This is a genomic window from Anabaena azotica SJ-1, from assembly GCF_047275885.1.
GTDB classification, from domain to species: Bacteria; Cyanobacteriota; Cyanobacteriia; order Cyanobacteriales; family Nostocaceae; genus Trichormus_B; species Trichormus_B azotica_A.
The window spans coordinates 3,227,914-3,689,286 of record NZ_CP178454.1 but is presented as its reverse complement, the minus strand read 5'-3'; the positions used below and the strand labels follow the sequence as shown (position 1 = coordinate 3,689,286).

At 38.9% G+C, this 461,373-nt stretch carries 366 protein-coding genes, 2 tRNA genes, 5 pseudogenes and 1 riboswitch (1 of these 374 only partly in view); of the genes and pseudogenes, 186 read left to right on the top strand and 187 right to left on the bottom strand.

All coding sequences use genetic code 11. The annotated features are described in order from the left end of the window. Positions 1-23 precede the first annotated feature (23 nt). From ACLLO5_RS16175 to ACLLO5_RS16165, 3 genes are all read left to right on the top strand, one after another. Positions 24-896, top strand: coding sequence for a YihY/virulence factor BrkB family protein (locus ACLLO5_RS16175; protein WP_413171527.1), 873 nt, complete (start codon positions 24-26; stop codon positions 894-896). A gap of 123 nt (positions 897-1,019) precedes the next feature. Beyond that, positions 1,020-1,523 (top strand): DUF4112 domain-containing protein, encoded by a 504-nt coding sequence (locus ACLLO5_RS16170; protein WP_413171526.1) that lies wholly within the window; start codon positions 1,020-1,022, stop codon positions 1,521-1,523. Between the two features lie 52 nt (positions 1,524-1,575). Continuing rightward, a complete protein-coding gene (locus ACLLO5_RS16165) occupies positions 1,576-2,511 on the top strand; it encodes an alpha/beta fold hydrolase (RefSeq protein WP_413176108.1) in 936 nt (311 codons plus the stop codon). Positions 2,512-2,959: 448 nt separating this feature from the next. On the opposite strand, the gene ACLLO5_RS16160 is transcribed toward ACLLO5_RS16165, so the two are convergent. From ACLLO5_RS16160 to ACLLO5_RS16150, 3 genes are all read right to left on the bottom strand, one after another. Next, a complete protein-coding gene (locus ACLLO5_RS16160; RefSeq protein WP_413171525.1) occupies positions 2,960-3,319 on the bottom strand; it encodes a hypothetical protein in 360 nt (119 codons plus the stop codon). A 306-nt stretch (positions 3,320-3,625) separates the two neighbouring features. Continuing rightward, positions 3,626-4,681: a D-alanine--D-alanine ligase family protein gene (locus ACLLO5_RS16155; protein WP_413171524.1), complete on the bottom strand. Its 1,056-nt coding sequence runs from the start codon at positions 4,679-4,681 to the stop codon at positions 3,626-3,628. A gap of 63 nt (positions 4,682-4,744) precedes the next feature. Then, positions 4,745-6,220, bottom strand: a complete 1,476-nt coding sequence (locus tag ACLLO5_RS16150) for an ATP-binding protein (protein WP_413171523.1) — start codon at positions 6,218-6,220, stop codon at positions 4,745-4,747. A gap of 690 nt (positions 6,221-6,910) precedes the next feature. On the opposite strand from ACLLO5_RS16150, the gene ACLLO5_RS16145 reads away from it, so the two are divergent. Both ACLLO5_RS16145 and ACLLO5_RS16140 read left to right on the top strand, forming a co-directional pair. Next, complete coding sequence (locus ACLLO5_RS16145) at positions 6,911-8,182, top strand: MFS transporter (protein ID WP_413171522.1); 1,272 nt, start codon at positions 6,911-6,913, stop codon at positions 8,180-8,182. A 67-nt stretch (positions 8,183-8,249) separates the two neighbouring features. Further along, entirely contained in the window at positions 8,250-9,209 is a 960-nt protein-coding gene (locus ACLLO5_RS16140; RefSeq protein ID WP_413171521.1) for an N-acetylglucosamine kinase, read from the top strand. A 49-nt stretch (positions 9,210-9,258) separates the two neighbouring features. On the opposite strand, the gene ACLLO5_RS16135 is transcribed toward ACLLO5_RS16140, so the two are convergent. Next, on the bottom strand, positions 9,259-9,669 hold the full coding sequence (locus ACLLO5_RS16135) for a type II toxin-antitoxin system VapC family toxin (RefSeq protein WP_413171520.1): 411 nt from the start codon (positions 9,667-9,669) through the stop codon (positions 9,259-9,261). Between the two features lie 2 nt (positions 9,670-9,671). Continuing rightward, complete coding sequence (locus ACLLO5_RS16130) at positions 9,672-9,902, bottom strand: type II toxin-antitoxin system Phd/YefM family antitoxin (RefSeq protein ID WP_413176107.1); 231 nt, start codon at positions 9,900-9,902, stop codon at positions 9,672-9,674. Between the two features lie 133 nt (positions 9,903-10,035). Here ACLLO5_RS16130 and ACLLO5_RS16125 point away from each other — a divergent pair, with 133 nt between their 5' ends. From ACLLO5_RS16125 to ACLLO5_RS16110, 4 genes are all read left to right on the top strand, one after another. Next, on the top strand, positions 10,036-10,353 hold the full coding sequence (locus ACLLO5_RS16125; RefSeq protein ID WP_413171519.1) for a hypothetical protein: 318 nt from the start codon (positions 10,036-10,038) through the stop codon (positions 10,351-10,353). Beyond that, positions 10,350-10,721 carry an aspartyl protease gene (locus ACLLO5_RS16120; RefSeq protein ID WP_413171518.1) on the top strand — a complete coding sequence of 124 codons (372 nt, stop codon included), beginning with the start codon at positions 10,350-10,352 and terminating at the stop codon, positions 10,719-10,721. The genes ACLLO5_RS16125 and ACLLO5_RS16120 overlap by 4 nt, the downstream gene beginning before the upstream one ends. Before the next feature lie 245 nt (positions 10,722-10,966). Next, positions 10,967-11,227, top strand: a complete 261-nt coding sequence (locus ACLLO5_RS16115; RefSeq protein ID WP_413171517.1) for a hypothetical protein — start codon at positions 10,967-10,969, stop codon at positions 11,225-11,227. Further along, complete coding sequence (locus ACLLO5_RS16110; RefSeq protein WP_413171516.1) at positions 11,214-11,483, top strand: type II toxin-antitoxin system YafQ family toxin; 270 nt, start codon at positions 11,214-11,216, stop codon at positions 11,481-11,483. Before ACLLO5_RS16115 ends, ACLLO5_RS16110 begins: the two co-directional genes overlap by 14 nt. A gap of 170 nt (positions 11,484-11,653) precedes the next feature. On the opposite strand, the gene ACLLO5_RS16105 is transcribed toward ACLLO5_RS16110, so the two are convergent. From ACLLO5_RS16105 to hsdR, 5 genes are all read right to left on the bottom strand, one after another. Further along, the gene (locus ACLLO5_RS16105) at positions 11,654-13,360 is read right to left on the bottom strand and encodes a restriction endonuclease subunit S (protein WP_413171515.1); all 1,707 of its coding nucleotides are present in this window, start codon (positions 13,358-13,360) and stop codon (positions 11,654-11,656) included. After that, the gene (locus ACLLO5_RS16100; protein ID WP_413171514.1) at positions 13,357-14,805 is read right to left on the bottom strand and encodes an N-6 DNA methylase; all 1,449 of its coding nucleotides are present in this window, start codon (positions 14,803-14,805) and stop codon (positions 13,357-13,359) included. The genes ACLLO5_RS16105 and ACLLO5_RS16100 overlap by 4 nt, the downstream gene beginning before the upstream one ends. A 329-nt stretch (positions 14,806-15,134) precedes the next feature. Beyond that, the gene (locus ACLLO5_RS16095) at positions 15,135-15,602 is read right to left on the bottom strand and encodes a type II toxin-antitoxin system YhaV family toxin (protein WP_413171513.1); all 468 of its coding nucleotides are present in this window, start codon (positions 15,600-15,602) and stop codon (positions 15,135-15,137) included. After that, positions 15,595-15,915, bottom strand: coding sequence for a hypothetical protein (locus ACLLO5_RS16090; protein WP_413171512.1), 321 nt, complete (start codon positions 15,913-15,915; stop codon positions 15,595-15,597). The genes ACLLO5_RS16095 and ACLLO5_RS16090 overlap by 8 nt, the downstream gene beginning before the upstream one ends. Positions 15,916-16,162: 247 nt before the next feature. After that, on the bottom strand, positions 16,163-18,502 hold the full coding sequence (gene hsdR / locus ACLLO5_RS16085) for an EcoAI/FtnUII family type I restriction enzme subunit R (RefSeq protein WP_413171511.1): 2,340 nt from the start codon (positions 18,500-18,502) through the stop codon (positions 16,163-16,165). Positions 18,503-18,620: 118 nt separating this feature from the next. On the opposite strand from hsdR, the gene ACLLO5_RS16080 reads away from it, so the two are divergent. The 3 genes from ACLLO5_RS16080 to ACLLO5_RS16070 all read left to right on the top strand — a co-directional run bounded on the left by ACLLO5_RS16080 (position 18,621) and on the right by ACLLO5_RS16070 (position 20,406). Then, entirely contained in the window at positions 18,621-18,902 is a 282-nt protein-coding gene (locus ACLLO5_RS16080) for a type II toxin-antitoxin system Phd/YefM family antitoxin (RefSeq protein ID WP_413171510.1), read from the top strand. Positions 18,903-19,006: 104 nt separating this feature from the next. Next, positions 19,007-19,219 (top strand): Txe/YoeB family addiction module toxin, encoded by a 213-nt coding sequence (locus ACLLO5_RS16075; RefSeq protein WP_413171509.1) that lies wholly within the window; start codon positions 19,007-19,009, stop codon positions 19,217-19,219. A gap of 167 nt (positions 19,220-19,386) precedes the next feature. Next, positions 19,387-20,406 carry a tRNA-dihydrouridine synthase family protein gene (locus ACLLO5_RS16070; RefSeq protein WP_413171508.1) on the top strand — a complete coding sequence of 340 codons (1,020 nt, stop codon included), beginning with the start codon at positions 19,387-19,389 and terminating at the stop codon, positions 20,404-20,406. Between the two features lie 83 nt (positions 20,407-20,489). Here ACLLO5_RS16070 and ACLLO5_RS16065 read toward each other — a convergent pair whose 3' ends face one another. Both ACLLO5_RS16065 and ACLLO5_RS16060 read right to left on the bottom strand, forming a co-directional pair. Then, positions 20,490-21,050 (bottom strand): general stress protein, encoded by a 561-nt coding sequence (locus ACLLO5_RS16065; protein WP_413171507.1) that lies wholly within the window; start codon positions 21,048-21,050, stop codon positions 20,490-20,492. Between the two features lie 374 nt (positions 21,051-21,424). Further along, positions 21,425-26,071: a PAS domain-containing protein gene (locus ACLLO5_RS16060; protein ID WP_413171506.1), complete on the bottom strand. Its 4,647-nt coding sequence runs from the start codon at positions 26,069-26,071 to the stop codon at positions 21,425-21,427. Positions 26,072-26,893: 822 nt separating this feature from the next. On the opposite strand from ACLLO5_RS16060, the gene ACLLO5_RS16055 reads away from it, so the two are divergent. The 11 genes from ACLLO5_RS16055 to ACLLO5_RS16005 all read left to right on the top strand — a co-directional run bounded on the left by ACLLO5_RS16055 (position 26,894) and on the right by ACLLO5_RS16005 (position 48,175). Then, a complete protein-coding gene (locus ACLLO5_RS16055; RefSeq protein WP_413171505.1) occupies positions 26,894-27,763 on the top strand; it encodes a polyphosphate kinase 2 family protein in 870 nt (289 codons plus the stop codon). Between the two features lie 328 nt (positions 27,764-28,091). Continuing rightward, positions 28,092-29,993, top strand: a complete 1,902-nt coding sequence (locus tag ACLLO5_RS16050) for a CheR family methyltransferase (RefSeq protein ID WP_413171504.1) — start codon at positions 28,092-28,094, stop codon at positions 29,991-29,993. A 230-nt stretch (positions 29,994-30,223) separates the two neighbouring features. Continuing rightward, entirely contained in the window at positions 30,224-30,445 is a 222-nt protein-coding gene (locus ACLLO5_RS16045) for a DUF4327 family protein (RefSeq protein ID WP_413171503.1), read from the top strand. 799 nt (positions 30,446-31,244) lie between these two features. Continuing rightward, positions 31,245-33,689 carry a phosphoenolpyruvate synthase gene (ppsA, locus tag ACLLO5_RS16040; protein ID WP_413171502.1) on the top strand — a complete coding sequence of 815 codons (2,445 nt, stop codon included), beginning with the start codon at positions 31,245-31,247 and terminating at the stop codon, positions 33,687-33,689. A 245-nt stretch (positions 33,690-33,934) separates the two neighbouring features. Further along, entirely contained in the window at positions 33,935-35,812 is a 1,878-nt protein-coding gene (locus tag ACLLO5_RS16035; protein ID WP_413171501.1) for a response regulator, read from the top strand. A gap of 48 nt (positions 35,813-35,860) precedes the next feature. Then, a complete protein-coding gene (locus ACLLO5_RS16030; protein WP_413171500.1) occupies positions 35,861-38,809 on the top strand; it encodes a PAS domain S-box protein in 2,949 nt (982 codons plus the stop codon). An 85-nt stretch (positions 38,810-38,894) separates the two neighbouring features. Further along, positions 38,895-39,287 (top strand): response regulator, encoded by a 393-nt coding sequence (locus ACLLO5_RS16025; RefSeq protein ID WP_413171499.1) that lies wholly within the window; start codon positions 38,895-38,897, stop codon positions 39,285-39,287. Between the two features lie 354 nt (positions 39,288-39,641). Then, a complete protein-coding gene (locus tag ACLLO5_RS16020) occupies positions 39,642-40,028 on the top strand; it encodes a response regulator (protein WP_413171498.1) in 387 nt (128 codons plus the stop codon). Between the two features lie 123 nt (positions 40,029-40,151). Next, positions 40,152-42,422 carry an ATP-binding protein gene (locus ACLLO5_RS16015; protein WP_413171497.1) on the top strand — a complete coding sequence of 757 codons (2,271 nt, stop codon included), beginning with the start codon at positions 40,152-40,154 and terminating at the stop codon, positions 42,420-42,422. Then, entirely contained in the window at positions 42,419-42,907 is a 489-nt protein-coding gene (locus tag ACLLO5_RS16010) for a response regulator (RefSeq protein WP_413171496.1), read from the top strand. The genes ACLLO5_RS16015 and ACLLO5_RS16010 overlap by 4 nt, the downstream gene beginning before the upstream one ends. Before the next feature lie 249 nt (positions 42,908-43,156). Continuing rightward, entirely contained in the window at positions 43,157-48,175 is a 5,019-nt protein-coding gene (locus ACLLO5_RS16005; RefSeq protein WP_413171495.1) for a PAS domain S-box protein, read from the top strand. Positions 48,176-48,232: 57 nt separating this feature from the next. Here ACLLO5_RS16005 and ACLLO5_RS16000 read toward each other — a convergent pair whose 3' ends face one another. Together ACLLO5_RS16000 and sipA are read right to left on the bottom strand one after the other, a co-directional pair. Further along, complete coding sequence (locus ACLLO5_RS16000) at positions 48,233-48,793, bottom strand: peroxiredoxin (RefSeq protein ID WP_413176106.1); 561 nt, start codon at positions 48,791-48,793, stop codon at positions 48,233-48,235. A 51-nt stretch (positions 48,794-48,844) separates the two neighbouring features. Then, complete coding sequence (gene sipA / locus ACLLO5_RS15995; protein ID WP_413171494.1) at positions 48,845-49,093, bottom strand: regulatory protein SipA; 249 nt, start codon at positions 49,091-49,093, stop codon at positions 48,845-48,847. Between the two features lie 159 nt (positions 49,094-49,252). Between sipA and ACLLO5_RS15990 the strand changes: the two genes are divergently transcribed. Continuing rightward, positions 49,253-50,338 (top strand): 4-oxalomesaconate tautomerase, encoded by a 1,086-nt coding sequence (locus tag ACLLO5_RS15990; RefSeq protein WP_413171493.1) that lies wholly within the window; start codon positions 49,253-49,255, stop codon positions 50,336-50,338. 173 nt (positions 50,339-50,511) lie between these two features. After that, the gene (locus tag ACLLO5_RS15985; RefSeq protein ID WP_413171492.1) at positions 50,512-51,840 is read left to right on the top strand and encodes an APC family permease; all 1,329 of its coding nucleotides are present in this window, start codon (positions 50,512-50,514) and stop codon (positions 51,838-51,840) included. A gap of 4 nt (positions 51,841-51,844) precedes the next feature. Here the strand turns inward: ACLLO5_RS15985 and ACLLO5_RS15980 are convergent, their stop codons facing one another. Both ACLLO5_RS15980 and ACLLO5_RS15975 read right to left on the bottom strand, forming a co-directional pair. Further along, complete coding sequence (locus ACLLO5_RS15980; protein WP_413171491.1) at positions 51,845-52,369, bottom strand: Coq4 family protein; 525 nt, start codon at positions 52,367-52,369, stop codon at positions 51,845-51,847. A 108-nt stretch (positions 52,370-52,477) separates the two neighbouring features. Then, positions 52,478-52,957: a Spy/CpxP family protein refolding chaperone gene (locus ACLLO5_RS15975; RefSeq protein ID WP_413171490.1), complete on the bottom strand. Its 480-nt coding sequence runs from the start codon at positions 52,955-52,957 to the stop codon at positions 52,478-52,480. A gap of 404 nt (positions 52,958-53,361) precedes the next feature. Between ACLLO5_RS15975 and ACLLO5_RS15970 the strand changes: the two genes are divergently transcribed. The 6 genes from ACLLO5_RS15970 (at position 53,362) to ACLLO5_RS15945 (ending at position 58,729) form a co-directional block, all read left to right on the top strand. Further along, positions 53,362-54,570 carry a sensor histidine kinase gene (locus ACLLO5_RS15970; RefSeq protein ID WP_413171489.1) on the top strand — a complete coding sequence of 403 codons (1,209 nt, stop codon included), beginning with the start codon at positions 53,362-53,364 and terminating at the stop codon, positions 54,568-54,570. Further along, positions 54,567-55,220 carry a response regulator gene (locus ACLLO5_RS15965; protein ID WP_413171488.1) on the top strand — a complete coding sequence of 218 codons (654 nt, stop codon included), beginning with the start codon at positions 54,567-54,569 and terminating at the stop codon, positions 55,218-55,220. Before ACLLO5_RS15970 ends, ACLLO5_RS15965 begins: the two co-directional genes overlap by 4 nt. Positions 55,221-55,988: 768 nt before the next feature. After that, the gene (locus tag ACLLO5_RS15960; protein WP_413171487.1) at positions 55,989-56,360 is read left to right on the top strand and encodes a roadblock/LC7 domain-containing protein; all 372 of its coding nucleotides are present in this window, start codon (positions 55,989-55,991) and stop codon (positions 56,358-56,360) included. A 167-nt stretch (positions 56,361-56,527) separates the two neighbouring features. After that, positions 56,528-57,076 (top strand): GTP-binding protein, encoded by a 549-nt coding sequence (locus tag ACLLO5_RS15955; RefSeq protein WP_413171486.1) that lies wholly within the window; start codon positions 56,528-56,530, stop codon positions 57,074-57,076. Between the two features lie 119 nt (positions 57,077-57,195). Further along, entirely contained in the window at positions 57,196-58,101 is a 906-nt protein-coding gene (locus tag ACLLO5_RS15950) for a DUF4388 domain-containing protein (protein ID WP_413171485.1), read from the top strand. A 73-nt stretch (positions 58,102-58,174) separates the two neighbouring features. Continuing rightward, positions 58,175-58,729 carry a protoglobin domain-containing protein gene (locus ACLLO5_RS15945; protein WP_413171484.1) on the top strand — a complete coding sequence of 185 codons (555 nt, stop codon included), beginning with the start codon at positions 58,175-58,177 and terminating at the stop codon, positions 58,727-58,729. Here the strand turns inward: ACLLO5_RS15945 and ACLLO5_RS15940 are convergent. Beyond that, the gene (locus tag ACLLO5_RS15940) at positions 58,719-58,937 is read right to left on the bottom strand and encodes a pentapeptide repeat-containing protein (RefSeq protein ID WP_413171483.1); all 219 of its coding nucleotides are present in this window, start codon (positions 58,935-58,937) and stop codon (positions 58,719-58,721) included. The two genes, ACLLO5_RS15945 and ACLLO5_RS15940, sit on opposite strands and share 11 nt — an antisense overlap. A 150-nt stretch (positions 58,938-59,087) precedes the next feature. On the opposite strand from ACLLO5_RS15940, the gene ACLLO5_RS15935 reads away from it, so the two are divergent. The 8 genes from ACLLO5_RS15935 to ACLLO5_RS15900 all read left to right on the top strand — a co-directional run bounded on the left by ACLLO5_RS15935 (position 59,088) and on the right by ACLLO5_RS15900 (position 69,680). After that, positions 59,088-59,897 carry a potassium channel family protein gene (locus ACLLO5_RS15935; protein WP_413176105.1) on the top strand — a complete coding sequence of 270 codons (810 nt, stop codon included), beginning with the start codon at positions 59,088-59,090 and terminating at the stop codon, positions 59,895-59,897. A gap of 152 nt (positions 59,898-60,049) precedes the next feature. Beyond that, positions 60,050-61,060, top strand: a complete 1,011-nt coding sequence (locus tag ACLLO5_RS15930; RefSeq protein ID WP_413171482.1) for a TIGR04222 domain-containing membrane protein — start codon at positions 60,050-60,052, stop codon at positions 61,058-61,060. Between the two features lie 5 nt (positions 61,061-61,065). Then, positions 61,066-61,902, top strand: a complete 837-nt coding sequence (locus tag ACLLO5_RS15925) for a DUF692 domain-containing protein (protein ID WP_413171481.1) — start codon at positions 61,066-61,068, stop codon at positions 61,900-61,902. Further along, on the top strand, positions 61,890-62,483 hold the full coding sequence (locus ACLLO5_RS15920; protein ID WP_413171480.1) for a hypothetical protein: 594 nt from the start codon (positions 61,890-61,892) through the stop codon (positions 62,481-62,483). The genes ACLLO5_RS15925 and ACLLO5_RS15920 overlap by 13 nt, the downstream gene beginning before the upstream one ends. Positions 62,484-62,717: 234 nt before the next feature. Next, positions 62,718-63,206: a hypothetical protein gene (locus ACLLO5_RS15915; protein WP_413171479.1), complete on the top strand. Its 489-nt coding sequence runs from the start codon at positions 62,718-62,720 to the stop codon at positions 63,204-63,206. 27 nt (positions 63,207-63,233) lie between these two features. After that, positions 63,234-64,343, top strand: coding sequence for a pentapeptide repeat-containing protein (locus ACLLO5_RS15910; RefSeq protein WP_413171478.1), 1,110 nt, complete (start codon positions 63,234-63,236; stop codon positions 64,341-64,343). A 117-nt stretch (positions 64,344-64,460) separates the two neighbouring features. Further along, a complete protein-coding gene (locus tag ACLLO5_RS15905) occupies positions 64,461-67,406 on the top strand; it encodes a PAS domain S-box protein (RefSeq protein WP_413171477.1) in 2,946 nt (981 codons plus the stop codon). 333 nt (positions 67,407-67,739) lie between these two features. Next, positions 67,740-69,680 (top strand): ATP-binding protein, encoded by a 1,941-nt coding sequence (locus tag ACLLO5_RS15900; protein ID WP_413171476.1) that lies wholly within the window; start codon positions 67,740-67,742, stop codon positions 69,678-69,680. On the opposite strand, the gene ACLLO5_RS15895 is transcribed toward ACLLO5_RS15900, so the two are convergent. Then, entirely contained in the window at positions 69,673-70,122 is a 450-nt protein-coding gene (locus ACLLO5_RS15895; protein ID WP_413171475.1) for a response regulator, read from the bottom strand. The two genes, ACLLO5_RS15900 and ACLLO5_RS15895, sit on opposite strands and share 8 nt — an antisense overlap. Before the next feature lie 646 nt (positions 70,123-70,768). Between ACLLO5_RS15895 and ACLLO5_RS15890 the strand changes: the two genes are divergently transcribed. The 4 genes from ACLLO5_RS15890 to ACLLO5_RS15875 are packed head-to-tail and all read left to right on the top strand — an operon-like array spanning position 70,769 to position 84,135. Next, entirely contained in the window at positions 70,769-76,765 is a 5,997-nt protein-coding gene (locus ACLLO5_RS15890; protein WP_413171474.1) for an AAA family ATPase, read from the top strand. 51 nt (positions 76,766-76,816) lie between these two features. Further along, complete coding sequence (locus ACLLO5_RS15885; RefSeq protein WP_413171473.1) at positions 76,817-82,693, top strand: PAS domain S-box protein; 5,877 nt, start codon at positions 76,817-76,819, stop codon at positions 82,691-82,693. Between the two features lie 45 nt (positions 82,694-82,738). After that, positions 82,739-83,809, top strand: a complete 1,071-nt coding sequence (locus ACLLO5_RS15880; RefSeq protein WP_413171472.1) for a response regulator — start codon at positions 82,739-82,741, stop codon at positions 83,807-83,809. A gap of 44 nt (positions 83,810-83,853) precedes the next feature. Further along, the gene (locus ACLLO5_RS15875; protein ID WP_413171471.1) at positions 83,854-84,135 is read left to right on the top strand and encodes a DUF427 domain-containing protein; all 282 of its coding nucleotides are present in this window, start codon (positions 83,854-83,856) and stop codon (positions 84,133-84,135) included. A 119-nt stretch (positions 84,136-84,254) separates the two neighbouring features. On the opposite strand, the gene ACLLO5_RS15870 is transcribed toward ACLLO5_RS15875, so the two are convergent. The 8 genes from ACLLO5_RS15870 to ACLLO5_RS15835 form a co-directional block, all read right to left on the bottom strand. Next, positions 84,255-109,016 (bottom strand): DUF4347 domain-containing protein, encoded by a 24,762-nt coding sequence (locus ACLLO5_RS15870; protein WP_413171470.1) that lies wholly within the window; start codon positions 109,014-109,016, stop codon positions 84,255-84,257. A 147-nt stretch (positions 109,017-109,163) separates the two neighbouring features. After that, a complete protein-coding gene (locus ACLLO5_RS15865) occupies positions 109,164-109,973 on the bottom strand; it encodes a peptidylprolyl isomerase (protein ID WP_413171469.1) in 810 nt (269 codons plus the stop codon). A 537-nt stretch (positions 109,974-110,510) separates the two neighbouring features. Then, complete coding sequence (locus ACLLO5_RS15860; protein WP_413171468.1) at positions 110,511-111,377, bottom strand: hypothetical protein; 867 nt, start codon at positions 111,375-111,377, stop codon at positions 110,511-110,513. 71 nt (positions 111,378-111,448) lie between these two features. Continuing rightward, the gene (locus ACLLO5_RS15855) at positions 111,449-112,294 is read right to left on the bottom strand and encodes a hypothetical protein (protein ID WP_413171467.1); all 846 of its coding nucleotides are present in this window, start codon (positions 112,292-112,294) and stop codon (positions 111,449-111,451) included. A gap of 269 nt (positions 112,295-112,563) precedes the next feature. Further along, complete coding sequence (locus ACLLO5_RS15850; RefSeq protein ID WP_413176104.1) at positions 112,564-113,442, bottom strand: radical SAM protein; 879 nt, start codon at positions 113,440-113,442, stop codon at positions 112,564-112,566. Between the two features lie 66 nt (positions 113,443-113,508). Beyond that, positions 113,509-114,576: a methyltransferase gene (locus ACLLO5_RS15845; RefSeq protein ID WP_413171466.1), complete on the bottom strand. Its 1,068-nt coding sequence runs from the start codon at positions 114,574-114,576 to the stop codon at positions 113,509-113,511. Between the two features lie 56 nt (positions 114,577-114,632). Continuing rightward, positions 114,633-115,433 carry a SapC family protein gene (locus ACLLO5_RS15840; protein WP_413171465.1) on the bottom strand — a complete coding sequence of 267 codons (801 nt, stop codon included), beginning with the start codon at positions 115,431-115,433 and terminating at the stop codon, positions 114,633-114,635. Between the two features lie 377 nt (positions 115,434-115,810). Then, the gene (locus tag ACLLO5_RS15835) at positions 115,811-116,245 is read right to left on the bottom strand and encodes a TOBE domain-containing protein (protein WP_413171464.1); all 435 of its coding nucleotides are present in this window, start codon (positions 116,243-116,245) and stop codon (positions 115,811-115,813) included. A 347-nt stretch (positions 116,246-116,592) separates the two neighbouring features. Here ACLLO5_RS15835 and ACLLO5_RS15830 point away from each other — a divergent pair, with 347 nt between their 5' ends. Further along, entirely contained in the window at positions 116,593-117,444 is an 852-nt protein-coding gene (locus ACLLO5_RS15830) for a DUF72 domain-containing protein (RefSeq protein WP_413171463.1), read from the top strand. 13 nt (positions 117,445-117,457) lie between these two features. After that, positions 117,458-118,279 carry an Rpn family recombination-promoting nuclease/putative transposase gene (locus ACLLO5_RS15825; RefSeq protein ID WP_413171462.1) on the top strand — a complete coding sequence of 274 codons (822 nt, stop codon included), beginning with the start codon at positions 117,458-117,460 and terminating at the stop codon, positions 118,277-118,279. A 244-nt stretch (positions 118,280-118,523) separates the two neighbouring features. Here ACLLO5_RS15825 and ACLLO5_RS15820 read toward each other — a convergent pair whose 3' ends face one another. Further along, on the bottom strand, positions 118,524-120,035 hold the full coding sequence (locus tag ACLLO5_RS15820) for an FAD-dependent oxidoreductase (protein WP_413171461.1): 1,512 nt from the start codon (positions 120,033-120,035) through the stop codon (positions 118,524-118,526). A gap of 165 nt (positions 120,036-120,200) precedes the next feature. Further along, a complete protein-coding gene (gene psaB / locus ACLLO5_RS15815; protein ID WP_413171460.1) occupies positions 120,201-122,429 on the bottom strand; it encodes a photosystem I core protein PsaB in 2,229 nt (742 codons plus the stop codon). Positions 122,430-122,919: 490 nt separating this feature from the next. Here psaB and ndhI point away from each other — a divergent pair, with 490 nt between their 5' ends. Continuing rightward, a complete protein-coding gene (ndhI, locus tag ACLLO5_RS15810) occupies positions 122,920-123,516 on the top strand; it encodes an NAD(P)H-quinone oxidoreductase subunit I (RefSeq protein ID WP_413171459.1) in 597 nt (198 codons plus the stop codon). Between the two features lie 35 nt (positions 123,517-123,551). On the opposite strand, the gene ACLLO5_RS15805 is transcribed toward ndhI, so the two are convergent. The 3 genes from ACLLO5_RS15805 to nifJ all read right to left on the bottom strand — a co-directional run bounded on the left by ACLLO5_RS15805 (position 123,552) and on the right by nifJ (position 129,474). Next, positions 123,552-124,619: an ATP-dependent 6-phosphofructokinase gene (locus ACLLO5_RS15805; RefSeq protein WP_413171458.1), complete on the bottom strand. Its 1,068-nt coding sequence runs from the start codon at positions 124,617-124,619 to the stop codon at positions 123,552-123,554. Positions 124,620-124,725: 106 nt separating this feature from the next. Next, a complete protein-coding gene (locus tag ACLLO5_RS15800) occupies positions 124,726-125,745 on the bottom strand; it encodes a dihydroorotate dehydrogenase-like protein (protein WP_413171457.1) in 1,020 nt (339 codons plus the stop codon). A gap of 99 nt (positions 125,746-125,844) precedes the next feature. Beyond that, positions 125,845-129,474: a pyruvate:ferredoxin (flavodoxin) oxidoreductase gene (gene nifJ / locus ACLLO5_RS15795; protein ID WP_413171456.1), complete on the bottom strand. Its 3,630-nt coding sequence runs from the start codon at positions 129,472-129,474 to the stop codon at positions 125,845-125,847. A gap of 942 nt (positions 129,475-130,416) precedes the next feature. On the opposite strand from nifJ, the gene ACLLO5_RS15790 reads away from it, so the two are divergent. Then, positions 130,417-130,800 carry a hypothetical protein gene (locus ACLLO5_RS15790; RefSeq protein WP_413171455.1) on the top strand — a complete coding sequence of 128 codons (384 nt, stop codon included), beginning with the start codon at positions 130,417-130,419 and terminating at the stop codon, positions 130,798-130,800. A gap of 149 nt (positions 130,801-130,949) precedes the next feature. Here ACLLO5_RS15790 and ACLLO5_RS15785 read toward each other — a convergent pair whose 3' ends face one another. Further along, positions 130,950-131,243 carry a HetP family heterocyst commitment protein gene (locus ACLLO5_RS15785; protein ID WP_413171454.1) on the bottom strand — a complete coding sequence of 98 codons (294 nt, stop codon included), beginning with the start codon at positions 131,241-131,243 and terminating at the stop codon, positions 130,950-130,952. A gap of 944 nt (positions 131,244-132,187) precedes the next feature. Between ACLLO5_RS15785 and ACLLO5_RS15780 the strand changes: the two genes are divergently transcribed. Beyond that, positions 132,188-134,611: a sucrose synthase gene (locus tag ACLLO5_RS15780; protein WP_413171453.1), complete on the top strand. Its 2,424-nt coding sequence runs from the start codon at positions 132,188-132,190 to the stop codon at positions 134,609-134,611. Between the two features lie 171 nt (positions 134,612-134,782). Continuing rightward, positions 134,783-137,662 (top strand): beta-phosphoglucomutase, encoded by a 2,880-nt coding sequence (gene pgmB, locus ACLLO5_RS15775; protein ID WP_413171452.1) that lies wholly within the window; start codon positions 134,783-134,785, stop codon positions 137,660-137,662. Positions 137,663-137,715: 53 nt separating this feature from the next. Here the strand turns inward: pgmB and ACLLO5_RS15770 are convergent, their stop codons facing one another. Beyond that, the gene (locus tag ACLLO5_RS15770) at positions 137,716-138,351 is read right to left on the bottom strand and encodes a PAP/fibrillin family protein (protein WP_413171451.1); all 636 of its coding nucleotides are present in this window, start codon (positions 138,349-138,351) and stop codon (positions 137,716-137,718) included. A 78-nt stretch (positions 138,352-138,429) separates the two neighbouring features. On the opposite strand from ACLLO5_RS15770, the gene ACLLO5_RS15765 reads away from it, so the two are divergent. After that, the gene (locus ACLLO5_RS15765; RefSeq protein ID WP_413176103.1) at positions 138,430-138,912 is read left to right on the top strand and encodes an adenosine-specific kinase; all 483 of its coding nucleotides are present in this window, start codon (positions 138,430-138,432) and stop codon (positions 138,910-138,912) included. A gap of 78 nt (positions 138,913-138,990) precedes the next feature. Here the strand turns inward: ACLLO5_RS15765 and ACLLO5_RS15760 are convergent, their stop codons facing one another. The 10 genes from ACLLO5_RS15760 to petN form a co-directional block, all read right to left on the bottom strand. Next, complete coding sequence (locus tag ACLLO5_RS15760; RefSeq protein ID WP_413176102.1) at positions 138,991-139,125, bottom strand: PIN domain-containing protein; 135 nt, start codon at positions 139,123-139,125, stop codon at positions 138,991-138,993. 32 nt (positions 139,126-139,157) lie between these two features. Next, entirely contained in the window at positions 139,158-139,382 is a 225-nt protein-coding gene (locus tag ACLLO5_RS15755) for a hypothetical protein (protein WP_413171450.1), read from the bottom strand. A 542-nt stretch (positions 139,383-139,924) separates the two neighbouring features. Further along, positions 139,925-144,583 carry a PAS domain S-box protein gene (locus ACLLO5_RS15750; protein ID WP_413171449.1) on the bottom strand — a complete coding sequence of 1,553 codons (4,659 nt, stop codon included), beginning with the start codon at positions 144,581-144,583 and terminating at the stop codon, positions 139,925-139,927. Between the two features lie 84 nt (positions 144,584-144,667). After that, positions 144,668-145,291, bottom strand: a complete 624-nt coding sequence (locus tag ACLLO5_RS15745; RefSeq protein WP_413171448.1) for a 4Fe-4S single cluster domain-containing protein — start codon at positions 145,289-145,291, stop codon at positions 144,668-144,670. Positions 145,292-145,420: 129 nt separating this feature from the next. Continuing rightward, positions 145,421-146,236, bottom strand: coding sequence for a radical SAM protein (locus tag ACLLO5_RS15740; protein WP_413171447.1), 816 nt, complete (start codon positions 146,234-146,236; stop codon positions 145,421-145,423). A 226-nt stretch (positions 146,237-146,462) separates the two neighbouring features. Next, a complete protein-coding gene (locus ACLLO5_RS15735; protein ID WP_413171446.1) occupies positions 146,463-146,963 on the bottom strand; it encodes a DUF6174 domain-containing protein in 501 nt (166 codons plus the stop codon). 97 nt (positions 146,964-147,060) lie between these two features. After that, complete coding sequence (locus tag ACLLO5_RS15730) at positions 147,061-147,273, bottom strand: hypothetical protein (RefSeq protein ID WP_413171445.1); 213 nt, start codon at positions 147,271-147,273, stop codon at positions 147,061-147,063. Between the two features lie 154 nt (positions 147,274-147,427). Continuing rightward, positions 147,428-150,523, bottom strand: a complete 3,096-nt coding sequence (locus tag ACLLO5_RS15725; RefSeq protein WP_413171444.1) for a GAF domain-containing protein — start codon at positions 150,521-150,523, stop codon at positions 147,428-147,430. A gap of 166 nt (positions 150,524-150,689) precedes the next feature. Then, positions 150,690-150,851 carry a hypothetical protein gene (locus ACLLO5_RS15720; protein ID WP_413171443.1) on the bottom strand — a complete coding sequence of 54 codons (162 nt, stop codon included), beginning with the start codon at positions 150,849-150,851 and terminating at the stop codon, positions 150,690-150,692. A 7-nt stretch (positions 150,852-150,858) separates the two neighbouring features. Then, a complete protein-coding gene (gene petN, locus ACLLO5_RS15715) occupies positions 150,859-150,945 on the bottom strand; it encodes a cytochrome b6-f complex subunit PetN (RefSeq protein WP_013189847.1) in 87 nt (28 codons plus the stop codon). Positions 150,946-151,046: 101 nt separating this feature from the next. Between petN and ACLLO5_RS15710 the strand changes: the two genes are divergently transcribed. Beyond that, positions 151,047-151,496 (top strand): hypothetical protein, encoded by a 450-nt coding sequence (locus ACLLO5_RS15710; RefSeq protein WP_413171442.1) that lies wholly within the window; start codon positions 151,047-151,049, stop codon positions 151,494-151,496. An 8-nt stretch (positions 151,497-151,504) separates the two neighbouring features. Beyond that, a complete protein-coding gene (locus ACLLO5_RS15705; protein ID WP_413171441.1) occupies positions 151,505-152,071 on the top strand; it encodes an exonuclease domain-containing protein in 567 nt (188 codons plus the stop codon). A gap of 199 nt (positions 152,072-152,270) precedes the next feature. On the opposite strand, the gene ACLLO5_RS15700 is transcribed toward ACLLO5_RS15705, so the two are convergent. Beyond that, positions 152,271-152,720 (bottom strand): DUF4363 domain-containing protein, encoded by a 450-nt coding sequence (locus ACLLO5_RS15700; protein WP_413171440.1) that lies wholly within the window; start codon positions 152,718-152,720, stop codon positions 152,271-152,273. A gap of 108 nt (positions 152,721-152,828) precedes the next feature. Between ACLLO5_RS15700 and ACLLO5_RS15695 the strand changes: the two genes are divergently transcribed. From ACLLO5_RS15695 to ACLLO5_RS15685, 3 genes are all read left to right on the top strand, one after another. Further along, positions 152,829-153,506 carry a response regulator transcription factor gene (locus ACLLO5_RS15695; RefSeq protein WP_413171439.1) on the top strand — a complete coding sequence of 226 codons (678 nt, stop codon included), beginning with the start codon at positions 152,829-152,831 and terminating at the stop codon, positions 153,504-153,506. Continuing rightward, a complete protein-coding gene (locus ACLLO5_RS15690) occupies positions 153,451-154,836 on the top strand; it encodes a sensor histidine kinase (RefSeq protein WP_413171438.1) in 1,386 nt (461 codons plus the stop codon). Before ACLLO5_RS15695 ends, ACLLO5_RS15690 begins: the two co-directional genes overlap by 56 nt. 234 nt (positions 154,837-155,070) lie before the next feature. Further along, positions 155,071-155,355, top strand: a complete 285-nt coding sequence (locus tag ACLLO5_RS15685) for a peptidase (protein WP_413171437.1) — start codon at positions 155,071-155,073, stop codon at positions 155,353-155,355. A 29-nt stretch (positions 155,356-155,384) separates the two neighbouring features. Here the strand turns inward: ACLLO5_RS15685 and ACLLO5_RS15680 are convergent, their stop codons facing one another. The 3 genes from ACLLO5_RS15680 to ACLLO5_RS15670 form a co-directional block, all read right to left on the bottom strand. Then, positions 155,385-156,626, bottom strand: coding sequence for a glycosyltransferase (locus ACLLO5_RS15680; RefSeq protein ID WP_413171436.1), 1,242 nt, complete (start codon positions 156,624-156,626; stop codon positions 155,385-155,387). Between the two features lie 588 nt (positions 156,627-157,214). Then, entirely contained in the window at positions 157,215-158,906 is a 1,692-nt protein-coding gene (locus ACLLO5_RS15675; protein ID WP_413171435.1) for a glycosyltransferase family 39 protein, read from the bottom strand. 26 nt (positions 158,907-158,932) lie between these two features. Then, entirely contained in the window at positions 158,933-160,504 is a 1,572-nt protein-coding gene (locus tag ACLLO5_RS15670; protein WP_413171434.1) for an LA_3751/LA_3752 family putative glycosyltransferase, read from the bottom strand. A gap of 24 nt (positions 160,505-160,528) precedes the next feature. On the opposite strand from ACLLO5_RS15670, the gene cofH reads away from it, so the two are divergent. From cofH to ACLLO5_RS15655, 3 genes are all read left to right on the top strand, one after another. Then, a complete protein-coding gene (gene cofH, locus ACLLO5_RS15665) occupies positions 160,529-161,665 on the top strand; it encodes a 7,8-didemethyl-8-hydroxy-5-deazariboflavin synthase subunit CofH (protein WP_413171433.1) in 1,137 nt (378 codons plus the stop codon). A gap of 134 nt (positions 161,666-161,799) precedes the next feature. Then, entirely contained in the window at positions 161,800-162,198 is a 399-nt protein-coding gene (gene psb27, locus ACLLO5_RS15660) for a photosystem II protein Psb27 (protein ID WP_413171432.1), read from the top strand. 280 nt (positions 162,199-162,478) lie between these two features. Further along, a complete protein-coding gene (locus ACLLO5_RS15655) occupies positions 162,479-163,294 on the top strand; it encodes a DUF4253 domain-containing protein (protein ID WP_413171431.1) in 816 nt (271 codons plus the stop codon). A 163-nt stretch (positions 163,295-163,457) separates the two neighbouring features. Here the strand turns inward: ACLLO5_RS15655 and ACLLO5_RS15650 are convergent, their stop codons facing one another. Beyond that, on the bottom strand, positions 163,458-164,210 hold the full coding sequence (locus ACLLO5_RS15650; RefSeq protein ID WP_413171430.1) for a tetratricopeptide repeat protein: 753 nt from the start codon (positions 164,208-164,210) through the stop codon (positions 163,458-163,460). A gap of 571 nt (positions 164,211-164,781) precedes the next feature. Here ACLLO5_RS15650 and ACLLO5_RS15645 point away from each other — a divergent pair. Further along, on the top strand, positions 164,782-165,747 hold the full coding sequence (locus ACLLO5_RS15645; protein ID WP_413171429.1) for a protochlorophyllide reductase: 966 nt from the start codon (positions 164,782-164,784) through the stop codon (positions 165,745-165,747). A gap of 288 nt (positions 165,748-166,035) precedes the next feature. Continuing rightward, on the top strand, positions 166,036-167,382 hold the full coding sequence (locus ACLLO5_RS15640) for a pentapeptide repeat-containing protein (RefSeq protein WP_413171428.1): 1,347 nt from the start codon (positions 166,036-166,038) through the stop codon (positions 167,380-167,382). A gap of 27 nt (positions 167,383-167,409) precedes the next feature. Here the strand turns inward: ACLLO5_RS15640 and ACLLO5_RS15635 are convergent, their stop codons facing one another. The 4 genes from ACLLO5_RS15635 to ACLLO5_RS15620 form a co-directional block, all read right to left on the bottom strand. Then, positions 167,410-167,802, bottom strand: coding sequence for a carboxymuconolactone decarboxylase family protein (locus tag ACLLO5_RS15635; protein WP_413171427.1), 393 nt, complete (start codon positions 167,800-167,802; stop codon positions 167,410-167,412). Positions 167,803-167,900: 98 nt separating this feature from the next. Continuing rightward, the gene (locus ACLLO5_RS15630; protein ID WP_413171426.1) at positions 167,901-168,950 is read right to left on the bottom strand and encodes a low specificity L-threonine aldolase; all 1,050 of its coding nucleotides are present in this window, start codon (positions 168,948-168,950) and stop codon (positions 167,901-167,903) included. Positions 168,951-169,049: 99 nt separating this feature from the next. Continuing rightward, positions 169,050-169,793: a retron system putative HNH endonuclease gene (locus ACLLO5_RS15625; RefSeq protein ID WP_413171425.1), complete on the bottom strand. Its 744-nt coding sequence runs from the start codon at positions 169,791-169,793 to the stop codon at positions 169,050-169,052. Beyond that, positions 169,790-171,082 carry an AAA family ATPase gene (locus tag ACLLO5_RS15620; RefSeq protein WP_413171424.1) on the bottom strand — a complete coding sequence of 431 codons (1,293 nt, stop codon included), beginning with the start codon at positions 171,080-171,082 and terminating at the stop codon, positions 169,790-169,792. Before ACLLO5_RS15620 ends, ACLLO5_RS15625 begins: the two co-directional genes overlap by 4 nt. Before the next feature lie 308 nt (positions 171,083-171,390). Here ACLLO5_RS15620 and ACLLO5_RS15615 point away from each other — a divergent pair, with 308 nt between their 5' ends. After that, complete coding sequence (locus tag ACLLO5_RS15615; RefSeq protein ID WP_413171423.1) at positions 171,391-172,338, top strand: zinc-binding dehydrogenase; 948 nt, start codon at positions 171,391-171,393, stop codon at positions 172,336-172,338. 127 nt (positions 172,339-172,465) lie between these two features. On the opposite strand, the gene ACLLO5_RS15610 is transcribed toward ACLLO5_RS15615, so the two are convergent. Together ACLLO5_RS15610 and ACLLO5_RS15605 are read right to left on the bottom strand one after the other, a co-directional pair. Further along, entirely contained in the window at positions 172,466-173,062 is a 597-nt protein-coding gene (locus ACLLO5_RS15610; protein WP_413171422.1) for a nucleotidyltransferase family protein, read from the bottom strand. A gap of 71 nt (positions 173,063-173,133) precedes the next feature. Next, on the bottom strand, positions 173,134-174,345 hold the full coding sequence (locus tag ACLLO5_RS15605) for an XdhC family protein (RefSeq protein ID WP_413171421.1): 1,212 nt from the start codon (positions 174,343-174,345) through the stop codon (positions 173,134-173,136). Positions 174,346-174,409: 64 nt separating this feature from the next. On the opposite strand from ACLLO5_RS15605, the gene ACLLO5_RS15600 reads away from it, so the two are divergent. Both ACLLO5_RS15600 and ACLLO5_RS15595 read left to right on the top strand, forming a co-directional pair. Then, positions 174,410-175,027: a glutathione S-transferase family protein gene (locus ACLLO5_RS15600; protein WP_413171420.1), complete on the top strand. Its 618-nt coding sequence runs from the start codon at positions 174,410-174,412 to the stop codon at positions 175,025-175,027. Positions 175,028-175,029: 2 nt separating this feature from the next. Further along, positions 175,030-176,256, top strand: a complete 1,227-nt coding sequence (locus ACLLO5_RS15595; RefSeq protein WP_413171419.1) for an FAD-dependent oxidoreductase — start codon at positions 175,030-175,032, stop codon at positions 176,254-176,256. Positions 176,257-176,469: 213 nt separating this feature from the next. Here the strand turns inward: ACLLO5_RS15595 and ACLLO5_RS15590 are convergent, their stop codons facing one another. The 5 genes from ACLLO5_RS15590 to ACLLO5_RS15570 are packed head-to-tail and all read right to left on the bottom strand — an operon-like array spanning position 176,470 to position 182,091. Continuing rightward, positions 176,470-178,599 (bottom strand): xanthine dehydrogenase family protein molybdopterin-binding subunit, encoded by a 2,130-nt coding sequence (locus ACLLO5_RS15590; RefSeq protein ID WP_413171418.1) that lies wholly within the window; start codon positions 178,597-178,599, stop codon positions 176,470-176,472. Continuing rightward, positions 178,596-179,591 (bottom strand): FAD binding domain-containing protein, encoded by a 996-nt coding sequence (locus ACLLO5_RS15585; RefSeq protein WP_413171417.1) that lies wholly within the window; start codon positions 179,589-179,591, stop codon positions 178,596-178,598. The genes ACLLO5_RS15590 and ACLLO5_RS15585 overlap by 4 nt, the downstream gene beginning before the upstream one ends. Continuing rightward, positions 179,588-180,307 carry a 2Fe-2S iron-sulfur cluster-binding protein gene (locus ACLLO5_RS15580; protein WP_413171416.1) on the bottom strand — a complete coding sequence of 240 codons (720 nt, stop codon included), beginning with the start codon at positions 180,305-180,307 and terminating at the stop codon, positions 179,588-179,590. The genes ACLLO5_RS15585 and ACLLO5_RS15580 overlap by 4 nt, the downstream gene beginning before the upstream one ends. Positions 180,308-180,309: 2 nt before the next feature. Continuing rightward, the gene (map, locus tag ACLLO5_RS15575) at positions 180,310-181,083 is read right to left on the bottom strand and encodes a type I methionyl aminopeptidase (RefSeq protein WP_413171415.1); all 774 of its coding nucleotides are present in this window, start codon (positions 181,081-181,083) and stop codon (positions 180,310-180,312) included. After that, on the bottom strand, positions 181,084-182,091 hold the full coding sequence (locus ACLLO5_RS15570) for a Gfo/Idh/MocA family protein (RefSeq protein ID WP_413171414.1): 1,008 nt from the start codon (positions 182,089-182,091) through the stop codon (positions 181,084-181,086). Between the two features lie 33 nt (positions 182,092-182,124). On the opposite strand from ACLLO5_RS15570, the gene ACLLO5_RS15565 reads away from it, so the two are divergent. Next, a complete protein-coding gene (locus tag ACLLO5_RS15565) occupies positions 182,125-182,445 on the top strand; it encodes a hypothetical protein (RefSeq protein WP_413171413.1) in 321 nt (106 codons plus the stop codon). 186 nt (positions 182,446-182,631) lie between these two features. Continuing rightward, on the top strand, positions 182,632-182,931 hold the full coding sequence (locus tag ACLLO5_RS15560) for a ferredoxin (RefSeq protein WP_413171412.1): 300 nt from the start codon (positions 182,632-182,634) through the stop codon (positions 182,929-182,931). 249 nt (positions 182,932-183,180) lie between these two features. Here ACLLO5_RS15560 and ACLLO5_RS15555 read toward each other — a convergent pair whose 3' ends face one another. Then, the gene (locus ACLLO5_RS15555) at positions 183,181-184,782 is read right to left on the bottom strand and encodes a SpoIID/LytB domain-containing protein (protein ID WP_413171411.1); all 1,602 of its coding nucleotides are present in this window, start codon (positions 184,780-184,782) and stop codon (positions 183,181-183,183) included. Between the two features lie 172 nt (positions 184,783-184,954). Between ACLLO5_RS15555 and ACLLO5_RS15550 the strand changes: the two genes are divergently transcribed. From ACLLO5_RS15550 to ACLLO5_RS15535, 4 genes and pseudogenes are all read left to right on the top strand, one after another. Continuing rightward, positions 184,955-185,218, top strand: coding sequence for a ParB N-terminal domain-containing protein (locus tag ACLLO5_RS15550; protein ID WP_413171410.1), 264 nt, complete (start codon positions 184,955-184,957; stop codon positions 185,216-185,218). Positions 185,219-185,392: 174 nt separating this feature from the next. Beyond that, positions 185,393-185,587: pseudogene (locus tag ACLLO5_RS15545) on the top strand (Dps family protein); the annotation flags it as partial. Positions 185,588-185,761: 174 nt separating this feature from the next. Further along, complete coding sequence (gene grpE, locus ACLLO5_RS15540; protein WP_413171409.1) at positions 185,762-186,454, top strand: nucleotide exchange factor GrpE; 693 nt, start codon at positions 185,762-185,764, stop codon at positions 186,452-186,454. Between the two features lie 278 nt (positions 186,455-186,732). Continuing rightward, a complete protein-coding gene (locus tag ACLLO5_RS15535; RefSeq protein WP_413171408.1) occupies positions 186,733-187,059 on the top strand; it encodes an STAS domain-containing protein in 327 nt (108 codons plus the stop codon). Here the strand turns inward: ACLLO5_RS15535 and ACLLO5_RS15530 are convergent. From ACLLO5_RS15530 to ACLLO5_RS15515, 4 genes are all read right to left on the bottom strand, one after another. Beyond that, positions 187,056-188,192 (bottom strand): PP2C family protein-serine/threonine phosphatase, encoded by a 1,137-nt coding sequence (locus tag ACLLO5_RS15530; protein ID WP_413171407.1) that lies wholly within the window; start codon positions 188,190-188,192, stop codon positions 187,056-187,058. The two genes, ACLLO5_RS15535 and ACLLO5_RS15530, sit on opposite strands and share 4 nt — an antisense overlap. A gap of 229 nt (positions 188,193-188,421) precedes the next feature. Continuing rightward, positions 188,422-189,189: a DUF1350 family protein gene (locus tag ACLLO5_RS15525; RefSeq protein ID WP_413171406.1), complete on the bottom strand. Its 768-nt coding sequence runs from the start codon at positions 189,187-189,189 to the stop codon at positions 188,422-188,424. A 242-nt stretch (positions 189,190-189,431) separates the two neighbouring features. Further along, positions 189,432-190,151, bottom strand: coding sequence for a hypothetical protein (locus ACLLO5_RS15520; protein WP_413171405.1), 720 nt, complete (start codon positions 190,149-190,151; stop codon positions 189,432-189,434). 214 nt (positions 190,152-190,365) lie between these two features. After that, positions 190,366-190,755, bottom strand: a complete 390-nt coding sequence (locus ACLLO5_RS15515) for a hypothetical protein (RefSeq protein WP_413171404.1) — start codon at positions 190,753-190,755, stop codon at positions 190,366-190,368. Between the two features lie 189 nt (positions 190,756-190,944). On the opposite strand from ACLLO5_RS15515, the gene ACLLO5_RS15510 reads away from it, so the two are divergent. The 4 genes from ACLLO5_RS15510 (at position 190,945) to ACLLO5_RS15495 (ending at position 193,770) form a co-directional block, all read left to right on the top strand. Then, the gene (locus ACLLO5_RS15510; RefSeq protein WP_413171403.1) at positions 190,945-191,238 is read left to right on the top strand and encodes a hypothetical protein; all 294 of its coding nucleotides are present in this window, start codon (positions 190,945-190,947) and stop codon (positions 191,236-191,238) included. 185 nt (positions 191,239-191,423) lie between these two features. Continuing rightward, positions 191,424-191,777, top strand: a complete 354-nt coding sequence (locus ACLLO5_RS15505; RefSeq protein WP_413171402.1) for a YtxH domain-containing protein — start codon at positions 191,424-191,426, stop codon at positions 191,775-191,777. A gap of 200 nt (positions 191,778-191,977) precedes the next feature. Then, positions 191,978-192,556: a DUF948 domain-containing protein gene (locus tag ACLLO5_RS15500; RefSeq protein ID WP_413171401.1), complete on the top strand. Its 579-nt coding sequence runs from the start codon at positions 191,978-191,980 to the stop codon at positions 192,554-192,556. Positions 192,557-192,960: 404 nt separating this feature from the next. Continuing rightward, entirely contained in the window at positions 192,961-193,770 is an 810-nt protein-coding gene (locus ACLLO5_RS15495; protein WP_413171400.1) for a TPM domain-containing protein, read from the top strand. Between the two features lie 113 nt (positions 193,771-193,883). Here ACLLO5_RS15495 and msrB read toward each other — a convergent pair whose 3' ends face one another. Beyond that, on the bottom strand, positions 193,884-194,378 hold the full coding sequence (gene msrB, locus ACLLO5_RS15490) for a peptide-methionine (R)-S-oxide reductase MsrB (protein ID WP_413171399.1): 495 nt from the start codon (positions 194,376-194,378) through the stop codon (positions 193,884-193,886). A gap of 203 nt (positions 194,379-194,581) precedes the next feature. On the opposite strand from msrB, the gene ACLLO5_RS15485 reads away from it, so the two are divergent. Next, positions 194,582-195,358, top strand: coding sequence for a class II glutamine amidotransferase (locus ACLLO5_RS15485; protein ID WP_413171398.1), 777 nt, complete (start codon positions 194,582-194,584; stop codon positions 195,356-195,358). On the opposite strand, the gene ACLLO5_RS15480 is transcribed toward ACLLO5_RS15485, so the two are convergent. Next, complete coding sequence (locus tag ACLLO5_RS15480) at positions 195,352-196,548, bottom strand: response regulator (RefSeq protein WP_413171397.1); 1,197 nt, start codon at positions 196,546-196,548, stop codon at positions 195,352-195,354. The genes ACLLO5_RS15485 and ACLLO5_RS15480 overlap by 7 nt on opposite strands. A gap of 963 nt (positions 196,549-197,511) precedes the next feature. On the opposite strand from ACLLO5_RS15480, the gene proS reads away from it, so the two are divergent. Further along, positions 197,512-199,320 (top strand): proline--tRNA ligase, encoded by a 1,809-nt coding sequence (proS, locus tag ACLLO5_RS15475; protein WP_413171396.1) that lies wholly within the window; start codon positions 197,512-197,514, stop codon positions 199,318-199,320. Between the two features lie 58 nt (positions 199,321-199,378). Here proS and rimM read toward each other — a convergent pair whose 3' ends face one another. The 3 genes from rimM to ndhD1 all read right to left on the bottom strand — a co-directional run bounded on the left by rimM (position 199,379) and on the right by ndhD1 (position 203,376). Next, positions 199,379-200,047 (bottom strand): ribosome maturation factor RimM, encoded by a 669-nt coding sequence (rimM, locus tag ACLLO5_RS15470; protein WP_413171395.1) that lies wholly within the window; start codon positions 200,045-200,047, stop codon positions 199,379-199,381. A 94-nt stretch (positions 200,048-200,141) separates the two neighbouring features. Next, positions 200,142-201,425 carry a valine--pyruvate transaminase gene (locus tag ACLLO5_RS15465; protein WP_413176101.1) on the bottom strand — a complete coding sequence of 428 codons (1,284 nt, stop codon included), beginning with the start codon at positions 201,423-201,425 and terminating at the stop codon, positions 200,142-200,144. Between the two features lie 382 nt (positions 201,426-201,807). Continuing rightward, positions 201,808-203,376 carry a photosynthetic/respiratory NAD(P)H-quinone oxidoreductase subunit D1 gene (gene ndhD1, locus ACLLO5_RS15460; protein WP_413176100.1) on the bottom strand — a complete coding sequence of 523 codons (1,569 nt, stop codon included), beginning with the start codon at positions 203,374-203,376 and terminating at the stop codon, positions 201,808-201,810. 367 nt (positions 203,377-203,743) lie between these two features. Between ndhD1 and ACLLO5_RS15455 the strand changes: the two genes are divergently transcribed. Next, positions 203,744-203,869, top strand: a complete 126-nt coding sequence (locus tag ACLLO5_RS15455; protein WP_413171394.1) for a hypothetical protein — start codon at positions 203,744-203,746, stop codon at positions 203,867-203,869. 81 nt (positions 203,870-203,950) lie between these two features. Here the strand turns inward: ACLLO5_RS15455 and ACLLO5_RS15450 are convergent, their stop codons facing one another. Continuing rightward, complete coding sequence (locus ACLLO5_RS15450) at positions 203,951-204,892, bottom strand: DUF4351 domain-containing protein (protein WP_413171393.1); 942 nt, start codon at positions 204,890-204,892, stop codon at positions 203,951-203,953. Positions 204,893-205,107: 215 nt separating this feature from the next. On the opposite strand from ACLLO5_RS15450, the gene ACLLO5_RS15445 reads away from it, so the two are divergent. Then, on the top strand, positions 205,108-205,347 hold the full coding sequence (locus tag ACLLO5_RS15445; protein ID WP_413171392.1) for a type II toxin-antitoxin system Phd/YefM family antitoxin: 240 nt from the start codon (positions 205,108-205,110) through the stop codon (positions 205,345-205,347). A 482-nt stretch (positions 205,348-205,829) separates the two neighbouring features. On the opposite strand, the gene ACLLO5_RS15440 is transcribed toward ACLLO5_RS15445, so the two are convergent. Continuing rightward, the gene (locus ACLLO5_RS15440; protein WP_413171391.1) at positions 205,830-207,194 is read right to left on the bottom strand and encodes a S8 family peptidase; all 1,365 of its coding nucleotides are present in this window, start codon (positions 207,192-207,194) and stop codon (positions 205,830-205,832) included. Between the two features lie 283 nt (positions 207,195-207,477). Here ACLLO5_RS15440 and ACLLO5_RS15435 point away from each other — a divergent pair. After that, positions 207,478-208,606 (top strand): annotated as a pseudogene (locus ACLLO5_RS15435) (ISAs1 family transposase). A 244-nt stretch (positions 208,607-208,850) separates the two neighbouring features. Here ACLLO5_RS15435 and ACLLO5_RS15430 read toward each other — a convergent pair. The 6 genes and pseudogenes from ACLLO5_RS15430 to ACLLO5_RS15405 form a co-directional block, all read right to left on the bottom strand. Then, positions 208,851-210,048: pseudogene (locus ACLLO5_RS15430) on the bottom strand (ISAzo13 family transposase). A 110-nt stretch (positions 210,049-210,158) separates the two neighbouring features. Further along, on the bottom strand, positions 210,159-211,220 hold the full coding sequence (locus ACLLO5_RS15425) for a S8 family serine peptidase (RefSeq protein WP_413171390.1): 1,062 nt from the start codon (positions 211,218-211,220) through the stop codon (positions 210,159-210,161). Between the two features lie 197 nt (positions 211,221-211,417). Next, positions 211,418-212,440, bottom strand: coding sequence for an ATP-binding protein (locus ACLLO5_RS15420; protein WP_413171389.1), 1,023 nt, complete (start codon positions 212,438-212,440; stop codon positions 211,418-211,420). Between the two features lie 320 nt (positions 212,441-212,760). Continuing rightward, entirely contained in the window at positions 212,761-214,845 is a 2,085-nt protein-coding gene (locus ACLLO5_RS15415) for an NAD(P)H-quinone oxidoreductase subunit 5 (RefSeq protein ID WP_413171388.1), read from the bottom strand. Positions 214,846-215,161: 316 nt separating this feature from the next. After that, entirely contained in the window at positions 215,162-215,548 is a 387-nt protein-coding gene (locus ACLLO5_RS15410) for a thioredoxin family protein (protein ID WP_413171387.1), read from the bottom strand. A gap of 818 nt (positions 215,549-216,366) precedes the next feature. Beyond that, a complete protein-coding gene (locus tag ACLLO5_RS15405) occupies positions 216,367-217,083 on the bottom strand; it encodes an NnrU family protein (protein ID WP_413171386.1) in 717 nt (238 codons plus the stop codon). A gap of 240 nt (positions 217,084-217,323) precedes the next feature. On the opposite strand from ACLLO5_RS15405, the gene ACLLO5_RS15400 reads away from it, so the two are divergent. From ACLLO5_RS15400 to ACLLO5_RS15380, 5 genes are all read left to right on the top strand, one after another. Continuing rightward, on the top strand, positions 217,324-218,337 hold the full coding sequence (locus ACLLO5_RS15400; protein WP_413171385.1) for a LysR family transcriptional regulator: 1,014 nt from the start codon (positions 217,324-217,326) through the stop codon (positions 218,335-218,337). Positions 218,338-218,512: 175 nt separating this feature from the next. Beyond that, complete coding sequence (locus tag ACLLO5_RS15395) at positions 218,513-219,904, top strand: protein kinase domain-containing protein (protein WP_413171384.1); 1,392 nt, start codon at positions 218,513-218,515, stop codon at positions 219,902-219,904. A gap of 22 nt (positions 219,905-219,926) precedes the next feature. Beyond that, entirely contained in the window at positions 219,927-221,333 is a 1,407-nt protein-coding gene (locus tag ACLLO5_RS15390; protein WP_413171383.1) for an ABC transporter substrate-binding protein, read from the top strand. Positions 221,334-221,462: 129 nt separating this feature from the next. Then, positions 221,463-222,050, top strand: coding sequence for a nitroreductase family protein (locus tag ACLLO5_RS15385; RefSeq protein ID WP_413171382.1), 588 nt, complete (start codon positions 221,463-221,465; stop codon positions 222,048-222,050). A gap of 53 nt (positions 222,051-222,103) precedes the next feature. Next, positions 222,104-223,174 (top strand): PstS family phosphate ABC transporter substrate-binding protein, encoded by a 1,071-nt coding sequence (locus ACLLO5_RS15380; protein WP_413171381.1) that lies wholly within the window; start codon positions 222,104-222,106, stop codon positions 223,172-223,174. Positions 223,175-223,248: 74 nt separating this feature from the next. Here the strand turns inward: ACLLO5_RS15380 and ACLLO5_RS15375 are convergent, their stop codons facing one another. Further along, a complete protein-coding gene (locus ACLLO5_RS15375) occupies positions 223,249-223,968 on the bottom strand; it encodes a Crp/Fnr family transcriptional regulator (protein ID WP_013189801.1) in 720 nt (239 codons plus the stop codon). Positions 223,969-224,342: 374 nt separating this feature from the next. On the opposite strand from ACLLO5_RS15375, the gene ACLLO5_RS15370 reads away from it, so the two are divergent. Then, complete coding sequence (locus ACLLO5_RS15370) at positions 224,343-225,200, top strand: DALR anticodon-binding domain-containing protein (protein ID WP_413171380.1); 858 nt, start codon at positions 224,343-224,345, stop codon at positions 225,198-225,200. A gap of 421 nt (positions 225,201-225,621) precedes the next feature. Here the strand turns inward: ACLLO5_RS15370 and ACLLO5_RS15365 are convergent, their stop codons facing one another. Beyond that, a complete protein-coding gene (locus ACLLO5_RS15365) occupies positions 225,622-226,461 on the bottom strand; it encodes a Cof-type HAD-IIB family hydrolase (RefSeq protein WP_413171379.1) in 840 nt (279 codons plus the stop codon). Between the two features lie 209 nt (positions 226,462-226,670). Then, positions 226,671-227,378, bottom strand: coding sequence for a choice-of-anchor E domain-containing protein (locus tag ACLLO5_RS15360; protein WP_413171378.1), 708 nt, complete (start codon positions 227,376-227,378; stop codon positions 226,671-226,673). Positions 227,379-227,746: 368 nt separating this feature from the next. Here ACLLO5_RS15360 and polA point away from each other — a divergent pair, with 368 nt between their 5' ends. From polA to ACLLO5_RS15345, 3 genes are all read left to right on the top strand, one after another. Next, on the top strand, positions 227,747-230,695 hold the full coding sequence (polA, locus tag ACLLO5_RS15355; protein WP_413171377.1) for a DNA polymerase I: 2,949 nt from the start codon (positions 227,747-227,749) through the stop codon (positions 230,693-230,695). A gap of 233 nt (positions 230,696-230,928) precedes the next feature. Continuing rightward, complete coding sequence (locus ACLLO5_RS15350) at positions 230,929-232,104, top strand: diguanylate cyclase (protein ID WP_413171376.1); 1,176 nt, start codon at positions 230,929-230,931, stop codon at positions 232,102-232,104. 73 nt (positions 232,105-232,177) lie between these two features. Further along, complete coding sequence (locus tag ACLLO5_RS15345; protein WP_413171375.1) at positions 232,178-233,140, top strand: alpha/beta hydrolase; 963 nt, start codon at positions 232,178-232,180, stop codon at positions 233,138-233,140. 173 nt (positions 233,141-233,313) lie between these two features. Here ACLLO5_RS15345 and ACLLO5_RS15340 read toward each other — a convergent pair whose 3' ends face one another. Then, a complete protein-coding gene (locus ACLLO5_RS15340; protein ID WP_413171374.1) occupies positions 233,314-234,999 on the bottom strand; it encodes a potassium channel family protein in 1,686 nt (561 codons plus the stop codon). Between the two features lie 213 nt (positions 235,000-235,212). Between ACLLO5_RS15340 and ACLLO5_RS15335 the strand changes: the two genes are divergently transcribed. Next, positions 235,213-235,851 carry a transaldolase family protein gene (locus tag ACLLO5_RS15335; RefSeq protein ID WP_413171373.1) on the top strand — a complete coding sequence of 213 codons (639 nt, stop codon included), beginning with the start codon at positions 235,213-235,215 and terminating at the stop codon, positions 235,849-235,851. Positions 235,852-236,619: 768 nt separating this feature from the next. On the opposite strand, the gene ACLLO5_RS15330 is transcribed toward ACLLO5_RS15335, so the two are convergent. From ACLLO5_RS15330 to ACLLO5_RS15320, 3 genes are all read right to left on the bottom strand, one after another. Next, positions 236,620-236,955, bottom strand: a complete 336-nt coding sequence (locus ACLLO5_RS15330) for a cupin domain-containing protein (RefSeq protein WP_413171372.1) — start codon at positions 236,953-236,955, stop codon at positions 236,620-236,622. A 137-nt stretch (positions 236,956-237,092) separates the two neighbouring features. Continuing rightward, positions 237,093-239,966 (bottom strand): glycerol-3-phosphate acyltransferase, encoded by a 2,874-nt coding sequence (locus ACLLO5_RS15325; RefSeq protein ID WP_413171371.1) that lies wholly within the window; start codon positions 239,964-239,966, stop codon positions 237,093-237,095. Positions 239,967-240,131: 165 nt separating this feature from the next. Continuing rightward, on the bottom strand, positions 240,132-240,356 hold the full coding sequence (locus ACLLO5_RS15320; RefSeq protein WP_413176213.1) for a hypothetical protein: 225 nt from the start codon (positions 240,354-240,356) through the stop codon (positions 240,132-240,134). A 141-nt stretch (positions 240,357-240,497) separates the two neighbouring features. Here ACLLO5_RS15320 and ACLLO5_RS15315 point away from each other — a divergent pair, with 141 nt between their 5' ends. Beyond that, the gene (locus ACLLO5_RS15315) at positions 240,498-241,457 is read left to right on the top strand and encodes an SGNH/GDSL hydrolase family protein (protein ID WP_413171370.1); all 960 of its coding nucleotides are present in this window, start codon (positions 240,498-240,500) and stop codon (positions 241,455-241,457) included. Between the two features lie 65 nt (positions 241,458-241,522). Here the strand turns inward: ACLLO5_RS15315 and ACLLO5_RS15310 are convergent, their stop codons facing one another. After that, entirely contained in the window at positions 241,523-242,146 is a 624-nt protein-coding gene (locus ACLLO5_RS15310) for a hypothetical protein (RefSeq protein ID WP_413171369.1), read from the bottom strand. 231 nt (positions 242,147-242,377) lie between these two features. On the opposite strand from ACLLO5_RS15310, the gene ACLLO5_RS15305 reads away from it, so the two are divergent. After that, positions 242,378-242,926 carry a pentapeptide repeat-containing protein gene (locus tag ACLLO5_RS15305; protein WP_413171368.1) on the top strand — a complete coding sequence of 183 codons (549 nt, stop codon included), beginning with the start codon at positions 242,378-242,380 and terminating at the stop codon, positions 242,924-242,926. Positions 242,927-243,017: 91 nt separating this feature from the next. On the opposite strand, the gene ACLLO5_RS15300 is transcribed toward ACLLO5_RS15305, so the two are convergent. The 5 genes from ACLLO5_RS15300 to cobG form a co-directional block, all read right to left on the bottom strand. Next, entirely contained in the window at positions 243,018-243,380 is a 363-nt protein-coding gene (locus ACLLO5_RS15300; RefSeq protein ID WP_413171367.1) for a hypothetical protein, read from the bottom strand. Positions 243,381-244,510: 1,130 nt separating this feature from the next. Further along, on the bottom strand, positions 244,511-245,956 hold the full coding sequence (gene cobJ, locus ACLLO5_RS15295) for a precorrin-3B C(17)-methyltransferase (RefSeq protein WP_413171366.1): 1,446 nt from the start codon (positions 245,954-245,956) through the stop codon (positions 244,511-244,513). A gap of 282 nt (positions 245,957-246,238) precedes the next feature. Next, a complete protein-coding gene (locus ACLLO5_RS15290) occupies positions 246,239-246,943 on the bottom strand; it encodes a precorrin-2 C(20)-methyltransferase (protein WP_413171365.1) in 705 nt (234 codons plus the stop codon). Next, on the bottom strand, positions 246,940-247,569 hold the full coding sequence (locus ACLLO5_RS15285) for a precorrin-8X methylmutase (RefSeq protein WP_413171364.1): 630 nt from the start codon (positions 247,567-247,569) through the stop codon (positions 246,940-246,942). Before ACLLO5_RS15285 ends, ACLLO5_RS15290 begins: the two co-directional genes overlap by 4 nt. 35 nt (positions 247,570-247,604) lie before the next feature. Beyond that, entirely contained in the window at positions 247,605-249,086 is a 1,482-nt protein-coding gene (gene cobG, locus ACLLO5_RS15280; protein ID WP_413171363.1) for a precorrin-3B synthase, read from the bottom strand. A gap of 34 nt (positions 249,087-249,120) precedes the next feature. After that, positions 249,121-249,313, bottom strand: a riboswitch (cobalamin riboswitch). An 83-nt stretch (positions 249,314-249,396) separates the two neighbouring features. On the opposite strand from cobG, the gene ACLLO5_RS15275 reads away from it, so the two are divergent. The 3 genes from ACLLO5_RS15275 to ACLLO5_RS15265 all read left to right on the top strand — a co-directional run bounded on the left by ACLLO5_RS15275 (position 249,397) and on the right by ACLLO5_RS15265 (position 252,626). Continuing rightward, positions 249,397-250,620 (top strand): RNA-guided endonuclease InsQ/TnpB family protein, encoded by a 1,224-nt coding sequence (locus tag ACLLO5_RS15275; protein ID WP_413171362.1) that lies wholly within the window; start codon positions 249,397-249,399, stop codon positions 250,618-250,620. 244 nt (positions 250,621-250,864) lie between these two features. Then, complete coding sequence (locus ACLLO5_RS15270; RefSeq protein ID WP_413171361.1) at positions 250,865-251,893, top strand: hypothetical protein; 1,029 nt, start codon at positions 250,865-250,867, stop codon at positions 251,891-251,893. A 106-nt stretch (positions 251,894-251,999) separates the two neighbouring features. Further along, on the top strand, positions 252,000-252,626 hold the full coding sequence (locus ACLLO5_RS15265) for a hypothetical protein (RefSeq protein ID WP_413171360.1): 627 nt from the start codon (positions 252,000-252,002) through the stop codon (positions 252,624-252,626). Here ACLLO5_RS15265 and ACLLO5_RS15260 read toward each other — a convergent pair. Together ACLLO5_RS15260 and ACLLO5_RS15255 are read right to left on the bottom strand one after the other, a co-directional pair. Then, positions 252,539-253,405: an IS66 family transposase gene (locus ACLLO5_RS15260; protein ID WP_413171359.1), complete on the bottom strand. Its 867-nt coding sequence runs from the start codon at positions 253,403-253,405 to the stop codon at positions 252,539-252,541. The two genes, ACLLO5_RS15265 and ACLLO5_RS15260, sit on opposite strands and share 88 nt — an antisense overlap. Before the next feature lie 108 nt (positions 253,406-253,513). Further along, entirely contained in the window at positions 253,514-254,230 is a 717-nt protein-coding gene (locus tag ACLLO5_RS15255; RefSeq protein ID WP_413171358.1) for a hypothetical protein, read from the bottom strand. Positions 254,231-254,322: 92 nt separating this feature from the next. Here ACLLO5_RS15255 and ACLLO5_RS15250 point away from each other — a divergent pair. Further along, positions 254,323-254,604, top strand: a pseudogene (locus ACLLO5_RS15250) (DUF4209 domain-containing protein); the annotation flags it as partial. Positions 254,605-254,692: 88 nt separating this feature from the next. Continuing rightward, the gene (locus ACLLO5_RS15245; protein ID WP_413171357.1) at positions 254,693-254,878 is read left to right on the top strand and encodes a type II toxin-antitoxin system VapC family toxin; all 186 of its coding nucleotides are present in this window, start codon (positions 254,693-254,695) and stop codon (positions 254,876-254,878) included. 58 nt (positions 254,879-254,936) lie between these two features. On the opposite strand, the gene ACLLO5_RS15240 is transcribed toward ACLLO5_RS15245, so the two are convergent. Further along, positions 254,937-256,346 (bottom strand): lysophospholipid acyltransferase family protein, encoded by a 1,410-nt coding sequence (locus tag ACLLO5_RS15240; RefSeq protein ID WP_413171356.1) that lies wholly within the window; start codon positions 256,344-256,346, stop codon positions 254,937-254,939. A 220-nt stretch (positions 256,347-256,566) separates the two neighbouring features. Between ACLLO5_RS15240 and ACLLO5_RS15235 the strand changes: the two genes are divergently transcribed. Beyond that, positions 256,567-257,199: a DUF938 domain-containing protein gene (locus tag ACLLO5_RS15235; protein WP_413171355.1), complete on the top strand. Its 633-nt coding sequence runs from the start codon at positions 256,567-256,569 to the stop codon at positions 257,197-257,199. Here ACLLO5_RS15235 and ACLLO5_RS15230 read toward each other — a convergent pair. After that, a tRNA-Ala gene (locus ACLLO5_RS15230) sits at positions 257,200-257,272 on the bottom strand. Positions 257,273-257,365: 93 nt separating this feature from the next. On the opposite strand from ACLLO5_RS15230, the gene ACLLO5_RS15225 reads away from it, so the two are divergent. Continuing rightward, positions 257,366-258,271 (top strand): rhodanese-related sulfurtransferase, encoded by a 906-nt coding sequence (locus ACLLO5_RS15225; protein ID WP_413171354.1) that lies wholly within the window; start codon positions 257,366-257,368, stop codon positions 258,269-258,271. 144 nt (positions 258,272-258,415) lie between these two features. On the opposite strand, the gene ACLLO5_RS15220 is transcribed toward ACLLO5_RS15225, so the two are convergent. After that, positions 258,416-259,078 carry a class I SAM-dependent methyltransferase gene (locus tag ACLLO5_RS15220; RefSeq protein WP_413171353.1) on the bottom strand — a complete coding sequence of 221 codons (663 nt, stop codon included), beginning with the start codon at positions 259,076-259,078 and terminating at the stop codon, positions 258,416-258,418. A gap of 223 nt (positions 259,079-259,301) precedes the next feature. Between ACLLO5_RS15220 and ACLLO5_RS15215 the strand changes: the two genes are divergently transcribed. From ACLLO5_RS15215 to ACLLO5_RS15170, 10 genes are all read left to right on the top strand, one after another. After that, positions 259,302-260,240, top strand: coding sequence for a phosphoribulokinase (locus ACLLO5_RS15215; RefSeq protein WP_413171352.1), 939 nt, complete (start codon positions 259,302-259,304; stop codon positions 260,238-260,240). A 69-nt stretch (positions 260,241-260,309) separates the two neighbouring features. After that, on the top strand, positions 260,310-261,350 hold the full coding sequence (locus tag ACLLO5_RS15210; protein ID WP_413171351.1) for a M28 family peptidase: 1,041 nt from the start codon (positions 260,310-260,312) through the stop codon (positions 261,348-261,350). Next, a complete protein-coding gene (locus ACLLO5_RS15205) occupies positions 261,347-262,798 on the top strand; it encodes an alpha/beta fold hydrolase (RefSeq protein WP_413171350.1) in 1,452 nt (483 codons plus the stop codon). The genes ACLLO5_RS15210 and ACLLO5_RS15205 overlap by 4 nt, the downstream gene beginning before the upstream one ends. A 134-nt stretch (positions 262,799-262,932) precedes the next feature. After that, the gene (locus tag ACLLO5_RS15200) at positions 262,933-263,367 is read left to right on the top strand and encodes a type II toxin-antitoxin system VapC family toxin (protein ID WP_413171349.1); all 435 of its coding nucleotides are present in this window, start codon (positions 262,933-262,935) and stop codon (positions 263,365-263,367) included. Positions 263,368-263,806: 439 nt separating this feature from the next. After that, positions 263,807-264,019, top strand: coding sequence for a DUF2997 domain-containing protein (locus ACLLO5_RS15195; RefSeq protein WP_413171348.1), 213 nt, complete (start codon positions 263,807-263,809; stop codon positions 264,017-264,019). A 40-nt stretch (positions 264,020-264,059) separates the two neighbouring features. After that, the gene (locus tag ACLLO5_RS15190) at positions 264,060-264,446 is read left to right on the top strand and encodes a DUF1257 domain-containing protein (protein ID WP_413171347.1); all 387 of its coding nucleotides are present in this window, start codon (positions 264,060-264,062) and stop codon (positions 264,444-264,446) included. Next, positions 264,446-264,901 (top strand): ferredoxin, encoded by a 456-nt coding sequence (locus ACLLO5_RS15185; RefSeq protein WP_413171346.1) that lies wholly within the window; start codon positions 264,446-264,448, stop codon positions 264,899-264,901. Before ACLLO5_RS15190 ends, ACLLO5_RS15185 begins: the two co-directional genes overlap by 1 nt. A gap of 293 nt (positions 264,902-265,194) precedes the next feature. Then, positions 265,195-265,707 (top strand): DUF192 domain-containing protein, encoded by a 513-nt coding sequence (locus ACLLO5_RS15180; RefSeq protein ID WP_413171345.1) that lies wholly within the window; start codon positions 265,195-265,197, stop codon positions 265,705-265,707. 489 nt (positions 265,708-266,196) lie between these two features. Further along, complete coding sequence (locus tag ACLLO5_RS15175; RefSeq protein WP_413171344.1) at positions 266,197-266,382, top strand: hypothetical protein; 186 nt, start codon at positions 266,197-266,199, stop codon at positions 266,380-266,382. Between the two features lie 91 nt (positions 266,383-266,473). Continuing rightward, on the top strand, positions 266,474-266,701 hold the full coding sequence (locus ACLLO5_RS15170) for a DUF2949 domain-containing protein (protein WP_413171343.1): 228 nt from the start codon (positions 266,474-266,476) through the stop codon (positions 266,699-266,701). 459 nt (positions 266,702-267,160) lie between these two features. On the opposite strand, the gene ACLLO5_RS15165 is transcribed toward ACLLO5_RS15170, so the two are convergent. From ACLLO5_RS15165 to lpdA, 4 genes are all read right to left on the bottom strand, one after another. Then, positions 267,161-268,309 carry a pyridoxal-phosphate-dependent aminotransferase family protein gene (locus tag ACLLO5_RS15165; protein ID WP_413171342.1) on the bottom strand — a complete coding sequence of 383 codons (1,149 nt, stop codon included), beginning with the start codon at positions 268,307-268,309 and terminating at the stop codon, positions 267,161-267,163. Positions 268,310-268,601: 292 nt separating this feature from the next. After that, a complete protein-coding gene (locus tag ACLLO5_RS15160; protein WP_413171341.1) occupies positions 268,602-268,853 on the bottom strand; it encodes a DUF5340 domain-containing protein in 252 nt (83 codons plus the stop codon). A 214-nt stretch (positions 268,854-269,067) separates the two neighbouring features. Next, on the bottom strand, positions 269,068-269,952 hold the full coding sequence (gene trpC, locus ACLLO5_RS15155; protein ID WP_413171340.1) for an indole-3-glycerol phosphate synthase TrpC: 885 nt from the start codon (positions 269,950-269,952) through the stop codon (positions 269,068-269,070). A gap of 191 nt (positions 269,953-270,143) precedes the next feature. Further along, on the bottom strand, positions 270,144-271,574 hold the full coding sequence (gene lpdA / locus ACLLO5_RS15150; protein ID WP_413171339.1) for a dihydrolipoyl dehydrogenase: 1,431 nt from the start codon (positions 271,572-271,574) through the stop codon (positions 270,144-270,146). Positions 271,575-271,854: 280 nt separating this feature from the next. Here lpdA and ACLLO5_RS15145 point away from each other — a divergent pair, with 280 nt between their 5' ends. Next, entirely contained in the window at positions 271,855-273,627 is a 1,773-nt protein-coding gene (locus tag ACLLO5_RS15145; RefSeq protein ID WP_413171338.1) for an SWIM zinc finger family protein, read from the top strand. Positions 273,628-273,905: 278 nt separating this feature from the next. Here the strand turns inward: ACLLO5_RS15145 and ACLLO5_RS15140 are convergent, their stop codons facing one another. Together ACLLO5_RS15140 and ACLLO5_RS15135 are read right to left on the bottom strand one after the other, a co-directional pair. After that, positions 273,906-275,294, bottom strand: coding sequence for a serine/threonine protein kinase (locus tag ACLLO5_RS15140; RefSeq protein ID WP_413171337.1), 1,389 nt, complete (start codon positions 275,292-275,294; stop codon positions 273,906-273,908). A 61-nt stretch (positions 275,295-275,355) separates the two neighbouring features. After that, entirely contained in the window at positions 275,356-276,363 is a 1,008-nt protein-coding gene (locus ACLLO5_RS15135) for a serine/threonine protein kinase (protein ID WP_413171336.1), read from the bottom strand. A 540-nt stretch (positions 276,364-276,903) separates the two neighbouring features. Here ACLLO5_RS15135 and psbP point away from each other — a divergent pair. Further along, on the top strand, positions 276,904-277,449 hold the full coding sequence (gene psbP, locus ACLLO5_RS15130; protein ID WP_413171335.1) for a photosystem II reaction center PsbP: 546 nt from the start codon (positions 276,904-276,906) through the stop codon (positions 277,447-277,449). A gap of 89 nt (positions 277,450-277,538) precedes the next feature. Next, on the top strand, positions 277,539-278,129 hold the full coding sequence (locus ACLLO5_RS15125; protein ID WP_413171334.1) for a Maf family protein: 591 nt from the start codon (positions 277,539-277,541) through the stop codon (positions 278,127-278,129). Between the two features lie 27 nt (positions 278,130-278,156). On the opposite strand, the gene ACLLO5_RS15120 is transcribed toward ACLLO5_RS15125, so the two are convergent. After that, positions 278,157-278,393 carry a DUF4351 domain-containing protein gene (locus tag ACLLO5_RS15120; RefSeq protein WP_413171333.1) on the bottom strand — a complete coding sequence of 79 codons (237 nt, stop codon included), beginning with the start codon at positions 278,391-278,393 and terminating at the stop codon, positions 278,157-278,159. Between the two features lie 266 nt (positions 278,394-278,659). Here ACLLO5_RS15120 and ACLLO5_RS15115 point away from each other — a divergent pair, with 266 nt between their 5' ends. The 4 genes from ACLLO5_RS15115 to ACLLO5_RS15100 all read left to right on the top strand — a co-directional run bounded on the left by ACLLO5_RS15115 (position 278,660) and on the right by ACLLO5_RS15100 (position 283,704). Continuing rightward, positions 278,660-279,394, top strand: coding sequence for a phycocyanobilin:ferredoxin oxidoreductase (locus tag ACLLO5_RS15115; RefSeq protein ID WP_413171332.1), 735 nt, complete (start codon positions 278,660-278,662; stop codon positions 279,392-279,394). A gap of 736 nt (positions 279,395-280,130) precedes the next feature. After that, positions 280,131-281,570: an HlyD family efflux transporter periplasmic adaptor subunit gene (locus tag ACLLO5_RS15110; protein WP_413171331.1), complete on the top strand. Its 1,440-nt coding sequence runs from the start codon at positions 280,131-280,133 to the stop codon at positions 281,568-281,570. A 33-nt stretch (positions 281,571-281,603) separates the two neighbouring features. Next, the gene (devC, locus tag ACLLO5_RS15105; protein ID WP_413171330.1) at positions 281,604-282,758 is read left to right on the top strand and encodes an ABC transporter permease DevC; all 1,155 of its coding nucleotides are present in this window, start codon (positions 281,604-281,606) and stop codon (positions 282,756-282,758) included. Between the two features lie 217 nt (positions 282,759-282,975). Next, positions 282,976-283,704 carry a DevA family ABC transporter ATP-binding protein gene (locus ACLLO5_RS15100; protein WP_413171329.1) on the top strand — a complete coding sequence of 243 codons (729 nt, stop codon included), beginning with the start codon at positions 282,976-282,978 and terminating at the stop codon, positions 283,702-283,704. A gap of 7 nt (positions 283,705-283,711) precedes the next feature. Here ACLLO5_RS15100 and ACLLO5_RS15095 read toward each other — a convergent pair whose 3' ends face one another. Continuing rightward, complete coding sequence (locus ACLLO5_RS15095; protein ID WP_413171328.1) at positions 283,712-284,530, bottom strand: hypothetical protein; 819 nt, start codon at positions 284,528-284,530, stop codon at positions 283,712-283,714. Positions 284,531-284,645: 115 nt separating this feature from the next. On the opposite strand from ACLLO5_RS15095, the gene ACLLO5_RS15090 reads away from it, so the two are divergent. Together ACLLO5_RS15090 and ACLLO5_RS15085 are read left to right on the top strand one after the other, a co-directional pair. Further along, positions 284,646-285,416, top strand: a complete 771-nt coding sequence (locus ACLLO5_RS15090; protein WP_413171327.1) for an HAD-IIB family hydrolase — start codon at positions 284,646-284,648, stop codon at positions 285,414-285,416. Positions 285,417-285,624: 208 nt separating this feature from the next. Further along, entirely contained in the window at positions 285,625-286,512 is an 888-nt protein-coding gene (locus ACLLO5_RS15085) for a Uma2 family endonuclease (RefSeq protein WP_413171326.1), read from the top strand. A 291-nt stretch (positions 286,513-286,803) separates the two neighbouring features. Here ACLLO5_RS15085 and ACLLO5_RS15080 read toward each other — a convergent pair whose 3' ends face one another. The 5 genes from ACLLO5_RS15080 to ACLLO5_RS15060 all read right to left on the bottom strand — a co-directional run bounded on the left by ACLLO5_RS15080 (position 286,804) and on the right by ACLLO5_RS15060 (position 289,156). Next, positions 286,804-287,346 (bottom strand): GNAT family N-acetyltransferase, encoded by a 543-nt coding sequence (locus ACLLO5_RS15080; protein WP_413171325.1) that lies wholly within the window; start codon positions 287,344-287,346, stop codon positions 286,804-286,806. A gap of 34 nt (positions 287,347-287,380) precedes the next feature. Further along, complete coding sequence (locus ACLLO5_RS15075; protein WP_413171324.1) at positions 287,381-288,148, bottom strand: GUN4 domain-containing protein; 768 nt, start codon at positions 288,146-288,148, stop codon at positions 287,381-287,383. Positions 288,149-288,270: 122 nt separating this feature from the next. Beyond that, positions 288,271-288,606, bottom strand: coding sequence for a hypothetical protein (locus ACLLO5_RS15070; RefSeq protein WP_413171323.1), 336 nt, complete (start codon positions 288,604-288,606; stop codon positions 288,271-288,273). Between the two features lie 7 nt (positions 288,607-288,613). Continuing rightward, the gene (locus ACLLO5_RS15065; protein ID WP_413171322.1) at positions 288,614-288,820 is read right to left on the bottom strand and encodes a hypothetical protein; all 207 of its coding nucleotides are present in this window, start codon (positions 288,818-288,820) and stop codon (positions 288,614-288,616) included. A 174-nt stretch (positions 288,821-288,994) separates the two neighbouring features. Further along, complete coding sequence (locus tag ACLLO5_RS15060) at positions 288,995-289,156, bottom strand: hypothetical protein (RefSeq protein WP_413171321.1); 162 nt, start codon at positions 289,154-289,156, stop codon at positions 288,995-288,997. Positions 289,157-289,398: 242 nt separating this feature from the next. Between ACLLO5_RS15060 and ACLLO5_RS15055 the strand changes: the two genes are divergently transcribed. Both ACLLO5_RS15055 and ACLLO5_RS15050 read left to right on the top strand, forming a co-directional pair. Continuing rightward, positions 289,399-291,996, top strand: coding sequence for a tetratricopeptide repeat protein (locus tag ACLLO5_RS15055; RefSeq protein ID WP_413171320.1), 2,598 nt, complete (start codon positions 289,399-289,401; stop codon positions 291,994-291,996). Between the two features lie 95 nt (positions 291,997-292,091). Continuing rightward, entirely contained in the window at positions 292,092-293,231 is a 1,140-nt protein-coding gene (locus ACLLO5_RS15050) for a tyrosine/phenylalanine carboxypeptidase domain-containing protein (protein WP_413171319.1), read from the top strand. 215 nt (positions 293,232-293,446) lie between these two features. Here the strand turns inward: ACLLO5_RS15050 and ACLLO5_RS15045 are convergent, their stop codons facing one another. The 3 genes from ACLLO5_RS15045 to yidD all read right to left on the bottom strand — a co-directional run bounded on the left by ACLLO5_RS15045 (position 293,447) and on the right by yidD (position 295,121). Next, positions 293,447-294,124, bottom strand: coding sequence for a M15 family metallopeptidase (locus ACLLO5_RS15045; RefSeq protein ID WP_413171318.1), 678 nt, complete (start codon positions 294,122-294,124; stop codon positions 293,447-293,449). Between the two features lie 39 nt (positions 294,125-294,163). Continuing rightward, entirely contained in the window at positions 294,164-294,694 is a 531-nt protein-coding gene (locus tag ACLLO5_RS15040; protein ID WP_413171317.1) for a TIGR02281 family clan AA aspartic protease, read from the bottom strand. Positions 294,695-294,875: 181 nt separating this feature from the next. Further along, positions 294,876-295,121: a membrane protein insertion efficiency factor YidD gene (yidD, locus tag ACLLO5_RS15035; RefSeq protein ID WP_413171316.1), complete on the bottom strand. Its 246-nt coding sequence runs from the start codon at positions 295,119-295,121 to the stop codon at positions 294,876-294,878. A gap of 43 nt (positions 295,122-295,164) precedes the next feature. Here yidD and ACLLO5_RS15030 point away from each other — a divergent pair, with 43 nt between their 5' ends. The 11 genes from ACLLO5_RS15030 (at position 295,165) to ACLLO5_RS14980 (ending at position 305,707) form a co-directional block, all read left to right on the top strand. Beyond that, complete coding sequence (locus ACLLO5_RS15030; RefSeq protein WP_413171315.1) at positions 295,165-295,875, top strand: diacylglycerol/polyprenol kinase family protein; 711 nt, start codon at positions 295,165-295,167, stop codon at positions 295,873-295,875. A gap of 281 nt (positions 295,876-296,156) precedes the next feature. After that, the gene (locus ACLLO5_RS15025) at positions 296,157-296,531 is read left to right on the top strand and encodes a CTB family bacteriocin (protein WP_413171314.1); all 375 of its coding nucleotides are present in this window, start codon (positions 296,157-296,159) and stop codon (positions 296,529-296,531) included. A 412-nt stretch (positions 296,532-296,943) separates the two neighbouring features. Beyond that, positions 296,944-297,318: a CTB family bacteriocin gene (locus tag ACLLO5_RS15020; RefSeq protein WP_413171313.1), complete on the top strand. Its 375-nt coding sequence runs from the start codon at positions 296,944-296,946 to the stop codon at positions 297,316-297,318. Between the two features lie 413 nt (positions 297,319-297,731). Then, positions 297,732-298,091, top strand: a complete 360-nt coding sequence (locus ACLLO5_RS15015; RefSeq protein WP_413171312.1) for a CTB family bacteriocin — start codon at positions 297,732-297,734, stop codon at positions 298,089-298,091. 20 nt (positions 298,092-298,111) lie between these two features. After that, positions 298,112-298,423, top strand: a complete 312-nt coding sequence (locus ACLLO5_RS15010; RefSeq protein WP_413171311.1) for a CTB family bacteriocin — start codon at positions 298,112-298,114, stop codon at positions 298,421-298,423. Between the two features lie 25 nt (positions 298,424-298,448). After that, entirely contained in the window at positions 298,449-298,772 is a 324-nt protein-coding gene (locus ACLLO5_RS15005; RefSeq protein WP_413171310.1) for a hypothetical protein, read from the top strand. Positions 298,773-299,858: 1,086 nt separating this feature from the next. Then, a complete protein-coding gene (locus ACLLO5_RS15000) occupies positions 299,859-301,379 on the top strand; it encodes an HlyD family efflux transporter periplasmic adaptor subunit (protein WP_413171309.1) in 1,521 nt (506 codons plus the stop codon). A gap of 134 nt (positions 301,380-301,513) precedes the next feature. After that, positions 301,514-303,682 (top strand): peptidase domain-containing ABC transporter, encoded by a 2,169-nt coding sequence (locus ACLLO5_RS14995; protein WP_413171308.1) that lies wholly within the window; start codon positions 301,514-301,516, stop codon positions 303,680-303,682. A 40-nt stretch (positions 303,683-303,722) separates the two neighbouring features. Continuing rightward, a complete protein-coding gene (locus ACLLO5_RS14990; RefSeq protein ID WP_413171307.1) occupies positions 303,723-304,049 on the top strand; it encodes a hypothetical protein in 327 nt (108 codons plus the stop codon). A gap of 349 nt (positions 304,050-304,398) precedes the next feature. Further along, positions 304,399-304,719 carry a hypothetical protein gene (locus tag ACLLO5_RS14985; RefSeq protein WP_413171306.1) on the top strand — a complete coding sequence of 107 codons (321 nt, stop codon included), beginning with the start codon at positions 304,399-304,401 and terminating at the stop codon, positions 304,717-304,719. 754 nt (positions 304,720-305,473) lie between these two features. Continuing rightward, on the top strand, positions 305,474-305,707 hold the full coding sequence (locus tag ACLLO5_RS14980; protein WP_413171305.1) for a hypothetical protein: 234 nt from the start codon (positions 305,474-305,476) through the stop codon (positions 305,705-305,707). A gap of 341 nt (positions 305,708-306,048) precedes the next feature. On the opposite strand, the gene ACLLO5_RS14975 is transcribed toward ACLLO5_RS14980, so the two are convergent. Beyond that, a complete protein-coding gene (locus ACLLO5_RS14975) occupies positions 306,049-306,987 on the bottom strand; it encodes an alpha/beta fold hydrolase (protein WP_413171304.1) in 939 nt (312 codons plus the stop codon). 291 nt (positions 306,988-307,278) lie between these two features. Between ACLLO5_RS14975 and ACLLO5_RS14970 the strand changes: the two genes are divergently transcribed. From ACLLO5_RS14970 to ACLLO5_RS14955, 4 genes are all read left to right on the top strand, one after another. After that, the gene (locus ACLLO5_RS14970) at positions 307,279-307,857 is read left to right on the top strand and encodes a thioredoxin family protein (RefSeq protein ID WP_413171303.1); all 579 of its coding nucleotides are present in this window, start codon (positions 307,279-307,281) and stop codon (positions 307,855-307,857) included. A 463-nt stretch (positions 307,858-308,320) separates the two neighbouring features. Continuing rightward, entirely contained in the window at positions 308,321-309,049 is a 729-nt protein-coding gene (gene pyrH / locus ACLLO5_RS14965) for a UMP kinase (protein ID WP_013189740.1), read from the top strand. Next, a complete protein-coding gene (gene frr / locus ACLLO5_RS14960; protein ID WP_413171302.1) occupies positions 309,036-309,584 on the top strand; it encodes a ribosome recycling factor in 549 nt (182 codons plus the stop codon). The genes pyrH and frr overlap by 14 nt, the downstream gene beginning before the upstream one ends. Positions 309,585-309,765: 181 nt before the next feature. Continuing rightward, complete coding sequence (locus tag ACLLO5_RS14955; protein WP_413171301.1) at positions 309,766-310,887, top strand: geranylgeranyl reductase family protein; 1,122 nt, start codon at positions 309,766-309,768, stop codon at positions 310,885-310,887. 190 nt (positions 310,888-311,077) lie between these two features. On the opposite strand, the gene ACLLO5_RS14950 is transcribed toward ACLLO5_RS14955, so the two are convergent. The 3 genes from ACLLO5_RS14950 to ACLLO5_RS14940 all read right to left on the bottom strand — a co-directional run bounded on the left by ACLLO5_RS14950 (position 311,078) and on the right by ACLLO5_RS14940 (position 313,154). Further along, positions 311,078-311,938, bottom strand: a complete 861-nt coding sequence (locus tag ACLLO5_RS14950; RefSeq protein WP_413176099.1) for a CPBP family intramembrane glutamic endopeptidase — start codon at positions 311,936-311,938, stop codon at positions 311,078-311,080. 191 nt (positions 311,939-312,129) lie between these two features. Beyond that, the gene (locus ACLLO5_RS14945; RefSeq protein WP_013189735.1) at positions 312,130-312,567 is read right to left on the bottom strand and encodes an AbrB family transcriptional regulator; all 438 of its coding nucleotides are present in this window, start codon (positions 312,565-312,567) and stop codon (positions 312,130-312,132) included. 455 nt (positions 312,568-313,022) lie between these two features. Continuing rightward, positions 313,023-313,154 carry a hypothetical protein gene (locus ACLLO5_RS14940; RefSeq protein WP_413171300.1) on the bottom strand — a complete coding sequence of 44 codons (132 nt, stop codon included), beginning with the start codon at positions 313,152-313,154 and terminating at the stop codon, positions 313,023-313,025. A 914-nt stretch (positions 313,155-314,068) separates the two neighbouring features. Here ACLLO5_RS14940 and ACLLO5_RS14935 point away from each other — a divergent pair. Further along, positions 314,069-315,073: a succinate dehydrogenase/fumarate reductase iron-sulfur subunit gene (locus ACLLO5_RS14935; RefSeq protein WP_413171299.1), complete on the top strand. Its 1,005-nt coding sequence runs from the start codon at positions 314,069-314,071 to the stop codon at positions 315,071-315,073. Between the two features lie 229 nt (positions 315,074-315,302). Here the strand turns inward: ACLLO5_RS14935 and ACLLO5_RS14930 are convergent, their stop codons facing one another. The 4 genes from ACLLO5_RS14930 to psbX form a co-directional block, all read right to left on the bottom strand. Then, positions 315,303-315,830: a TolB family protein gene (locus ACLLO5_RS14930; protein ID WP_413171298.1), complete on the bottom strand. Its 528-nt coding sequence runs from the start codon at positions 315,828-315,830 to the stop codon at positions 315,303-315,305. Between the two features lie 117 nt (positions 315,831-315,947). Beyond that, entirely contained in the window at positions 315,948-316,502 is a 555-nt protein-coding gene (locus ACLLO5_RS14925) for a TolB family protein (RefSeq protein WP_413171297.1), read from the bottom strand. Positions 316,503-316,548: 46 nt separating this feature from the next. Further along, the gene (locus tag ACLLO5_RS14920; protein WP_413171296.1) at positions 316,549-317,490 is read right to left on the bottom strand and encodes a Ycf66 family protein; all 942 of its coding nucleotides are present in this window, start codon (positions 317,488-317,490) and stop codon (positions 316,549-316,551) included. A 303-nt stretch (positions 317,491-317,793) separates the two neighbouring features. After that, entirely contained in the window at positions 317,794-317,913 is a 120-nt protein-coding gene (gene psbX, locus ACLLO5_RS14915) for a photosystem II reaction center X protein (protein ID WP_013189728.1), read from the bottom strand. 223 nt (positions 317,914-318,136) lie between these two features. On the opposite strand from psbX, the gene ACLLO5_RS14910 reads away from it, so the two are divergent. Next, positions 318,137-318,430 (top strand): YggT family protein, encoded by a 294-nt coding sequence (locus ACLLO5_RS14910; RefSeq protein WP_413171295.1) that lies wholly within the window; start codon positions 318,137-318,139, stop codon positions 318,428-318,430. A gap of 133 nt (positions 318,431-318,563) precedes the next feature. Here ACLLO5_RS14910 and accC read toward each other — a convergent pair whose 3' ends face one another. Next, the gene (gene accC / locus ACLLO5_RS14905; protein ID WP_413171294.1) at positions 318,564-319,910 is read right to left on the bottom strand and encodes an acetyl-CoA carboxylase biotin carboxylase subunit; all 1,347 of its coding nucleotides are present in this window, start codon (positions 319,908-319,910) and stop codon (positions 318,564-318,566) included. 247 nt (positions 319,911-320,157) lie between these two features. Here accC and ACLLO5_RS14900 point away from each other — a divergent pair. The 7 genes from ACLLO5_RS14900 to ACLLO5_RS14870 all read left to right on the top strand — a co-directional run bounded on the left by ACLLO5_RS14900 (position 320,158) and on the right by ACLLO5_RS14870 (position 327,026). Beyond that, positions 320,158-320,238 (top strand) — tRNA-Leu (locus ACLLO5_RS14900). A 166-nt stretch (positions 320,239-320,404) separates the two neighbouring features. After that, positions 320,405-321,022, top strand: a complete 618-nt coding sequence (locus ACLLO5_RS14895; protein WP_413171293.1) for a chorismate lyase — start codon at positions 320,405-320,407, stop codon at positions 321,020-321,022. Positions 321,023-321,454: 432 nt separating this feature from the next. After that, positions 321,455-323,161, top strand: coding sequence for a DUF3352 domain-containing protein (locus tag ACLLO5_RS14890; protein ID WP_413171292.1), 1,707 nt, complete (start codon positions 321,455-321,457; stop codon positions 323,159-323,161). A gap of 27 nt (positions 323,162-323,188) precedes the next feature. Continuing rightward, positions 323,189-323,365: a hypothetical protein gene (locus ACLLO5_RS14885; RefSeq protein WP_413171291.1), complete on the top strand. Its 177-nt coding sequence runs from the start codon at positions 323,189-323,191 to the stop codon at positions 323,363-323,365. 120 nt (positions 323,366-323,485) lie between these two features. Then, on the top strand, positions 323,486-324,538 hold the full coding sequence (gene ccsB / locus ACLLO5_RS14880) for a c-type cytochrome biogenesis protein CcsB (RefSeq protein WP_413171290.1): 1,053 nt from the start codon (positions 323,486-323,488) through the stop codon (positions 324,536-324,538). A 258-nt stretch (positions 324,539-324,796) separates the two neighbouring features. Continuing rightward, the gene (locus ACLLO5_RS14875) at positions 324,797-325,756 is read left to right on the top strand and encodes a glycosyltransferase family A protein (protein ID WP_413171289.1); all 960 of its coding nucleotides are present in this window, start codon (positions 324,797-324,799) and stop codon (positions 325,754-325,756) included. Between the two features lie 214 nt (positions 325,757-325,970). Then, a complete protein-coding gene (locus tag ACLLO5_RS14870; RefSeq protein WP_413171288.1) occupies positions 325,971-327,026 on the top strand; it encodes a LuxR C-terminal-related transcriptional regulator in 1,056 nt (351 codons plus the stop codon). A 139-nt stretch (positions 327,027-327,165) separates the two neighbouring features. Here ACLLO5_RS14870 and ACLLO5_RS14865 read toward each other — a convergent pair whose 3' ends face one another. Next, positions 327,166-327,360, bottom strand: coding sequence for a hypothetical protein (locus tag ACLLO5_RS14865; protein ID WP_413171287.1), 195 nt, complete (start codon positions 327,358-327,360; stop codon positions 327,166-327,168). A gap of 152 nt (positions 327,361-327,512) precedes the next feature. Between ACLLO5_RS14865 and ACLLO5_RS14860 the strand changes: the two genes are divergently transcribed. Further along, a complete protein-coding gene (locus tag ACLLO5_RS14860) occupies positions 327,513-328,832 on the top strand; it encodes an NB-ARC domain-containing protein (RefSeq protein WP_413171286.1) in 1,320 nt (439 codons plus the stop codon). Positions 328,833-329,121: 289 nt separating this feature from the next. After that, positions 329,122-330,096 (top strand): tRNA lysidine(34) synthetase TilS, encoded by a 975-nt coding sequence (tilS, locus tag ACLLO5_RS14855; protein ID WP_413171285.1) that lies wholly within the window; start codon positions 329,122-329,124, stop codon positions 330,094-330,096. 32 nt (positions 330,097-330,128) lie between these two features. Here the strand turns inward: tilS and hmpF are convergent, their stop codons facing one another. Then, on the bottom strand, positions 330,129-331,889 hold the full coding sequence (gene hmpF, locus ACLLO5_RS14850) for a pilus motility taxis protein HmpF (protein ID WP_413171284.1): 1,761 nt from the start codon (positions 331,887-331,889) through the stop codon (positions 330,129-330,131). Between the two features lie 650 nt (positions 331,890-332,539). Here hmpF and ACLLO5_RS14845 point away from each other — a divergent pair. The 6 genes from ACLLO5_RS14845 to ACLLO5_RS14820 all read left to right on the top strand — a co-directional run bounded on the left by ACLLO5_RS14845 (position 332,540) and on the right by ACLLO5_RS14820 (position 345,203). After that, positions 332,540-333,745 carry a response regulator gene (locus ACLLO5_RS14845; RefSeq protein ID WP_413171283.1) on the top strand — a complete coding sequence of 402 codons (1,206 nt, stop codon included), beginning with the start codon at positions 332,540-332,542 and terminating at the stop codon, positions 333,743-333,745. A 197-nt stretch (positions 333,746-333,942) separates the two neighbouring features. Further along, positions 333,943-334,308 (top strand): response regulator transcription factor, encoded by a 366-nt coding sequence (locus ACLLO5_RS14840; RefSeq protein WP_013193093.1) that lies wholly within the window; start codon positions 333,943-333,945, stop codon positions 334,306-334,308. A 13-nt stretch (positions 334,309-334,321) separates the two neighbouring features. After that, positions 334,322-334,849, top strand: a complete 528-nt coding sequence (locus ACLLO5_RS14835) for a chemotaxis protein CheW (protein WP_413171282.1) — start codon at positions 334,322-334,324, stop codon at positions 334,847-334,849. Positions 334,850-334,865: 16 nt separating this feature from the next. Beyond that, positions 334,866-337,946 (top strand): methyl-accepting chemotaxis protein, encoded by a 3,081-nt coding sequence (locus tag ACLLO5_RS14830; protein ID WP_413171281.1) that lies wholly within the window; start codon positions 334,866-334,868, stop codon positions 337,944-337,946. Between the two features lie 136 nt (positions 337,947-338,082). Further along, a complete protein-coding gene (locus tag ACLLO5_RS14825) occupies positions 338,083-342,909 on the top strand; it encodes a response regulator (protein WP_413176098.1) in 4,827 nt (1,608 codons plus the stop codon). A gap of 224 nt (positions 342,910-343,133) precedes the next feature. Further along, positions 343,134-345,203 (top strand): prolyl oligopeptidase family serine peptidase, encoded by a 2,070-nt coding sequence (locus ACLLO5_RS14820; protein WP_413171280.1) that lies wholly within the window; start codon positions 343,134-343,136, stop codon positions 345,201-345,203. A gap of 51 nt (positions 345,204-345,254) precedes the next feature. Here ACLLO5_RS14820 and ACLLO5_RS14815 read toward each other — a convergent pair whose 3' ends face one another. The 4 genes from ACLLO5_RS14815 to ACLLO5_RS14800 all read right to left on the bottom strand — a co-directional run bounded on the left by ACLLO5_RS14815 (position 345,255) and on the right by ACLLO5_RS14800 (position 350,613). After that, complete coding sequence (locus ACLLO5_RS14815; RefSeq protein WP_413171279.1) at positions 345,255-348,404, bottom strand: beta strand repeat-containing protein; 3,150 nt, start codon at positions 348,402-348,404, stop codon at positions 345,255-345,257. A gap of 514 nt (positions 348,405-348,918) precedes the next feature. After that, positions 348,919-349,893, bottom strand: coding sequence for a hypothetical protein (locus ACLLO5_RS14810; RefSeq protein WP_413171278.1), 975 nt, complete (start codon positions 349,891-349,893; stop codon positions 348,919-348,921). A gap of 35 nt (positions 349,894-349,928) precedes the next feature. Further along, complete coding sequence (locus ACLLO5_RS14805; RefSeq protein WP_413171277.1) at positions 349,929-350,366, bottom strand: type II toxin-antitoxin system VapC family toxin; 438 nt, start codon at positions 350,364-350,366, stop codon at positions 349,929-349,931. Continuing rightward, positions 350,359-350,613 carry a YlcI/YnfO family protein gene (locus ACLLO5_RS14800; protein ID WP_413171276.1) on the bottom strand — a complete coding sequence of 85 codons (255 nt, stop codon included), beginning with the start codon at positions 350,611-350,613 and terminating at the stop codon, positions 350,359-350,361. The genes ACLLO5_RS14805 and ACLLO5_RS14800 overlap by 8 nt, the downstream gene beginning before the upstream one ends. 324 nt (positions 350,614-350,937) lie before the next feature. Here ACLLO5_RS14800 and ACLLO5_RS14795 point away from each other — a divergent pair, with 324 nt between their 5' ends. The 3 genes from ACLLO5_RS14795 (at position 350,938) to ACLLO5_RS14785 (ending at position 355,040) form a co-directional block, all read left to right on the top strand. After that, on the top strand, positions 350,938-353,703 hold the full coding sequence (locus ACLLO5_RS14795; protein ID WP_413171275.1) for a M16 family metallopeptidase: 2,766 nt from the start codon (positions 350,938-350,940) through the stop codon (positions 353,701-353,703). Between the two features lie 380 nt (positions 353,704-354,083). Continuing rightward, positions 354,084-354,578: a hypothetical protein gene (locus tag ACLLO5_RS14790; RefSeq protein ID WP_413171274.1), complete on the top strand. Its 495-nt coding sequence runs from the start codon at positions 354,084-354,086 to the stop codon at positions 354,576-354,578. 36 nt (positions 354,579-354,614) lie between these two features. Continuing rightward, positions 354,615-355,040: a hypothetical protein gene (locus ACLLO5_RS14785; protein ID WP_413171273.1), complete on the top strand. Its 426-nt coding sequence runs from the start codon at positions 354,615-354,617 to the stop codon at positions 355,038-355,040. A 232-nt stretch (positions 355,041-355,272) separates the two neighbouring features. Here the strand turns inward: ACLLO5_RS14785 and ACLLO5_RS14780 are convergent, their stop codons facing one another. Next, entirely contained in the window at positions 355,273-355,761 is a 489-nt protein-coding gene (locus ACLLO5_RS14780; RefSeq protein WP_413171272.1) for a hypothetical protein, read from the bottom strand. A 164-nt stretch (positions 355,762-355,925) separates the two neighbouring features. Between ACLLO5_RS14780 and ACLLO5_RS14775 the strand changes: the two genes are divergently transcribed. Next, entirely contained in the window at positions 355,926-357,830 is a 1,905-nt protein-coding gene (locus tag ACLLO5_RS14775) for a protein kinase domain-containing protein (RefSeq protein ID WP_413171271.1), read from the top strand. A 52-nt stretch (positions 357,831-357,882) separates the two neighbouring features. Here ACLLO5_RS14775 and ACLLO5_RS14770 read toward each other — a convergent pair whose 3' ends face one another. The 6 genes from ACLLO5_RS14770 to ACLLO5_RS14745 all read right to left on the bottom strand — a co-directional run bounded on the left by ACLLO5_RS14770 (position 357,883) and on the right by ACLLO5_RS14745 (position 362,696). Next, the gene (locus ACLLO5_RS14770; RefSeq protein WP_413171270.1) at positions 357,883-358,530 is read right to left on the bottom strand and encodes a heterocyst differentiation related protein; all 648 of its coding nucleotides are present in this window, start codon (positions 358,528-358,530) and stop codon (positions 357,883-357,885) included. Positions 358,531-358,772: 242 nt separating this feature from the next. Further along, complete coding sequence (gene trpA / locus ACLLO5_RS14765; protein WP_413171269.1) at positions 358,773-359,576, bottom strand: tryptophan synthase subunit alpha; 804 nt, start codon at positions 359,574-359,576, stop codon at positions 358,773-358,775. Between the two features lie 110 nt (positions 359,577-359,686). Beyond that, positions 359,687-359,989, bottom strand: coding sequence for a DUF3007 family protein (locus ACLLO5_RS14760; protein WP_413171268.1), 303 nt, complete (start codon positions 359,987-359,989; stop codon positions 359,687-359,689). Positions 359,990-360,015: 26 nt separating this feature from the next. Next, positions 360,016-360,225 (bottom strand): NAD(P)H-quinone oxidoreductase subunit L, encoded by a 210-nt coding sequence (gene ndhL, locus ACLLO5_RS14755; RefSeq protein WP_013193083.1) that lies wholly within the window; start codon positions 360,223-360,225, stop codon positions 360,016-360,018. Positions 360,226-361,093: 868 nt separating this feature from the next. After that, positions 361,094-361,678 carry a Uma2 family endonuclease gene (locus tag ACLLO5_RS14750; protein WP_413171267.1) on the bottom strand — a complete coding sequence of 195 codons (585 nt, stop codon included), beginning with the start codon at positions 361,676-361,678 and terminating at the stop codon, positions 361,094-361,096. A 100-nt stretch (positions 361,679-361,778) separates the two neighbouring features. Next, positions 361,779-362,696: a lysylphosphatidylglycerol synthase transmembrane domain-containing protein gene (locus tag ACLLO5_RS14745; protein WP_413171266.1), complete on the bottom strand. Its 918-nt coding sequence runs from the start codon at positions 362,694-362,696 to the stop codon at positions 361,779-361,781. Between the two features lie 252 nt (positions 362,697-362,948). Here ACLLO5_RS14745 and ACLLO5_RS14740 point away from each other — a divergent pair, with 252 nt between their 5' ends. Further along, positions 362,949-363,518, top strand: coding sequence for a DUF6658 family protein (locus tag ACLLO5_RS14740; protein ID WP_413171265.1), 570 nt, complete (start codon positions 362,949-362,951; stop codon positions 363,516-363,518). A gap of 44 nt (positions 363,519-363,562) precedes the next feature. Next, positions 363,563-364,165 (top strand): hypothetical protein, encoded by a 603-nt coding sequence (locus ACLLO5_RS14735; RefSeq protein WP_413171264.1) that lies wholly within the window; start codon positions 363,563-363,565, stop codon positions 364,163-364,165. 101 nt (positions 364,166-364,266) lie between these two features. Here the strand turns inward: ACLLO5_RS14735 and larC are convergent, their stop codons facing one another. Further along, positions 364,267-365,535, bottom strand: a complete 1,269-nt coding sequence (larC, locus tag ACLLO5_RS14730) for a nickel pincer cofactor biosynthesis protein LarC (RefSeq protein ID WP_413176097.1) — start codon at positions 365,533-365,535, stop codon at positions 364,267-364,269. 119 nt (positions 365,536-365,654) lie between these two features. Between larC and ACLLO5_RS14725 the strand changes: the two genes are divergently transcribed. The 5 genes from ACLLO5_RS14725 to ACLLO5_RS14705 all read left to right on the top strand — a co-directional run bounded on the left by ACLLO5_RS14725 (position 365,655) and on the right by ACLLO5_RS14705 (position 370,084). Then, entirely contained in the window at positions 365,655-366,314 is a 660-nt protein-coding gene (locus ACLLO5_RS14725; protein ID WP_413171263.1) for an L-threonylcarbamoyladenylate synthase, read from the top strand. Between the two features lie 371 nt (positions 366,315-366,685). Then, positions 366,686-367,906, top strand: coding sequence for a HetZ-related protein (locus ACLLO5_RS14720; RefSeq protein WP_413171262.1), 1,221 nt, complete (start codon positions 366,686-366,688; stop codon positions 367,904-367,906). A gap of 373 nt (positions 367,907-368,279) precedes the next feature. Next, positions 368,280-368,486 carry a DUF751 family protein gene (locus tag ACLLO5_RS14715; RefSeq protein ID WP_413171261.1) on the top strand — a complete coding sequence of 69 codons (207 nt, stop codon included), beginning with the start codon at positions 368,280-368,282 and terminating at the stop codon, positions 368,484-368,486. A gap of 124 nt (positions 368,487-368,610) precedes the next feature. After that, the gene (rbfA, locus tag ACLLO5_RS14710; RefSeq protein ID WP_413171260.1) at positions 368,611-369,009 is read left to right on the top strand and encodes a 30S ribosome-binding factor RbfA; all 399 of its coding nucleotides are present in this window, start codon (positions 368,611-368,613) and stop codon (positions 369,007-369,009) included. Positions 369,010-369,847: 838 nt separating this feature from the next. Continuing rightward, complete coding sequence (locus tag ACLLO5_RS14705; protein ID WP_096537447.1) at positions 369,848-370,084, top strand: DUF4327 family protein; 237 nt, start codon at positions 369,848-369,850, stop codon at positions 370,082-370,084. A 625-nt stretch (positions 370,085-370,709) separates the two neighbouring features. Here the strand turns inward: ACLLO5_RS14705 and ACLLO5_RS14700 are convergent. The 31 genes and pseudogenes from ACLLO5_RS14700 to iscB all read right to left on the bottom strand — a co-directional run bounded on the left by ACLLO5_RS14700 (position 370,710) and on the right by iscB (position 407,210). Next, the gene (locus tag ACLLO5_RS14700; protein WP_413171259.1) at positions 370,710-372,929 is read right to left on the bottom strand and encodes a GumC family protein; all 2,220 of its coding nucleotides are present in this window, start codon (positions 372,927-372,929) and stop codon (positions 370,710-370,712) included. Positions 372,930-373,547: 618 nt separating this feature from the next. Continuing rightward, positions 373,548-374,144, bottom strand: coding sequence for a YdcF family protein (locus ACLLO5_RS14695; protein WP_413171258.1), 597 nt, complete (start codon positions 374,142-374,144; stop codon positions 373,548-373,550). A gap of 87 nt (positions 374,145-374,231) precedes the next feature. Beyond that, positions 374,232-375,407, bottom strand: a complete 1,176-nt coding sequence (locus ACLLO5_RS14690; RefSeq protein ID WP_413171257.1) for a glycosyltransferase — start codon at positions 375,405-375,407, stop codon at positions 374,232-374,234. A 21-nt stretch (positions 375,408-375,428) separates the two neighbouring features. After that, positions 375,429-376,886, bottom strand: a complete 1,458-nt coding sequence (locus tag ACLLO5_RS14685; RefSeq protein WP_413171256.1) for an O-antigen polymerase — start codon at positions 376,884-376,886, stop codon at positions 375,429-375,431. 214 nt (positions 376,887-377,100) lie between these two features. Next, on the bottom strand, positions 377,101-378,276 hold the full coding sequence (locus ACLLO5_RS14680; protein ID WP_413171255.1) for a glycosyltransferase family 4 protein: 1,176 nt from the start codon (positions 378,274-378,276) through the stop codon (positions 377,101-377,103). Between the two features lie 65 nt (positions 378,277-378,341). Next, positions 378,342-379,439 (bottom strand): glycosyltransferase family 4 protein, encoded by a 1,098-nt coding sequence (locus ACLLO5_RS14675; RefSeq protein WP_413171254.1) that lies wholly within the window; start codon positions 379,437-379,439, stop codon positions 378,342-378,344. Between the two features lie 54 nt (positions 379,440-379,493). Beyond that, complete coding sequence (locus tag ACLLO5_RS14670) at positions 379,494-380,396, bottom strand: sulfotransferase family 2 domain-containing protein (protein ID WP_413171253.1); 903 nt, start codon at positions 380,394-380,396, stop codon at positions 379,494-379,496. 49 nt (positions 380,397-380,445) lie between these two features. Further along, the gene (locus tag ACLLO5_RS14665; RefSeq protein ID WP_413171252.1) at positions 380,446-381,681 is read right to left on the bottom strand and encodes a glycosyltransferase family 4 protein; all 1,236 of its coding nucleotides are present in this window, start codon (positions 381,679-381,681) and stop codon (positions 380,446-380,448) included. 118 nt (positions 381,682-381,799) lie between these two features. Further along, positions 381,800-383,335: a calcium-binding protein gene (locus ACLLO5_RS14660; protein WP_413171251.1), complete on the bottom strand. Its 1,536-nt coding sequence runs from the start codon at positions 383,333-383,335 to the stop codon at positions 381,800-381,802. A 594-nt stretch (positions 383,336-383,929) separates the two neighbouring features. Next, the gene (locus ACLLO5_RS14655; RefSeq protein WP_413171250.1) at positions 383,930-384,823 is read right to left on the bottom strand and encodes a glycosyltransferase family 2 protein; all 894 of its coding nucleotides are present in this window, start codon (positions 384,821-384,823) and stop codon (positions 383,930-383,932) included. Between the two features lie 58 nt (positions 384,824-384,881). Beyond that, positions 384,882-385,451: an acyltransferase gene (locus ACLLO5_RS14650; RefSeq protein WP_413171249.1), complete on the bottom strand. Its 570-nt coding sequence runs from the start codon at positions 385,449-385,451 to the stop codon at positions 384,882-384,884. 19 nt (positions 385,452-385,470) lie between these two features. Then, positions 385,471-385,779, bottom strand: a complete 309-nt coding sequence (locus ACLLO5_RS14645) for a hypothetical protein (RefSeq protein ID WP_413171248.1) — start codon at positions 385,777-385,779, stop codon at positions 385,471-385,473. A gap of 122 nt (positions 385,780-385,901) precedes the next feature. After that, positions 385,902-386,831, bottom strand: coding sequence for a glycosyltransferase family 2 protein (locus tag ACLLO5_RS14640; protein ID WP_413171247.1), 930 nt, complete (start codon positions 386,829-386,831; stop codon positions 385,902-385,904). Positions 386,832-386,917: 86 nt separating this feature from the next. Continuing rightward, positions 386,918-387,793, bottom strand: a complete 876-nt coding sequence (locus tag ACLLO5_RS14635) for a sulfotransferase family 2 domain-containing protein (RefSeq protein WP_413171246.1) — start codon at positions 387,791-387,793, stop codon at positions 386,918-386,920. A 379-nt stretch (positions 387,794-388,172) separates the two neighbouring features. Beyond that, positions 388,173-389,126 carry a glycosyltransferase family 2 protein gene (locus ACLLO5_RS14630; RefSeq protein WP_413171245.1) on the bottom strand — a complete coding sequence of 318 codons (954 nt, stop codon included), beginning with the start codon at positions 389,124-389,126 and terminating at the stop codon, positions 388,173-388,175. A 239-nt stretch (positions 389,127-389,365) separates the two neighbouring features. Beyond that, a complete protein-coding gene (locus ACLLO5_RS14625) occupies positions 389,366-390,253 on the bottom strand; it encodes a GDP-mannose 4,6-dehydratase (RefSeq protein ID WP_413171244.1) in 888 nt (295 codons plus the stop codon). A gap of 5 nt (positions 390,254-390,258) precedes the next feature. Next, positions 390,259-391,560: a class I SAM-dependent methyltransferase gene (locus tag ACLLO5_RS14620; RefSeq protein WP_413171243.1), complete on the bottom strand. Its 1,302-nt coding sequence runs from the start codon at positions 391,558-391,560 to the stop codon at positions 390,259-390,261. 15 nt (positions 391,561-391,575) lie between these two features. Beyond that, positions 391,576-392,682, bottom strand: a complete 1,107-nt coding sequence (locus ACLLO5_RS14615; protein ID WP_413171242.1) for a glycosyltransferase family 4 protein — start codon at positions 392,680-392,682, stop codon at positions 391,576-391,578. Beyond that, positions 392,679-393,572, bottom strand: a complete 894-nt coding sequence (locus ACLLO5_RS14610) for a hypothetical protein (RefSeq protein WP_413171241.1) — start codon at positions 393,570-393,572, stop codon at positions 392,679-392,681. The genes ACLLO5_RS14615 and ACLLO5_RS14610 overlap by 4 nt, the downstream gene beginning before the upstream one ends. Positions 393,573-393,721: 149 nt before the next feature. Continuing rightward, a complete protein-coding gene (locus ACLLO5_RS14605) occupies positions 393,722-394,549 on the bottom strand; it encodes a hypothetical protein (protein WP_413171240.1) in 828 nt (275 codons plus the stop codon). A 200-nt stretch (positions 394,550-394,749) separates the two neighbouring features. Next, positions 394,750-395,769, bottom strand: a complete 1,020-nt coding sequence (locus ACLLO5_RS14600) for a glycosyltransferase family 2 protein (RefSeq protein ID WP_413171239.1) — start codon at positions 395,767-395,769, stop codon at positions 394,750-394,752. Further along, positions 395,766-396,290, bottom strand: coding sequence for an acyltransferase (locus ACLLO5_RS14595; protein WP_413171238.1), 525 nt, complete (start codon positions 396,288-396,290; stop codon positions 395,766-395,768). Before ACLLO5_RS14595 ends, ACLLO5_RS14600 begins: the two co-directional genes overlap by 4 nt. Continuing rightward, positions 396,280-397,533: an ABC transporter ATP-binding protein gene (locus tag ACLLO5_RS14590; RefSeq protein WP_413171237.1), complete on the bottom strand. Its 1,254-nt coding sequence runs from the start codon at positions 397,531-397,533 to the stop codon at positions 396,280-396,282. The genes ACLLO5_RS14595 and ACLLO5_RS14590 overlap by 11 nt, the downstream gene beginning before the upstream one ends. 84 nt (positions 397,534-397,617) lie before the next feature. Next, a pseudogene (gene cysC / locus ACLLO5_RS14585) lies at positions 397,618-398,196 on the bottom strand (adenylyl-sulfate kinase); the annotation flags it as partial. Between the two features lie 164 nt (positions 398,197-398,360). Continuing rightward, a complete protein-coding gene (locus ACLLO5_RS14580) occupies positions 398,361-399,197 on the bottom strand; it encodes an ABC transporter permease (protein ID WP_413171236.1) in 837 nt (278 codons plus the stop codon). Positions 399,198-399,252: 55 nt separating this feature from the next. Next, positions 399,253-399,678, bottom strand: a complete 426-nt coding sequence (locus ACLLO5_RS14575; protein ID WP_413171235.1) for a hypothetical protein — start codon at positions 399,676-399,678, stop codon at positions 399,253-399,255. A 191-nt stretch (positions 399,679-399,869) separates the two neighbouring features. Next, positions 399,870-401,297, bottom strand: a complete 1,428-nt coding sequence (locus ACLLO5_RS14570; RefSeq protein ID WP_413171234.1) for a glycosyltransferase family 4 protein — start codon at positions 401,295-401,297, stop codon at positions 399,870-399,872. A 542-nt stretch (positions 401,298-401,839) separates the two neighbouring features. Beyond that, a complete protein-coding gene (locus ACLLO5_RS14565) occupies positions 401,840-403,090 on the bottom strand; it encodes a competence/damage-inducible protein A (RefSeq protein WP_413171233.1) in 1,251 nt (416 codons plus the stop codon). Between the two features lie 61 nt (positions 403,091-403,151). Then, on the bottom strand, positions 403,152-404,201 hold the full coding sequence (locus ACLLO5_RS14560) for a glycosyltransferase family 4 protein (protein ID WP_413171232.1): 1,050 nt from the start codon (positions 404,199-404,201) through the stop codon (positions 403,152-403,154). A 168-nt stretch (positions 404,202-404,369) separates the two neighbouring features. After that, positions 404,370-405,653: a serine hydroxymethyltransferase gene (gene glyA, locus ACLLO5_RS14555; protein WP_413171231.1), complete on the bottom strand. Its 1,284-nt coding sequence runs from the start codon at positions 405,651-405,653 to the stop codon at positions 404,370-404,372. A 273-nt stretch (positions 405,654-405,926) separates the two neighbouring features. Then, positions 405,927-407,210 carry an RNA-guided endonuclease IscB gene (iscB, locus tag ACLLO5_RS14550; RefSeq protein WP_413171230.1) on the bottom strand — a complete coding sequence of 428 codons (1,284 nt, stop codon included), beginning with the start codon at positions 407,208-407,210 and terminating at the stop codon, positions 405,927-405,929. An 826-nt stretch (positions 407,211-408,036) separates the two neighbouring features. On the opposite strand from iscB, the gene ACLLO5_RS14545 reads away from it, so the two are divergent. Beyond that, positions 408,037-408,234, top strand: coding sequence for a hypothetical protein (locus ACLLO5_RS14545; protein WP_413171229.1), 198 nt, complete (start codon positions 408,037-408,039; stop codon positions 408,232-408,234). An 81-nt stretch (positions 408,235-408,315) separates the two neighbouring features. Beyond that, complete coding sequence (locus ACLLO5_RS14540) at positions 408,316-408,795, top strand: Tic20 family protein (RefSeq protein WP_413171228.1); 480 nt, start codon at positions 408,316-408,318, stop codon at positions 408,793-408,795. Positions 408,796-408,798: 3 nt separating this feature from the next. On the opposite strand, the gene ACLLO5_RS14535 is transcribed toward ACLLO5_RS14540, so the two are convergent. After that, complete coding sequence (locus ACLLO5_RS14535; protein ID WP_413171227.1) at positions 408,799-409,572, bottom strand: fumarylacetoacetate hydrolase family protein; 774 nt, start codon at positions 409,570-409,572, stop codon at positions 408,799-408,801. Between the two features lie 372 nt (positions 409,573-409,944). On the opposite strand from ACLLO5_RS14535, the gene rpsF reads away from it, so the two are divergent. Together rpsF and ACLLO5_RS14525 are read left to right on the top strand one after the other, a co-directional pair. Beyond that, positions 409,945-410,271 (top strand): 30S ribosomal protein S6, encoded by a 327-nt coding sequence (rpsF, locus tag ACLLO5_RS14530; protein WP_413171226.1) that lies wholly within the window; start codon positions 409,945-409,947, stop codon positions 410,269-410,271. A gap of 308 nt (positions 410,272-410,579) precedes the next feature. Then, a complete protein-coding gene (locus tag ACLLO5_RS14525; RefSeq protein ID WP_413171225.1) occupies positions 410,580-411,140 on the top strand; it encodes an Npun_F5560 family protein in 561 nt (186 codons plus the stop codon). Between the two features lie 364 nt (positions 411,141-411,504). Here ACLLO5_RS14525 and ACLLO5_RS14520 read toward each other — a convergent pair whose 3' ends face one another. Next, positions 411,505-411,858, bottom strand: coding sequence for an STAS domain-containing protein (locus tag ACLLO5_RS14520; RefSeq protein ID WP_413171224.1), 354 nt, complete (start codon positions 411,856-411,858; stop codon positions 411,505-411,507). A 399-nt stretch (positions 411,859-412,257) separates the two neighbouring features. Here ACLLO5_RS14520 and ACLLO5_RS14515 point away from each other — a divergent pair, with 399 nt between their 5' ends. Beyond that, complete coding sequence (locus ACLLO5_RS14515) at positions 412,258-412,887, top strand: DedA family protein (RefSeq protein WP_413171223.1); 630 nt, start codon at positions 412,258-412,260, stop codon at positions 412,885-412,887. Between the two features lie 58 nt (positions 412,888-412,945). Here ACLLO5_RS14515 and ACLLO5_RS14510 read toward each other — a convergent pair whose 3' ends face one another. Further along, complete coding sequence (locus ACLLO5_RS14510; RefSeq protein WP_413171222.1) at positions 412,946-414,145, bottom strand: argininosuccinate synthase; 1,200 nt, start codon at positions 414,143-414,145, stop codon at positions 412,946-412,948. Between the two features lie 178 nt (positions 414,146-414,323). Between ACLLO5_RS14510 and ACLLO5_RS14505 the strand changes: the two genes are divergently transcribed. Both ACLLO5_RS14505 and ACLLO5_RS14500 read left to right on the top strand, forming a co-directional pair. Beyond that, positions 414,324-415,262, top strand: a complete 939-nt coding sequence (locus ACLLO5_RS14505; RefSeq protein ID WP_413171221.1) for a glycosyltransferase family 2 protein — start codon at positions 414,324-414,326, stop codon at positions 415,260-415,262. 68 nt (positions 415,263-415,330) lie between these two features. Beyond that, positions 415,331-415,825, top strand: a complete 495-nt coding sequence (locus ACLLO5_RS14500) for a DUF29 domain-containing protein (RefSeq protein ID WP_413171220.1) — start codon at positions 415,331-415,333, stop codon at positions 415,823-415,825. Here the strand turns inward: ACLLO5_RS14500 and ACLLO5_RS14495 are convergent. The 5 genes from ACLLO5_RS14495 to ACLLO5_RS14475 form a co-directional block, all read right to left on the bottom strand. Further along, complete coding sequence (locus ACLLO5_RS14495) at positions 415,817-415,957, bottom strand: DUF29 family protein (protein ID WP_413171219.1); 141 nt, start codon at positions 415,955-415,957, stop codon at positions 415,817-415,819. The two genes, ACLLO5_RS14500 and ACLLO5_RS14495, sit on opposite strands and share 9 nt — an antisense overlap. Positions 415,958-416,043: 86 nt before the next feature. Next, positions 416,044-416,397, bottom strand: coding sequence for a type II toxin-antitoxin system RelE/ParE family toxin (locus ACLLO5_RS14490; RefSeq protein WP_413171218.1), 354 nt, complete (start codon positions 416,395-416,397; stop codon positions 416,044-416,046). Then, complete coding sequence (locus tag ACLLO5_RS14485) at positions 416,390-416,632, bottom strand: hypothetical protein (RefSeq protein ID WP_413171217.1); 243 nt, start codon at positions 416,630-416,632, stop codon at positions 416,390-416,392. The genes ACLLO5_RS14490 and ACLLO5_RS14485 overlap by 8 nt, the downstream gene beginning before the upstream one ends. Positions 416,633-416,787: 155 nt before the next feature. Further along, positions 416,788-417,396, bottom strand: a complete 609-nt coding sequence (locus ACLLO5_RS14480) for a PIN domain-containing protein (protein WP_413171216.1) — start codon at positions 417,394-417,396, stop codon at positions 416,788-416,790. After that, positions 417,393-417,836, bottom strand: coding sequence for a hypothetical protein (locus tag ACLLO5_RS14475; RefSeq protein ID WP_413171215.1), 444 nt, complete (start codon positions 417,834-417,836; stop codon positions 417,393-417,395). The genes ACLLO5_RS14480 and ACLLO5_RS14475 overlap by 4 nt, the downstream gene beginning before the upstream one ends. Positions 417,837-418,123: 287 nt before the next feature. On the opposite strand from ACLLO5_RS14475, the gene rpsB reads away from it, so the two are divergent. From rpsB to ACLLO5_RS14445, 6 genes are all read left to right on the top strand, one after another. Further along, positions 418,124-418,918 carry a 30S ribosomal protein S2 gene (rpsB, locus tag ACLLO5_RS14470; RefSeq protein WP_413171214.1) on the top strand — a complete coding sequence of 265 codons (795 nt, stop codon included), beginning with the start codon at positions 418,124-418,126 and terminating at the stop codon, positions 418,916-418,918. A 150-nt stretch (positions 418,919-419,068) separates the two neighbouring features. Further along, positions 419,069-420,013, top strand: coding sequence for a translation elongation factor Ts (tsf, locus tag ACLLO5_RS14465; protein ID WP_413171213.1), 945 nt, complete (start codon positions 419,069-419,071; stop codon positions 420,011-420,013). A 271-nt stretch (positions 420,014-420,284) separates the two neighbouring features. After that, complete coding sequence (locus ACLLO5_RS14460) at positions 420,285-421,208, top strand: hypothetical protein (RefSeq protein ID WP_413171212.1); 924 nt, start codon at positions 420,285-420,287, stop codon at positions 421,206-421,208. A gap of 116 nt (positions 421,209-421,324) precedes the next feature. Next, positions 421,325-423,808 carry an ATP-dependent DNA helicase RecG gene (recG, locus tag ACLLO5_RS14455; protein WP_413171211.1) on the top strand — a complete coding sequence of 828 codons (2,484 nt, stop codon included), beginning with the start codon at positions 421,325-421,327 and terminating at the stop codon, positions 423,806-423,808. A 30-nt stretch (positions 423,809-423,838) separates the two neighbouring features. Then, positions 423,839-424,939: an AAA family ATPase gene (locus tag ACLLO5_RS14450; RefSeq protein WP_413171210.1), complete on the top strand. Its 1,101-nt coding sequence runs from the start codon at positions 423,839-423,841 to the stop codon at positions 424,937-424,939. Further along, positions 424,939-425,622, top strand: coding sequence for a DUF4276 family protein (locus ACLLO5_RS14445; protein ID WP_413171209.1), 684 nt, complete (start codon positions 424,939-424,941; stop codon positions 425,620-425,622). Before ACLLO5_RS14450 ends, ACLLO5_RS14445 begins: the two co-directional genes overlap by 1 nt. An 87-nt stretch (positions 425,623-425,709) precedes the next feature. On the opposite strand, the gene ACLLO5_RS14440 is transcribed toward ACLLO5_RS14445, so the two are convergent. Then, complete coding sequence (locus ACLLO5_RS14440) at positions 425,710-426,759, bottom strand: hypothetical protein (RefSeq protein WP_413171208.1); 1,050 nt, start codon at positions 426,757-426,759, stop codon at positions 425,710-425,712. Positions 426,760-426,883: 124 nt separating this feature from the next. Next, positions 426,884-427,288, bottom strand: a complete 405-nt coding sequence (locus tag ACLLO5_RS14435; protein WP_413171207.1) for a hypothetical protein — start codon at positions 427,286-427,288, stop codon at positions 426,884-426,886. Positions 427,289-427,505: 217 nt separating this feature from the next. Here ACLLO5_RS14435 and ACLLO5_RS14430 point away from each other — a divergent pair, with 217 nt between their 5' ends. From ACLLO5_RS14430 to ACLLO5_RS14415, 4 genes are all read left to right on the top strand, one after another. Beyond that, complete coding sequence (locus tag ACLLO5_RS14430) at positions 427,506-429,011, top strand: dolichyl-phosphate-mannose--protein mannosyltransferase (RefSeq protein ID WP_413171206.1); 1,506 nt, start codon at positions 427,506-427,508, stop codon at positions 429,009-429,011. A 398-nt stretch (positions 429,012-429,409) separates the two neighbouring features. Then, the gene (locus tag ACLLO5_RS14425) at positions 429,410-431,716 is read left to right on the top strand and encodes an ATP-binding protein (RefSeq protein WP_413171205.1); all 2,307 of its coding nucleotides are present in this window, start codon (positions 429,410-429,412) and stop codon (positions 431,714-431,716) included. Beyond that, positions 431,670-432,116 carry a response regulator gene (locus ACLLO5_RS14420; protein WP_413171204.1) on the top strand — a complete coding sequence of 149 codons (447 nt, stop codon included), beginning with the start codon at positions 431,670-431,672 and terminating at the stop codon, positions 432,114-432,116. Before ACLLO5_RS14425 ends, ACLLO5_RS14420 begins: the two co-directional genes overlap by 47 nt. Positions 432,117-432,287: 171 nt before the next feature. Continuing rightward, complete coding sequence (locus ACLLO5_RS14415) at positions 432,288-433,451, top strand: ATP-binding protein (protein ID WP_413176096.1); 1,164 nt, start codon at positions 432,288-432,290, stop codon at positions 433,449-433,451. 351 nt (positions 433,452-433,802) lie between these two features. Here ACLLO5_RS14415 and ACLLO5_RS14410 read toward each other — a convergent pair whose 3' ends face one another. Beyond that, positions 433,803-435,299 carry a family 10 glycosylhydrolase gene (locus ACLLO5_RS14410; protein ID WP_413171203.1) on the bottom strand — a complete coding sequence of 499 codons (1,497 nt, stop codon included), beginning with the start codon at positions 435,297-435,299 and terminating at the stop codon, positions 433,803-433,805. A gap of 324 nt (positions 435,300-435,623) precedes the next feature. Between ACLLO5_RS14410 and ACLLO5_RS14405 the strand changes: the two genes are divergently transcribed. Then, entirely contained in the window at positions 435,624-436,025 is a 402-nt protein-coding gene (locus tag ACLLO5_RS14405) for a GxxExxY protein (RefSeq protein WP_413171202.1), read from the top strand. A 654-nt stretch (positions 436,026-436,679) separates the two neighbouring features. Further along, a complete protein-coding gene (locus ACLLO5_RS14400) occupies positions 436,680-437,321 on the top strand; it encodes a hypothetical protein (protein ID WP_413171201.1) in 642 nt (213 codons plus the stop codon). Between the two features lie 64 nt (positions 437,322-437,385). Here the strand turns inward: ACLLO5_RS14400 and gcvP are convergent, their stop codons facing one another. Then, on the bottom strand, positions 437,386-440,280 hold the full coding sequence (gene gcvP / locus ACLLO5_RS14395) for an aminomethyl-transferring glycine dehydrogenase (protein ID WP_413171200.1): 2,895 nt from the start codon (positions 440,278-440,280) through the stop codon (positions 437,386-437,388). Positions 440,281-440,517: 237 nt separating this feature from the next. Here gcvP and ACLLO5_RS14390 point away from each other — a divergent pair, with 237 nt between their 5' ends. Further along, the gene (locus ACLLO5_RS14390) at positions 440,518-440,661 is read left to right on the top strand and encodes a hypothetical protein (RefSeq protein WP_413171199.1); all 144 of its coding nucleotides are present in this window, start codon (positions 440,518-440,520) and stop codon (positions 440,659-440,661) included. Positions 440,662-440,788: 127 nt separating this feature from the next. Here ACLLO5_RS14390 and gcvH read toward each other — a convergent pair whose 3' ends face one another. Then, positions 440,789-441,175, bottom strand: a complete 387-nt coding sequence (gene gcvH, locus ACLLO5_RS14385) for a glycine cleavage system protein GcvH (RefSeq protein ID WP_413171198.1) — start codon at positions 441,173-441,175, stop codon at positions 440,789-440,791. Positions 441,176-441,256: 81 nt separating this feature from the next. Beyond that, positions 441,257-442,393: a glycine cleavage system aminomethyltransferase GcvT gene (gene gcvT, locus ACLLO5_RS14380; protein ID WP_413176095.1), complete on the bottom strand. Its 1,137-nt coding sequence runs from the start codon at positions 442,391-442,393 to the stop codon at positions 441,257-441,259. A gap of 120 nt (positions 442,394-442,513) precedes the next feature. Here gcvT and ACLLO5_RS14375 point away from each other — a divergent pair, with 120 nt between their 5' ends. Both ACLLO5_RS14375 and ACLLO5_RS14370 read left to right on the top strand, forming a co-directional pair. Beyond that, positions 442,514-443,008 (top strand): pentapeptide repeat-containing protein, encoded by a 495-nt coding sequence (locus ACLLO5_RS14375; RefSeq protein WP_413171197.1) that lies wholly within the window; start codon positions 442,514-442,516, stop codon positions 443,006-443,008. 351 nt (positions 443,009-443,359) lie between these two features. Continuing rightward, positions 443,360-444,682: a D-alanyl-D-alanine carboxypeptidase gene (locus ACLLO5_RS14370; protein WP_413176094.1), complete on the top strand. Its 1,323-nt coding sequence runs from the start codon at positions 443,360-443,362 to the stop codon at positions 444,680-444,682. A gap of 110 nt (positions 444,683-444,792) precedes the next feature. Here ACLLO5_RS14370 and lptC read toward each other — a convergent pair whose 3' ends face one another. The 3 genes from lptC to metG all read right to left on the bottom strand — a co-directional run bounded on the left by lptC (position 444,793) and on the right by metG (position 448,504). Beyond that, positions 444,793-446,028 carry an LPS export ABC transporter periplasmic protein LptC gene (gene lptC / locus ACLLO5_RS14365; RefSeq protein WP_413171196.1) on the bottom strand — a complete coding sequence of 412 codons (1,236 nt, stop codon included), beginning with the start codon at positions 446,026-446,028 and terminating at the stop codon, positions 444,793-444,795. Positions 446,029-446,030: 2 nt separating this feature from the next. Then, entirely contained in the window at positions 446,031-446,660 is a 630-nt protein-coding gene (locus ACLLO5_RS14360) for an NYN domain-containing protein (protein ID WP_413176093.1), read from the bottom strand. A gap of 242 nt (positions 446,661-446,902) precedes the next feature. Beyond that, entirely contained in the window at positions 446,903-448,504 is a 1,602-nt protein-coding gene (gene metG / locus ACLLO5_RS14355; protein ID WP_413171195.1) for a methionine--tRNA ligase, read from the bottom strand. Positions 448,505-449,256: 752 nt separating this feature from the next. Between metG and ACLLO5_RS14350 the strand changes: the two genes are divergently transcribed. Next, the gene (locus tag ACLLO5_RS14350; protein WP_413171194.1) at positions 449,257-450,069 is read left to right on the top strand and encodes an alpha/beta fold hydrolase; all 813 of its coding nucleotides are present in this window, start codon (positions 449,257-449,259) and stop codon (positions 450,067-450,069) included. A 118-nt stretch (positions 450,070-450,187) separates the two neighbouring features. Here ACLLO5_RS14350 and ACLLO5_RS14345 read toward each other — a convergent pair whose 3' ends face one another. The 4 genes from ACLLO5_RS14345 to ACLLO5_RS14330 form a co-directional block, all read right to left on the bottom strand. Next, positions 450,188-450,766, bottom strand: a complete 579-nt coding sequence (locus ACLLO5_RS14345; RefSeq protein ID WP_413171193.1) for a DUF4231 domain-containing protein — start codon at positions 450,764-450,766, stop codon at positions 450,188-450,190. A gap of 10 nt (positions 450,767-450,776) precedes the next feature. Continuing rightward, positions 450,777-451,517 (bottom strand): hypothetical protein, encoded by a 741-nt coding sequence (locus ACLLO5_RS14340; protein WP_413171192.1) that lies wholly within the window; start codon positions 451,515-451,517, stop codon positions 450,777-450,779. A 177-nt stretch (positions 451,518-451,694) separates the two neighbouring features. Next, positions 451,695-452,450, bottom strand: a complete 756-nt coding sequence (locus ACLLO5_RS14335) for a DUF928 domain-containing protein (protein WP_413171191.1) — start codon at positions 452,448-452,450, stop codon at positions 451,695-451,697. A 23-nt stretch (positions 452,451-452,473) separates the two neighbouring features. Further along, positions 452,474-455,626 carry a TIR domain-containing protein gene (locus ACLLO5_RS14330; RefSeq protein WP_413171190.1) on the bottom strand — a complete coding sequence of 1,051 codons (3,153 nt, stop codon included), beginning with the start codon at positions 455,624-455,626 and terminating at the stop codon, positions 452,474-452,476. A 243-nt stretch (positions 455,627-455,869) separates the two neighbouring features. Between ACLLO5_RS14330 and ACLLO5_RS14325 the strand changes: the two genes are divergently transcribed. Then, positions 455,870-459,007: a filamentous hemagglutinin N-terminal domain-containing protein gene (locus tag ACLLO5_RS14325; protein ID WP_413171189.1), complete on the top strand. Its 3,138-nt coding sequence runs from the start codon at positions 455,870-455,872 to the stop codon at positions 459,005-459,007. Beyond that, positions 459,007-460,734: a ShlB/FhaC/HecB family hemolysin secretion/activation protein gene (locus tag ACLLO5_RS14320; protein ID WP_413171188.1), complete on the top strand. Its 1,728-nt coding sequence runs from the start codon at positions 459,007-459,009 to the stop codon at positions 460,732-460,734. The genes ACLLO5_RS14325 and ACLLO5_RS14320 overlap by 1 nt, the downstream gene beginning before the upstream one ends. 78 nt (positions 460,735-460,812) lie before the next feature. On the opposite strand, the gene ACLLO5_RS14315 is transcribed toward ACLLO5_RS14320, so the two are convergent. Then, positions 460,813-461,373: the 3' portion of a hypothetical protein gene (locus tag ACLLO5_RS14315; protein WP_413171187.1), read on the bottom strand. It continues 378 nt past the right edge of the window; the window shows 561 of its 939 coding nt (coding positions 379-939); the start codon falls outside the window, past its right edge; its stop codon occupies positions 460,813-460,815.

Sequence of the window (461,373 nt, the reverse complement as noted above, 5' to 3'; positions counted from 1 at the left end):
ATCTTAAATAATTTACCAAATATATGCCCAAGCATCGTTGGATCAGGTTCTTTCGCCACCTCAATTGGCGTACATTTAAAAAAACCATGGCCAGGACTATAGAAAGGAGACTGTTAGGACTGGCTTCAGAAATTGCCTTTAATGCCATGTTATCATTGTTTCCGGCGATTCTTGCCGTACTGACAGCCATTGGTTTAGTAGCGGAATCCTTGCAAAACACCTTTATTCAGGCAACAGTGCAACTGAGTCAGATTGTACCTGAAGAAGCATGGAATTTAATTAGTGAATTTGCTACTAGAGAAATTGCCGAGTCTAAAAATAGAGGTTTGTTTTCTGCCAGTTTTGCGATCGCACTTTGGACAGCCTCTGGTGCAGTCAGCACCGCTATGACCGCATTTGATCAAATAGAACAAATTTCTCCAGAAAATGTGCGACCATTTTGGAAAGCCAAACTTATTTCTCTAGGATTAACAATTGGGACTATATTACTTTTAATGTTAGCTTCTTTTCTGGTATTTATTAGTGATTTACTTTTGGGTATATTGATACGTGGTAATGGTTATTTAGCATTCTTATTGCATATTTGGCAATTGTTACTTTGGCCTTTAGCCTTAGTTATTGTTGCTGCCACATTTAGTTTGGTTTATCGTTATGGACCAAGTTTGTGGACACCAGGTATTCCATTAATGCCAGGAGCAGTTTTAGCAGCTATCTTTTGGGCAATAGTTTCCGCCCTATTTCGCCTTTATGTCACCAATTTTGGAAATTATAATAAAGTTTACGGCACAGTGGGAACTTTTATAGTATTAATGTTGTGGTTGTGGATGAGTGCCTTTGTTCTTCTAGTTGGCAACCAATTAAATGTAATTGTTGGTGAATCTATGAAAAATAGGTGACAGGTGACAGGTGACAGGTGACAGTAAATAAAGAAGAAGAATAGGGAAGATGAGGGAGATGGGGAAGTAATTTTCCTACCAGCAATTACCAATTACCAATTACCAATTACCAATTACCAAAAAATGTCTAATTCTCCCAATAAAATCTACATAGAATCTGATGGTTATGCACCGACATTAAAACGTCTGCGTCAAATTAGTAAAGTTTTGGATAATGCTATTACCATTCCCGGAACTCAAGTTGGTATTGGTTTAGATCCTCTTTTGGGATTAATACCTGTTGGTGGTGATGTTTTAGGACTGATATTTTCTCTTTACATTATCATCGAATCGGCACGGCTGGGTATATCAAGAGCTACATTAGGACGCATGGTTGTCAATATTATTATTGATGCCTTAGTCGGTGCTGTCCCCATGTTAGGAGACTTATTTGATTTTGCCTGGAAAGCAAATAATTATAACCTCACTTTATTAGAAGATTACGTAAAAAGTCCAGGTGAAAAAAAGAAAGCTGATCAGGGTTTTATCATTCTGTTTATTGGGGGATTGTTCCTATTGTCCATTGTTTTAATCGCATTACCAGTAATCATCATAGGAATGCTATGGAAAGCCCTAACTGGTAGTTAAATGAATGAGTTTTGAATTCAAATATAATTTATATTCCCTATTCCCTATTGATATGAAAGATTGGTGGCAAATTAACTTTCCCAAAGGTCGGCAAAATCTAATTATTACCGATGCTAATGGTTATCCTGTACAAATTGCTTACGGTGAAAAAGGTATAGGTAAACCGCTGATTTTATTACATGGTTTGGGCAGTTGGAGTTATAATTGGCGGCATATTATAGAGCCATTGTCTAAATATTATCGGGTAATTTGTTTTGACGCTAAAGGCTATGGATTTTCTGAAAAACCTCTGTCACGCCGAGAAGAAAATGGTCATCAAGTGATTGAATTAGAGCGAATTATTCAAGCTTTATGTGATGAACCTCCAGTAATTGTTGCCGAATCTTTAGGCGCATTAGTTTCTTTAGCCTTGGCTGGAAAATCGCCCCATTTAATTGGGAGGTTAGTAGTAATGAATGCACCTATTTTTACTGAGAAATTACCCCATTGGGTGATGGGAATACTGGCTCAAACTCCTTTGGAAATCATCCACACAATTGATTTTTTACGTCTAGCTTATGTGTTTGCACCTATAGTTAGAGAAGTTATGGCGATAGAAAGGCGGAGAGTTTTATTTGATCCTTCTATTCTCACAGAGGAAGATGTTTATTGGATAACCTACCCGTTTATTGAAATTCCGGGGACTTTAGTGAAAGTGGCTGAAGAATTACAAATAGCAGTTAAGGAAATTGAAAATTTCCAAGCTAAAAAACCAAATATGTTGACGAATATTCAAAAAAATCTCTGTGCTATTGAATGTCCAACTCTAATTTTATGGGGTGATCAAGATAGTTGGTTTCCTGTTAGTCACGGTGAAAAATTGCATCAACATATCCCTAATTCCCGCTTTCAAATTCTGCAAAATTGCTATCATGACGCATCAACAGGCGCTTTTAAAGTAGTGAATGCAGAGATTATTAAATTTTTACAGGATACGAATTTCTGTTGAACTACCAATAAAAGAAGAGTGGGAGTAGGCATACCAAGCGCCATTTATCTCCCACTCTACATTTGCTGCTGGAGCGTTGAGGAATATATTTATAGACACTGCCCGTTATTTAGGGGGGCTAAATTGTACGTCAACGACAGTGACTATATGTTATTAATATTCCTGTTGCAGCAAATGTGAAACCTGATTATTATTTTTTGCTGAACTAATAGCTCAGAAAATGGTGGTGTGTAGATTGCTTTATATGTCGATTAAAAAGACTTGTGAAAAATCTTTTTTTAGACTAATTTATTGAGATAGTAGACCCTGATAACAACACCCTTTAGTCGTTTATCTTTAATCAATTTAACCTGGTGTTTTAGTGATTGGTTGCCAAGTTGGCACTTTTATCAGTTATCAATTATCAATGAAAGAAAGGCAATCAGTTATTTTTCCTCTACACGCTTTTTTAAATCCGTTGGGGAAGTTTGAGTAAACGATAAATAACCCAGCAACCAGAGGCGCAGCTAAGAGCGATCGCTAACATTAACCATAAAGGTGTAGGATTATTGAGATTAGAGGATGTTGTATTTGTTTCTTGACTGACCGCTGCTGCGGGTTTTGAGGTTTGTATTTGTGGCACGTAGCCAATATAAATGAGTTGGTAATAACCAAAGATGCCAACTCCCAGAGACATTCCAAACAAAACCATAAACAATAACCAAGGATGCCTTTTGTGCAGGTTTTTAGATGGGGATGTATTTTTTGCTCCCTCTGGACTGGCTTTTGCTACTTCCTTTGGTTCTGGTCTGACATTTTGATTGTCCATGATCAATTTTCTCTTGCATCCTCTAGTAGTCTATTGTACTAGAAGACACAAGTGTTATCTCATTCGTAAAGAAGGGAATAGGAAATGGGCAAGAATTGATGAATTTTTCCAAGCCCAAAGGGGGCAGGGGGCAGGGGAGCAGAGGAGCAGGGGAGCAGGGGAGCAGGGAGCAGGGGAGCAGGGGAGCAGAGGGGCAGGGGAGAAAGATTAATTCCTTCTTTTTCCTTCTTTTTCCTTCTTTCTTCTTCCTCCTGACTCCTGACTCCTGACTCCTAGCCCCTAACGGAAAGACTTTTTCCGCAGACCCTAATTAGAATGTCTTTCCATTGCTAGTTGAATTAATTGGTCTACTAATTGGGGAAAAGAAATACCAGTATTTGCCCAAAGTTGAGGATACATACTGGTAGATGTAAACCCTGGTAAGGTGTTAATTTCGTTGATTAAGATTTCTCCGGTAGCTTCTACATAGAAAAAGTCTACCCGCGCTAAACCAGCGGCATCAACGGCTGTAAATGCTTGCAATGCTTTTTCTTGAATTTGTTGAACCACTGATTCTGGCAGATGTGCAGGAATAAATAAATCAGCTTTACCTTGGGTATATTTAGTTTCGTAATCGTAAAAATCGCTATCAAAAGTAATTTCACCAATAACTGAGGCTTTGGGGTTGTCGTTCCCTAAAACGGCACATTCTACTTCTCTAGCCACAACTCCGGCTTCAACAATAATCCGTCTATCATAGGTAGCGGCATTATCTAAAGCTGCTTCTAATTCTGTACGCGATCGCACTTTGGCAATACCTACCGATGAACCCAGATTAGCAGGTTTAACAAAACAGGGATAGCCTAATGTGGCTTCTATTTCATCACACAGTTTTGGGAATACACAAGGATTTGACCAAATCTGCGCCCTAGTTAATGCTTTATATTTTACCTGGGGTAGTCCTGCTTGGGCAAAAGCAGTCTTCATGGCGATTTTATCCATTCCCGTTGCTGAACCTAACACCCCAGAACCAACAAAAGGAACTTGCATCAAAGTTAGTAAGCCTTGAATTGTTCCATCTTCCCCGTTGGGTCCGTGGAGAATGGGAAACCAAAGATCAATTTCTGTTGTTTGCACTGGAAACTGCCATAAATTAAGCTTGGCTGCGGGAGTTTCTTTAGGTATACCTGATGTTAAAACTTCCTGTGCAATTTCCCCAGCTTGCCAAATACCATCTTTTTGGATGTAGAAGGGCAGAATTTCATACTTATGACTATTTTCTTCTGCACTTAAAGCATTTGCGATCGCCCGTGCGGAAATAATTGAAACTTCATGTTCTCCAGAACGTCCACCAAACAGCAACCCCACCCGCAGTTTAGACATCTTCTGTACCTCAACACTATCTAAAGCAGATAGCGTACCACAGAGAATGCAATCTTCAATGAACTACCCTACCAGACCGCTTTCATTCCTGACTTCTGCTGTACAAGGGATTTCAATCCAAAATTCCGTACCCCTTCCCTCTTTTGATCGATATTTCAATACACCACCATGCTGATCAACTACAATCTGATAGCTGATTGATAGTCCTAACCCTTGACCTGTACCTACTGGCTTAGTTGTAAAAAATGGATCAAATATCCGGTTGCCAATAGTTTTAGAAATCCCCAGACCAGTATCTGCAATTCTGATCACAGCACAACCGGAGGGAGAATATTCAGTCCGAATGTGAATTTTGAGATTATTATTGAGATTATTGTTTAGATTATTTTGTCGTTCTCGTTGCTGAATGAAGGCATTTTCTATAGCATCAATGGCATTACTTAAGATATTCATAAAAACTTGGTTTAGGTGTCCAGGGTAGCATTCCACCAAAGGAAGTTCACCATATTCTTTAATTACTTGTATTCTCGGACGATCTTTGTTTGCCTCAAGTCGATGTTCTAAAAATAACAATGTGCTATCAAGACCCGTATCAATTTTGACTGGTTTCTTCTCAGCCTCTTGTACCCGGCAAAAGTTACGTAGTGATAGCACAATTTCCCGAATACGCTTAGTACCAACTTTCATAGAACTGAGAATTTTAAATAAATCTTCAGTCAAAAAATCAATATCTATAGCCGCCTTTTTTTGTTGAATCTGAAAATCTGGATTGGGATAGTGTTGTTGGTAAAGACTTAATAAATCTAGTAAATCTCTGATATTATCATTCAGATGTTGGATATTAGCATGAATAAAATTGGTGGGATTATTGATTTCATGAGCAATCCCTGTCATTAAGGGGACTAAACTCGACATTCTCTCAGCATGAATCAATTGTGTTTGAGTTTTCTTTAATTTATTTACGGAATGAACGAGATATTTATTACTTTCGCGCAGTTTGTTTTCAACTTTTTGACGCTGAATAATATTTTTTTCTAATTGAACTAAATTAATTCTGAGTTCCATTTGTGTCATGACTTGACGCGCCAATCTTTGTAGAGCATCAATTTGTTCTTGATTCAGATGGCGTGGTTTATTATCAATCGCACACAAAGTACCCAAGGCCAAACCATCAGATGTCAGTAAAGGAGATCCTGCATAAAAGCGGATATGTGGGTCAGATGTAACCAATGGATTAGCCATAAATCGCTGATCTTCTAAAGCATTGGGTACTATGAACGTCTCTTCTGGCTGGAGAATTGCATGAGAGCAAAAAGCTAATTCTCTGGCAGTTTCTCTCACTTCTAAGCCAATTTTCGATTTAAACCATTGCCGATTTTCATCCAATAGGCTAACTAAGGCTATCGGAGTACCACAAATATATGCAGCCAAAGCTGTCAAATCATCAAACCCTGATTCTTCAGCAGTATCAAGAATTTGATATTTTTGGAGTGCTTTTAGTCTGTCTACTTCATTGGATGGTAGAGGTGCTACTTTCATTGATCGAAAATCATCTTGGTATCAAATCAATACTTGTTGGTTGATGATAAAAGACAAAAATGAGTATAAAAATAAAATCTTCTGATCTTTTACAGCAAACCATATTTTGAGTTAAAAATACACAAAGCAAGTATTTTCCTGATCTAATAAAGTAGCTGTTTTTTGTGTAAAACTTGTGTAATAGTAGTCAGAACTCACTTGAAGAAGGCAGGAGGCAGAGGGCAGAAGGTTTTGTTTAGAAGGAGATTCCGACCACTCATTCACAAGAGTCACCAATTGAAAATTTGGTGGGGGTCTTAAACCCTTGCTCCCTTTGGTCGCGGCAGAGGACACAGGCCAGTATTCCTACTGCACCCTGAATGATAGGATCGCCGTCTTACACTATCTCGCCCAATAGACAAAGCCCTGCCTGTCTGCACTATTGTATCAGAAAGCCGTCTCCGGACGGGAAACCCCAAACCCATTTTTTCGGTAAAGCTGCCATTGCGCCATAAGCTTGACTAAGTGCTTAAATTTGGCAATCAAAGTCCCCCTTTTTAAGGGGGACTTAGGGGGATCTATAGGTATTAGATACCACAAGGAAAAGTTTTCAAACTTCCTCTGATAGAGTAGCCTAAACAAGAAAATTAAGATAATTCGCCTTTAACTCCTGTGCATATCAGGGAGATATTTATTGTGAAAATAAAATCTATGACAAATAAAACTACATCTCTTTCTCCTTGGCTTTATATCCCCACCCTTTATTTTGCGGAAGGGATACCTTATATGATTATTAATGCAGTATCTGTCATTTTCTACAAGAAACTGGGAATAGACAATACTCAAATTACTTTTTGGACAAGTCTAATCAGTTTTCCCTGGATTTTGAAAATGTTTTGGTCGCCATTTGTGGATATTTACTCCACGAAAAGAAAATGGTTGCTGACAATGCAAATTATCATGTTTTTCTGTTTGAGTTTTTTAGCTTTATCTTTCCATCTTCCCAATTTTTTCTTTATATCTCTAGGAATATTAACCATTGCGGCATTTATTTCTGCTACCTATGATATTGCCACAGATGGCTTTTATATGCTGGCTTTACACCCAGAACAACAAGCTTTATTTGTGGGAATTCGCTCACTGTTTTATAGATTTGCAATTTTATTTAGTACAGGATTTTTAGTATTTTTAGCAGGTTATCTAGAAGAATCAACTCAGAATATTCCTTTAAGCTGGAGTATTGTCATCGGGATAGCTGCTGTCATCTTTGCATTTTTATTTATTTTTCATCTAGTCATTTTACCAAAACCAGAATCAAAAAATAATAACTTAGAATCAAATCCAGCATCAAATATAACTAATATACCTTTTATCAAGATTATTGTTTCCTATTTTAAGCAACCCAAAATAGCCATAATATTAGCATTTATTTTGCTTTACAGATTTGGTGAAGCAATGTTACTCAAAATAGCTTCTTTATTTTTATTAGATAAACCAGAACTTGGAGGCTTAGGTTTATCTACCAAAGAATTTGGTTTAGTATACGGTACATTTGGGGTTGTATCTCTGATATGTGGGGGAATTTTAGGAGGTTTATTAATCGCTAAATATGGGTTAAAAAAATGTCTTTTACCGATGGCTTTAGCCTTAAATTTACCAAACGTTTTTTATGTCTATATGGCTTATGCTAAACCAGCACTAAAATTTGTTTATCCTCTAGTTTCCCTAGAACAATTTGGCTATGGCGTAGGTTTTACAGCCTTTACAGTCTATTTAATGTATGTTTCTAAAGGAGAATATAAAACTTCTCATTTTGCCATATCTACGGGATTAATGGCGTTAGGTTTGATGATACCAGGAGCAATCAGTGGACAAATTCAACAAGCATTAGGATATCCATTATTTTTTGTATTAGTTTGTTTGGCAACTATTCCGGGAATGTTAACGATATTTTTCATTCCTTTAGAAGAAGACATAAAATAAGTTAAATCTAAAATCCCCGATTTCTTAAAGAAGTCGGGGATCTGAATAAATATGAGTTTTATATGATATGAATTGTATTTTGGGTATTGATGGCGGTGGTAGCAAAACTATTTGTATCATTATGGATGATGCAGGTAAGATTTTAGGCAGAGGTGAAGCAGGTGCATCTAATTATCAAAGTATTGGTATAGAAGCCGCCCAAAAACAAATTCAATCTGCAATTAATCAAGCAACAATTACAGCTTTAAATCACACAAACAATATTAATATTATAGCAATTTGTTTAGGGTTAGCTGGTGTTAGTCGTCCAGAAGATATGGAAGTAGTAAAAACTATAGTTAATCAATTACAAAATAGTCAAAATATAACTGCAATTACTTGGGAATTAAAACCATCTCATATTGTTATTTGTCATGATGCTTTAATTGCCTTAATGGGAGGTGTTGGTGATGCTGTGGGTATTGTGGTAGCTGCGGGAACTGGTTCTATTGTTTTTGGTAGAAATCATCAAGGAAAAACTAAACGAGTTGGAGGTTGGGGTTATATTTTAGGGGATGAAGGTAGCGCCTATAAAATAGCTGTGGCTGGAATGCAAGCAGCATTAAAATATTATGATGGACGAAGTGAAACAACTATTTTACTAGAGAATTTTCAGCAACATCTACAACTAGAAAATATAGAAAAACTAATAGAAGTAATATATCGAAAAGAATGGGGTGTAAAAGAGATAGCTGCTTTAGCCCCAATTATTGATCAAGCTGCTAGTGAAGGTGATAAAATTGCGAATAGGATTATTGATGAAGCTATTGGAGAATTAGTCATAGCTACTTCTACAGTTATTAATCACATTTTTGATTCTCAGCAAGTTGTGGAAATTGTCACTACAGGAAGTATTTGGTTAGGTAAATGTGGGTTAAGGGAAAGATTTGTTAATTCTCTTATTGATAAATATCCTTTGGTAAATATAATTTATCCCCGTCATGAACCAGCTTATGGGGCAGGATTGTTGGCATTAAAGATGTTATGAGTAATTAAAAATTGAGTAGTAAGAAAAAAGCCCCTTACAAGTTCTTTTTTTAATTGGTATTTAGCCAGTTTTCAACCTTCAAATTAGGGACACGGTAAAATTCACGGACATTGTTTGTAATTACGGTTAGATTTAAACTTATTGCATGGGCAGCAATTAATAAATCATTACTACCTATGGGAATTCCTTGTTGTTCTAAATAAGTACGGATTTCTGCGTAATATTCCTCAATGGGATGAATAAGGGGTAGTATTTCTATGCTATCTAAAATTACTTCTAGTTTTTCTATCAGTTTGGGGGAATTTTTCTTTCGCGCTCCAAATCTTGACTCACAAGCTACTATAATACTTGTACAAATTTTATCTTCTCCTACTTCTTGAATTTTGGAAAATATTACACCTCTGGGATGTTTGATGAGTTCAGAAAGGATGTTTGTATCTAATAAATATAAATAACTCATAGTTAAAACTCGATATCATCTAGGGGTAATAGTCCTGCATCTACATCTGCAAAATCTTCGTCTAGTGGTTCAAGAGTGGAAAGTGTTTGCAGAAGGGATTTTTTCTGAATAGGAGAAATAATTGCCAGGGGAATACCATTTTCGGTAATGGTTAGGGGTTCACCTGTTTTTTTAGCTTGATTAATTAGAGTTTGCAGGGTTTGGGGGAGTTCTGAAAGGGTAATTTGTGTCATAGTGGGTGCTGGGGTTGGTGGGATGAGAATTGGGCGTATATATTTCATTCTATTCTGTTTTAAAAGATTTTACCTTTGTTCTCAATCAATAATATGCTAGAATAAATAACACACTTTAATTAGGTAATTAATCATGACAAAATCTACACCAGAAAGAGTTGTGAGACGTGGAAGGGTCTTTCCTGAAATTCAATGGACTGATGAACAAAAAGCCCAAGATAGAGCTAGAAGACAGGCATTTTCTGAGCGTTGTTGGGCGATTTTTGAACGTTTAAAACCAGAAATACTCGATAAATACTATGGTTGGTATATTGCGATTGAACCTGATAGTGGTGATTATTTTATTGATCAGGATCAAGAGGTAGCTAGTAAAATGGCTAGAGACAAGTATCCTAATGTGATTCATCATATTTATGGCATTAATGAAACAGGAGTTAGTGGCAGAATATGATTGAGGGAAAATTTGGAGATAAAGGTCAAATTTATTTGGAAATTGATTTAATTGATGGGGATATCAGTTTTCCTGTAGAAACAATGTTAGATACAGGATTTACTGAGTATTTAGCTATGAATAAACAAGATGTACAAAGTCTTGATTGGCCTTTTTTAAGACAAAATAAATTAAGAACTGCTCAAGGAGAAACTGAATTTGATGTTTATCATGGTAGGGTAATTATAGATGGTCAAGAGTTTGAAATTCCTGTATTTGCTGGAGATGAAATACAGGAGATTTTACTAGGTTCTCGATGGTTGAAGTTATTCGTTTTAATTGCTAATTATGCAGAAGATAGGGTAAGTTTAGAGTTAATTAAATCTTGAGTTTGTGTTAGTTAATAAAATTATAGTTAAGAAAATTGTAGGTTGGGTAGAACGAAGTGAAACCCAACAAAATCGTCTAAATGTTGGGTTATGGCTTCGCCACACTTCGTGAACGTACCTCAACCCAAGCTACTCCTAATTGACACCTGTGTAATGTCTGAGTTTGTTAAAATTATCAATCCTTACAGTCTTCATTGAATTTTAATAATTAAAATCGTGTTCATCAAACAATTAGGTACTTCATTATGATTAAAGATGACATCATTAACGAATTACAATATATTCCTGAATCCAAACTACAAGCACTATATGAGTTAATTCACTACTTTAGGCTAGGAATTAATAGCGAGATAGTCCAAGAATCTAGTGAAGATGAAGACCTAAAAATAGATAAAGATCAATGTTTAAGAACCTTACAAAAAATAAAACAGGGTGATTTGTCTAGCTTTAGTGAGATTGGTGATGTTAAAACATATATTCAAAATTTAAAAGATGAAATTAGTTAAAGATGATGACTATACGCGAAATGAACGCAAATTTTTTAAAAAACGTCCTCATTTAGCTGATAAATATGGAGAAGTATTAGAAAAGCTAAAAATCGATCCTTTCGATCCTTCGCTAAAAACACATAAATTAAAAGGTGAATTCAGCGAATTTTATTCATGTAGTCTCACTTATGAATATCGGATTATTTGTATATTTTTAATACAAAATGAAACAATTATTTTAGTTAATATTGGTAGCCACGATGAAGTTTATTAACCCATAGCTATTTTCATCCTGTAAATCCTTTAATCCTGGATATCCTGATTCAGACAGTTAATTAAGAAAATTGTAGGTTGGGTATAACGAAGTAAAACCCAACAAAATCGCCGAAATGTTGGGTTATGGCTTCGCCACACTTCGTGAACGTACCTCAACCCAACCTACCCCTACACCGTTAATAATTGTTTGACAGCAGCATTAATGATTTTTTCACTCTCTGTTTGAGTTTGTGTTAGTTTGCTTTCTAGTTCATCACATAGTTTCATTAATTTATCTACTTTGGAAACAATGCGTTTTTGTTCTGCAAGTGGTGGAAGCGGTATTAAAGTATTTTTTAGTTTAGTTCCATTGAAATTAGCTTGTCCACACTGCTGGGTAATTTCTGGATTAATTTGAGTTTGTCGAAAATATGCTGAATTAATAGCAGTGTTAATAAAATCAGGACTGATATATTCTAACATCAGTGAAATCTTAATAAGATAAGATGCAAAAGTATACTGATTACTTATTCCTTTAAATACTCCTGTTTTACCTACTAATTCATAACTATTTGTTCTATTAAATAGTAAATCACCATGTTGTAAATATAATCTTGGTAAATCTTTGATAGTAGCTGAAACGTATTTTAAATTTTCAAATATAATTTTTCCTTCTTGAACATTGTTCATTCTAAATACAGGTACATCATCACGTAGTTCTGATGATTTTTCAGAAGTACCATATTCAATTACCTTAGCTAATTCACCTAATCTTACCCACTTCCAACCTTTAGGTAAATCATAAGGTATTTCATCATCTTTAATTGCAGGTAAAGATTTCTCCTTCTTAACCTTCCCTTCCTTAATTAACCGTTCCTTTTCCTTCTTAATTCTCTCCAACAAAACCGCCGCAGGTTCATCGTTTGCATCTTGCGGAACTAGCTTACCCATTACAGCGAGTTGGAGAATAGCTTGACGCAATTTACCAATATTTTCTGGCGCACTGTAGAGAATGTCAAAATTATCGCTAATGCACTGCCAATTTTTGGTGAATGTCTCTGGTGTGTCAGCAGTGAGGAGTTTGTTTAAAGCTGCATTATTTATTAATATGCGGGTTTCTCGTTTCTTTTTTTGACGTGCTTCTAATTCGTCGCACAGTTTCATTAATTCATCTACTTTGGTAACTATGCGTTTTTGTTCTTCAAATGGTGGTAAAGGTAATAAGGCGCGACGACCATCATCAGTTCCTAAGCGGGGCATTTTTACACCATAAGTTTTTGCATTTACATATTCAATAAAATCTCGTCTTTTTAAAGCATACATAAGATATTTTGAGAAAATTCCCAAATAACTTCTCAAAGGTATAATTTCTGTAGTACAAAAACCATCAGCATCAGCAATTACAACTTTATTAAGATATGGACGTAACTTACCATATAAAACATCTCCTTTAAGAAACCTTGCTTTGGTGCTTTTTGAATTACGTTCTTTAAAAGTACAACGTTGAATAATTTTAGAAGAATCTTTTTCAATATCTTCAAGTTCTAAAAGCCATGAATCTTCAGGAATTTCACTAGGAGATACTTTAGCAGCACCATTATAATCAACTACTTCACCTAGTCGAATCCATAACCATGTAGAAGGAAGATTATATAAAATATCATTATGTTTGATAGAAGGTAGTAATTCTAATTTACTAATCTTCCCTTCCTTAACTAACCTTTCCTTTTCCTTCTTAATCCTTTCCAACAAAACCGCCGCAGGTTCATCATTTGCATCTTGCGGTACTAACTTACCCCTCACCGCCAAATCTAAAATCAATTCCCGTAACTTCTGCACACCATTAGGCGCTTCAGCCAACAAATCAAAATGCTCAAAAAACGTTTCTAACTTCATACACCCCCACCCCCTAAAGCTGTCATCAATTCCCGTTTTAAACTATTGCGAGTTTCACCCAAATCTTTCAAAAGCAGTTCATATTCTTCCAACATCTCCGCCACATCTCGATGTTCAAAATCAACCGTATGGGGATTTTTAATATCTAAATTATAGCCATTATCCTTAATCACCTGGATAGGAACTTTCCAAGCAAATTCAGATTCTATTCTATTGTCCCACCAAGCCTTCTCCGGTGCAAATTCCTCAATTCTAATCGGCTTAGTTTTCGAGTAAGACTTATACCCTGGTGGATAGGGGTGTTCATAATACCAAATCTCTTGAGTTGGTTCACCTTTAGTAAAGAATAATAAATTAGTTTTAATGCCAGTATAAGGACTAAAAACCCCGTTAGGTAAACGGACAATAGTATGTAAATTACACTCCTCCAACAACTTTTCTTTAATGCGGGTTTTCACACCTTCACCAAATAAAGTTCCATCTGGTAATACAATACCTCCCCGTCCCCCATCTTGTAATAAATGGCTAATCAATAATAAAAATAAATCCGCAGTTTCTTTAGTGCGGAAAGTAGCCGGAAAACCAGATTCAATACCATCTTCTTCCATGCCACCAAAAGGCGGATTAGTAATAATTACATTCACCCTATCACTAGGTTTATAATCCCGCAAAGGTCGAGATAAGGTATTATCATGGGTTATCGCCGGCACTTCCACACCATGCAATAACATATTAGTCATACATAATAAATGAGGCAGGGGTTTTTTCTCCACACCTCTAATTAACTTATGTAATTTTTCGCTATCATCTGAAGTTTTTACATATTTATTTTTAATATGTTCCAAAGCACAAGTTAAAAAACCTCCTGTACCGCAAGCAGGGTCTAAAATTCTTTCACCCAATTTAGGGTCTATCATATCCACCATAAACTGAGTTACAGCGCGGGGTGTGTAATATTCTCCAGCATTACCCGCACTTTGTAAATCACGGAGAATTTGTTCATAAATATCGCCAAATAAATGCCGGTCTTGGGAACTATTAAAATCAATTTCGTTTAATTTATTAATTACTTGACGGATGAGTGTGCCATTTTTCATATAATTATAGGCATCCTCAAATACCGCCTTAATAACAAACCCCCGACGGTTATTATCTTGATAGGTATTCGCGTCTTTTAAAGTTTTGAATAAAACATTATCCACAAAATCAAGTAAAGTATCTCCTGTCATTCCTTCTGAGTCTGTAGCCCAATTTCGCCACCTTAAAGCCTCTGGAATGGGAGAATGGTAATTATCATCTAACAGTTCATATTCTGCTTCTCTGTCGTCAAAAATCTTCAGGAATATCATCCATACTAATTGACTAATGCGTTGTGCATCACCATCCACACCCGCATCTTTACGCATGATGTCTTGAATAGTTTTAATTGTGGTACTGATTGACATTTGTTGATAAAGATAGATTTTTTGTAGTGAAATAATAATAGCCCAGGCGAATAGAATTCGCAGCTACACAAACGAAGTCCACCTATTCCTTCGGAACGCTACGCGAACGTGGACTAATAAATCAAGGATTTGAAACCCACGCAGGTGGGTTTTGCCTGTGTAGACGCGGTTTCTAACCGCCCGTTTGAATAATAAATCAAGGATTTGAAACCCACGCAGGTGGGTTTTGCCTGTGTGGACGCGGTTTCTAACCGCCCGTTTAAATCATATTTGTTTAAATCATATTTCATGATGCCATATAAAGTTGATTTTTTAACTCCTGTAATGCTTCACTCCAGATCATCTATATTTACCTCACAATCTCCTAATAATTCATCTAAACTATCTGGAAACGTCCCTCTTATTACCATTTTAGTAAACACCTCATAACAGTCATCCTTAGCACCCTCTTTTCGTGGAAATCCCAACCATAAAATTACAATTGCTTTTAATTGTGGAGTATCAAAAACCCGAAAAAATAGCCGATACCGTTCGGGTAAACCCATTTTTTTGACTCGACTATAGCGTTTTAATGCCCCCGTTAATGCAAAATGACTAGCAAAAGGATCGGCAGGAATTTTAGTTTCAACTGCTATCGTAATTGCTGCAAAAAGTTTTACCGTTGCATGAGTTTTAAACTCAGCTTCTGGTAATTGTTCTCGCAAATTAGCAACGCGGTTTGATAATGCTTGATATTGACTACCAAATAATTGGGGATGAAAATAAATTTCCCAGTTATTACTAACAAATTTACTCATCCTCTAATTGCACACCTTCAATTAGTTGATGAGCAGCTTTAGACATTTCTGTTGTATAAGGTTGCAGTGTATTATTTTTTAATGCTTCTGTAGTAGCAAAATCAAGAAATAGCCGCATTAATAGTGAGTCTTCTGCATCTTCATCATCATGCAATTGAGGAACAATTCGTACAATTGCTGTATCGGGTGATATAACCTCAATCAAACCATCTGCATTTGCAAATTGGGGATGTTCACGATAAAAATCAGCAGGAAGTCGAAACCCCGCACTGTTGCCAATTTTAGTGCTACGAATATTGTAGGAGTTACTCATTTGTTATGTATGTACATAATGTAATTACATTATAACAATAAATTGAGTAGAAATTTATCAATATATCTCGTTCCCAGTCTCTGACTGGGAATGCTATCAAGAGGTTCTACCTCTAGTATCATTGAAGGCAGAGCCTTTAAAATTTATTCCCATACAGAGTATGGGAACGAGAAAACGAGAAATCCTGTAAATCCTGAAATCCTGGACATCCTGATATGGCTACGCCACGCTTCGCTATCAGACAAAATTATGATGCCATATAAAGTTGATTTTTTAACTCCTGTAATGCTTCTAAATACTTTTGCTTACTACCAAATAATTTGATAATTTCTATAGGTGTACCTATTTTATCAATCGGTTGCACCTTTAAAACATTTATATCTTCAATATTTTCAATTCCTTCATCTGCATATTTATCTAAAAGTGCATCTAAAACCGCACGGGCTTTTTCACTATATTTATGAAAGTAATCACGCTGACGCACCTTTTTAGCCCTTTCCTTACGACTTAATGCAGGTTGATCAAAAGCTACATGACAAATTAAATCAAAGGGGTCAAAATCTTTCCCCACTTCCTCCGCTAAAGCTTCTAATAAAATTCCTTGTTCATTCAATTCTTGAATAATAGCTTGTTTCTTTTCAGCTGCACTCCAACGACGCAGAAATTTATCTAAAGTCGTAAATTCTTGTTGGACAGTTTTGCGGGTATAGTCCTTAATAGATTCGGTGATTAATTTACCATCCTTACCATAATAAAGTGTCCTTTCTGAAATTATTGCAGCATCTACACCTACAGGTACAAATTTAACTCGCTTTTGTCCTGATTTTTTTGGTAAATCATCAATATTATCTCCATTATCTGAACTACCATCATCATCTGGAGGTACGGGAGATTCTCCTGTTTTTGGTTCATATATTTGTACAGGTTCGCCATCAAAATCTGGGTCATCAAATTTTTTAGTAGCCTTTTTGAAATCTATAATTGTGAAATATTTTTTATAAAATTCTTCGTTAATTCTTGTTCCTCTCCCAATGATTTGTTTAAACTCAGTCATTGAACCAATGTTTTTATCTAAAACAATTAATTTACAGGTTTGGGCATCTACTCCTGTGGTCATTAATTTAGATGTGGTAACAATAACTGGGTAAGGACTTTCTGGTAAAATAAAATTATCTAATTCTGCCTTACCTTGTTCATCATCTCCCGTAATTCGCATAATATATTTACGATTTTGGGAAACTAAATCACTATTTTCATTAATTAAAGCACAGCGCATTCTTTCGGCGTGGTCTATATCTTCACAGAAAACAATGGTTTTATCAAATCGGTTGGTAGCTTTGAGAAATTCCGTAATCTTTTTAGCAACTAAAATATCTCGGTTTTCTATTACCAATGTGCGGTTAATATCTTTTTGGGTGTAAAGTTTATCTTCAATTAATTGATTATATTTATCTAATTCTCCCGGTGCTGGTTGCCAACCTTCTAAATCTTTATCAATATCAATTCTGACAACTTTATAAGGGGCTAAAAATCCATCTTCTATCCCTTGTTTGAGAGAATAAGTATAAATGGGTTCGCCAAAATAATCTATATTAGAAACATCTTTAGTTTCTTTGGGTGTGGCTGTTAAACCGATTTGAGTAGCAGCAGAAAAGTATTCTAAAATTTCTCGCCATGCGGAATCATCAGCCGCACTACCTCGATGACATTCATCAATAACAATTAAATCAAAAAATCCTCTGGAGAATTGTTTATAAATATTTTTAGATTCTTCTGTTCCTGATACACCTTGGTAAAGAGCTAAATAAATTTCATAGGATTTATCTACCTGACGGTTTTTAATTTTCGTCATGGCAGAACCAAAGGGTTTAAAATCATTGGTTTTAGTTTGGTCTATGAGAATATTTCTATCAGCTAAAAATAAGATTCTGGTTTTAGTTTTAGATTTCCATAACCGCCAAATAATTTGAAATGCTGTGAAGGTTTTACCCGTACCTGTAGCCATAACTAATAATATCCGGTTTTCACCTTTAGCAATGGCTTCTACAGTTCTATTAATAGCAATTTGTTGATAGTAACGGGGTGATTTACCACTGCCATCATCATAATAACTTTGAGTAACAATAGGCTCTAGTTCATGATCAATATTTTGCCATTGACAGTAACGTTGCCATAATTCTGCTGGTGTGGGGAATTTATCTAAAGGAATTTCTCTTGTTATTCTTCCTGATGTCACAGTTCTATCATGTTCTAAAAATGCGTCACCATTGGAACTGTAAACAAAAGGTATATTTAACATTTCTGCATATTTGAGTGCTTGCTGCATTCCACTTCCCACACTGTGGTTATTATCTTTAGCTTCAATAACAGCAATTTTGATATTAGGTTTGTAATAAAGAATATAATCAGCGCGTTTACTTTCCCCTCTATGAGTCATTTTCCCCCTCACATACACCTGTCCTGCGGTAAAGGTGAATTCTTCACGAATTTGGGTATGTAAATCCCATCCTGCTGTTTGCACTATGGCAGGAGTGATGTATTTAGTACAGATGTCGCGTTCATTGAGGGCTTTTTTGTCAAAGTCCATAGGATTAAGTCTGATTATGTTTTTACACACTTATTACTTAATGTATCAATTGAACGCAATTTTGGCAACAAAAACAGAATATCGTACAATATAGTTGTACAACTTCTGAAAAAAGAGAATGTTAAACAAAGAAACAACTTACTCTCAAGCAAGGTTGAATTTAGCAACTATCTTAGATCAGGTGTGTAATCAACGGGAAATTGTAGTAATTAAACGTCGTAATAATAAAAATGTGGCATTAATTGCCGAAGATGAACTTTGTAGTTTATTAGAGTGTGTTTATTTATTAAGATCACCTGAAAATGCTAAACGTTTATTTCGGGCTTTAGAATGGGCTGAAACAGAAACGGAAACTCCTCAAACATTGACTGAATTAAAAGAGGAATTAGGAATTGAGTAGTAAGAAAAAAAAGCCAGATACTCATAATCAAGAGAAAGAATTATCTGGTTATTTTCCTCTTTTCAGTCCTGATTTTAAAGTTGATTTGGCTTGGTGGTATAATCATGACCGGAAAAAAAGGGGATAAAATATTAGATTTAGTGGCGGATATTCTTGATGGTCAACCGTTTACAGGCTTAGGTAAACCTGAACCTCTTAAATATATTGCTCCTGATACTTGGTCACGACGCATTGATTTAGAACATCGTTTGGTTTATAAAGTCACAGAAAATAAAGTGTATTTTTTACAAGCTCGTTATCATTATGAATCAGATTAAAATCAAAATACAAAATTCTTCAATACTTACACAAAATCTCTCTCAAACTTTCAATTGTCTGTGTCCTCTGTGTACTCTGTGGTATGTCTTCGACACGCTACGCGAACGTTTATTCCGTGACTTGTGGGTAACTTCTATAAATTACTAATTTTTTTATCAAATTCTCTATGTCCCAGGTATCGCTCCCCCAATCGCTTCAAAAAGACCTACCATTGACTGCACTTGCACCCATGCAGGATGTAACAAACCTCTGGTTTATGAAGATCATTGCTCACTACGGTAGTCCTGATTACTTTTTCACTGAGTATTTCCGCGTCAATGACACTTCACGGCTCAATCGTAACATTTTAGCCGCAATCACGGAAAATGATACCGATCGCCCCGTTTTTGCACAAATGATTGGTGAAAGTATTCCCGACTTAGTAAGAACAGCAAAGGAACTCTGCAAATATAATATCGCGGGAGTAGACTTAAACATGGGCTGTCCAGCGCCTCGAATCTATCGCAAAAATGTTGGTGGTGGATTGCTGCGAGAACCGGAAAAGGTAGATCAGATTTTGGGAGAATTGCGTGCTGCTGTGAATGATAAACCTTTGACTGTGAAGATGCGCGTAGGCTTTGAAAATACAGATAACTTTTATAAAATACTCGATATAATCGATCGCCACAATATTGATTTGCTAAGTTTGCATGGTCGCACGGTGAAAGATATGTACCACGGGGAAGTCAAATATGATTTGATTGCGGAAGCGGTCAAACGGGTCAATTGTCCAGTGCTGGCTAATGGCAATATCAACTCGGCGAAAACTGCCCTGGAAGTGCTTTCTCAAACGGGTGCAGCGGGTGTGATGGTGGGACGTTGGGCGATTGGGAATCCTTGGCTGTTTAATCAAATTCGTCAGGCTTTGCAAGGAGAGGAAATCACACCTGTTCCTTTAGTAGAGGTACGCAACTATATTGATCGTTTATGGCAAACTCCCACAGCCTCAACTATACCAGAAAGGGCGCGGGTAGGCTACTTAAAAATGTTCCTTAATTACATTGCTTTAAGTGTTGACACTGAAGGTGATTTCCTGCGGCTAATGCGACGGGTGCAGACTGAGGTAGAAATGTTTAATTTGTGCGATCGCTTTCTCCTGAGTGATATGAAGAAAACTTTAGCCCTAGCACCTGCTTTGAGCGTGTAATTATTAAGCGGACGTTTCACAACTCAAAACCATCGCCGAGCATCAAAGGTTCACTCCCCTTCCTACTCTAGTATAATTTATGACTACAATATTGGAGTTGCTAGAGAATCAAAAACACCCCAATTTTGGATACCTTGCTGACCTAATATTGTTTCAGCAAGAGCAATTTCTGCGTCTGTACCATCAAGAATAATTAAATAATAACTTTGCTGGAGGCGATCGCTATACATTCTTGCTCTATCTTCAGGAATACCTAAGTCCTTTAAAGACCTGACTAAATTCTCATTTGCGGTTACTCCCACAGTTACACCCGCAATACTAGCCACCAAGGCTACACCCACAGAACCTGCTGCCAGTATCGCGCCTAAACTCGGTATAGCCAGTCCACTCAGTCCAATTAACAAACTACCCCAGGTAGTTGCAGTCAGTGTATCTCCCACTGCACCCGTAGCATTAACATCTTGATTACCAATTTGATTACTTGTTTTTGCTTCCCCAGGATTACTATTATGTTTTATATCTTTGCCAATAATGGAAACTTTCTCCATCGGATAGCCAGAAGCTTTTAATTCCTTAATCGCTTGTTCTAATTCTTGGGTGTTAGCAAATACTCCTAATGCACGTTTAGCTTCTTGAGTTATCATATTTTCCTCGTGAATCTTTTTATCGTTACTTGTAATATTGCTGGTTTATAAGCAGTTGCTTCTTATTCAGGACTTACGCCAATGGCATATTAGTAGGGTGCGTCAGACTTCATAAATCCTGCAAATAACCAGATATTTGATAGCTGATGCACCATAAAATAGATGTTTGGTGTGACACTTGCGTAAGTCCTATTATTTAATTACAGCAATTTATGATTCAATATTTCCTCTAACTAAAGTTACTATTTTAAAAGCCGATATAGTGATTACATCACTTTTATAAATTGAATATAAACACCATTACTATCCTAAAGATAGGCCATAGTTTACAACTCATGAAGGATTTAGATACCTTTTTATTCATCAAGCTTTAATTACAAATTATGAATTATTTGATTTAAGCTTCTTAATAATTCATTGGCTGTGTAGGGTTTGAATAAAACGGATTGCATTTCCATTTCGGCTGATTCTGGGAATACATCTTTTGTATTTAGTCCGCTACAAGCAATCACTTGAACTTTTGGGTTCATTTTTTTCAAGGTGCGAATAGCGGTGATTCCATCCATTTCTGGCATCATCATATCCATTAATACTGCGCTAATGTTTTTTTTGTATTGGGCATAGAGTGCGATCGCTTCTACACCATTACTAGCAGTTAGGGTTTGATAATTGTGGTTTTCTAGAATAATTGTAGCTACATCACGAATTTGAGGTTCATCATCTACTACCAAAATTAACTCTCCTTGTCCTAATGGTATTTTCGATTGATCTATATCAGGAACTTGAGGAGATTCTACAGATGGTAAGAATACCTTAAATGTACTGCCTTTACCAACTTGGCTATTGACTGTCATAAAACCATTGTGGCTTTTAATAATTCCTACAGCAGTTGACAAACCTAATCCTGTACCACCTTTAAATTCTTTGGTAGTGAAAAATGGCTCAAAAATTCTATCTAATACTTCTTTAGTCATTCCGACACCTGTATCGGTGACAGTAATCACAATGTAATTGCCTATTTTGGATTCAATCAGCATCCGGGTGTAAGCTTCATCAATATAAATATTTTCTGTAATAATTGTGAGAGTGCCACCTTCTGGCATAGCATCACGGGCATTGACTACCAGATTCATTAATACCTGATGTAGTTGTGTGGTGTCTCCAGAAACAGTCCACAGGTCTTCTGGAATTTGGGTGGTAAATTCGATAGATTTGGGAAATGTTTGTTTCCCAATTTGAATAATTTCTGCAATCAGATGTTTAATTTGGACAATGCCTTTTTCTCCTTTTAATCCCCTGGCAAAGGAGAGGACTTGTTTGACTAAAGCCGCTCCACGTTGAGCATTATTTTCTATGATTTCCAAGAGTTGGGGATGACGTTCTTCATTTTTGGCAAATCTGCCTTTTAGTAATTGTGCTGCTCCTAAAATGGGAGTCAATATATTATTTAAGTCGTGGGCAATACCTCCAGCTAAAGTACCAATGCTTTCTAATCTCTGAGTTCGGAAAAATTGTTCTTCTAGTTGTTTTTTCTCTGTGATATCACTATCTACAACCAGGATAGATTTTGGTTGATCGTCGGCATCAAACATCAGTGTCCAACGACTTTCAACAATAATTTCTGTGCCAAATTTGGTTTTTTTACGTAGCTCACCTTGCCAAATTCCCGATTTGACTACGGTTCTGAGTGCGGTGGCTTCTTGTTGTTGTGCCGTTTTAGAGCAGAACAGATCCTTGAGGTTTTTACCTAAAGCCTCATGTTTTTGCCAACCATACATTCTTTCTGCACCTTGATTCCAAAATAAGATTTCTGTCTGGAAATCTCTCACGAAAATGGCATCGGTAGCGATATCTAATAATGCTGCTTGTTCATAGAGTTGATGTTCTGTTTCCTTGCGTTCAGATATATCTCTGGTTGTACCAATCATCCTGATGGGCTGACCTTCTTGGTTGTGGTAGACTTTTCCCGTACCCCTTAACCAGTGTAGGCTGCCGTCAGGCCAAACAGCCCGATATTCAACTGCAAAATCGCTGCCTTGGCTGATAGACTGATTCAAATTCTGCTGTAAAATATCACGGTCTTCTGGATGAATAAATTGAGAAAAATCGTCATAATCTGGTGGACACAAACTACCTTTTGGTAATCCGTACAGTGGACCGACATGATCAGACCACAGACAATGATTGGTAATCATGTTCCAATCCCATATACCCATGTTGGCAGTTTCTAGGGCTAGAGTTAGTCGCGTTTCACTGTCTCGCAGGGATTCTTCAGCTAGTTTACGCTCGGTAATATCTTCAGTCAGACTACCATAGTAGTCAAGCTCTCCTTGTTCATTTTTGATGGGAAAGCATCTACCCCAAATCCAGCGGACTGTTCCATTGGGTTGTAAAATGCGATACTCTAAATTAGCGCCTTCACCTTTTTGATGACGCTCTGCTATTTCTGCCAAAATGCGATCGCGATCTTCTGGATGAATGGCTTCTGTCCATGATTGCGGATTTTCCCGCAGACTTTGACAAGAACGTCCCCAAATTTTTTCATAAGCCGGGTTAATATATAGAGTTTCTTTACTATCCTTGGAGGCCATCCAGATCAGGGTATCGCTATTTTCGGTAAAGTAGCGGAATTTATTCTCAGTTTTCTTGAGTTCTGCTTCGGTTTGCTTGCGTTCGGTGATATCTTCGGCAATACCACCAAAATATTCAATCTCTCCTTGTTCATTTTTGATCATAAATCTTCTAGCCCAGACCCAGCGTATCGATCCATCAGGTCGTAGGACTCGATATTCTAAAATACCAGATTCGCTGTGCATCTGACTTTGCATTTGGGCAATGACGCGATCGCGATCTTCGGGGTGAACTCCCTCTAGCCAAGATTTAGGATTGTTACCCATACTTGCTCTAGAACGTCCCCAAACTTTCTCATAAGCAGGGTTTACATACAAGTCTTCTGTACAATTGGCAGCAGCAATCCAAACTACTGATTGGAAGTTGTCAGCAAATTGGCGAAACTTATATTCACTCTGTCTGACTGCTGCTTCTGCTAGTTTACGCTCGCTAATATCTTCAGCAACACCACCAAAGTATTGAATCTCTCCTTGTTCATTTTTGATGGGAAAAGCTCTAGCAGAGATCCAGCCTATGGATCCATCAGGTTTGATAATCCGATATTCTAAATTACAAGCCTCACCTTTTTGCAGATTCTGCCGTGTTTCTGCCAAAATGCGATCGCGGTCTTCTGGATGAATAGCTTCTATCCATGATTGCGGATTTTCCCGCAGACTTTGGCAAGTACGACCCCAAATTTTCTCATAAGCCGGATTTACATATACAGTTTCGCCGCGATCGTAGGATTTAATCCAGATGATCTGTGTTTGGATGTTTTCCCCAAATTGGCGAAATGTCTCCTCACTCTTTTGTAGTGCTGCTTCAGCTTGTTTACGTTCGGTGATATCTTCACCAATGCCACCATAGTATTCAACCTGACCTTGTTCATTCTTGATGGGAAAGCGTCTAGAGCATAACCAGCGTATTGAACCATCAGAACGAATAATCCGATACTCTACACTAATATTTCCACCCTTTTGATGCTGCTCTTCTACCTCTGCCATCATGCGCTCAAGGTCTTCTGGATGAACAGCTTCTATCCAAGATAGAGGATTTCCCCACAGACTTTGGCAGGAACGACCCCAAATTTTCTCATAAGCCGGGTTTATATAAAAGAGGGTGCTGCAATCTTGGGAACAAATCCATATATATGCGTCGAGGTTTTCCCCAAATTGGCGAAATGTCTCCTCACTCTTTTGTAGTGCCGCTTGTGTCTCTTGACGCTCCTTGATTTCTTGTTCCAAAGCTTGATTGGCAACTATCAATTCTCTCGTGCGTTCTGCCACTCGCTGTTCTAATTCATCTGAGCTTTGACGTAGTACTTCCTCTGCTTGCTTCTGTACACTAATATTGCAGATTAACCAACACCAACCACGCCACTGACCTTGGCGATCGTACACAGCCCTGACTCTAATACTGGCAGGAAAAGGTTGCCCTTCTCTCGGTTGAATGTCAATTTTCCATTCTTGAAAGTGCTGAGAACTACTCAGATGGGAGAGAACATTCTGGCGATCCAATTGACCAAGAAAAATTGTAATTGGCTTACCAACTAGGTACTTTTGATGAACACATAGCAAAGATGAAGCTGCATGATTAGCCTCTTGAATAACACCCAATTTATCAGTTACTAAAAAACCATCAGGAGTAAATTCAAATAAATCCTGGTAACGTCGGCGCTCTAATTCTGTTATCTCACGAGCAGTAGCCAGTTGTTCATTTTGTTGGCGTAATTCTTCTTCAATAATTTGCAATTCTTCTAAGGTTTGCTGAAGTTCTTCATTAATTTGTATTTCTTTGGCTATTTTTTCCTCTATCCATGTTTTTAACAAATTATCAGTGTTGCCGCTTACTTTCTCTCGTTGCTGATAGTTTTCTGGGGACTGATTTGTGACATTTGTTAACGTTTGATTGACAGCTTCAACAATACCAACAACCTTGACCACATCTAACTCATGTAACAAGCTAGATTCATTGATTATGCCTACTAAATTTCCCTCATCATCAACAATTGGTAAATGCGGAACACTATATTGCTGCAAAAAGTATAAAACAGTTGAAATATGATCTAAATCGGATAGTTTCAATGTCATGACTTGTTGGGTCATCACTTCAGCCATTGTTGTTTTGGCTAAATCTATATTCAAGGCTGTTAATTTCAATACATCTGCAAGGGTAAATATTCCTAGTAACTGCCTTTGCTGTACTATTAAAACATAGCTAGTTACTTTTTTTTGCTGTTTGTTGCCAAGTAATGATCTGGAAGTATTATTGATGTTATGGATATGATTTTCTGCCTGATTCATCAAGTTAATAGCCTCACTCACATGACTATCAGGGCTAATCGTCAAAGGGTAACAATCAATAACTTGATGTAAAGAAGGCAAATCAATTAGATGATCGTTGAATTGCATAGGTAATCGTTGATTTTAATTATCCTATTGATTGAATAAAATTTTACTTTTAGGTTTGACAGTAAGATTAATTATTTTTTCATAACTTAATTTAGTTTACTATATTTTTTGTTATATATTCTAAATAGTTAACAACTGATGATTAATCTAATACTCTAAATTCATCTAGTAGTCTAATGTGATTAATAATAACTAGTACGGAGCAACTATACTAATCTTATAAGCTATCGCCCATATATCACTCATATAAGAGGACATTTTAGAAGTGTAAAATGTTATGCTATAGATTGCATCCCTTAGACTACAGAGGTTATAGTATCTCTTGGAAATACTCTCTGCGATCGCTCAAAATAAAAATCTTCAGATGTCCTTAGTATGGTAAACAAAGTAATGCTTAATGATAATTACTCCTATTTGACCTGTGAACAGTTACCTCAGTAGCGGCTTACTTGAATATAGTTTAGTCATTTAATTTACCCACACTTTCATGTGAATGAACCACATTCTGCTCAAAGTTATGCTTATGTAAGCGTGATTCATCAAATCTATCAAAATGTATAAGCTTTGTTCATTTCGGTTTACTTTTCTTAACTAAAACTTAAATTTATATTAAGTAGAAATCAACCAAAGTTTAAGTAGACAATAAAAGTAATATTTTAAAATTAAGTTCTAAATTAATTTCTAAATAACTTTTTTTTAAATAAACAATAATTTTTTGATGGTAAAAGTCCCTGGATTTATCTATGTAATCAATCCGAAATTTAAAATCCATAGTATCTTAAGAGAATATTTTACAAGTTGTCGCCAAGGTTATAATTAAACATGAATCATGATGCTTTTATTGTTTCTCCAAGCCAGAAAATTTCTTTAAAGAATGATTATGATCCATCCTATAAAGCTGAATATCACGAAAAAGCTGATGCAAAAATAAAATTACAAGCAGGTATTCGACAATTAGCTAAATATCAAGATATTCTCTATGCTCAAAATACTTATGCACTGCTAATTATCTTTCAAGCAATGGATGCGGCTGGTAAAGATAGCACTATCAAGCACGTTATGTCTGGGATCAATCCACAAGGATGTCAGGTATTTAGTTTCAAAGCACCAAGTGAAGAAGAATTAGACCATGATTACTTATGGCGGACAATGAAGGCTTTACCAGAACGAGGTAGAATCGGTATATTCAACCGTTCATATTATGAAGAATTGTTGATAGTGCGTGTACATCCAGAAATTCTAGAAAAACAACAACTTCATTATAGTCCGCAAGGTAATCAAATATGGCAACAGCGATTTGAGGAAATTAATAATTTTGAAAAATACTTAGTCAATAATGGGATTATCGTCCTCAAATTTTTTCTCAATGTTTCAAAAAAGGAACAGAAAAAACGCTTTTTAGACAGAATTGAATCACCAGAAAAACATTGGAAATTTTCAGCTAGTGATGTGAGGGAAAGAGGCTTTTGGGATGATTACATAACTGCGTATGAAGAAGTTTTTAACCACACTAGTACAGAGTATGCTCCTTGGTATATTATTCCTGCTGATCGCAAATGGTTTACAAGATTGGTTGTATCGGAGATTATTTGTACAAAATTAAAAGAATTAAATTTACAATATCCCCGCATATCTGAAGATCATCGTCAGAGGCTTTTGGAAGCTAAGAAAATTTTAGAAAATGAAGATTAACCGTAAATATTCAATACACCAAAGGAGTGAACAATCATCTCCCAGATTTTACCTTACTTTTGATATAAATGTTATCCTCCTTTGGAATGATATTTATTCAATATTGGTAATTAATTAAGAGCAATTTGTGAAAATGCTGGAAATTATAGTTATGATTAAGTATCTAAACAGAATTAATTACACAGATTGTCTTCCTGTTCCCTGTTCCCTGTTCCCTGTTCCCTGTTCCCTTTCCCTCTCTCAACAAATGAATTTAATTTTGTCCAACTACTTAGATCGTTCTCAAAATTAAACCATACCCAAAACCTGATATCCTCTGAGCAAACTTATGACTTCCCCAGAAAAAAACCTCGATTTTGAAAATTTACTGATGTATATCAGACAAAGCCGGGGTTTTGATTTCACAGGCTATAAAAGATCAACTTTAATGCGGCGCATATATAAGCGAATGCAGTCAGTAAATCTAGAAAACTTTACAGATTATATAGACTATCTTCAAGTTTATCCAGCAGAATTTAATTATTTATTTAATACTATTTTGATTAATGTAACTGACTTTTTTCGGGATGATTCGGCTTGGGAATATTTGGGAAAACAAATCATACCCAATATCATTAGATGTAAAAAAAATGGTGAGCAGATTCGTATTTGGTCTGCTGGTTGTGCTTCTGGAGAAGAAGCTTATACTCTAGCAATGCTCATAGCAGAAATATTAGGAGTAGATGATTTTCGTCAATGGGTAAAAATCTACGCCACAGATGTGGATGAAGAAACGCTTCAGGAAGCTCGTCAAGCGGTATATTTAGCCAAAGATATCCAGTCCATACCATTGCAACTGCGGGATAAATATTTTGAAGTAGTAGGGGAAAGTTATGTATTTAGGCAAGATTTACGCCGTTCTGTAATTTTTGGTCGTCATAATTTAATTCAGGATGCACCGATTTCTCGGATAGATTTACTCGTGTGCCGCAATACACTTATGTATTTCAATAGTGAGGCTCAGGGACAGATATTAGCTCGTTTCCATTTTGCGCTGAATGATACTGGTTATCTGTTTTTGGGGAAAGCGGAGATGCTATTGATGCACGCTAATTTATTTACACCTATAGAATTAAAAAACCGTATATTTACTAAAGTTTCATCAACAAATATACGCGATCGCTTATTAATCATGGCAAATTCTACTGAAGATGAACCTAGCAAACAATTTACTCAATATATTAAACTCCGAGAGCTAGTTTTTGATACAGCCCAAATTGCGGAAATAGTTATTAATATCGATGGCTTATTAGTGATGATTAATGAGCAAGCACGCTCTTTATTCAGTTTGTCACAAAAAGACTTAGATCGTCCTTTTCAAGATTTAGAACTTTCCTATCGACCAATAGAGTTGCGATCGCTAATTGAAAGAGCATATAATGAGCGTCGTCCCATCACTTTGACAAATGTAGAGCGATATTTATCTAACTCTGAAAAGCAATATTTAGATGTCAGGATTACACCACTTCAAGATACTGATCTAAGTTTCTTAGGTGTCACCATTACTTTTTATGATGTTAGTCGCTATATTAAACTTCAAGACGCATTGCAACGTTATCAGCAAGATTTAGAAACTACTAATGAAGAACTCCAGTCTACCAACGAAGAATTAGAAACCACTAATGAAGAACTTCAGTCTACCAACGAAGAATTAGAAACTATTAACGAAGAACTCCAATCTACAAATCAAGAACTGGAGACAATGAATGAAGAACTCCAATCTACAAATGAGGAATTACAAACAATTAATTATGAACTAAGTCAACGTACCTTAGAACTTAACCGTACCAATCTTTTTATGATTTCCATTGTCAAAAGTCTACAAACAGGAATGGTCGTCATTGACAAAAGCTTTAATATTTTAATTTGGAATCATTTATTAGAAGATTTATGGGGTTTACGTAGTGAAGAAGTAATTAATAAATCTCTCTTTAGCTTAGATATTGGTTTACCTGTCGATAAGTTGCAATCGCCTATCCGTGACTTCCTATTTGGGAAAAAACAATTTCAAGAAATGATTTTAGATGCTATTAATCGTCGGGGCAAGCCAATTAGATGTTATATTGCTATTACTCCCCTCATTGACAAAGAGATAGAAGGGGTAGTTTTGATTATGGTGGATATTGAGAAAATAAAGAGTATGATTTCTGCTCAAGAAATTGAAGCAAGACGACAGCAGTATCCAGAATAATAAAGAAAGAGTATGGCTTGCACCAACCTGCACGATCAGTATTTCAGTAGTCAGAATTAATGAAATTGGTAACTAGCAACTGACGTTAGTATGGAAAGTAATGTTACTTATTAAATATTAATATTGTCAATGTTTACATATTTACTCAAATGTTTGATAAATTGAAAGTAGAGGCAAAAAAATTATGCTTTTGTTTCTTAATTCCTTGATGAATAACGAGGTAATAAGCTGTGGATACTGCTATAAAATACGACATCGAAGTTATCCAGGAAGAAGCTCGTCAACTTGCTAGAAAGGGACTTGTTAACAGACAACAGCCAATATTTACCCTTTTTAAATATATTCCTGATCGTGAATGGGCTGATTTTGAGCATGAACTCGAAAATAACGAATATTTGCTCAGAGATAGGATTATTGACTTGCTTGGCTCGGAAAAATGGGAAGAAGATTGAAACAACACTAACAGTAAATCAACAATTAGCAAGATCGGACATCAATTCTCAATTCAAACATAAACTCTTATCAGCAATAGTTCAATCCCCCATATTAATTCTGGGGGTTTCCAATAATAATTTATGGCTTCAATTATAGGGTTTGGGTTTGATGAGTAAAATTACTCGTAGAAGTAGGGAATAGGATTCCTCTATTTTGAATTATTTAAAGCCACCTAAAAGTGAGTGTTTTTGAGGTTTTCTAGGTAAAGTACCTAAAATAGTCTCTGATAAGGAACTTGATAAATGGCTCTTAATTACAGGCATTTCTTGCCAACAAGTACGACAAAACCAGTAAATTTCAGACCTGCGTATATGCTGTAAAAGCAAGTCCGAACAACAAGGACAGTAATTCATAATACTAATTAAATCCTATTAATAAAAGTGGGGGCGACGCATTCGGGTGATAACCTATCGCTGAAATTATTCATATCCTGTCCGAATGCTTCGCCCGGTGTTCTAGCCGTCAATTAACCAGCCGAGTCGAGGTGAAAATAAAGTTGTTATATCTATAACTTAGTTTATAAATGTGAGGAAGTTGTGAGGATTCTTTCGATATCAACACATAGCTTATTATTTCTAAATATTAAAAAATATTAGAAAATATTAGATAGATATTTACTTTACGTTTCTTCAAGTTATATCCTCACAAGTTCCTCAAATTCTCTATGTATAAAAATAATTATGAAAACTGGAAGCAGAAGAATTTACTAAAAGCTTCTTCATCAAAATATTGATATATTTTAAAGGACTCTCAAATATGCTGGAAATACGACGCAATCAAGAAACAGATCGCCCATTCTCCAAAGAACAGGCCTTAGTCCTACCTTTTAATGCTGTTGGGATTGCAGATATTCCTTTTGTTGGTGGCAAAAATGCTTCCTTGGGAGAGATGATTCAAGAACTTAGACCCAAAGGAGTCAAGGTTCCCACCGGATTTGCTACCACAGCGTATGCTTATAGATACTTCATCACTACAGCGGGTTTAGAAGCCAGATTAAGAAAGATTTTTGCGGCCTTAGATGTTGAAGATGTGGATAATTTGCGGCAATGTGGTAAACAAGCGCGATCGCTCATGTTGGAAACACCATTTCCCCTAGACTTGCAAGAAGCGATCGCCAGATCCTACCAAACCCTTTGCCAAGAATACGGTGAAGATACCGACGTTGCAGTACGTTCCAGTGCCACCGCAGAAGACCTACCCGATGCTAGTTTTGCGGGACAGCAAGAAACCTATCTCAACGTTCATGGACTCAAAGGCGTACTAGAATCCTGTCATCAATGCTTTGCTTCCATTTTTACCGACCGTGCCATTTCCTATAGACAACTCAGAGGTTTTGACCACTTCGAGGTCGCACTGTCAGTAGGCGTACAAAAAATGGTACGTTCTGACTTAGCTAGTTCTGGTGTCATGTTCTCCATTGATACGGAAACAGGTTTTAAAAATGCAGCCCTAATTACAGCTGCCTATGGTTTAGGTGAAAACGTAGTTCAAGGTGCCGTTAACCCAGACGAATATTTAGTATTCAAACCCACCTTAAAACAAGGATATAAACCCATTCTGCAAAAACGGCTGGGAACCAAAGAAATTAAAATGGTTTATGACCAAGGCGGGATGAAACTAACCAAAAACGTCTCCGTTCTTCCCGCAGAACGTAATCAATTTGCCCTCAACAATGACGAAATACTACAACTTGCAAACTGGGCTTGCATCATCGAAGACCATTATTCCCAAGTCCGTGGTATGGAAACACCAATGGATATTGAATGGGCAAAAGATGGTATAACTGGTGAATTATTTATTGTCCAAGCTAGACCAGAAACAGTACAATCTCAAAAATCTAAAACCGTCCTTAAAACTTATCAACTTAAGGAAAAAGGTGAAGTTCTCCTCACAGGTCGTAGCGTTGGCGAAATGATTGGCCAAGGTAAAGCCAGAGTTATACTTGATGCCAGCCAAATCAACCTTTTCCAACCAGGAGACGTACTAGTTACCAACCGCACAGATCCAGATTGGGAGCCAATCATGAAACGTGCTAGTGCCATTGTCACCAACGCTGGTGGTAGGACTTGTCACGCTGCAATTATCGCCAGAGAAATGGGAATTCCTGCCATTGTCGGCTGTGGAAATGCCACAACAGTATTACAAACAGGACAAGAAATAACTGTTAGTTGTGCAGAAGGTGAAACAGGTAAAGTTTATGCAGGTTTATTGAATTTTGAAATTCAAGAATTACCTTTAGAAAACTTACCTCGTACCCGCACCAAAATTATGATGAATGTGGGTAATCCAGAGGAAGCACTAGGTTTAACCGCAATTCCTAATGATGGTGTAGGTTTAGCACGGATGGAATTTATTATTGCTAACCACATCAAAGCACATCCTTTAGCATTAATTCACTTTGATGAATTAGAAGACGAACTTGCTAAATATAAGATTGCAGAGTTAACAACCCAATACGAAAATAAAGCTGAGTTCTTTATTGCCCAATTAGCACAAGGTATTGGGACAATTGCCGCAGCATTTTATCCTAAACCTGTAATTGTTCGCCTTTCTGACTTCAAGAGTAACGAATATGCAAACCTCTTGGGTGGCAGACAATTTGAACCGAAAGAAGAAAACCCCATGATTGGTTGGCGTGGTGCTTCTCGCTACTATGATCCCCGTTACCGTGAAGGTTTTGCTCTAGAATGTGAGGCAATGAAACGGGTACGGGACGAAATGGGTTTAACCAACATGATTTTAATGGTTCCCTTCTGTCGCACTCCCGAAGAAGGAAAACGGGTACTCGAAGAAATGGCAGCCAATGGCTTGGTAAAAGGCGAAAACGGCTTAGAAGTCTACGTCATGTGTGAATTACCAAGTAACGTGGTCTTAGCAGACGAATTTAGCCAAGTTTTTGACGGCTTCTCCATTGGTTCTAATGACTTAACACAGTTAACTTTAGGACTAGACCGAGATTCAGAATTAGTAGCCCATCTGTTTGACGAACGCAATCAAGCCGTGAAAAGGACAATTGCTAAAGCGATCGCCACCGCAAAACAATTTAATCGCAAAATTGGTATCTGTGGTCAAGCACCCAGCGATTATCCAGAATTTGCCCGCTTCCTAGTTCAAGAAGGCATAGATTCTATCAGCCTCAACCCTGATTCAGTAATTAAAACGCTGTTAGAAATCGCCGCAGCAGAAGAGAATAGGGAATAGGTGACAGGTGACAGGTGACAGGAGTTCAGGAAGAAGAAAGAATTTATTTTACCCTGCCCCTCTGCCCCTCTGCTCCCCTGCCCCTCTGCTCCCCTGCTCCCCTGCCCCCTCTTCTCTTGCTGTTTATCCCTGTAGTTTTAGGACTTTGGACTAAGATTACAAACATAGTTGTCTAGATTTGGCTATTAATGGGTAGCTTTGTCCATATTTCTATGAGCGATTGCTAATCCTGTATAATACCCAGCATGAGAATTTTATTAGTAGAGGATGACACATTACTCAGTCAGAAACTAGCACAATTGCTAACGGAAAATCATTACTCAGTTGACTTAGCAACTAATGGTGAAATAGGTTTAACGCTGGCAATAGTAGTTAAATATGACTTAATTTTATTAGACTGGCTGATGCCTCAACTGGATGGTATCAGCCTGTGTCGCCAACTGCGATCGCTAGGGTACACTACACCCATTTTATTGCTCACTGTCAAAAATCGCCATGCAGATATTGTGGCTGGCTTAGATGCTGGTGCAGATGATTACATAACTAAGCCCTACAACGAAGCAGCATTGCTGGCAACAATTCGCTCTTTATTACGACGGAGTATAGAGTTTTCCACATCTAAGTTAACGTGGGGAAATCTATGTCTAGATCAAATCTCAGGCAAAGTAACTTATCTAGACCAAATAATTGCACTCACACCGACAGAATACAGTCTACTAGAATTATTTTTACAGCACCCTAATCGTCTGTTTAGCCGCAAAGTCATATTAGACCGACTGTGGGGATTTGATGATGCACCAGGTGAAAAGTCAGTCACCACACATATTAAAGACTTACGCAAGAAACTCAAAGCCGGAGGACTAGCAGAAGACATTCTAGAAACAGTCTATGGTATTGGCTATCGCTTAAAACTACACCTAAATGAGCCGCCAACTGCTCAACAGTGGGATAAATTAGCGAACGTCCCAGAAACAGAGTCAAATTACCCAGTCACTCATCCACTCAGTCTCCAAAATTTAACTTCTGTTAATCAAGTATTAGAACAATTTCAGACTTCTTTTAGTGAACAAGTAGAAATTCTAGAACAAGCCAAAAATGACCTGTTAGCTGGTAATTGGCACGCAGAATTACAACAAACCGCAAAAAAAGAAACACATAAGTTAGCTGGTTCTATGGAAACCTTTGGATATCCTCAAGGTTCTAGACTGGCACGAGCATTAGAAAATTTACTAATTCAAAATCGCACACTGACAGATACAGATATTACTGAGTTTTGCCAAATAGTCACAGCATTACGACAAGAACTAACAAATCCACCAGTAATTAATAATACCCCACCTCCACTCATACGCCAAAATCATCATATATTAGTAGTTGATGACGATACAAAATTAACCACCGTCTTGCAGGTTCAAGCAGAAGCTTGGGGTATGACAATGACAATTGCTCCTGATTTAGCAACTGCCCGTAATTTTCTGTCCTTGGCTACTCCTGATGCAGTTTTATTAGATTTGAATTTTCCAGATACACAAGAAGATGGAATCACTCTACTAGAGGAATTGTTAGAACGTACCCCTAAATTACCAATTATTGTGTTTACGGTCCGGGATAGCCTAGCTGACAGATTGGTGGTGTCACGTTTGGGCGCACGGCAATTTTTACATAAACCGGCAACAACGGCACAAATTTTTCAAACATTAACTTATGTTTTACCTCCAGTCCAGCCTTTAGCAGCCAAAGTTTTGATCGTGGATGATGACCCGGTAATGCTGGCAGGATTATCTGCTTTACTGACTCCTTGGGGACTAAATGTAATCACCCTTTCCCAATCCCAGGATTTTTGGCAAGTGTTAACAGCAACATCACCAGATTTAGTCATGCTTGATTTAGAAATGCCAGTAGTGAATGGCTTAGAATTGTGTCGAGTAGTGCGGCAAGATGCTCAACGAGGCAATTTACCCGTGTCTATAGTCACGATTCACAATGATATGGAATCTCTGCAACAAGCTTTTGCTAGTGGAGCCGATGATTTTATCACCAAGCCAATAGTAGAAACAGAATTAGTGACACGCATTTTCAATCTGATTGAAAGAAGACGATGGGCAACTACTCATATTAATTAGGGTTTGCTGAAAAACAATACTTTCACTTTAATTTGTATATCGGCAAGAATGACTTTAAAACTAATTCAAAGAGCTAAAGAAAAATTTCAAAAACTACTCCAGCAAATCACTCAAGAAAACGCTGAACAATGGCAGAAAACACAAGATTTTCTCCAACAGCAATTGGAGCAACAAGCCTTAGTCATGAAAATGACGCAACGGATTCGACAGTCCCTGAATTTACAAGATATTCTCCAAACAACAGTTGAGGAAGTGAGACAATTTTTGGAATGCGATCGCGTGATTGTCTTCCAATTTGCTCCTGGTTGGTGTGGAGCAACTGTAGTTGAATCTGTGGCACCAGAATGGATGGCAATTTTACCACTCCAGATTTATGACCCCTGCATTGGCGAAAAAAAGATTGCACTTTTTAAACAAGGCTTAGTTACTGCCAAAGCTGATATTTATAATGCTGGTATTAGCCCCTGTCATATCGAATTCCTGGCCAGTCTCCAAGTCAAAGCTAATTTGGTAGTTCCGATTCTCCTCAAAGATGAATTATGGGGTTTACTGGCTGCTCATCATTGTGCTGCTCCCCGTGAGTGGCAATCTTCAGAAATTGCTCTGTTACAACAGGTGGGAGAACAGGTAAGTATTGCCATTCAGCAAGCAGTTCTATTTGCACAGGTACAGACTGAACTGAGAGAACGCCAACAAGCAGAACAAAGTTTGCAGGAAAAAACAGCCATCTTAAGCTTATTTGCCAAGTATGCACCTGCGGGAATTGCCATGTTTGACAAAGATATGCGCTGTGTGATGGCCAGCCAAAGATGGGTAGACGACTATGATCTCGATTCTGTGGAATCGCTGATTGGGCGATCGCACTACGAAATTTTTCCCGACATCCCAGAAAGATGGCGACAGATTCATCAACGGTGTTTAGCTGGGATCAGCGAAAAATGTGATGAAGATTTATTTGTGCGAGCCGATGGCAGACAGCTGTGGCTATCTTGGGAAGTTCACCCCTGGTACACCGCTACAGGTGAAATTGGTGGTCTTATTTTTTTTAGTGACGATATTACCCAACGCAGACAGACACAACTGGAACTGCAACAACTGAATGCTGAACTTGAGCAACGGGTAGCCCAGCGCACCGAGGAATTGAAAACAACCAATGACCTGCTGGTAGAAACATTGATCCAGCAGCAACAAAACCAACGCATACTTGCCGAACAGGTACAACTCCTAGATTTAGCACACGACTCCATCATCAGCCGTGAGTTGAACGGCGTGATTACCTTCTGGAATCAAGGTGCAGAAAAGATGTATGGCTGGACGAAAGTTGAAGCCTTGGGTCAAATCTCCCATACTCTCTTGCAAACTCAATTTCCCCAATCATTGACAGAAATTGAAGCCCAATTGTTAGCAACAGGTTACTGGGAAGGAGAACTCACCCATTTCCGCCGCGATGCTCAATCTATAACTGTAGCCAGTCGTTGGGTTTTACAAACAGACAACGCCGGTCAACCAATCAAGATTTTAGAAATCAACAACGACATCACTCGACTCAAACAAGCTGAACAATTGCTGAAACTCCAGGCTGTGATCACCAGTAACATGGCAGAAGGTATCTGTTTAGTCAAAGCTGATAACGGAGTTATTGTCTATGCCAATCCTAAATTTGAGCAGATGTTTGGTTATGACCCTGGTGAACTCAACGGACAGCACGTTTCCATTGTCAACTATGCCAATGATTCGCTAACGCCTGAAGATGTACATCGAAGTATTGAGTCTAGCATCTTAGAACAGGGTGAAGTTACCTATGAAGTTCATAATGTCAAAAAAGATGGAACTCCATTTTGGTCTAGTGCCACGGCTTCTGTATTCCATCATCCTGACTATGGTGATGTTTTCGTTGCCGTACAGCAAGATATCACGGAACGCAAACGCATTGCCGATGACTTACGGGAGAGTGAAGAAAAGTTCCGTCAGTTAGCAGAAAATATCCAAGCTGTATTTTGGATGACAGATGCTAAACATGAACAAGTTTTATATGTGAGTCCTGCTTATGAAAGCATCTGGCAAAGAAGTTGTGAAAGTCTCTCTCAAAATCCTCAAGGTTGGTTAGATCCTATTCATCCACAAGACCGTCAGCGTGTGGAGATGTCTATTCCCGAACTGATAGTTACAGGACAGTACAATCAAAAATATCGCATTATCCGTCCTGATGGTTCTATCCGTTGGATTAGCGATCGCTCATTTCCCATCAAAAATGACAGAGGGGAAGTCATCCGGTTAGCTGGTCTGGTAGAGGATATTACTGAAGAGCAAAAAATTGAGGAAATGAAGAATGAATTTATGAGTATTGTCAGTCACGAACTCCGTACCCCATTAACTGCTATTCAAGCAGCACTGGACTTATTAAATAGTGGTATTTACGATCAAAAACCGGACAAGTTTAAACGAATGATGGAAATTGCCAGTATTGATTGCGATCGCTTGGTGCGTCTAGTTAATGATATTCTTGATATAGAACGCTTAGAATCTAGTAAGTTAATCGTAGAAAAGACTACCTGTCAAGTAAATGAATTGATTGAGCAAGCAGTGATGGTAGTGCAACCTCTTGCCCAACAGCAATATATTAACGTTAATATCTACCCTACAGAAGCACAAGTCTGGGCAGTGGCAGATGCGATTATTCAAACACTGACTAATCTTTTGGGAAATGCTATTAAATTTTCGCCTCCCAATTCCACAATTACTATTAATGTTGAACAACAGTCGGATTTTGTCTTAGTTCAAGTCACAGATCAAGGACAGGGTATTCCCACAGAAAAATTAGAAACTATCTTTGAGAAATTCCAACAAGTAGATGCTTCCGACTCTCGTAGCAAAGGTGGTACTGGTTTGGGTTTAGCTATCTGTCGTAGTATTATTAGTCAACATGGTGGACGCATCTGGGCTGAAAGCACTCTTGGTTTGGGTAGTACATTTTTATTCACTTTGCCAGTCTGTTAAAAGATGCAGAAGGCAAAAGGCTGGAGAGGAAAATGTTTTATTAATGACCAATGACCAATGACTAATGACCAATGACTAATGGCCAATGATTACTAAGCGATTATTAATTATAGATGACGAGGAAAGAATCCGCGAATTAGTACAAGCTTGTTTAGAAGATTTAGGCGGATGGGATACGTTGACGACTGCATCTGGAGAGGAAGGGTTGAAAATTGCCCAGCTAGAACCTGTGGATGCGATTTTACTCGATTTGTCTATGCCGGAAATGGATGGTTTGGCAGTATATGAACAACTTCAGGTAAATTATATCACTCGGTTAATACCAGTAATTTTACTCACGGCAAAAGTTTTACCCAGTGACCGCACCCGTTTTGTCAAACTGGGAATTGCTGGCATTATCAGTAAGCCATTTCAACCTCTCACTATTTGCCAAGACATTGCTGAGATTCTGGGGTGGGAGTTGTGTAAAAATTTGTAAATAAATTTCCATCTTTATTAGTTCTTTATTTTTTTAACTTAGCTTTGTAAAGCGGTAGCTAAGAATAAATACTTATTTTTTGCTTAATAATATAGGTTTATAGAGTTCACATTTTATTATTTATGGCTAATTTTACTTAAATTAGATGCAAAGTTTTTGTATCCAATGTGAGTTAATTTGGTCATAATACTATTCGGTTAAAAGATTTTGTAGGTTGGATTAAGCGACAGCGTAACCCAACAACCGACGATAAATGTTTGGTTACTCTTTGCTTCTCACCGCTACCGCGAAGGAGAAGCTACTGAGTGATCAAGAATTTCGCCCATTAATTCAGATTTCAACCGCAAATTTTCGATGAAAAATAAACGAGTATTGATCATAGATGACGAAGAAAGAATCCGGGAATTGGTACAAGTTTGTTTACAAGACTTAGGCGGATGGGATACTATAACGGCTGCGACAGGTAAAGAAGCGTTACAAATTGCTCAAACACAATCTATAGATGCGATTTTGCTCGATGTGTCTATGTCTGATATGGATGGTCTGACATTATACGAACAACTTCAGGCCAATGAGAAAACTCAATTAATACCAATAATTCTATTAACCGCAAAAGTTCTTCCAAGCGATCGCACCAGTTTTGCCCAAATGAAAATAGCTGGCATTATCACTAAGCCATTTAAAGCTGTCACTATCGCCCAACAAGTTGCTCAAATTCTGGGTTGGGATGAGAGATGTTAAAAATTTTCTAAATAAATTCGCATCTTTATCAGTTCTTTATTTTTTTAGTTTACCTTTCTTGAGTAAAGGTAAACTTTTTACACATTCCCATCCAGATATAGTTTATAGATATTAAAAATAAATATGGTTATTAATGAAACATTTGATTTAACAAACTGCGATCGCGAACCAATTCACATACCAGGGCTGATTCAACCCCACGGGGCTTTACTAGTTGTGCAAGCTTCCACTTTCCAAATCATTCAGGTGAGCAGCAACACATTGGAAATACTATATGTACCACCTGACCAGTTACTAGGCACATCACTACTAGATTTACTCGATAGCCAGCAAATTCAGCAAATTCAACAATGCATAACCAGAGATTTTGAGAGTATCAATCCCCTGAATATTACCATTACATATGGTAATAAATATTACCATTTTTATGGAATTGTCCATCGTCACAATGGCCTAATTATTTTAGAGTTAGAACCAAAACCGTCTGAGCAAACAACAGACTTTTTGGATTTTTACCAACAGGTGAGAGGCATCATTACCCAGATTCAGAAAGCAACCAGCCTGTTGCCAATGTGTCAATCAGTTGTCAAAAAAATAAGAGAAATTACAGGCTTTGAGCGCGTCATGATCTACCGATTTGATACCGACGGAGCAGGAAGCGTCATTGCCGAAGATACAGATCAAGAACTCTCCTATTTTGGCTTACGCTATCCAGTTTCAGACATTCCCAAACAAGCCCGACAGCTATATACACTTAACTGGTTGCGGTTGATACCAGATGTTAATTATCAACCTGTGGCCTTAATTCCAGACCATAATCCCCTGACAAACCAACCGCTAGATTTAAGTTTATCGGTGTTGCGGAGTGTTTCTCCTCTACATATCGAATACTTACAAAATATGGGTGTAACTGCTTCCATGTCCATCTCCCTAATCCAAGATCAAAAGCTGTGGGGATTGATTGCTTGTCACCACACCTCACCCAAGCATATTCCTTATAACCTCCGCACAGCTTGCGAGTTTATTGGCCAGGTCATGTCTGTAGAACTGGCAAATAAAGAAGCTAGTGAGCATAGCGACTACAAAATGCAGGTAAAACTACTACAAGCTGAATTTATCGAAGCCTTATCTCAAGCCAACACATTTTTAGAAGGAATTGAGAGCATCGGTAATAAACTGCTAAATCTGGTGAATGCTACGGGAGCCGTAATATCCAGTGGTAATAGATACATCCGCATTGGTCAAACCCCGTTAGAACTGGAATGTCATGCTTTATTGAATTGGATTAAACCCAATTTGCATCACAACGTATTTACTACACAATCCCTGTCTAAAGATTACCCGGCCGCAGAGTCATATAAAGATATTGCCAGTGGGGTATTAGCCTTAGAAATTTCTCAAGTACATCACAATTATATTCTCTGGTTTCGTCCAGAGGAAATTCAAACCGTGAACTGGGGTGGCAACCCAAACAAACCTGTAGAAATAGTATCAGATGGTAATGTGCGAATATCGCCGCGTAAATCCTTTGCATTATGGCAAGAAACAGTACAAGGCTGTGCTTTACCCTGGAAACGCTGCGAATTGCAAGCAATAGTTGAATTACGTAGCTTAATTGTGGGTGTTATTTTACGTCAAGCTGATGAATTGGCATTGATGAATTTTGAATTACAACGCAGTAATGAAGAACTTGATTCTTTTGCTTATATTGCCTCCCATGACTTGAAAGAACCATTGCGGGGTATTCATAACTATGCCAATTTCTTAATGGAGGACTATACAGAAATCTTGAATGATGATGGAGTTGAGAAACTAGAAACTCTAGTGCGTTTGACTCAACGCATGGAAGATTTGATTAATTCGCTACTGCATTTTTCCCAATTGGGTCGCGCTGATCTGCTGACTCAAAATCTAAATTTGCATGAGTTAGTGCAGCAGGTAATTGCCACATTAAATATGGCCCGTCCCGATAGTAAAGTTGAGTTTCGCATTCCCCAAACCTTGCCAATGATTCAGGGCGATCGCACACAAATAAATGAACTGTTTACAAATCTGCTGACTAATGCCATTAAATACAACAATAAACCAGAAAAATGGGTAGAAATTGGCTACATAGAACAGCATGAACAACAAAAACATTCATCTCTACCACTTTACTCCCGCATCTTCTATATCCGCGATAACGGAATTGGTATTGCCCAGGAACATCTCGAAAAGATTTTTCAGATATTCCGTAGATTACATGGGCGAGATGAATTTGGCGGTGGAACTGGCGCTGGGTTAACCATTGCCCGGAAAATAGTGGAACGGCATGGAGGACGAATCTGGGTAGAATCTGTCCTCAATCATGGTACTACTTTCTACTTCACACTTTCGATAACAGTAAACAAATGATTGACAGTTCACCTTCTTTGTGCAAGCAAACACCGCTGCTGTTAGTTGTGGAAGACAGCAACGAAGATTTTGAAGCACTGCAACGGCTAGTAAAACGATTGCCGGTGGCACAGCCCTTTGAGCCGCCCATTGTCGTCCCCATCCAACGATGTGTTAATGGTGAGCAAGCACTAGCTTTTCTTTACCGCACTGGCCAATATGCTGGTCTTGAATCTGTTCCTTATCCCAGCGTCATTATCCTGGATCTGAACTTACCAGGAACTGATGGCAGACAGGTACTACGCCAAATCAAACAAGACTATCATCTGAAAACCATTCCTGTTGTTATTTTCACCACTTCTAATAATCCAAAAGATATTAATGAGTGCTACCAATACGGAGCTAATAGCTACATTGTTAAACCCATAGATTTCACTAGATTAAAACATGATATTCAAACAATTCTAGATTATTGGTTTGTAGTCACAACCCTACCTAATTGCTGAGAGGAGGCAGGAGGCAGGGGAGTAGGGGAGTAGGGGAGCAGGGGAGCAGGGGGCAGGGGAGGCAGGGGAGGCAGGGGAGGCAGGGGAGCAGGGGAGCAGGGGAGCAGGGGAGCAGGGGAGCAGGGGAGCAGGGGAGCAGGGGAGCAGGGGAGCAGGGGAGCAGGGGAGATAAATAACCCAATTACCAATCACCAATTACCAATTACCAATTACCAATCACCAATTACCAGCAACTTGAGTTAGAGTTTTATGAGACAAAAACAATGTACCGTTCTCATCATTGAAGATTCTCCCGAAGATCGGCAACTTTATCGTCGGTATTTACGGCATGATAGCGAATATTCATACACCATCCTGGAGGCCAACCAGGGAAAGCAAGGTCTGGAACTATGGCAGCAGCAACAGCCAGATATGGTATTACTAGATTACCGCTTGCCAGACATGGATGGACTGGAATTTCTCAAAAAATTGTCTTTGCAATTCACGAATGTGCTAACTCCCATCATTGTCTTAACTGGACTGGGAGATGAAGCGATCGCAGTTCAATCCCTCAAAAATGGCGCTCAAGATTATTTAGTCAAAGGCAAACTCACCGCACCAAAACTTTCTCATGCTATTCATAGCGCATTAGAAAGAAATCAATTAATCAAACAACTGCGGATGCAGCAGCAACAACAACAAATATTAGCTGCTATCTCGCTGCGTATTCGTGAGTTTTTGCGTTTAGATGAAATTCTCCAAACAACTGTACAAGAAGTGCGGGAATTGCTGACAGCAGACCGGGTAATAGTGTACCAGTTTCACCCAGATATGAGTGGTGAAATTGTGGCTGAGTCCGTACTACCTGAATGGACACCCGCCCTCAAATGTCAAATTGAGGATACCTGCTTTCGAGAAAATCAAGGTATAGCCTATCGTAATGGTAAAATTCTGGCTATTACTGATATTTATCATGCAGAACTAAAAGACTGCCATATTCAGTTATTAGAAAAATTTGAAGTTAAAGCTAATTTGGTTGTGCCAATTGTGCTGAACCAAGAAGTAAATGATCAGCACAATTCTAGTCAACAACTTTGGGGGTTACTTATTGCTCATCAGTGTAATAGAACCCGTGAGTGGCAAGAAGCTGAAATAGATTTACTCCAACAACTATCTGTACAAATTGCTGTAGCTATCAAACAAGCAGAACTGTATGAAAATCTTCAAAATTTGAATGCTTCTCTAGAAACTAAAGTAGAAGAACGAACTCAAGAACTAGAAGCGAGTGAGCGAAAATTCCGGGCTATATTCAATCAGAGTTTTCAGTTCACAGCACTGCTAACCACCGAAGGAATTTTACTCGAAGCCAACCATACATCCTTAACTTCTGGCGGTTTAAAACTAGAAGATGTGATCAATAAACCATTCTGGGAAATTTACTGTTGGCAAATTTCTAGCACTACTCAAGAGCAATTAAAACAAGCGATCGCCCGTGCAGCCCAAGGGGAATTTATTCGCTATGAAGTAGATATATTATGTATTGAAAATCAGATCATTACCATAGACTTTTCCATTCGTCCCCTCAAGGATAAATTCGGAAAAGTGATGTTACTCATCCCAGAAGGCAGAGATATTACAGAGCGTAAACAAGCCGAAACCACCCTAAAAATACAAGCCCAGATTCTCAATGAAATTCACGATGCAGTAGTTTCTACAGATGTCAATGGCATTATTCAAACCTGGAATCAACCTGCCCAAAGAATATATGGCTATACTGCGACTGAAGTTATCGGACAGCACATTGGTTTACTTTACTTCTCAGAAGAATTAGCACAATTACCACAACTGGTGTTCCAACCTATATTCAAATATGGAAGTTATGAAACTGAATTACGCACTCGCACCAAGTCAGGAAAAGAGATATACATTAGCTTGCGGCTTTCTGTGATGCGAGATGAGCAAGGTAACATTATTCGGCTCATTGGTTGTTCCCATGACATCAGCAAACGCAAGCAAGCAGAAATAGCCTTACAGCAACTCAATCAAGAACTAGAAGATAGAGTTGAGAGACGTACCGCCGCTTTACTTCAGAGCGAACAACGGTTTGCAAATTTAGCTGCCGCAGCACCAGTAGCCATTTTCCGTTTCGACTTAGATGGTAACTGTCTATACGTGAATGATTACTGGTCGAAAATGATGGGTAGAAAGGCTGAATTAGCATTAGGGAAAGGTTGGCTAGAAACCCTACATCCAGACGACCGAGAACGCCTTCACCAAGAATACCAACAAGCATTACAGACAACATTCACAAGAGGAGAACGTTACCAAAATGAAGCCAGAAGTGTCAAACCAGATGGCACTATTATCTGGTATTACTGTCAAGCAGTAGCCGAAACCGATAGCAATGGCAATATAATTGGCCAGATCGGCACTCTCACAGATATCACCAACCGCAAACAGGCGGAAATAGCTCTGCGTGAAAGTGAAGAATTTAACCGCAGCATCTTTGAAAACAATGCCGACTGTCTCAAAGTTTTAGACATGGACGGCAAAATCATTTCCATGAACCAACCAGGATTGGCATTAATGGAAGTTGATGACTATGATCAGGTCTTGGGTAAAGAATGGATAACATTTTGGCCGGAAGCATATCAATCAGCAGCTATTCAAGCCATTGAAACTGCAAAAAGCGGAAATGTTGGTAGTTTCCAAGGATTTTGCCCAACTGCCAAGGGAACACCAAAATGGTGGGATGTCTTGGTTGCTGCTGTACCTGACTTACAAGGAAAACCACTGCGCCTGATCGCTAACTCCCGTGATATCACAGTTAATAAACAAGCAGAACAACAACTGCAAAACCTGTCAGATAGATTACAACTAGCAGTGAAATCTGCTCAATTAGGTATCTGGGATTATGACTTGATCAGCAACTCCCTAGTTTGGGATGAGCGAATGTATGAGATGTTTGGAGTTAATAGTCAGAATTTTGACATAACAGAGAAAGCTTATGAAAAATTTTTACAATTTGTTCATCCTGATGATAGAGTTGCTTTCCATGAAAATTTTCAACAAGCAATTGACCTCAATCAAGAATTCGATACAGAATTTAGAATCATTTGGCCTAATAGCTCAATTCGCATTATTAAAGCCTATGGAATTATTCAGAACAATTCCCAAGGGCAACGCCAACGGATAATCGGCATTAACTTTGATATTACGGAACGCCGACAAGAAGAAATAGAAAATAAACAACTCAAAGAACGTTTAGAATTTGTCCTCTCAGCCAGTCCTGCCGTTATCTACACTTGCCAAGTATCTGATAACTTTGATGCTACCTTTATCAGCAGCAATGTCAAGAAAATTCTTGGTTATACAACAGAAGAATGGTTGACAGAACCAAATTTTTGGTTGAGTCATATTCACCCAGAAGACTTACCGCTAGTTTTAGCAGGACTAGCCCAAGTTGAAGAAGTGGAATATCACCTCCACCAATATCGCTTTCTTCACAAAAATGGTAATTATCTTTGGATAGAAGATAAGTTTCACCTGGTGCGAGATCAAGCCGGAAAACCTGTAGAAATTATTGGTTATATTGCCGATATCACCGAAAAGCAAGCCGCACTTCAAGAACGTGAACTAGCCCAATTAGCTTTGCGAGTGAGTGAAGAACGTCTCATATTGGCACTAGAAGCTTCTGGAGATGGATTATGGGACTGGAATATCATCACTAATGAACTCTATCTCAGCCCTCAATGGCTAGAAATGCTAGGCTTTGAAGTTGGGGAGTTACCTAGTCATGTCAGTACATGGGAAAAATTAGTTCACCCAGAAGATCAGCCTTATGTGCAAGAAAAACTCAATGCCCATCTGCAAGATGCTTCTTGTGATTACAGACTCAACTATCGAGTCCAAACTAAAGCAGGTTCATATAAGTGGATTGCGAACTATGGTAAAGCTGTAGTTCGAGACGCACAAGGAAATCCCTTGCGGATGACAGGCACTCATCGGGACATTACCGAAACTAAAAATGTGGAATCAGAACTACGCGAAGTTAATGAAAGATTAGCGATTTCTAATGAAGAACTTGCCCGCGCTACCCGTCTTAAAGACGAGTTTCTAGCGAATATGAGTCATGAACTCCGTACTCCCCTTAATGGCATTTTGGGTATATCTGAAGCATTACAAGATGAGGCATTTGGGTTAATAAATGAGAAACAAAAACGGGGTATGCAAATTATTGAGCGTAGTGGAAAACACTTATTAGAATTAATTAACGACATTTTGGATTTAGCCAAAATTGAAGCTGGTCAAATGAAATTCGACTATGCTTTGATAGAAATCAGTCCTCTTTTAAAGTCCAGTTTGGCCTTTATTAAACAGCAAGCTTTCCAAAAACAGATTCAGTTAGATTTGAAAATTGAACCTAATCTGCCAAATCTATTAATAGATGAAAGGCGCATCCGCCAAGTTTTGATTAACCTGCTGAATAATGCTGTAAAATTTACACCACAAGGCGGTCGGATTACTGTAGAAGTTACCCACAAACCACTAGAATTCATAGCAGAGATAACATCCTGGCAAGATTTTATTCGCATTGCGGTAATTGATACTGGTATCGGCATTCCTCCAGAAAATATCAATAAACTGTTTCAACCTTTCATACAAATTGATAGTTCCTTAAATCGTAAATATGAGGGGACTGGTTTGGGGCTTGCTCTTGTGAAGCGGTTTGTGGAAATACATGGAGGTAAGGTTGCTGTTACCAGTGAAATTGGTGTAGGTAGTTGTTTTACTGTTGATTTACCTTGTGGCAATATCTCTGAATCTACTCCCAATGCAGTAGATGAAGTATCATCACCGCAAAATCCCACTCCTATCAGCATAGTAGAGGATGCACCGCTGATTTTGCTGGCAGAAGATAACGAAGGTAATAGTTTTACTATTTCTGGTTACTTAGAGTCCAGAGGATACCGCATGATCTTGGCACAGAACGGGCAAGAAGCTATTGATCTTACTAAAGCAGAACTTCCTGACTTGATTTTGATGGATATTCAAATGCCAGAAGTGGATGGTTTGGAGGCAATCAAACAAATTAGATTAGATGCAAATTTGATACATATTCCTATCATTGCTCTGACAGCGTTAGCTATGCCTGGAGATGAGGAAAAATGCTTACAAGCAGGAGCAAATGACTATCTTTCAAAACCTGTCAAACTCAAGGAACTAGTAACGATCATCCAACAGCTTTTACTGGTAAAGGATAGTGGGAATATGCAACTGCGAATATAATTGGGGTTTTCCCCCACAGCCAGAATACATATTTCCCCCTACATCCTTTTCCTCACCCTACACCCTTTCTTCTGACTGCAACTTTTCCAGTCGTGCAAAAACTTCTGCACTGTGAATATTGGGATTTACCTTCACAAAAGTCTCCCGCACAAAACCTTGAGGATCAATGATAAAACTATGGCGCATAGATACATAACCAATCCAAGAACCATAAGCCTTACTAACTGCACCATTAGTATCAGCCAATAAAGGGAATTTTAATCCTTCAGAATCACAAAATTCGGCATGGGAATCTATATCATCAGCACTCACACCAATAATCTGAGTGTTTTTTTCTAGATATTTGGGTAAGTCTTGTTGAAAACGTCGCGCTTCAATAGTGCAGCCAGAAGTAAAGTCCTTGGGATAAAAATACAGCACTACCCACTGACCACGCAAATCAGAGAGGGAGATTTTGCCATCTCCTGTATTGGTGGGTAAGGTAAAATCAGGTGCAGGTTGGTTAATTGCAGGTAATTTACCACCCAAAGCATTAGCTGTGGGAGTAAAGTTCAACCAACTGATAAGAGCAAAACAACCGGCAAATAAAATGCTGATAAAAATGCGACGAGAAATCATAGTTGCAAATGAGAATGATAACTTAACATAAGTTAACATTCTTATCAGCTGCTATTCTGAATCCGGCTGAGATTGTGGCGGATTTTCTGTACTTTCGATGTATTGGCTATCTATAAGGAAAGCACCTCTAGTAAAGCGTACTCCCCAATAACCTCCAGGACGACGGTCAAGGACTATACCTTCTTCACCAATACTGATGATATCAGGAGGGCGCAGCATGGGCATAGGGTCAGCAGTTTTGACGTAGGGTGGTAGAGAGACGACGCGAACTTTACTACCAATGGGGAATTCTGGAGACATTTTCAGAACGTAGGAGTGTAAATTAATTTATAACTGATAAAAAATAGACTAACGCTTTCAGAGATACTTTAATTATCACTTACTTGCTTGACAGTTTCTGAACCAAGAATCTCCTTGTCTTTAGGCAGGAGAGTGTCAATTTAAAGATTAACCAGAATCATGCAAATCGGAATACCTTGTTTGTTTATGCGTGGTGGCACATCACGGGGTCCTTATTTTCTGAAAGAGGATCTTCCATCTGATGAAAGAGTGCGAAATAAAATACTATTGGCTGTGATGGGTTCACCGGATGAACGACAGATTGATGGGATTGGTGGTGCAACAACTCTCACGAGCAAAGTAGCAATTTTGTCGCCATCTGAACATCCATGGGCAGATGTGGATTTCCTGTTTGCCCAAGTGAATGTACTCACTCCGAAAGTTGATGTAAGTCCTTCCTGCGGTAACATCTTAGCAGGTGTAGGCCCGGCGGCAATTGAAAAAAATCTTGTTTCAGCAGATGTAAATGGTAAAACAACAGTCAAGATTCGTGCTGTAAATACGGGCGCATTGATTGAGTCCGTAGTTTGTACACCAGGAGGCCAGGTAACTTACGAAGGTGATACAGCGATTGACGGTGTACCTGGCGCAGCAGCACCGATTTTGCTCAATTTTATGAATATTGTTGGGTCTAAGACAGGCAAACTTTTACCTACTGGTTATCTGAGCGAAGAAATTGAAGGAATTCAAGTCACCTGTATTGATGTGGCTGTACCGATGGCGATCGCACAAGCTGAAGCTTTAGGTAAGACAGGTTATGAAACTAAGGCAGAACTCGATGCTGATACTGCTTTTTTGGAGAGAATAGAAGCAATTCGTCGCATTGCGGGTGAAAGAATGGGATTAGGGAATGTAGCAAACAGCGTTATCCCCAAATTCGCCATTATTGCTCCACCACGTCAAGGAGGTAGTATTACTTCCCGCTATTTTGTTCCAGATACTTGTCATGCTGCTCATGCCGTCACTGGGGCTATATGCGTTGCCTCCTGCACTTTACTCCAAGGTTCTGTTGCTGATGGTATGGCCAAGGTGACAGACTCGGAACAGCAAAATATCATCATTGAGCATCCTTCCGGAAAAATAGAAATTTCCTTGGTTATTCGTCAACAAGGCTCAGAAATAGTTATTGAACGTGCAGGGCTATTACGAACAGCCAGGTTGCTATTTTCTGGTAATGTTTATATTTCTTCTCACCTATGGACTTAGGAGATGGGAAACGAGAAATCAGGGTCATGGGGCATTTTGAGCATTGGGTCTGAAAAATCTCCCATGCTATGACGCTCTATGCCCTATTTCCTACCTTGACAACAATAGCTGCTTGTAAATGTTGTTATTTATACTCCTGTTAAAATCACAATAAGTTTTCGTTAGGAATATCTATGTCAGAGTCAGAGACAAATCTTCAGCATCAAATGAAACGGGAATTAGGGTGGTTTGATACTACCATTATTGGACTAGCCTCAGTTATCGGTGTAGGTATTTTTGTTAGTCTTGGTATAGCTGCTGGACTATCTGGTTTATCTGTAATTTTTGCGTTAATTTTAGCTGGATTTTTATCAGCTTGTAATAGTTTGAATTTGGCTCAACTAGCAGCAAATAATCCAGTGAGTGGTGGAATTTATGAATATGGTTATAAGTATCTAAACCATTGGCTAGGGTTTACTGGTGGCTGGATTTATCTGTTAGGTAAAACTGCTGTTGCTGCCACGGCTGCTCTAGGTTTTTCTGGCTATTTTCTGAACGCTGTAGGATTATTTGATAAAGGATTTATTGTACCCGTTGCAGAAGCATCTGTTTTAATAATTACCTTAGTTGTGCTGGGAGGTATGAAGCGTTCTAAGGTAACGACAACAGTAACGGTTTTCATCACAATTTTGTCCCTGGTTTTTTTGATAGTTACTGGTTTGTTAGTTCATTCTGCTACGGGATTTGAATATTTAACTTTTTCTCAAAATAATTCTGATAATTTACTCAAAAATTTGCTGGAGTCTACAGCTTTGATGTTTGTTGCTTATAATGGTGCTGCTCGGATTGCTATGGTTGCGGAAGAAATCAAAGAACCACGGAAAAATATCCCTAAAGCTATTTTATTAACAATTGTCGTCACTCTAGTTCTTTATATAGGAGTGGCAATAGTGAGCTTGGGTTCTATTGGTGCAGAGGCTTTAAGTGATACGACAGCGCAAACAGCATCTTTGGAAAGAGTAGCATTGAGTTTTGGTATTCCGGGAGCATCTAATATTTTAGCAATTGGGGCTACTACTGCTATGCTTAGTGTCCTCCTCAGCATTATTCTCGGACTATCCCGACTACTATTAGCTATGGGAAGACGGGGAGATATGCCCAGCTTTATGGCACAGTTAAATAGTTCTGAAACTACACCTTATTGGGCAGTCTACTTTATCTGTGCTGTTATTATGCTTTTAGTTTTAACTGGTAATGTAAAAACTACTTGGTCTTTTGGTGCTTTTGGTGGTTTATACCGTTGTATTATTGTCAGTTTAGCTGCCCTAAAATTGAGTGATGAAGAGCGATTATATCCTAAATGGTTAAGCTGGATTGCTTTGTCATCCTGTCTATTTTTAGCTTTTTGGATAGAGTGGCAAGTTTGGTGTATCAGTTTTGGATTGATTGGTATAGGTTTAATTTGGCATTCTGCTATCCATCGGATCAAACTATCTGAAACAATAAATAAACCCATTCCATAGTGGGTCAACAAACCCTACTTACATTAAATATTTTCTGCACATCAGTTAATGGTAAATCCCAAAGAAATTCTGGTTGCCAAGTATCTGGGTCAAAATTGGATTCACAACCACGTTGATATGCTTTTTGTAGTTTTTCCCAGGAAAACTGTTGTTGATAATTAAGATTTCTGTAAATCATCCGCAACAGTCCTAACCCTAACATTAGGTTAGCAACAGTAAATTTTGCCCCTAATAAAAATGCTTGTACTTCTGCTTCACCAACGGGATCTATCGCGTAACCAGTGAGGACGTGAACACCATCATGTAACTGTTTACGACGGCTTCCTGTGGTGAAGGGTTGTAAGTTGTTTTTATGGATAAAATCTGCCCAAGTTCTGCCAAATGTGCCGTTAGGAAGGGAGTTCAATTTTTCACTATTTACAACTTGGGGAACATTTAATCCCTTAGCTTCAGTCCAACGGTCTAATAAATTTAAAAACTTTTCAAATCTGTGGGGATTATTTGGATCAGTGGTGAAAAATTCCATCATATTAATTCGTTATTTATATTGTAAGTAGCTTGGTTAACAATTGGTTTAGGGACTGGTTACAGGGTAAAGGGTTTTTCACCCTTCCCTATTTATTGGAATTTTAAAACTTTAATTCGTCCTACCTGATTGACGACGTGAACCGCGATTTTCCCACATTTGTTTGAGTTGTTCCCGTTGTGCTGGAGTCAAAACTGCTTCCATTTGTTTTCTTGATGACTCCCTAATTGTCTGAATTTGGTTTTTCTGTGTGTCAGTTAAATTCAAGGAAGTAAAAACATCTTTTTTCCATTTACCTCTACCTTCACCTTGTGAAGATTGGTTTTGACGTTCTTGCATAGCTGCTTTTAACTGTTCTTTTTGTTCATCTGTCAGAACTTTATCCATTTCCGCACGAGTATTGCGACGAATTTTTTGGATTTCGGTTTTCTGTACATCCGTTAGTCCCAACTTTTTCCAAGGTCCTTTTTCAGCGTATCCTTGACCTGGTTGACCTGAAGGAGAAGTTTGTTGTGCTTGCGCTACAAAGGGGGTTGCTGTTAAAGTCAGAGCAAAAGCAGCAGCTATAAATGATAAGGTCTTGCTTTTCATAAATTCTTTTGTGTTGTTTCTGGTTGGATGTCACCATAATATAAATTTATCCCTGGCAACAACATGAGGAGAAAGTCACGTCTATACCCATGACTTTAGTCATGATCTAAATTTGACTAATATAGAGCAAAATAACATTGAGGAGTCATCCAATTTTGGATTTTGGATTGACCCCACAGATAAATCCGGGACTTGTAGCATTAAGAAATTAAGTAAGAATTCAGAAGTCAGGAGTCAGAATGCTTATGAAATAAAGAATAGAGAGCAGTGAGATTTTATCAACATCATCAACTTTGACTAAAAAAGCCTTTATTCTCCTGACTTGGAGTATTTTCTATCCTGAATACTTACGAAATTACAGGTCAGGAGTCAGAAGTTGTTTAATTATTCTATTCCCTATTTTTATGTCTCGTCCTATCCAAATTAATAATCATCCATTTCGATTTCTATTGTATTTAGAATGGGTATTACTGGTTTTTTCAGTATTAATGGTAATTTTACCCTCACCATCACCCAAATTTGCTGCCAAGTTTCCAGAGTTAACTATTTGTAGTTTGGCTTTTTTTGGCTTGATGGGGTTACGATTACCTACCAGTAATCAATTTGGGAAGATTATATATACCGCTACAGAAGTATTTTTAATTCTCATTACTGGATTTTTTGGCGGAAGAACAGCGCGACTTTTTCCGTTTCTCTATTTAATTTTAGTAACTCGTAGTTGTTTAATCTTTCAATTGCCAGGACGTTTAACGGTTACTTTTTTATCATTTGTCTTATTTTTAATGACGTTGAAGACTCGCTTGCCACCTAATAGATTAACACCAATAGTACAAGAAAGATTTCGATTTTTCAGTTTTAGTTTGTCCGTTCTATTTGGTTTAAGTTTAGTATTTGTTTTAGTATTGATGAATGCTGTTTTGTCTGAACGTCAGAGTCGAGAAAAGCTAGCGATCGCTAACGACAAACTGCGTCAATATGCTCTAAAAATCGAAAATCAAGCTACTTTAGAAGAACGCAACCGTATCGCTAGAGAAATTCATGATTCTCTAGGACATTCTTTAACTGCTTTAAATTTACAATTAGAAACTGCTCTCAAACTTTCTAAATCGGATATGCCCAGAGCCATGACCTTTTTAGCCAGGGCTAAGGAACTAGGTTCTAAGGCATTACAAGATGTGCGAAACTCAGTTTCTACCATGCGATCGCATCCTTTACAGTCACAATCTTTAGCACAAGCAATTAGTATCTTAGTAGAAGATTTTCAACGTGCCAATGGAATTTTACCAACTTGTCTAATCTCCTTAGATTATCCCATACCCACGGAAATGAGTATTCCTATTTATCGCATTATTCAAGAATCATTTACAAATATTTCTAAATATGCACAAGCATCATTAGTGCAACTAGAATTAACTACAACAGATAAAGCTGTAAAATTAATAATTCAAGATAATGGTAGAGGTTTTGATGTTACTCAAAATACAACAGGCTTTGGTTTGCAAAGTATGCGCGATCGCACTTTAGCACTAGGAGGCGAATTTACAATTAACTCTGCTCAGAATTCTGGTTGTCAAATAATAGTTGATATTCCCTTAGTTAGGTGGAAAACATGATTAAAGTCTTACTTACAGATGACCAAAGTTTGATTCGTCAAGGTTTAAGAGCATTACTAGAATTAGAAACAGATTTAGAAATAGTTGGAGAAGCAGAAAATGGAGAAATTGCCATTCATTTAGTGCAAGAACTACAGCCAGATGTGGTTTTAATGGATATCAGAATGCCCATTATGGATGGAGTTGCAGCAACAAAAACCATTCAAACCCGTTTTCCGGCTACAAAGGTATTAGTATTGACAACATTTGATGATGATCAATATATCAAAGCTGCATTACAAAATGGTGCAATGGGTTATTTACTCAAAGATACACCTTCAGAAGAATTAGCAGTTGCTATTCGCGCTGTTAATAAAGGATTTTCTCAACTAAGTCCAGGAATTGTTAAAAAACTTTTAACTCAATTTCCAGCCACAGCACCCGACCCTGAAAAATCCATACCACCAAGTTTAGTCGAACTCACACCCAGAGAAAAAGAGGTTTTACGGTTAATTGCTAACGGTGCCAGCAACCGAGAAATTGCTCATACACTCTACATTTCTGAAGGAACAGTCAAAAATCATGTTACTAACATTTTAGGTAGACTTAATTTGCGCGATCGCACCCAAGCCGCTATTCTTGCTAATACATTTTTATCCTATTTAGAATAGCAAATATCAAATTTGGATTTTGAATTGATTCCACGAAAAATAAATGTGGAGACTTGTAGCATCCAGAAGCTAATACTGATTAATGAAATATCAACTACTTAGGAGCAACTACTGAGAAATAAGGTTCAAATAGAACTCATAAATTCTATATCTTATTGTATCAGTTTTATCAGAATTATTGCTAAAAACATATTTTTTGAGTTCTATAAAATGTTATTTTATTGAGCATTAGCAAAAAATCTTCACAATTATTAATATAAATAAATAAATATTTTTTAACAGTAAAAAAATCGGCTGATATAGTTTTCAATTCGCAATCTATAAATGAGTATATGCTCACTTTATCTGAAATTATATATATATAAATTAACACTAAATTCAGTAATGTTACGGTATTATATTAATTCTGACTACTTGATAATTAAATCAATAGCCAATGAGGACAAAAGCATCCATTGACACAGTGCCGTTATTGCTAAAACAACAATTTGGCAACATAACTGGAAATGGTAATTAATTTTTCCCGCCCGCTTTAGAGAAATCACACCTAATGATTGGGTGACTAGAAGTTATTTATCAAAACCTAGTTTAGAGTTCAAACATAAACCGTGTCTACTGTAAAACCCATAGTTTTTTCTTGAGCGGGTTTTATTGCCAAATCCTATATTTACTGCTGTAAATATTTAGCAATACTCAACCCCTAATCACTGACCGCCGTTGTAAATTTCTTACTCACTCTCACATTTAAACCGCAGGAAAAGAATCATTATGGCAATTAACACAGAAAAACTGGGCATGATTTTGCAAAACTTTGTTGCTGCTACAACAGATGTTCAAGGAGCAGCACTTGTTACTCCAGATGGTTTACCTTTAGCAGCAAGTTTACCTGGTGGCATGGACGAAGAACGGGTATCAGCAATGTCAGCATCCATGCTGTCTTTAGGTGAAAGAATTGGTATTGAGTTAGCCAGAGGTACAGTTGACCGCATCTTTGTAGAAGGAAAAAAAGGCTTTGGCATCTTAACTGGTTGTGGTGAAGATGCAGTATTTCTAGTTTTGGCTAGTGAATCCGCCAAACAGGGAGTATTAATGCTAGAAATCAAACGAATTCTCCAAGAACTAAAACTAGTTTTGAACTAAATGAGCCAAATCAAAGATGACTTAATAGCAAGTTCCATCGTATACAAATCTTAGTTGATCTAGGCAACTGTATATCCACTAAGAACAAACTATCAAAGAGATTTAGGAGCTTTCTCAAAACAGTGAAGAATCAATCATTAATTTGTTTATTTAGGGAGTAAATAAACATGGAGATTATGCGGTTAATTGTCACGGGGTCAGTAGGTGCGGGTAAATCCACGTTTATCCGTTCCGTTAGTGAAATCGAAGTTGTAGATACAGATACCCGTGCCACTGATGAAACAGCATTACTCAAACAAAGAACCACCGTTGCCTTTGACTTTGGAAGACTGCAATTTTGCCCGGAAATGGCTCTACATCTCTATGGTACACCTGGTCAGTCTCGGTTTGATTTCATGTGGGATATTTTGATTCGTAAAGCTCATGCTTATATCTTATTAATAGCAGCACACCGAGCTAGAGAATTTCGTCAAGCGCGCAAAATTCTCAATTTTATGCAAGAAAGAGTCCAAGTTCCCATGATTATTGGTCTAACACACACCGATTGTCCTGGTGCATGGTCTGAAGAAGATGTGTACCTTGCCATTGGATATGTGAATGAAGAGGAAAGACCACCTATGGTTAGAGTCAATCCCAACGAAGGAGATTCTGTCGCAGAAGCTGTAATTGCCCTAGTACAGCATTTAATGGAGACTTGTCCAGTTGAATCTATCTGATAGCTATGAATATTTTAGGACTATTTCCTAAAAAAATCTGATTTTTTGGAAGTTACATTGCGGAAAAATTTATTCAAAATTAGTTCAACATTGGCATTTTTTTAATCAGGAGATAAATCATGACTATTACTGGTAATTTTGCCGATTTTTCCTTACCTGAATTGCTCCAGTTTTTAGATCAAGGGAAAAAAACAGGAATACTTAGCATTGAATTTTTAGCTGAAGAAAATGATAATAAAAAAAAGCAAGTTTATTATATCTGGCTACATCAAGGTCGTGTAGTCAGTGCTGCTGATCGTTTAGACCAACAAGGCTTAATATTAATGATTGCTCAAAGAGGGTGGATCAGTGAACGAGTAATTTCTAGAGTCACACAAATTTCCTCTTGTTTTATTAATTCACCATTGGGATTATGCTTAAAAGCTCAAGGATTAGTGCAACCAGAACAACTAAAACTGCTATTTAATAGCCAAGTTCTGCGACCAGTATGTGCCTTATTCCAAGTCAAGGATGCTCTCTTTAGATTTGAACCGACATCAACATTGCCTTTAGGGGAAATGACAGGTCTGAGTATGTCTGCAACTGAGGTCATATTAATTGGCTTGCGTGCGCTACGAGATTGGAGAGCTTTAGAAGAAAAGCTACCAGATCCAACTTCTGGATTGTCAGGATTGATGCTCAAGCAGACCAAAGTACAACTAAATGCTCAGGAATGGCAAGTATGGGAATTTGTGAACGGACAAGTATCTCTACAACATATTGCTAATCAACTCAGTATACCCATAGTAACTATTCAACAAATTGCTTTCCGATTGATTGTAGTTGGTTTAGCAGAAGAGTATTTTATGGTTGCAGCTACACCCACTTATACCCTGGAAGAATCTCTTTCTACCTCTACTCCCACACTTACTTTTCCAGAACCAGTACAGGAAACTGTACCTGCAATCAAAGCCACTGAAAAGCCCCCTGTTAGTCAATCATTCCTCAAAAATTTAGTTGGTTTTCTCCGCAGTAAAGCAGCTTAATTTAACAAGGTAATTTTGGTGTTTGAAAGGAAAAAATAAACAGTAAACATTCAACAATAAAAAAGGATTAGTTATGACTGTAGAGCCTAACGTTTTTATGAAAACAATGGAAAGAAGAATTGGTTTAACTTCTGAAGATAAATCTATTCTCAAATCTAACGAAGCTTGGGGACTAGAAAATGCATCCACTATGGCTGATCACTTCTATGCTTATTTAGGACGTGATGAAGAAATGAATGCCATTTTAAACAAAACTGAGGGACGAATTCACCGATTACATGAAACATTTATTCAATGGTTTCATCAAATGTTTACAGGTATGGATGATTGGGGTCAAGCCTATGCTGATTGTCGTTGGCATATTGGACTTGTTCATGTCAAAATTGGTATTGCGCCTCAGCACGTAGTTCCAGCTATGGCAGTTGTCATTCATGAAGTTGGTAAAAAGCTCAAACTTGATGGCAAATCAGAAGAATTAAAAGATGCATTAGGTCGAATTTGTATGATTGATTTAGCTTTTATTGAGCAAGCTTATGTAGAAGTTTCTTCATCTGCGGTACTTAGAGAAACTGGCTGGTCAGAAGCTTTATTCAAACGTCTCATTGCTACTGGTGCATCTAGTATGTAATCCAAGTTGCGTTAAAAGATATTTGTTTTAGTACCCTGGGTGTAGAAGATATAGCAGTAGCCGCAATAGCTTCAGGCAGATCAGACCCTCGCAAACTACTATTACTTAGATTGGCTTGGCAGAATGTAGCTTGCAAATTAGCTCCATCCAGCCAAGACTTACTCAAGTCAACCCCACTCCAATCACCTTCTAATTTTGACAGATCCATAAGGTGTATCTCATTTTTTGCTTGTTCTAGGGCTAGACGCATAAAATATTCTTAGTTCATCTTCACAGGAGAGTTTAGTGGGATAGTCCGCTATAATAGCTTATTTTGGCGGTTCTTCCTGTGAATGAGTTAATTTATGTTAGTCCTATGATGTTACTAAATCGAGAAAAAATAGAATTCTACTTAACAGATATAGAAACACCTATAGGTAAAGCAATTAATTTAACAATTGCCGCCTTAGTTTTAGTTTCATCAGGAATTTTTGTGGCAGAAACTTATAATATTTCTGATGATGCTCGTTTAGAATTAAGAATTTTAGATAACTGTATATTAATAATATTTAGTGTGGAATATTTACTGCGATTATGGAGTGTAGAAGATAAAGTTAAGTATATATTTAGCTTTTATTCAATTATCGATCTGTTGGCAATTTTACCCTATTTTATTGGATTAGTCGATATTCGATTTATTCGCTTATTACGATGGTTGAGAATTTTACGACTAATTAGATTTATAGACAGTAAATTTTTATTTGGCGCTATCAGCAACGAAGACGGCGTAATTTTTGCCCGGATATTATTTACTTTGTTTACAATTATCTTTTTCTATTCTGGGTTAATTTATCAAGTTGAACATCCAGTTAATTCACAAAATTTTGCCACTTTTTTGGATGCTTTTTATTTTTCGGTTGTGACAATGACAACTGTAGGATTTGGTGATGTGATACCAATTTCTGAATTAGGCCGTTTGCTGACAGTTTTAATGATTTTAACAGGAGTAGCCCTGATTCCTTGGCAAGTGGGGGATTTAATTAAGCGGTTGGTAAAAACTGCTAATCAGGTGGAAACCATTTGTTCAAATTGTGGTTTAGCTTTTCATGATACAGATGCAAAATTTTGTAAAAGGTGCGGTACTAAGTTACCTGTGAAAAACTTTGATATTTCTGAGACATCCTCTTAGACACAAAAAAGTTTCAACTCTGTCATCTGCCATACTTGTGTAGGCTACACCAAAAAGTATTGATTTCCAAGGATTATGGATGTTTTTCCGTAAAAGCTTTGATTCCTACTGTAGAACTTTAACGGTAAAAGCAATATTAAGGACAAAATCTCATGGATGTATTGCTACATAACCCAATTGCAGATATGTATGGTCCACAGTTTCTGGTGTTTTATGGTATTGTGATTGCGATCGCAACCCTCGTCTGCTGGAAACTGGTACAAGACCCTACTCAAAATGCACCTCTACCGTTAATTCCTGCTGAACCAGATGCATATCAAATTGCTTACTTACGTTCAGGTGTGTCCGGTGTGGCACAGGTAGCAATTTTAAATTTGATTCAGTTGGGTTATTTGCAAATTACTGGAGAATCCATTAATCACATCTCAAATCATCCACCTTTGTCTGAGTTACAGCCTTTAGAACGTCAGGTGTTTTTCATTTTTTATACTCCGTCTCAGATGAAAACATCTTTATGGTTGGTAACTGAAAAAATAGAGTCATACTGTGATATTTATCAACAGCAATTGGATAATGAACAACTGCTGTATGCAAATGAGTGGAACGTGGCCAATATGAAAGTTGGTGTAATTACTGCTATCATTATTTTCAGTTTGGGCTTATATAAGCTGCTGATAGCCTTGAGTCGGGGATATTCTAACGTAGGTTTTTTGATAATTATGGCTGTTAGTGCCATTATTATACTGTGTGCATTGGTAATGAATGAGCGATCGCGTTTAAGTTGCAAAGGAATAGCTTACAGACGACAACTTGAACAAACATTCTCCCAGTTGAAGCACAAAATTAAGAAAACATCCTTTGATAATCCTTCTACCTTTGATTACAGCTTAGTCGTAGCAATCTTTGGCATTCCTGCACTTGCTGGTAGTTCCTATGACTCATTAGATAAAGCATTCTTTCCCCGAACATACTCTCCAGTACGTAGTCGTTTAAGCAGCAGTGATAGTTCAAGCAATAGTAGTAGTTCTTGCAGTAGCGGTAGTTCTTGCAGCAGTGGTAGTTCTTGCAGTAGCGGTAGTTCTTGCAGCAGTAGTAGTTCTTGCAGCAGTGGTAGTTCCTGTGGTGGTGGTTGTGGTGGCTGTGGTGGTGGTGGTGGAGATTAAAAACAATGCTATCTCATTTACCAAAATTAGGCGTAGGGTTAGGTTTTCGTCCACAATTCAAAAGCGATTTATTTCTGAATCGTCAACAGGTTGATTTTTTGGAAATTGTAGCCGAACATTATCTAGATGCACCACCAGAGAAACAAGAGGAATTAGAACTTTTAGCGGCACATTTTCCAATTATTCCCCATGCCATTAATTTATCATTAGGCAGTGCTGAAGGTTTAGATATAGATTATTTACGCAAATTAGCAGCACTGATTCAACAACTTAATCCTCCTTGGTGGAGTGAACATATTTGTTTTACTAAAGCCGGAGGAATTGATATTGGACATTTATCACCTTTACCTTATACCCAAGAAGCAGTAGAAGTCCTGTGTCAGAATATTTCTGAAGTACGTCGCTGGATTGATATCCCATTGATTTTAGAAAATATTACTTACATGGTGCAACTTCCTGATGCAGAAATGACAGAAGCCCAGTTTTTGAGTGAAGTTTTAGAACGTTCTGATTGTGGGTTGCTGTTAGATATTACCAATCTGTATACCAATGCTGTAAATTACGGTTATGACATTCAAAATTTTTTGCAAGAATTACCATGGGAACGGATTGTACAACTACATTTTGTGGGTGGACATTGGCATGATGGAATATTGATTGACAGCCATTCTCAATCTACACCTGTAGAAGTTTGGGAATTAATGAATCAAGTTTTATCCTGTGCATCTGTAAAGGGAATTGTGTTAGAAAGAGATGAAAATTTACCGACTTTTACCGAATTAATAGGAGAATTGCAACAAGCACGGGAAATTGTCAGGAGTCATGGTAAATGGGATTATTAGAAACTCAAAAAGTTTTAGCCCAACTTTATACTAATTCTGAATTGAGAGAAAGTTTTTTTGCTAATCCTCATGTTGTGGGTATAGAGTTGGGATTGAGTGTAGATGAAATTCAGCAATTAGCACAACTTGCGGTTAAAGATGTCAATATCTTCGGGAATTCTTTAAAGTGGAAAAGGTTGGGAGAAGTACGGGAATTGTTACCACGGACTGCACGGGTATTAGGTAAAGAGTTTAATGCTTTATTTTGGCGATACGCAGAAACTTATTTACCAAAAGGAATTAAAAAACACCAAGATGATGCGATCGCATTTAGTAACTTTATCATCAAAACTGCTCCAGCGGAAAATATCGAACCTACATGGATTAGCGATTTAGTGCGTTATGAAAAAACCTGGCTGTCAGTTTATGAATCTCATCGTCTTTTGCAAATATGCTGGTTTCGTTATGCCGTTCATCTTGATTGTATAGCAAAACCGACAATTGCCATTTGGTGGCGTTTATCAGTGCTATCGCCTCAACAACATTTTGTCATAGGTTTAAGCTGTGGGACATTTAATTTGCATATTTTTAATTTTGGGTAAAGAGCGTAAATCTTTCTCCCCTGCTCCCTTGCTCCCCTGCTCCCTTGCTTGCCTAAATGTGCAACTTAAAGGTTTAACAGGTTACCACCCCTCATCTCAAAACTCAATCATTAGATTAAAGTTTGATTTGTGTAATATTACTTAATAAGTTTATAAAAATATATACAAATGATCATTGGGTTTTATGTTATGATTCCTATATTTCTAGTTTTCAATAAGAATTGATATTGATTTATGACAAATCAAATTTTGCTACCACAAGAATTTAACGACTTACCTGAAGATGATCAAAAGTTAGTAGCTGAGTTAATACAATCAATTTTAAAAGCAGAAAGAGCAACTGAAATTTTGTTAAATTTATCGAATATTTTAGATTTTTCTAATAACGAAGAATTAGATTTGCAAAGTTTTCGAGAACAATATCAAGAATATCTACAAGCAGGATCAGAATTTGAAATTGCGACTCCTGAAATTCCTCCATCAAATGAAATTGCTTCCAGTGATGATTCATCAAATATTGAAAACTCTGATTTGGAAATTACCACCAATGTAATTGCTTCATCAGCTAGAAGAAGGCCAATTTCAAGAAATAGAAAAACATTTACAGAATTCCTAGTAGAAGAATCGCTTTTTTTCAGAAAATCTGCTGAGGATAGATGTGATAGGATTTGTCAAAATGACAATAATTCTCAGAAATGTAAAGATTGCTTAAAACAAAAATAGGTTTTGATAGCTGTTAAGTATAGACCTATGAGCAAAAATCAAGAAGAGTCAAAACTTCAGATAAAAAATTTACCTACAATTGCTAAAAATTCTGATTTAGAAGAATTACCAGAAGTAAAACAACTGCGGCAGAAATTTTTTGTGATTTCAGAAATTTCTGACCCCCTTACTCGTGAATGTCAGTTTGCTTTGTTACAAAAACAAGCAGAAAAAACTGGCTTATCTGCTGAAACCTACCGTCGTTTATTTGAAACTTATTTGCAAAATAAAGAACATATTTCCCAATATCCAAAAAAATGGTGGTCACTAATAGAATGGTGCAACTGGTTTTTCAATATTCCTAAGAAAACGAAATTAGGATTAATTAAGAAAATTATATTAACAGCTTTAGAAAAAGGATTCTTATTAACTTTGGCAATTAGTTTATTTAAATATTTTCAAGAAGCACCAAAAAGACAAAAACAGGCTCATTATCAAGCTTGGCAAATAATTAACTCTGCCAATGAACAAGGGGCTACCTCTAGTAGAATAGAAGCCTTACAAGACTTGAATGAAGATGGTGTTTCTTTAAGGAAGTTGAGAGCAAATGGAGCAGATTTAAATGGAATTAATTTAGATAATGCTTTGTTAATTCATGTGTATTTTCAAAAAGCGGATTTAAATTGTATAGAGATAAGAAACAATCAGAAATGTACAAGTATTCGTAATGCTGATTTATCTTGGGGACACCTTCAAGAAGCAAATTTTTATAAAGCAGATTTACGAAAATCTACATTTTATGAAGCGGAAATGCAAGGAACTCGGTTGATTCTTGCTAATCTTCAGGATGCAAATCTTGAAAATGCTAAACTTGAAAAGGCGAGTCTTTTTAAAGCTGACCTGCAAAGAGCAAAACTACAGGGAGCAAACTTTCAAGGTGCAGATGTTGAGGATGTAAATTTTCGAGACGCTATGATATGTGGATTGGAATATGCAAATTTAGCTAACATTATTTGTGCTAATTTTATCGGAGCTAAAAATTTAACTCCTGAACAAGTGAAATCAGCTAAAAAGTGGGAAAATGCTTGTTATGATCAGGAACTTCGTAAACAACTAGGATTACCACCAGAAAATCCTAACCAATGCTCTGCTAAGTAGGAAACAGTCATGGCTTTATGAGTTAAGCCAATAGATGCAGAGTGTCAATAAAAAAAGATTATCTTAGAATCAGGGTTCTACTAAATTCTTGGCTGCCTTGGTTGATAATTCTTCTCTATGACTATTGCTCAGTCTAATCGCCGTCTTGTGTCTGCCCTGAAAGCAACTTCCCAGGTGTGCAGTCTTTTTGTTGTCTTTGTAGGGTTTCTGGTGCTGCTGGGTTGGAGGTTCGACATCCAGACCTTAAAAAGTATTTTACCCGAATGGGTGACAATGAAACCCAATGCCGCAGTGAGTTTTATTCTGTCAGGTATTTCTTTATATTTTGGACAATCAACGAGAGAAGTCAAATGGCGGTTTGCACAAGGATGTGGCTTGTTAGTCACTATTCTGGGAATACTAACTTTGAGTGAATACCTGTGTAGCTGGAACTTGGGAATTGATCAACTGTTGTTTACAGAACAACCAGGAGCCTTTGCTACTCCGAACCCAGGTAGGATGTCACCTGTAACAGCATTCAACTTTACCCTGATTGGTGCTGCTTTGTTCCTCTTGGCTGGCAGAATCGTTCCTTACAGGCTAGTTCAACTGCTGGCACTAAGTACCAATTTAATAGCCATCCAGATTTTAATTGGCTATATGTATGGAGTTAAACCGATATTAGGGCTGGCATCCTATATCTATGCTGCTGCTCTCCATAATGCGATAGCTTCGCTCGCCGCAGGCATCGCATTTGTGTTTCTCTCCCTTGGTGTATTATTTGCCACCCCCACTCACGGGTGGATAAGTTTATTGGTGAGCAATACAGCTGGTGGAATTACAGCCAGGATACTGATGCCTGCGGCGCTTGTCGTTCCCATCATTATCGGATGGCTACGGATACTAGGAGGACAGGCTGGTTTGTTTGATGACAACTTCGGCATTGCCCTTCATGTCATTAGCAACGTGGTCGCCTTCATGGGATTGATATGGTGTAATGCCGGACTGCTTGATAGATTAGATATTAAACGTCGGCGAGCAGAAGCGGCTTTGAAAACTGCCTACGAAGAACTAGAAATAAGGGTAGAACAACGCACAGAGGAACTATCTCAAGCAAACCAAACTCTAGAGCAAGAAATTCAAGAGCGGATACGAACACAAACCGCATTACAACAATCTCTCAAAGAAGTAGCAGATATTAAGTTTGCCCTTGATCAATCCTCTATTGTCGCGATTACAGATGCTAAAGGCACGATTACATACATCAACGATAAATTCTGTGAAATCTCCCAATATTCCAGAGCCGAATTAATTGGGCAAAATCATCGCTTGCTGAATTCTGGCTATCATCCAAAAACTTTTTTTAAGCAAATGTGGGCAACCATTTCCAAAGGGCAGGTTTGGCAAGGAGAGATTCAAAACCGGGCTAAGGACGGTACATTGTACTGGGTGGCAACAACCATCATGCCTTTCTTGGATGCCACAGGCAAACCTTATCAGTACATAGCCATTCGCTCCGACATTACCACGAGCAAGCAAGCTGAAGTCGCTTTACGTGAAAGTGAAGAACGCTTCCGTCGGGCTATTCTTTATGCTCCTCTGCCCATTATTCTCCATGCTGAAGGTGGAGAAGTGCTGCAAATTAATCATGCCTGGACAGATATTACAGGTTATAGCCCAGAAGAAATACCCACTATCGAATTGTGGACTCAAAAAGCTTATGGTAGCCGCAAAGCACAAATACAGACATTAATTACTGATTTGTACAAATTAGAACAGTGTGTTGCCGCAGGAGAACATCAAGTTATCACCCGAACAGGTGAAACGCGAATCTGGGAATATTATTCGGCTCCCCTGGGTAAACTGCCGGATGCCAGAAGTCTGGTGATGACAATGGCAATGGATGTGACTGAGCGTAAGCAAGCTGAAGCATCCCTTACAGCCAGTGAAGAGAGGTTTCGCTCAACTTTTAATCAGGCAGCAGTGGGTATGGCTCATGTGGATACAGATGGACGCTGGCTATTAGTGAACCAAAAACTCTGCGACATTGTGGGCTATTCCCACGCAGAACTACTGGAAAAAACATTTCAGGACATTACTTACCCTGATGATTTAGCTATTGATATGGCTTATATGCAGCAGATGTTGGCAGGAGAAATTCAAACTTACTCTATGGAAAAACGCTACATCCGTAAAGATGGTTCTCTGGTGTGGATTGAGTTAACTGCGTCACTGGTGTGGCAAGCTGAAGGTATACCCAATTACTTTATTTCTGTCATCAACGATATCAGCGAACGGCAAGCCGCACTGCGCGAACGCAAAGCCGCAGAAGCTGTAATTCAACAACTCAACGCTACCCTAGAACAACGGGTGGAAGAACGCACAGCCCAATTAAATGAAGTTAACCAGGAGTTAAAACGTTTTGCTTATAGCGTTTCCCATGATTTGCGATCGCCCTTGCGAGCTATTCGCGGTTTAATTGAAGCACTAATAGAAGACTATGGGCATCTGTTTGATGAGATGGGACAGGAATATGCCCGACACATTGCCGCGTCTGCTCAACGAATGGATAATTTGATTCAAGATTTACTCGCTTACAGCCGACTTAGCCAAACAGATATTCAGTTAGAAGTTGTGGATTTGACAATGGTAATGCAAAATGTGCTGCACCAGTTAGAGTCAGAACGACAAGCTAAACAAGCAGAAATTACGGTGGCATTTCCCCTACCCCAAGTCATAGGTCAGCGGATAATTTTAACTCAAGTGCTGATTAATTTATTGTGTAATGCTCTCAAATATGTTGCTCCTGATATTCGTCCCCAGGTGCGTGTCTGGGCTGAAAATCAGCAAGATCACATCCGTCTATGGATAGGTGACAATGGTATTGGCATTGAACCAGAATACCAAGAACGAATTTTTGAAGTGTTTGAAAGACTACATACTAGCGATAACTATTCTGGTTCAGGAGTAGGATTAGCGATCGTGCAGAAGGGAATTGAACGGATGAAGGGGCGTGTGGGAGTTAATTCTCAACCAGGAGAGGGAAGTCAGTTTTGGATAGAACTACCAATAATCAGCAACTAAAAAATAAAAATTCCCTATTACTTTGCCTAAGATAGATAACATAAGTTACTGGTCAGGAGTTCAGGAGTTCAGGAGGCAGGAGGCAGGAGGCAGGAGGCAGGAGGCAGGAGGCAGGAGGCAGAAGGCAGGAGGCAGAAGTCAGGAGTCAGGAGTCAGGAGTCAGGAGTCAGGAGTCAGGAGGCAGGAGACAGAAGGCAGAAGGCAGGAGTCACGAGAATAAGAAGAAAATATTTCCCCCCTCTCCCCCTCATCCCCTCTGCTCCCCTGCTCCCCTACTCCCCTGCTCCCCTACTCCCCTGCATCAAACAATATTTTTCTCTGTGAGGCTAGTTTGTGAAGGATCTAGTTGTGGATGTTACTCTGAGGCTAAGTGGAGGCATTATTACCTATGATCAAGAGTGGAAAGTTACTGCAATTAACGCTCAAGTAGCGCAAATATTTGGCAGAAATTATGAAGATTTGTTAGGCAAAAATTTTTGGGCTGTGTGTCCTGAACTAATTGGTTCTCCAATCTATTATCAATGTCTTTGGGCGATCGCTCACCAATCTTCAACCCGATTTGAGCAATATTTCTATGTGTTAAATAATTGGTTTGAGGTTCATATCTACCCTAATCAAACTAATTTAACTGCTTATTTTCAAAATATTACCGAACGCAAACAACTTGAAACCAGTCTGACAGCAGAAAATATTGTATTTCCAGAATTTAGCACTCAGTTAAATAGCCAAGCCCGATCTAAACAAGATCAAAACTGGAAAAAGCTGTTAGACAATTCCTCAGATTTAGTTTGTCGATTTGACCATAATTTGCGGTATGTATATACAAACCAAGCTGTAGAAAGAGCAACAGGATTGCCCGCACTTGCCTGTATTGGCAAAACTCACGCTGAAATTGGTCTACCAAAGCAAATTTATAGTCGCTGGGATCATGTACTTGGTCTGGCTTTGAAAACTAGTCAAGAGCAATTGATTGAGTCTCGACTCCCTACACCTGACGGAGAACGTATTTATAAATCACGGATTGTTCCTGAATTGAACGACCAAGGGGTACCAGAGTATTTACTGGTATTGAGCAGGGATATTACCAAGATTAAACAAGCAGAACAAGAGCGATCGCAACTAATTCAAGAACAAGCCGCGCGGGCTGAAATTGAGCAAGTTAACCGAGTTAAAGATGAATTTTTAGCAGTATTGTCCCATGAATTGCGATCGCCCCTCAATCCCATTCTCGGATGGGCTAAACTGTTACAAACTCGCCAATATGACACCACAACCTTAAATCGCGGCTTAGAAATCATCGAACGCAATGCAAAAATTCAGGCACAATTAATCGAAGAATTGCTAGATGTTTCCAGAATTTTGCGTGGCAAGCTGATTTTACAAAAATGTCCCGTTAATTTAACATTAACTATTGAAGCTGCGATCGAGACTGTGCAGTTAGTAGCCCAAGCTAAAGAAGTGGAAATTTGCACTTACTTTCATCCAAATGTCGGCAAGGTTATGGGTGATCCAGATCGACTCCAGCAAGTAGTCTGGAACTTACTTTCTAACGCCGTTAAATTTACCACTTTTGGAGATAGCATCGAGATTTGGCTAGAGCAAATAGATTCTCAAGCACAAATTACCGTCAAGGATCACGGAGTAGGAATTGCACCTGATTTTCTACCCCACATATTTGATTCCTTTCGTCAGGCAGATAGCTCAATTACCCGCTCATCCAATGGATTAGGACTCGGACTGGCAATAGTTTCTAATCTGGTAGAATTGCATGGTGGTACAGTCACAGCAGAAAGCAAAGGTGAAGCACAGGGCGCTACATTTATTGTCAAATTGCCCATCATCAGTACCCCTATTACAGAAAATCAACCTCATCCTGCTTCATCACAGTTAATAACCTTAGCAGGAACTCAAATTCTGGTAGTAGATGATGAGGCAGATTCCCGCCAATATGTGGCATTTGTCCTAGAGGAACATGGAGCTAAAGTCACCACTGCGGCATCAGCTACTGAAGCTATACAACTTTTTACTCAACTCAAACCAGATGTATTAATTAGCGATATTGGTATGCCTGATATTGACGGCTATACTCTATTACAACAGATAAGAGCATGGAATTTAAAGCCAGAAATACCAGCAATTGCCCTCACAGCTTACGCCAGTGAACACGACAAAAAACTAGCTTACCGCGCTGGGTTTCAACATCATATTCCCAAACCCATCGAGCCAGACAAACTGGTAATAGTTGTTGCCAAACTTATCCAGGAAATCAAATAGTTGCCTTAGTTGGTGGTGGAATCCAATACACACTCAGCACAAGGATAATGTTAACTAAAGAATCAACATCTGCTGGCTTCACTAAGCAAAAATTTACACCTTGTTGGTAAGCCAATACAATATCTTCATCTAAAGCAGTACCAGTCAACATTACTATAGGTAGATGTTGAAATTGGGGTTGTGCCTGTACCCACTGCACAAGCTGCATCCCTGATTTTCCAGGTAGTCTTAAATCTGTCAAAAGTAGGCTAGGCAGAGGATTAGCAAATCGATCTTCATAGGGAGTCTGCCCCAGTAAATAGCGAACAGCATCTTCCATTGTGGTGACGACCCGCAATTTGGGTAAGTTCTCCAACTTAGAACGCTGTAGCGCCCGTTTGAGAAGCAGTACATAGGCGGGGTCATCCTCAACATATAAGACAGTTTTGGAATCAACTTCCATCTGTGAGAACCTTAATTAAGCAAAAACAGGATGAGGAGGATGGGGAGGATGGGGAGCAGAGGGGCAGGGGAGCAGGGGGGCAGAGGAGCAGGGGAGCAGAGGGGCAGGGGAGCAGGGGAGCAGAGGAGCAGGGGGGCAGGGGAGGATGGGGATTTAACTAGACACCCACAATGCTTGTATTTCTTAGCCTGTAATAGTTGTCTCTGATTTAATGAGAATAAAAACTCTTAGATAGAACGGGCTTATGGGTTCACTATTATTCATTATCTTATCAGAAAATAGGCTGGAGACTCTGGAATCAACTGCTAAAAACCCAAAAAATTTAGGATTTGAAATCTTTTAATCCGAGAATATACGCGTAATAATTCCGCAAAGTAAGCTAAGTGAGGTGTTTACACCAAGGGTGATTTTATGATAATATGTTAATGATTTTTTAGTTAACTACGGTGATATTTTTGTACAGTTGTAAGCAAATATTATCAAGCTTTCTATTCACAAATAGCAGAACAGATTATGATTTTTTTTTAGCTGAAACATTTAATTTATTTAAGAGAGAATTTCTGTACCTTTGTGTTGGAAGTTCACAATTAATTCCAAGTTTCAATTTAGTTGAACTCTGGTGAAATTACATTACAGATCAGGATAAATGAATACTAATGCTGACACCCCCATAATTCCTGGATATCAACTTAGGGAGCTACTGTATGCAGGCTCTAAAACTAGAGTATATCGAGCTATTCAACAGATTGATCAATTGCCAGTAGTGATCAAAATTTTGACATCAGAATATCCTAGTTTCAACGAATTATTACAATTTCGCAATCAATATACTATTAGCAAAAATCTCAAGATTCCTGGTATTATTCAGCCTCTATCATTAGAGACTTATGGTAGTGGTTATATTTTAGTGATGGCAGATCAGGAAGAAATATCTTTAAGAGAGTACATCAAAACTACTACCCTGCCTTTAGCCGAATTTTTAGCGATCGCACTCCAGCTAACTAATATTCTCCACCATTTGCACCAAAAGCGGGTGATCCACAAAGACATCAAACCCGCCAACATTCTGATTAACCCACAAACTAAACAAGTCCAACTGATTGATTTTAGTATTGCCTCCCTGTTACCCAAAGAAACCCAGGAAATCAAAAATCCTAATGTGTTAGAAGGAACTCTCGCTTATATTTCCCCAGAACAAACCGGGAGGATGAATCGAGGCATAGACTACCGCAGTGATTTTTATTCTCTGGGAGTCACATTTTATGAATTATTGACAGGAGAGTTACCATTTATCTGTGATGCCCCCATGGAGTTGGTGCATTGTCATCTGGCACAACTGGCTAGTTACGTATCTGATATCAAACCAGAAATACCAACAGTTATCAGTAAAATTATCAATAAACTCTTGGCAAAAAACGCCGAAGATAGATATCAGAGTGCTTTGGGATTACAGCACGATTTTGAGATTTGTTCATCTCAACTAAAAGATACAGGCAAAATTACAGATTTTGAAATTGGTCAGAGGGATGTGTGCGATCGCTTCTTGATTCCTGAAAAACTCTATGGCCGGGAAGCGGAAGTTCAGCGGTTACTAGATGCCTTTGAGCGCGTCACCAATGGCACATCAGAAATAATGCTTGTGGCAGGATTTTCCGGCATTGGTAAAACAGCGGTCGTCAATGAAATTCACAAACCTATTACCCGTCAGCACGGGTATTTTATTAAAGGTAAATTTGACCAATTTAATCGCAACATTCCCTTTTCTGCCTTTGTGCAGAGTTTCCGTAATTTGATGGGGCAGTTGCTTTGTGAATCCGACACCCAACTACAAACTTGGAAAACACAAATTCTTGCCGCCTTGGGAGAAAATGCCCAGGTGATCATCGAAGTTATTCCCGAATTGGAACGGATCATCGGAGAACAACCGCCAGCACCAGAACTATCAAGCACCGCAGCCCAGAACCGGTTTAATTTACTATTCCAGAAATTTCTGCAAGTCTTCACCACACCAGAGCATCCCCTGGTGATATTTTTAGATGATTTACAATGGGCAGATTTGGCATCGCTGAAGTTGATACATTTGTTGATGGGCGAATTACAAACAGAATATTTGCTGCTGATAGGTGCTTACCGGGATAACGAAGTCTTTCCAGCACATCCGTTGATGCTAACACTGCATGAAGTCAGCCAAGCAGGAGCAACACTGAATAGCATTACATTACAACCTTTGTCCGTACCCAGTTTAAATCAGTTGGTAGCAGATACCCTTAATTGCGCCATAGAATTAGCCCAACCCTTGACGAAATTAGTCTATCAAAAAACTCAAGGCAACCCCTTTTTTGCCACGCAATTTCTCAAAGCCTTGTATCAAAAACAACTGATTACCTTTGATGCTCAAGCGGGATATTGGCAATGTGATATCACCTCAGTGCGGGATGCTGCCTTGACCGATGATGTAGTGGAACTGATGGCGCAGCAGTTACAGCGACTTCCAGTAGAGACTCAGGCAGTTTTAAAACTAGCGGCTTGTATTGGAAATCAGTTCGACTTGAGTACACTAGCGATCGTTTCTGAGCAATCCCCAACAGAAGTAGCAACAACACTTTGGAAAGCTTTACAGCAAGGATTGATTCTGCCCCAGAGTGATATTTACAAATTCTATTTGGGGGATAGGGAGGCGAATCAGCATACCCCAGATGAAATCCTCAATTATCGGTTTCTGCATGATCGCGTCCAACAAGCGGCTTATTCTTTGATACCTGAAGTCCAAAAACAAGTGACGCATTTGCAGATAGGTCGATTGTTGCTGCAAGGACTGTCACCGCAAGAAAGAATCGAACAGATTTTTGAGATTGTCAATCAACTGAACTTAGGCAGAGGTACAATCTCCGATGCCGTGGAAAAACAGCAACTGGCTCAGTTAAACCTGCAAGCTGGACAAAAGGCAAAACTCTCTGCTGCCTATCAAGCTGCTCAGAATTATTATGATACTGGCATGGACTTATTGACTACAGAAGTTTGGCAGACTAACTATACCTTAATGTATGCCTTGCACCGAGAAGGATCGGAAACTGCTTATCTTTGTAGCCATTTTGATCGAGCAGAAGCCCTTTATGCAGTCACCTTAGCCCAAGCCCAAACCCCCTTAGATAAAGCTGTGGTTTATCGAATACAGATGACCCAATATCAGCTTCAGGGTCGAAATGCAGAAGCGATCGCTATTCAAATTCAAGCTTTACATCTGTTAGGGTTGACGATGCCCACAGAGCCGGAGATGATTCAAGCTGGCTTAGATACAGAAATTGCCACAGTTGAGCAATTTTTAGAGCAGCACACCATAGAATCCATTCTCGCAGCCCCAAAAATGCAAGATCCCTACATTGCAGAAATGCTGCGAATTTTACAAATTTTGTTTTATGCGGCATGGCTTGATGGTCAAAGCACCTTAGCCTTACTAGCAGTGGCCAAGATGACCACACTGTCATTACAGTATGGTAATAGCGATATGTCTCCCTTCGGCTATGGCGGCTATAGCATGATTGCCAATACTGTACTCAAAGACTTTGCTACCGCCCATCGCTTTGGGGAAATGGCAGTGCATCTGTGTGAGCAATTCGATAATGCTGACGTGGGCGGTATGACTAACTTCCTGTTTGCTGCCGATATCCATAGTTGGAGTCGCCCAATTCGAGAGGCGGATACCTACTACGAAAATGCCTATAAATATAGCATGGAAGCCGGAAACTGGCTGACAGTTAGTTTCATGATGATGCAAAGTGGTTCTGATCGCCTGACCTACGGTAAAAATTTAGATGATTTGTATGCGATCGCTCAAAACCACGCCGCTTTTCTAGCTCACATCAAAAGCTTAGATAACCTGGATGCATTGAGGGGAGGAGTGATTCAACCAATTCGCCATCTTCTGGGTTTAACAAAAACACCTTTTACCTTTGATGACGATAGTTTTAGTGAAGCCCAGTATTTGCAAAAATACAAGCATTCTCCTTATAACTTGTCTTGGTTATATTCTGTGAAAATTCGCCATGCTTATTTATTTAACCAGCAAGTCACATACTCTGATTTAATCCCCCAACTGAGCATGATTGAAAATACAATTGCCACTCATGCAAAAGTACCTTCCAGCGTTTTTTATGTGGCATTAATGCACCTGGCTTTAGCTGAAACTGCTACCGAAGATGCTGCACGTCAAAAGCATTGGCAAGCATTCTTCCCATTAGAAGAACGCCTAAACTTTTGGGCTAAAGCTTGTCCGGAAAACATTCAGCACAAATGTCTACTCATCCAAGCAGAAAAAGCACGGCTAAACCAAGAAAAAATCACGGCGATTGAACTTTATGACCAAGCAATTACCCAGGCTCATGCAAATGCTTACGGCTACGAAGAAGGTTTAGCAAACGAACTAGCAGCTAAGTTTTACCTCAATTGGGGTAAAGAAAAAATTGCCGCAGTCTATATGCAAGAGGCTTACTACTGTTATAGCCGTTGGGGTGCAAAAGCAAAAACTGATCAGTTAGAACAACTTTACCCCAATTTGCTGCGCCCCATTTTTCAGCAAGCAGCATCAACAAGTATATTGGAAACCCTTAACATCCATAAGGTCTCGATCCATTCCTCCACAACTAGTATCTTATCATCTGGTACAAGTATCAATTTAGCTCTGGATTTTGCCACCATACTCAAAGCCTCTCAAAGCCTATCCAGTAAGATTCAACTGGATGAACTCCTGTACCAACTGACTCAGATTATTGTCCAGAACTCTGGAGGCGATGGCTGTGCCTTGATTCTACCTGATAGGAACGGAGAATGGCAGGTCAAAGCCATTGCTACAACCGAAACCACAGAACTGTATTCCCAACCCCTAGAAGGTAATCCCAATCTACCCGTAAAACTAATTCAGTACGTCAAAAACACCCAAGAAATTGTGATGATTGACGAACTGAAGACCGATTTACCTGTGATTGATCAGTATTTATATCAGCAAAACCCAAAAAGTGTGCTGTGCTTACCAATTCTCAATCAAGGAAATTTAGTTGGGATTTTATTTTTGAAAAATTCCTCAACCAGCAGAGTGTTTCGCGATCGCATTCCGCTGCTTAACTTCCTTTGTAACCAAGCTGCCATTGCTCTAGAAAATGCCCATTTATATCAACAATCTCAAAGTTATGCTCAACAGTTAGAACAATCACTGCAAATATTACAGACGACTCAAAAACAGCTGCTCCGAGATGAACACATATTACAAAAGCAAGCTTTAGCATTGCTTCAGCTTTCTCAAAGTAAAGCTATTAATCAAGGACATCTGAGTGAAGCATTCCAAGAAATAACAGAAGTAACAGCTGAAACTTTAGAAACAGAACGAATCAGTGTTTGGCTGATTGATGAACACCAAAGCAAAATTAAGTGTGTGAATTTATATCAGCGTTCTCTTCAAGAGCATTCACAAGGATTTGAACTCCAGGTAGCAGATTATCCAGCCTATTTCTTAGCAGTGAAGTCACAACCAATCATCGCTGCGGATGATGCTTTGACCGACCCCCGCACCTGCGAATTTAACAATGGTTATGCGGATGTATTCAAGATATCATCTATGCTTGACTCCAGAATCCAATTGGATGGAGACATAGGAGGAATTATTTGTTGTGAACACGTTGGTGAAAAACGTAGTTGGACTTCAGCCGAGCAAAATTTTATCAGTTCCATGAGCAATTTAATCGCCCTAGCCCTGGAATCTAATCAACGACAACACAAAACCAAACAACTCAACGAAGCACTTTTAGATTTAAAGCAATCCCAATTACAAATAGTGCAGAATGAGAAAATGGCATCTTTGGGTAACTTAGTCGCCGGCGTTGCTCATGAAGTTAATAACCCTATCGGTTTTCTCAATGGCAGTATCAAAAACGCCAAAGAATACATCCACGATTTAATGGCACATATAGAACTTTATCAACAATACTATCCCCAACCAGTTTCAGCAATTCAAGAGAACGCCCAGGATATAGATTTGGCATTTTTGATGGCAGATTTACCCAAATTACTCGATGCGATGATCGGCGCAAATAACCGCATCAAATCTATTAGTAATAGTCTGCGTACCTTCTCCCGTGCTGACACCGACTACAAAGTAACTGCTAATCTGCATGAAGGTTTGGATAGTACCCTGTTGATTTTAAAATACCGCCTCAAAGCTAACGAACACCGTCCTGCCATCATAATTCAGCCAGAATATGGCAATATTCCCCCAATTAAATGCTTCCCTGGACAATTAAATCAAGTGTTTATGAATATCTTGGCAAACGCCATTGATATGTTTGATGAGATGGCACAAACTTCTACATTGGCGGAACTCCAAGCCCATCCCCAACAAATTACAATTAGTACAGAGGCGATCGCTAACCAAGTTTATATCAAGATTAGAGATAACGGTAAAGGGATAAGTACAGAAGTCCAAGGGAAAATATTTGATCATTTATTTACTACTAAAGGAGTAGGTAAAGGTACAGGATTAGGACTAGCGATCGCACGTCAAATTGTGGAAGAAAGACACGGTGGCACAATTGAGGTGAATTCCATACTGGAAAAGGGTACAGAATTCGTAATTTCCATTCCCATCAAGGTTTAATTTTTTAACTCCTTCCCCCCACACCCCCTGTCAACAATGTTGTTCTCCTCCTTGATAGAACCCAATAATCTAGAACAGGCAATTGCTGAAACTCCATTAATTGTGACTTCAGATACACTCGCAACCGATGTCATTGCTCTCATGAGTAGCGTCCGAGGAAGTTGTTTATTGCCAGAAGAGGGAGTGCATAAAAGTTACTTGTTGACTGATTGCCGGGCTAGTTGTGTATTAGTAGTTGAAAATACTGAAATTAAAGGTATTTTTACAGAACGAGATGTGGTCAGAATGAGTGCTGAAGGAAAACAGCTTGGGCAAATGACCATTGGTGAAGTGATGACTCGCTCTGTAATTACCATCCGCCAATCTGAGTTTACCGATATTTTTGTGGCATTGAATCTATTTCAAAGACACCGAATTCGTCATCTGCCGATTTTAGATGATCAAGGCCAAATATTAGGACTGCTCACCCATGAAAGCTTGCGTCAACTGCTACGTCCAGTAGACTTATTACGGTTGCGTCTGGTGTCGGAAGTTATGAATGTTCGCATAGTCCAAGCTAGTCCACAAACTTCATTGCTGGATATCACTAAGTTGATGGCAAGGGACAATGTGAGTTCAGTGATAATTGTGGAAGAAAACAATTCTCTGTTGATACCTGTGGGGATGATGACTGAACGTGATATTGTCCAGTTTCAGGCCTTGGCTATGAATTTGGCTGCTACTCAAGCACAGACCGTGATGAGTAGTCCGGTTTTCTCTGTTGCTCCCGATGAAACTCTGTGGTCAGTATTAACCCTAATGCAGTCAAGACACATAAATCGGGTCGTAATTACTGGTAAATATGGGGAATTATTGGGTATTGTCACCCAAACTACTTTGCTGCAAGCCTTGAATCCGCTGGATATTTATAATTTGGTAGATAATCTCAAGCAGGAGGTATCACGGTTAGAATTAGAAAAGCTGGAGTTATTACAGATTCGGAATGCAGAATTAGAGCTAGAGGTACAAAAACGCACAGCAGAGTTGCAGAGACAGGCACAGAGAGAACGGCTATTGAGTGGGATTACTAGCCGAATTAGAAGATCATTGGACTTGCAAGAAACTTTGAATGCGATCGCCATTGAGGTGCGACAATTTTTGAATTGCGATCGCGTTCTTGTCTACCAATGTCATTCTAATGGCAATGGCATAGTCATTGCTGAGGACGTAATAGCAGGATGGTCATCTTTACTAGGACAACAGTTTAACGATCCTTGTTTTACACCGGATTGGATCGAAAAGTATATTAATGGTAAAATTCAGGTTGTTGATGACATGACTGCTAATAATATGAGTCCCTGTCATCAGGAATTATTAGCAGGTTTGCAAATCCAAGCGAAGATTTTAGTTCCTATTATTGTCAGTGAAAAACTTTGGGGATTGATGCTGGCTTGTCAAAATGATGCTCCCCGGATCTGGCAACCAGAAGAAACAGAATTGCTTAAACAGCTTTCTAATCATGTAGCTATTGCTATCCATCAAGCTGAACTTTATCACCTTGTGCAACAAGAACTTCTAGAACGACAAAAAGCCGAAGTTGCTTTAGCTCAATCTGAAGAACTTTATCGCGCTACTCTCAGCAATATTTCTGATGCTTTATTTGTTACTGATAACGATGGTAAATTTACTTTTATTTGTCCTAATATTAATATTCTCTTTGGCTATTCAGTAGCAGATGTAGCCCAAATGGGAAACATTCAAATTCTACTTGGACAAAATTTATTTGACCCACAACATTTAGCTTTAGCTGGTGAAATTACTAATATTGAACGCGATATTTGTGATCAACAGGGAAGAACCCATACAATCTTAATTAATGTCAAGCAAGTGCAAATTGGCGCAGGAACTATATTATATTGCTGTCGAAATATTACGGAACGCAAACACGCAGAAAAAGCATTAAAAGACAGTGAAGAACGCTTGCGAACAATTGTGGAAACCAGTGCTAGTGGTCTTGTCACCGTGGATCGTGAAGGTAAAATCGTCTTTGTCAACCCATCAGCAGCAAGGATGTTTGGTAGAGAGATAGAAATACTTTGCGGCTGGCCCTTTGCACTACCTTATGGTTATGATACTCACCAAGTAGAAGAGATTGAAATTTTGCAAGCATCTGGACAGCGACGTATAGTAAATATGCAAGCAGCTACCATTGCTTGGGAAGGTCAAAATGCATTTTTGATGTCATTGTCGGATATTACCGATCTCAAAGAAACCGAAGAATTATTGCGTCAAAGTGAAACTAAATATCGGCTGTTGGTGGAAAATTTGCCCCTTGGTTTGGTTGTTCACTCAGTGGATACTAGTATTCTCACCTGCAATGCCAAAGCTGGTGAATTTTTAGAACTAACTTGGTCTCAAATGCAGGGTAAAACTTTGCTCGATCCTGGTTGGTATTTTTTGAGGGAAGATGAAACAGTAATGCCACCTTCAGAATACCCAATCAATCAAGTAATTTCTTCACTTCGACCCCTAACAAATTATGTGGTTGGGGTGAATAGACCCCAAAGTAAAACACAAATTTGGTTATTGGTAAATGCTTTTCCTGAATTTAATAAAAATGGTGATTTGCAACAAGTAGTAGTCACATTTGTGGATATTAGCGAAAGGCAAGCCGCACTGAAGAAACGCAAACAAGCAGAAATAGCCCTGAGAGATAGTGAAGAACGATTTCGACAAATTGCAGAAAACTTGCCGGAAGTAATTTGGATGACCAGTCTAGATACTTCAGAAACAATTTTTGTAAGTCCCCAATATGAAAAAATTTGGGGTCTTAGTTGTGAAAGTGTTTACCAAGAACCCCACAGTTGGATTAATGCTATTCACGAAGATGACAAAGAACGGGTGAGAAATGCTATTATTATTAAAGCTAAATTAGGTAAATTTGATGAAGAGTACCGGATTATTCAACCAGATGGCGAACTGCGTTGGATTCGCGATCGCGCTTTTCCCATAGCTAATGATGAGGGTAAAGTTTATCGGATTGCCGGTTTTGCCGAAGATATTACTAAACGCAAGGAAGCAGAGGAAGAATTACGGCAACTTAACGAAGAATTAGAAGGTAGAGTTGAACAACGGACTACTGCTTTACGAGAATCACAGACGATGCTGCAATTGGTATTGGATACTATACCACAGCGTGTTTTCTGGAAAGATCAACAATCCGTGGTGAGAGGTTGTAATCGCAAGTTTGCAGAAGATGTTGGTCAATCCCCAGAAGAAATTATCGGACAAGATCCTTATGATATGTCTGCAACTTGTGAAGAAGTAGATTCTTACCTCAGATGCGATCGCTTGGTGATGACAACTGGTCAACCACAACTGCACATTCAAGAAACTTTCCATAAACCAGATGGTTCTGTGATGTGGATAGAAACCAATAAAGTACCGTTGCGAGACACTAAGGGCAATATTATTGGTATTTTGGGAACTTATGAAGATATTACCAGCCGCCGCAGTGCAGAAGAAGCCCTACGCTACAGTGAAGAACGATTTCGCATCGCTTTAAATAACTCGCCAATTGTGGTATTTAATCAAGACCTTGACCTACGTTATACCTGGATTTATAATCCGGCTTTGGGTTATAAACCTGAAGATGTGGTTGGTAAGTTTGAGGCTGATCTGTTCCTGCCCAAAGATGCTACAAGATTAGAAACATGGAAACGGCAGGTTCTGTCCACAGGTCAAGGGATGAGAGAGGAAATTATCGTTGGTACCGAAGATAATTTTAATTGCTACGTTCTAACAATTGACCCACTACGCGATCGCAATGGTAATATCGAAGGTGTTACCTGTGCTGCACTTGATATCACTGAGCGCAAAAAAGCGGAACTGGCTTTAAAAGAAAGTCAATATTTAATTCAAAGGATCACAGAAGCCAGCCCGGATATTCTTTACATATATGATTTACAAGAACAACGCAATGTTTACATTAACCGCGAAATGGCAGGATTATTAGGTTATTCTGCACAAGAAATGCAAAATATGGGTTCAGAATTACTTTTGCAACTTATCCATCCAGATGATTTTCCGAACGTATTGGCTCATCATGCTCGTTTTGCTACAGCCACAGATGAAGATATCTGGGAATTTGAATACCGGATGCGCGATCGCCTTGGCAATTGGCACTGGTTTCTGAGTCATGATACCGTATTTAACCGGGATGCTGAAAACCGCCCCAAACAAATTATCGGTGCGGCCTTAGAAATAACCGAACGCAAGCAAATTGACGCAGAACTCCGCCAAACTAATGCTGAACTTGCTCGTGCGACGCGACTCAAAGATGAGTTTTTAGCAAATATGAGTCACGAATTGCGAACCCCGCTGAATGCGATTTTGGGAATGTCAGAAAGCTTATTAGAGGGAGTTGGTGGAGAAACAAGCGATCGCCAAAAATATGCACTCAAAATTATTCAACGCAGTGGTAAACACCTCCTGGAACTGATTAACGATATTCTCGATCTCTCCAAAATAGAAGCAGGTAAATTAGAACTGCAACTTGCTCCCGTCGCTTGTAGCTATCTTTGTGATTCCAGTGTAACATTTGTCAAACAACAGGCCCTAAAGAAAAATATTCAAATTTCCGTAGACATACCGCCCCATTTACCTAACCTAGTAGTAGATGAACGCCGTATTCGTCAGATACTGATTAATTTGCTCAACAACGCCGTCAAATTCACCCCCAATGGTGGTAGCGTCAAGCTAATTGTACGCCAGGAGATGGAGAGATGGGAAGATGGGGAGATAAATAACCCAATCACCAATACCCAATCACCAATTCAATGGATTTGCTTTTCAGTGATTGATACTGGAATTGGGATTGCACCAGAAGAGTTAGATAAACTGTTTCAAGCATTTGTGCAAATTGACAGCAGTTTGAACCGTCAGCACAATGGTACAGGATTGGGTTTAGCTCTAGTCAAGAGATTAACAGACCTGCATTGTGGTCAAATAACTGTTACTAGTGAGGTAGATCACGGTAGTTGTTTTACAGTTAGAATACCCTGTATAGATAAATGGGAAAGAGCCGAAAACATTCAATTACCACCTAATTGTCAACTCTTACCCAGCACTCAAAACCAAAATTTACCAGTATTAATCATTGAAGATTCAATGGTTGCAGCTGAACAAGTTGCTCGATATTTGAGTGAACTGAATATGCAAACCACCATCTATACCAGAGGTGATGGAGCAATTGATGAGGCCATCCGCATCCTGCCAATACTGATAATTTTGGATATTATGTTACCCAACCTCTCTGGATGGGAAGTATTGCGACAACTTAAAAACGAGCCAGAAACACAAAATATACCTGTAGTTGTAATTTCGGTAGTTGATGAGCGATCGCAAGCAATATCATTAGGAGCTATTGATTATTTAGTTAAACCCATTAGCCGTGACCAAATCCAAAAAACATTAAACAAACTCCAACCACCAGATCATTCCTTAACAACTGCGCTCATTATTGATCTTACAACCACCCCAACTTCAGCACCAATTGAAGCAACAGCCCCACCCTTGATTCTACTAGCAGAAGACAATGAAGCCAATATTGCCACCATATCCAACTATCTAGGTGCAAGGGGATATAGCCTAATTATTGCCAAAAATGGCCACGAAGCTGTTACTCTCACTAAAGAACAACACCCTAATTTGATTCTTATGGATATCCAAATGCCAGGTATGGATGGATTGGAAGCAATGCGGTTCATACGTGCCGAACAGCAATTTATGCAAACCCCAATTATCGCCTTAACTGCTTTAGCCATGCCCGGTGATCAAGAAAAATGTATCATGGCAGGAGCTAATGACTATTTAACCAAACCAGTCAAACTGAAATTTTTAGTAGCTAAAATTCAACAGTTATTAAAACAGGTAACAGATGACAGGTAAGAAGGGAGGAAATAATAATTAATAATTGATACCTAATAAATAATAATGGAAAATCCAGCAAAAATTTTAATTATTGATGATGAACCTGATAACTTTGATGTTATTGAAGCACTATTAGATAGTGAAGGTTATGAATTAAGCTATGTTGCTAATGGACTGCAAGCCTTTGATATGTTAGCTCACTGCCAACCCGATGTGATCTTGCTAGATGTAATGATGCCGCAGATGAATGGGATCCAATTTTGTGAACAATTCAAATCACATCTTCAATGGAAACATATTCCAGTCATTATGGTGACAGCTTTGAGTTCTAAAGAAGATTTATCTGAATGTATAGCTGTAGGTGCTGACGATTTTATCAGTAAACCTGTGAATGGAATTGAACTGCGATCGCGAGTTAGATCAATGCTACGTATCAAACAACAATACGATTCCCTTCAAGAAGCTCTACGCTTACGAGAAGACCTTTCTAACATGATTGTTCATGATTTGCGGAATCCATTAACATCAATTATTCTCTCCGCAGAAATGTTGCGTATTGGCAACTTATCACCTGACAGACAGGTTCAAAAAAGCACTCAGATCATCGCCTCTGGACAAAAATTGCAATCAATGATTGATAATTTGCTATTAATGGCGAAATTAGATTCTGGTAAATTAATTCTACATCGCACAAATGTTGATCTATGTGAAATTTGCTCCTCAGCGATTGCCGATATGGAAACAGCTATAATTCATAAAAATCTCCAACTAATCAGCTATTTACCCCAACCGGGTGGAAGTATCAGCTTAGATGTAAGTTTATTCCGTCGAGTTATTGATAATTTGCTCTCTAATGCAATTAAATTTTCCTATTCCGATTGTAAAATCATCTTACAAGCTGAATATCTAGCAGCAGGAAAAGCCAAAATTCAAGTAACTGATTCAGGATCAGGGGTGAAAGAAGAATTACGTGAAGTCATTTTTGAGAAATATGAAATTGGCGCTTTCAACAAAGCCGCATCTCAGATTGGTTTAGGTCTTGCCTTTTGCAAAATGACTGTAGAAGCTCATGGAGGCAAAATAAAGGTAGAAAGCAATCAACCACAAGGATCAATCTTTACCATTGAGATATAAAAATGTAACAATCAGAATTGTTAACTTTCTTTTCAATCCTCACTATGAAAGCAACTTGGAATGGCGCTACTTTAGCCGAAAGTGATACAACCGTAGTCGTAGAAGGAAATCATTACTTCCCTGCGGATACCATTAACAAAGAATATTTTCGAGACAGTGATACTCACACCACTTGTTTTTGGAAAGGAGTTGCTAGCTACTACAACATAGAAGTAGATGGACAAGTCAACAAAGATGCAGCTTGGTACTATCCCAGCACCAAAGAAAAAGCCAAAAATATAGAAGGTTATATCAGCTTCTGGAAAGGTGTGAAAGTTTCAGCTTAGGCTAACATTAGATTACCAAAAAACTGAGTTGAAAGCCCCGTCCTTATAGGACGGCTTTTCTTTAACCATAGCATTCGTTTAGCCAGGGAATAAATTCCCTGTCTAAATTCTGCATTCTTTTAATTGACTGTTTCGTTGCCTTTATTGTCAGTTTGATCACCACTGGAGATAATGAACCAATCTTGACCCTGCAAGCCGCTTAAAGTGTCAATAGCATTGTCATTAATGATGTTGGAGGTATTGAGAGCATAAATACTATCGAATCCAATACCATTCTTCAAATTACTGATTCTCTGAGTATAAGAAAGGGGTTGTATCCAGGCAGCCAAGACAGCAGCTAGGGCATTCAGGTCTTGGGAATATTTATAAGTGCCACCAATCAAGATATCATCATCTTTGTTACCAGTAATATTATCTTGACCAGCACCACCAATTAATATGTCTTTGCTGTCACCACCATAGATGATATCGTTATCTTCACCGCTAATGATGACGTTATAACCGTTACCACCGCGAATAGTATCATTTCCTGCATCACCGTAGATGACTGTGGAGATAGTACCAAGGTCAGAATTGATGGTAATGTTATCATCGCCTTTATTACCGTAGATCACAATCTTACCAATAGTAGAAGCACCGCTACCTTTAGCAAATTCTCCCTGAACCACGCCATTAATAATTACCCGAATCATTAAGTCACTGCTACCCCGACGGACTTCTATATTATCTGCGCTGTTAGTACCACCTATAAATAAAGCCATCTGATTAGCATTAGCTGGATCTGCGGAAATGACGATGTTATTGACGGTGACATCAACAGTGTTGGTAATGTTTGGGGATGTAATCAGGGGTACACTGTTGGGAACAATATTACCAGTTAGAGGAATAGCCGTATTTCTATCATCTTCTGGCGCACCTTGTGTATCGCGTTGAGCGTTACTGTTACCGGGTTGGGGGTCACGGGGTGAACCGTTTTCTCCTGATGTGGTTAGACCTAGTTCTCCATTAGGTTCTGTGAGGGTTCTGTCTGCACCCGCTTCTCTACCTAAATCGAGGAGGAATTGCTGAATTGCTGGAGATGGAGAACGGACAACGGTAGGATTACCGAAGGGGCTGAATGGTACAAAGTAGCTATTGTATTCACCATTCCAGTCGAATAAGCGATCGCCTCCTGTATTGGCAATCAGCACATCTAAACCACCACCACCAAAGGCAAAATCACGATCTGCAAACTCGACAGTATCAGGTTGGTTATTCAATCCACCAGCGGTATCGTGATTATCATCGGCATTGAGGACATCATCACCCAAACCACCGAATAAGCGATCGTTTTGTGTACCACCCACTAACCAGTCATGACCCAAATCGCCAAAGATGTAATCTTTACCATCGTTAATCTTATTACCAGTAGCATCCACAGCGTCAAAGTTCAGGAAGAAGCCTTCAATCCGTTTCATCGGATTATTAGCATCATAGGCGGCTAATTTGCGGGTTACGGGGTCATATCCAAGTGGATTGGTATTGGTAACAGGATTGCTATTGTAGAAGGCTGCTTGGGCTTCCGCACCGGAAACAGCATCATCACCCGCACCACCATGTAAGAAGTCATCACCTAAACCACCGTAAATTACATCATTACCACCAACGTCCCAAGCTGCTAAATCAACTGTCTTATTCAAGCGACCGGAGATGTAAATCCAAGCACCGATAAATGGACCAGGAACAGAGATGTTAGTTTCTAAATTGGGGGTATTGATACCGTAGAGAGTTTCCGTTAAACCATTGCGACTGGTGTATATCTTACCGTCATCACCGAGAATACCATCCTCACCAGCACCACCATAAATGCGATCGCTTCCTGTACCACCGTAGATATCATCATCCTGTCCTCCACCGAAGATGACATCATTACCAGTCATACCGTGAATCACATCATCACCTGATTCACCATAAATTACATCACCTGTACCGATGTCAGTAGCTGCACCACCGAGAGTGTAATCTAGGAATTGAATCGCTCTAGGAATAACTTTCAGAGAACCATATAGATCATAGTTAAAGGTGAGGAATTGACCGTTAGAACCAATCAATCTCAAGATATTACCGTTATCACCAATAATGTAGTCAGCATCGCGTCCGTGTCCGTTAGCAGATTCATCACCTAAATGATTCCGGTTTGTATCTGTTCCTGCACCACCGTAAATGGTATCTACATCATCTGGTCTTTGGGTGGGTGAAGTCAATCCAAACAGATTGGAACTACCACCGATAATGTCATCCTGACCCAAATTACCGAAGATTCTATCTTTACCACCATTACCTTCGATGTAGTCATCACCATCAGTTCCCACACCTGCAAAGTCTTCAACGGATGAGTTAGTTAAATCCAGGTTAACAGAACCATCACCTTGAATAGTGTCATCACCTAATTGACCGAAAATTACATCATCTTGTGCGCCACCAGCAATGTTGTCATTACCAAAGGTGTTGAGTGTGGGAGTGTTGGATTGATCAAAAAGAACAATTGTGCGTTCTTCCACACCCTTGGGATTAACTTGAGAACTACCAGTTACTTGTGCAGTGCCATTGCTATCGTAAATAGTTGCATTATTGAGGGTACGGATACGAGAACTTAAAGCATCACCGCGACGGAGAATAGAAGCATTATCACCAGCAATGACATCATTACCAGTACCACCGTCTAGAGTATCGTTACCATCGTTACCACCAGCAACATTGTGTCCACCGATAATGTCATCATCACCCGCTTCACCGTAGACAGTATCATTACCTTGACCAGCGATCGCAATATCATTTCCAACACCAGCGCGAATAATGTCATCTCCACCAAGTGCGTTACCGATTGCGATAGAAGTAAAGGTAAAGGGTTTATTCAGGGTTGATAGTGGTAGGAGGTTCGCATCTACATTACCTTCAACCACAGCATTATCACCAAATATCAGGTCGTTGTTGTCACCTGTGTTGATATTGTCATTGCCAATACCACCCAAGACAATATCATTACCTGCACCAGAGTCAATCGTATCGTTACCACCATCATTGACATTGGTAGTCTGAATCCGGTCTATATCTGCTGGGTCGTTATCAGATTCAACGTAACTGATATAACCATTATCACCCAGGACGATATCATTACCTGTATTGGTGGTGATAATGTCGTTAGCAAAGCCACCCAGAATTATATCTTTACCATTACCTGTGGTAATGGTGTCAATACCACCAAGGTTGCTATCTGTGGTTTCTATCCGATGTACTTGACCAGCAGCACTTGTTACCTTACCGCTATCACCGATAACAATGTTATTACCTTCACCAGCTTGAACAGAATCATTACCAAAACCAGCAATAATCACATCCTCACCACTACCAGATGTAATCACATCATCGCCATTGGTTAATGCTGGAGAAGTAGTGTAAATCAAATTACCAAATTCATCAACCTTACCATTGTCACCCAGAACAATATTGTTACCTGCACCAACGTTGATGTTATCTCCAGCAAAGCCACCGATGACAACATCATTACCTGCACCTGCGGTAATAGTGTCGTTACCACCAAGGCTATCATCTGTTGTTTCGATAGTCTTGACTTGACTGTTCACTAAAGTAATCTTGCCACTATCACCGATAACGATGTTATTACCTTCACCACCTTGAACAGAATCATTACCATTACCAGCAATAATCGCATCATTACCAGTACCAGATGTAATCACATCATCGCCATTAGTTAATGCTGGAGAAGTGGTGTAAATCAAATTACCAAATTCATCAACCTTGCCATTGTCACCCAGAACAATATTGTTACCTGCACCAACGTTGATGTTATCTCCAGCAAAGCCACCGATGACAACATCAGCACCTGTACCTGTGGTAATCGTGTCGTTACCACCAAGGCTATCATCTGTAGTTTCAATAGTTTCTGCTAAACCATTTGTCAGAATTACCTTACCGCTATCACCGATAACAATGTTATTACCTTCACCAGCTTGAACAGAATCATTACCAAAACCAGCAATAATCACATCCTTACCACTACCAGATGTAATCACATCATCGCCATTGGTTAATGCTGGAGAAGTAGTGTAAATCAAATTACCAAATTCATCTACCTTGCCATTGTCACCCAGAACCGTATTGTTACCTGCACCTACATTTAAGGTATCTCCAGCAAAGCCACCGATGACAACATCATCACCTGCACCTGCGGTAATCGTGTCGTTACCACCAAGGCTATCATCTGTTGTTTCGATAGTTTCTGCTAAACCATTTGTCAGAGTTACTTTACCGTTGTCACCGACAACAATATTGTTACCTTCACCAGCATTGATGGTATCATCACCAAAACCACCAAGGATCAAATCTTCATCAGTTCCAGTAATGATGGTGTCGTTTCCACCTGTTGAGGGGTTAACAGTTTGCACCTGAACAACATTACCAGTGGTTAATATTCTCGATGTTCCCGCAGTTTGGGTAATAATGCCATGATCACCAAAGATGATGTTATTAGCGTTACCACCCTCGATGATGTCATTACCAACAGTTAAGGAATCACGAGATGGATGCAAACTATTATCAACAGTTGGGATTGTTAAATCTCTAGTTGCTAAATCAAGGTTAAAGCCAGAATCACCGTAAATGTTGTCTGCACCTTCATTACCGTAGATAACGTCATCACCAGAACCACCAGCTAAATTATCTCCAGCTTGACTACCTCTAATGGTGTCATTACCAGCACCACCATAGATATTGACTATCTTATTAACTCTTGAGGCATCAATATTATCATTACCTGGATTATTGAAACTGTGGGCAAATCCTGGATTTACCTCACTGGGTGTTCCAATGTAACGGCTACCATCTTGGGTAGTATCACCAAAGATCACCAGAGAAGCATCAATTCCTCGGTTATCCCAACCACCTCTATTCAAGGCCGTGATAGTATCATCTCCACCACCACCATGAACAGCAGTAATTGTTCCATCTGAAGTATTTTGAATTTGGAAATTATCGTTTCCACTTCCTAAGAGAACTTCCACAACTTCAAAATTACTACCATAGGTGATGGTTGCTCCCATACCCAGACCTGAGAGGGTAGATTCTGTTAAAGTTCCCTGGTCATTTCTGGTACTACCATCATTGAAGAATGTCACCGTATCACGACTCAATTCTTCATCAACAAAGAAGGTAGCAGCTAAATCTACTATGGAATATTCGCTATTTCCATCTGGTAATGTCCATTGTGGTGCAGGTTGACTGGGACTTTCTAAGGTTAAGGTAGTCAAACCTGTAGCTATATCAGAAACAGCATCACGAATTTGCCAAAAACGACGTAAACCTTCCCCACGACTGATTTCTAAGGTTCTAGCAAACAATAGAGTTGCCAATTGACTAGGATCAGTAGTACCTGTAGCGGTGAGTAAATCATCTGTTGCTACCACCATAGTGTCAATACTCGCACCAGTTCCCGTACCGTTATAACTAACAACATTACCTAAAGAAGTTAGTTGATTAGTTTCCCCTGGTAGCAACACTGGTTCTGCTAGAGAAATGGTGTCAAAGTCATCATCAGGATAGAAGCCATCAATGATTAATTCACCTTGAATTGTTGAGAGGTCATGAGATCCTTTTGTGGGATTCCAGATTAATGGCAAACCATTTTCATCAGTACCTGCATTTACTGTAGGAGTATCACTACCAATATTGAAGGAGTCGCTGCCTAGTCCTCCATAGGCTCCCACAATAATACCTGAGCCTGTTGAGAGTATGTTGAATGTATCATCACCTTCTGCCCCTAAAATCTCTAGACGCTCAATATTGGTGAAGTTGATTTCTCGACCTGCTCCAAACACCCCTGTACTGGTAATGACAAAGGTATCAGCAAACTCTGTACCAATGATTCTGACGATATCTGTACCCGATCCACCATCAATATTGATTGGTGCATTGGCAACATAATCAACGGTATCTGTTCCACCACCTGTTTCCACATTGCTATCTGTAGAACCTTCTAGGGCAAAGGAGCGAATTGTAAAGGTATCATCATCTTCATTACCGTTCAGATTCAGGACAGCAACGTTGCGATAGACTGTAAATTCATCATTACCTTGATTACCATCTATGGTGGTTTCAAAGCTGACACCATTACTCAAATAACCACGTGAAGTTAGTACCGTTGCAAATTCATCACCAGGGGCAACTCCAGCAGCAGCATCTCGTTCTGATTTGAAAACTTGACCAATTTGGAATTTATCAGCACCCTCACCACCCCGGATTGTAGTTTCCGTCCAGTTATCATCTAGGGTAACTTGGTCATCGCCACCTTGGGTATCCACGGTTAACTGTTCGAGATTTTTGTTGTAGTTAATCCGTTCCACATCCGTTGTGGGATTGCCATGCAGTGCTGCTACAAAGGCTACACCGCCATCAACAAATTCGCGATCGCTGGCACGCATGAGGATATTATCTGTCGTCTGAGTCCCGTAAACGGTCAGGGTATCTTCACCCGTAGCTCCTGTATCGAAGACATTGATGATGTAATCTGTGTTATTACCTGTAATTGAGATTTCGTATGTATCGCTATCACCTTGTCCGTCTAGGTCTAGGGTATCGCGCCCTGGGGTATTGCGACCGGGCAGAATCCGACTAGCTGGATCTAGGGATGGTAATTTAAAGACTTGGATGAAGTCTGTACCTGCACCACCTAAGACGCGGGTATGACCTGCCAAAGTGAGGGCATTGCCTTCAGTATTTTCTGGATTGAAGAGGATCGTATCGTTTTCCGCACCCGCATCAATAGTTATTTCGGTGGCACTGAGATTACCCCATAACTTAATTTCGTCTTCACCTGCTTGACCGGAGAAATTGATACTGTTTGTAGCAGTAATTGTACCCAAGGTAACGATTTCATCTTCTGCCGCACCAGCATTGAGATTGACTATCTCAGCCGTGAGAATGCCGTCTAATAAGAAGCGATCGCTATCTGCATCACCATAGATGTCAATGCGCGTACCTGCGGCAATTGTACCTAGTACCTGAATTATACTGCCAGGAGCATCCACAGCCCCTTGGTAGTCACCGTACAATTCTACATAATCAGCTGCTGTCACTATTGCTCCGGCTTCAACGGTGAGATCATCCCCTGCTAGTAACCTGACGTAAGACCCTGTACTTTCAATGGTGATACCACTCTTAACAATCAAGAAGTCAGCGTCATCATCTACGGGTGTAGCGGTGCCATCGACATCGCTATCGTTATTATCATCATTAGCTAATATGGTAATCGCTCCACCTGCCAGTTGATTTTCCGTTACCGTAATTGGACTAGCAGCAGTCAGGTTAATCTGTCCACCTGCAACCATACCAGGGTCGCTTGAATCTACGACTCCACCAACAGTTAGCGCACCTGTATTACTTACCCAAGTGCTACCTGCGGTCGATTTGGCTTCAATATTGCCGATTTCAGTGGTAATTCTCCGTTCTGCTGCTCCAATATTGTTTGCTGCAACGAGGAAAGTCTTACCAGAAATGATGTTAAAGCCATTGGGGTCGGTATTGCCATCGAGGATACTACCAGCAGGTACGGTAATAAAGGCTGTGGCACCTGCACCCGTGCCTACCTGATTTAGACTGAGGTCGCCTACGGTTTCAATAATATAGATATTGGCAAAGCCACTGGATGCTGTTAGTGTTCCCGCAGCAGAGAAGGCACTGTTAATATCGAGGTCATTACCACTCACCCCAATACCACCGAGAACTGCTCTCAAAGAGATGTTATTACCGATAATATCGGCTTTCGGTTTGCTGGCTGGTAGGGTGGTATCATCTCCCGAATTAGGATCGAGGGGATTATTCAAGTCAACTGCATCCAAAATGGAGAGTTGCGCCCGGAGATTGACATCTCCAGTACGTGAAAGAACGTTACGGATGTTGAGATCACCAAAGGTTTCCGCAATCCAAATAGTATTGTTGGCTGTTGCTGTTAACGTTCCTGCACCGACGATATCAATTTCCAGATGATCGCCATTTTCGCCAATATTTTGTCCAGCGGTTAGTTCGATGCGATTGGCTTGGATCTTCGTAAAGTCGTGGTTCAGGGCATCTACGATAGAACCCTGTGCTTGTAGATATACGCCACCTGTCTTCGAGAATGCCCCTTCTAGGTTCATATTCCCTGACACTTCGGAGATATAAACGTCATCATTAGCGCGAGCAGTCAGTGTTCCAGTGGGGGTAAGATTGATGTCCAGGCGATCGCTTGCTGTACCAATTGCACCTTGTCCGGCTTCGAGGATGAGGTTACTACTGATGACATTGATAGTTCCTGTAGCACCACCATTGAGAATACTTTGACCACTCTTAATCCTTACTTGGTCTTGTGCCTGGATTTGAGTCAGATTAATATTGAGTTCTGAGCCTAAGAAGACATCAGCACCTGCTGTAACACTAATATTTTCCAGGGCATCAACGTCGATATCTTCTCGTTCTTGAATAATCACCGCCGTTACCACAGCACCGGACGCACTCGGATCTAAGACAACTGGGGCAATGGTTACACTCACGCCTGATTCATCACTGAGACTAGCAGAGGCAGTTAAAGTAATGGTGGCGGCGGTGACATTAGCAATCTGATAATATTGTCCGTCATCGGTGGCGTTGTTAGAGTTACCACCAATGAAGATATACATACCTGCTTGGAAACCATCACTAATCCAACTACCAGCATCTGTGCGGGTAATCGTATCTGCCGAGCCATTATTAGTAAAGTTAACTGTAGTGGTGATCGGATCGCCACCAAGGTAAATGAGATCATCTCGTTCTGCCGCTGCCAACTTAATGCGATCGTCGCTTGTCAGTCGTACAGGTTGAACTGAAAGATCAATGACGGTTTGACCATCACTCTTACCAACGCCTTTGGAGGTAATTAAGGTGACATTATTACCGATGATATTCGGGTCTTCGATGCTGACCTGGGTATCAGATACAGCCTTGAGTAAACCAGCACTGAGGGTATAGATTAATTCTTCTTCTGTCCAAACCTTAATACTGCCTCTCAAAGCAGCATCTTCTGCTGCCGTTAAGGTATAGGTGAAGTTTTCGTTCAAGGTATTACCAAACTGTCCGTATTGAGCATGGAGCGTATGGTATTGCAGAGTACGGGAGTTTTCTATGGTGGTGATGGCATTCTGTACGAACTGATCGAGGGCTGCACCGCTCAAACCTTGGGTAATGCCTTGTTCTCGGTAGAAGTTGTTATAGAATACCGCTTCTACGTCAGTGAGAGTGACTTGGTGATTACTGTCGTAAATTGAGGGGTTTCCTTGGGTGTTGCGGTATTGCCAATAGGTGTTATATTCCTGTTCCTTGGTTTGGGCAAAGGCACTAATGGTTTCATTAATCTTCTCCGTAGCTCCCGTTCCTGCTGTCAGTTGTAAATCACTCCAAACCCCGGCTTTGAGTTCGTCGATGGTGCGATCGTCCCTTTGGGCTGTCTGATTGGCATCGACGATACTACCATTACTGACTTCAATTGTGATATTACCCGTAGTTTCAATGCGTTCGACGCGGAGATCGCCTGTTTGCTCTCTCAGGAAGATATCACCCGTAGCGGTAATATTCACTTTATCTTTGAGGTTAGTACCGGAATCGAGGATGATTGATTGACCACTTGCTCCAATACCGCCACCTTCAGCATTCAGGGTAATTGAGCCACCGCTAATGAGTCCTTGATTAGCTTTCTTAATTCCTCCCTGGGCTGTGATAGTGACATCCTTGCTACCGCCGGCGGTAATGGTATCGACTTTCAAATCGCCAATGATTTCCGAGATTTGAATTGTGCCGTTAATGGTTGTGGCTGTCAAACTAGCAGTAGCACTATCGTCAATCGTCGTACCCGGATAGTTTGTACCAGTAACATCGGTCTGAATCGCTCGTTTTGTACCAATTCCCTGATTTCCGGTTAGATTGATGCGACGACCGCCTACATATCCAGTATCGCTGCCTTGTTCAATGGATTGAGCGGAAACTAGGCTAGTTGTGCCAGTGGGGTTGAGGATGGGTCCATCGAGGAGAATATTTCCTTGGGACTGTACCGAGATCGCTCCTTCGTTATAGCCGATAAAGTTAATCTTAATGGCGCGATCGGCTTCGATGGTGTGGGTATAAATTTTTTGCTGTCTAGTTTCGCTAATAACCTGTTGATAGTAGGTTTTCGTTCCGTACCATGTACTTTCTGTCCAACTGTCTCCCGTATAGGTTCTTTGGGCGAGGGTCACGGGTTCGGGGTTAACAAAGTCGTAGCGGGTTGTATTGTTAGCATCTAAGAAGTAATAAGATCCTTCTGGTAGTAACTGAGGTTCAGTAATCTGTTCGACTACGGGCGTACCTACAACCGTATCGGGATCGGCAGCTAAGGCATCGATACCAAGCCAAGCGGAACTGCCATAAGTAGTTGTTGTGCGTTCGCGGGTTTCTTCACCAATTGACCAACCATAACGCCAACCAGACTTGGGATTGTAGGTTGAATTGTCAGTACCTTGTCTAACGGTAGAACCTTCGGTAATAGTTACGCCATTGGCGGTCTTCTGATAAATCGTCACGAAGGGATTAGCACTCGTTCCCCTAGCCTTATCTTTGAGGATGAGCGTTCCATCCCCGCGTTGGGAAACATCCAGACGCTTAATTACTAACTCATAAGGTGTGTTGTTGGTAACTTGGATGTCACCGTAACCGCCCAAAACGCGGATTTCTCCGTTGGCAGAGTTGAGAATATGTCCTGTGATATCAATAAAACCACCACTTACCCGCAGTTCTTCTAGGATAATTTGGTTATTCGCTACATCGTAACGAACCAAGAAGTCTTTGTTGGTAATGGTCTGGAGGGTGACAATGCCCGTTATGCCAGCTTCGAGAAGATCGTCAATTTCTTGAATTGTCTCCGCACCTAAAGTAAGTTTGTAATCCGACTTACCACTTTGAATGATGCCGTTGACATTGACATATTCGGCATTGATAAAGATGCGATCGCCAAACAGACTAACATTGGTGGGAATTTGGTTGAGAATACTGTCGATACCTGCGTTCGTCGCCGCTTCTGTGCCATCTCCACCCGTTACTGGTAGCCATTTTGCATAGTCTTCACCTGCAACGGGGAAGGATGTCCCCTCACCAGGGAGATTGATGGTAACGCTACCACCTGACTCGATAGTTTGAGTTTTAACGCGGATGCGACCTTGAATGTTAATGTCTCCCTTGCCAGTAGCCAGGGTTCTCAACACCAGATCGCCGCCTAAATTCTCAATATCTCCCAAGATGGTAATGTCAGGCCAAGCATAGGTATCACTGGTAATGTTAGCGACATTTAAATCGTTGATAACTCGAATGATCGGTGTGTTGGCAGAACCACCACCGATAATATTCGAGAAAGCAGCTACTCCCGCTACTACTAAGGATTCGCCGTTGAGGTTGCTTTGGTTGTCCTTGTCGGCATTGCGGTTATTTTCTGCGTTAATTGCTGCCTTAATATCAATGATAGAACCTGCTGCTGATACCTCAACCCCATTCAGGAACAGACCACCATTCTGTTCTGGAATAGTAATACCGAGAATCTTAATGAAAGCGGGTGTATGGTTGAGAATATTGACGCTGGCATCACCAGGAGCATCAAAGACACCGTTGCCTTGGAGTTGGTCGCTACGGATATCAATTGTCCCTGCCTGAGCCAAGATTGGGTCAATGGTGACGGTAATCGCATATTGTTCCACCCGATTGATCAAACCGTTGGGGCCGCCTCTTTGTAATAACCCTTCTGCTTCCAATGCGGCTTGGATGCGAGCAATTTCATTCTCATAGAAGGTCTTGAGGGTGGGGTTTGTATCCCCGTACTTAATTAACTCAGCCTTGGCTTGTTCTAAAGCTTTTTCCAGATTGGACTGAACTTTTTCCTTGGTGACGGTGAAGTTAATACCATCGCTCTTAGTAAAGTCAGTAATTGTACCACTATCGCGATCCCAACGGTTAAGTTCTAGGATGAGATTGCGGTTAATGCCTGTCCGAACCGTACCATCTACTTGCACAGTGCCATGAGCTTCACTCTTGGAGAATCCTTGATACTGCTCGACACCGCCGCCGCCTGCTAATTTATCAATAGCATTACCCAAAGCGTTGAACCAGTTCACTGCTTTAGCTTGGGCTATCAAATTAGCAAATCCGTCTCGTTCGGCGTGGAGTTTGGCATCTCTGGCGGTTTCTAAGATAGCTCCCGACGCAACGGTAATCTGATTCTCCTGCAATAAGTAGGCTTCGGCATTGATAGATTCGATGGGAATGGCACTACCGGCAAAGGTATCGGTGCGGGATTCTAGGGTATATGCATCGCGGTTAAAGTTTGTATCCGTTCCTGCCGACAAGTTGAGGTTGCCACCAGCGCGGATCTTGGCATTATTGCCGATCGCAATTTCGTTGATAGGTTTGAGATCGATTTTAGAATTGGCGATCGCTACTGTACCAATACCATAGGTTTCGGCGTTCACCTGAATCTTGATATCACCCTCTCCTCTGGCGGAGATATCAATACCGCCTGTGCTTTGTAGAGTCGCACCTGTACCTACTTTTACTTGAGCTAAGTCGCTCAAGCTGCGAACTGTAGCCGACGCATCCGCACCCGATACTGCTCCACCTGTAATCAGGGTGACTTTATCGGTGACATTAATATCGTTGAGCGATCGCAAGGTGATGGTATCGTTACTGGCATTATTGCCTACTACTGTGAGGATGGCGTTATCACCCACTGTGGTTAAGGTATTCAAGCTGAGGGTGGTTTCGCTATCCGCACCCGCACCACTAGCTAAACCGCCCGTTGTTCCTTTGAGATTTTCCCCATCAACCAAGTTCTTTCTGACACGATTGATGGCATTAATGGCGATATCTTTGGCCTTAATGTTGACATTATTACCAACTCCTGATTCGACGGTGGAGATCACTTGATTATTATTGGTTGCACCGCTACCAGCAATTACGCCACCCGCGCCCGTTTTCACTTGGGTATCGAAGTTGGCGGTGTGTTTTGCCCCTATCGTTAGATTTCCCTCACCTCGACTACTCAAATCAATGTCGATGGTGTTGCTGTTATTGCCTGATAAATCGTCTTTAATTTTGGCGATAGTGGTGCTGGTATTGGTAGTGGTAGCACTGGCACTTGTTCCCGCCGCAATACCACCGCTACCAGCTGTGGTGAGGGCTAAATTGGTATCTTCTCCCACCGCCGAAATATTCAAAGTTGCCCCAATTAGTTTAACTCCCGAACCGAAATAAGCTTCGGTATTGGTGTTAGTAGAAATATTAGATTTACTAACTCCTACGGAAATGATGCCACCAGCAGCACTATTAGATTCAGCTTTTTGATTGTTAGTGCTAATCGCCGTGACATTGGTGGCGTTAATAATATTGAGGTTGGCGTTATCGAGAACGTAGCTGTGAGTGCTGCTGTTGTTGACAACATTGGTGCTAGTAGAATCTACACCTAACAACAGTCCACCCGACGAACCAGAGGCAAAGGCTTGGGCTTTTTCTGTCGATAAATTAGCTACAATTGCCAAGTTTCTGGCGTTAATCCTACCGCCCACGTAGGCATCAAGGTTAGCAGCCACTGTTACAGTTGCTTGAGAAGAACCAATTCCTGCGCCTGTAGAGGCGGCAACACCTTGAGCTTTAGTCTGGGATGCTAACTCCGCCACAGCTTTAACGCTGAGATCGCCAGTCAGGTTCATTGTCAGAACGGTAGGAACGACTACATAAGCTGTGACTGTGGGGGTAATATTCGCTGTGGCTTTTGTACCTGTACCGCTAACATTGAAGATGAAGCCCAGGGCGGCAGATAGGGCAAAGGTTTCGGTGGTGGCTGTGCCGATATTTTGTGCTTCTACCGTGACATCGTTGGCTGACGCTAAATAGCCTTGGAGATAGGCTTTTGTCGTTCCATTCAGGGTAGTATCTGCTGAGGTGACACCAACAGCAAGACCAACACTACCGAGACTGATGGCAGTGCCGATCGCTTTAGTTGTGGTGGTTTGGTTGGAAGTTGCCTTGATGATCGCATCACCTGCGATCGCACCGATATTTAACCTTCCTGCCGTACCTAAATAAGCTTCTACTGTCCCGCTGATAGTCGTCTTGGCATCACTACCCGCCCCGGCAAAGCCTCCGGCAACACTAGCGGCGATGGAGGTGGCAATGGCGAAACTGTTGGCAGTGGCAGTGGAATCAGCCGTAATCTCAACGTTGCCTTCATTTACCGTTGCTACACCGTCAACAAATGCCCTGACGTTGTTATTAATGGTGTTATCGGTGACAGAAACGCCAATGGAACCGCCCACTGCCCCAAAGGCTAAAGAACCCGCGCCGACATCGGAGTTAATACTAGAATTATCGGTAGCAGTAACTCGCAGAGTATTACGAGTTGTCACATTACTATTGTCTTTAATTGCGGCTTCGATGGTATTGCTAATGGTGTTAGTAGCCCCCGCACCTGCACCGGAGAAGCCACCACTAAACAGGGCGATCGCCCCGCCCACAGAAGCAGCGACGGCTTCGGAATCAATGCTGCTATTACTATTGGCAACAATTATTACAGTTTCGTTCAGTGCTTCCACAGTGGAATTGTCGATAAAGCTGCGGACTTGGTTGCTGAGGGTATTATTAGCATCAACCGCAGCGATACTGAGGGAGACACTGACAGTACCACTACCAGATATAGCGACGCTACCGCCGTGGGCAGTGGCAGCGATCGCAGACTCATCAGTCGCATTCAAGCTGACTGAACCAAGATTGGCTTTGACACCAGGACTATCGAGAATATAAGCCTCGATCACATTGTCAATGGTGTTAGTCGAACCAGCGCCGGCTACTGAAGCCGCACCAGCCACTCCTGCCCCACTGACACTGACTGCGCCGGCTCCGCCAAAGGTAAAGGCATTAATTTCCGCCGTCGAATTGGCATCGAGATCAACATCGCTTTGGGCATTGACTGTGGAGCTATCAATAAATGCTTGGGTGGTATTAGTAATATTGTTTTCACTGATGGCCAGTCCTATGGAAGCCGCACCTGTGGCACCTGCCAAACTAATAGCAACTGCGATCGCTACACCACCGGCATCGGCTTTAATGGTGGAAGTATCTACCGCCAGTAGGTCAACATCACCGTTAGTTGCGTTCACTGTGCTGTCTTCAATGCTGGCAGTGATTGCTACGGCTATTGTATTCGCTGATCCTGCCCCTGCACCTGCTAACGCACCTGCCAATCCAGCACCAGAACCTGCACCGGATATTGAACCGCCAATGGCTAGGGCATCAATTTGGGCGGCGGAAATTGCACTCAGGTTAACATCATTGACTGCGGTAACGGTAGAATCAATGATCCTCGCTCGGATCGCACTGTTATTAATGGTGTTATTGGAGAGAGAAGCCCCGATAGATAGCGCCCCTGCTGCACCCTTACCTGTGACACTAATGGCTACAGCAAAGCCACCTGAATCTGCTTGAATCGTGGAGTCGTCACTGGCATCTAGGTTGACTGAATCGCCAGCATTCACATTTTCACTGTCTTTGATATAGGCTTCGACAACATTACTAATTGTATTATTAGCTTCTGCTCCTGCGCCAGAACCTGCTAGAGATAGGCCCGTTGCTGTACCGGCTCCGGCTCCGGCTCCGGCGATCGCTAATGCCTGAATTTTTGGTTTGAGGGTTTCAAAGCGGTGATTAGTTCCTGCTGTATCAGTTGTCAGATCAATAACGGCTGGCTCACTGGCAGTAGTTTCGGCATTAGTTGCTACCAGCTTAATAGTATTGTCATCAACTTTAATGACAAAATAACTTTGACCTTCTTCTAATCCGCCTAATTGTTGCCCTGCACTGCCAAGATGGCGATAAATCACGCGATCGCCTGTTTTCAGTCCGTGGTTGGCTAGGGTAATGCTGTTGTTTGTGGAATTAACGGCAGTTTTCTCAAAGTTGAAGGTTTGATCGGTTTGGGATTTAGCTGTAGCTGTCAGATCGATATTGTCTGCTGCCTCTACTGAGGAATTATCAAAGAAGGCAGCCACTGTATTCGCGACGGTATTCTTCGCCAGTCCTGCCCCAATTGCACCCGATCCAGCCGCACCTGTACCTGCACTGGCAGCAATGGCAACAGCTACACCACCCGCATCAGCTTTAATCTGAGATGTATCGAGGGCGGTGAGGGTAACATCACCAGTATTTGCTATGACATTACTGTTATTTTTAATGCTGGCTTCAATTTCCAGGTTAATAGTATTAATCGTACCTGCACCTGCTCCTGCTAGTGCGCCTGTTAATCCTGCACCTGCACCACCTGCTCCTGCACCTGCACCTCCAAGGGCGAAAGCGTCAATGGTGACTGTCGAGGTAGCATTCAAGATGACATCGCTGTTAGCTGTGACTTCCGAGTCGTCGATGAGAGCCTTAACGCTGTTATTAACTGTATTTGTCGAGACTGCTGCCCCGATCGCACCCGATCCTGTCGCCCCACCACCTAAATTAGCAGCAATGGCAACTGCCACACCACCAGCATCGGCGTTAATCGTAGAACTATCGGTTGCTGTCAGAGAAATTTCACCAGTATCTGCTGTTACCTGACTGTTATTAGTAATGCTGGCTTCAATTTCCAGGTTAATGGTATTAATCGTACCCGCACCTGCTCCTGCTAGTGCGCCTGTTAATCCTGCACCTGCACCACCGGAACCTGCACCCGCGCCACCAAGGGCGAGAGCGTCAATAGTGGCTGTTGAGGTCGCATTCAGAATTACATCACTTTGGGCTGTTACTTCCGAGTCGTCAATGAGAGCTTTAACGCTGTTATTAACTGTATTTGTAGAGACTGCTGCGCCGATGGATGCTGCTCCCTTCGCTCCTGCACCCAAACTAGCGGCGATCGCAATGGCTATACCACCCGCATCGGCGTTAATTGTAGAACTATCGGTTGCTGTCAGAGAAACATCACCAGTATTTGATGTTACCTGACTGTTATTGGTAATGCTGGCGGCGATCGCAATTTGAATATCGTTTTGTGTACCAGCACCAGCACCAGCTAACGCACCTGTAAGACCGCCACCTGCACCTCCAGAACCAGCACCCGCACCACCCATAGCCAGGGCTTCAATTGTTGCCGTTGAGATGGCTGTGAGAATGACATCTTCTTCAGCAATCACAATGGAATTATCAATATAAGCTCGAACTGCGTGTCCATTACCTTTACCAATCTTGTTATTGGCAATGCCCAAACCAACTGCTAAAGTTCCCTTGGTAGCACCTGCTCCCGCAGCGATCGCAATGGCAAAACCACCTGCTACTGCCCGAATGGTGGAATCATCGGTGGCGGTGAGAGTGACTTGATTAGCTTGAACCTTCTTAGTATCACCACTATTTTTAATAAAGGACTCGACGGTATTATCAATCTCGTTAGTAGTAATGCCACCCGCTACAGCCAATGCGCCCGTGACACCACCAGCACCACTAGCACCCGAACCAGCACCACCAATGGCGATCGCTTCGATCACAGAAAGGTCGCTTGCCGTCAGGCTAATATCTCCAGGCAAGGTAACGTCAACGCCATTTAAGTAGCTGCGAGTCTTGCTAGTAATTTGATTCTCCGAAAGAGATAAGGCAACCGTTCCCGCCCCAGCTAAACCGCCGACTGGTGTGGCAGCAGCAATGGCAACGCCAATAGTCAGAGCAAAGACGCTACCAGTGCGCTGTGCCTCTACCGTGACGCTATTTCCCTCCTGAATAGTTGCCCCAGCGATGAAGGCTTCGGTCTTCATATTCAGTTGGTTGAAACTGAAAGAACCAGAAATTCCGGCTGCCGGTGCTAATACTTTGACGAGGGTGGCTGCACCACTAATAGAGAAAATTCCTGTGCTGTTGGTACTCTTAACGGTAATATCGCCGCCGTTAACATCAAACAGTCCGCTATCGTTGATGTAAGCTTGGGTGCTGTCGGTAATGCTGTTGAAGGCAATCACCCCAGATATACCTACCCCAATTGTGGGGGGGATAGCTGCTCCTACCTGAATTCCCACAACGGGAATATCGGAAACAACTGCTCCTGCAACGCCAATACCCCAGATTTTGCCTGTATTTGTGGCTTCTACGTTAATAGCAGTAACATTGAAATTCGTGCCGTTAATTCCGACACTTGGATCGCTGTCGGTGCGGCGTTTGCCAATAATCGCTGCTGTATCTCGCGTGATTGTGGTACTGCCGATACTGACTCCCACACCGATGCTCTTGGCTAACTGCACTGCACCGACAATGTTGTAATGGTCAGCTGTGCTGGTTGCTGTTACCGACACATCCCCACCCACTACTGTCGTACCGCTATCAATCTGGGCGATGGTTTCGCTATTTTGATTGGCAAAGGAGAGACTACCACTGATGCCAAATTGACCAGAATTGCCACCTGTTTGTGATAAATCTAGGGAGAAGATATTTTCTGTAGCACTAACACTCAAGCCATCACTGCCAGTAAAAATCTTAGCCCCATTTTCAATTAGGGCAATGGTATGATTTTCTAGCGTTTGAATTAAAAGCGAGCCGCCGACTCCTAATACTCCGGCTTCGTTGCCGAAGAGAGAGAATGGAGAACTTTTTGCCTTGATTGCTAGGGCGATCGCACCTGGTTCGGGTTTGACATCGAATTGGATGATACCGGCGATGTTAATTAATTCCATCGTTGTATTCGCAGCCACTTCGACGGATTGATCGTCATTTCGCAACAGGAGGTCTTGATTAATTAACGCACCTGATTTAATAATTGCTTCTGACTGATTGCGATAGCTAGAAACACCTATCGAACCCGCAATGCTGAATTTGGCTGCCTGTCCAGCGGCGGCTTTATTTTTGGTGACAGCCCAAGTGTTCATCATGTTATCAAGTCCGAATCTGCCGTTGAAGAGACTGGCGAGTTCGTCTTGAATGCTACCGTCGTCAGGATCGCCAGGGTCGAAGCGATCGCTACTAAAGGGTAGAGAATCAATTAACAGAGGATAGCTGATATCTGAAGTCACGGAGATGGTTTTGCTGGCATCCAGTTTTGCTCCACTTTCCACTATGGCTTTGACGGTGGTGTCGTAGTTGCCGACTGCAACTGCCACTGTACCGGAGACTACCTTACCGCCAGTGCTTGGAACTTCATTAGAAACACCACCTTGGGCATTGGCTTGGACTGCCTGTTCTGCTGAGGCTGTGATATTAATATCGGCATCTGATTTTAAAACGGCAGACGAGCCAACTTGTGCTATGACGTTATGGTCGAAGGAATTGACAGCAACGGCAGCGTTAATACTAAAAGTAGACCCTTTATTCGGTCTGAGATAGGCGCTTGCTCCGGCGATTAGTCCTTTAACTGCTTTCGGTTCGGGAGCAACAGTTCCCGCTAGATAGTCGGTGAGGGTAGGAATACCGCCAATAGTAGATTCTGTAATACTACGGTTATCAGATTCTAATTCTGCTACAATTGATATACCAGGTTCTTCACCAGGTACAGCAAAGATATGAGTTCCTGTTTGTCCAGAAGTTAGTGTTAAATCTATAGGTGCAGCCGCCTGGGCTGTGATGGGTGAATCTGTGAGGCGAATGGTGCGATCGTCAACTTTAACGACATAGTAAATTTCATTGCTAATTAAGCCATCTAGGGGTAAATCGCCTCTATTTGCCGTAGAAACTCGCTCGAAGCCGTGATTTTCCCCTGTAGCTACCCCTGGTGTCATGGTGATCGGTGTATTGGGGCTATTGGGATCGGCTAGTTGGAAATTATCATCATCAATACGGATAACAATGTATTCTTTACCATCAGTTAATCCGCTAATGGCTGTACCGCCTCCGGTCAGATAGGTAATGCGATCGCCTGTCTCAAATTTATGTCCGAACATCAAAATAGTGGTGTCGGTACTACCTTCGATGACAGGACGTATAGAAGGATCAAACTCAATCGTTTTAGTATCTGTTGTTAAATATTGCAGAGTGATACCAGTGGATGAGCCGTCACCTAGTTGTAAGGCTACTAAAGGCGTATTGGGGTCGGTATCGGCAAATTGAATGTGGTTAGCATCAACGACAATAACGGTGTACTCGCTACCATCGGTTAATCCAGGAATCGGATCGCCATCACTGCTGTAGTAAGTAACTTTTTCGCCATTAGTCAGTCCATGATTCTTCAGTTCTAAGGTATCTTGGACTGTATCAACAACCGGCACGGTGCGGGATGGGTCAAACAGGGAAACGAATACATCTGTTTTGAAGGTGTGGGAAGTACCCGTACCCGCACCAGTCAGATCAATTCCTACTCCTGCGGAGGCGTTAGCACGAGAGGTTGCTAGTTTAAAGATGTTTTCGTTAATGCGGATGACATAGTATTCACTTTGGTTAGTTAAGCCGCTAACTGGATTACCGCCATCGGTGACGTAGGTGACTTTCTGGCCTGTTTGGAAATCGTGGTTTTCGATCACAAACAAATTATCAGCCAGATCGACCGCCTTGGTTTGGAAACTGTGGGCAGTACCTGTACCGATACTGGTGATGTCAATCGCTACTCCCGCCAAGGCATTAGCGCGGGTGGTTGCCAGTTTAATGTTATTATCGCCACTATTAATAATAAAATAATCAGTATCGTTACTTAAACCACCAATATTACTACCGCCACCGTTGGAGTATCTCACCCGTTGTCCGGTGACAAAATTGTGGATTTCATTGAAGAAAATCAGATTATTGCTAACGTCGATGCTGGGGTCTTCTTCAACCAAACTTGTGGGATCAAAAGTCAGGGTGGCATTGCCTAGTGCAAAGTTAGAGAAGCGCGTCATCCCTGTTTCTTTTTTAACTGTGGCATCGGTGCGGTAAACTACTGCATCTCCTGTTTTCCAACCGTGATCTTGGTTGAAGGTAATTGTGCCATTGTCGTTATTGACGGCTTCGCTGGGTTTGAAGGAGAGGGCAGTTTCTTCAAAGGCGAAGATGTGTTGATGCTGTCCTGTAAAGCTGTGGGAAGTTCCCGTTACACCCGTAGCATTCAGGTTATTAATAAATACCCCATTAATCGCATTTTCGTAGCTGGTGGCTAGTTGAATGCGATCGTTAGATCCAGAAACGCGGATGACGTAATAATCGGTATTATTGCTCAAACCACCAATATTACTACCGCCGCCATTGGAATATCTTACCTTTTGTCCCGTGGAGAAACTGTTAGCACTGCTGAAGATGATTTCATCGGTATTTGCGTCAATTGTCGTATTTGCCGGAATACTTGATGTTCCTGTGGGGTCGAAAGTGAAGACAGTGCTGGTTTGACTAGGTGGTTCTAGATTGATGATGTAGTAGGTTTGACCGTTGAGGATCACCGTTTGGTTAGTTGCCCCTGGTACGGTATTATCGAGAACGGCTAATTGGAAAGAATCGCCGCTAACATTAACCACTGCATAATTTTCCTGGTTAGACAAACCAGAAATTACTTTTGCGTCTTCATTCCCCAGCCAATAATCTACGATCTGGCCGTTGGTGAATTGGTGTCCGGGAATTGTAATTCTGTCAGTAGTTGCATTGACTGCGGTTGCTGGATCGAAAGTCAGAAAATCACGACGATTCAGGGTTTGAATCGCATCGGGATCGACTCCAGCAGAACGACTGAAATTTAGGGGAATGGTATCGCCTAGCGTTAACTGAAGGGTATTTTCATCTATGACGATTACCTTATAGGTTTTGCCGCTTGTCAGACCACCAATCGCCGTTAAGGCAGTATCAGGATTGTTGGGATCGGCGGCAATATACAACAGTTCGTCCCCAGTTTTTAGTCCGTGGTTGGGTAGGGTAATCGTGTTGTTGGTAGTATCAATGCCAGTAGTTAAATCTACCCCTTGTTGTTGTACTGATCCGGCGGTGATTTTGCCATTGACTATTGATTGAATATCTACTGTATCTGAACCAACAGCTACCCCTAATGCACCACTACCATCAATAAAGACGGCTACTCCTGATTTTGATTCGAGGTTAGATTCTCCCGTCGCCCCCACTTTCACATTGCCATCGGCAACAATTGAGACATTATCGCCAATAATCGCTTTGGAAGTGGTACTCGACTCAGTGACAGCAACGCTCACCCCAAAAGCTTGGGTGGGATTGGCGATCGTTCTTGTGCCTCTGGCCTTCAAACTGGAATTGACGGCGGTACTAGCACCTACTTCGGCTGTGGTTTCGGCATTGGAGGTGATTTCAACATTGCCACCCGCTTGAATTGAGGTTGTCCCACTCAGTAGGGTTTGTGCTGAACCTTCGGCTTTGCTGTAACCAGCACTAAAGGGGAAAGAATCCACATTGGCGCTATACCTGCCTCTTCTAGCTGGTTCTAATCCTCCTCCGGCTGAAGCAACGCTACTAACGGAGTTCTCCGTCCCAATACTCACATCACCATCGCTAATAATTTGTGTGTTGGTGAGACTGACTAATGCCGCAGACTTCCGCATGGAGACAGAAACCGCAGACAAGATGGCTGGTGCGCCCACCGCAGTTAGTGCTAATCCTGCTACATCAAGTAAATTGATTAAGGGTTGAATTGCTAAATTATTAACTAAGGTTGCCTCGTCTTCGAGGATATTAGCGTCGCTGGCATTAGCATTAATGCTGACGGAATCACCTTTAATGGTTGCGCCTTCAATATTAATTTTTGCTTCTTTGGACTGGAGGGAGACAATTAGAATGGGCAGAATACCTGTTTGGCTTTCTTTCTCCGCTTCAATGCTAATTTCACCGCCTTCGATCTCTACTCCCGATGCGATATTAATGCTCACATCTTCGCTGGGGAAAACATCAATGGGAGAAATTCCGGAAAAGTCCTTAACATTGGCAGTTATAGAAATGTTACCAGAGGTTTTATCGTTAGCTGCCTGAGTAAAGAGTTTGGCATTCGAGTTAATATTAACTATCGTACCTGTCAAGTCAATATCGCCAGAATTTTCTCCTGATTTTTGAGTAGAAATGGTTACTCCTGTGTCAACAGTAATGTTTTCTGTCAACACTGTTAAATTTTTGCCCAGCAGGTTTAAGTCGCCGGAGAAAATAACTGTATCGCTGCCATCTAGGAAATCTACGAAGGGAAGAGTCGGATCGAGTCCAAAACCGCCGTTGATAGTTAGGGAAGCATTCAGAGTCAGTGGCGAGACGGTGATTTTATCATCCCCTAAACCAAGATTAATTGTTAAAGATTCAGTTGGGTCTTTAAAGTCAATAATGTCGCTATTTGTAACCGTTCTAACCCTTAAGTTACCTGGTTGAATTCTTTCTAAAATCAAATCGTCAGATAAAATGGGACTGGCTTGAATCGTCACATGGGCAGAATTGATGCTACTGAAGAGAAAATCATCATTCGCCTTAGCAATAACATTTTCAATAAATAGATTAGCTGCGTTGATGGAACTGGTATAAAGAACTTGGGCATAGTTTGCACCGTTAATGAACGCATTGACAGCCCCATCAATGAATCCTTCCAGTTGGGAAACTCCGGCGTTAATAAACTCGGTTAAATCAGAGCCAATACTAACAAGATCGTCACTTAAATTATCTAAAAATGCCTCAATGTCATTAATGACATCACCAGTCACACCGATCGCACTGTTAACTTCACTGACTACAACACCCGCAGCATTATTTACTTCGGTGCTGACGATTTTATAAGCGTTGGTTAGCGAGCCACTAACTTGATTCCAGGCTGTTGTCAACGCATCCGTAATCACGGTATCTATACCGCTACCACCAATGAGATTTTCAATTCCAGAAAAATTGATGACATTGTTGAGATTACCAATAGCGTTTGTGGGATTGGTAATTGTCCAAGTGTTATTAATGTTTGAACCGAAAAGGCTGTCATTATTTCCCTGAGTATCAGTAAAGCTGAGGCTGGCGTTAAAACTGGTCAGGGCATTATTTAAAGATTGGTCAATATATAAATTATCTGCACCACCTCCTAAGTTGACATTGATGACAACATCGGAGGAGATAACTAGAGGCTGAAGACCTCCTACAACACTCAAATCGTTGGAAAAGCTATTCCCATTGGTACTAAATTCTAATTGGTTACTGGCATTAACTCGCAGATATAGGGAATCGTTGCTGCCATCTCCTGTAAACATTGCAGTGTTGCCCGTCAGACTGACATTTACTGCCAATAATTCATCATAAGTCTGCAATGTTTGGCTCTCGAAAGCAACTGGAGTGACAACTTCTCCCTGACTGACTTCCAAATCCCAATCTCCACCGAGAGCAAATGCACCAGTGAGATCGTCTGATGCTGCAACATCAGCCCCCGTGAGTGTACTCAATCCGTCTACAAAAACAGATCCTTGTTCTCCCTGTGCGATATTACAGCCATAAAAAAGAATGTCTGCATCCTCAGTTAAAGCACCTGCCCATGCTTGTAATTGATTGCCATAATCTGCCAAATTGTTACTACTTAATTGGGTTGTTCCCAGTTGTACAATTCCCGGCTGACCATGAGCGACAATATGAATGGCTGAAACATTATTCTGCTGTGCTAAAAAGTCTCCTATCTGGCTAATTCCGTCTTGGTTTCCATTCAAGACGATGACTTCTGTATTCGGAACTACACCAGTTAGCAAATGCTGATAATTTTTGACACTCGGATCAATAAAAATAATCTGATTACTTACAATGGATGTTCCTCCTCCAATAAAGCTTGATGTTGCTTCCAGTCCATAGGGAGCAGTTGGTGGATTTACAATATTATGTATATGTAATTGATTTGAAAGTGTTAAATCAATGCCACCATGAGTATCATCCATTGTTTTTGTTCTCCTTGAATATTTAATTCCCCAATTCCCTATCTTTTATTTAATTAAAGATGGAGGAGTGAGGAGAGTTTGGCTGTTTAAATTTTTTGAACCTATTTTTTTGAACTATTTTTGTGTAAGCCGTTCACCCTAATATTTTTAACTGGTTGAGACGGCTTTTAATAATGCGTCTTTATCATCTTTGGGAATGTCTGCGGGTTCTATCTTGAGTTGTTGCAGTTTCATTTCCAGCCATCGCTCAAACAACTCTTCCCGTAGCTTTTGGGCTATATCTTCGTCTAAAACAGCGGGTAAAATTTGTTCTATTTGAAAGATACACCAACGTTTGCCCATAGCGATCGGACCAATTATCTCTTTTGGAGTTGCTGTGTCCAGGGCAGTCTTGATTTCTTGCCTAATTTTTTCACGATGCAGTACATCTCGCTTCACCAGCACTTTCTGCTCGGAATTTAAGGGGTATTCCCGCGCGATTTGCTCAAATGTTTTTCCTGCCTCGATTTGATCTTTCAGATCGTAAGCCAAGCTTTCTTCCTTGATAACAATGTAGTACAAATCGCTTTGTTCAAGGTCTTGTTGTCGTTCCTTAAAATAAGCCTGTTTCTCTGACTCAAATAGTTGATCTTTGAGATTTTCAAGTTTCAAGCTGATTGTGAGTTGATTTTCAAAGGTTGGGTAATCAATCCCCTGAATTTTCAACCACTGTGCAAAACTTTCAGGATCGGTTAATCCGCTTCTCAGTCGGAAATTGATCGCTGCTTGTGCCAAGTCAGAAACAGTGACTCTCAACTCTTCTCGTGTCTGAATTTCTTGATATATCACTTGGTAGCGCAAACATTCCTGAACAAAAGGTTGTAAACGACCGAATAATTGTAAATATCCGAAGACTTGCCCCAAGGAGATAGGTTGCCCGTCTACATTCAAAAAGCAGATAGCATCGAAGTCTGTCATTCGGTTTCACGCAATTTACTCAAAAGTATGTTCATAGGTTATTACATAATTATTTGTAATATCTGCGAAATTCTATATTAGATTGACAGTATCATGGTCATCAGTAAAAATCAATGTTGTACTTAACATTACTTAGAATTGATGGTTAAATCATGCTCCTAGCTTGATCAAGCCCGTACTTAAGTAGGTAGATTGATCAAGCCTGTACTTAAGTAAGTAGGCGTTGAAATTTATCGTTGTAGCAAGGCAAAAGGCAAAAAGCAATAGGAGGAAGACTTTCAGGGATTTTACATTTTGTAACATACATCGAGTTTTTCAAGCCGACTTACTTACGTGTTGCCCGAAAACTCTAATCAAAGCTAACTGTTCTATTGATGACAAGTTAAACCTGTAAGCAGGGGATGCTGAATAGATGTAAAACTGAGATACAGCAGTTTACATAGTTAGGAGGTACAACATCTAAATTCAAACCTATACACAAAGCCTGTTTTACTCCTGACTCCTGACTCCTGACTCCTGACTCCTGTTGTAAATCATTCAAAATACCCCATAATAGCCACTCTTAAGAATTAGTAATTTTTTTTCTTCAACTCTGTAGTCAAAACCAACATCATACAACAAGTGATCTAGTTTTGTTTGATTAAATTTTACAAAATTAATAATTTCTTGTGGATAAGCAAACATTTCTAGAAAAATTAGCAACTGATTGACATCTATTCCAGAAAAATAAATGGTATCATTTCTCTGTTTATTCGCTATACAGATAGTTTGGCAATTTTTCAATTCAGGAATAAGAATTTTATGAATATAAATATCTTGACAGTCAATATGTGCAGAACAACATATTTTTGCTACAATATCTTCAAATTCTTGTTGAGGATTAAAAAAGAAATAAAAGTTTCTTAAAGTAATTTCCTGATCTGTAATTTCATAAGAAATCCCAGAAGATACTGTACTGCCTGGATTACCGATATACATATTAATCGTTTCTATTTGGTGAGAATCAGATAATAAATACTCATTTATATCAATAGAAAACATGAAATAAGGCAGGTTATCTAGAATTCTAAGACGACAATTCAAATATGGTTTAAGTACCTCTAAAACTCTTGTTATTGATACTTCTCTTTCCCGTCTTTTATAGTCATAGAAATAAAATTCCCATATTAGTTTGTTATTCAGCCATTTGATACCCCAAACAGTACGAAATAATCCTAATGATGCTCTAAGTGATGCTACTATTTCAAATGCTTGTGAGTCTAATTTTGCTAATTGAAATGAATGCAAAAGTAAGTTTACTGAGCGGAATTTGTTTTCCACTGAAGCCACTGGTTGATATGACCATAGGCAATAGTTAAAATACCTATCTTGAGGAGTTGTATATTCAAAGTAAGGCTGAGACATTCTTAAACCTGTCCATAATATAAATTTAGGATGTACAATAGCTGAGTGAAGTCAGCCGAATCAAACTAACATTATCCATGCCGTCCTTCAACTCCATAGTAAACATTGAAAAAATCTAAGCCATTCCGGTGTATACCACCAGCGATATGTCCAAATAGCTTATTTTTAATCTCATTGTAAAACTTAATAAACAAATTATCTGAGATTGAATAATAGCTACATATTTTCATGAGTACATGATGTAAGTCTTTTACTTGAAGCTGTGCATCATAAATATTCAAATCGTAGGATTTTCTTTGATTATTATCTTCTGTGATTTCAAGATATTTTATGCAATCATCACCAACTTGATTAACAGCAATTTCGAGAATATTTTTCACAATATCAAAAGCTTCTAGATACATATCACCCTGATAAATTTCCGCAAGTCGCTGCAAAATCTCCTGTACAGTGATAGATGGATGCCAAAGGTATCGCGTTATAAAGTGTTTTTCTGGGTTTAAAGCATCCCATTTTAAGCCTAAATGTAATAGTATAGGAGAGTCATCATCAGAATTTTTCTGATCTGATGCCTTCAGAGGCATTCCCATTTCCAAATAAATCTTGTACAGATATGTAGTTTGGTTTTCTTCAAATCCAAAGTGTACAAATTTTGCCTTCGTGATATTTTCTGCTGTCGCTGCTATAAAATCACTAGGCATATCCAGAAAATGGCAAATTTTTATAATGGTTTCCTCTGGATTTTGTTTGATATTTTTTTTGTTGACAGTTAATAAAAAACGATTGGGAAGTAATGCTTGATGACAAATTCTCGCTGAGTGTTCATAACCATAGGGTATTTTGAGATTATTTACAAGTTTTAAAAGTAAGTTGTATTTTTGAAAACTTAAATTTTGACTTGAATTTTCAAGATTCATGTTCACACCATCCTAAATACTTACAAAATTTATTTTTCTTATTTCGGGTCTTCATTAGATATTCTTCTGCTAAATATTGTTCACAAAAACTGTGAAACCATGACTAGAAAGTTTAACTAATATAGGACTCCTATTTGATTTTTGAACAAAACTCTGTATACCTTAATTCATTCTTCTCTATTCCCTATTCCCTTTTTCCTACCTCTACGAGTAAATGCAGAAACCAAACCGGATTTCTATAGTTTGGCATAACAGGTACTGAATAACCCTTATTTCTTAACTGGAGATTGTACAGGTAAGGGAGTGAGAATATCAGCTTCCCAACCATATTTTTTGATATAAGCTGTGTTTAAACCCAAGCATTGATGAGAACTACATTGTTCTTTGTGAATACATTGATAAAATCCATTCTGCATAAATTCATTCCAGAAAGATGGATCAATAAAAAGTTGTGGCTGATCATTATTTAATGCGAATCGTTGTTCACCTAGTAAACACTCAGGGAAATTTTTTACTTCTATACTACGGCCTCTTTCATAAGCTAGAGCGATCGCTTCTTTCAAAAAAGGTAGTATTTCCAGATAGGGTACAATCAGGTCTTTATCATCATTTTCACTCATCGGCCAATAGTTCCAAAAGTCCATCTGCACTAAGCGTTTCAAGTGTCCCAAACGTTCTACCACTTTTGGCAAATGACGATAACTACGTTTAGTAATTACAGTATTAGTAAGAGCAACAACTCCAGGGTAGGTATCCAAATTTTCTAAACCACGCACAGTCTTTTCAAAAGAACCTCGTACCCCTGTAATCGCATCATGCTGTTCCGAATCCGCTGCTGTCACACTGACAAAATATTCATCTATACCAGCTTCTACCAACTCCTGACAATACTTCTCATCTGCTAAACGCATTCCATGAGTTTGAATACGAACATGATTAAACCCACTATTTCGAGCCATCCGTGATAAATTAGGCAAATCCTGACGGAGGGTAATTTCCGAGCCTGTAAAAATTATCCCCTGCCACCGTTTATGTTGCTCGTTATATTTCAACATTTCCTGAAACCGTTCCATTGATTCAGGTTGTAGTCGATCCATTGTGTCCTCAATCATGCAATGTTCGCATTTGAGGTTGCACCGAAAGTGCATCGTAAATTCTACATATTGACTATGATTAAAATATCCCATAAATCAAGTAATTTATATTTATTAGATTTATATTTCAGAATTTTTCTTCTTGGCTGTAATTAAAAAGAAAGGCATTTCTAAATTAATAGATTCGATGTGAATGTTTTGCAAACCATCAGCCAATAGTTGGCTTTCATATACTAAGGGAGAACGAAAAGAACGAAAAAAAAGTACCATTGGCAGCATTGAATAGGATAATACCTGCCCAACTAACTCTATAGGACTTCTTTCAAAAATTAGTAATGTTCCTCCAGGATTTAAAGATTTAACAGCTTTATTAATAAATTGACAAGCGATATTTTCTGGCCAATCGTGAAGCATAGATTTAAAACTTACTAAATCATATCCTCTAGGCAGATTATCAGTCATTGCATTGCCTTTAATAAAGTTTATGCGCTGACATTCTGGTTGAGAACTAATATATTCTTCACCAATATGACAAACTAGAGGTAAATCGAAAACTGTCGCTAAAATATTTGAGTGTTTGGCACAAATTTGCCGCGCAAATTCGCCACTATTACCTCCTATATCCAGTATTTTTTGATATTGGCTAAAATCATGATGTTCTAAACACACCTGTGCTTCATATTTTGTCAACACCGTGGTAATCTTCATCCAGCGTTTTGTTAACTCATAGTTTTCAGGAGTATAATCAAAACATCTGTGATAGCCAAACATATCAAAAATCTGCGATCGCTCCATGAACTGACTAGGTTTATTAATAAAGAATGTGAGGAGATTCACGAAGTCAGGTGCAACCAAATTCGCAAAATTCAGTTTAGTTTCTAGGAGATCACGATACTGTAAAGCAATTAAAAACTTTTCACTCAGGCTGATTTCACTATTTTTCTCTGTGATTACTTGGTTGGCTAAGAGCATATCAAGTAATAACTCTAGTCCCAAGCGATCGCTTCTTAGTTCCCGTGTAAGAGTATCAACATCACAAAACTGACTCTGTTGCAAATAGTCAATTAAGCCGATTGCCAACGCAGTTTTTAGAGATTGGGCATTGATGAAATTGTCAATAAATTCATCAACGCACAGATATTCATAAATTTGATTAATGCCAGTCTGAGATTTGTTGGTACTACTCATTATACAAAAAACTTTGTAAATGTCTGGTCAAACCTTACAGGTTTTATTTTGAACAACTATATTGTACTTCCTGCCAATTCTGGTGTTTCTTGGACAACGGAGCTATCTTCCTCATTTTCAGGATTTTTAGGTGCTTCACTGGAAGATACCTTTTCTGCCAATGTTGAAAAATGTGCCATTGAATGCAAGTGTAAATATATCAAATCTAGCTCATCAGTCTGCATTAAATTCGCTAGTTGCTCACCAGAAAGTTTCTTGAGTTGTTCTCGACTAACTCCCATAAAACCAGTCAGTGATAGCTGCTCACCTGCACCTAGTTTGAACTGTGCTTGCATTGGCTCCAGCAAATTAAGGTCTTTGAGTTTCTTACAAAAAGTCTGAGTACGCTGAAATTGTATTTGGTATTCTTTAAGAAATTCCAGTATATTACCCAGGTACTGGGTTTGCTCTCCTTCAGAATCAAACAACCTTTCCCCTCTTCCTTCTTGGTTACAACCCTCAAATTCTTCATCAATGCACAGTGTAAATGTTTCACCATTATCAGAACTAGAAAACACAAACGGGTAGCGACGCACAAAAGCTGGAATATACTTAGCTTCCCATTTCCCTGTGTTCGTCACATAAAGATTTTCCTGAGATTTCACTCCCAGAATAATAGCTGGAATTATTTCTTGTTCTGTGCCTGTAAATACTATCGGATACTCTGTTGATGCCGCAGGAAATTCCACACTCATTAACGGCATTGAATTTAAATACTGAGCAAAAGAATAATCTGTACCTGTTTTTACTGACCAGTCCTTGTATCTCTGCGGAGATACAGGTCTTGCTTGATTGTATATAAGTAACTTTGTTGTCATAGCTATTAGTCCTTAGATAAGCATAAGCTTGAGTGGAATTACTTTTTCCTAATTATACATACAGTCGGCAATCCCTTCTCCCTCTTGGTATGATTATCATTCTTGATAATTAAAGATCTTCGGTACATATTATGCAAAAAATAGGCAAAAAAATCTCAAAAAGCTTAATCTGTATAAGATATGAGGCATAACTTTTAACATTATTGCCAAATATTGCCTCTTTCCCCCCCTGTTAAGAGTTCCCTCTTACCGACTGGTAATTTAGCATAACAAGTACCATAGAACCATAATTAATACTTTTGCCAATTTACCAAAAAAATAGCAATTGCTGTTCACCCCCAGAATCCGCACACTTTTAGGCTGGGGAGTATGTCAATTTAATCCTTAGCAATCACAATATCATTCGACTTAATCACAGCATAAGCTTCTGTACCTTCAACTAATTCTAACTCCTCAGCAGATACTCTCGTAATCATGGAAGTTAGCTCAACTTTATGAACAATTTCCAAAGTCACTTCAGTATTCACAGTTCCTGTCGTGACTCGTTTAACAACTCCCTTCAAAACATTGCGCGAACTAACTTTTAATGGTTTTTTTTGACTAATAATTTCCATCTCAGGAGTTGGAGTTGCCACTTTCTCCTGGGGGGTTGGTAGTGATTTTTCTGCTGAAGAGTATTTATGGAGACTACGAACTAATTCCCGCAAAATCTCAGTTTTAGTACGCTGAGAGTGCTGACAGAACTCTTCTAAAATCTTTCGTTCGTCTTCTGAGGTTTGAAATGTAACCCAACCCTGTTCTTTTCTGGGCATAAAATTACCAATTTATTTGGTATGTATAATCATATAATCTTGATACAATCCTAGCAGGCACTGGCAGGATAAATCATAGCTACTTGGCAAGAATTCAGGAGTCACGAGTCAGAATGTTTGAGAAATTAGTTAATTACGAATCCCACATTCCCAGCATAAGATTACTTCCTCTTCTTTCTTCTCTTCGCGTCCTTTGCGTCTTTGCGGTTTATTTAATCAGTATTCTTCCAGTGGGAAGGTCTAGTAACTGATGATCTAGTTTTAGCATTAGCCTGACAAATCTGAATGCTAACGCTACTTGTACAATTGAAGAGGACATACCAACAATTTACAACACATTTTACTTTGTGAACTTTCTTATAGGTTGTGCAGTTTGGGCTTATAAAAATTGGGTGGGCGAACTTTATCCTCCAGGGACTCGCACCACAGACTTCCTACATCTTTACAGTCGTCGCTTCACCACAGTAGAAGGTAACACCACTTTTTACGCCATACCTAACCCAGAAACTGTTACTCGTTGGGCGACAGAAACACCTCCCGGCTTTGAATTTTGCTTGAAGTTACCGCGAGATATCACTCATAAAAAATTACTACAACCCCATATTCCTCAAGCTTTAGCATTTTTAGAGAGAATGCGACCACTAGGTAAACGTTTGGGTCCAATGTTTGCCCAACTACCACCTAGTTACTCACCTGCGTTATTCGATGACTTGAGGATGTTCTTGGAAGCATGGCCACATCAAGATGTACCCTTAGCATTAGAGGTGAGAAATGTTGACTGGTTTAAAGAACCTCATCTGAGTAATTTGACAACGTTGTTAGAAAATGTAGGAGTTGGTAGGGTTTTGTTAGATACACGCCCTGTTTATACTGGGGAAGATGATCCACAATTAGCATCAGAACGCCGTAAACCTCAATTACCAGTTCAGTACAGTGTGACAGCACCTTTCACTTTAATTCGCTTTATTTCTCATCCGCAGTTATCAGTAAATCAGCCGTTTATGGCAGAATGGGTAAACCAGATTCAACAGTGGTTAAAAGCAGGAATAAAAATTTATTTCTTTGTGCATTGTCCTACAGAAGATATGTCTCCTAATAATGCTCGTTATTTTCAACAGTTATTAGAAAAAAGTGGAGTAACAGTTCCCCTTTTACCTTGGAATAATTTGAGTGAATCTAATCAACTTAGTTTATGGTAATACAAGATAGCTTATGTATGACAACATCTGCAAATTTATCGCTGAAAACTACAAAGACGATTTAGCTACATGGTTACTAGGCTCACCCATAAAATTAACAAAACTTAGCCCTACTGAATTATCAAACGAACCAATTAGAGCCGATTCATTGATTTTACTACAATCTAATGAATTAGTTCTCCACAGTGAATTTCAAACCGATCCAGATAAAGATATTCCTTTCAGAATGTTAGATTATCGGATCAGAGGTTATCGGCGGTTTCCTGATAAAGAAATGCGTCAAATAGTTGTCTATCTGAGAAAAACAGAGTCAGAATTAGTCTATCAAAATAGATTTACATTAAGCGACACTAACCATAAGTTTGAAGTTATTCGACTTTGGGAACAACCAACAGAACAATTTATGACTCTTCCTGGTTTATTACCCTTTGCGGTACTAAGTCAGACAAAAGAACCTACAATGGTATTAAATGAAGTAGCGAAAGCCGTTGAAGCCATTACAGATCAACGGTTACAAAGAAATATAGCTGCTGCTAGTAGCGTGTTAGCAGGGTTAATATTAGAGAAAGAAGTCATCAGCAAGATTTTCAGGAGTGAGATTATGCGCGAATCAGTCATTTATCAAAACATTCTGGAAGAAGGTAAAGCCAAAGGTAAAGCCGAAGGTAAAGCCGAAGGTAAAGCCGAAGGTAAAGCCGAAGGTAAAGCTGAAACTGCTAGAAATGTAGCAGTTAATTTACTGAAAATTGGTATGAGTTTAGAGCAAATTTCTCAAGTTACAGAGTTATCTATTGAGCAAGTTCAAACTTTACAACAGGAAATTCAAACATCATAATTTTAGATTCCCTGCTTCTTAAAAAAGTAGGGAATTTGATTGTTCTAAAGAAAATTACGGTCATGGTAACTTAGAGGATGTTTGAAAAGTGGTATCCGGTAATCTGCATCACATTTTACCCCCCTTAGTCCCCCATTATCAAGGTGGGAAACCAGAAAATCCTGTTCCCTCCCCTTCACAAGGGGAGGGTTAGGGAGGGGTAAAAAATATTTGATACATCAATCATGACTTTTCAAACAACCTCTTAGGGCAACCAAAAGTTAGGTAAAATAGATTTTCCCAGATCACGAATTGCTTGATTTATGTTTCTGCCAATTTGTATATGATTTTCGTCTTTTTCTACAGGCAAAATATCAGCTTTTCTCCCATTTTGTAGATGAGAAATTACTAAATTAGCTGCTTCTAAACCTGTGACATAAGCTTTTTCCTGTGACCATGAACCGTGACGGTTAATAATCCAATCTCCACTCATAAATACATTTTCAAAATTTGTTTTTGCTGGCAACATATAACGATAACTACCAGGGGAAAAATGTGTAACTGCATTGGCTAAACGAATTACACTACTATCTATTATTTTTGCTGCTTTAAATTCTGGGATACAAGTTGCTAAATAACTGTGAACTATTTTGACAATTTCCTGGTCGTTGAGATTGAGAAATTGATTAGCATGATAAAAATCAACTTCCACTACTGTTTCTGGTTGATTTTTGAATTCATCATGTAAAGCGTTTAAATCAAAAAATGTCCATCCTGTTGTAGCATCAAAACCAAAACAAGCATTAGAAGGACGAGGAATATCAATTTTTCTGTCAAACCATAGCCGAGTTGCTAAAACATCAATTGCGCCTAAGTTATTTAAATTACGGAATTCTGCATAACTCTGTAAACTAGGACTATTAGCAACAATTTTCTTCATGCCTGTAATACCAACTGAAAAAATTACGGCATCAGCATCAAATATTTTATCACCACAAACTACACTTTTAAGTTGGCGATTATGATCAATAATTACATCTGTAACTCTGTGCTTAGATAAAACTCTTGCACCTAATTTTTCTATTTTCTGTACCCAAGGACGGAAGATTTTTTCTCCTACTGTTCCCCGACACCAAACTACATCAAAATCAGGTTGATGAGCGAGTATAAAATAATATAACATTCCTAAAGTAGCGGCGGCTGAACATTGTTCACCAGGGGCAAATAAGCCCACTAATAACATGGGTTCAAATGCTTCTTTATAAAGTCGTGCAGAAACACCAAAAGTTTTAAATAATTCACGGGCGGTGATAGAATCATAACGTCGCCAAGCATCATCAGAATTATCAAAATCAATTAGGCTATAAAGTAATGGTAAGGCGCTGAGTCTGTCAATAAGTGGTAAACGTTGAAATTGAGTGTAAATAAAAGTTCCTAATGGTGTTGGCAGTCTTGGTAAATCTTGAAAGATTGGTGATTCAACTTCTAAACCTGCGGGGGAATATTGAGCAGAACGAGTCCAAGTTGTAAAGGGATTTATTTCTAATTCATTGATTAGGGAAAAAATATTTCTGTAAGGATACCAAAAACCATGGATACCTGCTTCTACAGATTTTCCGGTGGCGGTTTGCCAACTTGCAACCAGTCCACCAGGATAGGAACCTGCTTCTAAAAGTGTGACATCATAACCTTGTTTGGCTAAATGGTAAGTAGCCCCTAAACCAGCCCAACCAGCACCAACAACAACAACCCGTTTTTGTTGTGAGTTTTCTGACATTTTTGCCCCCGTTATTCGTGTCTCTCATTAAATTTATCCGAATTTGCGTTCAAATAAACTCAAATAAGCTGTGACGCTGTTAATCTGCAATCAAAAAAATTCCCTCTCAACGCTTTGCGGTTCGAGAAGGAATATTGCAAAAAGGTCAGAGGAACTTTTCATATTTCATCCAAATTTACTGGCGGTTGAGGCTATGAGGAATGCAGCATAGGTGAGGACATAACCGACTGTGAAGTGAACTAAACCCACTAACCAACCTTGAACGATGGACATAGCTACTGGTTTATCTTTCCAGTAAACTAAGTTTGCCAAGGGGGTGCGTTCGTGCGCCCACACTAGAGTTTCAATTAACTCTTGCCAATAGCCACGCCAGCTAATTAAGAACATGAAACCTGTTGCCCAAACTAGGTGTCCAAACAGGAACATCCAAGCCCAGACTGAGAGGTTACTTGTGCCGAAGGGGTTATAACCATTGATTAATTGTGCTGAGTTAGCCCAGAGATAATCACGGAACCAACCCATCAGGTATGTGGAATTTTCGTTGAACTGGGCAACGTTACCTTGCCAAATGCCTAAATGTTTCCAGTGCCAGTAGAATGTTACCCAACCGAGAAGGTTTAACATCCAGAAAAAGGCGAGGTAAAAGGTTTGTTGCCAAGAGGAAGTTTGACAACTACCACCTCTACCAGGACCATCACAAGGGAAGTTGAAACCAAAGTCTTTTTTATCAGGCATCAACTTAGTCCCACGGGCATCTAATGCACCTTTAACACATATTAGTGTAGTGGTGTGCAAACCGAGTGCGATCGCATGATGAACCAAAAAATCTCCGGGTCCAATGGTCAAAAACAGCGAGTTAGTACCGGAATTAATTGCATCTAACCACCCTGGAAGCCAGACATTGCCGTGGTTTGGCCAAGCTGTAAAGGCAATACTGTTGGGGTTAGATAACAAAGCATCCATACCATACAGCAATTTACCGTGGGCAGCTTGCACAAATTGAGCAAACACCGGCTCAATCAAAATTTGCTTTTCTGGCGTACCAAAGGCAACTACAACGTCATTGTGGACGTATAACCCCAGTGTATGGAATCCCAAAAATAAAGACACCCAACTTAGGTGAGATATTATCGCTTCTTTGTGCTGAAGTACCCGATCTAGCACATTACCTTTATTTTGTTCTGGATCATAGTCCCGCACCCAGAAAATTCCCGCATGGGCAAACGCACCTATCATCAAGAAGCCGGCAATGTATTGATGATGAGTATATAACGCCGCTTGGGTGGTGTAGTCCTTGGCCATAAAAGCATAAGGGGGCAGGGAATACATATGCTGTGCTACCAAAGAAGTCACAGTTCCCAAAGCCGCTAGGTGAATACTCAACTGGAAGTGGAGAGAATTGTTATAGGTGTCGTACAGTCCTTGGTGGGGGAGGTTAAACTGACCTTCGGTTTGGATACCAAAGAAACTTCTAGCATTGAGCATTTCTTTGATACTATGACCAATTCCGAAGTTAGTGCGGTACATATGACCGGCGATAATGAAAATAACAGCGATCGCTAAATGGTGATGCGCCATATCCGTCAACCACAGCGAGTCTGTTTCTGGATGAAAGCCACCCACGAAGGTAAGAATAGCCGTTCCTGCACCCTGGGAAGTACCAAAAATATGCCCTGCTGTATCTGGATTTTGGGCATAGACACCCCAGTTACCAGTCCAGAAAGGAGTTAACCCAGCCGGGTGAGGTAAGGTAGTCAGAAAGTTATCCCAACCCACATGAATACCACGAGATTCAGGAATTGCAACGTGAATCAAATGGCCAGTCCAAGCCAAAGCACTGACACCAAACAAACCTGCTAAATGGTGATTGAGTCGAGGTTCAGCACTTTTAAACCAAGTCAAACTAGGACGAAACTTAGGTTGCAGATGTAACCAACCAGCAAACAAAAACAATGCTGCTAACAACAACAACCCCAGAGAACCAATATACAATTCTTGGTTGGTTCGCATCCCAATGGTGTACCACCAATGGTAAACACCAGAATAAGCAATGTTAACGGGGTAGTTTGCACCACCTTGACTAAAAGCTTCTATGGCAGGTTTACCGAAATGAGGGTCCCAAATTGCATGGGCAATCGGGCGAATATGTACAGGATCTGTAATCCACTGTTCAAAATTCCCCTGCCAAGCAACGTGGAACAAAAGACTAGAAGCCCAGAGGAAAATGATTGCCACATGACCAAAATGAGTAGCAAAAATCTTTTGGTAAAGATTCTCTTCCGTTATGTCATCATGGACTTCAAAATCATTACCTTGAGCGATCGCATACCAGATGCGGCGCGTCGTTGGATCTTGTGCTAGATCCTGGCTAAACTTTGGATATCTTTTTGCCATGTATTGTCATCACATCCTTTAAAAATACTTCCTGTTTATAGGAGTAATTAAGAAATTAACTACTCATACTTCCATCACACCTGAGAGGGAAATTAAAATAATTGGTAATTGGTAATTTTCTTCTCTGCTTCCCAATGTCCAATACCCCTATGGGTTAATAATTTTGTAATAAATTGCAGCTAAAAATAAAATTATCAAGATAATCAGGATCAAGCCATTCCGTACTAGGGGAGAGGGTAGGTTTTGATCATTTATGAGATTATTTCCTTGTTTCTGAGTCGTCATAGTCTCATTTTTTGATTAATGCATACTGCTATAATCCAAACCTTTGCCAATCACCACATATTGCTGAAGAACGACTTAGTTTAAAAATCCTTGTTTTGAAAAGAAATCAACCCCAGGTAAAAATCTATTCTGTCAATTGATAGAGGTGACAACTAACAGCAGGTATTAAGGTGCAGATTAATAGTTAGCAATAAATAATCTACTTATGTTTAAATTTCTGCAACAAGTTGGCGATTACACTAAACAAAGTATCCAATCAGGTATATACATTGGTCAAGGACTATCAGTAACTTTCGATCACATGAACCGTCGTCCCATAACAGTTCAATATCCTTATGAAAAACTCATTCCTTCTGAACGCTTTCGAGGCAGAATTCATTTTGAATTTGATAAATGTATTGCTTGTGAAGTTTGTGTTCGCGTTTGTCCCATCAACTTACCCGTAGTAGATTGGGAATTTGATCAAGAAACCAAGAAGAAAAAACTTAATCATTACAGTATTGATTTTGGAGTTTGTATTTTCTGTGGTAACTGTGTGGAATTTTGTCCAACCAACTGTATTTCATTTACCGAAGAATATGAACTTTCTGTTTATGATCGTCACGAATTAAACCTTGATAATGTAGCGATGGGAAGACTACCTTATAAAGTCACCAATGACCCAATGGTGACACCTTTACGAGAATTAGTTTACTTACCCAAAGGCAGTTTAGATCCTCATGATATTCCTGCTGATGCTCATCGTGCAGGTTTATTTCCTGTGGAGATTTTAGAGCAAGCTGGAGAAGAAAGTAAAAATTAAAATCGCTAAAAAATTTCTTCTCTTGCTCTTTAATTTTATTTCCTATCCCCTACATAAATTCCTAAAGATTGAGCAGTTGCGATTAAATAACTATGAGGATCAACAAGTGAGGGACTTTGATCTAAAACATTGTGGATAGGAACATGCACAACTTGTCCATTTTGCCAAGATAACATCTGGTCATATTTTTCTTGGGCAATTAAATCAACTGCTGTTTTACCGAAAACTGTAGCTGTGAGACGGTCTAAAGCCGAGGGAATACCACCACGTTGAATATGTCCTAAAACAGAAACCCTGGTATCAAGTTGATTATTGCTACAATTAGCAATTTGTTCAGCAATGTATTGTCCCCGACCACATTTAGCAGTAGAACAACTAGCTGCATTATCCACATCTTCTGAGCAAGGGGAAGCACCTTCAGCAACGACGATAATAGCAAATTTACGCCGCCAGCGTTCGCGCAATTGGCTAAGATGTTCACATAAACCCTTAATAGTATAGGGCAATTCAGGAATTAAAATTACATCTGCACCACCAGCAATCCCTGAATGCAGTGCTAAATGACCTGCTGTGCGTCCCATCACTTCCACAATCATCACGCGATCGTGACTTGCAGCCGTAAACGTGAGACGATTAATAGCATCGACAATAGTATTAATTGCAGTATCAAAACCTATCGAGCGTTCCGTAAAAGCTACATCATTATCAATAGTTTTAGGAATACCCACCAACTTCCAATTACCCAAAGTTGCCAATTGATGGATAATCTTTAAACTACCATCACCACCCACAGCAATTAAAGCATCTAAACCCAAAGCTTCATAACTAGCCAATATATCATCAGCATGAGCTAAGGTATCCCCTTTATTGACACTACCTAAAACCGTTCCTCCCATATTCAGTAAAGGGTCAATACCGCGTAAATCCCAACCATGCATACTTAAAGGCACAGTTTGCCGTTCTAACAAACCTTGGGTAGCATAAGGAATACCCACTACTTCCCAGTTATAAGTAAGATTAGCATGACTCACCGCGGCGCGAATCACACAATTTAAACCAGGACAGTCACCACCACTAGTAAGAATACCGATACGTTTGTGCATAAGGAGTCAGAAGGCAGGGGAGCAGGGGAGCAGGAGGGGAGCAGGGGAGCAGGGGGCAGGGGAGAAAAAGAATTTTCCCTATCAACTATCAACTATCAACTATCCCCTAAGACGGTGTATAAACCTTACCCCAAATTGGTTGATAATTTTGCAATGCTTTCATATACTGAGCGCGTTCAAAAGCACTAGGATTAGGACAATTAAGTTGGCTCATACTACCTTGCATTTGCTTGACAGATTCATATTCGTGTGTTTCCATCCATTCTCGCAAGTCTTTTTCTAAACTACGAATATGCTCAATGCCATGCCGTAATAATACAGAACAAAGCATGGTTGCATCTGCCCCTACCATTAACATTTTTACCACATCATGGGCATTATGAATACCGCTAGTTGCGGCGAGACTACCTTGAATATGACCATAGAGAATCGCTATCCAACGCAGAGGTAAACGCATAGCTTGAGGTGTACTTAAAAGTACATGAGGTTCAACTTCTAAAGTTTCCAAATTAATATCTGGCTGATAGAACCTGTTAAATAATACCAACCCATCAGCCCCAGCATAATCTAAACGCTTGGCCATATTTGCAGTATTAGTGAAATATGGACTAAGTTTTACGGCTACAGGAATAGTGACTGCGGCTTTAACTCTGGTGAGAATATCAATATATGTGTTTTCAATTTCGTGGCTTGTCAAATCTATATCTGTGGGAACATAGTAAATATTGAGTTCTAGAGCAGATGCTCCTGCTTGTTCAATAAGACTGGCATAATTAGTCCATCCTCCTACAGAACAACCATTGAGGCTGGCAATAATGGGAATATCTACTTTTTCTTTTGCTTGGCGAATATGGTCTAAATATTCTTCTGGCCCGACTCGGAAATTTGTGGGTTCTGGGAAATAGGTTAAAGCTTCGGGAAAACTTTCTGTCCCATAAGTTAAATGATGATGCAGTTCGTATTTTTCTAAGGTTAATTGTTCTTCAAATAAGGAGTGCATGACTACTGCACTTGCACCAGCATCTTCCATTGATCTAATGTTGTCAACTTCTTGGGAGAGGGGAGAAGCTGAAGGTACGAGGGGAGATTTTAATTCTAACCCTAGATATGTTGTTGTTAAGTTCATAATTTTGGGGATTGGTAAGGTGTGTGTGGTGCGCCCCAGGGAGGAGTTTAAACGCAGAGGGGCGCGGAGGTTAGCGCAGAGGAATAGAGAGGAGGTTGTTTAATGGGTAGTTGTTTTTATGCCTTTGTGGTTATTATTTGATTCTGGTTCTTGTTGTTGATTTTCTTGTAGTTTTCTGGCGGCTAAATATTGATACATTTGCCAACGGGTATTAACATCTGTTTGGGCTTCTTTGAGTAGTTGTTTGGCTGTTTCTGGGTTTATTTTGGTTAACATCTTGAAGCGGTTTTCCATGTACATGGACTGTTCAACTGGTATTCTGGGTGTGCGGGAATCCAGTTGTAATGGGTTTTGTCCTTGTTGTACACGGTCGGGGTGATAACGGTACAATAACCAGCGTCCAGAATCAACAACGGCTTTTTGATTTTGCATGGCTGTACTCATGTTGATGCCGTGGGCAATACAATGGCTGTAGGCAATAATTAAGGATGGGCCATTGTAAGCTTCGGCTTCTAAGAAGGCTTTTAATGTGTGTTCGTCTCTGGCACCCATAGCCACACTAGCAACATAAACGTTACCGTAGGTCATGGCTATTAATCCTAAGTCTTTTTTAGCTGCTGGTTTACCACCTGCGGCAAATTTTGCTACTGCACCTTTGGGGGTCGATTTGGACATTTGACCGCCAGTGTTAGAATAAACTTCTGTGTCGAGAACGAGGATATTAATGTTGCGACCACTAGCGATTACATGATCTAATCCACCGTAACCGATATCATAAGCCCAACCGTCACCGCCGATCATCCAAACACTCTTTTTCACTAAATAATCAGCAAGTGAGTTTAGATTTTGGATTTTGGATTTTAGATTGGTTAAATCGGTATTTTTCAACAATTCATCCAATTTTGCTTTGAGAATTGATACCCGTTCTCGTTGTTCGTAAATATCGGCTTCGTCTTTTTGTTCAGCGTTGAGGATATCTGTTACCAGAGATTCACCTATTTGCGGTGCGAGTTGTTGGAGTAGGTAAGCTGCTGTTTCGGCTTGTTTATCTATGGAAACGCGGAAACCTAAACCAAATTCGGCGTTATCTTCAAATAAGCTGTTAGACCAAGCGGGACCTCGACCTTCGGCGTTTTTTGTCCAAGGTGTGGTGGGTAAGTTACCACCATAGATAGATGAACAACCGGTGGCGTTGGCAACGATCATGCGATCGCCAAACAATTGTGTTACTAATTTAATGTACGGTGTCTCTCCACATCCTGCACAAGCACCAGAGAACTCAAATAACGGTTCTTGCATTTGTTGTTGATTAATATGATTCAACTTCAAATTCCGTCGGTCTGGATTTGGTAAACTCAAGAAGAAGTCCCAATTATCTTTTTCTTGTTCTCTTAACGGTCTTTGCTGTTCCATATTAATGGCTTTTTTCCGTGGTTCGGCTTTATTTTTCGCCGGACATACATCCACGCACAAAGCACAGCCTGTACAATCTTCTGCTGCTACTTGAATGGTAAATTTTAAATCATGCCAATCATGTTCTTTGGCATTAACACTTTTGAAAGTTTCTGGTGCGTTTTCTAATTGTTCTGGTTCATATACTTTACTGCGGATAACGCTGTGTGGACATACCATCACGCATTTACCACATTGAATACAAACATTAGGGTCCCAAACAGGTATCTCTTGGGCAATATTGCGTTTTTCCCATTTTGATGTTCCCGTGGGATATGTACCATCTATGGGTAATGCACTTACGGGTAAATCATCACCTTCACGGGCAATCATTTTACCCAATACATCACGCACAAATGCAGGTGCATAATCGGGGATTGGGGACTGGGGACTGGGGACTGGGGACTGGGCAGTTTTTTCTTTAGTTGTGATTTCGTACAAATTTTCCAAGGTTTTATCAACGGCTTGGATATTCATTTGGACGATTTCTTCGCCTTTTTTACCGTAAGTTTTGCGAATTGATTTTTTGATTTGTTCTATTGCTTCTTCTCTGGGTAAAACACCGGAAACAGCGAAGAAACAAACCTGCATAACTGTGTTGATATGTCCGCCCATTCCGGCTTCCCGTGCGACTTTATAGCCGTTGATGACATAGAATTTGAGATTTTTCCTAATGATCTCTTCTTGCATGGCAACGGGGAGTCTTTTCCAAACTTCATCTTTGTCGTAGGGTGCGTTTAGTAAAAATGTGCCACCAGGGACGATATCTTTCAACATGGGAAATTTTTCGACAAACTCCCACTGATGGCAAGCGACAAAGTTAGCTTTGGTGATTAAATAGGTGGAACGGATTTGTTGAGAACCAAAGCGCAGGTGAGAAACGGTAACAGAACCTGATTTTTTAGAATCGTAAACAAAGTAACCTTGGGCATAATTATCAGTTTCTTCACCAATAATTTTGATGGAGTTTTTGTTTGCACCAACTGTACCATCTGCACCTAAGCCATAGAAAATCGCCCTAACTATGCTATCAGGTTCAATATTAAATTCTGGGTCATATTCTAAGCTGGTGTGGGTGACATCATCATTAATACCAACTGTAAAATGATTCTTCGGTGTTTCAATAGCCAAATTATCAAATACAGCTTTCACCATTGCGGGTGTAAATTCTTTGGATGATAAACCATATCTTCCCCCAACAATTTGAATATTGTTGAGTTGGTTTTCTGCTAAAGCTGTAACAATATCCGTATATAAAGGTTCACCAATTGCACCTGGTTCTTTTGTCCGGTCTAAAACTGCAATACTGGTGGTTGTTTTTGGTAAAGCTTCAATAAATCTTTGAGTGTCAAAGGGTCGATATAATCTAACTTTAACAACTCCAACTTTTTCCCCTTGTTGGTTGAGATAATCGACGGTTTCATGAACTGTTTCACATCCAGAACCCATGAGGATAATTATTCTTTCTGCTTCTAAATCTCCATGATATTCAAATAGTTTATATTCTCGCCCTGTAACTTGAGCGAATTCATCCATTACCTTTTGAGTAATATCTGGGCAAGCTAAATAAAATGGGTTAACTGTTTCTCTCGCTTGAAAGTAAACATCTGGGTTTTGGGCTGTTCCTCTTAATACGGGTCTATCAGGTGTTAAAGCCCGTGAACGATGGGCTATTACTAATTCTATGGGAATGAATTTTTGTAAATCTTCTGTTGTTAATGTTTCTACTTTATCGACTTCGTGAGAAGTGCGGAAGCCATCAAAAAAATGTAAAAAAGGTATGCGTGATTCTAAAGTTGCGCGTGTGGAAATGAGGGCAAAATCTTGGGCTTCTTGGACAGAAGCAGCGCATAACATGGCAAAACCTGTACTTCTGGCGGCCATGACATCGCTATGATCACCGAAAATAGATAAAGCTTGGGCAGCCAGCGATCGCGCCGCAATATGAAATACTGTTGGTGTAAGTTCACCCGCAATCTTATACATATTCGGCAGCATCAACATTAATCCCTGAGACGCTGTAAATGTGGTAGTCAGTGAACCCGTTTGTAACGCACCATGTACAGCACCCGCAACTCCCCCTTCACTTTGTAACTGTACCACTGAAGGAACTGTTCCCCAAATGTTCGGTTTTGTTTCACTCATCCAAGCATCAGACCATTCAGCCATAGGAGAAGACGGAGTGATAGGATAAATGGCAATCACTTCATTGAGTGGATAAACGACTTTAGCAACCGCTTCATTACCGTCTATGGTGGCATAAGTTCTGGTTTTCATATTCCCCAGCCTTTAAGAATTCCTAAACTATGGGTAATTGGTAAATGGGAAAAAATTTTACCCAGTTCCCAGTACCCTGGTTTCTACCTTGAAACTTAAGACGAAAATTTGAGGAACTTGTGAGGAACACCTACACTTGGGAATTTACAAATCTATTTATTTCTCTTGTAGGGTACGTCAGATGCCGAAAATTTGTTGATATTGACCAATATATAGGTCTGATGCACCGTAATGATATACCAGTCACAATCAATTCTCTTGTAGGGTACGTCAGATGCCGAAAATCCGTTGATATTGACCAATATACAGGTCTGACGCACCGTAACGATATCTAGTTGCCTAACCTAGATTTTTTGACAAACCTCAATGAACCCCCATCAACAAACGATAAAACTTCGACATAAACAGATTTTTAACTCTCTCACCGTTTGACTGCTATAAAATTTCCCAGATAGAACTGCTTCCTCACAAGTTCCTCAAATTCTTACTCTAAGTTAATAGCAGAGTTAAAACTTAAGCATTGACCTATCAACCATTAGCAGTTAGCTTTTTGGGTCTAACGCCAAAAATATCTGTTTAAGAATTAACCAATTTTGCAAACATTCTGACTTCTGAAGTCTACATTAAAACTTGTACTTCAGAGGATGTTTTTAAAATTGTGGTTGAGGTATCCAAAACTTTCTTTCCTCCTACAATTCTCCTGAGAAAGGAGGACTTTGAGGATTTTATCCCCCTCTTTTAAGGAAGCCAGTTGCTTCCGGGGGTTTTCATTGATGTGCAGACTGAGTAAGTTATAGAATGTATTAAAAATCTAAAATATTATGTATAAATACATTCTAGATTTACTACATTTAATTGTAATACCAACATGAAGAAAAATGATCTCAAAATACTAACTGAATTTAACTTCACTCATTACCTATGATTGACTATGTGCTTCCAATGAATATTATTAGGAAGATTAATCAGGAATTAGCAATCAGTGGACAAATTACACCAGAACAGCTACAACAACTTGCTGATGATGGTTACAAATCTGTCCTAAATTTATGTTTTGCAAATGAATCCATTTTATGGACAAATGAACAAGAAAAAACTGAAGTCTTAGGATTGTACTATGTCAACCTGCCGACTAAAATTGAAAATCTAACTCATCAAACTGCAAAGCAGGTTTTTCAAATTATTAATGAATTACCTAAACCGCTGCTGATACATTGTGATAATTCCAAACGTTCAGCAGCTATAGTATTATTATATATTTCTACTAAACAGGGAATTGCTTTTGAGCAAGTATGGCAACAAACTATTAATCTGGATTTGTTGTAAGAAGGAATTGGGGAGTTACAGGAGGCAGGAGGCAGGAGTATGGCTAACGCCACGCTTCGCTATCAGGAGGAAGAAGAAAGAAGAAAGAATTTATTCTTCCCCATCACCCTCATCACCCTTATCTCCCTCACACCCCACACCTCACACGACTAATTGGTGCTGTAAATTTGAGATGAAGGCACACAATGAGAACTATTCACGGGGTGAAGTTTCGGTTTATTGGTAGATGCTGATGCTGTCTCAATTTGGCTATTTTCTTTCATTAAACGGCTATAGGTGCGCTGGGGAATATAATGCAATGGGTTATAACCAATAAAACGTAAAATCAATACACAAGCCCAAGAATATCTACCATCAGCAACAGCTTCCAGGATTTGATTTAATTCTTCAGGAGTAATAAGATTCTGAACATTTGTTTGAGAAGAAGAAATTCGGTAATTCATGACTAGCCCTGATATAATTTGTACTATTGAAGGTTTATGGTTACTTTCGTTCAGGATTCTCTATTAGCAATGTCTATAACTGCCAAAAATCTATAGAAAAAAGCATTTAGATATCGCTTGTTACTATCCCCATATTTTGGATTTATGGGATTTACTAGATCGTGCTGCAAAGCGAAAGTCAATAGTCAAAGATTAAAAATCTTATGGTGTAAGCTTTTCATCTATTTTAAATTGTTGCTCTATTTACGCCGTACTGTGCTAGGAATGAATTTAACATTTGCTTTGGCTTTTTTGTATCATTTACAACTGGTAATTTTGACAGGTTTTAGTTTGGCATTTTTGAGTCTGGAAGTCAGAAATTTTATTAATTCTTAGTTTCATTTCACCGATTCTCCCTTACCTATATGCAAATACTAAACTCATGCCCTTGGCATTAGAGACTAAGCCAATTTGGGAATTAAAAAATAGGGAACACAGACATTCATCTGATATGCAGAATACTATTTTTTTGGAATCAATTTAGCCAACTTGGCAAATTTTATCCAAAAAAATTATAGTTGATGGGATTTTTTACATACCTATCAAATGCCTATTTAAATACTGTCACACGAGGAGTTTACAAAATTGCATTCAGCAGGTATTGAAATATCAAGACAACAAAATTAACCACAAAAACATCTACAGTCAGAGTCAGCAGTCATCAATAAAATATTGATTGAGGATTTAAATGGGAAGGAACAGAGGTAGATATGTAGGTTATTTTTTCTATATCCAAAGAATTACCTAATACTTTCACACCTCAGCTAGATGCGATAATTTTTACAAGTGATTTACTATGAGAAAAAGATACATATCACTTGATCAATTATCTATCAATTATCTAAGAATCGAGTTTTTCAAGAGATAAAAATGAGTGTGTAGTTATTGTAGTTGGGTTATTTCCAATGTATGAATTATTTCAGGCTGTTTTAAGCAGTGAGGAAAAAACTGCACTAGGTCAGTTTCTGTTGATATTGGATAATTTGGATAAACGGTACTTTTTGAGGAATGAAATTTTACAAGCTTTTGCTAATTATTGTCATCAATCTGAAAAACCTACCTATTTTTACCATTCTTCATCGTTAGGTACGCTGATTCATTACACTCATGAAATGATTCTCGAAGATGAAAATACTTGGTTTGTAGTCAGACCAAGGATAGCTAGTCAAGAAGTGTGGAGACTAACCGCAGATTTGACTGATTTCCATTTAATGACTCCTAAAGCATTTTTAGATGTGAGCGATCGCTTAGTCAACCGTTACCAACCCCACATTCTAGAAATTGACCTCCACCCATTTTACCAAGCATCTGGGAGAATTAGCGACCCCAGAGATATTGGTCAAGGTCTGACTTTCCTTAACCATTATCTATGCAATCAATTTGTCGCTGACCCTCAATATTGGCTAGAAACATTGTTTCAGGCATTACAAGGGATACAATACAATGGCACGAAGTTGTTAATTAGCGATCGCATTCATTCCGGTATCCAATTTGCTAAACTAATTAAACCAGCCATCACCTTATTAAGCGAACTTCCCCCTGACAAACCCTACGCACAATTTCGTTCTCATCTCCAAGAACTCGGTTTAGAAGCTGGTTGGGGTAACAACGCTGCACGAATCAGGGAAACCTTAGAACTACTACAAAGACTCATTGACACCCCTCAAACCTCCATTCTCGAAGCCTTTGTCGCACGTATTCCCGCAGTTTTTCGCGTCGTCCTCGTCTCCATACATGGTTGGGTAGCACAAGAAGACGTTTTAGGACGAGATGAAACATTAGGTCAAGTTATTTATGTCCTGGAACAAGCACGCAGTTTAGAAAACAAACTCCAACAGGAAATAAAACTTGCTGGTCTTGACTTCTTGGGTATCAAACCTCATGTAATTATTTTAACTCGCCTAATTCCCAATTGTGAGAGTACATTTTGTGACCTGCGGTTAGAAAAAGTTCACAATACAGAAAATGCTTGGATTTTGCGAGTTCCATTTAGAGATTTTAATCCAGACATTATTAATAACTGGATTTCTAAATTTGAAATTTGGCCTTATTTAGAAAAATTTGCCCAAGATGCAGAAACAGAACTGCTAACACAATTTTCAGGTAAACCTGATTTAATTATTGGTAACTACAGCGATGGTAACTTAGTCGCTTCTCTCCTCTCCCGTAGCTTAAAAATTACTCAATGCAATATTGCTCATTCCCTAGAAAAACCCAAACATCTATTTAGTAATTTATATTGGCAAGACTTAGAAGAAAAATATCATTTTTCAGCCCAATTTACCGCCGATTTAATTAGTATGAATGCTGCCGATTTTATTGTGGCTTCATCATATCAAGAAATTGTCGGTACACCAGACACAATGGGGCAATATGAATCTTATAAATGTTTTACCATGCCCCAACTCTATCATGTAATTGATGGCATTGATTTATTTAATCCTAAATTTAACATGATTCCCCCAGGAGTAAGTGAAACATTGTTTTTCCCCTACAGCCAAATAGAAGACAGAAATTCACAAGAAAGCCAAAAAATTAAAAATTTATTGTTTCAACAGCAAAATGATCATATTTTTGGTAAAATAGACGATATTCACAAAAGACCAATTTTTGCAGTTGCACCCATTACCTCAATTAAAAACCTCACTGGTTTAGTTGAATGTTTCGGTAAAAGTCAAGAATTACAAACTCGATGTAACCTGATTTTATTAACTAGTAAATTATCTGTAGATGAAGCCGCCAACCCAGAAGAAGCAGGAGAAATTGAAAAACTGCACAATATTATTAACGAACATCATCTGCAAGGAAAAATCCGCTGGATAGGAATGCGTCTATCAAGCCAAACAATCGGTGAAGCTTATCGAATAATTGCTGATTTTCAAGGTATTTATATTCATTTTGCCCTTTATGAAGCCTTTGGTCGTAGCATATTAGAAGCCATGATTTCCGGCTTACCAACCTTTGCGACTAAATTTGGTGGGTCATCAGAAATTATCGAAGATTTGCAAAATGGTTTTCATCTTAATCCCACAGATTTAGAAACAACAGCTAAAACAATTCTTACCTTCTTAGATAAATGTGATGCTAACCCGGAACATTGGACAGAAACTTCCCAATGGATGATTGCCAGAATTCGCCATAAATACAACTGGAAATCGCACACAGAACAATTACTTTTACTGGCTAAAACCTTTAGTTTCTGGAATTTTATCGCTCCAGAAGACAACGAAGCCAGAGATATATATATGGAGACATTATTTCATCTCATTTACAAACCTAGAGCCGAAAAAATTCTCGCCCAACATCAAAAAAAATACGCTCACATTTAAACTATAGGGCGAAGCATTCGGACAGAATATCAATAGTTTCAGCGATAGGTTATCACCCGAATGCTCACATTTAAACTATAGGGCGAAGCATTCGGACAGAATATCAATAGTTTCAGCGATAGGTCATCACCCGAATGCTTCGCCCCTACTCAGCAATATTTAATCATAAACATGGAAACAAAACGCGATTTTATCTACACAGATTGGATATTAACAGAAAACCAATTTAACCCGGAAGAATTACACGCCAGGGAAACAATATTCACCATTGGTAACGGTTACTTAGGTACGAGAGGCAGCTTTGAAGAAAGCTATCCACGTACACTATCTGCTACATTTATTCACGGTGTTTATGATGATGTTCCCGTAGTTTATACCGAACTAGCCAACTGTCCAGACTGGCTACCATTGGTAGTCATGATTGATGGCGATCGCTTTCGTCTAGACCAAGGTAAAATCTTAGAGTACAATCGGAAACTAGACCTACATCAAGGGATTCTTAGCCGTTTTCTGCGTTGGCGTAGTCCCACTGGAAAAACCATAGATATCAGCTTTGAACGCTTTGCAAGTTTAGCGGATCATCATGTATTAGGACAGCGTTGCCAGTTAACAACATTAGATTTTCATGGTTTTATCGAAATTCAAGCGAGTATTAACGGCTATCCCGAAAACAAAGGTTTCAATCACTGGGAAGGACTAGACCAAGGAAAAATTGACAAAGGTTTCTGGTTACACAGTCGCACCCGCTACTCCCGAATTGACCTCGGTATGGCTGCAAAAATGACCATATCAGGAATAGAAACAGCGATGCAAGTCAATACCGCACCTGGCTATCCTAGCATCAGTGCAACGTTCTTTTCTGAACCTCAGCAGACCATTACCATAGAAAAGATTGTCACTGTTTTTACTTCACGGGATGTTGAACAACCAGTTTCAGCCGCGCAAACAAAACTCGACCATCTACCGGATTATATTACCCTACGTAATGCTAATGAACAAGCATGGGCAGAAGTTTGGGAAAAAAGCGATATTACAATTGAGGGAGATAATACAGCCGCATTTGCTATTAGGTATAATATATTTCAATTATTAATTGCTTGTCACCGTGATGATAACAGAGTGAGTATTCCTGCTAAAACCTTGTCTGGATTTGGTTATCACGGTCATATTTTTTGGGATACAGAAATTTTTATTCTCCCATTTTTTACTTTTACTCAACCAGGATTAGCCCGTAATTTACTGAGTTACCGTTATCATACTCTAGATGGAGCGCGACGGAAAGCGATACATTATGGATACCAAGGAGCGATGTATGCTTGGGAAAGTGCGGTGACAGGTGATGAAGTCACACCCAGATGGTCGCTACCTAGTGATTATTATGCTGAGGATGTGAGAATTTGGTGTCGCGATCGCGAAATTCATATTAGCGCAGTTATCGCTTATGCTGTATGGTACTATTGGCAAGTCACTGGCGATAATGAATGGCTCAGAGATTATGGTGCAGAAATAATTCTCGATACCGCTATTTTTTGGCATAGCCGAGTTGAATTTAATCCCCAAGCCGAACGTTATGAAATTCGTAACGTCATAGGTGCAGATGAATACCACGAGTTAGTACATAACAATGCATTTACTAACCGCCTAGTCCAATGGCATTTAGAAAAAGCTTGTATAGTTGATGATTGGTTACGTTGTAATTTCCCAGAAAAAGCTAGAGAACTAGAGAAAAAATTGCAACTTACTGATGAAATCAGAAACCATTGGCTAGAAATCATCAACAAAATCTGGATTCCCTACAACCCAGAAACAGGATTAATTGAGCAATGTGAGGGATTTTTTCAATTAGATGATATTAATTTAGCAGATTACGAACCACGCCAAAAGTCCATGCAAGCTATCTTAGGTATTGAGGGAACCAACAAACGCCAAGTCCTCAAACAACCAGATGTATTAATGTTGCTTTATCTCATGCGTGTATCTACTGAGTCGCCCTACAGCCTCAAATCATTGCAGGTCAATTGGGACTACTACGCACCCCGCACAGATATTACCTATGGTTCTTCCCTCGGTCCAGCTATTCACGCGATTTTAGCCTCCGATTTAGGCCAAACCCAGGAAGCTTACGAACGCTTTATGCAAGCAGCTATGGTGGACTTGACAGATAAACGAGGCAATACTAATGATGGGATTCACGGTGCTAGTGCTGGGGGAATTTGGCAAGCTGTAGTTTTCGGTTTTGGAGGTATCCAATTTACAGATAATCAGCCTGTAGCGAATCCCCATTTACCGCCTGGTTGGACACGCTTGAAGTTTAAATTATACTGGCATGGTAAATGGCATGAATTCGATTTACGCCCCACCTCGCTACCTCCTCAAGTCCCCAATATTCAGGGAATTATCTTTGATTTAGATGGTGTATTAACAGATACAGCCGAATATCATTACCAAGCTTGGCAAAGATTAGCAGATGAGGAAGGTATTCCTTTTAACCGTCAAGCTAATGAAGCATTGCGGGGAATTTCTCGCCGGGCTTCGCTGATGTTAATTATTGGTGATAGGCGATATTCGGAAGTGCAGATTCAGGAGATGATGGAACGGAAAAATGACTATTATGTGGAGTTGATTCAACGTATCACACCCAAGGATTTATTACCGGGTGCGGTTTCCTTGTTGGATGATTTGCGACAAGCTGGGTTGAAAATTGCCCTGGGTTCAGCGAGTAAAAATGCGCGTGTAGTTGTGGAAAAATTGGGGATTATTGATAAACTGGATGCGATCGCAGATGGTTATAGTGTCCAAAAACCCAAACCAGCACCAGATTTATTTCTGTTTGCAGCCCAGCAGTTAGGGCTTCCCGCAACCCAATGTGTAGTGTTTGAAGATGCAGCCGCAGGTATTGATGCAGCTTTAGCCGCAGGTATGTGGGCGGTGGGTATGGGACCACCAGAAAGAGTGGGAACTGCTCACATTGTTTTACCTAGTTTAGCAGGTGTGACTTGGGAAAATTTGCAAGGTAAATTTAGGGATATTGCTTTACAGCGTAAGCCATAAAAGTTTTCTGTGGTAGGGAACTATTAACAGGGAACAGCATATTTAGTAGCGGTTTAAAACATAATCTGAGGTAAATCATCAGCTTTATTGAGAATAAATAAACTTTTATCCCCTCCTCTTCCAATCCTGAATGTTTCATCTAAATAAGTAATATCAAGAGTTGCAACTCTACCTTGAGGGCCATTAGCAGCTACAACTTTAAATGGATTTAGTTGAGGGGTGTTAAAGCCTATAATTTTATCGATAGCTAAATAACGTTTATCAAAATATACATTAATACGCTTATCCGGGACACTGGATGTATCTATAGCAGGTTCAAAACTAGCTGTTACTTTCACATATCCTGAGATTATTTTCCAAGGATGTTTTACCTGAGCTAGATTAAAAAATTGTTTATCTGCAATATTAATTACTTGATAGACTCTACCCACCTTTAAGCCTAATGGGAGGGAATCTAAAGTACGAATTTCTCTAGCTGTAGAGTATTGTAATTGCCAAGCTCCATTTAATAAATTAGTAGCATTCTGGAGTGGTTGAGGATGGGGATTAAGACTTTCCAAGTCAACTGTTAATTGTTCTATTTCGGCGGCTTTATTTGTGTCAATTTTTAAATTTGTGATAGGAGAACCATCATTTTGAATTTGTTCAAATAATATTTGCAACTTTTCTTTCAATACTTGAGGATTCATTAGACGTAATATTGATAGACTTGATTGGTAAAATTTTAACCCAAAAAAGTGCCGAATAAATTTTTTTATCTCACAAATATGGAACTCCAAACCATCACCTTAGAAATTCCTGTCGGTTGTAACCTGATTTTAGGACAAACCCACTTTATTAAAAGTGTAGAAGATTTATATGAAATAATGGTGGGCATATCTTCACAGGTAAAATTTGGCATTGCTTTCTGTGAAGCATCAGCTTCTTGTTTAATTAGAATTGCTGCAAATGATGAAATTTTGCAAGAAGTAGCTACAAAAAATGCTCAGGCTATCAGTGCTGGACACAGTTTTATAATTGTAATTAAAGACGCATATCCTATTAACTTTCTTAATGCTATTAAACAATGTCCAGAAGTTTGTAATATTTATTGTGCTACCGCTAATCCTGTCCAGGTGATTTTGGCAGAAACTGAACAAGGGCGTGGTATTCTCGGTGTTATTGATGGCTTTTTACCCAAAGGTGTGGAAGGAAATGAGGATGTAAAAGCACGTCAAAATTTACTTCGGCACATAGGTTATAAATTATAACTGAAAGGTAAGTATTCAGGAATAGAATGAGAAATAAGGTTAAAATTTAACTGAAGTGAATTTATTTAGCTTCAGTCATTAAATACTATTGAGTTCAAAGAATTTATCAAAGCCTTTTCTAATTAATCCTTCTTTAAGTTTCTTATCTCCTGTCCATAATAAGCCTTCTAATTCCAATGTTAAAGCAACATGGGGAGTGTCACTTTCATCAATATCTTTACATAAAACTGGTTTCTAGACACTATTTATTCTCCAACAAATTGATTTTTGATATTTGACCACACATCAATATCAATTTCCTTTGCTAAAGCTTCAGCTTGCACTGTTGTCATACTGCTTTTCTTTTTCAAAGACTCTAGCTCTAGATAATCTAAAAACTTTTTGAGAGTATCTAGCTCAATAATATTCTTATTGAATCTGATAATTAGGTCTTGATTTTCTACGGTAATATTGTAAGTTTTATCTGACATAAGATGATACTATTTAGGTAGTTAGGGGAGAAAATATACTTGGCTCTTTATATTATATTATCTCAGAATTAATGGGTTTGGATAAATATTTACGTAAGAATTCAGGAGTCTGGAGGAGGCAGTGCGGTCTTGGGGTTTCCTCAAGTGGAGCAACTAACTGCCGTTCAGGAATCAAAATGCTTATGAAATGAAGAATAGAGAGTAGTGAGATTTTATCAAAATCGTCAAAATTTACTTCGGCACATCGGCACATAGGTTATAAATTATAGCTGTAGGACTTATACAAAATGTGTTTAAACATCTTATTCTTTCGTAGGGATAATTCATGAATTACCCCTACGTTAGTTCTATTTTGCGTAATTCCTGATTCAGAAAGGAATATGACTATTAAGTAGGTGGGCAGAATCAAACCAAACTGTGTAAAGAAAAGTAAATAAGGCTAAAACCCTTTTTCCCCCTGCTCCCTGCCCCCTGTCTTATCCCAACGACAATTTTTAACGCCAACTTACTTATTTGTATCAAAGTGTTCTAATGCTTCGTCTCTACAATTCATGAATTTTGGGATATTTGTTTCTTAAAAGTTGTTCAATTTTGTCAGCAAGTTGTTTGAGTTTTACAGGTTTGGTAAAATATTCATTAGCGCCAACAGCCAAACACATTTCCCGATCGCCTGGCATGGCTAATGCTGTAACAGCAATAATAGCAATATCAACTAATTGCGGATCACCACGAATGCTTCGGATTGCTTCTAGTCCATCAACTTCTGGCATTTGAATATCCATGATAATTAAGTCAGGGTGTTGACTTTTCGCCATCTCAATAGCCTGTTTTCCATTGTTGGCCAGAATTAGATCATACCCTCGGCTTTCCAGATAGTCGGACATTGTGTGAATATTTGCTTGATTGTCTTCTGCCAACAAAATCACCGGAGGTGCTACACAAAATGAATCTTTATTGACCTGAACAGATAAGCGATCGCTAGATAATGTAGTATTTACTCTGGGTTTTCCCGCATTCTGGCTAATCTCGTAGGGTATACGAACAGTAAAACAACTGCCTTTTCCAACTTCACTGCTAACTGAAACCCTTCCCCCATGTAGTTCGACAATCTGCTTAACTAGTGCCAGACCCAAACCAGTACCTTCATAGTGGCGGTTAAGATTTGTATCGACTTGGACAAAAGCTTTAAATAACTTGCTGATATCATCATTAGCAATACCGATACCAGTATCTATAATGGAGAAACAAAGTTGAGGAGTAGACAAGTATGAACATACTTCCTCAGCCTTTTCTACTTTGACTAAGTGACTGATATGATTATCCTCTGGTTCTTCCAGCCAAACTCGCAGCGATACAGAACCGTTTTCCGGCGTGAATTTCACAGCATTATTCAGCAGATTGATCAGCACCTGACGCATCCGGCGGTCATCTACTTGAATGCTACCAAGGTTATGGGCAATATTGGATTTGAGGGTAATCTTTTTTTTCAATGCGATCTGTCTAATAAAAACTAGGCTACCATCACAGAGGTTGTTAACTGAAACATCACTCAGATCCAGTTCTAGTTTGCCAGATTCAATTTTTGATAAATCGAGAATATCGTTAATTAATTCTAACAAATGTCTGCCACTACGCTCAATTGTGGCGATCGCCTTTATTTGTTTTTCATTAATAGAACCAAATACCTCATCTTGTAAACTCTCAGACATTCCCAAAATGGCATTGAGAGGAGTTCGCAATTCATGACTCATATTCGCCAAAAATTCATCTTTGAGGCGAGTAGCGCGAGCTAATTCAATGTTGGCTTTGGTCAGATCCTGATTCGTTTGCCAAAGTTGTGCTTCCGCTTGTTTACGTTCAGTGATATCCGTCAATGTGCCAATATAGCTAATAATTTTCCCATCCGCATTGGTTTCTGCTAATATCTGGCAGTAAAACCAGGTAATACTACCATCTGGACGCAAACACCTGCCTTCATTGCAGTAAGTTTCTCCAGACTGATATGTTTGAAACCATTCCGACCATTTTGTAAACAGGCGATCGCGATCTTCTGGGTGCAAAGTCTCTACCCACCCTCTCTCCAAAGCTGCTGTTGCTGGTCTACCTGCTATCTCACCCCAGCGATCATTAGCATATATACAGTTACCAGCACTATCAAACCGAAAAATGCCAACGGGAGCAGCTTGTGTCAAAGCTGCATAGCGGCGTTCACTCTCTCGCAGGGCTAACTCTATTCTTTTACGTTCTGTGATGTCATAGTTAATACCTACCATCCGTTCTGCTTCGCCATGCTCATTGCGTTGAACTATTGCAGCACTTTTGATAAAGTGGATGCTGCCATCTGAATGCACAACTCGGAATTCGGTATTAAATTCTTTTTCTCCCCTGATAGCAGCATCAAGGGCTGCTTCAGTCTCAACAAGATCGTCAGGATCAACTACCTTCACCCAATCCTGATATGTGGCTGGAGTCTGTGACCGTTGCATACCATAAAGTTCATACATCCGGTCATCCCATTTTACTTCCTGTAGCATATCCCAGTCCCAAGTACCGATCGCTCCTGCTTGGAGTGCTAGTGTCAACCGATCAGATAGATTCCGTAACTGTTCCTCGGTTCGTTTGCGGTTAGTAATATCTTGGGCAATACCTAAAAATCCGATGATTTTTCCTTGAGAATTAGACAGGGCTGTGACTGACAAAAGTACAGGGAAGCGATAACCATCTTTATGAATATAAGTAAATTCATTTTCATAACTCTTGCCATTTTGAGTCACATAACTAAAAAATTCTTTACCTCCAGAAATTTCTCTGCCTAATTTTAATGAAAGTTCTGCTGTCAATTGTTCAATTTCTTCTGGGTTATGAAATAAACTTGGGCCGTGTTGACCAATAACCTCATCTGCTGTGTAACCTAACATCTTCTCGGCACCAGCATTAAAGGTTTGGATAATACCCTTGAAATCGGTGAAAATAATCGAATAATCACTACCATCTAAAATTGCTTTTTGCAGACTAGTTAGAGCTAGTAAGTCTTCCTCCGCTTGTTTGCGCCTGGTAATATCCGTTTCCGAACCACTCAAGCGAATCACATTACCTGCTTCATCCCACAAAGCCTGACCCCGGTCTAATATCCATATATAGGAGCTATCTTGGCACTGTACTCGGTATTCTTCTTGGAAATAGGGAGTTTTGTGGGCAAAATGGTCACTAGTAGCCTGCATAATCCGATCATAATCATCGGGATGGATGCGACTTGACCATTCTTCTGGGCTGTTGCTAACTTCATCTTCAGCTAAACCCCGCATTTGTTTCCAACGAGTTGAATAGAATACCTTATTTGTTCTGAGATCCCAATCCCAGATCCCATCATTACTTCCTCTTGCTACCAATTGCCACCTTTCTTCACTTTCCCGTAAAGCTGCGGTGCGTTGTTCAACTCTGATTTCTAATTCCTGATTCAATTGTTGTAATGCTTGTTCGGCATGAACTCGTTCAGTAATATCAACTGCCACCCCACCAACTAAGCAGCGCCCTAATGTTTGCGGTAAAGGGAATTTGTAGACCAAAAAATCTCCCAGTGTACCATCTGGTTTAGGCGCTTTTTCAATAGTTTCCAGAACCTGCTGAGTTTGGATCACCAGACGATTATTATCTACAAACTGTTGAGCAATTTCTACTGGATACAAATCAAAGACTGTTTTACCAATCACATCCTCCACCATTTTAGCTGCAAGTTGAGTAGCACTAAGAAAGGTTTCACTGATATAGACTATCCGACCGTTTTCATCAGTAATCCAGGAGGCTGAGGGACTATTATTCATGAATGCCTGAAAGCGGGCTTCACTTTTTCTGAGGGCGGTTTCTGCTTGTTTCCGGGATGTAATATCTTCAATGACGCTGATAAAATATTGGGGAGTTCCAGCAGCGTCACGCACCAGAGAAACTGTCAGGTTAATCCAAACAATCGACCTATCTTTACGCATATAGCGTTTTTCCAGTGAGTAAATCTGAATTTTCCCTGCCAGCAGCATTTTTGCCTGCTCTAAATCTGCTGATAGGTCATCAGGATGGGTGATATCCTGAAAATTCAGGGTCTGGAGTTCAAGTTGAGGATATCCAGCAATGTCACAGAAGCGTTGGTTGATGCGAAGGAATTGCCCATCTAGGGATACATGACCTATCCCTACTGCGGCTTGTTCAAAGGTATTACGAAATCTTTCTTCACTCTCTCTGAGAGTTTTTTCTATTCTTTGGCGTTCTGCTAGTTCTAATTGTGCTTGTTGATAAGCATTTGCTTGTTGAATAGCGATCGCTATTTGGACGGAAAGTTGATCTAATAAGTTGAGTTCCTGTTGTTCCCAGTGACGCGGTGCAGAACATTGATGAGCAATTAATAATCCCCATAATTGCCCTGTAACAATAATCGGTACTACCAGATTGGCTTTGACTTCAAATTGTTCCAATAGTTGCAAATGACAATCTGTTAAACCTGCTTGATAAATATCATCAATTGCCCGTTTTTTCCCCTGATGATAGTCTTTCCCTGCTCCCTGTTGAAAACAACTGTCCTGAATCTGCATTCCCAAAGATGCTCTCCAACCAGAAAGCACTGACTCAGCCACAATAGTGCCACTCATCTCTGGGTGAAATTGATATATTACCACCCGGTCTGCTTTAAGAAAATGACGCACTTCAGTGGTTATTGCTGGTAGAATCTCTTCTAACTGGAGAGACTGATGAATTCGCAAAGCCGCAGCAGCAATAATTTGTTGTTGTTCCCGACTTTGTTCTATTTGTCTGGTTAAATACATCCGTTCTACTGTTTGATGAATCGCACGTTGCAGAATTTGAACGGTGAGTTGGCCTTTGATTAGATAATCTTGGGCACCACTTTTCATGGCACTGACAGCAATCATTTCGTCCCCTTCTCCTGTCAGCATAATGATGGACGATTGACTATTGCTGAACTTTTGCCTAAATTCTGCAACCAACTCTAACCCATCACCATCTGGCAACATAAAATCCAGTAAAATGATATCTGGTATTTCTTGCTGACACGATTTAATTGCTTCTGTTGCTGTTTCAAATTCCACAATTCGATAGGTGTACAAGGTGTCTTGCTGCAAAAAGCGACGACACAAGTATCTATCTTCGGTGCAATCATCAATCAGCAAGATGGTAAGTGGGGAGCGATTTCTCATCTGTTTAACTCTTGGAGAGCAACGCTATATCTGACAGGATTTTCGGTGTAGGTATAAACTGATAACGATGGGTCAATTGCAGGTTCATGTCAGTTCTAACCAACCTTGATAGCCAGTGACAATGCGATCGCCATCTTTGAGGATGTGAACTTCTATTTGGTCACTAGCCCAACTAATTTGATCTCGGAATTCTGGGTTAAATACATGAACCTGTTGATTCCTAGAAGACACGGGAGACAAGGGGGAATTAATGGCTTGCGACTCAACAAAAGGCCCGTCAATTAAAATATCTAGTTGTGCTAACAATTCTTGAGAACCAGGGGGTGCTGATTCAGATTGCAGTTGCTTCAGGGTAAAGCCAGTAAAAGCCATGACATTTAATCCAGCCGCTTTGACTTTGCGTGCTAAATTAGCCAATGCTGATGCTTGCCAAAATGGTTCACCACCAGAGAAAGTTACACCTGTGTTATGGGGATTTTTGAGAATATCTGCGGCTAAGGAATCTATTGCAACAAGCTGGTTAATCTCAAATGTCCAAGAGTCGGGATTAAAGCAACCAGCACACTCACGTGGACAACCTTGCACCCACACTACAGCACGACAACCAGGTCCGTTGACTTCTGATTTATCAACGTAACCCATAATATTCAGATAACCAGCAGGAATTTCTGGCTGTGCTAACAATGCTTCTGTTGACTTTGTTTCCATCTTTTTAACTCCTAAATTGAAAATAGTACAGCAGCGGTAAGTGTTGAAGAGAGTGTCAGGATGTAGGAGAGAAAAATAAATTCTTGCTGTTGACGTTTACCTTTTGCCTTTATGCTCTACTTGCTTACACTATAGCTTTGTGGCGTAACGCACAGGAATTTTCGTCACATTGTGAATTGTTTTAGCTATCATCTTGAGTTCTTCAGGTTGGATACATTGGAAATTTTCACAAGCATAAGAGCGAGATGCAACAATCTCATTACCTCTTGATTCTAATTGACTAACTAAGACGCGGGGACGGGAAGGAATGTTAAGTTGGATTTCATCAGGCTGGAGATTTTTGACCAAGTGTATATAATGCGCTTGGGTTTCTGCCGTCCAAGCTGACAAAATCATAGTTTGTATTGCCATTCTTCCCGGATATTCATATCTAAATAATTTAATTCCTTGGATAATATCTGGTAAATCAATTGTCTCTAGTGGATGATTGATCTGCCGTAGTTGATTTAACGAAACACAATCTAGTTTAACAGCGACAATATCCGCTAATTTTAAAGCATTACGGACAGATTTATCACCTAGTAAAGTGCTATTGGTTAATACTGCTTTTGGTTGTTTAAAAATTTCCGTTGTAGCAACCAAAACTTCCTCCAAATTCAGTGCTAGAGTGGGTTCACCACTACCACTAACAGTGACTATATCTATGTGTACTTCCTTTTGAGCGATCGCTTGCAAATCAGAGATAACTTGACTCGTAGGCACAAAAACTTGCCGTTTAGTAGTTTGTTGTTGAATCTTCCCTAATTGACAATATATACAGTTAAAAGAACAGCTAGATATTAACCCAATAGGATCAATACCAAGCGATCGCCCAAATCGCCAAGAAGTAACTGGTCCGTACACAGAGGAACAGAGTGGTTTTGGGGATGATGAAAGTGTACTCATAACTACCTCACAACCTAGCCTAGATCGAATTTCTTGATCTCATCTCAGTTCAATAACTCGAATGATCTAGAATTTAGAGCGATTTTGTGAGGAAGTTGTGAGGTAAATACTAATAGACATCTGGTGAAAAATAATCTAGAGACGTTCGATGGAACATCTCTATAAGGGTTATATGGTACGCATATTTAAGGGTTATATGATACGCATATTTAAATTCAGTCGAACCCTACTTAATTACTTGAAACTTTTCCACAATCAAATACAGTTCTTCATCAGCCATTTGGCGGTCATAATCAACATTAATTTGAGTTGGATAGCCAAATTTAGAATCATATTTCACAGTTAAACTTGATGCCTTCCGCTTAATTGCATCTTGAATGACATTAAAAAGCTTGGGAACAGTATCGTATTCTTTAAATAGTTCTCTATCTACAGGTTTACCAGTTGCTACGGAAGTAACCGCAGTAGTGACACCATTGCGGACTTCAACCACTACTGGTTCCCTGGCTTCAGTTGTACAGAAGCAACTTCTAGTCAGTGTATAGCGATAGTTGGTTATTTTTTGCTTTTGCCATAACTGACGATTAACCTGTAATCGACCGATGTTTGATTGATTCGCCCGTGTTTGTGCTACCTGTACAGCAGGTTGAGAAAGTTGAGACAGTGCAGGTACATTAGAACCGAGCGAAATCAATAATCCCACAGCAATAGCCAGAGGTAAACGCATATTCATCCTTATCTATTTGGTTTAATGTTCTATTTTCAGACTTTCCAAATTTTGACGAGAGATGGCTATGCAAAGTTGCAGAAATTCTATGCAAATGCTACTTTTTCCCTTCTGTTTCTCGCAGTTCGCGCTCTGTTCTTTCATAGGGATTTGTCTTCGGTTTCCAGGTGGGAAATCTACCTATCAAAAAGTTGTTTACAGATGTACGAGTCTGGGTACTTGCTTTCCCAATAGCACCGGGAAAAACCTTATCTCCTCCTGCTATAAATAAGATAGCGCCAATAAGTATCAAAGGCATATAACGTTTCATGTTTAAATTCCCCTCACATAATACTTTGAGTGTGAATAGTTACTGCGTAAGTTCTAACTAAGAGAATTTCAACCTATTTCCTGTTTCCTGCGGTATGTATCTTTAGTATGCCCAAAGTATCAACTAAACCACACAAACCCCAAGACTAAAATAGTTAACTTAATTCCTCCATAGGAATTTCAATCCAAAACTCACAACCCTTACCAAGTTCTGAAACACAGTTAATTTGACCACCATGTTTTTCGACAATAATTTGATAGCTAATAGACAGCCCTAAACCAGTACCTTCTCCTGGTTCTTTCGTGGTAAAAAAGGGTTCAAAAATGCGTGATTCCATACCTTTTGGAACACCACAACCATTGTCAGCAATCCAAATCAAAATAGAATTACTATTTGTAACTTGTGTACGAATCCAAATTTTAGGCTTGTCAGTTAAGTTTCCTTGGATTAAAGATTTTTCTAACGCCCAAATCGCATTATTGATAATATTCATAAACACCTGATTCATCTGGGCTGCATAGCAAAAGACTGGAGGTAAATTACTATACTCTTTTACAATTTCAATAGCTGGAAAATCACCCTGTTGTTGGAGACGATTTTGGAGAATTAAAAGTGTACTGTCTATCCCTTCATGTAAGTCAACAGGTTTTTTTTCTGCTTCATCAAGACGTGCAAAAGTCCGTAGCGAAAGCACTAATTCTCTAATTCTATTTGCACCAATCATCATGGAATTGAGCATTTTCGGCAAATCATCAGCAATGAAATCTAAATCTAGAGATGCTACTTGCTGTGCAATCTCTTGTGTCGATTGAGGATGATTTTTATGGTACAGCCGCACTAAATTCAATAAATCTTCAGTATGATTAGTAACATAAGGAATATTACCGTAAATGAAACTAATAGGATTGTTAATTTCATGTGCTAAACCAGCTACCAATTGACCTAAGCCAGCCATTTTTTCACTTTGAATTAACTGGCTTTGAGTTGCTTGTAATTCTTTGAGAGTTTGGGTAATTTCTTCTTTCTGACGTTGGGTTTTTTCTAACAATTCCGCTTGCTGGAGTCCTACTCCTAACTGAGAACAAATTTGTACTAACAAATCTATCTCATCTCTTTGCCAATCACGGGGTTGAGAATGTTGATAAGCTGCCAATAATCCCCAAAGTTTTTCACTTTGAAAAATTGGCACAATCATATATGCTCTAGTTTCTGTAGGTGTAATTAAGGCAATAGGGGGAATAGGAATATTTGTGGCAGATGTGTCGTTAACAACGATTATTTTACCGTTAGTAGAGTCTTCTCCTGGAATTAATCTTAGATAATCATCTGCAATTACTGGTACAAGTTCCTGTACTGGTTTCCATCCATAAGCTAATGATTCGGCTACAAATTCTCCACTCCAATCTGGCCGGAAGCGGTAAATTGTGACTCGATCAACTTCTAATAATCGCAGGACTTCTTGAGTGCTGGTAGCAAAAATTGTACTTAAATCAAGAGACTGACGAATTTTTTCGACAGTTGCAGCTAAAGCTTTTTCTCTTTCTGCTGCTTTCCGTTCTCTCTCCGCAGCTTTAGCAAGTTTCTGAGCTTGGATTTGCACCTGTTTTAATGACTCAGCTTGCTGTAATGCGACACCGAGTTGCACACCTACCTGTGCTAATAAGTTGATTTCTTCATCTTGCCAATAACGGGGTTGGGAGTTTTGATAAGCTACTAATAATCCCCATAATTTTTCACCTTGGGAAATGGGAACAAAAACTTCATTTCTTGCATATTTTCCGGCTTTTATTTCTTGTAAAAGCACTCGTTCCGTGACAGGTTGAGGTTTAACTAGTGGTGTCCAACCGTCTAAAATAGAATCAGCAACAAATTCACCACTCCAATCAGGATAGAAACGATAAATGGCTACTCTTTCTACTTCTAATAACCGCAAGACTTCTTGAGTTGCGGTTTTAAAAATGGTGTCAATATCTAAAGATTGACGAATTTTATCTACGGTGTTGACTAATGCTCTTTGTCGTTCCGCAGCTTTGGTAATTTCTGCGGCTTGTTTTTGCATTTGTTGTAAGTATTCAGCTTGTTGTAAAGCTACGCCTAATTGAGAACTAACTTGGGTGAGTAGATAAATTTCATCTTCTTGCCAATCTCTAGTACCTGTGTTTTGGTAGACTGCTAATAAACCCCAAATTTTATGCTTATAAAGAATTGCAACTATGATATAAGCTCTGGCTTGGTAGCTTTCTAAAACTTTAATGTAACATTCATTAAAATTAGCATTATAAATATCATTGCAAATCCGGTATATTTCCCCTTTGGCAAACCGACCACCGCCTGTATCTTGCAAGTATGTATCAGTGGGTGGTTCGACTAATTCTTTTAATTTACAGTCACTGATGTTGTCACTTAATTCTGCTCGTTGTAACTGTTCTTGCATGAGGGAAACCCAACCCTGGGTTACAGATTCAAATACAAATTCACCACTCCAGTCAGGATTGAAGCGATAAATAGCAACGCGATCGCTATTGAGTAGTTGTCTGAGTTCTTCGGTGGTGGTGCGAAAAATGCTTTCTAAATCTAGAGACTGACGAATTTTTTCAATGGTTCTGGCTATGGTTTTTTGCCATTCTGCGGCTTTTTCTCTGGCTGTAGCTTGTGCAAGTTGCGCCGATTGTAGTTTCACTTGTTCTATATAATCTGCTTGTTGTAAAGCTACTCCTAAATGTTCGGCTATTAATTGCACAAATTCAATTTCTGAAACTTCCCATTGCCGTGGTTCATTACATTGATGAATACACAGTAATCCCCATAAATCTTTGCATTTCATGAGGGGAACAGCTATGTTGGCACGTACTTGAAATTTTTCCAGCATCTTGACGTGACAATCTATGGCAACATCTTCATAGATATCCGCTATGGCTCTTATTCTCCCTTGCTGATGATGTTCAGTAAACTCTTCAGCAAAGCAGCGGTCATGAAGTTGGGTAGCTAATATAGATATCCATTCTGCACCTACATCTTCATAAATAAATTCTCCTTCCCATTCCAACTCAGGAGTAAATCGAAATACGCTCACCCTGTCGGTGTTGAGTAACTGACGTACTTCTGTAACTGTTATTTTGAAGATGGTTTCTATATCTAGAGATTCCCGAATCCGGGCGATCACCCTAGATAAAGCCTTTTGTTTCTCACTCTGATCCAGGGAAAAAATCATGCCTGGTTGATATTCTTTTTGGGAAGTCGGTTGTATCATTCCCCACAGGATTCTCTATATAATTCTTCTATAAGGTAACAATAAATATTCAATATTGGTTTCTGTATTATGTTTGTATAATATGAATATGTGGGGATACGATCTCAATCCCATCCCCACAAATAGGTTTTTTAAGCCATAAAACAGGCTAATATTTGCTGTAAAATCAGCGTCGTTTGGCAGTGCTGCGTTTAAGTTCGCGGTTTTCGTCTTCTCGACGACGGCGATCGCGCCAATCTGCTAGCGTTAAATAAACTACACCACCAGTGACTCCTACTAGCAGCACTACGGCCATCAAGGCCAAAATCATTAAATATGGACTTTCCACGATTCCTCTATAGTCCGTTGCGTCCCCAAACTACCATAGAAATCGACCATGTGAACACAACCAAAAGTGATACCCATCCCAGTGTCAAAATCATAGTTCTACTTTTCAAATAATTGCAAAAGGTTTCTAATGTTTATCATACCGGGAAAAGGAGGTTGATTGCTCAATGGTGTTTATGGGAGGCTGGGCTAGATTATGGAAATGATGGCAGAACGGTTAGAATCTCTCAAAGCAGGGCTTATTGGTGGTTTATCTGCTGGTTTGGCTTTCTTAATCACTACTGTTGTTAATGGTTTACTGCTGAATCAGTATTTTTCGATACTGAATATTAATCAATTTCAGCTAATTAATTTACAATTTTTGCTGAGTGCTGGAATTGCAGGTTTTTCTGGTTTCCTATTTGGTGTCACTTACCGCTATATCATCCGCGTAGATAAAAATCCCCAACTCAAATCTGGTGCTGTATTTGCTTTTGGTTTGGTGCGTGGATTAACTCAGATAGAATTTGGCTGGAATTTCAATAATACACTTTTGCCTGTTTTCATCTTAGCAGGAGAAAGTATTTTCTGGTTTGCTTTAGCGGCTATTGTTCTCGATACTGCCATTTTACTTAATTGGCTAAAACCATTTTCTTCGGAATTTTGAATTACTTTATGAATCACTATTTTTTAATTATCGATCTTGAAGCTACTTGCTGTGACAAACGTACAGTTCCCCGTCATGAAATGGAAATCATTGAAATCGGGGCAGTGATGCTAAATCGCCAGACTTGGGAAATTGATTCTGAATTTCAACAATTTATTAAACCTGTGAGAAATCCTATTTTGACGGAGTTCTGCACAAATTTAACGACTATTTCTCAACAACAAGTTGATGCTGCACCTCAATTTCCAGAAGTAATGTCAAAATTGACAGAGTGGATGAATTCATTTCCTAATTATATATTTTGTTCTTGGGGAAATTATGATAAAACGCAATTTTTACAAGATTGCAAATTTCATAATGTCTCATATCCTTTTGGTACAGAACACAGAAATATCAAACAAGAATTTTCTGAATATTTGGGTGTATCTCGTAAATTTGGTATGGCACAGGCACTACAACATTTGGAGATGGAATTAAAAGGCACACATCACAGAGGAATTGATGATGCCCATAATATTGCCGCAATTTATCGTTATATGCAAACCAAGAAAATAGGAAAAAATACTGTCCCCTAGCAAATTCTAATTTATATTAATAAGTTGCCAAGCCAGTAATGATTGTGTTTTACCTTTAAGAGCGATCGCTTGTCGAGGTTTAACCATGTCAATGTATGGTTAAGCTACTTCCCCTCAATTTCGATTCAATGGTGCTATCTAATCCATGTTTTAATAGCTTTGACATTCATCTTCTCTGTTGGGGTATTGGGTAAATTAACTAAGACTTAGAAACAGCATTGATAGTTGTCTCTAAAGACTGCAAAGCTGTTAATAATTTCTTTTTTTGGGGTTGAGTAGCTTTCAGTTCTCCAGAAATTTCATCCATACTTTTTTCTATTGCCTCATAATTATCACGAGATTTAGCTTTTATTCCATCCTCTACTTCTTTCCAAACATCTTCAAATTGATCGAATTCTTTTTTAGCTTGAACAAAATCACCAGATGTAACTGCGGTTTTAGTTTTCGCTACTACAGCTAATAAACCATTATTAGCAGTTGTCTTTGTTGCTGCTGTTGAGGCTGGACTTGCTGATACATTGCTATTAGAAGTATTATTAGAAGTTGCCGCAGGGGTAGTTTCGATAGTAGCTTGTTCGCCATTAGTACAGCCCACCAAAACCAGTAAGCTCATACCTGTAATCATAACAATTGCCTGAAAACGCTTCATAGTCACCTCCAGATAGATGATATTTTAGTTGTAAGACTATAACTACCTAGAATAAAACAACAAAAGTAAAGAACTCGGAAAGAGTCATATTTTTAAATTTACAGTGTTATGAAACTTTTATTAGTAGAAGATGACGAACGAATAGCTTCATCTTTAGCAGAAGCCTTAACTGATAATAATTATGCCGTTGATATAGCTAGTGATGGCGAAGAAGGATGGGACTTTATTACAGCCTTTAGCTATGATTTAATTCTTCTGGATGTGATGCTACCAAAATTGAATGGTATAGAATTGTGCCAAAGAATTAGACGACGTGGTTATACAGTACCCGTACTGATGTTAACCGCAAAAGATAATAGCACTGATAAAGTACAAGGCTTAGATGCTGGTGCTGATGATTACGTCATTAAACCCTTTGATTTACAGGAATTACTAGCCAGAATTCGCGCCTTGCTACGTCGGGGAATTTCCCCAATATCAAACTTTTTAGAATGGGGAGACCTGCAACTTGACCCGGCTAATTGTACGGTAACTTACAGACAAAATTTGTTATCCCTGACACCAAAAGAATATCAATTATTAGAATTATTTCTCCGTCATCATGGCCATGTCCTCAGTCGTCAGCAAATACTTGATCACCTGTGGTCATCTATTGACACACCAGGACAAGATACAGTCAAAGTGCATATTCGGGGAATACGTCAAAAACTCAAAGCCGCAGGAGCAAAAAATGATTTTATCGAAACTGTTTATGGGCTTGGATATCGGCTTAACAAAAACTTTTAGAAACAAAAGTAATTTGATCAAACTTTGGCGATGGCAAAATATTCTATCTAATCCTTTGTTTCGAGCTACTAGTTTACGATTACTATTATCTTATTTACTGGCGATGATAGTAGTGATGGGACTGTCATCAATGGGAGTTTATCATTTTTTTGCTTACAGTTTATATAAACAATTAGACCATCAGTTATTGACTTTAGCAGATGCTGCGGCTCATAATTTATTGGCTATTCAAGCTGATAGGACGGCTGTACATCGCAAAATGCCCCGAATTTTAGACTATGATGGGGATTTAGATATTCCTTGGCAAGATTTATGGTTATATGGTCAAAGTGTAGAATGGTTTGATGCCAAAAAACAATTATTAGGAAAAGCAGGAAAACAATTTCCCCCCATACCTTTAATTATCAGTTTCCACTCGTGGGAGGACAATGATATCCGCACATTAACTATTCCAGTTTATACTTCAGCAAAGAATCGCCAGATTTTAGGTTATGTGCGAGTGAGTGCATTCACAGTGGAAGTAGAACAAGAACTAAATAGATTGTTAATTGGTTTGAAATTTGGTGGTATTTTGGGAATGGTTTTAATTGGTGGTACAGGTTGGTGGTTGACCAGTAAAGCCTTGCAACCAATTGAGCAAAGTTTTCAGAAATTACAACAGTTTACAGCAGATGCTTCCCATGAATTACGCAGTCCCCTAACAGCGATTAAAACAACAGTAGAACTGATGCAAAGTCATCCAGAACGCCATCCTGGAGATATCAAAAAAATTGCCATCATAGAAGGTGCAACATGGCAAATGACTCGCTTGGTAGAAGATTTACTGTTGTTAGCAAGAAGTGATGCTGCTGCTGTAAATTTGTCCAAAACCGCAATTCCTATACCTATAGATGAAATTTTATTTGATTTAATTGATACGTTACAACCCCAAGCGCAAGTAAAGGAAATTACCCTAGAGGCTGATTTAAATGATGAAATATGGGTAAAGGGTGATGCACATCAACTACAGCGACTTTTTGGCAATTTGCTAGAAAATGCCCTGCAATATACGCCTGAAGGCGGTTTAATAAAAGTAAAAATGGTGAAATCAGATAATTTTGTAGTGATTTCCATGAAAGATACAGGTATTGGTATTGCACCTGAACATTTACCTTTTATATTTAACCGCTTTTGGCGGGCTGACAAAGCTCGTTCTCATCGTCAAGGCGGTTCAGGTTTAGGTTTAGCTATTGTCCAAGCTATTACTCATACTCATGGTGGTGAAATATCTGTCACCAGTAAAATTGGGGTGGGTAGTTGTTTTCGGGTAAAGTTACCAGTTTTTGAATAGTTACCAGTTTTTGAATAGTTAATACCCATTCTGTATAAAGATGCGCCAAATTAAAATTACATATTTGGGATGCTATGCTCCCCAGGGAACAGAGAATAGTCTTTACGAGTTCTTTACTTTGTTTATTTTATTCTGTCAATTGGGTAGAGATAAATCACTCTACTTTTGTATAAACAAGATTTTGGCAGTGAGATCATAACAGTAATTCTCACCAATCACTAATCACCTATGAATATGAAAAAAGCATTCCGCAAGTATCACCGCATTATTGGCATTATTGTTTGTCTACCACTACTATTAACTGTTGTCACGGGAATGTTAGCAACTGTTGTCCAAGAGTGGCCGATGAATACGGGAATTTCATCTAGATTAATGTTGAAAATTCATACAGGGGAAATTTTCCATTTACAGGCAATTTACCCCATATTAAATGGTGTTGGGCTGATTGGTTTATTGGTGACAGGGATGTCTATGTCAGGATTATTTAATCAAAAAAAAAGACCTAATACTAATAATTAAGCTCAAGTTTTTAATTGCATCCAATCTGATTATTTCACATCAGTTACCCGCCAACTTAGTTTCAGGTTAACCCAGAAATTCCAAATTGTAGCCACTGCGATCGCAATCAAGTTAGCAATATACTGATTAGGAATCAAGAAATTATAAACAATATTCAAAACCAAGACATTTATCACCAATCCTGCTAAACAAACCACATTAAACTTGAAAAATCTCTTAATGCGTTGCTTCCAGCCTTTTTGCTGCATGGAGACATCTGCAAATGTCCAAGCATCATTCCAGAGGAAATTATTGAAAATGGCAACTTCACCAGCAATAATTTTACTGCGAGTTAAATTCCAACCTAAAGTAGAAGCATCACTTAGTAAATAAAGCACTGCCATATCTACAAACACCCCACTAAATCCCACTATCCCAAAGCGGATAAATTTGCCAATGGGGAAGTCAATTTTCCGGCTAATTTTCCCTAGCCGTCCAGTAGATACTCGTAAACGAATTAAGTGTTGAATATATTCTACATATTGCTTCCACGTTACCTTGCTTTCGCCTTCAGTACGTTCACGGAAGACATAACCGGCTTCAGCAATTTCTCTGACTTGTCCGCGACCAATAACTTCCAGGAGAATTTTATACCCTACAGGATTCATTGTTGCACCTGCGATCGCACTCCGACGCACCATAAAATAACCACTCATCGGGTCAGTAACTCTACCCAATACACCAGGTAAAATAATCAAACCTAAAACCTGCGCCCCACGAGACAAAAAGCGCCTGATTACACTCCAACTACTCACACCACCACCATCTACGTGACGACTGGCTAAAGCCAAATCAGCCCCCTGTTCTATCTTCTGCAACAGTTGTAATAATACTTCTGGTGGATGTTGTAAATCTCCATCAATCACACCCAAAATACTCCCTGTAGCAACTTGCCAACCACGAATCACCGCTGAAGATAGTCCCCGTTCCTCTTGACGACGCATCACCCGCAACTGCGGATAATCTGGGAGTAGAGATTGTGCTAGTTCCCAAGTTAAATCTGGGCTATCATCATCAACTATAATTAGCTCATAATTACCAGGGATAGCTTCATCCAGCAACCTACTAAGGATATTGACGATATTCTCAATATTATTACGCTCTTTATAAGTAGGAATCACCAGAGATAACAGAATAGGATTGTCTCTATGCACATCAGTAAGTGGATGTTCAGAAATCTTTAATGCCCCAGTGGGTACTACTAATAGAGAGTTTGATGAGTTTGCATTCATAAAGTTAGTAAATTTGTAATTACGGAATTGCCTGTATAATTTTAGCCATTAATACAATACATCTTTTGTTAAATTTGGTATAATAAGTACCAGGTTTTTTACCTAAACTATAATAACCAAAACTGTACCCTAATTATCTGATCACCAGTGATTATTCTGATGTGAAGTATTTAAAAAGTTTTAACACATGATATTTTTTGATAATTCATCTAAACTTTATATTTCCACAGTAGTCATTATGTGATTTTTTTCAAGAGTCTAAAGCAAACAATCTTACCAAATTAAAACGGGCGCATCCCAATTTTGCAAAATATACACAACTTACCCACAAAATCTGTTAAAGTCTCTTTCCTTCGCGGTTCAATCTTGTTAGATTAAGGATTTTTGTAGATTGGGTTGAACAAAGTAAAACCCAACATCCACAAAGTTTTGAAGCGTTGGGTTTCGTCCCTTAACCCAACCTACATCTGTAACAATCATTTTTAAAATGGTGTTTCATCAGATCAAAAGTTTTCCCAATTCTAGAAGAGACATTTACAGACTGGCATTTATCTTTGTCTTTTCAACAAGATTGCTGACTTTTTGTGTTTAATTTTTGGATGAAATTGTGTAAAGCTTGGCTGTAAATTTATCCAGCTTCATCGTACCTGAAAGATTCTTTGTTTCTTGTAATTGAAATTGAGATGATAAAATTTGTTCTGTTTTTTCTTCTTCCTGCTTTATTTCCGTTTCTGTTTTCAACCGTGACCACAAAGGATCACCACTATTTAACCAAATAATTCGAGAATACCGACCTGGTTCTTCCTTGAGAACTTTTTCTAAATGAATTGCTAAATCTGCGGGATGATGAGATAACAACATGACCGGATAATCAGCAGGAATATAATAAGCTAAACGGTTTACATGACCCCAAGCTTTCGAGTTCATAGCGATTAAAGTTGGCTGATTTATATCTTTGGTAGTTAATTCTGCAACTGAACGAAAAACTGAACGATGTCGCAAACTTAAATCACCAATACTAATTGTTAGGTACATTAGTAATATTCCACCAGCTACCAGGGTACGCCATTGTTTAGAAATTGTTTTTTCTACCCACAAAGCAATTAATAATAAACAGCCTGGGACAATAATGATCATTGTCCGTCCAAAGCCAAAACCTAAAGTAAATTTTTTGGTGACAACATCTACTATCAATCCTAATAATATCGGTAAAATGCCTAATATTAAAACTATGCCTAAGTTTTGCTTTTCATTTTGTTTCCACAGATGAATACTAAACCCAGCAAATACTAAGATTATTAAACAACCAGATAAAGTAATGACAATAGGATCTAAACTAGTTGCCCAGTCTCCTATCAATATGTCAGTACCTAAAGTGTTCGTAAAATCCTGTAAATGTCTTAACAAGGGAGGTAATGTAGATTTGGCTTTACCAAAACGATCTAAGTCCGCGTTACGAAGTTGTTTAATTGTCCCCCATAATACCCAAGGTATGGTTAATAAAACTCCAGTACCTAAGCGTAAACCATGTTTAAACCAATTTCTTCTATCTAAATAAAGTACCAATACTCCTAAAACTATTAGCCAATAGGCATATAAATAAAAAGTCATCAAACCAGCAGCAATAGAAATAATTAAAAGCCCATTCCATAACAACTGACTGCGACGACTTTGGCTAATGTCAGAATTTTGTTGTTCAATTAGGTATAGTAACGACCATGTGCTGAGAATTACCCATAATACCAGAGGTGCATACATTCTGAGATTGAGAGAATGAAATAAATAAAATGGACTAGTAGCTACAAGTGCTGCAAAAAAAAGTCCGCCACGATGTCCTAAAAAAAACTTCCCTAAACCATAAGCACCACCCATTGCAACTAAACTCAATAAGGTGTTTAAACTCCGCATGGCTGCTTCGCTATTTCCAAAAAGTCGCAACCAAAAATGCTGACTTAAAAAGAATATTGGTGGATGAGGTTCTCCACCCAAGAGACTTTTAATTAGTAGCGTGATAGTTTGGAGAACATTTCCTAAACTTTCTTCCTTGGGCAAGCTTAATAAGGATGTATATTCTGCTAATATTACCGGTGCATCTCCAGGAGTTTTGTAAACTCCATTTTGGCTGGTAGAAAGTAGTAATGATAAAACTTCGTCATACCAAAATTCTCTAGTTCCTAAATTGATAATTCTGATGATGACTGCTATTGCTATTGCTATCAGGGATAATTTTTCCACAGATAACATCTGTTTCAGGTAATTACTTGGTAAATTCGTTTTCATTATTTCTCTTGATTTATTTTGTTAATTTACAAAATTGTGGCTTCTTCTATTCTGTATCTTTTATTTTCTTTGATTTTTTTGAGTTTAACAATTAATTCTCTTTGTTGTGTAGCCAATTTTAATTGGTCAGGTATTGTAGGGGAGGAAAAGCATTTATCATAAACAGGACATATATACAGAAATTGTTTATATCCCTGTTCATTTAATGCCAAAGCTAATTTACTTACATCTTCAGGTTGTTTAGTCAGAAAAAATATTTTCTGTTTAAAGGTGTCTTCAAAAGTTTGTCCAACATATTGGTTCGCTACCGCTACGATTTTATTACTATCTTTACGCAAAAAATTAAGGACTTCAATATTTTCTTTTTTACCTTTTTGATATGAAGTTTCTGTACCTTCAATTATGTTGAGATTGAATCCCAAAATAAATAACATTGCTAAAATTCCTGTGCTAATGTATCTGATGCCAAATTGTTTAATTTGCCATGTTTTCTCAAAACCAGATATGGCTATGACATTAAGTAAGGGGATGAGAATTAATAAAAATCGTGAACCCCACTGTTTACCACCATCACTAGGAATAAGTATCGGCACTATCAACAGGAATAAAAATGATATTAGTAAAATTTGGATAATTACAGGTTTTAATCTCAAGTTAACTTTAAATATGGAAATAACAGAAATGGTTAGTGCAAAGTATATGATGGGAAAATGTTTAAAAAGGTTGCCCTTTAGTTCATTAAAAAACTTCAATGATTTCAATAATCTGTCTTGTAGTGAAAAATTTTCTACAACTTGAAAAGCATGAGCGCCCAAAGGATGATTATAAATAAGTTTATTCAAGATAAAGAAACATAATACGGTTAAAATCAAGCTAATAATAAATATTATTTGTTTATTTGTCGCAAGTGTTAGAATATCGACTTTGATGATATATGAAGCAATTACTAAAATCATCAAAATAGCTACTAGAGCTAGAAATTCTGGTCTAAACCAGACTGATAAACCAATCAATATGCCACTGAGTATAGCGGCTTTGTTGGTAAATTCGGTTTCTCTATGGGAAAATATCATAACTAAACCGCTAAATGCTAAAGCTACTGCCAGCGTATGTTCCCAATACATGGCACTATACATGGTTAGTGGAGAAGCAAAAATCAGGGTGATTAAACCCAGAGAAATGATGAAATTATCAAGTTTAAAAGACTGACAGAGACGATAAAAATTAACCCAGATTATCCATGTAGAAATTAAAGGAATTATATAAAATCCTCTGTAGCCAAAAATCGCATAAAATGGAGCAGTAACTAGGGGAAATGTAAATGGGAATGTAATATAATAAAGATTGGAAATTTTATAGCTAAATGGCGGTTCAAAAGGATATAATCCTCTATCCCAGATATTATGCACCCATGGTGGTACTTGGAGGTTTAGATCAAAACGTAAATTACCAGAACTAAGTTGTTTAGCTAACAATGCTTTGAGTCCACCATCACCACTAAAGTAAATGTCATCGGGAACTTGTGACAGTAGATATAAAGAAAAAATCACACCTGACAAAATTATAAATAATGGTGCTGTGGCTCTTAATTTATTCATGGCTTAATAAAATTTTGATGAACTGTGACTAATATAACTGTGGATACTATTCTTGATCGTTCGTTGCTAGGGTTTAATATATCACCATCTGAGGCAGTAGTTTTATTAAAGCAAACTGACCCACAGGCTTTAAATTCTATCAGGGTTACTGCTGATCAATTGAGACATAAACAAGCAGGTGAGACGGTTACTTACGTAATTAACCGTAACATTAATTTTACTAATATTTGTGAGCAGCACTGTAGTTTTTGTGCTTTTAGGCGAGATGATGGTGATACGGATGCTTACTGGTTAAATTGGGCGCAGATTTTGGAAAAATCTACAGATGCGGTGGGTCGGGGTGCGACAGAAATCTGTATGCAAGGGGGTTTGCACCCACAAGCACAAATCAATGGTAAATCTTTGCCGTATTACCTTAAGTTAGTAGAAACCATTAAACAGGAGTTTCCCCAGCTACATCTACACGCATTTTCTCCCCAGGAAGTCCAGTTTATTGCTAGATTGGATGGAATTTCATACACCGAGGTAATTACGGCTTTGCGGGATGCGGGTGTGGGTTCGATGCCAGGAACAGCCGCAGAGGTGTTAGATGATGAAGTGAGAAGGGTATTGTGTCCAGAGAAGATTGATACTGCTACTTGGCTAGAAATTGTCAGTACGGCACATAAATTAGGTGTTCCTACTACTAGTACGATGTTATCAGGGCATATTGAAACCCCAGAACAGCAAATTGGACATTTAGAAAAATTGCGATCGCTCCAACAAAAGGCAATAGAACAAGGATATCCTGCTAAAATTACGGAATTTATTGTCTTACCGTTCGTTGGTCAAGAAGCACCAAAATCCTTACGTCGTCGGGTGGGAAGAGATCAACCAGTATTAGCTGACGCACTGTTATTAACAGCGGTAGCACGGATATTTTTAGGAAATGTTATCCCGAATCATCAACCAAGTTGGGTAAAATTAGGATTGGCTGGTGCAACAGAAGCCTTAACTTGGGGTTGTAACGATATTGGTGGCACATTGATGGAGGAACACATTACCACCATGGCCGGAGCGATTGGTGGCACGTGCATGGAAGTAGAAACCCTACAAAGTGCGATCGCATCCCTAAATAGACCTTACCAGCAACGAAATACTTTGTATCAGGGTGTAGGGTGATGGGGGGGCAGAGGGAAAAAATTTTCTTCTTATTCTGAACTCCTTGAACTTCTTGAACTCCTGAACTCCTTCTTCTGTGATCCCAATCCAAGATAGGATGGACGTTGATTTGCGTATTGTTTTAATTAATGGATATGAAACATTATTGGTCGCGTCTGCTGGCACTGGTTTTAGTTATCACCGTTGGCTTAATGGGTTGTTCTGGTACTCCTGATGGCTTGTCAGGAGATTATCGTCAAGATACGTTAGCTGTAGTCAGCACCTTGAGACAAGCCATAGAAGTATCACCAGAAGATCCAAATAAAGCAGCACTCCAAGCAGAAGCACGTCAAAAAATTAATGACTTTTCTGCTCGTTATCAGAGAGCTAATTCTATTTCCGGTCTGAATTCTTTTACAACTATGCGAACAGCACTCAATTCTCTAGCTGGACACTATAGTTCCTACCCCAACCGTCCCATACCTGAAAAACTGAAAAACCGTCTAGAGTTAGAGTTTGATCGTGTTGAATTAGCTCTAAAACGTGGTGGTTAATTGTCAGGTAAAAGCTGAAAATTTTAAAAGATTCTTAATAGCAGGCTTTGCCTGCTTTTCTAACTAATATCAATTACAAGACAATACCTTGTCCAAATTGGAAAAAGCCTTGATTTGTAGATTGGGTTGAAGCATAAAACCCAACAAATCTGTTGGGTTGTGCTGTCGCTTAACCCAACCTACAGAAAATGGACAAGGTATTGACAAGAAATACTTGTTTACAGTTATTAACAGCTTTTGGGATTAAATAAATAATTTTATCAAAGAAATTAGTGTGATTATGGTTGCTAAAATTAACGACATCAAAAACATCCTGAAGAATACTATTCTCGAACAAACACAAATCATTGAAATTAGAATACCTGAAACTGATGAAATAGCCTTAGCAATGCAAGTTAATGTTGATAACAAGATTGAAGCATGGAACATCATGAGAAAGCTGCTTCCTCAAACTGAACGTTATCCTGTAATAGCTGCTTGTTGGTTCAATCAAGGGGAAAATTGGGCAGATGTTGTCATTAAAAGTGATTTATTCTGCCGCTTTGACTATCAACATGAACCTTCTTATCATCAACATGAAAATACTGGTATTAAAGGATTAATTGCCCAAGTTGATAAAATCAATATTCAGGAATATTTAAATGAGAACTTAGAAATATCAGAGGAAGATTTCAACCAAAAATTAGCAGCTTTAGAACAACAGAATCAAGAAAGTTTATTTATAGATTTAAGGTATTTTGAATGGTATGAACCAATTAATGAAAGACTAGCATTACTATTATTACCTGTTCAAAATTGTTGGGAAATACTGGCTTATCTGCATTGGTATGGGGCTAGTTATATAGGCAGTGATAAGGTAATGGCTATGTTAAAATATTGGCATGAACAATATGGAATAGAATTAGTATGTCATTATGGAACGATGTTGCAATTAACGGTAAAAAATAAACCCAAAACTTTTAAGGAAGCTTTACAACTAGCAATTGAACAAGAAACTATTGCACCTTGTACAACTAGTTTACCTGGTGTTTCTCTTTCAGATCATGCTTGTGCTTTATTAAAAACTGATCATTGGTTTCTACATGAACGTCCTTAAATAGACATCTCCAGAAAAGAATGTAGAGATGTTCCATGGAACGTCTCTACAAGGGTTCCAGGAAACGCATATTTAATTTAATTTTCGGAGATGTCTAATGTGTATAAATCTAAATCAAAGGATTTAAAACTATTTAAGAAAACGTAAGAATGCAGGTGTTCAGCTATTCTTCTGATTCTACTATTTGCTTAAATTGTTGATTATCACGGACTTGATCAAAATCTGAGTCTGTTTTTGCCAAATTCTTGTATTTTTCAGGTACAAGTTGAATCGCTTTTTCTAGGTTCTCTATTGTTAGTTCTAGATTATTTTGTAAGGCATAATTACAAGCTTTGTTATAATATGCTTGATGCAAATTTGGCTTAATGCTGATGGCTTGATTGTAAGAGGCTAAAGCTTCTTTGTAGCGACGCAGTTTTGTCAGTGCAATTCCTCGATTAATCCAAGCTTCATCTTTATTTGGTTGAATAGCTATGGCTTCGTTATATGCTTTAACTGCTTCCTCATAACGGTGCAAGGCTGTTAGAGCATTTCCCCGATTATACCAGGCTTCATTTTTATTCGGTTGCAGTGCGATCGCTTTCTCGTAGGATGCTAAAGCTTCATCATAGCGGTGCAGGGCTATCAAGGCATTTCCCCTGTTTACCCAAGTTTCCACATTGTCAGTTTTAATAGCGATCGCTTGATTATAGAATGTCAAAGCCTCTTTGTAGCGATTGGTATCTAAAAGATTATTGCCCTGATTCAATAAAGTTTTAGCTTTTTGGCTATCCTCTACTTCTGTCAGCAGTTGATTAACATTGCTTTCTTGTACAACTTGCTTGGTAATATCTGTTGATGATATTGTCAAATCACCACAGCCAATTATCAAAAAACTGATACATCCACAGGCAATAAAGCATCGCCTCACAACCATACTGCACCTACAAAACTTCTAATATGATGTTATGACTTTCTGACTCTCAAAAATCGTATCAAAATCAACCAAAGTATTATTAATTATCTGTTGTTTTATTGAGGAATAGATGAAGATTTGGAGAATTTTCCCTTAAATCATGTCTATTTTATCATGCTTAGGTAAAATTAATCAATTAATTTGCACAGGCTGTATCTTTTTTTATAGAAATCCTTGCTATCACTGCCATCTAACCCAGTTGATTGATAATAAGCAAAAATTTGAATCAAAGAACAGTGATTACTCACTGGTACAGTACGTTGAAATTTAACCACAACTATGTCTTGACTATTGGGTTTTTCTATCCATTTGTCGGGGGTTTCACGCCCTTTGGGTGATTCAATTCATGATACCATAAAGTCTCTGAGAGCTTTAGCCCTCAACTGGCTGACCCTGCGGGAGATAAGCTAAATCCCCGCTTTAAAAGACATTAAACCCTCAAAAGTTTTTGAGTTTGTAGGGTTTGATTACTGGGTATTCAGCCTATTTTCTGATCAAAGCTAAACCACATTCAAATAAAGTCTTAACAGAGATGGAACAAAATCGGCAGTCAACGGTTGTGATTACAGGTACATCTTCAGGTGTCGGTTTGCAAGCTGCAAAAGCTCTAGCCCAAACTGGTCAATGGCACGTAGTCATGGCCTGTCGTAATCTCTCCAAAACAGAAGAAGCAGCCCAATCTGTGGGTATACCAAAGGGCAGCTACACAATCATTCATCTTGACTTAGCCTCTTTAGACAGTGTTAGACAATTTGTAAAAGACTTTCGAGCCACTGGCAGGTCATTAGATGCTTTGGTTTGCAACGCTGCTATCTATATGCCTTTAATAAAAGAACCTTTGTGGAGTCCAGATGGATATGAGTTAAGCGTCGCTACTAATCACCTTGGCCATTTCCTGTTGTGTAACTTGATGTTAGAAGATTTGAAAAAATCATCTGCTTCAGAACCCAGACTCGTGATTTTAGGAACAGTGACACACAACCCCAATGAGTTGGGAGGAAAAATTCCCCCACGTCCAGATTTGGGAGATTTAAAAGGCTTTGAAGCAGGATTTAAAGCGCCCTACACCATGATTGATGGTAAAAAATTTGAACCTGTGAAAGCTTATAAAGATAGCAAAGTTTGTAATGTGTTGACAATGCGAGAACTGCATCGACGCTATCATGAGTCAACAGGTATTACCTTTAGTTCTCTTTATCCGGGGTGTGTAGCAACAACAGCTTTATTCCGTGACCATTATCCACTATTCCAAAAACTCTTCCCCATTTTCCAGAAGTACATCACTGGGGGGTTTGTATCAGAAGAGGAAGCTGGTAAGAGAGTAGCAGAAGTAGTTGCCGATCCTGCATATAATCAATCTGGGATGTATTGGAGTTGGGGAAATAGACAGAAAAAAAATGGTAAGTCCTTCGTACAGACAGTTTCCAATGAAGCCAGTGATGATGATAAAGCCGAGCGTTTGTGGGAACTAAGTGCCAAATTAGTGGGACTGGCTTAAAAAATTCTTGTTTCCTTGTCCATAAAAAATAAATTTACGAAGAATTTGTCAGGAGTCAATAGTTAGCAGCAGCGTGCAACTTACTCCTGACTTGTTGATATAACAGGTGACAGGTGACAAAGGTAAAAAGTTACAGCGGTTTGCTCCCGTTAGGAGGTAAAACATCTAAATTCAAACCTATACACAAAGCCAGTTTTACTCCTGACTCCTGTTGTATTCTAGATTCTGTATTTTAAATCTTTACAAATCTATAATCTAAAATTATACAAGTATTAAAAAATAGAACGCATGACGATTGAATCTAATTCTTCTCATCCACCAAAGTCAGAAACAAATATAGATGAAGACTTGCAGCCAGATGATTTTGATGCAAGTGAAAATGGACTAACTTCAGCAGGTTTGGGCGCACAACAAGCTTTATCAGCAATTTCTTCTTTACAGTCTCCCCAACATACAAATGCCCTTAAACAAGCGACATCTGGCTTTAAAGACATTTCTCGTCATCAACTTGCTGTCAAGCCTAGAGCATTATTATTTACTTTATTAGCGATCGCACTCACTTTTATTGGTATTGCTATTAATAACTCTTTCCTGGGCATTTTGGGAACTCTCACAACCTTGGTTTTATCTGTGGCCATACTTTTACCTTGGTTGCAAGATGTCATCCAAGAATGGTTTTCTCCCCAAGAAAGAACGGTTTTGGTGGCTTTAACGGGCTTATTAGTCGCAATCTTTGGATTATTTAGGTTTACTGGTGTTGAAGATGGACTAATGCGTTGGGGAAGCAGGATTAACTGGGATATTGCCGGTAGTTTAGCAGACTGGTTTGGGGCTTTAGGGCAAATTTCCATTGCTATTATCGCCGTTTACGTGGCTTGGCGACAGTATGTAATATCTAAAGACTTGACCATTCAACAAAACCTGCTGACAGTACAACAAAATATTATTACCCAACAGCAAACTATAGATTCTTATTTCCAAGGTGTTTCTGACTTGGTACTGGACGAAGAGGGATTATTAGAAGATTGGCCACAAGAAAGAGCGATCGCCGAAGGACGAACTGCCGCTATTTTTAGTAGTGTAGATGGTAGTGGTAAAGCCAAAATTCTCCGTTTTCTCTCCCGTTCCAAATTACTAACACCATTAAAACGCGATCGTCGTTTAGGTAGAGCCATTCTTGACGGTATCGGTGGCTACGCCGAAGACCGATTAGAAGGTGTGCGTGTCATCGACTTAGGTGTAATGTTAGCAGGTGCAGACCTATCCAACACGGATTTACGTTGGACAGATTTGAGCGAAGCTAATTTAGTACGTGCTAACCTCAGCGGTTCTGATTTAGTCAAAGCCAACCTTTCCCGCACCATCTTATATGATGCGAATCTCAGCAATAGCGATTTAAATGGAGTGCGTCTCTTTTATGGTTCTTTAGAAAAAGCTTCACCCCGCAGCCGCACCAACCCACCCGACTACGAAACCGGAGAACACACCGGCGCAGTTGTGGAAAATGCCGATTTCAGCAACGCACAACGGATGTCCGAATCAACCCGTCAATACTGCTGCGCTTGGTGTGGAGAAGAAGCCAGAGGGACTATTCCTGGTGGTTGTGAAGGTATTCCCAATAAACTGGGACGGTAAATAGGTTTAATAATGTTGACTGATTCACTACTTTTTAAATATTTCATCAACAGGAATTTTATAACCATTAGCAAACCTATTTGTCATATTTGCAGCCCCAGTAATCGCCATTAGTTCACCAAACATTTGCTCAGTCATCCCCTTATTACGTGCCGCTGCTGAATGTGAAGCAATGCAATAATCACAGCCATTTGTCACACTAACAGCAATGTAAATTAATTCCCGCGTTAATGGATCTATTTCTCCAGGGCCTGCCATTATTTCCTTGAGATTTTCCCAAGTCCGCCGCAGAGTCGGAGGATGATTAGCTAAAGCTTTCCAAAAATTGTTGATATATTCAGTTTGGCGTGTAGCGCGGATATCGTCATATACCGCACGCACTTCTTCATTAGCATCTTCGTATTCAATCAGGTTAGTCATAATCAGTAAAAACCAGGAAACAGGAAGTTATAGCCTGTAATTAAACAGGTCTCTATAATTGGTATTTTACATTTAATTACATCTATTTACCTATCTCTTTAATTAGTTTTTCCCATAGCTTCTTTAATATCACGAATAAATTCATCAATTCTAGCGATAGTTGTATTCCAAGAACACATCAACCGCACTCCCCCAATACCCATAAAACTGTAAAATAGCCAATTTTTCGCTCGTAAACTGGTAATTACATTTTCAGGTAACTGCACAAAAACACCATTTGCTTCTCTAGGAAACATGATTTCGACACCTTCTATTTTTAACAACTCCTGCTCAAAATATTCAGCACATTGATTTGCGTGACGGGCATTTTTAAGCCAAGCACCTGTTTCTAATAAACCCAGCCAAGGAGCAGAAATAAATCGCATTTTTGATGCCAATTGTCCCGCCTGTTTACAGCGATAGGCAAAATCTTCTGCTAATTTTTTATCAAAGAAAATAATCGCTTCTCCCAAAGCCATACCATTTTTTGATCCACAAAAACACAACACATCTACCCCATTTTTCCAAGTAAGTTCTGCGGGGCTTTTATTTAGAGCCACCACAGCATTAGCAAAACGAGCGCCATCAACATGGATTTTCAAGTCGTGTTTTTCAGCCAATGATTTAATAGCAGCTAATTCATCAATCGAATATAAAGTAGCTAATTCTGTGGCTTGAGTCAGACTAATTACCTTACGTTTAGGATAGTGAATATCTGCTCGCTTATTCAACAAAACCTCTTCTATAGATGCGGCTGTTAATTTACCATTTTCTCCCTTAGCAAGTATTAGTTTAGAACCATTAGACGTAAATTCAGGAGCGCCACATTCACTAGTTTCAATATGTGCATTTTCATGACAAATTACACTGTGATAAGACTGACATAATGCCGCTAATGACAAGGAATTTGCCGCTGTGCCATTAAAAACAAAAAAGACTTCGCAATCAATTTCAAACAATTCTCGAAAACCATCTGCTGCTTTTTGAGTCCATTCATCATTGCCATAGGCAGGTGCGCTACCTTCGTTGGCTTTCATCATGTAATCCAGTGCTTCTGGGCAAATTCCAGAGTAGTTATCACTGGCAAATTGTTCTAAATTAGAATCCATTATGTTGTGTGTGATTTTAGGATTTATATTAAATATTGTAAATTAGAAAAATAGGTTATTGCAAAATAGTTGAAATTTTTCTTGCTGTGACACACCAGATTAACCTAAATAAGAAATATCGGTAAGGTGTTTTTCTGCACCTGCACCTAAAACCCAACGTAGCGTCGTAAAAAAACGAGGCCAATCACTTTTACCATCACCAAAGTATTCCGCTGCTACTTTTTCTTCCAGATCATTTATATCAATCATTTCATCATCAAGTTCTTTATTGATTTCATCAATTACAACCAATCTTTGATCCTTCAATCGTGGAACATTAAGACCAAGTTGTTCAATAGTAAATTGAACATTTTTAATAGGAATACCAGCATTTTCACAGGCGATTTCATCAGGTCTAATTTCACCATCTTTACTACTGAATTTGAATAACCTTGATGTTGGTAAATTGAGCGGGTTTAACAATTTACTATCAGGGATGTCACCATCCTTTTTTTTACCACAACATGGTGAATCTTTCAGCAGTTGTAAATTTTCCAAATCATCATCTTTCAGTCCACCAGGTGGAAGACAGATACCAAGCATATTTTGCCAATCTAGATCATGATTATTTTCTTTTGTTGATTGGTTACGAGGAAAAAAGTGTTCTACAGAACGATTGTTTTCATGAAGAGACATTTCACAATAAGCACAAAGCCCCTTTTGATCAGATGCTAAAGTGTCACGAATTGCATTCAAAGTTTCTCGACTACTTTTCAAATCATTCCATCGTTTAAACTGAGAATTAAATCGCAGCCTATATTTTTGAAGTTCCTCTGGTTCTGGAGATTTACGCACATTCTTCACACCGCATTCCTCCGTTCCAGACGACGGATTTGCATATCTGCTCTAGTCATATCCGCATCAACTTGTTCCCAATCTTGTAATTCTTTTTTGAGGCGTTTTGCTTCCTCTAATTGACCATTATCAATTGCTTCAAAAAGTCTTGTTAATGTTCTTGATTCTTCCGTATCTGGTCTTAACTCACTCAGACCTAAAATATTTCTGACAATATCTGAACTTTTTCTACCCTTGGTAGGTTCAGGACATGGTTTGATTTGATAATCTTCTAATATCCAAACCTGATTTTGTTTCACAGTTGTCACAACTTCAGGACTGTGAGTAGTGGCGATAATTTGAGTATTGGGAAATACCTTCTTTAAATCAGGAATAATCTTTTGTTGCCAAGTTGGATGTAAATGCAAATCTAACTCATCAATCATCAAAATTGCTTCTGCTGCTAACGGGTTTTCCATTTCTGGATTTGCTTGTGCTAAACGCCGTGCAAAGTCCATCACCAACGCTAACATATTGCGATAACCTGCACTTAATTGACTTAATAAAAGTTCTCTTTTTTCTCCTGTTTCCATTGTCCACTCAACCATCAATTTTGCAGATGTCGCACCTGAAAAATAAACGCGAGTATTTGGGTCAATAATGGTAGAAATAGCATTTCTTACTTGCTTCAAATCAGGTATTTCAAAGTTAATATCTCCTCGCCTTTTTCCCTCTCTCAATTCTTCATACTCGCGCACAAAAAACCATCCTGCTAAATCTGTGAAGTTAGCTGTTGCATCAAAAGCATTTTTTAAAGAATCAAATCTATTAAAATTTTTATTAGAAATACTTTCAAGATCGCCAATATTAGTTAAGTGGCGATCTCCTCTATAATAAGCTATAATGGAAAGCTCAGATGTTGCTTCATTTTGTAGATCATAATATGGCTGATGTATTGCGAAATAAGGCTCTATCCTTTTATTATCATTATCAGGTGGTGATTTTTGATAGACAGTGTTCCAATCTGGCAAACCCGTAGCTGATGTAGTAAACTCTGTCTGATTCCTTAGTTCACTATCCTTTTTTAGCACTGGTAAATCTCTTTGAAAAAAAGGTACGTTTTGTCGATAGTCATATCTTGTTTCAAAAAGTTGCAGAATTTGAGCTACATAAGGATACATTGCCGCAGCAATAGCATCCAGTAAAGCACTCTTACCAGATCCATTATTGCCCACAAAAATATTTATATCAGGATCTAAATTAACCTCCAAATGCTCGAAGCAACGGAAGTCTTTAATAATAACTTTTTGAATGTGCATTAGTTTATATCACCTACTTAATCTTCTATCACAAGCCTATATTGATTCTGGATAAATGGGGAGCATCCCAATAAAGACAAAATTATCATCTAAAAATCTCTTTATTCTTCTTCCTTCGCGCTCTTCGCGTCTTCGCGGTTCGTTTATTTCATGGCTTGTACAAGTTGAAAATACAGAAAAAAATGAACTTACACATTTGGGATGCTCCCGGATAAAGCAACCTATAATTATAAATTGATTCTGCTAGAGTCATTGTAATACAAAGCAGATAGAAACAAGTTTTTAACCCAAACCAGGACATCTTAAAAATGAGCAACAAAATCCGCGCTGTCGTCGTTGACCCCAATGTACCAGGGCGCTTGGCCTTGGGTGAGGTGAATGCACCCACACCAGCCGCAAACGAAGCATTAATCAAAGTAACTGCAATTTCTCTTAATCGCGGAGAAGTTAGACGTGCTTCCACAGCCCAGGCTGGTTGGCGGCCTGGTTGGGATCTAGCTGGAATAGTGGAAACTCCCGCCGCAGATGGTTCAGGACCACCTCAAGGGGCGCGGGTAGTAGGTTTGCTCCCCTCCGGTGCTTGGGCGGAAATCTTATCTGTACCTACACACGCTCTAGCGGAAATACCACCCTCCGTATCCTTTGCTCAGGCTGCTACACTCCCCGTAGCTGGCTTAACAGCCTATCATGCACTTAAAAAAGGTGGTTTATTGTTAAACCGTTCAGTATTAATCACAGGTGCATCCGGTGGCGTTGGTAACTTTGCTATCCAACTAGCACGGCTAAGTGGAGCTAAGGTAGTGGCACACCTGCGTCAATCTAAATATGAAACGATGGTTAAAGAAGCAGGAGCCCATGAGGTGGTCATTGGTGAAGATATTTCACCTGCAAAGGAATACGGACAATATCATCTAGTTGTAGACTCTGTGGGTGGTAATGTTCTGGGAACAGCCCTTGGGTTATTAGGACAAAATGGTTTGGCTGTTGTGTTCGGAACTACCGCAGGGAGGGATGTAACCTTTGATGCTGCTAATTTCTATGCACTTGGTGGTGCGAGTTTATACGGTTTGATTTTATTTCATGAACTGAAATGGGAACCAGCATCTGTAGGACTAAAATTACTAGGTGAGCTAGTAGAATCTGGTCAATTGCGTCCTCTGATTGATATCGAAGCTCCTTGGACAGAAATTGCTAATATATCCCAACAACTGACAGATAGACGCTTTCCAGGAAAAGCCGTTTTACACATTTCCTAACCTGATTGATCTCGTTCCCAGTCTCCGACTGGGAATACTATCACAGAGGTTCTACCTCTACTTTAGTATCAGATAGAGCCTGATATAATTCATTCCCATACTCTGTATGAGAACGAGAAAAAATTATTCAATTTTTTTGAAGCTTTTGGTAATCTTGAGGCGTATCAATGTCAATTATACCTGAAGGAAAGGGAATACTAAAAACGTCGTGATGGTGGGTTTTAATTATTTTTTTTGCTCCTACATCTTCACTCAAACTAGCTAGTTCTGAGAAGAAAATGTGGTTAAATAAAACAGGTACTCCTAATGTATCTGCATATTGACAAGCAATGATAGGTTTTCTCGTACTATGGTATGCAGCAACTAGATCATTGATGATTTCTGCTGAAAGAAACGGCTGATCACAAACCGTAATAACTACTGCATCTATGGTCTGAGAATTATTTAAAACTGAGAGAATACCGCAGCGAATTGAGGAACTCATTCCCAAATGCCAATCTGGGTTTTCAACTATTTTAATAGTAGATTCGCTAATCTCAGAACGGATATTTTCTGCATTTGCTCCCAATATTAATACTACAGGATGACAAACCGATGCGATCGCACTCTCAATGGTATGGCTCAGTAAGCTGCGTCCCTGATAGGGTAAGAGTTGTTTCGGTTCACCCATGCGAGTTGATGCACCTGCGGCTAGAATAATAATGGCAATATTTGATTCACTCATCCGATTTTAGATTTTAGATTTTAGATTAATTTCACGGATAAATTTGGGGTTTTATACCATAAAATTAGTAGCTATTTGTTCATGAGAATAGCATCTGATGGCTCAATTTTAATTTCCTGCATTTGATTTTTTTGGTTTATTGATTGATGGCGATTTCTCAAAAAACCACCATTACGATTGGTAAGTATAGCTTGAATTTCTGCAATTATAGATAATCCTATAGCTTCTGGTGTATTTGCACCAATATCTAACCCAATGGGAGCATATAACTTTTGTAATTGTTCTGGTTTATATTCTCCAACTTCTTGTTGCAAATCTGTGAATAATCTCTGAGTACGTTGCTTTGAACCCAAACAACCTAAATAGATAATATTAGATGGTATTAACAGTTTGAGAATTTCTAAATCATCAAAATAATTATGTGTCATGACTACAGCCATAGTATGTTCATCTACACATATCTGTTGAGGTAAAATTTCTCGCCGAGTGAGAATCACTTCATCAGCCATGATAAAACGTTCTTTAGTTGCTTCCATAGCTCGACAATCAAAAATAGTAACTTGCCAACCTAAAGCTTTAGCAAATTGCGCTACTGGTACAGCATCACGACCTGCACCAAAAATGATTAGGTTTGGAGGAGGCTGAATAAACTCAATAAAAACACTAACTTCACCTGATAAAAATTGATATTTATGAAAACTTGAATGTTGATTTCTTAATGATTCTTGTGCATCTTTTATTAAAGCTTGAGTTATAACAGATTCAACAATATTAGTATTTAAGTTATTATCTGAATTATCTGAATTATCTGAATTATCTGAATTATCTGAATTGAGTATTAATCGCTCTCCCACTTTAACATTATCCACACCTTCAACACTAAAAACAGTGGCAATAATACCTTGTTGTTGATTGCTAAAACACTGATGAATAAAAGCTAAAGGATTAAGTGGATCATTTTGATTAAGACGCTCAATCAAAATATCTATCACACCATTACAACCTAAACCAAATCCCCAGATAATATCTTCATCAGCATTTGTGTCATAAGTAACCACTATTGGCTGATTATCTGTCATTAAGCGGGTATGTTCAAAAACATCATTTTCTAAACAGCCCCCGCTAATCGTTCCCACCATTTTACCTGATGATGTCATGAGCATCCGCGCACCTGGTTGACGATAGGTAGAGCCTTGAACATTGACAACAGTTGCGAGAAATACAGGTTCCCTATTGTGTTGATTGTCTAAAAATGCTGTAATAATAGAATTTATCTCTTTCATTTTTCTGGCTGGATACTCCTTTTATAGCAGGACTAAAAAAATAATTGTTTTTTGCTCATCTCTTATGAATAAAATATTGTATTATCATCAACAATCAAACTTCTCTCGGAAGATCCGCATATTCTTAGCAGAAAAAAAATTAGACTGCGAGCTAATAGAAATTAATTTGATGAATAAACCTCCTGAATTTCTGCAAATTTCTCCTATTGGTCGAGTCCCTGTATTTGTAGAAGCCGATGGTACGATAATTTGGGATTCTACATTAATTGCAGAGTATTTGGATGAAACTTATCCACAATCTAGTTTTTATCCACATACTCGTCCAGAACGTCTTGAATGTCGTAAATGGGAAGAATTAGCAGATCATTTAGGTGATAATATTATAAACCTATGGATATTAAATATAACTAATAATTTAGCACCAACTCGTCAGCGCCTAAAATTAGAATCTTCAATAAAGCGTCTTTTATCAATTTTTGAGCAACAATTAGCCCAGTCTCAATATTTATTAGGCGATGAAAACTGGACAGCAGCAGATGTAGCAGCGTTATGTTCTATGGGTTACTATAGCTTGCGCTTAAATGAAGATTGGCTTTCAGAATATCCTAATTTAGGAAATTGGTTCAATAAATTACATGAACGTGATTCAGTCAAGTCAACTATTCCTATACCTTTTAATTAACTATGAATACCTCACCAACACATAATAGAACTGAACTTGAGCAGTTATCCAAACCATTGATCAAAAAAGTTGCGATTATCGGTGCTGGACTTGGAGGTTTAGCTGTGGCGATCGCACTCCGCAAACTGGGTTATGATGTGCAAGTCTACGAAAAAGCTCAGGATTTTCGTCCTATTGGTGCTGGTTTAGGCTTATTTCCCAATGGTTTAAATTTCCTGGATGCAATTTCACCGGGAATAGTAGAAACTATTAAAAATTCAGGTTGTGTAGTTAAGACATCTGTTTTGAAAAATATTCAAGGTGAAACCATCCGCGCTAACCCCGCAAATAGCTATCATAATTATGGACATCCATTAACTACTGTTTGGTGGTGGCGTTTACAACAAATTTTAGCATCTCAATTACCTGCTGAAAATATCCATCTCAATCATCGCTGCATTGGTTTTAAACAAGATGAACATAGTGTAAACATATTTTTTGAAAATGGTAAACAGGTGAGTGCAGATTTGCTCATTGGATGTGATGGTATTAACTCCGTTGTCAGAGATACTTTAATTGGAAATGGTCAACCCCGTTATTTACAAAGTATGTCTTGGCGTACTGTAATTAAATATAATCAGGAAATATTAAATCCCGGTGAACTCGGTTTTGTGAAAGGAAATAAAGATTTTATGTTTCTTCTCAATGTCGGTGAAGATTATATTTCCTGGGTATATCGTCGATTTTCACCAGATATTATGATTTCAAAAAATGCAGAAGACGCTAAATCTCTAGTTCTTTCTAATATAGCTGATTGGGGAGAATCATTGCGATCGCTTGTGGAAGCAACACCAGCAGCACAAATAGCCGAAAATCCAATTTGCGATCGCCTACCGCTCAACTCCTGGACTCGTGGTAGAGTAACTTTATTAGGTGATGCTGCTCACCCCATGTCTCCCTCCATAGGACAAGGAGCAAATAGCACTTTTGAAGATGCTTATGAATTAGCGTTATGTTTTTCTCAAGCATCTAGAATTGAAGACGCTCTAGCTAACTATGAACAGCGTCGTATACCCCGGACAAAACTAATTCAAAATCGTAGTGCTTTAGGTGAAATGAGTTATTACGCAACTGACAGAACAGAAATTGATAAGCAAATGCAAGAACAGTCAAATATGACTAGCGAAGAATTTCAAAATTGGGTTTTTAATTACAAACTAGATCAATCCCTAAATCCTGTAAATCCTTAAATCCTGGACATCCTGATATGGCTACGCCACGCTACGCTATCAGACAAAATAATCTTAATAATTAAAAACCTGTTATATATGGGCGCACACTTTCCCACTCATAACATAAGCATACAATAACCTTTGAGACTTGTCAAGTCTTAACTTTTACTGCGTCTTTGAACTTCTGCATGAGAAAAAAGAAGATTTCCCACACAGAGGTAAAAAACACCGCTAAATTAACTTATCAGGTGTAATTGGTAACTCCCGAATGCGTTTACCTGTAGCATGATAAATAGCATTTGCGATCGCACCAGAAACGCCTGTAATCCCTATTTCACCCACACCACGCACTCCAGCCGGGTTAAAGTTTAAATCCGGTTCACCCACAAAAGTCACCTCAATGCGGGGAATATCTGCATGAGTTGGGTAATGGTAGGTAGCCAGGTCATAAACCACCGGATAGCCAATATTGGGGTCAAACAGGCACTCTTCCATCAACGCTTGTCCAACACCCATAATTACACCACCACGGATTTGAGAAGCTGCGGTTTTGGCATTTATCACTTGGCCAATATCCATCACCGACACCCACCGAGTTACCCGTAAACGTCCAATTTCTTCATCTACGCTGACTTCACAAAAATGTGCGCCCCAGGACTGGAAAGCCCATTTCTTACCCTCTTGATTAGGAGCAGAAGAACCTGTAGCTTCAAAAGCAGCCCGTTGGGACTGACGCAGAGTAGTAAACGCCTCCTGGGCATTTTTAGCTTGAGCAGTTTTCAGCACTTCTTCACAAGCCACCATCACCGCTGGGATGAGGCTGGCTGTCATCTGCGAACCACCAGCCAGACCACCATTAGGTAGTAAAGAATCGCCCAAATCTACCCGTACCTTTTCTACAGGTAGCCCCAAAGCATTTGCTGCTGTACTGGCAACAATGGTATATGCACCAGTACCCATATCATTACCACTGGTGAGAACATGGGCAGTTCCATCTGCTAGTAGCCTAACTTTAGCTGATGCGGCACTTCTTAAACCGGGGAAAGTTGAAGCAGCCATTCCCCAACCAATCAGTTTGCCATCACGAGTCAGGGAACGAGGTTTTTTAGGTCTATTTTGCCACCCAAATTGTTCTGCACCTACCCGCAAACATTCCGTAAAGTGTTTAGCAGAAAAAGGTAAACCCTTCCGTTGATGTTCCTTGGTTTCATTTTTTAACCGTAATTCTACCGGGTCTATTCCCAACTCCCAAGCCAGTTCATCCATTGCTGACTCCAACGCCCACAAACCGGGATTTTCCCCTGGCGCACGCATAAATGTGGGTGTACCGACGTTCATCACTGCCAGCTGCTGCTGGGTTCGTAAATTTGGTGCGGCATACATGGCAGCTGTGATTCCTGTACAAGGTTCAGTAAAAACATCAACAGCAGAAGTATAGGATTTGGCTGTGTGTTCAATTCCCTTGAGGCTACCATCAGCATTTGCCGCTAAACGAATTGTTTGCTCAGTTTGAGAACGGTGTCCAGCATTTGCGGTCATTTGTCTTCGACTAAGAACCAATTTTAGTGGACGCTGGAGTTGACGAGCCGCAGCCGCACATAAAATACCATGAGGCCAGGGAAAAGCTTTAGAACCAAATCCTCCACCGAGAAATGGTGAAACAATCCGCACTTGCTCAGGTGCTAACCCGAAGAGTTCTGAGTATGTATTCTGGCTGCCAGATACCCATTGGGTTGGTTCATAAACAGTGAGTGAATTAGGATTTTGCCAGTGAGCAATAATGGCGTGGGGTTCCATTGGTGCGTGCAGTTCCGTGGCAGTTTTGTAGGTGGCTGTAATTTTAGCTGCGGCATTTGCCATACCTTCAGCAAAATTCCCGGTAGCAAAATTTCCCTTTTCAAATTTCAAGTCTTCCCCAAACACCGGTGGAGCATCTTTAAAGGTAGCTTGCTTGGCCTCTATAATTGGCTTTTGGGTGGTATATTCGACTTTAACTAAGTTGGCGGCATGACGCGCCCTCTCAAAGCTATCTGCTACTACTAAACCAATTATTTGCCCTGCGTAGTGAATTTGGTCATCTGCTAAGGGTAGCCGCGCTTCGTAGATTTTGGAATTGATGAAATTATTGCTGGGCTTAGAAATTTTTGGGGCATTTTTATGGGTAAATACTGCAATTACCCCTAGTGCTTTTTCTGCGGCTTGGGTGTTGATACTTTTTATCCGCCCATTGGCGATACTAGCAGTGATTAAATAACCTTGAACTAAGTTAGGAATTTGGTGTTCGGCTGCGTAGGTTGCTGCACCTGTCACCTTTGCTAGTCCATCTTTACGGTTAATGCCAGTTCCGGTTACTGTAGTCATGCGATGCCTCCTCCTTGAGCAGAAACGGTGAGGGCGCGACGAATAGCCCGTTTTGTGAGTTCAACTTTATAACCGTTGTGAGCTAAGGGTTTCGCTCCTTGTAAGGCGATATTTGCAGCCTGGGTAAATGTGGCTATATCCGCAGGTTTACCAATTAAAAATTTCTCTGCTTCTGTGGCTCGCCAAGGTTTGTGTGCGACTCCACCCATTGCCAAGCGGACATTTTTGATTTTGTCACCGGCAACTTCCACAGCTGCCGCTACAGATATTAAAGCAAAAGAATAGGAACTGCGATCGCGCAGTTTTAAATAAACTCCTGATTTCGCGAAGGATACAGGGGGCAAAATAATAGAGGTGATTAATTCTCCTGGTTCTAAATTACTATCTCGCTGCGGTGTATTTTCTGGTAGACGGTGGAAATTGATAAAGGGTATCTGTCTTATACCTTTGGGTCCTGTCACTTCCACTACAGCATCCAAAGCCGCAAGAGCTACACACATATCCGAGGGGTGAACGGCTACACATTGATCACTAGCACCAAGGATAGCGTGCATTCGATTAATTCCCGTTGCCGCTGGACAACCACTTCCCGGTTCGCGTTTGTTGCAAGGAAAAGCAGTATCGTAGTAGTAAGGGCAACGAGTTCTTTGTAAAAGATTTCCGCCGACGGTAGCCACATTGCGAATTTGTTGAGATGCACCAGAGAGAATTGCTCTAGTTAATATGGGGTAATTACGACGAATTTCCGCATGATCAGCTAAAGCCGTATTTGTCACCAACGCCCCCACACGCAGACTACCATCAGTCATCTTTTCAATACTCTGCATCTGCAACCGAGAGATGTCAATCAGTTGAGATGGCTGATCTAGAAAAACCTTCAGGCGATCGACTAAATTTGTACCACCACCAATAAACATGGCATGATGATCGGCAACGGCTCGTTTGACTGCATCTTTCACCGAAGCAGCGCGAACATAAGTGAAGTTATTCATGATACTTCCATCTCCTTGGATGCACTGACCATCACATTAGCCATGGGAGAAGGTGGTTTTTGTCCAACTACTTGTTGTACTGCGGCGACAATGCCGTTGTAAGCACTACATCGACAGAGATTCCCACTCAATCGCTCTTTGATTTCTGCTGCGGAGAGATCAGCTAACTGGGGAGGACTATTCAAATCTGAGGTAACAGAACTCACACAACCCCGTTTCACCTCCTCTAACAGAGCCACAGAGGCACAAATTTGTCCTGGTGTGCAGTAACCACACTGAAACCCATCGTTGTCAATAAAGGCTGTCTGCATGGGATGGAGACTATCCCCTGTTGCTAGTCCTTCAATGGTGACAATTTTCTTCCCTTCTTGCATCACTGCTAAGGAAAGGCAAGAATATACTCGTTGACCATCAATGAGAACTGTACACGCTCCACATTGTCCATGATCACATCCTTTTTTACTACCTACCAATCCCAGTTTTTCACGTAGGGTATCTAGGAGTGTTACACGCGGCTCAATAGTTACAGGGTTTTGCTTTCCATTCACAATTAGCGTCACATTCATCTCACCCGTGCCTTCTTGATCAGTTGTTTTTGCTACACTGGCTTGATTTAGCAATGAAGGAGCAGCTATGACTGTTCCGGCTGTAGTTAGTGCCTGTCCCAAAAAACCACGTCGGGATGTTTTTCCACGTTCATGTTTAGGTTGTTCCATGATTACTGGCTTCCTTCTGGTAAAGTCAGGATTTCCACCCCATCTTCTGTGACAACAATAGTATGCTCAAATTGGGCTGAAAGTTTGCGATCGCGTGTTACTGCGGTCCAACCATCACTCAACATCTCCACCTCATAGGTTCCTTCATTAATCATCGGTTCAATCGTAAACACCATCCCCGGTCTCAAACGCTTACCCCTACCTCTAATTCCGTAATGGGGAATATCCGGTGCAGTGTGGAAAATATTACTAATCCCATGTCCCACAAAATCCCGCACCACAGAAAAACCTTGAGCCTCAGCATACTCTTGAATAGCTGCCCCAATATCCCCAATCTTTGCATCTGGTTTCACCTCCGCAATCCCTAAACGGAGACACTCTTCTGTCACTTCCACCAATTTCTGCACCTTGGGAGAAGATGCACCAACAATAAATGTCTTAGAAGTATCGCCATGATAGCGATCTACAATGGGTGTGACATCAATATTAATAATGTCACCTTCCCTCAAGATTTGTTTAGCATTAGGAATACCGTGACAAATCACCTCATTCACACTAGTACAAATTGACTTAGGAAAGCCTCTATAGCCCAGCGGTGCGCTTATCGCGCCGTGTGCTTGCGTCCACCGTTCTGCCTCATCATTAAGTTGGAGGGTGCTGACCCCTGGTTTTACCAAAGGTTCTAAATGTTGTAACAGCTGCGCTGCCAAACGTCCAGCCCGACGCATTTTTTCTATTTCTCGCTGCGATAAAATAACTATTGGTTCGGTTTTCATCTATGACTCTTCTGTTAAAAAAATAGTTAAACCTGTTTCCGCAGCCCTGCGTGCAGCATCTGCCACCTTGAGGGCATACAAACTTTGCTCTGGAGTGACATACAAAGAAGTACCATGCAAAAGATGGTCTAATACCATTGTCGTATCTTTGGCAAATAATCCCCGACGACCACTCACATCAATCAACCTTGTTTCCTCTGGTTGAACTAAAATTCCTGTGTCACCATCCAGAATTAATCCCCCTTTTTCACCATTAATTTCCATTTTCCGTTCTGACTGCCAAAGGGATTCTCCTTTACCATAAATAACTTGAGCTAACAACCCAGTGGCAAAGTACAATTGCACCACGCATAAACAGCTTTGGTAATAATCTGACTGTGTTTCCCAATATCGCTGGTGGCAATTCACTGTCAAAACTTCACCAAACAAATCTGTGAGCCGATGTAAACGAGAAAGAGCGCCAATGAAAGGAAAGCCGAAAAGCTCATGGTTATAAGTCCATTTCCTTGGTGCTGGATGTTCCGGTTTGACAGTGCTGTAGCGGATATAAAACAACTGACCAAGTTGGAGTAAATGTTGTTTTAAGGCTTGATGCCAACCGCCCAAAAGTTCAATATGTTCGACGTGCAGCAATTTATTTTTGGCTTTGGCTAAAGTAATTAATTCTTCAGCCTCTTGAATATCTACAGATAAGGGATACTCAACAATAACGTGCTTGCCACTAGTAAGGGCTGCACGGGTGATTTGACCATGATCTCGATTAACCGTGGATATGATAACTACATCTAAATCTTTTCTTGCCACCAACTGTTGCCAAGAATCCATCACCTCAGTTTGATATTCTTGAGCCAAAGCTGCTGTTTTTTCGGAAGTATGTCCAGAAATTGCTACTAAATGTGCGCGTGTATCTTGCCGCAATGCCTCAGCCCGGAGTTTTGCCGCATACCCAGTACCAACTAAACCCACCCGCATAGTTGTATTTGCCAAAGGTGCATTGGAATTATACATGATGTTCAGCAGTTCTGTTTGTTGGGTTTTTAGATGGACATAGTTAATTGTGCCACCACTGAATTATTTACATACAGTGCATCAGCATTCTACCAAAAAGAGGAGGATGGGGAAGATGAGGGAGGTGGGGGAGGTAGGGGAGATGAGGAAGATGGGGAAGATGGGGAGGATGAGGAAGATGAGGAAGATGGGGAAGATGAGGAAAATGAGGAAGATGGGGAAAATGAGGAAGATGGGGAGGATGAGGAAGATGGGAGAGTAATTTCTTCTGTCACCTGTCACCTGTCACCTAATTACCCTAGTACCCATAAAAATTTTTTAACATCTATCTCGCTGATGATTTTACATAACTAAAACTTATTGTTAAGAAGTAACTAAATTTCATTCCTAATCGTGGTCAATTTTCGGTTACAACGTCTAACTTTTCCCGTAGTATCAGAATTGAAGCAAATCCAAAGTACCGGCTAACCCTATAGGACTAGCTGTCAGCTTTGCTTTAGGATAACTTATACTGCCGTTGTTACAAGAGAGGAATAGTAAATGGCTACTTACAAAGTCAGATTAATCAACGCATCTGAAGGCTTCGACGAAACAATTGATGTTAAAGACGATGAATATATTCTAGACGCGGCTGAAGAAAAGGGTTTTGACTTGCCTTACTCTTGCCGTGCTGGTGCTTGTTCCACCTGTGCAGGTAAAATCACAGCTGGTACAGTTGACCAATCTGACCAGTCATTTTTAGATGATGATCAAATTGAAGCTGGATATGTGTTGACCTGCGTTGCATACCCATCTTCTGACTGTACAATCGAAACTCACAAAGAAGAAGAACTTTACTAAGAGTGTCGGCATTGTACTAATAAACGTGCATTGACAGTCACACGCCACGTAGTAATAAGGAAAGAAAACTATTCTTTATCCTTGTTCTCCAATGGTCTAATACAAAATATCTTTTTCCATATTTCTGGAGAAAAACCCAGGGGAGGAACGAAGCGGTATTTTCCATTTCCTCCCCATTGTTTTTTTTACGGTAGGGAACAGGGAACGGGGAACAGGGGAAAAATTAGTAATTACCAATTACCAATTACCCTACTTGTTCAAGAATGATTTAATCTCGTTACTGAGTGGTTGAAGTTGAGTACCGGGATAATAGAATTGGAGAATTTTTGCACTTGACCAACCTAGCTTGGCTAAGTTTTGAGCGCCTGTTTGACTCAAGCCTACGCCATGTCCTAGTCCACCACCAATAAAGGCGTATCCCCACACATTTGGTTGACCTTTGTTGATAGGTTGCAGGTAAAACAGTGTGCTGCGGGGAGCAGCGAAGGCACTACGAACTTCATCTTTGTGGAGGGTAAAAACTCCAATATCAGTTTTCACAGCCAGATCCAATATTCTGCCACTTTCGCTGCGTTTGGTGATTGCTATGGCCTCAACGGTTTTCAATTTGGCATAGGGACTTTTTTTCACGCGCAAAAATTTCTGTAAGTCCTTGGTAATATCTTCTAGACTGGTTTGTTTGTGCCAACGAAAAACATCCCAGGTGCTTTCATTAAATCCTTTTTCCAAGTTAATAAACTGTCGGAAGTTCTTTTCATCTGCTAAACTTTTTTCCGATAAGTTCCAAATATTTACGGCTGCATCTATTACTGGCCGCAAATAAGGACGATCTTCACCATTCCAAACATCGCTAAAGGAGGCGGTGACTCCACCTGTAGTGGAAGAATAGAGTGCGTCTACTAATTCATTATTATAAGTTAGTACCATTCCTCTGGTAGCTGCGATCGCTTGATCTGTTGTCTTCGCTACTCCATTTAGTCCATCATAAACTTGACAGTGTGTATCCGCACATAACTGGTAATCATCAATAGCAAATCTACGTAAATTCCTGAGCGCATAAGTACGGGCAATCACAGCCTGCGCTTCCAATGACGCTTTCGGCGCACTCGTGCCAATTTCATAAGGCAACACTCCCCGCAAATAAGTTTCTAAAGGTACTTTGTTGACTAAGGAGTAAGTACCGTAGGCATTGGGCTGTAAATTTATCCGCCCTGCAAAAAGACGGGCATTACCTGTGTTTTCGCCTTGATTCACCCGAATTAAGTTTTTGTCTGTGGTTATTTCTAAATAGTTTTGGCTATATTGCTTACCTTTGATTTCCCAACTCACTCGCGGTACTTGTTTGAGTATTTGGGTATCTAGATAGGGAAGTTTTTGTCCTGATGCTTGTATGCTTTGTAACAACAATCGCCTGACTAAAGGCGTGCTATAAACATCTCGTTTCGCCCATACTTGCCAGCGTTCGGGTTGAGCTATTTCCACTTCTATTCCCTGGGAACGCCAGTTTCTGGCACTATCTTCTGCTGTTTCAAAGGTGCGGAAATCTCCCAAAACCACTACCTCTTGTATTTTTGGTTGAGGTAAGGTTTCCATCACTGTTTCTAGCTGCACGGGGTTGGCTGTCACCAGAGTTTGTGGCTGATTACCTACTGTCCATTTTAACTGCAAGCGATCGCCTTTAGTTGGTGTCAATTGTAGCTTGGCTATGGGTTTCGCTCCAAATCGCTGGATAATGCCAATTTTGAGTTCCACATCTTGGTTATTATTCACAGGACTTGATGCAGCCGTCAGTCCCAATAAGCAAAATGTTGTCAGTATTTTGTAGGCAGAACGCCAAAAAAAAGTGTTCATGAAAACTCGATTTTGCTCCCATGGTGAGGCTTCGGGGCAGATTTTGGTTTGTTTTGTAGCGTTTTTGTGTCGCACAACCGTTTCCATGATATCACTGTCTGTCTAATATCAACTATTTGCAAAATAAAGTCATATCGACTATGATTTATCTAAGATATCAAACAAAAGTCCTATGGTAAGGATTCAAGAAATTCCCATAAATCAAATTCAACGTCCATTACCACGTCAGAACGATCCCCAGAAAGTAGTATCTTTGATGGCTTCCATTGCCGAAATTGGTCAGCAAGAACCGATAGATGTGCTAGAAGTCGATGGACGTTATTATGGCTTTTCTGGTTGCCATCGTTATGAAGCTTGTCAGCGTTTGGGTAAAGAAACCATCTTAGCCAAAGTTCGCAAAGCTACTCCTAGCGTTCTCAAAATGCATTTGGCTTAAATTAGGGTGTAGGAAAGAAGAAAAACTTTTTCCTCTGACCCCTACCTTTTGCCCTGTGAAAGCGAAGATAGAAAAACCAGGACTTTGAATGAACTACCTCTAGTTGGCTTCGCCTGAACTAGAGGCTTCTGCATCCTCTAGTTTAATATTAGCGAAGTTACTTTGAGATTTTTGACACCAGGAGTTCCCAAAGCTAAGGAAATGATCAAGTTGTTAGTAGAGGGGCAAGAGTCCGTAGTCAGAACTGCACGATCAATCTTCCCATTGGTAGATGAAGTTAATGACGAACCCAGTGCAGACTTATTAACTCAAAGAATGCAGGTTCATGAAAAAACTGATTGGATGTTGAGAAGTTTGTTGGAAGATTGAAGATTTTAAGCAGGGTGTGGGGTATGCCCGTCAATAAATCGCGAAGGATCTGGGCTTTAAACGAGGGTGTCGCGGGAGATGTTGATTTTTTTTCTTTACCCCTCTACACCCTACGCCATAGCTTTGGTAAAAACGGGGTATATTTGGGTAAGGGTGTGTTAAGCTCCATATTTTATGCCCGATGATGATTTGACCCAAAAGTTGCAACATTTAATGCAATGTGTGGGTATTTCCAGTTTTAAATCTCTAAGTGATGCGGCTGGTGTCTCAGAACGCCAAATATTGCAATTGCGGAGGGGAAAGCTCAAGCAAATGCGAATGGAAGTGTTGCTGAAATTAGCCAAAGTCTTACAACTATCATTGAGTGAATTGGCTGTAAATTTTTCAGATGCGAGTTCTGATTATCAAGTGTTGAATTTAACAGTCCATACTCAAAATTTAACTCAAAGTTTAAATACTGACAGAGATTTAGTACAGGAAAATACAAATTTAAAAAGAGAGTACGAGCGAATTGTGCTGATGCTGGAACAACAGAGAGAGTTATTACAGCAGGAGTTTCAGGAATCAGGTTTGCAAATCTTGGAGTCTTTATTGTTGTTCTGGCCGACAGCAGCGCAAAAAGCTAGAGAAAATCCTCAGCTAGAGGCTATGAAAATACTGCCTTTGGTACAAAAGCCTCTTGATCAATTATTGCAGGCTTGGGGGGTGGAAGCGATCGCCTCTGTGGGAGCAGAAATACCTTATAATCCCCAATTACATGAATTACTGGCAGGAGTAGCACAACCAGGAGAAATGGTTAAAGTATGTTATATTGGATACCGTCAGGGTGAAAAACTGCTCCATCGAGCTAAGGTGAATCGCCTCTAATTGGTGATTTATCTCCATACTGATGGCACAAACGGAATTTTAAATTTTAAATTTAAAGTTTTTGATTTGTTGCTCATCAATTACTAGCTCAAAACTATTATTTATAAGTTCATATCTAACCATTTTCAATAAAATTTTATTGGCTAATTTATAATTAGTTGATGATCTTTTTTCGGAAAAAATTCACATATTTTAGAAAGGATTTTTTTTATAAATTTTCTAGTTTAGTATATACTAGCTACAAGAGGTCTATTGATATCAACCAGAGTAACCTAATCATGAATCAAAAGGTTAAAGTTCTTACACTTAAAAAAAATTTAAACGCCCAAACCTCATCAGAGTTTCAGCAAGCGATTGGCATAATTCTGGAAAGTGGCGCTGAGATTGTGTTATTAGATTGTCAAAATATTACATTTCTGGATAGCTCTGGTTTAGGAACTCTAGTTTTGGCTTTTAAAACACTTCGGGATGCTGGCAAAAAAATGGTTCTTTGTTCCATTAACGATCAAGTGAGAATGATATTTGAATTGACTAGTATGACTGAGATATTTGAAATATTTCCCAGCAAAGATGAGTTTAATCAGATTGTATTAGCTAAAAATTAATCGAACTTAATTTGTAGGATAGATAAATCATCATCAAAGGCTTCTTTGGAGTTTAAATTGATTAAATAATTCAGGATATGTTCAAGTTGGTGATCAACTGAATGTTGTAAACTAACTAGCAACTGAATAAATCCATCTAGACTCCAAAGAGTCCCATCTGATTTAGTAATTTCATAAGCACCATCACTAAAAATGTAAAGGCTACTGAAGTTGTCAATCTTGCAAGCTCTATCCACATATTTGGCTTCAGGAAACATTCCTACTGGCATACCAGGTGTTTTTAATAGTTTTAATTCTGTAGTAACAGAAGATTTTCCAGAAACTAAGATTGCGGGTGGATGTCCAGCACTTGCATAAGTTAATTGGCGATTGATACGGTTATATACCCCATACCAAATAGTAAAATATTTATCATTTTGATAATTCATTTGAAAAGTATCATTTAAAGCTGTTAAAACCTGACTAGGTTGATAATAATTAAGTCCTTTTAGCGCCCTAGAGCGAAGTAGATTCAATACAGAAACAGAGGGAAGAGTTGCTCTGAGTCCATGTCCAGCAGTATCTAATAAGTAAATTGCCACACAATCAGAATCAAGCCAATAATAATCAAAGCAATCACCTCCTAGTTGTCGAGAGGGAATAAATCGAGAGTTAATAGCTAGAGGTGCAGACATAGGTAAAGGTAGAAGGGATCTTACATATTCTGCTGCTTCTGCTAGTTCTGTTTCTAATAATAATTTTTGGCTTTGTAAATCTCGATTTAACTGATGTAGACGTAATCCTGCTCTAACTCTAGCTTGAAGCTCATTTTGTTCTATAGGTTTGGAGATAAAATCATCAGCACCTGCATCTAGTCCCTTGACACGATCAGCAACTGAATCTAAGGATGTTAATAAGATAAAAAATGTGGTAGATAAATTGGGATCTTTTTTAATGCGATCGCAGACTTCTATCCCTGTTAAACCTGGCATGATCCAGTCACAAATAATTAGGGCTGGAGGACAAGCAAGTGCCTGTAAAATACCTTCCTGTCCATTACTGGCAGTAATTACTTCATAGCCCTGTTTTTCCAACATCCTTTTTAGGAAGATTTGTATTGAATAATCATCATCAATTACTAAAATTTGAAACATAATATATATCGCACACAATTAATATTTTATGCAGAAATAAAAATATCTAGCACCGCAGGGCGGAAATCAACAGTCAAAAGTCAAAAAACTTATTCTATAGGCATTTCATTGACTTGGAATGGTTGGTTTATTTACGCCGTGCTGTACTAGTAGCGGTTTAAAATCAGTAACACAGCCAGTTTTAAACAGTAAGTTTAAAAAACCTCGCTTTCAATTATCCCTGAGGCTATTATGTTGGTGCAAGAGGATTGAGCCATAAAAGGATGATTTTTCTTAGCTGGTTTAAATCCCGATATACCTCTTGCTTAAACCATTGTCCTAAAGCATCCAAGGGAGTAAAAGAATTTCCTGCTTGCCATTTAATCTCTTGACCTAAAGGTGTGGTGTGATTTCCAGCAAGAGTTTGTGTTGTCACCATTTCTGGAAAGCGATTTTGTAAAATTTTCGTTAAAACTGCTGATTGATCAAGATTGTCATTACTAAATTTTATTAATAAGTTACGCCTGATGCGATAACGTTCTTCTACCAGCTGGTTAGTTTCCAAAGGTGTGGGAGTAAATTCAATTGCCAAAGTAGAGTTTAATTGTTCTACTAGGGGTATGGCTTCCTTCGCAGTATAGTTGTTAAAAGAGATGAGTATATTCCCCGCTCGTTCTACTTTAAAAAGGCTGCCAATTAATAAATGAAGTTTGCAACCCATACTGTGACCAACACCATAAATTGGCAAATAAAGCTTGCGTAATTGCCCTGTGTCTTGTAATCGCTCTAGGGTACGTTCAAAGTTAATCAGTACAGATTGTGCGATCGCACTATGATCTAAGGTGTTGACAAAAGGTGTAGCAATAACAACGTATCCCTTAGCTGCCAACTGTTCTAATAACCAGCGGTAAGTCAGGTGAGGTGCAGTAGCGACAAATGCACCCCCCAAAAAATGGATGATTCCGATGGGTTTGGGTGGAATAATTACCCAGTTGCCTCTGATGTCTTTCCAGTCCATGTCAATGTGCGATACCTACGCTAACGCTTGATTCATGTTCTTTAATATTACTCTGTTCCTGCGGGAAGATTACCTGTAATCTTTAACAGGGTGTAATTTACTAAAAATATAAATATATCCTCAGCTTAACCTAACAACTGTACGGCTGCATACCAACGTCAATATCTATAACAATCTGGTTTGATTCCTGTATCCCTTACGGGAAGTAAAGCCATAATTACTCATTAGGTCAGAGAATGGTTTTAACCTTGGCTGTGTAACCTACTCATTTCGTGCTGCACATCTAAAGCAATTTGCAAAGCTTCATTTAATAATCGTCCATGTTCAGTTGCTTGTTCAGTAACTTGCATAGATGTTAAAGTAGCTAAATTATTGGCAAACAACTCAGAATTGCTTAAAATAAAATTCTTATTTTCTCGTAAAATTCGTTCTGTTTTTAATGCCCTTATTAAATCTGATTTAGTCAAATTAAGAGCGGCAATAACTTTTTTTCTTTGCTTGATACCTACTTCTAAATTACCAGCTTCTTCAATTTGATCATTAATATTTATAGCATTAATTACATCATTGTATCGTTTTACATCATTGAGTAAAATTCGCAAAGAATTTGTCATATTACTTTTGAGAAAATTATTTTTAACCTTCCAGATCATATATAAAATTGTCTGGATAAAACCACCCATCCACACACTAAATAAAATTAATAGTATTCCAGATGGTATAGGAATTTTAATAATAAAGATTTTGAGAAAAATATCAAACAAAAGATATGCAAAAACAAAAGTACAACAGCCAATAAAAACTACGGTAGCACCTTCAGTACCTCGCATTTTTTCTATTAAGTATTTACCCAATTTTTTTAGAGATTTTGTAATAAGTATCAATTCATTATGAACAGGTAAATTAGTCAATTCTTCTAACTGTTGATGACTAATTTCTAAGCCTACTAAATCATCCCGCACAGTTTCCCAAACCTCATTAAAATAGTAATTTACTCTAATATAGCAATCAAATTTCGGGAATGGTAATAAGCAGAGGATTTTACCAAAACTTTATCTAAATTAGATAAAAAATTGATTTTTTCCCGATAGAATTTATTAAATTTATGCTGCAATCAATTATTATAGTTTAACTCCCCGGATAGATGACAGCAAATATTAATACTTGTAAATGAATTTATGTATTAATAATAGCGAATAAATAAAATCCACTCACAGTAAATATAAAGAGGACAGTAACAGCATAAACTATGACATCTCTAAGAAGAAATAAGATCCAATCTTTCCTCAGATCTTGTTTAAATTTCATTTCCCTTAACTTGCGATCAAGTTCCACATCTTCTTTGGTAGGAAAATTAACGGTATTACTGGCATATATATCATCAAACATTTCTGCTGCCGTTTGTGTGTGATCTTCAGTTTCTAAAGTTTCGGTAAAATTTTGCAATTCCTGATTTATTGGAGTTGAAACTATTGGTAAGTTGTATTGATTTATGGCTTTTATTTCTTTTTTGATTACTTTTTTGACAACTTTAACCACCAATGCTTCCAAACTTTTATCAGCCATGTGTTTTTAAGTTAAAGAATTTCTATTGTGCTATTTTTAAGTATAATTCAATTGTTTGACCAACAACTGATGTTAAGGCTACAGCATTGCAGGTTGTAGACAGTACAAAGGAAGCATAAAACCTCAATGCTAATTGTTGCTGTATGATTAAATGAAAGCCAAGTCAAGTTAATTAGGGTAAAGGTAAAAATGGTAACTGTGGTTGTCCTATTTAACATCATCCTCTCCCTGATCCTCTTGTATGTAGCTTGGCAAGTTTGTCAACTTACGCACAAACTGGGAATTATTGCAGATAGGTTAAACTCCTATGAACACGCTACTCATGTTGTTCTGTTTATAGCACCAGCAAATATTTATACAGGACAACAGCAAATTTATAACTTGCGGCAAAAAAATCAAAACCTCAAACTTCAAATTCAACAGGTGCGGCAAATTCTGAACCTTCTATTGCTGGGGAGAAATATTTGGCAGAGGTATCTATGACTGAAAACAGAGTGTGGGGTGTTGATGTAGCATACCGAAGGTAAACAACAGAAGTTTCCCTGATTATTAAAAGCAAGTTCACATACTGATACATTGTCAGCAGAGATTGACCATATAAAATCCTCTGACTATTGCCAGGGGTGAAAACCCACCTAAAATGGGAATTAAGGAGATAAACAATAACAATGTCTAATAACCGTTCTGGAGTATTTATTGGCGGCTTGATGCTAGGGGCTACTATCGGTGCTTTAACCGGGTTGCTAGCTGCTCCCCGCACAGGTCGAGAAACACGCAAACTGTTGAAAAAATCTGCTGATGCTTTACCGGAATTGGCAGAGGATATATCTACAAGCGTGCAGATTCAAGCAGACCGACTTTCAGCCAGCGCACTCAGAAATTGGGATGATACTTTAGAGAGATTGCGGATAGCGATCGCAGCTGGAGTTGATGCGACTCAACGTGAAAGCGAAGTCCTCAGACGGCAAAATTCACCTGAAAGCCAAAGCGCAGATCCTCTAGTCCAGCATCTGGAACGCTGATAAATAACACAATCGTAATTGATCAATACTTTTTTGCTAACATTAAAGCTCACATCACAATCTAGGATTCTCGGCATCGTTAACAACTAAAAAATCTGATTGTTTTGTTCTTTTGCAACTGGATGCAAGTTTTCCTATGTTTCCAGCATATCATTTTTTGTTAGGAAAAGTTACAAAAATCAGCGTTTTGGCTACTGTTTATGAACCCTCTGTTTTGGCTGGGACTGTCCATCCTCTTAGTCGCTGCTAGTTTAACTGCTGTATTAGTAGCGGCTATACCCGCTTTGCAGGAGTTAGCTCGCGCTGCTCGCAGTGCCGAAAAGTTGTTTGATACTCTCTCCAGAGAGTTACCACCCACTCTTAACGCTATTCGAAATACAAGTTTAGAAATAACAGATTTAACCGATGATGTGAGTGAAGGTGTCAAAAGCGCCAGTCAAGTCGTAAAACAAGCAGATCAAAGCCTCGATAGCGCCAGAAAACAAGCACAGAATATTCAAACCAGCACACGCAGCGTATTAGTAGGAATCAAAACTGCATGGCGAACTTTTACGCGCCCAAAGACGAGTAAACGCAGCAGCATAGAACGCTTACCAATGAATGATCAACCACAGCTAACTTTACGAGAGAGAGAAATGCTGAGGCCAGAAAATAGGCGCACAGAACCAGAAACGTACCGCAACAATAATGGTTACAGCAAAGCTGTGAATTGGGAAAATGATTTTAATGAGGTAGATTTAGTTTCCAAATCAGCCCCTTTGGAAGATTGGTCTGATTGATAGAGCGTGTGTGTGGGATGAGGGAAATGGGGAGATGAGGGAGATGAGGAGGATGAGGGGGATGAGGTAAATGGGGAGATGAGAGAGATAAAGAAGATGAGGAGATGAGGGAGATGAGGGAGATGAGGGAGATAAAGATTTACCTTCTGTCCTCTGCTCCCCTGCTCCCCTGCTCCCCTGCTCCCCTGCTCCCTGCTCCCTGCTCCCTGCTCCCTGCTCCCCTGCTCCCTGCTCCCTGCTCCCTGCTCCCCTGCTCCCTGTTCCCTGTCACCTGTCACCTGTCACCTGTTCCCTGTTCCCTTAGATTAGAGTAAAGTAAACAAGTGTAAAGAAGTATCACTTTTCTCGTACTCTTTAAAAACAACTTGTTCATTTCTGCCCTTAATATTTGTATAAAAAATTCCATGCAGCTTTGTTTTTGGCGACGATTTTTGGTATCCCTTGCAGTATTTTTCTTTGCTGGATCAATTTGGGCGATTAATTCTCCATCAGCCCTAGCTTATGAAAACCCTGATTTACTACCTGACAGATTTACACCAGTAGTGGATTTGGCTAAAACTCTACCTGACCCCCAAGAAGAAAAATTAGTCAAAGAGTTAGAACAGTTTGAAACTGATACTGGCTGGAAATTGCGAGTATTAACCCAGTACGATCGCACTCCAGGGAGAGCGGTAATCAAATATTGGGGTTTGGATGATAAAAGTATTCTGTTGGTTGCAGATGCTCGTGGTGGTAATATTCTCAGCTTTAGCGTGGGTGACGCGGTTTATGAACTTTTACCACGCACATTCTGGATTGAACTGCAAACCCGTTTTGGTAATTTGTACTTTGTGCGCGAACAAGGAGAAGACCAAGCCGTTCTGCAAGCTTTGGATTCAGTGAAAGGCTGTTTACTCAAAGGTGGTTGTAATGTCGTTCCTGGACTACCAAGGGAACAATGGATTCTCACCGTGATTACGTCAGCTGTTGGTGGAGTCATTTGTGGTTTTGCTGCTCAACCCCGCAATGATAAACAAATTTTTGCTTGGCAATGGGCGTTAATTTTCTCACCTTTGTGGGGAATTTTGTTTATTGCTTTCGGTATTGCGCCAGTAATAACTCGTACTAGTGATTGGGTTCCTTTGGTTCGTAATATTTCCGCTTTTTTAATTGGTGTTTTGGTTGCCTATTTGTCTCCTGTTTTCAGTCGTCCTTCTTCCAGCACCGAGTCATAAAAAAACAGTCTGAAAGCCCCGCATTTATTTGTGGGGTTAATTTATAAGAAAAAAGGCTGAAGGAGTTATAAACCCCCGGATAAATCCGGGGGGTGAATCTATTAGTGAGCAAGCTATGCGGGTGTAAACTTCAAAGATACACCATTCATGCAGTAACGCAAGCCAGTAGGTCTAGGTCCATCATTAAAAACATGGCCTAAATGTCCACCACAACGACTGCAATGTACTTCTGTTCTAGTCATGAAAAATGACCGGTCTACAGTAGTAGCGATCGCACCCTCAATTGGTTTAAAAAAGCTTGGCCAGCCAGTACCACTGTCAAACTTGGTTTCTGAGGTAAACAAAGCCTGTCCACATCCAGCACACACATAAGTACCAGGCTCATAATTTTTATCCAGAGGACTAGTATGAGCGCGTTCTGTACCATGTTTCCGCAACACATGAAACTGTTCTGGTGTTAAAATCGTTTTCCACTCTTCTTCAGGTTTGGTGACTTCAAACTGAGTATCCGCAGCTGCCATAGTTTCCGAACTCCCATTGATATAACGTGAAAAAAAAGCTGTGCCAACTAATACGGCACTAATTTGTAAAAAATGGCGTTTATCCATATATCTATTATTTGCTATTTTTTCCTTCCTTAACCAAGTTCTCCCCGATCAGGATTTATCCATCATTAGCGATCGCCCTGAAAAATCCCTGATAACTGCATTAAAATTACCTAAAAAGAGTTTAGAGTTTGGGATGTAGGGGAAAAACTGAATGTTTACCCCTGTCACCTGTCACCTGTCACCTGTCACCTTCTTCCTGCCTTATGTGTCAACTGCTAGGAATGAACTGCAATATACCAACGGATATTTGCTTCTCCTTTGAAGGGTTTTCAGCCAGAGGAGGAAAAACCGATGAACATAGCGATGGTTGGGGGATTGCTTTTTTTGAAGATAAAGGATGTCGAATTTTCTTAGATGCCAAACCCTCCGTAGCTTCTCCACTAGCAGAGTTAGTCCGACGCTATCCCATCCACTCTACCCATGTCATAGCCCATATCCGCAAAGCTACCCAAGGTAAAATCGCCCTAGAAAACTGTCATCCCTTCCAACGGGAACTTTGGGGTAGGTATTGGGCATTTGCTCATAACGGTAATTTACCAGATTTTAATCCAGAAAATAATGGCATTTTTCAACCTGTAGGTGACACAGATAGCGAACAAGCATTTTGCTTAATTCTCAACACCTTAAGAGCTAGTTTTCCCGATGGTAAACCACCTTTAAAGTTACTTTATCCTGTATTAAGTAAAGTGACGGAAGAATTAGCATCAATAGGTGTTTTTAACTACTTGCTATCCGATGGAGAACATTTCTTTACTCACTGCTCTACCAAACTTTGTTACATTATTCGACAAGCACCATTTGCAGCTGCACACTTAATTGATGAAGAAATGACAGTTGATTTTAGTGAACTAACCACACCACGCGATCGCGTTGCCATCATTGTCACTACTCCCCTTACAGATAACGAAGTTTGGACACCAATTCCACCAGGAGAAATCTTAGTATTTCAAGATGGTTTACCACTCAACCTGCATCAATAAGAAAATGCCAAATCAGATAAATTTTCAATTACTATGTCAGGCTGTAAATATTTATCAATTATCCCTAATACCTGCTCAGTTTTGACAGGTTTGGTGATAAATTCTGTTGCTCCAAATACCTTAGAACGAACCCGATCAAAAACACCATCACTACCAGTTAGTATCACCACTGGTGTCTTAGCAAAGTAAGAAGTGCGTCTGATTTGATTACAGACTTCGTAACCATTAACAACAGGCATCATTAAATCCAAAAAAATCAAATCTGGCTTTTTCTCCATCAACATTGGTAAAGCCTCCAGAGGATTTTGAACACTCACAAACTTCATCCCATTTGCAGTAATAATTCTCTCCAACGTATTACAGACTTGGAAACTATCATCAATACAGGCTATCAGCAATGGCTTTTCTCTTTTTGCCTGTGTAGTCTGATAGTTTTTATTAACTTTGTTTCTTGGTAATGGTAAATCAGATACTTCTATCAACTCCACAATTCCTTGCTGGATATAAGGAAGTAATGAACGAGCAATAGATAACAAACTCTGGTTCATTTTACCAGCTAAATCCCAAAGAGTATGTTTACCATTGATTAATCTATCAAAGTTTTTGTACACCAATGGACTTACCTGCTGTTGGAGTTGCTCCGGTTTCCGCAAAACCGGAGATGACGAAGGAGAAATATCCCCTAATCCTGCTGCTAACCATTGTTGCCAAGCATCTTGTGTTTGTTTAACAAACATATTGGCAGTTGTAGAAATTAAGGGCGATTTTAATATAAATTCTTGGTTACGTTCGCAAGTAAAAGATGATAAATTCCTCTGTTGAGCCAGATCAAATAGAATTTCATTAATTGTATTCGCTACAATATTATTAACTTGTTCTTTATTAATTTTTTGGGTAGCATATAAATTTTCCAACAGTAGATAATCCCAGTAATCTATTAAAATACTTTCAGCATAATAATGTATATGATTCATATCCAAATGGGGACAATTTTGAGATAAATTTCTCAGCCATCGACGATAGGGATGTGTTCCTCCTGTCGCCCAAACCATCTGTCCCAGTTGATAATAAAAACTCCAGGTTTTACCTTGATGATTCTTAATTTCCAACTTGCCATTATATTGGCATTTTGTACATTTATTAAATTCTTGCAATATTTGATTTAATTCCATCACTTCATAATTGTTCATAAGTTCCTTCATAGTTCCTGAAATGCCTGTTTGATCAAATAATATTGGTAAGAATTCAGGAGCCAGGAGTCAGGAGTCAGAATGCTTATGAAATGAAGAATACTCCAGAATTGAGATTTTATCAAAATTAACAAATTTGACTAAAAAAGCCTTTATTCTCCTGACTTGGAGTATTCTCTATCCTGAATACTTACTAATATTGAATCTATCTACCTATGTACTTAGTGCTATTTCCTAAATATAGCTGTCATATTTAAATTATTTGTTTTCATGAGGAATTTCTTAAGAACTTAGGTGAGCAATTAGAACATCAAATTTAAAAATTTTTTAAAGCTCCTCCTTAAGGAAGATGACAGGCAATTTTTATTTTTTATTTAAAAAAAGTAGACGTGATTAATTAAGTTTTTTGCCAATCTGACATGATAAATTAAACTTTATTTTTACACATTCGCAAAATGCTGATTTTTCATGAAAATATTTGAAATTAATTCAGACTGTAGTCACATCCAAGGTTGTAATAACACTTGGTGCCAGCCAATTTACCACCCTGTTACTAGTAATCTACTATCCCTAAAGATTATTGATTTTTTAGCTAATGGGGGTCAGGGAAAAAGAATAAGCATTTACTCAAACTTTTTGCATTATTGGCATCATAAGGGAAATATTTAAACAAAAATGCGATCTCGAACCTGAATATATGTGATATTAATCACAGAATTTTGCCAGAAACCAGAACTTACGCACGAATCAAATAAAATTCCTTGAAGATACTTTCATCCTGAAAAGGAACAGCATTTGTGGCAAAATCACAAAACACCTTGCTCAGAAGCTAATATTTTGTTGGTGATAACACGGCCAGACGTTACGCTAACAGATGAGCTTTGCTAACGTCATAGGTTTTGTGGAGCAATACGATCATATCAGCTTGATCAGCAAATTAGCAAATTTGAAAAGGTAAAAACGATGCGACTGTCAAAAAAGTTATTTGTTACACTTCGAGATGATCCTGCGGATGCGGAAATTCCCAGTCATAAATTATTACTCCGTGCAGGTTATATTCGTCGCATCGGTAGCGGTGTTTATGCTTATCTACCCTTGATGTGGAGGGTGTTGCAGAAGGTTTCCCAAATAGTGCGGGAAGAAATGAACGCCACTGGTGCTGAAGAATGTTTGTTACCACAGTTACAACCGGCTGAGTTATGGAAGGAGTCGGGACGCTGGGATACTTATACTAAAGCTGAGGGAATCATGTTTTCCCTGATTGATAGACGGGAACAACAATTAGGACTTGGCCCCACTCACGAAGAAGTAATTACTACAGTTGCCCGTGATATGATTCGCTCATATCGGCAATTACCTCTACATTTATATCAAATTCAAACCAAGTTTCGTGATGAAATTCGTCCCCGGTTTGGGTTGATGCGCGGTAGAGAATTTATCATGAAAGATGGTTATTCTTTCCACGCTGATGAGGAAAGTTTGAAGAAAACCTACCAGGATATGTACCAAGCATATAGTAATATGTTGCGGCGTGCTGGTTTGGCTTTTCGGGCGGTAGAAGCTGATTCTGGTGCTATTGGTGGTTCTGGTTCGACAGAATTTATGGTGTTGGCAGATGCGGGAGAAGATGAAGTTCTCTATACTGAAGATGGGAAATATGCAGCGAATGTAGAGAAAGCTGTTTCCTTACCTGCGGACGCAGAAATTTCACCTTTTACCAGCTTTGAAAAACGGGAAACTCCAGGTACGGACACAATAGAAAAACTTTGTAATTTTCTCAAGTGTTCTCCTACCCAAGTTGTCAAAAACGTTTTATATCAAGCTGTCTATGATAACGGTTTGACTGTTTTGGTATTAGTAAACATTCGGGGTGATCAGGAAGTTAATGAAGTCAAATTCCAAAACGAATTGACTAAATTAGCTTCCCAATTTGGTGCTAAAACTGTCCTTTCTATCAGTGTACCCACTAATGAAATAATTGCAACCTGGTCTACAAAATCTTTACCTTTAGGTTACATTGCACCGGATTTGGGTGATGATTATATTGGTGGCAGTAAACAGATAAATTCCCAGTTTGTAAGGTTGGTTGACCAAACCGCTGTGGAGTTAAAGAATTTTGTTACTGGTGCAAATGAAAGCGGTTTTCACGTAGTTGGTGCAAATTGGGGTGAGCAATTTAAATTACCTGATTTAGTAGTAGATATTCGGAAAGCTAGGGTGGGCGATCGCTCTCTGCACGACCCAGCCCAAACCCTACAAACAGCTAGAGGTATAGAAGCTGGTCACATCTTCCAACTTGGTACAAAGTATTCCCAAGCGATGGGTGCAACTTATACCAACGAACAAGGTGAAGAAAAACCTTTAATTATGGGATGTTATGGTGTGGGAGTGTCACGGTTAGCACAATCAGCCGTGGAACAATCCTATGATAAAGATGGAATAATTTGGCCAGTAGCGATCGCACCATATCACGCCATTGTCACCATTCCTAACATTAAAGATGCTCAACAAATCGAAGTTGCGGAAAAACTTTACACCGAACTCAACAAAGCAGGTGTAGAAACATTACTCGATGACCGTGATGAACGAGCAGGTGTTAAATTCAAAGATGCGGATTTAATTGGTATTCCTTTTAGAATTGTCACCGGTCGGGCGATTGCCAATGGTAAAGTGGAAGTAGTAAAGCGGGCAAACCGTGAATCTCAAGAAATAGCGATTGAGGAAGTTGTAAATACATTACAACAGTGGGTTAAAGAAGCAATAGAAGGATAAAACTAAACTCTTGTGAGGCAGGCATTTTGCCTGCCATTGACACAGTTTAATCATCTTGTTAATCGTTAATTGATAACAAACCGGGAGGAGGAGTAATTTCAACTCGACGGGTTTCTAAATCAACTATCGGAACAATCTCCATCACAAAAGGAATTAAAACGGTTTTTCCAGCTTTATCTTCAGCAAAAGCAGGATCGAATTTTACTTCTAATAAATCATGACCTGAAGGTAATATATCCACCACTGTTCCCACAAATTGGCCAGTTTCCTGCATGAAGACTGACAATCCTAACAAGTCTATAACATGAAATTCACCATCTTCTAATTCTGGGCGATCGCTTATCGGCACAAACAACCGACAATCACGCATATTTTCCGCAGCGGTGCGATCGCTCACTCCCTCCAATTTAATCACATATAGATTCTTTCCCTCAACATACCGCCCATCTAATAACTCTATCGGTTGCGGTGCCATTTCCCCAGGACGCAATAACCAGCGGGTTCCAGGTTCTTCAAACCGTTCAGGAAAATCAGTATTAGGATACACCCGCAACTCCCCAGCTAAACCTTGAGGTGCGACAATTTTACCAATTTCCAACCAATCATCAAGATTGGGGACTGGGGACTGGGGACTGGGAACTGGGGAAGATTTTATACTTCTCTCCCCCTTTCCCTTCCTTCTCTTCTCTTGCTTCTTCTTCGTGTTCTTCGTGTCTTCGTGGTTCATTAAACCCTCTTAACTCCTACCTTTTACCTTTTACCTTCTACCTCCTGCCTTCTGCCTCCTGCCTCCTGCCTCCTGCCTTCTGCCTCCTGCCTGCTTACACACTCACAGCCGCACGTTGATAAACCTGTTCAGCCACCTTAGCTAAACGCTGCATACCAATAGTAATTTCTTCATCACTACCAGTCAGACTGATACGCAAACATTGATGCTTGTGTTCCCACTCCTCTTTTAAACCGGGGAAGAAACTACTACCAGGAACAACAATCACACCCACTTTCTTTAATTCCTGGTAGAATTCCCAATCAGTCATTGGTAAATCTTCCAACCATAACCAACCAAAAATAGCCCCTTCACCGCGATGTAAAAACCAAGGTATGTTGTGAGGCATCGCTGTTTCTAATGTACTTTCTAACACATCAAACTTGTGTTGATAAAAAGGACGAATTACACTTTCAGCGATACTTGCTAATGCACCTGATTCTATCGCACGAGCTGCGATCGCTTGACCATACCGGGAAGAATGAATCCCTGCATTAGTTTGGAAACACTCTAAAGCTTGCAGCAGATTTTCATCACCAATAGCTATCCCTATTCTTTCCCCTGGTAATCCTGCCTTGGATAAACTCATACAATGCAGAATATTCTCACCAAACACAGGTGTCATTTCCGTAAAATTCAACGCTGGGAAAGGAGGTGCATAAGCCGAATCTATTAGCACAGGCACATGAAACGGTGCAGCTAAAGCGGCGATTTTTTCAACTTCGTCATTAGTTAAAACATTACCTGTAGGGTTGCAAGGGCGAGAGAAAATCACACAACCAGTTGCTTCTGTAATCGAAAGTTGGCTAAAATCAGGACGATATTTAAAGCGGTGGTTGGCGCTATCAATATCCAGAGTAGGTTTGTAAGCAATCAAGGCTTCTGGACATAAACCAACGCCACCATAGCCAGTGTAATCAGGACTTAAAGGCAGAACAATCTGTTTTAAATCTCCATCGTTAGTATATCCACCGTAAGCATTAGCCGCATAGAAGTAAATAGTCTGACTACCAGCAGTGACCAAAATATTGCGTTCTGTTAAATTTAACCCATAACGCTGGTTAAAATCTTTGACCATTACCGAAATAAACGGCGCATAACCCTGAGATGAACCATAGCGACAAACAACTTCACCATACTCAGGACTAGCTAATAAGTCTGCTGTGCAATCCCGCCATAACTGTTCTACCTCTGGTAAAATCAGCGGGTTTCCCGCACTCAAATTATATAACTCCTGCCCCTGATTAGCTCTAAGTGTTTCATTAATATCCTTCATAATCGCTCTTACGCCAGTTAAGTTGGACATTTGAGCGCCAATTTTCGTAAGGGCAGGTTTTATCATGTTTGTTACAGACTAAATTAAAATCAAAAGTGGATAAATTACTGGATGGTTGCGGCAGCAAAAAATCTGACGCTCTTATCTAAATTGAAACCAGTGAATGAGATTGTAACAAAATCATGGTAATTTGAACAATCTTATACCCATTCTTTGTAACCTTATTTTCATGGATATTGTCAAGTTTACTTTGAATTTTCCAAATCAAATAGGAATCTGGACAAGTGACAATACTGAATGATGACTAATACTTCCTTGATATTACAAGCCCTCATCCAAAATCTTGTTAGAGGATGACATCAAACTACCAGTTTCAGGACTGAAAAAAGGGCAGGTATTCAACCCACCCTCAACACAACTCGTAAGTTGTAATTATCATCAGGAATTAATTTCCAATTATTGGCGCATTCAAAGACACAGTTTCTACCGCTTTTGCTGCTGTCAAAGTTGGGACAGAATCACGCAATCTTGCTGTTAATTGTACTGTTGTAGCGTCGTACATTTGTGTTAGCAACTTGGGATAAAAACCAATTCCGATAATTGGTATCAACAAACAAGCAATGATAAAGACTTCGCGGGGTTCAGCATCAATCAAAGCTTGGTGAGAAACTAACTCTTCGTTTTCTTGACCGTAGAAAATTTCTCGCAACATGGAAAGTAGATAAATTGGCGTTAAAATTACACCAACCGCCATTAAGAAAATGATGATGACTTTAAATGTAGGGTTATAAGCATCGCTAGTAGCAAAGCCCACAAACACCATTAATTCTGCCACAAAACCACTCATTCCTGGCAACGCTAAAGAAGCCATTGAACAGGTGGTAAACATAGCGAAAATCTTCCGCATCTTCTTACCAACACCACCCATTTCATCTAACATCAGGGTGTGTGTCCGGTCATAAGTTGCACCGACTAAAAAGAACAAACTCGCCCCAATTAATCCATGAGAAACCATTTGTAACATTGCCCCGCTTAAACCCAAATCGGTGAAGGAGGCAATACCAATCAGAACAAAGCCCATGTGGGAAATAGAAGAGTAGGCAATTTTCCGTTTTAAGTTCCTTTGGGCAAAGGACGTTAAAGCCGCGTAGATGATATTTACTACCCCCAAAACCACTAATGCGGGTGCAATATAAGCGTGGGCATCAGGCAACATTTGGGCATTCATGCGAATTAAGGCATAACCACCCATTTTTAGCAAAATACCAGCTAGTAACATATGCACAGGCGCTGTAGCTTCACCGTGGGCATCAGGTAGCCAGGTATGGAGGGGAATAATAGGCAACTTGACAGCGTAGGCAATCAGGAAACCAGCGTACAGTAAAAGTTGTAAATTTAGTCCAAAATCTTTTAATGCGAGCGATCGCATATCAAAAGTCACTGTATCACCATAAAATCCCATTGTCAGGGCAGACAACAAGATAAACAGCGAACCACCCGCCGTATATAAAATAAACTTCGTTGCTGCATATTGGCGTTTTTTACCACCCCAAATTGACAACAGGAAGTAAATTGGTACAAGTTCCAGTTCCCACACCAGGAAAAATAACAGCATATCCTGGACAGCGAACACAGCAATCTGACCGCCATACATGGCCAAAATCAAGAAATAAAATAATTTCGGCTTCAGCGTTACAGGCCAAGCGGCTAAAACTGCCAGAGTGGTAATGAACCCAGTTAGCAAAATCAGGGGCATAGACAAGCCATCAGCACCCACTGACCAGTTTAAACCCAACTGCGGAACCCAGGGATAACTCTCCACCAGTTGCAAATCGGGATTAGAGAAATCGTAACCAGTATAAAAAGCATAAACAATCAGCGCGAAATCTATCAGCCCTACAATCAGGGAATACCAGCGCACTGTTTTGCCATCTTTATCTGGGATGATAGGAAGTAGTAGTGACGCGGCTATTGGGAACAAAATAATCGTCGTCAGCCACGGAAAATTAGCTATATTCATCACAATCAGTCAGCAATTAAAATCATGTTTGGCAAAAAGTCACAGTTAATAACTAACAGCTTTTTGGCAATTTTGCCTTCATTGTTAGGTTGATTTAATTAAATTGGCAATACCCCACCCTCCCAGATGCACCAGTAGACCGCTTCTTGTTGTGCATCTACCAGGTAAACTGCCCGCCAATTGGCTCAAATTGAGCAATTATGGCATCTGTAGGACATTAAATGGCAAATTTGTCAGAATCAGGATGTCCAGGATTAAAGGATTTATTAAGATGATCTTTTTCCAGAGTTAAATGTTATACAATCTCTGTACCATTAGCTTGATGACTTTTCACAGTCTATCCTCGACGATAAGCTTGGTAATGTTTTCCACATACACCACCTGTAAAATTGTATTCTGGAAGCATGAGGAAGAAATAGCGATTAACCCTGATGAAGTTTGGGGAAATATCCGTGATTATGTTCCAGGACGTGAGGTAATTTTGTGATTCGCTTTTTATCTAAAATCTTGATGGGTTGGGTAGAATGAAATGCAGAAAAACATTAATCATCTACCTCAACACTATTATTTATTGCTGCTGATTTTGTTGCAACCAGTTGATTAAATCATCAACAGCAGTAAAATCTAATAAAGCTTCTCCCAGAGATTCTAACTGATCAATAGATAATTCAGTAATTGCTTGCTGAATATCTTCGGAAATTTCTCCGACACGTTTTTTGAGTTGTTTCAAAACTAAATTTTGCTCACCTTTTTCATAACCAATGCGTTCACCGGTGGTAACATAAGTCATAGTGATCTCCTGTTCAAAGGCTTTAAATTCTTCCCAAAATTCCCTTTCTAATGGTTTTGGTAATAACATTACCCAATCTATAAAACGGTAAAGGTTACGGATATCTTTTTCCTGTAAACCTCGTTCATACAGTTTTCTAATGAGTTGAAATTTCCAGTTTTTCCTTTCCTGTGGTTTTTTAGTTGTTGCTTGGGTTTTGAGATGTGCCATTACCACTATAGCAAAAGGGTTATTACTCCTTTCCAACTCTTCCCAGCGATTTTGATAGTCTAATAATTTAACTATCCCAAACTCAAAGTTTAATTTGGTGTGAGGATAATTATAACTATATACCGTCGGTCGCCATTGAGGATCTGTATCACATAAAATTGCTAAACTAATGGCAGGTTTACCAAAACGGTCAAAAATGCGAAAGTTATAGGTAAACATCCTTTGAGGAAAGATGTCTTCTGATGTACCTTGTACTTCCAAATGGATAAATAGCCAAATTTCGCCACCTTTTTTAGCGAACACTTTTACTAACTTATCAGCGTATCTTCTTCCTTGTTCTGCATTACGGGATATTTGTTGAAATTCCTTATCGAGAAATTCATAGGGTTTATTCCAGTCAATTAATGCAGATGTTTCTGGGAAGAAAAATTCGATAGCTTGGGGAAGATATGCTTCTAATATTTCTTTCCAGGGACTATCTTGATCTGATCTTTCTGGTTTTTTTGTCATGGTTGACTTGGTAGATGATATATTTGTAATATCATATTTGTCAGAATCAGGATTTACAGGATTAGAGGATTTACAGTATGTTTAATATATCAAGAATTATTGAACGCAGATAAACACAGATGATAAAAGATAAATTAATGGATTTATTAATAAATAAAGCACTATAAAAAATCTTCAAAATTGCTATAATAGAAACATTCTCGCAAGATTATATCATGCTAACAGTAAACATTGATGATATTCAAGAAAACCTCGCCAGTTATCTTCACCAAGTAGCAGCAGGAGAAAGCATAATTATCATCCAAGCTGGTAAACCAATAGCAGAAATAAAACCTGTTTCCCCCACATCTCCAAAACTCAGACCTTATGGTTTATGTACAGGAGAATTTACAGTTCCAGATGATTTTGATGCTCCCTTACCGGAAGACATTTTGAATAGCTTCGAGGGTAAATGAAATTATTATTAGATACCCATATTTTCCTATGGTTTATTAGCGGTGATGCAAAATTACCAATTCATTTACAAAATAGTATTCGTGATTTAATTTAAGTTGTGTTTCAGTCTGGGAAGCAACCGTAAAATATCAATTAGGTAAATTACCATTACCAGCATCACCAGAAATTTATCTTCCTAAACAGCGTCAACAGCATTTTATTAGTAGTCTTATTTTAGACGAAGAAAGTATTAGTCAACTCGTAACTTTGCCCTTGTTACATCGTGATCCTTTTGATAGGATTTTAATTTGTCAAGCATTGCAAAATAACATGACAATTGTAACTTTAGATTCAGCTATTCATGCCTATTCTGTCAATTTTTTATATTAGTTATATAGGTTGAAAAACAAAACTCAATATCTTTTTGAGAATAAATTATTTTGTCATAATCAGGATATCCAGGATTTTAGGATTTACAGGATGTTGTATGATCATCAGTTATTTACAAAGATTGCATTTCTATTTGTGTTTCTGTTTGAATTTCTGTTTCAATTTGAGCCTCAACTATTTGGGTATAAATAGGAATATCAGCTTGTATTGCTTCAAAACTCACAACTAGAGAATATGGAACATCAGCATAAGGATCATTATTCCATCCTTCATGTCCTACGACTCCAATACAAAATGCGTCTGTGAGTTCAAATGAATTAACGATAGTCCAATCTTTTTGGATAGTTCCTGCACTTCTAGAAACACCATCTATTTTTCCGTGGTTTTTTGACCTTTTCCCAAGGGTCCATTGAAAAACTTTGTCTCCTTTTTCAGAATCTTTTGGAGTATCATCCTCTTTCAAAATTCTTTCTAGAAACTTATCTGTATCTTCTCCTTTTTTACTACAGTCCCAATCCAGCCAAGTTGAAAGATATTTTCGGCGATTTCTGCGGGTTCGGCGTGGTTGTGCTTTGTAAGATAAAGTAACTTCTACAAGAATCTTAAAATTCTCTCCTGGAGAACGTAATTTTTCTGGAAGTTTTACTTGGTAAACATGAGCTTGTTTAGCCACAATTCGTCGTTCCCCCGTTGTCATTAAAGTAACTCTATTGGGAGAATTACCTAAAGCACGATCAACATTAGGAATGCCATAACCAATTTGCCTAATTACGTGCAATTTATTAACATCTTCTGCCATTGCCCATTCTGGCCATCTAGCTGATTGTACTATTAATGCACGATAAAGAAGACAACTTTCATTGGGTAACTCTGCTGCTAGACGTGCAGCAATATGACTTACTTTTGGTGCAGCAAATGAAGTACCAACTTTATCACAACCAATTGCTGGACCACCATATAAGGTTGATCTTACTAATTCGGGAGCTACATCTTTATGGAGAATAATATTAGGTGGTGTACCTTCATCCATTACTAAATCACCACCATATTCAACTACTTCTGGTTTAATAGTATTCCAAATCCCAAAACCAGAACATGAAAAAGCTGAGGGTTGATCCCTTTGTGCAATAGAAGAATAAGGTGGTACATGATAAGAATTTAAGGCAATTGAACCAACTGTTAAAGCTTGAAAACTTTGTGCAGGATTAGCTATTCTACATGAATTTTCTAGTAGATAATCTGGGTATAGCCTATCTGCTGAAAGATGTTCTCTAATAGACAATCTTGTAACAGGTTTATGGGGATAAGGAACACTAGGTAAATTACCTGCTGCTACAATTACAAGGATATCTTTATGCCATGTTAAATTATCAATAGTTGATGCCCATGCACTCATATATCTAGTAAGACATGGAGATTGTCCAGTTATAGAGTGATTAAAAATTCTCGTTGATGTTAAGTCATGATAAAACTCCACTATATTTTCTAATAAATGAGGTGGAAATACTTGAATAGGTAGGTAGCAATCAGCATCAAGAACCCTAGCATTCTGTATCCAGCAAATAGCCAGGGGAAACGCATCTAATTTATTTTGACAAAATGTAACTTATGTGAATACAAAAAAGGGTAACACTAGTAAGTTGGTATCAAGTCAATAAACACATATGAAAAAATTTGATGGTAAATTTCGTTTATAGAAGAATCAATAAAATGGGGTGAAGTGGTATTCTCTTTTTAATTCAAAGAGAAAAAACCCGAAAATGAAGCTATCACCAAAAATCACAATAGTAGATCACTTTAAAGATTTAGAAGATAAAAGAGTTGAACGGACAAAAAAGCATAAATTAATTGATATAGTCACCATTGCGATTTGTGCAGTAATATGTGGAGCAGATAGTTGGGTATTGATGGAGACTTATGGAAAAAAGAAAGAAAAATGGCTAAAACAATTTTTAGAACTACCAAATGGAATTCCCTCCCATGATACATTTGCCAGAGTATTTGCGAGAATAGACCCACAACAATTACAGAATAGTTTTTTGAGTTGGATAAAATCAATAAATAAAATTACCCAGGGAGAAGTAATAGCAATAGACGGTAAAACGTTAAGGCATTCATATGATAAAGGATAAAGGTGCTATTCACATGGTGAGTGCATGGGCAACCACTAATCGTCTAGTATTAGGACAATGTAAGGTAGATGAAAAATCAAATGAAATAACAGCAATACCAGAATTAATCAAAGTATTAGATATAGCCGGATGTATAGTAACAATTGATGCAATGGGGTGTCAAAAAGAGATAGTAAAATCAATTGTAGATAAATCAGGTGAATATGTTATTGCACTAAAAAAGAATCAAGGTAATTTATATAAAAACGTAGAAGAAATTTTCAAAGAGGCTATAACCAAAGGGTTTGAGGGATTCAAATGTAGTGATTTTCATACAAAGCAAGACGAACATGGAAGAGAAGAAATACGTCATTATCTGATGTTATCAGACATTCAAGAAAGAATAGATACAGGCAAAAAATGGATAAACCTTCAAAGTGTAGGAATGGTAGAATATATACGAAAAGTCAATGGAAAAACAAAAGTTGAAACCCGTTATTATATTAGTAGTTTGACAGATAATGAAATTATTATTAGAGAATCAGTGAGAAGCCATTGGGGTATAGAAAACTCATTACATTGGGTCTTGGATGTAGCGTTGAGAGAAGATGATTGTAGAATAAGAAAGGATAATGCACCACAAAATTTTGCCGTTCTACGTCATATAGCAGTAAATGCAGTAAGAAAAGAAAAAAGCCAAAAACTAGGAATTAAAAATAAGCAGATTTGTGCAGGATGGGATAATGAATATTTAGAGAAGATTTTAGAATGTATCTGATAAAAATCAGAATATTTAGATAAACATAAATAATTTATTCTCACCAGATTCTCAAAAGAATCTAGATTTGTGATGTCAAAAATCTAGATATTCAGACAATTAATATATAGAAAAGAACAAAATTAACTCATTATTGAAAATAACTAATTACTCTAAATTTATTAAAATCTTAGGATATTAATAAAGGACTTAATCAGCATTTCAATTCCATTAATGAGAACTCCACAAAAAAGATGATCAATAGCTATACTGGTTTAGCAAAAATTTCAACAAACCATTTTTTGAGATGGGGGAGGCGGTGAATCTGTGTTTCAATTTCTGCCATAGCTTCTGTTGTGAGTTTAACTCCTGTGGAATAAACTTTTTCTACCAATGTAACAACCGGGTTTTTTCCCTGAAATCTAAGAGTCTGAGCAAAATTTAGTACAGTTTCAACTGTATCAAGTAAACTACCATTCCAATGCTGTTCTAACCAACCAAAACAACGTTCTATCGGGTTATATTTACTATGATAAGGCGGATAATAAGCAAGTTGTAACGTCAGTTGAGATGATGTACCAAAATCTACGATCCGCTTCATAAACTGAGTGCGACGAGAATGATTTTCATATCCATTATCCTGATTAATTACCAGTTTTTGAATATGAGCAAATCTGTGTTTAACACTCTGCCACCAGCTTTCAAGCAAGTCAACAATACAATCAGCGGTTAATTTAGAAGCAACGAAGAATAAAATAACTCGTTGTACTCAGGAATAAAAATGCCGTAGGGAATTAGAGTTGTTTCGGTCGGGAAGTCATGGTCTATTGAAATAGTTGGCATCCGAGTTTTACCACCTCGGTCAAATTCTCCAACCTTAACTGCTACCTTTGCATCAATGGAAATCCGCAGAGTATGAGGGTCATTATCAGCTTCACTATTAAGAAGCTCAACTTGTTCAAAAATTGCTTCTGTTTCGGGAATTTTCTTGATAGGCTTGGTTTTAAGAACTCGTTTTAATGTATAACCCAATTCATTCAATCGTCGTCGAATTGTCTCTGATGAAGGTAGTTCTTCATCACTGTAACCAAATTGTTCAATTAGTTGACGACGTACTTCACTTGCAGTCATTCGCGTATATAATCGGATACTCTTAAAGCTAGGGTCTGTTTGACTGTGTGGGTCTACTAACGATTTCATATCCTCTAATAAGTTTGGTAATTTTGTTTCCACCCGCTTCCGTCCACTACGCCGAAACCATCAATAAACGGCTTACCACTCTCCAATTCCTGCATCCCTTTCCGAATTGTGCGTCTATTCCATCCCAACTCTCTTTCTACTAAAGTTTGTCCACCTATTCCCAATCCTTTGACCACTTCTGCCATGAATTGTCTTCGGTCGCTTCCCTTGAGTTTTTTGGCTGTTTTGATGTACAGAGATTTGAGGTTCTCTGTTAGTTGAATGATAGATTTTGGATACATGAGGTAGGCTACACACTGAAATTATCTTCTTTCATCATAGGATCAATCATTCTGTGGAGTTCTCTTATTATGTTTTTCTCTGTCTAGATACACTAATATGACATTTTGTCAATATAATTTAGATGCGTTTCCCCTGAGCAAATAGCTTTCTCTTTACCACTACGAGGTATTTTCCTCGGATAAAGCAATGCACCAGCTACCCTCGTTCCATGTCCGCCATTTTTAACATAATCAGGAGTTTTACCAGTTTCACTGGGAACCCAAGAAGTTGAATTTTGTGAATCAATTGCTACCTTTAATAAACAATGCATTTCTTGAATACCACTATCTATAATGCATACTTTTGGAGCATTAGAATCTGCTGCTTCCAGTTGAAAATTTTGACTACTAGAATCAGGTGATTCTTCCTGATTGAGCATTTCGGAAAACTGATCTGGTGAACTAATTTCAAAAATGTAGGGATAATTCTCTATTAAATCTTTTAGTCCTTTACCTGAAATTTGAATTCTACATGAAAAACTATCAGGTAAGCGAACTGTACCAAGTTCACCACCTTGCTCTTGAAAACCTTTAATAATCTTGCCTTTATAAAATTGAATAATCTTCTCTTCAAATTCATCTTGTCTTTCCCAAGACAAATTTTCCCATTCTTGTTCTGTTAACTCACGTTTAGGAATCCAATTATTAACTTTTTTTGTAAAACTCTCATCAGTATCATAAGGTTGTCGTTTGGGATAATTAGGTAATTTTGTTGCAGTCCCTACACAAGCAACACCTACATCAACAGTATAAATCTGTTCTTCTTTTATTGGAAGCCAATTTTCATATAATTCAGCAAATAAAGTAGGAGAAAGAATTAATTCTGGCTTTTTTTTACCATCTATTATTTCCCAAATTTCGGCAACTTTATTACCCCCATACTCCTGATTTATAAATTTTTCTATTTTTTTCTGGAGTTCACTAAGTTCTATATCTGCTGATGCGCCAATAATATATCCATCTTCTGTATCAGCAATCAATTCAATGCCAAATGCTTTCAAACCATCTGGATCAAAAGAAGCAGGATCAATCTGTAAAATAATACGTCTAGATTTAAACTGCGTATGTTCTTCTTGTGGTTTTTCTTGAGTATCCTGCTGCCAATCAAAAATCACGGATTCAAGCGAACCCTTTAATTTACTTCCATGCCCCTGCCGATTACTAAGATTAGTAATTGTTTGGGGACTCTTTGTGCTACGACCTCGCAGTACAGCACGTCCTTCTGTTGTGAATTTTAGCTCAATATGTGGAAAACCCTGAGAACTTTCAACCATTTTTTACCCCAAACACCAAAAACTGAATTTGCAAAAAACTATGAAACCTTGATTTCTGCGATCGCTTCTTCCAAGTGTTCCTGAATCACTAACTCCTCTCGCTCAAGGATTGCTCGTTTAGCCGCATCTTGTGCAACCCTCACAGCTTGAGCCGCAGAAAAATCTCTCATCTGCTCAATGATTCTTGGCCAGTTGATAGATCCCACTTCAATTGCAGATAGTGTTTCCTTCAGTATAAATTCTAGCTCCTGTTCTCCCGGTTTGGGTACTGCTATTACATCATCAAATCTTCTCCACAAAGCAGTATCTAAAGATTTATTTAAATTTGTAGCCGCTACCAAAAGACCAGAAGATTGTTGATATTCATCCAAGATTTGCAAAAATGTATTTACAACTCGCTTAATTTCTCCCACTTCTTGAGAATCTTCTCGTGTTTTAGCAATCGAGTCACATTCATCAAGAAACAACAAACATGGACTTTTTGAAGCATCCTCAAATACAAGTCTTAAATTGCTGGCAGTCTCGCCTAAAAAAGACGAAACCATTGCATCAAAACGTACTTTTAAAAGTGGTAAACCTGTATTCCAAGCTAAACGCTCTGCTCCTAATGTTTTTCCACAACCAGGCGGTCCATAAAGGAGAATTTTTTGCCGATAACGCAGTCCATGATGAGCTAGTCTATCTCTTGCTGCATATTCACGCTCAATTCTTTGAAAACGCTTCTCAATTTTTTCAGGCAATACCATGTAATGACGTAGTTTATCCCTTGATATAGTCGTTACCAAGGGAAGATTAAAACGCTTACTAGTTGGTAATTCGCTTAAACCGTGTAAGTTTTCTGGTATTGTTCGCGTAGTATCTGGAAGAGAGGAAACAGGTTTGATAAAGTCGGGAGCTTGTTCCTTGGATTTCTTTTTAGTAATATTCTCTAATTGGTCAGCAAGAAGAGTATGTCCTTTGCTGCGTTCTTCTTCTATAACTAAATATGTTAGTTTATCAATCGCTTCTTGGTCTGAACTAGCGATCGCTCTAAAAAATCTTTTGAGAAGCTCTCCTTTCATATTGCCTCTCTCCGTGACGACAAAAATAGAAGTTTCTTATTTATGTAGTACAATTATACTTTATGACTTAGTGCATCACAAATTATATCCTGATTATCCTACCTGTGATGATTGTATTAAGTCTTGCAAATTTAATGAATAGATGGATGGGGTTTTCATAAGGCAGATAAAAATAAACCTATATGTATACAAAATTACCCATCTTCTTCCTTCTTCTTCCCCTCTTGCCTTCGCGTCCTTCGCGTCTTCGCGGTTCATTAACTCTGCGTCTCTGCGTGCAAAAAAACAATCTAGGGGCGGACAAACCGCCCCCATTAAAATCAGGTAACACCAAAAACAATCACCAAGCCCAAAACAGCCCCAAAAACGATTAAGGCATAGAATTGAACCCGACCGCTTTCTAGGTATTTCAAACCTTCACCACTAACCAAAGTAAAGAAACCAGTTAAATTGACTGCACCATCAACAACGCGGAAATCAACTTCCATCACTTGTCTAGCAACACGACGCAAACCAAGTACAAACACACGATAATAAATATCGTCAAAGTACCACTTGTTCAACGATAACTCATACAGTGGTTTGATTTTGGATGCGATCGCAGCAGGGTCAATTTTCCGGGCTAAATACATCAGCACCGCCAAAGTAATACCCACAACAGAAATAGCCACAGAACTACCCGCCATGATGTAAAACTCATGGGGGTCAAATTCCGCAGCCTTTTCCATTACTTCCGCTAAAGTTTCATTGGGAGAGTAGATAAACTGCTCAAAATAATTGGCGTAGGGAGTACCCACCAAACCAATTAAAATTGAAGGTACAGCCAACACCAATAACGGTAGAGTCATCGTCCAAGGAGACTCATGAGGAGAATGGCTGTGTCCGTGGGAGTCGTGAGAGTGACTATCCAGTTCGCCTTTTTTCATCGCCCCAGGGCCAAAGTTAGGCGCTAATTCCACAGCACCTAATTTTTCAGCAGCCGCAGCCGCAGCATTTTTGAGTTGGGTTTTGATTTTTTCATCATTACCCCGGAATTTGCCTTCAAATGTCGAGAAATACATTCTAAACATATAGAAAGCGGTAATTCCGGCTGTTAACCAACCAATAAACCACAGTAGGGGGTTAGCTGCAAAAGCCGCACCGAGAATTTCATCTTTTGACCAAAAACCAGCAAAGGGAGGAATCCCGGAAATTGCCAAACAACCAATTAAGAAGGTGATACCGGTGGCGGGCATATATTTCCGCAGTCCACCCATTAAGCGCATATCCTGCGCCAAAACGGCATCATGGCCAACCACGCCTTCCATACCGTGAATTACCGAACCTGAACCCAAGAATAGCATCGCCTTAAAATAGGCGTGGGTCATGAGGTGGAATAATCCTGCACTGTAAGCGCCTACTCCCATAGCCATTACCATGTAACCGAGTTGGGAAATGGTGGAGTAAGCCAAGCCCTTTTTGATATCGTTTTGGGTAATAGCGATAGTAGCACCTAAAAATGCTGTAAATGCCCCGGTGAAGGCGATCACGTTCATAGCTGCGGGAACGTTTTCAAACACTGGGTACATCCGCGCAATCAGGAATACACCTGCTGCTACCATTGTCGCCGCGTGGATGAGGGCAGAAATGGGTGTAGGACCTTCCATTGCATCTGGTAGCCAGACGTGGAGGGGAAATTGGGCTGATTTGGCAACTGGACCAAGGAAGACTAAAATCGCTAACAGGATGGCGAGGAAATTGCTCACAGAACCGGTTTCTACCAGTTCAGCTAGGCGATCGCCCATAATCATGAAATCAAAGCTGCCTGTTGCCCAAAATAGCCCCAGAATGCCGAGTAATAAGCCAAAGTCACCAACGCGGTTAGTGACAAATGCCTTTTGACAAGCATCTGCTGCGGCTTTGCGATCGTACCAAAAACCAACCAGGAGGTAGGAACACATCCCTACTAATTCCCAGAAGATATAAATTTGTACTAGGTTGGGACTGACCACCAAACCTAACATTGAAGAGCCAAACAAGCTGAGATAGGCGTAAAATCGCACATAACCAGGGTCATGCGCCATGTAGCCATCAGTGTAAATCATCACTAAAAAGGCTACCGTTGTCACAATCACCAGCATCAGGGCTGTTAGGTGATCGATAGTGTAGCCCATTGTCAGATGAAAATTCCCTGCTGCTGCCCATTCCAGCGTGCGGAGATAAGGCTCATGTCCTTGAAATTGACTCCACAGCAAGGCCAACGACAGTCCCATAGCTGCTCCCATGAGGGAGATAATTACCACAGCGTTAAGCTGTCGCAGGCGATTTGTCACCTGATTTATTGAGATTAGCCCTAGACCGACCAGCATTGCTCCCAAGAGAGGTAATACTGGAATCAGCCAGGCATACTGATAGATTGCTTCCATCACTGACGCCTACTTTTAGAATTCTTGACAAGTTTAGGACAGTGCTGTACAAGTTTCTTCCACGGGCAACTGTCCAGAGTGGAACTATTAATAATTGTGACAGCTATAATTTTATTGGATCAATCAGGATAAACCAAATAAACCTCATTTCACACGAACAACAAACAAATGATGTCGGCCTGATTGATCATAAAATACCCCACCCAGTCAGATTTGGGTGAGGTGTTAAGCATGGTTTTATATTTGGGGACTGGGGGATTGGGTACTCGGTACTCGGTACTGGGAAGAAAAACCTCCCTCTCTTACCTATTCCCAATTACGCCGATTTGCACTCCAAGTCAGCTGTTTTTGAGCTATTGTAAATTTTATAACTACTACTGTAGCTGAGTTTAATTTCTTCTAAAGCCATACGAAAGTCGTCTCTACTACGAAAACCTTCTAAGCGTTGTCGGACTATACCTTTTTCAATCAACAGTAAAGTTGGTAGAGACTTAAGTCTATAAGTCGTAGATAGTTTGAAGTTTTGATCGGCGTTAACCCCCACAAGTTTTATGTCATCGCTACATTGACTTTGAAATTGCAGCAATAATGGGTGGATGATCTTACACAAGCCACACCAAGGAGCTTCAAAATTAACTAAAACTGGAATCGGAGATTCTAAAACTTCTTGAGTAAATGTCCGTTCACTTACCGACAACACCATGACGCCTCTTGAATTATAAGGTTTTTATATCAAAGTAACTACCAGTAGCAGGGATTGGCAAGTGATTCTATGATGATTTGGTTGACAAAAAAGCCAGCGCGATAAAATTCACGGTGGCTTTTTTTATGTTCAACTCCTGATCGCGGTTTCCTGCTTTTCAAAGCCTAGTCGTTTTTAGACTTTGATGAATGCTTGATCAGGAGTATGGGAGCAATCATCTTCATCTAAAAATGCTCGCCATATTTAGCATTTTCTCCCTGCTACTTTTGTTTACGGAATGCTACGTGAGCAGTAATGTCTAAATGTGAATATCATGATGGCAGTGTGTGCTATCTGGTCTACAGGATGAAACGACATATCTAGCTGCCTACTAGAGATTCCACTCTTTTTTGGGCGTGGTTGCCTAAATAAAGAGGATTGGTTGTTGTCACATTTAGTGAAACAACTTATCAGTATAAAACAGGAGTCAGCATTAAACTTAAAATATTTCTCCCATCAAGGGCGAAGTATTAAACCTTACTCAGATTAGTAGATTTCTTCCACAAGTGGCGAGTTATTTACCATTGCTGATAGTGGTTAGCTAATAGCTTTATCAAAGTGGCTGCACAGGTTTTCCCTGATTTACTGGATATTCTAGACCAGAAGTGTGATCTGAGTCAATATTTAGCAAAAGCTGGTAATTAGCAAGAGATTACTTACTGTTAATTAACTTTTACTTGATAGCTATTCTAATCTATTCTACATCAATTTGGGGCTGATTGAACAGCAGGAATTTGATGAAATTAGTATGTTGAGTTTATTTTGGGGATCACTTAAAACTACCATGCTATCCTACTCGTTCCTACGATTAACAGAGGGTGAGACCACCAAAGCAGGAATATAAAAATGGCAACTCCCAAGTAAGCCGGACGGAGAAATTCATGCCCTTGGAGAGATTGACGACCATCCAGAATTGCCAGAAAGGGAATTATTGAAGTTCGCTGTTTGACTGCGGTAAATGCTTCACCATAGCGGTTGCTCAAACGGCGATCGCCATGCCAAACTCCAAATAAGTGGTGTAAGACCAAACCTATGGATGTAACAAGAGTAAAGGTAGTACCTAACCAGAGGGTATGGGCAAGACACCAAATCACTTGTCCTACCATTTGCGGATGGCGGGTAATGCGAATAATTCCCGTCTCATAAAGATGGACTTGGGGCTTTTGAATAGCCGCAATTTCTAGTAGATTGAAAGTAGCAGGATACAAAAATAAAAACGAAATCGCTGATAATACCCAAACTACTGCTTTTACTCCCGGTATGCCTTGCACTTGCCAAAGTTGCAAACCATCATAACGGTGGTTAAAAAAGTAAGTGATTAATATCACTGCTAAGGGTAAGCTAACTAATGCAAACAAAATGCGATATAGCCTTGGTCCGATGTGTGTTTCTGCCCAAGGACGCAAAGCAGCGCCTCCGCTGTGGGCGATCGCAAAAGCTAATTGTAATCCCAGCATCACAAAATGACTGGTGGTGAACCAAGGATTCGGCATCATAGACACAACTCAATTCCAGATTAAAAATTTAAAATTCTCAATGAAAGAAGCTACTATTGGTAAGCATCTTGACCTTTAACAGATTATACACAAGAGGATTTTAGTCAAGATGTTGTGGTAATGTCTTTTTCGTATCAAGCCTTCAAATGTAACAATGTCATAAATCATGCCTAGCTACAAAGCTATCCACCCTGATTTATTGCCAAATCCGCTCCTTTCAAAGTTTGTGGGTTGAGCCTTATGTCTGACCTTCCTTTCACTTTAGATCAGTTACGCATTCTCAAAGCGATCGCTCAAGAAGGGAGCTTCAAACGCGCCGCTGATAGTCTTTACGTCTCTCAACCAGCAGTCAGTTTACAGGTTCAAAACCTAGAACGCCAGCTGGATGTCCCCTTATTCGACAGGGGAGGACGACGCGCTCAATTAACCGAAGCAGGGCATCTACTCCTGAGCTACGGTGAAAAAATTCTCAGTCTGTGTCAAGAAACTTGCCGTGCGATCGAGGATTTACAAAATCTTCAAGGCGGTACTTTAATTGTCGGAGCTTCTCAAACTACGGGTACTTATCTTTTGCCGCGCATGATTGGGATGTTCCGCCAAAAATATCCCGATGTGGCTGTACAACTCCACGTCCACTCTACCCGTCGTACCGCTTGGAGTGTGGCTAATGGACAAGTTGATCTAGCAATTATCGGTGGTGAGATACCCGGTGAACTGACAGAATCTTTGGAAATTGTTCCTTATGCTGAAGACGAACTGGCGCTAATTTTGCCTACATTCCATCCCTTTACCAAATTAGATACCATTCAAAAAGACGACCTATATAAGCTGCAATTTATTGCTCTCGATTCCCAATCTACTATCCGCAAAGTCATTGATCAGGTACTAGCACGCTGTGAAATTGATACCAGGCGGTTTAAATTTGAAATGGAACTAAATTCCATTGAAGCAATTAAAAATGCAGTGCAGTCTGGTTTAGGGGCTGCTTTTGTCTCTACTTCTGCGATCGCTAAAGAATTACAAATGGGTGTGTTACACCGTACTCCCATTGAAGGTGTAGTTGTCAAGCGAACTCTGTGGCTGATTTTTAATCCCAATCGTTATCGTTCCAAAGCAGCAGAAGCTTTTAGTCAGGAAATTTTACCTCAGTTTGCTACCCCTGGATGGGATGGCGATACGTTAAAATTATCACAAAAGAATCTAGTGGTAACTGCATTGGATACATTAACGCCCAACCTAGCTGACGCAGAATAAACATTTTGTCAGTAGTCAGTAGTCAGTAATCAAAAGTATAGTAGGTGACAGGTGACAGGTGACAGAGTTAAAAGTCTGTTTTTGTATAGTTTTTATCGTCAATTCGTGAACTACCGCCTTGTTTGTTGCTATATATAGCTGACTAATGACTAATGACTGATGACAAATAACTAACATGGAAGTTTACTGTACCCGTCCACGCTGCCCACGTCCAAAAAACCATTTTGCGGATTTAGATGATATTACAACCCTAAGAACTACTCAGCAAAAATTCTGCACTAGTTGCGGTATGCCGTTGTTATTAGATGGTCGCTATGTACCCACTAAACTTTTGGGAAGAGGCGGCTTTGGGGCTGCATTTTTGGCAAGCGATCGCCGGATTCCCGGTATGCGACAATGTGTAGTTAAGCAATTCCAACCCGCAGGCAATTTAACATCAACGCAACTACAACTGGCACAACAACTGTTTGAAAGAGAAGCAGAAGTTTTATCTCAGATAGGTAATGAACATGAGCAAATTCCTGATTTATTTGCTTTTTTCCCTGTAGCTGTCCAAAGTTTACAACCAGGACAACAAGAGCAATTTTTTTATCTAGTCCAAGAATATATTGATGGGCAAAATCTAGAAGAAGAATTAGTTCAAGAAGGCAAATTTTCGGAAATAGGGATCATCCAAATACTTACAGAAATTCTCCCAGTTCTCACTTTTATCCACGACAAAGGCATTATCCACAGAGATATTAAACCCTCCAATATTATGCGCCGTCGGGATGGTAGACTATTTCTCTTGGATTTTGGCGCTGTTAAACAAGTGACTAATGCCCCTGGTGGTTCTACTGCTTCTACAGGAATTTATTCTCTGGGATTTGCACCACCGGAACAAATGTCTGGAAATCAAGTGTTTCCATCTACAGATTTATACGCTTTAGCTGTCACCCTCATTACCTTACTCACAGGTCAAGAAGCAAATAAACTATTTGATGCCTACAATAATCAGTGGCAATGGCGCACACAAGCCACTGTCAACGATAGACTAGCGGATATTTTAGACAAAATGCTGCTACCTGCTGCCAATCAACGCTTTCAGTCAGCCGCAGAAGTTCTAGAAGCTTTGTCTCCACCACCTCCCACAATTCTTCCCACAGCTTTACCACAGCCGCAAATACAACCAATACCACAGCCACAACCACAACCACCACAACCAATACCAGTAAAATCAGCTTTTGCTACATGGGAATTACTAGCTGGGGCGGCTTTTAGTGGGTTTGAAGGGGCATTAATAGCGATCGCACTTTTTAGTTTAGTTAAAAACCCCATTATTACTTTCGCTATTGCTGTTGTAATTCTGAGTGGTTTGATTTTTGCTCAAACTAGACGCTGGTTGGAAAAATTTGATTTATTAATTATCCCCGGAATTACTTTTGCAATTATATTTTTTATGCCATTTTTACGAGGAGGGATTGTTATTCAGCAAGTAATTATTTTAGCAGTTGCTTCCGCCTTAATTGCCATTGCAGTGACAACATTATTTCGTCTGATTTATAAATTAATATCTTCAATAATTTAGAAAAGCTAATGGTTGAAAACGTATGTTACAAAAAGAAGTCAAAGTATTAATTTTTTCTTTATTATTAACAACTGGCATACTGGGAATCGGGTTATGGTTATTTTTGCCTAAAATTACTGGTATTCCAAATATTAAATCACCAGATAATAATGGATTAAATAACAACAATCAATCAATTACCGAACGCATTAGTTTTGGAGAAAAAATATTCAGTCCTGGTGATATTTCTCTAGCTAAAAAAGATGCTATTAAAGCTATTGCTGCTAAAAATTATGAGCCAGCGATTGCCAATTTCACAGCCGCTCTCAAACTTAAACCAAATGATCCCGAATCTCTGATATATCTGAATAATGCTCGTATCGGCTTGACAAAAAGCTATAGCATTGTCGCATCTGTACCTATTGGTACTGACCCAAATGCAGCATTAGAAATTTTACGGGGTATTGCTCAAGCCCAAAATGAAATTAATACTACTGGTAAAATTAACGGAATTCCCTTAAAAGTAGGCATAGCTAACGACGATGATAATCCAGAAATATCTCCACAAATCGCAGCTAACCTAGTCAAAAATCCAGAGGTGCTAGGTGTCGTTTGCTGTACTACTAGCGATTCCACCTTAGCCGCAGGTACTGTTTACAATTCTGGAAAACTTGTCACCATTTCCCCTACTAGCACTTCTGTAAAAATTACCAACTTTAGCCCCTACATTTTTCGCACTGTTCCCAGTGATTTCATGGCTGCTAGAAGCTTAGTCAACTACATGATCAAAACTTCGCAAAAGAAAAAAGCAGCAGTGTTTTTCAATTCTCAAAGCGGCTATAGTCAGTCACTCAAATCGGAGTTTGTTTCATCTATTTTACTGGAGGGTGGAGAAGTAACTGCTGAATTTGATTTAGCCCAAGCAAATTTCAGTGCGTCTCAAAGTGTAGAACAGGCACTTGGTCAAAATGCAGAAGTTTTAATGTTAGCGGCTAACACCGAAACTTTAGACAAAGCATTGCAAGTAGTTCAGGTAAATCAAAAACGTCTGACATTACTCGCAGGAGATGATGTTTACACACTGAAAACTTTGGAAATTGGGAGAGAACAAGCTGTAGGAATGATAGTAGCTGTTCCTTGGCACATTGATGGTGATTCCAAGTCAGATTTTCCCAAAAAATCTCGACAGTTATGGGGCGCTGATGTGAGTTGGCGTACTGCCTTGTCCTATGATGCCACACGAGCCTTGATTGCGGCATTAGAAACCGATCCCAGCCGTGCTGGAGTCCAAAAAGCCCTGTTATCACCTAAATTTTCTTCCACAGGTGCTGCTGGGGAAATTCGCTTTTTACCAACAGGCGATCGCAATACCTCAGTCCAACTGGTAAAAATTGTTCCCGGTAATCGCTCTCGTGCTGGATATGATTTTGAGCCGATCCCTAAAAATTGAAAAATTCAACAAAAAAGGAGTCAGGAGTCAGGAGTCAGGAGTCAGAATTGAATTCTGTAGCTTGCTTCCCACACGGGATTCTGAATTTTGAGTTCTTATTTAAACTAAGACAATTAAACCGATAAAATCATGGAAAAACCCGCTAATCCTCAGTATCCAATTCATCCATTGCTGCAACACCGTTGGAGTCCTTTAGCATTTTCTAACAAACCCATTGCCACAGAAACAATTTGTAGTTTATTAGAAGCGGCTCGTTGGACAGCATCTTGTTACAATGAGCAACCTTGGCATTTCATAGTGGCGACTGTGGAGAATCCAGAAGAATTTAATAAGTTGCTAAGTTGTTTAGTTGAAGCAAATCAAATCTGGGCGAAAAATGCTCCTGTTTTGATGATTGCAGTAGCCAAGCTTAATTTTGAGAAAAATGGCAATCCTAACCGTCATGCTTTGTATGATGTGGGGGCAGCAGTTTGTAGTCTCACCATTCAGGCTACCTCCTTGGGGTTATTTGTCCACCAAATGGGCGGATTTGACGCTACCAAGGCACGAGAAGTATACAACATTCCAGAGGGATATGAGCCAATAACGGCGATCGCCATTGGTTATCCAGGCGACCCCCAAACCTTACCAGAACAATACCAACAACGGGAATTTGCACCACGTCAACGCCAACCCCAAGAGGCATTTGTATTTACAGGTAATTGGGGAAACAATTAAATACTGACCGCTGACCGCTGCTATATTGCCATCCAACTGTGGATTAATTCACTATGTCTCAAAAAAACGAAACGCTGGTTCTGACAATATCTCTGTTAACAACAATTTTATTGATAGCTGGTGGTTTTTGGTGGTTTAGCAGCAAATCAAATGTTGACCTAAATAAAGTTATTAACTCCCAGTCAAATAATTCTAGTTCCAGTAATCAAAACCAACCACAGAACACATCCGCGCAACCTCAAGGTACCACCTTCACTGCTGTCAAGAATGTCCCCACCGGATTATTTAACTATGGAGGCAGTACATCTTGGGCTCCCATTCGACTGGCAATTGATCCCGCAATTCAAGCAGCAAGACCAGAGTTTCGGCTACGTTATGTACAACCGAGTAATGCGGCTCCAGGCTCTGGTACTGGGATACAGTCATTAATTGATGGTCAACTAACTTTTGTCCATTCCTCCCGACCAATTTTAGACCAAGAGTTAAGCCGCGCCCAGCAGCGTGGGTTTAAACTCAATCAAATTCCTGTAGCCATTGATGGACTAGCAATAGCTGTTAACCCCAACCTGAATATCCCAGGATTAACAATAGACCAACTTAAATCAATCTACACAGGCAAGATCAATAATTGGAACCAAGTCGGTGGCCCCAATTTGCCGATCAAGCCGTTTTCTCGTCGTCTCAATGATGGCGGCACAGTAGAACTTTTTGTCCAAGACATTTTGGGTGGTCAAGCTTTCAGCCCCCAAGTAGAGTTTATCTCCACGACCACCCAAGCCTTAAAAAAATTGGCTGATAGTCCTGGTGGAATCTATTACGCATCTGCCCCAGAGGTTGTTCCTCAATGTTCGATTAAACCCTTACCCTTGGGACGAATGCCAGGACAATACATTGCTCCCTATCAAGAACCATTTATTCTCCCTAATGAATGTCCTGATAAACGGAATCAATTGAACATTAAGGCGTTTCAATCAGGAAAATACCCGATTACCCGCAATCTGTTTGTGGTGGTCAAACAGAATGGTCAAACTGAAGAGCAAGCTGGTGTTGCTTATGCTAACTTACTGCTAACAGAGCAGGGACAGGAACTAATTACCCAAACTGGGTTTGTTAAAATCCGCTGACTCCTGCTAGTTATGGCTTCTAAAATAGCAAGTACCAAGTTAATACGCTTTTAAAGTGGCTTCTGAATTGCGCTTTAGTTGGTTCTGTTAATTGACTCTGCTGGCAAGCAGATCAAATTATCCCCTTGGGTGAGGATTAGTCCACGTTGGCGCAATTTACCCATTAAACGGGTAACTGTGACACGAGTTGAACCAATGGCGCTACCAATTTGGGCATGAGTAAGAGGGAAGGGCAAGCAATAGCCACGAATTACATCAGGATCGGTTTCGCTCATTGCTGGCTCTCCATATTCCTCAATCAGCAAGGTGAGGAATCCTAGTAGTCTGTCAATTGTGCGTCGTTGTCCCAATGCACTAAGCCATAACAGCTTGCGTTGGTGTTGATATCTAAAGGCATCCATTACTTCACGACGGAAGTGAGGCCAGTTATCTAAATCATGCCAATACATCCATAAAACCGCAGTTTGGTCAACGTGGGCATAAGACTGGAGAGTGAATGGTGACTGAGCCACAATTTCAAAAGGTTGTCCTGCTCCCACAAAACCTAAGAAGGCTTCTTCTGGGGTTCTATTGATGCGTCGAGATGTTAATTGGCTGGCAGTGGCACTAACTTGGGCTGTTCCTACCATACGGATTGCACCCCTTTGGACTAAATAGAGCAAGCCAGGTCTGGCGGGAATGCGCTCATCTTTGCTGAAGGTGCGGCAGCGGTAGTGTTCTTGAGCCCAATCAAGAATTCGTTGCCAAGTTAGAAAAGGCCGTGATGCTTCGGAAAAGGAGGATTGAGATTGCATAGGTAACAAAGAGCGTTCGGCTGAAGACAAAGACTAAATAAAAAGGTGCAAGGAGTGTCTTTGTGTTAACAGGGTAGGCTTAACGCCTAACAGCGTCAGCTATCCAAAGAGTACAAAGCAGTTTTTGCTATCTACTCTTTTGTTATACTTCTTACTGTACAATGAGGGTAGTAAAGTTTACTCACTAAACATCAATTATTCATGAAATTTTATCCTACTCTCATATTTCTTTACCTAGATTAAACTTCTATCTAAAGGTGGATGGAACAGGATAAAATGGTGATAATCACAAAAGTTCCCCAAATAGCTACGTGCATTATTGGCTACTTTTTAAGAAGTATACCTCAAATAAACAATTAGTATATCTCCAGTTTTTGAATTTTCTAAGTGTTTATACTAAGGATGAAGCAATTCTAAGCATAGGGAAGGGAAAAATTCCTCTATATCAAGACACAGATGCTGAAAAAGTTTTATATATTTCCAGTCTAGGTCAGCAACTTTCAGCATCTAAAAATTTAGATGTAACAGCAATTATCAGGGAACTTGCTGCTTATTTATCAGCAAATTGTAGCGAAATTTTTACTGTGCAAATAGTTCCTCCTGATTGGATTCATATAAAACTAACTGATCTGACTTTAGCGTGGTGGTTAAATAATCTGACCGTCGATAGTTCAAGGCTAGAGATGATGAAAGGGGAGATAGGAAGATGGGGAGATGGAGAGAATAATATATTACTTTCTGCCCGTTGCTCCTTGTCCCCTGACTCTTCTTTCCTGAGAAATAACAAGAAATCATTCTTTACAATCCAATATGCTCACGCACGCTGCTGTTCGTTATTACGATTAGCTCATCAAGAAGAATTAATTCAACTGACAAATAATGATGCTAATGTTCAGTGTTTTCTGTCCGCACAGGCTATACCCTGGTTAAATTCTGATCAAACACTCCGTTTCTATCAATTAGAGGAGATTCGACTTCTTCATCAGTTAGTAAAAATGGTGGATGATTTGGTCGTTTCTGATGTTAGTAGCTCGGTTAATTGGGAAAAGGCGGCATTGAAATTAAGCCAAGCTTTTGAAAGCTTTTGGTGTCACTGCCGAATTTGGGGTGAGGTGAAAATTAAGTCTTTGGAGTTAGCACAAGCCAGACTGGGATTGTTAATAGCTACACAGTTGGTGTTGAGGACTGTATTAGAAACGAAATTAGGTGTGTTTGCACCTGTTGAGTTGTAAATAATCTCTGGTTTTTCCTGAAGGAAGCTCTATTTCCTAGTGAGCATCCCAATTTTGCAAAAATGTAGAATAAGTATCTGAAAACTCTCTTCTTTCTTCTTACCTATGCCTTCGGCACGCTACGCGAACGTGTCCTTCGCTTCTATCCCTAACGGGACGCTCCGCGAACGTGGTTCGTTCATTTCATGTCTTGACCTCAAGCAAAAAATAAACTTACACATTTAGGATGCTCCCATTTCCTATGACCAAAAAACGAGATGCAAGCCCCTGGCTTTAGACATGAGGATAAGTCGGTAAATCCAAAATATAAAATCCTATTGACGCGATGAATCTACTAGGCTATATTAACTGGTGTGTGAGGAGCGAACCAGCAAGGACACCGAGACGAAACACGGCCAGTCGTCGGTGTCCTTTCTGATGTTTAGAGCAAAAATTTTTCAATTGCGATCGCAACTCCATCATTTTCTACACTCGGAGCTACCCAATCAGATATAGCTTGTACTGATTCTGGGGCGCTACCCATAGCTATACCAGTACCTGCATACTCCAGCATTTCTACATCATTGAAGTTATCACCAATAGTCATGACGTTATTACTGTCTAATCCCAGCAATTCTTCTGCTAGATAACGGACAGCACTTCCTTTGTTCACAACAGGATTCGTTGCTTCCAAGAAGGTAGCAACAGAAGTTGTCATATATAATTCTGCTGGTGTGTATTGAAGACGTAAATTACTCAAAAGTGTTTGAATTAAATTCGCGTCATCACACAAAGCTAAAACCTTTGTGGGTTCCTTACTTAAGATTTGACGTAAATCACCAACAGCTATGGGAGTAACACCGCAGCGTTGGGCATAATTTTCTGTTTCCGTGGTGATTTCCCGCACATAAAGCTGGTCATTGATGTAAAAATGGATAGACAGTAGAGAAAGTAATTCAGGTTGTTCAAAATAGTCTAGTAATTGCTGGGCAATTTCCCTGGAAACAGCCAAATGACGATGAATCTTTTGGTTACTTGGGTCTTGAATCCAAGCCCCTTGATAGGCTACCAATGGTAGAGTAGAATTAATTTCTTGATGGAATCGCAAAGCTGAACAATACATTCTACCCGTGGCTATGGCAACTTGAATGCCCCTGGCTTGTGCTGCATGAATGGCTTGCTTGACAGTTTCACTTACTTGATTGTCATGTCCTGCGATCGTACCATCTATATCTAAAACTAATAGCTTGATATCATTTGCAACAGCAGATGCTTTATGCATAAGTTCCCTAGAATCAAAGTCCCAGTAAAAGATTAACAGTCTGTGGCACAGAATAGAGAGTATTTTAGGTAGAAAATATTTTCCCTAAAAATAGCAATTTATCGCATCCTGGTAGATACGATAAAAAATAACTAAATATATTCACACCGTAGACTGTTCAATCCTAAAAAATTGGATTAGAGGGTAACAAATCTCTCAATTACAGAAATCTATGACTTTGAGATGTTGAATCGGCTTTTTTTTGTTTGTGACAACAAACCAAAACCAGCAATTAGACCAAATCCCAGTAAAGTCGAGGGTTCAGGTACTTGAGTCGAAGTGGGAGCATTGTAGTTATATGTAACTTTAAGTTGTCCTTTCGCAAGTGTACCAATTTGAGAAATAATGTTACCCGATCCTGTGACACTTGATTGAGCTATGGCCGACAGTAAAAAGTCTACATTGCCAGAACCAATAAATGCTTGTAGGTTATTGGTTAAAGTCCGAGTAGCAACTTCTTCATCTAGAATGTTATCAAGATTGCTCCCAGAAGTGCCGCTAAAATCAATTACATTGTCAAAAGCCGTTGCATTGTAGGATTTAGAATTACTGGGTGTGATGGAAAATAAGTTTGTACCGTCCTGAGTTAAATTGAGTATTGCACCAATATTTGCTGTGATTGCAGATGGAGAAGCATCCAAGCTTTCAAATCTGGCACTTCCATTGATGTAACCAACAATATCCAAGGTGACACTATTCAATGTTCCCAGAGAAGCATCGAATTTCTGCAAACTCAGTGTTTTAGTGAAATTGGTTAAAGAAAAATCTCCAGAAGAAGCAGTATAGCTAATAGAAGCTGCATTAGCAGTTCCAGCAGTTGCCACAATTCCAGCTAAGGTGCCAACAGCTGCTAAAGTAGTGAAAAATTTAGAGTTCATGGATAGATTGCTGTGTAAAAAAAATTGCTGTTACTAACTAAATATCTAACCTAAATATTACGTTTGCTGCTTTAGTAAATATACGTAATTAATTCTAAATTTTTGATGTTGATGATTCTTATAGATATTAAAATATTACTTAGGTATATCCAATATATTCCAACATCCATAGCCATCCTATTTGATTATTGATAGCTTGTTTGGCGTAGCCATACAAAAATACGTACACCTAAATATTCTAAAACCCTTTCACCTCTTGCCTCTTACCTGCTGCTTACGCCAAGCTGCGCTATCATAAACCAAACCGGACTCCTATATTTTATTTAAGTAATATCTACATCAGAAAAAATACTAGCTATCATAAGGTAATGTCTCAAAATTCTGTTAGCCATTTGACTCCTCACTCTACCATTACAAATAATCCTACGTTTATTCTCGTAGATGGACATTCTCTAGCTTTTCGTTCCTACTTTGCTTTTGCTAAAGGTAAAAACGGAGGACTAAGGACAAAAGCTGGTATTCCTACTAGTGTTTGTTTTGGCTTTATTAAGTGCTTATTAGAGGTAATGACCACTCAACAGCCGCAAGCAATAGCTGTAGCTTTTGATTTAGGATTGCCAACTTTTCGTCATGAAGCTGATGATACTTATAAAGCGGATCGTTTAGAAACACCAGAAGATTTTATTCCCGATTTAGAAAATCTGAATGAGTTATTGAGAGGTTTAAACTTACCGATTTTTACAGCACCAGGTTATGAAGCAGATGATGTTTTGGGAACTCTAGCACAAAAAGCATCTGCGGCTGGTTATCGGGTCAAGATTCTTTCTGGTGATCGGGATTTATTTCAACTTATTGATGCAGATAAGGGTATTACAGTTTTAAATTTTAGTCCAGAAGCATTGAAGCGTTCTGCAAATAGTATCAGTGAATTTCAAGCAGAACAAGTTAAAGAAAAAATAGGCGTATTACCTACACAAATTGTTGATTTTAAAGCTCTTTGTGGTGATAAATCAGATAATATTCCTGGAGTTAGAGGAATAGGGGAAAAAACAGCAGTAAAACTGCTAAATATTTATAATTCCCTTGATGAAATCTATGCAAAATTAGACGAAATTACAGGTTCAACACAGGAAAAATTGATTGCAGGTAAAGAAGATGCTTTACATTCTCGCTATTTAGCACAGATAGTTGTGGATGTACCTTTAGAAGTTAATTTAGAGGATTGTCAATTAACAGGTTTTGAAACTGAACAGTTAATTCCCATCTTAGAAAAATTAGAATTTAAGAAATTTTTAGACCAAATCAACGAACTACAACAAAAATTCGGTGGGCAGGTTCTAGAAACAAAAGTAGAAGAAATCAATACCACTCAAGAAGAAGATGATTTATGGTTCTTTAGTGCAGAAGATACAGCTAATACAGAAAAAAGACCAGATTCATCAATTCAGATACGTATTATTAACACTGAAGATAAATTACAAGAATTAATTGCTATTCTGGAAAACTGCACCAACCCAGAAAAACCTGTTGCTTGGGATACAGAAACCACCGCATTAGAACCAAGAGATGCAGCTTTAGTAGGAATTGGCTGTTGTTGGGGAACGGGATCTAATGAAGTTGCTTATATTCCTGTTGGGCATAAAATAGGGCATAATTTGCAATTAGATTTAGTAGTATCAGCATTACGTCCAATTTTGGAAAATGCTAATTATCCCAAAACTTTTCAAAATGCCAAATTTGATAGATTAATTTTTAAATGTCAGGGAATTGATTTAGCAGGGGTAGTATTTGATCCCATGTTAGCAAGTTATTTAATCAATCCCGATACTACCCATAATTTAAGTGATTTATCTTTAAGACATTTGGGATTACAACTAACTGAATATAATGATATTGTTACCAAAACAGGTAGAAAAGAACCCCCAAAAACTATTGCTGATATTGGAATTGATACAGTAGCATATTATTGTGGTACTCAAGTTTATGCCACATTTCAATTAGTTGATAAATTGCGTGGTGAGTTGAACAAAACACCAGATTTAGCTAAATTATTGGTGGAAGTAGAGCAACCGCTAGAAGCAGTGTTAGCGGAAATGGAATATACAGGGGTGAGAATTAATTCTAGTTATCTGCAAGAATTATCTCAGCAATTGGAATCTGAATTAGCTAAATTAGAAATACAAGCAACTGAGATTGCTGGTGAGAAATTCAATTTAGGTTCTCCCAAGCAATTGAGTTATATTTTGTTTGATAAACTCGGTTTAAGTACCAAATATTCCCGCAAAATTCAAACTGGTTATTCTACAGATGCTGCGACTTTAGAAAAACTCCAAGAAGTTGATAATACTGGCTTTGTTGATGCAATTATTGAATATCGGACTTTATCAAAATTAAAATCTACTTATGTAGATGCGTTACCAGCGTTGGTTCATCCCCAAAGTCAAAGGTTACATACTGATTTTAACCAAACTGCAACTTCTACAGGGAGGTTATCTTCTTCTAATCCGAATTTGCAAAATATTCCTATTCGTACTGCTTTTAGTAGACAAATTAGAAAAGCGTTTTTACCAGAATCTGGATGGTTGATGGTAGCTGCTGATTATTCTCAAATTGAGTTAAGAATTTTGGCGCATTTGAGTCAAGAACCTGTGCTGGTAAAAGCATATCAACAAAATGAAGATATTCACACTGTCACAGCTAAATTGGTATTTGAAAAAGGTGAAGTGACATCAGAAGAAAGACGTTTTGCCAAAACAATTAATTTTGGTGTTATTTATGGTATGGGTTCGCTGAAGTTTGCACGTTCTACAGGTGTAGATAAAGCAAATGCTAATGAATTTATTAAGCGATTTAATGAACGATATCCCCAAGTATTTGCATATTTGGAAAAAGTAAAAAAAGAAGCTATTTCTCAAGGATATGTAGAAACTATTTTGGGAAGAAGGCGTTATTTGGATTTTACTAGTAAAAGCTTAAAGGAGTTAAAAGGCAGAAATTTAGAAGATATTGATTTGAGTAAGTTAAAGAATTTGGGTGCTTATGATGCGGGGTTACTTCGTTCTGCTGCAAATGCACCAATTCAAGGTTCGAGTGCGGATATTATTAAAATCGCCATGGTGCAATTACATGAAGTTTTGAAGAAATATCAAGCGCGGTTGTTGTTGCAAGTTCACGATGAATTAGTGTTTGAAGTTCCTCCTCAAGAATGGGAAGAATTGCAATTACAAATTAAGTCAGTGATGGAAAATGCTGTGAGTTTAAGTGTACCTTTAGTGGTGGATGTGCGTGCGGGTGATAATTGGATGGAGACGAAGTAATAGAGCAGAGTATGTAAGAAAATGAAAATAACAATAAAAAATACATATTGTTAAGAAAATTATAATAAATTACCCTCAACTGAGATGATGGATGTAGGTGAGCAAGTAGCAATTAAAGAAGCAGTTTGTTAATCTATCATTTTTGAATTTTTTTTCACACAAATAGTTTTTTTAACATCAACTGGCTACTATATCACCCCTAGACTTGTTTGTTGAAAATAATTGGGGTGTATATGAAAACAAATCTTTCTTCACCATTGTATTGCCAAATCAGGTTTGAAACAGAAAGTAATGCGACTAGGCAATACTTACAGGCAATGGAACGTTTATTATTAGTAGTTCAAGACCTTTCCCTTGCCCGTAGTTTAGAAAGAATTATGGAAATTGTGCGGGTAGCTGCACGGGATTTGACAGGGTCAGATGGAGCAAGTTTTGTACTTAGGGACAACGGTTGCTGTTACTATGCTGATGAGGATGCGATCGCTCCACTTTGGAAAGGTCAAAGATTTCCTATGAATATTTGTATTGGTGGTTGGGCGATGTTTAACCGTCAACCCGCGATTATTGAAGATGTAAGTGTTGATGAGCGCGTTCCCCATGTTGCCTATAAACCTACATTTATCAAAAGTATGGTGATGGCTCCTATTCGCATTCAAGAACCTATAGGGGCTATTGGCACTTACTGGGCAACTCATCATGAACCTACTTTGGAAGAAGTAAAGGTGTTGCAAGCATTGGCAGATGTTACATCTGTAGCAATGGAAAATGTAGAAGTTTATTCAGAGTTAGAACAGCGAGTCAAAGACCGGACTATTGCTTTAGAAAAAGAAATTGAAGAACGAAAAGCCGCAGAAGCAGAAGTACGCCGTCTTTCTTTAACTGACGAACTGACAGGTTTATACAATCGACGAGGTTTTTTTGTACTTGCAGAACAACAGTTAAAATTAGCCGAACGCTCTCAAATTCCTACCTGTTTAATGTTTATTGATTTAGATGGACTCAAACAAATCAATGATCAATTAGGTCATGAAATGGGTGATGCTGCTATTGTGGCTTCTGCAAACTTAATTAAACAAACTTTTCGTAGTTCTGATACTTTGGGTAGATTGGGTGGTGATGAATTTGTGGTGTTACTGCAAGGTAAAGACCCCAGTTTAGAGGTGATGATCGCGCGACTACAATCTTCTATTGATGAGTATAATAAGTCTGAAAATAAGCCATTTAATGTGTCAATGAGTATAGGGGTAGTGAATTATGATTATAGTCAACCAATGTCTTTAGATCATTTAATTACTTTGGCAGATGAATTGATGTACCAACAAAAACGAGCTAGAAAAAAGAACGAGGGTGATAAAATTGTCAGAATTCAGGCATTGGAAACCCAGTCAAAGAACCAGGTACAGAATTGAATTTGGTTTATTAACATACCTTTAGTTGCAATCAGGAACAGAAATTCAAATGTATGTGATGAAATAGCTAAATATGCCTATCTACGGTGCTGATCTGATTGATTTTGAAGGTGTAAATGGGGAAAGATACTGGTTTCATGAACCTTATGCTTTCACTGGTGTAGCTGATATTGATGAAAGGCTAAGTGGTTTTCCTGTAGCGGTGTTTCTTCCTAGTCATCGACCTGTAAAGGATACACCTCTAATCATTGGTTTACAAGGGATGTGTGCGCCCTATCGCTGGAATAATTTTATTATCCCGACGTTAACACAGATGGGTATTGCTGTGGCTTTATTTGATACTCCATTCGCGGGGGAAAGAAGTTTGGTAAGAACATTTACGGCGATGGTAGAAAATGAAATTAAGCCTTTAGTTGATCGGGGTATTCCATTTAATACAGAACTTTTATCAAAAATATTTCAGCAGACTGCGGTAGATATTACAAGAATTCAACAATTTTGTTGTGAAAGATATGGTCTTAGTGACCGTTTGGGGTTGTTTGGTGTGAGTATGGGGGTTTTATTTAGTTCTTATACTTTTACTGCTCATGGAATTGGAGAAAGATTATTAGGTACAATTGGTCATGCTGACCTTACAACTTTTGCTAATAGTTGGGGACGAGGAATTTTAACAGATTTAGCTGCTTCACCTGTGGGAACTTTAGCAGAAATGATTTTAGGAAAAATGCAACCACAATTAAAGCCTGTGGTGCAGATGCTGAAATTAGCTAATAATTTGAAATATCCTGATAAATATGCTCAATTTTGCAACCCGATGACTTATGTTGAGCAAGTGCAGTTACCGCGACGGGTGAGATTTTTGGTAGGTGCGAATGACCCAATTGTTAATGTTAAAAATGCTCAAGCTTGCGCTCAATCTTTTCCTGATGGTGATTGTTATGTGGTTCCAGGATTAGGTCATGGAAATAGGCAATTTGGTCCGACATTTGTTGATCATGCGCGTTATTTTTTGAGTACGCAGCTAGGGGATTGGTAGAAAATTTACAATTTAGGAGTCAGGAGTCAGGAGTCAGGTCAGGAGTCAGGAGTCAGGAGTCAGGAGTCAGGAGTCAGGAGTCAGGAGTCAGGTCAGGAGTCAGATTTTAAACTACCAATTACCAATTACCAATTACCCATTACCAATCACCAATCACCAATTATTTACCCTAATCAACTGACCATCTCCTGTTCCTCGCGCCATAATTGATATAAACGATTTGCAGGAATGGTCAAATACAAAATATCATCTGCGCTCAAATTAGTGTCCAACAAATCCCAACCATGTAAAGTTTGATGATTTGTTTCTACATACAAAGGGACAAAATCGGCATATCTGGCTACATCTTTCACCCACTGACCACAAAAAGGATGATTAGGAGTAATCAAAGTTGCAAAAGCAACCCATAGATTATCGGCAATAATGCCATTACCAATAATTCTACCTCCCAGGGCGGCGGCTGCAAAAGCTGGTGCTGCTAATTCTGCTGGACTTAATACAGCTTCAAAATCAAATACCTGTTGTGCCATGCCTGCAAAATCAGGGTCAGCATAATGAACAATAACAGAAATTTTTGGTGTTAAACCTTTGGCTTTGAGGGCAATTTCTAAGTTAGTAGCATCGTTATTAGTAACTGCTAAAACTGCGGCTGCGGTATCTATATTACTTGTTTGTAGAGTTGTGCGGAAACTTGCATCTGCAAGAATGACAGGAATACTCATTCCTCTAGCAGTGTTGACAAATCTATTATTAGGATCAGTTTCAATTACTACTACTTCATGTCCACTTGTGTGTAGTTGCTGAATTATTCTAATACCAATACCACTTAAACCACAGACAATATAATGATTACGTTGAGGAATTCTGGCAGCATCCCAAAATTGTTTCAGACGAGTTCCTAAAACAAAATCGGTAAGCATAGCATACCAAATACCAAAGACTACTGCTCCGGCCAACATCATGAAAACTGTAAATAATTTAATGCTGTTGGGTGCGTTTTCTACTACTTTGTCATTACCACCAGCACCTGTGATCATGCCAACAGCAAAATATAAAGCATCAACGAATGAGATGTTTAATTTGGTAGAGACATAAGTAAATGTAGCGATTAAAATAATTACTAATACTGCCATTGCCATGACAATGACTGACCTTGCGTGTTTCTGAAATTGCTGGATACTGGTGAAAATTTTGAAGAGTTTTCTTCCCCATGATTTGCGTGTGTGATTAATGCGGGGTTGAGTACCAATAATTAAGCGATCGCCTAATTTTAAGCGTTGTTCTGCTAATACGGCTGCTACTAGATTCATCTTCCCAAATACGGGGAGATAATAAATCAACATCCGCGATTTATCTTCCCACAAATCACTGATTTTTTTACCTCTCCAAGGATGATCTTCATGGATATATTCTTCCTGAATTGGCCAAGTTTGATCAAATAATTTAATTTGTCCGATTGCTTGATTTCCCAAAGCTGCAAAAGTAAATACTGGTGCTGCCAAACCAACAACACTCATACTTAAATGATCAATAAGTGTGTGATCTAAACGTTCACCCAAATTTGTGTTATAAAAGCGGTTAATAATCCGAATCTGAGGATTCAGAACTCGCGCTTGCATCATAATTGACAAATTTACCGCATCATCAGAACCAGCAATTACTAAAGTATTAGCCTTTTCAATTCCTGCTGCTTGCAAGGTAGAAGCTGCACATAATTCACCAACAATTACATCCCCTGTAGCTTCTCCAGGAATGGGTTTGCGATGAATACCAACAACTAAAGCACCCTGTTGTCTCAGCAGACGAAAGATTTTATATCCGGTACGTCCTAAGCCGCAAACAATAATTCGAGGTTTCATGAAACAGCAGCATAATTTACAGACAAAACAGACAAAGCTGCATATCAGTTATTAATCTCTATTGTTGCCTGATTTCTGCAAATAGAACTGTAACTGAACACACGATTTGACACTCTTCGGATAAAGCCACGGAGATTTTACATTCATCCTCCAGAAACTGCCTAATACCTGTAAAATTTTAGGGTGATTTGATCAGGGGTTTGTAACATTCTTATGGCGCTTTATCTGGATTCTGCGATCGCATCGGAAGCCGAAATTGTTCAACATTGGGGTTGGGTAAAAGGCATCACCACCAATCCTACTTTGTTAGCACAGGCTGATACCCCACCCGAAAACACCTTAAAAACTTTGGTTGCTTTAACTTCTGGCCCAGTTTACTACCAACTCCTGTCCGCTGATAAAAAGAGCATGATCGCAGAAGGAAAGAAGGCTTTTGCAATTCTTGGTTCTCAAACCATCTTGAAAATTCCAGCTACACCGCTAGGGTTTGAAGTCGTAGCCACACTTTCACCGGAAATTACCTGTTCCGTCACTGGTATTTACAGTCCCGCACAAGCCGCAGTGGCCAGGGAAGCCGGCGCAAAAATTGCTATAGCTTATGTTAATCGTGCTACACGCTTGTTAGGTGATGGTATTGCTTTGGTACGAGATATGGCCAGCGTTCTTAAAGGTAGTGGTGTGGAAATATTGGCTGCTAGTATCAAATCACCTGAAGAAGCAGCCGCATCTATCCAAGGAGGTGCGGATCATCTCACTTTACCTTTAGCAATGTTGCAAGCTATAGCCACACACGAACTTTCTCATCAAACCGTTGCTGATTTCGCTGCTGGTGGTGTTGGTTTAAATATTTGAATTAGCATGATCATAACTTTGCGGAAACTGTTAGTTGATTAATAAAGGGTTAAACCCCTCATACCTAAAGTATGGATGTTGCATGGTAAGCTTAGTTGAAAGTAAGTTTTCAGCTTATAAATCAAGTGTGTTAAAAGCCACTGGAATCAAGTCCTAATGCGGATGATGGGTGTCACCCCCCATTGATTTAATCACAGTCTCTTTCCCATGCACTAAAAATTTTAACTGTTGCATTAACAGGAATCTAAGTTGTCAAATGTTAGCAATGAACAATCAAAAAATTTTAGAAAAATGCCAATTTGGCAACCATCCTCTAATGAAGCAAGTTAAATTAAATTAGACAAACGAAAGCAAAGAGGTTGTTAAAAAGTTAAACGAATTAACAATTATATCTTGTTAAGATTGTCGAATAAATAAATAGAATGAGCGTTTGCTGCAATAGGAATATCCATTGAGTAGAGGCGTTATCGTTAAACTGTAAATTACCCCCCCTAATTAACGATTAGCGTTATATGTATATTCCTGAATCGCTTCAGCAGCAAATAGTAGAGTGGGAGTGAATGGCGCTTGATAATGCCTCCTCCCACTCTCTTTTTTTGGGGATAAATTTCTGTCGGGCGATCGCACTTCATATCATGTCCGGTGGAATACTGATCTGTTGGGGCTGGTAATTGGTAATGGGGAAAAAGCAATTTTTAACCAACAACTTACATCGCAAGTGATTACCCGGACTTGATATCCTCGTAAAAATCAAATAGGAGTCCTATATCAAATCCGCAACCCAAAGTAGGTAAGAATTAGTTCTGTTGCGCCTGTATTAACGATTTCGTGAATGTCGCCTACTTCTATGGCGTAGAAGCTTCCAGGTAGAAGGGGATATTCTTGGTTGTTAATGCAAATTATCCCCGCACCTGATTCTACAAAGAATACTTCACACATATCTTGATGGGAATGTGCTGGGGCGATTTGTCCAGGGGCAAAATAGGCTTGGGAAAAGTTGGTCAAATGAGGTAAATCGCCAAAGCGTAACATTACCTTTTTCTTGATTTCGGGATTATGGGAAACTGAGTCTTCCTGTATGTTTTGAAGAGAATTGGTAATCATGATTTGTAGAAAATGGTGTAAGCATTCAGCTTTTTCAGGCTAACGCCAAAAATACCTGTTTGAGAATTAACCAATTTCTCAAACATTCTGTCCCCTGACAACCGATAACTGACAACTGATAACTGAATTTTTGCAGGTTATGAGGTGAAAAATTCCTGGAGTTCTACAATACCCTTTGAGCCGTCAATTTTGACTTGTTGACCATCTTGGAGTAGATAGGTTGCACCACGGACATCCATGACTGCGGGAATACCGTATTCACGGGCGACTATTGCACCATGTGAAAGTTTACCACCTGCTTCTGCAATTACGCCTCCGGCTCTGACTAAGATGGGAGCCCAACCTGAATCTGTATAAGGTACGACTAAAATTGTGCCTTTATCAATGTCACCTACTTCTTGTAAATTTCTCAATACTTTGACTAGTCCAGTGGCTTGACCTTGACTGGCGGGAATGCCTAGTAAGATATTGTCAGCGGTATCAATTGGTGATTCGATGGGGTGGGGAGGATTATAACCATATACCAGAGGGGGAATTTGAGTAATCTGGCTGTCTTGGTTAAATTGCGATCGCCTGTTTGCTACTATTTGGGAAAGTTGATTTCTCAAAACTGGATCTGCTTCTGCTGCTAAACGCCGCACTTCACCTAATTTTAAAAAGAAGATATCCCCGGTTTGTGGCAATATACCTGTTTGTAACCAAATCTTTTCTAAAGCTAAAAAAGTCCAGCGTAATTCAGCTAACAGACGAGAATAAATTTCTGTGACTCGTCCTTTAAGATCCACTCGCTTCTGGACAAATCCTTGCTGGCGTTTTGCTGATTCATCCAGATGTAGAGGTTCGTTTCCTTGCATCAACTGGATAAATAATTGTTTGACTATGTGAGGCTGTTCTTTCCATCTGGGAACGGAGATATCTGTTCCTACCTCGCTTAAATAGCCGTAATCTTCGACAATTTCTTGAAATTCATACAAAATTTTGTCGCCTTCTGGAGTTTGAGCCAATTGTTCAAAAACTCTGGCTGGGTCTATGTCTGGTAAGATTTCTTTGGCATCTGCGGCTAAAAGACTGAGCGATCGCAATGATGAAACTTCTGGTGTAATACTATGATCAATTTGCTCATCTTTTACCCCTGTGGCTGCTTGACGAATTGCCGCACTCAAGGGCGATAAAATACTGTAATACGTAGCTTGGTTGAGCAAATCTAGAACTAAGTCAACTCTGGTTAATAACTGGTTTGGTGATAAGTCCTCAATTAATTCATTTGCTAACCTTGTCAACCCAGGAATAAATCGCTGACGGTAATCTTGTTTAAATTCATTTTCTAAACTGATTTCTCGCTGTAGCAACTTCGTCAGTCCGGGCAAATTCTCCAAGGTGGAAGCTAGAGGTGGTTTACTCATTTTTGCACCTCTGGTTAAAAACTCCAGACTTTCGGGTGGTAAACCCATTTCCAGAAAAATCTCACCTAAGAAAGAAGCATTAAAATAGGCTCTAGAGTAATGCAGAGTTGCCATTTTACTAAAGTCTAATTCGCGGGTGCGTTCGCCTAATACTATGGTAAAAATTTCTCCCCACATCCCACAAGTTAAGGGCAAATTAATTGACCAAGTTAGGGGATGAATCACTCCAGGAATCACTTCAGCGGCGATTTTTCTTGTCCAGATGGGTAATAAAGTGGTAATGGGTCGTGCTTGCAATACCCACAGATTTTGTCCGTCATAACTCCACTCTACATCTTGAGGGATGCCGTGATAACGTTTTTCCAGTCTCCGGGCTAGGTATGCTACTTGCTTAATTAATGGTTGGGGGATTTTTCCTTCTCCCTCAAATTTAAGAGTAGATAGCTTGTCTTCACCCACGACAAAAACCCGATATTGTTCTGGGGTAACTTTTCCTGAAACCACTTGTGATGCGCTACCAGAAACAGCTTCAATGACTACAGCATCACCTTGTTGGGCGATGGGATCACGACTGAAAGCCACACCAGAAAAAACACTTTGGACTTGTGGTTGAATGAGTACCGCCATAGCTTCATCTTTGGCCTGGCGATCGCGTCTATATTGAACAGCAGCAGGATTATTATAGGAGGCTTGGACTTGTGCGATCGCTTCCTCTAATTCCTCTTTACTCGTCACATTCAAAATAGTTGCATACTGTCCAGCCGCAGAAGCTTGTTCTGAGTCCTCCCCAATCGCCGAAGAACGCACTACCAAGGGTGAAAGTGTAGATGGTTGAAGAAAATCAATCAAAACCACAGGATCATCAAAAGGTGCAAGTATCCATCCTTTGGGAACTGGATAACCCCAGCGTTTAATTTGTGATAATGTCGCGGACTTGGCTCCAAATATTTCTGGTTCTAATTCCTCATCCAGAGTCACAATTACCTGCTCACCATTATTTAAATATGCCATGACCTGCTGTGTTTCCGCCTCAGCTTCTTGCACTGGCAAGTCCATGTCATCAGGGATTTGTTTATAAATCCAGCCAATTAACCCTGCTAGGGTAAATGCAGCCACTATTCTGGGCAAATCATTGGAATAAAGGACAGCTACCAGCACAGGAAGCAGAATCAACACCCCAAATTTGATAGTCTCTCTAGACCGCACAAACATCAAACCAATGGCTGCTACTAAAGTGACAAAGCCAGCAATGAGGGGATCATGCATCAAAAATCCCCAAACGACATTTGTTGTCCCTGCACCTCTCCCTAAAGCATATCTACCGATAACTAAGGCAATCAGCGCAATCAATTCCCAAAATGAACCCGTGGGAAAGAAAAAACGAGAAATTGTCACCGCCGCAATGCCTTTGAAAGCTTCCGACAGCACTGCCAAAATACCCACTAATTTGCCGCCGTGATAAAAAGCAGCCGAGACACTAATATTACCTGTACCTATTTGTGCTAATCGCTTACCCTTGAGAGCGTAGGTAATCCAAGCGATTAACGGCATTGCCCCTAAGAGTGGGCAAGTAATTAAAATAACTAATAAACCCCAGAGATGAAACATTTATTGTTTAATGTGAATTTTAGACCTATCTTCTATCTAAAATTGTCAATTGCAAATATAAATTTTGATCAAAATTTTTTTGATAGTTTGATTGGCTGGTTTATGGACACTAAGCAGACACGGAAATCCTTGTTGCCAGTGTCCTCCTATCTAAATCAACTGATTCTACCCCAGCGCATAGGCAGATTGCAACGCCCACAAAATGAGTGCTGCTATTGACCCCAAAAGTAATACGGTAGAAACAGTAACTACTTTTGGTGAATCTGCACCTTCAAATTTCATAATTCCGCGATTTAAGTCGGACATACCTTTGTAAGCCTCCTTTGTTACATTAACCACTCTGTCAGTCTTGATTGTAGTTCTTCTGTCAGTCAATGATGTTAAATTCACATTATGATTTTCTTTAAGCTTTGCAACGTTCTCTCATGAAAATAGGGAATAGGGAACAGGGAACAGGGAATAGGGAATAGGGAATAGGGAATAGCGGAATTTTTAGTATAATTAAATACTGTATGTTGCGAGGTATTGCAAGTGAAAGTGTTGCTGATGGTAATTTTAGCGGTACTAGTGGCGTTGTTTGTAGCAATAGAAATAGGATTGCGATCGCTATTTGGTTTTGGTAATCCTCTCATTTACATTGGTGATGAAAAAGTTGGTTATTTATTAGCACCAAATCAACAAACGTACCGCTTTGGGAGTCGGATTGAAATTAATGAATTTTCCATGCGGAGTGGAAAAATCACCCCCATACCTGCACCAGGAACGCTCAGAGTTTTACTATTAGGTGATTCTATCGCTAACGGTGGTTGGTGGACTGATCAAAAAAATACAATTTCTCAGTTGTTAATGAATTCGCTAACTTCCATTAGCAATTATCAGCAAGTTGAAGTTTTCAATGCTTCTGCTAACTCCTGGAGTCCCCGGAATGAATTAGCATATTTACACAAATTTGGCACATTTCAATCTCAAATCATAGTTTTATTAATTAATACAGACGATTTATTTGGAACTGCACCGACTTCCTTACCAGTGGGAAGAGATAAGAATTATCCAGATCGTAAACCACCGCTGGCAATTGTGGAAGTATTACAGCGTTATACCTTTAAACAAAAGCCAATTCCTGAACTAGAAGCTTTGTATCAAGAAGGAGGCGATCGCGTGGGTATAATCCTAGAAGCCATTGGTAATATTCAAACCTTAACGCAAGCAAATAATAGTCAACTCATCGTAGCCATGACTCCCTTACTACGCGAATTAAACCCAAATGGAACAAGGGATTATGAAATTATCGCTCGTCAACGTCTGCGAGATTTTGTCACCGAGAAAAAAATAAATTACATAGATTTTTTACCTCTATTCCAAGCAAATGAAAATCCAAAAAGCCTGTATCATGACCACATTCATCTGAATTTACAAGGTAATCAGTTTATTGTTAATGTAATTGAGAAATCACTGTTAGAAAGATTGGGGCAAAATAGTACAACTAATTAAAGCAGAGAACAAGAAATAGGAAAAATTTATTTACCTGAAAAATGCTGTAAATGATCTAGAAATATCTAATTAGGGTTGGCTTTAATCCAGATTGCCAAACCTCCACCACGACCACGGGCGGCTATAAAATCTTCAGTTACTAAAAAGAAAGCAAAAAACGGTAATTTGGCTATAGGTTGATCATCAAAATCTAAAGTTTGAGTTTTACCAGAACGTATTTGACCGTTGTAAATAACGCGCCCAAATAAACTGATTTGCATCTGGTTAAAATCAAATGCTAATAAATTCTTTTTGCCTAAATATTTTGCAGGGCCAATCAACTTTAATAATATCGAGCCTAATTGCACCTGATTACCAATTTCACCTCTATCTAAACCTGGTTCTGTAGTCGTACTAAAGGAAATATGTGCTGATGCAAATTTAGGCACATAAAAACCCTTACCTAAAATAATTCCTCCCCGCTTCCTGATTTTTTTAGTACCAGTAACAAAGCACAGCCGCCATTTACCCATTAGAGAATTAAAAGGATAATTTAGCCGTTGTTGCTTACCAAATTTCTCTGCTTGTAGTAAAGCATTGACCACTACATCAGGCTTAGGAGGTTTGCTTCCTTCTCGATATGCGATCGCAGTTTGAGAGAGAATAGTGATAAAATCAGGTGTGACGGTAGATGTCAAATCAGTTGTCATAAGCAGATTTATTCGCTTTTTCCATAGTCTTCACAGATTTTACCTTGAATTTTCCATAGCTTTAACAATAGATGCATAGATTGACTATAGATGGACTAGCATTAAGTTAAGTATCTTTCCATTAAGGAAAGATTCAGAATCTAATAATCTCTAGCACAATAGAATAACCCAATAGTATTTAATGTGGTTTGAGGAGTTTCCAACTCACCTATAAATAGGACGAGGTGAAATATGGATACGATCAGCTTCCTGAAGCAATATAAATCAGGACAGCGAAATTTTCAGGGAATAATTTTGCATCAAGCAAAGCTAACTAAAGCTGACTTAATTGGTGTCAATTTATCCGAAGCTGACCTTAGTGGGGCTGACCTAAGTGAAGCTAACTTGAGTAAATGTAATCTAGCCAGAGCCAATTTGACCAATGCTGATTTAAATGGCGCAAATTTACAAGATGCAAACTTAAGTGAAGTAAATTTGATTGGCGCTGACTTAATGAAAGCTAAACTTCAGGATGCTAACCTGAGTCGTGCAGATTTGCGCGGTGCCAATTTAATGTTGGCAAATTTACTGGGTGCAAACCTCAGCGAAGCAGAAATGAGTGGTGCTGTTTTAAATGGTGCTAATCTCCGCGAAGCCAATTTAATTGGTAGCAATATCAATGAATCAGTATTCAATGATGCAGAGTTAGCAGAAGCAATCATCACTGAAGTAGAAATGACTGGTGAAATTTTGCATATCGGTTTATCCCATCAATGGATAACTTGGGCTGGAAGTTATTAATATTTTTGGGAAAATGGGTTTTATCCGTGATCAGTTATAGCGGTACGCACTTGAGTAGGGGTGGGGTTTCCCCGCCCTCCATTGCATTTCATTAATATACTAGTGGTGCTACACCACGCATCTGTCGTAAAGAATTTATACACGCAGGACAATCACAGCCAAATAAATCAGCCGCCATATTGCTTTCTTCGATATTGAACTCCAGCATGAGAACATCATCAGGAGTAGAAGCATCTTCTACCTGGGCTTGATATGCTGGAATTTGAGCCAAAACAGAAGCTCTAGCACAGACTAAACCAACTTTATGTTTATTGCGAATACAGGACAAATTATCTGTATTTTTGGCTGCTGGTTCAGCGGCTGGTGCTTTATTTGGATTCAGCACTACTCCCATAGTTAACAAAGAACTAATCAACACAGGAGAAGAAAGCAAGGTTAGTAAAAATTTGTTCATTCTCTTCTTTTGTAAAGCTTCTTGAATGCTCAGAATACACGATTCAATCTTTCAATTCAAGAACACAACTATCAGGAATATTAATGTTTTAATTCCGTGATACCTAATATCAGTATTTATCTATGATATCAATCATAGTGAATTTGAGAATGTGCTGATAGGGGCAGAGAATAGAGAACAACGTAATTTTTTTTTCACACGATTTTTAAGTGCAAAGCCCAGGCTGCGCCAATAAAAATTAAATAGAAGTTCTATATCGCTGATAATTAATCAACATTTTTGGACATAACTATCTTGATTATGTCTTTTTTTTTGGTAATCGAAGAAAGCCAGATATCTATATAACATAAAATGCCTCTTTGTCAATAAAAATAAAATATAAATTAATTTTGATAATGAAGAAAAATCTTGCACTTTAAGCAACAAGTATTGAGACTAAATCTACTTAAAGATTTATTTTTAAACTCAAAATATCAAACTCTATTTATAAAAAAATGTCCGCAAGAGCGGACATATATCAGGGCTTCTGTCACTTTTATTGGCTACAATCATGTCTGGAACATGATGCCTTTATTGTTAATGATATAACTTTAAAAATCAAGAGCTTTGAATCATTTACATAGACATAACTACTTGATTTATATCTATTTATTGAATATTAATTTCTAAAACTAGTTAGATCTTTTGATTTATATACAACAGTTTTTATCTATAGCAAGTGACATACAAAACAGTTGAAAGTCCGTTGGTGTCTAAGTTTTCTCAATATCTACTGCTTTGAAAAAGGGATACATCTCATGTACTCAGCACCTTGGTGGTTGCTTTATTTAGACAACACTCTGAATAAAGTTATTCCTTTGCAACCGGTACATTGTCGCGTGAAATCTCAAAAAGCGGTTCATTTATCCGAAAATAGCTGTATTTAGTTTATACAATTGAAATGTAGAAGGTGGATTATATCACAAGTTAGAAAAATCATGAATTTTTTTGGAGACATAAATCCAGTTTTTATGTCTTTGCCTTCTCAAAAATTATGATATTTTTAAATTTAAAAGGTAAAGGTGGTCAGGTATGTAAGCCCTAAGAATATATTTTTATTCCTGGGGCTTTATTTATGGGTGAACTTGCTTTTACATTTGGTAACGGCGCGGTGTATAAACCCAAAGATTACTATCACTGGTTTGTACTTGCCGAGTTTGGGAAGAACCAACAATAATCAAAGTTCGCATATCAGCATCCTTTGGTTCTAACTGTTCCAAAGTGATAACTTTCACTACTTGTCCAGGTCTACCAATATTTCGCCCTAATACTACTGGAGTATGTGGTTTTCTGTATTGAAGCAAGATATTTTTAGCTTCTGCTAATTGCCAAGTCCGTTCTTTAGAAACAGGATTATAAAAAGCAATCACAAAATCGCCTTGGGCTGCGGCTGCGATGCGTTGGGTGATAATGTCCCAAGGTTTTAAAATGTCAGATAGGGAAATAGCACAGAAATCATGTCCTAATGGTGCGCCAATGGCTGCTGCGGTGGCTTGCATGGCGGAGATTCCAGGGGCAACTTGAATATCAATATTTTGCCATTCTGGTTTGTTGTAGCGGTCTAGAACTTCAAAAACTGCGGTAGCCATTGCATAGATACCTGGGTCTCCAGAAGAAACTACAACTACATATCGTCCCTCTGCGGCTAAGTCTAGGGAAAATTTTGCTCTTGCTTCTTCTTCTCGATTATCAGATTCATGGCGATTTTTGCCATCTGCTAAAGCACCAATTAAATTGATATAGGTTTTATAACCGACTAAATCCGTAGCAGCATGAAGGATTTCTTTGACTTCGGGAGACATCCATTTTAATGCACCTGGCCCAGTCCCAATGATGGCTAATTTTCCTCGTGGTTGGTCTATGGTTTCGGAGGAGAGGAGATTTTGGGGAGAAATGTCTGCTGGTATTTTTTGCGGGTGATAAACTAAACAGTTCGGTTGAGGAGTCCCCAAATCTTCAGTAATCTGAATTGTTAACTCTCCATTTGGGTCTATTGGTAATTTGCTTTCAATCAACCAAGGGGCTGTTCCTTCTAATTTAACTTTTGCCCCTGCTAATAAATCAGCAATGAATTTTTTCCCATCTTCTGGGTTAGCTAAACGATAACCAGGGGGAGGAGATAATAAAGCTGTGTGAAAACGCAAATCTCCTGTGGTTGTAATTGCGGCTTTCACATTTAATGCTTCTGCAATTTGACGCGCTAAATCATTTACTCCACTCAGTCCACCCAATAAGGGTACGACCGCACTCCCATCTTCAGCTACGGCTAATACTGGCGGTTCTTGTCCTTTGTCTGTAATTAGGGGTGCTAGAGTTCTGATGAGAATTCCGGCTGCACAAATACCAATTAAAGGTGTTCCCTCAGCGAACAATTCCCGCAGGGTGTCCCCAAAGTTCTGGAAACTCACATCTACATCTGTGGTGCGACTTGCTAAACCGTATAATTTCGCTTCTGGTAAAATATTTATTATTTGCCTTGCTACTGTGACGCTATTTTGACCCAGTATGATGACGGCTGGCGCAACCCTTGTTTTCATTTAATATTTAAATTTATTTAATTATTTTAAGATAGTTCTTCCTTATCAAGGATGATCATATCAGATTTTTCGGTCGCAGTCAATAGTCTTAACTTACTATTGCGCTGACTATGAACAAAAAATTTAATGGGTAATGGGATGAAAAAACCACATAAACCTCATCCAAGTTGAGAACTGAAGTTTTTCAAGAGGGAACTCTTAACAGTAGAGGATTTGGGAATAAAACCTGATCAAGAAAAAACTATGGGTTTCAAAGTAGACGCGGTTTACTCCTTATTAAAATTAAAGTTGTTGCTTCGTTGGTATGACAATCATAGAGAAATATGGAACTGCTTCTGGGTTCACTTCATCTAGGGGGACAATTCGCTGCTGTGTTGTTGTCGCCCTTTCAATATATTTGGCCCGTGATGCTAGTCCTAATTGATGCAGGATATCGCGGATTTTTGTGAAATGGCGACCGAGTTTCATAATTGCTGCGGCATCTGTGGCTAACAGATGTGAGATTAGCGTTTCTGTGGGCAGGGTGGCGGGTAGTACGGTGAGAATATCGTTGTAGTAGGTAAAAGGTACACCCAATGACACTGGACAGGCCATGAGTGAAGAAACACCAGGAACAACTTCCGTTTGATACTCATCAGATAAACGAGTAAAAATATACATAAATGAACCGTAAAAAAACGGATCTCCTTCACACAGAACTACCACATCTCGACCTGCTGCCAAATGTTGTCCGATGGGTTGAACTTCTTGGTCGTAAATGGATTTTGCTTTTTCTGGTTCTAAGGCACGGGGTAGATGAAATAAAACTTCAATCTGATTCCCAGGTAAGTATTGTGACACTATTTGTCTAGCGATACTGTCTTTATCTATTGCTGATTGATAGGCAATGACAGGGGCAGCTTGTAATAACCGCAGTGCTTTTAATGTCAATAGTTCTGGATCTCCCGGCCCGACACCAACACCATATAGACGACCTTTTGAGTTCATATTTCTTCCTCTGTTGCTAGGGCATTAACGGCTGCTGCTGCGATCGCACTCCCGCCACGTCGTCCATGTAAAGTTAAAAATGGGACATTGCGGCTATTTGCAGCCAAGGCGGCTTTTGATTCTGCTGCACCCACAAACCCCACAGGAAAGCCCAATATTAAGGAAGGACGTGGCACTCCCTCATCAAGAATTTCTAATAACCGGAATAAAGCTGTAGGCGCATTACCAATCGCAATAATTGCACCATCTAAATGAAAACGCCATAATTCTAAGGCTGCTGCTGACCGTGTATTTGACAAGCGTTTCGATATTGTTGGCACTTCTGGATCATTGATCGTACAGATAACTCGGTTATTGGCAGGTAATCTTTTTCTTGTCACACCTTCAGCCACCATGTGGCAATCACACAAAATAGGTGCGCCCGCTATTAAGGCTTTTCTACCTGACTGCACAGCCATTTGTGAATATTCTAAGTCGGAAACAATATCCGGCATTCCACAGGCATGAATTAAACGTACCGCTACTTTAGCTACATCCTCTGGCAGACCATCTAGGTTTGCTTCTGACCGGATAATGGCAAAAGAGTTACGGTAGATTTCATTAGGATCGCGTATATAGTTAGACATAATTAGTTTCTACGTGGTAATTGGTGATTGGTAATTTAACTAAATATTTGCAACAATTGAGATGTACCATAACGGTAGACAAATTCTCTAAATGACTCATCAAGGCTTAATCGTTGATGTTGATAAATTTGCAACATTCTGGAAATCAGTTTTGGTAATTCAGTAAAGGTCACATATTCATATAATTGATAACCAAATTTTTGTAAAGTACCATCACTGACGTACACTTGATACCCTTCTAAAGATTTATTTTCTACTTCCAAACTTACACCAATTAAAGTAATATCAGCTGGGTCGTGTTGAGCGCAAGATTTAACACAGCCGCTAAAGTGAATATTAATTGGATAATCTAGGGTGATGTTGTTTTCGAGATATGCAGCTAATGCTAAAGCATGGTCTTTAGTTTCCGTTGCGGAAGCAGCACAACCCCGTTTACCGGAACAAGCCACTAATGCACTATTGATATGAGTTGATGAGATATTTAACCCTAATTGGGTAATCTCTTGTGTGACTTCAGCGATTTTATGCTGAGGAATATCAGTAATAAGTACATTTTGCCAAGGTGTTAGCCTCAAATTACAACTACCATATTTTGTCGCTAAATTAGCTAAACCCCTCATTTGCCAACTTTTTAAACGTCCTAGAGGTAAAACTACACCTATATAGAATAAACCCGTCTGGCGTTGAGGATAAATACCAAGATGGTAAAACTTTTCCCTTTCAGGCTTTTGTGCAGTCAGCAAGGAATGGGAGAAAAATAATTTATCATCAAAGTCAGAATGATTGACCTTGAATTGTTGTTCAACTTCCTGAAGATATTGTTCTACACCCAACCCATTGATAATTTCCCGTAACCGGGGTTTACGGCGTAATTTTGGATCTGTATGTTGTAAATAGACATCAGCTAAAGCCGCTAAAACAGGAATACATTCCTTTGGCCTTAACAAAATTCCTGTATCTTGGGGTGGTTTTCCCTTTTCACCACGACTGACAGACAACCGAAAATAGACATCATGAGTTTTTCCATCTCCATTGGGTAATTCTGCGGCTAAAGTGATATCGTTAACACAATTCTTAACCGCAACTTTTCCACCACCATCAAAACAAACGCTAAATTTAGCAGATAGTCCCGAAAAATGCGAATGTGCTGTAATATAGTCATCCCAAGCTTTAACTAGGGGACGAGTATCTATTAATTCTTGCGTATCAATACCCGCAGTGGGACTAGTCATAATGTTGCGGATATTATCTACAGCAGGATTAACAGAACCTAAGCCCAATTCCTGTAAACTTTGGAGAACTTCAATATTTATCGCAGCTTTTATTTCGCGTATTTGCAAATTAGCACGATTTGTAACGTCAATATAGCCACCACCATAATTATCAGCTATGTTGGCAATCATGCAACATTGTTCACTAGTAAGGATTCCACCGGGAATTCTGATGCGAGACAATATCCCATCTTGGGCTGGCGTGGTGTAAAATAATCCTGGACAAGCAGTAAATGCAGACAACAAAACTAATACTCCTTCTCTGTGCGACGCAGAGACAGAACTTGATCAATTTCTTAGCGTTGGCATTCTGACTTGGAAACTAGCAAGTAAAAGGCTGAATTTAATTCCATTCTTTTGCTTTTTGCCCTTTACCCGTTGCCTTTTCTTCACAGCTGCGGCACAGTCCCGGAATTTAACCGGAGTTTCCCAACTCTAAGATTTAGCAGTTTACCACGAGCGGGGATTGATTGGGTGGAATGTTGTAAATATTCATTGATTTTCTAGCTAAATATACTCATAAATGGTAGAATATGCTCACATTTAGGGAAGATAGATGAAATTAGTTGAACGTCACATCATCAAGAAAACTCATCAATTCTATCAACAGATAGATGAGTTGTGTTGGCGTTCCAAAAATCTCTACAATTACGCTAACTACTTAGTCAGGCAATCATTTATCCTTGAGGGCAGTTATTTAGATAATACAAAAATATACCATCAAGTAAAGCAGCATGAATCATACAAAGCACTACCCAGTAAAGTCAGCAATCAAGTTTTGATAGTTTTGCATCAGAATTGGAAATCTTTTCTCCATGCTACCGCAGTTTATAATCAAGACCCATCTAAGTTTTTAGGTAGACCAAAATTACCCAAATACAAGGATAAAACTAAAGGACGAAATATTCTGACTTATGAATTAGGTGCAATTTCTAAACCGGCTTTGAGAAAAGGAATCATTAAACTATCGCAAACAAATATACAATTCCCCACAGCAACAAACAATATTAAACAAGTAAGAATTGTCCCCAGATGTGGGCAATATGTAATTGAAGTAGTTTATGAAAGGGAGGCTAAACCACAGCAATTAAATCCTAACAGGGTGGCAGGTATTGATATTGGATTAGATAATTTAGCGGCGTTAATTGCTAATCTTCCAGGATTTAAGCCTGTACTTATCAACGGAAAACCTTTAAAATCAATCAATCGTAATTACAATAAAGTTAAAGCTAAACTTCAATCTCAACTCAAGGGAAATGCTCACACATCTCACCGGATAAATGCACTAACTTGTAAACGGAATAATCAAATAGATAATTACTTGCATAATGCTAGTAGATGGATTATTAATTATTTAGTTAAAGCCGGAATAGGGACGCTAGTTATTGGCAAAAATGAGCAATGGAAGCAAGAAATAAATCTCGGTAAAACCACAAATCAGAACTTCGTTAGTATTCCTCATGCTCGATTTATAGAGCAATTGAAATACAAAGCTGAATTGGTAGGAATTACCGTTTTGATTCATGAAGAATCTTATACTTCGACTGCTTCATTTTTGGATTTAGATCCCATTCCTGTGTACAAAAAAGGAGAAACATACAATTTCAGTGGTAAGCGAATACAACGCGCTTGGTACAAATCTCAAAATGGTAAGCTGATTCATGCGGATGTTAATGCTAGTCTGAATATTGCTAGAAAAGTAGTCCCTGCGGCTTTTAGCTTAGGGATAGAGGGTATTGCAGTTTACCCATTCCGGGTAACACCGGGAAAAGTAGCTTGAGGATATTTGTCCATAAAACTACTAACTGTTTAGGAAACTATAATTTTTGAGTTTATAGGGTAAAATTTATACCCAAGTTTAATTAAGGACGTGAGCGATTTTTTGCATCATTGACAGCGCGTGTCTTTTTGACCTTATTCCCATAGCTGTAAATTATATAGGTGCTAATATAGGTATAGAAGTAAAATAGCCTGATTTGTTCTATATTTCACCTAATAGACTTATTCGTAATTAAATTTAAACTATGTCATCACTAAATCCTCCTCTCACTAAAGAAGATTTTATTCACTCTAGTTGGAAAGAAGTAATTGATAACAGCGAGAGCAAAGAGTGTCGCAGGTATTATGATGGTTTCCATAGTAAAGCAACAGCAGCAAAAGAGACAGGAAATCATAGACAATATGAAATATTTGATATCCTTAAGTTTGTTTGTATGATTCCAGTTGAAAATATTAAAGATGAATATCTAGACTTTCTAGCTGAAATTGTAGATGAAGTTTCAGATCCAGAACTTAAAGCAAAAATTGCGGAAATTCTTTGGGTTAAAAGGGGTGACTATCGAAGCGGACAGTTAGCAGTTGAGGCTTATTTAGAATCTGCTAAACAATTAGAAGACCCTCAAAAATGGAAGTGCTGTTTTGATAGGATAGAAAGATCGCTTAGGTTAGCACGCAAAATTAATTATAAACCAGAAATTGTTATTGAATATATAGACGAGGTTTTGAATCGCTACAAAGGAGAAGATCCATTATGGCTATCAATAAAGCTCCATGAGCTTTTACAAGAAGAAAAAAACATCAATATTTTGCGGAAAAAGCAACTTTTAAATACTTCTAAATATGCTGCTTTAGCTGAAAAAGGGGCAATTTTTGCAGAATCCAGTAAAGAATGGGATAAAGCACGAAACTACTGGGAAATTAAGGCAGAATGGCATCGTATTGAAAAAAATATAGAAAAAGCATATACCGCAAGAATGCTTGCTGCTGAAACTTACATTCAGGAAGCTGAATATTCTTTAACTACACAACCCACCCCTTACTCAAAAGCATCACACTATTTACAGAAAGCTTTTGAAGCATTTGAAAAATTAAAAAGTCAAAGTACAGAAGAAGAAAGAACAGTAATAAATACTAGATTAGAAGAAATTCACAAACGTCTTCTTGAGTATCAGCAGAAGTTATCTAATGAGTTCAGAATAATTTCTTCTGAGTTTAATATTAGTGATGAAGTGGAAATAGCTAGAGCGTATGTTAGAGAAAAAGAATTTCCATAAGCACTATTCTCTTTAGCTTCTTTAGCAACTCCACCTAAAGTTTCAGAACTGCGACAAAGCGTAGAAGATCCAGCTAGTTTATCCGGTTTATTCCAAATAAAAAAAAATGAATGAAATGGGTAAAGTTGTAGCGCGTCAGAACTCTAATCACGGGGAAAAAGCAATTAATTTTGGAATGTATGTAAAAGCTGTTGCATATCAAAAAATTTATGCTCAAGCTTTTATTGAACCAGCTAGATATCAAATCTTTTCGGAACATATAATACAAAAATCGGAAGAAAACAAAATCAAAGAGACCGACTTACTTCCATTGGTTGTAAATAACCCTTTTGTACCACTGGGGAGAGAAAAGTTATTTATCAAAGGTCTTTACGCTGGATTAATCGGAGATTTTGTTACTTCTACTCATATTTTAATTCCCCAAATTGAAAACTCCGTTCGTTATCTACTCTCGAATAGAGGAGCGATAACTTCTGGAATTGACAACAAAAATAATGGTATTCAACAAGAAGATAATTTAAATGCAACTCTTTTTTCTAGTAAATATCCACAAATCACTTCCATTTTTGATGAAGATACACTTTTTGATCTTCAGGGTTTATTAATAGAGAAATCTGGTATCCCCTCAATATATAGGGGAAAGAGTTATTCAAGCACCCATGACAAACCAAAAGAATTGAGAGCAGATTTTTCCCGAATAATAGTTGCCAAAGAGGGAATATTCCCAACCTGAGAAATCCGGTCACGGATATATTCAAAAAAACTAATTCCCAACTGACGAGTAGTAGCCACAAGAGACATAAAAGTATCCCAAGCCTGAGTCCCCTCAATAGTTTGAGTGGCATAACTAATATTGCGTCGTTGCACCATCGTCCTAGCAGCTAACTCCGCCGGATTATTGTGCAAAGGCAATTCTGGATGCTCTAATACTAAAAGCAACTCCGAAATTTTCATCCGTGTTAATCGTTTTCGCTCATCCAACTGTTCATAACCACTTGCTGTGGAAAAAAGTTTCCAAAACTCAGACCGGAGTTTGTCTGCTAATTGCTGACTGGGAGAATTTTTGTAAGCGAGTAAGTCTCGGTAGTAATCCCAGAAATCATCCAGAAATTCATCTAAAATCCTTTGGTGACAAGCAATAAACGGACTTAACTTTTTATAATGTCGTCCTTCATGCACCCAACACAAAGCAATATTATCAGTCAATAACTTAAATTGGGGAGCATCATCACAGACGAGAGTTTGCACCACTGGCCAATCAGTTTGTTGATGATAGAAGGCAATAGCTGCGGCTTCCATGATTCTCGTTCGTTGTTGAGAACCCAGTTTGGGTAGATAGCTATCCAGTAGGGCATGAAACTGTTCGGAGTTCAACACAGTTTCTTGTGGTAATAGTTGGAGAGCGTCTTGATATTTATTCGGTAGCGGGAAATTTATCAGTAACTCATAAGTAAATTGATTGAGAATAAACTCCAGTTCTTTAGCATTCTGTAAGCCTTTGAGTACAGTCAATCGGTCTTTCTTGGGAGTTGTTAAGTAGACTGTATATAAAGGGTTACAGATGACATTAGTGGTATGGTTGACCCCACCAACGCGGGCAGCAGTTTGGTCAAAGTGTTGCTAAGGACTGCTCTCTAGTCCTGCTGAATATACTTCTGTTTTTTCTGTTTCAAAATCAGCATGGTTTTTAATCAGTAGATTAGATAAATACCCCGCTGACATGGAAATACCAATATCCTCTAAGAATTCTAACAACTTGCCTTGGGTCATGTTGCCCCCGTAGTACAAGCTGATAACTAAGGTTTTTATTCCTGGACCAAATTCTCCTTCGTAACCTCTTGGTAGTTCTGCTAGATAAGTTTTCCTTTCTAAGGGTGAGTAGTATTTCTCTTTCCGGAATAGTACGTTGTCGGTTGTCAGGATGATGTCTTGGACGATTACTTCTTCATATCCTTTAAACTCTGCGTCTGCTGGTAGTTTGTCTTGGGGATATTCTAATATTTGTTTTCGGTCTATTTTGATAGTTTGATTTTTACTGCTCTTAGAGTGTTGTTTTGGGGTTTTTCTTTCTTGTTCTGATGAGTGCTTATTCTCAAACCCTTTCTTGTTCTTGGCTTTTATGTCTGGCTGACCAAGTTCACCTTTCAACCGGTTGTTTTCATCTTTTAACCGTTGATTCTCTGACTCTAAGCCTTTGACTTTTAATTGTAATTGTTCTATTAGATTCAGTAATACCTCTACTGTATGACGCATTGATTCGTCTGCAATCCCTTTTGGTTCGATGGTTTGCAGTAAATCTGATATTGATTTGTCACTCTCAATAATTTTTTGTGTCATGCCTCCCATTCTATGACACTGTGTGTACCTTGTTGCACTTATTTTCCTCTGTTACCCCTACTTATTGAGCCGATACGAAATCTGGGTCAAATTTAAGAAATCGTATGGCTCATGGTTTAATTAATGATAATGACTTTTCCAGTCCTATTTTTTCTTATTTATGGTGGGTGACATTACGTCTATGCTTTGGTGCAGGAATATTAATACCTGAAGAAATTGTAGAAGAGTCTAACCCTTTGGTCAAATTTGCTGGTATGTTCAAAGATGACCCATTTTTTGATGAATTTGTCGAAGAAATGGCTAAAAATCGGTGTAAACTAGATGAAGAAATGGCTGATGAAGAAGCTTCTGTCGAGGAGAATTATGCAGCGTGAGTCGATATATTCTTGATACTAATAAGGATTAGCATCTGCTCATCGAAATTTAAAACTGACTCAAAATTTCTTCTGTAGTGTAAATTTATTGGAATTCAATCAAGCAGCTTGTGATTGTTATCAAAAATTACGACAGCAAAGAATTAACAGCGGTTCACAAGATTTAATAATTGCTGCAATAGCTTTAGTTAATCAAGCAATTGTAGTTACTCAAAATTACAAAGACTTTATGAAAGTTCCTGATTTAAACATTGAAGATTGGACTCTAGAATAATTTTTGTAAAACTTCATGCAAAGACACAAATAAACTCTCTCTGCGTCTCTGCGTGAAACTAATCTTTAATCAACTCCTCTAATACCACCTGCAAATCATTTGTCAAATCACTCAAACCTTTTCTAGAAGCCTGTTTATTACCCTGACAAAGCTGCCATCTTTCACTGACAGAAATTGGTTCACCTACAGTAATCATCGCTTGTTTTAAACCTAAACGCGGTCTTCCTGGTAAGGTAGATTCTTTAATTCTGGACAACATATCAAACATTAACAAAGCCGTTTCTGCAAATCTTTCTGCTGTTGGTTTTTCCTGAATATAGTTAGCAGTAACAGCCACAAAACTTTCTGCTATTCTCATATGTTGCATTTTCAAATCTGCTTCTTCTGCTACCCAGTCAGCAAGACCACGTTTGAAGGGTGGTAAACTATTAATATCAGTTATATCATCACGATAAATATAATTCCATCCTGCTTCTTCTAAACGCCGGCATCTATCAATAAAATTACCTTGCGGCTGTACATTAAAATATTGTTCACAAACTTGTAATGCTGTATCCATTAAACGGTGTAATCTCGTAATTAAAATATCATTAGGTTGATCTGTTTCTTCAGGAGTAATGGCTGGTAAATCGCGATGATAGAAACGACGATAAAATTCTTCCATTTCTGTGATTAAATATCCAGCTATATGGAAAATCCGCTGATATAAAATTTCTTCCTGTTTCCCTGTCTGAGTAATTTCTGCAACTTGTAAACCGCTATCGGCTTCTAATTTAGATAATAACCAATCTATTTTTGACCAAGGTGGGTTAACGTAACTATATTTAATGCCTATAGGGATAATAAAAACAGTTTCTTCGCGGTTGGCTTTTTGTAAATCTTCCACACACCAAAAACTCAACTGCGCTACACCTGGTTCTAAAGGACTGACAATACCACTATGGCCATTTGTACCACCTTCTGGTGCGATCGCAATCGGCATTTTAGCATTGGCGAATAAATCCCGCGCCATTTGAATCGCATTTCTGTCTACTCGTCTTCCCCGACGCACAGGTACACCACCAACATAAGAAAATAACCATCCTAACCAATTTCCTGCCCATAATGTCATCCCTCTTTCATACATAAAATGACTATGTACGGGGTATTGTAAAGAAATGCCTTTTGCCCTTGCTACCTTGGGAACTATGCGGGAAAGTAAATATAGCATGGATAAAGGATCTTCTACTTCTGGGTGACGGAAAGCGATTAAAAAGCGAACTTTCCCGGCTTGAAATTCCTGGTATAATTTGGCTAAAATTTCCGCATTTTTGGCTTCAATTTTGACAATACCTGCGGGTAGCCAAGGTCTAGTTCTCACCCGGAGAATCAAGGGAAGAAACCAGGAAACGATTTTGAGTACCAAAGGGTTAAAGCGTGGAGAAATAAATTTCAGTGGGGGTTGGGTGGAATGAATTGATTTTGGCAAGTTTTTCTCCTGTATTGTGGTGAAAAAATGTGAACAGAGAGCGATCGCACTTATAGTAAGGAATAGATAATTAAAATATAGTTATTTTCACTAATTAGCCAGACTTCATATTATTTGTCAAATATTTTAAAAACCTAAAAATCTAAAAATCTAAAAACCTAAAGATTTTAAAATTTTAAATTAATATGCACCTTCATCTCAATTCAGTTATATCGGAAGTATGAATACAAATTCAGACCAAAAACAATTTGCACCAGCAACCCAACGCAACCGTGAAGCTATTTTAGACATACTTTTACAAGTATTACCTGCGAATGGTACTATCTTAGAAATTGCCAGTGGAACAGGAGAACACGCGGTATTTTTTGCACCTCATCTAGCACCGCGAAAATGGCTACCTTCCGACCCAAACCCCTTATTACGCAACAGCATTTCCGCTTGGTCAGAAGAATTTAAAAGTGATAATCTTTACCCACCCATAGATTTAGATGCTCAGTTACCAACTTGGCCTGTGGATCAAGATACATTATCCGACTCGCCAATTACCGCTATAGTCAATATTAACATGATTCATATTTCCCCTTGGTCAGCCTGTCTAGGACTCATGGCTGGGGCTGGGCGGATTTTGCCTCCAGGTGGTATCCTTTATTTATATGGACCCTACAAACAAAATGGCCAACATACCGCACCCAGTAATGAAGCTTTTGATGAGTCGTTACAGTCACAAAACCCAGAATGGGGAGTGCGTAATTTAGAGGATGTGGTCAAAGCAGCAAAAGCTGAAAATTTGACAATGGAAAAAATTTACCAAATGCCAGCAAATAACCTGTCACTAGTATTTAAACATGACTAATGGAGGTTAGCGGACTCGAACCGCTGACATCCTGCTTGCAAAGCAGGCGCTCTACCAACTGAGCTAAACCCCCTTAAAAATTCAAAATGTTTCTTTTTTTATGAAAAAAAGGTTAATTTTAAATCTTGAAAAGATAATACACTAATATTCTGTGTTTGTAAATAGTATGACACCAGAAAATACTTTAGTTGTGGCTGCATTGTATAAATTCGTCAGTTTACCTGATTTTACCGAACTGCAAGCACCCCTCTTGTCTTTTTGTCAGCAACAAGGCATTAAAGGAACAATTTTACTAGCAAAAGAAGGTATTAACGGGACAATAGCTGGTTCACGTCAAGCCATTGATGCAGTTTTAGCATTTTTGCGTGGTGATACTCGGTTAGCAGATTTAGAACATAAAGAATCTTACACAGACACACCACCATTTGAAAGAATGAAAGTGAGGCTAAAGCGAGAAATAGTAACTTTAGGAATACCAGAAGTTGACCCGAATGAACAGGTAGGAACTTACGTTAATCCTCAAGAATGGAACGATTTAATTTCTGACCCAGAAGTAACAGTAATTGATACCCGCAATGATTATGAAGTAAGTATCGGTACCTTCAAAAGGGCAGAAAATCCTCAAACTCAAATATTCCGAGAATTTCCTGAATACGTCAGTAAAAATCTAGACCCTGAAAAACACAAAAAAGTTGCCTTATTTTGTACTGGTGGCATTCGCTGCGAAAAAGCCTCATCTTATATGCTTGCACAAGGCTTTGAAGAAGTTTATCACCTCAAAGGAGGCATTCTCAAATATTTAGAAGAAGTTCCCAGTGAAGAAAGTTTATGGGAAGGAGAATGCTTTGTATTTGATGAAAGAGTTGCGGTTCGTCATGGCTTAGAAGCAGGAAATTATGAATTATGCTTCTGTTGTGGACATCCCATTGCAGAAGACGATAAAACCTCACCCAAGTATGAAGAAGGTATTTCCTGTCCTCACTGTTTTGATAGCTTGACCGAGGAAAAAAGAACGCGACAGCAGGAAAAATGGAAACAGTACAGGTTAAATCAGGTGACAGGTGACAGGTGACAGGTGACAGGTGACAGTTTTAAAAGCCTTTCAGCGTCTGAGTTGTAGTTTTGCTTCATGTCCTAACGGCATTGTCTACGGCTATAAATCAGGTGAAAGATGAAAAGTGAAAGAGTTTCCTCCCTCCTCTGCGAACCTCTGCGTTTAATTCTTCCTAGCTAACGTCAAACCGTCAGCAATAGGAACTAAACTCAGAGTAACTCGTGAGTCTTGATGTAACTTTTGATTGAAGATACGAATCTTTTTAGTTTGATTATCTTGAACTTCAGAATCTGCAACTTTCCCAGACCACAGCACGTTATCAACGGCTATTAGCCCACCTGGTCGAATTAATTGCAGCGATCGCTCATAATAATTGTCATAGTTACCCTTATCAGCATCAATAAAGGCAAAATCAAAACTTTCCCCTTCCCCTGTTGCCAGTAAATTATCCAAAGTTTCCAAAGCTGGAGCAATACGCAAATCAATTTTATCAGCTACCCCAGCCTTTTCCCAATAACGGCGAGCAACGCTAGTAAACTCCTCACTCACATCACAGGCGACAATCTTACCATCTGCTGGTAATGCCAACGCTGTCACCAAGGAACTATAACCTGTAAAAACACCGACTTCTAAAGTCTTCTTTGCTCCCAGCAATTTAACTAACAATGCCATAAACTGTCCCTGTTCCGGGGAAATTTGCATCTGAGCCATTGGTAACTGGGCGGTTTCATGGCGCAGTTGAGTTAAAATTTCCGGTTCTCGCAAAGAAACTGCGAGTAAATAATCATACAAGTCTTGCTCTAAGCCAATTGTTTGTTTTCCCATAGCTTTTTTGATAAAAACTTTATCTGTTTTAGTGTAACCAGAACTTGCCTATTCAGAACTCCAGTAATTTTTATAATTCCTGAACTCCTTTGATTGTGTAGAGATGTTGCGTCCATAGGGAAAGCTTGAATTTATTAGCTAATTCCCCTCTAAAATTAATAAATTAGCTAAAAGTGTTCCTCACAAACATTATCACGCAACTAACTTGTGTTAAGGGGGTAAGATGAGTCGTCCAATCATTCTTGGTATTGTAGGTGACAGTGCAGCCGGAAAAACTACCCTGACCAGGGGTATTGCTCAGGTACTTGGCCCGGAGAATGTTACACTCATCTGTACTGATGATTACCACCGTTATGATCGCACGGAACGCGCAGAATTAGGTATCACAGCCCTTCACCCTGACTGCAATCATTTAGATATTATGCAGCAGCATCTCTCGCTGTTACGCACAGGACAACCCATTCTTAAACCAGTTTATAGCCACAAAACGGGATGTTTTGAAGCTCCAAAGTACATTAAACCTAGTAAATTTGTAATTATTGAAGGTTTACTTGGTTATTCTACCCGTGCAGCCCGTGATGCTTATGATGTAAAAGTGTATCTTGCACCACCAGAAAAACTCCGCGCGACCTGGAAAGTTAAGCGAGATACGCAAAAACGCGGTTATACACCAGAACAGGTATTAGCAGAATTAGAAAAACGCGAACCAGACTCAGAACAGTTTATCCGTCCCCAGCGTCAATGGTCTGATATCGTGGTGAGTTTCTATCCTCCCAACGAAAATGAGGATGAAAGCAATGGACATTTAAATGTGCGCTTGGTGTTGCGTCCCACAATTCCCCACCCAGATTTTACACAGATTATCGAAGCTGGTAATGGTGGTTCAGAATCAGCCGTGCGCTTGGGACTAGGCCGAGATATGGGTAAACCTGTGGATGTGTTGGAAGTTGACGGACACGCTACCTTGGAACAGGTGAATAAGATAGAGCATATTATGTGTTCAGATATGCCGTACTTAAAAAATATATGCGATCGCGAAATTAATCCCGAACTAGGTAAAATAGCAGGTACAACCGGAGAGACTTTACAAAGTTATCCCCTTGCACTTACCCAATTAATCATTACCTATCATATGTTGAAAGCTACGCAAATTTACCAGTAATATTTTCTGAATTAATTTGTTGAGATGTAATGAAATTGGCATAAACGACAATAATCAGAGGTGCAGCGAATGCGAAAATCTGGAAAGAAGAGCAGATTAAAATTACAAATTATCAACAAATCTGCCTTAATTCGCTTGGCTGTACTTCTTGCTATTCTTGTAATTTCCAGTATTTGGGTATGGTGGATGATGTTTTGGATGCCGGAAAAAAGCTATCAAGGACAACTTCCACCCCTAAAAACAGCAGAAATTACTCTTCAAAAATTTCTACAACAAGATTTACAAAAGCTGGCTGTTGATATTGGTATTCGGAACAATAGTCAATATAAAAAACTTAATCAGACCAAAGACTTTTTAATCACTTCTTTAACTCAAACTGGTTACGAAATTAAGCAGCAAGAATATAAAATAGATGGCAAATCTTACTACAATATCGAAGTTGAAAAAAAAGGAATCAAGAAACCAGAAGAAATAATTGTAATTGGTAGCCATTATGATTCAGCCTTTACCAGTCCCGGTGCAAATGATAATGGTACAGGTGCAGTCGCAACATTAGAACTAGCAAGAATATTTGCCAATCAAAAAACTAACCGCACTATTCGCTTTGTAGAATTCACTAATGAAGAACCGCCATTTTTCTGGACAGAAAATATGGGAAGTTTAGTATATGCCAAAAAATTGCATCAGCAAGGTGAAAAAATTGTCGCAATGCTGAGTTTAGAAACAATGGGATATTTTTCCGATCAACCAGGTAGTCAACAATATCCTTTTCCTATAGGTTTACTATATCCTAATCAGGGAAATTTTATCAGCTTTATTGGCAATATCAAATCTAGTGATTTAGTCAAGAAAACAATTGGTTCTTTTCGTCGTCATGTCCAATTTCCCTCTCAAGGAACTGCCTTACCTAGCTGGATTCCTGGTGTTGGTTGGTCAGATCAATGGTCTTTTTGGCAACAGGATTATCAGGGCATTATGGTGACAGATACTGCGCCTTATCGCTATCAATATTACCACACATCAGAAGATACTATAGATAAAGTTGATTTCGAGAAACTAGCACGAGTTGTTAATGGTTTGGTAAAAGTAATATCTGATTTAGCCGCATGATTCAATATATTAAAACCTCCCGTCTCAATATTGCTTATCACAGCTATGGTGAAATTGATTCACCAACCATAATTCTTCTGCACGGTTGGCCTGATGATGCATTAACTTGGAATGCCATTATCCCTGCATTATTAAATGCCAACTATCGCTGTATTACACCATATCTTAGAGGATTTGGTTTAACACATTTCCTAGATTCCCAAACCTTACGTAGCGGACAACTGGCAGCTTTAAGTCAAGATATCATTGAGTTTATTGAAGCTTTAAAAATCGGTTCTGTACATCTAGTAGGGCATGACTGGGGCGCACGTATTGGCTATAATATTGCCGCATTACGTCCCGATTTATTACATACTCTCACAACCTTATCCGTAGGTTATGGAACTAATAATCCTGACCAAGAATTATCGTTTTCTCAAGTGCAACAATATTGGTATCAGTGGTTCTTTGCCACAGAACGCGGAAGGAAAACCCTAGCAGCGGATAGAAGTGATTTTACGCGCCAATTATGGAAATTTTGGTGTCCTTCCTGGCGTTTTAGTGATGCTGAATTTCAGACAACTGCAAAATCATTTGCAAATCCAGACTGGGTAGATATTACCATTGATTCATACCGCAATCGTTGGGGAATTTCTCCTAATGATTCGCACTATGATACTATTCATCAAAAACTGATGACTGCACCCAAAATTAATGTACCAACAACGGTATTACATGGAGGTGCTGATGGTGCAACTTTACCAGAAACCAGCGCCAATAAAGAACAGTTCTTTTTAAAGGATTACCAGCGATTTGTCATACCAGAAGTTGGACATTTTATCCAACGAGAAGCACCTCAGATAGTTATTGAAGCCGTGCTGGATCGTGTACAAAGTAAAAAGTATAATTTAATAATCAAATATGTTGACAACAATAAATCTATGAGTAAAGATTCTACAATTATTCAATTTTATTCGGGTAAATCTGCTTATGTTCGCGGTAGAATGCTACAAGATATATGGCAACAAAATTATGAATGGTTAGAAAAAACCCATGATTACATTCAATGGTTATTTCCCCTCACAGAAAGAAGTCGTTTTAATCCTAACGCACCGATTTTAACAGATGACGATATTCAAAGTTTTCATAATAGAGAAGATTTGAAAAGGAATTTAGTTACATCTTTAAAATTGATGTTAGGTTTTTATGGTTTATCATGTCAAGAAAGCAAAGATGGGGCAATAAAAATTAAAATTGATCAATCATTTGCAGAAAGGAAAAAAGTCTGGGTACATTGGGGGAATCACAACCATTTGCGAATCACCAGAATTTTGAGAAGTTTGCATTTATTGGGTTTAGAAATATATGCTCAGGCTTTTTTTAGATGTTTGGAGGAAATATATAATTTAGAAAAAGGTGAAATTACTAAACTTACCTTTTCTCATTGGCAGGATGCACTGAGTGGTTAATAATATTTGTAGTTATACTAAAGATTAAGTTTTTAAATCTAACCTACACATTTTGATTATTGCAATATTGGATTGCTATCTATTTTTTTTTGAATTAAAATTAAGTAAATACCAATCTAAGAAGATATTTTCAAGTGCAAACATCTAAAAATCTGCCTCTTGTTTTTTTAGATACTAATGTTCTTGCTGCTTATTTACGTGGTGAGTCCCCTAGTTCCAACCTATTCTCTCAAGAAATGCTTAAACAAGTACGTCTAGCAATTAATCCCGTAGTATTACAGGAGCTTGTTTTCTTGGCAGAGGCTCATAAAAACCCTGAACTTCTGAATGAACTTCAAGAAGATGTTGCTGTAATACCTGTAAACTTGGAGAAAGCTGAGGAATATCTCCAATATGCGGCAAACCTTCGTAACCGTATAGCCCACTCAAATGATGTTTTAATCCTTAGCAGTGCCGCTGAATGTGACTACTTGGTTACTTATGATAAAGCATTGAGGTCTTTATCTACGAATAAACCTCAAGTAGTTACACCTGAACAATTACTATCTCAATTGGCAACTAAGGTCTGAAGGTTTACATTGATACGGGTGTTTTTATAGGTTATTAGTATAGACCAAAGACAAGCAAGCGATCGCACCACTATGATCAGACATAGCCTTAATTCGATAATAATGATAAATATTTTCAATAAACTTTAGTATTTTTTTAGATTTCTCTTTATGAGTCTTTTGGCTGTAATCCCTATTTTTAAGAGTTTTTACAGTTCTTCGTCTTAAGTGATGTTGACCTTGACTAATTGATCAGGTTGGGAGAAACTTACTAAATAACAGATGCAACCACTTATAAGAAAATTAATTTTTGTAAAGATTCTGAGATATATATTTTGAAAGATGGAACATTATTTAACAAATGGCAAGTTTGTTTCTAAATAGTTCCTGCGGCTAGGTCTTGACCAACTCTGCTACAGCAGTAAAGTTCAATTGTACTATCGAGGTTGGCTTTCAGAGAATGGAAACATTAGAATTCATAATTTATCCAGACGGTAGAGTACAAGAGACAGTCACTGGTATTATCGGTGCTTCTTGTGCTGAAGTAACAGCAGCAATAGAGGCTCAACTAGGACAGGTACTCATTCAAGAGCCAACCTCAGAATTTTTTGCCGCCAACAATATTCAGGAATCTGGTATAGCGAACACGCAAACCGCGTTCAGCGAATGGTAAGTTTTCCAACTAGTCAAGTTTCTACAGATTACAAACCACCATGTCACACTTTAGCCAAATTAAAACACAAATCCGTAACCTCGAATCCTTGCAGGATGCACTCTCTGACTTAGGTATAGACTGGAAACCAGGTCCTCGTGAAGTGCGCGGTTATCGTGGTCAAACCCATCCAGCCGAAGTTAGCATTGAGCAGGAAAATGGTTATGATATCGGTTTTAGATGGAATGGAAAGGAATACGAATTGGTAGCTGACCTGCAATATTGGCAGCAAGATTTGTCTGTAGATGGATTCCTGCGCCAAATTACTCAGCGTTATGCTTATCAAACAGTCATGAAAGAAACTACAAAAGTTGGCTTTCAAGTTGCTGAACAACAGAAAAATGAAGATGGTTCTATTCGCTTAGTATTACAACGCTGGAGTGCGTAATGTCCCAATTGCAGCCGTTACCAGAAGATTTAGAAATTAATCGTTCCGGTTTAGAGCCAGAATTAGGGGGTTTTTTACGAGATGAGCCAGAACGCTCTGGTTTAGAACCGGAACTGGGCGGCGTGCTGCGGCAAAAAGGCGTTTATGTAGATGAAATTACCTGTATTGGCTGTAAACATTGCGCTCATGTTGCCCGTAATACCTTTTATATTGAACCAGATTATGGGCGATCGCGCGTCATTCGCCAAGATGGTGATGCAGAAGAAGTAGTTCAAGAAGCTATAGATACCTGTCCAGTTGATTGTATTCACTGGGTTGATTACACTGAGCTAAGAAACCTAGAAGACGACCGCAAATATCAGGTTATTCCTGTAGTTGGTTATCCAGTAGATCATGCTGTCGCTACTACAGAAAAACGCCGGAAGAAACAAAAGTTAAATAAGAAACAACCATAAAATTCTACTATCAAGCAATTAACCTTTTACAAGGCTGGAATTTATCACCAGCCTTTGTTTTTTTGTAGTTTTCTTTGTCCGCAAAAAAATAATTTAAAATAGCGAGCAATTTGGCTGAAAGTTCTGTAAAATCGAAATCTAAATTAAAAAACCGTAATTATTTAGACCTTTTGCAAAAAGTTACAGTTTCCAGCAAGATTCTCAACCGTACCCTCTTGCCGACTTCTGCAAGAAGTTGATCTAATTACTCTGTCTTTAATTTGCAAACAATAAATTTGAATTTTAATTTGCTTATGTTTCGTGGATTAAGCGTACTATTCATATTTCTGAGTGTTTTGCTGATGGGTTGTTCTCCACCAACCACAGCTAAATCTCCCACTCCATTATCATCCCAAGTCCCAGCCACAACCAATCCAGGTCAAAAGCTACCAATTTCTGCTCAAGCAACAGTTCCCAATGGGACAAAAATTAACCTAGAAGTGGCACAAACACCAGAACAGCAAATGATGGGGTTGATGTATCGGCCAGCTTTACCAGATGACCAGGGAATGTTGTTTGTATTTCCCTCTGCTCAACCAGTCCAATTCTGGATGAAGAATGTACCCGTAGCTTTGGATATGGTCTTCCTTCACAAGGGAGTAATTAAGTATATTCAAACTGCTGCACCTCCCTGTATTAACGAGCCTTGTCCCACCTATGGACCGAATACACCGATAGACCAAGTAATTGAACTCAGGGCAGGACGAGCTACTGAACTAGGTTTAAAGACTGGTGATAAACTCAAAATTGAGTCTTTGAAATCCTGATGGTTCTTAGTTATTTAGTGATAGCTGGGGAGCATCTCAAATGTGTAAATTTATTTTTATCTGACCTGACAACTTATGCAGGGCATTTAATAAATAAACCGCAAAGAGGCAAAGAACGCGTTCGCGTAGCGTCCCGATAGCTTGCGTGGCGACGCAGGAGCCATAGGGATAGGAAAGAGAGCTTTAAAGGGTTTTTAAATTAGTCCCCTGATTTTTGCTTTTCTTAAGATGCACCCCATCTTTGTTGGTTCCCATACCTCACAGCCTGTTATTTATATGAAGAATTTATCAAGTTTTGATGAAGATTAGTTGTTATAAAACTATTCCGTAAAATAGCCATAATAATAGTTAAGAGTTACTATTCAAAAGTAACACTAATCACATCCAACTTTTTTTATTCCTCAGTTATAGTCCTGGCTCTGAAGTTTAGCAGCAAAAATCCTCCTTTTGACATAAGTGTAAATCGTCATCAATAGAGGAATATAAGCTATGGAATATTTGTTACTCCAAATGCGATTACATCCAGTACAAAAAAGTCAACAGGATGAAATCAATTTAACAAAAAGTCTGAAACAGTTAATGCTGCTGAAGATGGGGCAAACAAGCAGGACAGAATTTGCTTTTCTGCACACAACTCCGGCTTTAATGAAAATAAATTTTCTCTCAGAGGAATAATAAATTAGCTGTGCTAAGGTATCAATTCAGTCACAGCACAGTGACAAATAAAATACTGGCTTTAGATCATTGAGAAAAGAGGTCAAGATATATGATAATACACTCTACTCAAGGAGGTGAGATACAAATGGCACCATCGAGATATTCTCGTTTAATTAATTTTCTCCAAGAAGATTTAGCGATTTCCGCAGCTTCTTTGGCTGTAGCACTGCGTCACCGAGAGCAAGATCCTGGTTCTTTAACCATGATCCTGTGGCAGTATGGCTTGATTACTCTAGAACAGTTAGAACAAATTTATGATTGGCTAGAGACGGCATAGGTTAGCAATGTATATTGAAACAATCCATTGCTGATAACTATGATTGCAGCTAACTGTATACAAATAAAATGTGAAACGGTTGAGCTATTTGAGGAGCATTTGAGGTATGTCAAATCAACTCTGCCCTGTGCAAAGTTTGATAGAGAGAACGATAACGATTAACTCAGACAGTTTTTACTCATTGATATCCAAAATAAAAGGGCGAGTTGTTCAAATGACTCGCCCTTTTAATGTCAGGAGGCAGAAGGCAGGAGGCAGAAGGCAGGAGTCAGGAGTCAGGAGTCAGGAGTCAGGAGTCAGGAGTCAGGAGTCAGGAGTCAGGAGTCAGGAGTCAGAAGAAAAAATTAATCTTTTACTCCCTCATCTCCCCCTTGCTCCCTCATCCCCCCCTTGCTCCCTGCTCCTTTTCTTCTTCTCTGTCACCTGTCACCTGTCACCTGTCACCTGTCACCTATTTTCTTATCCAAAAACCTTCGCTGCTGCGGCTATAGCAGCACCAGGGGTAAAGTTTTCATAACCAAGTTCTGAAAGCACAACTTCTAATGATGCTATACAGCTAAGAATATCGCGATCGCTCACAAATCCCAAGTGACCAATACGGAAAATCTTATTACTCAAATGGTCTTGTCCACCAGCTAAAGCAATATCAAACCGCTTTTTCATCAACGACCGAATTTTATCCGCTTCCATTCCTGGTACAGATACAGCGGTAATGGCTGGACTAGCGCATTCATCTGCCGCAAACAGTGGTAAATTTAAAGCTTTCATTGCTGCACGAGTCGCATTCTTTTGACGTTCATGACGAGCAAAAATTGACTCCAAACCCTCTTTCTTCATCATCCCCAAGGTGGTGTGTAATGCCACAATTAAATTAACTGGGGGAGTAAAAGGAGTTGTATTTTTAGCGGTCGCTTTACGATATTTACCTAAATCTAAATAGTATTTTGGCAACTTCGCAGTTTTATAAGCTTCCCAAGCTTTAGGACTTACAGACACAAATCCTAAACCGGGGGGTATCATGTAGCCTTTTTGGGAACCAGAAGCAACTACATCCAAACCTAAAGCATCAACGGGAACATTGTATGCTCCCAAGCTGGTAACGGCATCAACAATAATTAAAGCTTCACCATGTGCTTTAACATGGTTGTTAATAGCTACTAAATCATTAATGACACCTGTGGAAGTTTCGCTGTGAGTAATGATTACAGCTTTGATTTCCTTGTTGGTGTCAGCTTGCAAGATTTCCCCAAACTTAGCAGGGTCTAAAGGTTGTCCCCATTCTGCGGTGACAGTTTCCACATTCAAACCAAAAGCTTGACCAACTTCTACCCAGCGTTCACCGAATTTACCATTAGAACCAACTAAAATGCGATCGCCTGGGGAAAGAAAATTAATTATTCCCGCTTCTACCGCACCAGTACCGCTGACATTCAGCATTAGCACATCACTTTCAGTTTGGTGCAGCCATTTGAGGTTTTCTGTCACCTCCCCCATCATATTGCTGAATTCAGCAGTACGGTGTCCAATTGGGTGCTTGGCCAATGCCAATAAGGCAGCTTCTGGAACTGGGGTTGGTCCAGGAATCATCAACATTAGCTTATTGTCCATTATCTCTATCCTAAAAATCCAATAAGAATCAAAATTGTGTGAAAATGATTAAATCCGATGGCAAATTTTAGATATTCATTTACCAATTTCGTCATCAGATTATAGTACCTGAGAGCGCGACATCTACTGTAGGTATGAATCAGAAATCAAAAGGAAAAGGTTCAAGAACAAGAAAGAGCAATTAATTTATCGCGTTTGGCTAAAGCTTGTTAGCGCAGCGTTCGCTTTGCGAATATGCTGACTGAGGGATAACCTCAATTTTATCGAAAAGGTAGTTTTTTATACCTTTATTTTAACCTTCATCAGTCACAACTTTTCCTCCAAGATGATTAAGTGACCAACGATGGTCAACTTCTACAGAGGAAGCTTGACAACTTTCCTCTAATCGCTTTTGTTGTGCCGCAGCTTTTCGCAATGTAATAATTAGCTGACTGACTTGTTGCCGTAACTCTTGGTTGTTATTTATAGCACTCATCGTCTGCTTTTCTAACAGTTGAAGTATAAGTTCGTAATGAATAGGTGCAGGTAGAGGAATTTGCTCCATGAAATTAATTTAAAATTGCCAATGTGAGATTTTAGGTTAAAAAGAGTTTTGCCTCTTATCAATTAAATTGTTACATAGGAAACAAAATTTGGTAATTGGTGATTGGTAATTGGTGATTGGTAATTGGGAAAATTACTTCCCCTGCTCCCCTGCTCCCTTGCTCCCTTGCTCCCCTGCTCCCCTGCTCCCCTGCTCCCCTGCTCTCTTCCCAGTCCTATTGACCAAAAAGATTAGTTATTGCCAGTTTCGGGTCTGGTTGTTTGACCAGCGACTCACCAATGAGTACGGCTGATGCGCCGGCTGTTTCTACTACACTTAAATCCTCTGGGTTATGAATTCCTGATTCACTAACTACTAAAATATTTCTTTCCTGTAATTGAATACCTCTATCTTTCAGTAACTGACAAGTAGTTTGCAAATCAACAGAAAAATCTTCCAGGTTGCGATTATTGATACCAATTAAAGAAACACCATCTAAGGCTAAAACTCTGTCCAGTTCTTCTAAACTATGAACTTCAATCAAAGCAGCCATTTTTAGGTTCTTGGCAATTTTGACAAAATATTGTAAATCTTGATCGCCAAGAATTGCCGCAATTAATAAAATCGCATCTGCGCCATTAACTCGCGCTAAATACATTTGATAAGGATAAATGATAAATTCCTTACATAATAATGGCAAATCTACGGCAGCACGAACTAAAGATAAATTCTCAAAACTACCTTGAAAAAATTTTTTATCTGTGAGTACAGAAAGACAACTAGCACCACCTTCTTGATAGGATTTAGCTATTTCTACGGGGTCAAAATCTGCGCGTAAAACTCCCTTACTAGGAGAAGCTTTTTTCACTTCTGCGATGAGTGCAGGTTTGGTTTTACCTTGACGAAGTGCGGCGATAAAATCACGGGTTGGCGGTGCTGCGAGGGCTTGTTTCTGCAATTCTTGCAAAGACAGCTTTTCCCGCATTTGCTCAACTTCTATCTCTTTTTGCCAAACAATTTCTTCTAAAATATGATTGGGTATTTCATCCTTTAAAATTGCTTGGAAGCGAATAATAGATACATCAATGGCTGGATTAGGTGAACGACGACGGATTTGCATTTTTTTAGGAGTTCAGGAGTTCAGGAGTTCAAGAGTTCAGGAGTTCAGGAGTCAGGAGTCAGGAGTCAGGAGTCAGGAGTCAGGAGTCAGGAGTCAGGAGAAAGAAGAACTTATTGTTCTTCCCCTGCCTCCGCACCTCCCCATCTCCCCATATTTACTGTCACCTGTCACCTGTTCCCTGTCACCTTCTTCTAACTTGCGATCGCTCGTTTGTAAGCTTCATCCAGCACTTCTGATAGTGTAGGATGGGCGTGAACTAAATAGGCGAGGTCTTTTACAGACTGACGTTGTGCAACTGCTGCGGATGCTTCGTGAATCAAATCAGAAGCGTGTAAACCGAAAATATGCACACCTAAGACTTCACCTGTATCTTTACGGTAAATCACTTTAGCGATACCATCAGCATCATTTTCTGCCAAAGCTTTAGAATTACCTTTGAAGTAGCTCTTGCTGACACCAATTTCAAATCCTTCCGCTAAACCCAATTCTTGGGCTGCTGTTTCTGTTAAACCCACATAACTCACTTCTGGATGAGTAAAGGCTGCTGCGGGAATGCTGCGATAGTCTGCTTTTTTATCTCTACCAAGGATATTTTCTACAGCAATGATACCTTGAGCAGAAGCTGCGTGTGCCAACATCATTTTACCGTTAGCATCACCAATTGCATACAGATGGGGAACTACTTCACCAGATGAAAGTACCTCCATCCCATCGTTAACCGGGATAAATTTCCGTCCATCAAGTTCCACACCCACAGAATCTAAACCAAGATTTTGGGTAGCGGGGATGCGGCCTGTAGCTACTAAGCAAGCATCAACTTCCAATACTTCTAAATCGTCTTTAGTTTGGAAATCGGCTAATTCAATCACCACTGGAGAACCAGGAATGATCCTTTTGGCGTAAATCCCGACTTTGGTTTCAATATCACGGGGAGTAATCAGAACTCGTTCCGCCAGTTTAGCAATATCGCGGTCAAATCCTGGCATTAATACATCCAGGGCTTCAATCATTGTGATTTCACAGCCCAAAGCGGTGTAAATATCAGAAAATTCCAACCCGATGTAACCACTACCAATAATTGCTATCCACTTGGGCAGAGATTCTAATTTTACCCCTTGGTCGCTGGTAAAGACTGTTTTGCCGTCTATTTCAACTCCAGGAGGAACGAAGGGGACAGAACCGGGTGAAAGAATGATATTTTGAGCCGTAATGGTTTTTTCACCGCTATCTGTAGTGATGGTGACTTTTTGCGTACCGGCTAATTTTCCCCAACCCCGGATGATATCGACTCCCAGGCGTTTGAGACTGTTGGTTAAGTCTCCTTGAATTTTAGAAACAAGATTATTGGCATGATTGGCGATCGCTTGCCGATCAAATTCTACATTACCAATCTGAATTCCCAAAGACTTGAGGTGATGGGCATTGCGTAACTCCCGCACCCTTCCAGAAGCAGCCAAAAGTGCCTTAGAAGGAATACAGCCACGGTTAACACAGGTTCCCCCCATGTCTCCTGCTTCAATAATCGCTGTTTTCAGACCATAGTTGACAGCGTGTAGGGCTGCGCCATGTCCACCTACACCTGCACCGATAATCACTAAATCGTAATCGAATCCAGAACTCACGTTAGTATCCCCGTTTTTTTAGTCTACTTATTTTTAACTTGATCTTTCACCCTTTAAAACATTTCATCCATTGCGTTAGTTTTCAGAATGGGGATGAATGAGTAAAATTATAGTTAGATTTGGATAATGAGTTTTTCTTGACATTTTGTAATTTTAGCGGTTTTTCCTCTAACTTTGAGTTTCATTACAACTCATGATTTGCATACCGACAGTAAAGGTAATATTTATCCAGCCCTAAAACTTCCACAGGCGTAGGCGTAGCCGATCAAAGTACCGCCCCATGTCTATTTCCCTATTCAGTGAATTTACCATTCGCCGTCATGCCAACGCCAAATCTTTCCAGAAAGGAGAGGCATATTATGACGTGGGTGCTGTCATTTCTGTAACCCAACGTGGGAAAAAAATGTTTCAGGCTGAAGTTGAAGGCAGTGAAGCTAAAATCTACCACGTCAATATCAATTTAAACGATGATGGGTTAACATTGGGGCGCTGCACCTGTCCTTACCACTTAGAAGGATGGTGTAAACATATTGTGGCAACGATGCTGGTTTGTGTGCGTCAGCCGGAAATTATTGAACATCGTCCCAGCTTAGAAGAACTACTCAATCGCCTAGATCATATCCAAACCCAAAAGCTGCTGCGAGAGTTGGTAGCAGAACATCCGCAAATACTAGAAGCGATAGATCAACAAGTCAGTTGGATGACAAATCCCATATCTGTGGGAAAACCTGCCAAATCAGAGATTACCATTGATATAGTTCCCTTTTGCCAGCAAGTACGTCAAATTCTCCGAGATGGTGTGCGGGATTTGGAATACGGCTGTGAGGAAGACCCAATTACTGAAGACTTGCTGAAGTTGGTCAACATTGCGGTAGATTATTGCGAACGTGGAGAAGGACATAATGCGATCGCAATTTTGGCAGCTATAACCGCTACCTGTGTAGAAAAATGGGATGAAGTAGCCGAATACGGCGCAGAAAATCATGAAATTGTTCAAGAATTAAATTACGCTTGGTCTGAAGCAATTCTTTCTACTGAACTTAACCCAGAAGAAAAAGTAGATATCCAAGTCAATTTGGAAACATGGCAAAATGAATGGAATGCAGATTTTTCCATGAGTTTAGAAGCCTTATATCAAGATTGGGATGAACCAGCATTAATACAGGTGCTGATGGGAAACATCACTCCCAGAGGAATTTGGACAGGAAAAGCCCCCGAATTTGCAGATCATTTAGCCTTGATTCGTCTAAAAATATTAGAAAGGCAAGAACGCTATCAAGAATATTTATATTTAGCAGAAGCAGAAGGGCAAGTTCAACATTATCTAGCCATGTTAGGGCGTTTAGGCAAAGTTGACGAAGCAATGCAAGCAGCCCAAACCCAGATGAAAAGAATGGAACAGGCTTTTGCTTTAGCGAAAACTTTAGCAGAACAGGGAAAATTAAACCAGGCTTTAGAAATTGCTAAAACAGGATTAAACTTACCAGGAACTTGTCAATTTGAACTAGGAATCTGGACAAGTGATTTAGCAGAAAAATTGGGAGATAATCCAGCCAACTTATTAGCAACTAAGGCGATTTTACAAATTCAACCATCATTAGCAGATTACCAAAAAATCAAAACCTTGGCTGGTGAAGATTGGGAAAACGAGAAATTAGATTTATTAAAAATTCTCCGCACTTATAAAGGTTGGGGTTCAGAAGCAGCCAAAGTAGATATATTTTTAGATGAGGGACTAATTGATGATGCAATTAAGATTGTCAGTGAACTGGATGCTTATCATAGCGATTTAATTCACAAAGTCATGACCGCTGCTATTCCTCATAATCCTGGTTGGGTAATTGCAAATGCTCGTCGTCGTGCTGATTTGATTATGGATGCAAGTAAGGCACAATATTATAGTGACGCAGTTGATTGGCTAAAACAAGCAAAAGCAGCTTATTTAGCATCTGGAAGAAAAGCAGATTGGGTAAAATATCGGGAAAAGCTAACCCTAGTTCACGGACGTAAGCGTAAATTGATGGGATTGTTAAAAGAACGGGGTTTGGGGTGAAGAGTAAATATTTGATAAACTAGACATCTCCAGAAAAGAATGTAGAGACATTCCATGGAACGTCTCTAACAGGGTTCTGGGAAACGCATATTTAATTTTCGGAGATGTCTACTAATTAGGGCTTGCTGTTGACTTACAAAAACAAATTTGTCATTGTTTTGCAAATTGGATAAATAAGTATCACCCACATTTATTTCTGAATTTAAATCTAGAACCATGTCTGAAAGCGTAATATTATTTAAATTGTGGATTAAAAATGCGATTAGAAATTTACCAAACTATGAGACTATGTTAAAAAGTTTGTATAGCATCCATCCTAAAACCAAACCTGCACTGGAAGTACCGATCAAAATTAGAAAAGCATGAAGCTTACTAAAAAATTTTTTTAATTTAGCCTCAGCTGAAACCAAAGCCCAAGCCAAAGTCAAACCCCAAGCCAAAAACTCAAAACCTCCCCCAGCTATAGCCCCAACCAAAACCACAATCCAAACCAAAGCCAAAGCCAAAGACCAAATAGAAGGTAAAGCCAAAGCCCCAAATCCAGCTACAGTCAAAGCCAGAGCCAAAACCCAAGACAAAACCCAAAACAAAAACGAAGTATTCTGTATGCTTTGATAACCAATCCAAGCATAAAGCAGTAATAAACTAATCAACGAAACCCAAGGAATCGTTTTGATTAACTTCTTAGCAATGGCTTGTCTGCGTGATTTGAGTCTAGGTCGAGGAAATGCTTGTCTGTGAACTTCATTAACTGGAGGTGGGATATCTGCTTTTGGAACTTCTACCTCAGCATTCAGAACTTTCGGCTCAAAACTGGAAATTTTTACCTTAGAAATCGGAATTTGGGGCTTGTAGCTTAACATTTCCAACCATAACTGCATTGATGAGGGGCGGTCTTTTGCCTCCAAAGCCATACCTATGAGAATTGCTTCATTTAATCTATCACTGATACAGGGAATAATCTGTTGTGGTGGAATTAGCGTCTCATTATCAAGCTTGCGAGCTAAGGAATTTGTAGGGTTTTGACCAGTTATCCCATAATATAGTGTTGCTGCCAGACAGTAAATATCAACTCTTGGATCTCTACTACCCTTATATCTCTGTTCATAGGGGGCAAATCTTTCATGAGCCGCTTTATCCGTTGAACTCTGGGTTGTGGGAATTATTTGTTTAGCAATACCAAAATCAATCAAAACTGCTTTGCCATTACTCCGTAACATAATATTTCCAGGGTGGGCATCTCGGTGTACTAATCCTGCTTGATGTATGACCACCAAGGCTTCCCCAATTTGGCGAATACAACGTACAATCTCGGTTTCAGGTAATGCTCCCCTATGCTTCACTACCTGAAATAAATTTTCCCCTGGTACGAATTCCATTACTAGACAATGGATATTACTTTCCTGAAATAGTTCAATGACACCCACAATGTGAGGATGGGGGTCTTGAGATAGATGTGCTAGTGTCTGCCCTTCTGTGATAAATCTCTCTATATACTTGCCATAATCTGGATCATGGTGGAGAAATTCATTAGGTGTTTTGATAACAACTGGCCGATTTAGGTTAACCTGCAATGCCTTATAGGTAATTCCAAATCCTCCTTGTCCTAGAATCTGCTCAATTACATAATCACCACCTTTCAATACTTGCCCTATTGCCCAGGTCATGAGTACCTCTGGTTCAAAATATCTATTTTCATATCACCACCTGAGAAGAGTTTACTTGATGCTAGGGTTTATTGGTAGAAGTAGGATTGGGTGATTGTATCGGTGATTTGTTCAAAATAGAAATCAAAGGACTCATAGTTTGAATTAAGGCTGCAAAAGCAGCGATCGCAGCCATTACCACTCCCCAAAACTGGATTTTTTTCTCCCAATTCCAAGAGGTTTTTTTGTAGTTGCTCTGTTTGGTTGCTTTTGCTGTTGAACCTAAAGAGTCAATCCATTGTTTTACTGATTGTGGACGCTCTTGGGGATTTAATTTCATCCCTGCTAAAATTGCTTTGTTGACGCGATCGCTAACTTGTGGATTAATTTCTTTGGGTTCTGGTAAATGGATATGATCCAGTTTGCGTAACATCGCATCCACAGGTATTGTTCCTGTCAGCAGTACATAGAGAGTTGCAGCTAAAGAATAAATATCACAGGCAGGAGTTGGTTTCGTAGTTTTAGTATAAAGTTCAGGAGGTGTAAATCCATTTGCGTTTTCCTTGGCTCGTCTTGTGGTTAATTCATTGTCAAAATCTATGGCTAAATCAAAATCAATTAATACCGCTTCCGGTCTTCCCCCACGTAAGATAATATTTTCCGGTCGCACATCTCCATGAATCAATTTGTTTTCGTGTATAAGTGTCAAGGCTTCCCCAATTTGTCGAATGTAAACTAATGCTAGTTCTTCAGGAATTTGTAATTGGCTGCGTTCCTCTAAATTTACTCCGTCTACATACTCCATCACCAAACAGGAAGATTCGGCTTCTTTAAAAGGTTCAGTAAACCTTACAATATGCGGGTGCTGACAACGGGTAAGTTTTATTGCTTCTTGCCAAAACATTGTTTCTAGGCGTTCTTGTTCTGGTTTACTCAGAAATGTCAGTGAATTACCATCCAAAGTTTTAATAACTAGGCGATCGCTATTCTGGTTTCTGACCAAATAGGTAATACCAAAGAGTCCTCTTCTCAACTGTCTTTCAATGGTATATTTTCCACCTTGCAACTTTTTACCTGTTACCCAAACCATTTTTGTAAGTTCCAAAAGACTTGGATTCAGTTTCACATAAAAAATTTTTTTAATCTGTATTTAGCTTCAGTTTTTAATCAAAATCACGAAATTCCTGATGATCCAGATCAATTTTGAAAATTCTTATCCCCCCATAATTGAGGGTTAGGGGGTTCGGTGAGGACTTGGTTGGCTAAATTTGATTGTGTGTACAGGGTAGCATTAACAAGGGGGGGTTGGGGGAATTAATAAGTGCCTAAAGTCACAGCCAGAAACTTTTAAAACAACTTCTAATTTTAAAATTATATTCCCAGTTTATTTAATGAGTTATTAGGGTGGGGAGTATGTCAACAATATTCTACTTATACAAGACCAGTAGGCTTTAAAAATTATCAAAGTAAAGTTGCAAGGTTTCGCACTTTCATGATCAAGGATTACGTAGATTTTTCCAGATTTTTTGATTAATGGCGAACACCCCAAAGCGTACCCATTAATGGGAAAATAAAAACTTGCAATCATCCTTGTCTTAATATTGCTTCCAGCCTAAAGGAATTTTGTCAAATGTGGAAACGAATTGCGTTAATCTTGGTCTTGGTGTTGAGTATCAGCCTGAGTAACCCTGGTGTAGCTGCTGCTTCTGGACTAAAAAGCTTTATAGATAGTGCTGATGGTTATCAGTTTTTATATCCTAATGGTTGGTTGCAAGTTAAAGTTGCCAACGGTCCTGATGTGGTATTTCATGATTTAATTGAGGTATCAGAAAACGTCTCTGTGGTGATTAGTCCTGTTCCTAGTGGTAAAACTTTAACAGAGTTGGGAACACCAACAGAAGTAGGATATAAATTAGGTAAAGCTGCTCTAGCTCCTGTAGATTCTGGCCGTTCGGCTGAATTAATTAATGCTGGTCAAAAAGAAGTAGATGGTAAAATTTATTACCTTCTAGAGTATGAGATAACACTCCCTAATCAGCAAAAACGCCACAATGTATCTAGCGTTGCTGTGAGTCGTGGTAAGGTTTTTACCTTTAATGCTTCAGTACCAGAAAAGCGTTGGAAAAAACTACAACGCACAATTGATGAACTTGTAAATTCTTTTACAGTGTATTAATGAGGTGATTGGGGATTGGGTACTGGGGACTGGACGCAGAGTTGTTCTAGCGAGCGATTACAAATTACCGATGACCTAGATTTTTGACTATGACCATTCCTGAATTTATACTTGCTTCTGCTTCTCCTGCTCGTCGTCGCTTGTTGCAAACTGTGGGTATTAAACCGATAATTTGCCCTAGTGATTTTGATGAGTCGCAAATACAACTGACTGAACCAGGAGAATTAGTACAAACTCTGGCTCAGTGTAAAGCGGAAACCGTCGTTTCACAATTTCCATCGGCTTTGGTGATGGGTTGTGATTCGGTTTTAGCGATTGATGGTGAGATTTATGGTAAACCTGCGGATGCGGAAGAAGCGATCGCTCGTTGGAAATTAATGCAAGGTAATTTTGGTGACTTGTATACTGGTCATGTTTTGATTGACACTACACAAAATCGGACTGTTGTCAAGTGCCAAGTTACTAGAGTTTATTTTGGTAAGATGAGCGATCGCGCCATTCAAGCTTATGTAAAAACAGGTGAACCCCTCAAATGTGCCGGTGCTTTTGCTTTAGAAGGCTTTGGTAGTTTATTTGTTGAAAAAATTGATGGTTGTCACAGTAATGTAATCGGATTAAGTTTACCTTTATTGCGGCAGATGTTAGCAGAATTGGGTTATGAAGTAGTAGATTTTTGGTAATAAAGATAATTGTTTGTTGTGAGAATTTCAATTAGAATTTTCACTCAACCAATTAATTAAATCAGCTTCAGTCTGAAAATCTAATAAAGCTTCTCCTAAATCTTCTAACTGTGTAAAAGATAAATCTTGAATTTGATTTTGAATTTCAGCACCTATTTTTCCTAAATTTCGCTGAAGTTGACGAAGAATTAACTTAACTTCGGAACATCTTCCCTGTTCCAAACCCTCTCGAATAATCTTTTGATACACGACAGATTCTTGCATAATATCCTCCCGAAAATAAGCGTTAATCAAATCTGCATCAAATCTAATTCCAGCTAGAAGTTGCACACAGGCTGAGACGTTGATTTGCTGTTTTATGTCATTTTATTGTTTGAGCGTAAATTTTGCTACATCAATTTATTTTTATTGCTGATTCAGTTAACCGAGAATTATCAAACTCAAGTACAATTATGTGTTTATATTTCTCAATACAACAGAATGTACTTACTAATTGTAAACTAGACACTAAATTACATGGCTCAAATAATATGTCCTCCACTTCTAACCCGTCCCTGCGTGAACAACAACATCCCCTAATTCGTCAATTAGCTGATTGTATAGAATCAGTTTGGCATCAACACCTAGATTTATCAACCTATCATTTACCAGCGGAATTGGGATATGTAGAAGGTAGACTAGAAGGAGAAAAACTGATTATAGAAAACCGCTGTTATCAAACACCTCAGTTCCGCAAAATGCACTTGGAATTAGCGAGAGTGGGAAATATGTTAGATATTTTGCATTGCGTGATGTTTCCCCGTCCAGAATATGACCTTCCCATGTTTGGTTGTGATTTAGTTGGAGGTAGAGGTCAAATTAGTGCGGCTATTGCTGACCTTTCTCCTGTAAACTTAGAACGTATTTTACCAGATGGTTATAATTCTGCTCTGAGCAATTTAACCAATTTGGAATTTTCCCAACCCCGTGAATTACCAGAATGGGGAAAGATATTTTCTGATTTTTGTATCTTTGTTCGTCCTGGGTCTGTGGAAGAAGAATCAATGTTTCTGGAGCGTGTAAAAAACTTTTTAGATATTCATTGTACTCAAGCGATCGCATCTAGTCCTGTAGCACCAGAAAAAGTAGATCAAATTATCGCTGGGCAGAGAAATTATTGTACCAAACAGCAACAAAATGATAAAACCCGGCGAGTTTTAGAAAAAGCTTTTGGTACAGATTGGGCAGAAAATTACATGACCACTGTATTATTTGACTTGCCATAATCATAATATCTTCATCTCCTCACACTTCCCATATCCTCATCTCTCCATCTGTAAGTTCCGTTACGTTTTCCTAAAACTGATAAATGTAGAATTCATTTAACCAAAGTTTCATGGAGTCTAAAAACAGTAGTCATCAGTAGTCAGCAGTAAGCGGTCAGTAATAAAAATCCTCTTATTGCATGGCTTTGTCATTAAAATTTGTAATTCATTTACCTGCAATCAGTAGCAAAAATCCAGTTAACAACAAAGTTAGGTAAACTGTGATGTTAAAAATGCTCACATTTGACAGATATTTTTCTGTTTGTCTTTAACCGTGCCAATTTCTGATTTTAAATTCTTGTTAGCGAAACGTACACAGGGAAGCAAGTATTTTAGATTTTTTAGTACATTCTCCTATGTTCAACTATCGAATCAACAAACCGGGAACAGTTAAGAGAATGATCACTAAATAATTGATATTGGCAAGAGATAGTCTACTGCCTAGAATATCACTGCATTATTATATCTACCAAATTTATACCAAATCAATTCTGTTCAGTGATGAGCAATCAGAGTGTTCATAAATTTTTGATGAATGCTGATAGCTGATGACTGACACTTGAATGCTTGCGTTTGAATTCCCTTAACTTTTCGTGCAATCACATCTCAATATGTGAAATTTTTCAACTGAGGCTAATTTGATTTTTTACTCCAGCTTTTTTACTTCCATCAGCACAAATCAGATAGGTAATATACCATGTCAAGGGTGAGTGAGAAGCCAAAGTTAACAGGACAGGGACTAGAAAAATCTAAAGTTTGGTTAAAAATTGCTGTAGCCGTGCCTGTAGCGATCGCAGCTGGATACCTAGCTACAGCCAAAATTGAACAATTAAAAAAACTAACTTCCTCCGTATCCATGACACCAACTCCTAGAAGCATCAGTGCTATAGGAAGATTAGAACCACGCGGAGAAGTGATTAAAATTGCTGCCCCCAACTCAGGACTTTCAGCAGGTTCACGAGTGCAGCAACTCTTAGTCAGAGAAGGACAACGAGTGCAACAAGGTCAAGTCATCGCTATTTTAGACAGCCGTGATAGCAACATGGCCGCAGTCGAAGAAGCAAAAGCCAAACTGCAAGAATCTCGTGCAAATTTAGCCCAAATAAGAGCAGCTTCACCAAGAGATATTCAAGCTCAAGCAGCCATCATAGCTCGTTTGCAAGCACAGTTAAATGGGGAAAGAGAAGCTCAACAAGCCACCATTTCCCGCATAGCAGCCGAGTTAAGTGGTGAAAAAGTTGCTCAACAAGCCGGAATCAAACGTCTAGAAGCTGAACTCAGAGGGCAACAAGATGGTTTGAGAGCCACCATTGCTAAGATACAAGCCGAACAGCGTGACGCTCAAGTTGATTCTGGACGCTATGAGTTCTTATATCGAGAAGGTGCTATTTCCCAGCAAGAAAGAGACAAAAGGCGTTTGCGTGCGGCTACAGCTAATCAGCAACTGCGTGAAACTCAAGCCAGTTTGAGACAAGCACTAGGAACATTACAACAACAAATAGCCCAAGCCAGAGCTACCCAAATTCAAACGATCGCCACCTTACAACAGCAACTAATCGAAGCCACAGCGACCCGCGATAAAACTGTAGCTACCCTGCAAAGGCAAATAGACGAAGAAAGAGCCAGATTGAGCAGACTGCTTGATGTTCGTCCCAGCGACGTACAAATGGCACAAGCCCAAGTTTCTAATGCGATCGCAATAATCAAAAAAGCCCAAGCAGAACTGCAATTAAGTTACGTCAAAGCACCAACCCCCGGTGAAATTTTAAAAGTTCACACCAAATCAGGGGAAGTCATGAGTACAAATGGCATTGCTGAAATTGGACAAACCGATCAAATGTTTGTAGTTGCAGAAATTCCTGAAGATAGTATTGGTAAAATCCGTATTGGTCAACGGGCGACTATCACCAGTGATAACGGCGCATTTAACGACGAATTAAAAGGAACTATCACCGAAATTGGCAGAAAAATTGGCAAAAAAGATGTGTTAAATAACGATCCAGCCGCAGATATTGATGCCAGAGTAGTCGAAGTAAAAATTGCTCTCCCCTCAAATTCTAGTCAGCGAGTTTCCGGCTTAACAAATGCCAAAGTTCTAGTGGAAATTAATACTGATGAAGCTCCTCGTAAACAGTAGTCAAAGAAGTGATACTGCAATATTTCATAGCAAATGACTCAGAAAATACCTTTATCTTGGCTACAACTAACCAGGGAAAAAACTCGCCTAGCTGTGGCTTTATCAGGTATTGCTTTCGCTGATATTTTGATGTTTATGCAGCTTGGTTTCCGGGATGCACTATATTATAGCAACGTCAGAATGCACGGCAGTTTAAAGGGTGAAATTGTTTTAATAAACACCCAATCTAATGCCGTGTTAGCAATGAAACCTTTTTCCCAAAGGCGATTATATAAAGCCTTAGATTTACCAGCAGTACAGTCAGTACATCCCATATATTTAGACTATACAAGCTGGAAAAATCCTATAACAGGTCGCCCCCGTAGCATCCTCACTTTTGGCATCAATCCTGAATTTAATGTCTTTGATTTACCTGGTGTTGAGGAAAATTTAGATAAACTTAAATTACCTGATGTAGTATTATTTGACCGTTCTTCCAGACTTGAATATGGTCCAATAGCTGCTGATTTTGATCAAGGAAAAAATGTCACAGCAGAAGTTAGACGACGAAAAATAAAAGTCACAGGATTATTTACTTTAGGTGCATCCTTTGGTGCAGATGGAAACCTCATTACCAGCGATGTCAACTTTTTGCGGTTATTTACTACCCGACAAAGAGGATTAATTGATATTGGTCTAATTAAATTAAAACCAGGAGCAGATCCCAAGCAAGTCGCCGATTATTTGCGAACTTATTTACCTACAGATGTCAATGTCTTAACCAAACAAGAATTTATTGACTATGAAAGAAATTACTGGGCAAGTAGTACCGCCATTGGTTTTATTTTCACATTAGGAACAATTATGGGTTTTATTGTCGGAACTGTAATTGTTTATCAGATTTTGTATACAGAAGTAACAGATCATTTGTCTGAATATGCTACCCTCAAAGCCATAGGATATACACAAAACTATTTATTAACTGTCATTCTTCAAGAAGCATTCATGTTAGCAGTTTTAGGATATATGCCTGGATTTGCTTGCGCTTTATTTATGTACCATGTGGCTAGAGATGCTACACTTTTACCAGTTTTCATGAGTTATGAACGCGCCATTATGGTGCTAATATTAACAATTTTCATGTGTTTTATATCTGGAATCATCGCTATGAGAAAATTACGTTCCGCCGACCCAGCAGATATTTTTTAAAGAAGGAGGCAGGAGTCAGGAGGCAGAAGGCAGAAGGCAGGAGGCAGGAGGCAGGAGTCAGGAGTCAGGAGTCAGGAGTCAGGAGTTCAGAAGAATAAGAAGAAATTTTCCCCCTGCTCCCCCTGCTCCCCCTGCTCCCCATCTTCCCCATCTCCCTCATCTCCACCATCTCCCCCATCACACCCATCTACCTACACCCATACACCCATACACCCTTATGATCAACACACAACCTGTAATCGCCATTAAAAATATTAACCATTACTACGGTAGAGGTGCGCTGAGAAAACAAATTTTATTTGATATTAATCTAGAAATATATGCCGGAGAAATTGTGATTATGACTGGGCCATCTGGTTCAGGTAAAACTACATTACTGAGCCTGATAGGTGGATTACGGTCTGTACAAGAAGGAAGTTTAAAATTTTTAGGTACAGAACTTTCGGGTTCGAGTCAAAGTAAACTAGTGCAGAGCAGACGTAAGATAGGTTATATTTTTCAAGCTCACAATTTACTAGGATTCTTAACTGCTAGACAAAATGTGCAAATGGCAGTGGAATTAAATAATAATATTTCTCAATCAGAAGCTATAAAGAAGTCAGAAGCAATGTTAGGGTCAGTTGGCTTGGCAGAACGAATGAACTACTATCCAGACAATCTATCTGGTGGGCAAAAACAAAGAATAGCGATCGCCCGCGCCCTAGTCAATCATCCTCCATTAGTCCTAGCAGATGAACCCACGGCTGCATTAGATAAACAATCAGGACGTGATGTGGTAGAAATTATGCAACGTCTGGCAAAAGAACAAGGAACTGCTATTTTATTAGTCACCCATGATAACCGCATCTTAGATATAGCCGATCGCATCGTCGAGATGGAAGACGGTTTATTAACTCGTGATGCCCAAAATGTCGCCAGCAGTCGCAAGGTAGCAGAAGGAGTTTAACTGTTAATTAACCTTGTGCTTTCTTGTGTTGAATTGGCGGATTCGGGGGTATGGCAGAACCGGGTTGGCGAGTGGTGCGGAAAGTAACATTTACACCTTCATTGGATTGTTCCAGCACCAACAGAGGAGTGGGTTTAGCCTTTTGATCCCAGTGCATATAAACAATCCGACCTTGAATTGTCGGCTGCCATGAATCGTCATCTTCTCTAGGACTAAGGTAAGTTTCTATACAGTCCATGATTTGACTAATAGTAGCAGAAGTAGCTTGGGTAGGTAATTTCATCAAGCGAATTTGAATCCGAAACAGCACTCGCTTCACAATATTGGGTGAAACACCAGTTTCATACTCAACATCAAAAATCTCATCCACCTGTCTACCGGTGTTACTAGCAATCCCGACTTGTCCCTGTTGAGATTGTCCCGGTCGCAGTGCCAGAGAAATTTTATCTTTAATCTTGAGTTTAATTTGATTAACGACCCCAAAATGAAATACCTCCTCTGACATCCGCATTCGCAGATAATCGAGGTTAAAGTCCCGTGAGTGGACTAAATCAGGGTTGGTTTCCATTTTGCGAATGGTTTCCAGCGCCAACTTCAATTTTTTTTCTAATTCTCTATTCCGAAATTTTTCAAACTTAACTTTTTTATCATAGTTACGCACTAAAATTTTGCCATACACAATCCCAGCAATTACGGCTAAAAGTAGTCCTCCACTGCTAAACATTAATAAAGATGTGATTGGAGATTCACTAGTAGGTGGCACTGCTTTAACCGTCTTTTGAGTCCTCGAAGCTGAAGACTGGGCTAGAAACAAGATATTAAGCATGATTAACAAACTAAAAAATATTACTCTTATATGATTAGGATGCCCAAATCTTTATTATCACATTACCGTAACCTTAGTATTTTTTTACATCATAATTCCCCAATCTCCATTTTATATGTCTAGTCACATTAGTCATGCTCGTGATTTGAGCAATATTCGTCTCGTAGCTACAGATATGGACGGGACTTTAACAACCCACGGAAAATTTACATCCTCACTATTGCAAGCTTTGGAGAATCTCGCGGTCTCTGGAGTACAGGTACTGATTGTAACTGGAAGATCAGCGGGTTGGGTGAATGGCCTAAATAGTTTAATGCCGGTTGCCGGTGCCGTGGCAGAAAATGGTGGTTTGTTCTATCCCTCTACAAGATTAGAATCAGTAGCTTTAACACCCATTCCTGATTTAGCTAACCATCGTCAGCATTTAGGGAGAATGTTTGAAAAACTACAAACTAAATTTCCACAACTAAGGGAATCTGCTGATAATCAGTTTCGGATCACAGACTGGACTTTTGATGTAGCAGATTTGACAGCCGATGAACTGCAATATCTTAATCTTCTTTGTCAACAACATGGCTGGGGATTTACTTATAGCAACGTCCAATGTCATATTAAACCCCAAGGACAAGATAAAGCAGTGGGATTGTTACAAGTTATACGCCAATATTTCCCAGAATATACAGCATCACAAATTATCACTGTTGGTGACAGTCCCAATGATGAAAGTTTATTTGATCAACGTTATTTTCCAATTTCTGTTGGTGTAGCCAATGTTAGTAAATACTCCAATCAGTTGCAGCATCAACCAGCATACATAACGACTGCGGCTGAAGGAGAAGGATTTTGTGAATTATCCAATTATATTTTGCAAAGTTTATTGATATAGCAGGGAACAGGGAACAGGGAACAGAGTTGAAAGTCTTTTAGTGTATGGATTTTTGACGTTAATTGTGTATCTCATTCAAGTGCATACTGCTATATAAGCTGTTAGGAATTTACAGGTTATACAAAATATGAAGTATGGGTTTCAGTCCTTTAAACCCTGAAATCCCTATCACTGTTAAAATTAAACAAATATATATCCAGGAGTGACTATGGAAACCACTCAAGCAGTGATTAACCCCACTACTCCCGCACATAAAGAGATTCATACACATCAATTCACATTACCAGATCATACGCAACTACCAGATTCAGACGGCACATTTGTGAAGAATTTTCAGGAGCATCCACAAAGCATTGTTTTAACCAGTTCTATTGAGCCAGTATTGCAGCAATTACATCCTGATGGAAATTACTGTATTGGTCAAGATAGCGGTATTTATTGGCGTTTAACTGAACCACCAGAAAAAGGTGCAGAAGCTCCTGATTGGTTCTATGTGCCTAATGTACCGCCAAAACTGAATGGAGAATACAGACGTTCCTATGTGTTATGGAAGGAATTTGTAGCACCATTAATTGCTATTGAGTTTGTATCAGGAAATGGTGCAGAAGAACGAGACGCAACTCCTCCCAGTGAAACAGAAAAAGCGGGAAAATTCTGGGTTTATGAACAAGCAATTCGGATTCCTTTCTATGCAATTTTTGAAGCGAGAAAAGCACTACTGGAAGTTTATCGTTTAGTTGATGGAAGTTATCAAAAGATACAACCTAATGAAAGAGGACATTTTGCAATTCCTCCTATGGGTGTGGAACTAGGTTTAATAGAAGATGACGGTGTACCTTGGATACGTTGGTGGGATGAAGCGGGTAATTTGCTTTTGACTGGTGATGAAAGAGCCATTGTTGAAAAACAAGCTCGTTTACAAGCAGAGGAAATTGCTCAACAAGCGAATTTAGCCCAACAACAAGCTGAAAAAATGGCTGAACAAGCGAATTTAGCCCAACAACAAGCAGAGGAAATGGCTGAACAAGAACGACAACAAAAAGAGAAATTAGCAGCTTATTTAAGGTCATTAGGTATCAACCCTGATGATATTTAATTTATAAATAGGTAATCGCTATCATTATCTTTTGGTAGCGATCGCCTCATAAGATATGAAAAACTGATGGAGAAGCTTTAGCAAATAAGAAGATAGCGATCGCTATAAAATAAGCTAGTTTAATAATGTGAAAAAAACTTAAATTTAGGACTTACGCAACAGGCATATTTAGTGGTGCGTTAGATATCAAAAATCTGTTTAGTGAGAGTATTTATAAGGATTTACAGGATAGAAAACGCAGATAAACGCAGATTGTTTTTGTCTGAATCAGGATGTCCAAGATTTAAGGATTTACAGAATTTTGAGGTGAAGATTGTTGGGTATAGTGATTAATGTTTGAGAATATTGATTAGAGATTTGTTTATAGTAAATATATCCATTTTTAGGAGTTTCTATATCTAGAAATTTACTATATCCATTATTTTCATATAAGGAAGTAGCTTCTTGAAAAAGACTAATAGTTTTAATCCAAATTGTTGCAAAACCTCTATTTGCAATTTCTAGTTCTAATTTTTGTAATAATAATTTCCCTAAACCTTTACCTCTTGCTTCGGGTAATAGATATATTTTTTTAATTTCTGCTCCTTTTTCTACTCCTTTGTATGGATAAAATGCCCCAGTACCTAAGATTTTATTTTCTTTTTCTACTACCCAAAATAATCCTGATGTTTCTAAATAATATTTTTCTACTGCCATGTAATTCTGCATATCTTGATCATATTCTTTGGGAATAATTACACCATATTCTAATCTGATAGATTGAATTATATCTAGAATAATTTGGTGATCATTTGGTTGAAAGTTACGGATGGTAAATTCTTTGTATTTATACATGATGTTGGTAATTATAGATAGTAGTAAATAATTATTATTTACAACTTCTTAAACGATTCCATATACTTACCATATTGGGCATATTCAGATAATTCATATATGGCAAAAAGTCTATATCCTGTTCATAATTAAATAAAAATGGTAGGTGTCCTTTTGGAGCATTGAGATTATATTGGAATTTGTTAGAATATCTAAATCCAGGACAAGCATCAGTATCAGAATTATACTCAGACCACTGCAATCTTTCAATTAGAGAAAGAATATTAGTATCTTTAATTGAAATTAATGAATAATTTACAGATGTAGTTGAAATAAATTCTTTACTAACATTTATATTTAAACTAAAATATGAAGGTAGGCTATTTCTTTGTTTAATTTCTTCATATATACTCATTTGAACACTAAAACCAAAATGACTATTACTGTATCTTGTCCAAAGTTGATCAATTTCATTCAAAATATCATAAGGAAAGCGATCAAGTTCATTTAATTCAAAAGTAGATGAACATACATAGAAGGTTAACCGGCTCATTACATCTGAGGAAGTTATTGGGAAATGTATTAATTGAAAAATAGGTTTTAATAAAAATTGACGAATTACTCTATTCCATTTGTCAGGAAATGCAATACTGCCATGTACTTTCCTACTCACAACAAATAGAATAATATGAGAAGTATATCTATTAGCTTCTTCCCATTTTTGTTGTGCTAGTAGACTACGGAGTTTTTCTGTGCTTGTTTGTCTTTGGTAATCCCATATCAGCAAAGAAATTATGATGATTGATATAATGATTATCAACATAAGCAATACCTTATAATCTTTGAATTTTGGTAGATTAGATAGAAACTATTTCAGTTTTTTCAGCTAACTATTTTCAGGTAAGGTACAATCAATTTGTATTTGAATGTACCTTAAAGTTTTTATTACTTTTTATCAAATTTTCCAGTAACAACTGCCCATAGAAACCCAAAAACAATAGCAAATGTAACGTGAAGCATTGCAATTACTGGGTAAATGTACCAGATTAATTCAGAATGTTTAATTTCTGAAAATCTACGTTCGTATTTGAACAATCCGTCAAATAACATCCCCAAAAAGCCATACACTGATGGAAATATTAACATAGCAATAAATACTGCAAAAATATCAGTTCCTGGAGATATTTTTGCAAATGTTACCACACAAATTGCTAATACTAATCCCATCACTAGCCAAGAAATGACATATTTCCAGTGAAATTTCTTTTTAGTAGATTCCATGATTGATCTACTTTCCTTCGAGTTTTTTCTTGCGCTCTATTAATGCTTTTCGTGCTGATTCAGTTAAATTTGGCTTTGCAAGTTCGGCATTTACCCGATCAAGATTACTATTGTTACTAGAACTACTAGAGTGGCCAGATTTACGCTTTTCTCCTTGACCTTCTGAATGCTGTTGTTCTTTGTTCTTGTTAACGTTTTTATCCATTGATGACATGACTATATCCTCCGTTGGTTTTAAATGCTTCTAGATGCCGTCAAAAAAGTAAAAGAATGAAAGATGAATTTTCTGGTTTCATTCTTTATTTGGAGTAGAGACACAGTAATCTTATGTCTCTACGAGAAGTCTAGCTACTTAAAAATAGCTGTAAGCTTAAGAGCAAGCAACTGGCTATTTTTTATCTTTCTTGTCTGCTGCTTTTATTTGAGCAGCACGAAGACCATCTCTAGCATTCTCTGGACTGCTACCAGTCCCACGATTACCATCAGAATCTTTAGCAACATACTGTCCACGTAAACTGTCTTTGCTAACCGAAACACGTACAGAAGGCATGATTTTTCTCCTTTTTATCTAGGTCTCATTAACTGGTTGTGTTTTTGCCTTGGCTTGTTGCCTTGACTCTTTCAGTATGTCGCCATGTTCTGTAGATAGCCAGGAAAGATAAGAAAACTAAGTGTATTCTGTATGTGAGACGACGAAACTCCTGATATATTTGATATATAAAAATTGGATAAAATGTAACTAAATATTAAATTCATTAAGTTTGGCGAGTTAAGTTAGTTAAGTTTGGTGCTATGGTAAATCCAAAAGAAAAGCGTCACAGAAAGACTTACAAGTTTACACCCGAAGGACTCTCTATCATAAATAGTGCTTTAGAGAAGTTAGCTGACGAACGGGGTAAACAATTATGGCACACTTGGTTAGAAGGTAAGTCTCAAGAAACTGCCGGAGATTATTCCATATCTGCTGATACTCTCAAGAAGGTATTAGGTCAAACGGTAGGAGATAGAGTTGAAGGTGGAGAGAGAGGCGTTGATGAAAGCAGTATTACAAAAATTAAAGAATTATTGGCTCTATTAGTAGAGTACAAAGATACTACTACAGCCAATAGATTAAGAAAACTTAAACGTGGTCAACATTGGGAAGAAGTTGTATCACTTGACTGGCAAGACTTAGATAAGACTCCAGAAGAGATTATTAATAAACCTGTAATTTCTAATCAAACCTTACCTGCAATTCCCGTGTGGCAAGGACGTGATGATTTGCTTAATAGCTTACAAGAATCACTGAAAGATCCTATGCTGCGCGTTTTGGTGATTTTAGGACAAGGTGGTATTGGGAAGACCAGTCTAGCTGTAAAGCTATTAGAGGCTATTCAAGATAATTATTCACAAACCTATTTTCTGAAGGTGCAGGAAAGTTCTAGTTTTGATGACTTAGCAGCAATGGTGTTAGGAGATTTACGGATAAATTGCAAGAATGAAAATGAGGCAATTTGTGCTATTACAAATTTATTCTCTAAGCAGCGATGTTTATTAATCTTAGATGAATTAGAAGAAATTTTAAAACCTTTTAATAGATGTGCTGTTGCTGAAGAGTTTGGTAAATTGTTAAATGCCTTTGCTTACAGCCAGCATAATTCGCACATCATCCTCACCAGTAGAGAGATACCTGCGGATTTAGCTGATGAGCGTGGTGGTGAAATAGATCCGATGTTAGTACATATGGAGATTGTGCAGGGTGTTGATCCAGATGCTAGTGTTGCTATTCTCAAAGATCGCAAACTTAAAGATTCTGATGAAGACTTGAAGTGGGTTGCGGAAAGAGTTGATGGTCATGTATTTCTATTATCTCAATTGGCTGCACTGGCTAAAGATCGTAAAGGCTATTTACGTAAACATCCTGAATTAGTTACTAAAAAAAGTGACCCAATATTACAAGAGCAACTAGCAAGACAAACTGAAGCAGCACGGGATTTATTACGGCGGATGTGTGTTTTACGAGTTCCCATTGATCTAGAGGGACTGACATTTTTAAGATTATATACAGAAGAAGATCGCTTTGAGAGTGCAGCAGCAACAGGTGAAGCAGTAGATTTCACAGATGATGAATTAGAAGAAACAGAATATATTATTAAACAACTAGTAGCAGCTAATCTTGTACAAAGCCGCTATGATGAGAATTGTTGTTCATTCCTGTATGATCTTCATCGCATCACAATTGATTTTTTACAGAAGGCTTATGCTGATAGTTTGCCTGATCTGATGCAAATTGCTTATAAATTTTATTGTACTGGCAAAAATATAAACAATCCTCAATCAATTGAGGATATTTTGCCTGTTATTGAGGCTCAATATTTTGCTTTTCAGTTAGGTAAGTATAGAGAAGCTATCTATTTAGTTATCGAAAATTTAGAATGTTATTTAAGGCGATGGGGTTATTGGAAGCAACTAAATGAGATTTATGAATTAATAATCCCTTATGTTAAGGAGTATGTTGATCAATCTGATATGCCAAACTGCTTGTGTAAGATTGGTATTTCTTATCGAGATATTGGTAAATGGGATTTAGCTAAGGAGTATTTTCAAAAAGCTCTAGAAATTAGTCATAAAAATAAGTCTGAGAAAGATATTGCTGATTCTCTAATGTATTTGGGTGATATTGAAGATAAACAAGGAAACTGGAATGAAGCAGAAAAGCTTATTCGTCAATCAATTGAAATAAGAAAGAATTTTAGTAACCTTGTGGATATGGCAGATTCTTTAGCCTTATTAGCAGATATAGAACGCAAGCGTGGTAATTGGGATTCTGCAAAAGAAATGTGTAAGCAAGCATTACAAATTTTTGAAGAACTTGGAGATATTTCTGGCAAAGGAAGATGTTGGGGAATATTGGGAGATATTGAAAGAAATTCTCGTAACTGGGACCAAGCTGAAATTTTTGTTAGTCAATCATTGGAATTGTCTGAACGGGTGAATGATCGCTTTCGTATAGCGAGATGTTTTGGGGTTTTAGGCGATATTGAGCGTAGGCGTAAAAACTTTGATTCCGCAGAACACCTCTATAAACAAGCATTAAAATTAAGAGAGGAAATCGGCGATCTCAAAGGTATAGCGACTTCGATAGGATGTTTAGGCGCGACTGAACTAGATCGTGGAAATTTAGATGAAACGGAGAAATATCTCAATCAAGCCTTACTCAAAATGAAAAAACTAGGTATGATATGGAATATTGGCGATATAAACTTCGACTTTGCTATTTTGGAAAAGCGACGTTGTAACTTAACCTTAGCTCAGGAATATTACAACAAAGCAGAAGAAATATTTAACAAGCTTGGAGCTAGAAAAAAATTAGAACAAATCCAACGTGAGTGGATGGAGGAGCATAATTGAAGAGAATGATATTCTTAAATTGTCACTCTATCACCACAAGTATTCAAGAGATTTAATTACAATTGAATTTAACTATACACATTAACCCAAACTTCATGGATAAAAATATCTTACAACGCTTAAACAATTTGAGTGATTCTCTTCAAAAATTGTATGAGCCTATTGATATATATCGCTATACTGCTCCAATAAACCGCATTACTGAAAAGCAGCGTCTTTTTGTATCCCATGAAGCTGGTGAGGTTTATAACCCACAATTTACCTATCAAACTCCACCTTCAGATTGGGAAAAGCCTCTACATCAATTTCTAACTGAACTACATCGTAATGAAAATGAATGGGAACAATTAATTTATCTAGATGTGTCTCTCACCCTGGATTTGATGCGTGGAGTGACAAATCGAGATACTGCATTAATTACTGAAGCAAGCATCAACTTTTACGGTCAACCTACAGAAGAACTAACCCAATCTGCTTACCAAGAAATTGCTAGTTTATCTACTAAACCAGAACTACGCACCATATCTGCTAAAAACATGGCAGAACAGATGAAAAATGCTCTTACTAATGCAAGTTTAGTTGATTGGCAGGTAATTGTTAATGAAAATATGAACGCTAGAATTAGCGTCAATTCTGAAATTAAGCAGGTGAATGTAAATTTAGAAGCACTTTTTACTATAAGTGAACTGAAGCGATTGCTTATCCATGAAATTGGCACTCATGTTTTTCGCTCTGTAAATGGTAGTTTGCAAACCTTGGGACTTTTGCAACTTGGGCTTTATAATTACATGGCAACGGAAGAAGGATTAGCCAGTTATCATGAAGTTCTATATGGAGTCCAAAGTGCTGAAGATCAACTCCGCTACGCTTTACGGGTAATTGCCGCCTACATGAGTTTAAATCATAGCTTTTATGAGGTTTTTTGTGAATTAACCAAGTACACCACTAAAGACGAAGCTTTTGATATTGTCACCCGTGCCAAACGTGGCTTTATTGATACAAGTAAGCATGGATGTCATGTCAAAGATAAAGTCTATTTTGAAGGATTTCATCAAGTTTCATCGCATCTCAAAAACTACCCCACTGATTATTCATTATTGATGAGTGGCAAAGTATCACTAAGTATGTTACCAGCCCTCAGAGAATTGCGCGAAACTGGCTATTTACTAGAACCACAATATTTGCCTAAGCAGTTAATTTTTGGTAACGATTTAGCCGGGATAATGGCAAAATGAGACACTTTATAAATAAAGATAGCGAAGCGTACTTAATCTTTTCAAGGTGTTGTATGAGGGCTGTGGTTGGTTCAGGGAACAACAAAAATTTCACCCTGTTCCCCTATCCCATATCACCTTAATCATCACGCAAAAATAGCAACTTCGGAAGGAGAAATTAGCAGCTTATTTAAGATCATTAGGCATCAATCCTGATGATATTTGATTTATACTATCTATATTAATCTTCCATAGCGTGCATGAGGTTGATTAGATAACCAAGCCCACATTTGATCACCAAAAGAAAAATGCCACCACTCTCTAGGATTGCGTTGAAATCCTGCTTGGAGCATGATATCTCGTAACAATTGACGGTGAGCATGATACTCTTGATGACTATCAGCATAATAATCTGGGTGCGATCGCACAGACATCTCATCAATCGCAGAACCCATATCGACAATTTCCCCCTCATCATCCACCAGCGTCACATCCACCGCAGCCCCTGTACTATGGGGAGGAGGAGTCTTCATATCCAAACTTGGTACAGCCCAAATTTCATATACCTGTTGCCACACCTCTTCTCGTTGCCGAGGTGACAACTCTTCCGCACTCAGTCCCCTCCCTCGCAACGCTTCCCCAAAGCTATAATCCACCATAAACTGCTGCACACCCACAGGTCTATAAGCATCAAAAATTTGAATACACCAACCAGGATGCAGCAACTGTAAATAATTTTGCGCCTCAATCAAATTCTGAACAACACTCTCACGCAGATAATAAGGTGAGTATTCCCCATAACTAGCACCCAACTTTTCATAAGGATGGGGAGATTCCACAGCAAATAACTCCAGAGGAATCTTCGCTAATGGTTCACCACATTCAATAATCGAGATTTGGTGATAAGGTCGCATTTATTTTCAATTTGGGATTTTAGATATTGTGAATCTGCTTTAACGCTTATGAAATTCAATCTGCTTTTCCAGAATTTTTACATCATAATTCTCAAAAAAACCATGCCCAAGTAAACCAATCTCAGCTTTAGGCGCAATAGAAATTTGGGCATTATTGACAACCACACTCCCAACAGAGACAGAAAGAATTGTTGCTGTTTGGAATTCTACTACACTACCATCCGCAATAGTGAATCGACTTTTTCCCGCAGGTTTGATATTCAGCTTTTTCGCCATTTCTTGAGTAATCAAGATACCACTTGCACCAGTATCAAAAACCATCTCAAAAACTTGACCACCATTAAACTTAACATCTATAATCGGGGTCTTTGCCTGACGACGCTTAATAGGGACGCGAAAAACCGTATCCGTAGGTTGTATAACCTTGCACATTTCCCCCAAACTGATAGTTTTACCTGATGAAGTCCTCATAAAACAAAGACCTGGATCATTAGCTTTTGCTACCGATGGCACTGTTAAAACCATTAACCCAGATAAAAACCCAATCCATCTGCTTTGAGTAGGTTGCATTTTTTAGATAAAATTTAGGTAGTATAAATTATTTTAAACTAGATACATCTAAAATACCTACATTTTATCGTGGTTAGATTTACAAAAAGCACATCCAGCAGGGGGGGCTAAATTCTTCAAAGTCCCCCTTTTTAAGGGGGATTTAGGGGGATCGGATAACGTTTAGCATCCTAGTTATTGGTCAATCATGATGGTCACAACAGGATTTTTCCCCTAGTTCTGGTACAGGATCATAACCACCAGGATGAAAAGGATGACAACGTAAAATCCGCAAAGTTGCCATCCAACCACCACGTAGTACCCCAAAACGTTCGATCGCTTGGATAGCATACATCGAACAAGTTGGTTGAAAGCGACAAGTAGGAGGAAAAAGAGGAGAGACGAATAACCGATAGCCTTTAATAATCCAAATCAATAAGCTTTTCATAGACCAAATCTAATAAAGTAGTAATAGAATTCAATAATTTTCTGTGTTGATTACACTATTTCCTAGTTTAGAATCTCTTTCTCTATTGTGGCTGCAAATTACCCTTGCAGCGGCTTGGGTTGTATTGATAATCCTGATTGCTTGGGGAGTCAGTCATTTTACCAACAGTGAACCAGAAATCATCCGCAAGATCGTACATATTGGCACTGGGAACGTAATTTTGATCGCTTGGTGGTTAAACATTCCAGCTATTGTGGGGATTACAGCTTCAATTTTCGCCAGTATCATCACCCTATTGTCCTATATCTTCCCAATTTTGCCAGGAATTAACAGCGTTGGCCGCCAAAGTTTAGGAACATTCTTCTATGCACTCAGTATTGGTATTTTAGTAGCTGGATTTTGGTATTTACAACAACCACAATATGCTGTCATAGGAATTTTAACTATGGCTTGGGGAGACGGACTAGCAGCTTTAATTGGGCAACGTTTTGGTAAACATAAATATCAACTTTTGGGTTCAAATAAAAGCTGGGAAGGTTCTTTGACAATGACATTTTTTAGTTTCCTAATTAATATGTTTATTTTATTGGCAACACAAGGAAACATCTGGCAAACATGGATAATATCAATAGTTGTAGCCATAGTAGCGACTACATTAGAAGCCTTTTCATTTTTAGGTATTGATAATTTAACAGTTCCTGTTGGTAGTGCAGCCTTAGCTTATAGCTTAATTCAGATACTGGTGCTTAATTGAATATCTAAATACTAAGTTATATATTGCTTTCTATATACCCTCAAAAAATTGAATAATTTGTATGGATTTGGCAAATAAATTCAAAAACCTAAAATATTTAATATACCTTCTCTAAAGGTATGATTATATCTGTAAAAATTAAAAGATTTTATATCTACTTTGAGAAGTAGAACTACCAAATTTGAATTCTATCCCTAGATTTATGAATTAGTGAGCAAGAATGCTTATAGTTGGGTTGTTAGGTGGCGATTCACCTAATTTCGTAAGTGAGGCTAACAATTATGTCAAATCAAATAAATGCATCCGATTTGTTTGTTGTTTTATCTGATCACCAACAAGAGTTTGTAACTGGTGGTGCTGACTTTGAATTAGCTGGCAGTAACTTTGCTAATAGATTAGCAAACCTGCAAGGTACTACAGCTTCTGGACCTAATGGTAGTACGGGTAACTCCATTGGTACAAGTTCTGCTGTCAACACCGCAGCCCAAGATTTATTAGGATTGGGTGCGCCCACAGTTCCTCAAGTTGGTGCTTTGGGTGTAGCACCCACTGTCGAAGCAGGAGGAGTACCAATAGTTGGTGGCGGTAGTCCCATTGGTGGTGGTCCAGGTGGCGGTGGTAGTCCCTTTGGTACTGCTAACGGACCATTCGGCTAAATCAGCCAAGCCTTTTAACCACTCCTACAAGTGGTCAGAAAAAATAAACTTTCACCACACCAGATTGCTTCGCCTATCTAGGCTAGTAATGGTGCGTGGAGGTCATCAAAGAGTTAAATGTCTAGTTTCTTGTTGACACCTCTACCAAAAATCTGCAACGGTTATTCCCAATCATGAACTGATGATTGCAGAATCACATTATTCAGTTACATCAATCTGCATCTCCATCTCTGCTGTACTGCTGGTACTGAGAAAAATTAGCGTTCTAGGTAGATTGTCTTTAGGAGTCAGCAAATAGTGGATTCTAGCAGCGATTAAGTTTGCTTTCTTTTTGCCCAAAAGAAAACATTAAAAAATCAATTCATGCTCTGGAATCCTTTGTTCAAAAATTACGTAAGTGAGGCTAAAAATTATGTCCCATCAAATCATTTCGTCTGAATTGTTTGTTATTTTATCTGATGAGCAACAAGAGTTTGTAACTGGCGGGGCTGACTTTGAGTTAGCTGGTAGTAACTTTGCTAATAGACTGGCAAATTTACAAGGTACTACAGCTTCTGGACCTAATGGTAGCACCGGTAACTCTATCGGTACAAGTTCTACTGTTAACACCGCAGCCCAAGACTTCTTGGGATTGGGTGCGCCCATAGTTCCTGAAGTTGGTGCATTGGGTGCTGCACCAACTCTTAATGGAATAACAGCGCCTTTAGGTGGTGGTGCTGGTGGTCTTGCTCCTGGTGGTGCTGGTGGTCCTGGTGGTGTCGGTGGTCCCGGTGTTTTTGGTGGCTAAGATGGTTTCCGTCTGGCAATGAGCATTTGAACTTTTTAACCATTGCCACTGGTAATCAAAAGACATCTAAAAATAATGTAGAGGCGTTAAATGGAACGTCTCTACAAGGGTTATAAAAAGTCTAAAGAAGCAAAACAAAGCTCAGTTAATCTATAATGTCCGACAGGATACTAGGAGTCACTGAGAAGCCGGGACTGTGCGATCGCTGTGGGAATATATCACTTCTTATTGATCTCCTTGATTAAATCTGCATAGGAAGTTAGTTGAGCTACAAGCAGAAGGCTTTGAAAAACGACTATTATCTGTGAAGTTGAAAAAGTAAATTACTTTAAAAGGCAATGGGAATAAGGGATTGAAGACTAAGTCTTCTGGATTTTGATATTTTGGATATTACGTAACTAAGGCTCACAATCATGTCATATTATACCATCATATCCAATTTGTTTGCAGATTTATCTGAGCAGCAACAGGAGATAATAGCTGGTGGTGCAGACTTTGAGTTAGCTGGCAGTAATTTTGCTAACAGACTTGTGGTGTTACAGGGGTCTGTCTCTTCTGGTCCAAACGGGAGTTTTGCAAATTCATCAGGTCAAAGTTCACAAGTTAATACCGCAGCACAAGATTTCTTGGGATTGGGTGCGCCATCTATACCTAATATTCCAGCTTTGGGTTCTGCACCAGTTCTCAATGGCTTACCAGCACGACCGAGAACAAGTTTGGGAGGTTTGACAGGTTTGAGAAGATTAGGTGGTTTAGGTAACTTGAGAACTTGAGTTAAGCGAGGCTAACAATCATGTCATCTCCAATAATGACATCGCAATGCTTTATTGAGCTATCTGATCGGCAACAAGAATTATTAACTGGTGGTAATCAACCTCAGATTAGCAATAACAATTTTGCTCAAAAAAACGAAAATACCACAGAGACTAACAGCAATACTCCACTAGGTAAGGTTTCTAAAACTAATACTGATTTTGCTGATGTCAATAGTGGCTCAAAATCTATATTGTCATCTGATGCTCCCAAAGTTTTTCCCTTTGGATCTGTTAACAATCTACCACCAAATAACCCCCTATCAATCAACAGTCCTCTAGGAATGTTTTAAGGGATGAAGATAAAGGTGAACAATTATGTTACAAGATGTCATAAAATCAGATGTGCTAGTGGCGTTATCTTTAGATGAACAACAATTTTTGTTTGGTGGTCAACAAGCTTTGAATGACCCATTTATTGCACCTCTTACAGCCCTAAGAGGTAAGCCTATTACAGTGTTGGGTAAAACTCTCAATGATGGTTCAAGCACTGTATTGGGCAATAATACTATACAAGGTTCGACTACTTCTGGTCCTTTTGGCAGTCTTGGTAATTCCACTGCACAAGGTAAAGGTGGGGCGACTGGTGCAGAAGATATTATGATTCTGCCACCATTTTCAGCTGCAAGCCAAACACGCTAATAACCAAGGTGAGCGAAGTTTGAAAACTTTTTATATTCTGGATTTTGAATTATTCAATTCCCAATTAAAAATCTAAACTTCGCTCATAACAGCCGGATCAACTACTAGTGTTAAATCCCAACTAGCAAGTCTTATACGAAATTCTGTGGGGAATCATTTTGGGACTATAAAAATGTTCAATTTCATGTAGCAGTAAATTTTTTACTTTCGATTTTGTAGGTCTAGTAAACTATCATCATTTGTTGACTTTAATACTGATTAATTTCAAAAGTTTTTATCTCATTTTTGTTGGCTTCATCAGTAATCTAAAACTCAATTTGTAAGTACATAAGTAGGTTGGCGTTAAAAATTGTCGTTACTGACACGGGAATTCTTAACAGAGAAGAGGTTTTGGGATATTTTACTTTTCGTTACATATTACTCTCCGAGAAGCCGCTCTGGGTCTACGGTTTTTTCAGTTCACCTACTTACCTGGAATTTGGTGTTTGTAATTAGGAAGGGGGGAGAGGAGATTCTTACTACTCGCTCAACGTAAGTGAGGACTTTGAGGGAGTTTGAGCGTTCTCCTCGGTTTTTTCTCAGCGTTGCCCACGTCAGAGATGTAAAGAAAAGTTTTTGCTATGGTCAGCTTTTACTTTTTCTTATCCCCCACAATGATTATAGAGGATTCTTCACAATGATGTTTACTATTGTGAGCGACATATTTTATTCTTTCTTTGTTTAGTTGAGTCAACCCTGGTTGTTATCCTGTGTTTGGCAAAGTTGATACTTTGGGTATTAATTATATTCACCAAAAGATATAGGCAAAGTGACCTTTTTGAGGGTTATTTGTCGAGAGGTGTTCGGAATAATCACCGAAATAGGAAATGTTGGACTTGGCTAGTTAGTCAATCATGTTTCGCAAAAAAGAACAAAGAAAACAATTTTTTACTACTATCTGAGGACATATTACCTCAGACAGTTTTTTTTCCATGATATGGGATTTCCAATCAAGTTATGTGGAGTTATCTAGGCTGCTTAGATATCAAACTCGATATGAGATAACCCTCATATTTGTTGATGTTTTAATCGAAAAGGTGCAACGCTGTGGACTCTTTACGCCGCTATGAAAATAATGTTTGGAATGGCTCTGGTGAGCCTAATTCTGAACATCTGCATTTAGTTGAAGTTAATGAATTTCTACCCCAAATTCACAAATGGACTAGCATTGGTGTGGGGGTAATGTTGACTATTTTTGTAGTGGGTGTAGGTTTAACAACTGTACTCCATTACAAAGTAACAGTAAAAGTTCCTGCCAGTATTAGACCGATAGGAGAACTAAGGCTAGTTGAGTCAGCTATTTCTGGTCAGGTGCAAAAGATTGTGGTTAAAGACAATCAGATTGTAACTCAGGGCGATGCGATCGCTTACATTGATGATTCCCGTCTACAAACCCAAAAGAACCAACTAAAAAGCAGCATTCAGCAAAATCAATTACAACTAGTACAAATTGATGCTCAACTAGGTGAAATCAATACTCAAATTCTGGCACAGGCAAATTTTATCAATCGCACAATTGTATCTGCACAAGCTGAGTTAGGTGGTACTCAACGTAACTTTGAAGACCAACAGATCAAAGCTGATGCAGAAATGCTGCAAGCAGAATTGGCTTCAAGATTTGCCAAATCACAGCTTGAACGTTTACAACAAGAAGGAGTATTAAAAACAACTATAGAAGAAGCACAGACAGCCTTCAATCTGGCCAAGCTACAAAGAGATAGATTGCAAGCGATCGCTAATTCGGGTGCAATATCTCACAGTATGTTGGAAGAAAAACAACAATCCGTTAAATCTGCCCAAGCCAAGTTAGAACAAGCCAAAAACAACGCTAAAACTCTTTTAGAGGAAAAACAACAAGCCCTAGAAGTTGCTCAAACAAATCTATACAAAGCCAGAACAGCTATCAATCCTAGTAATTCGGCGGTAATTATCGCATCGGAACGAATAAAACAAGAACAAGCCAGAGGAGAAGCTACTATAGCCGCTTTGAGAAAAGAACTTCAGACCCTACTCCAACAACGTCTAGAAATTCAAAAGCAACTTATTCGCACTCGTCAGGACTTACTACAAACAGAAACTGATTTGCATCAGAGTATAATTCGCGCCCCTATTACTGGCACATTACTACAATTAAAACTTCGCAACCCTGGACAAGTAGTACAACCCAGTGAAGCCATTGCTCAGATCGCTCCCTTGAATGCTCCTTTACAAATCAAGGCTTATGTACCTGCTCAAGAAATTAACAAAGTAGAACCAGGTCAAAAAGTCCAAATGCAAGTTTCTGCTTGTCCTTATCCAGATTACGGCACTCTCAAAGGCATTGTCAAAAACGTTGCTCCAGATATTTTTCCAGTTACACAAACCCAATCTCAAAATAATACAGCCGCAAATGTTCAGCAGGTGAATGGTTACGAAGTCACCATCGAACCAGAAACATTATACGTAGGTAGAGGCGATCGGCAATGTCATCTCCAAGCAGGAATGCAAGGTAGAACAGATATTATTTCCCGCGAAGAAACCGTAATGCAATTTATTCTCAGAAAAGCCAGATTAATTACGGATTTGTGATTGGTGATTGGTGATTTGAAAAGGCAAGAGGCAAAAGGCAAGAGAAAGAAGTTTTTTAATTTTTAATTGATTTCTCCCCTACACCCCACAACCTCTTTCTGAATTTCTGTAACTCCTTTAACTCCTCTATTTTTATGTTTAACCCATTCAACCCTCGCAGAAAATACCAATCTGTTTTACAAGCAAGTGAAGAAGACTGTGGAGCAGCTTGTCTAGCTTCCATTTGCAAATATTATGGACGCTTCTTAACCATAAATAAAAGCCGAGAAGCCGTAGGAACAGGACAACTAGGTACAACTTTATTAGGTTTAAAACGTGGCTCTGATAATTTGGGATTCAATGCTAGAGCCGTTAAAGCTTCACCAGAAGTTGTAGATAGAATCACAGAGATCCAACTACCAGCAATTATTCATTGGCGCGGTTATCACTGGGTTGTTTTATATGGACAACGGGGTAAAAAGTATGTCATTGCTGATCCGGCTGTAGGTATTCGCTATCTCAAACGCGAAGAATTATTAGCAGCTTGGAACGGAGTTATGCTCTTACTAGAGCCAGATCCGGAGCGTTTTTCTCAACAACCACAAGAAAAACCCAACGGTGGTTTGTTACGCTTTTTTATGCGGATTCTGCCCTATCGGGGATTACTAACTCAAGTTTTAATAATCAATATTATCCTGGGTATCTTATCTCTCGGAAGCCCTGTTTTAATCCAATTACTAACTGATGATGTTTTAGTTCGGGGAGATATGCAGTTACTAACAGTTGTTGTCACTGCTGTTGTTGTCATGACTATATTTAGTAGTAGCTTGCAAGTCATACAATCTACTATGATCGCTCATTTTGGTCAACGATTACAATTAGGGTTAGTTTTGGATTTTGGACGGAGAATACTGCAATTACCTTTAAGTTACTACGAATCTCGTCGCAGTGGGGAAATCACCAGTCGCTTGGGTGATATTAATGAAATAAATCAGTTAATTTCTCAGGTGGTAGTGCTTCTGCCTAGCCAGTTCTTTGTGGCTATTATTTCCTTTTGTCTGATGTTATTTTATAGTTGGCAACTGACAATAGCAGTGATTTTATTTGGGGCTTTAATGACTTTATCTACCCTCCCATTTTTACCTATACTGCAACAAAAAACACGCAGTTTATTAGTTTTAGGTGCAGAAAATCAAGGGGTGTTAGTAGAAACTTTCAAAGGCGCACAAGTAATCAAGACAACTAACGCTGCTCCTCAATTTTGGGATGAATTTCAAAGCCGTTTTGGCCGTCTAGCTAATCTTACTTTCAGCACAATTCAAATCGGAATTATTAACGGTACTGTTGCTAAACTTCTTTCTACTCTTGGTGGTGTAATTCTACTGGGTATAGGCAGTATGTTAGTAATTAACAACAAATTAACTATTGGTCAAATGCTGGCTTTTAATGCCTTACAAGTGAATGTTTTAGCTTTAATTGGTTCTTTGGTGGGATTAGTAGATGAATATTTCCGTTCTCAAACGGCAATTTCTCGTTTGCTAGAAGTTATTGATGCCACACCAGAAGTAGTTGGAGGTAGTCAAAAGCCGATTGCACAAATCGCTGGTGATGCCGATATTCATTTCTCTCATCTCACATTTCACCACGCAGGAAGAGTTGATTTATTAGAGGATTTTTCTCTTAAACTTCCCGGTGGAAAGGTGATTGCTTTAATTGGTAAATCAGGTTGTGGTAAAAGTACCTTAGCAAAACTAATAGCAGGTTTATATCAGCCAACTTCAGGTAATATTCGCATTGGGGTTTTTAATATCCATGACCTTTCTCTTGATTGTTTGCGACAACAAGTAGTTTATGTACCCCAAGAACCTCATTTTTGGAGTCGAACAATTTTAGAAAACTTTCGTTTAGGAATACCTTCTATTCCTTTTGATCAAGTTGTTCAAGCCTGTGAAATTGCTGATGCCGATGGTTTTATTAGTCAATTACCTAACAAGTATCAAACTGTGTTAGGAGAATTTGGTGCAAATCTTTCTGGTGGACAAAGACAACGATTAGCGATCGCACGCGGAATACTCACCAATCCACCCATTTTAATCTTAGATGAAGCTACCGCAGGACTAGATCCAGTCAGCGAAACTCATGTCTTAGATCGATTGTTGGCATCTCGCAAAGGTCAAACCACAATTTTGATCACCCATCGTCCCAGTGTGATTAATCGAGCAGATTGGATAGTTTTAATGGAGAAAGGTCAAGTAGAACTCCAAGGTAGTCTGGAAAATTTTCTTTCTCAACCAGGAGAACATTTACAGTTCTTAACTATATAAATAAATCATAAATTATTATCTAGTGTGAAGAGCAAATACCATGTCTAAAAACTTTACCTCCAACTCTGATAAAATGTTGTGCGACTTATCTGAAGCAGAGCAAGAAATTATCATCGCTGGGCAAAGTGAAAATATTCCTGTGCAAGCTAATTTATTCTTGCAGAACACCAATATTCAAACTGAAGCAGACAATAAATTAAATTTAGGGAGTGACTCCAGTTCACAAAAAACTAAATATAATTTGTCTCAATCCACCATCGGGTTTTCTGTATCATTTATTTTACCAAACATCAGTTCAGTTATGAATAACAGGGGTAATTTATTACCTAATATACTCAGGCAGATTGATACATACCTTTTTAGATAAATTAAACCAAAAAAATTTAGCTAAATAGGATTCAGGAGTCAGTATAAATTCTGTACGATTGTAGGATGAATAAGTGGGTTTAAGACTTCCTCTAAATTTTCAATTTAGCAGTTAACAATTAATAGCGGGTCTGAATCCTCCACTAATTGATTCTGATTTCTGAATTCTCGCCTAATGATTTGTAATTACATCAATTGAAAAATAATTAAAACCTATTTTTTAATAAGCCAAAAGTGATATAGATTGATATTCTATTTCTAACTAAAGAAGAATTTAACTCCTATATAAAATAGTTATAAATAAAGCAATAGGTTTTCAAGACCTATACAGATAATCGAGGATAAAAATCATGTCTGAAAGAATCACTACATCTAATTTGCTGGTTGAATTATTGGCAGAAGAAGAGGAACTTTTAAGTGGTGGGCAATACAAACAGTATGGGGGACAATGGTACTGTATATATCCATACCCATACTGTAAATATGATCCTGGAACAGGTCCTGGTGGAGGAGTATTCCCATACGGCGCACCTGGAGGTGGATATGGCGCACCCGGAGGTGGATACGGCGCACCCGGAGGTGGATATGGCGCACCCGGACCCGGAGGTGGATACGGCGCACCCGGACCCGGAGGTGGATATGGCGCACCCCCATTTGGAGGCGGTCGCTAATTACGTTAACGTTTACCGAAGATGTAGACCAGATGGTGGTTAAGGTTACTAAGTTACTAACTTCATAAAGCCAATAAATCGGGTAGTCACTTAGTTCCTGAATACATTCTTGAATCCAGGGAGCTAAGTAATGGGACAGAATTAATGACACAACTTATTTTTCTGTTCCCTGTTAATAGTTCCCTGTCTCCATTCTCAACTAATGAATTTTATTGCATCCGACTACTTACCTAACTTTTGAAAAATATAAAAACGTAAGTGAGGCAATCATGTTAACTCAAATCAATAACTCTGATCTAGTGGAATTATCCACAGAAGAACAGCAACTTTTATCCGGTGGAAACTGCGGTTATTCTCCTTGCTATCAACCCAAAAAATGCTGTAGAGGATACAAACCTTACAAGCCGCAGTATACACCCTCTCCTTGCTCTGATAGCTATCCTGGGTTTGATTATTCAGGTAATTATTAGTGCTACTTTGAAGGAGGCTAATTAAATATAGCAATCTAAATTAGTCTTAAATAACAAGATTCCTGACTTATTAAAAATGTTGGGAATCTGATAAAATACCTTGCCTTACATTATACGCTTAGATTTTAATAAAGCAAATAATATAAGTGGTATATATAATGAAACTATTTGTACCCAAAGGCTGAATTTTTAATGGTTATTTTATAACTAATGAATCATTGATTTTATCATAATGCTGTTTATAAAAAGATATAGGTTCATAACACCAATTGAGGCTAATAATCATGTCAGAGCAAAAAATCACATCTGATTTAGTTCAGGAAATATCCGCCGAAGAACAACAACTTCTATCAGGTGGTAATTGGGGTGGCGGTGGTTACTGGGGTCGTCCTCCTTGGGGTGGCGGTGGTTACTGGGGTCGTCCTCCTTGGGGTGGCGGCGGTTACTGGGGTCGTCCTCCTTGGGGTGGTGGTTACTGGGGCGGTCGTCCTTGGGGTTGGGGACATCACCGTTGGTAGTAGCAAGCTGGACAAGACAAGTCTACAAATTGACATACTCCCCATCCTTCTAGGATGGGGATTCTGGGGTCAAACAGCAATTGCTCGCGAGAGCCAGTCTAACATCACCTAACCTTTCGGGTTAATGCCCCAACTATTTGAATATTACGTGCGGCGTTTTCATCACGTCCATTAACGGAGTAAGTAGGCACGATAAAACCGATGTATATTTAGTTTTGTAAAAACGCTGAAATAACCTATTTATAGGGTCTAAGTTAAATTTATATTTCGTTACATAGGTTGATTTTTTAATGCCAACTTACTTAGGTCACCTGGAATTAGTAGACGTGGTTTAAGTGCGCCTAAGAAAGTTCTTCTATGGACTCTTGAGAAATCTGCGCGTGTTCAGACTGGGTAAGCTTAAGAATCCAATTTTGTAAAATAGGATTGACCAATTCAGGTGCTTCATCTTGGGGGCAATGTCCCACTCCATCTAAAGCAATAAACTTCTGAACTTGAGGAAAATTAGCTAACTCTTTACCCAAATTAATCGGTTCCCAAGGGTCAGCCGTTCCCCATAAAATAATTGCTGGGCAAGGTAGTAAGGGTAAAAGGTCTTCAGGTAATGGTCCACTAGAATAGGATGTAAAGGCTAAAAATACAGCCGCAGCACCAGGATCATTTGCTGGTTTCATGAGAATATCTACTAATTCATCGGTCACAGTTTCTCCGTTGCCATAAGCTTGGAGGAGAATCTTCCGTACTGTTTTTGGTTTAGCTAGTTGATTAAAAAATAATTGACCCACTGCGGGAATAGATAAAAGTTTTTGCAGAATTGGCGCACCAATGCGTTTTGTCCAAGGTAAAGTTAATCGTTTGCGATCGTGTAATAATCTGAGAGAACAGTTGAGTAAGGCAGTTCCCAATGCTATATCTGGGTTACTAACAGCCGCTTGCATAACGACAATGCAACCAATAGAGTTTCCCACTAAAAATGCAGGTTCTCCTACCACTTCGCGACAAAAATCTGCTATTTGTTGTCCCCAGGTTTCGAGTGTGTAGGTAATTTTTTCGCCTGGGACTGGTTTGGCAGAAGCACCAAAACCAATCAAGTCAATCGCATAAACTCGACAATTTTCTGCTAAAACTGGTATATTTTTGCGCCAGTGCAACCATGAAGCACCAAAGCCATGTACTAAAATAACCGCAGGGCCGGAATTGCCTTGAGTTTGGTAACTAATAGGGAAGCCTTGCCAAGTCCACGTTTTTGTTGAAATAAAAGCATTTGTATAAGTTGTCATAGAGAATTTAAGTCTCAAATATATTGAATTATGATTCTACTGTAATGCGTTTAATTTAGACGGATACATATAAGTATTTTACACTGTCTTTAAATAAAATTTACATAAACATTATAACTGGGAAGAATGAAACAAGTATTAATATCAGATCGGTAGTTTTACAATTTACGTCAACCTGTACTAGTATAAAGTTAATTGAATATAGAACGAAAGCTCAAGTGTGGTTTTACACTGAAAACTAACGCTGATTTTGAAAAAGTTTGTGTTCCTAGTTCCTTTGGACAAGACAAAATGATTATACTAGAAACAATAGATACTCCTATTGGAAGTTATGCTCCTGATTTTGAGTTGCCAGGAGTTGATGATCATGTCCATCATCTGAGCCGCTATAGAGAAAATTTACGCGCCGTATGCGTAATTTCTATGTGTAACTTCTGTCCCTATGTGGTCCTATATCTAGACAGGCTAAAAAGGATTCAAACTGAATTCTCCGCTGATGGTTTTACGCTCATTGGACTCAATAGTGCTAATGGTAACAATGATGTGAGTGGTGAAGCAGAAGTTGGTGCTGTGTCAACTTTTGAAAACATGAAAGCTTTTGCCCAGCAACATGAGTTAAATTTCCCTTATCTATGGGATTCAACCCAAGATGTGACTCGCAGTTTTGGGACGATCAGTACACCAACTGCTTATTTAATTGATAGTGAAGGAATTTTGCGTTACAAAGGTCAAATCGACAATCACCCGGCTCATCCATTGGTAGAGGGAGTAGATTATTTGAAAAATGCGATCGCCGCTTTATTTCAAGGACAAGAAATCCAGCCAGCACAAACACAACAGATTGGTACACCATTAATATGGCGTAAATAGACATATTGCATTATAAGATAGCTAATTATCTAACTATTTCCTCTGAATCTACATACAACAGGAGTCAGAAGTCAGGCGTTAGGAGTCAGGAATCAATTCCTACTAAATAATTTATAGTTAACAGGTGGGATTCATCATCAAAATCATGTTCATTATGTTGCACTTAACTCAACCGATTTAAAACTCAAGACCCGTGTTTATCAATGTCAGAATATTCAATGTTCAACGTTTATAATCACGATAGATAGAGATTAAAACAAGGTTAATAACTTGTTGAATGCTCCATAATGAATTTGTACGCCAGGCTCTGGCGGAAGTTACGCCCGTAGACAAGAAGTAGCCTTCTACCTTGGTGGAAGCGGGAAATAAACAACAATGTATGGCTTGCGTCAAGCGGCACTACCAGCATTGTATAAGTTTTATTGAGCAGGCAATTGCAACTTATTTGATAAAGCGTGACTTCATGGGAACGAATTACCGACGGGTTTTACTTAAACTAAGCGGTGAAGCCTTAATGGGCAACATGGGCTATGGCATTGATCCAGAAGTAGTCAAGGGAATAGCTCAAGAGTTAGGAGAGGTAGTAGCCACTGGCGTTCAAGTTGCTATTGTCGTTGGCGGCGGCAACATTTTTAGAGGCGTTAAAGCCGCATCGGCAGGAATGGACAGGGCGACAGGTGACTATATAGGGATGATTGCTACAGTAATGAACGCCATGACGCTGCAAGATTCCCTAGAAAGAATAGGGGTACAAACGCGGGTACAAACGGCGATCGCTATGCAAGAATTAGCAGAACCGTATATTCGTCGTCGTGCCATTCGCCATTTAGAAAAAGGACGAGTGGTAATTTTTGGCGCTGGTTCAGGAAATCCCTTCTTTACTACAGATACCACTGCCGCCTTAAGAGCAGCAGAAATTGAAGCAGAAGTGATTTTTAAAGCCACCAAAGTAGACGGAATCTACGACGCTGACCCCGAAATTTATCCTGAAGCCAAACGTTATTCAACCCTCACCTACACCCACGTTTTGGCCAAAGATTTGCGAGTCATGGATAGTACCGCAATTGCCTTGTGTAAAGAAAATAATATTCCCATTTTGGTATTTGACCTAACGGTGCGAGGAAATATCCACCGAGCAGTAATGGGAGAATCTATTGGCACCCTTGTGGGAGGTTCTTGTGAAATTAGCTGAAGCTGAAAGCAAAATGCAAAAAACTGTTGAATCAACTCAACAGGCTTTTAATACAATTCGCACTGGTCGAGCCAATGCGAGTCTATTGGATAAAATTCAGGTGGAATATTATGGTTCACCTACTTCCCTGAAATCATTGGCAAACATTTCCACACCTGATGCCTCAACAATCCTGATCCAGCCTTATGATAGGAGCAGTTTGAACATTGTTGAAAAGGCAATTTCCTTGTCAGATATAGGTATAACCCCTAGTAATGACGGTTCTGTGATTCGTTTGAACATTCCGCCATTGACAAGCGATCGCCGGAAAGAATTTGCCAAATTAGCTGCTAAGTATGCTGAAGAAGGGCGGGTAGGCATTCGCAATATCCGCCGTGATGCCCTCGATTCTATTCGTAAACAAGAAAAAGCTGCGGAAATTTCCGAAGATGAATCACGGGATCAGCAAGACAAACTGCAAAAACTTACCAATAAGTACACAGAAAAAATTGATCACCTGTTAACGGAAAAAGAAAAAGACATCACAACTGTCTAAGCGGGTGTAGGGTTGATTGGGCAGGGAGCAGGGGAGCAGAGGAGCAGAGGGGAATAATGTATTTATCATCTGTTCCCTGTTCCCTGTTCCCTATATTTATTGAAACTTTACCAAAAATTGGAAACCCTTATATATACTTGAAAATCAATTAATTAAAATAAAAAGCAAAAATTTAGCCATTATGTACGACTGCATCATCATCGGTGCTGGGCCAGCGGGTGGAACAGCAGCATATCATCTAGCCAAGCGGGGACGCTCAGTATTAGTTTTAGAAAAAGAATCCCTGCCCAGATATAAACCTTGTGGTGGTGGTGTGTCACCAGCGATCGCTCAATGGTTTGACTTCGACTTTAGCCCCGCCATCTCCGTCAAAGTAGATTCCCTCCGATTTACCTGGAAACTAGAAGATCCCGTAGAAGCCAAAATCGGCATCAAAGAACCAGTCTGGATGGTGCGGCGAGATGTTTTTGACCATTTTCTAGTTCAACAAGCCCAAAAGCAAGGGGCAGAACTAAAAGACAATACAGAAGTCACAGGCATCGAATTTAAAGGCGATTATTGGCAAGTAAACACAGCTAATGGAATCGTTACAGGTCGTTACTTAATTGCGGCTGATGGAGCAAAAGGCCCAATGGCAAAATGGCTAGGGTTTAAAGACCGTAAACGCCGTTTAGCAGGAGCATTAGAAGCCGAAGTTCCTGCCGAAGTTGTCAACAAAAACATGGCACACTTCGAGTTTGGCTTGCTGAAAAACGGCTATATTTGGAACTTCCCCAAAGCTGATGGTTATTCTATTGGTGTAGGTACATTTATTGGTGGCGAACCTCAAGACTTTAAGAAAATTTTGGATGAGTATGCCAAATCCTTTAATCTAGATGTCAAAACTACCAAGCAATACGGTCATCCCATCTGTTTGTGGGATGGTAATCAAAAGCTACATACCCAAAATGCCGTTTTAGCTGGTGAAGCCGCTTGTGTAGTTGACCCATTTACCGCTGAAGGTATTCGCCCCTCAATATTTAGCGGTGTTCTCGCAGCACAATTTATTCATGATGCTTTGAGTGGTGATATCAACGCCTTAGAAAATTATACTCAGGCCATTAATGAACAATGGGGAACTGATATGGCTTGGGCGCAAAAATTAGCCGGTACGTTCTATCGTTTTCCTAGTATTGGTTATAAGGTCGGCGTTAAACGTCCATCTGGCGCTCAAATTATGGGCAAAATCCTTTGTGGTGAATTGCGATATGGCGATGTAGTCGGTCGCGCCTTAAAGCGGTTAATCCCTGGCTTTGGTGGGTAGAAGGCAGGAGTCAGAAGGCAGGAGGCAGAAGGCAGGAGGCAGAAGGCAGAAGGCAGGAGGCAGGAGTCAGGAGTCAGGAGTCAGGAGGATAAGAAGAAAATATTTCTCCTCTGCTCCCCTGCCCCTCTGCTCCCCTGCTCCCCCTGCTCCCCTGCCCCTCTGCTCCCCTGCTCCCCATCCCCCTGTTCCCTCAAAATAACAACCAAATAATTACTCCTGTTCCCAAAACGCATAGAACCCCAGCTAAACCAGCTAGGGGTTTTTTGTTTTTACCTGTCAACCAGTCTGAGGCTTTCCCTGTGTAGGTAATGAGTTCTGCTGTATCTATGGTAGCGATCGCCCACACCCAACCAGCATGAAGTCCCCAAGCTATCCCTAAATTATTGCCATCAGCCAACCTGGCCACAACTAAAACCATTCCCATTAGCCATAATCCTGGAATTTGGGGTAAAGTTTCCCGTTGTTCCCACACTAAATGTAGTAAAGCAAAAATCAAGCTAGAGATAATCGCCGCCATCCAAATTGCATAATCCTTCTCCAGGGTAGTCAACAAAAAACCCCGAAAAACCAACTCTTCTATCCCACCTACAAACAAAGCCACCAAAGAAATTGGTAGCAAAATAGATGGTATTAATTTAATATTTGCCTTTTCTAAATAGCACCAACCCAGCCAAAATTGGCAAGTAAACACCATTACCAGCCCCAATACACCCAAACCAAAACCCAGCAATAAAGAAACCCAAATAGTATAGTTCCCTACTAAGCCATAATCAGCAAAAGATCCCAATCCTAGCCGATTAACTCCCCAAAGAATTAAAGGTACTAATAAATAAAGAGATACCAATAAAGGTATTTTTTGCTCTGGTTGTAAAGGTTTATTAACTTGCCAATTTAGGACAACAGCAATTATCCCTGCTAATGGCAACCAACACCCTACCCAAACAACGAAAAAAGCCATGACAACAAACACTACTGGCGCATTTTTCAAAAACGCCAGTAACGTATTGACTGATGGCTCTAAAAGTGATAAAAAGGCAAACAAAAAAATCACGATGGACTTCTGGTTAAAATAGAGTTCTTGATGATTATTCAAGACTCTACTACAATTTATGACTTGTTTAAGAGGTCGAATCGTATTTTGTTGTGTGAATAAATTCTTAACCTACAAATACTGTTTATTTGTAGCAGTAGGGACAAGTTATTAAGCATTCACTTCAAACTTACCCCTACTTGTAGAGAAATTTAATTCTCTTCTTCATCTTCCAAATCTGCTTCGTCAGCGTCTATATCTGGCGCGGTTAATTTTTTATCACTTTCACCTAACTGAATCAAGTGAATATGCTTGTAACCTAGTCTGATTTCAAACTCATCACCAGGCTTTAAACCCATTGCTTTGGTGTAAGTAGCACCAATAACAATCTGACGATTTTGATGAACACTCACCCGATATGTCGGTTCGCGACCACGGCCATCTTTAGGTGCTTCTGGACTCAGAGGAATACCTCTAGCTGACAGCAAAGCATCATAAAAATCAGTGAGATTTACACGAACCTGGTTATTCTTAGTAACGGTGTAATAGCCGCACTGCTTTGCTCGTTCTCGGCGTGGTAAATTAGAAAGCTCTTTTACTTTAGCCAGCAGTGCTTTTCCAGTTAATGGGGCGGTTGCAGTTTCAGTCATTATGCTCAAATTTTCCTTAATTTCTCAAAGCTGATCATCAATCTAGTCTTATTCTTTGTATTTGGCTTCTTAGCCAATTTACAGAGCTACTGAAGACTGGAGGGTGATATATGAATTCCTGCTGATGTAAGCGGACAAAGTACCTCTATAAATGGTTAGATTATCCATATTAAATTAGAGGTCATGGTTGTCACAGACATTTATTTAGGTGATTTTACAACACTTTTAACCATCATTCGCCATTAGAAATTCAAGTATTTTATCTTTTGGCGCTATTGTAGTGGTGTATTTTTAACCCACCTTTACAAATCAGGTTAGTTCTACTCCAAAAAAGTCGTAGAAACAATAAATTGCAGGTTTTCCACTTCTATTGCTTACCTTTGTTGAGTTTAACTTGTCAGGGTATCCCTACTCGTCGTCTCAATCTGTGGACAGCATAGTATTTGTTGGTGGTGTTATGGACAGACACCCTTTTGTCCAGCCAGCAGAGACATGAATTTTCTTGCCTCTACATTACGAATAAACAAAGCAGCCACCGCCGCACTTGTACGGTGATTGGTACTGGTTTTGTGAGTTCGTAATTTCATATTAAATACTATCATGGACTAATAATAGCAAAATATTTATTTAAATTAAAAATCAATTTGCAATTTAATTTTTTTCTAGATCCCTGGACTTGGGCAGCGAAAAAGCAGTGGAGATTTTTTAAAAGGCTTTATGCTGTCATGAGTAATGAGTCAAGACTTTTATAAAAATTAATCTGATCGAGACGAGGAGTTTTGAGTGAGTTAAGCGCAGGTTTTATTGATATAGATGAAACGAAAAGCAGGGGGTATTTTACGCCATGTTTATTACCATCAGCCAAAATCTCTCCGATTATTCTGCACATCTAGGGGAAAAATCAATTTACCACATCTATCCCCTGCTTGATAGCCATGACTAAATTATTTCTGCCGCTTTAACACTTCTATATATTTAAAAAATTTTTGCTTCACTACTGCTTGAAGACTTTTTTTAACTAGGGCTTGACGAAAGAAGTGTGAAGTATGGACAGTAAACTTGTGATTGACAGATGGATCATCAATGTTTTTTTGATTATTAGGGGTAAAGCGCATTGCTTATTGCCTACTTACCTAGCAGCCTGGATCAAGATTAAGGGTTGAATTAAAACTTTTTCCCTTTCCCTCTGAAGCCAAAGGTCTTGTACCATTAATTTTTCCTCTCATCTGACTTGCAGGATATAAATTTCACCCGCGGCACTTCTACAACTAAAATTTGAATGGTTATCCTAGAAATGGAATCATGAATGCCTTGAGCGTCTTCCCATAACAGAATTTTGGATTCACCCCAAGGATCAATCCGGGGGCTTGTACCATGAAGTAATTATTGGTCAGGTTATTAGCCACTGATCTGAAATAAATGGCTAATTTTTGACAACAACCTGCTTGTACTGATGATTTTTGCAGCAGGTAAAGCAATTTTAAGAATTTGGTTGGTAATAATGGAAGTTATTTTTAAGATTATTCGGCAACAAGAAAACTCTGCGCCTATGGTGCAAACTTATCCTTTGCAGGTAGAACCAGGAAATACAATCCTCGATTGCCTGAATCGGATTAAGTGGGAACAAGATGGAACTTTAGCATTTCGCAAAAATTGCCGTAATACTATTTGTGGCAGCTGTTCCATGCGAATTAATGGACGTTCGGCTTTAGCCTGTAAAGAAAATGTTGGCAGTGAATTGGCTAGATTACAAAATATCCAATCACCAGAAACCCAAAATAAGACTATACACGAAATCACGATCGCGCCTTTGGGTAATATGCCTGTGATTAAGGATTTGGTCGTGGATATGAGCAGTTTTTGGCATAACTTAGAAGCAGTTGCGCCTTATGTAAGTACAGCAGCACGACAAGTACCAGAAAAAGAATTTTTGCAAACACCACAAGAGCGATCGCTCCTCGATCAAACTGGTAATTGTATTATGTGCGGTGCTTGTTATTCAGAGTGCAACGCCCGTGAAGTTAATTCTGACTTTGTTGGACCCCATGCCCTCGCCAAAGCATATCGCATGGTGACAGATTCCCGCGATAGTAATACAGAAAATCGCTTGGAAAACTATAACGAAGGCACTAAAGGAGTTTGGGGTTGTACTCGCTGTTTTTACTGTGACTCAGTTTGTCCAATGGAAGTAGCGCCATTAGAACAAATTACTAAAATTAAACAAGAAATTCTCGATCGCAAACAAGCCAGCGATAGCCGTTCAATCCGTCACCGCAAAGTATTGATAGAGTTAGTGAAAGCAGGTGGTTGGATTGATGAACGCCAATTTGGTATCCAAGTCGTTGGTAACTATTTCCGCGACTTAAAAGGATTACTCAGTCTTGCACCTCTAGGTTTGCGGATGCTTGTCCGGGGTAAATTTCCCCTCTCCTTTGAACCCTCAGAAGGTACAGAACAAGTCCGATCGCTCATCGAATCAGTTAGTCAGGTGACAGGTGACAGGTGACAGGGGACAGGGGAGCAGGGGAGCAGGGGAGCAGGGGAGCAGAGGAGAAATATTTTCTTCTTATCCTCCTGCCTTCTGACTCCTGACTCCTGACTCCTGACTCCTGACTCCTGACTCCTGACTCCTGACTCCTGCCTCCTGCCTTCTGCCTCCTGCCTCCTGCCTCCTGCCTTCTGCCTCCTGCCTTCTGCCTCCTGCCTTCTGCCTCCTGACTCCTGACTCCTACTATTTACCTTGGTTGTTGTGGGATATTCAACTGTTGTCCAGAACGGTCATAGAGTAAGATATCCCATTGCCCATTATTGCTAAACTCAAATGCGATCGCATTACCATCAGCACTAATTGTGGGATTACGGATTTCGGCTTGTAGATTAGCAGTTAAATTCCTGGATTGGCGTGTTTCACGGTCATAGAGAAAAATACTTGAGCGCCCCATACGACTGGCAACAAACACAACATAACGACCATCTTGAGTAACAGAAGGATGAGACGCGATAGTATCAAAAGTATTTAAACCCGGTAAATCCACTAAACTCCGTGTCACCGTATCAAACATATAAACATCTTGGCTACCCCGACGATCAGTAGTAAATACAATATATCTTCCAGAAACTTGCGGATTTAACTCTGAAGCCAGACTATTCAGACCCCGACCACCTGGATCAAAAGGATAACTTAATATACGTGGGTAGCCAAAACACCCAGTTAATAAACTAGAGCTTAAAAATAAAATAATAGGTAATTTGTAATTGGTCATTGGTCATTGGTCATTATTTATTGGGTTGTTAAACTCCTTCTTTCTTCTTTCTTCTTACTTCTTCTTTTTTCCTTCTTCCTCCTGACTCCTGACTCCTGACTCCTGACTCCTAAATTTTTAATTACTCACCGTTGAACCATTGGGAATATCTAACTCCACAGTCGGACCCCTATCTAAAACTTCAACATCCCATTGTCCACGACTAGCAGATTCAAACACAACATAACGTCCATCAGGACTAATATCAGGATTTCTCACCCAACCGCCATAGGTAGGAGTAAGGATTTGGGATTGCTGCATAGCGCGATCGTAAAGAGCTATCACTGGTCTACCGCGATCGCTAGTTAAATAACAAATATAACGACCTGTATAGCTCAAACTAGGGCTTTCAGCAATAGTTTCTCGCCGATTTAAACCCGGTGTAGAAATAAAACTTTGCGTTTGCAAATCGTACATCAATAATTGCTGATTACCATTTCGATTAGAAACAAACGCCAAAAAGCGACCATTTCCACTTAAAGCTGGTTGTTCCTCAGTAAAACGACTATTGAGCGAAGAGACCCCAAGAGGAATATCACCAGAACTACAAGACACAAGCAAACCAGTCAAACCAAAAACAAGGCTCCAATGAATGCGTCTTTGGAGCCACAATGTCAAAGTAAATGTTTTCACATTAACCGTTTTCCGTCGCCTTTGAAACTACCATCACCCAAATGTCTTAAAACCCATCGTCAAAATCGTTAGCATTATCTGAACCATCATTTGGCTTTTCAATTGGATTATATGGTACATAATCAGTGGGAATAGCCTCATCATCCCTTTCTGTGCGAGGAGAAGAATCAACGGGTGGACGGCGCTTTCTCGTTCTAGGAGCAACATCTTCCTCACTGCTGGCTGGACGCTGAGGTCTATTACTACTACTACTACTACTACTACTGCGACGTGGCGTTTTTCTTACTTCCTCCTGGGGACTTTCCCAGTCATCAACTTCCCTAGAAACAGAACCCCAATTTTCCTGTTCATAACTTTCACTAGGGCGATTTACCAAACGGCCAGAACTAGTACGACGTTTCCTTTCTGTAGTTTCAGGTTTTTCTCGATTATTGTTACTAGTATTGCGACGTTCTGAACGACGGGGAGCTTGATCCTCATAGTAATCCTCACGTCCTGAACGCTCATCTTTGCTACCACGAATTTTAGCACGTACAGGACGATCTTCTTCCTCTTCCTCGTAATAAGGTAGCGGTTCTAAATCATCCATCTCTGCTTGATAAGTTCGACGATCAGAGTAAGAATATTTTCTGCTTACCTCTCGCTCATCATCCACAATCGGAGTATTTCGTTTCGCTTGTTGGGTAGCTATACTCCTAAGACGAATACTTTCAACCGCAAAAAATACAGTAGTTCCAACCAACAACAACTGACCAAATTGCAAAATCGGGTCAAGTCGCCATCCTTGAAAAATAAGAATAAATCCGCATAACAAACCCACTGCCGCAAAAAAGATATCCTGATCTCGTGACAGTTCGGGACGCACAGTGCGGAGAAAATACAGTGCTGCCCCAGCCACAGCCAGGAAAATTCCCAGAATACTGGCTGAGTTCGCTCCAAAATTTACCTGAGCCAAAACACTGGCTGAGTTCAGCCCAAAATTTATCATTGCTGTTTTCCCAATATCAAATCTATATTAGCGAGTCAACATTAAAATCACTACTCTAACTACTGAAAATATATTTAAGCTCCAAAGCATCTGGCAAAGAAGCTTTGAAGCCATTTACCCTTATTGCGAGGGATTAGGGACTGGGAAGATGGGAGAGATGAGGTAGATGGGGAGGATGAGGAGGATGAGGGGGATGAGGAGAATAATATATTACTTCTTGCCTCCTGCCTCCTGCCTTCTGTCTCCTACCTCCTGTCACCTGTCACCTGTCACCTGTCACCTGTTCCCTATTCCCCAAAAACTTTAAGAACGTTGAATTTTATCTTTCTGACTGATGAAAATCAAGCCAACAGTGGCAGGGATTACCACAATAGCAGTACCCCAAACCAGACTCCAAAGAAAATTTGCTAAAGAGGGTGTCATAGTTCTCAACCTTTTTTTACACAGTTCATTTTAATTTTAATGGTGTATCACTTTCTTGAGAAGCCATTAACAGTTATCTGTTATTTGTGACCTGTTCGAGAAAATGACAGCATTTGGTTACAATGTGAGAGAGAATGCTTTACAAAGTTTAAACTTTTCTGGCTTACGCCCCCAAGTTTTTTTCTGATTTGATTTCTTCACAGATAGATAGTAACTCAAAGCCATGACTGGTGTTAACCTGACTGTTTGGATTCTCGGTCCCGTTTTGGGAATCATGACCTTTTTATTTATTTTCCGCATCATTCTCACTTGGTATCCACAAGTGAATCTCAATCGGTTGCCCTTCAATCTCATAGCTTGGCCGACAGAACCATTTTTAGTGGTATTGCGAAAGGTAGTACAACCCATAGGTGGGGTAGATATTACCCCCATCATCTGGGTCGGTATTTTCAGTCTTATCCGTGAAATTTTACTAGGCCAGCAAGGATTACTGACCATGATGGCTCGTGTGAGTTAGGAGGCAGGAGGCAGGAGGCAGAAGGCAGGAGTCAGGAGTCAGGAGTCAGGAGGATAAGAAGAAAATATTTCCCCCATCTCCCCTGCTCCTTTTCTTCTTCTCTGTCACCTGTCACCTGTTCCCTGTTCCCTAATTACTGCTCTTTCATTTCCTGGACAAAATTGGTGTAAACGTTGCCTTGTAAAAACTGTGGGGTTTCCATAATTTTTTGATGAAAGGCAATAGTGGTGGGTAGTCCGGTGATTGCACACTCTCTCAATGCCCTTTTCATACGGTTAATAGCTGTGGCTCGGTCGGGACCCCACACAATTAGCTTACCGATAAGGGAGTCGTAATAAGGCGGAATTTGGTAATCTGTATACACATGGGAATCAATTCGCACGCCGGGACCTCCGGGGGGTAGATAGCCGCTGATTTTGCCAGGGGACGGACGAAAATCATGTTCTGGGTCTTCGGCGTTAATACGGCATTCGATCGCATGACCTCTTAAAACCACTTGGTCTTGGGTTAACTTGAGTCTTTCACCTTGAGCAATGCGAATTTGTTCAACGAGTAGGTCTATCCCCGTAACCATTTCTGTAACTGGATGTTCAACTTGAATCCGGGTATTCATTTCCATGAAGTAGAATTTACCGAATTTATCCAACAGAAACTCAATGGTACCAGCCCCAGTGTAGTTAATGAATTGGGCGGCTTTCACGGCTGCTTGTCCCATTTTTTCTCTGAGTTCTTCATCGAGTGCTGGGCTGGGAGCTTCTTCTAAAAGTTTTTGATTACGTCGCTGAATAGAACAATCTCTCTCGCCTAAATGGATAACATTACCGTAGTTATCCGCTAAAATTTGAAATTCAATGTGACGTGGACGTTCAATAAATTTTTCTATATAAACGCCGGCGTTACCAAAAGCTGCTCCTGCTTCTCCTTGGGCTGCTAGAAAAAGTTTGACAAATTCATCTTCAGAACGAACAAGCCGCATACCCCTGCCACCACCACCTGCTGTGGCTTTAATCATCACAGGATAACCAATATCTTTGGCAATTAGCTTGCCTTCCTGTTCCGATTCTACTAAGCCCTCGCTGCCTGGTACAGTAGGTACTCCTGCTTTTTGCATGGTTTCTTTTGCTGTGGATTTATCACCCATTAAGCGAATGGCTTCAGGAGTCGGTCCAATAAAAGCAATTTGATGATCAGCACAAATTTCTGCAAATCGGGCGTTTTCTGCCAAAAAGCCATAACCGGGATGAATAGCAGTAGCACCGCGTGTTAAGGCAGCGGCAATAATATTGGGAATATTCAAATAACTTTTACTGCTGGCAGGTTCGCCAATACAAACGGCTTCGTCAGCAAGTTGGACATGGAGAGCATTCCGGTCAACGGTGGAGTGAATGGCAACCGTCGCGATTCCCATTTCTTCACAGGCGCGGAGAATGCGAAGAGCTATTTCTCCCCGATTGGCAATTAAGATTTTGTCAAACTTCATTTTCAAGCTGCGATATTAGTACCAGTAGATTGACATTCTCTCCTATCCCGTGGGAATAAAGCTGTCGCATTACTGCAAATTCTCACAAATTTATTAGGGAACGGGGAACGGGGAATAGGGAAGAAGTGAATAATTTTCTCCCCATCTCCCCACACCCTATTGTCTGATTAAAACATTTTGGGAAAAAACTGGAAAATATTTGCTTTTATCAATTTTTTATGCTATATTATGGTTCTAGTCAACTTGTGCGGATGTGGCGGAATTGGTATACGCGCACGCTTGAGGTGCGTGTGGCTTTGCCTTGCGAGTTCGAGTCTCGCCATCCGCATTTTTAAATTTTGAGCGATTTTGTTGCTCAATTTATTCATGATCAGCTGCTCATTTTATCTTTAACTTTTTAATGATGAATTTGTCAGCATATTTTACCCAGTCTCCCAATAGGAATCTGGGTTTTTTGTGCTTTCATAGAGATAGGTGAAGTTTTGTAAATAAAATTGACTACTATTCTTACGCCCACAAATAACTTAACACTGCCAACCGATTGGCATCGCCTAAATCCTATTTGGCAAGGTGGAGAAGAGGATATTCAAAAAGGTTTGCCTCACACGCAGTTAGCACCAGCATGGCAATTACTGCTTTTGGGTGATGGTTCTCCAACCAGACACTTACAATTACTCACTTGTGATCCAATAGAAGTGGATGTGATTGATATGTCTTTGATTGGCATGAGTTCGGATCATGCTCCTAGTTTAATTCAAGCTGTTCCAGGGCCAAGACTGCGCCGACAGGTATGGCTGTGTACTCCCTCTGGTCAACGTTTGGGTTATGCTACTTCCTGGTGGGAGGCTAGTCATGTTGATGAGTTCTTGCAAAACCGTTCTTTACCGATTTGGGCTAGTTTAGCTCGTATCCGTACAGAGTTGTATCGGGATATTAGAGGAATTTACTGTGGTTACTCAGCCCCATTGGAGTCCGGCTTTGATGAAGTTGGTCCTTTTTGGGGTCGCCATTATTTGTTTTGGCATCATGGACAACCTCTAACTTTAATTTATGAGGTTTTTTCACCTTATTTAACTAAATATTTGGGTCAACAAGAAGGGTGTAAGGTGTAGGGTTTTATATCATTGTGGCAGAAGGAAGAATGATCCTTTTGCCTTTACTTTGGTGAAATTTTCCAAATCGTGTTAAAAACAATATCTATTAACAATAGAACAGGGAACAGGGAACAGGGTTGAAAGTCTTGTTTTAGGGCGGGGAGTATGTCAATTCTGTAAGAAGTCGGGTATCTGAGACAATTTAGACGATTATAAACTGATTGAAGAAGGCAGGAGGCAGGAGGCAGAGGGCAGAAGGTTTTGTTTAGAAGGGGATTCCGACCACTCATTCACAAGAGCCACCAATTGAAAATTTGGTGGGGGTCTTAAACCCTTGCTCCCTTTGGTCGCGGCAGAGGACACAGGCCAGTATTCCTTCTGCCTCCTGCCCTCTGCCTTTCTTGATAAATTCAATTAGTAATTTTTCTCAATTATAGGTATAAGTTGCACATGACACTACCTATTGTGTCTGAAGTGATGAAGAAAAAAAAGAAGCCGTCTCTGGTGCTGACATTATCAGCGGCAGGGTTATTGATTGGTGTAGGCAGTTGTGCTTATTGGTTTTTGACCCAAGGACGACCGTTTTCTAGAAATTTGCCAGTGGGTGCAAATATTATTCCTCAAGATGCTTTGTTTGCAGTTTCTTTGACAACGGATACTAAACAATGGCAAAAGTTACGGGAGTTTGGGACTCCAGAAACTCAAAAGGAGTTGGATAACAATTTGGTGCAGCTGCGCGATCGCTGGTTAACTAATAATGGCTACAATTTCGAGCAGGATATTCAACCTTGGGTGGGTAATCAAGTCACCATTGCTGTTTTGCCTCCCCCAGTAGTCAAGCCAGTGCTAAAACCAGTTGCAAGTGAGGTTGATATTCCTGATAAGCAATCAATGGTGATGGTGTTGCCAATTAAAAACCCAGAAATTGCTAAAAGCATCTTGGCACAACCCAAACCCCTCAAACAAGGTAAATGGATTGACCTTACCTATCGGGGAATCCCCATTAAACAAACTGAAGGACAAGCTGGAGAAAAGCTGTCAGCAGCATTAATAAATGAGCAATTGCTTGTAATTACAGATAATGCTAAAGCCACTGAAAAAACAATTGATGCTTATAAAAATCAAACATCTGTAGCAACATTAGGAGGCTTTGCCGAAAATTTTTCAAAAACGTCTAGTTATCAACCGTTTGCTCAATTTTATATCAATGTACCCTTGGCTGCCAAAATAGCGGCGACAGCCCCTAATCGACGTTTACCTGTTCAGGTTCTTGCCCAACTTCAGAATAATCAAGGTTTAGCGGGAACTGTCACTTTAGAATCACAAGGAGTACGTTTAAAGGGTGTGTCTTGGCTAAACCCTAATAGTCAAAGAGTTTTGGCGGTAGAAAATCAAGCTGGAAGTATGCAAAATCGCCTCCCCAGCGAAACTTTAATGATGTTGTCTGGTAGTAACTTAAAGCGGTTGTGGGCGGACTATGTTTCTACTTCTGGGGGAAATCCTTTATCACCAATTAAACCTGAAGAACTGCGCCGGGGTGTAAAATCTTTAACAAATTTGGATTTAGATCGAGATTTGCTGAGTTGGATGAAGGGGGAATTTTCAGTTTCGGTAATTCCTAATACTCCACCAGATGGTTCACCGGATAATTTTCGGGCTGGTTTAGTATTTATGGTTAAAGTTAGTGATGCTAAGGCTGAGGTACGGAAATCGGCTGAAACTGCTTTACAAAATCTTGATGATGTGGTGAAAAATCAATACCAGTTTAAAGTCGAGTCAGCTACTGTTGGGGGTAAACCCATTGTTAACTGGATTTCACCTTTTGGGACTTTAACTGCTACTCATGGTTGGTTAGATGACGATGTGGTTTTTTTCGCCTTCGGCGCTCCCATCAGTGATAAAATTCTTCCGAAACCTAACAATACTCTAGCCAGTAGCCTCCCTTTTCAACAAACTGTTCCCAAAGAATTAAATCCAGCCAAGGGTCAATTTTTCTTGGATATGGAACGGACTGTTAAAAGTTTTCCTTTCAATACTGGATCTCCTGGTCAACAAGCATTACTTTCTGCTATACGAACTATAGGTATAACAACTGCTGTCAACAATAATCGTAGTCAGCAATATGACATTTTTATGGAATTGAAAAAAAGTAAATAGTTGGGGGAGATGGGGGAGATGGGGGAGATGGGGAGCAGGGGAGCAGGGGGAGCAGGGGAGCAGGGGAGCAGGGGAGCAGGGGAGCAGGGGAGCAGGGGAGAAGATTTTTCCCAATTACCAATCACCAATCACCAATCACCAATTACCAATCACCAATCACCAATCACCAATCACCAATCACCAATCACCAATTACCAAAAGTAGATAGGATCAGGATAGTTGGAATGAAATCAGTCAAAGGTGATGAAGATTTGAGTTGGGTTTATTGTCTAACTCAGTCGGATCACTAACAACTGATAACTGATTCAATAGGGAGAAGAGTTTATGAATCTGGTTGTACTCCAGAACTGGTTAGATAATGCCTCCTTTGCTGTCTTATTCTGCACTATGCTGGTGTATTGGGTGGGGGCGGCTTTTCCGAGTTTATCGGTGACTGCGGCTTTGGGGACGGCTGGAATGGCGATCGCAAATTTGTGTATTGCGGCTTTATTAGGAGCAAGATGGATTGAAGCGGGTTATTTTCCTCTCAGCAATCTCTATGAGTCTCTATTTTTCCTGACTTGGGGAATTACTGCTGTCCATCTAATTGCAGAAAATAGCAGTCGTAGTCGCTTGGTGGGAGTTGTAACTGCTCCTGTAGCGATGGGAATTGCAGCTTTTGCTACTTTGACACTACCGTCAACAATGCAAGTTTCGGAACCTTTAGTTCCAGCTTTGAAGTCAAATTGGTTGATGATGCACGTCAGCGTCATGATGTTGAGTTATTCGGCTTTGATGGTGGGATCATTGTTAGCGATCGCATTTTTAATTGTCACTCGTGGGCAAAATATCCAATTACAAGGTAGTTCTGTAGGTACAGGTGGCTATCGCAGCAATGGTTACAAATTACTCAAAGCTGGAGAATTAGTTACTCAACCCTCAACACCCTCATCGGAAAATAATGGCTTTTCTCGCTTGGAAACCAGTAGCAACGGTCATGGTACTGCTGTTTTAGATTTAGTAACTGTCCCAGAAACGCAAAACGTCACATCTAGTGAAACGCTTTCACCTCAACGCCTCAACCTAGCTGAAACTTTAGATAATATCAGTTACCGTATTATCGGTTTGGGATTTCCCCTACTGACCATTGGTATTATTGCAGGTGGTGTTTGGGCTAATGAAGCATGGGGTTCTTATTGGAGTTGGGACCCAAAGGAAACTTGGGCTTTAATCACTTGGTTAGTTTTTGCAGCCTATTTGCATTCCCGAATAACTCGCGGTTGGCAAGGTAGAAAACCGGCAATTTTAGCTGCTGGTGGTTTTGTTGTAGTGTGGATTTGTTATTTGGGTGTGAATATTTTAGGTAAGGGTTTACATTCTTACGGTTGGTTTTTCTAAGTGCATCTTTTCCCCCTTTTCTGTTGAGAGGGGGGGAATAATTAGGTTTGGCGCAAAGACGCAAAGAAAAAATTAAGAGAATGGTATAAAATATACTATACTTAATTTGCAGGAGAGTTAGAAGTAAGATAAGTATCCATGCAAAATTAATTGCACATAGTTATTGAAGAAAAAATCTCTGTAAACCTTGTTTACAGCCACACTTCTTCTTATTTAGGTTAACTATAGTTTTCAATAATCTAATCATATATAACAACTATGTCCACAAATAAACCTACTCTATCCATAGTAACTGCAACTTTAGGCAAATTTACTGATGATTGGTTATGCCAATTATTGAATATTAAAGGTTCGGTTGAGTTTATATTAGTTTATCCTCCTGGAATTAAGTATAGAGATATTAATGAGCCGCGAATTAAGTTTATAACTAGCCCTTACAAGGGTGAAGTTATGCAAAGATTTACAGGATTACTTAATGCTCAGGCAGAATATGTCTTAGCTTTAGATGATGATGATTTTATCCATCCTGATGTGCTTCAGCTAGTTAATCAATATTTTCAAATATTTCCTGAAAGTTGGGTATTAAGATTAAAGTCTATCAATATAGATACTACCAATGAAGCAAAAATTCAAGAACCTTGGGGGGAAATACCTGATTTAAGTTTATTAGATTTAGAAACTAAAAATCCAGACGCTTCTTATAGTTTTAAAAATAATCCATCTCAAAAACTTCTGGAAATACCAATTACTCCTATAGATAAAAAGTTTGACATTCGCTATGCTATCTGGCCTTTTATGAAAAGAACAGATCATCAAGGTAGACATATGGAAAATTTTAATACTAAGGTTTGGAAAAATGAATTAGTCCAAAAAGCTATTCCTACTTTTTCTCAGACAACAAAATTATGGGAAATGAAAATGGCAGGTGCTTTAGCTTGGATACCTAGTTGGAATTTAGATAGGTCTTTATGTTTATTTATTCAAGCACAATTATATGAAAAGGATATAATGATTGGTCATTGGATGGCAACTCCAGAACAAGTCCGATTTTTAGAAAAGCCACTAGCAACTAAAGAACCAAGGATACTTTTAGCTGCGGATGCACTGCTAGTGAAAAAGTTTCCTCAATATGGCTATTTTTGGAATCTATTTTTTTATCAGGTATATACTTTACCGAGGACTTTTGGTAAAGCAATTAAAATGAGTCTATTTAAGTGAAAATTTAGCCTGTGTCACCCAATTTTATAAAATTCATATTTGACTAAGTCTGAATAGTTAGTAAGGTGTGTCAGAGTTGATAAAATGGTGAAGGTCAACAGATTTTTGATATCTGAGCCACCCTACAAGAAACGTTGAGTGATAAGTCCACATAGTGACAGATAATAATTGGTGTAAAAATACGGTAAAATAGTCACAAGCGTGAGTATAAAAAATGATGCAATCAAAACAAAGGATGAATCAACAAGAGTTTGAGCGCGTATTTGAGAAGTTGACAGATCGACGTAAAGAAGTGTTGCAAAAAATACTTGCCGGTGAAACAGATGGGGATATAGCTGAATCCATGAACATTGGAGAAGCATCTGTTAGAAAATACATTGAAAGAATATGTTACGAATTTGGGCTGAATAATGAACCTTCTGATACTCGTCGTTACAAACGCTCAGAATTAGTTGCGCTGTTTGCTAAATACAAACCAGAGTTATTAACTGACCGTCAATCTAAATTTACAAAAGAAGTAGCAGAACCAGCAGATGAAGATAACACAAAAATTACCGAATCTATCTTGAATTTGCTATCAGTTAATCAGCCCATATCTGAAGATTTCAAGCAATTGCTAAATCGTATTAATTTGAATGAGCAAGAAAGAAAACAAATTGCTAAATTCCTCAATCAAACAGGGTATAAAAATTATCTAAACAATGATTTTACAATTGCCGTATCTTATCTAGAATTTGCTGTCGAAGTTAACCCAAATAATGGATCTGCTCACTATAATTTGGGAGCAGCTTACGAAAAATTAGACAATTTAGATGGGGCTTGTTATCACTATCAGATTGCCATTAAATATCAAAATCGTGCTGCTGATGCTGCTGTTAATAACTTAGCTCGGTTGCAAATTCTCCAAGGAAATAGTGCAGATGCGGTGAAAATGATTGAACCAATTTTTTCAAGGGTAAAAGATGACACCGTTAAAATTACATTGCATAAAAATCTTGGCTGGGCATATTTTCAGCAAAATTATTATCAACAAGCAAAAGAACATTTACTTCTCTGTTTAGAGTTAGAAAATGATTATGCTCCAGCTTATTGCTTATTAGCACAAGTTCAAACAGCAATGGAAGATCAGCAAGGTGCGATAGTATCATGGAGAAATTTCCTGGAATCTTATTCTCAAGAGCAGCAACTTAAAAAATTTCGTTGGAAGTTACCAGAATTAGAAATTTGGAAACTTGATGCGATCAGAATTCTTAACTCTCAAATCACATAATTTACATAGCAGGGAACAGGGAATAGGGTTGAAAGTTTTTTGGTGTATGGATTTTTAGCGCATTTTTCCCCATTCCAGTGCATCTATTTGTGACCGACTATATCCATGTACTTTCTCCCAAGTAATCAAAAAGCGAAGTCTAGTTAGGTGGAACAATGGGACCATCATCCTCATCTCCTCCCTGATAACCTTGTGTAAACAAAATAGTTTGTATGTCCAGTGATTTTACTATCATTAACTGGAAAATATCATCTTGTCTGTTGAAATTCTCAACTGCTGTTGCTGAAATGACTCGATGATCAATATTGGGCATGAATGAGTATTGATTAGCCACAAAAACCTCTTTTTTGTCTCTACAACAAAAGTATCTCTGAGGTATATGTGATTGTCATCACTAAGTTATTTAAGTATTAACTTTATTAAGTTAATAAAGTTAATACAAATTAAGATACAATCCAGAATAAGTTATCAAAAGAAAACTGGACTATGGATGCGAAAGAGTTAATCAAACGATTCAAGGATTGGGTAAAGCGCGAAAAAGGAAGAGATTTAGATTTAGATCCTTGTGAAGCGGCAATTTTAGAATATTCTTTGGAAGGTAAAACTTACATCGAAATCAGTGACCATATTCAAGGTTACGAATTCGCTTATATCATGAATTACAAAGGTCCAGAATTATTCAGACGATTGAGGGAAGTAACTGGGAAAGATGTTCGTAAAAAGAATTGCAGATTAGTTTTAACACAACTCCTAGATCAAAAAAGTGAACAAATCGCGATACGAACAACTAATCATCTTTCGTGTATCAATCTGATTGATGCACGAGATATCAATGATTTTGATTTCTATGGACGCGAACAAGAACTGTCCGATTTGCAAGAATTGATAGTTACAGATAGCTGTCGTGTGGTAGGTGTTTTGGGGATGAGTGGGATTGGTAAATCTGCACTTGTAAGGGAGTTAGTTGAAAAGATTCAAGAGAGTTTTAATTATGTCATTTGGAAAAATCTTAAATATTACCATTGTTTAGAAGAAATTTTGACTGATATTGAACACTATTTCTCTTGCGACAATTCAGAAACTAATCTAAATACTAGAATTACAAACCTGATTAATAACTTAAAAAAGCATCGTTGTTTGCTGATATTTGATCAATGGGAAGAGGTGATGAAAACTGGTGAATTATCAGACAACCAGCAAAGAAGTAAATATGAGAGCTTTTTGCAAAGAATTGCAGAATCACCACATAAAAGCTGTTTATTGTTTACGAGTTTACAACAACCTGAAGTCATGAGGTCGCTTTTTAATACACGAATTCAGCATTTTTCATTACGCGGTCTAAACAATCAAGATGCAAAAACACTATTGGCAGATTTTGGACTTTCAAATCCAGGAATAGAAAGACTAATTGAAGCCTACCAAGGACATCCATTAGCTTTAATGGTAGCCTCTAACACCATTAAAAAATATCATAATGGTCAAATTTATCAATTCCTGGAAGGAACAATTTTTATGCCTGATGTGATGCTAAGTTTATTGGATAAACTATTTTCTTATTTGTCCAATTTGGAAATAAATATTATGCAAAAATTAGCCGCAGAAACAGAGCCAAAAATACTCTCCCAAATTTATCAATATTTTCCCTCTACCTTCACATCAGAAATTCTTGAAGCTATAGATAAGTTATGGCAAATTTGGCTAATTGAAAAAGCGGATATACAAGAAGATAGAACGTTTTGGGTTCTGAATCCTTTAATTAAAAAATATATTAAAAGACGGTATAAAATAACTGATTCTAAAGGTTGATCACATGAAACGTTTACGCAGAAAATTACGTAAATACCCTATCTTATCACAAGTATTATTTTTAATAATTACACCTCAGACTTCTCTTTTAATTAAGGGATTATGAAAACTCCGTAATGCCTGATTGAAATCCCAAAAAGATTTTCAGAAGGTATGTCTTTTAAGCCGGGGATTTAGCTTGCTTCCCGAAGGGTAAGCCGATTAGGGGAAAGAAGGTTTGGTGAGTTTTGCACAGATAGGGGAATTATAACTAATTACCCGGACATGATATGACGGTTGAAAATCTCAAATGATCTGGACTCCTTTACACGCCCAAATACATCGTACTATCCGCACTCGTAATTTATTTCATCGCCACCAAAAGCTATTAGTCGCGGTTTCTGGTGGACAGGATTCTTTATGCTTAATTAAATTATTATTGGATTTACAACCAAAATGGGAATGGGATGTAGCTATAGCTCATTGTGATCATTGCTGGCGTGAAGATTCCCAAGCTAATGCTCGTCATGTCGAAAATCTAGCTAAAAGTTGGGAAACACCTTTTTATTTAGAAACTGCTATAAATCCTGTTAAGAATGAAGCCTCAGCCAGAAATTGGCGTTATCAAGCTTTAACAAAAATTGCCGAAGTTCATAATTATCAATATATTATCACTGGACATACAGCAAGCGATCGCGCGGAAACTCTACTCTACAATTTGATGCGCGGTACTGGTACTGACGGTTTACAAGCTTTAACTTGGCAACGTCCACTAACTGAAAATATTATTCTAGTGCGTCCATTGTTAGAAGTTACCCGTTCCCAAACTCAGTTATTTTGTCAGGAATTTAATTTACCAATTTGGGAAGATTCCACGAATCAAAATTTACAATATGCGCGAAATCGCATTCGTCAAGAGTTAATCCCATATTTAAAAGCAAATTTTAACCCCCAGGTAGAATCAAATTTAGCTCAAACCGCGGAACTGCTACAAGCAGAGGTAGAGTATTTAGAACAAACAGCCCGTCAATTGCGGCTAGAAGCGTCAGCAAAGGGTGAGAATGATATTTTACAACTAAATCGTCGCCTTTTAAAAACAGTACCCCTTGCCTTGCAACGTCGGGTAATGCGTCAGGTATTACAAGAAATATTACCTGATGCTCCCAACTTTGAACACATTGAGAAATTAAGGGTTTTGATTACAGCCCCCAATCGTTCCCGAACCGATCCTTTTCCTGGCGGTGCGATCGCTCAAGTACAAGGTGACTGGATTTTCATAACTTAATAAAAAAGAAGGATTTAAATCCTTCCTTTTTGCTAAGAAACTAATACATCCGGTAGATTCATCAAACTTTGAATGGTTTGACGCATCTCAGTGATGGACTGACGTTGAGAATCACCAATCTCTTGAACATGAGTTAAAGAGTCTGAGATTATGTGCAGCTTCTCCCGCAACTTATCTAAGCAATCTTGAATAGGTTGTAATGCTTGTTGATATAAATTTACTCTACCCCAGCATTCAGCAGTTGCTGTTTGCAGGTTGAGTAGTTGTTCTTCCATTGATTGGAGTTCTTGACGCTTGGACTCTATCTCCTGAGTTTGATGATCAATTTCCCCCTGCTTAATCTCAATATCAGCACTTAGCTGTTGAATCTCATTTTCCAGTTTTTGCAATTCTTGGCAATTTTGTTGTCGTTGGGTATCAATTTGGAAAAGGATTGAATCTAAATTTATCGTGTTATCACCGGGAGAATGGGTAACAAAATGTCCTTGTCGTTGTAGCAATATCTTTTGATGCTGTTTAAAAGTTTGCTCTTGCCTGAGTAAATTATTGCGTTGAGGTCTTAAACTTTTATTGAGCATCCGATAGAGGTCTTTTTCTTCAGCTAGTTCTAATTCTAAATTTTTTAGTTCTTCTCCAGACACTTGCGGTATCTTTGCTTCTAAGTCTTTTATACCTTGTTCTTTGTAATTTAGCTCCTGTTCTTGGTCTTGAACGAAACTAGAATCAATTTCCAGTTTATCGTGCAAATCTTGAACTATTTTTTGTAGTTCTTCCAGGGGAAGGTTTTCCAAGACTTCTACATCAACTTGCTGACCAAAAACCAGACTATCAGCCATTGCTACCAACGCCTGGGTTTGTTGGTATAAATCTTGTTGAGTTCCCAACTGGTCTTTGAGCATCTCAGACAACTCTTGTTTGTTCTTAAGTGTTGCTGTAGTCAGTTGTAGCTCGGCTATTTTTTGGTGTAGAGAATTTTGGAACTGTTGAAATTCGGTTTGGCGATCGCGCCAAGAGTTGGATAGTAGTTCAACTTCACCTTGTTGTTGTTGAACTAAGGACTGTTGCTGTTCCAGTTGTTGCCAATGTGGGTTGAGAGTAGCTTGCTGTTGTTCTAGGAGTTCAAAAGCAAAATTGAGGTTTTCCCGCAATGCAACAGTGGAACCAACATCACTAGACAAGCGATTAAGTAAATCAGTAATTGCCTTAGTTTGCGCCTCATCCACAACCGTGCCTTGGGGGGAATATGCTTGAAGGTCATTTAACCGACGCTGTTCTCCCCGTAGATGCTCCCAAGCACCTTCCAGTTCCTGACGATTGCGTTCCACTTCAGCCCGCAGTTGTTCAATTTGCTCACGGGATGATTTCACTTCCTGCTTTTGTTTTTCTAAATCTTGTACCTCATGTTCCAGGTGTTGCAGTTGTTCCCACCGTGATTCCATGTCCATTTCTCGGCGATTTAGCTCTTGGACTTGAAACATTAGGGACTGCTTCCACTGGTCAATCTCATCTTCTTTGAGCTTAAATTTTTCCATTTGACGGGAAAAATTCTGCAAAATATTTACTAGCGGACGACCTGCTTCCTGAATTCGCTGCACTTGACGATTCGGACTCAGTTCCACCAGTACCAGTGCGCCATCATTTAATTTGCTGGCTTCTTCCGCCCCAATAGTTTCTTCCGACACAGTACTCCAATTCTGGTCGCTGCGTTGACAAGCTAGTAGTTTGAGTTCTGTTTTAGAACCACCACCGAGTAAACCGCCCTTCTGCTTTTGTACTTCTGCTAGATACAGCACACCGCTAGTCCTTTTGATGCACTTTACGTCCGTGTTTTGGGATATACCTTAGATTATTCTGTTAACTTATCTTATTTATCCTAAGTTTAGCAGCACAAGATAGACAAAACTATTTATGGAACTGATATCTCACATCTTGATATATCTTGATATGTGGTAGATGCGCGCTGGTCGCAACTTTTATATCCTGTATACATAATAGTGACTATGGCTACCGTGTGAACACTATTTTTGTCAAAAATCCATCACACAATAGTCATACTTGGTTACTACAAATGCTGGCATAGATAATCATCCTGCCATTCTACTGGAAATATGGAAAACCTGAAGTTAAGAAGGGTGTGGGGTATCCCCATCAATAAAATTGAGGGGGCTAGTACCGCAAGGCGGAAGTCAAAAGTCAAAAGTCAAAAGTCAAAAGTATTATGGAGTAAGCTTTTTAGCGATTGAGAATGGTATGTTTATTTACGCCAACCTGTACTAGTAACTGTTTAAACCACTCAGGATATCGAGCAGGGTGTTGATTTCATCAAATAATTTTTCTTTAACCCCTACCTCCTACCCCTTACACCCTTACACCCTACACCCTAATTTTGGTAACAATTAATCAAGTAATCTGTCTGGAAAGTCAAGGAGGGTTTTTTAGCTAAATGCAGGGAAATTTAAACGAGATTGATATTTGCAGTATTCTACAACTGATTTCTTTAGGACAAAGAACAGGGCAGTTGTGGGTGGAAGCGCACAGTTCTTATCAGAGTCATAAACTTAGTCCAGAAGACGGTATCAAGCATCGTCCTGGAGGGGAAAGTAAACCACAGTCTTGGTTTGTATTTTTTCTCAACGGGCAAATAGTTTATTGTCAAGCTGGTGAAAGTAGTTTATCCCGAATAGATGATTATTTGCGTCACTACCGAGTTGAGCAACGGCTTAATAAAACGCAGCTTGCCACCTTAGAATCAATGAATTCTCCGGAGTATGGTTACATTTGGTCACTCTTGGAACAGAATATAATCACTCCAAAAGTAGCCCGGAATATTATTCATGGCTTAGTGCATGAGACACTATTTGATTTACTGAGCTTACACCAAGGCAGTTTCATTTTTGATTTAGGTGCCGCACTTGTCCCACAATTAACTAACTTGGAAATTACGGTGTTGGTGACAAAAATTACCAAGCAAGTGCAAGAATGGAAGCAGTTATATCCACATATACAATCACCAGAACAGTTACTAGTTCTGGCAGACACGACTAGACTAAATGATGCACTACTAGCATCAACAGTGAATAAATTACAACATTGGGCTGATGGTAAAACAACGTTGCGCCAATTGGCTCGTTATCTGAATCGTGATATTTTAACCGTTGCCAAAGCAATATATCCTTACGTACAACAGGGATGGTTACAACTAGTATATTCTGTGGCTTCAGGTGCTAATAATCAACCACCAAACTGGCAGCAGATAGATCAGCATAAAGGACGGGTAGTATGCATTGAAGATGCGATCGCCATTTGTGAAATAGTAGAGTCAATCTTAAAACCACAAGGGTATGAAGCAATTTCCATCACCAAACCGTTAGAAGCCCTCAGCCTCGTTTTTCAACTCAAGCCAGATTTAATTTTATGTGACATTGCCATGCCAGAATTAGACGGATATGAAATATGCTCCATGCTGCGACATTCTACAGCATTTCGTCTTGTACCAATTATCATGCTGACAGGGAAAGAAGGATTTATCGATCGCGTCAGAGCCAGGATGGTTGGGGCTACAGATTATTTAACCAAGCCATTTGCAGACACTGAATTACTCATGCTTGTGGAAAAATATATCAACATAGATTCGGCTGTGGGAATATAAACAGAATACAAGACTTGTGGAATTGCTCAAAGATAGGGTAAAAAATGTTATCACAGAATCAGCCAACACTAGCAAAACTGCCATACCCAGTAAATTATTGAAACCATAGAAGTAATTTATACAATAAATCGCTTGTATAGACAATTGGGGAAAATTCCAAAGCAAGAAAGTATAAAGCAGGAGGTAGATAGGGATTTATGAGTACAGTTCTGATTGTTGAAGACAGTATCGCCCAAAGGGAGATGATTACAGACCTCCTGAAAGCTAGTGGCCTAACTGTTACCCATGCGGGGGATGGAGTAGAAGCTTTAGAAGCAATTCAAAGCACACCTCCCGATTTAGTAGTTTTAGATATTGTCATGCCCCGGATGAACGGCTACGAACTTTGTCGGCGTTTAAAGTCCGATCCCAAGACCCAAAATGTCCCTGTCGTCATGTGTTCATCCAAAGGTGAAGAATTTGATCGCTATTGGGGTATGAAACAGGGAGCCGACGCTTACATAGCCAAACCGTTTCAACCAACTGAATTGGTAGGAACAGTCAAACAACTGCTGCGAGGATAAGGATGAAAACAACATGGTTAGCAAACCCGACTTTTTAAGTGGTAGTGGTCAAGACCAATTTCGCCCAGAATTACAACTAGAAAGTCCTGAAGGCGAGTTACATTTAAGATTTTACATTCCCTCACATCAGGAATTTGCATTGCAAGCAACTGGCATCCGGGAAGTAATAGAACTTAGTCCTGATCGTATTACCCCAATTCCTAACGCTTCTCCACTGCTTTTAGGCACTCTTAATTTGCGAGGGCGATTAATTTGGGTGGCAGATTTGGGACAATTTTTAGGGGATGCAACTCCCTTAAATACAGATAAATCTGAGATACCAGTAATTGCTATTGAAGATCAAGACATAATAGTAGGCTTAGGGGTCGATCAAATCTGTGGTATGGGCTGGCTAGATGCAAAACATCTGATGCCACCAAATAACATCCCAGATACTATGGCTCCCTTTTTACGTGGAGAATGGTTAGATACTAACAATAATAAGTATCTGCGACTAATAGATCAAACAGCAATTTTGCGAAGTGCTAGGTGGGCAGGATGAAGTCGGGAGGGTGGAAATGGCAACAAATATAGATGATCAAAATTCTCAATATCAGCAGGCAGTCACAGCGTATACACAAGGAGATTATGAGGTTGCGGCTACTTTAGTAGACCAAGCTGTCAATAATCTACCAGATGATCCCAATTCCCATCTGTTGCGGGGTCACATATACTATGTTTTGCAGGATTTTGAAACAGCAAAAGCCGAATATGAACAGGTGTTTCATTTAACAGATGATGAAGAAATTATTGGCTCTGCCACTAGTTATCTTGAAAATATCAATCTATATCTACAATCATTGCGTGAAGACGCAGCAGAACTAGAATTTGAACAACTAATCAATTATGAAGAAACATCAAACGGACTGGTAACTAATGAAGGAGAATCACTAGATTTAGGAATTGGTAGAGACTTGGATAACTCCAGTTTTGATCTCAAATCTTTTGGTGATTATGAACTATCTGGAGAAGCTCTCGAAGATATATCCGCAAGTAATCCGTTTGATAGTTCAATAGACAGTCTGAACTTTGATCAAATATCCAGTAACACAGTAGATTTTGGTAATGATCCTTTTGCTTTAGATCAAGAATTTACCGAATTAGAAGCAAGTAGCAGTGGTAGCGAAGCATTAGGAGCTTTCGATTTACCATTGACCTTAGATCAACCATTTACTGAAGTAGAAGCAAGCAGCAGTGGCAGCGAAGCATTAGGAGCTTTCGACTTACCATTGACCTTAGATCAACCATTTACTGAAGTAGAAGCAAGCAGTAGTGGCAGCGAAGGAGAATTGGACTTACCACCTGTCTGGCAAAAAAATAATCATTTCTCTGACCTGGATGGAAATTCTGATCAAAAGGATTCAGGCATGAATGATGAGGAGATGAACTCACATTTTGGAGAGATTAATTTATCAAATGACTATAACGGTTCATCGCTGCCTGAATCATTCATGCAACCAGATTCACCAGAATTTGAGAATATAAATATGGGGAATTTGGGCTTTTCCAGCAATAGTCAGAAAAATCTTCATGTCGTCATTGATGAACAAGATGAACAAGAACTCCATGATGATTTCACTACAGATGATTTTATAGACATCAGTGACGAGACTTCTTTGAGTGGTGCAGATAATTGGTTACAACAAATTCCAGAGGAACTAAACAATAACTCACAGTCTAACTTTAATAATCAAGTGTCTTCATCTTTGAATAACAATTCTGCTAGATATGATCGGCAAGTTAATTCAGATACCAAACTAAATCAACACAACTTTGATGATGATAGTTTTGATTTAGAAGCATTTGAGTCTGCCTTTGGATCAGAAAGCTTTGCTAGTGATGAAGATAATAACCGATTGCAGGGAGAAACTCCACAAAATATCCAATTTTTGGATGATTTTGACGAATTTGATGATTTAGGCAGTATTCCTAGCTTTGATCTCAGTGGAGATTCTAACTACAATGATATGGAGTTATTGTCAGACACCAGGGATAATCGAATTAGTAATACCAGTAGCAATAGTAGTTTTACTGATGATTTTGCCATCAATAACGTTGTTGACCGTGATGAAGAATTATTCACAATTACTGGAGCCCAAGAAGCAGTTCCTGTATTTACTGAAACAGATGCGTCTAAACTAGAGCCAACTGTCAATATAGATCAAGGCCTGTTTGGATTTTTTGAGAATGCGTCTCTAGAGAAAAAGCAATGGTACATAGCTGGAACAGTGGGACTAACTTCCGCCGTGGTAGCAGCTTTAATTAGCTTTGGCGCTACACAATTTTCAGAACCTTCACAACGGGAATCGGTGCGGAATACAGGTTGGGCAATGGCTTTGGCCGCAGGAGTGGCTGGTGGTGTGACGGCTGGCTTTATGGGTAATCTCGCACTCAAGCAAATTCGGCGCACTACTAAGGATTTACAAGCTCAGTTTGATGCTGTGCGAGAGGGAAATCTCAATGTTCAAGCCACAGTTTACTCAGAAGATGAATTAGGCTACTTATCCACCAGTTTCAACGATATGGCGCGGGTAATTTTCACAACTACCAATGAAGCGCAACGGAAAGCGGTGGAACAGGAGGAAGCAAAAGAAAACTTGCAACGCCAAGTTATTCGCCTCTTAGACGACGTAGAAGGCGCGGCTAGAGGAGATTTAACAGTGCAAGCAGAGGTGACAGCAGACGTACTAGGTGCTGTTGCGGATGCCTTTAACCTGACAATTCAAAACTTGCGGGATATTGTGCAGCAGGTAAAAGTAGCGGCAAGAGAAGTAACCAAAGGATCGACTAATTCAGAAACCTTTGCTAGAGCATTATCTGGGGATGCTTTGCGTCAAGCAGAAGAGTTAGCTGTAACATTGAATTCCGTACAGGTAATGACCGAATCTATTCAACGGGTAGCAGTAGCGGCAAAAGAAGCAGAAACTGTAGCTCGTGATGCTAGTGCGATCGCTCTCAAAGGTGGTGAAGCAGTAGAAAATACCGTGGCAGGGATTTTGGAAATTCGGGAAACAGTGGCAGAAACCACCCGCAAAGTGAAGCGATTAGCAGAATCTTCCCAAGAAATTAACTCTATCGTCGCCTTGGTATCCCAAATTGCTTCTAGAACCAACTTATTGGCGCTCAATGCTAGTATTGAGGCAGCAAGAGCCGGAGAAGCGGGCAGAGGATTTGCAATTGTAGCCGATGAAGTCCGCCAATTAGCTGACAAATCTGCCAAATCTTTAAAAGAAATTGAACAAATCGTCATGCAAATCCAGAGTGAAACTAGCTCTGTAATGACAGCGATGGAAGAAGGTACACAACAGGTAATTAAAGGAACAAAACTAGCAGAAGAAGCCAAGCGATCGCTAGAAAACATTATTCAAGTAGCTGATCACATTGATAGTCTAGTACGCTCAATTACCAGCGATACTGTAGAACAAACAGAAACTTCTCTCGCTGTCGCTCAGGTGATGCAATCAGTGGAACTCACAGCCCAAGAAACATCCCAAGAAGCACAGCGAGTCTCAGCCGCTTTACAACACTTAGTGGGAGTATCCCGCGATTTGATTGCTTCCGTGGAACGCTTCCGGGTGGAAACCATTGAATCTAGATAAAGGAATAAGGATGAAGTATAAAATAGATTTGTGCTTCACCTTGCTCCTAACCTGACATCAGCCTTTAGGCCACTTAAGAATCCCTGTACCTTGAGGTTGGGGAGTGTCAATCATCCTTTATTCTTCATCCTTGTTTATGCAGCCGGAACAACAACAACGGATTTTGGGTTACTTTATTGAAGAAGCCAGAGAACACCTGAATACAATCGAACAGGGGTTACTGAAGCTACAAGATACCCTAAACGACCCAGAAATGATCAACGAAGTCTTCCGGGCTGCTCACTCCATTAAAGGAGGGGCAGCTATGCTGGGTCTAAACAGTATCCAGCAGACATCTCACCGTTTGGAAGATTGTTTTAAAGTTCTCAAAGAGCATCCAATTCAGGTTGACCAAAAGCTAGAGTCTTTGTTTCTTGGTGTCTCTGATACTTTAAAAGCGTTGTTAGATCATGTGGGTAGTCCGTTTGGCTTGTCAGAAGAAACGGCTAATACTTTGATGTTAGAAACTGAACCATTCTTGGAGGGACTAAATCAACATTTAGAACTACTGGTTGAACAATCAGGAGCAAGTACCACTCCCATCCCTGCAACTGCACCCATACAAGCACCAAAACAGGATTTAGTACCTCAACAAGAGCCAGAAAAACCAGCAGCAGCTAGTGAACAGTGGTCAGAGTTTCACTCTCATGTATTAAAATCCTTGCGGGAGATGTTGCAACTGTTTAAGCAAGGTAACACACCTTCATCACGGGATAATTTACAGGAATGCTGTCACAAGTTAGTTAAACTTGGGGAGACAATGAATTTGTCCAATTGGTGCAAATTGTCTCAAGCCGCTGCCAATGCGATCGCCAATCCTGACAATACTTATCTGACCTTAGCTAAAATAGTTATTACCGAAATTAAACAAGCCCAAGAATTGGTTATTCAAGGTCGAGAAGCAGAAATAACCGTTTGTCAGGAATTAGAAGCACTGGAACTAATTCCCGAACTTGAGTGGCCAGATGAACTAAAACTTGATTGGGTTGAAGACCAACCAACAGTCACACCAGTGGCAAATATACTAGAAAAACATACAGATAATGTACTACTGCCAGAAACAGCACTAACAGAAACAGATACAACATCTGTCAATGCCACTTCCTTATTCACTGATCAAAACGACATATTCAATCTCAATAGCAATACTCCTGACCATCATGGACTAGAAGTAGGAACTGCTGAATTGGGGGCTTTAGCCGACTTATTTGAAGGTGAGACACCTGATTTAGAAGAACATTGGCAAAATGAAGAAAACATAGAAACTACCATTCATCAAATAGGAAGTAATGACGCTGAATTTGAGTATGGTGATGCCGATTTAGCTGATTTACTTTCACCATTGGATCATGACACTGGCAATGATCAGCACTCCACTAATATCACAGAAGACCTATTCTTCGGAGAACTCTTTTCAGAACCAGAGAATACAGAACATAGTGGTATTGCCATTACTAATACTAATTTAGAATTCTCCCTACCTAATATTGATAATGAAGAAGTAACGATAAATGAGCTAGAAGAATCACAATCTTCAGCAGAAATTGACTTAACAAATATCAATACAGATGAATTAGTGGAAAGTCTCTGGGGATTAACACCAGATGATGACGAATCACATTCTTCAGAGGAAATCACACCACCAGCATCCGTATTCACTACCAGCAGTTTTGACGAATTTTTAGCCACTAACCACATTGATTCCCTAGAAGAAATAAATTTAGCTGGTGAAACCACATCAGAACAGCCTCAACCAGAAAGCTTGTTTGCAGATAATTTCCTGGACGACATAGAACCCGTTATCCAAGCAGATTTATCAATAGAAAAAACCGAAGATTTAGAAATTGCTGATATAAATATATTTTCTTTACCAGAAACAACAACAGCAGAAAATTTACAAGCTGAAAATGATTTCGATTTCTGGAATACGACAGATACAACAGCAATGTTAGGACTAAATGCTGGAGTCGGACAAGATGTAGTCAGAGAATTAGAAGAAGATATATTTGCATCATTTACAGAAACTGTAGGTGAAACTCAACAGCCAGTTCCTAACCTGAATTTTTACTTGGATGACTTTGATTTCACTGCTCCAGAGCCAGAAAAAGTAGGGGATTTGGGATTGGCATCAGAGGCAGAGGAGAATATATTTTCTGACTGGTCAGATTCCCAATATACTTTTAGCATTGTTGAAGATAATGAATTGTCCTTACCAGACATTTATAGCTTCTCTCCTGAACCAGAAACTCTGAATTTTAGTCCAGAATTTACTAACCAAGCTTCTGAAACAAATACTGACCTGGAACTAGATATTTTTTCTGGTTTTGATGACAACAATGAGAATGCTTTAGTCTCTTTAGAGAATATCAGCCAAAGTTCCTCAACAATTGAGCGCCAGGAAAATACAAAGATTGATACTGATCATGATTTCAGTCTTCTCAATTTGAGTGTCCCGACACAGCCAGATACACAATACCAAGAAATCAACGAAACCTTGGTACAAGACATAGATACAGCCTCCTGGGATGCGACTTTCCTAGAATTGGGGCTGGAAAATGAAAATACAGATGATTTATCTAATCAGTTTTTGGTAAACTTTGAACAAGCAAATCATGAACAACTAGAGGCAGAAACGACAGCAGTAGCTAACCCAGAAAATCAGGCTCATATCCTGGATGAATTTGCGGATTTAGAATCATTATTAGATGAAGAAATAGATCTATCTCCCAATCTGGAGTCCATGCCAGATGTGGATTTTGCAGCTTTAGAAGCATTGCTGAATACAGATGATTCCCAAGCAACACAAACACCTAAAACAGCACCGATAGTCAGTCAAACCGCAGTCTCCAAAGCTCAGAATGCTTTTGTGGACTCAGAAATATCTGATGAATTTAAGAACTTAGAAAAATTGCTGGCTGAAGCCAATCAAACCATTGCATCTCAAGGCAGAACTACAAAATCTACTCCCAGCAAAACACCACGTCCTACAACTCGTCGGCTCAGAGAAGAAAGCATGAAAATTCCAGTTAAACAACTGGATGAAATGAGTAACCTAGTAGGGGAGTTGGTGGTAAATCGTAACACCTTAGAGCAGGATCATGAACGTCTGCGACAGTCCTTAGATAACTTGCTGATTCAAGTACAGCATCTGTCCGATGTGGGTGGAAGAATGCAGGAGCTATATGAGCGATCGCTCCTAGAAGCTTCTCTGTTAAGCAGCCGCAGATCCAGAGAATATGGACAATCGAGCATTGCTAATAATGACAGAGGGTTCAGCGAACTGGAAATGGATCAATTTACCCTCTTCCATACCCTCTCCCAAGAAACCATAGAATATATTGTCCGACTGCGGGAGTCAGCCAGCGACATTGACTTTGTCACCGAAGAAACCGAGCGAGTAGCGCGGCAGTTCCGCCAAGTCACCACCCAGCTACAAGAAGGACTCACCAAAGCGCGAATGGTGCCATTTGCTCAAGCCATTGATCGCTTGCGTCGAGGAGTGCGGGATAACGGCATCAAGTATGGAAAACAAGTAGAGTTAGTGACAGAAGGGGCAGATACATTAATTGACAAAATGATTTTGGATCATCTCGGTGATCCACTCACTCATATGCTCAACAATGCGATCGCTCACGGTATTGAAACCACAGAAGCCCGCAAAGCAGCAGGTAAACCACCTGTCGGCACCATTACCATCCGCGCTTTCCACCAAGGCAACCAAACAGTCATTTCCGTCACCGATGACGGTGCAGGTATTGATCACCAAAAGGTCAAACTCAAAGCAATTCAAAAAGAGATCATCACACCAGAAGAAGCGCAAAATATGACGCGCCAAGACTTCTATGAACTCTTGTTCCTACCCAGTTTCAGCACCGCCGATGAAATTGATGATATCAAAGGCCGGGGTGTGGGCATGAACGTAGTTGAAAACGATATTAACGAAATTCGCGGCACAGTCAGCACAGATTCTGTACTAGGGAGAGGAACCACCTTCACCATTCGTCTACCACTCACCCTGAGTATCTGCAAAGCTCTCTGCTGCATCTCCGATAAATCCAGAATTGCCTTCCCAATGGACGGCGTAGAAGACACACTAGATATACCCATCACAGACATTCACAAAGATATTGATGGACAATCATTTATTTACTGGCGGGATACAGTTCTACCATTCCGACCTTTACAAGAAATCTTAGCCTTCAATCGCCAGATCAGTCGCGCCAGTATCTACAGCAGTACACGAGATGATGACATGGTTTCAGTCGTCGTTTTGCGATCGGGCAATTCAATGGTTGCCCTCCAAATAGACCAAGTTCTCAGCGAGCAAGAAATAGTTATTAAACAATTTGAAGGGCCAGCACCCAAACCCAGTGGTGTAGCCGGTGCTACCGTTCTTGGTGATGGTCGTATTATGCCCATTGCCGACGTTTTAGAAATCATCGACATCTTCCAAGGCAAGATGTCCAGACAAATTGGTGGCGGTTCTTGGCAGCGGAAAACCGTTCCGCCCATGCTTGAAGCCCCAGAAGTGAAAATTGAACCCACAGTGCTAATAGTCGATGACTCAATCACTGTTCGAGAACTACTTTCCCTCACCTTCAACAAAGCAGGTTATCGCGTTGAACAAGCCCGTGATGGTCAAGAAGCCTGGGATAAACTCCGTTCTGGTTTACCTTGCGATATCGTCTTCTGTGACATCGAAATGCCCAGATGTGATGGACTAGAATTGCTATCACGCATCCAAAAAGACGGTACTCTCAATCATTTACCCATCGCCATGCTCACCTCACGAGGTGCAGACAAACATAGACAAATGGCCGTTCAACTAGGCGCTAGTGGTTACTTTACCAAACCCTATCTAGAAGAAGCACTACTAGAAGCCGCTTCCCGGATGCTGAAAGGGGAAAAACTGGTGATAGCTTAAAAGAGAGGTGACAGGTGACAGGTGACAGGTGACAGTAGTAAGGAGTTAACAAGAATTAATTTCTCCCGTCCAGGCAATTCATCAAGCTATCAAATTGATAGGTGACAGTAGTGAGGAGTTAACAAGAATTAATTTCTCCTGCTACATTTACACCTGTTTATTGCCTATTGCCTTTTTTATCCCAAAATTGTTAACTGTTAACTAATCACTGTTAACTGTTAATTATGTCCTACTCTAAACAACCTATTACATATCCCACCACCGAAAAAAGCAATCAAGTTGATAATTATCATGGTACTGTGGTTGCCGATCCTTACCGTGCTTTAGAAGATCCAGATTCGGAAGCAACAAAAGCTTGGGTTGACGCACAAAATAAAATTACCTTCAATTATTTAAACCAAATCCCAGCGCGAGAAAAAATTCAACAGCGTCTCACAAAATTATGGGATTATGAAAAATATGGTATTCCCTTTAAAGAAGGTGAAAACTATTTTTATTTCAAAAATGACGGACTACAAAACCAAAGTGTTCTCTATACTCTCCCCAGTTTAGATGCAGAACCTAGAGTTTTACTAGACCCTAATACCCTTTCTGAAGATGGTACAGTTGCTCTTTCAGGAATTGAAATAAGTGAAAATGGTCAACTTTTAGCATACAGTTTATCTACCTCTGGTTCAGATTGGCAAGAATGGAAAGTTAGAAATATTCAAACAGGTGAAGATTTACAAGACTATTTAAAATGGATTAAATTTTCTGGTGCATCTTGGACTCATGACCATCAAGGTTTTTTCTATAGTCGTTATGATGAACCAAATGAAAAAACTAAATTAGAGGATGTTAATTATTACCAAAAGCTTTATTATCACAAACTTGGCACTTCTCAATCAGAAGATATATTAATTTACCATCGTCCAGATCAAAAAGAATGGGGTTTTAGCGGCAGTGTTACCGAAGATGGCAAATATCTGATTATTTCTGTTTGGTTGGGAACTGACCCCAGAAACTTGGTTTTTTACAAAGATTTGACTAACCCTAATGCTGAAGTAATCGAATTAATTAACCAATTTGAGGCAGATTACAGTTTTATAGATAATGACGATAGTGTTTTCTATTTTCGCACAAATTTAAATGCCCCACGCGGTAGAGTTATTGCCATTGATACTAAAAAACCAGCTTCAGAAAACTGGGTTGAACTTATTCCCCAAGCAGCAGAAACATTAGAAAGTGTTGGCATTTTAAATAATCAATTTGTGGCTGATTATCTCCACAATGCTCACAGCCAAATTAAAATATTTGATCTCACTGGTAACTTTATCCGCGAAGTAGAATTACCAGGACTCGGTTCTGCTGGCGGTTTTGGTGGTAAAAGTTATGATACAGAAACATTTTATAGTTTCACCAGCTTTACTATTCCCGGAACTATCTACCGCTACGACATGAAAACGGGTAAAAGTGAAATTTTCCGTCAACCCCAGGTAGATTTTAATCCTGATGAATATGAGACAAAACAAGTCTTTTATCAAAGTAAAGACGGTACACAATTACCGATGTTTATCACTCATAAAAAAGCGATTAAATTAGATGGTAATAACCCCACTTATCTTTATGGATATGGTGGGTTTAATGCTTCATTAACTCCCAATTTTTCCGTTAGCCTGTTGGTATGGCTGGAAATGGGGGGAGTTTATGCTGTGCCTAATTTGCGTGGTGGTAGTGAATATGGAGAAGAATGGCATCAAGCAGGAATGAAAGAGAAAAAGCAGAATGTTTTTGATGATTTTATTACTGCGGCTGAATGGTTAATTACTAATAATTACACCCAACCTAAAAAGTTAGCTATTGGTGGTGGTAGTAATGGTGGTTTATTGGTGGGTGCTTGTATGACACAACGCCCTGAATTATTTGCAGCTGCTTTACCCGCAGTTGGTGTGATGGATATGTTGCGTTTCCATCAATTTACCATTGGTTGGGCTTGGGTGGCTGAATATGGTTCTTCAGAAAACCCAGAGGATTTTAAAACTCTTTATGCTTATTCTCCGTTGCATAATTTAAAGCCAGGAACGGCTTACCCTGCTACTTTAATTACTACCGCAGATCATGATGATAGGGTAGTTCCTGCCCATAGTTTTAAGTTTGCTGCAACTTTACAAGAATGTCATGTTGGTAATGCGCCAGTATTGATTAGAATTGAGACAAAAGCAGGACATGGTGCGGGTAAACCAACGGCGAAAATTATTGAGGAAGCGGCGGATAAGTGGGGGTTTTTGGTGAGGGTTTTGGGGGTTGAGGTTTAATTTTTGGGTGGGTGTTTCCCACCCTTTTTGTGAAACAAAAAATCACAAATATCAGGCAACTAAACTGAAATTACTACTGCTAAGAGTAATGTCAAGATTACCTAAACGAGCAAATTCAAAAACTGCTGTTGCACCCAAAACGCTGCCATCTTGGTTATAGAATAAGCTGCCAGAACCTTGACTAAAAACTATTCGGGCATTACTAGCATTCACCAAATCATCATCAGTGACAATAGCAAAGTCTGTGAAAGCCTCTCCTACAATATTAGTAATGGCATTGAAGGTGGTTTTACTTAATACAATCTGATCTAATCCGGCTTCAAATTCGCTAATGTAATCAACACCTAAGCTGGTATTAAAGACACTATCGCTTTGGAAGAGATATTTATCATTACCGAGTCCACCTGTGAGAATATCATCACCCAATCCTCCCCAGAGGCTATCATTGCTTGATCCTCCGTTGAGGATATCATTACCTGCTCCTCCCTGAAGGCTATCATCTCCAGCTAACCCTTGCAGTTGGTCATTGCCATCACCGCCACTCAGGGTATTATTCAGTGTATTACCTGTTAAACGGTCATTTCCTGCACCACCTGTCGCATTTTCGATGACATTGTTAGCAGACAGAATGAGTTTGAGATTGCTATTGACAGTCTGTGATGTAGTGACACCCAAATTCACATTTACACCAACAGTCGTACCAGTAAAGTCAATAGTATCCGTTCCCCCGGTTGTCGTTTCTGTAATCGTATCCGTTCCTAAAGCAGAATTGGCAACAAAAGCATAAGTATCATTACCATTTCCACCTGTAAGAACGTTATTGGCACTATTACCCGTAAGGACATTATTACCAGCATTACCTGTAGCATTGATAGCCGTTGTTCCTGTAAGAGTCAGGTTTTCTACATTTGTTGGTAGGGTAGTCGTAACAGAAGCGGTCAGGGTATCAGTAATGGTTGTGGTAGCGGTGATTTTAGTTCCTAAACTGGCATTGGTGGGAGAAGTCAGGGTTAGGGTAAAGGTTTCATTTGGTTCATTAATGCCATCATTGATAATGGGGATATCAATAAATTGACTGGTAGTATTAGGGGCAAAGGTCAATGTTCCGCTTCTGGTGGTGTAGTCTGAACCAGCTATAGCTGTACCGTTACTGGTTGCGTATTGAACAGTAATAGTTTGGGTACTAGAAGCAGAAAGGGTAACTGTATACCGGACGTTCTGTGGACTGGTTCTACCTTCAACTACTGTTTGGTCTGCATTTAGGTTAATTGTGACAGAAGATGCAACATCATCATTGGTGATAGTGCCAGTGACAGCAGTAGTTGTACCAACGGTGTAACCTGTACCAGCAGCTAAAGTTAAAGCCACGGTTTCATTAGCTTCAACGGTGGTATCTGCTGTGGGGTCTATTGTTAGGATTGCGGTACTAGAACCAGCAGCAAAGGTGATGGTTTTTCCCGTTCCGGGCGTTGCACCAGTATAGTCTGTACTAGCTGCTGTACCAGTGATGTCATAGTTGATGGTAAGGGTATTAGTGGTGTCACCAGTCCGGGTGAAGGTGTAAAGCAGGTTGCCTGTTCCGTCTTCAGCGACGCTGCTAGGTGAAACAGCTAAGGTAACAGTGGGTAAAGCTACATCATCGTTGGTAATAGTTCCCGTCACGGCTGTGGTTGTACCAACGGTGTAACCTGTACCAGCAGCTAAAGTTAAAGCCACGGTTTCATTACTTTCAAATGTGGTATCCGCTGTGGGGTCTATTGTTAGGGTTGCGGTGCTTGAACCAGCGGCAAAGGTGATGGTTTTTCCTGTTCCGGGTGTTGCACCAGTATAGTCGGTACTAGCTGCTGTACCTGCGATGCTGTAGTTAACGGTTAAGGCGTTGGTGGTACTACCTGTGCGGGTGAAGGTGTAAACTAGGTTGGTTGTTCCATCTTCGGTAACGCTACTGGGAGATACAGCTAGGGTAATGCTGGGAAGAGTAACATAAGCGAAGCTACTTCCAGTCAGACTCAAGCCTGTTTTATTTCGGACTATTCCAATGAGTTCATCAGGTTCTGTTCCGGGTTTATTGATTAATATTTGAGTGTCTGCACCGACAACAGTTAGAAGGTAATTACTGCTTGTTCCTTGCAGTTGAATAATATCTCCGGTGTTGAAGTCGGTAATGTCGGCATAGTCGTTACTACCAGTAGTTAGAGTATTGCCATCATCATAATAAGCCGTGGTAGCATTTCCTAAGATAAAGCGATCGCTCCCAGTACCACCTGTGAGAGTGTCTTTTTCTCCTAATCCTGGAGTCAGGAGTGTCTCATTAACTCCATTAATGGTATCATTCCCACCACCTGCATTAATATTGTCATTCCCTGCACCACCATTAATGGTATCGTTACCATCACCTGTGGAAATACTGTCGCTTCTTCCTGTTCCGGTAATCTGAAACTGTTCTATGTTGCTGAAATTAACTCGATAAGTACCATAAAATGAACCATAATATGCGTAGAAATATCCGTTAAACCCTCCTGTACTACTACTGCTAATTGAAGATCCAATACCACCCACATCAAGATTAGTGTCAACGGAGGAGTAATCTAGGATTAACAGGTCTGTACCTGCACCTCCATCTACTGTGTCATAACCTAACCCACTATTAATTGTGTCATTGCTCGATGTTCCTGTAATAGTGTCATTCCCTGACGTTCCCGTAAAATTTTGCTGTTCTACCTGAATAATTTGCCCATTTATGGTAAAGGTTGCATGATCATCTTCTGCCTTCAAAGCCTGTAAAGTATTAGCATCAAGACTTTCACCCTGCACTAATTCAGAAAAAATCGCCCCTTCGTCTCCAGCACTATCTGTCTGATTGACAAAAGCATCTACAAAATGCCCAATTTCCTCTAAAAGAACCGCACTAATAGTTTCATCTGTGGAAGTATTAACAAAGGTATTTGATAAATAAATCTTATTCGTGCTACTTGCATAAGCACCGTTAGCATTGCCAAGAATGCTACTATCAAGAATCTCAATTTGCGGAATTTGACTAAAATCACCAGATAGCCACTGTAAACGCAGAATTTCCGCTAAACTACGGTCATATTGTGTACCAAATGTAGTATCGAATAGATTCCAGAAGTTGTCTGAATAAGCAAAGCTGCTGATTTGGTTATAGGTTAGACTAAGAACGGGTTTAAGTAGAATATTCATAGATGTGATCAATTTTTGGTATTAAAAGCATTCCTGGTAATCAATAGTATATCTCAGTAACTTCATTTTTTATAAACAAGTGACATATATTTATTGTCACTTCTGTGACAGTTAGATGACTGGTATTAAAACTACACGGCATAACCCGCATTACTAAACCCCTTGTTAGCAGAGTCGCGATTTGCCCGGATACAATGCAATTTATACTCTGTAAATAAATAGTCCAATAAACAGGGTAAAACCAATTTCCGCCTGTTGTTCATTTTCAGCTAAGATGCAAAAAGCACAATCACCCGTTATGTCATCCGTGGTTTTGAGTGCGATCGCTATAAAGGTAAATATAATACTAAATTTGCTAAATCTTATGGCGTTGCATATTTGCAGGATGAATTATTTGAACTAATCGCGGTTATTAACTACGTCTAGACAGATAAAACCCACCGACGTTACAATTCAGCAAAGCAACTGGTGGGTTGAAAACTAATTTAGTTTAGCAAATTCCATTCGCCATTAATTATTTAGATGTTGCCAATTCCAAAGCCTGTTTAAAATCATCCAAAGAATTAACTGTTACTGCCAACTTCAACATTTCATCCAAAATAGATAGATTAGAAATCTGAGATAGAGATACTATAATCTCTAAAGAAACCTCACCCAGTCGAGCTTGCAAAACAGTTTTGACACTATCACGAGCCTTTTGTAAAGCACCAATCTCCTTCCCAATCTCTTTACCGCGTTCTATTGCCAATTCTTCTGTAGGACTGATAAAAGGCATTTTTCTTTCCTCCTCAAAACTATTAATTTTATTCACTAACTTTCGTTGTAATTGCTCAGATAAAGTCATCATTTTGTCAATGATTTTAAAGAGTTTAACAATTTGTTCTTTTGTTAAGCCTCTATCATACAGTCCGCGAATTAATGTCCATTTCCATTGTTCCCGTTCTGTTAAATTCCCAGTGGTTGCTTTAGTTTTCAAATGCGCCATTACTATGATAGCAAATGGATTATCACTAGCTTCTAATTCCTGCCAGCGAGATTCATAGTCAAGCAGTTTAGCAATGGGAAATTTCAGACTAACCTCACACCCACCAAGGGAATAACCATACGCACTAGGTCGCCAATTATTCCTTTCATCACCTAAAACGGCGAGACTAACTACAGGTTTGTGATACAGATCAAAGGAACGGTAATTATAAATATACATCCGTTCACCAAAATCAACTTCATATTGACTTTGAATTTCCACATGAATTAATATCCAAACTTCTCTTTTATCAAGCAACCAAACTTGATAAAGTTGATCAGCAATCCGTTTTTCTGTCTCTGATGAAGCTGTAATTTCCTGTAATTCTTTATCTAGAGAACGTGGAGGTTTTGTCCAATCAATTAATTGATGAACTTCTGGGAAAAAGAATGTCAAAAAGCTTTCAAAATATTCGGTTAATGCTTCTTTCCAAGATTCATCATAATTGGCGGTTATTTCTTGCATAATCAAGATTCACAAATTACAAAATAGGAATAATTTTAATTGACTATTTCGCCTATTTCTCGCAAATAATCAGGTTTGGGTGTGAGTTGTCTAACCAGTGCAGCGTCAGCAGTCCAAAACTCAGCAGATGTCATTTCAGAACAAGCCAGAAAAGCTGCATCATAAAGGGTAGATAAACTGTATTTTGCGGCAATTTCCCAACTTTTTACCCTAATTGTTTCTTCTTCAATGTAATCAATGGGAAGTTCACAGAAGTCTTCAAAAAAACCTTGTGCTTCCTCTTTGGTAATGACTCCTATCCGCATTTTCTTATGTAGTACAGATCCAACTTCTGCCCAAGCAAAAGCAGGAGCTATTAAACGTATATCCAAGCTTAATGCTTCTGTGAGTAGGTTTCTAGCTTGAGGTTGATAAATTTCTGGAATAAGGTAAGGTATCCAAACACTAGTATCTATGCACAAAACTCTAGTCACGTCTCCCCTCACCACTTCTGAGACTGCGAATTATATCGGTAGAAGTGGCTTGTGTACCAGTTCTTGCTTTAACGGTTTCGCTTCTGGTAATAATTCGCTGATGTGCAGACAATGCCCTTCTACGTCTGACTTCACGTTCCAAAGCTTCAACTATTAAATCATTGAAAGATTCGCTACTTTCTTTGATTTTCCTAGCTTTTGCCAGTAATTCTGAGGGAAAACGGATTGTTAAAGCTTCCCGTTCCATAACTTAACCATTTAATGCAACCAATTAATAATATCACTTATTATAACTACTCTATCTTTCCCACTCCTCACGCAAAATAGCACACCACAACTCATCTACCCACTCACCCTTAAACCAAAAACTTTTAACAAAATGCCTCTGCGGTTAGTTTTCTCTCTTCTTTTTCACATCAGAATTTCATGACTACACTAGAGGAATGGGAAAACCTGCTTATTCATTCACATCTCAACTTTGGTTTAATACCTGTCATCCCCCAAAAGATAGATTTTCTAACTCACCTTTCACCCCAAAACCTGGGGTTTTGTTGTTTCATCTCAACCGCTTATGAAGTTACGCTCATATATGCTTTTAGGTTTGTGTCTTAGTTTGATTCTGAGTGTTGTGCCGTTTTCTGGCAATTTTACCACTGCTGCCACACCAGCGGTTACTCCTGTTTCTGCACTTTCTTTTACCCAGGGTGTGAAAAAAACGGTGTTGGAAAATGGCTTGACTGTACTCACTAAAGAAGTACATACTGCTCCTGTGGTCAGTGTGCAGGTTTGGTATAAGGTTGGTTCCCGCAATGAAGGAAAAGGAGAAAATGGGATTTCTCACCAACTTGAACATTTAATGTTTAAGGGTACTACTAACCGTCCGGTGCAGTTTGGGCGGTTATTTAGTGCTTTGGGTAGTCAGTTTAATGCTTTTACTAGTTTTGATGAAACGGCTTATTTTGGTACGGTGCAGCGAGATAAGTTAGAAGCACTGCTGACTCTGGAAAGCGATCGCATGAAAAATGCTTTAATAGGCTCAGAGCAACTAACCAGTGAAAAGCGTGTCGTTATTTCTGAGTTGCAAGGTTATGAAAATTCCCCAGAATATCGTTTAGATCGGGAAGTCAGAAAAGTGGCTTTCCCTAACCGTGCTTACGGTTTACCAGTGGGAGGTACAAAAGCTGATGTGGAGAAATTCACGGTTGAGCAAGTACGGAATTATTACCAAACTTACTACAGTCCTGAAAATGCGACTTTAGTAGTCACAGGTGATTTTACCACTGAACCGACACTGAAATCTATTAAAGCCACTTTTGGCAAACTACCAAAGGGGAAAAAGACTAATTTTCAGGTTTCTTCGGCTGTAACAGCGGTTAATCCTGCTCAAAAAACGCCCATAGTCCTCAAACAACCAGGAAGCGCCGCATTACTACAAGCTGTCTATCCCTTACCGGATATCAAGCATCCTGATGTACCGGCAATTGATGTTATGGATGCTATTCTCACAGGTGGACGTAGTTCTCGACTGTATCAAGCTGTGGTGGAATCAGGATTGGCTAGTTCAGTCAGTGGTGGTGCTGCGGAACTTATAGAACCAGGTTGGTATGAAATTAGTGCCACAGCCGCACCTGGTCAAAAATTAAGTAAAATAGCAGATACGATTCAGCAAAGTTTGATACAGCTACAACACCAACCTGTTACATCTGAAGAATTAAACCGAGCGAAAACACAACTCCAAGCTGGTTTTATTTTGAATAATCAAGATATCACCAGTCAAGCGAGTCAATTGGCGTATAATCAAGTTATTGCTGGAGATTATCATTATATTGAAAAGTATTTGAGTGCGATCGCTCAAGTTACCCCCGAAGATGTGCAGCGAGTCGCTAAAAAATACCTCGACCCAGCAAAACAAACTCTTGGCTTTTTTGAACCAACTTTAGCAGATGGTCAAGCAGGAACTACTAATAGCGGTTCTGGACGCACTGTAGAAAACTTTAGTCCTGGTCAACCTGTAGACCCCGCAGAATTAGCCAAATATCTACCACCAACAACATCAGCCACCAATACTAACCAACAATCGTTACCACAGCAGTTCAAATTAGCCAATGGCTTGAAAGTCCTGCTTTTACCAGACCGCAGCTTTCCCACCGTGAATATTAGTGGACAAATTGACGCTGGTAATGAATTTGATAGTAATCAAAAAGCAGGTTTAGCGAATTTGACCGCTACCAACTTAATGAATGGTACTCAGACTAAAGATGCTTTGACTTTGGCACAATCTTTAGAAGATAGAGGTGCTAGTTTAGCGTTCAGTGCTAATCGTGAAGGTGTAAGTATTAGTGGTCAAGGACTATCAGCTAATTTGCCGTTATTAGTGCAAACGTTAGCAGATGTAGTACAGAATGCCAACTTCCCCGCAGACCAGTTAGAACTCAGTCGTCAACGAGAATTAACCAGTCTCAAAGTCCAGCTAGATGACCCTAGAACCCTGGGAAGAAGGGTATTTCAGCAAGCAATTTACCCAGAAAATCATCCTTTTCACAGTTTCCCCACCATTGAGAGTTTACAAAGTATCACTCGTGAAAATGTGGTGAATTTCTATCACACACACTATCGACCAGATGCTACAACGCTAACTTTTGTCGGTGATTTTGAGCCAATGCTTGTCAAATCTCAGCTAAATCAGGCTTTTGGTAAATGGCAAGCCAAGGGTAAACCTCCTGTTATCAACCCTGCAACCGCAAATGTGTTGTCTGATTTAAAACAAATAAATACAGTAATTCCTGGTAAAGCTGAGGCTGTAACTTACCTTGGTTACAATGGGATTTCTCGTACAGACCCGCGTTTTTATGCGGCATTGGTGCTAAATCAAATTTTGGGTGGTGATACTTTATCCAGCCGTTTGGGTACAGAAGTGCGCGATCGCTTGGGTTTGACCTATGGTATTTACAGTGGTTTTGCTGCGGGAATCAATCCTGGACCCTTTCTAATTTCCATGCAAACTGCACCTGGTGACGCTCAAAAAGCGATCGCTAGTACCATCGCCTTACTCAAACAACTACGTAGCCAAGGTATAACTGAAGCAGAATTAAATACAGCTAAACGTTCTATTACCAACAGCTATCCCGTAGATTTAGCTAATCCTAGCGAAGTCGCCAGCATCATTTTGAACAATGCTGTTTTCGGATTATCCACCACTGAAATCCGTGAATTTCCCCAACGAATTCAAGCAGTAACTATGACTCAAGTGCAGAAAGCAATTGAAGAGTTAATTAAACCAGAAAATCTAGTCATCGTCACTGCTGGTTCTATAAGTAGTAATACTAATAGTAAATGAAAATCCTACCTAAGTGTAAACCCCTTGTAATACGGTGCAGTCCATCTGAACACAACACCCAATTTTGACTAAATTTTGAACCTGGAAGTCCTAAATTAGTTTAGAAAAAGCTGAAAGGGTAAAGGTTTTTCTTTACCTTTCCCCTCTAAGCAACAAATTTTGGGATACGCTTCAGTAAATTTCCCTATTGTCTACTTGACTGCTTCTTCGTAAGATTATCATCAATACAAATCACAAAATATAGTCCGAAATAAGTGGTATTTGCCAAAAACACGAAAAATTTTTTGGTGTAATTACAGTAAACTTTTAAAAAAAAATGTGTTATTTTTTAACTAATAGATGTAATAAGCTTAATCTTAAAATATCTCTGCAACAAAAATATGACAATATTACAAAATAAAAAAAAACAGGATATTAATCCTCTCCGTGAAAACTTTTTTGCTCAAGTCTCACCAGAAATAGCTGCCACTTTTACCAAAGAGCAAATTGAAGCCCTTCAAAAGGGTTTCCCAAGCCGTGAATGGAATGATCATTCCATCGACCTGAGAATATCTTTTCCTGTTTCTCTCATAAGTTTTTATTTAGTGATATTAGCAGGTGAAGAAAGACGTTCAAAACAACGCTTACAATATGAAAAAAACTTATACCCTCTTTGGACACCTGGTAATATTTTCTTCATAATGGTATTCTCTTTTATTATTATAACTGGTAGTTTTTCAACCTTAGTTTTCTTTAAATCTCTAGTTCATGCAAAACGCCAAGCAGTTTTTCCTACCTCCATACCTTGGATTGAAAATCGAAATGACTGTGAAAGAGCAAATAGAGATTGGAAAGATAATAAATGTTGGGACAGTCAACATAGCCCTTATTTTTAATACACATTAATACTAATCAAAAAGGAGAAAAATAAAATGGTTCATCAACATTATTCAAATCAAGATGATTATCAAAACGATCCTATCGTACAAAGAATTTTAGCTCGTGTTCCTGCTGAAATATCCAAAACTTTTACTGATCCTCAACTAGCAGAGTTAAAAAAGATATTTGTAGACCGGATGAATAACTCATCAGCAGTAGATGTGAGGTTTTCTATCCCATTTTTTAAACGCAGATTTTATCTAGTCTGTTTAATGGGTAAAGAAAAGCGTTCACTACACCGTTTAAAAAATTCAAACTTCAAGGTCATCAATAGCTTTGTCGGGACAACCTACATTTTATTAATGCTCAGTATTATAGTGCTAGGTAGTGCCTACATGATACAAGAAAAATTAAGAATAGACTCTTTTAAATATACCCCTGCTGAAAAAATCAAAGATTTTTTACCAGATAACCCTTAAATTGTCAGAATTCAGGAATCATGAGTCAGATTAAGGGGCGTTAGGGATTAAATAAGTGTCTATAATCACAAAATACGGCGAGGAATCGCTGTCCACCGTTAGGGCATAGGTAAGAAAACCAATGCCCAATTTCCTATGCGCCCGCCATACCCATCAAATCTCCCCTAATTTTAGCCAAGTGATGAGTCTGTATATTCCTGCACAACCCCCCGCACACCACACCCCCCAGACTTCAAGCCTCTGGTAAACTGTCAAATAGCTGCTTAACCAGCATCTTCGTCTTATTTTCCAAATGTTGCCAATCCACTTCTCCTAAGTCATCGAATAAACTAGTATCAATATCCACTGAGATATTCTCAGCATCGTAATTTAAAAAACACACTTGATAACACAGATCCCACAAATCCACATTGACTTGCTGCTCTTGACGTTGCAAGCGCAAATGGTATCCTGGATGGGGCATAGGCAAAGTAGAAAGATTTTTCCTAATATCTTCCACCTGTTGCGGTGTGGCATTTTCCATATCTTGCAACAACTGTGTGACTACAACTTTTGTTTCATCAGTTGTACCAGGAGGCCAAATCAGTACATCATGATAAGTTCCTTTCCAAGAGGACACATCAAGATGTTTACGAATATTATCGACAACTCGAATAAAAGCAGGCTGCATAAGCAGTTCGGCTTGCTGCCATACAGTGGAATTTGTTATCTTAGGTGGCATTGCTAGTTAATAGAGATACTAAAAGAAAAGAAAAAATTTGTTGGTTTTATTAAAAAACTGCGTTTTTAGTCTAAATCTTTTCTCAAGATAGCGGATTTCTTAGAAGAAAATTTGGAGATATTGACTACCAACTGGAAAATTAGGTGTTAAAACTGGGGAGGAATATGATAGGCAAACTACTAGACCATCGGTACCAAGTCATACGCATTTTGGCAACAGGAGGGTTTGGTCAAACTTATATTGCCCAAGATACTAGACGACCTGGTAATCCTATTTGCGTTGTCAAACACCTCAAATCAGCTAGCACAGATCCCAAAATTTTTGAAACTGCTAAACGTCTATTTAATAACGAAGCGGAAACTTTAGAAAAGCTGGGTAATCATGGACAGATACCCAGGCTACTTGCTTATTTTGACGAAAATCAAGAATTTTTCTTAGTCCAAGAATACATTGATGGACATACCCTCAGTGAAGAACTAATCCCCGGACAACCTTGGAGTGAAAGCCAAGTCATGCAAATGTTGCTGGAAGTTCTGAGTATTTTAGAATTTGTCCATCAACAAGGTGTAATTCACCGGGATATTAAGCCAGATAATATCATTCGTCGTTCTTCTGATTATAGATTGGTGTTGGTAGACTTTGGAGCAGTCAAACAATTGCGTTCGCCCCTAGTCACAGTTGCCGCACAAACTACCGCTACTGTAGCTATTGGTACACCTGGCTATATGCCTACAGAACAGGGACAAGGTAAACCCCGTCCTAATAGTGATATTTATTCCTTGGGAATCATTGCTATTCAAGCCTTAACCGGAGTACCAGCCAAGCAATTACAAGAAGATCCTAATACTGGTGAAATTCTCTGGCAGCATTTTCTTCCTGTTAACTACCACTTGGCAGAAATCTTAAGTAAGATGGTGCGTTATCACTTCAAAGACCGCTACCAAACAGCTACGGAAGCACTGCAAGCCTGTAGAGATTTTCTGAATCTTACCTCTGGATATTCCTTATCTTCAGAAGCACCCAAACCAGTTAGCTACAAAGCCCGCAAATCTCCATCTTTCTCATCTCCATCTCAAGTAGTTTCACAGCACACTGTCGCTGTGGCACCTGCTAATCCTGTAATTAACAACGCCGTTAATAAACCTCTTTCAGAATCTAGTAAACCTGATCCATTACCTTTAATCATTGGCATCTTATTAGCAGGTAGTGCAGCGGCTTTGGTTGCAAATTTATATCCCAATGTGAAAGATATAGCTGCTAATTGGACATCAAAAAGTAGTACGAAAAACTGCTTGGCTGTAGTGGCAGCTAATTCTAATATCCGTTCTGAACCAAGTGCTATCAATTCTGATAATATTTTAAAAATTGTTGGTGATGCTAGTGAATTTGATGTTACTGGTAAGCGCACAAAACGTGGTTGGATAGAACTGAAACTAAAATCTGGACGTTTGGCTTGGGCGCATTCAGATGTGATTGCTAATAATGATCAATGGATTTCTTGCTTAAGGGATCAAGGCATTTCTATTCAAACCGTAGATGATCAGCCTTTAATCGCATCTCGACCAATTCCCAAACCACAACCAATTGCTGTATTGACTTCCAAACCGGAAATATCTGATCAATCAACTTCTGAAACTGAGACAAAGCCAGCTAATGAGGACAAACAGAAAATAGTTGAACGTGCCAGACAGAAGTTTGAGTCAGGTGATGTAAATGGTGCGATCGCAATTCTCAAGTCAGTTCCGGCTAATGCCGCTTCAGGAATCAAAGAAACTGTTGAAATTATGAATCAATGGCAAAAAGATTGGGAAAAAGCAGAGGCACTTGCTAATGAAATTAATAAAGCCATTGATAACGGCCAATGGGATAAAGTCCTAGCTTATCGAGATCATCCAGAAAAATTGCCCAATATTAAATACTGGCAAGATAAATTAGACCCCATGTTTAAACAAGCAGCGGAAAATGCTGCTAAACAGGTGCTTCCCAAGGAAGATAAGAAAAGTAATGAAAAGAAAACAACTACTACAAAAGCGCCTAGTGATACAAACAAGCCTGAAGACAGTTTTTAACTGGATGGTAATGGAAATGAGCTTCCATTACCAATTACCTATTACCAATCTGTTAGCGTAGTTCGTCGTATTCTGCATTTTCCACCACTCGTCTAGCTTCTGGACGTGAGGATGGTAAAAATTCAGCCCGTCGGACAGTAGCCAAAGGTGGTGTGGGTCCATTGTAGGGGTGAATCACCTGCACAGTGCGAGTAGGACGTTGCTTGGGAGAAAATAAAGATAAGACTCCAGCCACAACAACACCGCCACCAATAGTTAGTGTCGCTCCCCCAACTGCCCAAATGATGGGTGAAGACCACCAGCGATTTTGTTCAGGAGGTAGTGCAGCAGCTACTTTGGGCTGATTTTGCTGTTGGGCTAACTGCCACTGGAAATTTTGTAATTGACCCTGTAATTGGATATTTTGTAACCGTGTTTGTTCGTAATCAGCTTTCAGTTTTTCTAACTGTGTATTTAACTTTTCCACTTCTGGACCCTGGCTAGAATTGGGCGCTACGGGCTGTGGATTTGTATATACTGGTTGTCCGTAAGGTGGATACTGCATGGGCTGCTGCATGACCTGGGGTGCTACAAATGTGGCTGGCATTTGTGGGGCAGCAGTAAAGTTAGATTGTATTGGGGTGTTTGTTCCTTTCAGTAATAGGAGAGCCGCCAGACCAGCTACAGCAACTCCGCCGATAAATGCCATACTTTCACTCATCGTTTTTACCCCTCAACTCCGACGGCAGCATAACTTGATTTTAACTGACTCGCTCTCACACTCATAATGTCTTGCCTGTTTCAATTCACATAAAACTCAAACTATAAGCAAATTTATCAGGTAGTTTTTTTTCAGCCTGGTATGTGCTGTTAATATTCAAAACCATATCAGTCAAATTGTCCACTACATAGATGATAAAAAAACTACGCTGTTACCTTTTTTAATCTATTTTTCCCAATTCATCAAGAGGTCGTTTTGATACTTGACTTCAGATTGTGGCAAAATTCTGCGATCGCATTCAGTCCTGCTTCTGGTGTCCCTTCTGCCAAACGCTTGACCATAGCACTACCCACAATTGCTGCATCTGCGCCCCATTCCCGCACTTGACGAGCTTGTTCAGTGTCGGAAATACCAAAGCCTACACCAATAGGTTTATCTGTGACAGCGCGAATTTGGGTGAGTAAATCGGAAACTCGGCTTTCCATTTGGTTTCGCATTCCCGTCACACCAGTCACACTCACCAAATAGATAAATCCTTGGGAAGCACGTGCGATCGCTTCAATCCTCTCAGGCGAACTAGTAGGAGCTACCAATAAAGTTAAATCAATCCCCACCTCAGAAGCTGGTTCTAACAACCCTGCTGCCTCTTCCAGAGGTAAATCAGGAACAACTAAACCCGCTACACCAGCAGCCTTAATTTGCTCAAGAAACTTATCAATTCCTCGATGCAATATTGGATTGTAGTAAGTAAATAAAATAATTGGCGCTTGTAAACTAGGAGTAGTTGCGTGCAGCATTGCCAGCACCTGATCCAAAGTAGTACCCCTCTCCAAAGCACGGGTAGCAGCTGCTTGAATCACAGGCCCATCTGCCAAAGGGTCAGAATAGGGAACACCCAACTCAATAATATCCGCACCAGAACGATCTAGAACTTGCAACGCCTTAGCAGTAGTTTCTAAATCAGGATCACCAGCAGTAATAAACGGAATCAGAGCGCACTCGTGATTCCGTCTCAGATTTTCAAAACAACGAGAGATTGAAGTCATTTGTCAGGGAATAGGGAATAGGGAATAGGTAACAGGGAATATATTTATTCTCCCCATCTCTCCATCTCTCCATCTTCCCATCTTCCCTGTTACCTGTCACCTGTCACCTATCACCCATCACCTAATTCTATTTCCGCTTGGATTTTCGCTAATTCTTCAGGAGTGAGTTCATCTAGTCGCTTTTGTAGGAACGCCTTTTCATACTCTTCCCGTTGTTGATGGTAGGTCATTTTTTTACTCCCTGCACGGAAAAGATAGGTAGCTAACCAACCCATCAAACCCACAACCAGTAAAGCTTGGCTCCAAATACCAGCACTTTGACCATCTAAACCCACCAGCTGCAATATTGCATAAGCCAAGCCACCAGCCACAAAAATGCCAAAAGTAATTCCGATTGCGTCAATGCGTCGCATGAGAGTTATGACCTACCAAATCTAAATTAAACAATCTGTCTACGCCGTGGTCGAAAATTTGCAATTGGTGAAAGTAGCAACAGACCCGGAAAGAAGAAGAACACTAAAAAATACATAAACCCACGCTCTATGGAACTAGCCGTATACCACCGCAGCTTTAGATAAAGCATCACAGCCATTGGTACTACCAGAAGATAAGCTCCAGCCAAAATCAAATACAGTAGTGCTACAACCATAATTCTTTGTCGGATTTGAGAAGACTATTTGGTGCATCTACTCCCCATGATATGATCAACTGTCAGACTCAGGGAAATATCACCCATAGGTTTTGCCAGAAAAACAAATAAATTTTTCAACTACTTGTCATAATCGCAAATTTCAGCTAAGATTATGATATAATGTGATTTCGCCGCAAAAAGCGAATAAGTGCTAGATAAGAAAAAATCCTGTTTAAAAACAAAATTTTTCAAACTACTTGCACAAAAGACGCAACTAATGGTGAAATATATAAAGAGGTTTTTTGACCTCGATAAATCTAAAACCCCTTGGGAGTGTGGCGGAATGGTAGACGCTACGGACTTAGAAAACTGAGCCTTGATTGAGAAATCTTTCAAGTGGAAGCTGTCAAATTCAGGGAAACCTAAATCTGTTTACAGATATGGCAATCCTGAGCCAAGCCCAGAAAATTTAGACTTGAGATTTGATATTGGAGTGAAACCCAAAATTGGAAATCCCAAATTTAAAATTCCGGGAAGGTGCAGAGACTCGACGGGAGCTACCCTAACGTAAAGCCGAGGGTAAAGAGAGAGTCCAATTCTCAAAGCCGAAATTTGCTAAAGCAAAAAGGCAGTAGCGAAAGCTGCGAGAGGATGAAAATCCGTTGACCTTAAACGGTCGTGGGGGTTCAAGTCCCCCCACTCCCATTAGAAAAATTGAAATCGACAAATTGTAATTTCTGTGGTTATACGTTCAGTTAATTCCTTCCAACGCCTGGGAACTTCCCCTTGACTAGGGGATGCTGAATAAAACAGAAAACTTGATCAATAAAAGGTTTAAGCCTACTAAAAAGGGGCGGTATTTTGCGTTAGTAGTAATACTTTTATTCTATTCCCCATTGCCTGGCTCAAGGGTTAAACCGCGATAGACTTGCTCAATGGGGAAACTGAGATTGATGCTTTTTAGTTCAATGACGTCGCCTTCTCCATAGTTAATAATCATCCATTGTCCCGCATCATTTTTGTGATACAAGTCGATTTCGATGCTGGTGGAACTAACTAATAGATAATCTTTCAAGACGGGGTTATTTTGATACATTCTGAATTTGCTACCGCGATCATAGGCTTCGGTAGTTTTTGAGAGAACTTCAACGATTAAGCAGGGATAGGTAATATATTGGGTTGTGATTTTATCGCGATCGTCGCAAGTTACACTCGCATCTGGATAAGTATAGTTATTCGTCTCGACAATATTAATCTTGATATCAGAATTCCCAGTTATACAACCACTATTCTCTAAATGGGCATCAAACATGGAAGTGAAGCGGATGGCAATACGACTGTGATTGACGCTGCCGCCGCTCATGGCGTAAACTTGACCTTCGATAAGTTCGTGTTTTTCTAGTTGTTGCTCTTCCCAAATGAAATATTCTTCAGGGGTTAGGTTGGGGAAATTTTCTTTGGTTGCGATCATGATTCCTTACCCTTTGGCTCTGGGTTAGTTGATTTAATTTTAACAATCTACACAAACATTTTTCGGGGTAAGCCTTTTTAATTGGCGTTTTCAGCAAACCCTAATTAGCAAGGCGTTCATCGAGAGAAGCTAAAGCAGCGCCAGCGATTTCTGCGAAAATGCTAATGAGACGATAGAGTGCGATCGCACTTATTACCAAAGCAGCAGGAAAACGATGCTGTAAAATTGCTATAGCCGTCGCTTCAAAAACACCCAAACCACCAGGTGCGCCAGGAACAACCAATCCTAGCACCCAAGCAAAACTAAAAGCACCCAGTAATAAAGGAATTTGGCTAAAATTTAAAGAACCTAAAGCATACATAGTTAATATAAATCCTGTTCCACGCAATCCTAAAAAAACTAATTCTCCCAACAAAGGACGTAGAGGATAGCGTTCAATACTTAAACTATTAATAGACTGATTTTCAGAGTCAGATTTTTTGTTCTTCAAACGATATAAAAAGCGAATTACTGGGTTTAAAACCCAAGGATGAACAACACCAAGTACCAAAAATAAACTGACAATTTGCAGAATGTGTACCCCAAAATTAGTATTATTTACCGCTAATTGACTACCAAATAAAACAACAATAATTAAAGCCGCAGCAGCCATAAGTAACGGTTCTAATAAAACGCTTAAAGTCGCTGCACCCGCAGAAACATTAGCATTTTTAGCCGCTAAAATTCGTCCATAGTAATGCCAAATATTACCAGGTAAATACTTAGCAATATTCGTCTTTAGATAAACTTGAATAAATTGAGCAGATGATACAGGTTGATTTAACTCTTGCAAGACCCAAGTCCATATCCAACCAGCCCACGTATGTGCAAGTAAAGTTATACCTGTTGCAACTGCTAAACTTGCCCATCCTGCTGCATCAATACGGATAGAACTCACTTCTAACCAATTATCCTTTAAGGCTTTTCCTAAAAAAAACAGTGTTACCCCCAAAATGAACCAGCGTAAAACTTTTTTCATTAGTAGAATTTAACCGTTAAATTGCCAAAATTATTATATTAAATAATATCTCTCCATAGTTAGATAAAATTGTAATTTTTTCAACAGTAAAATGTGACCTACGCTAGAGGTTGATAGGGTTGTATTTTTTTAAGTTGGTAAATGTTGTTGATGTTAATAACTTCAGCCTCTGGCAAATAGCTGTAAATATTGGCTGTGTAAATTAATAATCTGACAACTAATTGAAGTTTAATCCTGCATAAGGAGGAAAAAGTGAAACACTTGATAAATTTCTGTAGAAAATTGCCAATACGCCAAATTATAACTATCTTTGTAGCTGGAATATTGTTGATAGTTAACACCGCTTGTAGTGGAGTAAATGCTCAAGGTGCAAATCCCAAAAATACTCCTGTGCAAGCTGGTGGAGCAAATAATCCTTATAAGAGTGGTAGTGACAAATATACAAATTTGCGAATGTCCACTGACCCCAAAGTAACGACTGAACAGGGTAATAATTTAAAGGATAATCAAGCTAGTTTACCTTTAACATCACAATTACTACTAGCGGTAAATAAAGAAGCAGAAATTCTTTACCCTGGCGCAGAAACATCTTCAGGTAGGGTTAGGAAAGAAGCAGAATTACCAATCATCACACAAGAAGAATTCAAACATCCTGAACCTGGTGGATTAATTCAGCGTGAACCAGATATAAGAACTCGCATTCAAGATCGAATGGAAACTGTCACAGAGTCAGTTGAAAAAGCTTCAGGATTTTTAAAAGAGAAAGCAGATGAAGCCAGTGCTAGACCTGAATTACAAAAAAATCCAGCCGTAGGCAAATAGAAATTTAATTTTTAAATCAGTCCATAAAATACAAGGAGAAGAAGATGAAGAAATTAATTATTTGGGTACAGAATATACGCCCACTGAAAATTATAACGGTATTTTTGGCAGCAACTTTTCTGTTTTTAGTTCAAGCTTGTAATCGTCCCACTATAGCTGGACAACCACCTCAACCTGCGGGACAACCGCCAAATGTGCAAAGATATGACCCCACAAAAGATTATCCTATTTCTCGATATCAAGGGGGAATGAACAATTTTAGTGATGTTGATCCTAGATCAAGAGAAGCAGAAAGATCAGCCAGAGATAGAGCAGATGTATTAATAGAAAATGCCCAGAGAAACATTGAACGTAAAGGAATTGATAGTACCGATCAATATGTCCGTAATTATCGAGAAGGAACGCCTTTTGGTGAGAGAGTAAAAAATTTAGGTGAAGATGTGGGAAGTTCAGCCGAAGAAGTGAGAGAAGGAGTAACTAAAGGGACTAAAAGAGGAGTAGAAAATCTGCAAGAAAATGTTGAAAATGCAGCCAAAGGTTTAACTAGAAATGTACAGCGTGGAACTGAAGATGTGGGTAAAAATATTCAACGTAGAACTGAAGATGCAGAAGAAGCAGTCAACAGAACTTTAAGAGAAGCTGATTGAAATTAAGATTATGTTATTCAGGTGGGCATTGCCCACCATTTTTTTATTCAATTTTTTCAAGAAGTCTAGTTTTTATCCCCTAAATCTGTGTTTTTCCAGAGTTAAGTTTGACCATACCAATTATGTAACGCCAAACGTTGAATTTCACGCCAGGGAATATTATGTTTTCGTGCTAAGTCTGCACAATCTTCGTATTCTGGCTGCACGTTAGTAATACTTTTTTCTGTTGCTTGTCCTTTCCAAGCCACTTTCACACGCACATTACCATAAGGCGTTTCTACTTGTTGTATTTCCCGTTGCAAAATGGTGCGTTGTCCAGTAGTCCGACGAATTCCTAACGTAGTAGTTTCGCGGAATAAAATCTCTTCACAACTGACTAAATGTTCTGGATGACAAATTACAGTCAACAAAAGCCCCGGACGGGATTTTTTCATTCCTATACCTTGAGTAAAAACATCCACTGCACCAGCGGCAAATAAAGCATCAAAGACATAGCCAACAGCTTGGGGATTTAAGTCATCAATTTGAGTTTCTAGGACAGAGATGATTTCCAAATTAGGACTAGTATTAGCAAAATCAGGAATATTTGTCTTTTCATTTACACTTTCACCGATCCAGAGCCGTAGTATATTGGGGATGGGTAAATCGAGAGAACCTGCTCCTAGTCCCACTTGTTTGAGGGTAATGGGAGGTGGTGAACCAAAACTTCTTGCTAAGGTAGTGGCGATCGCTGCCCCTGTCGGTGTTACTAGTTCTTTGTCGATACCATTACTATAAACTGGGCAACTCCGCATTTCCCACAACTTCAATACTGCTGGTACTGGTACTGGCATTTGACCATGTGCAGCGCGAACAGTTCCCCCACCAGTCGGAAACGGTGAGCAGTATATCAAAGGGAATCCTTCCTGATTGCTGTCGATACCCAACCAATCCAATCCCAAGCAAGTACCAACAATATCCACAATCGCGTCTACAGCGCCCACCTCATGAAAATGAACTTTCTCTGGCTCAATGCCATGTACCGCGCCCTCTGCCACTGCTAACTGGCGGAATACAGCTAAACTCCAAGTCTGTGCCTGTGATGGCAATTTGGCTTTGAGAATCATCTCCTCTATTTCTGGTAAATGGCGGCCATGATGGTGTTCATGGTGATGGTGATGGTGGTGGTGTAATAAATCGACATGGATTTTAGTAGCTTGCTGAGTTTGTCGATGGACAAGTTCTGCTCTTAATTGGTATTCCTGCTCAATTCCTAAAGCATTCAGTTTTTCTACTAAATACTCTACGGGAACACCTAGACTTACCAAAGCACCCAGACACATATCACCGGAAATTCCAGTGGGACATTGAAAATAAGCAATTTTATTCATAAATTTGTCATTAGTCATTAGTTATTAGTCATTAGTTGATTCTACCCAATCACCAATCACCTGACTCTTGCCTCTTGCCTTTTTACTGTCACCTGTCACCTGTTCCCTGTCACCTAACTATGGCCAAAACTTTTGCAATTCATCCTGATAATCCTCAAAACCGTCGTATAGAGGATATAAAGTTGGCGCTTTCTAGTGGCGCTATCATGCTCTACCCTACTGATACAGTCTATGCAATTGGTTGTGATTTGAATGCCAAGTCGGCAGTGGAAAGAGTGCGGCAAATTAAGCAGTTAGCGAATGATAAACCATTGACATTTTTATGTCCTTCGCTTTCTAATGTGGCAACTTATGCCTTCGTAAGTGATACAGCCTATCGGATTATGAAGCGTTTGATACCAGGTCCTTACACTTTTTTGCTACCTGCAACCAAGTTAGTGCCGCGACTGGTGCAAAATCCCAAGCGAAAAACTACAGGAATTAGAGTGCCAGACCATACTGTATGTTTGGCATTGCTGGAAGCGTTAGGAAATCCGATTATTTCCACTTCGGCACATTTACCACCCAAGGATATAGACGATGAAATAGCTGAATTAGATTCAGAAAATATTATGTCGCGGGTAGAGCTATTTGACCGTTTGGATAATTTGGTGGACATTATTATAGATACAGGTGAAGAACCTACGTATCATGTTTCTACCATTTTAGACCTGACGGATGAAGAACCAGTTATTACACGGAGGGGGTTAGGTTGGGAAGCAGCAGCAGCTTGGGTATAATAATTAAACCTTACAGATGCAACCCTCTGTTTCGCAAATTGTGATAAACATACTCCAATTTTGAAATTGTCATACAAAAAGATGCTGGGATCACGGGAAAAGGGATGGCAGCAAATCTTGGCGTTGCTAGGGTTTGGACTAATTGTAGCGCCTATTCAAAGCCGATGTCTCACCTTTGATCTAGTTGCTGATAAAAAAAGCGACACACTTGATAAGCCCTTAACTTGTGAAATTTATTACAGTGTTATAAGTAAACATCATAAAAGGTAAGTTTTGATGAATCAATACCAACAAAATTATCCGGTTATGACTGTGCTTAAATACTGTGTCTGCGTTTTAGTTAAGGTGCAATACCAATTTCAGGAAAAGTCATGAAAGCTAACCTCGTCAATCTGCCAAATTCCACACCTGCTTTTGATGGTGATATTTCAACCGAAGACTTATCAGATATTAACTCTGAGACTTTAGTGCAACTGCTTTGTCAGGAAATGCAGACTCAAGTAAAAGCTTCAAATGGATGTGTGCAGGCTGTAACTAAACGCATAGCTAAAGAAGTAGAACGGATATGTGATAAAAGTTCCCGCATCCAAACTTCAGGGCAAGTTAGGTCTTGGCAGATTACTTTAGCAAGACACCGTTTACAAAAGTGCCTGCGTTACTATCAATTAGGTTCAAAACAAGGGCGTGTAGAATTACATAGTAGTTTAGGTGCTATTGTTTATCGCCATGTGACTGTTGCTGGCTCAGAATTAGGTTTTGAAGCTCGTTACAATCTGATTGAAGATTTTCTGCAAGCTTTTTATATTGAAGCGATTAAAGCTTTTCGCAGAGAAAATGAATTAGCTGAAGATTACACACCACGTACTCAACTACAATTAGCTGAGTATATGGCGTTTACGGAGCAGTATGCTAAACGGCGGATTAATTTACCTGGTGGTGCTAATCAACAGTTGATTGTGTTACGCGCTCAAGGTTTTGCTCGTCGTCAACCCCAAGAAACGACTGTAGATATTGAAATGGCTGTGGATTCGGCTAAGACTGAAGAAGCAGAATCTTATCAACGTAATTTGGCGGTGCAACAAATTAGATCACAGATGGTTGCTAAACCTGGTTTTGACCCTTCTGAGGAGTCGGAACGCGATCGCGTGATTACAGAGTTGATGAAATATCTGGAATCTCAAGGTCAAGCTGATTGCATGGATTACCTGTCTCTGAAACTCCAAGACCTCTCAGCACCGGAAATTGACCAAATTTTAGGATTAACTAGCCGTCAGCGCGATTATTTGCAACAACGTTTTAAGTATCACGTTGAGAAGTTTGCTAAACAACACCACTGGCAACTAGTACATCAATGGCTGGGTGCTGGTTTAGAACATAAGTTGGGTTTATCTTCTCAGCAGTGGGATGCTTTTTGGAATCAACTCACCGAACAGCAACAGCAAATCTTTCAGCTAAAAACGGCAATGGAGAATGATCAAGCGATCGCTAAAGCTGTCCAATGTACCCCTAAACAATTACAAAAACGCTGGACTCAAATGCTAGAACTCGCATGGGCTATCCGCAATGGTCATGCTGAAGTTAAAACCTGCTGAAGCTAAGGTGAAATTGCTAAATTTATCTAAATACCTCACCACCTCATACACCTGTTCCTACAAAACAAATATCTCCTCTATTTCTCCCCAAGTAAAGGGAGAATTAGAGAAGAAGTTAGGAAATAGCAATTTGAGATTTAAAATTTTAGATTTCAATAAATACATCTGTCTTTAATTTTTTTGGGGATTTGACTTATTATGTACTTATGATTAAAATAAAACCAACCTACTAAGCTACTAAATATAAAACTAATAACGTCTAACAAATCATATTTTATATGAATTGAGCGATTTTCAGCACTATAGATTACAATTAAGTTAAATAAGCACCTGACAACAAACTACAGTTTATAACAAGGCAGTCTATATTCAAATGTTTGACGGATTTTGGGATAACGTATTTCGCTACCCCCGGTACTTGATTACTATTGTCTTAGGTCTTTTTCTGAATACCTTTGAGCCGTTAATGCCGCTATTGAAACGGCCAGTCACCTTAATAGCCCTTGTAGGCTTATTTGCAGGCAGTCTGGTTTTTCTAACGCTCACTATTCGGGCGATGCTGGGCTTGAGTACAATTTAGATAAGAGCTTTACCGGGTTTGAGCCTCACGGACTGTTGCTGTTGGTATTATCAGCCGCAAGCACTGTCCTAGTTATTTTGCATCTATTTATATCATACAACCTCTGTGAGAAGGCGGAATTTATATGGCTACAAATCGCCGCGTTTCCCGCGTTGCTGAATTAATTAAACGAGAAGTTAGCCAAATGTTGCTCAACGGTATAAAGGATGACCGTGTGGGGACAGGCATGGTAAGTGTTACCGATGTAGATGTTTCCGGTGACTTGCAACACGCCAAAATTTTCGTCAGTATTTATGGGACTCAGGAAGCAAAGGCTGAAACAATGGCTGGCTTAAAATCAGCGACTGGTTATGTTCGCAGTGAATTGGGTGCTAGGGTCAGGCTACGTCGCACTCCAGAAGTGATCTTTGTTGAAGATCTCTCTCTTGAGAGAGGTACTAAAGTGTTAAGTCTATTAAACCAACTCCAGCAGGAGCGTTCATTGGAAAGAACACAGGAAGATGACCAAGATTTTCCGGAATAATTAACTTAAATTTAACCTTTATTTCATGTAAAACCTGGGCTTTGCTCAGGTTTTGGTCTTTGACCATTAATTAAATGTTTCAAAAATTATTTATTAATTGGATTCTATGTATAGAATAAAACAAGAATAACTTAATAAAAAGTAGTACAGGTTAAAAAATTATTAACAAACAGGTGTCCAAAAAATTTACTGGTGTAACTTAATCTTAGTAATCAGTAATAGTTTATATAGAAACCGCCAAGGTAGTTAGGACATCAACTTAATGATACAACTTAGACACAAGCAAAGTTTTTACTATGTAACTTGTTACCAGCTATAGGTTTCAGTACAAAATAGCTGGTTGATTGTTGATCGAAAAATCGCAGTATTGTGAGCAAAGTCTTTATAATGATTATTTAAGCTATAAGCGATTTTTTTATACCACTTAATTGAAAACACTAAATCAAATTGTGACCATAGATATATAGATATCAATGTGTTAAATCTGTTAATTAGTAGACAAGATTGCAAAAGTATATTTTGCAAGAGCAGGGAAAAGTTTCAAGGGTAAAGAAAAATTTTAGCCCTTTTCCCCTTCACCAAAAGGCGTTGGGATGTATGGCTATTCAGCCTAGTTAGCTGCTTTGGCGTTAATAATATGAAGGAGAGTTATAAAAAACGTTATCAATCCTTGACAAACTTAATATTTCTTTAGATAATTTACAGGTGTATAGCGTCAAAATGATAATAGTTCCGTATAGCAAACTACAAAACCTAGCCACAGGTCTAAATTATCGTCATTTTTGTTCCTGATTAATGTTGGGAATACTATCTAAATCTAAATTTGTGAGTAAAAACAATGAGTGTGAATACGGTGCCTTCTATCAATTACTACTCTCTAGACGTAATCCAGGACGAAGCACGCCGACTGGTGCAAAAGGGAATGGTTAGCCGTCAACAACCAATATATACACTCTGCCAATACATTCCAGCGAGAGAGTGGGTTTGTGTTGAATGTGAATTGGAGAAATGTGACTTTTTATTGCGCGATCGCATTGGGGATTTAATAGGTCGGGAAGAATGGGACAACGACTAATAAAAAGTTGATAGTGACTTGGGTGTTCATTTTTGATGTGTGGATTTGACAAAAAATAATTAAACGTCAAATCTTAGGTTAATCTCCGATTTTGATGAGTATTTCCCCATTCATAAACATTTTTGCCCTTAAACACAGAATCATTATCATTAGAGTGTGAATTTATACTACTTTTCTAGTGAACGATATCTATAATGGTTTACGCCTATGGGTCGTAAGTTTGAATAAGTAGTAATTTTTTTAACGAATACTTGTCCACGGTTAAAAACTGTGGGCAGGTATATTTTTTTCAAACTAGTTGCCTGCGATATTCATTAATTCACATTTTTGGAAATGTAAATAGCAGTCCATTGTCGCAAAAATCAAACAATTAAATAGGGCTTGCTGAAAAAGTCTTTTCGTTGAGGCAGGTAACAGTTTCAGCTATTTGTCATCCCCATATTTTCTGATTTGTTCAACCCAAAATTCACACTTTTGATCGTACACCCTTCAAAAACCTAAATAGGATTCCTATAGAGCGTGTTTTAGGAATCCCTTCACCGACAAGCACCCTAAAAAAATAGGATGCCTGTGGTGGGCTAAATCTAGCCTACAAGCATCCTTCATTTGAGTAAACCAGCCACACTTAAGATTGTCTAGCTTCCCTACCAGCACTATAGTAGTAATTGTAACTAGTAAGTTTTTGTTTATCCCCATTAGCAACCACTCCTAAGACATTGATGGGAGAGTTTCTCAAACTATCCTGAAGTTGCATCAGAGCCGACTTGTCTGTTTTGTCTATCCTCACCACCAGTAACATCCCATCAGTCTGAGGTGCTAGTAATCTAGCATCAACTAACCCCAGCATCGGAGGAGCATCATAAATGACCAAATCAAAATTCTCATTAAAGTATTCCATCAGTTGTTTCATCTTATCTGATGCCAGCAATCTGGCTGGATCTGGTGGGACTGAACCAGCGGTAATTACAGATAATGAAGTCATTTCAGGTAGTTGTTGAATTACCTGTTCAACTGGCATATTGGAAGTAAGAACATTACTTAAGCCTGACAAATTCTGCAAATTTGATAATTTATGAACCTGGGCGCGTCGTAAATCACCATCCACAAGTAAGACTCGTTTCCCCAAGGCTGCTGCTATTTGTGCAAGATGGAAAGAAACCGTAGTTTTTCCATCTCCTGGCATAGTGGAAGAAATAGTTAAAGAACGAATTGGTTGATCAGAATTGAGCAGTTGAATATTGGCATAAAGAACCTGTAATGATTCCCAAAATAGCCCTTGTCCATAATAGTTATAGACTTTACTCTGACGACCGAAAAGATTAGATAACCAACCATTTACTTCAGATCGCTTACGTGATTCAGATTCTGAACCAGAAGTAAAATTCAGGTAAGAAGATTGATAACCTGAAACGCTTTTATCTATGGGAAGAGTTCCCAGGAAAGGCAATTTTATCTTCTCCTTTAGACTGCCAATATCATGATAGGTATTATCTAGTTTTTCTAATAGGAAGCCAATAGCAATTCCCACAGCTAAACTGCTGAATAATCCCATCAATAAATTCTGGGGTATGTTTGGTAAAATAGGCAATTCACCTTGATTTGGTGGTTGTATTAATTCCCACGGCAATTCTGTTTGAGCTACTTGAATTACCAGGCTTTCACGAGTAGCTAAAAACCGATTGAGACTTTCATTCGCTAGTTGCAAATTCCGCTGAATTTCGCTGTATTGTCTGGCTAAAATTGGTAATTGCTCAAGTTTGATTTTTGTTTGCTTTTCTACTCTAGCCAGTTCTTGACTTTGTACCTCTAGTTTCTGGATCAGAGTAGCTGCTTCAGCTAATTTCAGCCCTACATAACGTTTTTGCTCGTCTTCTATGAGAGGCAAGAGATTTTGTCTTTTCTCTTCTAATACTGCTATGGATGGGCTATCCGGTTGAAAACGGACTAATTCTCCGGATAGTTGACTTTCCAACTGCCGCAATTGAGTTACTAATTGACTATATATAGGCGCTTCATTTAAAGTTGCCTGTTGTCCTTGTGGTGTTGATAAGCCTACATAACTGGCTCGTGCTGTAGCTAGTTGTTGATCAATTCCTAGTCGCTGCTCTTCCAATTGTTGGAGTTGTGTTGCAACTACACTAGACTGATTTTCTGGGTCAAGAAAATTGTATCTTTGTCGGAATATTTGCAATTGTTGTTGCAATTGAGCTACCCGATTTCTGATAGCAGGTAATTGTTTCTCTACGAATTGAACTCCCTGATTTAACTTGGTTTTACGTTTTTCCAAACTGTATTCTAGATAAAACTTAGAAAGTGTATTTAATACTAATTCAATTTTCTTGCGATCTTTGTTTTTATAGCTTATTTCTATAACTTTGGTTGAACCCAAACGACGAATAGTTAAATTTTTGAGCAGTGATTTATAGGTAATATCAGGATAGGAAGATTGTAAGTTTGGCAAAATATCTTTCATCAATTCCTGGCTTCTGAGAACCTGAATTTGACTGTCGTAATCTAGATTAGACTTAGGGATGGTAGAATCTGGCAGTGGTATTTGTCCTAAGGTACTGTCACTATTAACAGGTTCGACTAAAATCTGAAAATTGCCTTGATAAATTGTTTCTTCCTTGAGTGTTGAATAAATAACAGTAGCCATGACTACAGATACAACACCAGCAATTATTAAAGCCCGTCTTTGAACCACAGCTAAGAAATTTTTTAGACTGCCTTCATCTTCTTCAGATTCAAAGTAGGAATAGTTCTGAGATGGCAATACTTCAGGTGTAATTATTTGCCTACCATTTTCATTAAAAGTTGAGATTCTACTGGTATTCTGATTGTTCATGGATTTCTATTAGATAAGTATTTAATTAAATATTTCTTGTTTTTAGAAGTTGGTTATTTGCCAAAATCATAACCAAATATTCTCAACTGTTAGTTCTAACTTATTGGCATATTTATACTGCACTCACCTTAATAATACTTAGTTTTTATCTAAAACTAGATAATTTATTTTGCTGCTTTTTTGTTTTATTGTGACATTTGGGTGAACACCAAGTTTTAATTTCATAGTCTAACTCTGTGCAGTGAGTTTTCAGGAATTATCAAAATCTGGAATGCGATGGTGATCACTAACGAATGTTGCGTTGTATCGTTCGATGCCAGAAATAGGATGTTTATATTCTACACCTTGGCTGTTCAGTTATGTAGTTTATCGGTAAATATGTTTCAAGTCAAAGTATAACTCTGCTTATTTGTAAATACTATTCATATTGTGCCGAATGTGGAGAAAAATAGTCTAATTGCTCTATTCACCGTTTCTTCATGGGTTGACATTGATCATTGACCAATTTTTACAGATGAAATGGGCAGCTAATGACTTTCAATTAAATGTGAAGCACCAAAATCCCACAAAAGTTGCTCAAGTTAGGGACTACTGGGAGTATAATTGCCTGTGGTGTATTTATTTAGACGCATACAATGGAGAACGAAAACGAGGGTTGAAACTTGCTCCGGTACGACCTGATACAATCCACAATAAAGAGCGTCCACTATCACGGACAATGGGAAAGATAGATTCTCTGGGTCGTTTGGAGGGAATAGAAATGGGGGTAAAGGTGATGCCTTGACTACCTAGCACTAGGGTAGCTATGGTTTTAGCTCTGGGAAGGTGAAAATCTGAGGTAATGAGATAAATGTGTTTAATATGGCGGTTGTGGAAATCGTGGACGAGGGTAGTAAAGTTAGTAACTGTATCAACTGCACGGTAGTCAAGGTGAATACGTTCTGTGGGAATACTCACTTCCTCAAAAATAGCAAAGGCTTGGGCTGGGAGTATTCCACTGGAAATCCAGATGTCTAAATTAGGATGATTTTGGGCAAAGTCAGCTGTAAACTTTTCTCGTTCTGGACCACCACCAAGGGTAAGGATAACTTGGGGATTGGGTGCTTGGTATGAAGCGATCGCAATTCTGATAGGGATAATGCTCAGGAAAACTAGACTAAAACTGGCTAAACTTAGAATCCAATATTTTTTTAGCAGATAATATGACCTCTTCATAATGAGAATCAATGTGTTTTTCGTTAGTCTTTACAACCACCTAATTCGGTAAACAGGGACAACAAGCCTAAGTTTAACCTTAACCTGTCACCTTTGTTTTTGATTAACAATCGCTTGGTAAGCACAGGCTAACTGTTGAGCTACTGTTTGCCATGAATAGCGTTGCAAAGCAAATAGACGACCATTTTGACCCATTTGTTCCCGCAATTGGGGATTCTTTAAAAGATGAGCGATCGCACTTTTTAAAGATCCTATTTCTCCTTCTACAATTATTCCAGCTTCAGCTTCTTCAATTTCTGGAGCGATTTGTACACCTGGAGTTGTAATAACTGGTAAACCGGACACCATAGCTTCTGCTAAAGCAATACCAAAATTTTCCGAATAAGTCGGCAGTACAAACAAATCAGCACCTTGTAACAACAAATCTTTTTCATACCCACTAACAAACCCGACAAATGAAGTTTGGTTTGTTATATTGACAGATGTCACCATTTTCTGCAAAGATTGAACATAGCTATCTTCACCAGAACCAGCAATCAGCAAATGGAAGTTCTGTTCTTGTTTGCTTAATTCACCTAATGTTTGAATTAACAGTTCAGGACGTTTTTTGTAGTGCAGACGGGAGAGAAAAAGAATCATCGGAACTTCTTCAGCAACATTATACCGATCTTGCAATTGAGATTTAGCATCACCAATTAATTTGGGAGGATTAACTCCCAGCGGTAAAACAATTTTTGGCGGCTTCACTCCAAAAGCGATCGCATCCTCCATTTCACCTACAGATGTACAGTGAATGGCAGCAGCATTATTTAAATTACGTTTTTCAATTAAATAACTGTAAACTTGCTTTTTTAACTTACTTTGTGCCAATGCCCAAGGTGTTAATTGTCCCATAATTCTCACCGTATATGGAACTTGTTGCCACTGGGCAAAAACAGCAGCACAGCTTGGAAGATAGGAAAATAAATAGTGATTATCTAAAACATCATAATTTTTGATATTTTTCCATAGCCATCGTGTGAATATAGGAGAAGGTAAAAATGCTTTAATCCGAGCCGCAGGTGGAAAAAACCAAACAGGTAATCCTTGGTATTCTACACACTCAGATAATGGCACATCTAGCAACAGTCCATCATCATCATTAGTAGTAGCAATTTCTACATCAATTCCTTCTGCTCTTAAAGCCCTGACTAAATTCAATACTACCTGAGTTGGACCACCCAGTTTAGGACTGATCGAAGGAATTATGTGTAAAACTTTCATTTTAGAGGATACTCACAATAGTTATTTTCTCTGGTACTGGTGATGTAAGCGTTTAATACCCAACAATCCAGGAAAAGTTTTAGCAATAAAAATTAGCCCCACAATTGGTAACATTGATGTAGTAAATACAATCAGACTTCTCATAGAAATCGCTGCTGTAAAAAAGCCCAGTGCATTAACGACTATACCGTAACCAGAAGTGTGGAAAGCTGCTGTACGCGACCACCAATTAGCTAAAATTCCTAAACAAAGGGATGCTAATATTACTGCAAATATACCGCCCATCATGTAGGTTTCGCCAACATAAGTTGCAGAAACTGTCCAACCATCTGCACCTACAACTTCTTCAATTGACGTACTTAAACCTTCTGGTTTATCAGGCCATAAAACTCTAGGTATCGGTTTGGTTAAAAATACAAACAAAAGTTCAAGCCCTAAAAAATCATGTTTATCAGGAAAGGCATCTACTAATAAACCAAGGCTATATAGGTTGTAGTCAACTGACAGGGTATCTTGCACTTTCTCACTTGCATAAGCTCCTGTTGATATATAATTAATGATACCCATCTGTCTAAAACCAAGCATATGACGGGTAGCAAACACCATTACATACCCCATAATAGCTGAAGGAATAGCTACTTTAAACAAAGTTGGACGTTGCAATGTCAGGAAGTATCCAGCCATAAATGTGGCAATATAGGCAGCCAAAACATTGCGCGTTCCTCCCGCGAATCCATAAAACAGAGTAAAGGCAAATATGAAAACAACTAAGAACATCTGCCAAAAGCGCAAAGACTGACGGCGGTTTAAAATAATACCTGTTAGGGGTGGTATAACATAGGAGAACAACTTCAACTCAGAGAAAAATACTCGCCAGTCACCTAACTTTCCGCGTCCCCAAGGGACAGCAAAGCGCGAACCCAATAGAGCTTCAATTAATTTCACTGGATTAAAATCGACAGATAATAATATATATATGTAGGCTAAAAAAGCTGATATTAAGAAGATACGAAACAGCGTTTTATCAGGGATGTTACTAAAATCTAACCATTCTGGTGGTGCAGGCTTAAAAAAGTTGATATGACGACCAATTGCTAAACCGCCAAACCCTATCAATAACACTTCGAGAGATTGGATAGTTTGCTCAGATGTCAAACGCTGATCAAACTTGGGTTGTGGGTATAAAAACTCTATCAGAGTCAAGAAATAAAGAGCTAATATACAAAGTATATCGGCTCGAAACAAATTGTTCCACCCCCGCCTACTATCACATAAGATGCTAACAGCGATCGCCACCCCTACGACAATAGCCACTTGACTAGCCATGAAACTAGGAGTCATATCTACACTTAAGCGTATAAATGCTATAGCTAAACCAAAAAGTAATGTGAATGTTCCTGTCCATGTTGCTTTAGCAATGCGTTTTTTGGGATTGGATGGATTTGGTTTTGGATAGTAGGGATTGGTGGATATATTCATAAGTAGGAAGGATCATCCTATTTGATTGGTAAAAATTGAAAGCGTCAGATTTTCAAATTATTCATAACTTACGCAACTAGCATATTAGTAGGGTGCGTCAGATATATAAATTGGTTATTTTATCATCCACAGATTTTCGATATCGGACTCACTCTCAAATAAACATTGAGTGTGACACTTGCATAAATCCTAATTGTTTAATTACAAAGAGATATTACTGTTTAATTTGACTTAATAATTGCGTTTTATTATAAACTTCACTGTAGGTATCTACCATCTTTTCTAGAGAAAACTGCTGTTTTATTAATTGGTAACCAGCAGTTGCCACCACATTACGTTCTTGAGAATTGATAAAATTATCGAATTCCTTAAATTCATTTTTTTCCGAAGTAACAAAACAGACCCCTTGGGGAAACTTTAACTCCTCCGCAAGAGATGATGTGATCACACAGGGTAAAGACCAAGCCATTGCTTCTAAAAGTGCAAATGGTAAACCTTCAAAAGCCGCAGGATGAAAAAATCCGTCTGCTGCTGCTAAATATGGTGTTACGTCATTTTGCCAACCCAAACGTTGAATATAGTCTTGGGCATTATTATCTATAATCCATTGATCCCATGTAGCAGTTAAGCGACCATCTCCCACCCATAAAAAACGAACAGATGGTATTTTGCATTTAAGGTGAATAGCCCATTGTAAAAATAGCATTGGTTGTTTTTGTGCTTCCATTCTTCCCACTGCTACTATTAATAATTCGTCTGGATTAAGTTTTAGTTGTAACCGATATTCTTGACGTTTAGCTAAACGTTCTATTTTTTTAGGTACATTAACTCCATTATTAATCACTACTATTTTGAGTAAATCAGAAGTAATAGGAGAAAGAAAAGAAGTTAGTTCTTGTCCTCTATTTTCGGAAATTGCTGTTAATATCCCTCGATATTTTCTTAAAGCTATTTTAGCTATTAAATCCCGCCATTTTCCTAAAACTGCTCCCAATTTATCCTGAGTTTGAGTAATATGAATAGTTGCCAAAGAAGGAATTGATGAATAATTACTCCAAGTTAGTAAATCTAAACCATCTTCTAAATTTTGCTTGTTAACATGGAGTATATCTGGTTTAAATGCTCGCCACTGAGATATACACTCTTGATTGATTTTGGGAAATAAATGGGTCAAGGATCTTAATTTACGATTATATGTGTTGATATATGGCGATCGCAACACCTGTCCAAATTTTGCAAATGAGTCAGCTAGTTCATCCATAATCGGATTTTCAGAACACCATAATCCTACAACATAGCCTCTTTTAGCCAATTCTTGTCCCAGATAAATTAAATATAGCTCTCCTCCTCCTCGTGAACCTGAACTACTACTTATAAAAAGAATTCGCATGAAATTAAGCTTAAGTGGTTATTGTTAAAGTTAGTTTAAAAATACATTTCTTTAGTATAGGACACCTATTTAATTATTGAACACTGAATCTCCTTACCAGTTAATTTATGAAAAACCTCAACCCACTTTTGAGCGCCCATAGCTGGTGATATTTCTTTTGCTTTCTTGAGTGATAATAAACTAGCAGATTTTATTTTATCAGGTTGTTGCAAATAACTCATCAACACTTCGGCTAAAGCCTCAACATTGCCATTAGGAAATAAATCTCCGTTTTCTCCTGGTTTAATCAAATCATGTCCAGCACCTACCCCATCAGAACATATTACTGGCAAACCAGACCCAATGGCTTGATTAACTACTACACCCCAACCATCATAACGACTTGGTAATACAAATAAGTCTGCTTTACGAAAAAATTCAGGTAAATTTTCAGGAGATTGAAACCCTGCATATTCAAGGTTATGCAGAGTTTTTTCAGGTAAAATTTCTAGTAATTGAGGAAGTTCTGCTTCTCTTCCTACTAGGAGTAAACGAGCATTGTAACCAGATTGAATTAAATGATTAAATGCCTGAAGCAGAATATCAACTCCTTTCCGCCCTATCATTTGACCACAAAACAAAATAGTAACCGGATTTCTGGGTCTTTGGGGTAAATTTTGGCTAAAAGCCTTTAAATCACAATAGTAAGGAATGTTAAAGATCGGTTGATCAGGAAACCTTTGCTGATAGTCTTGTTGTGCCTTAGTGCCAATAGCTGCGATCGCACGACAATATTTTAAACTATCGGCTAAGTATTTTTGTAATTTTCCCTTAATTCCTTCTGAACTACCAACCATTTTTTCACCCCAGAAAATACAAGGCACTTTTTTTGCTTGTAGCCTGAGTAAAAGTTGAGTAGTAAGATTCATATAACCGTTAAGCACAACCACATCAGCTTGTGTAGTTGATGGAAAATGCCAGTTAAGATGAAATCGAGATAAACCCCAAGCTAAATGGAATCCTGGTAAAATATGTTCATAAGGTTGCAAGGGTTTTTCCGGCCAAGGAGAATCAGCACAAGCAGGTTCTAAATAATAAACTGTTAAATCTATTTCTGCACAGCGAGAGAGTTCAAAAAACAAGTCTCGTTGGTAAGGAGATGGGAGAATAGAATAAAAAACCACCCTGCATTTCAATCTCATTAATTTTATTTAAACTTCTTTATATTTGCCTAGTTATTATATCGGACGTTCTTGTTTGCCATTCACAATAGCCTTTAAATAATCATACTTATTATATAATGGCAATGTAAACTTATTATAGATTTCATTTTGGGTTTGGAATAACTGTAATTCATTTTTAAAAGAATCACCAAGAAAATGTATTTCCTGTTCAAATCTTACCAGAGCAAATTTATACAGTTCAATATCCAAAGAGTTTCTTTTTCTTAGTTCCTCAATTATAAATGGATCGATATTTTGATGATTTTTATTTTTCTTACTTATATTTCTTTTTAAATAAAAGCTATTCTTCCAACCCAGCTTATTTTTCAGCAATAAAACTGACTCATCAAATCTCTCTGAAAACCCGATAAATGCAAAATGATTGATAATATTTTCCTTTGCTTGTTCAAGCATAGAGGTACTACATTGACCCAATGACGTGCGATTAATAAACAAATCATTAGTATCACCTACAATAAATCTTAATATACCATTATCTAATTCCATCAAATTAGATTCAAAAAAAAATTGCTCCATCGAAGCATTAACAGCCTGTTTATGATAATAAGCTGTTTTATTAGACTGAGAATAATAATAAAGAGATAAAAGACGAGATATAGGATCTCTTAAAAATGTAATATATGTAGATGGTTGAGGTAGAAATTCATGGACTCCGTAACAGAAGTGTCCCATGAAATAGCGGTCAGAAAACTTACAAGACAGCATTGTTCCTTTTAAATCTGTAGGTGTTGATGCTGCTGTATTCTTTCTGAAAATTATTTTATTAGCAATTCGTTTGAAGATACTTTGTCCATATCTACGCCTAATCATGCGTTGAATACTGAGTCCTGCTGTTTTTTGAATATGAATGAAAATAATAAATTTTGCTTGCGCCGAAGGAATTGATTTGTTAGTCATATTTATGAGGTTGTAATTATTTGACAAATAAAAGAAAATTAAATCAAGATTATTCCCTTTTAATCAATATATTTTGTAACGACTGAAACAAATTTGAAATGCTAAAATTTAATGATGAAATTGAATTATTAACCAAAGTTTTTAACTGTGAAGGATGTTGTAAAATAAAGTTTATTAAATTAAAAATTTCCTCACTACGCACCTTCTCTAAAATCCAGCCATTCTCACCAGCTATAACCACTTCACCACAGCAACGAGAAGCAATAATAGGCAATTTCCATGCTTGCGCTTCCAGTTGTGTTAACCCAAACCCATCAGAAAGCGTTGGGAACAAAAACACATCCGCCATCTGGTAATATTGTGCTGTTTCACTTCTATTAACATGACCTACCCAACGAATTTGGGAATGAGTTTGAAAATTTTGTGGAATGTCAATTTGCTGAGAACCAACAATCCAAAATTCAACAGGATATCCTTCAAGTAACTGCACTGTATCTAATACAGCCGCAATTCCTTTTCGCAAAATTACCTGTCCTAAAAATAATACCCTTAAAGGGCGCTCTGGAGAAAATGATTCTGGATAAGTGCGGACAAAGTTACTAGCACCTTCTGGTGGAGTGTATACCAAGGGAATAATATGAATCTTTTTAGCATTAACACCTGTTTTTTCCAAAAGTTGGCGTGACCAAAAAGAATTTACAACAATGGCATCCGCTATATTAGATTCTTCTCGCCAATTTTGCCAATACTCAACAGGTGCAGGTTGCCAGTTTCCACGATATTGAGAATATCGGTCATACTCTTGAGTAACAATCATTTCCTCTAGAATTCCTGGATCAATTTGTCCTAGAACAGTGTACCATCCCTGTTGTTTAGCAAATTTAAATAATTCTAATGCAGCATAGCTGTAGGAAAATAGGATAGGAGGATTTGTAAATTTGTCAGCTAGTGAAGTTAAAGTCTTGACTGCTTGCTGTTGAAACCATTTATTTCTAGCAATAACTCTTTCCCACCCTGTCTTTTTTTGTAGGCGTTGAGCTAATTCAAACTGAATTAGAGAACTATTGAAAGCATGAACAGATGCTTGTTCTAAATCTGATTGGTATCTTTCCCGTAAATTAGCTAAAAAAGATTTAGGTAAAAAATTCAGTGCTGACTGAGGTGATACCCACGCATCTGTAATTAAGTGAGCAAGTTGTCCTTCTTGGTGTAAAGCTCTAGGTATAGAGTAGTTTTCCCTCGCTCCAATTTGACAGGATATCCAATGATAAGGTGCTTTAGGCATTGATCAGGAATTTATTTATAAAATTAAATCCCTGAATTCTGCCAGAAGTCAGGGATCTAATAAGTGAATATCAACGTTTAGTTTTGAAAGATAATTACCTGTAGATCAAGTGTGATGATTAAACAATGGTAAAGTCTGCTGCTGTTAAAACCGGAGTGCCAGTCAAGGTTGCGAAGAAGCCACCAGCACCAGCACCACTTGTGCTGCCATTCTGATTGTAATACAACGCACCAGTATCCAAGTTATAAACAATGCGTTCGCTTCTACTATCCATGCCAGAATTACTTCCACCAAAACTACCTGCGAAGAAATCGGTTAAAACTGGACCAACATCTACTATTGAGCCGAAAGAATTTGTCTTATCAAGTTGAATCTTATCACCAGCAGTAAAGTCGACAATTATATCTCGTCTAATAGAAGTTGTGGTAGATCCCGTTGCACTTAAACCAACGCCCCCAAAGGCAAAAGTGTCAGCACCAGCGCCACCTGTGAGATTATCAATGCCAGCGCCACCGTACAGGGTGTCAGCACCAATGCCACCTACGAGTGAGTTGCTAGCACCATTTCCAGTAACAACAGTACCAACAGTGTTAGTTAGGGTGATGTTGGCAGCACTAGTTCCAGTGATATTAATGAATTCAACTTCTGCACTAGTAGCCCAAGTACCACTAACATTAACTGTATCACTGCCTTCAGCAGCGAGTTCTACTACTGTGTCATTGGAGTCGATACTGTAGGTATCATCACCAACACCACCTGTTAAGGTATCTGTGCCAGTACCAGCAATTAAAGTATCGTTTCCAATTTCACCAAATAAGCTATCATCACCAGTACCGCCGTCAATAGTATCGTCACCCATGGAACCATAAATGGTATCGTTACCAGCCAATCCATTGAGGATATTATCTTGGCGGTTGCCAATAATCACATTATCAAGACCATTACCTTGACCAAAAATCGGACCGGCTACTAAATTTGAAGAAGCTCCAGGCGCAGCAAGAGTCAAGTTCTCAATCCTACTGCCACCTGAAAAGGTGACTCCAGGTTGAGAGTTCATAGAGAAGTCTACTGTAGCAAAGATAGTGTCTGTACCGTTAGCACCGTCGCTGAATTCATCAATAAATAAGCTTCCAGTGGTAGAACTCACCACATAAGTGTCATCTCCAGCACCACCTATCAAGCTACCATCACCTGAACTACCAGTAATTTCTAAATAGTCATTACCTGCTCCCCCCCTGACTATTGAACCATCTCCGCCTTTCAATACATCAGCGCCATTACCAGCTATTATGATGGTATTATTTGCATAACTGATGATTACATCGTCTCCTGATGAGCCGGTTCCAGTAATACCGTCAGCCCGCAGATTTAGTGTTAAATCTGTTGCTCCTCCAGTGACGTTAGACAAATTAAAACTAATCCAGGTATTGATGACTGCTTGATCTGGATCATTAACTACGTCACCTGGGTCATCAACATCATAAAAATCGTTACCAATACCACCAGCCATGGTGTCTGCACCAGTACCACCATCAAGTTTTTCGTTACCAATTGTACCATTGAGAACATCATTACCAGCTAAACCCTTTAAGATATCGCCAGGATTTAACGCATTTAACGTATCATTACCTGAAGTACCTGTGATGATTGCCATAGTTACCAACTCCTCGTGTAATTTATCATTCGTATATAACTTAACTCAACTTTTGTCATTTGAGATCAGGTTATAAAAAAAACCTTACCCAAGCTTTAAATTTTGAGCTAATATTGCCTGATTATAATTGACATTTTCGCGCGGTGAGAAAAAAGATACACCGCTTTTATCATAAACTTCATACCCATGTAAATTCCTTAACCATAAATTTATTATTTATGCCGATAAACTATAATTTTTATATACACTAATTTCATCAAGCAAAATTTAGGTTGCATAATAAAGCCTGATTATAGTTTTTAATTAAAAATTAACTTAAAATGTAATCTGTAATGGAGATCCCTCCCAAGTTTTTTTAATCAAATATATTACGATTAAACTTCTTTACAAACTAGTAAATCAGAAAAGTGAATTTACCGCATTGAACATTTCTACTATCTGGATAATTTTTGTTATGTAAGTATTCATCTGTAGAACTTGTTCATACCCAGATCCCCGACTTCTGACATCAAGTGATAATTTGTGGACACAATAAACAAAAGGAGTCGGGGATCTTATCACCCTACCTGAATTCTTACATTTTCATATCTTGCGTCATGGTAAAACTGTTGGATTCCATAAAGGAAAAACTGTATTTTTACGTAATTTAAGGTAGGATATTAATGATTTAGCAGAAATTATTTGCCGTTCTCGATGATGATTTTTAATCAATTCAGGAATGATAAATATACCTTCTTTAATTCCATTTATTCTGCCATGCTTGAACAACCAAAAAATCCGATTTATACACTGTCCAATTCCTAACCACCAAAAGATGATAGGATACCTTAAATAAGCTAAAAGAATCTGATTGGCGATGCTTGCAGCTGTAATGTGTGGGTTGGTGTGGTGTGCTAATTGAGTGTTATGAAAGACTCTTAGCCATGAAGTTTCAAGAATACCCCAACCCATGTGATGAAGGCGTAAGGACAAATCAACTTCTTCCATACCATAGGCTACTGGTAAACTAACATAACCACTAGTTTGCTGAAATACCTCTTTCCGATAAGCACATCCACAGCCAATAAAATTGGATACCCATGTTGCCGCTAATTGGTCAGATTCAATGATTTCATTAATGTGATATATCTTGGCTGCTATAACAGCGGCTTGAGGAAAATTATTGAAGAGTAGTTGTAAGCGTTCAAAGTAGTCTGTATCTATAGGATAGGAATCATCATCGAAACTGGCGACAATGGGGTTTATTGCCTGGTTAATCGCTATATTTCTTCCACCACCTGGTCCTACTTGAAGAGGGTTTTTAATAATTTTAATATCTTGAAAATTGCTGTTTATAAGTCCTTGCTCCGTTGTAGAATCGTTGCCATCAATATGAACAATTATTTCATTTGGTTGGGGATTGCATCTTGATATTTTTTCCAGTGTTTCTAAAAGTTGGGTTAATCGGTTATAAGTTGGGATAACTACAGTAATATTGCAAGTATTCATTTTTTAAAATTGTCTAGTACCACCGTGAAGTCAAAAGTCAACAAGTTTATATTCATCATTAAATTCGCTCTTTAATCACTTTAGCAGGAACTCCCACAGCGATCGCACCAGAGGGTATATCTTTTGTTACCACACTTCCCGCACCTATGATAGCGCGATCGCCTATTGTGACACCTTTTAAAATTGTTACATTAGCTCCAATCCATACATATTCTCCAATGGTAGTAGGTTTAGAAATCATGGATTGTCCTAAAGGTGGTAAACTCGGATCGCATCCATGATCATGATCCGTAATGTAGCAACCTGGTCCAATAGCGCAATCTTTACCAATAGTTATTGATTCGGTTGCATCAATAAAGGTATGACGATTAATATAAGAATTTGCACCGATAATGATTTTGGAATGAGGAAGAGATTCACCGCTGCACACAAGAGTAACTCCCCTGTCAAGCGCACAATTAGCCTCAATTTCTATATCGCTATAGTTGCGTGGAATATCAACTTCCTTCATCCAGACATAACCGTGCAGTTTAACTCCTAAAGTACGATAATAATAATTACGCCAACGACTTTCTAACCCATCAATTAACCACTTACCTTTGAGGAAACAAAATTGTATGATGTTCATTGGCTATTGACTAATTTTACTAGGAAACCGCTTCTATTTGGAATTTTTTACTTAATTCTATACTCGGTTTTTCGACTAGTAAATAAATTATATACGCTGTTACAATAGCAAGAACGAAAGCTAGGAAAGCTATTACAAATCCACTAATAAAAAAAACTTCGACTCCTAACCATCCATATTTCAACATTAAAGATAATGGAGAAGGAAAAATGTTAGATAAAGGTTCACGGAGCGGTCCACCATTATAGAAATGAAATCCAGCCACAGCCATTGCGGCAAGATCCCGTAAGCCATCAATAAATATAAATCGACCTTTTGTATCCTTCATGTAATTTCGTTTTGATTTTTAAACCTTATTAATTAATATCATACATAATTCGTTCATAAAGCTTGATGTATCAATAAAAAAATCTCAATATATGAGTTGATAATAGTGTACTTTTATAAAAATTAGGCTGATACTATTTTGGTGATCGCTCGAATCTTTCCTGTCAATACTTTTGGTAAATCAAACCAACCCTGCAATTTTCTCAGTGAAGCGGCAAGTCCAAATAGTTGCAAAACAGCTAATTTACCATAATACTGTAATTCCTGACGACCTAATATTTGAGTCATCACATAATGGCGGTTCACTAAATCCATTTCTGCTAAAACACCGGGATCATTTTTATGGTCACCAGGTTGACTATCATGAAAAATGCGAGATGTACGAGCATTAACTAACTTCCAAAGCTTACCAACTGTCAAGGATAAGGTAACATCTTCCATCAGAGAATAACCTGTAAAAATATCTGCAAATAAGGGATGTGGTAATGCTTCGCGACGATAAAGAACACAAGTTGTATTTAACCATTCTACGGAAACTATTTCTGGTAAATCCTCCCGATCTTCTGGTAAGAGATTCATTGCAGGTCCAATACATTTACCTGCATAACTACTTTCATAACGACCGTGTAGGAATTGAAAAAGCAATCTGCTAATAAGTCCAGGAGGTAAATATTTCTGATTGGTAATCATTGAGTTAACTCCCCCAATGTGCGGATCACTTTGTAAAGCAGTCCACAATCTAGCTACACATTCCGGTTCAAACAAAATATCATCGTCTAGTAGCCAAATAGTGTTTTGAGTTGCATAAACCATCGCTTGATTGCGTTGAGTAGCAGCACCTACTTTTATTGCTCGATAATAGTGAATTTTGGTGATTAATTCTGGAATAAAACTTGTACAAATTTCTTTGGTGCTATCATCATCTGAAGCATCCACGACAATTATTTCTACAGGTTGTGCCGACTGTTGAGCTAAACTTTCAAGTGTCCTTCTTAAAGGCTCTGAACGATTTCGTGTCGGAACTAAAGCACTAATAGGCAGTTCTATTTTCATCTATCATGTATATAGTATTGAACCCTGATTAATTTTGCATTAATTATAGAATTAGTTTTGTTATAAACTACTTAACGATAACAATGCTAAAATTTTTTTAACTGTTTCAACATAAAATGTCTAGCTAAGTTATAGGTACTTCCAAAAGGTTGATACAACTGATTTATGCGTTTTTGCCTTTCTAGATTTTGGTAAAAATCTTTTTTTGATTCAGCAATTTGGTGTTCAAACTGTTTTTGAGCATATTCATACAATTCCAAATCTAAAGAATTTTTCTCCTTAATTATATCTATAATATTGTTATCAACATTATTTTGAATATGTTGATGTTGAGGAGTTATATTTTGTTGTATATAAAGCGGAACTCGCCAATTAAATGCCTGTTTTAGGAAAAAGAGGGTTTCATCAAATCGCTCAACTAATCCGACTACAGAAAATTGATTTTCCAAATTTTGCTTAACTGTTGTTAGTATTTCTTCATCACTATATGCAGGAACATTGCTAAGACCAAATAACATTTTTGTTTGGAGGTTATTATTACTCAAGTCACTGAGTATATAATTCTTAAGACTCATCTCTTTAACTTTTTCATGATTAGGCAAACTGGAACTACGACAAAGATAGTTATAGTGAGAAATTGTTCGACTCACTGGATTTCTGAGGAGAGTAAAATACTTGGCTGGACAAGATAAAAATTCATGTAGACCAAAAGCAAAATGTCCACGAATTAGTTTTAATTTACTACGCTGATATTGTTCTAATTCAGCCAATTTATAGCGATTTTCAATCCCGTCAAATCGGAAAGTACAATTTTTGCGGTATTGCTGGTTTATAATTCCATTAATTGTTGTACCTCCAGCCTTGGGAATATGGAGAAATATTATTATTTGTTCATCATGACTACGTTGTCCTAGATCGATAATTTCTGAGTTACTCAAGGAGAAAGATGCAGGTGTTTCCATTATTTTAATTAATCTGACAATTTTTTTAAATTAAGCCAATCCCAAGTAGTTATAAATACCAACCTGAGAATTTTAATCCAGTCAATTTTCGTAATTGTGCAATACCCTCAGATAATACCAGGGCTATTTCATTCTAATTTTCAATTTTTTGTGCCTTCATTAACGAAAATAAGTCGTTTCAGAGATTGAAAATTCTGTCAATTAATTTCTAAAAGCCAGTAAACTCGTTGCCTAATTCTAGAGTGAAATAGCCCTACAGATAATACTTATTTAATATACATTAAAATCTGCTCATTAACAACTGGGTATTGAACCTTTTCTTCAAAGAAAGAAGGAAAAAGATTACAAAAACGTAATCCAGATGGTAACTTAGATTGGTTTATTTATTTAAAGTAAGTAATTGTCTTTTGAATTTTGCCGTGATTTCAGCAGCTTCAAATCCCAAACAATGATATATTATTTGATAAAATAGAGGTGCTGTAGAACTTGGTAGTTTAAAACTATGCTCTGAATCATATATTTTTCTAATAATACTTTTAGCCCAACTCCCATTAAATAACCAAATCATCCTAGCACAATCAAACCTTGATTTATTGATTGCATAAAGACGCTCATTGTTGAGTTCATTAATTAACTTCAGATGTGATTCTAGTTTGTCTAGAATTTCCAAACGATGTTCATAGGTTAATGTTTTATCTTTTTTGCAAACAGTTGATTCACTCCATTGTCTATAAACTGAACCAGAATCATGACAATACTCAAATCTTTTCCCTGCTTTCAGAAGTCGTAAATATAATTCATGTTCTTGACAGCAAGGTTGATCAGATTTCCAACCGCCTACATCTAAAAGAGCCTGTTTTTTCCAAAGCGGACTTCCTGTTTGTGGTAAGTACCAAAGAGCTAATAAAATCCAGGGATCATGCGGTTCAGTAATAGACAAAATTTCTTGTTTCACGATTTCTGCTTCCCAATACTCAAATATACTAGGACTGTAGATTATATCAGCACTAGAAGCCTGCGTTAGAAAATTGATTTGGTTTTCAATTTTGGTAGGTAGTAAATAATCATCTGCATCTAGATATTGTAACCAATTTCCTGTACTTGTCTCTAGTAAACGATTCCGTGCAATATTACCACCGCGATTTTTACCTGTTACCCAACAAATAGCATCACCAAAACTTTTAATTACTTCTAAACTTCCATCTGTAGAACCATCATCGACAACAATTACTTCTTTATTAGGGTAGGTTTGATTTAAAGCACTTTCTATAGATTGTGCAATCCATTGTTCTGCGTTATAGCAGGGGATAAGAATGCTGACTTTTTGATTCATACTAAGTTTATAAAAATGATTTTTTTGGGTATTACAATATAATTAATTCTTACTATAGTGATCCTTCCTTAATGAGATGTAAACATTAAAAGACAGATATCTCCTTATAATTTACAGGATAAAACAAGAAGTTGGGGATATTGTATGTATGGTGAAATACTCTCCAATACAGGAGCATTCATAGGTAATACTTCACGAGAGTAAGCTGGTACCGATTTTATGTGAGGAATCAACTGCTTTTAAATCTTACCCAACATCATAATTTCAGCAAGCATATCAAAACTAATTTTTGGAAGCCATGAAAGTGACATAATAGTTTTAGGATCTGAAACTAGTCGTGAATAGCCAGAACTGAAATTTGGATTAAACTTAACATAACTATTCCAATCTTTACCCACAAACCTGAAGCATAAATCTAACCAGTCACGAATGGAGTAAGAAAGTCCAGAGCCAATTACGGCTTCATACACAATATCTTGATTAACCAAGGTTAAAATTGCCTCAGTTACATCTTGGGCAAATAACCACTCCTTTTGAATATCAATATTACCCAAATCTATTATTCTTTCCTCACCTGCTCCAATTGCTTTAGCTGCTTGAACAATTTTCTGACTTACATAGTAAGGCTTACGAAGAGAGCTTTCATGATGAAATAAGTAACCAACGTAAACTTTCAATCCAATTGAGCGAAAATATCGAGCGGCATATACAGACTGAATACGTGCCATGCTGTACGCATTGTTGCAGCTAAAATTTGCTGTTTCTGATATAGGGATATTCTTATTCTCAAATTGAAGTCCACTACCTGCAATGAATACTCTACAATTATTATTCAGTTTATATGCTGCTTCTAAAATAGTGACAGACCCACTAGAAATTGTTAAATAATTTTCTATCAAGTGATCATGTATTGTGCTGGAATTTGCTGCAAGGTGGAAAATATAATTTGGAGAATACGCATGTATAAGTTCTGAAGTTTTCAAACTGTCACACACATCACCTTTAACCCAGTTCCCAGTTATTCCTTGGGAACGAGAAACTGAAATAAAATCAATACCATCTCTCGATAAAAGTTGAGACAGATAATAACCATCCTGCCCAGAAGCTCCAAAAATTATCGCCTTCATACCAATTATTTAATAATGGGTATTGGAGAGTTTGATCCTACTATCTCAATATTAGGCAAAGGAAAGATGAAATTAACTCCTTTATTAAGGATTTCCTGCTCACGAGTCATAAATTCAGACTTGAAGTGCCACGGTAATACAAGATAGAAATCTGGATTCATTGCCCTAGACTCTTGTTCACTTATGATTGGAATTTCTGTACCTAGTGTATATGCCCCATACTTATCAGGATTTCTTTCCGCTGCATAATCAATAATACGATTGTCTATTCCACACCACTGTAAAATTGTATTACCTTTAGTTGAAGCTCCATAAATATGGATCTTTTTATTTTCCTTCTTTAATCGCTTTAATAATGAAATAAGATTATTTTTATGGACATTAATCCTATCCTGAAAATCTTTGTATGGTCTGTCAGTATCAAGTCCCATCTCAAACTCTTTCATTCTAAGTTGTCTTATATTTTTGCTGTAAGTTTCAGACTTATAGTCAAAATTGTTGTTATGAGTAGCATAACATCTGATACTTCCCCCATTAATATCATTGAGTACTACGTTGAATATTTTCATGTCAGCAGTTCTGAGAATGTATTCAATTACTGAAAGACTATAATACTCTAAGTGTTCATGGCAAATCGTATCGTAGGAATTCATTTCTAACATACTAGGCATATATGACATTTCAAATACCCATATTCCATGAGGGGCAAGAATTTTTTTGACTTCTTGCACGAATTTGACTGGGTCTTCCAAATCATAAAACATAGCAATCGAGGTTATGGCATCACATTTTTTTCCTCCAAGTCTAGATGCTAATTCGGCAGAGGGAAAAATATCTTGGACAATACAAATATTTTCTTCTAGTTCATCTTTCTGTATGTGTGTTGCAACATCAGAAGGATCAACACCATATTTATAGAAAGAATCAGGATACGACCTTAACAAGGTTCCATCGTTACAACCAATATCAAGAACTGTACAGTGTTGAGTGTTAGGTAGAATGCAGGATATTTCTTCAGAAATTTCTTTTAAATGATTCAACATAGTATTGTTTGTACCAGAACGATACCAATACACTGAGTACAATATTTCTGGTGGCACACTATGTTCCATTTGCAATAACCCACAAGCCTTTTCATCCTTTGTTGGGTTGCATCTAACTAATGATGTAGGGATTTTACGTAAAGGAGGATCATCTCTATCAGACTTTATAAAAGAACCTTGTAAATATTGATCTCCCAAGTTAATTACAGGTGTGAGTGATGAAGACCCACATACTCTGCATGTTTTTCTATGAATTAAGTGCATACTAGCCCCTTCCTTTTAGCTTATATGACATGGTAGATTAGATAAATATAATGCTTTTGTGCTTCTAGCAGTTTTAAGCCAAGACAGCTTATCACAACTTCTATCAATTTGCAAACTTAGATCAACCAAGTCCACCGTTTCAGATAGATTTAGAGAATTCATAAGTCCATTAGGGTCAGTATGATCATACAGTAGTGATGATGCTGTTTCACCAAGTAACTCCTGAATGGCTCCTATTTTAGGAGCTATTACAGGTATTGAGAATGACATTGCCAGAATAAGACTACTTGGAGAGGTTATTTGAGTAAAGGGCAAGACAGCAATATCAGCCGCACTATAGTAATATCCGAGAAGATTATCCGGAATAAATTCAGGAATGAAAATTATGCTTTTTGTAAGATCAATATCTTTTTTCAGTTTCTCGGCATAGTCATCATTTAAAGGCTGTCCAACGATAATAAGAATGCTATCCTTAGCATTTTCTTCCCATTGCCTCCAAGCAGTAATAAGTTGCTCTGTACCCTTATAGGGTCTTAAGTTCCCTTGGTGAAGAAATACGCGTTTAAATTTGTCAATCTGTAAATAATTACGTGACACATCTTTGCTGATTTTACAATCATAGATTCCTTTAAAATTTCCATAACTAATGATTGAAAATCTTTTCTCTGAAATCTTTAAATCGGAAGCTATTTCTGAAAGGTAGGATTGATTATGGATAATCATACTGTGAACTATTCTTGATAGTGCTTGTCTCACCCATAGTTCAATCTTGATAAATTTTGATTCATGAGACACTCTATTATGAATTGTCCAAATAATTTTAACCCCCAACATTCTTGCAATTAGTATATCGAGCAAGAACTTTAAAGAATAGACACTAAATACAAAAAGATTTTCTCCCTTAAGGTAAGGGTTGATCCAATGTATGTGCAGAATATTTATTTTTATGCTTTGACTTAAAATTGAGCGAGAAATTGGCAGTATGCGTCTATATCCTTTGGGAAAATCAACCATCACTTGTTCATCTTCCAACGCTCGCTTTAAAAGCGTCTGATAAGGATTATCCTTTGAATAATCCGGCATCATTAATACATGAATTTCACTAGGTTCATTAGACATCATTTTATTAATCCGCCCTGTTTTACCAACTGTCTAATTCCTTCTAAGTACATTAAGTGACGAATTCTCCCTACATAGTGTCGACTAGGACATCCTTTTATCCCTCTATCTAAACGAACATCATATTCTAGTGGCAATAGCTCCACACCAAATCTTGAGCTACATAATGCAAAGAGAGTTTGCTCAATTCGCCAGAAGTGACCAATAATATTGGGCAAAGCCAGAAACTCTTCCATCCAATCCAGTTTGAGAGAGGCCTTGTGAATTAGCCCCAGCCCGGAATTAAAGCGATCAATGGGAGTAAAATTACAATGTTTTTCTACAACGATGGGATCAACGGTGTAGGCGCTAGCAACATCACCATTGACTGTATTCAGAGTATAAGCTGGATCTTCAATACGTTGGATCAAAACAGTTGGTTCTTGAAAGAAAAGTACATCGCTGTCTAGCAACAACATACGATCGCTCTCTAAATATAGAGCAAAGTCAAATACTTTCGGTGATAAGTGATTTGTCTTACGAAACTCCAAACAGCGAGGATAGGATGATAGTAATGCTAAAACCTTTCTGTCAGCTTGTTTTCTGTCAATAATCCGCGCATCTGGAAAGTGATATTGTAAAGTTGAGATATTTTCCTGAGTTAGAGTTCCATCATCATGAATACATAAAGCATATTGACGCTTAGAAAAATGATAAAAAGATTTTAATGTCCAGACTAAATTTAGCCAGTCATTTGCAGAAGTTAGTACATGAATTTCACAATCTTTACTAGTCGTATCTTTGATAGGTAAGGAACTAAGAATTTTATGTCTAACGACATCACGATAATAAGCAGTTCTCAGACCATGCTGATAATTTTGTTTGACTTTGAGGAGTAAAGAACCAATAGACATAATCAATTAAGGGTTTATAAATTTTATAACTTTCTGTTAAACTTTGGAATGAGAGAATAATTGTAAAACCTGGGTAATTATAAATCGCGGCTACACAGAAATTTAACAACAGATTCAAATATTTTAAATTATTGAGGAATTTGAGTTAATTAAATTAGATTATCTAAAACCCATGAATAGAGTTCATTTTCATTAATTAATCTATTTTTTAATTCTGCTTCTATAAGTTCATCCTGAAAAAGTAATTTAAGTAACTTAGCTTCATTTTGATAAGATTTATTATCAATTTTATTCATATGTTCAACATTAAATTTCTGTTGCAGATGAGCAGATATTTTATTAGTAAATAGATCTATGTGTTTAACTACACCCACAACATCAAAACACTCTAAAGTAGATTTAGCTTCTTGATAACTACCTCTACCAAACATATTGGCATAAAGACTTAGTTGAAAACAACCTTCGTTGGAATTATAAAATTTAAGCAGTTCCTCACGCTCATGAATAATAAACTTTTCATCTCCCTGATTCTCCAAGTTTGGGGCATTTTCGTACTTTAACATCCAAAGCCGAACTTTACGATAGATGTAATTGCTTTGGAGACGAGAATAAGGTTCTCGCAAAAGCGTGATACAAAAAAATGGATTTAGGCTCTTGAGATATTTAAGAGCATTGTCATTTATGGGAAAATGTCCACTTAAGTAAGTTGAACCTTGTTGAGCGGCGTAAAGTAATAAAAGGGTTGCAGATTCTCCAAAATCCGCAAGACTACCTTGACCTGTAAGGGCTATATTAGCGCGACGCAACATCTCAAAATCAGGTCGAGTTCCTACAATACGAAATTGATCACGAAAAGCTTGATCAATTGATGTACCTGCACATTTAGGAATATGTGTAAAAAGGATTGGAACAGGAAGAGTTGGCTTTAGATACTCTATTTGTTTTCTATAAAAAGCTTTAATACTGCGTTGAATCATAGTAGATGAGCGTAATTAGACCAAATTCATACTTACAGGTAAGGCAAGTGACTTTAATATCTTTCTCCTTTTAGCAAATTTATTTATAACAATTCTAAATTGTTGATAAAATAAAAATGGTTACAAGGCTTGTAAATGGGTACTTTTTATCTCCATATTTTCTCACGTTTCAATTCAGATTGCTATAGCTTTGAAATAATTTATGAATTTAATCGAGTGAGCCAGTTTTTAAATCTTGCTTTGAATGATGAAACTAGCAATATTTGGGGATATTGTGCAATTAATTTGATTGTTTTAACCCAACGTATTAATTTTCCTTCGTTATTGCTGACAGATTTTTCAATCATATGTAAAAATTTGACTTGATATAGCCATTTCCCTTGAAGCATTAGCCGCTTTTTGAGAGAAATATTTACATTTTTATCCCAAAGAATAGGACGTACTAAATCTAGTAACTCATTAGCTACTTCTTGACTCTGATTAGACTTTTGCTCAGTAGTCAATCGAAAACAAGATAATTCAGAATCTATTCTTTGAACTATACCTCCTTCTTGAATAATTCTGCACCAATAGTCATAATCCATCACAAAGTAAAGTTCTTCTTTAAATAAACCAACTTTTTCTGTAATGCGTCTTGTCCAAAAAACTTCAGGCTGAACAAATTGACGTTTTTTCCACCATACATCCCACAAATTTAAAATCTCTTCTAGCTTTTGGATATTACCAAACTGCTCACCAATTTTTTCACCTTCCTCATTTACATAACGACAAATTCCATGCAGTAAGTCAGTGTCAGGAAATTGGCGAAAATGTTCAGCAACTTTAAATAGTGTTTCTGGTAGATAATAATCATCACTGTTAAGATAAGCGATGATATCACCTGTTGCTTTGGCAATACCTTTATTAATAGCATGAGTTTGACCATTATCTGGCTCACTTATCCAATAAGATATAGAGCTTTCATATTTTTTAATTATCTCCAGAGTATTATCTGTACTACATCCATCAATAATTATATATTCTATGTTTGGATAGCCTTGCAGTAATACTGAACGAATAGTTTCTTCAATAAAATGTCCTTGATTGTAGCTAGGCGTAATAATACTAATACGAGGGTAAGTAGAAATATTTAGTATTTCTCTTGTCACATATTGATGCTGACGAGTCCAAGGCCAATCTGATTTATGCAATGAAACTGAATACAAATCATCTAAACTCATTGTTCTATTTGCTTTTGTATATTTCTATATTTATAATGTTTGGCTGGACTACCAAAAACTATTGAATATGGTTCAACATCTTTGGTAACTACTGAATTCGCTCCTATAACAGAGCCTCTACCAATAGTTACACCAGGTAAAATTACTGAATGCGTACCTATCCATACATCTTCTTCAATAACTACTCTTTTTTTAATAGATGTATGATGCATATCCTGTTGTTCATAGTCATGGGTAACTGAAGTAATGGCAGTATGAGATCCAATCATCACACGATCACCAATTTTAATTTCGCCATGACACCACATATGTACATATGTTCCAATTGTAACTAAGCTACCAATTTCCAGATTTCCAGGCGAACTTATATAAAATGGCCAATAAAACTTGCATCCTTCACCATGACTTTTTAACTGCTGTATCAGAGTATATTTTTGGCTTTCTAGCAAATAATCATTAATTTTCCTGAAAAATTTTACTCTGATGGGTATTATAAATTCTCTAATTCTTTTACTCAGCATACCAAGTGCCTTGAATACTTATTTTACCTAAACGTTGATCATATTTATTACCATTGATAAATGCTGATTCTACATAAAATGATTCTGCAAATTCTACCCAATCTACAAAATTTTTATTCTTATCAAAGATTCCTGCTGATATTGTATATTTACCAGGCATTAAGGGGTTAATAAATTCTACACTTATTTTTCCCTGATTAGAAGATGGTTTTATATTACTAAGAGAATCTCTTTGAAATAAACTCGTATATACTTCTCCATCTTCTAAATTGTAGATCAGTACAAAAAAATTTAATTCGTCTACTGATTGATTGATTTTATATTCAATTGATATTTTTAATTTTTCAAAAATAGATAATACTATATCAGAATTTTTAAAATTATTTATGGTTATCTTTTCTATTTCTGCTTTACCATTACCTTTTATATGACTATATATTTTCTGTGAATAAGATATTTTTTGAGTAATTTTCTGCATATACTGAAATATGGTTTCATAAGGATCTCCTTGAAAAATTAAGTTGCCTTCATATAATAGAAATCCACGATTACATAATTGTTTAACAGTCGCCATATTATGGCTAACAAATAAAACGGTTCTTCCTTCTTGTCCTACTTCTTCCATCTTTCCCAGACATTTTTGCTGGAAAGCGGAATCCCCTACAGCTAGAACTTCATCTACAATTAAAATCTCTGGTTCTAAATGTGCGGCTACGGCAAAGGCCAGCCTTACATACATTCCTGATGAATAACGCTTTACAGGTGTATCTAAAAATTTCTCTACTTCTGAAAAATCCACAATTTCATCAAACTTGCGCTTAATTTCGGACTTACTCATTCCCAAAATTGCACCATTCAGAAATATATTTTCTCTCCCAGTTAATTCACCATGAAAACCAGTCCCAACCTCCAATAAACTAGCAACTCTTCCTTTTATATTAATGCGCCCCTTCGTTGGTTCTGTAATTCTACTTAAAATCTTCAATAGGGTTGATTTTCCCGCACCATTACGCCCAATAATCCCAACTCTATCCCCTTGCTTAATTTCAAAAGATATATCCTTCAAAGCCCAAAATTCTTCAAAGGCAGGATTTTCCGTTTTAGCGTTGGGATTGATGAAACTACCAAGAGATTTAATTTGATTAGTTATTACATCCCGCAGTGCGGTATAACGTTCCTGTTTTTGGTGTCCAATAATATATTTCTTACTGAGGTTGTCAATGCGAATAACTGTGTCTGACATAGGTACAAATTTTGTGGAGATAAACATTAACTATGAGCAAAGTTAATGGTTCTCATATTATTACAAATAATTTAAATGAGAGAATTATAAACAAGCAGAAGAAGCAGAAATATTACTACATAAGATGTCAAATTTCTCTATTACTTTGGCCACGCTTTGTCCAATACCTTCTTGTTCTGTCAAACACTCAACTTCTGGGTTTAAAGGTGGTTCATAGGGGTCATCAATACCTGTAAAAAACTTTATTTCCCCTTGACGCGCTCGTTTATACAAACCTTTAACGTCACGATCTTCACAAATTTTCAAGGATGCATTGACATAAACTTCAATAAAGTTATTGCCAATTTTCTGGCGTACCTCTTGCCGCACATCACGATATGGTGAAATAGCAGAAATCAATACTACCACACCATTTCTAGTTAATAAATCAGCAACAAAACCAATTCGTCTAATATTTTCGTCTCGATCTGCTCTGCTAAATCCTAAATCTTTGGTGAGATTTTGTCGAACTATATCACCATCTAAAACTTCGACTTTGATTCCACGACTTCTTAATTGTTTTGCTACTTCGCTACTAATAGTGGTTTTGCCAGCACCACTCAATCCTGTAAACCAAATTGTTGCTCCAATATCTTTCATTTTTAACTCCTTGGTATCATTGGTATATCAAAGTTTATATTTGCAGCTTTTCTGTGGGTTTAACTGCTATTGTTAGTTAGTGTTGGATGCAGAAATGTTGAATACTATAACCAAACTTTATATGGTGACATATAAGTGCCTCTGAGTGCCAATAATATGATTAATATTATTTCTGAAAGTAAGTGTATCTAAATCACGTCTGCAAATTTCCTTTCCATCTTGCGAAAATACCAAATCCCACTAAAAAATAGTGACAATACGAGGAGCAAAGACAGGATAAAACCTGGTAAGTATAAATTTGATTCACCACCTAAAATTGCCCAACGAAAACCATCAATTACTCCTACCATTGGGTTTAAGGAGTATATAAACCGCCACTGTTCAGGAACAAGGCTGCTACTAAATCCTACTGGTGATATGTACAGACCAAACTGCACAATAAAAGGTACTATATAACGGAAATCCCGATATTGAACATTCAATGAAGCAAACCATAATCCTGCTCCCATTGAAGCAGCAAAGGCTATACTAATGAATAAAGGTAGGGTCAAAATTCTCCAACTGGGTACAAAGTTGTACCATGCCATTAATGCTAATAAAATCATTCCCGAAATCATGAAGTCTACAAAGCTCACTACTACGGCACTTGTAGGTACTACTAATCTGGGAAAATAGACTTTGGAAATTAGGTTAGAATTGGTAGTCAGACTGGTGCTGCATTCTGAGAGAGAATTGGCGAAAAACTGCCAAGGTAACATTGCAGAAAAAACAAGGATGGGATAAGGCACACCCTGAGATGGCAATTTTGCTAATCGCCCAAACACGACTGTAAACACCACCATTGTTAAAAAAGGACGAATTAAAGCCCAAGCGATACCAATGCTTGTTTGCTTGTATCGAACTAAAATATCTCGCCATGCCAGGAAATAAAATAATTCCCGATAGCGCCAGAGGTCTTTCCAGTATTGTCCTTCGCTTCTTCCGGCTTCAATTATTAATTCTGGCTGGGAAATTGTGTCTTTCATATCAGAAATTTTCTTGCTGCCAAGCTCAATACAATGGTGTAAATTATCATCATCTTTAGTTAATCACCCAAAAATCTTTTATGCTGTTACCACCAGTAATCTGTGATTGCCTGAAGGTAAACTCTCCTACAGAGGGATTTCTATGGGGATTAATAACTCCTGTTGCTTGTTGCCAAAGTTCTGCTGGTGCTAATGATAAGTGATATACAGATTCACGTTTACGGACGTGATACCATTTGGTTGCCTGGCAATGTTCACACCAAAATGCTTCTAACCACTCTCCCTCTAAAGGAACTGTGGTTTTGGCTGCTACTAAAATCAGGGCTGCTTTTCGTTTTATGCCTCTCTCTTGTAATTGTCCTGCACGTTCAGCAAATAAGCTGTATTTTTGACTCATACTGTCCATGTAGCAAGAATGTACTGGACAATAAATAGCTCGCCGTTTGGAACGATTCCGATTTCGGTCACACCTTCTCTGCACTTTGGCCTCCCTATAAGTTTGATATAAAAATATCACAAGAAGGTTACGTTGGAGGGACTGAGATCAACAAGACCATCAAAGCCCTGCTCCTAATTTATAAAGTTGAGTTATTAAATTGGAAAAACTAAGTTTTGTGAATTAGTTGGATATATTAGCACATCTGTGAGCATTGGCATAGTGCAACTAATAAACTACAAATTTGATTTTTCTAAAACCCGGAAATATTCTTTGGCTATGATTTGCGGCGTAAAATTTGACTGCAAATAATGCCGTGATGCTTTGCCCATAAGTTCTGCTAGTTGACGATCACTACTCAGCAAACGAATAAATTCAGCTAGAGCAAGACTATCTCCATTCTCTACACACAGCCCACAGTTGCCTTCAGCAATGAGTTGTCGCAAATAAGAATATTTTGAACAAATCGCTGCTATTGGTCTTCCAGCCGCTAATGCTGGGTAAAGCTTGCTGGGAGCAACAAGACTTTCCATGCCATTCTCTACACTGACTAAGGAGAGGTCGCAAGCTGTCAGGGAGTAAGGGAGTACCTGTTTGTCTTGATACGGCAGAAATAAAAAATTGGTTAGTCCTGATTTATTTACTGCCTCTATGAAACTTTTTCGTTTTGCTCCACTACCAATGCAAACAAACTGAATAGGTTCGTTTCGTAGTTGCTTGGCAGTTTCCAGAATGGTATCCATGTCGTGACACCTGCCCATATTACCAGAATAGAGGACAGTGAATTTATTGACTAAATTATGTTCTTGGGCAAACCAATTCTTTTCTTTGTCAATGGGTACAATTAAGTCAGGATCTCCCCAACTATGAATCACAGATACTTTATCTGCTACTTCTGGACAGATTGCTATGACTCTCTTTTTCATATCAGGACTGAGAACCACAATCCCTTTGGATTTACGCCAAATCATTCGGTTCAGTTGCCGCCAAAACCCTGCTAGCCAATGATTTCTTTTGATTACTTCCAAAGCGATCGCAATATCGGGATAAAGATCATAGATCAAGCAAACGTAAGAAATTTTCAAACACAGGTGTGCTAGATATCCGGCGATTGGTAAAAAAGGTGGCGCAGATGTTACTAGAAACACATTGTGCCGACGGAAATTTCTGATAATATGAAGAAAAGCACGCAGTGTAAATAGGACACCATTTACTGCTTTGCCACGAATCCTTCCCGACCAAACTTGGGTAGAGCGCGATCGCCGAATACGAATAGCACCTTCTTCCTCAACTGACGGTGCATTCGCGGTCGAAAAAGCATACCCTGGTTGCCCTGTAAATACCTCAATATTTACCCCTTGTTGCTCTAACTGTTTCACCAGTTCTTCAATCAACTGTCCAGTAGCCGCGTAGTCTGGCGGAAAAAATTCCGTTATTATGGATACCTTAAATGATTTGGTAACGGAGTTTTCATTATTTTTAGCAGCATCAGATAAGTTTATGGCAGATAAACGCGATGCTGTGAATTTTTTCTCCTTATAAATTTGTTTGCTGTCACTAATTGGTTTGGTGCCTGTTTTTAATACGTCAGTATTATCTTCAAATTCCTGAGTTGGCGATGCTGTAGGATTAGAAGTTGTTGACTTTTTCGGCCAGAATGCCATGAGTGTAGTTTCCTGTAGAAAATTTTTATGCTTACAGGTAGGTAAGATTGACAACAATTAACCAGGAAATATTCTTCCTCAATCGCTAGTTGTTCTTTGGTTAATTTTAGATCACCTGTTATCAAACGCTGTTATTGTAACTGACCACAGGGTAAATACCTGTTCGGGGAAAACTGATTCTCTAAAAAGGACTAAGGAATATCACTGCTCTCAATAATATATCTATTTGCATAGCTACTGAGAGAGGATGCAGAGAAAATAAAGTTTTCAGGCATTTAGTTGAGTAAAGTAGATAAAAAAGCATGATAAAAAATTATCGTGAGTAAGAAAATACACTAGAGACAATCTTCATCAAATTTTGATAAACTTGTTCTATATGTATATCAGAATCAAACTATCTGGAAAAGTTTCCTGATCATTTTTTTGACATCATCATATTTTAATATCTAACAATTAGCAATTATACTACTAATCATCCAGAGAACCAGGTCAAATTAGCTTCTACTGTACTGTTATAGACTGGAATTATCACTAACTCTGTCCTAACGCTTCAATAAACTACGCCGCAAATTATCTAAAGCCTGACAGGCACTCAGATAACGAATAAAAGACCGATGCCGCATTGCCCCAAATCTGTACTCATAACTTTTTACTTCATCTCCTGAGCCAGCTAAACCAATATATACTAACCCCACTGGTTTTGCCACATTTCCCCCAGAAGGACCAGCAATTCCCGTAATACTTAATCCCCAAGTGGTTGAGAGACGAGCTTTTACACCCACAGCCATTTGTTCTGCGACAGTAGCACTTACTGCCCCAAAGTTATCTAAATCTTCTGGGTTAACTCCTAATAAACCAACTTTTACCGAATTGTCATAAGAAATTACTCCACCCAAAAAGTAATCAGAACTACCAGAAATGTCTGTCAACATTTGCCCCAGTCCACCACCAGTACAAGATTCTGCTACTGATAAAGTTTCACCTGATGACCGCAATAATTCACAAACAACAGAAGCTAAAGTATCATCATCAGCACCGTAATAATCTAATCCACCTATTTCCCGAAGTTGTTTTTCAATTGGTGCAATTAAATCAGCTGAGGCTGTGGAGTCAGATGCTTTAGCAGATATTCGCAGCCTGACTTCTCCGTTACCTGCATAAGGGGCTACTGTTGGGTTCGGTAAATTCAGATAAGCAGATACTTTTTCTGCCAAAACAGATTCACCAATACCCCAAAATTTTAAACTCCGGCTGTAAATAATTTCTTTGCCCCAACCTTGACTTTTCAGAAAAGGTACTGCTGTTTCTGACCACATTCGGTGCATTTCGCTAGGAACACCAGGGAAGGTAAAAATTGTTAATCCAGGTCGGGGTTGCCAAATAATACCTGGTGCTGTTCCTGTAGGGTTAGGTAAAATTTCTGCACCTTGGGGAATTAATGCTTGTTTACGGTTACTAGGAGACATTACCCGACCGCGTTGGGTGAATTTGTCAGTTATATCTTCAATAATTTCGGCGTTTTCAACCAAAGGAACACCAAAAAAATCAGCAATGGTTTCACAGGTGAGGTCATCGGGTGTAGGGCCAAGACCACCTGTGAAAATGAGAATTTGCACTCTGGAAGCAGCAATTTCGATAACTTGCTTAATTCGTTCGGGATTATCTCCAACTACTGTTTGATAGTAGTGCGGAATTCCTAGTTGTGCTAACTGCTGGGCAATAAATTGGGCATTGCTGTTCAGGATATCTCCTAGTAGCAATTCAGTACCAACACAAATAATTTCTGCACTCATGGGGTTGGGGGCTGGGGGTGATGAGGAAGTAATTTTCCTGGTTAATGACTAATGACCACAATTAGGATTGTCGAGACAGTTTCCAAACTCGCCAAATGGCAAAACTTAACAAAGAGGTAGAAGCACAGGCGTAAGTCATACCGCTGGGAATGCCAGCAATAGCTAATGCTAAACTACCTACCCACAGAGTTAAAGAATAAATAAACAATACTGTTAATCTATGGGACAAACCTACTCTTAAAAGTCGGTGATGTAGATGGCTGTGTCCATCAGCTACCCAAGGTAATTTACCCCGGCGCAGTCGGGCTAAAATGACAGCTGACATATCAACAATTGGTACTGCCAAAATCAAATATGGCAATATGACAGCGGTAAAAGCGGGAACTTTCACTAACCCAATTACACCGACAGCGGCTAAGGTGAATCCCATAAAATAAGATCCACCATCACCCATAAATATTTCGGCAGGGTTGAAGTTATAGCGAAGAAATCCTAATGCTGCACCAGCTAAGGCGGCTGCAATTAAGGCGGCTGCTGGTTGATGCATAAATAAGGATACGAAGAGCATGACTACAGCTGCAATTCCAGTTACTCCAGCGGCTAGTCCGTCTAAACCATCAATCCAGTTGATAGCATTTACCATTCCTACTAGCCAAATTACTGTAATTGGTAAGCTCAACCAGTGTAAATTAACTATGCCAATTGTGGGAATGGTAACAAAATCTATGCTGACTCCTGCTTTCCATGCACCAGCTGCCACAATGACTTGTATCAACAGGCGTACTAAGGGGGATAGGTTTAATAAATCGTCTGTTAAACCAATGAGAAAAAAGCCTAAACCACCTAGTATGACACCCCCAATTTGCCATTCTTTGTCCGGTGGAAGATTTGCGAACCCCCCCAACCACCAGACAATTAAGAGGGATATGAATGTACCGGCAAAGATTGAAACTCCTCCCAGGCGTACCATCGGACGTTGATGAATTTTTCTGCCTCCTGGTTTATCTAAATGTCCGCTTTTGATACCAATTTTTTTGACATCGGGTATAGTCCAGAGAACGACTATGGCGGCGATAAGGAAGGCAATCAGATGATAAATCTGAGCAGGCATTGGTATTTTTTAATATGTAGTTGTTATGAGCAAATTTGTGTGAGAGCAATTCTATCTATATGTACTGCATTTGGGACATCTATCAGTATCAGAATATTTTAGACCAAGGTCTTAGATTTGAGATTTGAGATAGTAATTGCAAATCCCAAATCTAAATTCTCAAATCGCTTAGGCTAGAACTGGCTGGGGAATTTCTAAATGAGGATATAAGGGGAAGCGATCGCACAATGATGCTACTCTTTGCTTACAATCCTTGGCTACTGTATCTGAATCTGGGTCAAGCAAGCGATCGCTAATAATATCACCAATTTCTCTAAATTCTGTTGCACCTAAACCTCTTGTTGTCATTGCCGGTGATCCTAGTCTCAGTCCACTGGTAACAAATGGTGATTCTGGATCAAAGGGGACAGTATTTTTATTAGCAGTAATATTCACACCGCTAACTAGCTGATCAGCTTTCTTACCAGTCATGCCGATAGAACGTAAATCTACTAACATTAAATGATTATCTGTTCCATCTGATACTAGCTTTAACCCTCTATTTTGTAGTTGGTTAGCTAAAGCGCGAGCATTTTCTATTACTTGACCAGAATAGGTTGTAAACTCTGGCTTGAGAGCTTCACCAAAAGCTACTGCTTTACCAGCAATAACGTGTTCTAATGGTCCGCCTTGAGTGCCAGGGAAAACTGATTTATCCAGCTTTTTACCTAATTCTGCATCACGGGTTAAAATCAAACCTCCTCTGGGACCCCGTAAAGTTTTGTGGGTTGTTGTTGTCACTACATCACAATAAGGAAGAGGGTTGGGATGATGTCCTGTAGCCACTAAGCCAGCAACATGAGCAATATCTGCAAGCAGGTAAGCACCTATTTCATCAGCAATGCTGCGGAATTTTTCAAAGTCTATAATTCGGGGATAAGCCGAATAACCACAAATTAATAGCTTAGGACGCTCTTTTAGGGCTAAATCACGGATTTGGTCATAGTCAAGTTGTTCTGTTTCTTTACTCACACCATAGTGACGTACTTTAAACCACTTACCGGAAACATTGACTGGTGAACCATGAGTCAGGTGTCCGCCGTGTGACAAGTCCATGCCCATAATTGTGTCCCCTGGCTCTAACAAAGTTAGAAACACAGCAAAGTTAGCTTGTGCGCCAGAATGGGGTTGAACGTTGGCATGAGCAGCACCGAATAACTGTTTAGCTCTGTCAATTGCTATTTGCTCAATTTTATCAACAAATTCACAACCGCCATAATAGCGTTTACCTGGTAAGCCTTCTGCATACTTATTAGTTAACACAGAACCTTGAGCCGCTAATACAGCAGCCGAGGTGAAGTTTTCACTGGCAATTAACTCTAAGTGGTCACGTTGACGCTGTAGTTCTTGGTTAATTAACTCACTAACAGCAGGATCGACGGATTTAAGTAGGTCTGAGTTGTTCTTATTCACGTTATGTATCCTTGTGGAAATTGGTAAAGTCTGAGATTTTTTCAGTACAGTATTAACTGTGTTATAACTGTTTTTTAATTTTCTTGAGTCTTGACTTGATTATTCAATACCAAGCTAATCAATATTTTCATCTAAACCTCCAGGAGACCCCCACCAAAACTGTACTCAGTTTGGTGATGGGAGGAATGGAGGGTTAATTGTGAAACGCCCCTTGAGTAATTTTGTGCGCCAGCACAAACAATGAGAGAGACAGTTGAGCAATTAACAAATCTGTTATTTTCCATATTCGTAACCGTCCTTTTTGTGAATTGATTTACAGTATTTGTAAGAGATACCTTGAATCAGTCCAGACACTGTTGAGATATTGAAACTACCGCTAGTCCTCACCGCTACTCGTCCGATATATGCCCCAATCTTTGTACCTTTTGTGACAACAGCTTTAACAATGTCTCCGGTTTGAAAACCATTAACAAATTTGAACCTGGGGACATATCTAGAAGGAAAACCGTATTTGTCAGTTCTGCAAGATTGTCTAGTGCCGTGACCGTTAGCTGTAATTAACAATGGTTTAACACCTTTGATATTGAGAATTGGAGTTAATTGACCAACACAAGCTGCATCAATCCAGTGCGTTTTCTCTAGTTTCTGTTGACTTCTATTGAATTTTGTTAGCCCTCCTGAACCAGTTTCTACAGGTAATCCAGTCGCTTTTAAAACTTTTAGTAATGCCAATCGAGTTGTGTTGACGGAGGCCGCATCAGCTAATGGTCTTTTGGCTTGCTTCAGGATTTTTTCTAACCTTGATGGGTCTTTTTTGAGGAAATCTTTGATATCTTTTGTTCCCTTCTTGGTATTACATTTCTCGCAACTTAAAGTGAGATTTGTAATTGAATCACTACCACCTTTGGCTCGTGGATGAATATGCTCTACTTGAAAAGGAACGTCTTTCACTCCACAGTAGGCACATTGTCTATCCCACTTTTCTAGTAAGTATTCTCTAGTTTCGTAACCAGCTAAAGTTCCTTGTTGATATTCCCTACCTTGAAGATCAGGATTAACCATTAACTGCATATCAAACCTTACTAATTCTTGACTAATCGCCCCAATTGGTGCAAATTGGCGCAACTTTTTCACCCAAGTTTTGATATTCTCAATTCGACTTTGTAAGCTCGGTGCTAACCATCCCTCTGGACGTGTTCTATTCAAGAACCTTGGTTGTCTGTAACGAGTTTTTCTTGCACGTCTAGAACGTCTTAATTGTCTTCTAGAAGTTAAAGCATCTCTAATTGCGAAGCCTCTATGTTTTAATTCAGCAGCAAATACAACCTCACCAGTTGAATCGTTAACTAATGCCATTCCCGTGAATTTTGCACCAGGATCAATCTTTAATCTCAGCGACGATACTGGGGAGTCAGGACGCGATTCTTTGAGAATAATTGTGAACGGAAACTGTCTAAATATTGCTGCTTTTTTGTTTCTTAATAGTTGTCTGGCTTGTGCAGAATGAATTGGATTTAACGGTATGAAGTTGGTATCTAAAACAAATACTTTGGACATATTGTCCCTCCTTGCGGGTAATGTTAGCTTTGACAATGTTAGAGGTCGGTAACTATCTTAAAAGCACTGGTTTAACCCTTAAGCCTGTTTAACTTTTAAGTTCTAGAGCAGGGAACTAGCTACGCATTCCCTGGTAGGTCCTTAACTCTTACCTCTAACGTAGTTCGGTCAAGAACTGAGTCTGGTCAACTAGGCTTTTACAAGCCCTCACTTACCCGAAGGGAAGTGATGGGTGGTTGACGTATCAGCAAGTTGTTTGTGAATGCTTGACGACACAAATAGGTAACTCTGTTAAAGAAATTGTTGGATAAAAATGTCATTTTATCTATCTGTTTAAACCACTTGTGACTATTTTTAATTATGTGTATTTCTACTAATCCCATTCTGACTCCAGGCATCTAACTAATACACTCGATTTTTTGTTGTCTCCGACGCGAACCGTAAATTATTGCACGAAAACTAGTAATAATGGACAGTAAATAACCAACTATGAAAATCTAAGTATTAATTTTGACTAACAAAAATCAATATCTAAAAAATATAATATACAATGAATCAAGGTGCATTTAGCAAAAATTTGCTATTGGCTACGTTTCTAGCTTGATGCTAAAAAGATCAATGGAGGTGGATTTCTTGTCTACCGCTAATTACCAAAGTTTAGCTGGAACGGGCAGAAGCCTCACGCTTCACTTTTAATAAGAAAACTATATTCTTTTCTCCCCCTGCTCTCCCTACTGGTTGGACGATGACCTCACTTTTTGCGTTGCTCCCTATCCTCCCTGGGATCAAATGTGGGTAGAAATGAGGATTTACAGGAGGTATTTGGATGCTAGTCATGTTAATGGATGATCAAATCTTTGCCCCTGAGCAGGTTTGCCAATCTTGTGTGTTGGCTAGTAACAGCGGACAGCCGCGTTGGGATGGGGGGCAACTGCGCTGTGGTCAAGCTATTCGCAAATTTGCTGAACAGCGGTCAGAACAGTATGAGTGTGTGATGGGTTTTCGGATTGCCCATATAAAATAATCTAATTATCCAGCAATATCAAGCAATTGCGTTATCCTATGGTCAAATAGCTATTGAAATTTAGCCATAGGAGAATTTACTATGTCTTGGCGCGGATCGACAACTGTTCCTGACCGAATTTTCGCTTGTTTGCCGTATTTGCTACCTTTAATTGACAGTCTGATGTTTAGTAGCTCTTTGCTTAAACAGTTTCCTGTATTGGCAATACTGCTTTTACCACTACAACCAGTGCTAATAATTTACGCTGGTCTAGGGCAAATTGGCCAAATAATTGTGTTTTTTGCCATGTTTATCTTGGTGGTGAGAAACGAAAAAATCAGTCATTTCATTCGTTTTAACACGATGCAGGCCATACTTTTAGATATTGTGATATTTTTGTGTTCCATTTTACTGCGAATTTTAACTCCGATTCCTGGGACTGGGTTTGCCATAGAAACTTTGGCCAATACTATATTTTTAGGTATTGTGGCATCTGTTTTTTATTCTGTGTTTCAGTCTCTGATGGGACGCTATGCGGAAATTCCAGCAATTTCTGATGCTGTTTATATGCAAGTGCGTTAGAGGTTAACGGGTTATCACACTATTTTCTAGGCGACCAATACCTTCTATTTCTACTCGAACGCGATCGCCTACATTTAATGAACCCACCCCAAATGGTGTACCTGTTAGCACCACATCCCCAGGTAATAGTGTCATCACTTGACTAATATAAGACACTAGAAAATCTGGGGAGAAAACCATCTGATCAATACAAGCTGATTGGACTGGATGGGGATCGTCATTCAAAAAGGTCTGTAATCTAGCTCCTGGATTTAATTCTCGGACAATCCAAGGACCTAAAGGACAGAATGTATCAAAACCTTTAGCTCGTGTCCATTGGGCATCTTTTTTTTGTAAATCCCTGGCTGTGACATCATTGGCTATGGTGTAACCCCAAATTTTGGTTTGGGCTTCTTCTGGTGTACAGTCACAGGTGCGATCGCCTATTACTAATGCTAACTCGCCTTCATAGTCTACTCTTTGCGACTGCGGAGGATACTTAATTTCTCTTTCCGAAGCAATTACAGATGTAGGCGGTTTGAAGAATATCAATGGTTCAGCAGGTACAGAACTTCCCATCTCTGCTGCATGGTCGGCATAATTCTTGCCTACCGCCACAATTTTAGAAGGAGAACAAGGAGCCAGAATTTGGTATTTGTCTGGTTCCAAAATAAAATCACTGGGCTGACCATCCAACCAAGGTGGAGCATCTAGAACTTCCACGTTAAATGATGGTTGCAGCAACCCATAGTAAATTTTGCCTTCTTGACTCTTAACTCGCACGTAGCGTTGCGCCATAACCTTGATGAATATCCTTAAAAGACCCAAATTTCGGTTGATTTGGCTTAATGATTTAAATTGAAAACTGGTAAGATTATAGGATAAATGCTAAAAATTCCGTCATAAACCCCAAGCCTAAAGGTGTAGGCGGGAAAAGCCCTAATCAGACCAGACCAAGTACCTTGGGTACTACGTTAGAGGCGAGAGTTCAAGACCTTTAACTCCAAAACTCCAGGGATGAAAACTACCATCAAAGTTTATCTTGCTGTTAATTGTGTTAATATAGTATTCCTTGTTGCTTCAGATGTTAATTTGTACCAGCAGTGTTTAGATAATACCTGTATACAGTAGCATCAGCAGCCTTTTTGTCCATAAGGTGACTAGAAATATATGACGACCGTTTACGAAACAATGTACATTCTCCGCCCTGACTTGGGAGATGAGCAAGTAGAGCAAGCCGTAGCTAAATATCAAAACTTATTAACTGAACAAGGCGCTCAGAATATCGAAATTCAAAATCGCGGTAAACGTCGTCTTGCTTATGAAATCAATCGGCATCGTGACGGCATCTACATCCAATTTAACTATACAGCCCCAGCAACTGCGATCGCACCTGTAGAACGTGCCATGAGGCTGAGTGAAGAAGTAATTCGCTACATGACAACTAAGCAAGTAGTGCGTGAAGAGAAAACTGCCAAAGAAGCTGTAACAGCCTAAAAATTGCTAAGTGGGGAATTCCTGAAGAATTCCTCACTAAAAGCCTACCAATATTTTTTCTATCACAGACATATTGCTTGCTATACAGTAATATTTGAGACTTCAAACGCCAATTAACAGTAATTTTAGATAAATTCGCATATTTGAACAGTTGTCAATTTCTCGTAATTGCGGTATGTTTTTCATAAAATAGTGCAGTAAGTGTTTTTCCCCTAACTTATCATGTATAGGAGAAAACAGGACAGCATAAATCATGAATTTATTTTACAGACTATTATCGCAATCATACTTAAGAGATGTAAGCCACTGTGAGCCAATCTGACACCCCCAATATCCAAGCTCTATCAACTGAAGTATCGCAGTTGCGTCAAGAGTTGCAACTTAGAGACCAATTAGTGCAACAGTTATCTCAAGAACTGTTCCGTCTGGTAAAAGGAAATACCAGTTTTATCCCTCAACGGTCTGAAACCGAGTGCGATTTGAGTCAATTAGAAGCTTTGAGAGAACAACTTCAAGCTGTCGAACAGCAAGTAACTTTCTATCAAGAGCAAATTACATCTCGTGACTCGGAAATTCACCAATTGCGACAATCAGTTCAAGAACTCACTGATCGTAGTCGGATGTTGGAGCAAGTAGTCCAAGAATTACCGCAAATTTATCGTCGGAAATTTGAGGAAAGGATGACTCCAGTGAGAGATAAAGTAGCAATGCTACAGAGAGAAAATCGACAACTACAAGCAGAATTACAAAGTGTCAGTTATCGGTTAGCACTAAAAACACGACACGCGAGTCATAGTGGTATAGATTTACCCAATTTTTCTAGTTCTATATCCGGACAAAACACTATATCTGCTCCTCAAAATGCCTAAATTTACGACAGGGAACAAGAGTGTTGAAATGATCTTTTGCATCCCTGACGCAAACAATTTTTAATTGTTTTAATTTTGAATGTTGCTGCTTAAATTTTTACAACCTAGTTGCTAAACCTCTATTTAAGCTAGTACAGCACGGCGTGAATAAACCACCCATTTAAAACTGTTGAAAACCTGAAATTATAGTCATTGTGAATTTTGAATTCCGCCTTGTGTTACTAGAGATTTCTTAGGTTAAATAGAGATTTAGCCTCCTAGATCCAGAATTTAAACGGTAATCATATTGGGTAATTTTCTAACAAGGTAAAAAAATCAAAGATGTTGTTTAACCTGGCTAATTTGTTCTGAGCAAAATCGAGCTTTAGCCTGCTTTTACCAGACTTTGCTCATTGAGGCTAGAAAATATATCTTCGTAATTGTTAACTATCTCAAACACTGAATCTAGATGAGTAAGTTCCAAAATTAATCTTACAGGAGCATGAACATTGCAAAGAACTAAACGACAACCTATTTGACGTACCGTTTTTAGTGCTTGGACAAGAGGAACTAAACCAGAACTATCCATAAAATCAACTTCTGCTAGATCAATAACCCAAAGCTGGTTAGGCAGAGGGGTTACTCCAGCCATCTCTTTGCTCAAGGCAGTACCAACTTCTAAGTCTATACTTGCTTGTGGTTTGAACAAAATAACCTGGCGTTCTTGTGTAAGAGTCATGAATTTAACTGGGTAGTTGAACTGGGCAATTGAAACCTTAAAAGAAGGGATACTACATCACTACTAATTAAGTTTTAACAGTGTAATTACTGTTTTCACCCGATTCTTCGGGACTTGATGTAATTATAGTTGATACGATCTGATACAGAAATGACAACGTATAATTTTTGATAGATAGCTCCAGTATAAGCATTAATGCTTCAGTATTTCAGTAGCGAATTTAACTATTCTGAAATTTTTATAACTTTTATATATTTTTATAACTTTTATATAAGAAAATCTGAGTAGTGCAGATCAAAAAGACAACAAATGATTTTTTGTCGCATTTTGATTGACACTCTCACCATAAACAAGCCAAGATATACTAAAGGTAAAAATTTGTAAAGTCGGCGGTGCTGGATGTCTTTTGAGCTAATTTCACTAGAAAACATCCAAGAATTTGCTCAATCTTACGGTTATTGGGCAATTTTTTTGGGAATTTTGCTAGAGAATTTGGGCATTCCTCTTCCCGGTGAAACCGTGACTCTAGTAGGTGGTTTCTTAGCTGGTAGTGATGAACTTAATTACTGGCTTGTTCTGGGTGACGCTGTTACAGGTGCTGTAATTGGCGGTAATTGCGGTTATTGGATTGGTAGGGTTGGTGGTTGGCCTTTCCTACTACAAGTTGGAAAGATATTCCGCATATCTGAAGCACGACTATTAAGTATTAAAGATCAATTTAGTGAAAATGCTGCTAAAGCTGTATTTTTTGGTCGCTTTTTCGCCTTACTGAGGATTTTTGCATCGCCACTTGCTGGTATAGCTGAAATGCCCTTCGGGAAATTTTTGGTATATAACTTAGCAGGGGCAACTGCCTGGGCTGGTGTCATGGTGACGTTGGCTTTCTTTGCTGGCAGAATTGTTTCGCTAGAACAATTAGTTGCTTGGGTAAGTCAATTTGCTATTTTAGCGTTACTTATTCTAGTGGCTGTGATTGTTGTGCCTATTTGGTGGGAATCCCGCCAAGTTAAGCATCAAACTGGGGATTAGGTGATTGGGGTTGGGGACTGGAATTTCATTATTCTCACCCCATCACCCCATCACCCTATCACTTGTTACTCTGCGCCCAAATGCGGGTAGGTAGACCCCAGACGTAGATAAAGCCTTCTGCGGCTTTGTGATCGAATTGATCTTCTGCTCCGTAGGTGGCTAAATCAGGAGTGTAAAGGGAATTATCACTCCAGCGACCAACTATGGTGGCGTTACCTTTGAACAGTTTTAAGCGCACAACACCAGAAACTTTTTCTTGTGTCTGTTGAATAAATGCATCTATTGCAGCTTTGAGAGGACTGTACCAAAGTCCGTTGTATACTATTTTGGTGTAAGTTTCTTCAATACCCCGCTTGTATTGGGTAACATCTGCTGTTAAGGTCAGGCTTTCTAAATCACGGTGGGCATTGATGAGAACTACCATTGCAGGTGATTCGTAGATTTCCCGTGATTTGATACCTACTAGGCGGTTTTCAATCATGTCAATCCGCCCAATACCATGATTTCCTATGATTTGATTGAGTTGTTCAATTAATTCAACAGGGTTTTTGGATGTACCGTTGATGGTCGTAGGAATACCTTTTTGGAAGCCAATTTCTAGATATTCTGGTTCGTCAGGAGTATCTGCTATGGCTTTGGTCATTTCATAGATTTCTTCTGGTGGCTCGTTTGCTGGATCTTCCAACGTACCAGCTTCAATACTGCGACCAAGCAAGTTTTTATCTATACTGAAGGGAGAGGATTTTTTCACGGGTGCAGGAATACCAAATTGCTCACCGTAAGCTATGGTTTGTTCTCGACTCATTCCCCATTCTCTAGCTGGGGCGAGAATTTTCAGATTGGGATTGAGGGCTGTACAGGAAACATCAAAACGTACTTGGTCGTTACCTTTACCTGTGCAACCGTGAGCGATCGCATCAGCACCATATTTCTCTGCTGTTTCTACCAGAATCTTAGCAATTAACGGTCTAGCTAGGGCTGTTCCTAGAGGATAGCGATTTTCATACAAAGCATTGGCTTGAATGGCGGGAAATGCGTACTCTGTCACAAAACTTTCTTTGACATCCGCTACTAGGGATTCACTCGCACCAGATTTGAGAGCTTTTTCTCGCACTGGTTCTAATTCATCTCCCTGACCTAAATCTGCTGCTAGGGTAATTACCTCTTCAACTCCCCACTCTTTTTTCAAGTAGGGTATGCAAACAGAAGTATCAACTCCACCAGAATATGCTAAGACAACCTTTTTGGCGCGACCCATCAGTTTCTCCAGTTGGGAAAACAAACAATGAGTCATTATTATATCTGACTACACAGTATATATTTTCATGATGCAACAGGGATCTAATTAAAATTTCTCAATTCCAAATCAAGAAACCGTGACCTTGTGATATTTGTCATATTCTAAGAATATAAATAATTGCATTTTGGGTGAAACTGTGTTTTTTAGTGTTGTAATTCCAACTTATAATCGTCTACCGATTTTGCAAAAATGCCTGCGTGCTTTGGAGTCACAGCAATTGAGAGATGATCACCTTGTCCAAGGTTATGAGGTGGTTTTGGTCGATGATGGTTCTACTGATGGAACTTTGAACTGGTTAGCAGAACATCAAGATGAGTTTCCTCATGTACGTTGTTTTGAACAAGATCATGCTGGCCCTGCTGCGGCGCGAAATTTGGGAGTAGAACAAGCACTAGGAGACACAATTATTTTTATTGATAGTGATTTAGTAGTTTTGTCTAATTTCTTGCAAGCTCATACAGATGCTTTGTTACAGGGAAAAGAGAAATTAGGGAGCGACAGCTTTTTTACCTACGGTGCGGTAATTAACACCTGTAATTTTGAAAATCCTACTTCTGAACCTTATAAAATCACAGATTTTTCTGCGGCTTTTTTTGCAACAGGTAATGTCGCTATTCCTAAATATTGGTTAGAAAAAGCGGGTTTATTTGATACTGGTTTTCAACTTTATGGTTGGGAAGATTTGGAGTTAGGTGTGAGATTAAAAAATTTAGGTTTGCAATTAATTAAATGTCCTGAAGCTGTTGGTTATCATTGGCATCCGGCATTTAGTTTACAACAAATTCCCAAGTTAATAGACCAAGAAATTCAACGGGGAAGGATGGGTGTTTTGTTTTATCAAAAACATCCTACCTGGGAAGTAAAAATGATGATTCAAATGACTTGGTTTCATCGTTTGTTGTGGGGAATTTTATCTTTAAATGGGTTGTTGAATGAAAAAACAATGGCTCCTTTTTTGCAGTGGTTGATTAATTTGGGTAAGCCGCAGTTGGCGTTGGAAATCGCGCGGATTTTTTTGAATTGGTATAACGTCAAGGGTGTTTATGCAGCTTATGCTGAGATGGAGAATAAATGATTTTCTCACGCAGAGACGCAAAGGAAGGAAAGATATAATAAAAGCATACAAATTAGCAGGATTTGATTATGCAAACACCTCACATTGAAGAATCACGGTTACAAGAAAGTGAAAATCTCTATGAAAGTGATTTTTATGCTTGGACTCAACAACAGGTTGATCTGTTGCTTCATCAACAATGGAATCAGCTTGATGTTGTAAATTTGGTTGAGGAGATTTTATCTTTGGGGAGAAGAGAACGTCAAGAATTGAGAAATCGTTTGGGGATTTTACTTGGTAATTTATTAAAGTGGGAATATCAACCAAATAAACGCAGTCGGAGTTGGTTAGCAACTATTAGAATTCAAAGACGGGATATTTTAAAGTTACTCAATGATAATCCTAGTTTACAGTCTTATGTTGTAGAAGCAATTACAGCAGCTTATCAAAATGGGAGAGATTTAGCAGCAGGAGAAACAAATCTTCCTTTTGCAACTTTTCCAGAACAGTGTTTATATTTATGGGAAGATGTTATGAGTAATAGTTTTTATCCTGGTCTTCCTGTAAGTGATGATTTAAAATAATAAACTTTTTATCTCATTGATAAAGCTATCATGCTGAATCTTTAATTTAAGCAGGCGAATTAAGAGAATTTTTAGATTACTTTTGAGAGCATTTTTTTCTGATTTACCCAATTCTATTAATTCCTCAACCAACTATCTTATCAGTAAATAGGGTTAATTAGTAAGTAGGTTGGGTTGAGGTAACGAAACCCAACATTTTTAATAGTTGCTGGTAATAATTATTCCATAACTTGTTCTATAATTGCTCTAATATTCACAACACCAATATCCTCTTGATCTGACTTGGAATAAACTGTTAACAAAATAATACTGTCAGCAGTTTGTAAATAATAAATAAGCCGATATCCGGCACTTTTGCCTTTTTGAATATTGCTATTTTTAATCCTCACCTTATAAACTTGATATTCTTCTCCTAACCCTACAAGTTGATCGCCTATAATTTCCCCTTGCTGCAACTGTAAAATAACGGGTTCAATATCATCACGAATTTTTCGATAACGTTTTGATAGTTTATACAGTTGCTTTTCAAATTCAGGAGAAAACTGAACTGAGATATTATTTATATCATTCACTTTCAATTCTCTCCCATAACTCAGAAATATATCTAGTTTGACCAGATTTAACTTCTTGAAAAGCTCTTGTTAAACTCTCTTCTATTTCCGCAATTGGAGTATCATCAGGATCATGATCACTTGCTTCTGGTAAAAGAATAATTACCTTGACTTCCTGAAAATCATCAATTCCTAAAGGATGATCTAAGGTTAATTTTCCTTGTTGAATTTTACCTGTCACTTCTAAGGCTTTCATATTTTTTACCTAGTTGTAGTCATAACCTATGATTTTCATAAATCGGTAAATCATCTTATATTTTATCACATTAAATTATTGATTAAAACTTATTTTATATCAATTTTCATGGTGTAAGGATTTAGCAATGCTAAACCCCTACATTCTGACATTTACTATTGTTCATTTAACCGTCCTTGTAAATTAGATACTTTACTAAAATAATTAATTCCCACATTAGCTAATACCTGTTGAATATTAGTATTATCAAAGTCCTTAGTATTTTCACTAAAAAATATTTTGGGAATTGATAAATTATTCTGAGCATGAGATAAAATCACCTGTAAAATAAAATCATCTCGCTTTTGATTTCTACCGGGTATTAAAGGAGCATTTAAGGTATTTTCTAACATTTCAATACTTGGTTCAATCAATTCACTATGATTTTTCAGATATTCGAGAATCTTCAAAAAACGTTTTCTAAAATCACGTAGTAATTTTCCATGGTCAATCAAACAAAGTTCTAAATAATTGACGAAAGAATCAGAATTGGCTAATTCTTTATTCCTCTTACCTTCATTCATCTCTATTTGAATACTTTGAGAAAAAGATTGACTACGTTTTTCTTCTCTTTCTATCGCTACTAGGGTTTCCATCAAGCAAATACTGGGAATCACAAACTTGATTTTATCTGAAGATTGATAAACAAAATCTTCTAATTCTTTATTTCTTCCTTTGGCAATTGCCATGATGGAATTAGTTTCTAAATAAATAATAATTATCATAATAATTGTAGCTCCTCTGTAGTGATATCATCCAAAAGAGCAAATAAACCAATTTCCTTCATTTCCTCAATGTAAGGAGGGTTTTCACTTTTCCAATGATAATCTAAATCTCTTAACCAAGATTGAATTAAAGTGATTAAAGTAGATTGATAGATAATTCCTTCGATACTATCTGCATCATAAAATCCTAAAACTTTTTTAGTATCAAATCTCGCTACTTCTTCAAAATTCAGACTTTTAAAGATTCTGATGACATTGGAGTTCACAAACATTAAAAAAGGAATATGTTTGTATTTCTCCATTTCTAATATATTCAGTTCTGGGGAAGCATACATGGCGGAAAATCTCACATCTATCATCAAAATAGGTTGTTCATCCTTATTTTTCGCCACAATTGCTGGGTCAAAATCAATTGCGGTAGGTGGTTGTATCTTGAACATGGTATTTACCCTCGTTATTCAACAGAGCTAATATTTTTATTATAAATAAATGCTTAATTTATAATCACAGAATTATTTATTTTATGACTCTATTTTTTCTTTTAGTTTATAAATTTGTTGTTCAGCAAATCTACGCCAGCACTAAAAAAATCTATGTTTCTCACCAAGTCAACAGATTTGTGCTACCCTAGTATAGTTGTCTAAATTCCGCACATCCGGGAATTCGGGTGTTTCCGTTATGGAAATGCACCTGGGTGGAGGTTTAACCCGAATAGGAGTAAGAAAATATGCCAGTTGTTTCTTTGGCTCAGATGATGGAGTCAGGTGTTCACTTTGGGCATCAAACCCGACGTTGGAACCCGAAGATGTCTCCTTACATCTACACTTCCCGCAATGGTGTACATATCATTGATTTGGTGCAAACAGCCCAGTTGATGGATAATGCCTACAACTATATGCGATCGCAAGCAGAGCAAGGGAAGAAATTCTTGTTCGTTGGCACAAAGCGCCAAGCAGCAGGGATTATTGCTCAAGAAGCTACCCGTTGTGGTTCTCACTACATTAACCAACGTTGGTTAGGTGGAATGCTCACTAACTGGGCTACTATCAAAACCAGAGCAGAACGTCTCAAAGATTTAGAACGTCGGGAAGAAAACGGCGCACTAGATTTATTACCCAAGAAAGAAGCGTCAATGCTACGTCGGGAAATGACGAAGCTGCAAAAATACTTGGGTGGCATTAAAAATATGCGGAAAGTTCCTGATGTGGTGATTATTGTTGACCAACGTCGGGAGTATAACGCGGTTCAAGAATGCGAAAAATTGGGTATTCCTATTGTGTCCATGTTGGATACAAACTGTGACCCAGATGTAGTAGATATTCCCATTCCAGCCAATGATGACGCAATCAGATCAATTAAGTTGATTGTTGGCAAATTAGCAGATGCTATTTATGAAGGCCGTCATGGTCAGCTGGAAGCGGAAGGAGATTACGAAGATTACGAAGGCGCTGAAGAAGATTACGATTACGATGAAAGTGAGTACACTGATGCGCTGATTCCCGACGAGGAAGAAGAAGAATAAGCAGAAGTTAGTCAGGGCGTATGGCAATACGCCCTCTGAAGAATAGCCTATGAAACTTCATCGCTTTTCTTCACCAGCCCTGAGTAAGATAGAAATACTCAACACCCGTGAGCGATCACAACTCTAGGTCAAGTTAGGAATTGAGGCAACATGGCGGAAATATCTGCAAAACTCGTCCAAGAGCTACGCCAAAAAACCGGTGCTGGCATGATGGACTGCAAAAAGGCGTTGAAAGAAACAGAAGGCAATATTGACGAAGCTATAGACTGGCTACGTAAAAAAGGTATTGCCAAGGCAGATAAAGCAAGCGATCGCATCGCAGCAGAAGGTCTAGTAGACACCTACATTCAACCTGATGGTCAAGTAGGTGTACTCATAGAAGTCAACTGCCAAACAGATTTTGTTGCCCGTAACGAGGCTTTTAAATCTTTAGTTAAGAACCTGGCAAAACAAGCTGCAACAGCTGATAGTGTGGAGTCTTTGTTGACTCAACCCTATATTCAAGATGCCAACGTGACTGTAGATCAATTTATCAAGCAAGTAATTGCTACCCTGGGTGAAAATATTCAGGTGCGTCGCTTTGTAAATTTTTCTACAGCACAAGGCGCATCAGGCATAGTAGACAGCTACATTCATACTGGTGGTCGAGTTGGTGTTTTGGTTGAACTCAATGCCCAAACTCAATCAGCTGCTGGTAATGAAGATGTCCGCAGCTTGGCTAAAAATACAGCAATGCAAGTTGCGGCTTGTCCTAATGTCGAGTATGTGAGTATAGACAAAATCCCTGCCGAAGTTATTTCAAAAGAAAAAGCTATCGAAATGGGCAAGGATGATTTGGGCAACAAACCAGAGAACATTAAAGAAAAAATTGTTCAAGGACGGATTGACAAACGCCTTAAAGAAATGACTTTGCTGGATCAACCTTATATCCGTGACCAAAATATCTCGGTAGAAGAATTGGTGAAGCAAGTTAAATCTAAAGTAGGTGAAGAGATCCAAGTGCATCGCTTTGTGCGCTATGTACTAGGTGAAGGCATTGAAAAGAACGAGATTAGCTTTGCTGAAGAAGTTGCTGCTCAAATGGGCGCTAAGTAATTTAGTCATTAGTAATTTAGTCATTAGTCATTAGTCAGTTGTTATACATTTATAATTAACAATTAACTAAAGGCTTTTGACTATCAGCTTTTGATTAATTGTTACGGAAATAACAGGTCTAGCAAGCTTTGCTGGCCTGTATTTTATTGGAATTCAGTACACTAGAGGTAATTGAAAATCTCAAATCCTGTGTTTGTGAATGTGGCAGTGATTTGAAGTAAGCAATTGTTAACATTTTTGTATTGGTTCAGATGGAAAATAACGAGAAGATATGGCCAGAGCAATTGAGCGAATAGAACAGGATATTACAATGCTAAAAGAGGCGATTAGAGCGATCGCCACTGAACTCCACAGCAATTATGTTAGTTATTTAAATATACTGGGCAAATCCTTACAAAAACAGTTGATTTTGGCAGCTTATCACCTTTGTACTCAGGGATATGCTGACAAGTTTCTCAAGTTGTCATTGAGTCAACGGCAAAAATTACAACAAGGTATTCGTAAATTAGGTCAAAAAGGCGCTGAACAGCTGCTTGTTTATATTCAGGGAGAGGCTACTCAGGAATCTGAGGAAAATCAGACCCATGAAGAACATGAAGAACATCAGGAAATTGAGGAATCCCAGGAAATTGACGAAAGTGAAAATAATCCCTTTAGCTTCAGCACTCCTCCATCGACGGAAACCACTAATAGGGAGGCTGCTTCACTAAAGTCCAAAATCCCAAATCCCAAATATTTAGACCCTTCCAACCCTGTAGATCTGGCAGAATGGCATCAGGATTTGGAAGCAGGAATTCAGGAAACGCTAAAAAAAATTTCCCATGATGCTAATGTTTTGTTTCAAAAAGCTGGGATTTTACCCAACAAATTACCAGAACCAATTTTAGCAGCAGCGGCCGCAGCCTCAGAAGTTTCTGGTGAGATGATACCGGGTCCTCCCAACCTATTAAACATAGTTATAGAAATTAGTAGTGAGCAGGAAGCAGAAGAAGCTCGTTTGACGCAACTGACGACTATTAACTTGCGACTGGGAGAAATTGAATTTGCTGATACCACACTCTTGTCAGGGCGCAAGCAAATCCGTAATACTTTACTTCAGTTGAGTAAATTGGGACGAGATTATCAAAAAAAGCAACGAGAACTAAAAGTTGCAGAAGCAGAAGCTGCTTGGCGTGCTAGTTGGTTTGAGGACTAGTTGTAGGTGACAGGTGACAGGTGACAGGTGACAGGTGACAGCAAAGAGTGGTAGGGGAGCAGGGGAGCAGAGGAGCAGAGGAGATAAATAGCCCAATGACCAATAACTAATGACCAATGACTAATGAAATGCCCGATTGGATCAGATTGCATAAAGCCTTGGCTGTAGAGGCTGAACATGGTTTTACCGATTTGGTGGGTAAGCAATATCGCTTCAGTGAATTTCTCAGTTTGACTTTTGGGAAATTCCCCCCAGGTTTGCCACCAAAAGAGCGATCGCACTGGCACCAAATAGCAATGCAATTTGCTGAATATCCAAATTGGGAAGTACAAGTCAGACAGCATTTAGTGGCAGAAGTCAGAAGATATCTCTACCAATTACAAAAAGAATTGGCGGAGGGGGAGCAGAAAAGCGAAAGGGAACAAGGGAGAATATACCCAAGCAAAGCCCAAATTCCCACAACCCCTATCGTTGCTGAAGTTAGTAAGCGATTAGCTCCTAAAATTGACCAAAAACTCAGCGATTTACCAGAAATTGGCATTAGAAAAGCCGAAAATTTAGCAAGGTTAGATTTATTAACTATCCGTGATTTATTGTTTTACTATCCTCGTGATCATATTGATTATGCACGTCAAGTGAATATTCAAGAGTTGCAGGGGGGTGAAACAGTAACGATAATAGCGACTGTGAAGCGTTGTAATTTTTTTACTAGCCCTAAAAACAAGAAGTTATCAATTTTAGAATTGATGCTGAAAGATAATACAGGGCAAATTAAGGTTAGCCGTTTTTATGCTGGGGCGCGATTTAGCAGTCGTGGTTGGCAGGAAAGTTTAAAACGCCGTTATGCTGTGGGTAGTGTGATAGCTGCTTGTGGTTTGGTTAAAGCTAGTAAATATGGTTTAACGCTGGATAACCCAGAGTTGGAAGTGTTGGCAAATCCAGGAGATGCCATTGATTCGCTGACTATTGGCAGGGTTGTACCGATTTATGCTTTAACTGAGGGAGTTATGGCAAATACAGTCAGACAAGCTGTAATTTCGGCTTTACCTGCGGCGGCGCTTTTGAAAGACCCTTTACCGGGTGGTTTGCGGCAAAAGTATGGTTTGATGGAATTGAAGGATGCGATCGCCAATATTCATTTTCCTGAAGATAGCAATACTTTAAAAACAGCCCGCCGTCGTTTGGTTTTTGATGAATTTTTCTATCTGCAAATTGGTTTATTACAACGTCAGAAAAAAGCTAAAGAAATTCAAACCAGCGCCGTCCTAGCACCAAAGGGCAAATTATTAGAACAATTTAACGAAATTCTACCTTTTAAACTTACTGGCGCTCAACAAAGAGTGATCAACGACATCCTCAACGACTTACAAAAATCTACACCGATGAATCGTTTAGTTCAGGGTGATGTGGGTTCAGGTAAAACAGTCGTTGCGGTAGTCGCTATTTTAGCCGCCATTCAATCGGGTTATCAAGCAGCCTTGATGGCTCCGACTGAAGTATTAGCAGAACAACATTATCGCAAATTAGTAAGTTGGTTTAACTTGTTACATTTGCCAGTTGAATTATTAACAGGTTCGACAAAAACAGCAAAAAGGCGAGAAATACATTCTCAATTAGAAACAGGTGAATTACCTTTATTAGTAGGAACTCATGCCTTAATTCAAGATAAAGTCAATTTCCAAAGATTGGGTTTAGTTGTTATTGATGAACAGCATCGTTTTGGTGTAGAACAAAGAGCGAAATTACAACAAAAAGGCGAACAACCTCATGTTTTAACCATGACTGCAACTCCCATTCCTAGAACATTAGCTTTAACAGTGCATGGTGATTTAGATGTAAGTCAAATTGATGAATTACCACCAGGGAGACAACAAATTCAAACAACTTTATTAACAGGTCAGCAACGACCCCAAGCTTACGATTTAATGCGCCGAGAAGTTGCCCAAGGTAGACAAATATACGTAGTCTTACCCTTGGTGGAAGAGTCAGAGAAGCTGGATTTGCGATCGGCTGTAGATGAACATCAAAAATTACAAGAAAGCATTTTTCCTGATTTTCAAGTTGGGTTATTGCATGGACGCATGACTTCAGCAGAAAAGGATGAAGCAATTACCAAATTCCGGGATAATGAAACGCAGATATTAGTTTCTACTACTGTAGTTGAAGTTGGTGTAGACGTACCAAATGCCACGGTGATGTTAATTGAACACGCGGAAAGATTTGGTTTATCACAGTTGCATCAATTACGAGGGCGTGTAGGTCGGGGTGCAGCCCAGTCTTACTGTTTATTAATGAGTAGTTCAAAAAGTGTGGATGCTCAACAACGGTTGAAGGTGTTGGAACAGTCTCAGGATGGGTTTTTTATCTCAGAAATGGATATGCGTTTTCGGGGTCCTGGGGAAGTGATGGGAACTCGTCAATCAGGGGTAGCGGATTTTACCTTGGCTAGTTTGGTGGAAGATGAGGATGTGTTGCTGTTAGCGCGACAAGCAGCAGAGAAAGTAATTGATATGGATGTGGATTTAGAGCGTTGGCCGTTGATGAAGGATGAGTTGCAGTATAGGTATGCGCGGTTAATGGGGGGAGCGATTTTAACTTAGAATAAAGTTGATAAATACTAATTATTAATTATGCTACAAAGACTAAAACTTAATGGATTCAAGTCTATTAAAAACATGGATCTTGAATTGCGTCCTTTAAACATATTAATTGGAGCTAATGGAGCAGGTAAAAGTAATCTCATTTCGTTTTTTAAAATGTTAAATGAGATGATGAGTGATAGATTACAACAATATATTGGTATCTCTGGTTATGCTCACTCTCTCTTACATTTTGGACCCAAGGTAACACAAAAAATAGAAGCACAATTAGAGTTTGAATTTGGGGATGCTACATATAAATATCATTTCAGTTTGCGTCATGCAGCAGGAGATACACTAATTTTTGGCGAAGAAAATTTGATTGCAAAGGGGTTAGAAAATAACTCTCGGTTACTATCACTTTTTAATTCTTTGGGTTCAGGACATCAGGAATCAAAAATGATTGATGGAGTAGCAGAAGGTTTGCAAACTGCTATCCCTCTTAATTACTTGTTATCTCAATTTCGTGTCTACCATTTCCATGATACATCTTCTACTGCCGCAGTTCGTCAATCCTGTTATGTTGGTGATAATAGGTTGTTAATGTCTGATGCGGGGAATTTAGCCGCATTACTTCTGAGATTTCTTGAAGATTATAATATAGCCTATCAGCGTATTATTAAAACCATTCGTTTAATTGCCCCATTTTTTGATGATTTTGTGCTTGAACCTAGAGGTAATAATGTTATTCTCAATTGGCGAGAAAAAGGCTCAGATCAAGTTTTTGGACCTCATCAATTCTCTGATGGGACATTGCGTGCTATTTGTTTAATTACTTTGCTTTTGCAACCTGAAGAACAAATACCAAAATTAATTATTGTTGATGAACCGGAATTGGGTTTACATCCTTATGCGTTAAACATTATAGCGGCGATTTTTGGTAAGTCTTCCTATCATACACAAATTTTAATTAGTACCCAATCTACTGCTTTTTTAGATAACTTTAATCCTGAAGATGTAATTACTGTAGATAGAGTAGATAAAGAATCAATATTTAAAAGGTTAAATGCAGAAGAGTTAGAAACTTGGTTAGAAGAATATAGTTTAGGAGAAATCTGGGAGAAAAATATCATTGGTGGAGGTCCACACTAATGATCAGACTCTATTTATTTGCAGAAGGGCAAACTGAGCAAACATTCGCTGATAACATCCTGAAACCACATCTGGCTAAATACGATGTTTTTCTAGATAAAATTATACTGATAGCTCATGCCAGAAGAAAAGGTAAAGTTCATCGTGGAGGTGGTCGAAAATATGAACCAATGAAGGATGACATTTTGCGTTTTCTCAACCAGGAAAAAGGCTCTAATGTGTTCTTTACAACGATGATTGATTTGTATGCGATCGCTCCTGAATTTCCGGGGTTAAATGATTCTGAAAAACTACGCAACAATCCTGAACAACGGGTAGAATTCCTAGAAAAAAGTTTCGCTGCGGACATTGATGATCGGCGATTTATTCCCTATATTCAATTGCATGAATACGAAGCTTATCTGTTTTCTGATCCAAGTTGTTTTGAGTTTATTTATGATAACTGCTTAGAAAAAGTTAAAATTCTCCAGAATATTACTGATAGTTATGAAACACCTGAATTGATTAATGATGGAGCAGAAACAGCACCTAGTAAACGCATCATTGCCCAGTTTCCTGCTTATGAAAAAGGAAAGGTTGCTGATGGTTCACAACTGGCTGAATTAATAGGGTTAGAAACAATACGGAATAATTGTCCTCACTTTAATTCATGGCTTTGGCGGCTTGAATCATTGAATAGCTAAGACATTGATAACCTCAATGTTAAATGTTTAAAAGGGGGGTTTATTTCTCAAACATCACCCCTAAATTTCCACCACAAAAGTTCCAAATTACCTAAAATCCATAGTTTCCACAAACTCTAAAATGTTCTGCTTAATGTCCTCAGCTTCATCTAAAATAGAACCAGGAATATCACCATTAAAAAATGTCCGCTGACTGCTAACTATATACAAAAAGTCTCCATTAATAAAGGCTAATAAACCTCGATAGGCATCTAATCTGATTGCATTACCGTTATTTTCTTGTTTAGAAATTGTTGAACCTTTAGGCATATCAACTAATACATAATAATAGCCCTTTAAAGTATCTTGCAGATATTCTGTGTATTTAATTTCTGCACCTTGAACATTGGCGAAAATGGCTTGTGGTAGATACTTTTCAATGAGAATAGAGTGGAGATATTTTTCCTGTCCTTGAGATTCGATTTCCTCTAAATACTCTGGAGGGAGAGGATAATAGTCAATTCTCAGTAAGGTTCCGACATCATCAGAAAAGCCAACTATTCCTTCTTGGCTTTGAATTCTTCCCCCCTGTTCTGGGGTGACAGGAATGGGTACAACAAAATTACCTAAAGGTGATTGATATACTTGCTGACCAAATTCATCTAAGATGACGGTTTCGTGTTCTTGGGGTGCATATTCTTCTTCTGTTTCTTCTATTGCAGCTATTACTTCTTTGATAATTTCTTCGGCTTCTATATCTTCTAGTTCTAAGGCTTGCTGTAGTTGTTTGATGTAAGGTTGTTTTTGTGTGGGGATAGTCAGGTTTTCATCATCTAAAAGCATGATGACACCAGCAGCAAAGCCATCTAATACTATCTCATCGGAAAGGCTGGCGTTGGCGGTATTAAATAATGCTCCTAGTCCTTCATGTTTTGCGATCGCTACTAGTCTATCAACTATTTCTAACATTTCCTCGGCTGAGTATTCGTCAAAAACCTCAAATTCCCACAGTATATCCGCTAAACTTTCTACATCTAAGTCCTCAATGGAAGAATCAACTATTGCAGTAATTACAGCTATAGCCGCTACTGCCTCTTCTGGACTCAGTGATTCTTCTGATGTTTCTGCCGAATTAAAAATTTTATCATACTTTGTCATAATTGCTATCTCCATCAATGCCTTTTTAGTAAAAACCGATCATAAACAGTAACAATTGTTAGTTTAGCAATATCAGGAGCATTCTCTGGATGTTCTCACACAAGCATAGAGAAAAATTACTTAATTACTTGTTTGGTTGAGCAATACGCGCTTCAATATCTTCTAATGTGCGTAACAAGAGACGATTTGCTTGCAATTGCCAACCCCATTTCTGAATTCTGAAAGCTGCAACAGTACCAACTATGGCTGCTAACAAACAGATAGGCTGATTGAGAGAGATGCCAAATAACAAACCTAAACCTGCAATTCCCCAAAATGGTAAGGCTGCTGCCTGTCTTTGGTTTTCTACAATTTCTGCAATTTTACTAGATGGGATTGTAGCTAATAACTGTTCTTTAATTTGCTTCTGTTCCGCTAAAGATACGGATAAACCAATCTTCCTGCGTAATTTTTCCATCTTCCTGGCATCAGTGCTGTACTCAGTTAGCTCATCTTCTGCCATTTTTAACAGTCGTTCTAATTGTGACATGGTGCGTTCTAGCTGCTATTTTATGTACAGTTATTATCTCGAATAATTGTTAATTTTTTCTGACTAGAGCATTATAATCTTCCTCATAACCCGGAATTACAACTCTACAGCGGTTATAAACTGAAAACTAAAGTATCTACATAAGAGGTAATATTTTTATACCGATTCTGTATGATAGCTTGCGTCACTACTTAAATGCACTAATTACCAATTTCTCATGACTAAAAAATGGTTTCGGATAGGAATGACAGCAATATTCATCCTGTCATTTAGCTTACGGTTTTGGGGATTAGACCGATTTAATACCCTCGTATTTGATGAAGTTTACTTTGCTCAATTTGGTAATAACTATCTTACTCATACACCCTTTTTCAATGCTCATCCTCCACTGAGTCAATATATTATTGGTCTAGGAATTTGGATTGGTAATCATATTCCTTTTTGGCAACATACTGTCAATGGTTTAACAGGTTCTTTATTATCTCCTTGGAGTTATCGCTGGGCAAATGCTTTCACAGGTTCATTGATTCCTTTAATAGTTATTTTATTAACTTATCAGTTAAGTTATCGTCGGGGTTTTGCTTTATTGGCAGGATTTTTTACAACTTGTGATGGTTTATTTTTAGTAGAATCTCGATATGCTTTAAGTAATATTTATATAGTTTTTTTTGGTTTGATTGGACAATGGTTTTTCCTATTAGCCTTAGAAAAGCATTATAAACAACGTTGGTTTGCTTTAATTATCGCTGGAATTAGTTTTGGTGCTTCCATTGGTACAAAATGGAATGGGTTATGGTTTCTAGTCGGTGCCTATGGGATATGGATAGCAGCTTGGATAATTCGCTGGTTACAATCTTTTGCACCGTCACCTCGTGTTCCCTTATTTTCTTATCTTCATCCTTTAATTAATTCTATAAATTCTCAATTGAACAGTGATGAAAGTAATATTCAAACCCCACTACAAAACTTGACTCAAATCAGTATTTTGCAGATGTTTTCCTGTTTGGGAATTATTCCCGCCATAATTTATAGTCTAATTTGGATTCCTCACTTACAACTAGATAAAAGATATGGATTTATAGAAGTTCATAAACAAATTTTGAATTTTCATCTTCAGTTGGGTGGTAATAGCTCTAGCGTACATCCTTACTGTGCAGCTTGGTACAAATGGCCGTTATTAACTCGACCAATGGCTTATTATTACCAAACGACTCAGAGTTTTAAAGATCCTCTTCCTGTACTTGGACCACCGTTACCTCCTGGTGTGGGAAAAGTGATTTATGATGTCCATGCAATGGGTAATCCTTTTTTATGGTGGTTCGGCTTGTCGGCGATGATATTTTTAATAGGGATGCTATTTGCAAAAATAGTTATACCAGGGATAAAACACAAACGGGTATTTATTCCCAAAAATCTAGGTGCTGATATTTGGATTGGTTTATATATAGTTATCAACTATGCTGCTAATTTTTTACCTTGGGTAAAGGTAAATCGCTGTGTCTTTATCTACCATTATATGTGTGCAGTGGTCTTTACATTTATGGCGATCGCATGGTTTATTGATCAGTGTCTTCGTAGCTATTATCGGGAACTGCGTATACTTGGACTGACAATTACCTTCAGTATCATGGTGGCTTTCATTTTCTGGATGCCCATTTATTTGGGTTTACCTATGTCTACTGATGATTATAGAATGCGGATGTGGTTTAACTCTTGGATTTGATTTTTACTTAACATAGCTACATAAACAGCGTTTAGTTAATCACCTGTATTTCACATTTCTTATTGGTATTGAGGATAACTGACTGTTAAAGTGTATGCAGTTGGCAAATTAGGGTAACTCTACCCAATGACAACTAACACAAATAATGATATCGACCAGACTAGAAAATTAAAAAAACACGGCAATGGCGAATGAAAGATTAGCTTAATAGCTGATTGATTTTTCGCTAATACACTGATAAAAATTTTATCACAGTGTCGGCATATTTCTGAATAATCTGCGAATTAATTTAACAGTGCAAAAAGAGTTATATTTGGGTAGGATACTAAACCTGAAAGGTGAGAGAATCCATCGCTAACTCCACTCTTGATGCACCTAAATAATAGAGGGGAACAGTGATGGATATCGGGTTACAAGTGCAAACTATTCCAAGTGTTAATATCACGAGCTTGAAAGAAGCACCAATTCATATTTCGAGCAAAATTCAACCGCATGGCATTCTATTAGTATTGGCAGAACCAGATTTAAAAATATTACAAATTAGTAATAACACCTTAGATGTTTTCGGAATATCTCCCGAAAATATGGTGCAAAAAAGATTAGAAGATTTAGTAGATCCCTACCAACTAGAGAGAATTAAATCCGGGTTATCAGAACAGAATCTGGATTTTATTAACCCTACAAAAATTTGGATTAGAAAAAAAGGTGATGATTATTCAGTATTTGATGCTATATTTCACCGAAATTCGGAAGGGTTTTTGATTTTAGAATTAGAACCAGCTATTTCTCAAGAAAATATTCCCTTTCTCAGTTTTTACCATTTAGCAAGAGCATCTATCAATCGTTTAGAAAGTACGAAGAACCTGCGGGAATTTTGTCAAATTATTGTCCAAGAAGTGCAGAAAGTGACCGATTTTGATCGGGTTATGCTTTATAAATTCGATGATGATGGACATGGTTCTGTGATTGCTGAGGAAAAAATAGCCGAGTTAGAGCCTTATTTAGGGTTACACTATCCAGAATCAGATATTCCCAAACCTGCGAGAAAGTTATTTATTGAGAATTCTATTAGGTTAATTCCTAATGCTAATTTTGAACCTGTAGAAATTTTTCCTGTCAATAATCCGGTAACTGATCGTCCTGTTGATTTAACAAAATCTAGTCTGAGAAGTGCTGCCAATTGCCATGTAGAATATTTACATAATATGGGCGTTGGTGCTTCTTTGACTATCTCTTTGATTAAAGATCAAAAGCTTTGGGGTTTAATTGCTTGTCATCATCAAACACCCAAATATGTTTCTTATGAATTGCGGAAAGCGTGCGAATTTTTAGGAAGAGTGATATTTTCAGAAATTTCCGCTAGAGAAGAAACAGAAGATTATGATTATCGGATGAATTTGACATATATTCAAACGCTGTTAGTTGAATATATGTCCCAAGAAGATAACTTCATTGATGGTTTGGTGAAAAATCAGCCAAATCTTCTAGATTTAACCAGTGCTAAAGGAGCCGCTGTTTGCTTTGGGGGAAATTACACCCTGATTGGTGAAACGCCCAAAGAGGAAGATTTGAATTTTTTGGTAGAATGGCTGAAAAATAATGTAGATGATGAAGTATTTTATACGGATTCTCTGCCTAGTTTATACCCAGATGCAATTAGCTTCAAAAATGTTGCTAGTGGGTTGTTAGCTATTCCTATTTCCCAGCGAAATTATGTTTTGTGGTTTAGACCAGAAGTGATTCAAACAGTTAATTGGGGTGGAGATCCTAATAAAGCTTTTGAAGTGAATCAATCACAGGGAAATTTACGTCTGTGTCCCCGTAAATCATTTGAACTGTGGAAAGAAACAGTTAGGTTAACTTCTTTACCGTGGCGATTTGTAGAAATCAAAGCAGCATTAGAATTACGGAAAGCAATTGTTAATATTGTTCTGCGTCAAGCGGATGAATTAGCGCAGTTAGCACAGGATTTAGAAAGGTCTAATGCGGAATTGAAAAAGTTTGCTTATGTGGCTTCCCATGATTTGCAAGAACCACTTAATCAAGTAGCTAATTATGTGCAGTTATTAGAAATGCGCTATGAAGCTCAACTTGATGAAGATGCGAAGGAATTTATTAATTATGCAGTCGAGGGAGTGAGCTTAATGCAAACCTTGATTGATGATGTATTAGCATATTCCAAAGTAGATACTCAAGCGATCGCATTTCAAGCAACTGAAGTAGATACAGCCTTAGAACGAGCGTTAAGCAACTTACGCAAGCGCATTTCTGAAACCGGGACAACTATTACCCATGACTCTTTACCCACTGTCATGGCTGATGGAACTCAACTGATGCAGCTATTTTTGAACCTGGTAGGTAACGCCATCAAGTTCCGCAGTAACGAACCACCGCAAATTCATATAGGTGCAGAAAGACTAGAGGATGAATGGTTATTCTCAGTACGCGATAATGGAATTGGCATAGATCCGCAATTTAGCGATCGCATTTTTATCATCTTTCAACGCCTACACACACGGGATGAATATCCAGGAACAGGTATGGGCTTGGCAATTTGTAAAAAAATTATCGAATGCCATCGGGGGCGAATCTGGGTAGAGTCACAACTCAATCAGGGCGCAACCTTCTACTTTACCATTCCAGCCGGAGGACGTGAACGTGAGCGTAGAAACGGAAGAAACACACAAAATAATCTTTTTAGTTGAGGATAATAAAGCCGATATCCGTCTCATCCAAGAAGCATTAAAAACTAGTTCACTACCTCATCAGGTAGTGACAGTTAGAGATGGAATAGATGCAATGGCCTATCTACGTCAAGAAGGTGAATATGCCGATGCACTACGCCCCGATCTCATCCTTCTCGATTTGAACTTACCAAGAAAGGATGGACGAGAAGTATTGGCAGAAATTAAAGCCGACCCCAAACTGAAACGCATTCCCGTGGTAGTGTTAACAACTTCCAAAAACGAAGATGATATTTACCACAGTTACGACTTGCACGTAAACTGTTATATTACCAAATCTCGTAACCTCACTCAATTATTTCAAATAGTCAAAGGTATTGAAGAATTTTGGTTTTCTACCGCTACTTTACCATCGGAATGAGTTAAAAATTAAAAAAATAGGGAATAGGGAATATATCTCTTTATTTCTGATTCCTGATAGCGTTCATGCAGTGTGCCGTAGGCATAGCGTGGCGTTAACCATACTCCTGATAGTAAAGCTTGGCATCAAGCCATACTTCTGAACTCCTGAACTCCTGAACTCCTGAACATGATGGCTGCAACCTGCTCAGTAAAAATCTTGTTAGTTGAAGACAACTTAGCGGAAGCTAGGTTGTTACAAGAATTTATGAAGCAAGCCCAATCTAAAGAATTTAGTCTAGTTCATGTCCAAAGATTACGAGACGCATTTCATGAATTAAATCAGCAGACCTATGATGTAATTTTGTTGGATTTAACTTTACCAGATAGTCAAGGATTATCATCCTTACCCTTGTTGATAAACCAAGCACCCAGTACACCAATTGTTGTTCTTACCAATACCAATGATGAAGAATTAGCCATTGAAGCCGTGCGACAGGGAGCGCAAGATTATTTGGTAAAAAGACAAGTAAATCCAGATGTTTTATTGCGATCAGTGCAGTATGCGATCGCCAGAAAACAAGTTTTAGAACAATTACGTACAGTCAATCAAACATTAGAAACTAGAGTTGAAGAAAGAACTGCTGAATTAGTAAAAGCTCAAGAACTATATCAGTTTAAATCTGAATTTGTTTCCATGCTTTCCCATGACATTCGTAATCCATTGAATACTATACTCCTAGCTGCGGGTTTGCTGCAAAACAATGATGATAAATTAAGCAAAGAGAAAAAATTTAATCATTTACAAATGATTCGTTCTGCCATCAAAAATATGGCGCAATTATTGGATGAAGTTTCATTCATTGGTAAAGCCGATTCTGGTAAATTACAAAGTCAACTCAAACCATTAGATATAGAAGCTTTTTGTCATCAAATACTAGAAGATGCTCATTTAACTGCTTTAGAAAAGCACGTGAAAATTGACTTTACGAGTCATGGTGACTTTAGCTCAACCCTTTGGGATGAAGGTTTACTAAGACACATTTTAGGAAATCTTATTACTAACGCTATTAAGTATTCACATCCGAATAGCAAAGTTGAGTTTGAATTAACCAGACAAGAAAAAACAGTCACGTTCAAAATTAAAGATTGGGGAATTGGCATTGCGAAAAAAGATCAAAAGCAAATATTTATTCCCTTTCATCGGGGAGAAAACGTTGGTAGTATTTGCGGTACAGGTATGGGTTTAGCAATTGTGAAAAAGTGTGTCGAAGCCCATGATGGAGAGATTTTTTTTAATAGTCAAGTTGGTGTTGGTACAACATTTATTGTTACTTTACCATTAATAAAAATATGAGCTTGTTAGAGGATGTTTGAAAAGTCTAAATTCATACATATCTGGGCGGTTAAAAACCGCGTCTACACAGGCGAAACCCACCTCCGTGGGTTTGAAAACCTTAAGTTTGTGTTAGTCCACGTTCGCGTAGCGTTCCGAAGGAATAGGTGGACTTTGTTTGTGTAGTAGTGTATCGCTAAAGCGAAAGCTCCGCTAACGCGCCAGCGTGCCGTAGGCTCTATTATATTCGCCGATAGCGTAGCGTGGCGTTAGCCATAAACTTTTCAAACACCTTTTAGATCCCCCTAAATCCCCCTTAACAAGGGGGACTTTGATTCCAATTCCCCCCTCTTTGTTAGCCGCAAACCCTCTTTATTGATTACGGCAGAATTTGCGATCGCCATCATGTTCTGGATGTTGCCAAGAATAAGCGAAATGACTGACTGCGTTGATTTGGGGTGAAAATTGCCGTAAAGCTGCCATCTGCACTTCCAAGGGTGGACGGCCAGTTATAGGTTCTCCCCACTTACCAGCTAAAGCCGGAATTATCTTTGTACCTGGTTGTGCCATACTCAAAACTCGTTGTACTTGCTCCATAATACAACTGGCATTACCACAAGTAGCATAGGACATGGGATGCCATTCCAAGGAATTAGGGAATCTATCCCAAGGCTGCAATCGAGAATCATAACCCTTACCGACGGTTTGATTCCCATCTGGGAAGAATACTACCCCAGCAGGAATATTATTTTGACTGGCTGGATAACTGGCTAAGGCGACAAAATCTATTATACCTTGCATAGCATGAGCTACTGTCAAAAGCCATAATTCCGATTGTAAAATAGGTTGTCTCTGGTTTGGTGTCAGCAGTGATTTTTGTGCAACTGGAGGGTTACGTCCTTCCCACATCGGTTCATCTTCTTGGGGATAAAGTTTATCAACTTCACTTATATCTCCTGCGGTGACATATCCTTTACTCAAAAAGCGACGGATTAATTCTAAACCTTGATAATTTTTGGCACGACGCATTAAAGCTTCTTGTGTTGCGGGAGTAAATACCCATAAATCTGCAACTTTAGTAGCAAGAGAATCACTTCCTGCTTGTCGGGGATAACGTACATAGTCGAATAACAAACCATCAGGACGACGACGCATGACTTCTTGCACCATTTGGTAATAGTCGTTTTTTGCTTGCTGGTTGTAGGGGTCAACAAATACCTGGGAACGGTTATCTACAACGGCTATGCTATTTTGACCTTTACCATTGCGTGCGATCGCATCTTTTCGACTCGGAATCTGACTGTAAGTATAGCCAAAATTCATCGTAAACATCCAAGCATAAACCTTTAAACCCCGTTCTTGCCCTTTTTTAATTCCTGCGGCTAATAAATCTACCTTTTCTTTGCCAGGAATGCGAACCACCGCAGGCCAAACCGTGGGATTAGCTGCTGCTGGTAACAATACCTGACCATCATAAAAAGCTTCTAAATAAACTTGGTTATAGCCACGATTGACAATCTCATCCATAATCTGATCAATCACTCCCGGCTGAGTGTCACAAGGATATAAACGCAACCAGATAGCTTGAGTTTGCGGCCAATTTCGACGGCGACAATCTTGTAATTTTTGTGAATGTTCTTTTACTAGTCTTTGGTAACGACTTTGAGCATCTTTATTCCCTTTGAGTGCAGATAAACGTAGTTGTTGTTTCTCCTTAACCGCTTTTGGTGATAACTGACAAAACTCCATCACTTGTGCCGCTGCTGGTTGAACACCAAAATGCATCAACATACTACCGCTAAACACAGCCGCAAATAGACTTCGACACAATGATTTTGCTGTGGGAAAATTTAAAGGAGCTTTGTACATATTCCTGATTTTTTTATACTTTTGCTACGTTTCTTCATTAATATATAGCAACAAGAAAAATTTACACCAGCAGATGGCTACGTCAAACTACTTTGTCGCGGATCATCATCTGGTGGATGCCAACCACCTTTTACCCAAAAACGACGTGCTTTGATAATAGAACCTTCATTATGCTGTCCAATTTCAGAAAATGGCAATTTAAACATCCCATCAATAACCTACAAATTACCATCCTGTAAATCCTCAAATCCTGGACATCCTGATTCTGACAATTAAAATTTCAATATCCCACCAGTAACCTACAAATAACAATCCTGTACATCCATGAACACACCCAATACCCAAAATAAAAAATTAGATGAAATCACATATATCATTAATGGGTGTGCAATGAAAATACATCGAACTTTGGGAAATGGTTTTCAGGAGGTTATTTATCAAAGATGTATGGAAATTGAATTGCAAAAATCAGGTTTAGGTTTTGGAAGGGAGGTAGAACAAGTAATTTATTATGAGGGAATTGAAGTAGGAACACGAAGGGCGGATTTTATAGTTGAAAATCAGGTTGTGGTGGAGTTGAAAGCGATAATTAATTTAGAAGATGTTCATTTAGCACAAGCGAAAAATTATTTGGTTGCTTATAATTTTCCTGTTGGTTTATTGATTAATTTTGGTGCGTTAAAGTTGGAATATAAGAAGGTTTTTAATCCTAAATATCATGTTTAATTTGTCTGAATCAGGATGTGATTGTTTATTTGAAGTGGGGATTTTGAGGATTTTTTTGTCTGAATCAGGATGTCCAAGATTTGAGTATTTTCAGGATGTGATTGTTTATTTGAGGTGGTGATTTGAGGATTTTTTTGTCTGAATCAGGATGTCCAAGATTTGAGTATTTTCAGGATGTGGTTGTTGATTTGAAGTGGTGATTTGAGGATTTTTTTGTCTGAATCAGGATTTCCAGGATTTGAGGATGTACAGGATGTGATTGTTTTATTGTCTATGAGAAGTACAGATTTTGGGATGATTTATAAAATAAATTATCTGTTAAATTATTAAATTATCTGTTGTTACTTATTGACTATTACTGTAACTGTATTTTATCATCTTTCAATATTTACAGACAATTCATAAATAACAATCCTGAAAATCCTAAAATCCTGGACATCCTGATTCAGACAATGAAAATTTCAACATCCCACCAATAACCTACAAATAATAATCCTGAAAATCCTAAAATCCTGGACATCCTGATTCAGACAAAAAATATGAATCAGATATTTTAATTATGTTGGGTTGCGTTCCTTAATCTAAGCTAGGAGATGAGCGATAGTAGTATACTTTATTTAAAGTAATTTATTTAGGGTGGTATAAAATACGATCATGAGTTCACTATCTAATTATCTCAAAGACTTAAAACAAGCTGTGACAGTAGAAGAAGACGAATATGTTTGGTCTGAACGCCTTCATAAATCTGCTCATCATCTTTTAGCAGCAATCTGCTTTAGAGAAAATTCTCAAGCTATATGGGAAAGCACCAATACAATATTATTGCCTCCAATTGGATTTTATTATTCAGTTTTTCACTTGTCTATGGCTGCTTTATCCATTGATTATCAAACTCAGCTAGATGAATTGACAAAAATTAAACATCAAAAACTCAAAAAATATATCCAGGAAAGATTAATACAGAAAACATTACTACCAAATAGTTATCTAGAAACTTTTCAAGGATTACAAGATATGAGGGAATATGCTAACTATAGTTTTGGCAAGAAAATTCCTAAGTACGATTTCATGAAAATAGGAGATTCATTTTATACTATAACGGAAGAAGCATTTAACCTCGTAATAGATTTAATTCACAATATGCAAAAAACTATAGAGAATAGTAATTCTTCTTGGCTGACTATCCAAGCAGCTATTGGAGATGGATTTGGAGATGATTTAATGAGGATATACTTACCAAAAGAGTTAGAAGAAAAGGTTGTAAGTTTTTTGATCGAAAAAAATCTAACTACATAATAAATAATTAACAAATCACAATCAAAATGGTGCGTTACATTTCATTAACGCACCCTACAATTAACTAACTATAAGCCTCCATCGGTAAACAAGAACAAACAAAATTCCTATCCCCAAAAGCAGCATCTATCCTACCCACACTTGGCCAGAACTTATATTCCTTATTCCAAGGTGCAGGATAAGCAGCTTGTTCACGGGAATAGGGATGATTCCACTCACCAACAATCAAACTTTCCGCAGTGTGAGGTGCATTTTTCAAAAGATTATCTTGAATATCCATTTTACCAGATTCAATTGCCGCAACTTCCTCACGAATCGCAATCAAAGCATCACAAAATCTATCTAATTCTTGTTTAGATTCACTTTCCGTTGGTTCTACCATAATTGTCCCAGCAACAGGCCAAGAAACAGTAGGTGCATGAAAACCATAATCCATTAACCGCTTCGCAACATCATCAATTTCGATATGCGCTGATTTCTTCAAACTTCGCAAATCTAAAATACATTCATGTGCTACCAAACCATTTTTTCCCTGATACAAAACCGGATAATATGACTCTAATTTCTTAGCGATGTAATTAGCATTCAAAATTGCAATTTTGGTTGCTTCCGTCAACCCATCTGCACCCATCATGATAATATACATCCAAGAAATCACCAAAATACTTGCACTACCCCAAGGTGCAGCGGAAACAGCACCCAAATCACCACCCATTCTCACCACAGAATGTCCTGGTAAAAAGGGTACAAGGTGGGAAGCGACACCAATGGGACCCATACCGGGACCACCACCACCATGAGGAATACAGAAGGTTTTGTGTAAATTCAAATGACAGACATCTGCACCAATATCTCCAGGACGACAAATACCTACTTGGGCATTCATATTAGCGCCGTCCATGTAAACTTGTCCACCGTGACTATGAATTACCGCACAAATTTCCTGAATTGCTTCTTCAAAAACCCCATGAGTTGATGGATATGTCACCATTAACGCTGCTAATTCACTACTATGTTTTTCTGCTTTGGCGTTTAAATCAGCAACATCAATATTACCTTGGTCATCACAAGCAACTCCCACAACCTTCATCCCACACATGACCGCACTTGCAGGATTTGTTCCATGTGCAGATTGGGGAATTAAACAAACGTTTCTGTGTCCTTCTCCTCGACTTTGATGATATTCATGAATTACTAAAAGTCCGGCATATTCACCTTGAGAACCTGCATTTGGTTGTAAGGAAATTCCGGCAAAACCTGTAATTTCTCCTAACCATGCTTCTAATTGTTGGAAAAGGATTTGATAACCTCTAGTTTGGGAAATTGGCGCAAAAGGATGGATTTTTCCAAATTCTGCCCAAGTAACGGGAATCATTTCCGAAGTTGCGTTTAACTTCATGGTACAAGAACCCAAGGGAATCATTGAAGTTGTTAATGATAAGTCCTTGGATTCTAGTTGATGCAAATAACGTAACAACTCGGTTTCTGAATGATAACGGTTAAAAACTGGATGGGTGAGATATTTACTTTGACGAAGTAGGGAAAGGTGGGGAGATGAAGAAGTTAATTCTTCTACTGTAAAAGGTAATTCATCTTTTAGTGCGAAAATTTGCCACAGATCAATTAAATCGGCTTCTGTGGTAGTTTCATCTAAGGAAATACCCACGTTTGAATTATCAAAAATTCTCAAGTTGATGTTTCTCTCATTAGCAGCATCGAGAATTGCCTCTAATCTGGTATTTCCTAATTCTACCCGTAAGGTATCAAAGAAGTTTTCAGAACTAATTTTATAACCTAGTTTTTTCAATCCTGCTGCTAAGGTTGCGGTTAATTGGTGAATATTTTCAGCAATTCCTCTGAGTCCATCGGGTCCATGATAAACTGCATACATACTAGCCATCACTGCCAATAAAACCTGTGCGGTACAAATATTACTGGTGGCTTTATCTCTGCGAATGTGTTGTTCACGGGTTTGCAAAGCAAGACGGTATGCAAGTTTTCCATGAATATCTTTTGATACTCCGACAATGCGACCTGGAACTAGCCGTTTATACTCTTCCTTAGTGGCAAAATAAGCAGCGTGTGGTCCCCCAAATCCCAAGGGAATACCGAGACGTTGTGTGCTGCCTACGGCAATATCAGCCCCTAATTCACCAGGGGGTGTAAGTAATGTTAAACTTAAAGGATCTGCGGCTACAGTCACCAATGCACCCTGAGCATGGGACTTTTCTATAAAATGGCGATAGTCGTAAATTTTACCGTCAGTTGCGGGATATTGAAGAATTGCACCAAAGATGGATTCTGAAAAATCAAAGGTTTGATGATCACCGATAATGATGTTTATGCCTAAAGGTTTTGCGCGTGTTTGCAATACATCTATAGTTTGAGGATGACATTCACGGGAGACAAAATAGTGATGTGATTTATTTTTGCAGATACCATAACTCATACTCATGGCTTCTGCTGCTGCTGTGGCTTCATCTAATAAAGATGCGTTTGCAATTTCTAAACCTGTCAAGTCAATGATCATGGTTTGGAAATTTAACAGTGCTTCTAAACGTCCTTGGGCAATTTCTGGTTGATAAGGTGTGTAAGCTGTGTACCAACCGGGATTTTCTAGGATGTTGCGTTGAATAACCGTTGGGGTGATGCAATCATAATACCCCATGCCGATGTATGAACGGTAAACTTGATTTTTATCAGCTATTTGTTTTAATTTTGCCAGTGCGGTATGTTCGCTTTGTGCTGTTGGTAATTGTAGGGTTTGATTAAAGCGAATGGCTTGAGGTACTGTTTTATCAATTAAGTCATCAAGGTTTGTCAAACCTAATACTTCTAGCATTTGCTGAATATCACCAGAATTGGGTCCAATGTGTCTTTGAGCAAAACTAGTTAATTTCTGACTGTTGTCAGCCAAAATGTTGCAGACAGACTGGGGACGAGGGGGATTTAATACCACAAACTGTTCTCCTGATGCTACTAATTAATATATTGTAATGATTACTGTTGTTCAGACAGAGACAACTTTTCTATTTATCTAAAATTTCATAATTCGTTAATACAAGTAGAGACGTTTAATGAAACGTCTCTATATGTTATAAATTGTGAATTTTGAATGCAACAGATGGAAAGATAAAAAGCTGATAAGTAGTCGTGCAAAATAAATTGTACATTTAGGAGAGGGAACTCTTAACAGGTGAGTCCAGTGCCTTGGGCGGGTTTCCCGACTTGTGGCGACTGGCGATCGCGTAGCGTGCAGGAAGCATCACCCGAAGGGGAACAGATAAGCATTACAGAGATTTTTACAGCAGATTACAATTCCATGAAGTACAGAATCTAAATTGAAACCTAGATAACAAGAGAGTTTTACTCCTGATTCCTGACTTCTGCTGTATTTGTTCCAAAAATATGCAATTAATTTTGCTCAGGTACTTATCACAAGATTTTCACAATCCAAAATGTATTACTTACTCACCTTCTACTAAAGCCCTATACTCATCAAATGTCAAAGTATCATCAATTTCGCCAAGGTCATCAACACGCACTTTGATAAACCAGCCCTCACCATAGGGATCATCAGAGATTAGTTCAGGGTCGTCAATTACGCTGTCGTTGCGCTCTATAACTGTACCGCTGATGGGTGCATTCACTTCTTCAACAGCTTTCACAGATTCAATTGTGCCAAATCGTTCTCCTTTGGAGATAGCATCACCAATTTCTGATACTTCCAAAAATACAATTTCACCCAATTGTTCTATAGCATATTCACTGATACCAATAGTGGCGATTTCTCCATCTAGGCGTACATATTCATGAGTATCTAGATAGCGCAAATCCTGCGGATATTCAGACATAAAACTTCCTCTTCCACGTTAAAAAATTGGTGTTACCAGAGTAACCCAAAAGACATTATTCCTCAAAAACCCCAAAGGTTATCAGCTAGTAACACGATTTTGTGACCGATAGAAGGGACGTTTGACCACGACTGAGGGATAAGCTTTGCCGCGAATTTCCACTTCTAGCTGCTGTTTTGTAGTTGCTAACTGGCTAGGAACGTAAGCTAAAGCGATGGGATAACCAAGTGTAGGTGAGAAAGTACCACTAGTTACTTCTCCTACTGCTTTACCCGATAATAATACGGGGTAGCCGTGACGGGCAATATTTCTGCCTTGGGTTTGCAAACCTACAAGTTTACGTTGCACTCCCTGGGTTTTTTGCTGTTCTAAAACACTACGCCCGATAAAATCATGTTTGCTATCTAAATGTACTAGCCAACCCAAACCCGCTTCTAGGGGTGTGGTGCTATCGTCGATATCTTGTCCATAAAGTGCCATTGCGGCTTCGAGACGGAGGGTGTCTCGACAACCAAGTCCACAGGGGACAACACCAGCATCATAGAGACGTTGCCATAATTCTGTTCCGATTTCTGAATCCACCATGACTTCAAAACCATCTTCCCCAGTGTAACCTGTACGAGCTAGGAATGCGGGTTGTCCAAAGATTGTTGTTTCTAGGTGTCCAAAGGCTTTGATGGGGGTTAAATCTGCTGTCACTAAGGACTGAAGATGGCTGGTAGCTTTTGGCCCTTGAACGGCGATTAAGATTTTATCCCGTGAATGGTCTTGAAATTCGACTGTTTTCAAATCCAGGTGTGCCAATATCCAGGATTTGTCTTTATCGGTGGTTGCGGCATTGACTATAATTACGATTTTTTGTGTACCAATGGTGTCTAGACCTTGGTAGTAAATAATTATGTCGTCAATAATTCCTGCTTGGGGATTTAATAATACTGTGTATTGAGCTTGACCGGGTTGCAGACGACTTAAATGGGAGGGAACTAAGTTTTCCAGTTGGTCAATGACGTTTTTACCTTGAAGAGTAAATTTACCCATGTGGGAAATATCGAACATTCCGGCATTATTTCTAACGGCTTCGTGTTCTTTGGTAATACTGGTATATTGTACAGGCATTTCCCAGCCTCCAAAGCTGGTAAAACGGGCTTTAAGTTCTACACCAGTTTGATATAAAGGGGTTCGTGCTAGAGATGGGGTGATATTTTCTTGATTAGCCACAGGTATTTTAGGCGATCGCACATCAACATTAATCTATCCTACGGGATTATCATTACTTGTCTTCCCCAGTGCTGTTTAATAATAAATAGTGTAAATGTTGAGATTTATTAAGCAAAAGTTATGAAGTATTGGCAAATACTCGCTGGTTTGGTTTTAGCAGTAGTGTTGTTTGTGTTTCCCCTGTCAGCACAAGCAGCAAGTTCTTCCAGCATTACCCGTTCTGCTGGGGAAAAACTACAAGGTCAGGATTTTTCTGGACAAAGTTTAATAGGTGTTGAGTATACCAACGTCAAGTTAGAAAATACGAACTTTAGCAATTCTGACTTACGTGGCGTTGTTTTTAACGGTACTTTATTGGAGGGTGTAAATCTGCATGGTGTAGATTTTAGTCAAGGTATTGCTTATTTAGCAAAATTCAAAAATGCTGATTTTAGTGATGCAATATTAACAGATGCAATGATGTTGCGTTCAGTTTTTGATCATGTTGATGTCACTGGTGCAGATTTTACCAATGCAATTTTAGACGGGGTAGAGACAAACAAACTCTGTCTTAAGGCTACTGGTGTAAATTCTAAAACTGGTGTAGATACTCGTGAATCTTTAGGATGTAGGTAAGAAAGATATGGGGTGTAGGGAAAGATAGTTTGTCCCACACCCAATGCTGATTAGCACAGATGAAAACTGTATAGAGGACTCCTATGTGATTTTTGATAGCTTGCGTGGCGTAGCCATACAAAACTCGGTACACCTTTATATTCTCAAATCCTCTTGCCTCTTGCCTTTTGCCTCTTGCCTTCCTACATAGGAAAATTCAGGAATCAAACCGGATGCCTATAGTTAAGCTGTCAATTATTTATTTTTCCTGGTGACAAGCTTTTCCGATGGGAAAAAGAGCAGTTGAAAGGGCATAATATGCCAACACGATCAACAATATTTGTCATCTTCACAAACATCAAGGAATTAAATATGCTGGAATTATTAGGTTCAGGTTTGGTTTCACTTTGGCTGGATATGGCTGGGGTCAAAATCCAACCTTTAAATGCTTTAGATGCATTGGCTTGGCAAAGTAGTCCTGGCTTTGTTATTGCCCCTGATCCAAACCCAGCAGGAGCTATAACGGTGCAGGAATATCTCAAGGGCTTGATGACTTCCAAGCTAGTAGCACAAAATCTGATCAAGCATCAGGGAATTTGGTTGCAGTCTGGACCGATGTTAATGGCTAATCACCAAGGGACAATACCTCTACCCGCAGCATCTTTAACTAAGGTGGCTACTTCATTAGCTGCTTTTAAAACTTTTGGGCCAGACCATCAATTTGAAACTTTGGTTAGTGCTACAGGCCCCATAGTCAATGGGGTGGTCAATGGTGATTTGGTGATTAGCGGTAGTGGTGATCCCATGTTTGTGGGTGAGGAAGCGATCGCACTTGGTAATGCGCTCAACAAAATCGGTATCAAGCAGGTTAAGGGAAATTTGGTAGTTGTTGGCAATTTCGCCATGAATTTCCAACGTCATCCTCTGTTAGCAGGACAATTACTCAAACAAGCACTAGATCACAAAACCTGGAATCGTTCTGTGATTTACCAATATTCCATCATGCCCAAGGGAACACCTAAACCCCAAATAGTAATAGCTGGTACTGTGAAAGTAGCAGCACAGCCCAACCCTAAACAAACTATATTGGTGCGTCATCTCTCCTTACCGTTAAAGGAAATAATTAAGGAGATGAATGTTTACAGTAATAACGACATAGCAGAAATGTTAGCGGAGTCGGTCGGAGGAGCAAATGTAGTAAAAACAACCGCAGCGGATCTTGCCAATGTACCACAGTCGGAAATTCAGTTAATTAATGGTTCTGGACTGGGACGAGAAAATCGGATTTCCCCCAGAGCCGTATGTGCTATGTTCATGGCATTACAAAGAGAAGCATCTTTTCATCAGTTGACTTTAGCTGACTTGTTCCCCATGTCCGGTTTAGATCACCGGGGTACATTACACTCTAGACATTTACCCGGTGCAACTGTGATCAAAACTGGTACTCTCAGTGATGTCAGTGCTTTAGCTGGAGTTTTACCCACACGCGATCGCGGTTTGGTCTGGTTTGCTATCATCAATCGTGGTTACAATGTCTCCAGTTTTCGGGCTGAACAAGATAAACTTTTACAACATCTGGTCAAAGAACTGCAAGTATCATCTGGTGTTCCTACCGCGCTTACTCCCCACTCACCGAAAAATACTGTACCAAAATTAGGCGTACCCAGCCGCAATGAAATTTTGTATAGAAGTTGAATAGGGAACAGGTGACAGGTGACAGGTGACAGGTGACAGTAAGAAGGCAAAAGGCAAAATGCAAAAGTTTATTCTTCCCAATTACCAATTACCAATTACCAATTACCAATTTAATACTGGGGAATAATTTCTGTTACTACTCTACCGTTGCTTCTGCCACCTTTAACAACAATATTTTCTGTTTGCAGATTACCGACCGCGGTTTCACCCTGAAAATTTAACGGTGGATCTACTTGACGATAAACCACATTCCCCTGTGCTTCTAGTAATTTTTTTTCTAAATACCAAGTAAGTAGATTTGATTTTAAAGATTGCTTGCGTTGTCCTACAGCATTCACATTGCCTGTTAAATAAACAGTTTTTTGGGGAATTTTCATTTCTGCTTGATTACCAGTTACAGTCACATTTTCAGCTTGGTGAAAAACACGCACAGGGGAATTTGCTTTAACTATTTCTTCATTGACATTCCAAGTCATAGAGTTACTAACTATTTGCATAGGTGGCTCTACTAACTCTAGTTTGGCTTTAGGTTCAATAGTTGCAATTTTGGTTTTTAAATTAACTTCAGCAGCATTTCCTTGACCACGGTCAGTAATTTTATTATCCTTATAGCGGTCAATTTGAATGGGGCGATCGCTAATTAATTTTTCTTCTTTAATTTGCCAAATTAATTTTTCAGTTCGCATTTGTAACTGAGGATCAGCAGATGTTGCAACTACTTTGCCAGAAAATTCTATTCGTTGTTCGCGGGTTTTGACTCTTGCTTCTTGAGCCATTGCTTGTAGTTGTTTATGAGTCCCATTTAATTGATTACGAACAATTAATAAATCTTCTTTAGGTCGCCATTCTAATTCATTACCTTTTAAAATAGTGCCATTACGGGGATCAGTAGCAATAATCTTACCTTTAAGGAATAGCTGTTTACCATCCTGCTGAATATCCGCTGTTTCCGCTTTAATTGTGTAAACTATTTTACCATCTTGGTAGAGTTCACCATCGGGATTTTGTGCTTCACCAATTTCCTTCTCTTTGGTATATTTTGCCTTTTTAGCTTTGACTTTCCAAATTGGTCTACCTACTTCATCAAATTGTTCTAAAGCCACGCCAAAAAAAGTTAACTTACTATTGGTATCCTGATTAGATGAATCCCCTGTATTTGGTTTATTAGGAGTAGGATTACCACAAGCAAACAAACCAATGACCAAAAATAAGGTCAAAGGCAGGTAAGACCAATTTTGTGGTAATTTGAAATTATCATCAGAATAGAAGCGGGAAGATTTGGTTTTACTTCCTCCCTGAAGTTGTGAATTTGTGCTTCCATTCTTCCTGCCTTGTTGATCTTGCATGATTATTCGGGAATTTCTAGATGTCCTTCGCTATCTCTAGGATCGTCCAAGAATCCCAGACTCGATAATGGTCGATAAGGATAGCTTTGACGGGGTGTTTTTTGAATATCTTCTTTGATGGCTTCTAAATCAATATAGCGATCGCTCACATTAATTAAGCTATCACTAGTCATAGACCGCAAACTCACCACCTCTACCCTAACACCCCGATAACTGACCGAATTTACAGCATAAGCCAAATCGCCATCACCACTAACTAAAACAGCGGTATCATAGGAATCGACCAACGCCATCATATCAACAGCTATTTCCACATCTAGGTTAGCTTTTTTTGACCCATCTGGCAGTTGCACCAAATCCTTAGCAATGACCCGATAACCGTTCCGACGCATCCACAACAAAAACCCCTGCTGTTTTTCATTCGTCCGGTCTACACCAGTGTAGAAGAAAGCCCGCAACAGTCTTGAACCGCCAGTTAAACGGCATAAAAGCTTAGTGTAATCTATTTCGATTCCTAATTGTAAAGCCGCATAAAATAAATTTGAGCCATCAATAAAGATGGCCACACGACCACGATTTTCTAAAACTTGTTCTGGTGTAAAAATAGAATCATTTTCCAAATTATTCAACATCATTGTCATACCTCGGTTGTTATCCCTGTTATTTTGAGTAGAAATCACGAATACCATTTTGGATTATGGATTATGGATTGGAAATCGCTTGATGCGTTTAGGTTATGTACATCCATTTGTTGCCATCATTTTTCTTTCTTGGTATAAGTTTTACATAATTGTTAGATTGGCTTATGATAATGTGCCGGGGCTGAATTTTTTAGCCCCGTTCAGTCTTTAAACTCAATCAAAAATGGCAAGTGTTAATCGTTTTTTAGGGTATCTATCCGTTTAAAAATGGGTTGGGGTGTACCCAACTGTTGTTTATCTGATAGCAAGCCCCATATTGCATGGGTACTAAAAGGCGCAACAATTGAAGTTTCTATTTGATCGTTAAAATTAATTCCCCAGCCTAGTTGCTGATAAATATCACTGCTAATATTGGGAATAATCGGGGATAGGAGATAAGCTGCTAGTCTCACAGATTCAAGAACTGTGTACAACACCACTTCTACTTCCTCCTGTTTTCCCTGTTTATATAATGACCAAGGAGCTTGTTCATCAATAAACTTATTACTGGCTTGTACCAGCGACAAAACAGAGTGGCAGGCTTCATTAAAAGCTAAAGCTGTGTATGCTTGTTTCACCTGTTCCCCCAGACCTAAGCCAATCGCTTTTAAAGCATTTTCATTGGGAATCGCTTCTGGATCGATTGACGGCACTTTACCAGTGCAGTATTTCTTCACCATGTTCAAGGTACGATTTAACAAATTACCTAAATCATTTGCCAAATCTGCATTAAGAACATTGATGAACCTAATTTCATTAAAATCTCCATCCTTGCCAAATTCGATTTCCTTAAGGAAGTAATAACGAACGGCATCACTACCATAACGTTGGACTAATGAGATAGGATCAAGGGTATTACCCAGAGTTTTTCCCATTTTTTGACCATCTTTAGTCAAAAACCCATGTCCAAATACTCGCTCTGGTAAAGGTAAACCAGCTGACATCAGCATTGCTGGCCAATAAACTGCATGGAAACGCAATATATCTTTACCAATTAGGTGTAGATTGATAGGCCACCATTTTTCTAAAGCATTGGCTAAAGTCGGTTCTGCATCAGGTTCTAACAATGCTGTTACATAACCAAGCAGCGCATCAAACCAAACATAAAGGGTATGTTTAGGATCTACCGGTACTGGAAAACCCCAATCGAGATTTACCCGCGAGATCGAAAAATCTTGTAAACCTTGACCGACAAAGTTGAGAACTTCATTACGTCGGCTTGGTGGTTGAATAAAATCTGGGACAGATTGGTAAAATTCCTCTAGTTTAGTTTGATACTTGGATAGACGGAAAAAGTAATTCTGTTCATCTCGCCACTCTACTTCTTTGGTAGTATGTATAGGGCAGCGTTTTCCATCTAGTAGTTCTCGTTCTTCCTTAAATTCTTCGCAGGATACACAATACCAGCCTTTTTGTTGTCCTTGGTAAATGTCGCCATTTTCCCAAACTCTCTGGAAAAATTCTTTGACTATGGCGTGATGGTTCAACGCAGTAGTGCGACTAAAGCGATCATATTGAATGTTGAGAACCTGCCACAAATTGATGAAACTGGGTACAATTTGATCACAAAACTCCTGTGGTGGTTTTTCTAAACTGGCTGCTGACCGCTGGATTTTCTGCCCATGTTCATCCGTACCGGTAATTAGCAGTACCTGATGTCCTAATAAGCGTTGAAACCTAGCTACAACATCCGCAGCCATTGTGGTGTAAGCACTACCAATATGGGGTACATCGTTTACATAGTATAGAGGTGTGGTCAGTGCAAAGGTTTTTGAAGTTTTATTCACTAGATTCATACACAATAAAAAACAAATTATTAAACAGATTTTTTGCTTAGTTAATCCTGTAAAACCAGGTAATTATATAACATTGCAACTATTTTTTCAAACTTTAACTTAATATTAGCAAATTTCTCACCTCAATAATTGTTTTTTAGTATCTAAAAATTCTACTGATTTATCCAAAAATTACGGTAAATACTTGTTACTAATCATGTTGTAAGCTGTTTATTACTAAATTTTGATGCTCCTATTAATCAATCAAAATCTATAAATATTAGGCTTAATCTCTCAAATATCTGATTTATACATTTCTATCTGATCACCCAGCATGGTGTTATTAATAGATGCTGAAGCTTATGGTAAAGAAATGTAAAAATTACATCAAGAAAAAATGCGAAATTTTTACAAAAAATATACTAATTGATTGAAGATAGGAAATTGGGGAAGGAAAATCACTTTTAGGAATTGTCAATTATGAATTACCTGCCTTAAGTGAGTTTGTGAAGGATAGGTTAAGCGATTTCACTTATTTATATATAATTCATTCAAACTTCACTAAAATCTGTAATCATAGTTTCAGACTCGGCTTATTTTTATCTCGAAAAGTTGATTTTAGTCATTATTCATTGGTCATTAATTCATCTCCTCATCTCCCTACCCTCTTTACTGTCACCTGTCACCTGTCACCTGTCACCTATCTTCCCCATGATTGCCAATGAAACGGTAAAGTAAAACAAGGTCTAATAGATTGTAGATACATTGGCAAAATGGCAGACGTTAAACTTAAACCTTGTTTCCTGACTCCCAAACGAGTGCAACCAGAATATCCGCTGTTTGTCTATTTGCCTGGAATGGATGGAACTGGTCAACTGTTGCGATCGCAAACTGCTGGCTTAGAAGTAGGCTTTGATGTCCGTTGTTTAGCGATCCCCAGACAAGACCTCACAACCTGGGAGGTGCTGACTAGTAATGTTTTAGACTTAATTCACGCAGAATTAGAAAAAAGTTGTCACCGTCCAGTTTATTTATGTGGAGAATCTTTTGGTGGTTGTTTGGCTATGAAAGTCGCTACCCAATCACCACATTTATTTAAACGTATTATTTTAATTAATCCCGCTTCAGCTTTTCAACTGCGACCTTGGTTGAACTCTTTATCTCAACTAACTGATTTAGTACCATCATGGTTTTATGATGTTGGTGCATTGGGATTGTTACCATTTTTGGCATCGTTATCACGGATGTCTAGTAGTATTCGCCATGAACTACTCAGAACTATGCGTTCTTTACCCGCAGAAACAGTCAATTGGCGTTTGTCGTTGTTGCGTGAGTTTCATATTGAAGAGGAAAAATTGCAACAACTCAAACAGCAGGTCTTACTGATAGCCGGGGGAAGCGATCGCTTGCTACCTTCTGTGAGTGAGGTAGAACGGTTAGATAATATTTTACCTAATTCTCAAAATTTAATCTTACCTGATAGCGGTCATGCTTGTTTGTTAGAGGAAGATGTGAATTTGTATGCAATTTTGAAAGAAAATGAATTTGTAGAAACGCTAAAACCCATTCACGCTACTAGGATTTAGAGCATTCCCGGTCTGTTGTAAGTCAGGAGTCAGGAGTCAGGAGTGAGATTTTATCAAAATCATCAAAGTTGATTAAAAAAGCCTTTATTCTCCTGACTCCTGAATTTTTACAACAATTTCAATTTTCTGACTTGATACTGATCACATCTTGCTTGCCATTTTTATCATCTTCTTCTTGTTTTTTCTCTTGGACAACTTGGCTGGCATAAACTTCTACATCACGCTGAATAATATCTTCTATTTGATTTGCAAAAGCCGTAAATGCTTGTTCATGGTTAATACAATTGACATAAGATCCCGTCAGTTGAAAAAATTGCCAACCTTGAGTTTTCAAAGATTCAGCCGTGCGGCGATAATGCCGCCAACGTTCACCATAGTGGAAAAATTCTTCAATAGCAGCACTCATAGCCACGATTTGACTGAGGCTAAAAGTTAACCAGACAATGCTATCTCGAATTTCAATATTATTAATATTCAGACTAACCAAAGCAGGGAGGGCGACACCGCCAATAATCGTAATTAAACGCAAAGTATAATACCGATTTCGTGCCTTACCTGCTTGTGCTTCCATCCAAAGCAGTTGATCTAACCAACGGGAAGTTAAAAAATGTTGATATAATTCTGGCAGATTTAATGCTTCAATGATGTTGATAAAATCTTGCTTTAAAAACTCCCGATAAGGGTCTTGATTTGCCATGATTCACTCCTTAATTAGAAAGTAAATTAGTAATGGTATTGGTTAAGGTTTCCCAGCCGGCTTCTAAGTCGATTGTTTGCAATTTTCCAGAAGCAGCTAATTCTTTAGCTCGGTCATCGGTGGCGTTACCATGTAAAGCAGAAGCTAGTTTATCAGCTGTTCTGCCACTACCTGCGATCGCCATTACCAATCGTCCAGCGTTAACGCTATTAGCCGCATCTAGAAAAGTGATTTCTCCGCCATTTATCAGTATAGTTACCGAGGGAGCGCCCTCTGCTAATACAGTTGCAACTTCTACTATCCAAGGTGATTCATCCCCCCAATTACAGCCTGGAATCAGCACAAAATGAGTATGATTTGGTTCTAGGGGTGTGGCATCATCAGCTACAGTAGTAGTTTGAGCAGGGAGGATTACTTTGCCTGTGGGTGCTACACCAACCAGGGGAAATTGGCCATTGATTTGCCTACGAGCGTGACCGATTAATTGCATCACTCCGGCATCTGTACCGCCATCGACAACATAAGTACCCAAGGTTTGGGCTATGGGGGCTAACACTTCCACAAATAAGCTTTGGATACGGATAAAATCGGCTGTACTAATCTGACTTGCACCTCCAACAATGACTAAACTGGGACGAGAACCAATTAGCCCCAATTGCTCCAGTGCTGTTGGTAATTCTGATACTTCAGATACTTTGACTGCTGTTGCTGTTTGCCCCTGATTGAAAGTTAGCTGCAAAAAATTTTCCATTTAGCAGATTTAAATTATATAAAGTTACCGAAATTCCACTTATACCAAATTAAGATGAAACTGCATATAAGTAAGATTTCAAGTAGAATTAACCGCCGATAAACACAGATAAACGCAGATAAATACGAATGAATTAATGGATTTCATAATTCTGTGCAGCCTCACATAAAGTATGTATTAAAGAGGGTTGAGTTCAGAAATTGAAGATGGAGCAAATTCTCCCAGATCATACAGGGATAAGAGTTTAGACCAATCATCTTGATGAATGGTGCGATATTGTGCTAGTTGGCTAATGGTTTCATGCCAGATGTTATTTTCTGCATACAGAACATATTGGTTTTGAGGAGGGGTGTTATTTAGCTGCTGTACAAGAGTAGAGTTGGCTTCAATTCGTTTAATCCAACCATCAACAGAAATTTTTGTTTCTGAACCTTCGTCATTGGTACAAGTAATGGTGAAATACCAGCGGTATCGCTGATCAACAGAGAGGGGTTTTTCAGTTTTGGGAAGGCTAAAATGGACTATGCCTTTTTTGTCAGGTAAGGGAAGTTGTAACGGTTTGGTTAAGACAGATTTTTTCTGTTCATCCTGCAATCTGAATTTGGCTGGGGGAGACTGGGAATCACCACCAAAGGGCAGATAAAACCAGAATTCAGGATATTCCTTTGTTGTTAAGCCTTCATTGTTTTCAGGAGCTAAAGCTATGAGGTTCTTGCTGTCTATTTGAGAGCATTTTGAGCGGGTTGCTCCTCCACGCGATCGCCCGGAAGCGGATCCTTCCCTTGTTCTACCAGTAAAAATTGACTGGATGCGCTCAAAAGCAGATTGAGCTTGTGCTTGTGGCAGAAATATAGGGGAAAGCAAACTTCCAGAACACAGAGTTGTGAGTGTGCAGATGGTGATAGTTTTTTGTAAGAGCGATCGCTTGATCATGATTTCATAACCTCCTGAGTAAACTAAACTTTTCGTAATTGATAAGTTAAAAACACAACTCCTCCACCTGTAGCCAGTAATGCTAAGGCTGGTGGTACAAAAGGAATCCAACCGCTTTGGTAAACTAGAATTAAATAGCAGACAAGGTAGATACAGCTAACAGAACCAACCACAGCCACTACCAAATGCAGTGGGCGATTTAATCGCCAACAAACCATAGCTCCCACCAAAGACCAGCCAAACATCCACAGTGTTTCATAGCCAATAGACCACCACCAAATCAACGGGCGATTATCTAAAACGGCGCTGATTATCTGGCTGATCATCTGTCCGTGCAAAGTTACTCCTGCAACATCGCCATAGGGTGTATTCCAATAGTCGGCTTGTCTACTTTGTCTATCAGTGAAACCAATCAGTACAATCCGATTTTTGATTTTCTCTGGAGCAACTTTGTTGTCTAAAACATCGACAATACTGACTCTGGGAGCAAATTTACCAGGCTCACCGTCAGAGACCCGGTATTTGAGCATTGTTTGATAGCCTTTGAGTTGGTTATTCATACTCTGATAACCACCTCCATTACCCATGAGTTGGGGAATGTGAGTTTGGCCAAACTGCATATTCGGCTGATATTCTTTACTCTCTGGATCGAAGGGAGATATGTATTGCTGTTTTTGGGCTTCTAAATAGTGCCGAGTAATTACTAAACTTAAGGATTCCCTGGTATTGCAATATTTAGGATCTGGTTCTTGCATCAAATAGCTGCGTCGGATGTACCAACCACCACCGCTATCATCATCGACCATGTCACTAAACCCAACCCGATCTAATGACACTTCGGGAGGATGCTGAAAGCCAGGAATTTTCTCACCCCGTTCATTTTCATAACTGCTTTTACAAACTACGTACAGGGCTTTGGTTTGCTTCATGGTTTCTGCCAAACTACCTTGGGCGGGAAAATTCCGCACGAAGTCTAAACCGATCGCACTGGGTTGAGATGCCGATAAAATTTTCAGTACATCATCTAAGGCCGCATCGGCAATTGAGCCTCTACCATTTTGATATTTGGGATTTTCTCCCAATTTGTCTAGGCTTTCTGGATCAACGTCCACCATCAGCAAGCGTTCATCTGGGGATTCATTGGGACGCAACCGCATCATCTGATCATAAAATGCTAGTTCTAATGGTTGGGTGAGTCCAAAGAAAAACCTGCCGATAAACATCAAGACTGTTACACCCAAGCTAGTCAGTAAAACGCTACGGGGCTTGATTTTGCGATAGGGAAGAGCGCGACTAGCTGCCAAATATGCCAGATGCAGTTCTGTGGGGGCTGGTTCTTTGTTTTCGGATTGTTTGAGCCATTCTTCTGACGCTATTAAGTCTTTACCCCGGACTACAAAACTGTCATCTCTTCCCTGTTGATCCCACTCTTTAGCCTTGAGTAATAACCGAGTGTGCGATCGCACATAATCCGGGTCTGTGTCCAAAGTTCTAGTCAGTTCGCCAAAGTTGGTAAGAAAGTCTCCCCCATATTTGCGGAAATCAATCCACTGCACTTTCGCTAAACCTGGATGGAGATTAGCAGGATCAACTTCTCTCAGCAGTACAGTAACAATTCGCTTATTCAATTTCATTGCATACTCTACTTCTGTAGCACAGTATGGAGAACTGATAGCATGAGGAGAAATAATAAATAAAAAGTTGTTGGCACATTCAATACCTCGGTAAATCTCCTGTTCAAAATCTGTACCCGAAGCTATACTTTCTTGATCAAACCAAGTCCGCTTATTTTGAATTTGCAATGTATCATTCAGCTTGCGAGCAAAATCAGAATCCGCACGAGAATAGGAAATAAATACATCGAGAGAAGCTTCTGGTGGTTGCTTGAGACTTTCTGTAATAAATTTTTCTTGTAATGGTGTGGGTGGATGTTGTGCATTCTGCTTTCCTACCTTCAACCAAGCCTCAGCATTGCGGAGATTGTAGCCTCGTAATAAAATATTAGGATTACACTTTTGTCGTTCCCACTTCAAAGCTTTTGCTAACAGGATTTTATTTTGCTCGTAATAAGCTGCATCTTGCCGCAGGACATTAATTAGATTTCCCGTATCTATCTGATATTCTTTTTCTCCCTCACCATCTATAAAATTGATGAACTGTAAGGAAGCTAATTCTGGAGGAATCAAATTTACATCTATATCCTCAATCAATAAAGGAATAATCCGCTTTTTCAAAGACAAAGCATAGGATAATTCCATCTGACAGTATTCTGAAGCCAAAGATCCCCTAGACATGAGAAAAACACAATTATCTGCTTCTTCAATGCCTCGGTAAATAGCCTCTAAAAAATCTGATCCTGATTTAATATCTGTTTTATTTGTCCAAACCGTGAAGCTTTCCCGCATCAAAGTTTTGGCCAGTTTATCCATGAAAGTTCTCTCCTGTTCTGAGTAGGAGAGGAACACCTGAGTCATCAGGTTATTAGCGTTTTTGGTACTTTCACAAATAAACTCACAATGTAAGTCTGTTGGCTCACAGGGCGGTTGTTCTTCTGGGAACTTAGTTTTTAACCAATTTTCAGCTTTTCCCCTTTCTTCTCCAATTAATAGGTATCGTGACTGTTTTTGCTCCCGTTCCCATTCCAGTGCTTTCGCTAATAAATAGGTGTGCTGATGCACATATTCTTGATGACGGGAAAATATTTCTAAAAGTCCAGCGAAAGATTTTTCAAAATCATCTATACCCTCACGGAAATATACCCAGTTAATTTTACCAATGGCAGGGTGCATATTGGGAAAACTGGAGTGTAATCCTTGGGCTTTGTATGTTTCCCACTCGCTGGGTTCTTTTCCAGGATTGCGTTGCTGCCAGGTTTCTTGAGTAATTTGTTCTACGTGCAGCAGAGGAATAATTCGTTTGTTGCACCGGAGTGCTAATTCAATTTCTTTGCGACAGTAAGGTGAGTTAATAGAGTGCGGTGCAATGATGAACAAAAAATTGTCTGACTTTTCAATCCCGTCATCAATTTGGTTCTGGAAATCAACACCCAAAGGAATATCATTTTGGTCAAACCAAATATCCAAACCCTTTTCTACCAGTCTGTCATGGAGTAAAGTAGCAAAAGCTTTGCTATCTGCTCTCCCATAAGAAATAAATGCATCCTCAAAGCTATTCATGTTTTTATAAAAGTATTTTCAATACAACATGATTGAAAAGCAAAATCTTTTCTATAACAAGTTATATTTTCAACAATATTTGACACAGACACATAATACCTTATAATTTCTGTAAAATATAGAAATTACACTGATTTTTTTTGTAAAAAAATGTAATATTTAATTTAAGACCGTAAATTAGGTTTGTATTGGCTTCTGTCAAATTTATTACATTTTGCAGCATAAGAATTACAAATACTTACCATGAATAAAAACAGGGATGTGGTTATTGACAAGCAAAAAAGTTTACATTACATAGCTAGTAAGATGGTTGCTCCCATAATTGGGGCAACATTTATTACTAGTACCCCTGCTTTAGCACAAATTCAACCAGATGACACTTTAGGAAATGAAAGTTCTCGTATAACTTCCGGTGTCAATGCTGATTTAATAACAGATGGAGCAAGAAGAGGAAGTAGTCTATTTCATAGTTTCTCAGAATTTAATGTCAACAATGGACAAAGGGTATATTTTGCTAATCCTTCAGGTGTCAATAATATTTTTAGTCGGGTGACAGGTAGTAATGTCTCTCATATTTTGGGAACGTTGGGAGTAAATGGTGCAGCAAATCTGTATTTACTCAATCCCAATGGAATTATTTTTGGTAAAGATGTACAGTTAGATATTCAAGGTGCATTTTTTGCAACTACAGCTAATAGTTTTACATTTCCTGATGGGAGTGAATTTAGCGCAACTAATCCCCAAATGCCATTATTTACAACGAGTGTACCAGTGGGTGTGCAGTTTGGTTCACAACCAGGGGATATTAGAAGTCGGGGAAATTTAACAATACAAAATGACTTGACACTAAAGGGGGGAAAGTTAGACTTACAGGGAGAAGTAAGATCAGGTGGAAATGTCACCTTAACAGCAACAGAAAATATTAATTTCGACCTGATTTCAACCACTCCTAATTCTGGAAATGCAGGTTCTGTAGCTCTTGAAGCCAAAGAAGATATAATTGGTAATTTGATATCTACTGCGAGTTTTAAAAGCCAAAGTAATAATGGTAGTAGCGGCAATATTTCACTGAAATCTGAGCATGGTAAAGTGGTAATCAGAGGTGGAATTTATAAGGGAACTAATACTGTTGATGATAAGGATCGTTATTTTGCACTAGGTGCGTTTGTAGATAGCTATTCATTAGATACCAACTACAAAGCGGGAAATATAACTATTCAAGCTAATAAAGATATAGATATAGGTTCAAACTTGAAAAGCCCTCCATCAGGAGCTATAAATGCTTCTGTGTTGGCGAAAGGTGAAAAAGCAAATGCTGGGAATTCTGGAACTATACAACTTACCAGCACCAGTGGAAATATCACAGTAAATGGGGGAATATTCACAAATTCAACTGTAGATAAAGGTAATGGAAACTCTGGGAACTCTGGAGATATTATACTGACAGCGAAACAAGGTGCAATTACTGTGTATCCTAACGGTGGTGGAGCGATTGTTACAAAAAGCATCGCTAATGATCATGGTACAACAGGTAATGCAGGGAGTATAAAACTTGAGGGTCGTAAAATTACTATTAAGGGTAGGGAAAAAAGAGAAAATCCATCTAATCCAGATGTTACTACCCAATCTAACCAAACAGGTAATTCTGGAAGCATTCGTTTTATAAGTCAAACACCACTCACATTACAGGGACTGATTATTGGTACTGATGCTAAGGATGGTCAAGGTGGAGATGTGATAATTAATGCTCCTTCTATCACTTTAAACAATACCCAAATTATTGCAAAAACTTCTGGAACTGGAATTCCAGGAGATATTTTACTCACAGCCGACAGAGATGTTTCTCTAGTCAATAATAGCCAGATTACAAGTGATGCCCAAAACGATAAATACGAAGACTTTAAAATTCAGATTTACTCTGAAAGCGGTTCTGTTTATATGAATGGGGCTACAGTTAAAGCCGACAATAGAGGTTCTGGGTTAGCTGGAATTATCTATATGAATGCCCCAGATAGTATCCAAATAATTAACAATAGCCAAATCAATGCAGATGGAAATTTTGGAATTATTTTGGTTGGATATTCACCTTCATCCTCATTCGTTGCACAAACTATTGAGATTAATAACAGTCACTTAACAACAACAGACAAAAATGAAAGTCAGACCAATACTAGTAACACTTCAAAAGCAGGAGCGATTATTATTCAATCTAATGAAAGCGCATCCATTACAAACAACAGTAACCTTAAAGCCGTTACTAGTGGGGATGGAAAAGGCGGAAATATTTTAATAGAAACAAGCTCCCTATCTATCAGTGATAGCTCTACATTAGATACTTCCACAGAAGGAAAGGATAATGCTGGGAATGTATATATCAATGCCAGAGATAGTTTAACACTGCAAACACAAGCCAGCATTTCTAGTATTGCGACAGCCACAAGTCAAGGTAGCGCAGGTACAATTGAAATTACAGCCCCAAAAATTACCCTCAGAAGCGGGGCAAAAATAGAAGTTAACAGTACAAATACTGTTTCAACGAGTAAAGCCGGAAATATTACTTTTTTAGATAATCAGTACCTTAAACTGGATGACAACGCCTCTATCACTGCTAAAAATGACGGGGGTAATGGTGGCGATATTACAATAAATACACAGAATTTACTTCTGCGTCGCAACAGTGAGATTTCCACTACTGCTGGTTCAGAAAATACTCGTGGTAATGGTGGCGAAATTACCATCAATGCAGAAAATGGTTTTGTGATTGCAGTACCATCAGAAAACAGTGATATTATTGCTAACGCCTTTGGTGGCACAGGTGGAAAAATTAATATTAATGCTAGTCGTGTGTTCGGATTGCAAACACGGGGAAAGTTGAATACAGAACAATTACAAGGGATTAGAAATAATAATAGTAGTGAAATCAGTGCTAGTTCTGATATTGGTGATGATGGACAAGTAGCAATTCAAACTCTCAGTGTTGATCCTAGTCAAGGACTGGTGCAACTACCCACAGACTTAGTAGACTTAACAGGGTTAATTGCTCAAGGTTGTGGTAATAACAATACTGTCGCTAAGGGTCAGAGTGCATTTGTTGTCACTGGTAGAGGAGGATTACCACCTAGCCCTGATGATGCTTTGAGTGCTGGAACTCTACCAACCGAATGGGTGACAAGAGATACTAATATATATAGTAATAATTCCGAAGAAACGCAAATAACACAAAAGCAGGAGATAGACTCTTCACCATTAGTAGAAGCTGTGGGGATGGTACGCAATGGGGAGGGTGATATAGTTTTAACTGCCCAACCTGTGACTGCTAGAGGTTTTCAGTCTGGTTTACCTTCTCTAGGATGTAATGTTGCTCAAAGGGAGGGTAAATAATGTATTTTTCTCTAAAAATTGGCTTTTTGGCTAGGTGCGAGATGTTCCTACTACCTGCAATACTGGTTTATTGCCTTAACCCAGAACCACTGTTTGCACAGGTAGCGCCTGATCCAAAACCTCCTTCTACTCAACCTTTACCAGAATCGCAATCTCTACCGACTTTACCACCTCCAGACGAATTATTGCCTATTCCCACACCAATACCCAACCAACCGGAAGTAAGTCCAGAGAGGCTACCCACTACGTTGGTGGTGAATGAGTTTAAGTTTGTGGGAAATACGGTTTTTAGTGGGGAAGAACTGGCGAAAGCTGCTGCTGCTTATACCAAACGCCCTGTTACTTTTACTGAACTGCTACAACTGCGTTCTGAATTAACAAAATTGTATATAGATCAGGGTTATGTGAGTTCTGGTGTGATTATTCCTCCTCAAAATATTAAAAACGGGGTGGTGGTGATGCAAGTGGTGGAAGGGAGTTTAGAAAAGATTAATGTGATTGGTACGCGGCGTTTGCAAAAGAGTTATATTAGCGATCGCCTTTCCCTAGCTGCTGGTAAACCATTTTCGCGCGATCGCCTGTTAGAAGGGTTACAAATTTTACAGCTTAATCCACTGATAAAAAGTATATCTGCGGATTTACAAGCCGGTATTCGTCCTGGAACAAATATCTTAGAAGTGAAAGTCACTGAAGCAGATTCTTTTAATACCCAAATAGTAGCAGATAACGGGCGCAGTCCCAGTGTGGGTAGTTTTCGACGGCGAGTTGTTCTCAATGAAGCCAACTTATTAGGATTGGGAGATAATATCAACATCAGTTATACCAATACCGATGGTAGTAATGGCTTGGATGTCAGCTATAGCTTACCAGTTAACCCCCGTAACGGTAAACTAACTTTTGCTTATGGAAGCAGTGGTAGCGAGATTATAGAACATCCTTTTAATAGCTTAGATATTACATCCAGGTCACGCTACTATGAATTAAGCTTCCGTCAACCAATTATCGAAACTCCCAGCCAAGATTTTACCCTGGGACTAACAGCCAGCCACCAAACCAGTCAAACTTTTTTAGGAGAAGATAACATTGGTCCGTTTCCTCTGGCGGTTGGTGCTGATAATCAGGGAAGTACCCGTGTTTCTGCTGTACGATTTTTCCAAGAGTGGAGTCAACGCAGTAGCCAACAAGTAATAGCAACCCGTTCTCAATTTAGCTTGGGATTGGGTTTTTTAGGCTCAACAATCAATGAAAATGCACCTGATAGTCATTTTTTGAGTTGGCGCGGACAAGGACAGTGGTTACGTCTCCTAGCGCCGGATACCTTACTGTTACTACAAGCAGATATACAATTAGCAAATAGACAACTTTTAGCTATGGAACAATTTGGTCTTGGTGGACAAACCAGCGTGCGGGGATACCGTCAGGATAATTTATTAACTGATAATGGCTTGCAAACAACCGCAGAGATAAGGTTACCCATTTTGCGTGTTCCTGAAATGCAGGGGGTTTTACAATTAACGCCTTTTGTAGATATGGGTACTGGTTGGAATAATGGCGGTTCTAATCCTGATCCTAACACTTTGGTTAGCACTGGTATGGGTTTGCTTTGGCATCAGGGGAATAATTTAACAGCGCGTTTAGATTGGGGTATCCCATTAACTTCTGTTGATACTAAGAAGGAATCTTGGCAGGAAAATGGATTATATTTTTCTCTTAATTATAAGTTGTGAATTGCTTCACGAAAAGAGTCAAAAACAAGAATTTTTAGAAAAAGTCCCCCTTGCAAAGGGGGATTTAGAGAGATACTCTTAATCTGATTCTGATAAATTAGAGTTAATTAGCTGTTGAAAATCTTCTACAGAATTAACACTAATTGCTGACACAAAAAATTGTTCTAACAAAGATGTATCATCAATTTTATTAATGTTTTTAACCAGATTTTCGGAAATATTCCCAAACCTTACCTGCAAAAGTTTGATAATATCTTGTTTCCGAGTTCTTTCTATTGCCCGTCTTTCAATATTACTTAACAACGGCATTTTTCGTCCCTCCTGATAATTGGCTAATTTTTGTTCAAAACTTGATTGTAGTTCTTCAGATAAAGCCATCATTAAATCAATGACTTTATACAAATCAGCAATTTCTTTACGGTTATAGCCTCTTTCGTAAAGTAACCTAGCTAAATTCCATTTCCATTGTTCCCTGGTTGATAAATTGCTAGTAGTGGCTTTGGTTTTCAAATGTGCCATTACTACTATAGCAAAAATATTATTATCTTGCTCCAGGTCTTCCCACTGATAATCTAGAAGTTTAACAATCGAAAAGTTGAAAAGCAGTTGACTGTTTCCTAAACCATATTGGTAAGAATT

Bases quoted from the DNA above. Each gene is read 5' to 3' on its own strand.
- ACLLO5_RS16175 (WP_413171527.1), top strand. From the start codon at position 24: ATGCCCAAGCATCGTTGGATCAGGTTCTTTCGCCACCTCAATTGGCGT.
- ACLLO5_RS16170 (WP_413171526.1), top strand. From the start codon at position 1,020: ATGTCTAATTCTCCCAATAAAATCTACATAGAATCTGATGGTTATGCA.
- ACLLO5_RS16165 (WP_413176108.1), top strand. From the start codon at position 1,576: ATGAAAGATTGGTGGCAAATTAACTTTCCCAAAGGTCGGCAAAATCTA.
- ACLLO5_RS16160 (WP_413171525.1), bottom strand. From the start codon at position 3,319: ATGGACAATCAAAATGTCAGACCAGAACCAAAGGAAGTAGCAAAAGCC.
- ACLLO5_RS16155 (WP_413171524.1), bottom strand. From the start codon at position 4,681: ATGTCTAAACTGCGGGTGGGGTTGCTGTTTGGTGGACGTTCTGGAGAA.
- ACLLO5_RS16150 (WP_413171523.1), bottom strand. From the start codon at position 6,220: ATGAAAGTAGCACCTCTACCATCCAATGAAGTAGACAGACTAAAAGCA.
- ACLLO5_RS16145 (WP_413171522.1), top strand. From the start codon at position 6,911: ATGACAAATAAAACTACATCTCTTTCTCCTTGGCTTTATATCCCCACC.
- ACLLO5_RS16140 (WP_413171521.1), top strand. From the start codon at position 8,250: ATGAATTGTATTTTGGGTATTGATGGCGGTGGTAGCAAAACTATTTGT.
- ACLLO5_RS16135 (WP_413171520.1), bottom strand. From the start codon at position 9,669: ATGAGTTATTTATATTTATTAGATACAAACATCCTTTCTGAACTCATC.
- ACLLO5_RS16130 (WP_413176107.1), bottom strand. From the start codon at position 9,902: ATGACACAAATTACCCTTTCAGAACTCCCCCAAACCCTGCAAACTCTA.
- ACLLO5_RS16125 (WP_413171519.1), top strand. From the start codon at position 10,036: ATGACAAAATCTACACCAGAAAGAGTTGTGAGACGTGGAAGGGTCTTT.
- ACLLO5_RS16120 (WP_413171518.1), top strand. From the start codon at position 10,350: ATGATTGAGGGAAAATTTGGAGATAAAGGTCAAATTTATTTGGAAATT.
- ACLLO5_RS16115 (WP_413171517.1), top strand. From the start codon at position 10,967: ATGATTAAAGATGACATCATTAACGAATTACAATATATTCCTGAATCC.
- ACLLO5_RS16110 (WP_413171516.1), top strand. From the start codon at position 11,214: ATGAAATTAGTTAAAGATGATGACTATACGCGAAATGAACGCAAATTT.
- ACLLO5_RS16105 (WP_413171515.1), bottom strand. From the start codon at position 13,360: ATGAAGTTAGAAACGTTTTTTGAGCATTTTGATTTGTTGGCTGAAGCG.
- ACLLO5_RS16100 (WP_413171514.1), bottom strand. From the start codon at position 14,805: ATGTCAATCAGTACCACAATTAAAACTATTCAAGACATCATGCGTAAA.
- ACLLO5_RS16095 (WP_413171513.1), bottom strand. From the start codon at position 15,602: ATGAGTAAATTTGTTAGTAATAACTGGGAAATTTATTTTCATCCCCAA.
- ACLLO5_RS16090 (WP_413171512.1), bottom strand. From the start codon at position 15,915: ATGAGTAACTCCTACAATATTCGTAGCACTAAAATTGGCAACAGTGCG.
- hsdR (WP_413171511.1), bottom strand. From the start codon at position 18,502: ATGGACTTTGACAAAAAAGCCCTCAATGAACGCGACATCTGTACTAAA.
- ACLLO5_RS16080 (WP_413171510.1), top strand. From the start codon at position 18,621: ATGTTAAACAAAGAAACAACTTACTCTCAAGCAAGGTTGAATTTAGCA.
- ACLLO5_RS16075 (WP_413171509.1), top strand. From the start codon at position 19,007: ATGACCGGAAAAAAAGGGGATAAAATATTAGATTTAGTGGCGGATATT.
- ACLLO5_RS16070 (WP_413171508.1), top strand. From the start codon at position 19,387: ATGTCCCAGGTATCGCTCCCCCAATCGCTTCAAAAAGACCTACCATTG.
- ACLLO5_RS16065 (WP_413171507.1), bottom strand. From the start codon at position 21,050: ATGATAACTCAAGAAGCTAAACGTGCATTAGGAGTATTTGCTAACACC.
- ACLLO5_RS16060 (WP_413171506.1), bottom strand. From the start codon at position 26,071: ATGCAATTCAACGATCATCTAATTGATTTGCCTTCTTTACATCAAGTT.
- ACLLO5_RS16055 (WP_413171505.1), top strand. From the start codon at position 26,894: ATGAATCATGATGCTTTTATTGTTTCTCCAAGCCAGAAAATTTCTTTA.
- ACLLO5_RS16050 (WP_413171504.1), top strand. From the start codon at position 28,092: ATGACTTCCCCAGAAAAAAACCTCGATTTTGAAAATTTACTGATGTAT.
- ppsA (WP_413171502.1), top strand. From the start codon at position 31,245: ATGCTGGAAATACGACGCAATCAAGAAACAGATCGCCCATTCTCCAAA.
- ACLLO5_RS16035 (WP_413171501.1), top strand. From the start codon at position 33,935: ATGAGAATTTTATTAGTAGAGGATGACACATTACTCAGTCAGAAACTA.
- ACLLO5_RS16030 (WP_413171500.1), top strand. From the start codon at position 35,861: ATGACTTTAAAACTAATTCAAAGAGCTAAAGAAAAATTTCAAAAACTA.
- ACLLO5_RS16025 (WP_413171499.1), top strand. From the start codon at position 38,895: ATGATTACTAAGCGATTATTAATTATAGATGACGAGGAAAGAATCCGC.
- ACLLO5_RS16020 (WP_413171498.1), top strand. From the start codon at position 39,642: ATGAAAAATAAACGAGTATTGATCATAGATGACGAAGAAAGAATCCGG.
- ACLLO5_RS16015 (WP_413171497.1), top strand. From the start codon at position 40,152: ATGGTTATTAATGAAACATTTGATTTAACAAACTGCGATCGCGAACCA.
- ACLLO5_RS16010 (WP_413171496.1), top strand. From the start codon at position 42,419: ATGATTGACAGTTCACCTTCTTTGTGCAAGCAAACACCGCTGCTGTTA.
- ACLLO5_RS16005 (WP_413171495.1), top strand. From the start codon at position 43,157: ATGAGACAAAAACAATGTACCGTTCTCATCATTGAAGATTCTCCCGAA.
- ACLLO5_RS16000 (WP_413176106.1), bottom strand. From the start codon at position 48,793: ATGATTTCTCGTCGCATTTTTATCAGCATTTTATTTGCCGGTTGTTTT.
- sipA (WP_413171494.1), bottom strand. From the start codon at position 49,093: ATGTCTCCAGAATTCCCCATTGGTAGTAAAGTTCGCGTCGTCTCTCTA.
- ACLLO5_RS15990 (WP_413171493.1), top strand. From the start codon at position 49,253: ATGCAAATCGGAATACCTTGTTTGTTTATGCGTGGTGGCACATCACGG.
- ACLLO5_RS15985 (WP_413171492.1), top strand. From the start codon at position 50,512: ATGTCAGAGTCAGAGACAAATCTTCAGCATCAAATGAAACGGGAATTA.
- ACLLO5_RS15980 (WP_413171491.1), bottom strand. From the start codon at position 52,369: ATGATGGAATTTTTCACCACTGATCCAAATAATCCCCACAGATTTGAA.
- ACLLO5_RS15975 (WP_413171490.1), bottom strand. From the start codon at position 52,957: ATGAAAAGCAAGACCTTATCATTTATAGCTGCTGCTTTTGCTCTGACT.
- ACLLO5_RS15970 (WP_413171489.1), top strand. From the start codon at position 53,362: ATGTCTCGTCCTATCCAAATTAATAATCATCCATTTCGATTTCTATTG.
- ACLLO5_RS15965 (WP_413171488.1), top strand. From the start codon at position 54,567: ATGATTAAAGTCTTACTTACAGATGACCAAAGTTTGATTCGTCAAGGT.
- ACLLO5_RS15960 (WP_413171487.1), top strand. From the start codon at position 55,989: ATGGCAATTAACACAGAAAAACTGGGCATGATTTTGCAAAACTTTGTT.
- ACLLO5_RS15955 (WP_413171486.1), top strand. From the start codon at position 56,528: ATGGAGATTATGCGGTTAATTGTCACGGGGTCAGTAGGTGCGGGTAAA.
- ACLLO5_RS15950 (WP_413171485.1), top strand. From the start codon at position 57,196: ATGACTATTACTGGTAATTTTGCCGATTTTTCCTTACCTGAATTGCTC.
- ACLLO5_RS15945 (WP_413171484.1), top strand. From the start codon at position 58,175: ATGACTGTAGAGCCTAACGTTTTTATGAAAACAATGGAAAGAAGAATT.
- ACLLO5_RS15940 (WP_413171483.1), bottom strand. From the start codon at position 58,937: ATGGATCTGTCAAAATTAGAAGGTGATTGGAGTGGGGTTGACTTGAGT.
- ACLLO5_RS15935 (WP_413176105.1), top strand. From the start codon at position 59,088: ATGTTACTAAATCGAGAAAAAATAGAATTCTACTTAACAGATATAGAA.
- ACLLO5_RS15930 (WP_413171482.1), top strand. From the start codon at position 60,050: ATGGATGTATTGCTACATAACCCAATTGCAGATATGTATGGTCCACAG.
- ACLLO5_RS15925 (WP_413171481.1), top strand. From the start codon at position 61,066: ATGCTATCTCATTTACCAAAATTAGGCGTAGGGTTAGGTTTTCGTCCA.
- ACLLO5_RS15920 (WP_413171480.1), top strand. From the start codon at position 61,890: ATGGGATTATTAGAAACTCAAAAAGTTTTAGCCCAACTTTATACTAAT.
- ACLLO5_RS15915 (WP_413171479.1), top strand. From the start codon at position 62,718: ATGACAAATCAAATTTTGCTACCACAAGAATTTAACGACTTACCTGAA.
- ACLLO5_RS15910 (WP_413171478.1), top strand. From the start codon at position 63,234: ATGAGCAAAAATCAAGAAGAGTCAAAACTTCAGATAAAAAATTTACCT.
- ACLLO5_RS15905 (WP_413171477.1), top strand. From the start codon at position 64,461: ATGACTATTGCTCAGTCTAATCGCCGTCTTGTGTCTGCCCTGAAAGCA.
- ACLLO5_RS15895 (WP_413171475.1), bottom strand. From the start codon at position 70,122: ATGGAAGTTGATTCCAAAACTGTCTTATATGTTGAGGATGACCCCGCC.
- ACLLO5_RS15890 (WP_413171474.1), top strand. From the start codon at position 70,769: ATGAATACTAATGCTGACACCCCCATAATTCCTGGATATCAACTTAGG.
- ACLLO5_RS15880 (WP_413171472.1), top strand. From the start codon at position 82,739: ATGGAAAATCCAGCAAAAATTTTAATTATTGATGATGAACCTGATAAC.
- ACLLO5_RS15875 (WP_413171471.1), top strand. From the start codon at position 83,854: ATGAAAGCAACTTGGAATGGCGCTACTTTAGCCGAAAGTGATACAACC.
- ACLLO5_RS15870 (WP_413171470.1), bottom strand. From the start codon at position 109,016: ATGGATGATACTCATGGTGGCATTGATTTAACACTTTCAAATCAATTA.
- ACLLO5_RS15865 (WP_413171469.1), bottom strand. From the start codon at position 109,973: ATGACAGACTTCGATGCTATCTGCTTTTTGAATGTAGACGGGCAACCT.
- ACLLO5_RS15860 (WP_413171468.1), bottom strand. From the start codon at position 111,377: ATGTCTCAGCCTTACTTTGAATATACAACTCCTCAAGATAGGTATTTT.
- ACLLO5_RS15855 (WP_413171467.1), bottom strand. From the start codon at position 112,294: ATGAATCTTGAAAATTCAAGTCAAAATTTAAGTTTTCAAAAATACAAC.
- ACLLO5_RS15850 (WP_413176104.1), bottom strand. From the start codon at position 113,442: ATGCACTTTCGGTGCAACCTCAAATGCGAACATTGCATGATTGAGGAC.
- ACLLO5_RS15845 (WP_413171466.1), bottom strand. From the start codon at position 114,576: ATGAGTAGTACCAACAAATCTCAGACTGGCATTAATCAAATTTATGAA.
- ACLLO5_RS15840 (WP_413171465.1), bottom strand. From the start codon at position 115,433: ATGACAACAAAGTTACTTATATACAATCAAGCAAGACCTGTATCTCCG.
- ACLLO5_RS15835 (WP_413171464.1), bottom strand. From the start codon at position 116,245: ATGCCCAGAAAAGAACAGGGTTGGGTTACATTTCAAACCTCAGAAGAC.
- ACLLO5_RS15825 (WP_413171462.1), top strand. From the start codon at position 117,458: ATGTATGACAACATCTGCAAATTTATCGCTGAAAACTACAAAGACGAT.
- ACLLO5_RS15820 (WP_413171461.1), bottom strand. From the start codon at position 120,035: ATGTCAGAAAACTCACAACAAAAACGGGTTGTTGTTGTTGGTGCTGGT.
- psaB (WP_413171460.1), bottom strand. From the start codon at position 122,429: ATGGCAAAAAGATATCCAAAGTTTAGCCAGGATCTAGCACAAGATCCA.
- ndhI (WP_413171459.1), top strand. From the start codon at position 122,920: ATGTTTAAATTTCTGCAACAAGTTGGCGATTACACTAAACAAAGTATC.
- ACLLO5_RS15805 (WP_413171458.1), bottom strand. From the start codon at position 124,619: ATGCACAAACGTATCGGTATTCTTACTAGTGGTGGTGACTGTCCTGGT.
- ACLLO5_RS15800 (WP_413171457.1), bottom strand. From the start codon at position 125,745: ATGAACTTAACAACAACATATCTAGGGTTAGAATTAAAATCTCCCCTC.
- nifJ (WP_413171456.1), bottom strand. From the start codon at position 129,474: ATGAAAACCAGAACTTATGCCACCATAGACGGTAATGAAGCGGTTGCT.
- ACLLO5_RS15790 (WP_413171455.1), top strand. From the start codon at position 130,417: ATGAATATTATTAGGAAGATTAATCAGGAATTAGCAATCAGTGGACAA.
- ACLLO5_RS15785 (WP_413171454.1), bottom strand. From the start codon at position 131,243: ATGAATTACCGAATTTCTTCTTCTCAAACAAATGTTCAGAATCTTATT.
- ACLLO5_RS15780 (WP_413171453.1), top strand. From the start codon at position 132,188: ATGTATGAATTATTTCAGGCTGTTTTAAGCAGTGAGGAAAAAACTGCA.
- pgmB (WP_413171452.1), top strand. From the start codon at position 134,783: ATGGAAACAAAACGCGATTTTATCTACACAGATTGGATATTAACAGAA.
- ACLLO5_RS15770 (WP_413171451.1), bottom strand. From the start codon at position 138,351: ATGAATCCTCAAGTATTGAAAGAAAAGTTGCAAATATTATTTGAACAA.
- ACLLO5_RS15765 (WP_413176103.1), top strand. From the start codon at position 138,430: ATGGAACTCCAAACCATCACCTTAGAAATTCCTGTCGGTTGTAACCTG.
- ACLLO5_RS15755 (WP_413171450.1), bottom strand. From the start codon at position 139,382: ATGTCAGATAAAACTTACAATATTACCGTAGAAAATCAAGACCTAATT.
- ACLLO5_RS15750 (WP_413171449.1), bottom strand. From the start codon at position 144,583: ATGAGAAATCGCTCCCCACTTACCATCTTGCTGATTGATGATTGCACC.
- ACLLO5_RS15745 (WP_413171448.1), bottom strand. From the start codon at position 145,291: ATGGAAACAAAGTCAACAGAAGCATTGTTAGCACAGCCAGAAATTCCT.
- ACLLO5_RS15740 (WP_413171447.1), bottom strand. From the start codon at position 146,236: ATGAGTACACTTTCATCATCCCCAAAACCACTCTGTTCCTCTGTGTAC.
- ACLLO5_RS15735 (WP_413171446.1), bottom strand. From the start codon at position 146,963: ATGCGTTTACCTCTGGCTATTGCTGTGGGATTATTGATTTCGCTCGGT.
- ACLLO5_RS15730 (WP_413171445.1), bottom strand. From the start codon at position 147,273: ATGAAACGTTATATGCCTTTGATACTTATTGGCGCTATCTTATTTATA.
- ACLLO5_RS15725 (WP_413171444.1), bottom strand. From the start codon at position 150,523: ATGATACAACCGACTTCCCAAAAAGAATATCAACCAGGCATGATTTTT.
- petN (WP_013189847.1), bottom strand. From the start codon at position 150,945: ATGATTTTGACACTGGGATGGGTATCACTTTTGGTTGTGTTCACATGG.
- ACLLO5_RS15710 (WP_413171442.1), top strand. From the start codon at position 151,047: ATGGAAATGATGGCAGAACGGTTAGAATCTCTCAAAGCAGGGCTTATT.
- ACLLO5_RS15705 (WP_413171441.1), top strand. From the start codon at position 151,505: ATGAATCACTATTTTTTAATTATCGATCTTGAAGCTACTTGCTGTGAC.
- ACLLO5_RS15700 (WP_413171440.1), bottom strand. From the start codon at position 152,720: ATGAAGCGTTTTCAGGCAATTGTTATGATTACAGGTATGAGCTTACTG.
- ACLLO5_RS15695 (WP_413171439.1), top strand. From the start codon at position 152,829: ATGAAACTTTTATTAGTAGAAGATGACGAACGAATAGCTTCATCTTTA.
- ACLLO5_RS15690 (WP_413171438.1), top strand. From the start codon at position 153,451: ATGATTTTATCGAAACTGTTTATGGGCTTGGATATCGGCTTAACAAAA.
- ACLLO5_RS15685 (WP_413171437.1), top strand. From the start codon at position 155,071: ATGAAAAAAGCATTCCGCAAGTATCACCGCATTATTGGCATTATTGTT.
- ACLLO5_RS15680 (WP_413171436.1), bottom strand. From the start codon at position 156,626: ATGAATGCAAACTCATCAAACTCTCTATTAGTAGTACCCACTGGGGCA.
- ACLLO5_RS15675 (WP_413171435.1), bottom strand. From the start codon at position 158,906: ATGAAAACGAATTTACCAAGTAATTACCTGAAACAGATGTTATCTGTG.
- ACLLO5_RS15670 (WP_413171434.1), bottom strand. From the start codon at position 160,504: ATGAATAAATTAAGAGCCACAGCACCATTATTTATAATTTTGTCAGGT.
- psb27 (WP_413171432.1), top strand. From the start codon at position 161,800: ATGAAACATTATTGGTCGCGTCTGCTGGCACTGGTTTTAGTTATCACC.
- ACLLO5_RS15655 (WP_413171431.1), top strand. From the start codon at position 162,479: ATGGTTGCTAAAATTAACGACATCAAAAACATCCTGAAGAATACTATT.
- ACLLO5_RS15650 (WP_413171430.1), bottom strand. From the start codon at position 164,210: ATGGTTGTGAGGCGATGCTTTATTGCCTGTGGATGTATCAGTTTTTTG.
- ACLLO5_RS15645 (WP_413171429.1), top strand. From the start codon at position 164,782: ATGGAACAAAATCGGCAGTCAACGGTTGTGATTACAGGTACATCTTCA.
- ACLLO5_RS15640 (WP_413171428.1), top strand. From the start codon at position 166,036: ATGACGATTGAATCTAATTCTTCTCATCCACCAAAGTCAGAAACAAAT.
- ACLLO5_RS15635 (WP_413171427.1), bottom strand. From the start codon at position 167,802: ATGACTAACCTGATTGAATACGAAGATGCTAATGAAGAAGTGCGTGCG.
- ACLLO5_RS15630 (WP_413171426.1), bottom strand. From the start codon at position 168,950: ATGGATTCTAATTTAGAACAATTTGCCAGTGATAACTACTCTGGAATT.
- ACLLO5_RS15620 (WP_413171424.1), bottom strand. From the start codon at position 171,082: ATGCACATTCAAAAAGTTATTATTAAAGACTTCCGTTGCTTCGAGCAT.
- ACLLO5_RS15615 (WP_413171423.1), top strand. From the start codon at position 171,391: ATGAGCAACAAAATCCGCGCTGTCGTCGTTGACCCCAATGTACCAGGG.
- ACLLO5_RS15610 (WP_413171422.1), bottom strand. From the start codon at position 173,062: ATGAGTGAATCAAATATTGCCATTATTATTCTAGCCGCAGGTGCATCA.
- ACLLO5_RS15605 (WP_413171421.1), bottom strand. From the start codon at position 174,345: ATGAAAGAGATAAATTCTATTATTACAGCATTTTTAGACAATCAACAC.
- ACLLO5_RS15600 (WP_413171420.1), top strand. From the start codon at position 174,410: ATGAATAAAATATTGTATTATCATCAACAATCAAACTTCTCTCGGAAG.
- ACLLO5_RS15595 (WP_413171419.1), top strand. From the start codon at position 175,030: ATGAATACCTCACCAACACATAATAGAACTGAACTTGAGCAGTTATCC.
- ACLLO5_RS15590 (WP_413171418.1), bottom strand. From the start codon at position 178,599: ATGACTACAGTAACCGGAACTGGCATTAACCGTAAAGATGGACTAGCA.
- ACLLO5_RS15585 (WP_413171417.1), bottom strand. From the start codon at position 179,591: ATGAATAACTTCACTTATGTTCGCGCTGCTTCGGTGAAAGATGCAGTC.
- ACLLO5_RS15580 (WP_413171416.1), bottom strand. From the start codon at position 180,307: ATGGAACAACCTAAACATGAACGTGGAAAAACATCCCGACGTGGTTTT.
- map (WP_413171415.1), bottom strand. From the start codon at position 181,083: ATGAAAACCGAACCAATAGTTATTTTATCGCAGCGAGAAATAGAAAAA.
- ACLLO5_RS15570 (WP_413171414.1), bottom strand. From the start codon at position 182,091: ATGTATAATTCCAATGCACCTTTGGCAAATACAACTATGCGGGTGGGT.
- ACLLO5_RS15565 (WP_413171413.1), top strand. From the start codon at position 182,125: ATGGACATAGTTAATTGTGCCACCACTGAATTATTTACATACAGTGCA.
- ACLLO5_RS15560 (WP_413171412.1), top strand. From the start codon at position 182,632: ATGGCTACTTACAAAGTCAGATTAATCAACGCATCTGAAGGCTTCGAC.
- ACLLO5_RS15555 (WP_413171411.1), bottom strand. From the start codon at position 184,782: ATGAACACTTTTTTTTGGCGTTCTGCCTACAAAATACTGACAACATTT.
- ACLLO5_RS15550 (WP_413171410.1), top strand. From the start codon at position 184,955: ATGGTAAGGATTCAAGAAATTCCCATAAATCAAATTCAACGTCCATTA.
- grpE (WP_413171409.1), top strand. From the start codon at position 185,762: ATGCCCGATGATGATTTGACCCAAAAGTTGCAACATTTAATGCAATGT.
- ACLLO5_RS15535 (WP_413171408.1), top strand. From the start codon at position 186,733: ATGAATCAAAAGGTTAAAGTTCTTACACTTAAAAAAAATTTAAACGCC.
- ACLLO5_RS15530 (WP_413171407.1), bottom strand. From the start codon at position 188,192: ATGTTTCAAATTTTAGTAATTGATGATGATTATTCAATACAAATCTTC.
- ACLLO5_RS15525 (WP_413171406.1), bottom strand. From the start codon at position 189,189: ATGGACTGGAAAGACATCAGAGGCAACTGGGTAATTATTCCACCCAAA.
- ACLLO5_RS15515 (WP_413171404.1), bottom strand. From the start codon at position 190,755: ATGGCTGATAAAAGTTTGGAAGCATTGGTGGTTAAAGTTGTCAAAAAA.
- ACLLO5_RS15510 (WP_413171403.1), top strand. From the start codon at position 190,945: ATGGTAACTGTGGTTGTCCTATTTAACATCATCCTCTCCCTGATCCTC.
- ACLLO5_RS15505 (WP_413171402.1), top strand. From the start codon at position 191,424: ATGTCTAATAACCGTTCTGGAGTATTTATTGGCGGCTTGATGCTAGGG.
- ACLLO5_RS15500 (WP_413171401.1), top strand. From the start codon at position 191,978: ATGAACCCTCTGTTTTGGCTGGGACTGTCCATCCTCTTAGTCGCTGCT.
- ACLLO5_RS15495 (WP_413171400.1), top strand. From the start codon at position 192,961: ATGCAGCTTTGTTTTTGGCGACGATTTTTGGTATCCCTTGCAGTATTT.
- msrB (WP_413171399.1), bottom strand. From the start codon at position 194,378: ATGGATAAACGCCATTTTTTACAAATTAGTGCCGTATTAGTTGGCACA.
- ACLLO5_RS15485 (WP_413171398.1), top strand. From the start codon at position 194,582: ATGTGTCAACTGCTAGGAATGAACTGCAATATACCAACGGATATTTGC.
- ACLLO5_RS15480 (WP_413171397.1), bottom strand. From the start codon at position 196,548: ATGAACAATTATGAAGTGATGGAATTAAATCAAATATTGCAAGAATTT.
- proS (WP_413171396.1), top strand. From the start codon at position 197,512: ATGCGACTGTCAAAAAAGTTATTTGTTACACTTCGAGATGATCCTGCG.
- rimM (WP_413171395.1), bottom strand. From the start codon at position 200,047: ATGAACCACGAAGACACGAAGAACACGAAGAAGAAGCAAGAGAAGAGA.
- ACLLO5_RS15455 (WP_413171394.1), top strand. From the start codon at position 203,744: ATGTTTTCCACATACACCACCTGTAAAATTGTATTCTGGAAGCATGAG.
- ACLLO5_RS15450 (WP_413171393.1), bottom strand. From the start codon at position 204,892: ATGACAAAAAAACCAGAAAGATCAGATCAAGATAGTCCCTGGAAAGAA.
- ACLLO5_RS15445 (WP_413171392.1), top strand. From the start codon at position 205,108: ATGCTAACAGTAAACATTGATGATATTCAAGAAAACCTCGCCAGTTAT.
- ACLLO5_RS15420 (WP_413171389.1), bottom strand. From the start codon at position 212,440: ATGAAAGGAGAGCTTCTCAAAAGATTTTTTAGAGCGATCGCTAGTTCA.
- ACLLO5_RS15415 (WP_413171388.1), bottom strand. From the start codon at position 214,845: ATGGAAGCAATCTATCAGTATGCCTGGCTGATTCCAGTATTACCTCTC.
- ACLLO5_RS15410 (WP_413171387.1), bottom strand. From the start codon at position 215,548: ATGGTGTTGTCGGTAAGTGAACGGACATTTACTCAAGAAGTTTTAGAA.
- ACLLO5_RS15405 (WP_413171386.1), bottom strand. From the start codon at position 217,083: ATGATGCCGAATCCTTGGTTCACCACCAGTCATTTTGTGATGCTGGGA.
- ACLLO5_RS15400 (WP_413171385.1), top strand. From the start codon at position 217,324: ATGTCTGACCTTCCTTTCACTTTAGATCAGTTACGCATTCTCAAAGCG.
- ACLLO5_RS15395 (WP_413171384.1), top strand. From the start codon at position 218,513: ATGGAAGTTTACTGTACCCGTCCACGCTGCCCACGTCCAAAAAACCAT.
- ACLLO5_RS15390 (WP_413171383.1), top strand. From the start codon at position 219,927: ATGTTACAAAAAGAAGTCAAAGTATTAATTTTTTCTTTATTATTAACA.
- ACLLO5_RS15385 (WP_413171382.1), top strand. From the start codon at position 221,463: ATGGAAAAACCCGCTAATCCTCAGTATCCAATTCATCCATTGCTGCAA.
- ACLLO5_RS15380 (WP_413171381.1), top strand. From the start codon at position 222,104: ATGTCTCAAAAAAACGAAACGCTGGTTCTGACAATATCTCTGTTAACA.
- ACLLO5_RS15375 (WP_013189801.1), bottom strand. From the start codon at position 223,968: ATGCAATCTCAATCCTCCTTTTCCGAAGCATCACGGCCTTTTCTAACT.
- ACLLO5_RS15365 (WP_413171379.1), bottom strand. From the start codon at position 226,461: ATGCATAAAGCATCTGCTGTTGCAAATGATATCAAGCTATTAGTTTTA.
- ACLLO5_RS15360 (WP_413171378.1), bottom strand. From the start codon at position 227,378: ATGAACTCTAAATTTTTCACTACTTTAGCAGCTGTTGGCACCTTAGCT.
- polA (WP_413171377.1), top strand. From the start codon at position 227,747: ATGTCTCAAAATTCTGTTAGCCATTTGACTCCTCACTCTACCATTACA.
- ACLLO5_RS15350 (WP_413171376.1), top strand. From the start codon at position 230,929: ATGAAAACAAATCTTTCTTCACCATTGTATTGCCAAATCAGGTTTGAA.
- ACLLO5_RS15345 (WP_413171375.1), top strand. From the start codon at position 232,178: ATGCCTATCTACGGTGCTGATCTGATTGATTTTGAAGGTGTAAATGGG.
- ACLLO5_RS15340 (WP_413171374.1), bottom strand. From the start codon at position 234,999: ATGAAACCTCGAATTATTGTTTGCGGCTTAGGACGTACCGGATATAAA.
- ACLLO5_RS15335 (WP_413171373.1), top strand. From the start codon at position 235,213: ATGGCGCTTTATCTGGATTCTGCGATCGCATCGGAAGCCGAAATTGTT.
- ACLLO5_RS15330 (WP_413171372.1), bottom strand. From the start codon at position 236,955: ATGATTACCAATTCTCTTCAAAACATACAGGAAGACTCAGTTTCCCAT.
- ACLLO5_RS15325 (WP_413171371.1), bottom strand. From the start codon at position 239,966: ATGTTTCATCTCTGGGGTTTATTAGTTATTTTAATTACTTGCCCACTC.
- ACLLO5_RS15310 (WP_413171369.1), bottom strand. From the start codon at position 242,146: ATGACAACTGATTTGACATCTACCGTCACACCTGATTTTATCACTATT.
- ACLLO5_RS15305 (WP_413171368.1), top strand. From the start codon at position 242,378: ATGGATACGATCAGCTTCCTGAAGCAATATAAATCAGGACAGCGAAAT.
- ACLLO5_RS15300 (WP_413171367.1), bottom strand. From the start codon at position 243,380: ATGAACAAATTTTTACTAACCTTGCTTTCTTCTCCTGTGTTGATTAGT.
- cobJ (WP_413171366.1), bottom strand. From the start codon at position 245,956: ATGAAAACAAGGGTTGCGCCAGCCGTCATCATACTGGGTCAAAATAGC.
- ACLLO5_RS15290 (WP_413171365.1), bottom strand. From the start codon at position 246,943: ATGAACTCAAAAGGTCGTCTATATGGTGTTGGTGTCGGGCCGGGAGAT.
- ACLLO5_RS15285 (WP_413171364.1), bottom strand. From the start codon at position 247,569: ATGTCTAACTATATACGCGATCCTAATGAAATCTACCGTAACTCTTTT.
- ACLLO5_RS15275 (WP_413171362.1), top strand. From the start codon at position 249,397: ATGAAATTAGTTGAACGTCACATCATCAAGAAAACTCATCAATTCTAT.
- ACLLO5_RS15270 (WP_413171361.1), top strand. From the start codon at position 250,865: ATGTCATCACTAAATCCTCCTCTCACTAAAGAAGATTTTATTCACTCT.
- ACLLO5_RS15265 (WP_413171360.1), top strand. From the start codon at position 252,000: ATGAATGAAATGGGTAAAGTTGTAGCGCGTCAGAACTCTAATCACGGG.
- ACLLO5_RS15255 (WP_413171358.1), bottom strand. From the start codon at position 254,230: ATGACACAAAAAATTATTGAGAGTGACAAATCAATATCAGATTTACTG.
- ACLLO5_RS15235 (WP_413171355.1), top strand. From the start codon at position 256,567: ATGAATACAAATTCAGACCAAAAACAATTTGCACCAGCAACCCAACGC.
- ACLLO5_RS15225 (WP_413171354.1), top strand. From the start codon at position 257,366: ATGACACCAGAAAATACTTTAGTTGTGGCTGCATTGTATAAATTCGTC.
- ACLLO5_RS15220 (WP_413171353.1), bottom strand. From the start codon at position 259,078: ATGGGAAAACAAACAATTGGCTTAGAGCAAGACTTGTATGATTATTTA.
- ACLLO5_RS15215 (WP_413171352.1), top strand. From the start codon at position 259,302: ATGAGTCGTCCAATCATTCTTGGTATTGTAGGTGACAGTGCAGCCGGA.
- ACLLO5_RS15210 (WP_413171351.1), top strand. From the start codon at position 260,310: ATGCGAAAATCTGGAAAGAAGAGCAGATTAAAATTACAAATTATCAAC.
- ACLLO5_RS15205 (WP_413171350.1), top strand. From the start codon at position 261,347: ATGATTCAATATATTAAAACCTCCCGTCTCAATATTGCTTATCACAGC.
- ACLLO5_RS15195 (WP_413171348.1), top strand. From the start codon at position 263,807: ATGGAAACATTAGAATTCATAATTTATCCAGACGGTAGAGTACAAGAG.
- ACLLO5_RS15190 (WP_413171347.1), top strand. From the start codon at position 264,060: ATGTCACACTTTAGCCAAATTAAAACACAAATCCGTAACCTCGAATCC.
- ACLLO5_RS15185 (WP_413171346.1), top strand. From the start codon at position 264,446: ATGTCCCAATTGCAGCCGTTACCAGAAGATTTAGAAATTAATCGTTCC.
- ACLLO5_RS15180 (WP_413171345.1), top strand. From the start codon at position 265,195: ATGTTTCGTGGATTAAGCGTACTATTCATATTTCTGAGTGTTTTGCTG.
- ACLLO5_RS15175 (WP_413171344.1), top strand. From the start codon at position 266,197: ATGGAATATTTGTTACTCCAAATGCGATTACATCCAGTACAAAAAAGT.
- ACLLO5_RS15170 (WP_413171343.1), top strand. From the start codon at position 266,474: ATGATAATACACTCTACTCAAGGAGGTGAGATACAAATGGCACCATCG.
- ACLLO5_RS15165 (WP_413171342.1), bottom strand. From the start codon at position 268,309: ATGGACAATAAGCTAATGTTGATGATTCCTGGACCAACCCCAGTTCCA.
- ACLLO5_RS15160 (WP_413171341.1), bottom strand. From the start codon at position 268,853: ATGGAGCAAATTCCTCTACCTGCACCTATTCATTACGAACTTATACTT.
- trpC (WP_413171340.1), bottom strand. From the start codon at position 269,952: ATGCAAATCCGTCGTCGTTCACCTAATCCAGCCATTGATGTATCTATT.
- ACLLO5_RS15145 (WP_413171338.1), top strand. From the start codon at position 271,855: ATGTCTATTTCCCTATTCAGTGAATTTACCATTCGCCGTCATGCCAAC.
- ACLLO5_RS15140 (WP_413171337.1), bottom strand. From the start codon at position 275,294: ATGACCTGGGCAATAGGGCAAGTATTGAAAGGTGGTGATTATGTAATT.
- ACLLO5_RS15135 (WP_413171336.1), bottom strand. From the start codon at position 276,363: ATGGTTTGGGTAACAGGTAAAAAGTTGCAAGGTGGAAAATATACCATT.
- psbP (WP_413171335.1), top strand. From the start codon at position 276,904: ATGTGGAAACGAATTGCGTTAATCTTGGTCTTGGTGTTGAGTATCAGC.
- ACLLO5_RS15125 (WP_413171334.1), top strand. From the start codon at position 277,539: ATGACCATTCCTGAATTTATACTTGCTTCTGCTTCTCCTGCTCGTCGT.
- ACLLO5_RS15120 (WP_413171333.1), bottom strand. From the start codon at position 278,393: ATGCAAGAATCTGTCGTGTATCAAAAGATTATTCGAGAGGGTTTGGAA.
- ACLLO5_RS15115 (WP_413171332.1), top strand. From the start codon at position 278,660: ATGTCCTCCACTTCTAACCCGTCCCTGCGTGAACAACAACATCCCCTA.
- ACLLO5_RS15110 (WP_413171331.1), top strand. From the start codon at position 280,131: ATGTCAAGGGTGAGTGAGAAGCCAAAGTTAACAGGACAGGGACTAGAA.
- devC (WP_413171330.1), top strand. From the start codon at position 281,604: ATGACTCAGAAAATACCTTTATCTTGGCTACAACTAACCAGGGAAAAA.
- ACLLO5_RS15100 (WP_413171329.1), top strand. From the start codon at position 282,976: ATGATCAACACACAACCTGTAATCGCCATTAAAAATATTAACCATTAC.
- ACLLO5_RS15095 (WP_413171328.1), bottom strand. From the start codon at position 284,530: ATGCTTAATATCTTGTTTCTAGCCCAGTCTTCAGCTTCGAGGACTCAA.
- ACLLO5_RS15090 (WP_413171327.1), top strand. From the start codon at position 284,646: ATGTCTAGTCACATTAGTCATGCTCGTGATTTGAGCAATATTCGTCTC.
- ACLLO5_RS15085 (WP_413171326.1), top strand. From the start codon at position 285,625: ATGGAAACCACTCAAGCAGTGATTAACCCCACTACTCCCGCACATAAA.
- ACLLO5_RS15080 (WP_413171325.1), bottom strand. From the start codon at position 287,346: ATGTATAAATACAAAGAATTTACCATCCGTAACTTTCAACCAAATGAT.
- ACLLO5_RS15075 (WP_413171324.1), bottom strand. From the start codon at position 288,148: ATGTTGATAATCATTATATCAATCATCATAATTTCTTTGCTGATATGG.
- ACLLO5_RS15070 (WP_413171323.1), bottom strand. From the start codon at position 288,606: ATGGAATCTACTAAAAAGAAATTTCACTGGAAATATGTCATTTCTTGG.
- ACLLO5_RS15065 (WP_413171322.1), bottom strand. From the start codon at position 288,820: ATGTCATCAATGGATAAAAACGTTAACAAGAACAAAGAACAACAGCAT.
- ACLLO5_RS15060 (WP_413171321.1), bottom strand. From the start codon at position 289,156: ATGCCTTCTGTACGTGTTTCGGTTAGCAAAGACAGTTTACGTGGACAG.
- ACLLO5_RS15055 (WP_413171320.1), top strand. From the start codon at position 289,399: ATGGTAAATCCAAAAGAAAAGCGTCACAGAAAGACTTACAAGTTTACA.
- ACLLO5_RS15050 (WP_413171319.1), top strand. From the start codon at position 292,092: ATGGATAAAAATATCTTACAACGCTTAAACAATTTGAGTGATTCTCTT.
- ACLLO5_RS15045 (WP_413171318.1), bottom strand. From the start codon at position 294,124: ATGCGACCTTATCACCAAATCTCGATTATTGAATGTGGTGAACCATTA.
- ACLLO5_RS15040 (WP_413171317.1), bottom strand. From the start codon at position 294,694: ATGCAACCTACTCAAAGCAGATGGATTGGGTTTTTATCTGGGTTAATG.
- yidD (WP_413171316.1), bottom strand. From the start codon at position 295,121: ATGAAAAGCTTATTGATTTGGATTATTAAAGGCTATCGGTTATTCGTC.
- ACLLO5_RS15025 (WP_413171314.1), top strand. From the start codon at position 296,157: ATGTCAAATCAAATAAATGCATCCGATTTGTTTGTTGTTTTATCTGAT.
- ACLLO5_RS15020 (WP_413171313.1), top strand. From the start codon at position 296,944: ATGTCCCATCAAATCATTTCGTCTGAATTGTTTGTTATTTTATCTGAT.
- ACLLO5_RS15015 (WP_413171312.1), top strand. From the start codon at position 297,732: ATGTCATATTATACCATCATATCCAATTTGTTTGCAGATTTATCTGAG.
- ACLLO5_RS15010 (WP_413171311.1), top strand. From the start codon at position 298,112: ATGTCATCTCCAATAATGACATCGCAATGCTTTATTGAGCTATCTGAT.
- ACLLO5_RS15005 (WP_413171310.1), top strand. From the start codon at position 298,449: ATGTTACAAGATGTCATAAAATCAGATGTGCTAGTGGCGTTATCTTTA.
- ACLLO5_RS14995 (WP_413171308.1), top strand. From the start codon at position 301,514: ATGTTTAACCCATTCAACCCTCGCAGAAAATACCAATCTGTTTTACAA.
- ACLLO5_RS14990 (WP_413171307.1), top strand. From the start codon at position 303,723: ATGTCTAAAAACTTTACCTCCAACTCTGATAAAATGTTGTGCGACTTA.
- ACLLO5_RS14985 (WP_413171306.1), top strand. From the start codon at position 304,399: ATGTCTGAAAGAATCACTACATCTAATTTGCTGGTTGAATTATTGGCA.
- ACLLO5_RS14980 (WP_413171305.1), top strand. From the start codon at position 305,474: ATGTCAGAGCAAAAAATCACATCTGATTTAGTTCAGGAAATATCCGCC.
- ACLLO5_RS14975 (WP_413171304.1), bottom strand. From the start codon at position 306,987: ATGACAACTTATACAAATGCTTTTATTTCAACAAAAACGTGGACTTGG.
- ACLLO5_RS14970 (WP_413171303.1), top strand. From the start codon at position 307,279: ATGATTATACTAGAAACAATAGATACTCCTATTGGAAGTTATGCTCCT.
- pyrH (WP_013189740.1), top strand. From the start codon at position 308,321: ATGGGAACGAATTACCGACGGGTTTTACTTAAACTAAGCGGTGAAGCC.
- ACLLO5_RS14955 (WP_413171301.1), top strand. From the start codon at position 309,766: ATGTACGACTGCATCATCATCGGTGCTGGGCCAGCGGGTGGAACAGCA.
- ACLLO5_RS14945 (WP_013189735.1), bottom strand. From the start codon at position 312,567: ATGACTGAAACTGCAACCGCCCCATTAACTGGAAAAGCACTGCTGGCT.
- ACLLO5_RS14940 (WP_413171300.1), bottom strand. From the start codon at position 313,154: ATGAAATTACGAACTCACAAAACCAGTACCAATCACCGTACAAGTGCG.
- ACLLO5_RS14935 (WP_413171299.1), top strand. From the start codon at position 314,069: ATGGAAGTTATTTTTAAGATTATTCGGCAACAAGAAAACTCTGCGCCT.
- ACLLO5_RS14930 (WP_413171298.1), bottom strand. From the start codon at position 315,830: ATGACCAATTACAAATTACCTATTATTTTATTTTTAAGCTCTAGTTTA.
- ACLLO5_RS14920 (WP_413171296.1), bottom strand. From the start codon at position 317,490: ATGATAAATTTTGGGCTGAACTCAGCCAGTGTTTTGGCTCAGGTAAAT.
- psbX (WP_013189728.1), bottom strand. From the start codon at position 317,913: ATGACACCCTCTTTAGCAAATTTTCTTTGGAGTCTGGTTTGGGGTACT.
- ACLLO5_RS14910 (WP_413171295.1), top strand. From the start codon at position 318,137: ATGACTGGTGTTAACCTGACTGTTTGGATTCTCGGTCCCGTTTTGGGA.
- accC (WP_413171294.1), bottom strand. From the start codon at position 319,910: ATGAAGTTTGACAAAATCTTAATTGCCAATCGGGGAGAAATAGCTCTT.
- ACLLO5_RS14890 (WP_413171292.1), top strand. From the start codon at position 321,455: ATGACACTACCTATTGTGTCTGAAGTGATGAAGAAAAAAAAGAAGCCG.
- ACLLO5_RS14885 (WP_413171291.1), top strand. From the start codon at position 323,189: ATGGGGAGCAGGGGAGCAGGGGGAGCAGGGGAGCAGGGGAGCAGGGGA.
- ccsB (WP_413171290.1), top strand. From the start codon at position 323,486: ATGAATCTGGTTGTACTCCAGAACTGGTTAGATAATGCCTCCTTTGCT.
- ACLLO5_RS14875 (WP_413171289.1), top strand. From the start codon at position 324,797: ATGTCCACAAATAAACCTACTCTATCCATAGTAACTGCAACTTTAGGC.
- ACLLO5_RS14870 (WP_413171288.1), top strand. From the start codon at position 325,971: ATGATGCAATCAAAACAAAGGATGAATCAACAAGAGTTTGAGCGCGTA.
- ACLLO5_RS14860 (WP_413171286.1), top strand. From the start codon at position 327,513: ATGGATGCGAAAGAGTTAATCAAACGATTCAAGGATTGGGTAAAGCGC.
- tilS (WP_413171285.1), top strand. From the start codon at position 329,122: ATGATCTGGACTCCTTTACACGCCCAAATACATCGTACTATCCGCACT.
- ACLLO5_RS14845 (WP_413171283.1), top strand. From the start codon at position 332,540: ATGCAGGGAAATTTAAACGAGATTGATATTTGCAGTATTCTACAACTG.
- ACLLO5_RS14840 (WP_013193093.1), top strand. From the start codon at position 333,943: ATGAGTACAGTTCTGATTGTTGAAGACAGTATCGCCCAAAGGGAGATG.
- ACLLO5_RS14835 (WP_413171282.1), top strand. From the start codon at position 334,322: ATGGTTAGCAAACCCGACTTTTTAAGTGGTAGTGGTCAAGACCAATTT.
- ACLLO5_RS14830 (WP_413171281.1), top strand. From the start codon at position 334,866: ATGGCAACAAATATAGATGATCAAAATTCTCAATATCAGCAGGCAGTC.
- ACLLO5_RS14825 (WP_413176098.1), top strand. From the start codon at position 338,083: ATGCAGCCGGAACAACAACAACGGATTTTGGGTTACTTTATTGAAGAA.
- ACLLO5_RS14820 (WP_413171280.1), top strand. From the start codon at position 343,134: ATGTCCTACTCTAAACAACCTATTACATATCCCACCACCGAAAAAAGC.
- ACLLO5_RS14815 (WP_413171279.1), bottom strand. From the start codon at position 348,404: ATGAATATTCTACTTAAACCCGTTCTTAGTCTAACCTATAACCAAATC.
- ACLLO5_RS14810 (WP_413171278.1), bottom strand. From the start codon at position 349,893: ATGCAAGAAATAACCGCCAATTATGATGAATCTTGGAAAGAAGCATTA.
- ACLLO5_RS14800 (WP_413171276.1), bottom strand. From the start codon at position 350,613: ATGGAACGGGAAGCTTTAACAATCCGTTTTCCCTCAGAATTACTGGCA.
- ACLLO5_RS14795 (WP_413171275.1), top strand. From the start codon at position 350,938: ATGAAGTTACGCTCATATATGCTTTTAGGTTTGTGTCTTAGTTTGATT.
- ACLLO5_RS14790 (WP_413171274.1), top strand. From the start codon at position 354,084: ATGACAATATTACAAAATAAAAAAAAACAGGATATTAATCCTCTCCGT.
- ACLLO5_RS14785 (WP_413171273.1), top strand. From the start codon at position 354,615: ATGGTTCATCAACATTATTCAAATCAAGATGATTATCAAAACGATCCT.
- ACLLO5_RS14780 (WP_413171272.1), bottom strand. From the start codon at position 355,761: ATGCCACCTAAGATAACAAATTCCACTGTATGGCAGCAAGCCGAACTG.
- ACLLO5_RS14775 (WP_413171271.1), top strand. From the start codon at position 355,926: ATGATAGGCAAACTACTAGACCATCGGTACCAAGTCATACGCATTTTG.
- ACLLO5_RS14770 (WP_413171270.1), bottom strand. From the start codon at position 358,530: ATGAGTGAAAGTATGGCATTTATCGGCGGAGTTGCTGTAGCTGGTCTG.
- trpA (WP_413171269.1), bottom strand. From the start codon at position 359,576: ATGACTTCAATCTCTCGTTGTTTTGAAAATCTGAGACGGAATCACGAG.
- ACLLO5_RS14760 (WP_413171268.1), bottom strand. From the start codon at position 359,989: ATGCGACGCATTGACGCAATCGGAATTACTTTTGGCATTTTTGTGGCT.
- ndhL (WP_013193083.1), bottom strand. From the start codon at position 360,225: ATGGTTGTAGCACTACTGTATTTGATTTTGGCTGGAGCTTATCTTCTG.
- ACLLO5_RS14750 (WP_413171267.1), bottom strand. From the start codon at position 361,678: ATGATCGCAACCAAAGAAAATTTCCCCAACCTAACCCCTGAAGAATAT.
- ACLLO5_RS14745 (WP_413171266.1), bottom strand. From the start codon at position 362,696: ATGAAAAAAGTTTTACGCTGGTTCATTTTGGGGGTAACACTGTTTTTT.
- ACLLO5_RS14735 (WP_413171264.1), top strand. From the start codon at position 363,563: ATGAAGAAATTAATTATTTGGGTACAGAATATACGCCCACTGAAAATT.
- larC (WP_413176097.1), bottom strand. From the start codon at position 365,535: ATGAATAAAATTGCTTATTTTCAATGTCCCACTGGAATTTCCGGTGAT.
- ACLLO5_RS14725 (WP_413171263.1), top strand. From the start codon at position 365,655: ATGGCCAAAACTTTTGCAATTCATCCTGATAATCCTCAAAACCGTCGT.
- ACLLO5_RS14720 (WP_413171262.1), top strand. From the start codon at position 366,686: ATGAAAGCTAACCTCGTCAATCTGCCAAATTCCACACCTGCTTTTGAT.
- ACLLO5_RS14715 (WP_413171261.1), top strand. From the start codon at position 368,280: ATGTTTGACGGATTTTGGGATAACGTATTTCGCTACCCCCGGTACTTG.
- rbfA (WP_413171260.1), top strand. From the start codon at position 368,611: ATGGCTACAAATCGCCGCGTTTCCCGCGTTGCTGAATTAATTAAACGA.
- ACLLO5_RS14705 (WP_096537447.1), top strand. From the start codon at position 369,848: ATGAGTGTGAATACGGTGCCTTCTATCAATTACTACTCTCTAGACGTA.
- ACLLO5_RS14700 (WP_413171259.1), bottom strand. From the start codon at position 372,929: ATGAACAATCAGAATACCAGTAGAATCTCAACTTTTAATGAAAATGGT.
- ACLLO5_RS14695 (WP_413171258.1), bottom strand. From the start codon at position 374,144: ATGAAGAGGTCATATTATCTGCTAAAAAAATATTGGATTCTAAGTTTA.
- ACLLO5_RS14690 (WP_413171257.1), bottom strand. From the start codon at position 375,407: ATGAAAGTTTTACACATAATTCCTTCGATCAGTCCTAAACTGGGTGGT.
- ACLLO5_RS14685 (WP_413171256.1), bottom strand. From the start codon at position 376,886: ATGAATATATCCACCAATCCCTACTATCCAAAACCAAATCCATCCAAT.
- ACLLO5_RS14680 (WP_413171255.1), bottom strand. From the start codon at position 378,276: ATGCGAATTCTTTTTATAAGTAGTAGTTCAGGTTCACGAGGAGGAGGA.
- ACLLO5_RS14670 (WP_413171253.1), bottom strand. From the start codon at position 380,396: ATGACTAACAAATCAATTCCTTCGGCGCAAGCAAAATTTATTATTTTC.
- ACLLO5_RS14665 (WP_413171252.1), bottom strand. From the start codon at position 381,681: ATGCCTAAAGCACCTTATCATTGGATATCCTGTCAAATTGGAGCGAGG.
- ACLLO5_RS14660 (WP_413171251.1), bottom strand. From the start codon at position 383,335: ATGGCAATCATCACAGGTACTTCAGGTAATGATACGTTAAATGCGTTA.
- ACLLO5_RS14655 (WP_413171250.1), bottom strand. From the start codon at position 384,823: ATGAATACTTGCAATATTACTGTAGTTATCCCAACTTATAACCGATTA.
- ACLLO5_RS14650 (WP_413171249.1), bottom strand. From the start codon at position 385,451: ATGAACATCATACAATTTTGTTTCCTCAAAGGTAAGTGGTTAATTGAT.
- ACLLO5_RS14645 (WP_413171248.1), bottom strand. From the start codon at position 385,779: ATGAAGGATACAAAAGGTCGATTTATATTTATTGATGGCTTACGGGAT.
- ACLLO5_RS14640 (WP_413171247.1), bottom strand. From the start codon at position 386,831: ATGAAAATAGAACTGCCTATTAGTGCTTTAGTTCCGACACGAAATCGT.
- ACLLO5_RS14635 (WP_413171246.1), bottom strand. From the start codon at position 387,793: ATGGAAACACCTGCATCTTTCTCCTTGAGTAACTCAGAAATTATCGAT.
- ACLLO5_RS14630 (WP_413171245.1), bottom strand. From the start codon at position 389,126: ATGAATCAAAAAGTCAGCATTCTTATCCCCTGCTATAACGCAGAACAA.
- ACLLO5_RS14625 (WP_413171244.1), bottom strand. From the start codon at position 390,253: ATGAAGGCGATAATTTTTGGAGCTTCTGGGCAGGATGGTTATTATCTG.
- ACLLO5_RS14620 (WP_413171243.1), bottom strand. From the start codon at position 391,560: ATGCACTTAATTCATAGAAAAACATGCAGAGTATGTGGGTCTTCATCA.
- ACLLO5_RS14615 (WP_413171242.1), bottom strand. From the start codon at position 392,682: ATGATGTCTAATGAACCTAGTGAAATTCATGTATTAATGATGCCGGAT.
- ACLLO5_RS14610 (WP_413171241.1), bottom strand. From the start codon at position 393,572: ATGTCTATTGGTTCTTTACTCCTCAAAGTCAAACAAAATTATCAGCAT.
- ACLLO5_RS14605 (WP_413171240.1), bottom strand. From the start codon at position 394,549: ATGATTCAACGCAGTATTAAAGCTTTTTATAGAAAACAAATAGAGTAT.
- ACLLO5_RS14600 (WP_413171239.1), bottom strand. From the start codon at position 395,769: ATGAGTTTAGATGATTTGTATTCAGTTTCATTGCATAAATCAGATTGG.
- ACLLO5_RS14595 (WP_413171238.1), bottom strand. From the start codon at position 396,290: ATGCTGAGTAAAAGAATTAGAGAATTTATAATACCCATCAGAGTAAAA.
- ACLLO5_RS14590 (WP_413171237.1), bottom strand. From the start codon at position 397,533: ATGTCAGACACAGTTATTCGCATTGACAACCTCAGTAAGAAATATATT.
- ACLLO5_RS14580 (WP_413171236.1), bottom strand. From the start codon at position 399,197: ATGAAAGACACAATTTCCCAGCCAGAATTAATAATTGAAGCCGGAAGA.
- ACLLO5_RS14570 (WP_413171234.1), bottom strand. From the start codon at position 401,297: ATGGCATTCTGGCCGAAAAAGTCAACAACTTCTAATCCTACAGCATCG.
- ACLLO5_RS14565 (WP_413171233.1), bottom strand. From the start codon at position 403,090: ATGAGTGCAGAAATTATTTGTGTTGGTACTGAATTGCTACTAGGAGAT.
- ACLLO5_RS14560 (WP_413171232.1), bottom strand. From the start codon at position 404,201: ATGCCTGCTCAGATTTATCATCTGATTGCCTTCCTTATCGCCGCCATA.
- iscB (WP_413171230.1), bottom strand. From the start codon at position 407,210: ATGTCCAAAGTATTTGTTTTAGATACCAACTTCATACCGTTAAATCCA.
- ACLLO5_RS14545 (WP_413171229.1), top strand. From the start codon at position 408,037: ATGCTAGTCATGTTAATGGATGATCAAATCTTTGCCCCTGAGCAGGTT.
- ACLLO5_RS14540 (WP_413171228.1), top strand. From the start codon at position 408,316: ATGTCTTGGCGCGGATCGACAACTGTTCCTGACCGAATTTTCGCTTGT.
- ACLLO5_RS14535 (WP_413171227.1), bottom strand. From the start codon at position 409,572: ATGGCGCAACGCTACGTGCGAGTTAAGAGTCAAGAAGGCAAAATTTAC.
- rpsF (WP_413171226.1), top strand. From the start codon at position 409,945: ATGACGACCGTTTACGAAACAATGTACATTCTCCGCCCTGACTTGGGA.
- ACLLO5_RS14520 (WP_413171224.1), bottom strand. From the start codon at position 411,858: ATGACTCTTACACAAGAACGCCAGGTTATTTTGTTCAAACCACAAGCA.
- ACLLO5_RS14515 (WP_413171223.1), top strand. From the start codon at position 412,258: ATGTCTTTTGAGCTAATTTCACTAGAAAACATCCAAGAATTTGCTCAA.
- ACLLO5_RS14510 (WP_413171222.1), bottom strand. From the start codon at position 414,145: ATGGGTCGCGCCAAAAAGGTTGTCTTAGCATATTCTGGTGGAGTTGAT.
- ACLLO5_RS14500 (WP_413171220.1), top strand. From the start codon at position 415,331: ATGCAAACACCTCACATTGAAGAATCACGGTTACAAGAAAGTGAAAAT.
- ACLLO5_RS14485 (WP_413171217.1), bottom strand. From the start codon at position 416,632: ATGAAAGCCTTAGAAGTGACAGGTAAAATTCAACAAGGAAAATTAACC.
- ACLLO5_RS14480 (WP_413171216.1), bottom strand. From the start codon at position 417,396: ATGATAATTATTATTTATTTAGAAACTAATTCCATCATGGCAATTGCC.
- ACLLO5_RS14475 (WP_413171215.1), bottom strand. From the start codon at position 417,836: ATGTTCAAGATACAACCACCTACCGCAATTGATTTTGACCCAGCAATT.
- rpsB (WP_413171214.1), top strand. From the start codon at position 418,124: ATGCCAGTTGTTTCTTTGGCTCAGATGATGGAGTCAGGTGTTCACTTT.
- tsf (WP_413171213.1), top strand. From the start codon at position 419,069: ATGGCGGAAATATCTGCAAAACTCGTCCAAGAGCTACGCCAAAAAACC.
- ACLLO5_RS14460 (WP_413171212.1), top strand. From the start codon at position 420,285: ATGGCCAGAGCAATTGAGCGAATAGAACAGGATATTACAATGCTAAAA.
- recG (WP_413171211.1), top strand. From the start codon at position 421,325: ATGACTAATGAAATGCCCGATTGGATCAGATTGCATAAAGCCTTGGCT.
- ACLLO5_RS14450 (WP_413171210.1), top strand. From the start codon at position 423,839: ATGCTACAAAGACTAAAACTTAATGGATTCAAGTCTATTAAAAACATG.
- ACLLO5_RS14445 (WP_413171209.1), top strand. From the start codon at position 424,939: ATGATCAGACTCTATTTATTTGCAGAAGGGCAAACTGAGCAAACATTC.
- ACLLO5_RS14440 (WP_413171208.1), bottom strand. From the start codon at position 426,759: ATGACAAAGTATGATAAAATTTTTAATTCGGCAGAAACATCAGAAGAA.
- ACLLO5_RS14435 (WP_413171207.1), bottom strand. From the start codon at position 427,288: ATGTCACAATTAGAACGACTGTTAAAAATGGCAGAAGATGAGCTAACT.
- ACLLO5_RS14430 (WP_413171206.1), top strand. From the start codon at position 427,506: ATGACTAAAAAATGGTTTCGGATAGGAATGACAGCAATATTCATCCTG.
- ACLLO5_RS14425 (WP_413171205.1), top strand. From the start codon at position 429,410: ATGGATATCGGGTTACAAGTGCAAACTATTCCAAGTGTTAATATCACG.
- ACLLO5_RS14415 (WP_413176096.1), top strand. From the start codon at position 432,288: ATGGCTGCAACCTGCTCAGTAAAAATCTTGTTAGTTGAAGACAACTTA.
- ACLLO5_RS14410 (WP_413171203.1), bottom strand. From the start codon at position 435,299: ATGTACAAAGCTCCTTTAAATTTTCCCACAGCAAAATCATTGTGTCGA.
- ACLLO5_RS14405 (WP_413171202.1), top strand. From the start codon at position 435,624: ATGAACACACCCAATACCCAAAATAAAAAATTAGATGAAATCACATAT.
- ACLLO5_RS14400 (WP_413171201.1), top strand. From the start codon at position 436,680: ATGAGTTCACTATCTAATTATCTCAAAGACTTAAAACAAGCTGTGACA.
- gcvH (WP_413171198.1), bottom strand. From the start codon at position 441,175: ATGTCTGAATATCCGCAGGATTTGCGCTATCTAGATACTCATGAATAT.
- ACLLO5_RS14375 (WP_413171197.1), top strand. From the start codon at position 442,514: ATGAAGTATTGGCAAATACTCGCTGGTTTGGTTTTAGCAGTAGTGTTG.
- ACLLO5_RS14370 (WP_413176094.1), top strand. From the start codon at position 443,360: ATGCTGGAATTATTAGGTTCAGGTTTGGTTTCACTTTGGCTGGATATG.
- lptC (WP_413171196.1), bottom strand. From the start codon at position 446,028: ATGCAAGATCAACAAGGCAGGAAGAATGGAAGCACAAATTCACAACTT.
- ACLLO5_RS14360 (WP_413176093.1), bottom strand. From the start codon at position 446,660: ATGTTGAATAATTTGGAAAATGATTCTATTTTTACACCAGAACAAGTT.
- metG (WP_413171195.1), bottom strand. From the start codon at position 448,504: ATGAATCTAGTGAATAAAACTTCAAAAACCTTTGCACTGACCACACCT.
- ACLLO5_RS14350 (WP_413171194.1), top strand. From the start codon at position 449,257: ATGGCAGACGTTAAACTTAAACCTTGTTTCCTGACTCCCAAACGAGTG.
- ACLLO5_RS14345 (WP_413171193.1), bottom strand. From the start codon at position 450,766: ATGGCAAATCAAGACCCTTATCGGGAGTTTTTAAAGCAAGATTTTATC.
- ACLLO5_RS14340 (WP_413171192.1), bottom strand. From the start codon at position 451,517: ATGGAAAATTTTTTGCAGCTAACTTTCAATCAGGGGCAAACAGCAACA.
- ACLLO5_RS14335 (WP_413171191.1), bottom strand. From the start codon at position 452,450: ATGATCAAGCGATCGCTCTTACAAAAAACTATCACCATCTGCACACTC.
- ACLLO5_RS14330 (WP_413171190.1), bottom strand. From the start codon at position 455,626: ATGAATAGCTTTGAGGATGCATTTATTTCTTATGGGAGAGCAGATAGC.
- ACLLO5_RS14325 (WP_413171189.1), top strand. From the start codon at position 455,870: ATGAATAAAAACAGGGATGTGGTTATTGACAAGCAAAAAAGTTTACAT.
- ACLLO5_RS14320 (WP_413171188.1), top strand. From the start codon at position 459,007: ATGTATTTTTCTCTAAAAATTGGCTTTTTGGCTAGGTGCGAGATGTTC.